General features: G+C 45.5%; 396 protein-coding genes, 2 tRNA genes and 2 pseudogenes (2 of these 400 only partly in view). 158 read left to right on the top strand and 242 right to left on the bottom strand.

All coding sequences use genetic code 11. The features are described 5' to 3' along the window. The 8 genes from FN124_RS11610 to tatA all read left to right on the top strand — a co-directional run. Window positions 1-1,225 carry the 3' portion of a TonB-dependent receptor plug domain-containing protein gene (locus tag FN124_RS11610; protein ID WP_142684880.1) on the top strand. The gene continues 722 nt to the left of window position 1, outside the view, so 1,225 of the gene's 1,947 nt are visible here — the last part of the coding sequence; its start codon lies beyond the left edge, outside the window; the stop codon is at window positions 1,223-1,225. 17 nt (window positions 1,226-1,242) lie between these two features. Continuing rightward, window positions 1,243-1,836, top strand: coding sequence for a DUF6580 family putative transport protein (locus FN124_RS11605; protein ID WP_142684879.1), 594 nt, complete (start codon window positions 1,243-1,245; stop codon window positions 1,834-1,836). Window positions 1,837-2,031: 195 nt separating this feature from the next. Next, complete coding sequence (locus FN124_RS11600; protein ID WP_142684878.1) at window positions 2,032-3,360, top strand: DUF5074 domain-containing protein; 1,329 nt, start codon at window positions 2,032-2,034, stop codon at window positions 3,358-3,360. A 59-nt stretch (window positions 3,361-3,419) separates the two neighbouring features. Beyond that, window positions 3,420-3,932 (top strand): bifunctional adenosylcobinamide kinase/adenosylcobinamide-phosphate guanylyltransferase, encoded by a 513-nt coding sequence (locus tag FN124_RS11595; RefSeq protein ID WP_142684877.1) that lies wholly within the window; start codon window positions 3,420-3,422, stop codon window positions 3,930-3,932. 10 nt (window positions 3,933-3,942) lie between these two features. After that, a complete protein-coding gene (cobT, locus tag FN124_RS11590) occupies window positions 3,943-4,989 on the top strand; it encodes a nicotinate-nucleotide--dimethylbenzimidazole phosphoribosyltransferase (protein ID WP_260607397.1) in 1,047 nt (348 codons plus the stop codon). After that, window positions 4,986-5,762: an adenosylcobinamide-GDP ribazoletransferase gene (locus FN124_RS11585; RefSeq protein WP_142684876.1), complete on the top strand. Its 777-nt coding sequence runs from the start codon at window positions 4,986-4,988 to the stop codon at window positions 5,760-5,762. Before cobT ends, FN124_RS11585 begins: the two co-directional genes overlap by 4 nt. Next, window positions 5,747-6,301, top strand: a complete 555-nt coding sequence (gene cobC, locus FN124_RS11580; protein WP_185937168.1) for an alpha-ribazole phosphatase — start codon at window positions 5,747-5,749, stop codon at window positions 6,299-6,301. Before FN124_RS11585 ends, cobC begins: the two co-directional genes overlap by 16 nt. Before the next feature lie 129 nt (window positions 6,302-6,430). Next, the gene (gene tatA, locus FN124_RS11575; protein ID WP_142684874.1) at window positions 6,431-6,652 is read left to right on the top strand and encodes a twin-arginine translocase TatA/TatE family subunit; all 222 of its coding nucleotides are present in this window, start codon (window positions 6,431-6,433) and stop codon (window positions 6,650-6,652) included. Between the two features lie 84 nt (window positions 6,653-6,736). Here the strand turns inward: tatA and FN124_RS11570 are convergent, their stop codons facing one another. From FN124_RS11570 to FN124_RS11555, 4 genes are all read right to left on the bottom strand, one after another. Further along, complete coding sequence (locus tag FN124_RS11570; RefSeq protein ID WP_142684873.1) at window positions 6,737-8,059, bottom strand: DUF5690 family protein; 1,323 nt, start codon at window positions 8,057-8,059, stop codon at window positions 6,737-6,739. Between the two features lie 366 nt (window positions 8,060-8,425). Beyond that, complete coding sequence (locus tag FN124_RS11565) at window positions 8,426-10,012, bottom strand: SusD/RagB family nutrient-binding outer membrane lipoprotein (RefSeq protein WP_142684872.1); 1,587 nt, start codon at window positions 10,010-10,012, stop codon at window positions 8,426-8,428. A 26-nt stretch (window positions 10,013-10,038) separates the two neighbouring features. Beyond that, window positions 10,039-13,251: a SusC/RagA family TonB-linked outer membrane protein gene (locus FN124_RS11560; RefSeq protein ID WP_185937167.1), complete on the bottom strand. Its 3,213-nt coding sequence runs from the start codon at window positions 13,249-13,251 to the stop codon at window positions 10,039-10,041. 100 nt (window positions 13,252-13,351) lie between these two features. Then, window positions 13,352-13,936 (bottom strand): helix-turn-helix domain-containing protein, encoded by a 585-nt coding sequence (locus tag FN124_RS11555; RefSeq protein ID WP_142684871.1) that lies wholly within the window; start codon window positions 13,934-13,936, stop codon window positions 13,352-13,354. Window positions 13,937-14,023: 87 nt separating this feature from the next. Between FN124_RS11555 and FN124_RS11550 the strand changes: the two genes are divergently transcribed. The 4 genes and pseudogenes from FN124_RS11550 (at window position 14,024) to FN124_RS31750 (ending at window position 15,857) form a co-directional block, all read left to right on the top strand. After that, window positions 14,024-14,590, top strand: coding sequence for a MarC family protein (locus FN124_RS11550; protein ID WP_142684870.1), 567 nt, complete (start codon window positions 14,024-14,026; stop codon window positions 14,588-14,590). 49 nt (window positions 14,591-14,639) lie between these two features. Beyond that, a tRNA-Arg gene (locus tag FN124_RS11545) sits at window positions 14,640-14,714 on the top strand. 296 nt (window positions 14,715-15,010) lie between these two features. Beyond that, window positions 15,011-15,622: pseudogene (locus FN124_RS11540) on the top strand (IS256 family transposase). 7 nt (window positions 15,623-15,629) lie between these two features. Beyond that, the gene (locus tag FN124_RS31750; RefSeq protein WP_376765849.1) at window positions 15,630-15,857 is read left to right on the top strand and encodes a transposase; all 228 of its coding nucleotides are present in this window, start codon (window positions 15,630-15,632) and stop codon (window positions 15,855-15,857) included. Between the two features lie 115 nt (window positions 15,858-15,972). Here the strand turns inward: FN124_RS31750 and FN124_RS11535 are convergent, their stop codons facing one another. The 22 genes from FN124_RS11535 to FN124_RS11430 all read right to left on the bottom strand — a co-directional run bounded on the left by FN124_RS11535 (window position 15,973) and on the right by FN124_RS11430 (window position 41,590). Then, a complete protein-coding gene (locus FN124_RS11535; RefSeq protein ID WP_142684869.1) occupies window positions 15,973-17,871 on the bottom strand; it encodes an ABC-F family ATP-binding cassette domain-containing protein in 1,899 nt (632 codons plus the stop codon). 235 nt (window positions 17,872-18,106) lie between these two features. Next, on the bottom strand, window positions 18,107-19,693 hold the full coding sequence (locus tag FN124_RS11530; RefSeq protein WP_142684868.1) for a hypothetical protein: 1,587 nt from the start codon (window positions 19,691-19,693) through the stop codon (window positions 18,107-18,109). A gap of 190 nt (window positions 19,694-19,883) precedes the next feature. After that, a complete protein-coding gene (fcl, locus tag FN124_RS11525) occupies window positions 19,884-20,819 on the bottom strand; it encodes a GDP-L-fucose synthase (protein WP_142684867.1) in 936 nt (311 codons plus the stop codon). A gap of 1 nt (window position 20,820) precedes the next feature. Beyond that, window positions 20,821-21,933, bottom strand: coding sequence for a GDP-mannose 4,6-dehydratase (gmd, locus tag FN124_RS11520; RefSeq protein WP_142684866.1), 1,113 nt, complete (start codon window positions 21,931-21,933; stop codon window positions 20,821-20,823). A gap of 30 nt (window positions 21,934-21,963) precedes the next feature. Beyond that, entirely contained in the window at window positions 21,964-22,800 is an 837-nt protein-coding gene (locus FN124_RS11515; protein WP_142684865.1) for a glycosyltransferase, read from the bottom strand. 220 nt (window positions 22,801-23,020) lie between these two features. Beyond that, window positions 23,021-23,632, bottom strand: coding sequence for an LbetaH domain-containing protein (locus FN124_RS31630; protein ID WP_142684864.1), 612 nt, complete (start codon window positions 23,630-23,632; stop codon window positions 23,021-23,023). Window positions 23,633-23,635: 3 nt separating this feature from the next. Beyond that, entirely contained in the window at window positions 23,636-24,787 is a 1,152-nt protein-coding gene (locus FN124_RS11505; protein WP_142684863.1) for a glycosyltransferase, read from the bottom strand. Window positions 24,788-24,815: 28 nt separating this feature from the next. Next, window positions 24,816-26,081: an O-antigen ligase family protein gene (locus FN124_RS11500; RefSeq protein ID WP_142684862.1), complete on the bottom strand. Its 1,266-nt coding sequence runs from the start codon at window positions 26,079-26,081 to the stop codon at window positions 24,816-24,818. Next, the gene (locus tag FN124_RS11495) at window positions 26,000-26,776 is read right to left on the bottom strand and encodes a glycosyltransferase family 2 protein (protein WP_142684861.1); all 777 of its coding nucleotides are present in this window, start codon (window positions 26,774-26,776) and stop codon (window positions 26,000-26,002) included. Before FN124_RS11495 ends, FN124_RS11500 begins: the two co-directional genes overlap by 82 nt. Before the next feature lie 3 nt (window positions 26,777-26,779). Then, window positions 26,780-28,009, bottom strand: coding sequence for a glycosyltransferase family 4 protein (locus tag FN124_RS11490; protein WP_142684860.1), 1,230 nt, complete (start codon window positions 28,007-28,009; stop codon window positions 26,780-26,782). Then, a complete protein-coding gene (locus FN124_RS11485; RefSeq protein ID WP_142684859.1) occupies window positions 28,006-28,989 on the bottom strand; it encodes a hypothetical protein in 984 nt (327 codons plus the stop codon). The genes FN124_RS11490 and FN124_RS11485 overlap by 4 nt, the downstream gene beginning before the upstream one ends. Continuing rightward, window positions 28,990-30,009 (bottom strand): hypothetical protein, encoded by a 1,020-nt coding sequence (locus FN124_RS11480; protein ID WP_142684858.1) that lies wholly within the window; start codon window positions 30,007-30,009, stop codon window positions 28,990-28,992. Continuing rightward, entirely contained in the window at window positions 30,006-31,445 is a 1,440-nt protein-coding gene (locus FN124_RS11475; protein WP_142684857.1) for a lipopolysaccharide biosynthesis protein, read from the bottom strand. The genes FN124_RS11480 and FN124_RS11475 overlap by 4 nt, the downstream gene beginning before the upstream one ends. An 18-nt stretch (window positions 31,446-31,463) precedes the next feature. Next, window positions 31,464-32,492 (bottom strand): hypothetical protein, encoded by a 1,029-nt coding sequence (locus FN124_RS11470; protein ID WP_142684856.1) that lies wholly within the window; start codon window positions 32,490-32,492, stop codon window positions 31,464-31,466. Window positions 32,493-32,623: 131 nt separating this feature from the next. Next, window positions 32,624-33,622 carry a hypothetical protein gene (locus FN124_RS11465; RefSeq protein WP_142684855.1) on the bottom strand — a complete coding sequence of 333 codons (999 nt, stop codon included), beginning with the start codon at window positions 33,620-33,622 and terminating at the stop codon, window positions 32,624-32,626. A 131-nt stretch (window positions 33,623-33,753) separates the two neighbouring features. After that, entirely contained in the window at window positions 33,754-34,467 is a 714-nt protein-coding gene (gene pseF / locus FN124_RS11460) for a pseudaminic acid cytidylyltransferase (protein ID WP_142684854.1), read from the bottom strand. Then, window positions 34,460-34,996 (bottom strand): GNAT family N-acetyltransferase, encoded by a 537-nt coding sequence (locus tag FN124_RS11455; protein ID WP_142684853.1) that lies wholly within the window; start codon window positions 34,994-34,996, stop codon window positions 34,460-34,462. Before FN124_RS11455 ends, pseF begins: the two co-directional genes overlap by 8 nt. Then, window positions 34,993-36,063 (bottom strand): N-acetylneuraminate synthase family protein, encoded by a 1,071-nt coding sequence (locus FN124_RS11450; protein WP_142684852.1) that lies wholly within the window; start codon window positions 36,061-36,063, stop codon window positions 34,993-34,995. Before FN124_RS11450 ends, FN124_RS11455 begins: the two co-directional genes overlap by 4 nt. Further along, on the bottom strand, window positions 36,047-36,940 hold the full coding sequence (locus FN124_RS11445) for a dTDP-4-dehydrorhamnose reductase family protein (RefSeq protein ID WP_142684851.1): 894 nt from the start codon (window positions 36,938-36,940) through the stop codon (window positions 36,047-36,049). Before FN124_RS11445 ends, FN124_RS11450 begins: the two co-directional genes overlap by 17 nt. Before the next feature lie 11 nt (window positions 36,941-36,951). Next, window positions 36,952-37,968, bottom strand: a complete 1,017-nt coding sequence (gene pseB / locus FN124_RS11440; RefSeq protein ID WP_142684850.1) for a UDP-N-acetylglucosamine 4,6-dehydratase (inverting) — start codon at window positions 37,966-37,968, stop codon at window positions 36,952-36,954. Window positions 37,969-38,017: 49 nt separating this feature from the next. Continuing rightward, window positions 38,018-39,070 (bottom strand): lipopolysaccharide biosynthesis protein, encoded by a 1,053-nt coding sequence (locus FN124_RS11435; RefSeq protein WP_142684849.1) that lies wholly within the window; start codon window positions 39,068-39,070, stop codon window positions 38,018-38,020. A 51-nt stretch (window positions 39,071-39,121) separates the two neighbouring features. Beyond that, window positions 39,122-41,590, bottom strand: a complete 2,469-nt coding sequence (locus FN124_RS11430) for an SLBB domain-containing protein (protein WP_142684848.1) — start codon at window positions 41,588-41,590, stop codon at window positions 39,122-39,124. A gap of 542 nt (window positions 41,591-42,132) precedes the next feature. Here FN124_RS11430 and FN124_RS11425 point away from each other — a divergent pair. Continuing rightward, the gene (locus FN124_RS11425) at window positions 42,133-42,633 is read left to right on the top strand and encodes an RNA polymerase sigma factor (protein ID WP_142684847.1); all 501 of its coding nucleotides are present in this window, start codon (window positions 42,133-42,135) and stop codon (window positions 42,631-42,633) included. Window positions 42,634-42,759: 126 nt separating this feature from the next. On the opposite strand, the gene FN124_RS11420 is transcribed toward FN124_RS11425, so the two are convergent. The 10 genes from FN124_RS11420 to FN124_RS11375 form a co-directional block, all read right to left on the bottom strand. Further along, window positions 42,760-43,974 (bottom strand): sterol desaturase family protein, encoded by a 1,215-nt coding sequence (locus tag FN124_RS11420; protein WP_142684846.1) that lies wholly within the window; start codon window positions 43,972-43,974, stop codon window positions 42,760-42,762. Window positions 43,975-44,194: 220 nt separating this feature from the next. Beyond that, window positions 44,195-45,607 carry an RtcB family protein gene (locus tag FN124_RS11415; protein WP_142684845.1) on the bottom strand — a complete coding sequence of 471 codons (1,413 nt, stop codon included), beginning with the start codon at window positions 45,605-45,607 and terminating at the stop codon, window positions 44,195-44,197. Window positions 45,608-45,620: 13 nt separating this feature from the next. Next, a complete protein-coding gene (locus tag FN124_RS11410) occupies window positions 45,621-46,352 on the bottom strand; it encodes a hypothetical protein (protein ID WP_142684844.1) in 732 nt (243 codons plus the stop codon). 100 nt (window positions 46,353-46,452) lie between these two features. After that, window positions 46,453-47,517, bottom strand: a complete 1,065-nt coding sequence (locus FN124_RS11405; RefSeq protein ID WP_142684843.1) for an AAA family ATPase — start codon at window positions 47,515-47,517, stop codon at window positions 46,453-46,455. Between the two features lie 931 nt (window positions 47,518-48,448). Next, window positions 48,449-49,015: a DinB family protein gene (locus FN124_RS11400; protein ID WP_185937166.1), complete on the bottom strand. Its 567-nt coding sequence runs from the start codon at window positions 49,013-49,015 to the stop codon at window positions 48,449-48,451. 578 nt (window positions 49,016-49,593) lie between these two features. Next, on the bottom strand, window positions 49,594-50,676 hold the full coding sequence (locus FN124_RS11395) for a PA0069 family radical SAM protein (protein ID WP_142684841.1): 1,083 nt from the start codon (window positions 50,674-50,676) through the stop codon (window positions 49,594-49,596). 40 nt (window positions 50,677-50,716) lie between these two features. After that, the gene (locus FN124_RS11390; RefSeq protein ID WP_185937165.1) at window positions 50,717-52,498 is read right to left on the bottom strand and encodes a MutS-related protein; all 1,782 of its coding nucleotides are present in this window, start codon (window positions 52,496-52,498) and stop codon (window positions 50,717-50,719) included. Window positions 52,499-52,601: 103 nt separating this feature from the next. Next, entirely contained in the window at window positions 52,602-54,032 is a 1,431-nt protein-coding gene (locus FN124_RS11385; protein WP_142684839.1) for a glycoside hydrolase family 125 protein, read from the bottom strand. Between the two features lie 371 nt (window positions 54,033-54,403). Next, a complete protein-coding gene (locus FN124_RS11380) occupies window positions 54,404-57,799 on the bottom strand; it encodes a methylmalonyl-CoA mutase family protein (protein ID WP_142684838.1) in 3,396 nt (1,131 codons plus the stop codon). 641 nt (window positions 57,800-58,440) lie between these two features. After that, window positions 58,441-59,160: an NUDIX hydrolase gene (locus FN124_RS11375; RefSeq protein ID WP_142684837.1), complete on the bottom strand. Its 720-nt coding sequence runs from the start codon at window positions 59,158-59,160 to the stop codon at window positions 58,441-58,443. 165 nt (window positions 59,161-59,325) lie between these two features. Here FN124_RS11375 and ligA point away from each other — a divergent pair, with 165 nt between their 5' ends. Together ligA and FN124_RS11365 are read left to right on the top strand one after the other, a co-directional pair. Further along, on the top strand, window positions 59,326-61,434 hold the full coding sequence (gene ligA, locus FN124_RS11370) for an NAD-dependent DNA ligase LigA (RefSeq protein ID WP_142684836.1): 2,109 nt from the start codon (window positions 59,326-59,328) through the stop codon (window positions 61,432-61,434). 48 nt (window positions 61,435-61,482) lie between these two features. After that, entirely contained in the window at window positions 61,483-61,920 is a 438-nt protein-coding gene (locus FN124_RS11365; protein WP_142684835.1) for a nucleoside deaminase, read from the top strand. Here FN124_RS11365 and FN124_RS11360 read toward each other — a convergent pair whose 3' ends face one another. The 3 genes from FN124_RS11360 to FN124_RS11350 all read right to left on the bottom strand — a co-directional run bounded on the left by FN124_RS11360 (window position 61,921) and on the right by FN124_RS11350 (window position 64,133). Then, a complete protein-coding gene (locus FN124_RS11360; RefSeq protein ID WP_142684834.1) occupies window positions 61,921-62,850 on the bottom strand; it encodes an SPFH domain-containing protein in 930 nt (309 codons plus the stop codon). A 171-nt stretch (window positions 62,851-63,021) separates the two neighbouring features. Then, window positions 63,022-63,237, bottom strand: a complete 216-nt coding sequence (locus FN124_RS11355; RefSeq protein ID WP_142684833.1) for a hypothetical protein — start codon at window positions 63,235-63,237, stop codon at window positions 63,022-63,024. Between the two features lie 191 nt (window positions 63,238-63,428). Next, window positions 63,429-64,133, bottom strand: a complete 705-nt coding sequence (locus FN124_RS11350) for a LuxR C-terminal-related transcriptional regulator (protein ID WP_142684832.1) — start codon at window positions 64,131-64,133, stop codon at window positions 63,429-63,431. A gap of 273 nt (window positions 64,134-64,406) precedes the next feature. Between FN124_RS11350 and FN124_RS11345 the strand changes: the two genes are divergently transcribed. Beyond that, window positions 64,407-65,012 carry a superoxide dismutase gene (locus FN124_RS11345; protein ID WP_142684831.1) on the top strand — a complete coding sequence of 202 codons (606 nt, stop codon included), beginning with the start codon at window positions 64,407-64,409 and terminating at the stop codon, window positions 65,010-65,012. 82 nt (window positions 65,013-65,094) lie between these two features. Here the strand turns inward: FN124_RS11345 and FN124_RS11340 are convergent, their stop codons facing one another. From FN124_RS11340 to FN124_RS11230, 23 genes are all read right to left on the bottom strand, one after another. Further along, window positions 65,095-65,877, bottom strand: a complete 783-nt coding sequence (locus FN124_RS11340) for a 3-keto-disaccharide hydrolase (RefSeq protein ID WP_142684830.1) — start codon at window positions 65,875-65,877, stop codon at window positions 65,095-65,097. Window positions 65,878-65,894: 17 nt separating this feature from the next. After that, window positions 65,895-67,286 carry a Gfo/Idh/MocA family protein gene (locus FN124_RS11335; protein WP_142684829.1) on the bottom strand — a complete coding sequence of 464 codons (1,392 nt, stop codon included), beginning with the start codon at window positions 67,284-67,286 and terminating at the stop codon, window positions 65,895-65,897. Between the two features lie 198 nt (window positions 67,287-67,484). Then, window positions 67,485-69,158 (bottom strand): S41 family peptidase, encoded by a 1,674-nt coding sequence (locus FN124_RS11330; protein ID WP_142684828.1) that lies wholly within the window; start codon window positions 69,156-69,158, stop codon window positions 67,485-67,487. Between the two features lie 46 nt (window positions 69,159-69,204). Beyond that, the gene (gene yidD, locus FN124_RS11325) at window positions 69,205-69,435 is read right to left on the bottom strand and encodes a membrane protein insertion efficiency factor YidD (protein ID WP_079471177.1); all 231 of its coding nucleotides are present in this window, start codon (window positions 69,433-69,435) and stop codon (window positions 69,205-69,207) included. Between the two features lie 103 nt (window positions 69,436-69,538). Next, window positions 69,539-69,919 carry a ribonuclease P protein component gene (locus FN124_RS11320; RefSeq protein WP_142684827.1) on the bottom strand — a complete coding sequence of 127 codons (381 nt, stop codon included), beginning with the start codon at window positions 69,917-69,919 and terminating at the stop codon, window positions 69,539-69,541. 23 nt (window positions 69,920-69,942) lie between these two features. Next, window positions 69,943-70,098, bottom strand: a complete 156-nt coding sequence (rpmH, locus tag FN124_RS11315; protein WP_012788729.1) for a 50S ribosomal protein L34 — start codon at window positions 70,096-70,098, stop codon at window positions 69,943-69,945. Between the two features lie 180 nt (window positions 70,099-70,278). Further along, the gene (locus tag FN124_RS11310) at window positions 70,279-70,788 is read right to left on the bottom strand and encodes an OmpH/Skp family outer membrane protein (protein ID WP_142684826.1); all 510 of its coding nucleotides are present in this window, start codon (window positions 70,786-70,788) and stop codon (window positions 70,279-70,281) included. A 57-nt stretch (window positions 70,789-70,845) separates the two neighbouring features. Continuing rightward, a complete protein-coding gene (locus FN124_RS11305) occupies window positions 70,846-71,361 on the bottom strand; it encodes an OmpH/Skp family outer membrane protein (RefSeq protein ID WP_142684825.1) in 516 nt (171 codons plus the stop codon). Window positions 71,362-71,425: 64 nt separating this feature from the next. Further along, window positions 71,426-74,182: a BamA/OMP85 family outer membrane protein gene (locus FN124_RS11300; RefSeq protein WP_142684824.1), complete on the bottom strand. Its 2,757-nt coding sequence runs from the start codon at window positions 74,180-74,182 to the stop codon at window positions 71,426-71,428. Beyond that, a complete protein-coding gene (gene uppS, locus FN124_RS11295) occupies window positions 74,163-74,924 on the bottom strand; it encodes an undecaprenyl pyrophosphate synthase (RefSeq protein ID WP_142684823.1) in 762 nt (253 codons plus the stop codon). Before uppS ends, FN124_RS11300 begins: the two co-directional genes overlap by 20 nt. Window positions 74,925-75,129: 205 nt before the next feature. Next, window positions 75,130-75,993 carry a type IX secretion system protein PorG gene (porG, locus tag FN124_RS11290; protein ID WP_142684822.1) on the bottom strand — a complete coding sequence of 288 codons (864 nt, stop codon included), beginning with the start codon at window positions 75,991-75,993 and terminating at the stop codon, window positions 75,130-75,132. 156 nt (window positions 75,994-76,149) lie between these two features. Continuing rightward, a complete protein-coding gene (locus tag FN124_RS11285) occupies window positions 76,150-77,040 on the bottom strand; it encodes an NAD kinase (protein WP_142684821.1) in 891 nt (296 codons plus the stop codon). Between the two features lie 35 nt (window positions 77,041-77,075). Continuing rightward, the gene (locus FN124_RS11280; protein ID WP_142684820.1) at window positions 77,076-78,488 is read right to left on the bottom strand and encodes a POTRA domain-containing protein; all 1,413 of its coding nucleotides are present in this window, start codon (window positions 78,486-78,488) and stop codon (window positions 77,076-77,078) included. Window positions 78,489-78,738: 250 nt separating this feature from the next. Further along, window positions 78,739-79,398 (bottom strand): CBS domain-containing protein, encoded by a 660-nt coding sequence (locus FN124_RS11275; RefSeq protein ID WP_142684819.1) that lies wholly within the window; start codon window positions 79,396-79,398, stop codon window positions 78,739-78,741. A 117-nt stretch (window positions 79,399-79,515) separates the two neighbouring features. Beyond that, window positions 79,516-80,292: an alpha/beta fold hydrolase gene (locus FN124_RS11270; RefSeq protein ID WP_142684818.1), complete on the bottom strand. Its 777-nt coding sequence runs from the start codon at window positions 80,290-80,292 to the stop codon at window positions 79,516-79,518. 71 nt (window positions 80,293-80,363) lie between these two features. Continuing rightward, entirely contained in the window at window positions 80,364-80,906 is a 543-nt protein-coding gene (locus tag FN124_RS11265; RefSeq protein ID WP_142684817.1) for a CvpA family protein, read from the bottom strand. Between the two features lie 107 nt (window positions 80,907-81,013). Further along, window positions 81,014-81,466, bottom strand: a complete 453-nt coding sequence (locus tag FN124_RS11260) for a GatB/YqeY domain-containing protein (protein WP_142684816.1) — start codon at window positions 81,464-81,466, stop codon at window positions 81,014-81,016. A gap of 18 nt (window positions 81,467-81,484) precedes the next feature. After that, entirely contained in the window at window positions 81,485-81,838 is a 354-nt protein-coding gene (gene gldC, locus FN124_RS11255; RefSeq protein ID WP_142684815.1) for a gliding motility protein GldC, read from the bottom strand. A 29-nt stretch (window positions 81,839-81,867) separates the two neighbouring features. Further along, window positions 81,868-83,007: a glycosyltransferase family 4 protein gene (locus FN124_RS11250; RefSeq protein ID WP_142684814.1), complete on the bottom strand. Its 1,140-nt coding sequence runs from the start codon at window positions 83,005-83,007 to the stop codon at window positions 81,868-81,870. A 75-nt stretch (window positions 83,008-83,082) separates the two neighbouring features. Beyond that, on the bottom strand, window positions 83,083-83,514 hold the full coding sequence (locus tag FN124_RS11245) for a hypothetical protein (RefSeq protein ID WP_142684813.1): 432 nt from the start codon (window positions 83,512-83,514) through the stop codon (window positions 83,083-83,085). Window positions 83,515-83,560: 46 nt separating this feature from the next. Next, window positions 83,561-84,682 (bottom strand): ABC transporter permease, encoded by a 1,122-nt coding sequence (locus FN124_RS11240; protein ID WP_142685538.1) that lies wholly within the window; start codon window positions 84,680-84,682, stop codon window positions 83,561-83,563. 21 nt (window positions 84,683-84,703) lie between these two features. Beyond that, window positions 84,704-85,846, bottom strand: coding sequence for a glycosyltransferase (locus tag FN124_RS11235; RefSeq protein WP_142684812.1), 1,143 nt, complete (start codon window positions 85,844-85,846; stop codon window positions 84,704-84,706). Between the two features lie 5 nt (window positions 85,847-85,851). Next, window positions 85,852-86,628, bottom strand: a complete 777-nt coding sequence (locus FN124_RS11230) for an alpha/beta fold hydrolase (protein ID WP_185937164.1) — start codon at window positions 86,626-86,628, stop codon at window positions 85,852-85,854. 479 nt (window positions 86,629-87,107) lie between these two features. On the opposite strand from FN124_RS11230, the gene FN124_RS11225 reads away from it, so the two are divergent. Continuing rightward, complete coding sequence (locus tag FN124_RS11225; RefSeq protein WP_142684810.1) at window positions 87,108-88,901, top strand: acyl-CoA dehydrogenase FadE; 1,794 nt, start codon at window positions 87,108-87,110, stop codon at window positions 88,899-88,901. A 128-nt stretch (window positions 88,902-89,029) separates the two neighbouring features. Then, window positions 89,030-90,778, top strand: coding sequence for an N-acetylmuramoyl-L-alanine amidase (locus FN124_RS11220; protein WP_142684809.1), 1,749 nt, complete (start codon window positions 89,030-89,032; stop codon window positions 90,776-90,778). On the opposite strand, the gene FN124_RS11215 is transcribed toward FN124_RS11220, so the two are convergent. Next, window positions 90,775-92,979 carry a M28 family metallopeptidase gene (locus FN124_RS11215; RefSeq protein WP_142684808.1) on the bottom strand — a complete coding sequence of 735 codons (2,205 nt, stop codon included), beginning with the start codon at window positions 92,977-92,979 and terminating at the stop codon, window positions 90,775-90,777. The two genes, FN124_RS11220 and FN124_RS11215, sit on opposite strands and share 4 nt — an antisense overlap. 236 nt (window positions 92,980-93,215) lie before the next feature. On the opposite strand from FN124_RS11215, the gene FN124_RS11210 reads away from it, so the two are divergent. After that, on the top strand, window positions 93,216-93,560 hold the full coding sequence (locus FN124_RS11210; protein ID WP_142684807.1) for a carboxymuconolactone decarboxylase family protein: 345 nt from the start codon (window positions 93,216-93,218) through the stop codon (window positions 93,558-93,560). 66 nt (window positions 93,561-93,626) lie between these two features. Then, complete coding sequence (locus FN124_RS11205; protein WP_142684806.1) at window positions 93,627-94,667, top strand: 2-oxoacid:ferredoxin oxidoreductase subunit beta; 1,041 nt, start codon at window positions 93,627-93,629, stop codon at window positions 94,665-94,667. A gap of 69 nt (window positions 94,668-94,736) precedes the next feature. Here the strand turns inward: FN124_RS11205 and FN124_RS11200 are convergent, their stop codons facing one another. Both FN124_RS11200 and FN124_RS11195 read right to left on the bottom strand, forming a co-directional pair. Next, on the bottom strand, window positions 94,737-95,375 hold the full coding sequence (locus tag FN124_RS11200; RefSeq protein WP_142684805.1) for a LysE family translocator: 639 nt from the start codon (window positions 95,373-95,375) through the stop codon (window positions 94,737-94,739). A gap of 29 nt (window positions 95,376-95,404) precedes the next feature. After that, window positions 95,405-96,943, bottom strand: coding sequence for a GH3 family acyl-acid amido synthetase (locus tag FN124_RS11195; RefSeq protein WP_142684804.1), 1,539 nt, complete (start codon window positions 96,941-96,943; stop codon window positions 95,405-95,407). Between the two features lie 179 nt (window positions 96,944-97,122). Here FN124_RS11195 and FN124_RS11190 point away from each other — a divergent pair, with 179 nt between their 5' ends. Both FN124_RS11190 and thiL read left to right on the top strand, forming a co-directional pair. Then, a complete protein-coding gene (locus FN124_RS11190; protein WP_142684803.1) occupies window positions 97,123-97,893 on the top strand; it encodes an inositol monophosphatase family protein in 771 nt (256 codons plus the stop codon). Between the two features lie 10 nt (window positions 97,894-97,903). Further along, a complete protein-coding gene (gene thiL / locus FN124_RS11185; RefSeq protein WP_142684802.1) occupies window positions 97,904-98,938 on the top strand; it encodes a thiamine-phosphate kinase in 1,035 nt (344 codons plus the stop codon). 206 nt (window positions 98,939-99,144) lie between these two features. Here thiL and FN124_RS11180 read toward each other — a convergent pair whose 3' ends face one another. The 16 genes from FN124_RS11180 to FN124_RS11105 form a co-directional block, all read right to left on the bottom strand. Continuing rightward, complete coding sequence (locus FN124_RS11180; protein WP_142684801.1) at window positions 99,145-100,824, bottom strand: ArnT family glycosyltransferase; 1,680 nt, start codon at window positions 100,822-100,824, stop codon at window positions 99,145-99,147. 40 nt (window positions 100,825-100,864) lie between these two features. Next, window positions 100,865-101,962 carry an N-acetylglucosamine-6-phosphate deacetylase gene (gene nagA, locus FN124_RS11175; RefSeq protein ID WP_142684800.1) on the bottom strand — a complete coding sequence of 366 codons (1,098 nt, stop codon included), beginning with the start codon at window positions 101,960-101,962 and terminating at the stop codon, window positions 100,865-100,867. A gap of 20 nt (window positions 101,963-101,982) precedes the next feature. Beyond that, window positions 101,983-102,372: an SMU1112c/YaeR family gloxylase I-like metalloprotein gene (gene gloA2 / locus FN124_RS11170; protein WP_185937163.1), complete on the bottom strand. Its 390-nt coding sequence runs from the start codon at window positions 102,370-102,372 to the stop codon at window positions 101,983-101,985. 33 nt (window positions 102,373-102,405) lie between these two features. Continuing rightward, the gene (locus FN124_RS11165; protein WP_142684798.1) at window positions 102,406-103,209 is read right to left on the bottom strand and encodes an amidohydrolase; all 804 of its coding nucleotides are present in this window, start codon (window positions 103,207-103,209) and stop codon (window positions 102,406-102,408) included. 65 nt (window positions 103,210-103,274) lie between these two features. Next, window positions 103,275-103,733, bottom strand: a complete 459-nt coding sequence (locus tag FN124_RS11160) for a regulatory protein RecX (protein WP_142684797.1) — start codon at window positions 103,731-103,733, stop codon at window positions 103,275-103,277. A gap of 5 nt (window positions 103,734-103,738) precedes the next feature. After that, window positions 103,739-106,066, bottom strand: a complete 2,328-nt coding sequence (locus FN124_RS11155) for an ATP-dependent helicase (RefSeq protein ID WP_142684796.1) — start codon at window positions 106,064-106,066, stop codon at window positions 103,739-103,741. A 266-nt stretch (window positions 106,067-106,332) separates the two neighbouring features. Then, a complete protein-coding gene (locus tag FN124_RS11150; protein ID WP_142684795.1) occupies window positions 106,333-107,403 on the bottom strand; it encodes a fatty acid desaturase family protein in 1,071 nt (356 codons plus the stop codon). A 387-nt stretch (window positions 107,404-107,790) separates the two neighbouring features. Continuing rightward, window positions 107,791-108,291, bottom strand: a complete 501-nt coding sequence (locus tag FN124_RS11145; protein ID WP_142684794.1) for an RNA polymerase sigma factor — start codon at window positions 108,289-108,291, stop codon at window positions 107,791-107,793. A gap of 309 nt (window positions 108,292-108,600) precedes the next feature. Next, window positions 108,601-109,134, bottom strand: coding sequence for an HdeD family acid-resistance protein (locus tag FN124_RS11140; protein ID WP_142684793.1), 534 nt, complete (start codon window positions 109,132-109,134; stop codon window positions 108,601-108,603). A 548-nt stretch (window positions 109,135-109,682) separates the two neighbouring features. Then, window positions 109,683-111,194 carry a M28 family peptidase gene (locus FN124_RS11135; protein WP_142684792.1) on the bottom strand — a complete coding sequence of 504 codons (1,512 nt, stop codon included), beginning with the start codon at window positions 111,192-111,194 and terminating at the stop codon, window positions 109,683-109,685. Between the two features lie 123 nt (window positions 111,195-111,317). Continuing rightward, window positions 111,318-111,776 (bottom strand): ribose 5-phosphate isomerase B, encoded by a 459-nt coding sequence (gene rpiB, locus FN124_RS11130; protein WP_142684791.1) that lies wholly within the window; start codon window positions 111,774-111,776, stop codon window positions 111,318-111,320. A 30-nt stretch (window positions 111,777-111,806) separates the two neighbouring features. After that, a complete protein-coding gene (gene tatC / locus FN124_RS11125; protein WP_142684790.1) occupies window positions 111,807-112,664 on the bottom strand; it encodes a twin-arginine translocase subunit TatC in 858 nt (285 codons plus the stop codon). 620 nt (window positions 112,665-113,284) lie between these two features. Beyond that, window positions 113,285-114,556: a hemolysin family protein gene (locus FN124_RS11120; protein ID WP_142684789.1), complete on the bottom strand. Its 1,272-nt coding sequence runs from the start codon at window positions 114,554-114,556 to the stop codon at window positions 113,285-113,287. A gap of 42 nt (window positions 114,557-114,598) precedes the next feature. Next, window positions 114,599-115,168, bottom strand: a complete 570-nt coding sequence (gmk, locus tag FN124_RS11115; RefSeq protein WP_142684788.1) for a guanylate kinase — start codon at window positions 115,166-115,168, stop codon at window positions 114,599-114,601. 101 nt (window positions 115,169-115,269) lie between these two features. Then, window positions 115,270-116,580: a UDP-N-acetylglucosamine 1-carboxyvinyltransferase gene (gene murA, locus FN124_RS11110; RefSeq protein ID WP_142684787.1), complete on the bottom strand. Its 1,311-nt coding sequence runs from the start codon at window positions 116,578-116,580 to the stop codon at window positions 115,270-115,272. Beyond that, window positions 116,577-117,299: a DUF4290 domain-containing protein gene (locus tag FN124_RS11105; protein WP_142684786.1), complete on the bottom strand. Its 723-nt coding sequence runs from the start codon at window positions 117,297-117,299 to the stop codon at window positions 116,577-116,579. Before FN124_RS11105 ends, murA begins: the two co-directional genes overlap by 4 nt. 141 nt (window positions 117,300-117,440) lie before the next feature. On the opposite strand from FN124_RS11105, the gene FN124_RS11100 reads away from it, so the two are divergent. Both FN124_RS11100 and FN124_RS11095 read left to right on the top strand, forming a co-directional pair. After that, window positions 117,441-118,193, top strand: a complete 753-nt coding sequence (locus FN124_RS11100) for an SDR family NAD(P)-dependent oxidoreductase (RefSeq protein WP_142684785.1) — start codon at window positions 117,441-117,443, stop codon at window positions 118,191-118,193. A gap of 107 nt (window positions 118,194-118,300) precedes the next feature. Continuing rightward, window positions 118,301-119,008, top strand: a complete 708-nt coding sequence (locus FN124_RS11095; RefSeq protein ID WP_142684784.1) for an alpha/beta fold hydrolase — start codon at window positions 118,301-118,303, stop codon at window positions 119,006-119,008. A gap of 5 nt (window positions 119,009-119,013) precedes the next feature. On the opposite strand, the gene FN124_RS11090 is transcribed toward FN124_RS11095, so the two are convergent. Further along, window positions 119,014-119,943, bottom strand: a complete 930-nt coding sequence (locus FN124_RS11090; RefSeq protein ID WP_142684783.1) for a tryptophan 2,3-dioxygenase family protein — start codon at window positions 119,941-119,943, stop codon at window positions 119,014-119,016. A gap of 63 nt (window positions 119,944-120,006) precedes the next feature. After that, window positions 120,007-120,474 (bottom strand): Lrp/AsnC ligand binding domain-containing protein, encoded by a 468-nt coding sequence (locus tag FN124_RS11085; RefSeq protein ID WP_079471223.1) that lies wholly within the window; start codon window positions 120,472-120,474, stop codon window positions 120,007-120,009. Between the two features lie 499 nt (window positions 120,475-120,973). Here FN124_RS11085 and trmB point away from each other — a divergent pair, with 499 nt between their 5' ends. From trmB to FN124_RS11035, 10 genes are all read left to right on the top strand, one after another. After that, on the top strand, window positions 120,974-121,681 hold the full coding sequence (trmB, locus tag FN124_RS11080; protein ID WP_142684782.1) for a tRNA (guanosine(46)-N7)-methyltransferase TrmB: 708 nt from the start codon (window positions 120,974-120,976) through the stop codon (window positions 121,679-121,681). Then, on the top strand, window positions 121,653-121,856 hold the full coding sequence (locus tag FN124_RS11075; protein WP_142684781.1) for a C1orf53 family protein: 204 nt from the start codon (window positions 121,653-121,655) through the stop codon (window positions 121,854-121,856). The genes trmB and FN124_RS11075 overlap by 29 nt, the downstream gene beginning before the upstream one ends. Continuing rightward, entirely contained in the window at window positions 121,783-122,214 is a 432-nt protein-coding gene (locus FN124_RS11070; protein WP_142684780.1) for an MGMT family protein, read from the top strand. The genes FN124_RS11075 and FN124_RS11070 overlap by 74 nt, the downstream gene beginning before the upstream one ends. A gap of 35 nt (window positions 122,215-122,249) precedes the next feature. Continuing rightward, entirely contained in the window at window positions 122,250-122,693 is a 444-nt protein-coding gene (locus tag FN124_RS11065; protein WP_142684779.1) for an IPExxxVDY family protein, read from the top strand. Between the two features lie 84 nt (window positions 122,694-122,777). Further along, window positions 122,778-123,008, top strand: coding sequence for a 4a-hydroxytetrahydrobiopterin dehydratase (locus FN124_RS11060; RefSeq protein WP_142684778.1), 231 nt, complete (start codon window positions 122,778-122,780; stop codon window positions 123,006-123,008). Window positions 123,009-123,028: 20 nt separating this feature from the next. Next, window positions 123,029-125,113 carry a histidine kinase gene (locus FN124_RS11055; RefSeq protein WP_142684777.1) on the top strand — a complete coding sequence of 695 codons (2,085 nt, stop codon included), beginning with the start codon at window positions 123,029-123,031 and terminating at the stop codon, window positions 125,111-125,113. A 33-nt stretch (window positions 125,114-125,146) separates the two neighbouring features. Continuing rightward, window positions 125,147-125,902 (top strand): LytR/AlgR family response regulator transcription factor, encoded by a 756-nt coding sequence (locus tag FN124_RS11050; RefSeq protein ID WP_185937162.1) that lies wholly within the window; start codon window positions 125,147-125,149, stop codon window positions 125,900-125,902. Between the two features lie 255 nt (window positions 125,903-126,157). Further along, a complete protein-coding gene (locus FN124_RS11045; RefSeq protein WP_142684775.1) occupies window positions 126,158-126,793 on the top strand; it encodes a TetR/AcrR family transcriptional regulator in 636 nt (211 codons plus the stop codon). Window positions 126,794-126,856: 63 nt separating this feature from the next. Further along, window positions 126,857-127,462: an outer membrane beta-barrel protein gene (locus tag FN124_RS11040; RefSeq protein ID WP_142684774.1), complete on the top strand. Its 606-nt coding sequence runs from the start codon at window positions 126,857-126,859 to the stop codon at window positions 127,460-127,462. Window positions 127,463-127,584: 122 nt separating this feature from the next. After that, window positions 127,585-127,758 (top strand): quinol oxidase subunit 4, encoded by a 174-nt coding sequence (locus FN124_RS11035; RefSeq protein WP_209856581.1) that lies wholly within the window; start codon window positions 127,585-127,587, stop codon window positions 127,756-127,758. 68 nt (window positions 127,759-127,826) lie between these two features. Here FN124_RS11035 and rho read toward each other — a convergent pair whose 3' ends face one another. After that, window positions 127,827-129,542 (bottom strand): transcription termination factor Rho, encoded by a 1,716-nt coding sequence (gene rho, locus FN124_RS11030; protein WP_142685536.1) that lies wholly within the window; start codon window positions 129,540-129,542, stop codon window positions 127,827-127,829. Between the two features lie 446 nt (window positions 129,543-129,988). Here rho and asnS point away from each other — a divergent pair, with 446 nt between their 5' ends. Next, window positions 129,989-131,428 (top strand): asparagine--tRNA ligase, encoded by a 1,440-nt coding sequence (gene asnS / locus FN124_RS11025; RefSeq protein ID WP_185937161.1) that lies wholly within the window; start codon window positions 129,989-129,991, stop codon window positions 131,426-131,428. 196 nt (window positions 131,429-131,624) lie between these two features. Here the strand turns inward: asnS and FN124_RS11020 are convergent, their stop codons facing one another. Further along, window positions 131,625-131,897, bottom strand: a complete 273-nt coding sequence (locus FN124_RS11020; protein WP_142684773.1) for a hypothetical protein — start codon at window positions 131,895-131,897, stop codon at window positions 131,625-131,627. Window positions 131,898-131,926: 29 nt separating this feature from the next. Between FN124_RS11020 and FN124_RS11015 the strand changes: the two genes are divergently transcribed. The 3 genes from FN124_RS11015 to chrA all read left to right on the top strand — a co-directional run bounded on the left by FN124_RS11015 (window position 131,927) and on the right by chrA (window position 134,966). Further along, window positions 131,927-132,448, top strand: a complete 522-nt coding sequence (locus tag FN124_RS11015; RefSeq protein ID WP_142684772.1) for an ExbD/TolR family protein — start codon at window positions 131,927-131,929, stop codon at window positions 132,446-132,448. Window positions 132,449-132,491: 43 nt separating this feature from the next. Continuing rightward, a complete protein-coding gene (locus FN124_RS11010; protein WP_142684771.1) occupies window positions 132,492-133,448 on the top strand; it encodes an isopenicillin N synthase family dioxygenase in 957 nt (318 codons plus the stop codon). 324 nt (window positions 133,449-133,772) lie between these two features. After that, window positions 133,773-134,966: a chromate efflux transporter gene (chrA, locus tag FN124_RS11005; protein ID WP_142684770.1), complete on the top strand. Its 1,194-nt coding sequence runs from the start codon at window positions 133,773-133,775 to the stop codon at window positions 134,964-134,966. Here chrA and FN124_RS11000 read toward each other — a convergent pair. From FN124_RS11000 to ku, 4 genes are read right to left on the bottom strand one after another with little or no spacing between them, the layout of a single operon-like run. Continuing rightward, window positions 134,961-136,310 carry a sigma-54-dependent transcriptional regulator gene (locus FN124_RS11000; RefSeq protein WP_312847219.1) on the bottom strand — a complete coding sequence of 450 codons (1,350 nt, stop codon included), beginning with the start codon at window positions 136,308-136,310 and terminating at the stop codon, window positions 134,961-134,963. The two genes, chrA and FN124_RS11000, sit on opposite strands and share 6 nt — an antisense overlap. A gap of 16 nt (window positions 136,311-136,326) precedes the next feature. Further along, the gene (locus FN124_RS10995) at window positions 136,327-136,791 is read right to left on the bottom strand and encodes a DUF4199 domain-containing protein (RefSeq protein ID WP_142684769.1); all 465 of its coding nucleotides are present in this window, start codon (window positions 136,789-136,791) and stop codon (window positions 136,327-136,329) included. 28 nt (window positions 136,792-136,819) lie between these two features. Then, complete coding sequence (ligD, locus tag FN124_RS10990; protein ID WP_142684768.1) at window positions 136,820-139,336, bottom strand: DNA ligase D; 2,517 nt, start codon at window positions 139,334-139,336, stop codon at window positions 136,820-136,822. Continuing rightward, entirely contained in the window at window positions 139,333-140,118 is a 786-nt protein-coding gene (gene ku, locus FN124_RS10985; RefSeq protein ID WP_142684767.1) for a non-homologous end joining protein Ku, read from the bottom strand. Before ku ends, ligD begins: the two co-directional genes overlap by 4 nt. A gap of 108 nt (window positions 140,119-140,226) precedes the next feature. Between ku and FN124_RS10980 the strand changes: the two genes are divergently transcribed. After that, window positions 140,227-140,574, top strand: a complete 348-nt coding sequence (locus FN124_RS10980; protein WP_142684766.1) for a hypothetical protein — start codon at window positions 140,227-140,229, stop codon at window positions 140,572-140,574. A gap of 16 nt (window positions 140,575-140,590) precedes the next feature. Here FN124_RS10980 and FN124_RS10975 read toward each other — a convergent pair whose 3' ends face one another. The 4 genes from FN124_RS10975 to FN124_RS10960 all read right to left on the bottom strand — a co-directional run bounded on the left by FN124_RS10975 (window position 140,591) and on the right by FN124_RS10960 (window position 143,399). Continuing rightward, entirely contained in the window at window positions 140,591-141,649 is a 1,059-nt protein-coding gene (locus FN124_RS10975) for a DNA topoisomerase IB (protein WP_142684765.1), read from the bottom strand. Continuing rightward, on the bottom strand, window positions 141,642-142,508 hold the full coding sequence (locus tag FN124_RS10970; RefSeq protein WP_142684764.1) for an SDR family oxidoreductase: 867 nt from the start codon (window positions 142,506-142,508) through the stop codon (window positions 141,642-141,644). Before FN124_RS10970 ends, FN124_RS10975 begins: the two co-directional genes overlap by 8 nt. Window positions 142,509-142,586: 78 nt before the next feature. Continuing rightward, window positions 142,587-143,141, bottom strand: a complete 555-nt coding sequence (locus FN124_RS10965) for a YciE/YciF ferroxidase family protein (protein ID WP_142684763.1) — start codon at window positions 143,139-143,141, stop codon at window positions 142,587-142,589. Between the two features lie 30 nt (window positions 143,142-143,171). Continuing rightward, window positions 143,172-143,399, bottom strand: a complete 228-nt coding sequence (locus FN124_RS10960) for a hypothetical protein (protein ID WP_142684762.1) — start codon at window positions 143,397-143,399, stop codon at window positions 143,172-143,174. A 299-nt stretch (window positions 143,400-143,698) separates the two neighbouring features. Here FN124_RS10960 and FN124_RS10955 point away from each other — a divergent pair, with 299 nt between their 5' ends. Beyond that, complete coding sequence (locus tag FN124_RS10955; protein ID WP_142684761.1) at window positions 143,699-145,138, top strand: sensor histidine kinase; 1,440 nt, start codon at window positions 143,699-143,701, stop codon at window positions 145,136-145,138. Between the two features lie 66 nt (window positions 145,139-145,204). After that, entirely contained in the window at window positions 145,205-146,647 is a 1,443-nt protein-coding gene (locus FN124_RS10950; RefSeq protein WP_142684760.1) for a hybrid sensor histidine kinase/response regulator, read from the top strand. A 50-nt stretch (window positions 146,648-146,697) separates the two neighbouring features. On the opposite strand, the gene FN124_RS10945 is transcribed toward FN124_RS10950, so the two are convergent. The 3 genes from FN124_RS10945 to FN124_RS10935 form a co-directional block, all read right to left on the bottom strand. Further along, window positions 146,698-148,134, bottom strand: a complete 1,437-nt coding sequence (locus FN124_RS10945; RefSeq protein ID WP_142684759.1) for a sigma-54-dependent transcriptional regulator — start codon at window positions 148,132-148,134, stop codon at window positions 146,698-146,700. A 79-nt stretch (window positions 148,135-148,213) separates the two neighbouring features. Continuing rightward, the gene (locus FN124_RS10940) at window positions 148,214-148,582 is read right to left on the bottom strand and encodes a response regulator (protein ID WP_260607396.1); all 369 of its coding nucleotides are present in this window, start codon (window positions 148,580-148,582) and stop codon (window positions 148,214-148,216) included. A 7-nt stretch (window positions 148,583-148,589) separates the two neighbouring features. Next, the gene (locus FN124_RS10935; RefSeq protein WP_142684757.1) at window positions 148,590-150,866 is read right to left on the bottom strand and encodes a glycosyltransferase; all 2,277 of its coding nucleotides are present in this window, start codon (window positions 150,864-150,866) and stop codon (window positions 148,590-148,592) included. Between the two features lie 420 nt (window positions 150,867-151,286). Between FN124_RS10935 and FN124_RS10930 the strand changes: the two genes are divergently transcribed. Continuing rightward, window positions 151,287-151,565 (top strand): hypothetical protein, encoded by a 279-nt coding sequence (locus FN124_RS10930; RefSeq protein ID WP_142684756.1) that lies wholly within the window; start codon window positions 151,287-151,289, stop codon window positions 151,563-151,565. A gap of 47 nt (window positions 151,566-151,612) precedes the next feature. Here the strand turns inward: FN124_RS10930 and FN124_RS10925 are convergent, their stop codons facing one another. The 12 genes from FN124_RS10925 to FN124_RS10870 form a co-directional block, all read right to left on the bottom strand. Continuing rightward, window positions 151,613-152,635, bottom strand: coding sequence for an NAD(P)H-dependent glycerol-3-phosphate dehydrogenase (locus tag FN124_RS10925; RefSeq protein ID WP_142684755.1), 1,023 nt, complete (start codon window positions 152,633-152,635; stop codon window positions 151,613-151,615). 118 nt (window positions 152,636-152,753) lie between these two features. Then, on the bottom strand, window positions 152,754-154,127 hold the full coding sequence (locus FN124_RS10920) for an efflux RND transporter periplasmic adaptor subunit (protein ID WP_142684754.1): 1,374 nt from the start codon (window positions 154,125-154,127) through the stop codon (window positions 152,754-152,756). A gap of 24 nt (window positions 154,128-154,151) precedes the next feature. Then, window positions 154,152-155,507, bottom strand: coding sequence for a TolC family protein (locus FN124_RS10915; RefSeq protein WP_185937160.1), 1,356 nt, complete (start codon window positions 155,505-155,507; stop codon window positions 154,152-154,154). Window positions 155,508-155,656: 149 nt separating this feature from the next. Then, on the bottom strand, window positions 155,657-156,322 hold the full coding sequence (locus FN124_RS10910; protein WP_142684752.1) for an ABC transporter ATP-binding protein: 666 nt from the start codon (window positions 156,320-156,322) through the stop codon (window positions 155,657-155,659). Window positions 156,323-156,476: 154 nt separating this feature from the next. Beyond that, the gene (locus FN124_RS10905) at window positions 156,477-158,858 is read right to left on the bottom strand and encodes an ABC transporter permease (RefSeq protein WP_221887756.1); all 2,382 of its coding nucleotides are present in this window, start codon (window positions 158,856-158,858) and stop codon (window positions 156,477-156,479) included. 17 nt (window positions 158,859-158,875) lie between these two features. After that, complete coding sequence (locus FN124_RS10900) at window positions 158,876-161,278, bottom strand: ABC transporter permease (RefSeq protein ID WP_142684750.1); 2,403 nt, start codon at window positions 161,276-161,278, stop codon at window positions 158,876-158,878. A gap of 71 nt (window positions 161,279-161,349) precedes the next feature. Beyond that, window positions 161,350-162,660, bottom strand: coding sequence for an ABC transporter permease (locus tag FN124_RS10895; protein ID WP_142684749.1), 1,311 nt, complete (start codon window positions 162,658-162,660; stop codon window positions 161,350-161,352). 2 nt (window positions 162,661-162,662) lie between these two features. After that, complete coding sequence (locus FN124_RS10890) at window positions 162,663-165,050, bottom strand: ABC transporter permease (protein ID WP_142684748.1); 2,388 nt, start codon at window positions 165,048-165,050, stop codon at window positions 162,663-162,665. A gap of 3 nt (window positions 165,051-165,053) precedes the next feature. After that, window positions 165,054-167,411 carry an ABC transporter permease gene (locus FN124_RS10885; RefSeq protein WP_142684747.1) on the bottom strand — a complete coding sequence of 786 codons (2,358 nt, stop codon included), beginning with the start codon at window positions 167,409-167,411 and terminating at the stop codon, window positions 165,054-165,056. 2 nt (window positions 167,412-167,413) lie between these two features. Beyond that, complete coding sequence (locus FN124_RS10880) at window positions 167,414-169,822, bottom strand: ABC transporter permease (RefSeq protein WP_142684746.1); 2,409 nt, start codon at window positions 169,820-169,822, stop codon at window positions 167,414-167,416. A gap of 29 nt (window positions 169,823-169,851) precedes the next feature. Then, a complete protein-coding gene (locus FN124_RS10875) occupies window positions 169,852-170,541 on the bottom strand; it encodes an ABC transporter ATP-binding protein (protein ID WP_142684745.1) in 690 nt (229 codons plus the stop codon). A 47-nt stretch (window positions 170,542-170,588) separates the two neighbouring features. Beyond that, window positions 170,589-171,836, bottom strand: a complete 1,248-nt coding sequence (locus FN124_RS10870) for an efflux RND transporter periplasmic adaptor subunit (protein WP_142684744.1) — start codon at window positions 171,834-171,836, stop codon at window positions 170,589-170,591. Window positions 171,837-172,061: 225 nt separating this feature from the next. On the opposite strand from FN124_RS10870, the gene FN124_RS10865 reads away from it, so the two are divergent. From FN124_RS10865 to FN124_RS10845, 5 genes are all read left to right on the top strand, one after another. Continuing rightward, on the top strand, window positions 172,062-173,402 hold the full coding sequence (locus tag FN124_RS10865; RefSeq protein WP_185937211.1) for a sigma-54-dependent transcriptional regulator: 1,341 nt from the start codon (window positions 172,062-172,064) through the stop codon (window positions 173,400-173,402). 118 nt (window positions 173,403-173,520) lie between these two features. Then, entirely contained in the window at window positions 173,521-174,861 is a 1,341-nt protein-coding gene (locus FN124_RS10860; RefSeq protein ID WP_142684743.1) for a sensor histidine kinase, read from the top strand. A 39-nt stretch (window positions 174,862-174,900) separates the two neighbouring features. After that, window positions 174,901-175,575, top strand: coding sequence for a lysoplasmalogenase (locus tag FN124_RS10855; RefSeq protein ID WP_142684742.1), 675 nt, complete (start codon window positions 174,901-174,903; stop codon window positions 175,573-175,575). A gap of 19 nt (window positions 175,576-175,594) precedes the next feature. Next, window positions 175,595-177,193, top strand: coding sequence for an L-aspartate oxidase (nadB, locus tag FN124_RS10850; protein ID WP_142684741.1), 1,599 nt, complete (start codon window positions 175,595-175,597; stop codon window positions 177,191-177,193). 53 nt (window positions 177,194-177,246) lie between these two features. Then, window positions 177,247-178,107: a lysophospholipid acyltransferase family protein gene (locus FN124_RS10845; RefSeq protein ID WP_142684740.1), complete on the top strand. Its 861-nt coding sequence runs from the start codon at window positions 177,247-177,249 to the stop codon at window positions 178,105-178,107. 51 nt (window positions 178,108-178,158) lie between these two features. On the opposite strand, the gene FN124_RS10840 is transcribed toward FN124_RS10845, so the two are convergent. The 5 genes from FN124_RS10840 to FN124_RS10820 form a co-directional block, all read right to left on the bottom strand. Further along, the gene (locus FN124_RS10840; protein ID WP_142684739.1) at window positions 178,159-178,665 is read right to left on the bottom strand and encodes a BON domain-containing protein; all 507 of its coding nucleotides are present in this window, start codon (window positions 178,663-178,665) and stop codon (window positions 178,159-178,161) included. Window positions 178,666-178,786: 121 nt separating this feature from the next. Then, entirely contained in the window at window positions 178,787-180,190 is a 1,404-nt protein-coding gene (locus tag FN124_RS10835) for an MBL fold metallo-hydrolase (RefSeq protein WP_142684738.1), read from the bottom strand. Between the two features lie 132 nt (window positions 180,191-180,322). Continuing rightward, a complete protein-coding gene (locus FN124_RS10830) occupies window positions 180,323-180,682 on the bottom strand; it encodes an ArsR/SmtB family transcription factor (RefSeq protein ID WP_012788619.1) in 360 nt (119 codons plus the stop codon). 213 nt (window positions 180,683-180,895) lie between these two features. Further along, the gene (tsaB, locus tag FN124_RS10825; RefSeq protein WP_142684737.1) at window positions 180,896-181,573 is read right to left on the bottom strand and encodes a tRNA (adenosine(37)-N6)-threonylcarbamoyltransferase complex dimerization subunit type 1 TsaB; all 678 of its coding nucleotides are present in this window, start codon (window positions 181,571-181,573) and stop codon (window positions 180,896-180,898) included. A 7-nt stretch (window positions 181,574-181,580) separates the two neighbouring features. After that, a complete protein-coding gene (locus tag FN124_RS10820) occupies window positions 181,581-182,246 on the bottom strand; it encodes a 3-hydroxyacyl-CoA dehydrogenase family protein (RefSeq protein WP_142684736.1) in 666 nt (221 codons plus the stop codon). Between the two features lie 98 nt (window positions 182,247-182,344). On the opposite strand from FN124_RS10820, the gene FN124_RS10815 reads away from it, so the two are divergent. Then, on the top strand, window positions 182,345-182,728 hold the full coding sequence (locus FN124_RS10815; protein ID WP_142684735.1) for a RidA family protein: 384 nt from the start codon (window positions 182,345-182,347) through the stop codon (window positions 182,726-182,728). A gap of 49 nt (window positions 182,729-182,777) precedes the next feature. Here FN124_RS10815 and FN124_RS10810 read toward each other — a convergent pair whose 3' ends face one another. Then, complete coding sequence (locus FN124_RS10810) at window positions 182,778-184,448, bottom strand: L,D-transpeptidase family protein (RefSeq protein WP_142684734.1); 1,671 nt, start codon at window positions 184,446-184,448, stop codon at window positions 182,778-182,780. 165 nt (window positions 184,449-184,613) lie between these two features. On the opposite strand from FN124_RS10810, the gene FN124_RS10805 reads away from it, so the two are divergent. Next, window positions 184,614-184,940: a cupin domain-containing protein gene (locus tag FN124_RS10805; RefSeq protein WP_142684733.1), complete on the top strand. Its 327-nt coding sequence runs from the start codon at window positions 184,614-184,616 to the stop codon at window positions 184,938-184,940. A gap of 35 nt (window positions 184,941-184,975) precedes the next feature. Here FN124_RS10805 and FN124_RS10800 read toward each other — a convergent pair whose 3' ends face one another. From FN124_RS10800 to FN124_RS10790, 3 genes are all read right to left on the bottom strand, one after another. Then, window positions 184,976-186,526, bottom strand: coding sequence for an Rne/Rng family ribonuclease (locus tag FN124_RS10800; RefSeq protein ID WP_142684732.1), 1,551 nt, complete (start codon window positions 186,524-186,526; stop codon window positions 184,976-184,978). 456 nt (window positions 186,527-186,982) lie between these two features. Continuing rightward, the gene (locus FN124_RS10795; protein WP_142684731.1) at window positions 186,983-187,825 is read right to left on the bottom strand and encodes a tetratricopeptide repeat protein; all 843 of its coding nucleotides are present in this window, start codon (window positions 187,823-187,825) and stop codon (window positions 186,983-186,985) included. 24 nt (window positions 187,826-187,849) lie between these two features. Beyond that, window positions 187,850-188,152, bottom strand: coding sequence for an HU family DNA-binding protein (locus FN124_RS10790; protein ID WP_260607449.1), 303 nt, complete (start codon window positions 188,150-188,152; stop codon window positions 187,850-187,852). Window positions 188,153-188,355: 203 nt separating this feature from the next. On the opposite strand from FN124_RS10790, the gene mutY reads away from it, so the two are divergent. The 6 genes from mutY (at window position 188,356) to FN124_RS10760 (ending at window position 194,251) form a co-directional block, all read left to right on the top strand. Then, the gene (mutY, locus tag FN124_RS10785) at window positions 188,356-189,429 is read left to right on the top strand and encodes an A/G-specific adenine glycosylase (RefSeq protein WP_142684730.1); all 1,074 of its coding nucleotides are present in this window, start codon (window positions 188,356-188,358) and stop codon (window positions 189,427-189,429) included. A gap of 197 nt (window positions 189,430-189,626) precedes the next feature. Next, window positions 189,627-190,085: a single-stranded DNA-binding protein gene (locus FN124_RS10780; RefSeq protein WP_142684729.1), complete on the top strand. Its 459-nt coding sequence runs from the start codon at window positions 189,627-189,629 to the stop codon at window positions 190,083-190,085. 132 nt (window positions 190,086-190,217) lie between these two features. Further along, window positions 190,218-191,555, top strand: coding sequence for a gliding motility-associated protein GldE (gldE, locus tag FN124_RS10775; protein WP_260607395.1), 1,338 nt, complete (start codon window positions 190,218-190,220; stop codon window positions 191,553-191,555). 28 nt (window positions 191,556-191,583) lie between these two features. Beyond that, window positions 191,584-192,186, top strand: coding sequence for a gliding motility lipoprotein GldD (gene gldD, locus FN124_RS10770; protein WP_142684727.1), 603 nt, complete (start codon window positions 191,584-191,586; stop codon window positions 192,184-192,186). Window positions 192,187-192,258: 72 nt separating this feature from the next. After that, window positions 192,259-192,828 carry a DUF3109 family protein gene (locus tag FN124_RS10765; protein ID WP_142684726.1) on the top strand — a complete coding sequence of 190 codons (570 nt, stop codon included), beginning with the start codon at window positions 192,259-192,261 and terminating at the stop codon, window positions 192,826-192,828. Between the two features lie 49 nt (window positions 192,829-192,877). Beyond that, a complete protein-coding gene (locus FN124_RS10760; RefSeq protein ID WP_142684725.1) occupies window positions 192,878-194,251 on the top strand; it encodes a LutB/LldF family L-lactate oxidation iron-sulfur protein in 1,374 nt (457 codons plus the stop codon). Here FN124_RS10760 and FN124_RS10755 read toward each other — a convergent pair whose 3' ends face one another. The 5 genes from FN124_RS10755 to carB all read right to left on the bottom strand — a co-directional run bounded on the left by FN124_RS10755 (window position 194,252) and on the right by carB (window position 203,304). Next, a complete protein-coding gene (locus tag FN124_RS10755; protein WP_142684724.1) occupies window positions 194,252-195,448 on the bottom strand; it encodes an energy transducer TonB in 1,197 nt (398 codons plus the stop codon). Next, window positions 195,441-195,995: an RNA polymerase sigma factor gene (locus tag FN124_RS10750; protein WP_260607394.1), complete on the bottom strand. Its 555-nt coding sequence runs from the start codon at window positions 195,993-195,995 to the stop codon at window positions 195,441-195,443. The genes FN124_RS10755 and FN124_RS10750 overlap by 8 nt, the downstream gene beginning before the upstream one ends. 170 nt (window positions 195,996-196,165) lie before the next feature. Then, the gene (purH, locus tag FN124_RS10745; protein WP_142684722.1) at window positions 196,166-197,680 is read right to left on the bottom strand and encodes a bifunctional phosphoribosylaminoimidazolecarboxamide formyltransferase/IMP cyclohydrolase; all 1,515 of its coding nucleotides are present in this window, start codon (window positions 197,678-197,680) and stop codon (window positions 196,166-196,168) included. 258 nt (window positions 197,681-197,938) lie between these two features. After that, window positions 197,939-200,041, bottom strand: a complete 2,103-nt coding sequence (locus tag FN124_RS10740) for a ComEC/Rec2 family competence protein (protein ID WP_142684721.1) — start codon at window positions 200,039-200,041, stop codon at window positions 197,939-197,941. A 446-nt stretch (window positions 200,042-200,487) separates the two neighbouring features. After that, the gene (carB, locus tag FN124_RS10735; RefSeq protein WP_142684720.1) at window positions 200,488-203,304 is read right to left on the bottom strand and encodes a carbamoyl-phosphate synthase large subunit; all 2,817 of its coding nucleotides are present in this window, start codon (window positions 203,302-203,304) and stop codon (window positions 200,488-200,490) included. 584 nt (window positions 203,305-203,888) lie between these two features. On the opposite strand from carB, the gene FN124_RS10730 reads away from it, so the two are divergent. The 3 genes from FN124_RS10730 (at window position 203,889) to FN124_RS10720 (ending at window position 205,802) form a co-directional block, all read left to right on the top strand. Continuing rightward, window positions 203,889-204,131, top strand: a complete 243-nt coding sequence (locus tag FN124_RS10730; protein ID WP_142684719.1) for a hypothetical protein — start codon at window positions 203,889-203,891, stop codon at window positions 204,129-204,131. Window positions 204,132-204,216: 85 nt separating this feature from the next. After that, window positions 204,217-205,143: an MbnB/TglH/ChrH family RiPP precursor modification enzyme gene (locus tag FN124_RS10725; RefSeq protein WP_185937158.1), complete on the top strand. Its 927-nt coding sequence runs from the start codon at window positions 204,217-204,219 to the stop codon at window positions 205,141-205,143. Between the two features lie 5 nt (window positions 205,144-205,148). Next, window positions 205,149-205,802: a hypothetical protein gene (locus FN124_RS10720; protein ID WP_142684717.1), complete on the top strand. Its 654-nt coding sequence runs from the start codon at window positions 205,149-205,151 to the stop codon at window positions 205,800-205,802. On the opposite strand, the gene FN124_RS10715 is transcribed toward FN124_RS10720, so the two are convergent. Together FN124_RS10715 and FN124_RS10710 are read right to left on the bottom strand one after the other, a co-directional pair. After that, window positions 205,803-206,957 carry an MFS transporter gene (locus FN124_RS10715; protein WP_142684716.1) on the bottom strand — a complete coding sequence of 385 codons (1,155 nt, stop codon included), beginning with the start codon at window positions 206,955-206,957 and terminating at the stop codon, window positions 205,803-205,805. It lies immediately after the preceding gene. Between the two features lie 26 nt (window positions 206,958-206,983). Then, window positions 206,984-207,730, bottom strand: coding sequence for a DeoR/GlpR family DNA-binding transcription regulator (locus tag FN124_RS10710; RefSeq protein ID WP_142684715.1), 747 nt, complete (start codon window positions 207,728-207,730; stop codon window positions 206,984-206,986). Between the two features lie 84 nt (window positions 207,731-207,814). On the opposite strand from FN124_RS10710, the gene FN124_RS10705 reads away from it, so the two are divergent. Beyond that, a complete protein-coding gene (locus FN124_RS10705) occupies window positions 207,815-208,372 on the top strand; it encodes a 5' nucleotidase, NT5C type (protein WP_185937157.1) in 558 nt (185 codons plus the stop codon). 9 nt (window positions 208,373-208,381) lie between these two features. Here the strand turns inward: FN124_RS10705 and FN124_RS10700 are convergent, their stop codons facing one another. Then, a complete protein-coding gene (locus tag FN124_RS10700) occupies window positions 208,382-208,921 on the bottom strand; it encodes a helix-turn-helix transcriptional regulator (protein WP_142684713.1) in 540 nt (179 codons plus the stop codon). 147 nt (window positions 208,922-209,068) lie between these two features. Beyond that, window positions 209,069-209,668, bottom strand: coding sequence for a helix-turn-helix domain-containing protein (locus FN124_RS10695; RefSeq protein ID WP_142684712.1), 600 nt, complete (start codon window positions 209,666-209,668; stop codon window positions 209,069-209,071). Between the two features lie 491 nt (window positions 209,669-210,159). On the opposite strand from FN124_RS10695, the gene FN124_RS10690 reads away from it, so the two are divergent. Continuing rightward, on the top strand, window positions 210,160-210,435 hold the full coding sequence (locus FN124_RS10690) for a hypothetical protein (protein ID WP_142684711.1): 276 nt from the start codon (window positions 210,160-210,162) through the stop codon (window positions 210,433-210,435). Window positions 210,436-210,577: 142 nt separating this feature from the next. Here the strand turns inward: FN124_RS10690 and FN124_RS10685 are convergent, their stop codons facing one another. Further along, window positions 210,578-210,757, bottom strand: a complete 180-nt coding sequence (locus tag FN124_RS10685) for a hypothetical protein (protein ID WP_142684710.1) — start codon at window positions 210,755-210,757, stop codon at window positions 210,578-210,580. A gap of 313 nt (window positions 210,758-211,070) precedes the next feature. Here FN124_RS10685 and FN124_RS10680 point away from each other — a divergent pair, with 313 nt between their 5' ends. The 3 genes from FN124_RS10680 to FN124_RS10670 all read left to right on the top strand — a co-directional run bounded on the left by FN124_RS10680 (window position 211,071) and on the right by FN124_RS10670 (window position 215,342). Continuing rightward, window positions 211,071-212,216 carry a tetratricopeptide repeat protein gene (locus tag FN124_RS10680; RefSeq protein WP_142684709.1) on the top strand — a complete coding sequence of 382 codons (1,146 nt, stop codon included), beginning with the start codon at window positions 211,071-211,073 and terminating at the stop codon, window positions 212,214-212,216. A gap of 111 nt (window positions 212,217-212,327) precedes the next feature. Continuing rightward, on the top strand, window positions 212,328-214,241 hold the full coding sequence (gene acs, locus FN124_RS10675; RefSeq protein WP_142684708.1) for an acetate--CoA ligase: 1,914 nt from the start codon (window positions 212,328-212,330) through the stop codon (window positions 214,239-214,241). A 156-nt stretch (window positions 214,242-214,397) separates the two neighbouring features. Next, complete coding sequence (locus FN124_RS10670; protein ID WP_142684707.1) at window positions 214,398-215,342, top strand: alpha/beta hydrolase; 945 nt, start codon at window positions 214,398-214,400, stop codon at window positions 215,340-215,342. Window positions 215,343-215,516: 174 nt separating this feature from the next. Here FN124_RS10670 and FN124_RS10665 read toward each other — a convergent pair whose 3' ends face one another. The 6 genes from FN124_RS10665 to FN124_RS10640 form a co-directional block, all read right to left on the bottom strand. Then, complete coding sequence (locus FN124_RS10665; RefSeq protein ID WP_142684706.1) at window positions 215,517-216,083, bottom strand: L,D-transpeptidase family protein; 567 nt, start codon at window positions 216,081-216,083, stop codon at window positions 215,517-215,519. Window positions 216,084-216,211: 128 nt separating this feature from the next. Continuing rightward, complete coding sequence (locus tag FN124_RS10660; protein ID WP_142684705.1) at window positions 216,212-219,151, bottom strand: M16 family metallopeptidase; 2,940 nt, start codon at window positions 219,149-219,151, stop codon at window positions 216,212-216,214. Between the two features lie 155 nt (window positions 219,152-219,306). Next, window positions 219,307-219,648 (bottom strand): hypothetical protein, encoded by a 342-nt coding sequence (locus FN124_RS10655; RefSeq protein ID WP_142684704.1) that lies wholly within the window; start codon window positions 219,646-219,648, stop codon window positions 219,307-219,309. 29 nt (window positions 219,649-219,677) lie between these two features. Next, on the bottom strand, window positions 219,678-220,622 hold the full coding sequence (locus FN124_RS10650) for an outer membrane beta-barrel protein (RefSeq protein WP_142684703.1): 945 nt from the start codon (window positions 220,620-220,622) through the stop codon (window positions 219,678-219,680). 19 nt (window positions 220,623-220,641) lie between these two features. Then, window positions 220,642-221,709, bottom strand: coding sequence for an anti-sigma factor family protein (locus tag FN124_RS10645; protein ID WP_142684702.1), 1,068 nt, complete (start codon window positions 221,707-221,709; stop codon window positions 220,642-220,644). A 23-nt stretch (window positions 221,710-221,732) separates the two neighbouring features. After that, window positions 221,733-222,218 carry an RNA polymerase sigma factor gene (locus FN124_RS10640; RefSeq protein ID WP_142684701.1) on the bottom strand — a complete coding sequence of 162 codons (486 nt, stop codon included), beginning with the start codon at window positions 222,216-222,218 and terminating at the stop codon, window positions 221,733-221,735. 381 nt (window positions 222,219-222,599) lie between these two features. Between FN124_RS10640 and kbl the strand changes: the two genes are divergently transcribed. The 4 genes from kbl to FN124_RS10620 all read left to right on the top strand — a co-directional run bounded on the left by kbl (window position 222,600) and on the right by FN124_RS10620 (window position 226,838). Beyond that, on the top strand, window positions 222,600-223,787 hold the full coding sequence (gene kbl, locus FN124_RS10635) for a glycine C-acetyltransferase (RefSeq protein WP_142684700.1): 1,188 nt from the start codon (window positions 222,600-222,602) through the stop codon (window positions 223,785-223,787). Window positions 223,788-223,964: 177 nt separating this feature from the next. Further along, window positions 223,965-224,768, top strand: coding sequence for a class D beta-lactamase (gene blaOXA, locus FN124_RS10630; RefSeq protein ID WP_142685532.1), 804 nt, complete (start codon window positions 223,965-223,967; stop codon window positions 224,766-224,768). 238 nt (window positions 224,769-225,006) lie between these two features. After that, on the top strand, window positions 225,007-226,026 hold the full coding sequence (locus FN124_RS10625) for a VWA domain-containing protein (RefSeq protein ID WP_142684699.1): 1,020 nt from the start codon (window positions 225,007-225,009) through the stop codon (window positions 226,024-226,026). An 11-nt stretch (window positions 226,027-226,037) separates the two neighbouring features. Then, the gene (locus FN124_RS10620; RefSeq protein WP_221887755.1) at window positions 226,038-226,838 is read left to right on the top strand and encodes a tetratricopeptide repeat protein; all 801 of its coding nucleotides are present in this window, start codon (window positions 226,038-226,040) and stop codon (window positions 226,836-226,838) included. A gap of 58 nt (window positions 226,839-226,896) precedes the next feature. On the opposite strand, the gene FN124_RS10615 is transcribed toward FN124_RS10620, so the two are convergent. Beyond that, on the bottom strand, window positions 226,897-227,688 hold the full coding sequence (locus tag FN124_RS10615) for a helix-turn-helix domain-containing protein (protein WP_142684698.1): 792 nt from the start codon (window positions 227,686-227,688) through the stop codon (window positions 226,897-226,899). A gap of 101 nt (window positions 227,689-227,789) precedes the next feature. On the opposite strand from FN124_RS10615, the gene def reads away from it, so the two are divergent. Further along, complete coding sequence (def, locus tag FN124_RS10610) at window positions 227,790-228,311, top strand: peptide deformylase (protein ID WP_142684697.1); 522 nt, start codon at window positions 227,790-227,792, stop codon at window positions 228,309-228,311. 337 nt (window positions 228,312-228,648) lie between these two features. Here the strand turns inward: def and FN124_RS10605 are convergent, their stop codons facing one another. From FN124_RS10605 to FN124_RS10590, 4 genes are all read right to left on the bottom strand, one after another. Further along, entirely contained in the window at window positions 228,649-229,773 is a 1,125-nt protein-coding gene (locus tag FN124_RS10605; protein WP_142684696.1) for an efflux RND transporter periplasmic adaptor subunit, read from the bottom strand. Window positions 229,774-229,812: 39 nt separating this feature from the next. Further along, the gene (locus FN124_RS10600) at window positions 229,813-233,055 is read right to left on the bottom strand and encodes an efflux RND transporter permease subunit (protein ID WP_142684695.1); all 3,243 of its coding nucleotides are present in this window, start codon (window positions 233,053-233,055) and stop codon (window positions 229,813-229,815) included. A gap of 36 nt (window positions 233,056-233,091) precedes the next feature. Then, window positions 233,092-234,507, bottom strand: coding sequence for a TolC family protein (locus FN124_RS10595; protein ID WP_142684694.1), 1,416 nt, complete (start codon window positions 234,505-234,507; stop codon window positions 233,092-233,094). 113 nt (window positions 234,508-234,620) lie between these two features. Continuing rightward, window positions 234,621-235,484: a helix-turn-helix domain-containing protein gene (locus FN124_RS10590; protein ID WP_142684693.1), complete on the bottom strand. Its 864-nt coding sequence runs from the start codon at window positions 235,482-235,484 to the stop codon at window positions 234,621-234,623. Between the two features lie 143 nt (window positions 235,485-235,627). Here FN124_RS10590 and ispG point away from each other — a divergent pair, with 143 nt between their 5' ends. From ispG to FN124_RS10560, 6 genes are all read left to right on the top strand, one after another. Next, a complete protein-coding gene (gene ispG / locus FN124_RS10585) occupies window positions 235,628-237,589 on the top strand; it encodes a (E)-4-hydroxy-3-methylbut-2-enyl-diphosphate synthase (protein WP_142684692.1) in 1,962 nt (653 codons plus the stop codon). 80 nt (window positions 237,590-237,669) lie between these two features. After that, the gene (locus FN124_RS10580; RefSeq protein ID WP_142684691.1) at window positions 237,670-237,963 is read left to right on the top strand and encodes a hypothetical protein; all 294 of its coding nucleotides are present in this window, start codon (window positions 237,670-237,672) and stop codon (window positions 237,961-237,963) included. A gap of 503 nt (window positions 237,964-238,466) precedes the next feature. Then, window positions 238,467-239,462, top strand: a complete 996-nt coding sequence (locus FN124_RS10575; protein ID WP_260607393.1) for a c-type cytochrome — start codon at window positions 238,467-238,469, stop codon at window positions 239,460-239,462. Window positions 239,463-239,479: 17 nt separating this feature from the next. Continuing rightward, a complete protein-coding gene (locus FN124_RS10570) occupies window positions 239,480-239,899 on the top strand; it encodes a DsrE family protein (protein WP_142684690.1) in 420 nt (139 codons plus the stop codon). A gap of 10 nt (window positions 239,900-239,909) precedes the next feature. Next, a complete protein-coding gene (locus FN124_RS10565) occupies window positions 239,910-240,827 on the top strand; it encodes a molybdate ABC transporter substrate-binding protein (protein WP_142684689.1) in 918 nt (305 codons plus the stop codon). A 22-nt stretch (window positions 240,828-240,849) separates the two neighbouring features. After that, a complete protein-coding gene (locus tag FN124_RS10560; RefSeq protein WP_142684688.1) occupies window positions 240,850-241,743 on the top strand; it encodes a LysR substrate-binding domain-containing protein in 894 nt (297 codons plus the stop codon). A gap of 16 nt (window positions 241,744-241,759) precedes the next feature. Here FN124_RS10560 and FN124_RS10555 read toward each other — a convergent pair whose 3' ends face one another. The 8 genes from FN124_RS10555 to FN124_RS30875 form a co-directional block, all read right to left on the bottom strand. Next, window positions 241,760-242,266 (bottom strand): GNAT family N-acetyltransferase, encoded by a 507-nt coding sequence (locus tag FN124_RS10555; RefSeq protein WP_142684687.1) that lies wholly within the window; start codon window positions 242,264-242,266, stop codon window positions 241,760-241,762. A gap of 26 nt (window positions 242,267-242,292) precedes the next feature. Beyond that, the gene (locus tag FN124_RS10550) at window positions 242,293-242,697 is read right to left on the bottom strand and encodes an MBL fold metallo-hydrolase (RefSeq protein ID WP_221887754.1); all 405 of its coding nucleotides are present in this window, start codon (window positions 242,695-242,697) and stop codon (window positions 242,293-242,295) included. A gap of 14 nt (window positions 242,698-242,711) precedes the next feature. Then, a complete protein-coding gene (locus FN124_RS10545; RefSeq protein WP_185937156.1) occupies window positions 242,712-243,035 on the bottom strand; it encodes an MBL fold metallo-hydrolase in 324 nt (107 codons plus the stop codon). Between the two features lie 107 nt (window positions 243,036-243,142). After that, the gene (locus FN124_RS10540; protein ID WP_142684684.1) at window positions 243,143-243,634 is read right to left on the bottom strand and encodes a lipocalin family protein; all 492 of its coding nucleotides are present in this window, start codon (window positions 243,632-243,634) and stop codon (window positions 243,143-243,145) included. 126 nt (window positions 243,635-243,760) lie between these two features. Next, window positions 243,761-244,258 carry a hypothetical protein gene (locus FN124_RS10535; protein WP_142684683.1) on the bottom strand — a complete coding sequence of 166 codons (498 nt, stop codon included), beginning with the start codon at window positions 244,256-244,258 and terminating at the stop codon, window positions 243,761-243,763. A gap of 132 nt (window positions 244,259-244,390) precedes the next feature. Continuing rightward, entirely contained in the window at window positions 244,391-244,864 is a 474-nt protein-coding gene (locus FN124_RS10530) for a hypothetical protein (RefSeq protein WP_142684682.1), read from the bottom strand. Next, entirely contained in the window at window positions 244,855-245,367 is a 513-nt protein-coding gene (locus FN124_RS10525) for an RNA polymerase sigma factor (RefSeq protein WP_142684681.1), read from the bottom strand. The genes FN124_RS10530 and FN124_RS10525 overlap by 10 nt, the downstream gene beginning before the upstream one ends. A 275-nt stretch (window positions 245,368-245,642) precedes the next feature. Then, window positions 245,643-245,804 carry a GNAT family N-acetyltransferase gene (locus FN124_RS30875; protein WP_185937155.1) on the bottom strand — a complete coding sequence of 54 codons (162 nt, stop codon included), beginning with the start codon at window positions 245,802-245,804 and terminating at the stop codon, window positions 245,643-245,645. A 201-nt stretch (window positions 245,805-246,005) separates the two neighbouring features. On the opposite strand from FN124_RS30875, the pseudogene FN124_RS31395 reads away from it, so the two are divergent. The 4 genes and pseudogenes from FN124_RS31395 to FN124_RS10510 all read left to right on the top strand — a co-directional run bounded on the left by FN124_RS31395 (window position 246,006) and on the right by FN124_RS10510 (window position 247,972). Next, window positions 246,006-246,364: pseudogene (locus tag FN124_RS31395) on the top strand (acetyl-CoA hydrolase/transferase C-terminal domain-containing protein). A 33-nt stretch (window positions 246,365-246,397) separates the two neighbouring features. Beyond that, window positions 246,398-246,931 carry a lipid A-modifier LpxR family protein gene (locus FN124_RS30870; RefSeq protein ID WP_185937154.1) on the top strand — a complete coding sequence of 178 codons (534 nt, stop codon included), beginning with the start codon at window positions 246,398-246,400 and terminating at the stop codon, window positions 246,929-246,931. Window positions 246,932-246,947: 16 nt separating this feature from the next. After that, window positions 246,948-247,406, top strand: a complete 459-nt coding sequence (locus FN124_RS10515) for a lipid A-modifier LpxR family protein (RefSeq protein WP_376765841.1) — start codon at window positions 246,948-246,950, stop codon at window positions 247,404-247,406. 26 nt (window positions 247,407-247,432) lie between these two features. Beyond that, complete coding sequence (locus FN124_RS10510; RefSeq protein WP_142684679.1) at window positions 247,433-247,972, top strand: hypothetical protein; 540 nt, start codon at window positions 247,433-247,435, stop codon at window positions 247,970-247,972. 18 nt (window positions 247,973-247,990) lie between these two features. Here FN124_RS10510 and FN124_RS10505 read toward each other — a convergent pair whose 3' ends face one another. Then, the gene (locus FN124_RS10505) at window positions 247,991-248,434 is read right to left on the bottom strand and encodes an SRPBCC family protein (RefSeq protein ID WP_260607391.1); all 444 of its coding nucleotides are present in this window, start codon (window positions 248,432-248,434) and stop codon (window positions 247,991-247,993) included. 106 nt (window positions 248,435-248,540) lie between these two features. Between FN124_RS10505 and FN124_RS10500 the strand changes: the two genes are divergently transcribed. Then, window positions 248,541-249,998, top strand: coding sequence for an Ig-like domain-containing protein (locus tag FN124_RS10500; RefSeq protein WP_142684678.1), 1,458 nt, complete (start codon window positions 248,541-248,543; stop codon window positions 249,996-249,998). Window positions 249,999-250,058: 60 nt separating this feature from the next. Further along, complete coding sequence (gene recR / locus FN124_RS10495) at window positions 250,059-250,679, top strand: recombination mediator RecR (protein ID WP_142684677.1); 621 nt, start codon at window positions 250,059-250,061, stop codon at window positions 250,677-250,679. An 87-nt stretch (window positions 250,680-250,766) separates the two neighbouring features. On the opposite strand, the gene FN124_RS10490 is transcribed toward recR, so the two are convergent. After that, window positions 250,767-250,985, bottom strand: a complete 219-nt coding sequence (locus tag FN124_RS10490; RefSeq protein WP_142684676.1) for a hypothetical protein — start codon at window positions 250,983-250,985, stop codon at window positions 250,767-250,769. A gap of 421 nt (window positions 250,986-251,406) precedes the next feature. On the opposite strand from FN124_RS10490, the gene FN124_RS10485 reads away from it, so the two are divergent. The 6 genes from FN124_RS10485 to FN124_RS10460 all read left to right on the top strand — a co-directional run bounded on the left by FN124_RS10485 (window position 251,407) and on the right by FN124_RS10460 (window position 257,295). Continuing rightward, window positions 251,407-252,423: a homocysteine S-methyltransferase family protein gene (locus tag FN124_RS10485; protein WP_142684675.1), complete on the top strand. Its 1,017-nt coding sequence runs from the start codon at window positions 251,407-251,409 to the stop codon at window positions 252,421-252,423. 44 nt (window positions 252,424-252,467) lie between these two features. Continuing rightward, a complete protein-coding gene (metH, locus tag FN124_RS10480) occupies window positions 252,468-255,233 on the top strand; it encodes a methionine synthase (RefSeq protein ID WP_142684674.1) in 2,766 nt (921 codons plus the stop codon). A gap of 123 nt (window positions 255,234-255,356) precedes the next feature. Continuing rightward, window positions 255,357-256,121, top strand: coding sequence for an exodeoxyribonuclease III (locus tag FN124_RS10475; protein ID WP_142684673.1), 765 nt, complete (start codon window positions 255,357-255,359; stop codon window positions 256,119-256,121). A gap of 12 nt (window positions 256,122-256,133) precedes the next feature. Further along, window positions 256,134-256,436 carry a DUF4286 family protein gene (locus tag FN124_RS10470; RefSeq protein ID WP_142684672.1) on the top strand — a complete coding sequence of 101 codons (303 nt, stop codon included), beginning with the start codon at window positions 256,134-256,136 and terminating at the stop codon, window positions 256,434-256,436. Window positions 256,437-256,752: 316 nt separating this feature from the next. Beyond that, window positions 256,753-257,022 (top strand): HU family DNA-binding protein, encoded by a 270-nt coding sequence (locus FN124_RS10465; protein ID WP_029465307.1) that lies wholly within the window; start codon window positions 256,753-256,755, stop codon window positions 257,020-257,022. A 153-nt stretch (window positions 257,023-257,175) separates the two neighbouring features. After that, window positions 257,176-257,295, top strand: a complete 120-nt coding sequence (locus FN124_RS10460) for a 30S ribosomal protein THX (RefSeq protein WP_079471345.1) — start codon at window positions 257,176-257,178, stop codon at window positions 257,293-257,295. An 80-nt stretch (window positions 257,296-257,375) separates the two neighbouring features. On the opposite strand, the gene pdxH is transcribed toward FN124_RS10460, so the two are convergent. After that, window positions 257,376-258,023, bottom strand: a complete 648-nt coding sequence (pdxH, locus tag FN124_RS10455) for a pyridoxamine 5'-phosphate oxidase (RefSeq protein WP_221887753.1) — start codon at window positions 258,021-258,023, stop codon at window positions 257,376-257,378. 84 nt (window positions 258,024-258,107) lie between these two features. Here pdxH and FN124_RS10450 point away from each other — a divergent pair, with 84 nt between their 5' ends. Then, complete coding sequence (locus FN124_RS10450) at window positions 258,108-259,214, top strand: PdaC/RsiV family protein (protein ID WP_142684671.1); 1,107 nt, start codon at window positions 258,108-258,110, stop codon at window positions 259,212-259,214. Window positions 259,215-259,288: 74 nt separating this feature from the next. Here the strand turns inward: FN124_RS10450 and pyrH are convergent, their stop codons facing one another. The 8 genes from pyrH to FN124_RS10410 all read right to left on the bottom strand — a co-directional run bounded on the left by pyrH (window position 259,289) and on the right by FN124_RS10410 (window position 268,852). Beyond that, window positions 259,289-260,002, bottom strand: coding sequence for a UMP kinase (gene pyrH / locus FN124_RS10445; protein ID WP_142684670.1), 714 nt, complete (start codon window positions 260,000-260,002; stop codon window positions 259,289-259,291). A gap of 200 nt (window positions 260,003-260,202) precedes the next feature. Next, window positions 260,203-261,027 (bottom strand): translation elongation factor Ts, encoded by an 825-nt coding sequence (gene tsf, locus FN124_RS10440; protein ID WP_142684669.1) that lies wholly within the window; start codon window positions 261,025-261,027, stop codon window positions 260,203-260,205. A 135-nt stretch (window positions 261,028-261,162) separates the two neighbouring features. Further along, window positions 261,163-262,146, bottom strand: coding sequence for a 30S ribosomal protein S2 (gene rpsB, locus FN124_RS10435; protein WP_142684668.1), 984 nt, complete (start codon window positions 262,144-262,146; stop codon window positions 261,163-261,165). A 92-nt stretch (window positions 262,147-262,238) separates the two neighbouring features. Then, the gene (gene rpsI / locus FN124_RS10430; RefSeq protein WP_089890120.1) at window positions 262,239-262,628 is read right to left on the bottom strand and encodes a 30S ribosomal protein S9; all 390 of its coding nucleotides are present in this window, start codon (window positions 262,626-262,628) and stop codon (window positions 262,239-262,241) included. A 14-nt stretch (window positions 262,629-262,642) separates the two neighbouring features. Beyond that, window positions 262,643-263,086: a 50S ribosomal protein L13 gene (gene rplM / locus FN124_RS10425; RefSeq protein ID WP_142684667.1), complete on the bottom strand. Its 444-nt coding sequence runs from the start codon at window positions 263,084-263,086 to the stop codon at window positions 262,643-262,645. A 398-nt stretch (window positions 263,087-263,484) separates the two neighbouring features. Continuing rightward, the gene (locus FN124_RS10420) at window positions 263,485-264,885 is read right to left on the bottom strand and encodes a RagB/SusD family nutrient uptake outer membrane protein (RefSeq protein ID WP_142684666.1); all 1,401 of its coding nucleotides are present in this window, start codon (window positions 264,883-264,885) and stop codon (window positions 263,485-263,487) included. Between the two features lie 38 nt (window positions 264,886-264,923). Next, a complete protein-coding gene (locus tag FN124_RS10415) occupies window positions 264,924-267,899 on the bottom strand; it encodes a SusC/RagA family TonB-linked outer membrane protein (protein WP_142684665.1) in 2,976 nt (991 codons plus the stop codon). Between the two features lie 263 nt (window positions 267,900-268,162). Beyond that, the gene (locus tag FN124_RS10410) at window positions 268,163-268,852 is read right to left on the bottom strand and encodes a zinc metallopeptidase (RefSeq protein WP_142684664.1); all 690 of its coding nucleotides are present in this window, start codon (window positions 268,850-268,852) and stop codon (window positions 268,163-268,165) included. A gap of 560 nt (window positions 268,853-269,412) precedes the next feature. Between FN124_RS10410 and radA the strand changes: the two genes are divergently transcribed. From radA to FN124_RS10380, 6 genes are all read left to right on the top strand, one after another. Continuing rightward, a complete protein-coding gene (gene radA / locus FN124_RS10405) occupies window positions 269,413-270,789 on the top strand; it encodes a DNA repair protein RadA (RefSeq protein WP_142684663.1) in 1,377 nt (458 codons plus the stop codon). 27 nt (window positions 270,790-270,816) lie between these two features. Beyond that, complete coding sequence (locus FN124_RS10400) at window positions 270,817-271,509, top strand: ComF family protein (protein WP_142684662.1); 693 nt, start codon at window positions 270,817-270,819, stop codon at window positions 271,507-271,509. Between the two features lie 96 nt (window positions 271,510-271,605). Continuing rightward, window positions 271,606-272,127 carry a glutathione peroxidase gene (locus FN124_RS10395; RefSeq protein ID WP_142684661.1) on the top strand — a complete coding sequence of 174 codons (522 nt, stop codon included), beginning with the start codon at window positions 271,606-271,608 and terminating at the stop codon, window positions 272,125-272,127. 113 nt (window positions 272,128-272,240) lie between these two features. Then, window positions 272,241-272,786, top strand: a complete 546-nt coding sequence (locus FN124_RS10390; protein ID WP_142684660.1) for a hypothetical protein — start codon at window positions 272,241-272,243, stop codon at window positions 272,784-272,786. A 35-nt stretch (window positions 272,787-272,821) separates the two neighbouring features. Continuing rightward, entirely contained in the window at window positions 272,822-273,961 is a 1,140-nt protein-coding gene (locus FN124_RS10385; RefSeq protein ID WP_142684659.1) for a DNA polymerase III subunit, read from the top strand. A gap of 243 nt (window positions 273,962-274,204) precedes the next feature. Then, a complete protein-coding gene (locus tag FN124_RS10380) occupies window positions 274,205-275,629 on the top strand; it encodes a PSP1 domain-containing protein (protein ID WP_260607390.1) in 1,425 nt (474 codons plus the stop codon). 201 nt (window positions 275,630-275,830) lie between these two features. Here FN124_RS10380 and FN124_RS10375 read toward each other — a convergent pair whose 3' ends face one another. Further along, the gene (locus tag FN124_RS10375) at window positions 275,831-276,883 is read right to left on the bottom strand and encodes a nucleoid-associated protein (RefSeq protein ID WP_142684657.1); all 1,053 of its coding nucleotides are present in this window, start codon (window positions 276,881-276,883) and stop codon (window positions 275,831-275,833) included. Window positions 276,884-277,036: 153 nt separating this feature from the next. On the opposite strand from FN124_RS10375, the gene FN124_RS10370 reads away from it, so the two are divergent. Next, on the top strand, window positions 277,037-277,939 hold the full coding sequence (locus tag FN124_RS10370) for an SMP-30/gluconolactonase/LRE family protein (protein WP_142684656.1): 903 nt from the start codon (window positions 277,037-277,039) through the stop codon (window positions 277,937-277,939). Window positions 277,940-277,941: 2 nt separating this feature from the next. Here the strand turns inward: FN124_RS10370 and FN124_RS10365 are convergent, their stop codons facing one another. The 5 genes from FN124_RS10365 to FN124_RS10345 all read right to left on the bottom strand — a co-directional run bounded on the left by FN124_RS10365 (window position 277,942) and on the right by FN124_RS10345 (window position 287,744). Further along, on the bottom strand, window positions 277,942-280,962 hold the full coding sequence (locus FN124_RS10365) for a glycoside hydrolase domain-containing protein (protein ID WP_221887752.1): 3,021 nt from the start codon (window positions 280,960-280,962) through the stop codon (window positions 277,942-277,944). Window positions 280,963-281,079: 117 nt separating this feature from the next. Further along, the gene (locus tag FN124_RS10360) at window positions 281,080-282,561 is read right to left on the bottom strand and encodes a RagB/SusD family nutrient uptake outer membrane protein (protein ID WP_142684655.1); all 1,482 of its coding nucleotides are present in this window, start codon (window positions 282,559-282,561) and stop codon (window positions 281,080-281,082) included. A gap of 22 nt (window positions 282,562-282,583) precedes the next feature. Next, the gene (locus FN124_RS10355) at window positions 282,584-285,754 is read right to left on the bottom strand and encodes a TonB-dependent receptor (RefSeq protein WP_185937152.1); all 3,171 of its coding nucleotides are present in this window, start codon (window positions 285,752-285,754) and stop codon (window positions 282,584-282,586) included. 242 nt (window positions 285,755-285,996) lie between these two features. Further along, window positions 285,997-287,100, bottom strand: coding sequence for a FecR family protein (locus tag FN124_RS10350; RefSeq protein WP_142684653.1), 1,104 nt, complete (start codon window positions 287,098-287,100; stop codon window positions 285,997-285,999). Window positions 287,101-287,168: 68 nt separating this feature from the next. Beyond that, complete coding sequence (locus FN124_RS10345; RefSeq protein WP_221887751.1) at window positions 287,169-287,744, bottom strand: RNA polymerase sigma-70 factor; 576 nt, start codon at window positions 287,742-287,744, stop codon at window positions 287,169-287,171. 214 nt (window positions 287,745-287,958) lie between these two features. Here FN124_RS10345 and FN124_RS10340 point away from each other — a divergent pair, with 214 nt between their 5' ends. Then, entirely contained in the window at window positions 287,959-289,176 is a 1,218-nt protein-coding gene (locus tag FN124_RS10340; RefSeq protein ID WP_142684651.1) for an IS4 family transposase, read from the top strand. A 74-nt stretch (window positions 289,177-289,250) separates the two neighbouring features. Here FN124_RS10340 and fabG read toward each other — a convergent pair whose 3' ends face one another. Genes fabG through lptB form a run of 3 tightly spaced genes read right to left on the bottom strand, consistent with a single transcriptional unit; the run spans window position 289,251 to window position 292,334 of the window. Continuing rightward, window positions 289,251-290,000: a 3-oxoacyl-[acyl-carrier-protein] reductase gene (fabG, locus tag FN124_RS10335; RefSeq protein ID WP_142684650.1), complete on the bottom strand. Its 750-nt coding sequence runs from the start codon at window positions 289,998-290,000 to the stop codon at window positions 289,251-289,253. A 17-nt stretch (window positions 290,001-290,017) separates the two neighbouring features. Then, window positions 290,018-291,550, bottom strand: coding sequence for a GH3 auxin-responsive promoter family protein (locus FN124_RS10330; protein WP_142684649.1), 1,533 nt, complete (start codon window positions 291,548-291,550; stop codon window positions 290,018-290,020). 22 nt (window positions 291,551-291,572) lie between these two features. Further along, a complete protein-coding gene (gene lptB / locus FN124_RS10325) occupies window positions 291,573-292,334 on the bottom strand; it encodes an LPS export ABC transporter ATP-binding protein (RefSeq protein ID WP_142684648.1) in 762 nt (253 codons plus the stop codon). A 170-nt stretch (window positions 292,335-292,504) separates the two neighbouring features. Here lptB and metF point away from each other — a divergent pair, with 170 nt between their 5' ends. Next, window positions 292,505-293,458, top strand: a complete 954-nt coding sequence (gene metF, locus FN124_RS10320; protein WP_142684647.1) for a methylenetetrahydrofolate reductase [NAD(P)H] — start codon at window positions 292,505-292,507, stop codon at window positions 293,456-293,458. Window positions 293,459-293,737: 279 nt separating this feature from the next. Here metF and FN124_RS10315 read toward each other — a convergent pair whose 3' ends face one another. From FN124_RS10315 to FN124_RS10295, 5 genes are all read right to left on the bottom strand, one after another. Beyond that, window positions 293,738-294,403 carry a porin family protein gene (locus FN124_RS10315; RefSeq protein WP_142684646.1) on the bottom strand — a complete coding sequence of 222 codons (666 nt, stop codon included), beginning with the start codon at window positions 294,401-294,403 and terminating at the stop codon, window positions 293,738-293,740. A 45-nt stretch (window positions 294,404-294,448) separates the two neighbouring features. Next, window positions 294,449-295,138, bottom strand: a complete 690-nt coding sequence (locus FN124_RS10310; RefSeq protein ID WP_142684645.1) for an outer membrane beta-barrel protein — start codon at window positions 295,136-295,138, stop codon at window positions 294,449-294,451. Window positions 295,139-295,312: 174 nt separating this feature from the next. After that, window positions 295,313-295,933 (bottom strand): porin family protein, encoded by a 621-nt coding sequence (locus FN124_RS10305; RefSeq protein ID WP_142684644.1) that lies wholly within the window; start codon window positions 295,931-295,933, stop codon window positions 295,313-295,315. Window positions 295,934-296,088: 155 nt separating this feature from the next. Continuing rightward, window positions 296,089-296,790, bottom strand: a complete 702-nt coding sequence (locus FN124_RS10300) for a porin family protein (protein ID WP_142684643.1) — start codon at window positions 296,788-296,790, stop codon at window positions 296,089-296,091. A 126-nt stretch (window positions 296,791-296,916) separates the two neighbouring features. Beyond that, complete coding sequence (locus FN124_RS10295; protein ID WP_185937151.1) at window positions 296,917-298,323, bottom strand: TlpA family protein disulfide reductase; 1,407 nt, start codon at window positions 298,321-298,323, stop codon at window positions 296,917-296,919. Window positions 298,324-298,398: 75 nt separating this feature from the next. Between FN124_RS10295 and rlmD the strand changes: the two genes are divergently transcribed. The 11 genes from rlmD to FN124_RS10240 all read left to right on the top strand — a co-directional run bounded on the left by rlmD (window position 298,399) and on the right by FN124_RS10240 (window position 310,165). After that, window positions 298,399-299,859: a 23S rRNA (uracil(1939)-C(5))-methyltransferase RlmD gene (gene rlmD, locus FN124_RS10290; protein ID WP_142684641.1), complete on the top strand. Its 1,461-nt coding sequence runs from the start codon at window positions 298,399-298,401 to the stop codon at window positions 299,857-299,859. Window positions 299,860-299,864: 5 nt separating this feature from the next. After that, entirely contained in the window at window positions 299,865-300,692 is an 828-nt protein-coding gene (locus FN124_RS10285; RefSeq protein ID WP_142684640.1) for a rhomboid family intramembrane serine protease, read from the top strand. Between the two features lie 47 nt (window positions 300,693-300,739). Further along, on the top strand, window positions 300,740-301,672 hold the full coding sequence (locus tag FN124_RS10280; protein WP_142684639.1) for a rhomboid family intramembrane serine protease: 933 nt from the start codon (window positions 300,740-300,742) through the stop codon (window positions 301,670-301,672). 43 nt (window positions 301,673-301,715) lie between these two features. Continuing rightward, window positions 301,716-302,888, top strand: a complete 1,173-nt coding sequence (locus tag FN124_RS10275) for an endonuclease/exonuclease/phosphatase family protein (RefSeq protein WP_142684638.1) — start codon at window positions 301,716-301,718, stop codon at window positions 302,886-302,888. A gap of 28 nt (window positions 302,889-302,916) precedes the next feature. Then, window positions 302,917-304,059 (top strand): endonuclease/exonuclease/phosphatase family protein, encoded by a 1,143-nt coding sequence (locus FN124_RS10270; RefSeq protein ID WP_512745572.1) that lies wholly within the window; start codon window positions 302,917-302,919, stop codon window positions 304,057-304,059. A gap of 144 nt (window positions 304,060-304,203) precedes the next feature. Beyond that, window positions 304,204-305,703, top strand: a complete 1,500-nt coding sequence (gene cysS, locus FN124_RS10265; RefSeq protein WP_142684636.1) for a cysteine--tRNA ligase — start codon at window positions 304,204-304,206, stop codon at window positions 305,701-305,703. 20 nt (window positions 305,704-305,723) lie between these two features. Then, window positions 305,724-306,716, top strand: coding sequence for a M28 family peptidase (locus tag FN124_RS10260; RefSeq protein ID WP_142684635.1), 993 nt, complete (start codon window positions 305,724-305,726; stop codon window positions 306,714-306,716). 65 nt (window positions 306,717-306,781) lie between these two features. After that, window positions 306,782-307,423, top strand: coding sequence for a DNA-3-methyladenine glycosylase family protein (locus FN124_RS10255; RefSeq protein ID WP_142684634.1), 642 nt, complete (start codon window positions 306,782-306,784; stop codon window positions 307,421-307,423). Between the two features lie 41 nt (window positions 307,424-307,464). Next, the gene (locus FN124_RS10250; protein ID WP_142684633.1) at window positions 307,465-308,088 is read left to right on the top strand and encodes an alpha-ketoglutarate-dependent dioxygenase AlkB family protein; all 624 of its coding nucleotides are present in this window, start codon (window positions 307,465-307,467) and stop codon (window positions 308,086-308,088) included. Between the two features lie 8 nt (window positions 308,089-308,096). Then, on the top strand, window positions 308,097-308,984 hold the full coding sequence (locus tag FN124_RS10245; protein ID WP_142684632.1) for an SIR2 family protein: 888 nt from the start codon (window positions 308,097-308,099) through the stop codon (window positions 308,982-308,984). Window positions 308,985-309,103: 119 nt separating this feature from the next. Next, complete coding sequence (locus tag FN124_RS10240) at window positions 309,104-310,165, top strand: META domain-containing protein (RefSeq protein WP_142684631.1); 1,062 nt, start codon at window positions 309,104-309,106, stop codon at window positions 310,163-310,165. Window positions 310,166-310,352: 187 nt separating this feature from the next. Here FN124_RS10240 and FN124_RS10235 read toward each other — a convergent pair whose 3' ends face one another. From FN124_RS10235 to FN124_RS10225, 3 genes are all read right to left on the bottom strand, one after another. Beyond that, window positions 310,353-311,117: an AraC family transcriptional regulator gene (locus tag FN124_RS10235; protein WP_142684630.1), complete on the bottom strand. Its 765-nt coding sequence runs from the start codon at window positions 311,115-311,117 to the stop codon at window positions 310,353-310,355. Between the two features lie 121 nt (window positions 311,118-311,238). Next, window positions 311,239-311,583 carry an IPT/TIG domain-containing protein gene (locus tag FN124_RS10230; RefSeq protein ID WP_142684629.1) on the bottom strand — a complete coding sequence of 115 codons (345 nt, stop codon included), beginning with the start codon at window positions 311,581-311,583 and terminating at the stop codon, window positions 311,239-311,241. Window positions 311,584-312,130: 547 nt separating this feature from the next. Next, window positions 312,131-314,293, bottom strand: a complete 2,163-nt coding sequence (locus tag FN124_RS10225) for a S46 family peptidase (protein WP_142684628.1) — start codon at window positions 314,291-314,293, stop codon at window positions 312,131-312,133. A 206-nt stretch (window positions 314,294-314,499) separates the two neighbouring features. Between FN124_RS10225 and FN124_RS10220 the strand changes: the two genes are divergently transcribed. The 5 genes from FN124_RS10220 (at window position 314,500) to recA (ending at window position 319,506) form a co-directional block, all read left to right on the top strand. Further along, on the top strand, window positions 314,500-314,937 hold the full coding sequence (locus tag FN124_RS10220) for a hypothetical protein (protein ID WP_142684627.1): 438 nt from the start codon (window positions 314,500-314,502) through the stop codon (window positions 314,935-314,937). 89 nt (window positions 314,938-315,026) lie between these two features. Continuing rightward, window positions 315,027-315,626: a ribonuclease HII gene (gene rnhB / locus FN124_RS10215; RefSeq protein WP_142684626.1), complete on the top strand. Its 600-nt coding sequence runs from the start codon at window positions 315,027-315,029 to the stop codon at window positions 315,624-315,626. A gap of 96 nt (window positions 315,627-315,722) precedes the next feature. Next, entirely contained in the window at window positions 315,723-317,210 is a 1,488-nt protein-coding gene (rpoN, locus tag FN124_RS10210; protein WP_142684625.1) for an RNA polymerase factor sigma-54, read from the top strand. A gap of 14 nt (window positions 317,211-317,224) precedes the next feature. Beyond that, window positions 317,225-317,920, top strand: a complete 696-nt coding sequence (locus FN124_RS10205) for a hypothetical protein (RefSeq protein WP_142684624.1) — start codon at window positions 317,225-317,227, stop codon at window positions 317,918-317,920. A gap of 575 nt (window positions 317,921-318,495) precedes the next feature. Then, on the top strand, window positions 318,496-319,506 hold the full coding sequence (gene recA, locus FN124_RS10200) for a recombinase RecA (protein ID WP_142684623.1): 1,011 nt from the start codon (window positions 318,496-318,498) through the stop codon (window positions 319,504-319,506). Between the two features lie 331 nt (window positions 319,507-319,837). On the opposite strand, the gene typA is transcribed toward recA, so the two are convergent. Then, window positions 319,838-321,646, bottom strand: coding sequence for a translational GTPase TypA (gene typA / locus FN124_RS10195; RefSeq protein WP_142684622.1), 1,809 nt, complete (start codon window positions 321,644-321,646; stop codon window positions 319,838-319,840). Window positions 321,647-321,909: 263 nt separating this feature from the next. Here typA and FN124_RS10190 point away from each other — a divergent pair, with 263 nt between their 5' ends. After that, window positions 321,910-322,908: an alpha/beta fold hydrolase gene (locus FN124_RS10190; RefSeq protein ID WP_142684621.1), complete on the top strand. Its 999-nt coding sequence runs from the start codon at window positions 321,910-321,912 to the stop codon at window positions 322,906-322,908. A gap of 298 nt (window positions 322,909-323,206) precedes the next feature. Here FN124_RS10190 and FN124_RS10185 read toward each other — a convergent pair whose 3' ends face one another. Together FN124_RS10185 and FN124_RS10180 are read right to left on the bottom strand one after the other, a co-directional pair. After that, window positions 323,207-325,438, bottom strand: a complete 2,232-nt coding sequence (locus tag FN124_RS10185) for a patatin-like phospholipase family protein (protein ID WP_142684620.1) — start codon at window positions 325,436-325,438, stop codon at window positions 323,207-323,209. Between the two features lie 75 nt (window positions 325,439-325,513). Further along, window positions 325,514-326,569 carry a COX15/CtaA family protein gene (locus FN124_RS10180; protein ID WP_142684619.1) on the bottom strand — a complete coding sequence of 352 codons (1,056 nt, stop codon included), beginning with the start codon at window positions 326,567-326,569 and terminating at the stop codon, window positions 325,514-325,516. Between the two features lie 184 nt (window positions 326,570-326,753). Here FN124_RS10180 and FN124_RS10175 point away from each other — a divergent pair, with 184 nt between their 5' ends. Further along, window positions 326,754-327,209, top strand: a complete 456-nt coding sequence (locus FN124_RS10175) for a hypothetical protein (protein WP_142684618.1) — start codon at window positions 326,754-326,756, stop codon at window positions 327,207-327,209. A gap of 86 nt (window positions 327,210-327,295) precedes the next feature. Here FN124_RS10175 and FN124_RS10170 read toward each other — a convergent pair whose 3' ends face one another. Beyond that, a complete protein-coding gene (locus tag FN124_RS10170) occupies window positions 327,296-330,280 on the bottom strand; it encodes a serine hydrolase domain-containing protein (protein WP_142684617.1) in 2,985 nt (994 codons plus the stop codon). Between the two features lie 279 nt (window positions 330,281-330,559). On the opposite strand from FN124_RS10170, the gene FN124_RS10165 reads away from it, so the two are divergent. The 3 genes from FN124_RS10165 (at window position 330,560) to FN124_RS10155 (ending at window position 333,109) form a co-directional block, all read left to right on the top strand. Then, a complete protein-coding gene (locus FN124_RS10165) occupies window positions 330,560-331,150 on the top strand; it encodes an adenylate kinase (RefSeq protein WP_142684616.1) in 591 nt (196 codons plus the stop codon). A 162-nt stretch (window positions 331,151-331,312) separates the two neighbouring features. After that, window positions 331,313-332,338, top strand: coding sequence for a GTPase ObgE (gene obgE, locus FN124_RS10160; protein ID WP_142684615.1), 1,026 nt, complete (start codon window positions 331,313-331,315; stop codon window positions 332,336-332,338). A gap of 63 nt (window positions 332,339-332,401) precedes the next feature. Continuing rightward, window positions 332,402-333,109 (top strand): hypothetical protein, encoded by a 708-nt coding sequence (locus tag FN124_RS10155; RefSeq protein ID WP_142684614.1) that lies wholly within the window; start codon window positions 332,402-332,404, stop codon window positions 333,107-333,109. A 92-nt stretch (window positions 333,110-333,201) separates the two neighbouring features. Here FN124_RS10155 and FN124_RS10150 read toward each other — a convergent pair whose 3' ends face one another. The 4 genes from FN124_RS10150 to FN124_RS10135 form a co-directional block, all read right to left on the bottom strand. Next, the gene (locus FN124_RS10150) at window positions 333,202-333,750 is read right to left on the bottom strand and encodes a GNAT family N-acetyltransferase (protein ID WP_142684613.1); all 549 of its coding nucleotides are present in this window, start codon (window positions 333,748-333,750) and stop codon (window positions 333,202-333,204) included. Continuing rightward, window positions 333,737-334,102, bottom strand: coding sequence for a DUF7674 family protein (locus tag FN124_RS10145; protein WP_142684612.1), 366 nt, complete (start codon window positions 334,100-334,102; stop codon window positions 333,737-333,739). Before FN124_RS10145 ends, FN124_RS10150 begins: the two co-directional genes overlap by 14 nt. Before the next feature lie 298 nt (window positions 334,103-334,400). Beyond that, the gene (locus FN124_RS10140; RefSeq protein WP_142684611.1) at window positions 334,401-335,600 is read right to left on the bottom strand and encodes a PepSY-associated TM helix domain-containing protein; all 1,200 of its coding nucleotides are present in this window, start codon (window positions 335,598-335,600) and stop codon (window positions 334,401-334,403) included. A gap of 162 nt (window positions 335,601-335,762) precedes the next feature. Next, on the bottom strand, window positions 335,763-336,065 hold the full coding sequence (locus FN124_RS10135; RefSeq protein ID WP_142684610.1) for a YbaB/EbfC family nucleoid-associated protein: 303 nt from the start codon (window positions 336,063-336,065) through the stop codon (window positions 335,763-335,765). 112 nt (window positions 336,066-336,177) lie between these two features. Between FN124_RS10135 and FN124_RS10130 the strand changes: the two genes are divergently transcribed. Genes FN124_RS10130 through FN124_RS10120 form a run of 3 tightly spaced genes read left to right on the top strand, consistent with a single transcriptional unit; the run spans window position 336,178 to window position 341,157 of the window. After that, a complete protein-coding gene (locus FN124_RS10130) occupies window positions 336,178-337,413 on the top strand; it encodes an NAD(P)/FAD-dependent oxidoreductase (protein ID WP_260607389.1) in 1,236 nt (411 codons plus the stop codon). A gap of 15 nt (window positions 337,414-337,428) precedes the next feature. Beyond that, the gene (locus FN124_RS10125) at window positions 337,429-338,535 is read left to right on the top strand and encodes a DUF2891 domain-containing protein (protein ID WP_260607388.1); all 1,107 of its coding nucleotides are present in this window, start codon (window positions 337,429-337,431) and stop codon (window positions 338,533-338,535) included. 60 nt (window positions 338,536-338,595) lie between these two features. Then, the gene (locus tag FN124_RS10120) at window positions 338,596-341,157 is read left to right on the top strand and encodes a DUF3857 domain-containing protein (RefSeq protein WP_142684608.1); all 2,562 of its coding nucleotides are present in this window, start codon (window positions 338,596-338,598) and stop codon (window positions 341,155-341,157) included. On the opposite strand, the gene FN124_RS10115 is transcribed toward FN124_RS10120, so the two are convergent. The 3 genes from FN124_RS10115 to FN124_RS10105 form a co-directional block, all read right to left on the bottom strand. Continuing rightward, entirely contained in the window at window positions 341,154-342,347 is a 1,194-nt protein-coding gene (locus FN124_RS10115; RefSeq protein WP_142684607.1) for a transporter, read from the bottom strand. The two genes, FN124_RS10120 and FN124_RS10115, sit on opposite strands and share 4 nt — an antisense overlap. A gap of 9 nt (window positions 342,348-342,356) precedes the next feature. Then, window positions 342,357-343,007, bottom strand: coding sequence for an ATP-binding cassette domain-containing protein (locus FN124_RS10110; protein WP_142684606.1), 651 nt, complete (start codon window positions 343,005-343,007; stop codon window positions 342,357-342,359). A gap of 105 nt (window positions 343,008-343,112) precedes the next feature. Continuing rightward, the gene (locus FN124_RS10105) at window positions 343,113-344,888 is read right to left on the bottom strand and encodes a DUF4836 family protein (RefSeq protein WP_142684605.1); all 1,776 of its coding nucleotides are present in this window, start codon (window positions 344,886-344,888) and stop codon (window positions 343,113-343,115) included. 225 nt (window positions 344,889-345,113) lie between these two features. Between FN124_RS10105 and FN124_RS10100 the strand changes: the two genes are divergently transcribed. Further along, window positions 345,114-345,380 carry a YciI family protein gene (locus tag FN124_RS10100; protein ID WP_260607387.1) on the top strand — a complete coding sequence of 89 codons (267 nt, stop codon included), beginning with the start codon at window positions 345,114-345,116 and terminating at the stop codon, window positions 345,378-345,380. A 56-nt stretch (window positions 345,381-345,436) separates the two neighbouring features. Here the strand turns inward: FN124_RS10100 and FN124_RS10095 are convergent, their stop codons facing one another. After that, entirely contained in the window at window positions 345,437-346,453 is a 1,017-nt protein-coding gene (locus FN124_RS10095) for an SRPBCC family protein (RefSeq protein WP_142684603.1), read from the bottom strand. Window positions 346,454-346,537: 84 nt separating this feature from the next. Continuing rightward, a complete protein-coding gene (msrB, locus tag FN124_RS10090; RefSeq protein ID WP_142684602.1) occupies window positions 346,538-347,032 on the bottom strand; it encodes a peptide-methionine (R)-S-oxide reductase MsrB in 495 nt (164 codons plus the stop codon). 324 nt (window positions 347,033-347,356) lie between these two features. Between msrB and mutL the strand changes: the two genes are divergently transcribed. After that, window positions 347,357-349,252, top strand: a complete 1,896-nt coding sequence (gene mutL, locus FN124_RS10085) for a DNA mismatch repair endonuclease MutL (RefSeq protein WP_142684601.1) — start codon at window positions 347,357-347,359, stop codon at window positions 349,250-349,252. A 322-nt stretch (window positions 349,253-349,574) separates the two neighbouring features. On the opposite strand, the gene FN124_RS10080 is transcribed toward mutL, so the two are convergent. Next, entirely contained in the window at window positions 349,575-351,038 is a 1,464-nt protein-coding gene (locus tag FN124_RS10080) for a gluconokinase (RefSeq protein ID WP_142684600.1), read from the bottom strand. An 81-nt stretch (window positions 351,039-351,119) separates the two neighbouring features. On the opposite strand from FN124_RS10080, the gene FN124_RS10075 reads away from it, so the two are divergent. Genes FN124_RS10075 through FN124_RS10065 form a run of 3 tightly spaced genes read left to right on the top strand, consistent with a single transcriptional unit; the run spans window position 351,120 to window position 355,074 of the window. Beyond that, entirely contained in the window at window positions 351,120-352,859 is a 1,740-nt protein-coding gene (locus FN124_RS10075; protein ID WP_142684599.1) for a GMC family oxidoreductase, read from the top strand. A gap of 16 nt (window positions 352,860-352,875) precedes the next feature. After that, the gene (locus FN124_RS10070; protein ID WP_142684598.1) at window positions 352,876-353,571 is read left to right on the top strand and encodes a gluconate 2-dehydrogenase subunit 3 family protein; all 696 of its coding nucleotides are present in this window, start codon (window positions 352,876-352,878) and stop codon (window positions 353,569-353,571) included. 48 nt (window positions 353,572-353,619) lie between these two features. Then, window positions 353,620-355,074: a Gfo/Idh/MocA family protein gene (locus FN124_RS10065; RefSeq protein ID WP_142684597.1), complete on the top strand. Its 1,455-nt coding sequence runs from the start codon at window positions 353,620-353,622 to the stop codon at window positions 355,072-355,074. A gap of 84 nt (window positions 355,075-355,158) precedes the next feature. Here the strand turns inward: FN124_RS10065 and FN124_RS10060 are convergent, their stop codons facing one another. Beyond that, the gene (locus tag FN124_RS10060) at window positions 355,159-356,913 is read right to left on the bottom strand and encodes a RagB/SusD family nutrient uptake outer membrane protein (RefSeq protein ID WP_142684596.1); all 1,755 of its coding nucleotides are present in this window, start codon (window positions 356,911-356,913) and stop codon (window positions 355,159-355,161) included. Between the two features lie 10 nt (window positions 356,914-356,923). Continuing rightward, on the bottom strand, window positions 356,924-359,992 hold the full coding sequence (locus FN124_RS10055) for a SusC/RagA family TonB-linked outer membrane protein (RefSeq protein ID WP_185937149.1): 3,069 nt from the start codon (window positions 359,990-359,992) through the stop codon (window positions 356,924-356,926). A 394-nt stretch (window positions 359,993-360,386) separates the two neighbouring features. Here FN124_RS10055 and FN124_RS10050 point away from each other — a divergent pair, with 394 nt between their 5' ends. Continuing rightward, window positions 360,387-361,043 (top strand): hypothetical protein, encoded by a 657-nt coding sequence (locus FN124_RS10050; RefSeq protein WP_142684594.1) that lies wholly within the window; start codon window positions 360,387-360,389, stop codon window positions 361,041-361,043. Here FN124_RS10050 and FN124_RS10045 read toward each other — a convergent pair. From FN124_RS10045 to FN124_RS10035, 3 genes are all read right to left on the bottom strand, one after another. After that, window positions 361,040-362,332: a D-alanyl-D-alanine carboxypeptidase/D-alanyl-D-alanine-endopeptidase gene (locus FN124_RS10045; RefSeq protein WP_142684593.1), complete on the bottom strand. Its 1,293-nt coding sequence runs from the start codon at window positions 362,330-362,332 to the stop codon at window positions 361,040-361,042. The genes FN124_RS10050 and FN124_RS10045 overlap by 4 nt on opposite strands. A gap of 107 nt (window positions 362,333-362,439) precedes the next feature. Beyond that, complete coding sequence (locus FN124_RS10040) at window positions 362,440-363,771, bottom strand: Gfo/Idh/MocA family protein (protein ID WP_142684592.1); 1,332 nt, start codon at window positions 363,769-363,771, stop codon at window positions 362,440-362,442. A gap of 40 nt (window positions 363,772-363,811) precedes the next feature. Beyond that, window positions 363,812-364,777, bottom strand: a complete 966-nt coding sequence (locus tag FN124_RS10035; RefSeq protein ID WP_142684591.1) for a formylglycine-generating enzyme family protein — start codon at window positions 364,775-364,777, stop codon at window positions 363,812-363,814. Window positions 364,778-364,953: 176 nt separating this feature from the next. Between FN124_RS10035 and FN124_RS10030 the strand changes: the two genes are divergently transcribed. From FN124_RS10030 to FN124_RS10020, 3 genes are all read left to right on the top strand, one after another. After that, a complete protein-coding gene (locus FN124_RS10030) occupies window positions 364,954-365,886 on the top strand; it encodes a hydroxypyruvate isomerase family protein (protein ID WP_142684590.1) in 933 nt (310 codons plus the stop codon). A 106-nt stretch (window positions 365,887-365,992) separates the two neighbouring features. Further along, on the top strand, window positions 365,993-366,343 hold the full coding sequence (locus FN124_RS10025; RefSeq protein ID WP_142684589.1) for a phage holin family protein: 351 nt from the start codon (window positions 365,993-365,995) through the stop codon (window positions 366,341-366,343). Between the two features lie 34 nt (window positions 366,344-366,377). Next, window positions 366,378-368,351, top strand: a complete 1,974-nt coding sequence (locus tag FN124_RS10020) for an alpha-ketoacid dehydrogenase subunit alpha/beta (RefSeq protein WP_142684588.1) — start codon at window positions 366,378-366,380, stop codon at window positions 368,349-368,351. Between the two features lie 427 nt (window positions 368,352-368,778). Here the strand turns inward: FN124_RS10020 and FN124_RS10015 are convergent, their stop codons facing one another. The 3 genes from FN124_RS10015 to FN124_RS10005 all read right to left on the bottom strand — a co-directional run bounded on the left by FN124_RS10015 (window position 368,779) and on the right by FN124_RS10005 (window position 370,665). Continuing rightward, window positions 368,779-369,321 carry an O-acetyl-ADP-ribose deacetylase gene (locus FN124_RS10015; RefSeq protein WP_142684587.1) on the bottom strand — a complete coding sequence of 181 codons (543 nt, stop codon included), beginning with the start codon at window positions 369,319-369,321 and terminating at the stop codon, window positions 368,779-368,781. Window positions 369,322-369,325: 4 nt separating this feature from the next. Continuing rightward, window positions 369,326-370,075, bottom strand: a complete 750-nt coding sequence (locus FN124_RS10010) for an NYN domain-containing protein (RefSeq protein WP_142684586.1) — start codon at window positions 370,073-370,075, stop codon at window positions 369,326-369,328. Window positions 370,076-370,194: 119 nt separating this feature from the next. Further along, complete coding sequence (locus tag FN124_RS10005) at window positions 370,195-370,665, bottom strand: Dps family protein (protein ID WP_142684585.1); 471 nt, start codon at window positions 370,663-370,665, stop codon at window positions 370,195-370,197. 179 nt (window positions 370,666-370,844) lie between these two features. On the opposite strand from FN124_RS10005, the gene FN124_RS10000 reads away from it, so the two are divergent. After that, complete coding sequence (locus FN124_RS10000) at window positions 370,845-372,032, top strand: MFS transporter (protein ID WP_142684584.1); 1,188 nt, start codon at window positions 370,845-370,847, stop codon at window positions 372,030-372,032. A 143-nt stretch (window positions 372,033-372,175) separates the two neighbouring features. Here the strand turns inward: FN124_RS10000 and FN124_RS09995 are convergent, their stop codons facing one another. The 4 genes from FN124_RS09995 to FN124_RS09980 form a co-directional block, all read right to left on the bottom strand. Further along, window positions 372,176-373,621, bottom strand: coding sequence for a DNA recombination protein RmuC (locus FN124_RS09995; protein WP_142684583.1), 1,446 nt, complete (start codon window positions 373,619-373,621; stop codon window positions 372,176-372,178). 140 nt (window positions 373,622-373,761) lie between these two features. Continuing rightward, window positions 373,762-374,838 carry an iron-containing alcohol dehydrogenase family protein gene (locus FN124_RS09990; protein WP_142684582.1) on the bottom strand — a complete coding sequence of 359 codons (1,077 nt, stop codon included), beginning with the start codon at window positions 374,836-374,838 and terminating at the stop codon, window positions 373,762-373,764. 20 nt (window positions 374,839-374,858) lie between these two features. Continuing rightward, entirely contained in the window at window positions 374,859-375,584 is a 726-nt protein-coding gene (kdsB, locus tag FN124_RS09985) for a 3-deoxy-manno-octulosonate cytidylyltransferase (RefSeq protein ID WP_142684581.1), read from the bottom strand. Between the two features lie 68 nt (window positions 375,585-375,652). Beyond that, complete coding sequence (locus FN124_RS09980) at window positions 375,653-376,843, bottom strand: DegT/DnrJ/EryC1/StrS family aminotransferase (RefSeq protein WP_142684580.1); 1,191 nt, start codon at window positions 376,841-376,843, stop codon at window positions 375,653-375,655. 119 nt (window positions 376,844-376,962) lie between these two features. Between FN124_RS09980 and FN124_RS09975 the strand changes: the two genes are divergently transcribed. Then, on the top strand, window positions 376,963-377,400 hold the full coding sequence (locus FN124_RS09975; RefSeq protein ID WP_142684579.1) for a YybH family protein: 438 nt from the start codon (window positions 376,963-376,965) through the stop codon (window positions 377,398-377,400). 119 nt (window positions 377,401-377,519) lie between these two features. On the opposite strand, the gene FN124_RS09970 is transcribed toward FN124_RS09975, so the two are convergent. Next, window positions 377,520-377,708: a hypothetical protein gene (locus FN124_RS09970; protein WP_142684578.1), complete on the bottom strand. Its 189-nt coding sequence runs from the start codon at window positions 377,706-377,708 to the stop codon at window positions 377,520-377,522. 380 nt (window positions 377,709-378,088) lie between these two features. On the opposite strand from FN124_RS09970, the gene FN124_RS09965 reads away from it, so the two are divergent. Next, window positions 378,089-378,634 carry a CAP domain-containing protein gene (locus tag FN124_RS09965; RefSeq protein WP_142684577.1) on the top strand — a complete coding sequence of 182 codons (546 nt, stop codon included), beginning with the start codon at window positions 378,089-378,091 and terminating at the stop codon, window positions 378,632-378,634. On the opposite strand, the gene FN124_RS09960 is transcribed toward FN124_RS09965, so the two are convergent. Both FN124_RS09960 and FN124_RS09955 read right to left on the bottom strand, forming a co-directional pair. After that, window positions 378,635-378,904 carry a hypothetical protein gene (locus FN124_RS09960; protein WP_142684576.1) on the bottom strand — a complete coding sequence of 90 codons (270 nt, stop codon included), beginning with the start codon at window positions 378,902-378,904 and terminating at the stop codon, window positions 378,635-378,637. 15 nt (window positions 378,905-378,919) lie between these two features. Then, window positions 378,920-379,669, bottom strand: a complete 750-nt coding sequence (locus FN124_RS09955; RefSeq protein ID WP_260607386.1) for a glycoside hydrolase family 25 protein — start codon at window positions 379,667-379,669, stop codon at window positions 378,920-378,922. Window positions 379,670-379,801: 132 nt separating this feature from the next. Between FN124_RS09955 and FN124_RS09950 the strand changes: the two genes are divergently transcribed. The 3 genes from FN124_RS09950 to FN124_RS09940 all read left to right on the top strand — a co-directional run bounded on the left by FN124_RS09950 (window position 379,802) and on the right by FN124_RS09940 (window position 383,063). Further along, window positions 379,802-380,827: an SPASM domain-containing protein gene (locus FN124_RS09950; protein ID WP_142684574.1), complete on the top strand. Its 1,026-nt coding sequence runs from the start codon at window positions 379,802-379,804 to the stop codon at window positions 380,825-380,827. 167 nt (window positions 380,828-380,994) lie between these two features. Further along, on the top strand, window positions 380,995-381,357 hold the full coding sequence (locus FN124_RS09945) for a BlaI/MecI/CopY family transcriptional regulator (protein WP_142684573.1): 363 nt from the start codon (window positions 380,995-380,997) through the stop codon (window positions 381,355-381,357). A 5-nt stretch (window positions 381,358-381,362) separates the two neighbouring features. Continuing rightward, window positions 381,363-383,063 carry a M56 family metallopeptidase gene (locus FN124_RS09940; protein ID WP_142684572.1) on the top strand — a complete coding sequence of 567 codons (1,701 nt, stop codon included), beginning with the start codon at window positions 381,363-381,365 and terminating at the stop codon, window positions 383,061-383,063. Here the strand turns inward: FN124_RS09940 and FN124_RS09935 are convergent. Genes FN124_RS09935 through FN124_RS09925 form a run of 3 tightly spaced genes read right to left on the bottom strand, consistent with a single transcriptional unit; the run spans window position 383,011 to window position 384,059 of the window. Then, on the bottom strand, window positions 383,011-383,358 hold the full coding sequence (locus tag FN124_RS09935; RefSeq protein ID WP_142684571.1) for a hypothetical protein: 348 nt from the start codon (window positions 383,356-383,358) through the stop codon (window positions 383,011-383,013). The two genes, FN124_RS09940 and FN124_RS09935, sit on opposite strands and share 53 nt — an antisense overlap. 20 nt (window positions 383,359-383,378) lie before the next feature. After that, complete coding sequence (locus tag FN124_RS09930; RefSeq protein WP_142684570.1) at window positions 383,379-383,840, bottom strand: hypothetical protein; 462 nt, start codon at window positions 383,838-383,840, stop codon at window positions 383,379-383,381. Window positions 383,841-383,864: 24 nt separating this feature from the next. Next, window positions 383,865-384,059, bottom strand: coding sequence for a YtxH domain-containing protein (locus FN124_RS09925; RefSeq protein ID WP_142684569.1), 195 nt, complete (start codon window positions 384,057-384,059; stop codon window positions 383,865-383,867). Between the two features lie 219 nt (window positions 384,060-384,278). On the opposite strand from FN124_RS09925, the gene FN124_RS09920 reads away from it, so the two are divergent. Beyond that, window positions 384,279-385,355: an AI-2E family transporter gene (locus FN124_RS09920; protein ID WP_142684568.1), complete on the top strand. Its 1,077-nt coding sequence runs from the start codon at window positions 384,279-384,281 to the stop codon at window positions 385,353-385,355. On the opposite strand, the gene nadD is transcribed toward FN124_RS09920, so the two are convergent. From nadD to paaA, 5 genes are all read right to left on the bottom strand, one after another. Further along, window positions 385,356-385,925 carry a nicotinate (nicotinamide) nucleotide adenylyltransferase gene (gene nadD, locus FN124_RS09915; protein ID WP_142684567.1) on the bottom strand — a complete coding sequence of 190 codons (570 nt, stop codon included), beginning with the start codon at window positions 385,923-385,925 and terminating at the stop codon, window positions 385,356-385,358. Window positions 385,926-386,008: 83 nt separating this feature from the next. Then, window positions 386,009-386,503, bottom strand: coding sequence for a 1,2-phenylacetyl-CoA epoxidase subunit PaaD (paaD, locus tag FN124_RS09910; RefSeq protein WP_142684566.1), 495 nt, complete (start codon window positions 386,501-386,503; stop codon window positions 386,009-386,011). Window positions 386,504-386,505: 2 nt separating this feature from the next. Then, window positions 386,506-387,270 (bottom strand): 1,2-phenylacetyl-CoA epoxidase subunit PaaC, encoded by a 765-nt coding sequence (gene paaC, locus FN124_RS09905; RefSeq protein ID WP_142684565.1) that lies wholly within the window; start codon window positions 387,268-387,270, stop codon window positions 386,506-386,508. Further along, a complete protein-coding gene (locus tag FN124_RS09900) occupies window positions 387,267-387,635 on the bottom strand; it encodes a 1,2-phenylacetyl-CoA epoxidase subunit PaaB (protein WP_142684564.1) in 369 nt (122 codons plus the stop codon). The genes paaC and FN124_RS09900 overlap by 4 nt, the downstream gene beginning before the upstream one ends. Before the next feature lie 47 nt (window positions 387,636-387,682). Continuing rightward, on the bottom strand, window positions 387,683-388,681 hold the full coding sequence (gene paaA / locus FN124_RS09895) for a 1,2-phenylacetyl-CoA epoxidase subunit PaaA (protein WP_142684563.1): 999 nt from the start codon (window positions 388,679-388,681) through the stop codon (window positions 387,683-387,685). A gap of 111 nt (window positions 388,682-388,792) precedes the next feature. Between paaA and FN124_RS09890 the strand changes: the two genes are divergently transcribed. Next, on the top strand, window positions 388,793-389,497 hold the full coding sequence (locus FN124_RS09890; RefSeq protein WP_142684562.1) for a hypothetical protein: 705 nt from the start codon (window positions 388,793-388,795) through the stop codon (window positions 389,495-389,497). A gap of 52 nt (window positions 389,498-389,549) precedes the next feature. Beyond that, window positions 389,550-390,995 (top strand): S41 family peptidase, encoded by a 1,446-nt coding sequence (locus tag FN124_RS09885; protein ID WP_185937148.1) that lies wholly within the window; start codon window positions 389,550-389,552, stop codon window positions 390,993-390,995. A gap of 45 nt (window positions 390,996-391,040) precedes the next feature. On the opposite strand, the gene FN124_RS09880 is transcribed toward FN124_RS09885, so the two are convergent. The 4 genes from FN124_RS09880 to FN124_RS09865 form a co-directional block, all read right to left on the bottom strand. Then, on the bottom strand, window positions 391,041-391,970 hold the full coding sequence (locus FN124_RS09880) for a M28 family peptidase (protein ID WP_142684560.1): 930 nt from the start codon (window positions 391,968-391,970) through the stop codon (window positions 391,041-391,043). 44 nt (window positions 391,971-392,014) lie between these two features. Then, a complete protein-coding gene (gene feoB, locus FN124_RS09875) occupies window positions 392,015-394,147 on the bottom strand; it encodes a ferrous iron transport protein B (RefSeq protein WP_142684559.1) in 2,133 nt (710 codons plus the stop codon). A 180-nt stretch (window positions 394,148-394,327) separates the two neighbouring features. After that, a complete protein-coding gene (locus FN124_RS09870) occupies window positions 394,328-396,082 on the bottom strand; it encodes a PspC domain-containing protein (protein ID WP_142684558.1) in 1,755 nt (584 codons plus the stop codon). A gap of 34 nt (window positions 396,083-396,116) precedes the next feature. Then, the gene (locus tag FN124_RS09865; protein ID WP_089890425.1) at window positions 396,117-396,455 is read right to left on the bottom strand and encodes a PadR family transcriptional regulator; all 339 of its coding nucleotides are present in this window, start codon (window positions 396,453-396,455) and stop codon (window positions 396,117-396,119) included. A 380-nt stretch (window positions 396,456-396,835) separates the two neighbouring features. Here FN124_RS09865 and FN124_RS09860 point away from each other — a divergent pair, with 380 nt between their 5' ends. The 3 genes from FN124_RS09860 to FN124_RS09850 all read left to right on the top strand — a co-directional run bounded on the left by FN124_RS09860 (window position 396,836) and on the right by FN124_RS09850 (window position 399,741). Then, on the top strand, window positions 396,836-397,129 hold the full coding sequence (locus FN124_RS09860; RefSeq protein WP_142684557.1) for a hypothetical protein: 294 nt from the start codon (window positions 396,836-396,838) through the stop codon (window positions 397,127-397,129). A 208-nt stretch (window positions 397,130-397,337) separates the two neighbouring features. Further along, a complete protein-coding gene (locus FN124_RS09855) occupies window positions 397,338-398,987 on the top strand; it encodes a SulP family inorganic anion transporter (RefSeq protein WP_142684556.1) in 1,650 nt (549 codons plus the stop codon). 76 nt (window positions 398,988-399,063) lie between these two features. Continuing rightward, the gene (locus FN124_RS09850; protein ID WP_142684555.1) at window positions 399,064-399,741 is read left to right on the top strand and encodes a carbonic anhydrase family protein; all 678 of its coding nucleotides are present in this window, start codon (window positions 399,064-399,066) and stop codon (window positions 399,739-399,741) included. Window positions 399,742-399,864: 123 nt separating this feature from the next. Here FN124_RS09850 and FN124_RS09845 read toward each other — a convergent pair whose 3' ends face one another. From FN124_RS09845 to FN124_RS09835, 3 genes are all read right to left on the bottom strand, one after another. Next, window positions 399,865-401,001: a methionine aminotransferase gene (locus FN124_RS09845; RefSeq protein WP_142684554.1), complete on the bottom strand. Its 1,137-nt coding sequence runs from the start codon at window positions 400,999-401,001 to the stop codon at window positions 399,865-399,867. Between the two features lie 96 nt (window positions 401,002-401,097). Next, on the bottom strand, window positions 401,098-402,189 hold the full coding sequence (locus FN124_RS09840; RefSeq protein WP_142684553.1) for a mannose-1-phosphate guanylyltransferase: 1,092 nt from the start codon (window positions 402,187-402,189) through the stop codon (window positions 401,098-401,100). A gap of 2 nt (window positions 402,190-402,191) precedes the next feature. Further along, window positions 402,192-403,166 (bottom strand): KpsF/GutQ family sugar-phosphate isomerase, encoded by a 975-nt coding sequence (locus FN124_RS09835; RefSeq protein ID WP_142684552.1) that lies wholly within the window; start codon window positions 403,164-403,166, stop codon window positions 402,192-402,194. Window positions 403,167-403,322: 156 nt separating this feature from the next. Here FN124_RS09835 and recQ point away from each other — a divergent pair, with 156 nt between their 5' ends. From recQ to FN124_RS09820, 3 genes are all read left to right on the top strand, one after another. After that, on the top strand, window positions 403,323-405,524 hold the full coding sequence (gene recQ / locus FN124_RS09830) for a DNA helicase RecQ (protein WP_142684551.1): 2,202 nt from the start codon (window positions 403,323-403,325) through the stop codon (window positions 405,522-405,524). A 29-nt stretch (window positions 405,525-405,553) separates the two neighbouring features. After that, window positions 405,554-406,321, top strand: a complete 768-nt coding sequence (locus tag FN124_RS09825; protein WP_142684550.1) for a DUF3050 domain-containing protein — start codon at window positions 405,554-405,556, stop codon at window positions 406,319-406,321. A gap of 82 nt (window positions 406,322-406,403) precedes the next feature. Then, window positions 406,404-406,476 (top strand) — tRNA-Phe (locus FN124_RS09820). A gap of 172 nt (window positions 406,477-406,648) precedes the next feature. On the opposite strand, the gene FN124_RS09815 is transcribed toward FN124_RS09820, so the two are convergent. From FN124_RS09815 to FN124_RS09805, 3 genes are all read right to left on the bottom strand, one after another. Further along, a complete protein-coding gene (locus FN124_RS09815) occupies window positions 406,649-407,134 on the bottom strand; it encodes a hypothetical protein (protein ID WP_142684549.1) in 486 nt (161 codons plus the stop codon). A 110-nt stretch (window positions 407,135-407,244) separates the two neighbouring features. Beyond that, window positions 407,245-408,045, bottom strand: a complete 801-nt coding sequence (locus FN124_RS09810) for a lipid II flippase Amj family protein (RefSeq protein ID WP_142684548.1) — start codon at window positions 408,043-408,045, stop codon at window positions 407,245-407,247. A 33-nt stretch (window positions 408,046-408,078) separates the two neighbouring features. Then, the gene (locus tag FN124_RS09805; protein ID WP_142684547.1) at window positions 408,079-410,484 is read right to left on the bottom strand and encodes an ABC transporter permease; all 2,406 of its coding nucleotides are present in this window, start codon (window positions 410,482-410,484) and stop codon (window positions 408,079-408,081) included. A 706-nt stretch (window positions 410,485-411,190) separates the two neighbouring features. Here FN124_RS09805 and FN124_RS09800 point away from each other — a divergent pair. Together FN124_RS09800 and cls are read left to right on the top strand one after the other, a co-directional pair. After that, entirely contained in the window at window positions 411,191-412,144 is a 954-nt protein-coding gene (locus tag FN124_RS09800) for a carotenoid biosynthesis protein (protein ID WP_142684546.1), read from the top strand. A gap of 109 nt (window positions 412,145-412,253) precedes the next feature. Then, window positions 412,254-413,663, top strand: a complete 1,410-nt coding sequence (gene cls / locus FN124_RS09795; RefSeq protein WP_185937147.1) for a cardiolipin synthase — start codon at window positions 412,254-412,256, stop codon at window positions 413,661-413,663. A 3-nt stretch (window positions 413,664-413,666) separates the two neighbouring features. Here cls and FN124_RS09790 read toward each other — a convergent pair whose 3' ends face one another. The 5 genes from FN124_RS09790 to ybeY all read right to left on the bottom strand — a co-directional run bounded on the left by FN124_RS09790 (window position 413,667) and on the right by ybeY (window position 421,794). Continuing rightward, window positions 413,667-414,080: a hypothetical protein gene (locus FN124_RS09790; RefSeq protein ID WP_142684544.1), complete on the bottom strand. Its 414-nt coding sequence runs from the start codon at window positions 414,078-414,080 to the stop codon at window positions 413,667-413,669. A 110-nt stretch (window positions 414,081-414,190) separates the two neighbouring features. Then, window positions 414,191-415,546: an outer membrane beta-barrel protein gene (locus tag FN124_RS09785; RefSeq protein ID WP_142684543.1), complete on the bottom strand. Its 1,356-nt coding sequence runs from the start codon at window positions 415,544-415,546 to the stop codon at window positions 414,191-414,193. Then, the gene (locus FN124_RS09780) at window positions 415,539-416,126 is read right to left on the bottom strand and encodes an RNA polymerase sigma factor (RefSeq protein ID WP_142684542.1); all 588 of its coding nucleotides are present in this window, start codon (window positions 416,124-416,126) and stop codon (window positions 415,539-415,541) included. The genes FN124_RS09785 and FN124_RS09780 overlap by 8 nt, the downstream gene beginning before the upstream one ends. Window positions 416,127-416,471: 345 nt before the next feature. Next, window positions 416,472-418,340: a tRNA uridine-5-carboxymethylaminomethyl(34) synthesis enzyme MnmG gene (gene mnmG / locus FN124_RS09775; protein WP_142684541.1), complete on the bottom strand. Its 1,869-nt coding sequence runs from the start codon at window positions 418,338-418,340 to the stop codon at window positions 416,472-416,474. Between the two features lie 3,028 nt (window positions 418,341-421,368). Then, window positions 421,369-421,794, bottom strand: a complete 426-nt coding sequence (gene ybeY / locus FN124_RS09770; RefSeq protein ID WP_142684540.1) for an rRNA maturation RNase YbeY — start codon at window positions 421,792-421,794, stop codon at window positions 421,369-421,371. A gap of 112 nt (window positions 421,795-421,906) precedes the next feature. Here ybeY and FN124_RS09765 point away from each other — a divergent pair, with 112 nt between their 5' ends. Then, the gene (locus FN124_RS09765; RefSeq protein ID WP_260607385.1) at window positions 421,907-422,194 is read left to right on the top strand and encodes a FeoA family protein; all 288 of its coding nucleotides are present in this window, start codon (window positions 421,907-421,909) and stop codon (window positions 422,192-422,194) included. A 1,546-nt stretch (window positions 422,195-423,740) separates the two neighbouring features. Here FN124_RS09765 and nadA read toward each other — a convergent pair. Further along, window positions 423,741-424,742 (bottom strand): quinolinate synthase NadA, encoded by a 1,002-nt coding sequence (gene nadA, locus FN124_RS09760; protein WP_142685525.1) that lies wholly within the window; start codon window positions 424,740-424,742, stop codon window positions 423,741-423,743. Between the two features lie 771 nt (window positions 424,743-425,513). Here nadA and FN124_RS09755 point away from each other — a divergent pair. Both FN124_RS09755 and FN124_RS09750 read left to right on the top strand, forming a co-directional pair. Continuing rightward, complete coding sequence (locus FN124_RS09755; RefSeq protein ID WP_142684539.1) at window positions 425,514-427,607, top strand: peptidylprolyl isomerase; 2,094 nt, start codon at window positions 425,514-425,516, stop codon at window positions 427,605-427,607. Between the two features lie 140 nt (window positions 427,608-427,747). After that, window positions 427,748-428,254 carry a DUF2480 family protein gene (locus FN124_RS09750; protein WP_209855986.1) on the top strand — a complete coding sequence of 169 codons (507 nt, stop codon included), beginning with the start codon at window positions 427,748-427,750 and terminating at the stop codon, window positions 428,252-428,254. On the opposite strand, the gene corA is transcribed toward FN124_RS09750, so the two are convergent. Both corA and FN124_RS09740 read right to left on the bottom strand, forming a co-directional pair. Continuing rightward, window positions 428,251-429,357, bottom strand: a complete 1,107-nt coding sequence (corA, locus tag FN124_RS09745; RefSeq protein ID WP_142684537.1) for a magnesium/cobalt transporter CorA — start codon at window positions 429,355-429,357, stop codon at window positions 428,251-428,253. The two genes, FN124_RS09750 and corA, sit on opposite strands and share 4 nt — an antisense overlap. A gap of 513 nt (window positions 429,358-429,870) precedes the next feature. Then, window positions 429,871-431,130 (bottom strand): DUF3472 domain-containing protein, encoded by a 1,260-nt coding sequence (locus tag FN124_RS09740; protein WP_185937146.1) that lies wholly within the window; start codon window positions 431,128-431,130, stop codon window positions 429,871-429,873. A gap of 263 nt (window positions 431,131-431,393) precedes the next feature. Here FN124_RS09740 and FN124_RS09735 point away from each other — a divergent pair, with 263 nt between their 5' ends. Further along, window positions 431,394-431,990 carry a type 1 glutamine amidotransferase domain-containing protein gene (locus FN124_RS09735; RefSeq protein ID WP_142685524.1) on the top strand — a complete coding sequence of 199 codons (597 nt, stop codon included), beginning with the start codon at window positions 431,394-431,396 and terminating at the stop codon, window positions 431,988-431,990. Between the two features lie 35 nt (window positions 431,991-432,025). Here FN124_RS09735 and FN124_RS09730 read toward each other — a convergent pair whose 3' ends face one another. After that, window positions 432,026-432,415 carry a septal ring lytic transglycosylase RlpA family protein gene (locus tag FN124_RS09730; RefSeq protein ID WP_142684535.1) on the bottom strand — a complete coding sequence of 130 codons (390 nt, stop codon included), beginning with the start codon at window positions 432,413-432,415 and terminating at the stop codon, window positions 432,026-432,028. 148 nt (window positions 432,416-432,563) lie between these two features. Here FN124_RS09730 and FN124_RS09725 point away from each other — a divergent pair, with 148 nt between their 5' ends. After that, entirely contained in the window at window positions 432,564-434,300 is a 1,737-nt protein-coding gene (locus tag FN124_RS09725) for a thiamine pyrophosphate-dependent enzyme (RefSeq protein WP_142684534.1), read from the top strand. Between the two features lie 46 nt (window positions 434,301-434,346). Here FN124_RS09725 and tamL read toward each other — a convergent pair whose 3' ends face one another. The 5 genes from tamL to gltB form a co-directional block, all read right to left on the bottom strand. Continuing rightward, window positions 434,347-436,851, bottom strand: coding sequence for a translocation and assembly module lipoprotein TamL (tamL, locus tag FN124_RS09720; protein WP_185937145.1), 2,505 nt, complete (start codon window positions 436,849-436,851; stop codon window positions 434,347-434,349). Then, window positions 436,835-441,913, bottom strand: coding sequence for a translocation/assembly module TamB domain-containing protein (locus FN124_RS09715; protein WP_142684532.1), 5,079 nt, complete (start codon window positions 441,911-441,913; stop codon window positions 436,835-436,837). The genes tamL and FN124_RS09715 overlap by 17 nt, the downstream gene beginning before the upstream one ends. Window positions 441,914-442,549: 636 nt before the next feature. After that, complete coding sequence (locus tag FN124_RS09705) at window positions 442,550-443,161, bottom strand: DUF6563 family protein (RefSeq protein WP_142684531.1); 612 nt, start codon at window positions 443,159-443,161, stop codon at window positions 442,550-442,552. 265 nt (window positions 443,162-443,426) lie between these two features. Beyond that, a complete protein-coding gene (locus FN124_RS09700; RefSeq protein WP_142684530.1) occupies window positions 443,427-444,902 on the bottom strand; it encodes a glutamate synthase subunit beta in 1,476 nt (491 codons plus the stop codon). Between the two features lie 63 nt (window positions 444,903-444,965). Further along, complete coding sequence (gene gltB, locus FN124_RS09695; RefSeq protein ID WP_142684529.1) at window positions 444,966-449,495, bottom strand: glutamate synthase large subunit; 4,530 nt, start codon at window positions 449,493-449,495, stop codon at window positions 444,966-444,968. Between the two features lie 344 nt (window positions 449,496-449,839). On the opposite strand from gltB, the gene FN124_RS09690 reads away from it, so the two are divergent. After that, window positions 449,840-450,178 carry a hypothetical protein gene (locus FN124_RS09690; RefSeq protein WP_142684528.1) on the top strand — a complete coding sequence of 113 codons (339 nt, stop codon included), beginning with the start codon at window positions 449,840-449,842 and terminating at the stop codon, window positions 450,176-450,178. A gap of 118 nt (window positions 450,179-450,296) precedes the next feature. On the opposite strand, the gene FN124_RS09685 is transcribed toward FN124_RS09690, so the two are convergent. The 4 genes from FN124_RS09685 to FN124_RS09670 all read right to left on the bottom strand — a co-directional run bounded on the left by FN124_RS09685 (window position 450,297) and on the right by FN124_RS09670 (window position 453,788). Continuing rightward, window positions 450,297-451,838 carry a glycoside hydrolase family 10-like protein gene (locus FN124_RS09685; protein ID WP_142684527.1) on the bottom strand — a complete coding sequence of 514 codons (1,542 nt, stop codon included), beginning with the start codon at window positions 451,836-451,838 and terminating at the stop codon, window positions 450,297-450,299. Between the two features lie 106 nt (window positions 451,839-451,944). Further along, a complete protein-coding gene (locus FN124_RS09680) occupies window positions 451,945-452,130 on the bottom strand; it encodes a hypothetical protein (protein ID WP_142684526.1) in 186 nt (61 codons plus the stop codon). Window positions 452,131-452,772: 642 nt separating this feature from the next. Further along, entirely contained in the window at window positions 452,773-453,225 is a 453-nt protein-coding gene (locus FN124_RS09675) for a methylglyoxal synthase (RefSeq protein WP_142684525.1), read from the bottom strand. Window positions 453,226-453,272: 47 nt separating this feature from the next. After that, entirely contained in the window at window positions 453,273-453,788 is a 516-nt protein-coding gene (locus tag FN124_RS09670) for a ferritin (protein ID WP_142684524.1), read from the bottom strand. A 154-nt stretch (window positions 453,789-453,942) separates the two neighbouring features. Here FN124_RS09670 and FN124_RS09665 point away from each other — a divergent pair, with 154 nt between their 5' ends. From FN124_RS09665 to FN124_RS09650, 4 genes are all read left to right on the top strand, one after another. Next, the gene (locus FN124_RS09665) at window positions 453,943-454,539 is read left to right on the top strand and encodes a NifU family protein (protein ID WP_079471504.1); all 597 of its coding nucleotides are present in this window, start codon (window positions 453,943-453,945) and stop codon (window positions 454,537-454,539) included. A gap of 110 nt (window positions 454,540-454,649) precedes the next feature. Continuing rightward, window positions 454,650-456,350, top strand: coding sequence for a PNGase F N-terminal domain-containing protein (locus FN124_RS09660; protein WP_142684523.1), 1,701 nt, complete (start codon window positions 454,650-454,652; stop codon window positions 456,348-456,350). A gap of 69 nt (window positions 456,351-456,419) precedes the next feature. Next, complete coding sequence (gene pnuC, locus FN124_RS09655; protein WP_142684522.1) at window positions 456,420-457,040, top strand: nicotinamide riboside transporter PnuC; 621 nt, start codon at window positions 456,420-456,422, stop codon at window positions 457,038-457,040. Next, window positions 457,037-457,561, top strand: a complete 525-nt coding sequence (locus FN124_RS09650; RefSeq protein ID WP_142684521.1) for an ATP/GTP-binding protein — start codon at window positions 457,037-457,039, stop codon at window positions 457,559-457,561. Before pnuC ends, FN124_RS09650 begins: the two co-directional genes overlap by 4 nt. Here the strand turns inward: FN124_RS09650 and mtgA are convergent, their stop codons facing one another. Continuing rightward, window positions 457,562-458,278, bottom strand: a complete 717-nt coding sequence (gene mtgA, locus FN124_RS09645) for a monofunctional biosynthetic peptidoglycan transglycosylase (RefSeq protein WP_142684520.1) — start codon at window positions 458,276-458,278, stop codon at window positions 457,562-457,564. 75 nt (window positions 458,279-458,353) lie between these two features. Here mtgA and FN124_RS09640 point away from each other — a divergent pair, with 75 nt between their 5' ends. Together FN124_RS09640 and FN124_RS09635 are read left to right on the top strand one after the other, a co-directional pair. Then, window positions 458,354-458,971, top strand: coding sequence for an L-threonylcarbamoyladenylate synthase (locus FN124_RS09640; protein ID WP_142684519.1), 618 nt, complete (start codon window positions 458,354-458,356; stop codon window positions 458,969-458,971). Window positions 458,972-459,049: 78 nt separating this feature from the next. Next, window positions 459,050-459,352 carry a hypothetical protein gene (locus tag FN124_RS09635; RefSeq protein WP_142684518.1) on the top strand — a complete coding sequence of 101 codons (303 nt, stop codon included), beginning with the start codon at window positions 459,050-459,052 and terminating at the stop codon, window positions 459,350-459,352. A gap of 630 nt (window positions 459,353-459,982) precedes the next feature. Here FN124_RS09635 and FN124_RS09630 read toward each other — a convergent pair. Both FN124_RS09630 and FN124_RS09625 read right to left on the bottom strand, forming a co-directional pair. Continuing rightward, window positions 459,983-461,128 (bottom strand): C1 family peptidase, encoded by a 1,146-nt coding sequence (locus FN124_RS09630; protein WP_142684517.1) that lies wholly within the window; start codon window positions 461,126-461,128, stop codon window positions 459,983-459,985. A 128-nt stretch (window positions 461,129-461,256) separates the two neighbouring features. Next, a protein-coding gene (locus tag FN124_RS09625) for a GNAT family N-acetyltransferase (RefSeq protein ID WP_142684516.1) crosses the window boundary here: on the bottom strand, window positions 461,257-461,373 show its end. It continues 408 nt past the right edge of the window; 117 of the gene's 525 nt are visible here — the last part of the coding sequence; its start codon lies off the right edge, out of view; its stop codon occupies window positions 461,257-461,259.

The raw sequence follows: 461,373 nt of genomic DNA, 5'->3' as shown, positions 1-461,373 counted from the left end.
GAATTTCGGCTACCTTTTCAATTTCAGCGATTACCACCACGACCTGGATGAGGGTGGCTACAAAGATGAAACGGATTATACCGGTAAGTCGAAATACCTGCTCAATGGCTTCAACAGCGAATACCGGTTTAAAAACGGGTCCTGGCACGTGTTGTACAGCTACCAGCACACCAACCGGGAAATACTGAACGACTCCGGTTATGTGGGCGTAGGCGCTTATGCACGGTACGACAGCTCCCTGTTCACCTCAAACATCCACCAGCTGGAAAGTTATGTGAACCTGGATCTGAGCAGCCGCATCAGGCTGATCGGAGGCGCCGCCTATTCCCGCTCGGCCACTGATCAGAAAGATTTCCTGGAAAGCACCTATACCCCGGGAATAGTGACCACCATGTTATCGCCCGACACCTCGCATACCAGCCAGATCAGCCTGTATGCCTCATTCCTGCTGCGTAACATGAATGGGTTTAACCTGGAAGTGGGCGGCCGGTTCAATCACCATAGCCTGTATGGTAATAACCAAACCTTCTCCTTTAACCCTTCTTACCTGATCAATCCAAATCATAAGGTATTTATCAATATTTCTTCCGCCTATACGGTTCCAACCCTGTACCAGCTCTATGCAAATGGCTATGGCAACCGGGACCTGAAGCCGGAAACCACTACCAGCTATGAGGCCGGCTACCAGGCCAATGTGGCCAAAGGCAAGGTAGATTTCCGGGTAACCGGTTTTGCCCGCAATACCCGCGACCTGGTGATCTTCTATTTTGATCCTGTCACCTTTTTCAGCCAGTACCGCAATGCCAACAAACAAAAGGCTTATGGCGCTGAAGCGGAAGTTACCTGGAGCATTACAAAAAAGCTCCAGGTAACAGCCAATTACACGTATGTGGATGGCCGGGTTACTGTGAACCAGAATGGTAAGGACTCTTCCTACTACAACCTGTACAGGGTGCCTAAGAACGCCGTGAATGCCACCTTAGGTTACCAGGCCACCCGGGCGCTGTACGTATCGGCTACCGCTAAATACATAGATAAGCGTTTTGAGGGAGCTAACCCCATGGGGGATTATTATACCGTGGATTTATATGGTGAATATAAATTTGGTAACTTGCTTAAAATTTTCGCCGGTTTCAGAAATATTACGGATTATCAGTATTTTGATATTTCCGGATATAATTCACGCCGGTTTAATTTTAATACCGGTATCGTAGTTAATTTGTAAACATTAAAATCAACATAATGTCTTTAAAGAATCTTAATCCACGATTTGGTGTATTGCTGCTTTTTATCCTGGCAGCAGGTGTAATACGTGTTGTGTTGGGATCTGATGCTACTATGCAACCAATCGCCATGTTTACCCCGGTAGGCGCTATGGCTTTATTTGGCGGCGCTTCTTTTTCACAGAAATGGAAATCATACGCTTTTCCTTTATTAACGCTCTTTGTTAGCGACGTTATCCTGATGCAGGTTTTCCATAAACAATTTGCAGAAGGCTTACTGTACAGGGGCTGGGTATGGAATTACGCCAGCTTTGTACTGATCGTATTACTGGGACAGCTTTTAATCAAAAAAGCGAGTGTGGCCAACGTCCTGATGGGCTCTGCAGGCGCAGCGCTCCTGCACTTCCTGGTGTCTAACTTCGGCGTATGGATCAGCGGTTCCACCAACATGCTCACCGGTTTACCGTATACCAAAGATGCAGCAGGATTAGCCAGCTGCTATATCCAGGCGATTCCGTATATGTGGTATGTGCTGGTAGGTAATATTGTTTACTGCAGCATTTTCTTTGGCAGCTTTGAACTGGTTAAACGCAGACTGCGTTTTGCACAATAGTATTTTTACATTTGTTTTTTAGAGATTTGGGGCTCAGGCAGATGAACACATTTGTCTGACTCTAAATCTCTAAATTATTATAGGGGATTTCATATTTTTCCTTCTTCTGCATAGCATTTCTGTATTAGCACCCTGGCTACAGTTTAACTGTAATACCCATACGAAAACAAGACATACGAAAATAAATCACAACACATGCGCAGCATTTCACGCAAATTTCAGGTTTCCTTTATTGCAGCAGTATTCGCTATTGCAGGTTTAGCCTCCTGTTCTAAGGATAACCAGGCAGAAGTAATTATACCACAGATAGTAAGCCCGGGATTAAAAAACGGTAATGATACCATCTTTATTGGCGACAGCCGGGTACTGAGCCCCCAGCTGGCAGAAGTGAAAGATCCTACTTTCCTCTGGCTGGTAAACGGCGTGCAGGTAAGCACCGATTCCACCTATACTTTTACTGCAACAGCAAAAGGTGATTATACCATCTCCTATAAAATAATTTCCGGCAATGCCCTGGCTACTTTCTTTTACCGTATTAAAGTACTGGGCAAATTTGAGAACGGCTTCTTCCTGGTGAATGAAGGCTGGTTTGGCCATGGCCCCGGCGATGTGAATTTTTACCGCAACGGGGAAGATTCTGTTTACCAGGATGTATTTCAGCGGACCAATCCCGGTAAAACATTGGGCACTACCACTGATTACGGCGCTATTTACAACAATAAAATGTACCTGGTATCCAAACAGGGCGCCTTTGTGGTAGCCGATCCGGGTACCATGAAAGAAACCGGTCGTATTGACCAGCTGCCTGCTGCAGGTAATTCCTTTTGCGGCATAAACAACAGCACCGGCTTAATAGGTACCGCCGATGGCGTGTATCCCGTTAACCTGCAGACGCTGGCTGTAGGCAGTAAACTCGCCGGCGTAACCGGCCAGGTGGGTGGCATCATAAAAGCTGACCCTTATGTGCTGGTAATGTCACAGTCGCAGGGTATTGTGGCATTAAACAACACCGATCTGAGCGTGGCCAGGGTATTAGGCCTTGCAGATGTAGGCTTTACCCGTACACCGGACGGCACCGTGTGGGCAGCCCGTGATAACATGCTGTTTGCCATTAATGCCAATAACCTGGAAATAGATACCGTAACCGTTCCCTTCCCGGTATATGGCTCCTGGGGTGCATGGAATGCGGGTATGCTGAGCGCATCTACCACTGAAAACGCGGTATTTATCGGCAAAACAAATCCATGGGGCGCCGGCGGTACAGAAGTATACAAATATGCAGTTGGCAATTCCAATTCGCTGAATACACCATTTATAACCATCCCGGCCGGACGTGAAATGTATGGCGCAGGTGTGAGATATAACCCTGGCAACAATACTATCGTGGTAACAGATGTGAAATCTGGTTACGGCGATAACTATAAAAACAATACGCTGTACATCTATGATGCCAGCAACGGCGGGCTGAAGAAAAGCGTGAACTTCACGGGCTTCTTCTTCCCGGCCATGCCATTGTTTAACTAATCATTCCTGTGGCCGGCTTTGATCAAAGCCGGCCACAGGAACAGGCTAAAAGCTTTTCTATGCTTCATTTAATTACAGGCGGCGCCCGTTCGGGTAAAAGCAGGTACGCACAGGAGCTGGCCTTATCACAAAGCGCTCATCCCATATATGTGGCCACTGCCAAAGTGTGGGATGATGATTTTGCACAACGCATACAACGGCATAAGGAGGAAAGAGGCCCCGCATGGGTGAACTATGAAGAAGAGCTGTATGTAAGCCGTCTTCCGCTGGACGGGCACACCGTAGTGATCGACTGCATCACCCTCTGGCTTACCAACTTTTTTACTGCACACGATTATCATACCGGCAATACGCTGCAGGCCATCCAGGCGGAAATACACGCCATTCACCAGAAAGCAGGCACTTTTATTATTGTAACCAACGAGATCGGGATGGGCGTTCATGCCGAAACAGAAGCTGCCCGAAAGTTTACGGACTTACAGGGCTGGGTGAATCAATATACAGCACGTATATCCGGCACCGTTACACTAATGGTGTCTGGCATCCCGGTTGTAATTAAAAAAGAAGTGTAAAAAATCTCTCATGATGAATGATATCCGCATACCACCAGTGTCTGCCAAACTAAAAGCCGCACTACAGGATAAGATAGATCAAAAGACCAAGCCCCCCGGTTCGCTGGGAAAACTGGAAGGTATTGCCCTGCAGGCCGGCCTGGTACAAAATACACTGAGCCCGTCTGTAAGGAATCCCGCTATCATCGTATTTGCCGGAGATCACGGCATTGCAGCCGACGGACAGGTAAATCCTTTTCCCCAGGCCGTTACCGCTCAAATGGTATACAACTTCCTGAACGGCGGCGCCGCCATCAATGTGTTTTGCAGACAGCATCAGCTGGATCTCACCGTGGTGGATGCCGGGGTAAACCATGTGTTTGCACCGCATCCGCAGCTGAAAGACCGCAAGATGGGTATGGGCACGCAAAACTTCCTGCATATGCCGGCCATGCAGCTGGATCAGTGCAAACTGGCCATGCAGGCGGGTGCCGAAGAAGTGAAACTGCTTTCCGGGAAAGGCTGTAATGTAGTAGGCTTCGGGGAAATGGGCATAGGCAATACCTCCGCGGCATCGTTGCTGATGAGTCATTTTACCGGCATACCTGTAGCTGAATGCACCGGTGCAGGCACCGGCAGCAATACACAGCAGCTAACACAAAAGAAGGCCATACTCCAGCAGGTAATGGCCAAACATGCAACTCCCGCTTCGCCGGAGCAGGCCCTCGCCACATTTGGCGGCTTTGAAATTGCCATGATCTGTGGCGCCATTCAACAGGCCGCAGCCCTTAATATGCTGGTGGTGATAGACGGCTTTATTGTAACCGCCGCCTTACTGGCAGCCGTACAAATGCAACCCAACGTAAAAGACTATTGCATTTTTGCTCATTGCTCTGAAGAAAACGGACATAAGGCGATGCTGCAACATCTTGAAGTATCACCTTTATTACAAATGGATATGCGTTTGGGAGAAGGTACAGGCGCCGCACTGGCCATCCCCCTGATCCGGAGTGCTGTAGCCTTTTTGGAAGAAATGGCCAGTTTTAACAGTGCACAGGTATCAAACCGTACGATATGAAAAAACAGTGGCAGCTACTGCTAACCGCTATCATGTTCTATACGCGTATACACGTTCCCGTTAGTACCCCATGGTCCCCGGAAATGCTCAGTCAGGCTACCCGCTACTTTCCCCTGATAGGATGGATAACAGGTATTATTATGGCGGGCGTGTTGTATATACTTGGCAACATTGCCCCTCCCATGGTGAGCATATTACTGGCGATCATTGTAGGCGTTTGGATCACCGGCGCTTTTCATGAAGACGGGTTTGCAGATATGTGCGATGGTTTTGGCGGCGGATGGAGCAAAGAAAAGATCCTGGAGATCATGAAAGACAGCCGCATAGGCACTTACGGGATGCTGGGACTGCTGCTGATCATGACCCTTAAATACCTGTCGCTCCAGGAACTATCGCTGTACAAAGTGATGCTGGCCATTATAAGTGCCCAACCACTGAGCCGCTTTGTAGCCGTAACAGTGATCTATACCCATAAATATGTGCGTGAGAACGACGACAGCAAGGCCAAGCCCATTGCCCGGGGCATTTCCCTGCCCGACCTGTGGATAGCCGCTCTCTGGGGCTTTATTCCTTTTATTGCAGCCATGATTTACCTGCAGAATTACACCCTGTTGCTTACCATTCCGGCCCTGGTTCTTGCCCGCTGGTATATGGTGCGGCTTATGCAGAAGTGGATAGGCGGCTATACCGGCGATTGCCTGGGGGCCGTGCAGCAGGTATCGGAAACTGTTATTTATTTATGCTTTTGTATTCTTACATGGAAATATATCTGATCCGGCATACCACACCGGCTATAGAAAGTGGTATTTGTTATGGCGCATCCGATGTAGATGTAGCTGACAGTTTTGATACCGAGGCAGCCCGTATAAAGCCCCTGATCCCGGCGGGGCCACTGGAAGTATACAGCAGCCCGCTGCAACGCTGTGAAAAGCTTGCAGCTGCGTTATTCAGTAACTATATCAAAGACGACCGGTTAAAAGAAATGAACTTTGGTAACTGGGAGATGCTGCCCTGGGAAAGCATCAGCAAAAATGCCCTGAGCAAATGGGCAGACAATGTAGTGTTTGAGCATATTCCCGGCGGGGAAAGCTATGAGGAACTGTATAACCGTAGTATAGCCGTACTGGAAGAGATCACTGCTACGGAAAAGGATACGGTGCTGGTTACGCATGGCGGGGTGATCCGCTGTATAGTGGCGCATGTGACCGATACTCCGCTCGTGGATGCGTTCGACATTTCTGTGGATTATGGCCATATTTCGCATCTGAGAGTAGAGAACGGAGAGATAAAAGTGATAAATTATAATCTGTAAATAATTGTCTTTAAACAAATTATACTAAAATTTTTAAATATCTCCCTAAAAAACAAAAAAACTGGTATTTCGTGCTAACTTTATGTTTGCATATACCGTATATAAAAGCACACAATAAAATCTGTTATAATGACAACATCTTTTCTGAATATCCCGCTTTTGTTTTTGCAGGAAATAGGTATCAAAGAATTACTGCTGATAGCATTGGTAGTATTGTTATTGTTTGGTGGTAAGAAGATACCTGAGCTGATGCGTGGTTTGGGTAGCGGCATTCGTGAGTTTAAAGATGCCAAAGATGAACCAGGCAAAAAAGGAACTAAAGCTGACGCGTCTGACGCCAAAGCGAACTAAATTCCTGTTATAAAAACAAAAGGCAAATTGCGCATTCAGCATGCACGATTTGCCTTTTTTTATGGGTTTAACAACCTGTTCTTATCAGGCTGCAATCTGTACTTCATCCAGGGTTGAAGCGCTTTTATTGTTCACTGATTCAACTCTTTTTTTAAAATACCAGGCAGATGCCAGCATCATCACGATACCTGTTACAGATACGCCCAATACTGCATCCGTAAAAAACTGGCTCCACGATAAAGCCATCCCGCCAAAGTTCCTGAACAACATCACCAGCACACTTCCCAGGTAGCCAAATGAATCGGCTACATAAATGATAAACCCTACGTTGCTCACGTATTTAAATACCGCAATAAGTCTTTCAAAGAAAATACAGTTAAAGGGAATGTAACCCATATATAACCCCAGCCCTGTTAAGGTCATCCACCATACAGGGTCCAGCCGGTGCTGCCGGAATAACAGGGTGCTGATCAATGCCAGCAGGAACCCGGTGATCACAATAAAGTGATTCAGCATAAACGCGTGAAAATTATTCTTCACAAACACCAGCAATCCCATGATCACAATGATGGCCAGCGAAACAGGAATTTCCGTTTGTGTAAAAATGCCTGCCTGTGTGCCATAACCCAGGTCTTTCCAGATATCTGCCGCAAAATTATCACGCATATCCCTCAATACGGTAAGTAATACATAACTGGCAATGAGTAATACCAGTCCCGGTAAAAAGGTATGAAGAAATGTTTTCCTTTCCTGTTTGTTCATAGGCGCGCGGCGGGTTCTCAATTGCTCATCCTCAGGCGAAGGAGGCGGGATCTGCTCCAGCAACAGTATACAGATCATGATGGGCACAATAAATACCAGGCCGGTGATAAAAGGCATCCAGTATTCCGTTACATGCCAGCTCACCACCGTCATTTTACCTACCGATTTTACAAACCCAGAAGAAAAGATAAAGCTCACTGATAATACGGCTCCCATAAACTCCGTGCTGCGCCGGCCTTCCAGGTAACTGAACACCAGGCCCCAGATCATGCCCAGCGGAAACCCGTTAAGAAAAAGAAACGCAATATTATACGGCGCCGGCACCATGGCGAAACCCAGTAAGGCCAGCCATGATATACCTATCAGCATCATGATGCTCTGCGCCCGTTTATTCCCTTTCATTTCTGCAATAAAACGGATACCGTAAAACTTGCTGCAGGCATAACCAATTGTTTGTGTAATTACCAGCCAGATCTTATAATCAATGCCCAGGAAAGTTATGCCCTCGAAAATGCCCGCTGTAAACGGCTTCCTGAAGGCATACATGCAGGAATATGTACCAAAGGCCACCAGGGCTGCATACAGTGAAAAAGTAACATGATGCGCATGCTGCAACCGCTTCCGTATCCAGGTAATATTCAACATCTTTTTGACAAATGGTTTGGGACAAAGGTGGGGGTTCAATGTAAACTCATTGTTAATAAATACTGAACTCAATGTTAAGTATAGTTAAACACTCTTTCGTGGCCTTCGGCCACTGAAATTGTCTTGGTTCCAGGATTAGGATGATTATGCTGATTACGCGGATTTTGTCTTGGAACACTGATTACGATGATTTTGATGATTACGCGGATTTTTTGTTGTTTGGATTTTGATATGTATTTGTAAGATGAAGAGTTATTATTAACAAAAAAGAGAAGAAGAAAGAAAACAATTCCTTCTTCTTCTCTTAAAAAATATCACTGAAATCAGTATAATCAGCGTAATCAGTGTTCCAAGACAAAATCCGCACTATTTCAGCAGCCACATATCCGCATTGATATCATCGGTAGTGCCGCCGAACTGGCTTTTCAAGGCAGCGGTCCAGTTGATGGTATTGGAAGAGCGGTCGGAATCAGGGTACTTGAAGCGTTTCGGAATAATGCCGCTGTTGCCTGTGCCGGAGCCTACGCTGAAAGCAGGTATACCGGTTCTTCTCCAGTTGATGTATGCTTCCCAGCCGGAGTTTTCGAAGAATGCCAGGTACTTTTGTGTGAGGATCTGTGCAAGCCCCTGCGCATTATTGCCCTGGTATTTTACACTGGTCTGTTTGTAATAGCCGTTCTCAAAATCGAACGGTACTTCATAACGCTGACCATTATACGTTTTAATAATAGATCCTGCCGTTTCAGCCGGGATACCATAAAAGCTCAGGGATGCCCTGATGCCTTTTTTATACCAGGTTTCTGCATCGGCCTCAATCCAGCCGCGATTTGCCGCCTCAGCCATGTTGAAGCATAGTTCGGGGAAGCCAAGCAACACACCCGGTTCGGCCGCATAGCTGCTGTAGTAACGGCTGCGGCTGCGCACAGAATACACGGCAGTGTCCACATTCGACATTTTCGACGACATATCATCCAGGCTTTCACCGGAAGCTGCCCCCACATAAGCGGTGATATCAGCAGGCGATTTATGCAGCTTATTCACCTGTAGTGTGGCCGGCTCCGCGGTAATATAAGCACGCGGGTCCCTGAGCGATACCAGTGTATTCAGGTAAGTGGCCGACATATTGTACCTGGTAGCGTCAAAGCCCAGGTTATCCGGGTTAGACGGATACTTGTTGATGTTATTGTAGATGAACTGCAGGTTCTGATCTGCAGATTCAATCAGCGGGTATTTGGCAGGATTACTAACAATATCCTTGAACTGCTGCGCCACTTTCAGATCAGCATCAGCTGTTTTTTTACTTAAGGTAATAAGTACCCGTAAACGGAAAGTGTTCACGGCGCGCTGCCATTTACCAAGATCATTTCCGTAATAAAAATCCCCTTTCAGAAGCTGTCCTTCTGCGGTATTGCTCTTATCGGGATTGGCGATCTGCTGGCCCAGCTGGGTATTGGCTTCTTCCAGCCATTGCAGGATCTGTAAAAATACCTGTTTTTGTTCATCATACGCCGGTGTCAGATCTTCTTTACCCTGCAATGCCTTCTTCATTGGCAGATCACCCACCAGGTTGGTCATGCGGTAAAAGAACCAGGCCCGGAAAAACTTACCTAATGCACCGTACGGGTTCACTGTCTGCCCGCCTAAACGGGAGGCTTCCGCTTCCATTTGCTGTACATTCGTGAGACTGTAGTAACTGTTCAGATCTGCTCCTCCCCAATCGTAACGCTGATCGCCGTAATAGTTATAGTTACAGCAATCGAACTGGTTCCAGCGCATTACATTGCTCCAGGGCTTATCTGAGTTCATATCTGCCAGCACGCCGCCTAACACCAGACTGGGCGGGGTTTGTGCAGGCTTATTGGTGTTAATGGCATAATCATCATACTTCTTGTTACAGCTACTGATCACAGCACCTGTTAAAGCAATGAAGGTTAATATTTTGAAAGATTTCATACAATACATTGTTTTAAAGTGACAGATCAGAAGCTGAGATTGATGTTAAAGCCGTATCTCTTCGTAGTAGGCGTTTGGAGGGTAGAAGATCCCTGGTCTGCGCCCGGGTACTGGTCCAGGTCCACGTCTTTATTTTTTGCAAAATAGAGCAGGTTCCTGCCCACAAAGGAGATATTGGCCGATCTGATGAAAGTTCCTCTCAATATGTTTTGTGGCAATGTGTAGCCTATAGTTATCTCCCGCAGTTTTGCAAATGTTTTACTGATCAGGTTTGCTTCGTTGGTTCTGTAGTACACGCTGATATAATCCTGCAGGAATGTTTTGGTGGTATTAGGTGCATACTGCAGTTTATCATAGTTGGTTACATTACCGTTATTATCGTACTGGATAGGAACGTTGTTGCTTACCACTACACCCTGGCCCAGGTAGGATTTCACGCCTTTGTAATCCTGGTAGCGGGCCTCTCCCATGGCGCCCTCCGTGGTAAGAATGTTACGTCCGCCACGAAAGGTTTGTTGCTGAATGTAATCGATCATATTACCTCCAACGCGGCCATCGAACTGGAAGCTAAGGCTGATGCCTTTATAGCTGAAGCTGTTATTAACGCCCCAAACCCAGTCGGCGCTGGCATTTCCGAGGAACTGTTGGGTTGGATTCACTACCGGGCGGCCATCTGATCCGTTAATGATCTGTCCGTCGGCCGTTCTCACGAATTTGGTACCGTAGATCTTATCTACCCGGTCGCCCACACCCACAAAGGCGTTCAGCTTGTCTTCCCCGTCGTAGATCTTCGTATATTTTTCCTGGAAGGTGGACCAGTTGGCCGTGATATTCCAGTTAAGGCCATTGGGATTTCTGATCGGGCTGCCATTCAGGGTTACTTCATAACCGGTTTTACGGGTATTTACACCGTTGATACGGTTCTTGGCATAACCGGTAGCGCTGGGAATAATTACATCGTAGATCTGCGGGCCATTCTGGCTGGTGAAGTAGGTACCGTCAATGCCTATACGGTTTTTCAGGAAACGGATGTCTATACCGGCTTCCACCGCTTTGCTGGCAAAAGGCTTCAGGTCAGGATTGGCAATAGTTTGTGAAATATAAGCCCCTGCCTGGTTCTGATATACCGGTGAAACATTGTAGAAAGAAGTATTATAGATAGGGCCATCATAAGACGACTGGTATTCAGAACCATATCCCAGCGGGTAAGTAGCCAGTGGCGTGGCACCAATGGTAGCCTGTGTGAAGCCTCCTTTTACGTTGGCATAGGAACCGCGCAGCTTCAGGAAAGATACTGCTTCCGGCAGCTGTATGTAGTCGGACAACACGGTACTCACAGCCACAGACGGGTAGGAATAAACATTGTTCCGGACAGGCAGGTTGGAAGCTTTATCGATACGGTTGGTTAAAGACACTGTTGCATATTTTCCCAGGTCGATATCCAAATATCCATAAGCGCTCAATACCAGCATAGGCGCGTAGTAGTTAGTAGCAAACAACGGGTCGCGGCTGTTGGCAAATCCATACCATCCCGGTGCATTCAGGTAGCCGGTGGAAACATAGCTGGAGTTATAACGGTAAGAGCGTGCATTACCACCTACAGAGGCATGGATACCTATTTGATGGGGAAAGGTATTGGTGTAAGACAACAATACATCCGTGTTATTTTCAAACATGCTGCGTTTATCTTCCCGGTAGTCGCCTTTACCTTCTTCACGGCCATAGGGGTGAGCCGAGAAAGGCACTTTCTCATTCCTCATCAGGTCATACGAGGTGATTTGCGTGCGGGCCAGCAGCTCCAGCTTATCATTGATCTTATAGTTCAGTTTTGCATAGCCGTTGATATCAGTTTTGTAGTGGCCGCGCAACCATTCGTAGGTCATGAACCAGGGGTTATGATAGCGTTGGTATTCTGCGTAAATAGATTGAATGCCTTCCTTACCGGGCTGCCAGTAGTTGCGCATATCGTCCATGCTCCAGTCGGCGCCCGCCCAGATAAGGGTATTATAAATAATACTGTTGGGGCCATAGGTTACATCCGGGAAATTGTTTGAATACTGGCGGTTATAGTTCATATAAGCATCCAGTCTTAACCGGGAGTTGAAGTTATAACCTGCGGAGATGTTGAAGTTGGTGATGTTCAGGGAGGTGTTGGGCACAATTCCTTTCTGGTAGGAATGTGACAGGGAGAAGCGCAGGTCTGCTTTCTCTGTATGGGAAGATACGGCGATGTTGTTGGTGCTCAGCAAACCGGTTTGCAGGAAGCGCTGCAGGTTGTTTTTACCGCGTGCGATCCAGGGTGTACCTGTGCGTTTGCCGGTAGCCGGATCTACCGGGCTATCGTACTGGGGAATGAGCTGCCCTTCAAATTTAGGGCCCCATACGTCGTAGTCGCCGTCGTTGGTTCCACCTCCTTTACCGTCTACAAAAGCATATTTACCATGATCGCCGGGACCGTATTCATCCTGTACTTTGGGGATGGCGTTGAATCCTTTTTCGAACATGGTACTGGAGTTAAAATCAATAGAAAGGCCGCGTGCATCTTTTGTTCCTTTTTTAGTGGTGATCATGATGGCGCCATTGAGGCCACGGGAGCCATACAAAGCGGAAGCAGTTACGCCTTTCAGGACGGTATAGCTTTCAATATCATCAGGGGAAATATTCCAGGTATCGGAGTTAATAGGTACTCCGTCTACCACATACAAACCAATGTTACTGCCACGGAGCAGCACGAGTGGGGCCGATAGCAGTTCGGCAGAAGCGCCTACCGTAAGACCGGCTACTTTACCTACCAAACCATTTACCGGGTTAGGTTCCCTGGCTTTGATCAGGTCTGCTCCTTTTACTTCCTGTACCGCATATCCTACTTTTTTCACTTCTTTTCGTATACCCAATGCCGTTACCACTACCTCATCGAGGGCTTTTTTATCCGGCTGTAAGAGGATAGTCACATCAGCTGCTCCTTTCAGGGGATATTCCTGTGGCAGGAAGCCAATAAAACTAACCTGGAGTACATCAGTGCCGGCTGCAGAGATAGCAAAGCTACCGGTAGCGTCGGTAACAGCGCCGCGGTTGGCTCCTTTTACCTTAACGGTGGCGCCGATCACCGGCTGGCGGTCGTCGCCCACAATAACTTTTCCCGTAATTGCTTGCTGGGCATGTACAGATAGGGTGGCGAGTAGCAGCAACAGCATGGTGCATAGCTGCCTTTTGAGCGCCCGGAGTAGATTTGATTGCATGTAAATGTAGGTTTGGATAAATTATTTACATGCAAAGTTTAAGTTCCTATGTGACCAGAATGTTAATCTATACTAAATTTAATGTTAAGTATTTGTAATCTTACTTATCATTGCCGAGGAAGAAATATACTACCAGGATCTGTGCATTCTCCTGACCTATGTTGCGGGGTTTATGTCCGAGCCGGCCGTCGAAGAAGAGGGAGTCGCCTTCTTCCAGGATATACTTTTCGTTATCGATCAGGTATTCAACGGTGCCTTTGATAATATATTTATACTCATAGGCATCCGTTTTTACTATTTGTGAGCGGTGGGCGCCTTTTTTCAGCTCGAGTAATACGATATCTACCGGGAAATTCTTCACATTTCTGGTGAGCACTCTTTTATAAACGAATCCTTTGGCAGGCTCCTTTTCAAACTCCTGGTAGGAGGCTTTTTGTTTGATAATGACCTTTGCGCTTTGGGTTTGCTGATCAATTTCGTTGAAGAACTCATTCATATCCAGCCGCAGGGCTTTAATAATATTGATCAATACCAGCAGGGAGGGTACTGTCCTGTTATTCTCTATCTGGGATATCAGCCCTTTGCTCACCTCTGCCCTGTCGGCCAGTTCCTGGATGGTAATGCCCTTAGCCTTTCTTTTTTCCTTGATCTTGTTGCTGATCTGAATAATGATATCCTCTGTCATATAAAAAGTAATTAAACAAATATAAGCAGAAAAGCAGCCGGGATGAAACGTTCCCCATTCTCCTTATATTTACACAAAATAGCATTCATGTTCAGTTTCGACCAAATCCTGGCTATTACTTTTACGTTATTTGCGGTGATTGATATTGTGGGATCTATTCCTGTACTGGTATCCCTGAAAGAGAAGCTTGGCCATATAGACGCCGGCAAAGCCACGCTGGCCTCCGGCTTCCTGATGATCCTGTTCCTGCTGGTGGGGGAGCCCTTCCTTAAGTTATTGAGCGTGGATGTTCATTCCTTTGCGGTGGCGGGTTCTATCGTAATATTTGTTATCGGGCTGGAAATGATCCTGGGACTGGAGTTTTTCAAAACGGATCCGGACGCCAAGGCTGGCAGCGTGGTACCTATTGCCTTTCCGCTGATAGCGGGTTCGGGGACCCTGACCACCATTATGTCGCTGAAAGCCAACTTCGGGCAGTACAATATCCTGGCGGGTATCTGTTTGAACCTGCTGATCGTATATATTGTGCTCCGCTCGCTGAACTACATAGAACGCTTGCTGGGCAAGGCCGGGCTGATGGTATTACGCAAATTTTTCGGGGTGATCCTGCTGGCTATTGCGGTAAAAATCTTCAAAAGTAATATCAATCTTTAATGCAATTTGGGATTGTACATTAGAAAATGTAGATTTGCGCGAGTTTTATGGCCTCGTAGTACAATGGATAGTATAAGAGTTTCCGAAGCTCCAGATTCAAGTTCGATTCTTGACGAGGCTACCAGATCCCAAACAGCCGTTTTCAATTAAAATTGGAACCGGCCGTTTTAATTGATTATGGTGCCCTTTTTATACACATTTTTTATTAGTTGACCCCACCGATAAATTTAAAAGAGAGGATAACAAATTAGGTAGCACTATTATATTTATATCAACAAGTATTCTATAAAATAAACAGTAACCTAAAATAATAATTAACCCATCCCTGATTTAATCTATGAAAAGAATATTATCATCACTGTTATTGTTAACAGGAATTGCATTGGAGAGTAGCGCGCAAAGCTATATTAACAATCAAACATCGAAGAACAAATACGGGAAGTATATAAATTTGATGTTTCCACAGCCACAATCAGCCGTATAACCAGTCGCGTGGCAGAAGATATTGTCGCTTGGCAAAACCGGCCATTAGAACCGGTTTATCTCATAGTCTGGATGGATGGCATTGTGTTTAAAGTACGAGAGAACAGTAAAGTGGTAAATAAAACCGTCTTTATCGCTGTAGGACTAAAGCGGGATGGGCTCAAAGAAGTTTTGGGAATGTGGCTGGGTAAGAATGAATCAGCCGCCTATTGGATGACTGTACTTACGAACCTGAAGACCCGTCGCCTGGAAGATATTTTGATAACAGCCACGGATAATCTGAATGGCTTCACACAGACCATAAAATCAGTCTTCCCTCAATCTGCCACCTAGGTTTGTGTAGTCCATCAGATACTTAACAGCTGCCGCTACGTAGTCTGGAAAGATAAAAAGGAATTTACCACGGACATGAAAAATGTTTACGCTGCACCGACCAGGCCAGCTGCCATGGCTGCTCTTGACGCTCTGGATGCTAAATGGAGTACAAAGTATACTTATGCCATCAAAAGCTGGCGTGAGAACTGGGAGGAACTGACCGTCTTTTTTTGACTTTCCCCTGGAGATAAGACAGATCATCTACACCACAAACCTCATCGAAAACCTGAACGGCAAAATCAGAAAATACACCAAAAACAAGCTGTCCTTCCCCACTGATGAAGCTGTGCTTAAATCGGTGTACCTGGCTTTACGGGAAGTGTCAAAAAAATGGACCATGCCCATTAGAAACTGGGGCATGATCCTGAATCAATTTTTAACTATTTTTGATAAAAGAGTGAGAATCTAGTTATTAATTTGATCCCCGATTTTTAAGTTTACACACTTATTGAAATAGTCCCTTATAAAACGGAAAAACAGTTCAGTAATGAGCTGCTTTTCCCGTTTTATTATTAATCCGATGCTTAACTATTCATTTCACTCAGCTCGAGCCATCGCATTCCTTTCTCATCCAGTAATTGAATGATCTCACCAATCCGATGGGTCATTGGTTCCATTTTATCAAAAGACAGCTCTCCATTGGATAATGTAGCTTCAATATTCTTCTTTTCTTTTTCCAGCTGCTCTATTTCCTTTTCCAGTAATTCAAGTTCCCGCTTCTCCTTAAAAGACATCTTACGACCTTTACTCTCGGCTATAACTACCGGCGTTACCGGCTCAGGTGTACTCTCTTTTTTTGGTGCAGCGGTTTTCCTTTTATCTTCTTCCTTCTCCCACTCGCGGTACTGGGTATAATTGCCAGGAAAATCGCGGATCTCCCCGTTTCCTTCAAAAACAAACAGGTGCTCCACCAGTTTATCCATAAAATAACGGTCGTGGCTTACAATGATCACGCAACCCTGGAATTCCTGCAGGAAATTTTCCAGTATACTGAGGGTTGGTAAATCGAGATCATTGGTTGGTTCATCCAGCACAAGGAAATTAGGATTCCTAAATAGAATGGACAACAGGTGTAGCCGTCTTTTTTCTCCTCCACTCAGTTTGGAGATATAGGTATATTGCTTTTCTGCAGGAAAGAGGAATAGTTCAAGGAATTGGGCAGCACTCACTTTGGTGCCGTCTGCCAATGGGAAATTTTCAGCAATGTTTTTCACGAACTCAATCACCCGCATATCCTCTTTCACTACCAGCCCGGTCTGGGAATAATTACCGAACACAATGGTTTCGCCAACATTAATTTTACCGGAGTCGGGCTGTTCGGTACCAAGGAGCATATTCAGAAAAGTAGATTTGCCTACCCCATTTTTTCCGACAATACCTACACGTTCCCCCTTTTTAAAGGTATAGTCCATTCCTTTCAGTATCTTCAGATCTCCGAAAGATTTATATACTTTTTTTAGCTCGAGGATTTTCCCTCCGAGGCGGGTCATCTTGACATTCAGCTCCAGCTGTTGTTCGGCTACCTTCGTGCTGGCTTTTTCCTTTACTTCGTAGAAAGCATCCTGGCGTGATTTCGATTTGGTGGTACGGGCTTTAGGTTGCTTACGCATCCATTCCAGCTCCTTGCGATAAAGATTACGTGCCTTATCTACACTGGATTTCTCGCTATCTTCCCTGGCAGCCTTTTTCTCCAGGTAATTTTCATAATCACCTTTATAAATAAAGAGCTGCTCCCTGTCAAGCTCCATAATTTCGTTACATACACTGTCAAGGAAATAACGGTCGTGCGTAACGAGGAGCAGGGTTACTTTTTCCTGGTCAAGATAATTTTCCAGCCACTCAATCATGGATACATCGAGGTGGTTGGTAGGCTCATCCATAATAAGCAATACATGCTTGTGTTCGAATCCGATTTCGATCAGTACCTTGGCCAGAGCCACCCTTTTTTGCTGGCCGCCGGAGAGGGAGCCAACCGGTTGGTCCAGGTTGTGTATATTAAGTTTCCCTAATATCTGTTTTACTTTACTATCAAAGTGCCAGGCGTTCAGTTCGTCCATTTTGGCGATGGCATCCGTTAACTTATCCAGGTCTGGCTCGTGTCCTTCCTCTGTAAGCAACTCGTATTCCTTGATGGCATTCAGTATTGGGTTATTATGATTAAAGATATTTTCGATCACTGTTTTCGAAAGATCAAAGCCGGATTGTTGTTCCAGCATTACAACGGTTACGTCTTTATGAATCCAGACTTTACCGCTGTCGGGAGTGTCTTTACCGCATAAAATGCGGAGCAGGGTTGATTTTCCTGTCCCGTTAAGCGCCACCAGCGCTATTTTATCTCCTTCTTCAATATGAAAAGAAATGTCCCTGAATAATGGTTTGGTCCCAAAAGATTTGGTAAGCCCTTCTACTGTAACGTAATGCATGCTGCGAAGTTATAAATTATCGGCAACACTGGAAGGAACGGGGTTATGTATTTGATATTATGATTTTTTTCGTATATTCAGTACAGGATGACCAGGCTTCTCTTATCTGATACCTTTTTTGACAAACTGTTATTTCGGCCCTTTGTCCATTATTATCCTCCCCTTTTTGCGTTTTTAAATAAAAAGCCCTTGCGCCGGAAAGCGGAAGGGCTTGCGTATGTTTAGGCACTACTAATCAGAAGTCGTAATAGAACTGGCGGAAAGTACTGCGTAAACCAATGCTAAATATCAGGTCAGTGGTTCTGGCAATATCGTTATTCACCCTTCTGGCTGCCAATGAGGTTTCTAACCGGAGATTATATTTAGGATTAAGCACATAGGCAATAGTTCCCTGTGCGTATAACAAATTGGTTTTAATTCCCTGGCCTATCCAATTACCATAATCATTAACCCGGGTAGTATATGGTTTGGATATATCATGACCATAATTGGTTTTTGCATCAGGATCATCTCCGTACTTTGAATACATCAATTCTCCCCTGCCATACCAACGCTTGATGCGATACGTAGCAATGCCAAGTACTTCCCAGAAATTTGCTCCCAACGGGTGTGCTAATGACTGGTTATAATGCTCGTAATTAATTAGAGTGCTTTTGTAAGAATAAGTGTATGGCCGAACTACATTAAATTCCCCCTGCAGATCCAGCTTATTTACCTTAAACAGATCAAAAGATCTGAAGCCCAGTTGAGCAGATTGTTTGTTTGCCCACCAGCCTTTACCACCAAACACCTCTTTCAACTTAAATTCATCCAACACCAGCTGGCCATATATTGTGGTTTTAGGAAATAACTTAAACTTGGCGTTCATACCAACAAGGGCATTATCTGAAGAGCCTTCAGAGAATTCTGCTGAGCGCAGGAAGATGATAGGATTCATATAGCTCCAGTCGAAACCACGTTTTCGACCTGATGAATCTGCATCCGGCCAGATCACAGCATCAAAGAGACCAATAGTGAGCCGTTTGCTCACGTTCCAGTCCAGAAAATGAAATACTCCCCATTTCTTATAGTATCCCAGATCGTCATAAGCCGTTGCGAAACTCTGGCTGTGTTTGTCCATAAACTGGGCCCACATAGCCGTGTATTGAACATTTCCAAGCGTCCCCGTAAGCTTCAGATATGGATAACTGAATTGTATATCAGACAGGATCAGGGAACGGTATCCATCTCCAATAAAATTCTGTCCATATCCCGCCGTTATATTAAGATACTTATTAGGTGTATAGCTTAGCAATGCACTGGCATAGTTGTAATCAAATGCCTTTCCTTCGCTATAATCCTTAATTCCTCCCTGCCCTGGTACAATCTGGTTCTTACGGATATACTGGTCAAGATAATAAGGAAACTTTCCCTGGTTTTCGAAGAAATAAGATTCAAAATAAAATTTGGTACCAATATTCGCCTGGATACTGGCTCCTCTCGTATTCAACCAGGTAGTTCTGCTTCCGTCGCGTGACTTACCGACCTGAAAATCCGGAAGAAAATCAATGAATACATTATAATCCTTGTTACGGTATTCAAGAAGGTGTTCGTTAAACAGTTTCCGGTGGAACCAGCTACGTTTAGTCGTGTCCGGATTGGTATACATGGCACTGGTATCCTCATGCAAAATAGGCTTAAAGGCAGTGTGGTGGTTACTGCTATCCAGGTAAAGTTCCCGGATGTCCTGGGGGTTATAAGGCACAATGACAGGCAACTTCTCCTGCGCATTAGCTGCACCAAATAGTAACAAAGCTGTTACCATCCAAACGAGATGTTTCATTAATTCTTTTTTGATTGCTTAAAAATGTACACGGGATCAGACATCACAAACATTCTGATAAGTCAAGTGTATTGCATTAATACATACACTTGACTTATCAAAACGCAAAGATAATATTTTCAATACATTAAGGTGACAGATGGGGATTAGTATAAAAATAGAGAATTCCGGCCACATTACGAGAGCAGAATCACTTTATCCAATTTTTGCTCTTTACTTCTTCGTAAACCTTATCAATACCTTCTTCAAGGTTGAGACTGGCTTTCCAGCCTAAATTATGCAATTTGCTTACATCCATTAACTTTCTTGGGGTGCCGTCCGGTTTACTTGTGTCAAATATCAGTTCTCCTTCAAATCCTACAATCCTCTTTATTAACTGCGCAAGATCCCGGATGCTTATATCTTCTCCCACACCGATATTTACGAGTCCCTTTTCATTGTAGTTTTGCATGAGATAAAAACAGGCATCCGCCATATCGTCGGCGTGCAAAAATTCACGCTTGGGAGTTCCCGTACCCCAGATGATAACTTCTGGTTGATTATTGACTTTTGCCTCATGCATTTTACGCAGCATTGCTGGTAATACATGAGAAGTAGTCAGATCATAATTATCGTTGGGGCCGTATAGATTAGTTGGCATCACGGAAATAAAATTACTTCCATACTGTGCCCGGTAGGCATCGCACATTTCGATACCTGCAATTTTGGCTATGGCATAAGGCTCATTTGTCGGTTCCAACGGACCGGTAAGCAGGTATTCTTCTTTCAACGGCTGTGGTGCCATTTTCGGATAAATACATGAAGAACCAAGAAACATCAGTTTTTTGGCATTATTCAGATGAGCATGGTGAATAACGTTGTTTTGAATCATCAGATTTTCATAGATGAACTGCCCACGATAGGTATTGTTTGCCATGATGCCTCCAACTTTGGCAGCAGCAAGAAATACGTAGTCGGGTTTTACATCAGTAAAAAAAGCTGCTACTGTAGCCTGATCACGCAAATCCAGCTCTTTCGAGGTGCGTGTTATAATATTATTAAACCCTTCCTTCTGCAAACGTCTCACAATAGCTGAGCCCACCATTCCTCTATGACCAGCAACGTATATTTTATCCTGAGTTTTCATGCTATTCAAATTGATTCAATACTTTATAACCCGCGTCTTTCAGTAATTTTTCACGCTGAAAAAGTTCAAGGTCTGCGGCAACCATTTCCTTTACCAATGCGGGCAAGTCGTATTTGGGCTTCCAGCCAAGTTTGGTCTTGGCTTTGGTAGGATCTCCAATCAACAGCTCTACTTCAGTAGGTCTGAAGTACCTGGGATCTATTGCAACTATTTCCTGGCCAGGCACCAAGGCCCCATCTTTCTTTATACAACTTTTCACATATCCCTTTTCGTCTATTCCTTCACCTTTAAATATTATTTCAACACCTACCTCCGCGAACGCCATTGTAATAAATTCCCTTACTGTGGTAGTAATACCAGTAGCGATTACATAGTCTTCCGGTTTATCCTGTTGCAATATGAGCCACATCGCTTCCACATAATCCTTCGCATGTCCCCAGTCACGTTTTGCATCAAGGTTCCCCATATAGAGCTTGTCCTGCATCCCTAATGACAGCTTCGCTACAGCACGTGTAATCTTCCTGGTTACAAAAGTTTCACCACGGAGGGGGCTTTCATGGTTAAATAAAATGCCATTACATGCAAACATATTATATGCTTCACGGTAGTTCACGGTAATCCAGTATGCGTACATTTTTGCCACTGCATAAGGGGAGCGTGGATAAAAGGGGGTTTTCTCCGATTGAGGTACTTCTTGTACCAGACCATATAATTCAGATGTAGAGGCCTGATAAATCTTTGTTTTCTTTGTCAATCCTAACAACCGCACCGCCTCTAAAATTCTTAATGTCCCTACGCCATCTGCATCTGCTGTATACTCAGGTGCTTCAAAACTTACCTGAACATGGCTCATTGCACCCAGGTTATATATCTCATCGGGTTGAACTTCTTGAATAATTCTAATGAGATTAGTGCTATCCGTCAGATCCCCATAATGTAGTTTAAAATGTACATTTTTCTCATGTGGATCCTGATACAAATGATCTATCCTATCTGTGTTAAAAAGGGAACTCCTCCTTTTAATACCATGTACTTCATAATCTTTTTTTAGCAATAGCTGAGCCAGATAGGCGCCATCCTGACCAGTAATGCCAGTAATAAGGGCAATCTTCATTTTTTCTTAAATATTAATAACTGTCAAAAATTAGTGATCTTGCTTTACCTTATCAATAGCTGCCAGCGTTTTTATATTTAATTGGTTCTTCTCTGTATCAAACAACCAACCCCATTTATTAAAATACTTAACAGCCGAGCTTATATGAATCATGAATAATTTTTTGTTCTTAAAAGATTCCTTTTTATGGCCATGAATAACTGATACTTCAGGGTAAAAAACAGTTCTCGAGAATCTATTAACTCTTCGTGTAAGATCATAGTCTTCCAGGTACATAAAATACCGTGCATCAAAAAAACCGGCTTTTCGAAGAACGCTTATTCTGATAAACATAAAACATCCTGACAGGCAGGGGGTATTCAATACGCTTGCATAATCAAAGTTATGTAGCTCATATTTTTCATTTCGTCTCTTTGTCCAGGATGAATCACTTAAAAAACGTCGTCCGAAAAGATCTAATGGAGAGGGAAGCAACTTACACAGTCGTTGTATGGAACCATCTTCATTTAAAACTTTAGGCATCAACAATCCGATATCGTCTTGCTGTTCCATGTATTCATAGATCTTAGATAGAATATCTTTTTCAAAAATAATATCCGGATTTATTACTAAATGATATTTTGTGTCATCCAAAATCTGTTTCATTACCAGATTATGTCCTGATCCATAACCTAAATTCCTGCCAATAAACTGATAAGAAAATCTATCTCCAAACATTTCAACTAACTCTGGGGGGTATGGTACAGGAGAATTATCCACCATATAAATCCAATACTTAAGCTTGCTTCCGGAGAATCTGTCAACTAAGGCTTTTAGTTCCTCAAAACTCTGCTTATATCTAACAATTGAAACAGTTAAATCAAACATATATGCTCTATTTGCAATCAACTTACTGTTTTTCAACAATTTAAACGAGAATAATAGCCCATAATTGACACTAACTCAAACTTTGGATGAAGCGCAAAAATAGGAATAACTACTAATAAGAAGATTAAAAATATCTTTTGCCAATTAAGAGCTTATTTAAAAATTTAATTATGGTCATTTTAGATCTTTGCTCAAATATTTAAAAATCAGACTCCCGATATTAGATATTGTCCAGCTTTTCCCATTTATGGGTCTCGAAATTAAACTTTTTTATTACACGAGCCGGACTTCCAACAGCGATGCAATAAGGCGGTATTTCCCGGGTAACTACCGACATCGCGCCAATGATGCTACCCTTTCCTATTTTTGCCCCAGGCAGTACACTAACATACTCGCCAATCCATACATTATCTTCAATAACTACCTCCTTGCGAGTTAGCATTCTATCTGAAGGTGGCATATCCGGATGGTCATGCACATCATCCAATCCATATGATCCATGACTAATATCTGTTATGAATATTTTACTGGCTATTAGAACATTATTTCCTATTATAACTTTTTTACCAGCTGAAATGTGGACATAATCATTAATTTGCACATTTGTTCCGATAATCAAAACGGGCTCGCTGCTACTTGTTTCAGGATATGCCTCAAGCCGACAGCCGACCCCTGTTGTAAAACCATTTTGCCATTGAATATTTCGGGAATTTCGTATATCGAAAGGAAAGCGGATCAGTCTGGCTTTTGGGAAAAAAATTTTTGTTCTCAACACATTAATGGCCAGTTTCATGAAACCTGCCAGTCCATAAGTTCTGTATTTATCCAACATATACTACACAATGATTGTGGAATCTGATTCCTTTTGTTTAAAAGGTAGCATTATTTCGAAAAGCTCTTTCCAACCTTTAGCAAATGGCTTCGCGTATGTTTGTTCCTTTGTGATTTCAAAATTTGCGTTTCCATTCAACACTGCCTCCATCAAATTGGCTAATTGTAATGGCTTATCTGGGTCAAAAAAGCTCACTTTGTTGTAGGTACCTACCGTTTCACGCGCATAAGGTAAATCAGCTATCAGCATCGGCTTGGCATATTCCTTAAATTCACTAATCGGAAGACCCCACGATTCCAACTTTGATGGAAAAATCAATGCTTTACAGGTGGAGTAATAGTCTGCAACTTCGTCCCTTGAGATTAAACCAATAAATCTAATATTTTTCAGATGACCGTATGTTTCTCTTATTCTCTTGGCATACCTATTTTCAGTACCTTTGAGTGTAATATAAACTTGAAAATCGCTTATTTTCCTACTATTCAGTAATTTGACAGCTTCCCCGATTACTTCAAAATTTTTAAATGGTCGCGGGAAAGCAGGGAAGAAAAAAGCCCGGGAGCGTATAAACGTATCTTCCTCGCGTTTCGTGTTAACATCAATGGAATTAACCTGGTCTCCTTCGGGTTTTGCCACAACGATTTTTTCTAATGGGAGTTTGAAAAGCTTGGCAAAAGCCTCCCTTAACCAGCCTTGCTGTACAATTACATACGAATTTTTATTTATATTTATTTTATAGAGATATTTATATAGTAAACTGAATATAAACAGAGACGGCTCTTCACGCAAATCGGTTAAGGTGGTTTTTCGGAAAATAGAAGGATTATGACAGTACACTGCCCGTATCTCTGCGTCTGTATTAGGAGTAATATCATGTAATGAAAGCCATAAGTATGGCTTATACTGACGGGAAATTTCTTTTGCCTGATAATATTCAAAATACAGTCGCTTCACCCATGATTTTTTTATTTCAGGAAAAACCAACGGCTTAATATATTCATATTCCTTAATTACTTCAGCATTATTTACAATAGCATAAATATCATAATCATCGGTGTAATTGGCATTCAGAAAACATGCACAATCCCGTAAAATAGTTAAAGGCCCCCCTTCTGTAAAATTTACAGCTGAAATAATTATTTTTTTTTTATTCATATATTCAGTTCGTTGGTAGCTGTACCCTTTATTGATTAAATGCCTTTTTATAAGAATTCGTTGTTAAGCCGAAAAAAATTAATACATAAAATATAATAGTATACGTAAGATTCTCTGTGTTAAACATAAAAATAAAAACTATTGCAAATAGCACTCTCTCAAGAGCGGTAAATCTACGAAGATACTTGGGAAAGAGCAGTGTTGGCAACAAGAAAAAAACGGCTCCTATACCAAGACTCGCAATTAACAATAGTAAACCGTCTGACCCTGTCGGTTTGGCTCCCGAATTATATTCTAATGGCCCTATAAGCCTCAAAGCATAATCTACCCGTGCATTATCGTTACCAAATCCTACCCCCAACCATGGGTGTTCCTTTAGCATAGTCCAATCAACCAAATTATCATATGCCCTGGATAAAGTGGAAGCGAAGTTTGTATCATCCTGGTTTAGCTTTCCGAAGATCATATCCTTTGCCAGTAAAAGAAAAATACCCATTGCTATCGCCGTTATAAAAACAAGCAAGACTATTTGAGAAGTGCTGAGCTTTTTAACAGTTTTCTTAAAATGCAGAAAACTAAGAAGAAAAAAAATAACAAAACCGGTTGTTGAGATCGTAGACACTATACCTAAAGCGTAAATAATGTAAGATTTCCATCTCACTTTCTGAATAACTATTTCAAAAAGAAAGGCGAGATTAATGAAAAGCTGAAATGCTCCGGGTTCCCACCAGACCCCCGAATTTCTATATCCCTGAGTTTCAATAGCACGCTCTGGCACAAAAAAAACAACAAAGTTTCTATAATAAAAATCGGCAATAGATTTGGCGGCTGGCAAAGGTGAGGGAATATTAAATCGGATTACAACAAAACTAAGTAATGAAAACAGAATTAATACTCGTATTACTTTCACATAATATGATGCAAATTGATCAAAGTTCACAATTGATGTTGCAAGTAAACCGGACAATAGCAATACCATTAACATTACTACTGATTGCATATTAGCAGATGGATTAACCGCTGCGAGTAGCAAAAAAAGAAAACTGAACAGCAATTTCTTCCGGGAGATCATTACTGATTGGAAAAACATTCCAATTGCCATAATCATAAAAAATGTAAAAGCAATTAGTAATAAACCATAGCCATATGCTTCGTAGTAAAGTGTTTTTGCGCAAAAGATACAACCAAGAATTACCAATTTCTGAACAAGATTTATTGGGATTTCTTCTGGAAATATTGCACTAGTGTTCGAGGCATTGCCATTTTCAAGATGTTCCTGAATTTTATCTCCCACTTCCTTAATTTTAATTGAATTTTAGTAATCACGCTGCTATCCCACTTAGAGATAATTCTTGCATATTCATCAAATACCCCATGATTCCCTTCAGACAACCCGCCTGTACTTATGATGGCTATCGGAATAGGTATATATTGAAAGTTTGCCTGTATTTTAAAACACGTAAATACAAAATCAAAATCTGCCGCAATTTTATACTGCAAATCAAAAGGATATTGCTTCAGGAACCGAGATCTGGCTAAAAGTGATTGATGAGAAAAAATCATCCCTCTCTTAATAGCTCTAAGTGGTTTAGCCCTGATGAGCTTTTTAAACTGATCATTATAATCTGCTAATTTATCTCCATATATAATATCTGAATCAGATGCGGCCTCTTTTATTATTCTTTGTAAAACATCCGGGGCTGTAAATAAATCTCCCGAGTTCATAAAAATTATGAACTCACCGGAGCTTTTGGAAATTCCTTTGTTCATGGCATCGTAGATGCCCTTATCTGGCTCAGAAATAAATACATCTATTCGGTCAAGATATCTTTTTATAATCGGCACAGTATTATCTTTCGAGTTGCCGTCTATAACAAGAAACTCAATATTTTGATATGTTTGTTCTAATACACTGTTGATCGTTTGTTCAATTAGCTTTTCATTATTATATACAACAGTAATAATCGATATCTTAGGGTAATAATTCATTCTTTATTTTGTCAAAATAGCATTATATAATTGCTGATACCTGGTCGCAACTTTTATAATTTCAAAAGTATTGACAATTTCATCTCTACAATTTCCTGCGTACTCTGCATACCGCACTGAATCAGAAGTTAGTAAAATAATACTTTGAATCATTTCTTTAATTTCAAACGGTTTGATAAGAGCCCCAGTAAGACCGGGCTTTATGAGATCCCCTATTCCACCAACATTAAAAGCCACACAAGGCACTCCACAACTCATTGCTTCCATAATCGTATTTGGCAGGTTCTCACTTTTTGATGTAGAAACAAAGATATCTGCTGCGTTGTAAATGACAGAAAGAGTTATTTCATCTACCACTTTACCCAGAAAAATAATATCTGCATTAAAATTGTCATTTCCTTCAGGCTTATCTCCCCCAAAGACAACCAGTTGAAAATCTTTATGGTTTCGTTTAAGTTCGATTGCCACCTCCTCGAAATAGGCATATCCTTTATTAGGATCTGCAGTAGCACCCGATGCACCAAAAAGAATAATTTTCTTGTTTACAGGAAGGTTTAAGATCTCCCTTGCGATTTCCTTTGGAAAAGGCTTAAACACGGAGGTATTAACACCGTTCGGAATATGTTCTGTGCGATAATGCTGTAGTAATGCACTTTCCCGGGCTTTGTCAAACAACCATTTGCTAGGTGTAACTATCACAATTTTCTGTTGCTGATCGTAAACCTTCTTCTTTCTGTTCCAAATCCGTTTTGTAATATCGTTTGGATCAAGAGACTTCAATAACGGACATTGTCCGCAACCACTCTGATATCGCTCACAATCATATGGAAGGTGACAGCCGCCAGTGAACGCCCAGCTATCATGTAAGGTCCAAATTACCGGTTTTTCGAGTGTCTGAATATTTTTCAGGCTTATAAAACCGTCATTTACCCAGTGTAGATTTAGAATATCCCCCTTCACAGAATGAATAGCACCATTATTCAACCAGTTAACACTAAAATAACTGCTCCTTCCAGAATATCGACGCAGGGGATATCTGTCTATATGGGGACGAACTAATGCCTTTAATTTATTAGTGTAAGTTGGGGGAGTAATTGTTGTTCCTTCGCCGGATGAAATCTGAACAACTAGATGCGAATCAATACCAATCTTTTTAAGCCCGGTATTCAATCTTACTGCAGCCTTTGCGGCCCCTCCATCTTTGTCATATGTGTTGATTTGTGTTACTCTCAAGACACTTTGTTTTTATTAACTAAAGCATTCCATCTTCTTAAAAACGGTAAAGCGTTACACACAACTCGCCCTTTGATGGAATTATAATATGACTCTGCTTCATTGATACATTCCATGACCTCAGTACTGCTAAGAATAGGGTTTCCCATGTAATTATTAAACATCTCTCTTTGCGAGGCATTCATAGACTTATCAGTAACCCTAAATGTCTTTTTCACCTCCTCTATATATTTATTCCCATAAAAGCCCTTGTCTATTTGCAAAGCAAATTCGTATTCAACACTAACTTCATCAAGATAAAAAAAACGGCAATGGGCAGCAAGCGAATAAAAAAGATTTGAACCAATAGTATTACTACTGGTATATTCAAATGATGTGCATAAATGATAAAGCCTGAAAAGGAATTTGGGATCATACATATGTCCAGCTGAAACCACTTCAAATCCGGCCTTCTCAAATGGTATATGATAACCGTGATGATAGTCCTTCCAATAAACGCATATTTTTACGGGTTGAAATTCCGGACCCAACTTCTTTAATTTGGTTATTATATCGGAGAAATCTGGTTTAACTGTAATATGATGACTTGAATGCGACAAAAAGAACAGCGTTCCACTACGTTTGGATGTGGGAAGATCTTTCAACATCTCACAAACATACAAGAATGGCGAATTTCCTTTGATAACTTTCTTAGGTACTGCTTTCAGGTATGCTGGCAGCCGATGTTGAGAGTAATTAAAAATAGTGGGGATCTTAATGTATTTTTCGTAGTCGCTTACTTTATCAGAAAAAACAATACCGTGAGGTATTATCATTTTAAGTGGATAGTCAATGTCAATACCAGCATACAACTTCAGCACTTTATCAAGACCATAGAAAGCATTCCAGTGACACAACTCGGAAGTTTTTAGTTCTCTGTCTTTACATAAAAGCTCCAGATCATTTTGCTCATCTAATGCCTGTTCCTTGGTATAATACATTTACATTACAATTTTTTTCCTTTTTATTACTATCTGCATCTGATCGTTTGTTTGGGTATAATAACTCACCCACAATACCGAATCTCGTAACACAAGCCCTGGATATCCTGTATCGCCACCCGAAGGAAGTTCTTCAAATGATTTAAAGGTCAAGTTTCTTGGATCAAATTCTGTCAAATATGACTTATAATAATTTTTCATTGATCCGGCAGCAAGTATAAGGTTTCCATTTGGCAATAACACCATATTAGGCCCCCTGACAGGATATTGCAGTTTTGTCCAATCCCACTTGGCAAAAGGATATTTTGATTTGCCAAAATAGGCCCCATTTGCACAGTCATCTCTCAAACACACATATGCTACCGAATCTTCATTAATAACAAGGCTAGCTTCAGATGGACAACCTTTGTTAAAAATATCAGCGCCTTTTACTTCATACCTCAAAAAACCCGAATCTGAACTAAAGAACAAAACCAGTTTAGGCTTTTGTGAACCACCTTTTTTATATAAATATCCAATTGAGTAATTAATATTTTTAAATTTAGTATAACGCCAGAGCCAGTAATCAGTAATTCCAACTGAGTGAGGCTTTCCTATGCCGGTTTTATTTAACTTCCAAACAAAATTATATTTCTTATCCAAAGTATCTCTTGCAAACCCTGCCAAAGACAACTTTCCTTCATTGTCAACAAAAAATTTCGGATCTCTTAAATCTAAGTAAGGAACCGAAACTGTCCCAATGGTGTTCCATGATAGACCATCAGGAGAAATTAGTATTCTAAAAATGCCGTCATAACTGGTATGACTACTTCCTTCCCGAAAAGCGCAGTAAAATTGATTCTCAAACTGCATTAAGTCGGTGAATGCACTATGCACTCCTTTTTTACTCCAGATGACCTTTAACAGATCAGCGTTTGGGTCCACTGGTATTACAGGATTCTCTAAGCCATTTTCTTTCTTACAACCAAATAATACTAAGGCACAAAATATAACTTGGGCTAAAACAAAATTATGTTTCATATATTTCTAGGTTGGGATATAGATTCCCTATAGGTAAATAAACTAATCAAAATTAAAGCACTACCGGCAAACAAGTTATAAAGCATTAGGTATCCAGCAACATTGTAGTAAAAATAGTAATAAAACAACACAATAGTTAATGCAACGGATGCTGGTAAAAAAGATTTTTTCATTGGATACTTTATGTCATATTTAATTTCAAAATAATACGACAATAAAAACTGTGAAAATTTAAGCACCACTAGTGCAGCTGCAATACCTAACAATTCAAATCTGACAGCCACTATTTTTAAAAAAGCGTAGACGAGAATCATACTGACAGTGTTTATAATGGGCAATAGTCTGGTTTTCTTTTCAAAAAATATGTTAAAAGAATAGACTATGTAATAGGCCCTTCCCACCGAGGCTAGTAGTAATAGTGGAATGTACAAGACAGCACCTTGATAGGATGAACTTGTAATTAGCTTGAGAAACGGGGACATGAAAATAAAAATCAACCCCATCAAGACAAATTCAGCTAATAATAATATATCAAAATATCGACCAACATATGTTTGTTTTCCATCCTGCAGGAAACCTTCAGAAGACAGTAGCTTATTATAAATCATCGGTGTTACTGCGTTCCATATAGAGAGGAGTATAATTTCGACGGGGGCAATCAGCGTTCGTGCGAGATTATAAATTCCCAGTTCAGAAAGAGAATAAGTACTGTTAATAAAAAAACGATCCATGGTATCGGATATGTTTCCTATTATATTATACAGCACTACTGGCGCTGAATAAATAAACAGCGCCTTGATGATGTCTTTATCGAATTTAAACTTAATGGAATATTGCCTGGCAAACCATATAAAGAGAATGATCATGGACAGGAAAAGTCCAACAAAACGCCCCCGCACATTTCCGGTAGCTCCGGCATTCATCAATACAACTCCAGTTACAATACCGGCAATTGATAGGAAAAAAGGGACTATTGTAATTATAATCGCGGCCTTGAGATCTTCCTTAATTCTAAAATACTGGAGCAATAGCTGGTTAAATGATAGAGAAATACTGCTTCCTAAAACAAAATAGCCATATTTTTTGAGCGAAAGATTTCCTCTGAATACATATTCAAATACTCTTTCACCAAACAAAGAGAGTACTAGGAATAATATTGCAATAATCAAAAATGAGGAGAAAAAAGTATTCATCAATAAATCTATCTCCTTTCCTTTCGCCTTATAATCATTAAAAAATCTAAAGATCGCTGTATTAAAACCAAAAACGACAAAGAGTATAAAATAATTCTCTGCAATATAAGCAAAACCTACAACACCATAATCTGTGGTAGTTAAATGCCGGGTATATAATGGCAATAATAAGAATGAAGCAATTAATGGTACAAACCCCAGAATTGTATAAACGGATACTGCTTTAATAAGCTTAAAATTCATCTGTTTCTAATCCTTCTTTTATTTTTTTTTGAAGTTGGCCACTCTAATTTCACTCTTACCGTTATTAATTGCATAATAGCTTATATAATAGCGATTAGCCCTTTGAACGATTCCGGGATATCCTGTTTCCTGGGCATCTGTTAGTGTAATACTTTTCAATTTCTTGTTTTTATCCAGGTCATATAACCAAACCTTCGTTTGTCCGTCTATCCGCCCTGCTACCAATAAAGTATCTTGTCCCTCAGGAAGTATATTAGGTCCGCCAATGCCTTTTATGGGCAACTCTTTCCATGCTGAGGTATCACTGTCGCCAGCACCAATGAGAGAGGGCCCTGTTTCCCGACGGATTATAACAAATGGATTTCCTTTGTTATTGAATTTAATTGTTCCTTCGGTTGGAATATCAGGCAAATCATAGTTCTTTTCAATATTCATATTGTTCAGGCTGGTGCCGGAAAGGAGAAATATTTTTGATTTGCTGTCTGTATAAAATTGATAGGCAAGACCATAGTACTTCCCATTATAATAAGTAGGTCGCCATAACCAAAGTCTGTTGCCCTTAACATCAGGCAGATTAAATTTAATAGGGGATGACCATTTTCCAGACGCGTCCAGACTTATATAATAATTATCTGCATCTATACTAGATGGAGATTTATAAGATTTCATACCAAAGGTTGTAATAAATAGACCAGGCTTACTTCCGGTAGGAATAATCAGAAACTTTGGATCGCGAAAATCAGTTCCTTCGTTATGGATTTTTTGCTGGACTTTCCAACTATTTCCATTCTTACTTTTCATAATTACCAGATAACTATTTTTTAATGCTTCTGGAGAAACTACATGTACTGGTGCTTCACGGAAAACCAGATAAAAATACCCTTTATAATAGGTAAGATCTGTAAAAGCACAGTGCTGATCTGAACTATACGCTATCACAGTTGATACTTTCCCGAAAGTACTATCTTGTGCACGGCCGTTGGTTGTCCTCAATAGTAAACAAATAGCTATTGCCAGGAACATTACATTTTTAATGCATCTTTTCATAAAGAAAAAGTTAAAGAACGGTTAACTATTAAATCATTACTTAGTGAAACGGTTTCCTAATCTTTACACTAGCAAAAAAACGGCCGAAAAATGAAAGTATTCTCGGAAGTTAGTTTTTCTGGTGAGAGTCATTATCCGGTGATTTTATAAGAACAAAGATAAATAGCATATTGGCCAGATTTAACCCTAGTATAATACGATATATATAACTTATTATTGTGATAAAATAGCCCGGGATAACCTGTATCTTTTTCAGATGGTAAATCTGTCAATTTAACTAATTTCTTCTCAGCTTCATCCAGCTTATATAAGGAAGTCCGTATTGTCGGGTCATAAGTTCGACCTGCAACATAAATGCTACCAGCGATATTTATTATACTGGGAGATTCAAGGATAATATTAAAGCTGCTCCAGGCGATGCTATCATAGGGGAATTGGGATATGCCCAACCAGGTTTTCCTATCATCGCAATCTCTCCTCGCAAAAATCATCATTGTATCGTTATACTTAAATAAAAAGGAAGCCTCGGTTGGACAGCCTTTGCCAGCGATATTTCTCCTTACAAGTTGAAACTTTGGAAATGTTGGTTTACGGGCTGAGTAAAGAGACATCTCGCTGGAAGTACGGGCAGGATTAAATCCATAGGCAATTGAATATAAAACTTGCCCATTTCTTCTTATGCTCCATAACCAATCATCTGAAACATCAGTGAAGACAGCATTTCCCCACTTATGCACAGAACTATCGTAGTGCCATATCAGGTTATCCAGCTTTGTGTTTTTTGCCCCAGCATTAATTAATAGTTCATCATCTAAGCCTATCAAAAACTTAGGATCCCTCAAATCACTACCCGGGATAACTAAAATCGTATCTGTGGTCCAATGTACCGCATCTGCTGAAACTAAAACACGGAGCTTGCCATCGTTTGTAGAATGTCCTGTACCTTCCCTAAAAACACAATACCAATTATCATGAAACTTGATAATATCCGTAAATGCCAAATAGTTACTTGCAGACCATATAGTTCTTATTTCCAATTTCGTCATATCAATCTCAAGATCCGAGCCGGACTTTCTACAACCTTGAAACAGGATTATAATAGCAAAAACTACCAACAACGAGCGCATCATAGAAGGGGATATTAGCGATTATTAGATAGCAGACCTAACATCTTTAAATGTTTAATAACATCGAATCTTAAAATAATTTCAAATTGGAGTTTCGGAAGCACAACTAATTAAACCATCATACCATAAAATCACTACTGTTGCGGTGCTATAGAATTCTGCGAAGTTCTCAATTGATACTTCAATTCGGCCAACCGCCAATCACTTAAATTGTCTATATCCTGCGCTTCCATATCATCCAGCAGTATCCCTCCAACCTTACCCAACATGTAATTCCCCGTTTCCCGGAATTTGTTAATTTCGAAAAAATAAAACTGACCAGCATCATGATAAGCAATTGGAAGATCTTGGGATCTTGCATTCAGATTCTCGGGCCAGATCATTGACAAATCACCTTCTTCATTTTGCTTCAGGGCTCTCCAGATGGGGTAACTGAAACTCAGAATCGGAATAACACAAGTTAAATCGCTTTGTATAAGCTTATTGTAAGCTCGTTTTAATACCTCTCCATTAACTAACGGGGCACAGGGATATATACAACAAGCATATTCGAACTCCCTTCCCTCCCCGGCATAATCCTCAATTACTTCTGTAAGAACTGCAGCCGTAGTAGCATAGTCATTCGAATTCAATTCACTTCTGCGGAAAGGAACTTTCGCTCCATACTGCAAAGCTACTTCCGCTATTTTATCGTCGTCGGTTGAAACCATTACGTCATCAAACAACCCACTTTCTATTGCGGCCTTAATAGAATAGGCAATAATAGGTTTACCTAAAAAATCCTTTATATTTTTGCCTGGAATTCTTTTACTTCCACCTCTGGCAGTTATTATAGCAACATTAGCCATTCAAATACTCGTTTCTTAATAATGAAATGATAAATGAATTGTAGTACCTTCCATCTTCATAACAGTTCTCACGCAATATACCATCCTTTTTAAATCCGAATTCTTCAGTAAAGAATTTAATCTTTTTTTCATCAAATTCGTACAACTCCATCCAGATCTTATTAAGATTCAAGTTCTTAAATCCATAATCAATCAGCAATTGCGCAGCATCTTTTGCCAATCCTTCATTGTCTATATATTTTTCCCCATCACCTATATAGAATGAAAAATCTGCTGACCTTGTTATCCAGCTTATATACAATAATCCACAAGCTCCAATTGGAGCACTATCCACTAAGCTTTCTATGATAAACATATAATCGTTCTGACTAGACATAGTGCGATTGTACCAGCCTTCCTGGTTAAACATGGATAGTTCCCTATGTTCCCTGAAGTTTCTTCTGAAAGAGGGGATATTCCTCCAATCTCTCAGCAATACCAAGTCCTCGCGTTCAACGGCTCTCAATCCCGTTTTAGATCCAATTATCATAAAATGTCGTTTAATGCAATATGCTCACCTTGTTGAAGATCTCTGTTTAAAACTTTTCCATGCAGTTTATCCGCCTGATAAGGTTTAAAAGCATCTTCCGGACATGGTCTAAGCGCGTCAAACATTTCTGCGGTCAAAACTGTTCCTTTTTCAATCTTATTCTTAGCTCGTAAGCTGCGTTGCTGTACAATGCGGGATTGTTGCTCATTAGGCTCAATTCTTTTCACCCCATCGCCAAGTGAATGGAAGATTTCATTGGAAAGGTCCACCATTTGCCGCCAGGTAACAGGATTCATTGCAAATTTATGGTCAGGTCCAGTTCTTTCATTATCATCAGTAAAATGTTTCTCTATTATTCTTGCCCCCAATGCAACAGCCCCTGCTGTGGTTGCCGCCCCCAATGTATGATCAGAAAGGCCTAACAAAACATCCGGATACTTTAATGCAAAAGTTTTCAATACATTCAAGTTTACATACTTATATTTATCCGGATCAACAGTGTAATTGGTGTTACATTGCATCAGGCAAATATCAACATTACATGATTGCAGAATTGCCATTGCCCTTTCGACATCCTCCATGTCCGCTGCTCCTGAAGCAATCAAAACCGGTTTTCCCTTGCTACCAATATGCCGGATAATTTCCGGCCATGTAATATCACCCGAGCCTATTTTATATACGTTAACATAGGGGTCAATATGGTCCACAGACTCAAAATCATAAGGGCTGGTAAAGTATTCTATTCCAACTTCATCACACTTGCTTTTCAATACAGGTGTCCAGTCCTGGCTAATGCTTGCGTCTTCATATACTTCATACACACTTTTTTTCCATCCACTTTGATGGGAAAGTTTCCCTTGAAGATTCTCAAAACCGAACTTACTAACAATTTTAGACGCTTTAAAATTCTGGAACTTAGCTGCATCTGCACCAGCTTCCTTTGCAAGTTCAATCAGTTTTAACGCTCTTTCGATACTGCCATCATGATTAGCCCCAATATCTGCAATAAAATAAGGGAGGTGATTGTAACCAATTGTTCTGTTACCGATTTTAAAGTCGTTGATCATGCAAATGCCTTTTAAAATGTGTATAAAGTAAGTTTAAATCTGTTTGTATGTCTGGTATGTTAAACTCTTGCAGAGAAGCTGCTTTTTCAACCGACAAAGTAGTATTAAATGGTCGCCTGATTGTACACGATTCTTCCATTCGGGCTTCCTGTACCAGTGAAGAAGGAAATCCTCCTAAATCAGCTATTTTTTTGATAAAATCATATTTGGATAGCCCAGTTCTACATCCTAGATTCAGCAACCCAGTTATTTTACTTTCCAGCAACGTCGAGATTATTTGTGCCAACGTGCCTACATACAACGGATTAAAAAAAACATTGGAATATCCCTGAATTTGCTTGCCTGCCTGCAAGTTTTTCCACGCCCATTCAAATAGCGAATTACCTAGCGGATCTTTAAATCCAAAAATATTATTTCTCAGCACGAGCGAAGAGTGGCAGGAGTTCAAAAATGCCTCTTCACCCAATGCTTTAGTAAATGCATAATAGTTCAATGGATCTACATAATCTTCCTCCTTATAATTTCCCTTTGTTCCATTAAAAACAGAATCGGTAGAAATATATAGACTCCTTTCGATGAAGGCACATTGGCAGATGACTCTTCCTGCTTGCACGTGAAGCTTATAGGTGTAATCCTTATCACTTTCACAGGAATTCAAATTTACGTTTGCGGCACAATGAACGACATGCGAAGGACGCAGTTCTTCCAACAATGACCGAAAACCAGCGATATCAGACAAATCGCAAATCAATTGATTCGGATTATTAGCAGTCCTTCCTACTGAATAAACGGTATAACGGTCATTATTCAAAAGTTCCTTCACCACGTATCTTCCCAGCATACCAGATGCACCAGTAATCAAAATTTTCTTAGTCAAACCATTTTATTTTACGCTTCAAAAGTTGGATCTACATGGTCTTTCACCAAAGCTCTGATTTCTTCAACAGAGAGCCATTCTGTATTTTGCCCGGAATTATACTGAAAACCTTCTTCTACCTTAACCGCATTAAATTGTTTAATAAAATCATTCAAATCCCATCTTGCCACCTGTGGAAGAATAGCATAATAAGTACCTAGATCATAAGTAGTGTAAGAGTCGGACGATGTAATCATCTCTTCGTGAATTTTCTCACCAGGACGTATACCAATAACTTCCTTTTTACATTCAGGGCCAATTGCCTCTGCGACATCCGTAACTTTATACGATGGAATCTTTGGCACAAATAGTTCTCCTCCCCATGCAGTTTCCAAAGCATGCAAGACCATTTGGACCCCTTCATCCAGAGATATATTAAAGCGGGTCATTTTCTCATCAGTAATCGGCAATGCACCTTCTTTTCTCTTCTTGAGGAAGAAAGGAATAACCGAACCGTTTGATCCCATCACGTTGCCATATCTAACCACAGAAAATTTAATAGGGTTATAACCTCGAATATTATTTGCTGCAATAAAAAGCTTATCCGAAGCTAGCTTGGTTGCGCCATACAGGTTAATTGGAGCTGCAGCTTTATCCGTAGACAGGGCGACCACTTTTTCAACTTCGGTTTCAAGGCAGGCGTTGATGATGTTTTCCGCCCCAATAATATTGGTCTTAATACATTCGCTGGGATTATACTCGGCAATTGGTACATGTTTCATTGCTGCAGCATGTATCACATAATCAATTCCTTTTAACGCTCGCTTTACCCTCTCAAAATCCCTAACATCGCCGATAAAAAAACGTATCATTGGGTATTGGCTGATAGGATAATCCTGTGCCATCTGAAATTGCTTCTGCTCATCCCTTGAAAATATCACCAACCTTCTAATATTGGGCCATTTCTTCAAGACCGTTTTTGTGAAGGCTTTTCCAAACGATCCAGTTCCTCCGGTTATCAGTATACTTTTGTTATTTAAATCCAGCATATGAATATGATTTTTGCAATCGTAAATTTTTGACAGTACAGTTCTCGGGTCATCCCAATATATCTCTATAGGTTTTTCTCAGAATAAGCGAGGCGATAACTAAAACTCCTCCTATTAATCCACCAAATACGATGCCTTTTAATTTGCCTAATCGTATCTTTTCAAGTGGGAGTATAGGAGAATCTACTACCTGTATCACAGGTGTTTCCTGCGCCATTGCTATTTTACTGAGTTCAAGATTTTTAACAACTTCTGCATACATTGTTTGCAGTATAAATTTATCCCGCATGGCAAATTCAGCTGAAACACCAGCTGCCAACTTAGCCGGGTTTTGGTTAATATCCTGAATACTGGCAGCAGAATAAGTTTTGCGATTCAATAAAATTTCAATTGAGTCTGCTTGCAACTGAAGTTTATCCACACTAATTTGATTTCTCCGGGTCTTCGTGTCTATGTAAAAATCGGTAGCTTCTTTCACCAGCACTTCTGCGAAATGTTTAGAAAACACCTCATGCTTAGATATACACTGCACAGATATGAAATTGAGTTTTTTGTCAGGACGTGTAACCTGAAGATTCCCTTTGATAATTCGTTTAAAAAGATCCTGCAAAATACTATCTTGTTGGCGACTAAAAGTCCGATGATCTGCATTCAATGGAAAGAAGACATTCTCTAAGCCTTTGCCTTTCCACGATTCCCTCAATTTATTAAACCCGATATAGCATTCAGCCATTGTCATTTCCTTACCTTCAACAATTATACTTGAAAGTAATGTACTTTGAATCATCATTCTGGATTTCAGGAATTCGAGTATATTGTCTCCCTGAAACAGGCCATTACCTGCACCACCACCACTAAGATCTATTCCAAATTGACTTGCAAGGCCCGAATAAGCGCCTAACAAACTAGATTGATTACCTTCTTCCAGCACAAAAGTTAATTCACCTTTGTATTTGGGATCTGTATTTAACGAAATCGTAAGGCCCAGAGCCCCACCAATTAAGCCAACTATTATTATTAGAAGCTTTTTGCTCCACAAAAATTTAATCCATTCCTCGACCTTCAGGAGCAGATTTCTTAGGGAAGTATCATCGTTTTGCAAGGGCCAGTCGTTTTTATTTTACGCAAAAAATAAACATAGTTAAACAATTTTCTACTTAACTCTCGTGAGAATAGTTACAATAATTAACGCAAGTGAAGCTATGCCACTACTTAATCCAATTATCTCCTGACCTGTCAGACCTTTCCGGTCCTTTTTACTCGGAATATATACTTCGGACCCTGGTTTCACCCTGGGATACCTATTAAAGAACAATACCTTCCTGGTACTTTTCACCTCACCGTTAGGATAAACAACGTAGCTACGTCTCTTCAAAGCTGAAGATGTATATCCCCCTGCACCTCTTATATAATCTCTGAAAGCATATCCGTTATCGTAACGAATCTTCTTGGGAAAATAAACTTCTCCAAACATCTGAACAGTCTGTAGCCTCTTCGGTATTTTCAGCACATCTCCCTCTTCTAACAGAATATCGTACTTTGATCCGGGTTTCTTAACAACATCATCCAGGTTAATACCAAGCAACTGGTATTTTCGTTCAATCATATTTTTAACACTGGTAATGCTTGAGCTATCCTCCAACTTATTATAAAATAATTCTAATTTATTGTTCAACAAAGCGCTATCTGAACTATTGATGTAAGTCCTCCGAAGCAGCACGGCTCCTTCAGGGAAAGCCTCTGGTTTAAGTCCGCCAGATCTTCTGATCAGATCTGAAATATGCTCTCCTTTATTAACAATAGTATACTGCCCGGGATATACCACCTCTCCCTCAACAGAAATATTAGCCTGCTCGCTATAGGCTGGTGATTTGCGGATAATAATCTCATCAAACGGCTCCAATAATACCTGCTCTCCTGCAATGCTACTCAGATCAGCGCTAATATCAAACTGCCTTATAATCGCTTTGGCGCTATCCTTACTATTATAATCTCCTTTTCTTATTCTTCTTGATACCTCCACATGCTTTAAAGAAGCTGCATCCCTAAGACCGCCGGCAAGCAATACCAGATCCTCCAGCCGCATACTATCTGCATATGGGAATGCGCCGGGCCTGTTTACTTCACCCCCTATAGTAACTGAATACTGTTGCCTCAGATCCAGTTTAGAAAACACAATCACGCTGTCTTCCTTCTTAACCGGAATATTAGATTTTCCATTGATAACATCCTGCACGTTAAAACTGATAATAGCTGGGGTAAAATCATCCTGCAAACGACGTATAATTCCCCGATTTAATGAAGCCTCTTCCCTTACCCCATCTGCTTTCTTAATCAGATCGGCCACCGTCATGCCCTGTTCCATTCCATAGTTCCCGGGATGGAAAACAGCACCGCTTATAGTAACACGGTTACTGAACCGGTTCAAAATAGAATCCACAAAAAACTGATCACCGGATTTAAGCTTAAATGTAGCAATCTGATCAGCAGGTACATTAATTACTTCCCTCTCTTTACTATTGATACGGTATCCGGTTATATTGTCTTTAAAAGATCCGTCTGTATATCCCCCTGCGTAATCCAGTATATTCTGTAACGTCTCATTGTCCTTAGCCTCAAATATTGCCGGGCGCTTTACTTCCCCTATTAATTCAACCCTCGTTTTATAGGGGTTTACCTTAACAATGTCCTGATCCTGTAATACAATATTATTGGTAAGATCTCCCTTTGTAAGAAAATCGTACAAGTCAAACGTAGTGGCGATGCTGCCATTGCGGATCACCTGGATGTTCCGGAATGAGCCATTATCGTCTGGCCCTCCCGATACATACAAAGCGTTGGCCACTGTTGCCAGCGATGGTAGCGTATAGGTACCGGGCTGTTGAATCTCTCCTATCAATAATACCCTTATGCTCCGGATGTTGCCCAATGATACCTGTACAAAGGTTTTACCACTGGAGATAGTTGAATATATAGATGATAATTGCTTGGTAATTCTGGTTTTAGCCTCATCCATTGTCAATCCGTTCACATACACCGGCCCGAGGTTTGGAATACGGATATACCCTTCCGAAGTAACAGTTAATTTATATTGCACCTCTGAATAACCATACACATCAATCATGACCTGGTCATCCGCTGCCAGTTTATAATTGGAAGGAGTAGGTATTCGTAGGTTGGGTTCAAACGTCAGGTTCTTATTAGTAAACAACTCGGCCCCAAATATTTTCTTCCGTTTTATGTCAGATGTATTTGCATTTTGCCGGAACAAATCGACACTGCTGGTATCGGAATCATTAAATGATCTACCCGAATATTGAGTGTCCTGCTGAAACATTTCATTACTCTTCTTTTTTTCCAGTGACTTGTCCAGTCCCATTGCCTGTATCCTCGTCTTCAGCTTCTCAGCTTCACTTGCCGGTATACCCTTCTGTTCCGCATATGAATCAATGTCATCCATAGACATGTTATTCTGCCTCATTTCAGCCACAATACGCCTGATCTGATCATCCGATAAATTATCTACGTTAACTTGCTTTATCTGAGCTGGGGACGGCACCTGCGCCATTACACAAAAACCTATAAACAGGAACAGTTGGACCAGCAATAATTTTCTTAACATGTATAATAGGATCTAAAACTTTCTCGAATACCTTTTTGGAAAACAACTTCACCGGCAAAATCGACAGACTTTGCCAAATAAGGTGCAAATCTATTAAAAATACTATATAAATGTTAGTTCCGGCAGAATTCCTAACACTTTTAACCTGAAATCCTTATGAGCTGTCTGATAAACGTTTAAACATCTTACTAAGCATCGGGCACAACCTACTGCAAATTTATCTCCAGCTTTCTGCTACTTTCTAATTTTAAGTTATTTATAATATGTAAATATTATTAATACAATAGAGAAATCTATTTTTCCATCATTTACGTTAATTATAGTGAGAGTCACCTGTGTTTACCTGTTATATTATATAAAATTTGGATCATTACTTAAACTACCACCTGTTTTATCGATCTAAGTACTGGCATACAACAAATTGCTTGAGAATCAATTGAAAACAACGGAAAAAGTCATGTTTGAACCGCCTCCGGGCATCCTTAGAAAACGTCTTTTACCCCCTTTTCTGTTTAAATTAGTTATGGCAAAACTTAAACATTATGTCATCTGTTGAATTTAACACCTTGCTTATCGGAAATGCTGATTTCCTGAAACCCTTTGCTTTTACCCTCACCAAAGACACCGAACAGGCAAAAGATCTTTACCAGGAAACCCTTTTCAGAGCCCTGTCCAACCGGGAAAAATACCTGGAAGGCACAAACATCCGCGCATGGCTGTTCACCATCATGCGAAATATCTTTATAAATCATTACCGGAAAAAACTGAAACATCGCACTGTCGCAGAACCCAGCGCCAGCGAATTTTTCATAAACCACCAGCAGAATATAGTCAGCAATAAAGCGGCCTCTAACTTACAAATGAAAGATATCCATATAGCAGTGTATCACCTGCCGGGCATCTTCAAAAAACCCTTTATGCTCTATTATGAAGGCTACAAATACTTCGAAATTGCAAATATGCTGAAGGAACCACTGGGCACCATCAAAAGCAGGATACATTTTGCCCGGAAGATCCTCAAATCACAGGTTCCCAGGCAATAATCCCTTTTACAATAAAAATACCCACTATTATCCGGCCCGAAGCCGGACCAGCGTTGCTATGAATGGTTTAATAGATGTTGTAAACCCTTGATATTGACTCCCGCCGAAGCCGGAGGACCAGTACTGCTATGAACGGTAATAACCATATACCAGCCGCAGGTAATGCTCCTTGAGGTGCGACTGGAAATAAAAAGCCGTGATCATAATTATAGCAGCTGCGCAGAGAAATGCAGGATGAGGCCAAACATAATAACCCGCCAGGCACAATACCAGGTAACGCGCATACTCCAGGTAAAACACCCATTTCTTCTGCTCCATGATAGCGCCACAGTTGATCAGCGTAAGCAGGATCAGCAGGGTAACGCATACCTGTATAAATACCGGCACATAATGCTCCAGTAACAGGAAAGAAAATAATAAAACCAAGGTGGCCACTATCTGCCACAGTACATAATTAAACAGTTTAGGCGCCTCCGTTACATGATTGCGCAAAAGGAACTTCTCCTCCAGGATGGCCCTTGCACCAGGGTCCACATTATCGGGCCTGCCGAAAATGATCCGCAGCTTATTCCTCCACCCTTTCGCCTGCCGGGCAGAATACAACATCTCCAGGATAAAATGAAAATGCTGCCACAAAAAACTATTGCTCTCCAGCGGTTTTGTAAGGCCATACACCGGTTCCTCCTCTTCCTTCACAAACGTGCCAAATAACTTATCCCATATTATAAATACATCTCCGTAATTCTTATCAAGATACTGCGGGTTGCTGGCATGATGCACCCGGTGATGCGACGGCGTTACCAATATATACTCCAGTATTCCCAGCTTACCTATGGTGCGTGTATGAATAAAAAAAGGATACAATCCATGCACCAGCAACATACTGGTGATCATAGCAGGAGGGAAACCGATCACCGGAAGTATAGCCCAGAAACCCGTACGTATAAACGCCTGGAACACGGTAATCCGCGCAGATACCGTGTAATTGAACTCTTCGCTCTGGTGATGCACCACATGCGCACACCAGAAAACGGTAACTTCATGCGCCAGCCGGTGATACCAGTACCAGATAAAATCCGTACAGATCAGCAATGCCACCCACAGCAATACACTGGCCTTAATATCAAAAACAGCAAAGTGCCGGTACAGGTAATCATACACAAAATAAAAAAGCCCTACTGTGAACGTATCCAGCAGACGCTCCGCGATACCTATACTCAGATTGGTAATGGAATCATTAAACTTGAAATAAGTTTTTCCGTTCTTCCGCGCCACCAGGTATTCTAACCCAATAAAAGTCAGGAAAAAAGGAACTGCCAATGCCAGGTAGTTTAAATGCACTTGTTATAATTTTAAAATCCGGAATCCAAATAGTAAGACATAGGCTATTACACGGTGCCAGCCCATGCATAGGTTTATCGGTAATAACTGGTGGTGGTAAATTAGTACAATGATAAACAATAAAATCTAATTATCCTACTATTTTAATAGACTAATAAAAACAGAAGGCGGAAAACAGCTTTCGCCGCTCTCCGCCACCGCTTCATTGCATATATTTTTATCAGTCTTCCGGAGGCCCACCATCAGCCATTCTTACCACTTTCGGTACAAACCGGCCAATCACGTCTACCAGCGATGTTTGCGCCTGCATCACAGTATCAATGTCCTTGTATGCTCCCGGCGCTTCATCCAATCCACCGCCAATAAGCGTTACGCCATGCTCCTGCAACTGCTGTCTTAATACGGCATCAGTGATAGACGCTTTTGCTTTTGTGCGCGACATCAATCTTCCGGCGCCATGTGAAGCTGATTGTAAACTACCCTCTTCACCTTTACCACGCACAATGAATCCAGGCGCTGTCATGGAGCCCGGGATTACGCCCAGCACACCTTTCCCCGCAGGAGTGGCGCCTTTCCGGTGCACAATCACTTCCTTTCCCTGGTACATTTCTTTCCATGCAAAGTTGTGATGATTCTCTACCCTGGCCAGCAAAGTAGCCCCCGTTGCATTGATCAGCCGCTTATGGATCAGGTGATGACAGGCAGAGGCATAATCGCCTGCCAGGTTCATAGCCAGCCAGTACTCCTGCCCTTCTGCTGTATCCAGGTCAAGATAAGCCAGGTGCTTTGCATGCTCCGGTAACGGACAGATCTCCTTTGCCAGCTGCGTATAATGCCCGGCTATCTGGGCGCCCATTCCCCGTGAACCGGAGTGGGATAATAATGCTACATAGTCACCCGGCGCTAACTGCCATTCGTTCTGTGGATCGGTGATAGTTGCAATCCCCCACTCCACAAAATGGTTACCCGAACCGGAAGTTCCGAGTTGACCGGCTGCTTTATCATACAGGTTTTTAACAAAACTGATTTCTTTAAATTCATTTCTTTCCAGCACCGGATCCTCCTCCCTCTTCTTCCATTCCGCACCGGCGCCGAATTTGGTGAAGGTCATCAGTTGCTGCTTATACGATGTTTCGTTGATCAACAACGACTGCACCGGTAAATCCAGTATGCTCAAACACATACGGCAACCGATATCTACACCCACTCCATACGGGATCACGGCATTATCTGCCGCCAGTACGCCGCCAATCGGTAATCCATATCCCTGGTGGGCATCCGGCATCAGCGAACCTGCCACGGCAACAGGCAACCGCACCGCGTTATTTAATTGCTTCACCGCTCCTTCTTCGATGTACGATTCTCCATAAACCGTATAAGGCACCGGGGTTTCACGCAGGGCAATCACTGCCGGGGCCGCAGGCGCCAGCAAACCTTCTGCGATTCCACCCAATATCGCATCCTCTTTAAATGCAGCAGGGTCTTCCAGCACTTTCTTTAATAATTCAATTGCTTCTTCTTCTGTATAATGAGCATAATGCTGCTCAACAACATCCATGGCTACACGAAAAACGGGGCTTTGGGGGTAACCGATCTCCAGTAATGTTTTACCGCTGATTTTTAAATTTGACATAAAGGGTTAATTTTTATTCGTACCATTCCTTCTGCAGCAGTTGCTGCAGGGTATATTTCTTAAACTGGTTCTTTCTTTTATCCTCAGGTAACCATCTTCTCCGGCTTGCCTGCTGGCTCCTGGTGAGCTTCCATATCCTGTGTTCCAGCTGATGACGCTTCAGGTAATTATCCAGCTGATCAATCGCTGAGCTCAGTTCAGGCGCCACCACACGCTGTTTGGTGATCATATTCGGACGTACCTGCAATACAAATCGCCAGGGTTCTTTTACAACAAAATACTTTATCTGGTCAATACCATTTTTACCGTAACGGATCCGTTCTTCAAAACAATTCACCTCTTTTGGGCTAAGCTTCATCTTCTTAAAGACATACTCCGTTGGTTGCAATAAATGCTGCTCTCTTAACACATGTATCTTCCTCCCTCTCCTCCGCTTTTTCACCTTAAAATCTTTACGGTGACTATAATCATATGTGTTAATCTTTTTCAGCAATTCCCGGAAAAAATCTCCGTCCCTGCTTCTCGCTACATCATCACGTAAAACAAAGCTGCGTACATAACCTTTCATGACCGGCGGGTTCAATTCCGTGTATCCCCTGTTTTGCCATGCCTGCCACAACTCCTTCCGTTTCCGCTTATATTGCAGTAATTGTTTGTCGTATTGTTTAAGCGCATCGCGCTTTCTTCTTCTGCCTGTTCTTATCCTTGAGGCAGCTATATAATTTTCGATTTCCTGATTGTCCATAATCAGTAATTAAGTGCTCAATAATGTTTACATCCCTGATATATATGGACAATTGATTCCTTCTCATTTTTTTTGTTTTTTTAAGATGATCAAATAATGCTTACGCGATTTCTTCCAGCACTTCCCTTCTGAAACCGATCACATGCTGCTTGGTTTCAAATGATGGCTCATGCTGGTTAGCGATTTCCGCAACGGTCATAGGTTTGCTGATAACGGTGTCGAAACCCATATGCTTTGACAGCGCCTGCGCTTTAGCTACAGGCAACCGTTTGAACTCATACTTTGCAATAAGCCTGCCTTTGCGCAACAAAGCATTGTCGATGGCTGATAAGTCGCTGTTGAAAGAGCAAACCAGCTGTATATTCAAACAATCTGCCAGTAATCCGTCAGACAGGTTCAGCAGGTTGGATACAGACGAATTCCCGGAAAACTTACGGTCCATGATCACGTTCTCTGCATCTTCTATGATCACCACGCAATTGGGATTATCTATGAGCAGTTCCATGAACTCGGGGTTCATAATATTGTTTGCCAGGTCCGGGGAAACAAAAAGCACCCGCTTTTTTATTCTTCCTATCAGGTAGCGCAGGTAAGTGGTTTTGCCTGTTCCCGGTAAGCCATGCAGCAACACAATGCCCTTATCTTTGTCCTTCTTCAGCCGCTGTTGTATCACTTTATCTATCTCCTTAAAATCATCTTCATAAAACATACCTATATCCAGCTTGGTACGTTTTATTTCCAGGCTTTTCAGTTCCAGTCCCTTGCGCCCGCTGGTAATAAGATTGATCTCATGCGGCTCTCTCCGCTGTTTCTCTTTATAACGTGTAACCATTTCCGTTACCTCCGATATAAATGCAGGAACAGCTCCATTATGCAATATTTCGCACCAGGATTGCCAGAAGGCCACCACACTGTTGTTATTCAGTACAAACAGTGTCTGGTTATGTTTATACTTCTTCTTTTTGTTGTCATAATCAGTATAACGGTGTGTATTTACTATCATGCCTTCATACTTCTTCATAAAAGCAGCAGCGGCCTTGTCGCCATCTACTTCGTAAATATTACTGATATCCGGGATAGCACTGAAATTAACGGTATACACTCCCTTTGGATCAAAATGTTCTCCATCGATGATATCTATGTTGTTATTCATTATATGCTTCATATTTTCCTGGTCGCTTTATTGTGATGATGTCCCTGATGATAAAGATTTCCCGGGACCAGGCCGGGCCCGGGTAAATCGTATTTATCATGGGGTAAATTACAGGTTATCCTTCTGATAACCTGATGATAAGGGGTTAAAAATGCAAACAGAGACGAAAAAAAATATCTTAAAAGGAGATGAAAGCGGAGCAGGATTACTCCGCCTGCCTGTTTTTTATGTACCTCCTCAAATAATCTTTATACTGCCGCATAAAAAAACCCGGCCTGTTTAACACGGACCGGGTTTATAACGTTAACGTATACACTACGTTTTCACATACCTTGTCCGTTTAGCATTCATTGAATCAATGCTATCATTAAACCATTTACTGCGGCGGATTTGAATCCGTTCTGTCATTCCCGGTAAATTCATTATTCTATATATCAATAACAAAAAAGCCCGGATCCAAGGACCCGGGCTGCTGTTATAGTTACAAATATTTTCAATCTACCTGTAAGCATAAAACGCCCGGAATCCGCTATCATCTTGCCCGAGGCAGGATGCTGCGTTGTCCATGTTTAGATTAATGCGTTTCATGTTTATAAGTTTCTTTTATTATCAATTTTAACGATGCAAAGATAACAGGATATATTTTGATTAAGCAAATTTTTAACAAAATATTTTCAACTTTTTTATTTAAGCTTTCCTGAACAGGATTTTCTGATTTTCGAAATCTGAGGCTGCATCAATGACCTGTAGCAGTTTCCTGCTGTTACGCAAATGATTGGCGATTCGTTTTTACCAGGAAAAGAATCATGTGTCACTTATAAAAATGCTGCTGTGTATATCATATCATCTATTCTATAACCCCACTAAAAAGCCGGAAGCAATTAAACTTCCGGCTGTAGTATGATCAGGATTAACAAAAACAGATGGTGGTGGTCGACCTAAGTTATATTAACACCGCGCTTTCTTCAAATTCCTTCTGAAGACGCTGCATCTGGCGGATATGCCGCTCAATATGCTTGGTGAGGAAATAGATGTATTGATAGATGTCCAGTTTACCCAACTGGTTTACAGACATATTGGTAAATACCAGCACTCCTTCCCCGTTTTTCAGCAAAGACAGGTTATACATGCACTGTGCATACTGTTGCTTCAGGAGGGCTTTTATTTCCTGCATATTTTTAAGACCGGTAGGTTCCATATGTTCAGGTCTTACCCAACCAAAGGACTTACTGCCAATGACGTCTATCTGCTCAAATTTATCACGATAATCTCCGGGGACTATCACGGTATGGCCGGTTTTCTTACGTTCCAGCGCACGGCGGGTGCTTTTATTGATGATCAGCAACAGGAAATAATTGGTAAGCGTTATATGCTCCAATACCTCTCTTATGCTCCATTGATCACGATCCGGTTTAAAGTCCAGCAATGCAGGTTCTTTTTCAAACCACTGATCCAACTCCCTGAAATTGGTGAGTAAAGCCTCTCTTACAACTTGAATAACGTTTCTCATCATCTAACGTTTTTTGGGATTATGCACTTTGCTTTTTGCTAATCAAACGGGTTAGCGCATAACATCATTGAATAAATATTTTGTTTGCCATTTTTATGCCGGATTTGTCCATAAAAAAACCCGGCCGTATTTACGGACCGGGTTAAATAATGTAGAGGAGTAATCTCACATTACCGCATACCTTGTCCGTATGGCTTTTTTAAGGCAAAGCCATTCCGTTTACGCCATGAGGCGTATTTTTTTTGCATTACAGTTATCGCTTGAAATTCTTTCAATGTCGTCATTTCATTACTGCTTCAAAGCAAAAAGTCCCACACTTTATCTAGTGCGGGACTTTTGTTTATATCGTTTGATAACTTTTCTCTCGTTAACAATCGGTGCAACACGCCCGCATTCTGGCCTTGACCTGCTTTTGTTCGCAGGCCATCGCTGAAATTTTGTATGTTGATATAAGTTGCACAGTTATTTTTATTCTTGAAGCAAAGGTAATTTTTATTTTTTTTATTACACAAAAAAACACCCTACTTTTTTCCTAGACTTAACAATTAGTTTAAAGTGCAACCAAATATCATTGAAAATCAGAACAGACTTAATTGGGAATTTGGCCGCCGGAAGGCTTCTGTATTGAATTCGAAGCGTTCCTGGTTCAAGCCGTTCTTTTTTGTGTGAATCTTAAACTGCTGCCTGATCAGGTCTGCAATGTTGCCTTCCCCCCTCATCCTTCGTCCAAAATCGCTGTCGTTCACCTTTCCGCCATGCATGCTTTCTATATGATGCCATACTTTATCCGCCCGGTCGGGGAAGTTTTTGTAAAGCCAGTCGTTGAAAATGATCTTCACCGCATCATTGAGCCTTACCACCGTATACCCCGCATATTTGGCCCCGTTGGCCGCCGCAGTTTCTAACAAGCGGGGTACTTCATGGTCATTAAGCCCGGGGATAAGCGGGGCGGTCATAACCCCAACGGGTATACCAAGATCACTCAGCTCCTTTACTACCTTAAACCGCTGCGCCGCGGTAGCTGTACGTGGCTCCATTTTCTGCCGCAACTCCTCCTGCAGGGTGGTAATAGAAACATATACGCAAACCAGGTTATCCTGGGCCAGCTGCTGTAACAGGTAACGGTCTCTCAATACCAGTGAGTTCTTCGTGATGATGCCTACCGGCTGTTTGTATTCCAGCGCCACCTCCAGCAACTGCCGGGTGAGCCACATTTTTCGCTCTACCGGCTGGTAGCAGTCTGTATTCCCCGAAAGGGAGATCGGCTTGGGATCCCATTTCTTATTGTCCAGGAACTTGCGCAACAGCTCGGGGGCATTATGCTTTACTATAATCTTTCTTTCAAAATCAAGACCGGCGCTTAAACCCCAGTACTGATGGGAATTACGGGCATAACAATAAATACAGCCATGCTCACAGCCCTGGTAAGGGTTCATAGAATACCACATCCCTACATCAGGACTATCCACCTTATTAACCAGGTTCTTGGCATGTTCCTCAAACACCTGCGTAGGCACATCCGCCTGCCACCATTCATCAATACCTTCGGCATGCTCCTGCGCATATTCGTCTGCCAGGTACTTATTCCTGGGATTAATCTGTGCTCCGCGCCCTTTATAATATGGATTCTCCGGTGCGCCCTCCTGGAATGGCAAAGTCATACACTAAATATTTTAGTAAAAATACTAAAATATTTAGGATTTAAATAATTTCCATTTGTTTCATCAGGAAAGTTGCATTCTTATTCCTGGCAATGCCTTCCCGGATGCGGTAATCAAAGAATAGATGGTTGTCCTGTATGGTGCTTTCAAAACAGTAATTCCTGATCTGCCCGGGATAAGCTGCTTCCAGTTGTCCCAGCTCCAGGTCGTGCGTGGCAATCATACCCAGGCAGTCATACTGCAGGAAGTGCTCTATCAGGCTGCGTGAGCCGGATAGCTTATCCTCAGAATTGGTGCCTTTGAGAATTTCATCTAACAAAATAAATACCCGCGCACCGGTTTTAAGATGCCGGATAATATGCTGCAACCTCAACAATTCTGCCTGGAAATAAGAGGTATGACTGGCTATGGAGTCCTTGATGCGCATGGAGGTCATGATGCGCATAGGGCTGAATACAAAATGGGATGCACACACGGGCGCACCGCACATAGCCATCAAAAGATTGGACCCCACGCTCCGCAGGAAAGTACTTTTGCCCGACATATTGGAGCCCGTAATGATCAGGAAATGATCCTTCCTTCCGACAGCCCCGTCGTTCGTTACGCATTCACCTGCGGGGATCAGCGGGTGCCCCAGCGCCTCCGCTTCCAGGATGCGTCCTTCTGCCTGTGGCGATGGCCAGGAAAATTCCGGGTGGTTAAATGCGTAAGTGGCAAGGCTGTTCCAAACTTCCAACTGGGTGATCACATCAAACCAGCCGGTAATGTGCTGTTTATGTTGTTCCTTCCAGCGCTCCAAACGCAGAATGCAGTGCAGGTCGTACAGTGCGAGGGAATTAAGTGCCAGTCCTACTAATAGGTTCAGCCGCTGATCAAAGGCATTGCAGATCTTCGAGAGCTGCCGCAATGCGACATCTGCTTCTTTTGCTTTTTCCTGTTGCTGATGCAATAAGGCGGATTTGCCAAAACTGCCGGTTTTTATAAGATGTAATAAAACAGAGAACTTATCCAGTATCCGTTCTTTATGGGAAATAAGTACATACTGCGCCATGATCTTCTTCTGACTGCTGCCAAGGAGCAGCCAGTTCAACATGATCAATATCAATAACAGGGAATACCTTCCGGTGGTGGCGTAAAGTATAATAGAACCTGCTACCAGTAAGGGACTTAGCCAGATGACCAGCTTTATAAACCTGTTGTGCAAAAAATGAAACGGCATATCCAGCCATGCACTGATCTCACGCCGGTCGCTTTCTTCCTCCTTTGCCAGTATGGCATTGGCCGTAAGTTGCTGCCTGAACTCCACTTCGGGGGTCAGTACCTGTAAAGCCTCCTGTGTGGCCAGTATAGCCTGGGTATCTTCCAAAGGGTTCTTCAACGCCGTTGCCAGCTGCCGCCGGCCCGATAAAGTACCCGTGCGGTTGATATGCTGAAAAATGGAAGCCGGCCCGAAAACATCCAGGTCGCTGCTGAAATCATGTTTATCATCTATAAACTCATTGCCCTCATCGAAGGCCGACTGCCCCGTGGTTACCAGCGCCAGCTCCTTCTCATTCAGCTCCAGCAGGGATTTATAGAGTTGTAATTTTTGCAGCGCTTTGGAATACCATAACAGGAATACCATAAATGCGATCATACCTGCAACTGTAAGCAGCAACCACTGGGCCTGCCAGCCATTCCTGAAAAAGAATACCACGCCGGCTACCATCCCGAGAAAACTGGCCAGCCGCGCCCACGACAGGCCGGCGGTTGAACGCTTCTCTTTTTTTATCGCTTCCTGGAACTGCCCGATCCGCTGCCGGTATATATCTGCTGGTATCATCTGTCTGCTGTTTATAACTAAAAAAATCAGGGATTTTATGGTATATGTTCGCAATATATTGAACATAAGCCACAAAATCCCTGACAGGAATATTCCGGATTGTTTATGCGTATTGTCTCTTCAGCAGGTCAGGATATTCCTGGCTTACTTTCAGGATCAGCTCTCCGAAAAGGGTGTTCACCCAGGCAAACCACGGACGGGTGAACTTAGTCGGGTCATCTTTGTGATAAGATTCATGGATAAACCCGGTATCGCCATCGGTGTTGCGTAATGTTTTAATACAAGAAGCTATTTCCTCTTTATCATGACTGGTTAAAGCTCTCATGATAATACTCATTGGCCAGATATAATCATTACCGGTATGCGGGCTGCCCACGCCATCGCCATACTTGCCACGGTAGAACCAGGGCTGGAAATTGCTCCATACAAAGTGACGGGAAGCCTGGTACAAAGGATCATCAATGCCGGTATATCCCAGGTAGGGAATAGACAACAGGCTGGGCACATTGGTATCGTCGAGGAACAAACGGTTGCCGAAGCCGTCCACTTCAAAGCCATACATCATACCCAGTTTTGGATGTTCCACAATAGCATGTGCTTTAATAGCGCGGTCTACCTCGTCTGCCAGTTGTGTGCACTCGTGCGCAAAGGCAGCGTCTTTATAAACTACTTCGCTGATCTCCGCCAGCTGACGCAGCGATACTACGGCAAACATATTGGAAGGGATCAGGAAAGGAAACACCGTAGCATCATCAGAAGGACGGAAGATAGATACGATCAGGCCTACCGGTGAAATGGGATTACCCCAGCCTCCGTTGGCAACGGTATCAGACTGTACGGGCGAATTCCGCTGAAATTTGTAAGGACCGTGGCCGTCTTTACGTTGCTGCTCCTTAAATGTTTTCACGATCAGCTGGGCTGCCTGTTTGTATTTATCATCAAAAGGCGTGTTATCACCGCTGATCTTCCAGTAATTATAAGATAAGCGTACGGGGTAGCACAGCGAATCAATTTCCCATTTACGCTCATGCAGCTCAGGCTTCATGGTGGTCAGATCCTTATCCCATTCGCTGCCGGTAGGGCCTTCATTAAAGGCGTTGGCATACGGATCAATGAGGATGCATTTCGTTTGCCGGTTGATAACACCTACCACCATTTCTTTCAGTTTGGCATCATCCTTTACCAGTGGCAGATAAGGCCATACCTGGGCTGAGGAATCGCGCAGCCACATGGCATTGATATCACCGGTGATCACGAACGTGTCGGGCCGGCCGTTTTCTTTTTTAAAGTTAACCGTTGTATCGAGCGTGTTAGGGAAACAGTTTTCGAACAGCCATCCCAGTTTGGTGTCAGCGATCTGGGATTTCACCTTTACAATTGTTTTTTCCACCGCTTCGCTGGTGAATTTCCGCTTTGCCAGGGGCGGGCGTTGGGAAGTATACCCATTCCAGCCAAATACTGTTTTGGGCAATCCAAGCCCAACTACGCCTGCTACCAGGGCGCTGTTCTTAAGAAAATCTCTCCTTGCAACCATAACGTTTTTTGAATTTAGGAAACCCTAAAATAGAAAAGTTTTATGGATTTGCTTAAACGATTTATCAATCATCGTCCTCATCAGCGGCCGGAAACTTCACAAAAGCGCTTCTTCCGGGCGCCAGCATCAGTTGCGGGCTTTTTGATGCGCTGCGCCTTCGGCGCGCGAATTTTGTCTGACTCAGGATTAAACTGATTACGCTGATTACGCTGATTTGATTTTTTGGATTTTATAACTGATTAAAAAATGATTTGGGGAGACATAAGCGAATATCCGCTTAAATCTCCCCAAATCATTTTAAATCATTACAAAATCAAATCAGCGTAATCAGCGTAATCAGTTTAATCCTGAGTCAGACAAACTCCGCGGCGTTACATATTCCTCCGGTACTGCCCTCCTACTTCGTACAGCGCGTGCGTGATTTGCCCTAACGAGCAATGCTTCACTGTTTCCATCAGCTCTGCAAAAAGATTGCCGTTGCTTACCGCCACCTGCTGCAACTGCCTGAGCGCTGCCGCACTCTTCTGCTGATGCCTTTGCTGAAACGCTTCAAGCGTATGTATCTGGAACTCTTTTTCTTCCGTGGTGGAGCGGATCACTTCCGCCGGGATAATGGTAGGCGATCCGTTTTTATTCAGGAAAGTATTTACACCTACAATAGGGAATTCGCCGGTATGTTTCAACGATTCGTAGTAAAGGCTCTCCTCCTGTATCTTATTACGCTGGTACATTCTTTCCATGGCGCCCAATACCCCACCGCGTTCGGTGATGCGATTGAATTCCGCCAGTACGGCCTCTTCTACCAGGTCGGTAAGCTCTTCTATGAAGAATGAGCCCTGCACCGGGTTTTCATTTTTAGCGGTACCCAGTTCCCGGTTGATGATCAGTTGTATAGCCATGGCCCTTCTCACGCTTTCTTCAGTGGGCGTGGTAATGGCTTCATCATAAGCGTTGGTGTGCAGGGAATTGCAGTTATCATAGATCGCGTACAGCGCCTGCAACGTGGTACGGATATCATTGAAATCAATTTCCTGTGCATGTAAACTGCGGCCGGAAGTCTGAATATGATATTTGAGCTTCTGGGAACGGTCGTTCCCCTTGTATTTATACTTGATAGCCTTGGCCCAGATGCGGCGGGCAACACGTCCTATCACCGCATATTCAGGGTCCATGCCGTTGCTGAAGAAAAAAGACAGGTTAGGTGCAAAATCATCGATGTTCATACCACGGCTCAGGTAGTACTCTACATAGGTAAAACCGTTGGCCAGGGTAAACGCCAGCTGTGTAATGGGATTAGCGCCGGCTTCTGCAATATGGTAACCGGAAATACTTACAGAATAAAAATTGCGGACCTTTTGGGTAATGAAATATTCCTGTACATCGCCCATCAGTTTTAATGCAAATTCAGTAGAAAAGATACAGGTGTTCTGCGCCTGGTCTTCCTTCAGTATATCCGCCTGCACAGTGCCCCGCACCGTACTGAGGGCATGCGCTTTGATCTTTTCATATACGTCTTTATCCAGTACTTCTTCTCCCGAAATTCCCAGCAGCTCCAAACCCAGCCCATCATTACCCGCGGGCAGGCTGCCGTTATAATGTGGCAACGGATGATCTTTAAATTTGGTACTGATAAGCGCCTTTACTTTTTCTGTAAGTCCCTGCTCCCTGATATATTTCTCACATTGCTGATCAATGGCAGCGTTCATGAAAAACGCCAGTAATATTGGCGCAGGACCGTTAATGGTCATGGATACAGATGTTTTCGGATCGCAGAGATCAAACCCGCTGTATAACTTCTTGGCATCATCCACGGTGGCGATGCTTACACCGGAGTTACCTACTTTACCGTATATGTCTGGACGCAGCGCAGGATCTTCTCCATAGAGGGTAACGCTGTCGAACGCGGTAGACAGGCGTTTGGCCGGCTGATCGAGCGATACGTAGTGAAAGCGCTTGTTGGTCCTTTCAGGGCCGCCTTCACCGGCAAACATACGGGTGGGATCTTCTCCTTCCCGTTTCAGCGGGAACACACCTGCTGCATACGGAAATTCACCGGGCAGGTTTTCGGTGAGCTGCCAGCGGAGAATATCGCCCCAGTCTTTGTACTTAGGCAGCGACACCTTCGGAATACGGCTATGGCTGAGGCTCTCGCTGTACAGTGGCAGTTTAATTACTTTGTCCCTCACCTGGAACTCGTAAAAATCCGCCGTATATTTTTTCACCAGTGCAGGCCAGTCTTCCACCAGTTTTTTACATTCAGGATGCAATGATTTTTCCAGGTGGGCCTTTATATCGGACAATGCGGCGGCCGATGCCGGCTGCAGCGCCATTACACCTTCCACCTGGTACAATTGTGTTGCCAGCTTACATTGTTCGTCTACCCATTTGCTGTAATCTGTAATGGCTTCTGCAATTTCCGCGAGGTAGCGTACCCTGGCGGGAGGAATGATCTGTGATTTGGTGGAAGTGGACTTAACGCTTTCATGGGCCATAGGTCCGAAACTGGCGCCGGTTTTCTCTTCCACTTTTTCCATTACCTTTTCAAACAGCAGGTTAATACCGGCATCATTGAACTGGGAAGCAATGGAGCCTACTACAGGCAATTCTTCTTCCTTAGCGTTCCAGAGATTATGGTTACGCTTATACTGTTTGCGTACATCATGCAGGGCATCCAGGGCGCCGGCTTTGTCAAACTTATTGATGGCGATCACATCTGCATAATCGAGCATGTTGATCTTTTCCAGCTGGGAAGCCGCACCATATTCCGGTGTCATCACATACAGCGATACATCACAATAGTCGGTGATAGCGGTATCGCTCTGGCCTATCCCGGATGTTTCCAGGATAATAAAATCATACGCTGCCAGTTTGCAGATGTCGATAGCTTCCTGGATATGTTCGCTGATGGCTTTATCACTTTCGCGGGTAGCCAGTGAGCGCATGTATGCACGCGGATGATGAATGGAGTTCATCCGGATCCTGTCGCCCAGCAAGGCGCCGCCGGTCTTCTTTTTGGAGGGGTCTACCGAAATTACGGCCACGGTTTTATCGGTGGTATGATTCAGGTAGCGGCGCACCAGTTCATCGGTTACACTGCTTTTACCCGCGCCCCCTGTTCCGGTAATGCCCAGTACGGGAGATCTTTCCGGGTCTGCCGCCGTATGGGTAATACGGGCGCCGGCAGTTTCATCTACGGTAACAGCGGTCCTTGTCTTCTGCCCGCTGAGCAGGGATACCGGCATGTCATTTTCAGCCAAACTGATAGCCCTGGCAATCACCTTTGGGTTTTTATCTGCCTGCAGCTGGGAAATATTCTCCTCACCGGCAGATAATGGTTTAACCGCTGTATCACATTGGCGGATCAGGTCTTCGATCATTCCTTCCAGGCCCATTTGCCGGCCGTCGTCCGGGGAATAGAGGCGCGCAATGCCGTAAGCATGCAGTTCCGCTATTTCCACCGGGAGAATGGTACCACCGCCCCCGCCGAATATCCTGATATGACCGCAGCCCTTCTCCTGGAGCAGGTCGTACATATACTTAAAGAATTCCACATGGCCTCCCTGGTAGGAGGTAACAGCAATACCCTGCGCATCTTCCTGGATAGCACAGTCTACAATTTCTGCCGCAGAACGGTTATGCCCCAGGTGAATCACCTCGGCGCCTTTTGCCTGCATAATGCGCCGCATAATATTGATGGCGGCATCATGCCCGTCGAACAAAGCTGCTGCTGTTACAATGCGAACCTTATGTTGTGGTGTATAAGACATATCAATTACCGGATTTTTGACCAGGGCTCCATGCTTCCTGCATGAAAACCACGAAGAATGCAAGTTACGGAAAAACCAGCTGAAATGCCGGCATAGCGCGGGTTTAAACAGAATTAGAATTGATTGAACAGGTTCCTGATCTTATTGCAAATTTTTTAACTGATCCCCAATCGGGTTAGTATTTCCCTAAAACAACTTTCCCCTGTACATTACCTGCACAAGGGAAAGCGTAAAGTAAGACACAAGGCATTAATGCTTAGCAGTCTTATGATTCATAACGTGGAACTATAAAATCAAACGAGTGATAAATGATTTATAGTTTTTCAAGCTTGTTAAATGGAATCTTCTACATACGGTAATAAAACAAACGAAAAATGTTTTTGGCGAACGAGTTAAATTTTGGTTTTATAACTGGTAATAGTTTGCTTCTTAGGATGTGTATATCTTACACAATCTTACTTAAATTTTTGTTAAAAACAAACTTTTTTTTTCTTTTTAGATAGAAAATTAACACAGCCATTTTCCGGTATACATACATCTTCTCAAATCCTTCTTGGTAAAGGATTTCCGCCTCATTTAAATTAACAGGAACAGGGGAGATTTAAAAAGTAAGGGAGAAAAAAATATTATACTGACCATTTCTAAAAGCCTATCCCGAGATACCGCTTCTTTCTCTGATCATATTTATCAAAATTAAATTTATAGAGCTTTGCCGGACGATGTGGTACATCTTCTTCCTCTTCATTCAGATCCATCAGCAAATCCATCGATAAAAACTTCTTCCTGAAATTACGACGGTCCAGCTCCATATCCAGGATAGCTTCATACAGGTTCTGCAATTCGCGCAGGGAAAACTTGCGGGGCAACAGGTTGAAACCAATAGGCTGTACCAGCACCTGCTGCTTTAGCCGCTCATGACAGGTGTCAAGGATCTGCTTATGGTCAAACGCCATTTCACGCAGCTCCTTTACGCTATGCCAGTGCAGCTCATTATTACTCATCTTCAGTTCCACATGTTCAATGTTCACCAGTGAATAATAAGCTACGGTGATCACTCTCCCGGCGGGGTGGCGTTCCACTGCACCGAAAGTCTGCACCTGCTCCAGATACACATTGTCGAGCCCCGTGCGAGCTTTCAGCACCCGGTAGGCTGCTTCATCCAGCTCTTCCTCCGGCCTTACAATATCGCCCAGCAGCGACCATTTGCCCTTGAATTCTTTGAGATCTGATTCTATCAGCAGTACTTTCAGCTCATCATTGTTAAAGCCGAAAATAACACAGTCGACCGATATGGCTACCTTGAAATAATCCTGTATTTCAACAAGGTGTGTGTTGAGGTTCTTGGTGTACATAGACATCATAAAGACGTGGAATTACAGTAAACGTCAGTTTTTCGAATAACGCGCGGAACTATATTCAAATGAAAGAAAAAAATATCACATTTAAAACAAAGTGACCGGATTTTTTTGAAGACATATCCCTAACCTGAAAGATAAGTTTAAATTTACGGCTCAGTTATATCAATTATGTACACAAAGGAGATAGAAATAGCCCTGGCACAGCTGGCCAAACAGCTGCTCAGCCACTTGCAGCAGCAACAACTGCTGCAATCCATTGATGAAACCCTGGATGCCCTTCGCCGTGTAATCAGCTATAACGATTGGCGCTACTACGTGGAAAGTGAGCCCGTGATCAGCGACTATGAATACGACCAGTTATTTGCCTGGCTGAAAAAACTGGAACAGGAACATCCCGACCTCGTTACCTCCGACTCGCCCACCCAGCGGGTAGCCCAGGGCCTCACCAAAGAATTTGTGACGGTACCACACCTGGTGCCTATGCTCAGCCTGGAAAACTCTTACAATGCAGACGACCTGCTTGACTGGGACCGCAAAGCAAGGGAAAGCGCTGGTCTTGCTGAAATTGAATACTGCATTGAACCCAAGTTCGACGGCGCCAGTATTTCACTTATCTATGAAGACGACCGGCTTACTCGCGGCGCCACCCGCGGCGATGGCGTTGCCGGGGAAGACATCACCACCAACATTAAACAGATCCGCTCTATCCCGCTATCGGCCTCTTTTTCAAAGTATGGCATACACCAGATAGAAATACGCGGGGAAGTGCTCATCAATAAAAACACCTTCAAAGCATTCAACGATAAACGTATTGCCGATAACCTGCCCCCCCTGGCGAACCCGCGCAATGCAGCCTCCGGTTCATTACGGATGGTAGATCCCAACGAGGTAGCCAAACGCGGACTGGAAGCATTCCTCTATCATATGAGCTATCATAACATGAACCCGGGGAAAACAGAACCGGACGTGCTCAAAACACATAGCGGCACCCTGGAACTATTGTCTACATTAGGCTTCCGCAGCCCCGCCAGAGAAAAGAAAGTGGTAAAAGGCATACAGAACGTGATCGACTACGTGCTGAAATTTGAAACAGAACGCGATAACCTGCCCTATGAAATAGATGGCATGGTGATCAAGGTAAATGACTATGACCTGCAGGACCGGTTGGGTATGACCACCCACCACCCGCGCTGGGCCATCGCCTATAAATTCAAAGCCCGGCAGGCTACCAGTAAACTCCGCAGCGTAGAGTTCCAGGTGGGCCGTACCGGCTCCATCACACCGGTAGCAAAGATTGACCCAGTGCCCATTGGCGGCGTGACCGTAGGATCCATTTCCCTTTTCAATGAAGAAGTAATTAAAGAGAAAGACCTGAAACTGGGAGATACCGTATTGGTGGAAAGAGCGGGCGACGTAATCCCTTACATCGTGAAATCAGTAGCCGACCTGCGGGACGGCAGCGAGCAGGAAATCATTTTCCCGGTACGATGCCCCGTATGCCACGATAAGCTCGTAAAGCCGGAAACAGAAAGCGTTTGGCGCTGTACCAACATCAATTGCGAAGCGCAGGTAGTGGAAAGAATGATCCACTTTGTAAGCAAAGATGCCATGGACATCAAAAGCTTCGGCGAAAGCAATGTCCGCAAATTCTTTTCATTAGGACTCCTTAAAGACATACCCGGCATCTATGAGCTGGATTTCGAAAAGATTGGTGCACTGGAAGGCTTCGGCAAAAAATCGCTGACCAACCTCCAGTCGGCCATTGAACAATCCAAAACACAGCCGCTGCACCGCCTCATCTTCGGGCTGGGTATCCGCTATGTGGGGGAAACTACCGCCAAAACACTGGCCAATGCAGTGAACCACATTATGGACCTGCAAAACTGGACAGAAGAACAGATCCTTGCACTGGAAGATATTGGGCCTAAGGTGGCCGGCTCCATCCGGTTGTTCTTCGCCAACAACGACAATATCCAGATGCTGAACAGGCTGGCTGCGCTGGGCATCAGCATGACCAACACCAAAAAGGAAACGCATGCTTCAGGTAACCTCAACGGGCAAACGTTTTTATTTACCGGTACCCTGCATAAACTGAAGCGCAGCGAAGCGGAGGAAATGGTGGAACAGGAAGGCGGCAAAATAATGAGCGGTGTGAGCAGCAAGCTCAACTACCTGGTTGTAGGCGATGACGCAGGCAGCAAACTGGAAAAAGCAAAAAAAATCAATACTATCAAGATCTTGTCGGAAGATGATTTTCTGGCAATGATCAACAAATAATTATCAGCCCCGGCCTGTATGTGCCGGGGTTGATCACCAACAATTGTTATGACGGACGAACATTTTATGCGGCAGGCGATGCAGGAAGCACGCAAGGCCTTTGAAGACGGGGAAGTGCCTATTGGTGCAGTGGTAGTACTGAACAACCGCATCATTGGCCGTGGATATAATCATGTAGAAAGATTGAATGATTGTACCGCACATGCAGAAATGATTGCGCTAACGGCAGCCTTTAATACACTGGGAAGTAAATACCTGATGGAGGCAACGTTGTATGTAACAGTGGAGCCCTGCCTGATGTGCGCCGGCGCACTTTACTGGAGTAAGATAGGCAGGATCGTATATGCAGCGCCGGATGATAAGAACAGTTACCGGAGAGCTACCGGCGACCGGTCCCCGTTTCATCCGAAAACAAAACTGGAGGCCGGCCCCTGCAGCGAAGAAAGTTTACAGCTGATGAAAACCTTTTTTGAACAAAGGAGATAATTATTTTTTGGTGGAATCCATCAGCTTATTCATACCCATCATCTGCTTCATGGTATGATCCATCCCTTCGGAAGAACCATCCAGGAAGATGACGTTTCCTTTTGAATTTTCAGCGAAGTGCTTAATGGCTTCCGTCCACATGGAGAAGAGGATCACCGAGGTATCGAGGTTGGCCTGCTGCATTTCTTTGGCAGCCATGCTCATACCTTTGGCCACCTCCTCCCGGAACAGGGCCACGCCCATACCACGCAGCTGGGCAGCCTGGCGCTCAGCTTCCGCTGCAATTTTGATGGCGTTACCATCTGCTTCCGCCGCTTTGGTTTTAGTGATCAGCAATGCCTGTCCTTCGTTTTCAGCAGCCGCTTTCAGGTTATTGGAAGCTACTACCTGAGCCATCGACTTCATAATCACTTCATCAAAAGTGATGTCGTTCATCTGCAGGTCCAGCAGGTGGAAACCCCATTCCTCAAGGGTTTTATCGATCTGTTCCTTTACGTGCTCAGTGATATCTTTACGCAGTCCCAGCACTTCCGCCTGCCGCTTGGTAGCCACAAAACCACGGATGGAGCCTTCAATGGTACGTACCAGCGCCTGCATAAAACTTCTTTCATCCATAAATTTGAACGCCACATTCTTCAGCGTTTCTTCTTCCTGGTTCCACACAGCATACAACAGCATCGCTTTGAAATACACATTGGCCTGGTCTATGGTGATGGCCTGGAATTCCAGCTCTACAGACCTGTTCTGGATAGATACCCTTTTAAACACTTTTTCAATAATGGGTATTTTCCAGTTCAGCCCGGGAAAAAGCACCCGGTTATATTTACCAAAGATGGTGGTAACAGCAATGTTTCCCTGCTGTACAGTTACAAACGATGACAGTATAACCACTAAGGCCAGCACTATCAAAACGATCAAGATAACATTCATAGACTGAGTGTTTAGGTAGGGTTTAGACGCATAAATATAACGAAATAAAGCTAACAGGCAGATGCGGACATAGTTTTCCCTGCAGATATATAAATGAAGAAGAAGAATGGATGAAACTGAACTAAAGTACAACCAATGGATGATGATATAAGAAGCCCGGCAAGAGTCCTCTTATATTCTTTGTTTCCTTCTGAAATATATAAATACGTCGTCCAGTTCTATTTGTTTCAACTGGTAAGCCAGCCGCGTTCTCAGGTCTTCCGTTTCGTCTTTAATTCTTCTGTATTGATCTTTCAGAATTTCGTAACGGGCCACAATTTCCTCTGCAGTTGCGGATTCCTCCAGTTGTAAGATGTCAAATGCTCTTTCCTCGGTTATCATAGTCATAGGAGTGTTTCAGATAGTAATCATACCGGTTGTTTAAAAAACACATTTAATATTAATCCACTAAATTAGTTGAGTTTGAAAAACAAGCAAATACCCAATGTTGGGTATTTTTTAAGTGTTTAGCAACTTTTAGCAGATATTTTACAACCGGTTGTTTCCCCCATTAAACACTGGTTACCAGGAAAGTGTATTTATTCAAATCCAATCTTACGGGCAATGGCCACCAGTTCCGATGTATTGCGCACCTTCAATTTCAGCCTGATATTTTTCCGGTGGGTTTCTACGGTATAACGGCTAAGGCTCAACGATTGTGCAATTTCCTTGTTGTTCAGCCCTTTCACGGCCATGCCCAGCACATCTTTTTCCCGGGGAGTCAGTTTATTGAGAAGGGTTTCATTCTGCCGGCGCATGATAGCGCTCAATGCTTCAGACAATTGCACATCGGTGTCAATGGCATTGGTAAGATCAAGGAACGCGCAGATAATTTCCACTACCCTTCCGTTCCTGTCGTGGGTGAACGGCACTTCCAGGCCTAGCAGCCACCGGTAATCGATTTCACCTTTTTTGCGGATACGGGCCAGGCCGCCAAATTGCGCTTTATTATTAATAAAAGATTGCTGTGCTACTGCAGCCAGTTTAAAATCTTCCGGATGCATGATATGCCGGAAAAATTCCATGCCCATTCCCGTTACCTCATCGGCAGAAAAACCAACTGTTTCCGCGAGGCGGTCATTACACCAGGTCACGGATTTAGTGCTGTTATCATAACTGTAAATCATGGCGGGTACATGATGTAAAACGCTCTCCAACCAATGGATACGATTTCTTAAATGCTCATTTTCCTTCTGTAAGGCATTGAGGGAAAAATGTAGCCCCGAGTCCGAGCCTGTCTGCATACTATTTAGTTTTAAACAAACAACAGGTAAACAACCACCAGTCACACCTGAAAAAATATTCTGAAGTTACTCCTTAGTTAAACCAGGTACCTGTAAATATAAAATAATTTTCCATGTGATCAAGACCAGCACACGGCTGATTTTCCCAATTTACAGTCATCCACCGGTAAGTATACCTTAACTTAATAATTAAATGTCTAAATTTTAACGGATTGGCAGTAAATTTGGCGACTATCAAGAAATCATATTTTAAAACCCATAAAAATCTAAGTTATGGCATTTACACTTCCGAGCTTACCCTACGCAACTGATGCGTTAGAGCCGAATTTCGATAAACTGACAATGGAAATTCATCATGGTAAGCACCACCAGGCTTATGTAGATAATCTGAACAAAGCAGTAGCAGGCACAGAAAATGAGAACAAATCGCTGGAAGAGCTGGTAGCCAATGCCGGTAAAATCAGCCCGGCTGTAAGAAACAATGGCGGTGGACACTGGAATCACAGTTTCTTCTGGACCAGCCTGGCGCCTAATGCCGGCGGTGCTCCAACCGGTAAACTGGCAGATGCTATCAACAGTACTTTTGGTTCTTTTGAAGCATTCCAGGAAAAATTCAACAATGCCGGCGCTACCCGCTTCGGCTCTGGTTGGGCATGGTTAACTGTAAAAGATGGCAAACTGGAAGTTTCTTCCACACCTAACCAGGATAACCCACTCATGGATGTTGCTGAAGTAAAAGGTACGCCTATCCTCGGTGTAGACGTATGGGAACATGCTTACTACCTGAAATACCAGAACCGTCGTCCGGAATACCTGAAAGCATTCTGGAATGTGATCGACTGGAACGCTATCAGCAAACGCTACGAAGCAGCTTTATAAGCATTCGCCGGTTCAATGAACTGCATAAAAAAATCCCGTCAGGTAAACCTTGACGGGATTTTTTATAAGCTGGACCGATTGTTTACAGCTCTCTGATCTTTAAGTTTTTGAACCATATTTCGCTGCCATGGTCCTGCAATGCAATATGGCCTTTCTTAGACAGGCCATAACCTTTAGCATCTTTCCATTTGCCTTCGGCTTTATGCTGCTTCCACTCAGGCGTCCACAGCTCATAGTCTGCTGTCTTCTTCCCGTTCAGCCAATGCTCTACATGACCCTTGTTTACAATGATCTTTGTAGTATTCCATTCGCCAACAGGATTGGCGGCATCCACTAATGGAGGATTCATGGCATAATTGGCGCCTGTATGTTGCCAGGGCTCCAGCTTCTCCGGGAAATTTTTATCATCAATGATCTGGTATTCCGGCCCGCTCAGCTGAGGGGTTTCAAATTCTTCCGTTACCATGTACATTATACCGCTATTACCTTGCGGCGACAACTTCCAGTCGGCAGTCAGTTCAAAATTCTCAAACTGTTTATCAGTGATCAGGTTGCCCCGCACATCCGACTTGTCTGTTTTATGCCCCAGGCAATGCAGGATCCCTTTCTCCGCTACCCAGGAATCTGCCGGCTTGTTTTTGTAGGTACGCCAGCCTTCCAGGGTATGGCCGTTAAACAACAGTTGCCAGCCCTCCGCTTTTTCCGCTTCAGTTAAAACCGCACCGGCAGAATCTGCAAGCGCAGTACTTACCACAGAATCCATAACTGCAACAGCGTTGGCTCTTTCGCTGTGTGTGGTACCACCTCCGCAAGACATGGCCGCAATACTGAATACCGACAAGGCAGGTATCAAAAGGTGCTTCATAATGTATCAGGTTTAAATTACTTATTCACCAATTTCAGGTTCTTCGGATCCCAGTGGATGATCTTGTTATCAAAATAGCTTTCGTTGCACAACAGTGCTGGCGCTGCTGCACGGAACCCGAAGGTAGGATCTTCCGCTACTTTACCGTTGGTACGCATGGCGTTAAACAGGTTGTAGAAGTGATCGAAATGCGCACCTTTATATCCTTTCTCTGCTTCATAGATCATTTTTTCAGGATCCAGCATGTTCGCACGGTGATAGGCATACGATTTTCCATTATTGGAAGCAGCAGCATTTGCAGCAGCCAGCGGATCGTTTTCATCTACCTGTACATTGTTGCGGAACAGGGTCACCCTATCCCACTCTACGGTCATGGAGCCTTCGCTACCCACCATACGGAGGTAATTGGTACCGCCGGTACCATCTACAAAGTTTACGCGGAGAGACAGGTTAAACGCAGGGTGAATCTCAGTCTCAGGATAATCAAACATACCCAGCATAATATCAGGTACTTCCCTTCCGTCTTTCCAGTAACGCAAGCCACCGGTAGCCATTATTTTATTGGGCCCCAGGGAACCGGTTACCAGGTGCAGGCTGGAAAACAGGTGAACAAACAGGTCGCCGGAAACGCCGGTGCCATAGTCCCTGTAATTACGCCAGCGGAAGAAACGCAGCGGGTCAAAATCACGTTTTGGTGCATTCTTAAGATAGGCGGTCCAGTCAACCGTTTTTGGAGAAGCATCCGCAGGAATAGGATACTGCCATGCGCCAGTGGGCGACATACGGGCCCAGAAGCCTTCTGCATAGTTCAGTTTACCAATGGCGCCGTCTTTCAGGAGCTGCCTGGCTTTTTCATTACCCAGTGAGCTCATACCCTGGCTGCCCACCTGGTATACCACTTTACCGTTACGTTGCTGTGCTTCCACTACTGCAGAGCCTTCACTGATATCGTGTACCATTGGCTTTTCGCAGTAAACGGATTTGCCTTTGTTCATGGCAGCCACGGAAATATCCTTATGCCAGAAGTCCGGCACTGCAATGATCACCGCATCAATATCTTTTCTATCCAGGATCTCCTGGTAGCTTCGGGTAGTGTAAATATCATTACCCCATTTCTTTTTTGCATCCGCCAAACGGCCATCATATAAATCACAGGCGGCTATCAGTTTTACGCCAGGCACAGTGATCGCGGTATTGGCATCCGCTGTTCCCATGCCGCCGGCGCCTATCAGCGCTATCTGTATCTGGTCGTTGGCACTGTATTTTTCTTTCAGGCGGGAAAGTGACTGGATGTTTCTTTGTTTGTCAGCTGCGGTCAGGATATTTGGCAGCAAGGATGCGCCCACTACTCCTTTGGCAAATTTACTGATGAAACTCCGGCGAGAGTCTTCATTGGAATTTACTGGCATGATAACCCATTTAATTTGAGAAATGATATAAGTTTATTATTCACTGGAACTCTCAAAATATAATTATTCTCCCGGAATTCATAATTTATATGAGAATCGGGAAAGGAGAACCATAAAGCCTGCAAACAAATCCCGGATGCGGCGCCGGAGCTTATTTACAGGCTTCATTAAAATAACTGATACCGGGGAATCCGGCTGTTACTTTACTGCGGTAAGCAGTTGTTTATATTTTGACGGGTTATGCAGCAGATCCGCCGCCGTGTTTACCTCGTTGTCCCATTCCAGCGACTTGATGATACGGCCTCTCTGCAGGTAATACCGGTTTACGATTTCTTCTTCCAGTAACCTTTTTATTTCTGTTTTATTCTTCAGCAGGTCCTGTTTTTTATCGTGCTTCATTTTTGTTTCCAGTGTTTCCAGCTCTTTGGCAACGGCATCATAGTACTTCTCTTTTTTCGCTGTGCTTTTGAAAGAGTCGAGGGCCTCCTCGCTGCGTGTTTTATAGCTGTAATCCTTATTATCGAGATAACGCACAAAATCTTCGAAGTCGCTTTCTGAGAGAGCGAAAGACCCTGCAGCAGCAATTTTCGGGTGATTGTAATAATAGCTGGTGGCGTAATCAAAGATGAATTGTTTGCGGAGAAGCGTGATAGCAACCTGGCTGATGTAGGTAGGGTCTACCTTTGCATCCGGTTCAATACCGCCGCCATCTTTTACAGCACGGCCGCCTGCGGTGGTAAATGACTTACGCAGGGAATCCGGTACATAATCCACACTGCCGTCGTCGTTGCGGTGCGAGTAATCGATGGCCTGGATACAGCGGCCACTTGGCGTATAGTATTTGGCAGTAGTTACTTTCAGTTTGGTATTATAGGGCAGCTGACGGGTGGTTTGCACAAGTCCTTTTCCATAAGAGCGCTGTCCTATTACCAGTCCGCGGTCGAGGTCCTGGATGCTGCCTGCTACTATTTCAGCGGCGGAGGCAGAGGAGTGATTGGTAAGCACTGTTAACGGGATATGCAGATCCACCGGTTGCTCGGTGGTTTCATAATTGCGGTCCCAGTTCTTTACTTTTCCTTTGGTACTTACGATGAGTTTATTTTTATCAACAAAAATGTTAGCTACCACAACGGCTTCATCCAGTAATCCGCCCGGGTTGCCGCGCAGGTCCAGTATCATTCCTTTTAAGGCGGGGTTGACACGCTTCAGCTGTTCCACCGCCTGGCGTACCATGGCGCCGCTGTTTTCAGTGAACTGGGTCATTTTAATATAGCCGATATCATTTTTCAGGATGCCGGCATAGCTTACTGCTTTCACATTAATCTCTTCACGGATGATCTTTTTAGGGGTTTCCACGCCGGTTACCGGGTTGCGGAACACCATATCCAACGGGGTGCCGGCTGCGCCTTTCAGCTGCCGGCTAATATCTTCCTGGGCTACATTTTTGCTGGATTTACCATCCATGCTCACAATGATATCGCCTGGTTTTACGCCGGCCCTGTCCATGGGGCTGCCTTCGTATACATCGGTGATAGCGGTCCATTCGCCGTTGGTATTGATGGAAGCGCCTACTCCACCGTATTTGCCGGTAGCCATGAATTTAAGGTCGTCCAGGTTTTCTTCGGAAACAAAATCAGTAAAGGGATCTGTTTCCTCCAGCATGGCCTCAATGCCTTTCCGCATTACCTTTTCAGGGGGAAGATCATCTACATAGTAAGTATTCAGCTCCCGGTAGAAAGCGGCAAATATGTCCAGGTTCTTGGCTATCTGGAAGTATTTATCGTTTTCATTGAAAGCGAAGATACCCGCAGTGGTGATGATCAACAGCAATGCTGCTGCCAGTTTCTTTCTTTTATTGAAAAATGCACGCATGCAACGAATGTATAAGATGAATGATGTTATTTGGCAATGTTGATGGTTATGGTACCGGGTCATATCCATGGCCGCCCCAGGGGTGGCAGGACAAGATACGCTTTATGGTGAGATAGCCACCTTTAAACGGGCCATATTTTTTAAATGCTTCCAGCCCGTATTGCGAGCAGGTGGGCGTATAGCGGCATTTACTGCCCAGGAGGGGCGAGATAAACCATTGATAAATTTTTATCAGGAAGATAAAAGGGAAACTCAACCAGCGCACAACTCGGTTCATAAGCAGCTTTTGGCAGTCAGCTTTTTAGCCAGAAAAAATAACGGTCCATACAACGGAATGTTGAATGCCGGTTCGCTGCCATCAGCCAAAGCTAACTGCGGTGCTAAACGCTGGTTTGCAGCTTCTTTAAAATTACCGAAATTTTGTCTTTCAGGGTAGAAAAATCAGCGATTTTTTTGTCGGTATAGATGAGGAAAACAGCGAGCTGTCTTGATTCCGACCGGAGATGATCGTACAGCTCCTGTTTTTGCAGGCGCCAGGCTTCGCGGCCCAGGCGTTTGATGCGGTTCCGGTCTACCGCATGGGGAAACCGGCGGGTAGTGGCGCTAAAGCCTACCTGCACGGGATATTTACCCGCTTCTTTCAGCGGCATATAAACAACCCGGTAGGGAAAAACAGAAAACGCTTTTCCTTCACGAAAAAGCGTTTCAATAAGTTTTCTGCTTTTTAACCTTTCTTCCTTGCTAAAAGAATAAGTTTTTATGGCAAATAGTATTTAGCTACTAATTATTTCAGCTTACGCTCGTCAGAAACAGTCAGCTTCTTACGACCTTTTGCTCTACGGGAAGCCAATACCTTACGGCCATTAGCAGTTTCCATTCTCTTTCTGAAGCCGTGAACGCTCTTTCTGCGTCTGTTATGCGGTTGAAAAGTACGTTTCATTTCTTTTTTTTGTTTTTACCTGTACTATACTAAAACTCCCGGATTAAAGGATTGTGTTTTTTAAAACGGAAGGCAAAGGTAGCAGAAAATTTTTGAAAAGCAAATTAAAATACCAATTCTTAAATGTAAAAGTGGAATGCAGCTTTCACTACATTCCACTTTTAATATTAGGAATATTAATTATTTAATACCCAGTTTAGTCTTTACAGTAGCCAGGATATCGTCTGCAGCCGGGGAAACCAGCAGTATACCGGCAGAACTGTCGATCACATAGTTGTAACCTTTTTCCTTTGCCACATCTTCAATAGCCTTACGGGCCTTATCTAAGATGGGTTTCAGCAGTTCCTGCTGTTTAGCCTGTACTTTCTGTTCAGCGCCTTCACGGTAATCCTGGATACGTTTCTGGGCATCCTGGATTTCACGACCTTTGATTTCCTTCATATTGTCGGTCATAGTGGCCGCTTTATCATCGAATTCTTTCATTTTCTTCGTATACTCATCTACCAGTGCTTTCCCATCACCTTCCAGTCCCTGTGCAAAAGTTTGCAGATCAGTTTCTGCCTTCTTGGCGTCCGGCATGCTGGCTACCAGCGCCTGTAAATTGATATGCGCTACTTTGGATTGTGCCATTGCATTCACGCTGAACAAACCGGTAACCGCCACAAAAGCAATAATTACGTACTTCTTCATGATGTTGTCTGTGTTTAAAAAAATTTTAATACTTATAGTTAAAAAATAGGTACAGAGTTACTTCTTTACACCCAAAGATTTCAGAATTTCTTCGCTTTTATCCAGTTTGGGATCAGAAAAAATAACGGTGGCGCCGGCCGCCTTATCTAGTACAAAATCATACATCCTGCTGGCAGAAAGCTTTTGCACAGCATTGTAGATCCTGTCCTGGATCGGCTTTACCAGTTCTTCCCTTTTCTTGAAAAGATCGCCTTCGTAACCGAAACGCTTCTTCTGCAAATCCTTTGCCTCTTTTTCACGGGCTACTATCTCATCCTCCCTTTTACGCTTCAATTCTTCTGTGAGCATTACCTGTTCTGCCTGATACGACTTGTACATCTTATCCACTTCCTGGAATTTGGCATCAATCTCTTTCTGCCATTGCTCAGCAACTGCATCCAGTTTCTTCTGCGATTCCTTGTACTCCGGGATGCTTTCCAGGATATATTTTGTATCTATCACGCAATAGCGCTGTGCACTTGCTGCACCGCCCATAGCCAGCACAATAGCGGCTGTAATAAATAATTTCTTCATGCTACAATAATTTTTCGCAAAACCTAATGACGGTTAAACTTGCAATATATAATTATTTTCCACATTATTCTGGTTCGAAGCCAAGCATAAACGTAAACTTAGCAGCGTCTTTCAAACCACCACCCGGTTGAAGACGGTCAAACCCGATACCATAGTCAAATCCGAGCAATCCAAACATCGGTAGGTAAAAACGCATACCAATACCGGCAGAACGGCGTAATCTGAACGGGTTGTACTCATTCAGGTCCTTATAACCATTGGCTGCTTCCAGGAAGGCCAAACCAAAGATGGTAGAGCTGGGATTCAAACTGAACGGATAGCGCAGTTCCATCACATATTTATTGAATACGGTGAAGCCGGAATAGTTGGCAGGCTGACCGTTTTCAGGATTGATGCTCGGATCGGAGGTATAATACACCGGGTAACCTCTCTGGGAGATGATATCGCGGTCGTAGATCGCAAAGTTGCTCAAACCATCACCACCCATTTCAAACCGGCCAAAAGGCGACAGGGTTGTACGGTTGTTGTAGCGGCCAATGTAACCAAATTTCGCGGCTACTTTCAATACGAAAGTTTTGTTGTCGCTGCCCATTGGGCGGCTCAAAGGCACATACCACTCTGCATTGAAGCGGTATTTCTGGTACTCAATGAATTTAAACTGCTCGGAAGCCGGCTCCTTGGAGTAATCCTTGTCGGGATTAAACAGGGAGTATGGCGGCGTATACTGCGCAGATACCATGAAGTTGGAACCACTGCGCGGGAAGATCTGCTGATCCACGGAAGAACGGGACAGTGTCAGCTTGATGTTCACGTTATTGGAAGTACCGCTTTCAAACCCGGGAATACCGAAGTAGTTATAGTTTTTCAGTTTATACTGCTGATAGTTTACTGAATAGATCAGTGTGAAATAGTCGTCCGGCCATTTCAGCTGTTTACCCAGTGATACGGAAGCACCCAGCACCTTGAAGTGACCATTCGTTGAAGTGGTGGTGTCGCCGGGAAGCTTGTAATAATCATTATAAGCGTAAGGGTTCTGGTAGCTGCTATAAAGACTTACAGAAAACTGGTTCCTTTTCTTACCTCCCAGCCATGGCTCGGTGAAAGAGAAGTTATAGGAGCGGTAAGCCTTACCGTTGGAGGATACACGAACAGACAGTTTCTGTCCGTCGCCGCTAGGCAGCGGATCCCAGGTTTCTTTCTTGAAGATATTACGCAGCGAGAAGTTATTGAACGTAACCCCGAGCGTACCGGTTAAACCGATATAACCACCCCAACCAGCAGACAGTTCCAGCTGGTCGTTTGCTTTTTCTTCCACGGTATAATCAATATCCACGGTACCATCCTGTACATTGGGCACAGGGTTCATACCAATCTTTTCAGGGTTGAAGAAGCCGAGGTTGGCAATTTCACGGTTGGAACGGATCAGGTCCTGGCGACTGAACTTCTCGCCCGGAATGGTGCGGAGCTCACGACGGATCACGTGCTCGTTGGTCTTTTCGTTACCGGCTATACGAACTTCCTTGATGGTAGCCTGCGGCCCTTCACGCAAACGGATCTCGTAATCGATGGTATCGCCACGGATACCGATTTCCACCGGATCGATCTGGAAGAACAGGTAGCCATAGTCCATGTAGTAGCCGCTGATGTCTCCGCCTTCCTGCGACATTTGCTTACCGATCCTTTTTTCCAGCAGTTCCAGGTTATAGATATCTCCTTTTTTGATGCCCAGGATGCGGGTCAGCACAGAGTCGGAATAACGGGTATTTCCTTTCCAGGTAATATCACCGAAATAATATTTTTTACCCTCGGAGATCTGCATGTCCACATTCAGGTTCTGTGAATGGGTTTTGTAAGTGGTATCCCTCACGATCACCGCATCGCGGTAACCCTTGGAGTTATAGAGACCGATCACTTTACCTTTATCTTCGAGGTATTTATTTTCATTGAATTTTGCAGAGCTGAACAGCTTAAAGCGGAAATAAGGGTCCAGTTTCTCAAATGCGCGGGTGGGCTGCAGGAAGCCATATGTTTGCCAGAAATCGTCCGGTTGCGCCAGGGAGTCCACGTATACGTGCTCCATGTCAGGATGAAGCGTAAAGCGGGACTTTTCCTTGGTCCCTTTCATCTTCTTCTTGATCTTGGAGTCGGCTATATTTTCGTTGCCAACGATATTGATATCCTGGATACGTACTTTACTGCCTTTGGTAACATTAAAGATGAGGTGTTTGGAGTTTACCTGCCCGGTATCGCTTCTTTCCTCGATCTTAACGGTAGCATTTCCGAATCCTTTATCTGCATAAAATTTATGTACAACACCGATCACGTTTTGTTTCAGGGCTTGTGTGATCACATTTCCCTTACGCAAACCGGCTTTGGTGGTGATATCATCTGCTTCTGTTTTTTTGATTCCCTTAAAAGCGAATGTAGACATACGGGGCATTTCCGTTAGTCCTATTTCCAGCCAGATCTTATTGTCTTCTATTTTGGTTACATAAATAGTTACGTCGGCAAAGAGTCTTTGTGACCATAAGCTCTGAATTGCCTTTGTGAACTGGTCGCCACCCGGATAAGTAACTTTATCACCCACATTGAGGCCTGAGAGCGACAACAGCAGTGATTTATCCAGGTATTGGGTACCGGCAACGGTGATTTCGGCAATTTCATACTGTTGCGGGACGCCTGTGTTAATAGGAGAAACGGCCGGCGGATTAGCAGGCGGCTGCGTAGGAGGCACGGTATCTTTTTGCTGAGCGGATACACGAATGCCTGCACTGCAACATAATGCTATAGCCAGAAGGCCCTTAGGAAATAATTTCTTCATTCTGCTGAATTTGTTCGCTTGTTTTGCCAAAGCGCCGTTCTCTGGTCTGGTAATTTAAGATGGCTTGGTAAAGATGTTCATTGCGGAAGTCCGGCCACCGGGTATCTGTAAAATACAGTTCCGCATAGGCCAGCTGATATAGTAGGAAGTTACTGATCCTGCATTCTCCACTGGTACGGATCATTAATTCAGGGTCCGGCAGACCGGCTGTACAGAGATATTTTTCCCATATCTCAGGCGTTACAGCTGCCGGGTCCAGGGCTCCATTTTTCGCATCCAGGGCTATTTTCCTGGCTGCATTCACGATTTCCCACCTTGCACTGTAGCTGAGAGCCATAATGAGATTGAGGCCGGTATTCTGGCTGGTTAGGGCAATGGCCTCCTCCATTTCCCGCTGGCATTGGGGAGGCAGCATTTCCATGTCGCCAATTACGCTCAGCCGGATATTATTTTTTGATAACGTATTCACTTCCATGCGGATAGTGTTTACGAGTAGTTCCATAATGCCATTAACTTCATAAACGGGGCGGTCCCAGTTTTCAGTAGAAAACGCGTATAGGGTCAGATAACCTATCCCAAGCTCTGCACAGGTCGTCACTATGTTACGCACACTTTCCACCCCTTCGTGGTGCCCGTACAGCCTGTCTTGTCCCCGCTCCTTTGCCCAACGGCCGTTCCCGTCCATAATAATGGCTATATGGCGCGGCAACCGTTGTAAGTCCAATTTTTCCTTCAAGCTCATTTGTGTCAGGCGTATTATAACAGATCTACTAAAAGGGTGCAAAGATACAAAAATAGAGTAATGACTTTTTTGGCAAAGCCTAAGAAGGTGTTTTAACGTAGTTTTAACAGCGAAATCAATACCAGTGGGGATTTAAGCAAATTCAGAGACTTATCATGGCGGTTGGCAGGTACGGAAAGCCCACCCGCAGAAAGTATTTTTTATTTTAGAATTTACAGTTGTAGGAAGTAAAGAGAATACTGATCGTTAATTCAATGGTAACGAACTGGTCCTTATCCCGGCTGTTTCCCCGCTCCCGCCCTATCACCCCGATAGGACTGCCTTTCACGGAAGACCTGTCCTGCAGCTGCGCCGCCACAGTGGTCTGCCCGTTTGGAAGCGCCGGAAAAGCAGCGGGACCGGCGTAAGTAGTGCTTACATCGTCCAGGTAATCCGTTTGCGTAAACCGGTACAGGGCTTCCAGGCCCACATTCACTTTTTTGGAAATATTATATTTAAAACCGCCGCCAATCAGCCAGGCATACGAAACCAGGCTGTAAGGCTTCCTTTCAGGATACAGGGCTGTCCCCTGCCCTTCAGTACCCAGCGGCTGCAAAAAATATTTAACCCCATCAAGATAAGCATAGGGGTTATAATGGAAAATACTTGCCCCTCCGGTCAGGTAAGGTGAGAAACGTTCATATAAACTGCCGGGCTCAAAGCGGAAAAAATTAAAATCCCCCTGGAGCGACAATTCAAACAGGTTTGTATTAAAACTAAGGTTCCGCCGTTGCTGGAATTCGTTCTTACTGTACACATCAGAATAACCCAGTTGCATAAACCGGGCATGAGCGCGCAGGCCCACGTAATCGTTCATGTATTTGCGGTAATAAATGCCCACAGCAGGTTTCAGGGTATTTAAAGCTCCCCGGGTGTTCAGGTCTCCGAAATACTGCGCCCCGCCTACGGAAAAGCCCAACTCCCCCACATATTGCAGCTCATTCTGCGCAGCAGCACGTCCGGCAACCAAGCAACCTGCCGATACCAGCAATAAAAAGACGATGTATTGGGAATATAGAAGTTTCAGCATAAATCAGTTCTACTTAAACGCTAAAATGCCGGATTTATTTAATGTATAGCTGATCATTATGCTTACTTATTTAGCGGGTGCACGCTTCACGGGGCATAATTAATATTACAATCAGCAGACAATATATTTGTAAATGTAACAATATATTTTACAATTCTATATTTTAATCATATTCCGGGCATCAATTCCCCAGAGTAATTTGTTACGGAGGGTATGCAGGAAGTTGCTGTCGTCCAGCCGGAGCAGGCTCAGTTTGAACTGTTCTTTTTTTATAGCCAGCTGTACCCGGTTATCAATGGTTTCCATACGGCTATCGAGAGTACAGAGAAACTGGTCGCTGCGGCCTTCCACTTCAAAGGAAATGATGTTATCATTAGGTACAATAATAGGCCTTACGTTCAGGTTATGAGGCGCTACAGGCGTGATCACAAAATTGCCCGCGTCCGGGAACACGATAGGGCCGCCACAGCTGAGGGAATAACCTGTAGACCCCGTTGGAGTGGCCACAATCAGTCCGTCTGCCCAGTAAGTGTTCAGGAATTCCCCGTTCAGGTAAGTATGGATCTTCACCATTGCCGAGGTATCCTTTTTATGGATCGTAAATTCATTAAGCGCGTAAGGCACATCTCCAAACAAGGGAATGTTGGCGTCCAGATGGAGCAGCGACCGCTGGTCTACCACGTAAGTGCGGTTCAGCAGCGCCTGTACCAGTGCATGGATCTCATCCTTACCAATACTGGCCAGGAAGCCCAGGCGGCCGAAATTGATCCCTATAACCGGGATGTTGGTATCACGTACGTAACAAACGGTATCCAGCAAAGTGCCGTCCCCGCCAAGGCTCACCAGGAAGTCGATCTTTCCCGGCAGGTCTTCCGCGCAGGAAAACAGCGTTGGTGCGTTGTCGAAAGGAATGTGTTGCTGCAGGGTATGATAAAAAGGCTCATAGATGATGGCTGTTATCTCTGCCCGCTTTAATTCCTCCAGCAATAAGCGGATGTTTGAAATATCTTCTGTAATAAATCCCCTGCTATAAAGTGCTACCTGCATAATTTTTTAAGCTTTTAACGATCGGCTCTGAAGACCTACATATCCACGCTCGTGTGTAAAAATAGTCCTTTTTGCCCTAACTGGTTAAAGCTGTATTCGATCCGCAGGCAGGTATCATAGAAGGAAACGATGTCGAGCCCGATACCGCCGGTATAAAGGAAGCGGTTATTCAGGAAGCTGTTGCCGGGAAACTTATTATAGGCGTAACCTCCGTCGCCAAAGGCTTTGGCGAAGATGCGTACGGGAACGGTATTAAATTTTTTCGGAACAATGGGAAGCTTTACTTTAAAAGAAATAAGTTCCTGCCGGAGAGTGGATTTGAGAATGGCGAAGCTGGTACCATCTATTACATAATATTCCAGTCCGCGCAGGTAATCATCCCGGTAACCCAGCGCCTGCTGGTTAATATACGGCTGATCGTTAGAGAGTTTTGCCGCGCTGCGAATGCCCAGTGCTGCAAAGGTTTTGGGGCGCAGCTGCCAGTATTTGGCCATATTGAGCCGGAAATGCACATCATCCACATCATTCCATGGCCCTACTCCTTTTTTGCCCACTTCTGCCAGAAGCCGGAACCCCTTGAGAGGATATACCCAGCTATCTGCCTTAATATAGGTGAAACGATAGGTGATATCGATGAAACGTACATTGGTACGGCCTTTCCCAAGGTAATTAGGATTAATGATAGCTACGGAATCGGCTATTTTCTCATAGTTATAATTTACAAACACCTGGTGCCGGGCATTAATGGCCCTGCGGTAGCTGTAGTTGAGCCCCACAAGATATACCTGCCGCAGGAAATCATCTTTCCGGAAAAACTGCTGTTTGTTGTTGCTGGTGCTGTCGTTCACCTCACGGTTACGGTTATAGGATGCGATGATACCTAGACCATGACGGAAATGTTTATCGATATAAGGTACATTGTACTGCAGTGCGAACCGTTGGGTGTAACCAAACTGTATGGCGGCATTCAATTCATCATTACGGCCGGTCAGGTTTTCCTGGGTACCGCTTACACCGAGGTTGATACGGCTAAGGCTGTGGTTCTTTTCTACCCACCACTGGTTGAAGTTACGGTCTGCCAGTTTGAAAATGGGATAGGCAAAGGTGTACCAGCGTTCCCATACTTCAAATACCAGGTCGGCTTCATTACCGGTCCAGTTTTTAACATTGGCAGTGGCATTGAGGAACAGGGAGGTATTGAGCAGTTGTTTACGTCTTTCTTCGAGGGTGTTGGCAAGGTCCCGCAGGTAGATGGTATCTCCCGGCACAGTGCTTATTTCCCGGAGGATGATGGAAGTCCGGGTTTTCTTATTACCGGAAACAAGGATATTACGCACTACCAGGTAGCTGGTATCCGTTACGGGCGCCGACTGGCCTTCTGCATTTTCCGGTATCACAATCCCCAACAGGCATACGAGGGCCAGCAGGTAGTAACAGCATTTCAGCATGTAGGTCCTTGAAATGTTTTAAAAGTGTTGACAATACTCAAATATAACAGATTTTGCTTTACGCGGATTTTGTCTGACTCAGGATTTTGATGATTACGCTGATTTTATTTTTTTAATTTTTAAAGGATAGCATTTATAAATAATTAAGGGAGATAAAAGCAATATTTCGCTTTCATCTCCCTTAATTATTTATAAAAATCAGTGTAATCAGCGTAATCATCAAAATCCTGAGTCAGACAAAATTCGCGCGTTACATGCCGATGTAGTTCATCAGCAGATCGTAGTTTTTCTTCAGCACTTCTTCTTCCGGTTCTTCGGCAAAGATGTATTTGATCACATAGTTGAAGCGTTCAAAAGTGGCTACAAGGCCCTGCAGTTCCTGGCGGTTTGTTTTGAGCACTACTTCCAGTCTGCCGGTAACGGGATTGGTAATGGTGTTTACACTCAGGAGCGTAACATCGTTTGATTCGGCAATACGGGCAATTTCACTGAGGGCATAATCGCGCGGGTCTACTTCAAAGGCCACGATACCGCCGGGCTCCTTCACGCCGTTATATCTTGCCAAAGCCGCAAGGAGGTTATCCTTGGTAATGATACCGAGGTACTCGCTTTCCTTGTTCACTACCGGGAGCGCAGACAATTTAAAATCGTAAAAAAGTTTAAGTGCTTCAAAGAGATGAGCATATTCCATGACAGCCGGGCGGGTACTGCTGTACTCCATAGATTCCAGGGGTACATCCGGATCCTCAATATCCATGATATCGTCTTCCTCCACCAGGGCCAGGTATTTGCTATCTACTACCATTGGCAGTTGCGTCAGATGGTATTCGTTCATCAGGCGCAGCGCCTTTGTTCCTGAATCCGAGGGATGCAGAACAGGTACTGAAGATATGAGTTCTCTGGCGATCATGTTAGCGTATTCTGATACAATAATAGTAAAGAATATGCCAACAGAAAAAGAAATTACATGTACGCGAAATCACTGCGCCTGTGAGCACAGTTGCAGAGCTGCCTTAAGAGTGCCGGTTTAACTGGCAGGTTGAAGCTTTAGTTTTTCCAGGAAAGCGTGCAGGATCTTATTGAATTCTTCCGGTACCTCCATCATGGGAGCGTGGCCGCACTTATCAATAAACTGCAGTTCAGAATTAGGTATCAGTTTTTTAAATTCTTCGCCAACCATAGGAGGTGTAACCGTATCATTCTGGCCCCATATCAGTAAGGTTGGTTGCTGGATATCTTTCAGTTCATCTCCGAGGTTGTGGCGGATGGCTGATTTCGCCAGTGTGATGATCTTGATCACTTTCAGGCGGTTGTTCACTATCTCAAACATTTCGTCTACCAGTTCTTTGGTAGCTATTTTCGGATCATAGAAAGTAAGTTCTGCTTTTTTGCGGATGTACTCATAGTCGCCGCGTTTAGGATAGGTTTCACCCATTCCGTTTTCGAACAGGCCTGAGCTGCCGGTAAGGATCAGGGATTTTACGGGTGCTTCAGGGTGTTTCAACAGGTATACAAGGGCCACGTGACCTCCAAGTGAATTGCCCAGCAGGTGCACATTTTTGTATCCCCTGGCTTCAATAAACTTATGTACGTATTTGGCCAGGCCGCCTACCGATGTTTCCAGGATGTTTAAATCGTACAGGGGTAACATCGGGATCACAACCTTGTTATATTGCCGGAAATATTCAATCATGTGCGAGAAATTGCTCAAAGCACCAAAAAGTCCATGCAATAATACCAGCGGTTCTCCTTCTCCTTCTTCTATAAAATTAAACTTACCCTGTGTTTTGATTTCGTAATCCATTGCCAAATCTTGAAAGTCAATTTTACGCTAAAATAATTCTTTTTATTAATCTAAATAATCTTTGGAACGAGTTACCCAGGTTGAATATGCCGGGCTGCCTGTTCAAAAAAAGACTGCAATTCGGTGAACATATTCTTAAAAACCGGGATCACACTTCCCATATGATCCAATACCCACGGGCCGATATTCTCTATATAGGGATATACCACAGACTGGAGCTTTGTTTCGGGGCTCAGCCAGTATACCTGGTTAGCCATCCATAGCACTACACTGTAAATTATTATAAATATAACGCTATACAACAGGATTCCGCCGAGTTTATTCAGCCAGCCCAACATTACCAGTTCCACTAATTTCTGCAATGCGCCGGCCCCTAACCTTACGAGCAGTATTACTCCCAGGAACAGGCATACGAAACAGATCACAGGCAGCCAGCGGGAATGCATTTCCCAATGCTCCTGTACATATAATGCGGTAATTGCGGTTAGTTTCAGAGCTGCCGCCAGTCCCAATATAGCGGCTACCAGAGAAAATAAGGCTACTATCAACCCACGGGTATATCCGCGGTAAATGGCAAAAACCATGATGATAGCAAAAATAATATCTATAGGCATGATAGAAATATAGGGAATCTGGTATTTAACTACCTGATTTTTTTGTTTTCAGGGAGATGCTTATCTGCCCATTGTCCACTTTTCAGCCAGTTAAATACCAGACAGCACTATTTAGTAAGCAGTTCTTTCACCAGGGCGGAAATTGCTTTTCCATCTGCTTTACCGGCCAGTTGTTTGGTGGCAACTCCCATTACCTTACCCATATCCGCAGGTGAGCTGGCGCCGGTGGAAGCGATAATATCAGTAATGGCTGTACGTAATTCTGCTTCATCCATTTGTTTGGGAAGAAAGCGCTCAATCACTGCCAGTTCCTCTTCTTCTTTCACTGCAAGGTCTTCACGGTTCTGGGTGCGGAAAATTTCCAGGGAGTCTTTCCTTTGCTTTGCCAACTTTTGCAGCAGTTTGGATTCCTCTGCCTCTGAAAGGTCGCCACTGGCGCCTTCTGCTGTTTTAGCCACAAGGATCGCTGCTTTAATGGCACGCAATGCGCGCAGGTCAGCTTCCTTTTTACCCAGCATCGCAGCTTTGATCTCTGCGTTGATATTTAATTCTAATGACATATGGTTAGGTTTAATGGATTATTTTCCTGCTTCTTCTGCCGCTTGTTTGTCCTGGAATTTCTTAAAGAAATCCTTGGCAAAAGCGCGCATATCGTCGGCCTGGTCTTTATAGGGAGTAGCCCTACCGTAGGTATCGGCCATCGTCATCATGGTCTGGAAAAAGAAGTCGGCCATTTCATCCACCATCATGTCTTTTGTCCACAGGTCAATACGCAGCGCTGCTTTTTCTGCAGGGTCCCAGAAAGATACGATCATACCTTTGGCCTTGATCATCCGTTCGTCTTTGTTGTCTGTAGCGCTCCACTCTATTGATTCGGGCACTTTCTGATCGTCCAGTCCAACCTGGATCTTTATGGTAGATACTTTACTCATGATTTTCAATTAAAGCGCAAAAATAGCCATCATTTGCTGATTTTGGAAAAAGCAGTGCCGGTGAGCTGTTCCCACCACTGTTCCGCAGCATGTTCCCAGCTGCTGAAAGGCTTCGCTGCAGGGACCTTAGCCAGCAAACGGGATCTTAATTGTTCATCTTTATACAAAAGACTCATTTTCTCAGACAGGTCATCCAAACTTGCAGGGTCGGCATATAGTACTGCATCTCCGCCAGCCTCCCTTGCGGCGGCTCCTTCCAGCGCAATCACCGGTACTTCGCACCGGTGCGCAGCATAGATGGGTAAGGCCAGTCCTTCAAACCTCGACGGATATACGAGGGCATAAGCCCCACCGGTAAGCCGGGCAAGCGTTTCTTCATCCGCATCTTCAATACATACCACATCCTGCCGGAACTTATAACTCTGTAAGGCGGTAGCAATTTCTGCTCCTGCAGGGGTTACGCTACCTGCCAGTACCAACCTGATATTGCTGCGCTGCCGTTTCTTCAGCGCCGAAAACGCTTTCAGTACCGGTATAATATTATTCCGGGGATGCAGGCTGCCTGTTACCAGGAAATATTCTGCTCCTCCTGCAAAAGCCCTTTTCACCGTTTCCCGCTCCTCCCAGTCCAGCGGCCTGTAAAGCTCGCTGATACCTGTTTCCAGCCGGGTCAGTTTATCTTTTACACCGGGCTCATAACGCAGCAGCTCTTCCTCCGCAGCGTTGGACAGTACGGCTATACGCCGTGCCCGGTCCAGGTATTTCGTGATATTCTTTTTCAGCGACCGCTGTTGCGCAGCTGGCTGTAAACCCGCGTCCCGCAAAAAAGAAAGGTCTCTCAGCAGCAATGCCGCCGGGATCCTGCTGCGTAAAGGAAGCGTTCCATCCAGGCCCAGGAACAAATCCGGCCGGAAAGGCTTCATAGCCCTTACCAGCTGCCACTCCTGCCACCAGTACAAGTGCCAGGGCTTATTGCCTTTCAGCGGCAACACCACGTTGGTTACGTTTGCCGGTACTTTCAGGCCGGCAGGTATTTTTCCATCGAAAAACAATGTGAACTGATGGGCAGGCTGCTGCCGGCACATCGCCAGTATTATTTCCGTTGCCACCTTCCCGGTATCGGCAGGCATGTCCTGTCGTAAACAAGCGGCATTAACAGCAATTTGCATAAACGATTCCTTTGTCTGCGAGCTTGCAAACCTACACAATTTTAGATTCGGGACAGGCGGATTTTAATTGCCCGGCTATTCTGCAGATTTATTGGTGAGATAAAATACCTGCGGAGGAGTTACATTACCGGTGTTTCCCAGGGAAGCCAGCCTGATAGTTACCTCGTATGTTTTCAACGGCTTCAGATGACGGAGCGTTATGGTAAAAGGAGTCGTTTTAATATCGGCTATATCATCCTGCGGCAAAGGAATAAGACCCGTTTCTGTGGCTACATTCAACGTTACCTTTACCCCTTTGTCAGGCAGTTTGCTGGTAACATTCACTTTCAGCGCATAAGTGCTGTCCTGTACCATATTATACTTTCCTACCTGCACATCGGGCAGCTCAAAAGCCAGTGTTTCTTCCTGTGTATTTGGTGCAGGATTATCTTTTTTCTTCTTTTTACAGGAAGAAAAAGTGAGCATTGAAATAGCTAAGAAGGCAGGGAGACAGGTTTTCAATAACATATTTCCAGTTATAGGAGCATGAAATTAGCTTTTTTTAATATACAAATCAAATTTTACTTCTCACATCCAGCGCATCTCTCAGCCCATTGCCTAACAGGTTGAAAGCCAGCACCAAAAGCATAATGGCTATACCCGGCGCCAGCGCCAGCAGGGGATTATGCGTAATAATGAAATTGTAGTTCTCTTTGATCATCAGTCCCCAGGAAGGCTGCGGCGGCTGCACACCTACCCCCAGGAAACTGAGCCCGGCCTCCACTACAATAGCGGTGGCAAAATTACCCGCGGCTACTACCATTACCGGCCCCATGATGTTGGGTAAAATATGTTTAACGATGATGCGCACATGCCCGTAACCCAATGCCCTGGCGGCTTCCACATACTCCAGCTCCCGGATAGCCAGTACCTGTCCGCGGATAATACGGGCCACACCTACCCACATGGTAAGTCCTACAGCGATAAACACCTGCCAGAACCCTTTTCCCAGCGCCAGGGTGAGCGCAAATACCAGCAGCAGCGTTGGCATAGACCATACTACGTTCACCAGCCACATCACCACATCATCTGTACGCCCTTTGAAATAACCGGCAATAGCACCCAGCAGCACTCCAATACTGAGGGAAATGACTACGGCGATACAACCTACCCCTAAGCTCACCCGTGTGCCAATCAGCAGCCGGCTCAGGATATCCCGGCCAAATTTGTCGGTGCCCAGCCAGTAAGTACGGGAGAAGATCCTTTCCTTCTGTATATTCTCCTGTAATGCTTCTGACGACAGCGGATGATCCGGCGGAGCAGCATACCAGACCTTTGCCAGGAAGTAGGTTTCCTCCCTGCTGGTAGATTCATCTACATAATGCTGTACCACCAGCACGCTGTCCCTGAACTGCCAGGAACGGATGGGGATCCAGGTAAAATCAGATTCCTGGCCGTATAGCAACCGCCGATAAACAGCTCCTTTTTGTACCGGCTGTTCTTTCCAGACCGCCAGCATATGGATCCGGAATCCAGGATGCTGGCCTTCTATTTCCAGCACCATCCTATTGGCATTGGGCGTATGATCCGGTGCAATAAAATAGGCGGTAATACTGATAAACACAGCAATGGCGATCACCAGTAAACCGGCCACCGCACCTTTGTTACGGTATAATTTTTTCCAGTAAGGCTGCATATCTGACAAAAGAACCAGGATTTAATTAACCTGCCGGCCTTTCCACTGATAACTACCAAACTTCCCAAGCCACCCGGCAACAACAATATAAGGAATATGAAATATCTGCCCGGGAATAAACCACAACAGCAGTTCTGTTTTATTAAAAAACTTCGCTACGGGAAGCAGGAAATAAAGTTCAAGGGTTATTTTAAACAGCATGATGATAAGGAACCACGGCCACCATACCGGCAGGAACACCGCTATTACCGCCAGCGACAACAAACCTGCGTTAAACAGGTATACCAGCAGCAGTACCCAGGTAAGCCTTTTATCTTCATACTTATCTGCCTTCGACGACCAGCGGATCCGCTGGTTCATGAAATCCCTGAAGGTATCTACGGCCAGGGTACGCACTACAGCGTCTTCACATTTCAGGTAACTCACCTTATCAGGATATGCGCTGTAAATTTTATACATCAGCAGCATATCATCGCCGGAGGCAATATTATCGATGCCTGTAAAACCTCCCACTTCCAGGAATGCCTTTTTCTCATAGGCGAGGTTAGCGCCGTTACACATGGTACCGGAGGCCAGTTGCGCCGCAGCGCCGGTGATCCCCTGCATGGTCATGAAATCGAGCGATTGCAATCTCTTGAAAAAGTTATGTTCTTTATAGAAGCTCACCGGTGCGGCAATGAATTTAGGTTGATGATGTTCGTAAAACTGCACCAGTGTTTCAATCCAGCGCGGTCCCATTACACAGTCAGCATCTGTGGTTACAATAAGGTCGCCGGTAGCTTTTGAGACAGCGATTTCTATGGCTTTTTTCTTGAAAGAGTTCAGCCGTTCTTCTTCATTGAGATATTGCCTTAATTCCAGCAAATGAACATTTGCTGCCGGGAAATTGCTCACCACAGCAGCAGTATTATCTGTTGAAAAATCATCTATCACAATTATTTCCAGCAGGACAGGATTATAGGTCTGGCGTTTCAACGCTTCCAGCAGGGCTGGAAGGTTGGCTGCTTCATTCCGGGCAGGAATGATCACTGTAACGGAAGTATGGCAGGCCGATGGCGCTGCAGGAGAAAACCTTTTCAGGCGCTTCCAGCCCAGGGTATACCACAGCATCAGTATACCATACCCTAAAGCCAACACCAATAGTATAATTACAAAAAGATACATCCAGGTTAAAGATTTGTTTTGATGATAAGCCCCAGCTGATCGGATATCAGCTGATGCCCTTTTTCCATTACCAGTATTTTACAGGGAAAGGAACCATCCGCAAAGCGGGTGCCCAGTACAGGTGGAATTACACGATCATATTTCCCGAATATCAGGAGAGTTAGAACGTTATATCTGGCTAATAATTGTTTACACTGCTTTTTATCCGGCATCATTCTGCGCAGATTGGTCCATACATTGTACACCAATTCCCTTTTCCCCGGTTCATTCATACGGTGCAACGCAAATTTATATACACTCTGATTTAGCAATCCCAGTTTTCTCCATGTATGTAATAACGTAAAAAACAGCCGTGGATGATATGTATTGTATTTAAACAGCCTGTTTCCGGCAGCAGTTTGAGTAACAAACATATGCCAGGGATTATTTCTCAGCCCATCCCCAGCTGCAAGGATGAGACGGTTGATCCGCCCGGCCATTTTTTCCACCAGGCACAGGGAAAGACGCCCTCCCATACTGTAGCCCAACAGGGAAAAACGTTCCTTTCCATGTTGCTGCAGTATCATTTCCACCAGCGCTGCCAGGTCATTTTTCTCAAAAACGCGGTCCTCCTCCCACCGGGTGCTGCCATGCAGGGGCATATCCAGCGCCACCAGTGTGAAGGTATCGCCAAGTGTAGCGGTTAGCGGGCGAAAATGAGCAGCGCTTTCACCAAAGCCGTGTAAACAGATCAATAGCTCCTCCCCGGCACCTTCCACGGTGCCATGAAACCGGCTTTTCAAATATGACAGATAAAAATCAGGCATAAAGGGGAACAATGATACTGAATAAATGCCTAATGACGATGGAAAGGATTATCCAGGGCAACCAACGGGGCCAATGGATGGATGTTTACTCCTATGCTTATATTATGATTCCTAAAAAGAAGACAATACGCCATATCTAAATAGATACGGGGGATCTCCGGCGCAACTATGCCGCAACTATGGCGTATATATGGTGGAAACTGGGAGTATCCATTCCCTGGCTTTTTCTTCCTATAGAATTACCTTGTCAGAAAAATCCCGTTATTAGCTTACAACCTTCCTCCAAACTTATTTTTTTTGTTAAAAATCCCTTCCTTTTAACAGGAATGCCGCATTTGGCTTACATTCAGTAAGTTAACAGGCAGGTATCAGGGGAATCAGTTTAGCCCTCCCGGTGACCGGTTTTGCTTAATACTTTTTTCAGTAAATTACAGAACCACTAAAAATACAGCAACATGGACGCAACAGTTGAAAATAAGACTGCGCTCAAAGGCGCCGAATTCCTGGTTAAGGAGAGTGCTCCTGAGGAAGTGTTTACTCCCGAAGATTTTTCGGAAGAGCAGCTGATGATTAAAGAGATGGCAGATCAGTTTATCAGTAAAGAGATAACACCGATCGTAGAGCGGATAGATAAACTGGAAGAAGGACTGATGCCCTCGCTGCTGGAAAAAGCCGGCGAACAAGGCTTGCTGGGCGCTTCTTTCCCGGAAGAATACGGTGGTTTGGGTAAAGATTTTGTAACGGCTACCATTATCAACGAAGGACTGGGCGCTGGTCACTCATTCTCCGTTGCCATGGCCGCGCACACCGGTATCGGTTCTTTACCTATCCTTTATTTTGGTACTGCAGAACAGAAACAGAAATATATTCCCAAGCTGGCCACCGGCGAAATGAAAGGTGCCTACGCCCTTACTGAGCCCGATTCCGGCTCCGATGCTTTGGGCGCTAAAACCACCGCCAAATTAACAGAAGACGGCAAGCACTATATACTGAACGGGCAGAAGAGCTGGATCACCAACTCCGGCTTCGCCGATGTGTTTACCGTGTTTGCGAAAATTGACGGCGATAAATTCACCGCCTTTATTGTAGATAAGGGAACACCCGGTTTTACACTTGGTGCAGAAGAACATAAAATGGGGATCAAAGGATCCTCTACCCGGCAGATCTATTTCCAGGATGCCAAAGTGCCCGTTGAAAATGTGCTGGGCGTAATCGGTAAAGGCCATCTCATTGCCTTCAACATCCTGAACATAGGCCGCCTGAAACTTTGCGCCGCCGCATTGGGCGCCGCCAAAAAATGTATCAATACCTCCGTACAATACGCCAATACCCGCACACAGTTTAAACAACCCATTGCCAACTTCGGCGCTATCAAACATAAACTGGCGGAAATGGCTATCCGTACCTGGACTTCGGAATCAGCGCTTTTTCGCACGGCACAGCTGATCGATGAAAAAGAAAAGGAACTGCTGGCAGAAGGTAAACCATTCAATGAAGCTTTGCTTGGAGCAGCAGAAGAATATGCGGTAGAATGCGCCATCCTGAAAGTGAACGGCTCCGAAGTATTGGATTATGTAGTGGATGAAGGCGTGCAGATTCATGGCGGTAACGGTTTCAGTGATGAATACATCATTTCAAAAGCCTACCGCGATTCCCGCATCAACCGCATCTTTGAAGGCACCAATGAGATCAACCGGCTGCTCACCCTCGACATGACACTGAAACGTGCCATGAAAGGAAAACTGGACCTGATGACGCCTGCCATGAACGTAATGAAGGAACTGATGAGCATCCCCGACTTTGGCAATGATGATGAAAGCGCCTTCAGTAAGGAAAAGAAGATGATCGTTAATTTCAAAAAAGCCATCCTCATGGCTGCCGGCGCCGCCGCGCAGAAACTGATGGTGAAGCTGGAAAACGAGCAGGAGATCCTGATGGATATTGCCGATATGGCCATTGAAACCTTTGTGGCTGAAAGCGCGCTGCTTCGCCTCATTAAGCTCATCAACAGTAAAGGTGAAAGCGCCGCTTCCCTGCAGGCCGATATTGTACGCACCTTCATTTACGATGCGGCCGACCGAATCAATAAATCCGGTAAAGACGCTATCAATGCGTTTGCGGAAGGCGATGAACAACGTATGATGCTGCTGGGCCTCAAACGCTTTACCAAAGCAGAACCGTTTAATGCAAAAGATGCCCGCAGAAGAATTGCGGACAAACTGATTACAGACAATAAATACAGCTGGTAACAACCGGCGTAAAGCAACTGAAAAATGCAGCGGGGTATTTTATTTCGCTGCATTTTTTCTAAATGCTTTTTTCCTATTCCCTTCACCTGCTTATCTTTACCATCTTTCAAAGATATTGATGACAGGGTATGACGCTATCAGCTAAGTTGTTTTCTACATTTTTTGTTGCCATTTGTATCCCCCTTTTTGCAAGCAGCCAGGCAACACTGCGTATCAGTCAACCTTCAAGGGAACAAAATAATGTGAGTACTTCCAGGCAATTTATTGCAGGCCGTACCTGTGTTGGCTGTACAGTAAGGATTAATAACGATACCGTACATGTATACAGTACCGGCACCTTTGCTGTAAAATATGAACTGTCTACCGGTAGAAATACCTATTCCGTTACTGCCACTGCCCCTAACGGGGAAACATATACGAAAAATATCACTTATTACTACAACCAGCCACCCGCCCCTTCGGCTACCAGTATTTTCCGTATAGATTATATGGAGATATCCCCATCGGGGAACCTTCAGCTATCCGAAGGCGATACATTGCGGATAAAGATGAAAGGCTATCCTGGTCAAAGCGCCAGCTGGTTCAATGATGTACCGCTCAGGGAAATGCCCGTTTCACAAACAGGCGGCGTACCCGGCTATTACAGCGGGATGTATGTGATACAGCCACGCGATTCGCTCCTGAATGGAAAAATTATGGTGCGGCTGCGCAAACAAAGCGGGGAAACGGCTATCCTGGGCAGCCCTTACCGCTACAGCGTAATGCACAATGAAATACCGTTCACCGGCCGTACTATCGATAATATGACCTACCTCACTGCAAGCCCGCATGGCGACCGGCTGGGGCCGGATAAAATCGGCTACCTTGATAAAGATGTGCTTTTACATATTGTAGGAAGACAGGGCGACTATTACAAAGTAAGGCTCTCCTCCCGCACCACTGCCTTTATTCCTGAACCGCTGGTAGATACCGACATCCCCCAGGAAGAGCTCCCCATAAGCATTGCAGACGATGCCAAAATATGGGGAGATGAAAAATATGACTATGTATCTGTAGCGTTGTCGGATAAACTGCCTTATACCTCCACGCAACTGGTTTCTTCCAGAAAAATTATCATCGATATTCATGGCGCTTATGCAGAAAAAGGACTCAGCACCCTGCTCCAGAACACCAAAGAAATTACATCTGTAGCCTGGGGGCAGCCATCGCCGGATGTATGCCGTATGGTGATTTCACTGCAACACGCACCGTGGGGCTACCAGGTGTATTATGACAATAACCGTATCACGGTGAAGGTTAAACGCGTACCCCAAAACCTGTCGCTGAAGAACCTGGTAATAGGTCTCGATCCCGGCCATGGTGGCAGTAATCCCGGCGCCACAGGCCTCACCGGCGCCGTTGAAAAAAACATGACACTGGTACTTTCCCTGCAACTGAAAACATTACTTGAAAAAGAAGGGGCTACCGTGATCATGTCGCGCACAACAGAAAAGTTTGTTGCCAATGAAGACAGGCTCTCCTTCTTCCGCAGAACTAATCCTGACCTGCTGCTGAGCATTCACCTCAATGCTTCCGGCAATCCTGTTGATGTATATGGCACCGCCACTTACTATAAACAACCTTTCTGTGAACCGCTCAATGCCGCTATCCATGAGCGCTTGCTGCAAACCGGTCTTTACGACTTCGGGAATAGTCCGGATTTCAATTTTATTCTTAACAACCCTACCGAATTCCCGGATGCCTTAGTGGAAACCCTTTTTCTCAGCAATCCCGGCGACGAAGAAAAAGTACTGGATCCCGCCTTCCAACGCGAAATTGTAACCGCCATCGTGGAAGGCGTGAAGGACTATCTCCGGGAGGTGGCCGCGCAGCGTTAACGGATACCCGCTAAATACACTGCCAGGCGGTTAACAGCCGCCGCTACCACGCCGATCTGCTCCTGTGCTTCCTTCCAGCGGCGCTGCTCAATGGCTTCCCTTACGCCCGGAATGGTTTTAACGCCGTAGCCGGTATAAAATCCGGGAGCATACAGGGTATGCTTATACCAGTTGCGTGCAGGCAGGCCGGCATCGTTCAACAGCTGTTGCTCTCCCTGGTAAAGGTTTTTGTTGGCGGCAGCAGAGAGGTTTTTCCTGGCCGCCAGCGATGAGGTGACCGTGTCTAACCCAATGAGGGCATTCTGCAAAGGAGAAAAATCCAGGTATGGCACTTCTGATTTGGGAAGCGGCGGCAGCAGGTGTTTGGCCGTATCTGTTGCCAGCTGGTACTTACGGTCGCGGATCAACTGGTTTTCTACAGCTGTAGATTCCCGCAGGCTGCCGGTGAGCTCTGTTAGCTCATTCACATACCCGTTTACCGTTTCATACAATTTGCGGTAGTCGAATGGAAGGGTAACGGTATTGGCTAAACGCAGAACGGTATGACCGGCGGTTTGGGAAAGCGCCACCCCGTAGTTAAAGCCCGGATCTTTGAACCGGGTGTAATCGTCGTAAGAATCGTAGATGGAGTGATACTCTCCGCCTGCATCTTCCCCCCCAAAACCTAAATCAAGGGAAGGCACTCCCAGGTGCTGCAGGAAGGAGGAATAGTCGGACCCCGAGCCCATGGCGCCAATGGCGATACCTTGTTTGGCCAGCTTTTCCTTTTTCAGTTTTGGCGTAGCCGCTTTCAGCACTTCTGCTGCCTGCCTGCGGGCCAGGATACTCACCCCGGTTTGCGGGTCTGTAATATCGCGGGCCACTTCGTTCACCAGTGTTTCCAGTGCATGGGAGCCGCTGGCGTTCAGGAAGCCACGGCCATTGTTATCGGAGTTGATGTATACCACTGCTTTTTCCTTCAGTTCTGCGGCATGGTCTTCCACCCATTCCGTAGAGCCCAGCAGGCCCGGTTCTTCTCCATCCCAGGCGCAGTAAACCAATGTACGTTTGGGCCGGTATCCCTGTTTATGCAATGCTCCAATGGCTTTGGCTTCTTCCAGGAGAGCTGCCAGTCCGCTGATGGGATCGGCTGCACCGTTTACCCAGGCGTCGTGATGATTACCACGGATAATCCATTGGTCGGGTTGTTCACTGCCTTTCAGCCTGGCAATTACATTATAGCAGGGGCGTATTTGCCAGTCGAACGATAATTTCAGATGCACCCTGGTCTTGCCGCTGCCAATATGATAGGTAAATGGCAATGCGCCTTTCCATTCGTCCGGTGCCACAGGCCCTTCCAGAGATTCGAGCAAGGGAGCGGCATCATGGTAGCTGATGGGCAACACCGGTATTTTCAGCAGGTTGGGCGCCTGCAGGCGATCGAGCCGCTGTGCATTGGCAGTGGCGCCTGTGTTGGGCGTGAGCGGGTCGCCGGGATAGATCACGATATCCATTACGGAGCCACGCTGCACCCCATACTCATTTTTAAAAGCACCCTTGGGATACACATCGCCGGCATAATAACCATCGTCTTTGGGGTCGGAGTAGATAATACAGCCGGCGGCGCCATGCTCCTGTGCTACCTTGGGCTTGCTCCCCCGCCAGGAGCGGCCGTATTTGGCAATTACTATTTTTCCTTTTACGCTGATACCTGCACGGTCGAGGTACTCATAATCTTCCGGGAGGCCATAATTCACGTATACCAGTTCCCCTTCCACATCCCCATCGGCGCTCCAGGCATTATAGGTAGGCAGCTGGCCTTCCTGCCCGGAAGTGGCATCTTCCTTAAGGGCGGGCTCTTTCAGCAGCGCGGTATAGGCAGTGGGCCCTTTAAGCTCCAACACACGTTCCTTTGGAGTGGGGAAAAGCACCTGGTAAGTCACTATTTCAGCATCCCATCCATAGCTTTTGAAGCGCTGCCGGATGTCTTCCGCTACGGCTTTACCCCGTGCAGAGCCGATGTGGTGAGGTTGGGAGGATAATGCTTTAATGGTTTCGCCTATATGGCTGCTGCTTAACTGTTTATCGAAGCGGCTTTCCAGTTCCAGCTGGCGGGTGGCAGCATTAGCATCGTACCCGGTAAGCTTTTTTTCCTGCGCCCGCAGGGGCCCGCCTGCGCATAGTACCAGTGCCAGCAGCAGGGAGAAGTTGGTTGTTGTCATTGTCAGATTGCAGATCTTGTTGAAAAAGAGGGTTTATGTGCTCAATATACAAAAGTCTATCATATCAATAGACTAATTTAAATCCCGTTTTAACCTCGGATAACTTTTGGTTATGATCCATAAATATAGGTTATAGGGCAGATAGTCTACTTAACCAGTAGATTAATCTATATTTGTAAATCCTTTCATAGCTTTATTGGGTGAAACGATAAACTAACATCATAAACAGCAGTTATATGGGCAATGCGATCCAGGAGTTTAACGACTACCGTGCCAGGATGAACGAGGTAATACTGGGCAAACAGAATAAAGTGATTAACAGGCTTTTCAACCTGGATACCAATGCTTATGCAGAGGGAGCGCTGAGCACCAAAACCAAGGAAATGCTGGGGCTGGTGGCATCTATGGTGCTGCGTTGCGATGATTGTATCAAGTATCATCTTGAAAAATCATATGAACAGGGCGTTACCACTGAAGAAATGTATGAAATATTCGCGGTGGCCAACATTGTAGGTGGCACCATCGTGATCCCTCATACCCGCCGGGCGGCAGAATTCTGGGAAGAATTACAGGCACAGTGAGCTGATAATTACAGCTATCTATCGTAACTTTACGGACTCTATAATATTTTATTTTAACTCATACTAATGTCAACAGCAACTATAGCCCCGCAGGCGCCACTTACGTCAAAAGATTTTGTAACGGACCAGGAAGTACGTTGGTGCCCTGGCTGCGGCGACTACTCTATACTTAAGCAGGTACAAACTATTATGCCTTCGCTGGGAGTGCCCCGCGAAAACATTGTGATCGTTTCCGGTATCGGTTGTTCTTCACGCTTCCCTTACTATATGAACACTTATGGGATGCACTCTATCCACGGCCGTGCCACGGCGATCGCTTCCGGTTTGAAAGCGGCGCGCCCTGAGCTGAGCGTATGGATTGTAACCGGCGACGGGGATGGCTTATCCATTGGCGGTAACCATACCATTCACCTGTTGCGCCGTAATTTTGACGTGAACATCATGTTGTTCAATAACCAGATCTACGGTTTAACCAAAGGACAGTACTCTCCTACTTCAGAAGAAAATAAGGTGACCAAATCCACTCCAATGGGCAGTATCGACCATCCTTTTAACCCAATGGCCCTGGCCCTGGGTGCGGATGCTACTTTTATTGCCCGCAGTATGGACCGTGATCCGAAGCACCTGCAGGAAATGCTGAAACGCAGTCATGCGCATAAAGGCGCGTCTTTCCTGGAAATATACCAGAACTGCAACATCTTCAATGATGGCGCTTTTGAAGCCTTCACAGAAAAAAGCAGCAAAGCCGATGAAACCATTTTTGTGGAACAAGGCAAGCCGCTGGTATTTGGCGCCAACAAAAACAAAGGGGTGCGTCTCGATGGCTTAAAGCCGGTAGTAGTGGAACTGGGCAACGGGTATTCAGAAAGCGACCTGTGGATCCATGATGAAAATGATTTCTATAAAGCGCAACTGCTCACCCGTATGTTTGATGATGTGCGTATTGAAGGACATTTACCCCGTCCGTTCGGTATCTTCTACGAGGCTTTCCGTCCTACCTATGAAGATATCATGGGCTACCAGTTAACAGAAGCGCTGGCTAAAAAAGGCCCCGGCGACCTGGATAAATTACTGGCAGGTAGCGAAACCTGGACCATCAAAGGATAATAAACACCTCCAATAAAAGAAAAAGCCTCCCGTGATATACGGAAGGCTTTTTCTTTTATAACCAATATCTTAGTGGCCCATTGCGCCTACATCAAATAATACTTTATACAGTAACACCACCCCGAAAATGATCATACTTGCCCCTGCAATACGATTCAGCCATTCTACATTGGTAAGCGTCAGTTTATGACGGATCTTATCAGATACAAACACTTTCAGGATATCTGCAGACAATACCAGGCTTAGGCAAACCGCGTACATAATGATCCGGTGACCGGCCGTGATAGCGCTGTTGGCCACACAAACCCCCAGCCAGAAAATGATAACGCCCGGGTTCAGTGTATTCATCAAAAAACCGGCTAGCCATATTTTGAGATAGTCGTGGGTGCGGAACATTTCCGGTTTTTCATCCCCGGTACTGATCTTTACTTTTTTAAACAACAGTCCGTAAACGCCCATCCCTATCAGTAAAAAGCCACCTACAATACCTATGGATCTTTTGTATTCTTCCAGGCCGCTGATAAAAGATGTAGCCAGGTTACCTGTGAGCACAAATATGATATCGCTGAAAGACACGCCCAGTGCGAAACTGATCCCTGCCTTAAAGCCGTTATTGATACTGTATTTAATAATCGCGAATATTACCGGGCCTACCGATAAAGAAAGAAATAATCCAAGCCCCAGTCCCGCTACAATTGATGCTATCATGCGTATAATTTCCGTGTCACAGGTGCAACTTAACTCTTAACGGTTTTTCCTGCAAGAAATTTCTCCCAGTCTTTCAGTTTTTCACCTTTCATTACACGGGGAAACTTATTCATAGCGCCTTCCTTGCCTTTGCAACGGAGGTAATCTATAAACGCATCATTGGGTAATATCTCCACAAATACTTCCTTCAGGGCCGCAGAACGTTCTACGGCATAATCATCATTTACCTCTGCAAGGGTTTGATCGATGATTTCGCGTACTTTTTCTGCATCTACACCCGGTGTATCCGTACCTACATACCAACGGTGCGCAAACAGGTTCTGATAAGGGAAACCGGCTACGGTAAACTCACGGATGGTGATTCCCATTTTTTTCTGAACGTTATCAATGGCTTTGTTCATGTTGTCGATACTCATATGCTCCCCGCAAAGGCTGAGGAACTGTTTGGTACGGCCAACAATCACTATTTCATGCTCCTTTACGGAAGTGAATTTCACTACATCGCCAATCAGGTAGCGCCATGCACCTGCGCAGGTAGACAGCATCACGGCATATTCCACATCTTCCACCACCTCGTGGATCATGTAAGATTTCGGATTGGGCTTTACTTCCCCTTCTGCGTCGAAGTTTTCTTCATTGAAAGGAATGAACTCATAGAAGATACCTGCATTCAGCACCAGCTTAATGCCTTTGGTACCCGGCCTTGCCTGGAAACCAAAAGACCCTTCAGAAGCCATATAGGTTTCTATAAACGCAATGGGCTTTCCGAGCAGCTTCTGGAAGCTGTCGCGGTAAGGCTCAAAAGATACGCCCCCATGAATGTATACCGCCAGGTTAGGCCATATTTCATGGATATTTTTAACACCGTGATATTTGATGATTTCTTCCAGTACGATCTGTACCCATGCTGGCACGCCACAAACGGTGCCCACATCCCAGTCTTTAGCCTTGCGCACAATTAGCTTGATACGCTGCTCCCAGTTCGGTTTACGGGAAATTTTGCCACCAGGCTTGTAAAACCGGCGGAACCATTTCGGGATATTTTTGGCCTGGATGCCGCTCATATCGCCTTCATAGTAATCGCCTTTCTCAAATAAAGAAGTAGTGCCGCCCAGCATGAGGATGCCTTTTTCAAAAGAGCGTGGCGGGATATTAAAGTTGGCCATTGAATACAGCTGCTTCACCCCTACTTTCTTCACTGTTCTGAGCATGGCTTTGGTAACGGGTATATGTTTGCTGGCTGATTCTGAAGTACCGGAGCTGAGTGCAAAATACTTGATCTTCTCCGGCCAGCTTACGTTCGCTTCGCCTTCCAGGCAGCGGTACCACCACTCCGCATGCATTTTGGTATAGTTATGCACAGGTACTTTTTCCCGGTAATGCGCTATAAAATTAGCACTGTCCAATACTTCCTGAAATTGGTAATGGCGACCAAACTCCGTATCCTTGGCCTTCTCCAGCAAACGATGCAGCACCTGCAGCTGGTATTGGCGAGGCGTTCCTAATTTAAATGTGAACTTCTTCCTGATGCGTAGCGACCTGGAAATAAGATTACCTATAATGGCCATTAACTTTCCCTCTCTTTAATTGAACTACAAAAATAAGTGGAATCTTGAATATAAGTTGACTGATAATTCGGAATTACAGATTATGTGGTAACATTAAGTCATCTATATATACAAAATGTAAAAAATATGTACGTTATAATTCGCAATTCATAATTCGTAATTCGTATTACCTTTGCGGCATGTTAAAAACAACTTTACTCAAAGCTACTGAAGCCAGCGGAAAAATACTGCAACAATATTTCAACGGTCCTTTCGAGGTGAGCAGTAAAAGTACGGTCAATGACCTGGTAACGGAAGTGGATAAAAAATCTGAAACCGCTATCATCAACATTATCAGGGAAACTTATCCGGATCATTTTATACTGAGTGAGGAAGTAGGTGAAATAAAAACAGATTCTTCCGTAAAATGGATCATTGATCCCATAGATGGTACTGTTAACTATGCCAATGGCATTCCCATCTGTTGTGTATCCATAGGCGTGGAAAAAGACGGGGAAGTGGTGCTGGGAGCGGTTTACAATCCCTTTATGAATGAATTGTTCGTAGCAGAAAAAGGCCAGGGCGCAACCCTGAACGGCAAGCCGATCCATGTTTCCACCAAAGCAGATGTGTCGAAATCCTGCCTGGTAACAGGTTTTCCTTACCAATGGCAGGACATGCCCAATAATCCGTTGGAGGTATTTGAACGTATAATTAAAGAAGGTATTCCCCTTCGCCGGCTGGGCTCAGCAGCCATAGACCTTTGCTGGGTGGCCTGCGGCCGCTTTGATGGTTTTTATGAACATCATCTACAGGCATGGGATTCTGCTGCCGGTTATCTCATCGTGGAAGAAGCAGGTGGAAAAGTAACCGACTTTTCAGGCAACCGGTTCTCACCCTACCAAAAGAAGATACTGGCCACCAACGGTCATATCCATAGCGCATTACTAGATCTTGTTAACGGTAAATAAGTTTGTGAAGATGGAACAGGAAAGAACAGAAATACAGGACCTGGGAGAATTCGGATTAATCGACTACCTCACCAGGAATATAGAAATACAAAACGCCAGCACCGTATTGGGCGTAGGCGATGATGCCGCGGTTATTGACCACTTCGGTAAACAAACCGTGATCAGCACAGATATGCTGGTAGAGGGCATCCACTTTGACCTGATGTATACCCCGCTGAAACACCTGGGTTATAAATCGGTGGTAGTAAACCTGTCAGACATCTACGCGATGAATGCCACGCCCACTCAAATCACCGTGAGCATAGCCTTCTCCAACCGCTTCTCCCTGGAAGCGCTGAACGAATTTTATGAAGGCGTGTACGCGGCCTGTGAAAAATACGGGGTAGACCTGATCGGTGGCGATACCAGCAATTCGCAGAAAGGATTTATTATCAGTGTTACCGCCATTGGCGAAGTAACACCCGACCAGTTCGTAAAACGGTCTACTGCCGAAAAGGGCGACCTGCTCTGCGTTACCGGCGACCTGGGTGCTGCCTACCTGGGCCTTACCCTCCTGGAAAGGGAAAAGAAGATCTACCTGGAAAGCCCGGGCGTAAAACCCGACCTGGAAAACCAAACCTATATCATTGGCCGCCAGCTGAAACCCGAAGCCCGTAAAGATATTATTGAATTCCTGCAACAGGAAGACATTAAGCCTTCGGCGATGATGGATGTAAGCGATGGCCTTAGCTCTGAAATACTGCATATAGCCAAGCAAAGTAACCTGGGCGTTGTACTGTATGAAGAAAAGATCCCCATTGCCCAGGAGAGCAGGGAAATAGCCATGAAATTTGGCCTGGACCCTACCGCCTGTGCGCTCAGTGGCGGGGAAGACTACGAACTGCTGTTCACCATGAAGCAGGCCGACTACGACAAAATTGTGCTCAATGAGCAGATCAGCGTGATCGGTTACATGACCGAAATTACCGAAGGAGCGCATATCCTCACCAAGGGAGGCAACAAATTCAAACTGGTAGCGCAAGGCTGGAATGCTTTCCAGCAATAGTGCAGCGAGGGAATCGCCTTCGGCGATTGTCTTGAAACACTGATTACGCGGATTTTGATGATTTGTTTGATTTTTGTTTTTAATAATAGTTAAGGGAGATAAGAGCGGATATTCGCTTCTATCTCCCTTAATTTTTATACCCTTAAAAAGATATCAATGAAATCATCAAAATCAGCGTAATCAGTGTTCCAAGACAAAATCCGCGTTTACTTCTCCACAACCACCGGTATCACGGGGCTGTTGTGGGTTGGCGGGAGGTCGCCGGCAAATACGCAGAACTTCAGCTGGTATTTGCCCGGCTTATCGGGCATCACTACTTCCAGGTTGATGAGGCGCCGGAGCACAGCCCTTTCCAGCGTCATAGAGGATTTTACCGGTGGCAGCGCTTCATCTTTAGCCATAAATCCATAACCCAGTACCGGTTCATTGGTCCTGTCCAGCCGGATAGGCTGGTGATAATTATTGGTGGGTTGCAGGATCACATTCACGTGTTCCCCGCGTTTTGCCCGGATGCTTTTCAGCGCAGGCTTCAGCTGTATCAGTGAATAAGAGTAATAATCAGATTGAATGTAATAATCCCATGTTCCATAAACGGTTTTCAGGCTGTCTGTAATGGGAATCCCTGTACCGGGATCAGATACTACCATTACAGGCCTGCCCCAGAGCTGGGTTTCCGTATCCCAGAAATTATACTGGCTTCTGCGGGCATAACGGCTGTTGAGACTATAAGAAAGCTGCCCGGTGTAAAACATATATTTCGATGGCCGCTGGTAGCTGTTCACAAATACCACAGGTTTGCCCTGCGCCCTTGCGGCCACCTGTGATGTCCATTCTTTGTTATGGTGAATTTCAGGTCTTATTTCCACTCCGGGCATAAAATCCCATACCATGTATACCCGCGTTACCAGTACCAGCAACAGGGTAACCGGCAACGTATACAATAACCATTTGTGCGACCAGCCTTTCCTTACAATCGCCTGGTGCGCCAGTATCACTACCGGTGTAAAAAGCATTACGGTCCAGTTGGCCTCTACCCTGCCTTTGAAAGTACTGAGCAGGAAAAAGGACAGTACGCCTATCACACAAAACTTCAGGGCGCGCTCAAAAGAATTGGTGATGGGGCTGCGGAAAGCGTAGTACAATATGAGCCAGCCAAGAAGAGGACCGAATAGTAATAACTGCCCGCCCAGGTAATCCAGCGAATAACTGATATCATAGGAAGATGCGTTCCTGTCTACCAGGTGATACTGAAGCGAAGGAAAGCCATGGGCATACTGCCAGTAAATATGCGGCAGGAACAACACAGTGGTGAGTATACAGGCTACATAAAACTTGAAGACCTTTAACAGGTTTATGTTTGACAACAGTGTAAAGAATACCAGCAGGATGCCGTGGTATTTGCTATAAAACATCAATGCCATGGAAAGGCCCAGCAGCAGGGTATTTTTCCAGGTTTGCTCATTTATGAAATTGCGGTAAACCCAGAAATATACTGCGGCAAAGAAGATAAGAGGCAAGTCCGGCACTGCCAGTATACCACCTATCTGCATAGCGCCCATGGATCCTACCAGCAGGTAGAAGAGCTTATTATCCTTTGAAGCAACCAGCCTGGCTGTAATCCAGAGGGTGAGCGTATTTACTATTACAATGAGCAGTCTTACGCCCAGTTCATTATGAAAGATCCCGTATCCGATTTTAATGAACAGTGCAATCATGGGCGGGTGATCAAAGTAACCCCAATCCATATGACGGGAATACACCCAGTAATAGGCTTCATCATCCCACAACTCGGAGAAGCAGGCCTGCAGGAGGCCCAGCACCAGCCAGGAGAGCAGGAACAGGTTTCTATACTGGTCTTTTTTCAGAAAGCGGATTAGTGCGCTCATGCGGATATACAGTATTATTAATCCTGCGAAGATAGGGCTATTAACAGTATACTGTAGTTTCCCAGTTAGAGGCGATGGCTACCAATGTAGCGTCATACCCCACCGCAATACGCCCGGATACATGCTCACGGCCAATTGCACGGGCCGGATAAAGTGATGCCATACGTAAAGCTTCTTCCAGGGGAATACCCACCTGCTCCACACAATTGCGGACAGCTTTGGTCATAGTGAGCCGTGAGCCCGACAAAACACCCGTGGCACTCACATAGCGGTCTGTCTCTTTAATATATACATACCCGCCTTCTTTATTTTCCTCTACGGCATCTGTGATCAGGAACAGGCGCTCTTTCATGATCTTCTTACTGATCCTGATGGAGGCGAAGTCCACATGAACACCATCTGCTACTATACTGACAGATACGTGCGGGTGATCATAGATAGCGCCAACAAGGCCCGGGGCGCGGCTTTCCAGGGGCGACATGGCATTAAAGAGATGGGTAGCATGGTGAATACCGGCATCAAATGCCGTATAGGCCTGTGCGTAGGTAGCGTTGCTATGGCCGGCAAATATCACGATGCCGGCGGCTTCCAACTGCCTTACCAGTTCCGGATCACAGCATTCCGGCGCCAGGGTCATTATCTTCACCACATCGCGGCCATTTTCCAGGATCCAGTTAATATCTTCCTGTGTGGGGGCATGAATATATTGTTCAAGGTGTGCGCCTTTTTTCTTAGGGTTGATAAAAGGCCCTTCCAGGTGTAAACCCAGTACGCCCTGGCCTCCCTGTTCCCAGTAGGCTCTTACCGCCTTCATGGCTTCCAGCATAATTTCCGGGCTGATAGTAGCCACTGTGGGCATAATCCAGGCAGCGCCGCCACCTTTGCTGTAAGCCACGGTAGCTGCCAGTGAAGTAACCGATGGGTACATGGAAAATACCTGGCTGTTGCCTCCATAAATCTGGAGGTCTATAAAAGCAGGAGCCAGCAGGGCGCCTTTCAGGTCTGTTTCGCTACCCGTGGCTTTCCAATCTGAGGAGGGAACAATACTGGTAATTTTCCCATCCTGTGTAATCACTGCATGATCATCCAATATCTCTTCCCCGGTAAATATCCGGGCGTTGATGTAGGCAACAGACATAACAATACATTTTACAGGCGTTAAATGACTTCGTATAACTCAAGCGGCAGACCGTCGGGATCTGCAAAAAAAGTAAACCGTTGGCCGGTATGGGGATCTGTTCGAAGGGGCTCTGTATTTACCCCCTTTTGCTGTAACCGGGCTACAACGGCTTCAATATCGGCCACTGCAAAAGCCAGGTGGCGAAGCCCGCAGGCTTCCGGGTGGCTGGGCCGCGGCGGCGGGTCCGGGAAGGAAAACAGTTCAATAATATACTGGTTGCCCAATGCCAGGTCCAGTTTCCAGGAGTCCCGTTCTTCCCGGTATACCTCACGTATTACCTGCAGGCCCAGCACATCGGTATAAAATGCTTTACTCCTGGAGTAGTTCGCACAAATAACCGCGATGTGATGGACTGCCTGTAATAACATATCAATATTTTACTGCTGATCAGAATGGTGCAATTATCCCTTTGGAACAAATGTAAAGGCATCGGCATCTTTCAGGAAAGGAATATTTTTCCTTACTTCCTCCAGCCGCTCACGTTGAAGGGTATACGTAAAAATGTCTTCGTCGTGTGATTTGCGGTAAATGATTTCTCCCATCGGATCAATGAGACTGGTTTCCCCGCTGTGATAGATATTGTTACCATCATTGCCTACCCGGTTTACCCCGATGGCAAATACCTGGTTTTCAATGGCGCGGGCCTGTAACAGGGTGGTCCAGGCGGTTTTGCGCCGTTCCGGCCAGTTGGCCACATATACCAGCACATCGTAGGCCGCTTCGTTGGTATCCGGCTGGATGCTGTTGCGCGCCCATACGGGGAAGCGCATATCGTAACAGATATTCAGGTTGATCTTCCAGCCTTTTACCTGGGCTATAAGACGTTTATTTCCGGGAGTATAATGTTCATGCTCGCCTGCATAACCAAACAGGTGGCGCTTATCGTAGGTGCCATAGGTGCCGTTGGGCAGCATCCATATGAGGCGGTTCAGGTATTCGCCGTTTTCTTTAATGATCAGGCTGCCGGTGATGATAATATTCTTTTCAGCCGCCTTCTTTCTCATCCACTGCACTGCTGTTCCATCCATTGTTTCAGCCAGGCGTTCAGATTCCATGCTAAAGCCTGTACTGAACATCTCGGGTAAAAATACCACTTCAGTCTTTTCCTTAATGCTGTTGATTTTCTCATCAAACATACGCAGGTTGGCTTCCTTGTCTTCCCAGTGCAATTGGCTTTGTATGAGTGTTACTTTCAGATCTGACATTGTTGGTTATTGTGGTCACAAAATTACGGCCTGACGGGTTAGAAACTTTTCAAATTATTGCCCGCTTAAGCCTCGTTCTTTGCGATTTGTTCAAGCGCATCGTTGATAAGCTCCGGTTCAAAGCCTTTTTGCAGGAGGTGCTGCATGGTTTTATACTTACGTTTCATGGCCGTTTCCCCTTTGAGCGACAGGTACTTCTTCTCTGCCAGTTTATGAAGTACGGCGATATAATCATCTTCATCAATTTCCTCCATTCCTTTTTTGATGCAGTAAGCAGATACCTGTTTCTGCTTCAGCTCCATCATGATCTTTTTGCGCCCCCACTGCTTAATACGGAACTTACCGCCGGCATAGGCTTTGGCAAACCTTTCCTCGTTGAGGAAATTATCTGCTATCAGCTCTGCAATGGCTTCCTCCACTTCTTCTCCTTTCAGGCCCAGTTCCAGGCATTTATACTTTGTTTCCTGGTGACTCCTCTCCTGGTACGCACAAAACTGCCGGAGCTTTAGTATGGCGGTTTTCATGTTATTTATCTTACTATTCTCAACTTGGCGTAGTTCAGCATAATTTTCTTCTCACCACCGCCTTTAGGGAAGTTGATAGTAGCAATCCTGTTATTGGGGGCGCCTTCCAATGCGGCGATGGTGCCAAATCCGAATTTCTGATGCTCCACCTGCATACCGGGCTCCATGCCGGCCGGATCATCTGGGGCGAAATCGGCTGAGGGCACATGGGTGGTAGCCGGAGAAAACGTTGGTTTGGCAGCAGGCTTCTGGGTTACCGGCTGTGATGGCTGTGATGGCGACTTTTTCCGGTCGAACATATTGTTCGTATTGCTCCACCCTATATTGCCTCCCCCGCCAAAAGCGTTGCGGACACTGCCTCCGCCGGCATAGCTGCGGTCAATGAACTTTTCCGGCATTTCTTCCAGGAAACGGCTCGGCTCATTTTGTACCAGGTTGCCAAAACGGTAACGGCTGTTGGCGTAGGTAAGCCATAAGCGGGCCTTGGCGCGTGTAATGGCCACATAGAACAGCCGTCTTTCTTCTTCCAGCTCTTCCCGGGTGTTGATAGACATACCGCTGGGGAACAGGGTTTCTTCCAGGCCCACGGTGAATACCACCGGGAACTCCAGCCCTTTCGCCGCATGGATGGTCATCAGCTTCACTACATCGCTGTTTTCATCATTACCCTGGTCGGCATCCGTGAGGAGGGTGATCTGCTGGAGATATGAGCCCATGCTTTTATCGAGCAGCTCCCCTTCTTCATCGGGAGTTTCGGTAAATTCCTTGATAGAGTTTAAGAGCTCCTGCACGTTCTCATAACGGGCAAGCCCCTCCGTAGTTTTATCGTTAAACAGTTCTTTTACAATGTTGGTAGATTTGCCTACAGCAACCGCCACATCATAGGCGTTGTGCGAGGAGAGCATTGCCTGAAAGCTTTTGATCATGATCACAAAAGCTTCTATCGCTTCCAGGGTACCGCCTTTAAACCCGAATTCCCTTGCCCTTTCCAGCACTTCCCACATCGTAAAATTATGCTCGTTGCTGAGCACAATGGTTTTTTCGATGGTGGTTTTACCGATGCCGCGTACGGGATAGTTAATGATCCTTTTCAGGCTTTCCTCATCGCGGGTATTCATGGTAACACGGAGATAGGCCACGTAATCTTTGATCTCCTTACGCTGATAAAACGACAGTCCACCGAAAATGCGGTACGGAATGGCTTTACGGCGAAGGCTTTCCTCAAAGGAGCGGCTCTGGGCATTGGTACGGTAAAGGATAACGAAGTCGCGGTTATCGTAGTGGTTCCGCAGTTTTTGTTCTGCAATGGTATCAGCTACAAATTTACCTTCTTCATTGTCTGTCATGGTGCGTACCAGTTTAATGGTATCGCCTTCGGTGTTATCTGTCCAGAGGTTCTTTTCAATCTGTCCTTTGTTATGTGCAATTACCTCATTGGCTACATTCAGGATGGACTTGGTACTGCGGTAGTTCTGTTCCAGTTTTACCACTTTCACATCGTCGTAGTCTTTTTCAAACTGGAGGATATTTTCGATAGTGGCGCCGCGGAAGGAATAGATGCTCTGGGCATCATCTCCCACTACGCAGATATTTTCATTAACCGCCCCCAGCAGTTTGATGATCTCGTACTGGGCGGGGTTGGTATCCTGGTACTCATCGATCATGATGTACTTGAACTTGTGCTGGTATTTATGCAGTACTTCCGGGAATGTTTTGAGGAGCACATACATTTTAAACAGCAGGTCATCGAAGTCCATAGCGCCGTTCTTAAACGTGCGTTTGGCGTACATATCATATATTTTGCCGATCAGCGGCCTGTTGGCGCGCATATCTTCCTGTTGCACCAGGTTGTCCAGCTGGTATTCTTCCGGTCCCATGAGGCTGTTTTTGGCAGCCGAGATGCGGTTGTATACGAAGTTGGGTTTATAGTGTTTATCGTCGAGATTCAGTTCGTTGATGATAGTTTTGATAACGCTTTTGGCATCGTCGGTATCATAGATGGTAAAGTCGTTGGGATAGCCGAGCCGGTGTGCTTCTGCACGCAGGAGGCGGGCAAATACGGAGTGGAAAGTACCTATGTAAAGGTTCCGGGCTTCGCTGCCGCCGAGGATCTTTTCCACGCGTTCCTTCATTTCCCGTGCAGCCTTATTGGTAAAAGTGAGGGATAAAATATTAAACGCATCCACGCCGTTCCGCATCAGGTGTGCAATACGGGTGGTAAGCACCTTGGTTTTTCCCGAACCGGCGCCTGCTACAATCATCAAAGGGCCGTTGATATGTGTTACTGCTTCCCGCTGTTGTTCGTTAAGCTCGTCTAAATAATTTGCCTTCATCACGACTGCTGTTTATAGATTTTCTGAAGTGTGTAAAAGTACGAAAAAGGAATAGAATCGCCTTCGGCGATGCGGAAATTGTCTTGGAACACTGATTACGCTGATTTTGATGATTTCATTGAAATCTTTTTAAGCGATAAAAATTAAGGGAGATAGAAGCGGATTCGCTTTTATCTCCCTTAATTATAATTATTAAAAAATAAAATCAAACTAATCATCAAAATCAGCGTAATCAGTGTTCCAAGACAACTTCCGCGCCGGAGGCGTTACGGTTTAGCGCCGAGCGCTTTCATGAATCGGAAATGGGACACAACCGCTCCCTGCATGGTAGGGATGCTGTTGTAAGTAAGATTATGTTCTGCGCATTTGGCTGCCACTATTTTACTGAGAGCCGGGTAATGCACATGGCTGATCCTTGGGAACAGGTGATGTTCTACCTGGTAATTGAGGCCACCTACGAGCCAGGAAATAATTTTATGCCCTGGTGCGAAGTTGGAAGTGGTTTTGATCTGGTGAATGGCCCATTCGTTCTCAATCAGCCTGGCATCTTCGCCAACTGCTTCAAATTCGGTTTCTTCCACTACATGCGCCAGCTGGAATACGATGGCCAGGGTGAAGCCCATTACCATGTGCATAACGGCGAAGCCGATGGCCCAGGCCTGCCAGCCAAGCAAAAGGATGGGAAGCACGATATAGAAAGCAATATATAATACTTTACTGCCCCAGAACACCATATGGTCGGTCAGTTTCATGGGTTGCAGCGGTGTGGTATATACTTTACGGCTGAGGTATTTCACAAAGTCCATGATAAATACCCATGCGAAAGAAGAAATAGCGTATATCAGTACTACGTAAATATGCTGGATCCGATGCATAGGCACCCATTTCTGGGAGCTGCACTGCCGCATGAGCGGGCTTTTGGCAATATCATCATCCAAACCGTCTACGTTGGTATAGGTGTGATGGATGATATTATGCTTCTGTTTCCAGATAAAGGCATTGCCTCCCAAAGCGTTAAGAGAGAGACCTAATGCCTCGTTCACCCTGCTGTTGGTGGAATAACTGCCATGACAGGCATCGTGCATCACATTAAACCCGATACTTGCCAGCACAAACCCAAGCAATGCGCATAAAGTTACCGAGAGTACTACCGGCATCGATATAAACAGCACGGCCATATACAGGGCAATTGCCACGGGAATGAGGACGGCTGTTTTGATATATAGTTTCCAGTTACCGGTTTTCCGGATGTTATTTGCTTTGAAATAGTCCTCTACAGCGGATTTCAGCGCCGGAAAGAATAGTGCATTCTTGTTGTTGAAAGTAACTTTTGGCATAAAAAAAAGTAAGCATTGTTGTTGCCGGGCGTACAGAAAAGTTGTAGTGGAACCGGGAAAAAATTGAAAGTATATGCTAATAAACGGTTTTAAACTGGTTTTTAATATACTCCAGGGAGTAATATGCGGTTATTTAACAAAGATTTGTGCTTATAGTGGTAGGGGGATGACAATTAGGGGAGAAAGGGATAACAAAAGTCTGCAAACAGGCAGACAGCAGTAACCTCTTCACCTGTTGGAACTGGATACAGACACTACAGGTGTAAAAGCAGTTTTAGCCTGCTACCGGTTCATAGTCGCTTTGCAGTGGCTTCAATGATCATACTGAGGGTTCGTAGACTTCTGTTCCCAAAAGCCTGGTGGTGCTATTGATTGATCAATTTGCTGTTAATGCCGTGTAATACGGGTTTTCAGCATCTTTCTCGCAAAGTGTATCCTGCTTTTCACTGTACCCAATGGTTCATTGAGTATAGCTGCAATTTCATAATACTTGTATCCTTCAAAATACAACAGGAAGGGTTGTTTAAAAATAACGGGCAGGTTGTATACGGCCATCTGTACATCTTTTACCCGCAGGCCTGATTCGGCAAAGTTCCCGATGGCCGACGGCTGGTGGCTCAACAGGTAATCGCCCACAGCACTGTCCAGCAACCGGAGCTGGCGGTTGCCGCGGCGGTAGTTATTGATGAAGATGTTTCTCATGATGGTATACAGCCAGGCCCGGATATTGGTGCCGGCCAGGTACTTATCACGGTTGGATAATGCTCTGAATAATGTTTCCTGGTACAGATCTTTTGCAGATTCAGAGTCTTTGGTTAAGGTTACTGCATACGGCCGCAGGAAGTCGGCGTTTCCGAGTAATAAGTTATTAAATTCGGTGGATGACATAACGGTTAACTTTAAATTATTCACAATTAGCTGGAACAACAGCCTGTAAAATGGCCGGGAGAAAAGAGATTAAGCAGTAGTTGCATTGCGCCGGTCTCCTTCCGGCGGATACTGCCGGCACCTGCCACGCTTATTAAGAAGGGAGGTATCAACACCCTGGTAAAAGCGGCAACAGGTGCCTCATTCAGGCGTAGCGCTAATCATAAGGAAAAGTTTTAGTTAATGAATAAACCTGCATATGGGGTATTTTAGAAATAGTTAAACAGGGTACCACAGTCTTTAATTATTCTCATTTTATAGCTATCGTTGTTAATGCCTGCTGCGTAATCTGAATGAAAGTGATATGAGCATTGCTCCGGTGAAAATGGCGTAAATCCCGAAGATCCAGGTAAGTGTAACCGCGGCAGCTACAGGATTTGCGACCAGGAGAATGCCGAAAATGATTGTCAGCAAACCACCGGCAATGTACCAGCCTTCGCCGGTGATAACTTTCCTCAGCCTGATGGCAATAATTAATTCGAACAGGCCGGCCAGCATAGCCCAGAAAGCAACCAGGTAAATGAGCGCTGCCCCGGTGGCAAACGGATTGTACAAGGTGAGGACGCCTAATATAACGCCCAGCAGGCCGGAGAGGAGAAAAATGCCCCAGTTCTCATTCGTTTTCCGGGCCGCGATGGCCCCTGCTATAGCAAAAAGACCAGCGATAAAAAGATATGCGCCTAAAAAAACGATCAGTGTGGTAAAAGTAGCACCAGGCCATCCAATGGCCAGCACGCCCAATACCAGGGCGAAAATTCCTCTCAGCAAAAAGAGCCACCAATATGCGTTATAAAAAAAAGGCATGCATTCTCAGTTTAAGGTTTCCACAATCAGTGCTGAAATATGGCAGGGTATACCATTACGTGCTCCAGACATTTCCGTTTTTCAACATTCCGAACAACAAGGATAATATAATCAAATACTACAGTCGTGCGATTAGGTGTTTCCGTCACAACATCGATTAACAGGACACAAGGTTGCTCTCCTTGCGGGGTGTTCTCTTAAGATAAAATAGGTGGCAGGTGTCTTCATACTGGTAAGTTTATATGGTTACAGATAGCAGAAGGCCGGTTCGACTGGTTTCCACTTGATCCTATAAATACCGATTGAACAACAACAGCTTATTTAAAAAAGATGTTTAATTGGGGAGGCCCTCTTCAAAAATAATAGCCTGATTACACTCACTAACAAATCTTATTCACCCGATCATTCAAATGCAAAAAAGATTATATAAATCTAAAACAAGGACTCTAGACACAATTTAAAAAATTTTGTTAAGAAAAACAAAAAGGTTTTAGCCAGTCCATCAGTTGCAAAAACAGTGCTTTTCCGGAAAGTTTAAGGGAAACAGGCTACTTTTCGTGCCTGTCTACCACCAGTTTCTGGTCGCGGTTGGCAATTTCCCAGGCCGTGTAAAAAACAAGGCGGGCTCTTTTTGCCAGCAGGTTATAGCTGATCTTTTCCACGGTGTCGGTAGGTGCATGATAATCAGCATGAGTGCCATTGAAGTAGAAAATAATCGGGATACCGTGCTGTGCAAACATATAGTGATCAGACCGGTAGTAAAATCCTTCCGGGTCGTTGGGGTCGTTGTATTTATAATCCAGTTTGAGGTGGGTATAAGTATCATTAGCCTTTTCATTTATAGGCCGCAGTTCGGAACTGAGTTTGTTATCGCCGATTATATACAGGTAGTTGGTATCTTTTTCATGCGCCGGATCAATGCGGCCTATCATGTCGATGTTCAGATCTGTTACTGTATTTGCGAGCGGATAAATGGGATGCCCGGTATAGTACTGTGAGCCAAGCAATCCTTTTTCCTCGCCGGATACCGTCATAAATACCATACTTCTCCTGGGGCCATTACCGGCTTTTTTTGCGCGGGCAAAAGCGGCTGCAATTTCTATCACAGCGCTGGTGCCTGATCCGTCGTCATCTGCCCCATAAAAGATTTCATTTTCTTTTTTACCAAGATGATCGTAGTGCGCCGTCACAAAAACAAATTCATCTTTCTTATCAGTGCCTTCCAGGAAAGCCAGCACATTGGAAGGTTGAAATACGGTGGCTGCTTTATCAAAAAACAGGTGAACCGGTGTTTGGGTAACCGCTGGCGGGGTCCAGCCCCTGTCTATCTCTTCAAGGAGATTATCGCCTTTATCGGTGTTGAGTATATCGGCGGCGAGCGCGGGTGTTATGTAGTAAATATTCGGGCTCCAGGTGGTGTCTTTCTGCCAGTAAAGCCCGGTAGTATGTAATCTTTTTTGCTCCAGTGAGCGGTATCTGCCGGCTGCCGGGCTGATGATGAGCAGGGCAGCCACTTCTTTTTGTTTTGCGGTTGCTATCCTCTCCTCCAAACTGCGACGGTCGCGTTGCATTCCTTTCCGGATATCGTCCCTGATCATCACTACCTGGCCTTTCACCTCCATATCCCGGTAATCGTTGTGATCAGCGGTTACGGTCCCTTCACCTGCATAAAATACACGGGATACCTGCAGGTCCTGTTTGCCGGAGGAGCGCAGATCTGCAAGAAAGTCCTGCGCAAATAAATACGTTTTGTTTCGGACGGTGATGGTACTTCTCAGCAAACTATCTGAGTAAATGGGATAATGTTGTTCCCATTTTCCGTTAGCGCCAGGTTGAAGCCCTGCGGCAGAGAACTGGCTGATGATATAGGCCGCTGCCCGCTCCTGCCCGCGTGTAGCGGTTTCCCGGCCCTCCATTTCCGGACCGGCAATAATATGCAGTTGCCGGCTAAGACCGGCAGCCGTTATACTTTCACCATATTTTACAGCCACCTCATTATTGGTTTGTGCCTGTGCAATATTTATCAGCAAGAGAAAAGCGAGGGCAAATGGAACTCTCATGATTGATTTTTATAACCGGATTCACATGTATAAATAAAAAGAGCCGGTTGGAAGCCGGCTCTTTAATATTACCACAATTTCGTGTATTCGTTACAGTAAAAAATGATATATGGTTTAAAACCTTTACAGGCAAACCATTTTACGTACCCGGTCCTGGTGGCGGCCACCTTCAAATGAAGTATTGATAAACACCTCTACCATCTGGTTGGCAACGGGAATATCTACAAAACGAGCAGGGATGCACAGTACGTTCGCATTGTTATGTGAACGGGCCAGTCGCGCAAGTTCTTCACCCCAGCAGATAGCAGCCCGGATCCCCTGGTGTTTATTGGCAGTAATGGCTACGCCATTGGCGCTGCCGCAGATCAGGATACCGAAGGCAGCTTGTTCCCTTTCCACTGCTGTAGATACCGGGTGCGCATAGTCGGGATAATCCACAGAATCTTTTGAGTGGGTGCCATAATCTTTTACCTGCAGGCCTTTCGATTCCAGGAAAGAGATCACTTCTTCTTTATATTCATATCCTGCATGATCGGAACCGATAGCTACGGGCAATGTCAGGTTAAATACGGTATTTTCCATTTTCAATTTCTTGTTAGCTGTTAGCGATAATTAAGACCACTCTTCCACGTCAGTTTTAGCCATGCTGTCTTCACGTTCTTTCAGCGCCTTTTTCGATATAAAGATACTGATTTCATACAGACAGTATAAAGGCACAAATACGATGAGCTGATCTATCAGGTCGGGCGGTGTAATTACGGCAGCCAGGATCAGGATCACCACGATGGCATGGCGCCTGTATGATTTGAGGAATTCCGGTGTAAGGATACCGAGTTTGGTAAGGAAGAACACCAGTATAGGCAATTCAAACAGAAGCCCCATCCCCAATACGATCTGTGTCATCAAATCGAAATAATCATCTATAAAAAACTGGTTTACTGCTTTTTGAGTTACCGTATAGGAAGCGAGGAAGTTGATGGTAAAAGGCGCCATGAGGAAATAGGCAAATGCGATTCCCAGGAAGAACTGGAAAGACACCCAGAAGATCACGCCCCTGGCTCCTTTAAGTTCCTTTTCTTTCAGTGCGGGTTTTACAAAGCGCCAGAACTCCCAGAAAATGTACGGAAAGGCACAAACAAAGCCGATAATGAACGCCAGTTTAAATTGCAGCATGATCTGCCCCACCATCTTATAATTCAAAAACTGGACCTTTACAGGCGTAATACAGAGCTGATCTCCCAATCCTACCCAATGACTGATTTTGCATAGCGCCACATAGGAAGGAAAGTTGGCATTAGTGGGTCCGAAAATTACATTATCCAGAATTTCCTGTGTATATAAAAAGCCGAATACGCTGAATGCAACGAGTGCCAGGGCCGATCTGACAAGGTGCCACCGGAGATCTTCCAGGTGGTCAAAGAAAGACATTTCTGCCTTATCCTCATTGCTCGCGAACAATTTCTTTAACATACTTTATACGGTCGAACGATGTTGAATACAGTTTCTTATTAAGGATCACAAATATAGCTGTTGCATACTACAAATTACAGTGTGCCTTGTATAAAGTATCCTATTTTAATATTGCTTTAAGCACAGTGTTGTTTATGCCAACTGCATGTATGTTATAAAGAAAAAAGCAGGAAGAGAAAAAAAGCAGAGGAGAGAGATCAGTTGGGAGAAAAAAAAGAGCCAGCCCGAGAAGAATCAAGAGCCGGCCTTTCATCCATTGTTTGTTAACCCCAAAAAAGTTGAATTCGAGAATGTCTTTAGCTTCCAGATAAACTACTTACCTAATTGATGGCAAGCGTTCAGAATAAGTAAGAATCCCTGGTTGCGTTTTATATTGTAATACAAAAATAACAAGAATTATTTTATTATCAATGTTGGAACACTTTTTTTACAACCTTTTAACAAAAATCAAATCATTGTGTTACATCATCTGAAGCAAATGTATACAATCCGTGTTAAATTCCTACTACTTTTTTTAAAAACGTTTTAGCAAAATTGTTATTGAATGGTTAATACTTACATTACGCAAATAAATATATCATATTATTATCTGATAAGTCAGCCTGTTTAACGATGAACCCCTATACTAACATTTTCATTTTCACCATTTCGATCCTGGTATCCGTAACATTCAGAATATCAAACTCATAATCGTCGATTATAATGCGTTCTTTGATCTTCGGAATGGTTTCGTGATGGTTGATAATGTATCCTGATAAGGTTTCACTTTCATCTTCAGGGAAGTCCAGTCCATATCTTTCATTCAAATAATCAAGCTCTAATCTTCCTGAAAAAATATATTCTTTTTCGGCGATCTGCTTCTCTACAAATTCTTCTTCATCGTGTTCATCCTTAATTTCACCGAAAATTTCTTCTAATACATCTTCAATGGTTACAATACCAGCTGTTCCGCCGAACTCATCTACTACCCATGCAATACTTTTGCGCTCCTTATTGAACTTGCTGAGCAGGTCGATAGCGCTCATTGTTTCAGGCACAGCCAGTATTGGATGAATAATACTTTTGATATCCAGTGGATTTTTAAACATATCCAACTGGTGGATATAACCCAGTATGTTATCGATACTTCCTTCGTAGATAATGATCTTAGATAGTTTGGTATCCATAAACTTGCTCCGGGCATCACTGAGCGGCCGGTGAATTTCCAGCGCTTCAATTTCCTTACGGGGAATAAGGCACCCGCGTATCTTCACATGGGCAAGCGACAATGCGTTCTCAAACAGCTCTGTGTTCAGCTCCTGGTTGTTTTCCCCGAAGTGTTGCTGCGACTGCCTGATAAAATGCTCTACATCCACACGGGTAAACGATTCACCATTTTCCACGATACGGACGTTGAATAAATACTTCAGCATCCATTCGGAAAGGGAAGCGAGCACATTACCGATCACATACAGTGGCTTGGCCACTATGGATACCGGCAATGCAAAGAAGCTGAGCAATGTTTCCGGGCGTGAGCGAAAAACGGCCCTCGGGATAAAAAAGCCAAGGAACAATACCAGCAGTGTAGCCAGTATTATTTCAATAAAGATAATAAAGGGCTGTATACTGGCGGAATCAGGCTTCCGCAGAATAGTGTCCAGCGCCGGCTGAAATACGCCCGCTACAAGGATCCCATAGATGACTATGGTGATCGTGAATCCTACCAGGCTGGTGGCCAGGAACCGGCTGGGATTTTCATTCAGACTGGCTAATATTTTGCCAGTAGTCCTGCCCTGCTTCTTTTTGAGCTCAATGCTAAGTTTGTTAACATTGGCAAATGCAGCTTCGATACCTGAAAAGAAGCCTGCCAGCAATACCAGGAAAACCAAAATAATTATTGTGTATCCGTCCATCCTAACAAAAATAGTGAATTAGGAAAACCAACGATCACGTCGCTATTTTATATTTAAAAAATCTGTCACCAGCTTTTTTACCTCTTCGTATGCTTTTTCCAGTTCATCGTTCACTACAATCTGATCAAATTCATGGGAAAACGACAGCTCATAGCGAGCTTTCGCCAGTCTTTCATCCAAAGAAGCCTGTGTTTCGGTACCTCTTTCGCTGAGTCGTACGCGCAGCGCATCTAACGAGGGAGGCTGTATGAAAATGGTAAGCGCATTGCCGTGATACTTTTCTTTGATAGAAAGTGCGCCTTTTACATCGATGTCTACCATTGGTACCTGGTTATTGTTCCAGATCCGCTCCAGTTCACTTTTAAGGGTGCCATAGTACTTGCCGGCATACACCATTTCATATTCGGCAAAGGCGTTTTCTTCGATCCTCCGGTGAAATTCATCGGCAGAGAGAAAATAATAGTCTTTTCCGTGCACTTCGCTGGCCCGCGGGGCCCGGGTGCTTGCGGAAATAGAAAAGGCCAGTACCGGCATATTGGCCAGCAGTTTTTTTACGATAGTGGTTTTACCGGCGCCGGAAGGAGCCGTAACGATGATGATCTTTTTTTCCATTATTAATTACAATCAAGGTAGCGGTTACTTCAAAAGCAAAACCCAAAAACCAGTAAAATGTTTTGCTGGTATTTGGGTTCTGAAGAAGTATGAACAGGTGTTTATACTCTCTTTATGTCTGCTCCCAGTTTTCTCAACCTTTCGTCGATGTACTGGTAGCCACGGTCTATCTGGTCTATATTCTGAATAGTGCTTTTCCCTTCAGCGCTGAGTGCAGCGATCAGCAGGGATACGCCGGCACGGATATCGGGCGATGACATGGTGATACCGCGCAGGTTATGCTGGCGGCCCAGGCCGATCACAACGGCACGGTGGGGATCGCATAAAACGATCTGTGCGCCCATGTCTATCAGTTTATCCACGAAAAACAACCTGCTTTCGAACATCTTCTGATGGATCATCACGCTGCCTTTTGCCTGTGTGGCCACTACCAGCACAATGCTGAGCAGGTCTGGTGTAAAGCCGGGCCAGGGATGATCTGAGATAGTAAGAATGGAACCATCCAGGAATGTCTGTATTTCATAGGAATCCTGGGAAGGGATATAGATATCATTTCCCTTGATTTCCATCTGAATGCCTAACTGGCGGAACTTTTCAGGTATAATGCCGAGGTTATCCACACCGGCATTTTTGATCGTGATCTCGCTTTGCGTCATGGCTGCCAGGCCAATGAAAGAGCCGATCTCGATCATATCGGGGAGCATGCTGTGCTCGCAGCCGCCCAGGTACTTTACGCCTTCAATGGTGAGCAGGTTAGATCCCACACCGCTGATGCGGGCGCCCATGCGGTTCAGCATTTTACAAAGCTGTTGCAGGTATGGCTCGCAGGCCGCATTGTAAATGGTGGTGGTTCCTTCTGCCATTACCGCTGCCATTACAATATTGGCGGTACCGGTAACGCTTGGCTCGTCCAGCAGCATATAGGTGCCTTTGAGCCCTCCGGAAGTTTCCAGCCGGAAATAATTATCATCCGCATCGTACACAAACCTGGCTCCCAGTTTCTCGAAACCGATGATATGGGTGTCCAGCCTGCGACGGCCTATTTTATCGCCACCCGGTTTAGGAATGAAGGCTCGCCCGAACCTTGCGAGCAGCGGGCCTGCAATCATTACCGAGCCTCTCAGGCGGCCTGATTTCTTTTTAAATTCGGGGCTTTCCAGGTATTTCAGGTCTACTGCATCTGCCTGGAATTCGCAGGTATCCCTGCTGATACGGTTTAATTTTACGCCAGCATCTCCCAACAGCTCTATCAGCAGATTTACATCTACGATATCCGGAATATTAGTGATAGTAACCTTTTCGGGGGTTAGCATCACGGCACTGATGATTTGTAAAGCTTCGTTCTTGGCACCCTGGGGTATAATTTCTCCCTTTAAGCGGTTGCCGCCTCTTACTTCAAAAGCACTACTCACTTGTTCCTGTTTTTGTTGTATTTGTTATTGTGCTTATTGCTATTGTCCCGGCTTTTACCGCCGCCGCTATTACTGCTATTGCTGCTTTTGAACTTGTTTTGCTGGAAGTTTTTGCGCTTGCTGGAGCGGAACTGTTCACCGGCGCCGGCTACATTGCCGCTTGGGGGGAAGTTTACAGGGCCTGCAACATGGGCAGTATGGCCAGGATGATATTCCAGCTCATTGTTTGTGATGGCCAGTAATTCGGCCTTAATAGCATCGTCATGAACACTTTCCTTGTGCCAGTTGCTATATGCCAGCTTCATGTAGTTCCCGATACACTGGGTAAATCCTTCTTTCTTTTCAGGATTATCTTCATGTACTGCTTTATCGATGATCATTTCCAGGTTTTTACCGAAATGGCGGTTCCTGGGATATTTTTTAGGATAAGGAAGTCTGTCGGGCTTGGCTCTCAGCTTTTCAATAGTGGGGATTGGATATGGGGATTCCACATTCAGGGTAAAGCCGGAGATGTTAAAAATATGATCCCATAATTTATGCCTGAAGTCTTCCACATTACGTAAATGCGGGTTCAGCGTACCCATCAGCTCTATTACAGCCATAGCATTACGCTGGCGCTCTTCGTCGTCTTCTATGGTTACCAGGTACTCCACCATTTTCTGGATATTCCTGCCATACTCCTTCATTATCAGGTAATTGCGCGTGGTATTATATTCCATTACTAGTATTTAAAAAAAATTGATTTGATGATGGGACATCTTAAGTGAAGAAAATTAATCGGCAACATCTATGCAAACATAATAAAAAAATACGAGGAACATTTCATCGGGCTGTATTGTTTATAGAGCAAAAACATTGTTATGGTGCAACTGAAAAACAAGGTGGCGCTGGTAACAGGCGCAGGTTCCGGTATTGGTAAATCTGTGGCAGAGCTGTATGCCGCCAACGGGGCGGCTGTAGTGATCAGTGATATTGATGAAAAAGGTGGAAATGCCGTGGCAGAGGGCATAAAGAGCAAAGGCGGCAGGGCTGTTTTCATAAAATCGGATACCGGCAGCCCAACTGATTGCGGGCAGCTGGTAGCTCAAACCCTGGCAGAATTCGGGCAGCTGGATATTGCCTGTAATAATGCCGGTATTGGCGGGGCAGCGGCTCCCACCGGGGAATACAAGCTGGAAGACTGGCAAAAAGTTATCAACATAAATCTCAACGGCGTTTTTTATGGTATGCGGTATCAGCTTCCTGTTATGGAAAAGGCCGGCAGCGGGGTGATTGTAAACATGGCCTCTATCCTGGGCGCCGTTGGCTTTGGAGGGTCCTGCGCCTATGTGGCTGCCAAACATGGCGTGGTAGGGCTTACCCAGGCGGCGGCACTGGAATATTCTGCCAAAGGCATCCGGGTAAACGCCGTGGGACCAGGATTTATTGAAACCCCATTATTAACCAAACATCTGAGCCAGCAGGAGATGCAGGCACTTGTGGGCCTGCATCCCATAGGCAGGTTAGGCAAGCCGGAAGAGGTAGCGGAGCTGGTGCTGTGGCTCAGCTCCCCGCAATCGTCTTTCGTAACCGGCAGCTACTATCCCATTGATGGAGCATACCTGGCCAGATGATTGGTAATGTTGTTTTCCGGGTATTCAGGGAGATAAAAATTGTTATCTCCCTGAAAAATTCAAACAATCAAACAGGCAATTCCCGAAATGTTTGCTAGTTTTAGTCAATGCAAACACATAAACTCCCCATACTTTTTTTACATGGCGCCCTGGGCGCCGCTTCTCAATTTGAGCCATTGGCTGCGGCAATGTCTGAACACTATGATGTACACCTGATCAGTTTCAGCGGGCATGGCAATATGCCTTTTTCAGAGCAGGGGTTCAGTATACAGGTATTTGCGGCGGAAGTATTATCCTATCTTGAAAGCCATCAGCTCGATTTTGTGCACATTTTCGGATACAGCATGGGCGGGTATGTAGCCATGTACCTGGCCAGGCATTACCCTGAAAAGACCGGGCGGGTGATCACGCTGGCTACTAAATTTAACTGGAATGAGGCTACTGCCGGCAAAGAGGTGCGGCAACTGAATCCGGATCTGATCGAGGAAAAGGTGCCGGCCTTTGCCAGGATACTGGAGGCCAGGCATACTGCGGGCGAGTGGAAAACGGTGGTGAAGCGTACTGCGCAGCTGATAGAAGATCTGGGGCACCAGTCGCTGCTGAAACCGGCAGATTATGCCCAGATAGTGACCCCGTGTATGCTGATGATGGGTGACCGTGACAATATGGTATCTTTCCAGGAAACCATTGAAGTATACAAAGCCCTTCCGCTGGCACAGCTAACGGTGATGCCGGATACGGCACATCCGTTGGAAAAAGTGGATGTGCCGTTGCTGGCATATTATTTAAGAAGATTTACAACGCAGCAGATCTGACATCATTATTCGCCCATAGCGATTTTGCCCCAGTTATTAAGCTCTTCTTCCGTCCACAGTGCGGGGAAGAAAACGATGCGCTTATTTTTCGGGGGCAGGAATTGCTGCCAGTTGGTGCCACCGGTGGCGGCGATGTCTTCCGGTCTTTTATGCAGGTATCTTACTGCTGATCTGTAGTGCATGAGGGGCCAGCGTACGTTTACATTGAGATCATATTCCTTTAGCAGCGGAATTAATTCCGTTTGCGCTTCCGGACTGAGCTTATTATAGCTGGCAAGCAGGTTATTGTCTTTATACCGGGTAGCCAGTTGCAGGAAGGTATCCATATATTTCAGCTCAAACTGGCGCAGGGTAAGTGTTTTTTTACCGGTAGCCAGTTCGGTGGCGCCGCTTCTCCAGTAAATTTTGTCCAGTACATCTTTCAGGTCCAGGCTTTCCACTTCCGGGCGCTGAGCCTCATACACCAGGTTATTTAACCGGGTAGAGCAGATCTCGATCATGCGGAACTGTCCACTCTGGAATCCACTGGCGGGTAACAGCGCCATGCGGAATTGCAGGAACTGTTCCTTGTCCATCCCATCTATCATTATTTCAAATGAGCTGATAAGACTGTGGAAATAATTGTTGATCCTCTTAAGCTGGGTTTTAAATATCTCAGCTGTCAGTACAGGTGCAAGGCTGATTTGTTCGATCGCCTGCAGCGTTAATTTCAAATACAATTCCGTGATCTGGTGATAGATGATGAAAATCCTTTCATCAGGAATTGGTGTGCGCGGATGTTGCAGGTTGAGCAGCACATCCAGCTGAATATAGTCCCAATAAGTGAGGTAGTCCGCGTACAGAAGGCCATCCAGGTAAGATGCCAGGTTTTGACCCATGGCGGCATACTTTTCCTCCAGCCGTTGAATTTTCTCGGCAATTTCTGTTGTAACCATAGCGGAAATTAATCATTAAGAATGAAATAGTAACAGGGTAAACTCTTCATTCTTAAAAACCAATTATTCCACTACGTTAATTGTCCGGTAGAAGCTTTCTTCGAGTGAGATCAGGGTTTCAGTTCTTTCAATGCCTTTTATTTTCTGCAATTCATCGTGGAGGATACGGCGAAGCTGGGTAATGTCTTTACAGATGATTTCTGCAAACATGCTATAGCTGCCTGTTGTATAATTAAGGCGTACCATTTCAGGGATTTTCCTCAGTTCTTTAGCTACGGTATCATACATAGAGCTTTTTTCAAGATAAATGCCGATAAAAGCGATCACATCATAGCCGATCATTTTTAAATCTACATGTAATTTAGTACCTTTAACTACACCCAGTTCTTGTAATTTCTTCATTCTCACGTGGATAGTCCCGCCGGAAACGAACAATTTCTTCCCCAGGTCGGCGTAGGAGATCTCAGCATTAGACATCATCTCGCTGATAATCTGCAAATCTAGTTTGTCAATATTCAAATTGTGGCTCATTTTTACAATTTGTTTTTGAATGTTTTAAAGTTATATGCAAATATTTAAAAAATATCGAAAATTCCAAAATTCTTCTTAAAAAATTTGCAAGAAAGTCACCTTCTCTTTAGATTTGCATCATAATCATTACGAAAACGGCTAACGAAAAGCAATAGCTGGTAACGGTTTGAACACATTGTGGGATGATGAAATTGGCAGACATGCCCTCTTGTCTCGGGGGTGGGGATCACAGGATAAACGTAGTATAATTGGGTTGACCACTAATCTTACTTGTGCTATAGCTAACTGCCCCGTGGAGGTTCGACTCCTCCTCCTACAGCTTAATTGGTTTAAAGAGCTCGTAAGTTATTATGCTTACGGGCTTTTTATTTTATATTATGGTCCTTTATAATATAAATATGGGTTATCAGGCAGAAACTCCCGTTTTGATATATCCCACAGGAACACCGGTTCCCTTTATCCCTCCCCCATTCAAAAAATCGCCCTATTTTTGCCGCAAATGGGACAAAAAAAACTACAACGATTTGCTGAAATCGAAACCTTCCCCAATGTATTGATATACCCGGAAGGTATGCAGGGAAAATGGAATGAATTCTTCAAAAACAGCCACCCTGTTACATTAGAACTGGCCTGTGGTAAGGGAGACTATACACTGGGCATGGCCCGGCTGTTCCCCGAACAGAACTTTATAGGCGTGGATCTCAAAGGCAACCGTATCTGGAGAGGCGCCAAAACCGCCCTGGAAGAACCGCTTCCAAACGCCGCTTTCCTACGCACACAAATAGATAAGCTTAATAATTATTTTGCACCGGGAGAAATAAAGGACATCTGGATCACTTTCCCAGACCCGTTCCTGCGTAATTCCAGGTCAAAGAAAAGATTAACGCATCCCAGGTTCCTGCAGCTGTTTCAGCCATTGCTGGCGCCGGGGGCTACCATTAACCTGAAAACAGATTCACCGCAGCTGTATGCCTTCACACAGGAGGTGATTACAGCAGCAGGATGTACACTGATAGAGGATATCCCGGACGTATACGCCTTGCCGGAAGTACCGCCATTGCTGAAGATCCAGACCTTTTATGAAGGAATGCACCTGGCAGATGGCAGAACGATCCGCTATCTTAAATTTAAATTGCCTGCCGCCCCGCTGAACTGGCAAAGCATTAAACTGCCTTCTGATGAAGCAACCGTTGGTGGAGAAGATTGACTTTTACTATAATGCCCAGGGCTATATGGTATTCACAGAAAAGTTTCACCTTAACCGGGGCTTCTGTTGTGGCAACGGCTGTAAGCACTGTCCTTTTGATTATGAAAAAGTACCCGAACCCGAAAGATCAGCACTCCTTGCCCGTAGAAGCGAAGAAGGAAAAGAAGGCCAATGAGCCTGTTTCTTTTTTTGAAACGGTTTTTAAGATTGCACGTACCATACCACGGGGCCGCGTTACCTCCTATGGCGCCATTGCCGACGCGTCCGGTTTAAAACTTACCGGCCGTATGGTAGGCTGGGCAATGAATGCAGCCGGCAGCGCCAAGCCGGCGGTTCCTGCACACCGCGTGGTAAACAGCAAAGGCGAGCTAAGCGGACGGAGTCATTTCGCTACTCCTACCCTCATGCAGGAATTACTGGAGCAGGAAGGCATAGTAGTAAAAGAAGATAAGATAGAAAATTTTAAAGCCGTATTTTGGGATCCGGGACAACCTTCAAAGCCTCTGAAGAAGGCCGGTAAAAAGAAAGCATAAAATATTTCAGACAGGGTGAAGCACTCTTTTTCTATATGACAATACTCAAGCTCAAACTGGACAACGACCAATTGGCAGAGGACTTCTTCGACAGTTCCTACATAATAGGCATTGCGTCCACCGCGCGGGATTATCAATTGTGCTGGCATATAAACCGGCAGCTGCACACCAACTTCCGGGTAAATAATAACCTGGAGATCACCCTGTCGAAGAAAACAAGATCGTTTCATTTCCCTGTATTTGATTTTCACGAACCAACCAACTCGGTAGCGCACTACCTTTATAATAACCGTTGCCAGGCAGAATTCCTTCTCCCCGAGCTGAAACAGATCAATTTCCTGTGGATGGTAAAGGGCGATTACTATCAACCTGGCGATGTAAAAAAATTATTAGAAGAATTACGCCTTGTTCCGCTTGTACAATTAGTATCTTTACTTGATATCAGAGATATCAAAAATAAGATGAACCTTATTTTTTAGAACGGGCACTACGCATCAGCGATAATATTTTTGACCAGATTCCATGACAGACCCCGATGTTTTACTTTTAAATTCCTGATTTTTATGTGGGAAGAAAGAAACAAACAGCTTTACCGGGCTTTTGAATTCAAAGACTTTCGGGATGCATTTGCATTTATGACCAAAGTTGCACTGATTGCAGAAAAAATGGACCATCATCCCAACTGGAGCAACATTTATAATAAAGTGGAAATATTCCTGTGCACACACGATGCCGGTGATATCATCACCGCTAAGGATGAAGCAATGGCAAAAGCTATTGACAAATTGCTATAACCAAACTCATATTACACTTTGTGAAGCGCATTATTCTAATGCTGCTGTTGTATTGTTACACTGCAGGATCCTTTGCCAACGTTGATCATACCCCAGTAGACACACTGATAGCCGATACCGCTTTCGCTCCTGCGAACCTGGATCTCAGGCCTTTTATATACGTGCTGACAGCTGATCAGCAGCACCTGACGCCAGAGCAGGCTGCAGCCATGCCTTTTACCCGGCAGGAAAACATCTTTCATAATAATCCCAAAAATAACGGGCGGGTAAATAATTGCTGGTTACGGCTTACCATAAAAAACCAAAGCAATAAGTCGCTGTCGTGCCACCTTTTTTCCGGCTGGCACGACTATATGTACTGGTACTCCCAATCGCCGGGCGACAAGCCCAGGCAGCTGATGCAAACAGGTTTAATGCTGGACGACGGAGGCGTGGAAAGATGGGCCCACTACGCCTTTGCAGTACAGGTGCCGGCCGGCGGAATACGCACCTTTTACCTGCACGTTGTTAACAAATCATACAACGAAGGCCCCCTGATGCCGGCGCTTTTCAGCACCGAAGCCTACAGCGCTTTCCGGGATTACCAGCTGAACGGCTTTCGCAAAGAAGCGGTAGTGATCCAGGTACTGCTGGGCATGCTCCTGGTATTCTTCAGTATTTCCGTTATCAATTATATCCAGCTGCCCGATAAGTCGTATATCTACTTTGCAGTTTATATCCTGGGACTGATCCTCTTCTTTGCCCTGCGGCTGGAAGACAAGCCCTACCAGTTGTCTTTTTTCCACCGCTGGCCAATGCTGAAATATTACTGGGATATTCCCGGCCTGCTGTTTTGTTTTTACCTGATGTACCTTTTATTTGGCAATGCCTTCCTGAATCTTACAGAAAGGTATCCCTTTATGGAAAGGGCCTTTACCTGGGTAGCCGCTATTGTGGGCGGACTGATTATTTTATGTTTGTATTTTATCAGGATAGGCCAGTACCAGATGCCTACCATTATATACAGCTATGTATATTTTGTAACGCTGGTGCCCCTGCTGGCGGTATTTGTGGCGCTGGCACGGCGCTCCCGCCATCATCCGCTGGTGCGGTTCTTCCTGTATGGATCGGTATGTTTATACCTTGCCTGCCTGGGCTCCTTCCTGATGCATGTGCGGCCACTGGGGCTGCTCAGCGCCCTGGGTGAACTGGCTGCTCCCACTATCCTGCTGATAGGCGGCGTGCTGCTGCAGGCTATGTTTTTCCTGGCTGGATTAAGCTATCGCAATAAACTGGTGCACCTGGAAAGAACACGCACACAGGAGCTGCTGATCAAACAGCTGAATAAAAACAAGGAGCTGCAGCGGAAGCTGAATGAGCAACTGGAGGAACTGGTAAAGGAACAAACCACTGAGATCCTGCGCAAAAAGCAGGAGCTGGAAGAGCAGCGGAAAAAGCAACTGGAAACAGAGTATGATAAGAAACTGACTGAAATTGAGCTGAAGGCCATCCGTGCGCAGATCAATCCTCATTTTATATTCAACTGTCTGAATTCGATCCAACTGTTTGTAATGCAGCGGGATTACGAGTATGCGCAGAAATATCTTTCCGACTTTTCCTACCTGATCCGTAAAACGCTGGACTTCTCCCGGCGTAATTTTATATCCCTGGCAGATGAAATTACCTATCTGAATACTTATCTTGGGCTGGAAAAGATGCGGTTTGAAAACCGGATGGAGTATGAAATAGTGGTAGACCCCGTGATAGCCACTGCCGAACTGGAAATCCCCGCGATGCTGTTGCAACCTTATGTTGAAAATGCTGTAAAGCATGGCATGACGAACCCCCAACAGCCTACAGGTAAGCTTTCCATTTATTTTAACCAGGTGGCTTCAGATATGCTGGAGTGTGTGATAGCAGATAACGGAATTGGTATTGCCCGTTCAAAGTCGCTGCGGATGCTGCCAAAGCATCACCAGTCGTCTGGCATGGAAATAAGCCAGAACCGGGCTGAGTTGCTGAACAAAATGTATAATACAGAAATCCATATAGAAATTATTGACAGATCCTCTGAAGATGAATCCAGCAGCGGCACAATAGTGAAGATACTGATCCCCCAGTTATAAGTCAGAACTGTGTATCCGTTAATGTTACTTTTTATGATAAAGGCTATTATAATAGATGATGAAAGAAACAGCCGGGATATCATTGCCCTGATGCTTGGTAAATACTGTCCTGAAATTACCATTGCCGATATGGCCTCCGATTGTGCGGATGGCATAGAAAAAATAAAGGCACATCGCCCCGAATTGGTATTTCTTGACCTTGAAATGCCCGATGGTACCGGTTTTGATGTACTGGCCGGCACCTTGCCGGATATTCCTTTTGAAGCGGTATTCGTTACCGCATTTGAAAAAAAGTTCCTTCATGTGATCCGTTTCAGTGATGTAGAGCTGATACTAAAACCTATTGATAAAGAAAGCCTGCTGCAGGCAGTGGCGCTGATAACAGAACGGATTAACACCGGTGGCAGTAAAGACCGTTACCGGGTGTTGCTGGAAAATTTCAATAACAGTAAGCCTGTGGCCTGGCAGCTGCTGATCCCCGCTATTAACGGAGATCAGCATACAATTAAGATCCCGGCTATTGAATACCTGGAGATAAAGGGCGATAACTGCCTGTTTATGTTAAACTCTGGTGAGCTGATCACGGCAGCACAATCGTTCCGTTACTATGCTGATCTGTTTGCCTCTCTTCAATTTTACCAGATCAATAATAACCAGATGATACAGTTGTCCAACATCAGCCGGTTAGACGGGCCTTCCGGCAAAGTATTGCTGAAAAGCGGTACTACACTGGATATCAGCGAAAAGCGGCAACGCGATTTATTACACAAAATGACGCATCCCCATTAGCACATTTTCGTGTATCCATGAGCGGTAATTTTATATTTTCGATTTTTCCAGGGAGATGTTTTCGATTCAGTTAACAATTTGCCAACGTTTTTGTGAACGTGTACCCATTTCCGTGTCTTTACTTCCGTTTTAACAGGTTGCGCGAAGAGTACGTAACAATTTCTTAACAAAAAAATTTGGTGTTTTTACTTTTGGTTGTACATTTGACCCGCAAAACGAAATAGTCAAACAGTCAGTTTTGCTTGTAACAACACCATGGCAGAACAGGACCTGAAACGAACGATGATTCTGGAGGCGGCGTTAAAACGCTTCAAGCGGTTTGGGTTAACTAAAACTACCATGGAGGAAATAGCCAGGGACCTGGAAATTTCAAAAGGCTCTTTGTATTATTATTTTTCCGATAAAGAATCCATCTATGTGGCGGTGGTAGAGCGTATGATAGCCGATTGTTTTATAGACATGTCGGCATATGTGGAAGAGGCGCCATGTACCTCGGATATAGTAAACCGCTACCTGGCGCTGAAGGAAAAGATGTTGCTGGAGTATCATTTTCTGTTTGGTGTAAACGAATGGATAAAGGATGTTCCATCCAGCCGGATGCGGCAAACGATTGAGTTATTGCAGCAGGTAGAAATTTCCTTCCTTTCCGCTACCATTTCAAAAGGGGTAAGCAGCGGGGAGCTCAATAAAGACACGGATACAGAGCTCACAGCACAGCTGCTTGTAAATGTATTATTCGGCTTATGGGTAATATGGTGCAAGTGGCAGGCAGCAGGTTTTGATCCATATGATCGCGAAGCGCTGAAATGCTTCATGGATCGTGAAAAGCAAGTATTAACCATTTTTTTCAATGGTTTACGATATCGACCAAACATCAGCAAGGATTGCTAGAACGTATGTAGAAGAACCAATAACACAGGAATAGTTTTAATGAATATTTAAATTTAACGACAGATGAAAAAGTTGATTGTAATGGCCGCAGTAGCACTGTTTGGCACACAAGTAGCAAAGGCTCAGTTTTCGAAAGGCGATGTAATCTTAGGCGGTAATCTGAATGTTTCTACTACCTCAAACAAAGTAAAAGACGCAGACGACAAAGACACCAAAACCCGTTTTGGCGTTAGCCCTAAAGTAGGTATGGCACTGAACCCTAACTGGGTAGTGGGTGTATTTGCAAAAACCTCCTTCGGCTTTGATAAGAACACGGCTGATGTTAAAACCAAAACTTACGATATCACTCCTGGTATCTTTGTTCGTAACTACCACATGATTGGCGAAAGCAAATTTGCATTCTTCGCTGAAGCAAATGCAGGTTACCATTTCGGACAGAAAAAAGTTGCAGATGTTAAAACCGATACTTACAACGGTTTTTCTGTAAACGTACTTCCTGGTATCACTTACTTCGTAACTAAACATTTCATGCTGGAAGGCGCTTTCGGTGGTTTGAGCTATGCTTATGACCAACATAAAACTGAAGCAACCGGTGTTAAAAACAACGTAAGCAGCTTCGATTTTAACTTCCCGAAAGAATTCTCCCTGGGAGTAAACTGGATATTCTAAGATATCACAGGATGTTTTATGTAAGACAGTTATAAGGTTAGATAGATTGGATATCCCGCTACAGTAGTACTGTGGCGGGATTTTTGCATTTATAGTGATAACTTCACAAAAATTAACCTGTCATGCGAAATCTGAAACCAGTACTGTCGCTTTTTGCAGCCGCCATAATTTTCAGTGGCTGTGTAACCACGCACCGAAGTGGCAATCCACATGGGTTACCGCCGGGGCAACAGAAAAAGATTTACGGCACCAAATCGGCTAAGCCGTTTGCACCCGGGCAACAGAAGAAACAATAACATCTTATAAAATAAAAACCCCGTTACGAATCCGTAACGGGGTTTTTATTTTATAGTATTACCTGTTCCTAGCTATTCATGGAGATCAGGAATTCTTCATTGTTTTTAGTACCGCGCATATGTTGCAGCATGAAGTGCATAGACTCATCCGTATTCATATCACCCAGGTGGTTACGAAGGATGTGGATACGTTTCAGGGAATCTTTATCCAGCAACAGGTCATCACGACGGGTAGAGGATGCAGAAACATCGATGGCCGGGAAGATACGTTTGTTTGCCAGTTTACGATCCAGCAACAGTTCCATGTTACCGGTACCTTTAAATTCTTCAAAGATCACCTCGTCCATTTTAGAACCGGTATCGATCAATGCGGTAGCCAGGATGGTCAGTGAGCCACCATGTTCTATTTTACGTGCCGCACCAAAGAACTGTTTGGGTTTCTGCATGGCGTTGGCTTCCACACCACCGCTCAATACCTTACCGGAAGCAGGAGCCACGGTATTATGCGCCCTGGCTAAACGGGTGATGGAATCCAGGAGGATCACTACATCATGACCGCATTCTACCAGGCGTTTCGCTTTTTGCAGCGCGATGGCGGATACTTTCACATGCTTTTCAGCCGGTTCATCGAAGGTAGAGGCGATTACTTCCGCCTTTACGCTACGTTCCATATCAGTTACCTCTTCCGGACGTTCATCGATCAGTACCACCATCAGGTAAATTTCAGGATGGTTGGTAGCGATAGCATTGGCTACTTCCTTCAGCAACATGGTTTTACCTACTTTAGGCTGCGCTACAATCAGTCCGCGTTGTCCTTTACCTATAGGCGTAAACATATCCATGATACGCGTGGAGTAGTTATTGGAAGTGGTGGTTAATTTCAGTTTTTCGAAAGGGAACAACGGTGTCAGGTAATCGAAAGGTACACGGTCGCGTACTTCTTCCGGCGATTTGTTGTTAATTGTTTCCACTTTCAGCAGGGCAAAGTACTTCTCTCCTTCTTTAGGCGGGCGTACAGAGCCTTTCACGGTATCGCCGGTTTTAAGACCAAAAAGTTTGATCTGCGACGGGGATACATAAATATCATCCGGGGAGCTGAGGTAGTTATAATCTGAAGAGCGAAGGAAACCATAGCCATCCGGCATCATTTCCAGTACGCCTTCACTTACGATAACGCCATCAAATTCTATATTGAAAACGGGTTCTTTCTTGTTAGGGAAGCGGTTCTTCTGTGCTGCAGGCGCAACCGGGATCTCACCGGGCACTACGAAATCATCCTCTTCTTCTTCCAGCTCGTCTTCTGCAGGAGGTATAACTACCACTTCTTCCTCTTCCGGCTCATCTTCGTCTTCTGTAAAAGAAGGGATAATGATATCATCATCATCATCGAAAGTAAGGGAAGGAATACTATCCAGGTCTATCTCAAAATCTTTTATTTTAGGTTTTGCTGAAGTGGCTGGTTTGGCCTCTTCCTCGTGATCTTTTGATTTAGTGCCGGTGGCTTTCTTTGCTGCGGGTTTCTTTGCAGCAGGTTTTTCTTCAGCGTGAGCAGGTTCTTCAGCAGCGTGGTTAGCTTCGTCTTTCTTTACAGGTTTGCGTTTACGTGCTTTCTTTTCGTCTCCGTTGGCTTGATTATCTTCTGAGGCTAATACAGCTTGTTTATCAAGAATTTTGTAGATGAGGTCCTGTTTGTTCAGTTTTTTTGCGTTGGGAACGTCCAGTTTCTCTGCAATATCAAGCAGCTCAGGAACGAGCATGTCGTTCAGTTGTAAGATGTCGTACATCATCTGTGTTGTCAAATTTTAGAAGTGTTGTGAGGCGGGTACCACTGCATACCAACATACACCAATTACAAATAATTGTTTTTGAGTCAATAAATTTAATTAGCTTATTAAATTTGATAGGGAATGATTGAGTTTAGGAACTGCTGATGAAGATGGAAAATGAACTTAATCAGGCAGAATATACCGCAAGATTAAAACAAGTTTTACTATTATCCAAAAATATTTAAGTGCAAAATGCCCCAAAGCTGCTTTAAAAAAGGCTTTTCATCCTGCTGTACCCGGCTATTGACCGCAGCTTCAAACCCTTGCTCATACTGGGGTGGCGCTTGTTTAGCCGCCTATTTTTAACATTTTCTTGGCTATCATGCCCCCGAAAAAGGCCGGCATCCAGACTACCTACTATGAAGTTTTCCACTTATTTTTGCAATCCTAAAAATATATATATTATGAGCCAAAGGGTGAAAGTCAAGCAAATCTTGTCGGACGACAAGACGCATTACGAAGTTACAGTTAAGGGTTGGGTGCGGTCATTCCGCAACAATCAGTTTATAGCTTTGAACGATGGCTCCACCAATAATAATTTGCAAGTAGTAATCGATACCGAAAATATGGATGCTGCGCTGGTAAAGCGCATCACTACCGGCGCGGCTATCAGCGCCACCGGTGAAATTATTCCCTCCCTGGGTAAAGGACAGAAAGTAGAACTGAAGGCGGCTACCCTGGAGATACTGGGCGACTGCGATCCGGAGAAATACCCATTACAGCTGAAAAACAAGCCCAGCCTGGAGTACCTGCGTGAAATAGCACACCTGCGTTTCCGTACCAATACTTTCGGGGCTATCTTCCGTGTGCGTCATGCATTGGCCTTTGCGGTACACCGCTTCTTTAACGAACGCGGGTTCGTATACCTGCATACGCCTATTATCACCGCCTCCGACGCAGAAGGAGCAGGCGAAATGTTCCGTGTAACCACGCTGGACATGAAAAAGCCGCCACTCACTGAAAACGGCGATATTGATTACAGCGAGGATTTCTTTGGTAAATCCACCAACCTTACCGTTTCCGGACAACTGGAAGGAGAACTGGGCGCCATGGCCTTTGGTGATATCTACACTTTTGGCCCTACCTTCCGTGCTGAAAACTCCAACACCGCCCGCCACCTGGCAGAGTTCTGGATGATTGAGCCAGAAATGGCCTTCTATGAACTGGAAGACAACATGGACCTGGCCGAAGCATTTATCAAGTCTGTGATCGGTTATGTACTTGATAACAACCGGAACGACCTCGACTTCCTGGCCAACCGCCTTGCGGAAGAGGAAAAACAAAAGCCACAGCAGGAACGCAGTGAAATGGGACTGATCGAAAAACTGGAATTTGTGCTGCACAACGAGTTTGTACGCATCACCTATACGGAAGCCATCGACATCCTGCAAAACAGCAAACATAATAAGAACAAGAAGTTCCAGTACCTGATCGAAGGCTGGGGCTCCGACCTGCAAAGCGAGCATGAACGTTACCTGGTGGAAAAACACTTTAAGAAACCGGTGATCTTAACCGATTATCCTAAAGAGATCAAGTCGTTTTACATGAAGCTCAACGACGACAATAAAACCGTACGGGCAATGGATATCCTGTTTCCCGGCATCGGTGAAATGGTAGGCGGTTCACAGCGTGAAGAGAACTACGATAAACTGGTAAAACGCATGGAAGAAATGCATGTACCCGTAGATGAACTGAGCTGGTACCTGGATACCCGCCGTTTCGGCACAGCGCCGCATGCCGGCTTTGGCCTGGGCTTCGAACGCCTGATGCTGTTCGTAACTGGTATGACCAACATCCGCGATGTAATCGCCTTCCCGCGGACACCAAAGAGTGCGGAATTTTAATTCATGCACACCGCGGATGTTGTCTGACTCAGGATTAGGATGATTAAGATGATTTTATTTTTGAGTTTTGGGTTATAGAAACAGATATTGGATTATAGCAATTTTTAAATTCGGGGAGATAGAAGCGGTATGCGCTTTTATCTCCCCGAAGTATTTTTAATCCAATATTGGCGAAAAGCGGGATCAATACCCGCTTCTATCTCCCAGTCATTAAAAGATCCTTTGCAATAAGATCCATATCCCGCCTACATCTCCTCACAAAAAATTCAAAATACAAAATCATTGAAATCATCCTAATCCTGAGCCTGACAACATCCGCTTTCATCTCCCAAAACTCAAAAAAATAAATCATTGAAATCATCCTAATCCTGAGCCAGACAACATCCGCGTAAAAGCGCCGAAGGCGCCCAACTCCCGCATTTATGGAATTATCCTTTCCCCGCATCTTTAACAACGAAAGCGCTTTCAACCAATTTCGTTTACCCAAAACCGTTATATATGGCTGAAATGAACACCGCCCCCCAAGGGGATAAAAGAGGTACCCGCAGCAATAAGAAATCTACACGTGTTGATATGACACCTATGGTAGACCTGGGGTTCCTGCTCATCACCTTTTTCATGCTTACCACTACAATGGCCAAGCCCAAAACAATGGACCTCGTTATGCCGAAAGATGAAGGGGATCCCATGTCGTTGCCTGCCAGAAAAGCGCTCACAGTGATCCTGGGGCCCAACGACCGTATCGCCTGGTATGAAGGTATTGGCGACGATCCCGCCACACCGCCACAGGTACATTACAGCAGCTACGCCAACCGTAACGGTATCCGCGATGTGATCATCCAAAAGAAAGCGGCCGTATACCAGGATTTCCATAAAAACGAACTGATGGTGCTTATCAAGGCCGGCAAAGCATCCAACTATAAGAATGTAGTGGATATTATGGATGAAATGCTCATCAATAAAGTAGACCGCTACGCAATGGTGGATATCAGCGATAAAGAGGCCGGCTACTTCAGATGAGCTATTTTTCCCTACCTTTATCGCTCCAAAACAATATTCAAATATGGCAACTACCCACTCTATCCCCTCAGTGGACCTGGCAGACTTCACTTCCGGAGATGCAGGACGAAAAGCAGCCTTTGTGCAGCAGTTAGGTAAAGCTTACGAAGAAGTTGGTTTTGTAGCGGTAAAGAATCATGGGATCCCTGATGAACTGATTGCGGACCTCTACAAATACGTACAGCAATTTTTCAAGCTGCCTGCCGATACCAAACACCGCTATGAAATTCCGGAACTGGCCGGGCAACGTGGCTACACGTCTTTCGGGAAAGAACATGCCAAAGGTTATGAAGCGCCTGATCTAAAGGAGTTTTTCCAGTTTGGCCAAACGGTGGAAGATAATGACCCCATCGGCTCGGAATACCCTGCCAACGTGCAGGTGGAAGAAGTGCCGGAGTTTACCCCTACCTTCTTTAAAGCATACCGCGGGTTTGAAAAATCCGGTAAATACCTGTTACAGGCTATCGCGCTGTTCCTGGGGCTGGATGAAACCTATTTTGATGATAAGATCCATAACGGTAACTCCATCCTGAGAGCCATCCACTACCCGCCTATCACACAGGAGCCTAAATCGGCTATCCGTGCGGAGCAGCATGAAGATATCAACCTCATCACTTTACTGGTGGGCGCTTCGGCCGACGGGCTCCAGATCCTGGATAAACAAAATAACTGGGTACCGGTTACCTCCCTTCCGGAGCAGATTGTAGTGAATGTGGGAGATATGCTGCAGCGGTTAACCAATAACCGTTTAAAATCCACAACACACAGGGTGGTGAACCCTCCCCGCGAAATGTGGAACACTTCCCGGTATTCGATCCCTTTTTTCCTGCATCCTAAATCCAATATGAAGCTGGATTGCCTGGAGAGCTGCGTTACTGCCAACAACGCGCTGGCATATGAGCCCATCACGGCAGGAGAATATCTGGATGAGCGTTTACGTGAAATAGGCTTAAAAAAATAAGGCTAAGCATAATAAAGTCCCGGTAAAGAGATTTTACCGGGACTTTATAAATATCCTGCGTATAAGCAAGTCTCTTCTTTAATGGTTCTTCCCTGATATGGTTATACTTTTAGATCCGAACATTTAACATGTTGGTGGGAAATTAACCTGTCTGACAAACTGATACAACGGACAAAAGGCCATATTCGTTATAATAAACACCGATATTACAAGTATTGTGCCTTTATTATTTGGAGAACTACCAATATTGGCAACGCCGTTGTATTTTGTCCGGATATTTGATTACCTTATAACCTGTCCAATCAGCATACACTAAAATAAACAGTGCTTCTACGTCATATACCTTTTCTTAAAGCCGTGCTATTACATAGCATCACCGCCTACGGAGGCCCGCAGGGCCACCTGGCTATGATGATGAAAACATTCGTACAGCAACGGAAAGATGTAACGGAGCAGGAGCTGATGGAATATAACGCTTTCTGCCAGCTGCTTCCCGGCGCTTCTTCTTCCCAAACCCTTACCTTAATAGGCTATAAGCGCGGCGGCGCCATACTGGCCATTATTACCCTGCTGATATGGATCTCCCCTGCCTGTTTGATCATGGGCTCCCTGAGCTTCCTGTTGCAGTATTTCGGCAAAAATGCGCTGCATACCGATATCTTTAAGTACGTACAGCCGATGGCGGTAGGCTTCCTGGCTTACGGCGGTATCCGCGCTTTCCGGATCAGCATTACCAGTATGGCCACTTTTGTGATCATGGTGGTATCCATGTTCACCGCCTTTTACCTGAAATCGCCCTGGACTTTCCCGGCGCTGATCATACTGGGTGGCATTGTTTCCAACTTCAGTAACAAACGTATTCCCGGCGTAGCGGAAAAGCCCCGTAAAATTCAATGGGGAAATATCTGGCTATTTGTGTCGTTGTTCATCCTGGCGGGGTTCCTGTCGGAGGTAGCCCGAACGCATGAATGGATCACCAGGCGCCCGTTTAATCTCTTTGAAAACTTTTACCGTTTCGGCAGCCTGGTTTTCGGCGGTGGCGATATCCTGATTGCTATGATGCTGGAACAGTATGTAACCCGCGCCAAATCCCAGTATCTTACAGCGGAGGAGCTACTTACCGGGGCAGGTATTATGCGGGCGCTTCCAGGCCCTACGTTTTCGATATCCGCCTATGTGGGTGGTATGGCAATGCGCAACCTGGGCATGGGTTACCAGTTCCTGGGCTGTATGATAGCCCCCATAGCCATTTTCCTGCCCAGTTTGTTGCTGGTATTATTTTTCTTCCCGATCTGGAACAACCTGAAAAGATATGTGGTGATATACCGCGCCCTGGAAGGGATTAACGCGGTGGTGGTGGGGATTATGTGGGCAGCCACCTTTATTCTCTTCTTTGTGATACCGGTTAACTGGTATAACCTGCTGATCATGGCCTGTACGCTGGCATTGCTTTGCCTTACCAGGGTGCCCTCTCCCTTTATCGTACTGGCGTGCCTGTTATTGGGCTGGCTGTTATGATGCGCTGATATTATATTCTTTGATCTTATTGTAGAGGGTAGTAAGGCCAATACCCATTAATTCAGCGGCCCGGGTTTTATTGCCTTTGGCATGGGCCAGCACGCGGATAATGTGCGCTTTTTCCATATCCGCCAGTTTCAGGGAAGATGCTTCTTCCCCGGTGCCCTGCTGGAAATCGAACGGCAGAACAGGAGTATCCAGTATATCCGTGTCCGTTAGGATAGCGGCTCTTTCAATAACATTACGCAGCTCCCTGATATTTCCCTTCCAGCTGTGCTGCTGCAATGCCTGCAGGAAAGCCGGTGTCATCCCGCTGATGCGTTTGTTCATTTTAGGGGCAATCTGCTGCAGGAACCAGCCGGCCAGCAATGGTATGTCTTTCCGGCGCTCATTCAGGGAAGGCAGTGAGATCTGGAAAGCAGATAACCGATAGTAGAGATCGGACCGGAAATGCCCCGCGGCGATCTCCTGCTCCAGTTGCCGGTTGGTAGCGGCTATAATACGTACATCTGTTTTGGTAGGCCTGGTTTCCCCTACTTTATAAAACTCCTGTGTTTCCAGTACCCGGAGCATTTTGGCCTGCAGCTCTATAGCCATCTCCCCGATTTCATCCAGGAAGATAGTTCCCCCGCGGGCTTCTTCAAAAAAACCTTTCTTATCTTTTACAGCACCTGTAAAAGCGCCGGCTACATGTCCGAACAGTTCACTTTCGAGGATCTCTTTACCAAAAGCGCTGCAGTTAACCGCTACAAAGGGTTGTTGCTGCCGATGGCTTCCCTGGTGGATGGCCTGTGCAAATACTTCCTTGCCGGCGCCTGTTTCGCCCAGCAACAACACGGTCATATCAGACGGGGCTACTTTCTCTGCCAATGCAATAGCTGCCTGTATTTCAGGTGATTCACCCAGGATACTGCCGAAGTTATATTTACCGCCTATTTTCTTTTCCAGTTCGCGGATGCGGAATTGCAGGCGGGCTTTATCCATTGCTTTGCTCACCAGTGGAAGGATGCGGTTATTGTCATCTCCCTTGGTGATATAATCAAAAGCCCCGTTTTTAATAGCCTGCACACCATCTGCGATGTTACCATATGCTGTAAGCACAATGGTTTCAATTTCGGGGTATTTAACGCGTATCTGGTGCACCAGTTCCACGCCATTACCGTCCGGCAGTTTCACATCCGACAGGATCACCTGTACTTCTTCTTTTTCCAGGATCTTTAAAGCAGACCTTACATTGCCTGCTTCGTGAAGCGTATACCCTTCCAGGGCCAGCAGGCGGCTTAAGAGCCTACGCAGCTGGTCTTCATCATCAATTATTAAAATATGGCCTTTTGACATAGCCATGCAAAGATAATAGTTCCTATGGCTTCTTCGGTTTATCTGTTTTCTGGTTAGCTTTAAAAACAAGACCTCCAAGCAAGGCTGCTACTACTCCAACAAAGATGTTTACAAACAATACATTTCCCAGGAAATAGATCCAGAAATTATCTTTAACGGTATCTTCCTCTACCAGTGTATGCGCAGGGTTTCCACCTACTACCAGGTGAAAGATGAGCAGGAAAACGGCATATATAGCTGTTGCGATCAGCGTGGTACGCCATCCCATGGTAAAAGACGAGGTGGCAGAAGCTCTTTCTTTATGTACCCGGTTATAATGGATAATAGAGATGAGCACGCCAAGAAACATGATAAGATTGCCAAAATATCCCATCCACAAATTGCCATACAATTTCGTTATATAAAAGATAAGGGTGAAAACAATGCAAATTGCTCCAAGAATAAAACCATAGGCTGGTAATGCTTTTGAAGATAAAGGCTTTTCCATAACATCAGTATTTAAATGAACAAAATGATCAGGCATGCGCACTGCTTTCTATTTCACGGATTACCTTACGCAAGTCATTCTTAACACTTTTAATATCGTGCCATAAGTCGCCGGTTTCGTTTAACCGTTCCAGTGAGTTGTGAATATTGAAGTCGCTGATACGGAGCTTCTCATTTACTTCTTTCCATAAAAGCGGCATAGACACGGTGGCACCGGGTTTGGGGCGGGCAGAGTAAGGGGCCGCCACAGTTTGTCCTTTGCTGTTCTGTAAAAAGTCGATATATACTTTTTTATTCCTGGCGCTTTTTGCACGGACCACACTGGTGCTTCGGGGCAACTCCTCATTAACATGACGTGCAATATATTCCGCAAACAGCCGGGTGCTCTCATAGGGATATTTAGCTGCCACAGGCACATAAATATGCAAACCGGTAGAGCCGGAAGTTTTACAGAAAGAAGTGATGTTGAAACTGTCCAGCATATCTTTGATATGCAGCGCAGTTTCTATCACGTATTTGAAATCAATATTCTCCGGATCAAGATCCAGGATCATGAAATCAGGCTTATCCAGGTTGTTTAGTCTTGATAGCCAGGGATTTATTTCTATGCAACCGAGGTTAACCATATAGGCCAGTGCAGCCTCGTTGTTACACAGCAGGTAGTCTACATCCTTACCGGTGGAATCTGCACGCAGCGGCACACTTTTTATCCATGCGGGGGTTTGTTCCAGGTTAAGGTCCTTCTGATAAAAAGCGGGGCCTTTGATGCCATTGGGAAAACGGTGCAGCGACTGTGGCCGGTCTTTCAGGTGAGGCAGCATGTACTTTGCCACCGACAGGTAGTAATCGATCAGCTGTCCCTTCGAGATCTGCTCATCCGGCCAGTACAGCTTAGTTTGATTGGTAAGCAATACCTTCCTGCCGTTGAGCGTAAGGGTGCGTTCTTTTTCAATAACAGTAGCCATGGTTATCTTTTTTGCTGTTTCAGGATGTACATCTTTAGCCGGCTTATCGTCCCGGAGACCAAGAAAAACCGGTTGCCGCAGGTGCCCGTCGCCGGTCCATTCCTGGAATTTCACCTGGCATACCAGCCGGGGCTTTACCCATGTAACCGGCATATTGGTGCCCACCTTTTCAGAAAAGGGGGAGGTTTTGCTGATAAGGGGCTGCAGCCGGTTATACAGCATGCCGATGGTTTCCTCATTCAGCCCGCCTCCGCAATGGCCGATATACTTCAGTTTTTTGTTTTCATACATACCAAGCACCAGCGCTCCTATCTGTTTCCTGCTGCCACGGGGCGCAGTATAGCCGCATATCAGCGCCTCCTGTTCATTTACGATCTTTATCTTCAGCCACTCCATTCCCCTCCTACCTTCTTCATATATACTATCTGCTTTTTTGGCTATGACACCTTCCCATCCCTGTTGCCGGGCTTTTTCAAAAAAGCTTTTTCCATTCTTTAAAACATGCGGAGAAAAGCGGACCGTTTTATCATTTAATTCAGCTACTATATCTTTAAGCAGGCTTTTCCTTTCCAGCAGGGGCAGGTGCTGCAGTTCATTCCCGTCGAGGTGGAGGAGGTCAAACACCACGTATACCAGTTTTCCTTTGCCTGTAGACCGGAAATTCTGCAGGGTTTGAAAGTGTGATCTGCCTTTATTATCCAGTACAATAATCTCTCCGTCGAGCACCACATTATGCGAAATTTTCTCTACGGCGGCCACTACCGCAGGATAGTGATCATTGAACGGTTTTTCATTACGGGAGTAAAGTGTGGCCTTATGGTTTTTCACGCTGGCAATAGCGCGGTAGCCGTCCCATTTGGTTTCAAAAAGCCAGCTGGTATCATCAAATGGTTCGCTCACCAGGGTGGTGAGCATGGGCTTATATATTTTCTTCATCCGCTGAACACTACGGGTGGCCTTCTTTTCCGGCTTTGCTTCCACTACGGTTGCTGATTTTTTTTTTGCCACCTTCGCGGCAGCTTTATTTTTTTCACCCTGTGCTTTTATACGTTCCGGCGTATAGTCTTCACTGTTATATTCATCCACAGCATATTTGTCTTTGTGCTTGATCAGCAGCCAGGCATTTTCTTCGCGGCCCTTCATCTTTACCAGTGCAAATTCTCCTTTTAATTTTTTCCCTTTCATTACAATCTTAAGATCGCCGGATTTCAGTTCCCGGAGGGCTTCTTTATCAAAGCTTTTTCCATTGGGGTTCATCAGCTCAAATGTGCCTTTATCCCAGATGTATACAGTACCTGCGCCGTAGTTGCCGGCAGGAATGGTTCCTTCAAAATCTTTATAATCGTAAGGATGATCTTCCACTTCCATAGCCAGTCTTTTGTTTGCCGGGTTCATGGAGGGGCCTTTGGGTATGGCCCAGCTTTTCAGCACGCCGTTTACTTCCAGTCTGAAATCGTAGTGCAGCCGGGAAGCGTGATGGCGCTGTACTACAAAAATATGTTTCCCATCCACCGGGGCGCCGGTGAGGGGTTCAGTAGTTTCTTTGAAGTTCCGTTTCTTTTTGTATTCCGACAGGCTCATGATGCACGTTTTTTAGCAGCGGGCTTGCCACCAAGACTGGCTTTCAGCTGATCAAACAGGTTGTCGCTCTTGGTATGCACCACACGCATTTTCTTCACTACAGGTTTCTTACCGCCGGCTTTTGCTTTTATAATTTTGAGCAGTTCTGCTTTGTATTCATCTTTATACTGGCTGATATCAAATTCGGTGGTGTATTGCTTTACCAGTTCTATGGCCATATCCAGTTCTTTCTTGGCCAGTTTCACATGTGTGGGCAGGGTAAGATCAGTGGCCGGGCGGATCTCCTCTGCAAAGCGGAGCTGTTGCAGCAGCAGGTAGTTTTCCCGTGGCCTTATCACTGCCAGGTGTTCCTGTGAACGCAGTACAAAGCGGCTGATACCTGCTTTACCGGTTTTCTCCAGTGTTTGTTGCAGCAAAGCATATGCTTTTTCGCCACCTTTGGCGGGTTCAATGAAATAAGGATTTTCAAAATAGATATCATCGATCTCTGTTTCTTCCACAAAAGATTCTATCTCGATGATCTTACTTTTCTTTGGGCTGGCAGCTTCAAAATCTTCTTCTTCCAGTATAACATATTCATCTTTATACAAATAGCCTTTTACAATCTGTTCCCAGGGCACTTCTTTGCCTGTATCTTCATTAATACGCTGGTATTTGATATGCGCCCCGTTCTTGCTGTCCAGCATGTCCAGGTCCAGGCGGCTGTCCTGGGTGGCGCTGAATAATTTCACCGGGATATTTACCAACCCGAATCCTATAGATCCTGACCATATAGCTCTCATAATATGATAGTTTTGGTATTAAATAAAAGTTAACACAAATGGTACCATGATCTTAAAACACTGCGGCATAACTTTTGGTTTTCTAATCTTCAACTAAAACCTTTTTTTATGGAAAAGCCAGGCGAAATGACAACTTTAACAAGGGTATTGGAGAAGCTGCATGAAAAGGGATTTGATCACGAATTAAAGATGAGTGATCACGGAAGATTGCAGAATACGGAAGAGCAGAAGATCTATAACCCGGATGACCTGACTATCATTAAAACCTATCGTTTTGAAGGAGAGTCAGACCCTTCTGATTCCTCAGTTTTGTATGTAATGGAAGACCAGGATGGCAATAAGGGCTATGTACTGGACGCTTACGGCGCTTACAGTTCACACGAAGAAGCAGGTTTTGACGAGTTTATCAAGAAAATAAAGGTAGAAGACAGAGAAGAACAGCTGATATTTGAATAGCATTTGAGGCCTGTAATCAGGTTTCCTTCAAAAATTGCAGGAGCACCTTTTCATCCGCATGTAACCCGCCACTGGCGGGTTTATTGCGTTTAGCCCTCAGCTGTTGCAGCCATGGCTCCAGTTCACCGGCTTCATAAGCCTTCAGTATCTGCGGATGGATGTAATATTTTTTGCAGACGGCGCGGGTATTCCCCAGTTTGCCCGCCACACCGTCGATTATCGCTACAATATTCCGGCGGCATTCCGTAATGGATGCGTAAGGCGTGAGGTCTGCCAGCAGGTTTAGCGCGTTCACGGTACCTGCCCAGGTGCGGAAATCTTTACAGGTAAATTCATGCTCGTCGCAGCATTGTTTTATATAATCATTTACTTCGCCGGAGTCGAGTGCTTTATGTTCACCGTTTTCATCATAATACTGGAATAGTACCTGGCCGGGAATATCCTGTACTTTTTTCAGGAGCTTCGCCAATGTGGCATCGTGCAGCTCTATTTTATGTTCCACGCCTTTCTTCCCGCGGAATCTGAAAAAGGCTTTGCTGCCGTTGATCTTTACATGTTTATCCCGCAGGGTGGTGAGGCCATGGGAGCCGTATAGTTTTTCGTAGGAGGAGTTACCTACCCTGATAAGCGTTTCCTCCATTACAGATAAGGCAATGGCGATCACTTTGTTTTTATCCAGCGAGCTGTGTTTTAAATCTTCGTGTATCCGTTTCCGTATGTATGGCAGTTTTTCTCCGAACTGCCGGAGGCGGTAGTATTTGGTTTCATTGCGGGCCTTTCCCCAATCGGTATGATAGCGGTATTGCTTACGTCCTTTTGCATCGGTGCCGGTGGCCTGCAGATGGCCATTTGCCCAGGTGCAGATCCATACATTTTCCCAGGCAGGCGGCAGTACCAGGCTACGGATACGGTGCAGCACCTCTTCATCTTTCACCTGTTTCCCGTCGGGGTCCAGGTAAATAAAATCCTTTCCTTTACGGACTCGGGTATAGCCCGGAGTGTTCCCTTTTACGTACCGCAGCTTTACAGAGCGGGCTACGGCTATGGGGTCTGTTATCTGATCTGTATTAACCATTTACGATCTCCCCTCCGTTGGGATGCAGGATCTGGCCGGTAATATAACTGGCATCGTCGCTGGCCAGGAATACATAACAGGGGGCTACTTCCACGGGTTGACCGGTGCGTTTCATGGGTACATCCGTACCAAATTTTGCCACTTCGTCTGCAGTAAAGGTAGCAGGTATAAGCGGGGTCCAGATAGGGCCCGGCGCCACCCCATTTACCCGGATACCTTTTTCCGACAGGGAGGCCGACAACGACCTCACAAAAGAAACGATAGCGCCCTTGGTGGAGCTGTAATCTATCAGGTGGCTGCTGCCGCGGTAAGCGGTAACGGAAGTAGTGCAAATAATACTGCTGCCTTTGGGTAAATACGGAAGGGCTGCTTTGGTAAGATAAAAATGCGGGTAAATATTGGTTTCAAAAGTTTTGTGCAGCTGGCTGGCACTTATATCTTCGATACCTTTTTGCGGATATTGAACTGCCGCATTATTCACCAGTATATCTATCTTCTTAAATTTCTTTATCACCTGCTTTATGATATCATTACAATGCTTTTCATTGCTGATATCGCCGGCAATAAGCATACATTCCCGGCCTGCCAGGGAAATGTGCTCGCAGGTGGTTTCTGCGTCTGTATGCTCGTTAAAATAAGCAATGGCCACATCTGCACCTTCTTTAGCAAAAGCAACCGCTACGGCCCGGCCGATACCGCTATCACCGCCGGTGATAAGGGCCACTTTATTGTGCAGTTTGCCTTTCTTCGGACTGTTCTTTTTAAACACCGGCGCCGGATCCATGGCCTCTTCGAGGCCGGGTTGGACTGATTGTTCCCGTGCGGGTCTTACCGGTTTTTTGGGATTCGTTTTTTGCATATCATCGGGTTAAAAAAAGTCCCTGCATATAACAGGGACCTTGCAGTTTCCATTAACAATTATACAAACTCCGTTAACCTACTCGGCTGCAGCTTCCTCGTTTACAGTAGATTCAGCTACCTCTGAGAGCAGGCTGTCAGCATTCTTTTCTTCCTTCAGTGTTTGCTCCAGCAGTTTAGCCACCTGGGAATGTCCCATTACATTGGCAAGTGTGCGTAAGCTGCCGTATGCAGATATTTCGTAGTGTTCAATTTTCTGGGAGGCGATGATAATACCGGCATCTCTCACGGCGCTATCTTCGTCGGTATCAGCTACTACTTCCTGTCCTTCGGCGATCAGTCCTTCCATAGCTTCACATTTCTTTGCCTGGGGTTTTTTACCCAGTAATTCAAACACCTGTTCCAGCCTGGCTACATGTTCCTTTGTTTCTTCCAGGTGGTTCCCAATACAGGTGCTCAACTCTTCTGAGGTAGCGGCTTTCTGCATTTTAGGCAGGGCTTTTACCAGGTTTTTCTCTGCCCAGTAGATGTCTTTTAATTCATCCATAAACAGTTCATGGAATTTGGAGTCCGGCATTTTTTCACTGCCTGTTTTTCTGGCGGTGCCATTGCTGGCTGATTTTGTGGTAGGCATTGTAACAGAATTTTTTAGATGAAAGAATGGTTAATGTTTATCAGGTGATTGTTTTTTAAAAGCTTGTTCCTGTTCCCCGGTGGCCTGCGGATTGGCAGGTGTATGAGGCGTATCCCTGTCCGGTATTTCCCGGGGAATGGGCTCAATTTCCGGCTTGTCAGGCGGTGGCTGAACAGGCGGTGGGTCTTCCTTTCCCGGCTGTTGTTTTTCGGGCGTTGGATCAGGAATGGGCTGTTTATTTTTATCCGGGTTATTCATAACTCATAGTTTTACTTGTTAAGATTACTATTAGTTATCCAAAGTTCATTCCACTAGCGGGAAGCGCTGTTTTTATCACAAAAAGCTGGTTCTAAAACCCGCTACCACAGGGCATTACAACACCGCTCCGTCTCTGCAGTAATTGTTGGCCAGCTGTGTTCGCAGGGCTTGTAGAATTTACCGTCATTCTGTGGAATATGTTGCTCAGAAAGGCGTTCGCGGAAAATGGTACTTTTTAGTATTGAAATTCACACATAAATAGTAACTTGAAATGCTTTCTCAATATCTTATACATACAGATGCATTTTTCGGTACACAAAAAAATACGCCTAGGTTTTTTCCTCGCATTTACGGTCATCGTGGCCGCCTCCGTATTTTCTTACCTGGTGGCCAAGAACCTGCTGGATAATGCCGGCCGGCTGAATCATGCCATTGAGGTATCCAAGCGGCTGGAAGTGATCACCCGGCAGCTTAAGGAGGCCGAGGCGGCCATCAGGGGATATACGCTTACGAAAGACAGCTCCTTCCTTGACCCCAGTATGCAGGAACGCAGTAACAGGATTGAAAGGGAATATCTCCTGCTCCGGAAAATCACCTCTGACAACCCGGCGCAGCAAAAGCACCTGGATACGCTTCGCCGGTTACTGGCTATCAAATACCAGCAACTGCAAATGGGCGGAGAAAATTCAACGCAGGTAAAACAGCTTTCAAAAGTGAAAGAAGGGGAAAAATCAATGGATCTTATTGATAAAAAGGTGCGTGATATGACCCGGATTGAAGAAAGCCTGGTACAGGAAAAATCGGAACTGTTTCATTTCTTTGCCGTGATGTGGGTACCTATGATCCTCATCTCATCACTGGTAGCCATTCTGATAGGTATTTACTCCTATATCACCTTAACCCGGGAATTCAAATTGCAGCTGCATATTGAAAGCAGGATGAAATCGTACCAACGCGACCTGCAGCAGAATATTTCCCTGCTGAACAAAACCAACCAGGAGCTGGAACAATTCGCCTATGTGGCTTCGCACGACCTGCAGGAGCCGTTACGCAAGATATCTACCTTCAGCGACCGGCTGCAGATAAAATATAAGGAGCAGCTGCCGCCGGATGCCATCCAGCTGATAGACCGTATGGTATCTGCTGTTTCGAGGATGCGGGTGCTGATCAATGATCTGCTGGTTTTTTCCAGGGCGGGCCGTATTACCCCTGAGAGCATTACTCCTGTAGACATGAACAAGCTGTTGCAGGAAGTGATCAGCGACCTGGAGGTAACACTGGAGGAAAAGAACGTACAGGTAAAATACGACCAGCTGCCTGTAATTGAAGGCAGTGACACCTCTTTTCATCAGCTGTTCCAGAACCTGCTGGCCAATTCCATTAAATTTGCTAGCCCCGACAGGCGCCTGAAAATCAATATCCATCACCAGCTGCTACTGGGGAAGGAATTGGGGATTGTAAAGGAAAGCCGCTGGGACGACAGCTATTGCCGTATTAGCATTGAGGACAATGGTATTGGTTTTGAGCAGGCTTATGCCGACCGGATATTTCTTATTTTCCAGCGCTTACATGGTATCAGTGAATATTCGGGCACAGGTATCGGACTGGCTATCTGTAAAAAAATTGTAGACAGTCACAACGGTTTCATACAAGCCTATGGCGACCCGGGGAAGGGCGCCACCTTTGTTGTTATTTTGCCGTTAAAACACAGAAACAGGAATAATGAAGCCGCTGATTAATAAAGCTTAGCACCGTTATTGCTGTAATTTTTTGTCTTTAATTGCCAAATTCTCTAATCTCTTACGATGAACGAGCGCCCGATACACATTCTAATGATAGACGATGACGAAGATGACTTCTTTCTCGTAACTGAATTACTGCAAGATATTTCACCCGGGCAATATTTATTGGAATGGGCATCCACTTACCAGAAAGGATTAGCGGCTATAGAAGAAAGCACACATGATGTGCTCCTTGTAGATTACCGGCTGGGACTAAATACCGGTATAGATATTCTTCGCAGGTTAAACGAAATGCCTCATCAACCACCGGTAATCATGCTTACCGGGAAGGGGGATTATAATATTGACCGGGAAGCCATGCAGGCAGGTGCCTATGATTACCTGGTAAAAGGCGAAATGACGGCCGACCTGCTGGAGAGGTCCATCCGCTATGCGCTCGATGAATTTAACCATCGCCGGTCTATTGAAGAAAGTGAAAAAAAATACTACGGCATTTTTGAAAAAGCGCACGACCTGATAGTACTGGCCGATTGCGACCGGAATATTATTGACGCCAATCCCGCAGCCTTAAGAACCCTTCACTACAGCAGGGAACAAATACTTAAACTGCATCTGCGCGATCTTTTTATTTCCAAAGAACAAAGTGAGAATTTCCTGGATAACATCTGTAACAGTGGTACCGCCAATTCACAGGAATATGATTTCAGAACTGAAGATAACAAAAAACTGGTAGTGCTGATCAATGCAGTAATGCTGGATGAAGCCGCACAAATATTTCTTTGCGTGATCCAGGACATTACAGATAAAAAAAGGGAAGAACAGGAGAAACAACACCAGGAAAAGTTTGTGATCACCGGTCGCATTGCCAGGGTGATTGCCCATGAGGTGAGAAATCCGCTGACTAACATCCTGCTGGCGGTAAGCCAGTTTAAGGAAGAAGAGCAGGTGGTGGCTAATGATGATACGCTGATGTATACAGATATCATTGAGCGTAACTGTACCCGGATTAACCAGCTGATCACAGAACTGCTGCACAGTACCCGCATGATTGAGCTGCATGTGGAGCCGCACGGGATCAATGCACTGATAGAAAAAGCATTGTTACTATCCAACGACCGGCTGCAATTAAATGAAATGCGGGTGGAAAAGAACCTGGTAGCACCTGATGTAATGATCAATGCAGACGAGGAAAAAGTAGTTATTGCATTCCTGAATATTATTATCAACGCCATTGAGGCAATGGTACCGGGGAAAGGTGTACTTACCATCACTACCGCGCTTAGCCAGGACAAGGTGAAACTGATGATCCGGGATAACGGTTCCGGCATTGCGGAAGACAAACTGGCGCGTTTATTTGATCCTTTCTATACCAGTAAGGCGAAAGGCACCGGGCTGGGGCTTACCAGCACACAAAATATCCTATTAAACCACAAAGGAACGATACACGTGGATAGTGAGCAGGGAAAGGGGTCAGTGTTTACGATAGCTATTCCGGTACTGGGATAAATTCATTTCCCGGCAAACAGGCGTTTACCGGGAAATAAAAGAAAACATGATCAGTAATTTATATTCAGCAACCTCAATTTATTATAGAGGGTTTTACGATCTATATTCAATACCTGCGCTGCTTTTGTTTTATTATACTTCACTTCTTTCAGCACATTTATAATCTTATTGTATTCTGCCTGCAGCGCTACTGTTTTAAGGTCATTATCATTGGAGATAAGCGCCAGTTCACCGGATACATGCACTTCCTCCGGAACCTGGTTAAATGATTCCTTCATTTCCAGGGGTAATGCTATCATGGTAATATCTTCCATTTCCGGCGTAAGTAAACAGGCTCTCCTGATCACATTTTTCAATTCACGGATATTACCTGGCCAGTTGTATTGCTGGAAGCAATCCCACACTTCAGAAGAAATTTTACCACATGATTTATCCAGTTCTCTTTCCACCTGGTTTACAAAAGCGGTGGTGAACAGTGGAAGATCTTCCCGACGCTCTCTTAAAGGCGGAATATAAATAGTGAATTCATTCAGACGATGGAAAAGGTCTTCCCTGAATTTGCCACGCTGTACTGATTCGGAGAGCTTTTCATTGGAAGCTACTATGATGCGTACATCAATCGGTACTTCCTTTAAGCTACCCACCCTGCGTATCACTTTTTCCTGCAGCACACGCAGCAGGGCTACCTGTATATCGTATGATAAATTAGAGATTTCATCGAGGAAAAGGGTACCGCCCTGTGCCTGTTCGAAGGCGCCTATTTTGGTATTGATAGCGCCGGTAAATGAGCCTTTTTCATGACCAAACAATTCGCTGGCCGCCAGCTCCTTGGAGAGGCTGCCACAATCAAGCGCCACAAATGGTTGCTGGCTTCTTTTACTGTGATGATGGATAAGATGGGCTACGGATTCCTTACCGGTCCCGGTTTCCCCAAAAATGATGACACTATAATCAGTAGGCGCCACCAGTTTGATCTGTCTTATCAGCTCTTTTGCTCCTTCGCTTTCTCCATAAACATACTTATTGTTCTTGTCGTCCTGGTTACGCGACAGTAATGTTTCCCGTACTACTTCAGGCTCGCTGCCAGACTCCACTGGTCTGGAGGCTCGTCTTTCCTGTTCGGCCTCTTTATGGGCAAAGGCTTTGTGTACGAGGTTCAGGATCTCATCAGGGTACAAGGGTTTGGAAAGATAATCGTATGCACCGTTTTTCACCATTTCCACAGCCACTCTTACATCTGTATAACCGGTAATAATGATAACAATGGTAGAAGGATTTATCTGGTGGATATCCTGCAGTAATTGTGCGCCATCTGTGTCCTTCAGCCTGTAGTCGCACAGTACAAGGTCATAGGTTTTTTCCTTCAGCATTTTGAGTGCAGCACCGCCTGTCATGGTGGTATCTACATCAAAACCGTGTTTCCCGAGAAATTTACTCAGTAATGTACAGATGTTAATTTCGTCGTCTATAATTAGAATATTTTTCATACTTCTTTAATATAGTGGTAATTGGCAACTGAATAGCTGGTTAAAATTACTGATTGTAACTAAAGTCGTTCTCAGCTTTTTATTTGGTTATTTTGATACTCCCCATCAGTTCATCCACATTTTTGAGGCTGAAAGGTTTGGCCAGGAAAAACGCAGCACCAGCCTTAAGGGCGGTTTGTTTCTCCATGGCATTGTCATAAGCACTGATAGTGATCACGGGAAGCGTGGGACAACGTTCCTTGATCACCGGCAATGCTTCCAGGCCCGATCCGTCGGGCAGGTGGATATCCAGGAACAGGAGGTCGGGCTGATGTTTGAAAATGGATCTCATCCCCTCCCCCAGTTCATGTACATATTTGACACTATATCCATGACGTACAAGCGTTAATTGCAATAATCTGCATATATCAGGCTCATCGTCTATAATCAATATACTGGGATACTTCATGCTATTGTCAGTTGTAGCCGAGTCGGACTGGCGCCAGGCTGTTTTGTTTTGGTCTAACATACTTATGCTTGTTCCATTGTTCCATTAATAATCTGGCAATCAGGTAACATACGGTAGACTCGGCGCCCTGGTTCTGGTTTATATTATTTTTCTCCAGGCCATCATAACAACCGTAAGTTAATGGATTATAAACAAGTTGTTTAAGGTGATTATTACCCAAATACCAACTGAATGCCAAACGCATTTTTTCCAGATATGAATTATTTTTTGTGGTGTTGTAAAACGTATTCAATGCCAGCATGGTATATGCAACTTCGATTGACTGCTCTCCCCCGTCTTCCTGTTCACCGGTACTGTTCCTGTGGTACCAGGTTTTATTACTGATCACCTTCATATGGCTGTCTGTGAAGGTTTTGCTGCACAGGAAAGCGAGGCTGTTCTCTGCTGTCTGACGGTATGCTTCTATTCCGGTTACCTGGTAGGCCATCATCATGGCTTCAGGCAGCACAGCATTACCGTAAGTAAGATAGGATTCATACCAATGCCAGTTTTCATCTGCCTCCTGTTTATAACGTTCATACAATTTTGCTGCCAGACGCTGCAGAATTTCCATGGTCGCCTTATCGCCGGGCTTGTAGCTAAGGAAATAATACAGGCCTTTTATGGTGAAGGCCATTGCCCTGGGTGAATTCAATGATCCTATCCAGCTGAAGCACTTGTTAAATATGGCCAATACATCCTGTACGGCATCAAAAGGGAGGTGCCGGTGCGAAGCGAGGGCGTAGCCTAATGCCCATACAGCGCGGCCATTGGCGTCTTCCAGGTTTACTTCATCATTCATTTTATTGAATGCGCCACCAACATCCACATAATTGAGGAAGTTGCCTGAAGGCTGCTGGCAGTAGCGGATAAAATCGATGTATTTGCGGGTCAGCGCGTTCACGAAACTAGTGGATTTCAATTCACTGGCGTACATACAGGTAGCAATAAGCGCCCTTGCGTTGTCGTCCAGTGTGTATCCAAATGCAGGATCAGGGATATCGTGCCTGGAGAACTGCAGCATTCCCACTTCATCTGTCATACGATCTATATGATCCAGGTAAGGCGGGGGCAGGTTTGGCAGGATCTTATCTTCCGCCAGCGCTTCACTGATCACGCTCATGTGTGCAATGGCTACATTTTCCCAGATAGAGTTGCGTGTTTTTTCAATGGCTAACCGGCTCATTTCCTCGCGCAATGCGGGGTTACCGAGCAATTCGAGTGCGCAGGCTGCTATTTGTTCCGGATTATTAAAATCCACCAGGCAACCCACCCCGTTTTCCAGCATTTCGCGGGCCTGTACAAAGGAAGTGGAAATCACTGCGCAACCTGCGCTCATGGCGTAAACAAAGGTGCCGCTTACAGCCTGGTGCGGGTCTTTGGATGTAAAAAGATATATATCGGTAAGTGACAGATAGTCGAGTAAAGTCTTGAGGGAGAGATAATTATTCACGAATCTCACATTCTTTTCCAGGCCCAGTTCCTTCACCAGGCTTTCCAGTGATTCCCGGTATTTTTCCCCTTCCCTGGCGCATATCACGGGATGGGTTTTCCCAAGCACCAGGTAAATGGCATCGGGATATTGTTTCACAATGTCTTTCATTGCCCGGATACCTGTTTCTATACCTTTATTTTCGCTGAGAAGGCCAAAGGTGCTCAGCACCATCCGCCCTTCCACATTATACTGTTTTTTCAGTGCCTGTACATCTTCCACGATATGGGCATGGGTGCCGTGCGGGATGTGTACAATCTTTTCTGCCGGTACATGGTATACATCCTGCAATAAATCTGCAGATGAGCGGGTCATTACAATCACCTTTGCCGCAAGGGCGCTGATAAGGCTTACTACTTTAGTGCATTTATTATCCGGGTAAGGCAACACGGTATGGAACCTCACCACAAAAGGTTTGTCCAGTAACGATAACATGGCCAGGAGATTATGTCCATATTCTCCTCCATACAGGCCAAATTCATGTTCAAAACAAACCAGGTCTATTTTATCATTTTCATTTATTTTCTGCGCAAAATCAATACAATTGTCAATATCGAATGGGTTTACCGAATAAGTGACAGGTGCTTCCTTCGCATTGGCGGGTTTCCCCGATTCTTCCAATGCAGCCACCTCAATATTCATATTCCCGGTAAAGTTCTTATTCATTGCATTCACCAGGTCTTGCGCAAAAGTTGCAATCCCACATTCACGGGGCGGATAAGAAGTAACAAAAAGCAGGGTTCTAATCTTCATGGTAAAAATTTTATACTACGCTGTTAACACTAACCAAGTCCTCAATTTCCCGGATCGGGACATAGGATGATTCAAATATTAATCCAATGCCTGCTGCATTGTGTTTCCACGGCATAGTCCGCCAGAAATCGTAGAATAAGTTCTACACATTTGGGTCTGGGTCCACAGGTAGTGGCCGGAAAAAATAACCCCCGGTCTTTACATTCTATTAACAGTACATATAATCATAATTGCTTACAATTGTAATATAATTTACTCCTAAATGCGATATACTGGCACAAATGTCAATACAATTAAGAAAAAAACGGGCAAAAATGTTCTTTTGTCCATTTCAGCTTATTTTAGCTGAAGTAAACACCCAGGCTACCATTGAAGAGCAAATTTTAACCATTTCATTTCTCATTTAAACCACCCGCCGTTATGCGAAACATTGCATGTACATTTAATGTAGATGGTGTACCTACCAAAGTCTGTTTGAGAAAACTTCCGCGCCAGCGACGCTTTCAGGCCATTATTGACCGTAATATCACTGAGTATGTTATTTCGGATGAGACAAACCAGATTGAGTATTATGAGGGGCCGGTGTTAAACGAATATCTTTTTACCCGGATTGCCGGCCTGATTAAGCAGTATTTCCCGAATGTACGGGCCATTATGAAAATCGGGGAAGATAATTATGAGGACTATGATGATTATTAAGCTGCTGCAGGGGCTGCCGGCCGGGGATGACCGGCAGCCTCCCACTTCTATATAAACCCTTTTTCGAGCGAGAGGAAAGCCTCTGAAGGATGCACCTGCTGCCATAAGATAGCATACACCGCCTGGGCAACCGGCATATAAGCCCCGATACCTCTGTTCATTTCGTGCATACATTTACTGGCATAATAGCCTTCTGCAATCATGTTCAGTTCCAGCTGAGCGGCTTTTACACTGTATCCCTTCCCGATCATATTACCAAAAGTACGGTTACGGCTATGCAATGAATAACAGGTAACGAGCAAATCGCCCAGGTAGGCGCTGGCGCTGTAGCTATGCACTACGGGTTCGGTGCCGGCCACCATGGCTTTCTGTTCTTCATACTTCTCCAGGAAGCTTTGCATTTCCCTGAAGCAGTTGGTAATAAACACACTCAGGAAGTTATCTCCGTACTCCTGCCCGTGCGCAATGCCTGCGCCCATGGCATAAATATTTTTAAGCACTGCTGCCAGCTGCACGCCTATTACATCCGTATTTACAATTGTTTGCAGGTAACTGCCGGTAAATTTATCGGCCAGCGCCTGTGTGGTGGCCAGGTGCGTGCCTGAGAATGTGAGATAAGAAAGCTTCTCACTGGCTACTTCCTCCGCGTGGCAGGGCCCCGTAATAGTGAAGTACTGACTGGCAGGTAAATTAAATTGTTTGTGCAGGTATTCTCCTATCAGGTCGTTGGTACTTGGCACCAATCCCTTGATGGCAGAAATGACCTTTTTACTGATCAGCGCATCCGCAGGCAACATACCTAATACATCTTCCAGGAAAGCGCTGGGAACAGCCAGTACCAGCTCATCGCAGGCTGCCACAACAGCTTTCAGGTCACTGCTCAGGCTTAGCAGGCTTGTATCGAAATATACCGAGGTGAGATAGTGTTTATTGTGATGGCGCAGCTGCATATGACGGATGGTTTCTTCATTTCTTATCCACCAATGTATATGATGCCCGTTATCTGTCAGGATCTTGGCCAGGGCGGTGGCCCAGCTGCCACTGCCTATAATTCCGATGCTCTTGCTCACAATGCAAATTTTTATGCAATGTAATTAAAAAGCAATAAAGCAGTTTTGCCGACAGCCCCTAAAAGGGGAAGGGAAGGCTGCTCAGCCTTCCCTTCCTTATATAAAATATGTATCTGCGTTATTTGGCCGGGCCTTCAAACAGCTCTGATTTTGGCACTACCTTTACTTTTTTGCCGTTTTCCAGGGTACGGGAAATGGCAGTATAAGGAGCGCTGATCACCTGGTCGCCCACGCTCAGGCCGGAAGTGATCTGGATCCAGGCATCGTCCTGCACACCGGTTTTAACATGCACCATCTTAATGGTACCATCCTTTTGCAATACAAATACTACTTCGTTTAACACGGGTTTTGTATCGGCAGAAGAACCCGGGGTGGTATTATCCTGTTGAGGCGCCTTTTTATCGCCTTTGGAAGAATCGGTATCGCGGGTAGTAACTGAGTTAATAGGAATAGCGAGTACATTATTTACATGCCTGGTTTGGATATCCACGCTGGCGCTCATACCCGGCCGGAAAGGAAAGGTCTTTTTATTTTTATCGAGGAGGTCCTGATAACTTTCCTGCAGGATGCGGATATGTACAATGTAACTGGTTACCTGCTCTGCGGAGGAAGCTGTGCTCACGGTAGCTGTGGCAGCGCCTTTGCTGGAGCTGGCAATTTGTGTTACAATTCCTTTAAACTGGCGGTTATTGTAGGCATCCACTTCAATAATAGCGGTATCGCCGTATTTTACTTTGGGGATATCATTCTCACCTACATCTACCTGTACTTCCATTGTATTCATATCGGCAATACGCAACATTTCGGTACCTGTCATCTGCGCAGTACCTACCACGCGTTCACCTTTCTTTACAGAAAGCAGGGAAACAATACCGCCCATAGGTGCGGAGATAGTGGTACGGCCCAGGTTCTTATTGGCTTCATTCAGGTTGGCCTGTGCACTGGCAACGGCATACTTATTTCCATTGATCTGTTGCACGGCTGCATTATAATCTGCCAGCGAGGCGAGATAGGTTGCTTCCGCCGTTTCAAACTCCGACCTCGAAATCACTTTCTGGGCAAGGAGCTCCTTGTTCCTGTTATAAGCGGCCTTGTTCTGATCAAGGCGGGCTTTAAAGGAGTTGAGCGCTGCGGCCGAATTGGCCAGCTGGGCCTGTGTTTGGCTCATAGAAGCGGCAGCCTTATCTACCATCGACCCATAAATGTCAGCGTATATCCGTGCCAGTACCTGTCCTTTCTTTACGGAATCTCCTTCCTGGATAGGCAGGTCTGTAATTTCACCGGAAACGTCGGAGCTAACTTTTACTTCAATCTCAGGGTAAATTTTACCGCTGGCGGTAACCACTTCTATAATATTTCTATTAGAAGCCTTGTCTATAGCAACTTTAATTCCTTCTTCCTTACCAATAACCCCGGCCCCTTTCAGCACCAGGAACAAAATAACGAGTGAACTAAGTATGCCTATGAACCAATAAAGTTTTTTCTTCTTCATAAAGCAATTTATTTCCCGGGAGGGCTACAGTGATATTTTCTGATCCCGGTAGAATTCCAGCAATTTCATTTTAAAGATGTAGTCGTACTGTGCGAGCACTTTATTTACCTGCGCATTGTACAATTTACTTTGTGTTGTGATATAATCAATGGTGTTCATCAACCCCAGGTTAAAGCGTTTGGTAGCAAAATCATACGCTTTCTGGGCGGCCATTACCCCTGTAGCAGACGCGTTAAACTTCTGTAAAGCGGCCACTGCATTGGCATGTGCGGTATAAATATCCTGTCTGAGCTTCTGGTGGTCCAGGTCCCGGATCAGTTCCTGGCTGTATATATTTATTTTTGCTTTTGCAACGGTGGTGCGTTGCTGCCATCCGTTAAAAATAGGAATGTTAAGCGTTAAGCCAATGTTTTTCCTGTAGGTATTGCTGATCTGGTCGTGAAACGACAGTACTTTGGTTTGGGCAAGATCCTCGTAATAGTTATTGGCGTAGTAAGTAGTGAGGCCGCCTCCGATGCTCAGGTTGGGATATAGCTGTGCTTTTGCCGCCTGGTATGCCCTGGTGGCGCTTTTGATCTTCAGCTCATCCGATTTTACCAGCGGATAGTTTGTTAAAGCGGCACTGTATACCATTTCCGGCGCCATTTCCTGTAAGGCAGCCATTGGCAGGGAAGCAATATTTTCCGGTACCTCCGGGGTAAACGGAATTTCGAATCCCAGGTTGAGATAGGCTTTCATCTGCAGAATAGACAGCGTTACATTATTCCGGGCGGTAACCAGGTTGCTGCTGTCGAGCGCCAGCTGTGCTTCCAGGTCGGCCTGGTTGCTTTCCGGTACAGAGCCCGCGATCACCAGTTTCTTTGTATTATCCAGGTTGGAGTTGGTAAGCCGCACATTTTCTTCATTTACCTTTTCTGTCTGGATATCAAGCAGTATCTGAAGGAAAGCGGTAGCTACATTGAACGCGAGGTCGTTCCTTGCTTTTTCCAGCAGGAAGCTGTTTGCCTGTGCATCCAGTTTATTGGCAGCAATCGTTTTCTGTTGGTAGAACCAACTGAAAAGGTTTGCCTGCATATTCAGGTTTCCACTGGAGTTAAACACGGTTTGGTTAACATACTGGTTATCGCCCAGGCTGGCACTTCTACCATCCGTATAACCACCTGTTACTGACCCGCTGAAACCGGGGATCATTTGGAGGCGGCTTTGCCGTAATGTAAGGTCTGCCAGACGTTTCTGTACTTCCTGTTGTTTAACCGTCAGGTTATTTTGCAGTGCATAATCCACACAACGTTGTAAACTCCACGTATCCTGCGCTTCAGCGGATGTTATGTTAGCAAACAATAAAACCAGGATTGCTCCTGCTATTCGGGATATTCTCATAACATTCCAAAAATATAATAATTGTGATGATAGTTTTCCACCCTTCTTGATAGAAGGCAAAAATTTAGTAGGTATGGCAGTATACCTCACTAATTGAGTGTACAACATAATCTTTTTTTTACAGAATTCTTAAAACTGATCCGCCTTTATTATGACTGAATATGCCCATCGCGGATCTGGATAATACGATTGCCATAAGTGGCATTCAGGTCTGAATGGGTTACCTGTACAATGGTAATTTTATCCTGTTCATTCAGGTGCTTAAACAGCTGCATGATCACTTTAGCCTGGTCGGAATGCAGGTTACCGGTAGGCTCATCTGCCAGTATCACCCTGGGTTCTGCTACAATAGCCCGGGCAATACCCACCAGTTGCTGCTGCCCGCCCGACAGCTGGTTGGGGAACAGATCTTTCTTAGCCACCATATTAAAGCGGTCTAGCACATCCGCCACCCGGCTTTTCCTTTCTGATGCAGGTATATTCTTATACAGTAAAGGCGTTTCTATATTTTCATATACGGTCAGCTCATCTATAAGGTGGTAGGCCTGGAACACAAAACCAATGGATCCCCTGTGCAACTGGGTCCGTTTTTTTTCGTTCATCCTGTCTACACGCTCTCCCTCAAACAGGTATTGTCCTTCAGATGGTTCTTCCAGCAATCCCATAATATGCAGTAAGGTGGATTTTCCGGAGCCGGAGGGTCCCATAATCGATACAAACTCGCCTTCATTTATTGTAAGGTCAATATCTTTCAGGATATAGTTTTTTCCGAATCCTACCGGGTAATGCCTGGAAATTTTCTGCAATTGTATCATGATAAGTAATTTGTTTTTATTTGTGTTGATATTTCTGCATATCGGCTCAGCAATATAATTAAAAGTAGCTGTCCGGGTTACTCAGATTTTAATGCGTTGACAGGGTTGCCCCATGCCGCCCGGTTGTTTTTATACTTATAGTGGCCAGTGCCGTTTATTCTGATCTCAGGCTCTTAACCGGGTTCATTAGTGCCGCTTTCACCGACTGTAAACTTACCGTCAGCAAAGCGATCACTATAGCGATACACCCGGCGAGCAGGAAAGTACCTGCACCCAGGCTGGCATGATAAGCAAAGCTTTCCAGCCATTGATGCATAACATACCAGGCAAACGGCGAAGCAATACAAAGCGCTACCAGCACCAGTTTAATAAAGTCTTTTGACAACAGCGCCACCACGCTCGCAGCAGAAGCGCCCAGCACCTTACGGATGCCCACCTCGCGGGTTCGTTGTTCTGCAGTGAATGCTGCCAGGCCCAGTAAACCAAGACAGGAAACAAGGATAATAACAATTGAAAAGGTTGATAAAATGGTACCGGTCCTGAATTCTGATTTATATAAGCTGTTAAAGTCATCATTCATAAAATGATACTCAAAAGGCACTGCGGGCAGATATTCTTTCCAGGCCTTCTCTATTCCTGCGATTACCTGCTGCTGGTTATCGCCGGAGGTTTTGATGAGTACTTCCCCGAACCATTCGTATTCCGGGAAAACAATAATGGGTTGGATTTTGCTTTTCATGGAGGTAAAATGGAAATCTTTCATTACTCCTTTCACGGTCCCTGCGCGGCCATTCATCACCATCCGTTTTCCTACGGCAGCCTCAGGTGTCCATCCCAGCTGCTTTACAGCGGTTTCATTGAGAAAGAAATGGTATACCCGGTCTTTATCTTCCTTTAAAACATCCTGTATATCGGCATCGGTTAGGCTGGCGCCGGAAAGCAATGAAATTCCCATTGTTTGCAGGTAGTCCTTTTCCACCGGGATGGCGGTAATATTCATACTGTAATCTGCCGGTTTCCCTTCCAGGCCGGCAATGCTATAGCCGCCTTCAACTGATACCGGCGAATCGTACGAAGCGCTCACCTGTTTTATGCCCGGTTGCTGCAGCAGCCGGCCTTTGAAGGCCTCCAGCATCTGTGGGGTAAAATTTTCGCCCGACAGTACCAGTACCTGCGACCTGTCCAGTCCTATCTTTTTATGCTGGATATATTTTAACTGGTTGCCCACCACTAATGTGCAGATGATAAAAAACACGGAAGCTGCAAACTGGAATACTACCAGGCTCTTCCGGATACTGCCGCCGGAAGCAGGCATCACCCTTCCTTTTAATACCTGTACCGGCCGGAAACCGGAAAGGAACAGGGCCGGGTAGGTACCCGCGAGCAGCGTAGTACAAAGAAAGATGCCGGTCAGCCAAAGGTAAATATGATAACTGCCTGTTCCCAGTTTCAGGGAAGCACCTGCCAGGTTATTAAACGCCGGCAGCAATGCAATGGCAAGGATCACCCCCAGGGCCATTGCACAAAAGGTGATCAGCGTTGATTCGGCAATGAACTGCCAGAACAGCTGCCCGCGTATAGCACCGAGCGCTTTCCGAACACCTATTTCGCGGCCTCTTTCCGCTGAACGGGCCGTGGCAAGGTTCATAAAGTTGATACACGCAATCAGTAACAACAAGGCTGCTATAATGGTAAGAATATAATTATAACGGATATCCCCACCTCTTTCCGTTGAATTCCCGGCGATGGAATGAAGATGGATACCCGGTACAGATTCCGGCACAAAAGCGAGCGTAGCGCCGCTACGGGCAGCACTTCCCATCTGTTCTTTTACCAGGTTGGCCAATCTCCCCTGCAATGCCGTGGCAGTGGCGTTACTGGCCAGTTGAACATAGGTGTAGTCATTCGCTGAATTCCAGTTGGCTTGTCTGCCCAGGGAAGCATAACTGGCTACGAAATCAAACTTCAGGTGGGTATTGGCGGGTGCATCTGCCGCAACTCCTGTTACCTGGTATTCTTTCTTATTATTGATCTTCAAAAACTTCCCTACAATATCAGTGGATCCAAAATACTTCCTGGCCATCGTTTCAGAGAGTACTATCATATTGGGGCCATTTAACACAGTAGCTGCGTTCCCGGCAATCAGCGGGAAAGAAAACATGTTGAAGAAAGCCGGATCAGCATAAATGAAACGCTTTTCGTTCATCACTTTATCGCCATTGGCTACCGTGGAGGAGGAAGGATATACCCTGGAGATGTATTTCAGTTCCGGGAAATCTTTCATCACCGGCGCCAGCCCATTAGGGGTGAGCGCAGTATGGGTAACCTCCTGGTCTTTTTCCCCGTAATCAAGGCGGATACGATATAATTCAGCTGCATGGGCATGAAAGTTATCATAGGTCCATTCGTTCCGGAGGTACAGGGCCAGCAGGATGAAACAAGCAATGCCGGCAGCCAAACCGGTGATATTGATCACGGAATACAGCTTACGTTTCATTAGGTTCCTTACAGCAGTTTTCAGATAATTACGCCACATCATAATGCGATTTAAGGTCAATCCCGGGATAAACTTTTTACAGGGTTTGCCAGCGCAGCTTTCACCGATTGCAGGCTTACTGTTATAAATGCAATGCATACTGCCATCAGGCCGGCTATTCCAAACACCCACCAGTGGATAGATGTGTGGTACTCAAATCCTTCCAGCCAGCGCCGCATAAAATACCAGGCCGCCGGAGTAGCTATCAGTACCGCTACCAGCACCAGGCGAAGGAAGTCTTTCGACAACAACAATACAATGCCGCTTACAGAGGCTCCCAGCACTTTCCGGATACCGATCTCTTTTCTACGGTGCGCCATTACCAGAACGGCAATGGCAAATAATCCCATGCAGGAAATGATAACCGCGAGCACAGCACCACTCATAAATATTTTTGAAAACCGCTGCTCCTGCCGGTACAGGCGTTGTGCGTTTTCATCAAGAAAAGACGGGTCGCTTTCTGCCAGCTCGTTAATGCTTTTCCAACTTGTGCCGATCTTTTTCAATGAAGCCACCGGATTGGATGTTTCTACTTTTACAAAAATATAATTCAGCGGAGCGTTCAGGGTCATTACCAGGGGATCAATTTTCTTATGCAATGATTCAAAGTGATAATCTTTTACCAACCCGATCACGTGTACCGGCGGTTCATCTCCCATACTAAAGCTCAGCCCCACGGGGTCTGTTACGCCCAGCTGCTTTGCCATCTGCTCGTTGACCACTACGGCGCTGCTGTCTGTTCCGTATTCCCTGGAGAAATCGCGGCCTGATAATATTTTCAGGTCCAGCGTTTTTGCATAATTATAATCCACTGCAAGGTACTGGGTGTTTACATGGCGGTCTTTATAAGTGAAACCACGGGTCCAGTTACCGGAAGATCCATCTTTTCCCAGACCCAGGTTCAACATACTGCCGCTCACACTTTTTACCTCCGGCATCTCTGTAAGCCTATTCTTCATAGTGGCAACGTCTGATGGCGTAGCGTTATCGAGTGGTATGCTGATTACCTGGGAAGTGTTGTACCCTAACGGGGCCGACTGTATGAAATTAAGTTGCTGCCAGATGATGGAGGTACAACTGATCAGTACCACCGCTACCATAAACTGTATGATGATAAGGCCGTTGCGCATACCGTTGCTTTTGCCCAGTCCCAGTTTTCCCTTCAGCACCTCCAGGATATTGAGCTTTGCCACTCTCCAGGCGGGGTAACCCCCAGCCAGCAAGGTAACCAGGAAGAAACCGCCTATAGTACCGGCTATCACCCGTATGTTACGGAATATACCCAGCGCAATATGATGCCCAAACACCTTGTTGTAATAAGGCAGCAGGAATACCATGAGGCCCAGGCTCAGTACCAGTGCAAAGCAGCATAACAGGAATGCTTCCGCCCAGAACTGGAGCATCAGCTGCCCGTTTTGTGCGCCCAGCGATTTTCTCAGCCCTATTTCACCACTGCGGGTAAAAGACCTGGCAATGGAAAGATTTATAAAATTAATAGCGGCAATACCAATGATCAGTGTAGCAAGGATGATCATCAGCCAGGGATAGAATTTATTCAACCCGCTATAAAAAGTACTGTTTGCATCAAGGTGGAAATCCTTCAGCGCAATGCCCTGCAGGTAAAAAACATCTTTACCATTGTTACCAACCACTGCGTTCTTCTGAAGATCTTCTATTTTCCCTTTATAATATTTTTTTACTACGGTATTTATATTTTTTTCGAAAGAAGTTTTACTAGTTCCCGGTTCCAGCTGAACAAACAGCGGGTAATTGGATGCGTTCCAATCGTTTTTAGTGGCGTTGTATTCCGGATCATTCTCAAACCTGGTGAGCAACTCGAAATAGATGCCTGAGTTATCCGGGATATCTGATGCTACAGCGCTTACAATGAAAGGCTGCCATTTCCCGTTCAGGTTCAGTTCCACGGTTCTTCCAACAGGCTCCGCATCTTTAAACAATATCCCGGCAGCACGCGCTGTGAGCACTATCTGGTTCAGCTGCTGTAATGCGTTATTCTTATCTCCCTTTACTATAGGAAAGGTGAACATCTTCAGAAAATCATTATCTACCAGCTGGGTACTCAGGTAATAGTGATTAGTGCCATATCTTACAGGCACATTACTTCCAGCTATAAAAGTGACATGCTTCACGCCGGGCACTTCTTTCTGTATGGCCACAGCCAGTGGCTTCGACATACTGGAGCCGGTTCTCAGCTGTCCGCCTGCGTCTTCAATCCCAATCAGCTGGTATATATCTTTCCCATTCTTATGAAAGTTATCGAAGGTCCATTCCCGGTATGCCGTGAGCGATAAAAGCAATGCAGCGCACAAGGCGGTACCCATTCCTACCACATTAACTGCAGCAAACACTTTCTGTTTCCGCAAATTCCTCCAGGCAATCTTTAAATAACTTTTTAACATACGGGTATATTTATAGTGAAAAAAATAAAAGCAGGGCGTGTAGACACACACTCTGATTTGCTGTTCACTTGTTATTCTATCTTGAATGCGTTTACCGGGTTACTGACAGCTGCTTTCAATGTTTGTACCCCAATGGCCAGCAACGCAGTTAGTGCTGCTATGAGGGCCGACAGTACAAACATCCATGGTTGCAGGTGAATACGGTATGCAAATTGTTGCAGCCACTGTTGCATCAGGTACCATGCCACCGGCGATGCGATCACCAATGCGATCATCACCAACCGGATAAACTCTTTTGACAATAATGCAGTGATCTGTACTACACTGGCTCCCAATATTTTGCGCACGCCTATTTCACGTGTCCGCTGTTCTGCCGAAAAAGCAGCCAGTCCCAGTAGTCCCAGCGCCGATATCAGCACCGTAAGCACCGTAAACCATCCGAAGATACCGGCTAACCGGTCTTCCGCGGTATACAGCTTGCTGAAAACTTCATCCAGGAAGGTATAATGAAAAGGCTCCTGCAGATCGTATGCAGCATATATTTTCTTTATTTGCATAAAATGCGTGTCCGTGTGAATGCTTTTTATAGGTGTTAACACCGCCCGACCCTGGTCTAAACGCGCCGTAACCTGGCGGTCGATGTTCCGGACTACAGCCCCGGCATGAGAGGGATCATCCAGCTTCAGGAATACTTTAAAAAAGATCCCTGCAAATCCGCGTTCCTCTGCAATTATATTACGATATGTCTCAATACCTGCCATACTGGAATAAGACAACAGTATATTTGCCTGAATACTGGAATTGGAAGGCGCATCAGCCATTACACCGGATACCTGGAAAATATATTTACCGTTATACCGTAACTGTTTACCAATAACATCCGTGCCTCCAAAGTATTTTCTTGCAGTGGAAGCCGAAATTACAGCGGTAAAGGGTTGTTTTAGTACTTCGCTTTTATTACCCGACAGTAAAGGGAAAGAAAAAAAACTGAAGTAGTTGGCATCCGTAAACCAGGTATCAGGTTCTTCACTCTTCATATCCGGATTGGCTACATTCTGTATAATGATGGATTCACTGGCCAGGTTACCCATACGGACAAAGCTTTCCACCGCGGCATTCTGTTGCCGGATAGTTGGCGCAGCGGTAGCGTTAAAGCGCTCGATCTGCATAGTATCCTTTTCCAGCTTAATCTTTTCCATTAAGGAATAGATCCTGTCACTGTCTTTATGAAAACGATCGTAGCTCAGCTCATGCGCCACATACAGCATGATCAGCATACACGCACACAAACCAGCCGCCAGTCCACCGATATTGATGAAACTGTACAGCTTTCTTTTTACAAGATTACGCCACGCGGGTTTTATGTAGTTCAGCAACAGCATAGTTAATCGTTTCTCAGGCTATTTACCGGGTTCACTTCTATGGCTCTCCAGGTTTGTGAAAAAATAGTAACCAGCGCCAGGAACACCAGGAATAAAAAGCTCCCCAGCATAGCCAGGATACCCGTGCTTACCCGGTAGGCAAATATCTGCAGGAAAAATACACTGCTGATATATCCCAATGGCAGGGCAATACAGCCGGCGATAAGAATCAGTTTTATATAATTTTTCGACAACAGCATTAATAAGCCCGTAGCACTGGCACCCAACACTTTACGGATACCTATTTCCTTCCTGCGGGTAAACGAGGTATAAGCTACAATACCCAGCAGGCCCAGGGCGGCTATCATGGTAGTAATAAATACCAGGAACCCTAACATGGAAACTACTTCTCTCCCATTGCGACTAAGTAATTGCTCGTCCATCCATTCTGCCGGGAAGGTTTCCCCGGGGTTCATGGCCGTCCATATTTTCTTCACATCAGCCACCTGCTGCTCCTTGTTTCCCTTCAGCATCGATAACTGTAACTGGTGGAATTCAGCGGGAACAAACCGGATGGCCATCGGTCGGATATTCACTTCTATGGGCTGGTAATTGAAATCTTTTATGACACCAATAATACTTACCGGCAGGGAATCCGACAGGAACAATGTTCTTCCAATGGCATCTGCCGGGGATTTCAGGCCCATCACACTAACAGCCTTTTCATTCACAATAATATATTGTTCTTTTTCTGCAGATGCCGATTCCGGGAAAGTACTTCCTGCCAGCAATTTCAGGTGCATGGTTTTAATAAAGTCGGCATCCCCGGCATAATAACCAAATTCCATCCTGTTCTTGCTTTCACCGGTACGGATAACACAGAAGCTGCAATGCCTCGGCATTCCCAGTGTTCCTGAACTGGCGGTAGCTGTTTCCACCTCTTTCAGTTGCATCATCCGCTCTTTCATCCGTTGAAAATCCACATCGCCCAAGGGAACATTCAGTATATCCTTGCGGTAAAAGCCCATGTCTTTAATGGCTTTGTAATGGAACTGCCGGTATACGGTAACCAGGAAAATAATAGCGGTTAGCGATAGCGAAAACTGGATCACAATGAGCGACTTCCTTAATCCCAGTCCGCCAAATAATTTAATATCGATCAGGTCCTTTAATACTTTTGCCGGTTGAAAGGAAGACAAGGCCCAGGCGGGGATAGCCCCTGCCACTATGCCTATAGTGATGCTGAACAAAAAGAATAGTGTTAGCAGGCGGGGATCCAGCAGGTTATTATCCGGCACCGGCAACCCACTGAAATGAGTGGCCTGCATTATCATTAACAGCAAAATGGCCATGGTCAGCGCCAATATGCACATGATAACGGATTCTACTATAAACTGCAGGAATATCTGCCAGCGCTGGGCGCCGTTTACTTTCCGCACCCCCACCTCTTTGGCTCGCTGTAAAGAACGTACAATGGATAAATTGGTATAGTTAAAACAGGCGCAGATGATCAGGCCCAGGGCCACGCCTATTTCGGCGAGGACCTTCCCCCAGGGCGGACCGCTACCTATATCGTCCATCATTTCTCTTGATGGAGTGATTTTGCCCAGCGCCTGCGGCTCAAATGCCATGCTGCCCTGACCTTTCTGCACCAACCCATCGTACCGGTGCGCCTGGTCTTTCAGCGCAGCCTCCAGCGCCGATACTTTTTCACCCTTGCGCAACACTACGTAAGTGTAACTACTCTGTACCACATCCCAGTTATTCAGTTTATCCGGCAATACCTTGCTTTCCTCCAGCAACGGTACAGACGACATGGCCGCAAATGCCTCAAAGTCGATATGCGATTTTGAAGGAGCCGGCTCCATTACCCCGCTAACGATAAAACTGCCAAACCGGTCGAACCGGATCACTTTTCCCATTGGATCGGTAGTTCCAAAAAAGCGTTGGGCTGTTTCTGCGGTGAGCACAATGCTGTTAGGAGTAACCAATGCCGTGCGGGGATTGCCCGCAGCCAGCTTAAAACCAAACACCTCGAAAAAGGAAGGGGTTGCAAAAGCCCCATGGATGTTTATCTTCTTCTTATCTATCTTTCCTTCTCCATTTAACACACCATATAAAGTAGCTTCATTTTCAACAGCGGCGTAACTACTTTTTAATGCAGGCCCCATGGGCAAGGGAACGCTTGCCATATGGTACTTTCTCCCATCGGGCGTTTGCGCATGCGTGGTGATCCGCCATGTGCGTGAGGCCGCCGGGTGAAAATTATCATAGCTTAAGTTTTCACGTACAGATATCAGTACGATCAGGCATACCGACATACTCACTGCCAGCCCGGCAATGTTGATAAAGGTAAACAACCTTTGCCGCTGCAGATTTCTGAATGTTATGACGATATAACGCTTAAGCATATACTATTCTGCTTTTAAAGAATTTACAGGATTGGCCAGGGCCGCTTTTACCGACTGGAAACTCACTGTTGCCAGGGCTATCACTATCGCCAGTATACCGGCAACAATAAAGATCCAGGCAGATAAATCAGTATGATACGCGAACCCGGACAACCAGTTATTCATCATATACCAGCTGACAGGAGTAGCCAGTAAGATGCCGATAAGCACCAGGGTAAGGAATTCTTTCGACAGTAAACTGGTAACGTTCATTACAGAAGCACCGAGAATTTTCCTGATGCCGATCTCTTTTTTACGTTGCTCAGCAGTAAAAACCGATAACCCGAACAGGCCCAGGCAGGAAATAAGCACTGCTACCACTGCGAATACCTGCGCCAGTTTACGCAGCATCGTTTCCGATCTGTACATGTTGTCAAAAGTTTCATCAAGAAAATGATAATCCATTGGATAACCGGGATTCAGCCTGGTAAATACTTTTTCCACGGCGGCTACCTGGGCGGGCACATCTCCTTTCGACAGGCGAAGCATCATGTAACTGTTTTGCTTTGGCTCCAGCATCAACACCAGCGGTGAAATATTTTCCCTCATGGAAGCAAAGTGGTAGTCCTTTACTACACCGATGACAGTACCTTTTCCTTTCCAGAAGCTGATCTGTTTTCCTACGGGGTGGGTCATACCCATTACACGGGCGGCCGTTTCATTGATAATATAAGCTCCGGAGTCCGAAGCAAAGCCCCGCGAAAAATCCCGACCTTCCTTCATTGCCATTCCCATAGTGGAAACATAATCATAACCCACCAATTGCGGCGCCGTATTTACCACCAGTTTATCCGGTTTTCCTTCCCAGCTAAGGTCGGCACTTGTTCCGCCAATTGACAGTGGCAGGAAATTATTGTAGGTAAACGATTTTACCTGCGGCAGCTGTGCCAGCGATTGTTCAATAGCGTCCTGGTTGGCAGCAAAGCCCTCATCCAGCGCTATATACATCACATTTTCCTTATCCATTCCCAGGTTACGGTGGTAGATATACTGCATCTGGTTGTAGATCACCACGCTGCCCACAATAAAAATAAAAGAAAGTACAAACTGCAGCACCACCAGGTTCTTACGGAGCAGCGACGCTCCTCCTCCACTGCTCAAATCTCCCTTCAATACTTTCACCGGCAGGAAACGGGATAACACAAAAGCCGGATAACTGCCTGCCAGCAGGCCGGTTACTACTATCACTCCCAGCAATAACAACAGGTATTTACCGGTAACAGGCAGCGTAAACGTAATATGCTTGCCTGTAAAATTATTGAATGCCGGCATCAGCAAATACACCGCTATCGCTGCGGTAACAGCCGCCACAGCGCACATCAGGATGGCTTCCCCGGTAAACTGCAATATCAGCGAAAGCCTTGAAGCACCCATTGATTTTCGCACACCTACTTCGCGGGCCCTTTTAGAGGCCTGCGCCGTAGAAAGGTTCATAAAATTGATACAGGCAATAGCCAGTACAATAAGGGCGGTGATAAAGAACAGGCGTACATATTCTATCCTTCCGCCAGCGACTTTCCCGTTTTCATATTTTTCATGCAGATAGATATCACGGAAAGGTTGCAGCCATATTTCGTTCTTTTTATCGGGACTAACTGTAGCGTAATGTTGCTGCATTTTTGCAGTGAGGCGGGAAATATCTGTACCTTCTTTTACCACCATATAATTAAATACGCTGTAACTGCCGGGCTTCAGCAGCCATGGATCTTCCTGCAGGGTAAGCGCAAAGGGAAGTACAAAATCGAACCGGATAGATGATGCAGCAGGTACATCTTTCACAATAGCGGTTACCTGCAATGCTTTATTATTTTCTATATTAATTATCTTTCCAACAAGGTCAGTGGTACCATAATATTTTCTGGCAAATGATTCGGTCAGCACAATGGAGTTGGGCTGAGCCAGTGCAGTATGCTTATCTCCCGCTACTACAGGAAAGTCCATTTCCTCCAAAAGATTGGAAGTGGCGAAGATGTAATTTTTCTCCAGGCCATATTGCTGCTCTTTTTTAAACAGCATATTGGCATTGGTAGCACGAACTTTCACATTTGCTGTTATTTCCGGGAAATTATCTTTCAGATCATCTCCCAATATAACAGGCGTAACGCCCATAGTACGTATACCACCCCAATCAACATTTGCCTGCAAACGGTAAATATTCTTCCCGTTCGAATGAAATTTATCGACACTGTATTCGTCCAGTACCCAGCAAAGGATAAACATACATACGGCCATTCCAAAAGCCAGACCGGCAATATTCACGGCAGCAAAGAACCGGCTTCTTTTCAGATTCCTCCAGGCAATGCGGAAATAGTTCTTAATCATGTTTATTCAGATCTAAGTGATTTAACCGGGTTCATTAATGCCGATCTGACCGACTGAAAACTGACTGTTCCCAATGCAATCAGCACCACAATAACGGCAGTGAGCACAAATACCCACCACTCGATATGTATCCTGAATGCAAAATGCTGCAGCCATTTTTCCATGCCGTACCAGGCTATGGGAGAAGCAATACAGATTCCTATCAAAACCAGTTTGAGAAAATCTTTCGATAACAACAGGGAAATATTGGCAACAGAAGCACCCAGTACTTTACGGATACCTATTTCTTTTGTGCGTTGCCGGGAAATGAGCATAGACAATCCCAGCAGGCCCATACAGGCTATAAAGATGGCGAGGCCGGAGAAAATACCAAATAACTTTCCTAACGTGCGTTCCGAAACATACCGTGCCTGGATATCATCTTCCACAAAGGTGAAATTAAACGGCACATCAGCAATAATACTGTTCCAGGCCGATTCCACACGCTTCATGATGGCCTTCTGATCGCCTGCAGCCAGCCGCAGGGTGATAATGGCTACTTCATCCTGCCTTACCATGTAAATGATAGGATCAACCGGTGATTGCAGGGAGCGGAGGTTAAAATCTTCCACTACGCCTATAATAGTGCCGTGCCTGCTCATATATCCGGGCCTCCACTCAATTCTTTTTCCTACAGCGTCGTCCTTAAATCCCAGTTGTTTCGCGGCTGCCTGGTTAATGATATAGGCATCAGTTGAATCGGTTGACAGTGCCGGGTTAAAATCACGGCCGGCCACCAGCCTGATACCGGTTGTTTTAAGCAGGTCGAAGTCCGACTGGATAATCCCGGCTACAAAGCCGTCTTTATCATCCTGCCCTTCACGTACCACAGGATTATTATTAAACACGCCGCTACCCATTAAAAAATTATGCATAGAGGCCTGCTGTACGCCGGATTGGTTTAGGAAAGCCGTTTTCAACAATGTTGTTTTAGCGCCATCCACACCAGAGAGGTATACATTTACAAGATGTTCTTTATCGAACCCAAGATTCTTTGTTTGCCAGTAACGGAGCTGGGAGAATACAACAACAGTGGAGATGATAAGCGCCACCGCAACAGCAAACTGCGCTACTACCAGTCCGCGGCGGATGAACACCCGTGAACTTGAAGTAATAAAATTGCCTTTCAATACCCGCACAGGTATCAGCCCGGATAAATAAAGCGCCGGATAACTGCCGGCGATAAGGCCAACAACCAGCACCAGCAATAATAAACCACCATATAAAAAACTATCTGCAGAAGAAAGCAACAACAGGTTTTTGCCGGTAAGTGTGTTAAACAGGGGCATCACCAACCCCACCAGCAGAATAGCCAGCAGGAAAGAAATAACACTGATCACCAGCGATTCCGTGAGGAACTGCAGGATAAGGCTCTTTCTTTCGGCGCCCAGTACTTTTCGTAGTCCTACTTCCCTCGCTCTTTCATGGGCCCTTGCCGTGGTAAGGTTCATAAAATTGATACAGGCAATGAGGATCAGGAAAACAGCAATAGCGATATACAGCCAGATCAGCGGGGAATTATCAAGACCTCTATCGCCTTCCGGGTGCAGATGTACATTCCGGATAGGCTGCAGCTCCAATGCAAATTGTATATTATGCCGTTTCAGTATTCCACCGATATGGGCAGAAACAAATGTTTGCAGTTCTTTAGTGAGCTTAGCGGGATCTGTATGATCATTTAGCTGTACATAAGTAACATTATTGCTGAACATAAACCACTGGGCTTCCATATCATTTCCACCTTTTAATGCTTCTTTGAGCATGGTGGAAAGCGATACCATCATGGTCATCCGGAGATCCGTATTCGCAGGAAAATCTTTTGCCACACCGGTTACCGTACAACTATAGGCATTGCCTACCTTGATCAGCTTTCCGATGGGTGACGTATTCCCAAAATATTTTTTTGCAGCAGATTCGGTAAGTACAATGGAATAGGGTTCTTTTAAAACAGTGGCAGAATTGCCTTCCAGCAAAGGATAATTGAACATCTGGAAAAAGGCTTCATCTACAAACCCGGAATTTTCTTCCCAGATCTTTTTATCACCCACTGTATAAAGCGTATTTCCCGGCGCGAAAATACGCACAGCTTCTTTTATGCTGCTGATATCCTTTTTCAGGTTGGGGCCAATTGGAAACTGGGTGGCAGCGCCATATTCCGCAGTACCTGCCTGTCGTATGGATTGAGTGGTAACGCGGTAAATATTATCCGCGTTATGATGGAACCTGTCAAAACTCAGCTCATCACGCACATACAGCGCAATCAGTATACAGCAGGCCATGCCTACTGCAAGCCCGGAAATGTTGATCACCGTAATAAGCTTGTGGCGCTGTAAATGGCGGACAGCAATTTTGAAATAATTCCGAAACATCATGATGTGGTTTTAGAATGGCGGAAAAAAAATCACACATGAAACTGTTCCTTGATATTCTCAGTTACCACGCGTCCATCGAACAGGTTGATAATACGGTGCGCAAACCCGGCATCGTACGGGGAGTGCGTTACCATGATCAGGGTAGTACCAGCATTGTTCAGCTCCTGCAACAGTTTCATTACCTCTTCCCCGTTGGTGGAATCCAGGTTACCCGTGGGCTCATCCGCCAGGATCAGGTTGGGTTTGGCCACTACGGCGCGGGCAATGGCCACCCTTTGTTGCTGACCACCGGACAGTTGTTGGGGGAAGTGATTGCGACGGTGCATGATGTTCATGCGTTCCAGTACTTCTTCCACCTTTATTTTTCTTTCAGCGGCAGGTACTTTCAGGTACAGCAGGGGTAACTCTACATTCTCAAACACTGTTAACTCATCGATGAGGTTAAAGCTCTGGAATACAAATCCAATGGAGCCCTTGCGGAGCTGGGCTCTTTGTCTTTCACTCATACGCGCTACCTCCTTATCCCAGAAGTGGTACTCACCATCGCTGGGGTTGTCGAGCAGGCCCAAAATGTTCAGCAAAGTAGATTTGCCGCAACCGGAGGGCCCCATGATCGCTACAAATTCCCCATCCTGCACTTCCATGTTAATACCGTTGAGGGCGGTGGTTTCTACCTCTTCTGTTGTAAACAGCTTCTGTAAGTTAACAGTGCGTATCATAAGTGTTTGTGATTTTAAATACTAGTTTATAAAAAAATGGATGAATACTAAAAAGATAAAACATCTTTGTTTCCGAAATTCTCATAAGAGGAAGTAATTACCTGGTCGCCTGGCTGCAGGCCTTCCAGTACTTCAAAATATAGCGGATTTTTACGGCCCAGCGAAATATTCCGTTTTACTGCACGGTTGCCGCTTTTATCCACTACATATACCCAGTTGCCACCGGTATCGGAGAAAAAGCCGCCGAGCGGTAAAAGGATGGCTTCGGCCGACTTGCCCAATACAAGACGGATAGGAGATGATTGTCCGCGGCGGATGCCTTCAGGCATATTCTTTTCAAAGGTCATATCCGCCTGGAAACGGCCGCTTTTTACCTCCGGATATACCTTGGTAACCACCATATCGTAGGATTTACCATCAAATTCAAAGGTGGCTTTCAGCCCTGCAAATACCTGGGAAACATAGTGTTCATCAATATCGGCACGTAACTTAAAACCGTTCAGGTCATCGATCTGGCCGATATTCTGCCCGGCGGTGATGCTGGACCCTACTTCCACATCAATGGAAGAAAGCTGCCCGGAAACAGGGGCGCGCACAATCAGGCTGTTCAGATTTTCCCTCATCAGGTCAAGGTTGCGCTGGGTTCTGGCCAGGGTGCCCTCCAGCTGGGTTATCTGCATTTTGGCATTGTCCTGCTGGTATTTCTGGGATTGCAGCTGGATGTCTCTCTGACGCAGGAGCCCTTCCAGTTCAAACTTGTTTTTATTAAACTCCTGTCGGGCCACGATCTTCTCTTCCACCAGTTGCTTGTTCCGGTCGTACAGATCCTGCGCAGCTTCTATTTTGGCATCAATGTCCGAGATAGTCTGTTGCATGGTGAACTCCTGCTGGCGGATGCTCAGGCGGGTATTCTGCAGCTCATTACGTAAGCGGTAGATCTCTGTTTCATGGTTTACGAAGTCCATCATCATGTGCTGGTTATCCAGCCGCAGGATAGAATCACCTTCTTTTACCATGCTTCCCCCCTCCAGGTATTTCCGGCTCACATATCCGCCTTCAATGGCATCCAGGCGGATGGTTTTCAGGGGCATTACTACCGCGGTAACGGCAATATATACATCAAAGGTTCCTTTCTTTACTGTAGAGATGGTGATCTTGTCCTTTTCTACATTCAGGGTAGCCCGGTGATCCGCAAAAAGCAGCGTATACAACAGCAGCATTACTACCGCGGCGCCACCACCTATCATCAGGATGCGCTTTTTATTCCAAAACTTCTTTTCTAATTTTCTGTCCATGTTTTTTAGCGAAAAGTTTGCTGCCCGGAGAAAGTCAATCCACATGCCAAAGCTGAAAACACTTTACTAGCAACGTTTTCAACGAAAAACGATTAAAAAAAACGTCCTTTGCCGGACAAGCGGTGTCCATAATCGGACACTTTTAAAAGTTCCTGAAATTAGCTGTGGGTTTGAAAAAATCTTTGTTTAATATTGTCAACTATTCACCATTCGCATATGACTACCATGCAACCAGGAAAAATTTTAATTGTTGATGATGATGTGGATGTTTTACGTGCTGCCCGCCTGTTACTCAAAAGACACTTCGAACAGGTTGATTTTGAGAAGAATCCGCAGAAAATACCCTATCTCGTGTCCAACTTCGATTACGATGTGATCCTGCTGGATATGAACTTCACGCGCGACCTGAGCAGCGGCAAGGAAGGCTTTGAATGGCTGGACCGTATCCTGGACATAAAACCGGAAACGGCAGTTGTTTTATTCACCGCCTACGGCGACGTGGAAATGGCCGTAAGAGCCATCAAGGCCGGCGCTGTTGATTTTGTGCTCAAGCCCTGGGAAAACGAAAAGCTCCTGGCCACCATCCAGAATGCCTATAACAAACGTGCCGCTCAACAGGATAAACCGCCTGCTGCCGTACATCATCCGGGCAACCAGGTAATCGGTAAAAGCCCGGGCATGCTTACAGTATTTGATACCGTGTCCAGGGTAGCCGCCACAGACGCCAATATCCTCATCCTTGGTGAAAACGGCACAGGTAAAGATATGCTCGCCCGGCAGATCCACGCCCAGTCGAACCGCAGCAACAAACCCTTTGTTAGCGTTGACCTTGGCGCTATCAGCGAAACCCTGTTTGAAAGTGAGCTGTTCGGCCATGTAAAAGGCGCCTTCACCGACGCCCGTGAAGACCGCGCCGGCCGGTTCGAAGAAGCCAACGGCGGCACCATTTTCCTGGATGAGATCGGGAATATCTCTATCCCCTTCCAGGCCAAACTGCTTACCGTACTGCAAAACAGGTCCGTTACAAAAGTAGGCTCCAATAAAAGTATACCCATTGACGTTAGACTGATCTGCGCTACCAACCGCAACATTTCACATATGGCTGCGCAACACCTGTTCAGGCAGGATCTGCTCTACCGCATCAATACCATCGAAATACAACTGCCGCCACTGCGCGAACGGGTGGAAGATATCATCCCGCTGGCAGAACATTTCCTGCAGCTGTACCGCGATAAATACAAACGCCCGGTAAACAGCATGCATGAATCACTCATTACCCAGTTACAACGGTACGATTGGCCAGGCAATATCCGCGAGCTGCAGCACGCATTGGAAAGAGCAGTGATCCTGTCGCAGGGAAAAACCCTTCAGCCTAAAGATGTGTTTGTGAAAAGTAACAACAACTCCGACCAGTCGATGGATACGGGCTATAACCTGGAAGAAATGGAGCGGAACATTATTTCACAGGCCATGAAAAAATGTAATGGTAACATCACGGAAGCTGCCAAAGAACTGGGGCTCAGCAGGGCCGCACTTTACAGACGACTGGAAAAATATAACCTATAGCAGAAAGCAGAAGGGGTAAAGCAAAAAGCTCCTGCATAATATGTTTAACGATACGCTTTTATTTTTCCAAAACAATAGCTTTTTTGCTTTCCGCTTTCTGCTTTAAGCTCTTAAAACCATGAATCGCTTCAGCATTAATATCAGCTTACGGGTTATCCTGCTGGCAGCTACCCTAACAGCAGCCATCTGGTTGTATATGCACAATATGCAACCCCTTACCTTCCTCCTTATCCCCCTGATATTGATCCAGCTGTATGGCATCTACTATTATCTTAACCGGATCAACCGGAAGCTTACACTGTTCCTGGAATCCATACGCTATGAAGATTTTTCTATCCGCTTCAGCGCCGATAACAAACTGGGCAAAAGCTTCAGTATGCTGAACCACCAGTTCAATGAAGTGCTGGAAGCCTTCCGGCAAACCAGGGCAGAAAAAGAAGCCAACCTGAAATATATCGATACTATTGTACAACACATCAGCATAGGCGTATTGTCGTTTGATACAGAAGGTAAAATAGAGCTCATTAACCCGGCCGCTTTCCGGCTGATGGGCATTTACCGGCTACGCAATATCCATGAGCTGAAAACAGTTCACCCCGGCCTGGCTGAATTACTGATGGAACTGCCTTCCGGTAACAAAACACTGTATGCCACGCGACAGGAACAACAACTGTCTATACACGCTGCCACCGTGCGTTTGCAGGGCCGGCTCATCAAGCTTATTTCTATTCAGAACATCCATTCCGAACTGCAGAAAAAAGAACTGGAAGCCTGGCAGAACCTCACCAAAATATTGCGCCATGAAATCATGAATTCCGTAACGCCTATTGTGTCGCTGATTGGTACCATGCAGGAAATTGTAGACCTGGACATTGCTCCCGGCGCACAGCACCAGGAAGGCATTTCCGACTTACGCGAAGCGCTGCAAACAGTGGAAAGCCGCAGCAAGGGGATCATGAACTTTGTAAATGCTTACCGCGATTATACTACGCTTCCGCAACCGCAGTTTACCAATGTAAATGTAAGATCTCTTGTAAACTCCGTCAGCAGCCTTTTTCAGGCAGATATGAAACAGGCGGGCATCCGGTTTTCGGTAGAAACAGATGCCGAAAACATGGAAATCCATGCAGATATATCGCAGTTGCAGATGGTGCTGATCAACCTGGTTAAAAATGCGATGGATGCACTGGAACAAACTCCCCAGGCAGCCATCAGTATGAAACTATATCTTAATAACGTTCAGCAGATCTGTATCGAGATCACTGATAACGGCCCTGGCATTGATGCCGAGGCCATGAACAAAATATTCATTCCCTTCTTTACGACCAAAAAGAAAGGATCCGGCATTGGCCTTAGCCTCTCACAACAGATCATACAAATGCATGGCGGGCAGCTGAAAGTGATAAGCCCCGGCATTAACGGTAACGGCACTACGTTTTATATCCTGTTGAATACTTAGGAGAAATATTGTAAATTACCGGTACAATTCCCGTTTTACATGTTGCGCCCTAAACACCTTATTGTTTATTTCCTTGTACTACTGGCTGATATTCTGCTGATTGCCTTTGACAAAGAAGAATACCGGTATGCAACCAAACCGCTGCTGATGATTTTACTGGCAGTGTACACGTTGTATACCAACATAAAAATGCCCCGCTCTTTCCGTATTTTTTTATTGCTTGCCTTATTTTTTTCTTCCCTGGGAGATGATCTGTTGTTGTTCGATCACCTGTTTTTGCCCGGGCTGGGCAGCTTCTTTATAGCGCAGATCATGTATTGTATCTTCTTCCTGAAAATACGGTACAGCAATTTGCCGGTGCCTTTATGCAGGTATCCGTACATATTGCTGAATGCTGCAGTGATTATCCTGTTCCTTTTATTCCTGCTGCCACAGCTGGGAAGCCTGGCCGTACCCGTTATTGCATATGCCATTGCGCTTTTCTTCCTGGTACAATGCGTGCTGCATGCCTTTCATTTCAGCCGGCAACCAACCGGCTGGTATTCTCTCGTTGGCGCCATATTGTTCGTGATCTCCGATGCGCTGATAGCCACAGGTAAATTCTACCGCCCACTCCCTGCCGGCGATATCCTCGTGATGCTCACCTATGGTTTTGCCCAATGGGGGCTTGTGTATGGCAGCACTGAGTACTTCCGGGTAAAAATTAACCGGTAATGCTTATTTTTGCTTTACTATGCAGCAAACAGATTTTCTTGTCATCGGTTCAGGAATTGCAGGGCTCACTTATGCGCTCAAAGTATCACAACAATGTCCGGATAAAAAGATTACTATCATCACAAAAAGCCGGGAGGATGAAACCAATACCAAATACGCCCAGGGCGGCGTAGCAGTGGTAAATGACCTGGAGAATGATAGTTTCGAAAAACATATAGAGGATACCCTCATTGCCGGCGATGGCCTCTGTAATGAAGAGGTGGTAGAGATAGTGGTAACCGAAGGCCCGGAAAGAGTGAACGAGATCATTGAATGGGGCGCTAATTTCGATAAAAACGCCGACGGCGACTTCTCTCTCGGCCGCGAAGGCGGGCACTCCGTTTTCAGGGTGATCCACCATAAGGACGTTACCGGCAAGGAAATAGAACGCGCACTGCTGGAAGCGATCCACCGTCGTCCGAATATTGAACTGATCACTCACTGCTTCGTGGTAGACCTCATTACCCAGCATCACCTGGGATACCTGGTCACCAAATCCACTCCGGATATAGAATGCTATGGGGTATACGTATTAAATCTTACTACCAATAAAATAGAAAAGATCCTTTCCAAAGTAACACTGCTGGCTACCGGTGGCAATGGCCAGGTATACCGCAGTACCACCAATCCCAACATCGCTACCGGCGATGGCGTGGCCATGGTGTACCGTGCAAAAGGCCGTATCGAAAACATGGAGTTCATCCAGTTTCATCCTACAGCACTTTACCAGCCGGGCGTAAGCCCTTCGTTCCTCATCACAGAAGCAGTGCGGGGCGACGGCGGTATCCTGCGCAATATTCATGGCGAGGACTTTATGCACAAGTATGATCCGCGCTTGTCGCTGGCCCCCCGCGATATCGTAGCCCGGGCCATCGACAGTGAAATGAAGATCACCGGTACCGAGCATGTTTATCTCGACTGCCGCCATATGGACCTGGAGAAATTCATTCATCATTTCCCCAACATCTACGAAACCTGTAAGGCAGCAGGGATCGATGTAGCGCAGCAAATGATCCCCGTATCACCAGCTGCACATTACAGCTGCGGTGGTATCAAAACCAATGAATGGGGGCTCACCTCTATCCGTAACCTGTATGCGTGCGGCGAATGCGCCAGCACCGGGCTTCATGGAGCCAACCGCCTTGCTTCCAACTCGCTGCTGGAGGCAATGGTATTTGCACACCGCTGCTTTATGGATGCCACCAGCAAAATAGACCTGCTGGAATTCAAAGATAATGTTCCCGACTGGGATGCCACCGGCACCAGCGCGCCCAAAGAAATGATCCTGATCACCCAGAGCCTGAAAGAGCTGAAGCAGATCATGAGCGATTATGTAGGGATTGTAAGAACAGATGTACGTTTACAACGTGCCCTGCGCAGGCTGGATATCCTCCATGAAGAAACGGAAGACCTCTACGAAAAAACCATGGTATCGCCGCAATTATGCGAACTGCGTAACCTTATAACCGCGGGATACCTGATCGTAAAAGGCGCCGCCTTCCGTAAAGAAAGCCGTGGACTGCATTTCAATACCGACTATCCGTATAAGAGCGAGCTGGTACAAAACATTGTGCTGTAAGCCAAACGGCTGTCTTTCATTACCTTTGCGCTGGATTTACAACAATCAGGAATATGTATTATCTGCTGCTTGCTTTTTGCTATAGCCTTTCCATATTGCCTTTCCCGGTACTTTACTTCATCAGCGATGTATTATACGTGCTGGTGTACTATGTGATCGGGTATCGCAGGAAAGTTGTGATGGAGAATCTGACCCAGGCTTTCCCTGATAAATCGAAAGAAGAGATCACCCTGCTGGCTAAAAAATATTACCACAACCTTACTGATATGATGGTGGAAACCATCAAGCTGCTAACTATAAGCAAGGCACAGCTCCAAAAGCGGTTCCGCTGTGATCTTACCGTGTTGCATGAACTGTATGCGCAGGGTAAGAGCTGCCAGCTCCACCTGGGTCATAATTTCAACTGGGAATGGGCCAACCTGTTTTGTATGCAGGGTGTGGCGTTTCCCTTCCTGGTAGTGTATATGCCGCTTACCAGCAAGCCCGCCGACAGGATGTTCCGTCACTTCAGGGAAAAATTCGGTACCATTCTCATTCCCGCCAACGATATGGGGAACAGCATGCGGGCATGGACCAACAAACAATATTTAATTGCCCTGGTGGCCGATCAAAATCCAGGCAACCCACGCAGCTGCTACTGGTACCCTTTCCTCAATAAAATGACACCGTTTTACAAAGGCCCTGAAATGGGCGCTAAAAGAAGCAATATACCGGTGGTATTTGTAGACATCCGTAAAGTAAAGAGAGGATACTATCACGCTTCTCTGAAGCTGGCCTTTGAAAACCCGCAGCTGGAACCGGATGGAGCTATTACAGAAGCTTTTGTAAAATATCTCGAAAAAAATATCCACGAACAGCCCGAAGTATGGGTATGGAGCCACCGGCGCTGGAAGCATGAATATAAAGGGAAGTAATTTTTTCCGGGAGATGAATACTTCTTTATCTCCTCTCCGCTTCATGCTTTTCTACTTTACCTGTACATTATTCGTTACTTTCTTTGCCGGGAACTGTTGTGCTATCTGCAGCATGTTACGAACATTTTTCTTCCTCACGCTTCCACTGAGAATAACTTCTCCATCCGAAACAGTAACTGTTATATTATTAAACCTCCGGGCAGCGTAAACAGAATCGAGTGAACGTTTCAGAATAACGTCCCGGTTAGGCGCCGCTTCCACTGCCGGCGCCGGTGGTGGGGGTGGAACTGCTATGGTAGTTTTCACAGTGATGTTATCCTGTACAGCTGTCATTCCTTTCAGTCCTTTTAACGCATCTTCAGCGGCCGATTTGGCCACTTCATCACTCACTTCACCACTGAGTATCACTACCCCGTTTTTCACGTCTGCTGTGATACCGGGAATATGACTTAGCTTCTCATTCACTTCCTCCTTTAATTTCGCATCAGAAGGTTTACAGGCGAACATTCCTGCGTTTATAAATATTAATAAGGCTATTGCCAGGGTTTTGCTTGTCATGCCCAAACAATTTTGTTGCAAGAAGTTAACAAATACGTGGGGAATAGCCAAAAGAAAACAGGAGTGATAGCAAGAAGTTCTCACTTCTTCTTATCACTCCCGTTTAAAAATATAGAGGGATTTAGTTCAGTACAGTTTTTTCCTGTACAACCTGTAACCCTTTCTGGTCCTTCATTTTATCAAACCCACCTTCCACGTTGCGTAAATTGTGGATGCCTTCTCTTTTCATAATAGAGCAGGCAATGATGCTGCGGTAGCCACCCTGGCAATGTACATACAGGTTATGATTATCTTCCAGGTCTGCTAATTTTCCGGGGTCCTTCATATCACCGAGGGTAATATTGAGGGCGTTTTTGATATGGCCGTCGGCAAACTCAATTGGTTTACGAACATCAATGATCACCAGGTTGGAATCGTGCGGAACGTCCATTGCCAGTTCATCTGCTTCCACGGTGATGATCATATCTTTTGCCTCGCCGGCTGCTTCCCATGCAGGGTATCCGCCATCCAGGTAGCCCACCACATTGTCAAAACCGACACGGGCCATTCTAACCACAGTTTCTTCTTCTTTACCGATGGGCGTTACCAGGATGATGTCCTGGTCAAATGGCAGCAGGCTGCCTGCCCATTCAGCAAAGCGGCCTTCCAGTCCTATGCTGATGGCGCCCGGAACATATCCATCGCCAAATTCAGTTGCCGGACGGGTATCGAGGATCAGTGCCCCGGCTTTAGCCTTTGCTTTGAACGCAGCAGGGGTAAGTGGCTGCATTGCCTTTTCCATTACCGCTTTCAACGCATCATATCCTTCCTTGTTTATTTTTGCGTTGATCGGAAAATAGGATGGTGGTGTAGCCAGGCCGTTGGTCACTTCTTCTATAAACTTATCTTTATCTGTAGCCAGTAATGCGTAGTTGGTGGCTTTCTCCTCACCGATGGTACTGTAAGTATTTGGGCCCAGGTTTTTACCACAGGCAGAACCGGGACCATGTGCAGGGTATACAATTACTGCATCCGGTAATGTTTTAATGCGGCTGTTGAGCGAGTCGAACAGGTAACCGGCCAGCTCTTCTTTGGTGAGGTTACCGCTGAAAAGGTCCGGGCGGCCAACATCTCCAACAAATAAGGTATCTCCGGTAAATACAGCGTATGGCTGCTGCTGTTCGTCTGATAACAGGTAGCAGGACGATTCCATAGTGTGACCTGGTGTATGCAGCACTTTGAGGGTTACAGCGCCTATCTGGAATACTTCGTTATCTTTTGCTATATAAGAATCGAAGCTGGTTTCCGCATCGGGGCCGTATACGATTTTTGCGCCGGTAGCTTCTGCCAGTTCCAGGTGCCCTGAAACAAAATCTGCATGAAAATGTGTTTCAAAAATGTATTTAATGGTGGCGTTACGTTCTTTTGCCAGGTCCAGGTATACTTCAATATCACGCAACGGGTCAATCACTACCGCGATCCCGTTGGATTCTATGAAGTATGCCGCTTCCGACAAACAGCTGGTGTACAATTGTTTTACGTACATGGTTTTTGATTTTTACAAATTTACAACTTCTGAGGTTGCATACTCATGGATAAAATCTATACCAAAATAAAAAAGTAGCCGTATGGCTACTTTTTTATATAATACCTTCCGTAATGATACGGATCAATGCTTTTAACCAACAAGTTCTTCCACAAACTTCGCCACTTCAGCAATACGTTGCTTGTTGATGGTGTAATGAATAAACTTACCATCTCTTTCTGTAATTACAATGCCTGCACGCCTTAATATGGCGAGGTGTTGCGATGCTACCGATTGTTCCAGACGCAATTTCACATAAATCTCCGTCACGGTCATTTTCTTGTGATCTTCCAGCAGCTTAATCATCTGCTGGCGCAGCTTATGGTTGATAGCACGTAAAACCATAGCAGCCTTCTTTACGGCAATGTAATCCAATTTGATCTGGTCTTTTTCATTGGTACCTCTAGAAATAATAAGAGTATTAGAAGAGGTAGTTAATAATGTTTTTTCCATCGCATAATAGTTTTAAAAAAATGATGAAATGAAAGGGATCAACGGACAGTACTCGCAAACAGTTAGACAACAACTGCGGTAATCGATTTATACAAAAATATAATATCTGTCACAATAAAAAAAATTTCCATACCTTATTTTATAATATATATGCCCCGGATACTTGCAAATTAGATGTAATTTGACTATTCCATGACAAAACTATTAGATATGTTATGGCTTCTGAGAAGAATAAAAAGGCTTGAGGTAAAATGGACTGAAATAGGCCAGGTCTGCAAATAATTTTTTGTCATAAGCCTGGGCTGATAAAGATGCCATGTGCGCGGCACTTATCTTATATTCTGTAAAAATAGCATTTTTATGTGAAAATAGCATCAGTTGCCATTTAGGGCTGCCATCTCCGAAAAAGTAGATCTTATACGCTGCCAGCGGGCCTTCCATTGAAGATGGCTCCAGGATCATAGCCTGTGGCGGCATTATCTCCTGCAGGCGCGCGTCGTACAAGGCGGTAAACACTTCCTGCCTGCGGGCATCCAGCATAGGACAATACAATGCCTGCTCATCTTTTAGGTCTGCAATTAATCCCTGCGCCATCATCTGAAGCGTGGAAACGGCCAGCAATGGCTTGTTCCAGGCATAACACAAACCTTTAGCGGTAGCTACGCCTATACGTAAACCGGTATACGAACCCGGTCCCGCGCTTACCGCTACTGCATCCAGCTGCGCGGGTGCGATACCCTGCTCTTTCATTATCTGCTGAACAAACAAGATCATAGCGGCGGCATGATCCTGCTGCTTTTCATTCACCAGCGTTTGAATGGCTTTCCCATCCCGGGAAAGACTCACAGAACCTGTTGTGGTTGCGGTATCTATATTCAGTATAAGTGCCATGTAAAAATCAGATTGCTTCGTAAGCTGTTTGCAATGAGGCTGCTACCCGGTACCGGTCGTCGCCGGTAGCGTCGTGTACAGCTTTTAATACTTCGTATACCTGTTTTATACCTATCCGTTCGCTCCATTCAAAAGGCCCGTAAGGATAATTGGTACCTAAACGCATAGATGTATCAATATCTTCCCGCGATGCGGTGCCCTCCTGCGCAGTGAGATATGCTTCATTGATGATCATGCATATCACCCTGGGTGTTACCAATCCTACGGCATCCGCCACCAGCAGGTATTCCCAGCCAAGCTTGTACATCAGCTCGTCCAGCGTTTTCCTTTGCCCTTCGTCGAGTACCGATACTTCCAGCACCGGCCTGTTCACCATACCCGTCAGAAAGTTACAGCCCATGATATTGAAACCCTGCTCAAACGCGTACTGGCCAATGATTTCACTTAACGAGGTTTTCACTATTCCAGCCAGCACGGGAATACCCGGATTTTTAGCATACACGAGCGCGTGATCCGGCCGGTCATCAAAAATAAGATCCAGCACCAGGTCAAATGCTTTAAGGGATAAAACCTCCTCCAGGCTTGTTTTCCATTGTACATTGTGATGCTGTTCCATTCCCTTTTCCTGCAATTCATCAAAGCGCTGCGCATCTGCTATTACCAGGATATTCATGCGTTAAATTTCGGCAAACCTAATAAAGAATCATTAATTATAATGCATCTGCACGGCATACATTGGTGCGTTCTCAATTATTATTTACTTTCGTTTTCATGGAAAAGCAAATTATTAACACAAACAATGCGCCCGCTCCTATAGGGCCTTACAACCAGTCGGTAAAAGCAGGCAACACCCTGTATGTATCCGGTCAGATAGCCCTGGATCCCGTTTCCGGCGAACTGATCAAATCCGGTATCGTAGATGCAACGCACCAGGTAATGAAAAATTTACAGGCCGTTCTCACTGCAGCCGGGCTCGGATTTGAGCACGTCGTAAAAACCACCATCTTTTTAACAGATATGAAAACTTTCCCGCAGGTGAACGAAGTATATGGCAGTTATTTCAAGGGTGATTTTCCGGCCCGGGAAACTGTAGAGGTGTCAGGATTGCCTAAGGGAGTGGAAGTAGAGATTTCTGTAATTGCAGTAGGCGCATAGTGTTAGAGCAGTGCAGCGGAAGGCAAATGCCCCTCCGCTGCATTATATATTATTTGCCAAACAGGGAGGCCGCCAGTTTTTTATCGTGGCCATACACATCATCCCTGAAGTTCAGACGCCCGTCGCTGTCTACAAAGGCGGTGAAATACACAATGAAAACAGGTACCTTCTCTTTTATCGTTACATATTTTTCTTTGTTTCCATTCAGTGCCTCGTCAATCTTCTTCTCTGTCCAGGCCGAGTCCCCACGCAACAGCCATTCCGCCAGGTGTTTGGGTTCTGCCACCCTGATACAGCCATGACTGAAGGAACGCTTGTTCTCTCCAAACAGGTAACGGGCAGGCGTATCATGGAGGTAAATGTTATACTCATTGGGGAACAGGAATTTCACTTTGCCGAGCGAATTTTTACCACCGGGTTTCTGTCTTACGATATATGGAAAATTCGCGCCTGAATATCTTGCAAAATTGATAGACCCGGGAGCAATCACTTTTCCGCTTGCTCCTACAATCTCCATATTCTGTCGGGCAAGATATCCACTGCCACTGCGTTTCAGGCCAGGCAACACTTCTCCGCCCAGGATGCCGGGAGGTACGTTCCAGTAAGGACTGAACACCACATAACGCAGGTCCTTTGTGAAAATAACGGTATTGGCGCCAGGCTTCCCTACTACTACGTTGCAGCTCCACGACAGCTTTCCTTTATCATATACATGCATTTTAAACTGTGGGATATTGACCAGGATATAGTCTGTAGTGGGCTCAATGGGCACCCAGCGGAGGCGTTCCATATTAACCAGGATTTTCTGTATACGGTCCTGTACCGGGGTATTCAGTGCATCCAGTACGCCTTTGGTAATGAGGCCATCTTCTTTCAGTCCCATCCTCAGCTGGAAATTGCGCAGTGCAGAATCAAGTGCGGCATTGAAGCGTTTGCTGGTATCGGTTCCGGGAAGGTCGCCATAGGCTTCCAGCCTGGCTTTTACCGCTGCAATCACTTCAGCCGAATCTCCTTTCTTAAAGCTTTTCTGGGTGATGCGGATAGAATCCCATTTAACGGAAGATTCTATTTTCGCCAGTTTTTTCAGTTGCTGGCGTAACATAATGTATTGCCTGTTTACCGGCTCATCATCTTCAAAAGCATTGTTCCTTTTATTCACCATGGAATCCAGCAGGCTTTCCATGTCTATTTTCTTACGGGGAATAAACCATTCCAGGTCTTTTGCTGAATCGGCAGTAAGTCCGCCCCATACTTTATTTCCATAGGCAAAGAATTGCGCGGTGAGCAGCATTTCAATGCGAGGCACCGCCGTGTCTCCGGCCTTCAGGCCCACATCACTTACCAGGAGTGTATCGGTAAGCCGCTGCAGATCGGGGTTCATCAAACTGCTGTCTTTAATACCGTAGGCAGCATCATTTTTCATCATGTTAATGAAGTTGCCTGCCTGCTCGGTAAGCCCATCTTTATTGATCCATGCGAAGTGATAGTCGCGCTTACGGTAGAAGTTTCGTATATACTCATCATACGCGTCGTATGATGTATGCGACTGCAGAAAATTATTTACATAATTGCTGTCGATAGTCTGTTCAATATACTCTTGTTTAGTATAGTGAGTAGTATCTCTTGCTTTGTTTTTTTTCCGGGATCCGCTCTGTTGCTGGCAGGCAGCAAAAATAATCAGTGTCAGTAAGGCCAATGAGGAGTAAAAGCGTATAGTCATAAGCGTAATGGATGTTAATTATTTACTTAAAACAAACATGACAATCAACTGTTGGGATTATAAGAGTATTATTGCGGTAAATGTATGAAATATATGCGCCGATCGCTTCAGCCCGTTGTTAAAATCTGTTGTATCAGCTATATTTAATATTAAAAAGATATAAAGATGAACAAACCTGCTCCTTTGGATACCATTCCTGTAAAAAATACGATTGCCGGGCATTACGGCCGGTTTGTACATGGCAATAAGAGTACGCTGGCATTCTGGGAAATAAAAGCGGGATTTGAATCGCCGGTACATCAGCATCCGCACGAGCAGATCACTTATATAGCTGAAGGGGTTTTTGAAATGAGCCTGGATGGCCATAAGTATACGCTGAAGCAGCATGATACACTGGTAATTCCACCGGATACGCCGCATGGCGGCCGGGCATTGGAGGATTGTAAGATCATCGACAGTTTCAGTCCGGCGAGGGATGATTACAGATATTAAAAGAAAAGGCCCTGGTTAAGCCAGGGCCTTTTCTTTTATAATTTAATCTCTTCGTCGTTTGCGTCAAAGAAGCGATATTCAGTAAGATGGTAATTGGAGTCTGCTTTGAGTTTGATCCATTTTTTATATTGGAAATACCATTTCCATTGTTTGGATGCCAGGAAACCTTTGGTAAGGTAAGCATGTAATATGGGATGAATGCGGATAGTAAGACCTTTGTGTTGATGATTCAGCAGGTATTGCAGGTTTTTCTCGATGTCTTCGAGAATGAGCATGGATGCGCCGATTTTGCCTGTTCCCCTGCAGGTAGGGCAATCTTCTGCTACGGAGATGGTGATCTCCGGTTTTACCCGTTGGCGGGTAATTTGCATAAGCCCGAATTTCGAGATAGGCAGGATGGTGTGTTTAGCTCTGTCCTGGGCCATGAATTTCTCCATGGCTTCAAAGATAGCCTTCTTGTTTTCCGGCAGTTTCATATCAATGAAGTCAATGATAATGATACCACCCAGATCACGTAATCTTAACTGCCGGGCAATTTCTGCAGCTGCTTCGAGGTTGGATGCGAGGGCATTCTGTTCCTGGTTGTTGCTGGAGCTTTTATATCCGCTGTTTACATCCACCACGTGCAGGGCTTCTGTAGCTTCAATGATAAGGTAAACCCCGCTGTCGAGGTTCACGGTTTTACCAAAGGAGGCTTTCACCTGCCGGGTAATGCCGAAGTTATCGAAGATGGGGGAACCGTTGTTATAATAGTTAACGATATCAGACTTTTCCGGTGCTATCTTCTGGATATACGTTTTGGTGTCTGTATAGATATTTTTATCGTTTATAACGATGCGGTTAAAGCTTTCATTGAGCAGATCACGGAGGATGCTGGCCGTTTTGGTTTGTTCACTCAGGATCTTTTGGGGGGCTACGCCTCCGTTGAGATTTGCCTGGATATTTTTCCAGGTTTGAACGAGGGTGGTCAGATCTTCGTGTAATTCTGCAGTTTTCTTTCCTTCAGCGGCGGTGCGTACAATAACGCCAAAATTGGGCGTTTTGATGGCTTCCACTATTTTCTGCAATCTTTTTCTTTCTTCGGAGGAGTGGATTTTTTTAGAAACCGCAACAATATCATTAAAGGGTGTTAACACTATAAATCTTCCGGGTAAAGAAATTTCGCAGCTAAGGCGTGGGCCTTTAGAAGAAATGGGCTCTTTCAGAATTTGTACGAGGATATTGGGTTTACCTCCCAGTACATCCGTAATTTTACCGGTCTTAACTATTTCCGGTTCATTTTTAAATTTGGTAAAGTCAAAACCATCGGGCGTTTTATCGCTGATGGCCATTGAAGTAAATTTAAGAATGGAGCGGATATAGGGGCTGAGATCCGTGTAATGTAAAAAGGCATCTTTTTCAAAGCCTACGTCAACAAATGCAGCATTTAAGCCGGGTATCAGCTTTTTTACCTTACCCAGGTACAAATCGCCCACTGAGAAGTTAGGATTGCCACTTTCGTGATGTAACTCCACTAGCTTCTTATCTTCCAGTAACGCAATTTCCACCCCTGTGGGAGCCGCATTTATAATAAGTTCCTTATTCAAGCGTCCAAAATTTTAACCTTTAAAACTTCACCTTTATGCTATGCACACGGCTATTTAAGAACAGCTTACTGCATACCAAAACAATAGCTCACCTATAAAGTTAGCGTATTTCTTCACGTTCGTGATGAATGGATTGCTTAAGGGTTCAGCGATCACTGCAGGTAATGTCCGGAGAATTCAATTGCGGGATCTATGGAAACAACCTGCATGACTATAGCAATTTAAGAAGTAAATGCTAGAATCATGCAGGATATATGAAAATTTTTATCCGACCACCGCGCCGGGAGCATACCTTGTTAGTATAAATGGCGGGAAACTGGAGTAATTATTTCTTCTTACTTTTATGCCGGTTCTTTCTCAGTCTTTTTTTACGCTTGTGAGTGGCAATTTTATGTCTTTTTCTTTTCTTACCGCAAGGCATACGCTGATACTTTTTTAAATGATTGAAAAATAATATTATTGAATACTTTTAATGTAACTATCTACTTCCTTCTTCAGTTCCGGGTCGGTCATGAGTTGTTTGCTTTTTTCAAACAGTTCAATCGCTTTTTTCTTATCTCCCTTGCTCCGGTACGATTCTGCCAGTACAAATAACACTTTTGCGTTATCCGGGTGGTTCTTCGCAACGCCTTCCAGTCTTTCGATAGCTTTATCGTACTGACCTGATGTAATAGCAAGGTTAGCCAAAGTAACCTGTGCGTCAATATTATCAGGGTGTGCTGCAACGACTTCTCTCAGCTTAGCCACGCCGGTCATAGGTTCCCCGGTGTTCATGTACACCATGGCCTGTGATATTTTCAGCGTATCGTTTGCCGGGTTCAATTGTATAGCCTGGTCAAACAAAGTAATTGCCTGTTGGGCTTCCCATTTTGCTACACGGGGATCTTCCGCATGCTGCAAGTGGGCTAAAAATAAATTGGCTGCAAAGGTGAGGCTTTTTTCGGAATTTTCCAACTTAGCGGCTTCTCCGAGATAATAAGCTGCTACGGGCAGCTGGTTGAGGCTGTCCCAGGTGTTATACAACTGATGGTACGCGGCTATCTGTTGGGTTTTCACATCCCCGCGGACAACATTTGTTTCAATAGTATTTACCTGTAAGAGTTTATCAGCAGGAATTTTCCCCTTAGCTGTTTCCAGCAGTTCGGAGAAGGCAATAGGTGCTACATCCTGTCCACCCTGCATAGGGGCGGCAGATGACATAGGCTTCTTTTCCGACCGGGGCACAGTACGGCCAAAGGCGAATAATATCACCAATAGTGCTACTGCAGCACCCACCAGAAGAACTTGTGATTTTTGCATCGCCTAAATTATTAGGCTGCAAAATTAAGAACTTTTGAGCTTCTTTACTTCAGCAACAAATTCTTTCGAAGGTTTAAATGCCGGAATAAAGTGCTCGGGGATCTCCACAGCTACGTTCTTCTTGATGTTACGTCCAATTTTTGCGGCCCGTTTTTTTGTGATAAAACTTCCAAACCCACGGATATAAATATGTTCTCCGTTAGCAAGAGCTTCTTTCACCTCTTTAAACATAGCCTCAAGTGTGACTAGCACATCAACTTTGGGGATGCCGGTTTTTTCAGCAATGTTGTTAATTAAATCAGCTTTTCTCATATGAAAGCGAGAGATTACTTTACTCTCAAAGTTAATTTAAAAATTCTAATTGCTGAATTTTAAGCAAATAAATTTTATCATTTTTTCTTATAACTGGTATTGGCGATAAATTATATTTATTTGCAGGCCCGGAAATGAGTATCCGTTGTACCTTATAGGGTTGTGTACAGCATTTGCCATATCAATATACTAAATAATTTTATTAAAATAATATATAAATGATATCACCCCGACAATTTTTTACGGAAAAATTACTGGAATGGAACCGGGAAATAAATACCCGCAACATGCCCTGGAAAGGTGAAAAAGATCCATACCGTATCTGGTTATCGGAAATCATTCTCCAGCAAACCCGCGTGGAGCAAGGCTGGCCGTACTATGAACGGTTCATTCAGCATTATCCTACTGTAAAAAAACTGGCAGCTGCACCGGATGAAGAAGTGTTCCGTTTATGGCAGGGATTAGGATATTATGCCCGCTGTAAAAATATGCTGGCAGCCGCACGCGAGATCACAGATACCTATCAAGGCAAGTTCCCGGACCAGTATGAACAGATCAAAGCGCTCAAAGGGATAGGCCCCTACACGGCCGCTGCGATCGCTTCCTTTGCCTTCAATCTTCCCTACGCAGTACTGGATGGCAACGTTTTCCGGGTGCTCTCCCGCTATTTCGGGATAGAAATCCCGATCGACAGTACCGCCGGCAGGAAGCAATTTGATACACTGGCGCAGGAACTGCTGCCACTGGGGCGCTCGGCGGAATACAACCAAAGCATTATGGACTTTGGCGCTGTTATATGCAAGCCCCAGCAACCACTTTGCGGGGAATGTGTGCTCCGCAAAAAATGCGTAGCCCTGCATGAACAAACCATTCCACATCTCCCGGTAAAAACAAAAAAACTGGTTATTAAAAAAAGATATTTCAATTATCTCCTCGTGCAGTACAAAGATGACATCTATATCCGTAAAAGAACGGATAGCGACATCTGGCAGAATCTTCATGAGTTCGTTCTCATTGAAACGGCAGGCCCGGCAGATATCACATCGCTGCAGTCGTCCGGCGCCCTCGCCCCTATCCTGGGAAAAACTGCTTTTGAGATAGAAAGGATATCTGCTTCCTTTAAACAACAGCTAACCCATCAAACCATTCACAGCCAGTTCATCAGCATCACCGTAAAAAAGGCGCCGGTGATCCCCGGGTATATGATGGTACCCAGGAACAGCCTGAATAATTATGCCTTCCCAAAGACGATTACAACTTTCCTGGAAAGTAATCATCTTCAATTATTTTAAGGAACACGCATAAAGAATAAAAATATACATTAAGTGCTAAGCCACTTCCGCAATAGCGTCTGATAACAAAACCCGGCTTAACCTGCTGCCAGTAAGAAATTTTTCCCTATCGATTGGAAAAAAATATTAACTTTAAGAAGGTTGTTTATTTATTAAAAGAAGAACTTTTTAACAATAGACTAAAAAAACCTACAACTATGAGAGGTGTTAATAAAGTAATCCTGATAGGCAATTTGGGCAGAGATCCGGATGTACAGTTTCTGGAAGGTAATATTGCAGTAGCCAAATTTTCACTGGCTACCACTGAAACATTCAAAGACAGAGCCGGCAAGCTCATTTCACAAACAGAATGGCATACAGTGGTGCTATGGCGGGGACTGGCCGAACTGGCGCAGAAATACCTGCACAAAGGCAGTCTGGTTTACATTGAAGGCCGCCTGCGCACCCGCAGCTGGGAAGACAAAGAAGGCAATAAAAAATTTGCCACTGAAGTTGTAGGAGATAACCTGGTTATGCTGGATAAACGCATGGACCTCAACAACCAAGATCACCCCATACCTCACCATAGCAGTACAGGTTCAGGCGGTGGAGAAAACTTTCCGGGACTGGAGATACCCCCTTCACTGAATGAACCCGCAGACGATCTGCCTTTTTAGTTGCAAAAAAATATTAAGTTTCAGACCTACGTAATCCCTTTTAGGGACATTACTTATATTTGCGTGCAGGGAAAGCAATTCTAAGAATTACTTTCCCGCTATTTTTGATTAATTACATCAAAGTTGAACATCTTGGGCATCCTTTCGGCAAGCTACGTATCCTATTTTTTACAAGCCAGCGCACCAATTGGCGCCCCTAACGTGGTGGTATTTCTGCTTGTTATTTTTATCCTCCTTCTGCTCACCTTCATTGTTGCAGGTGCAGAGGTAGCCTTCTTTTCCCTTAATCACAAGGATCTGAATGTGCTCAAAACACGGCAAAATGCCTCCGGCAAACTGATCACCAGGTTGCTGGAAAAGCCTAAATCACTGCTCGCTTCCCTTCAGATAGCAGGAGTGCTGCTCATGATCGCGTTTATCATGATCACCAATTATCTGGTTACCCAGATGGAAGACCTGCAAACCTTACCGGTAGTTTCCCTCCTGGTAAGGATTTCCGCTATCTGCCTCATCTTGCTGTTTTTCGGCCAGATCCTCCCCAGGGTATGGGCTGCGCAAAACAATATCCGTTTTGCCACCTATTTTGCCTGGTTTGTGAGTGGTATTCACGCCACCATGGAACCGATCAGCGATTTTTTTGTTGGCCTCAGCGCCAGCATCGAAGACCGGTTCTTTCACCGGGGCACTGGTCCGGTGAACTACCAGGAAATTGACCAGGCCATCGAAATGAGCGTAGATGCTACCGCTTCACAGGAAGAGAAAAATATCCTGAAAGGGATCCTGAAATTCGGTAATATCACTGTAAAGCAGATTATGCGCGGCCGTTTAGACGTAAATGGCGTGGAATACGACAGCTCCTTTGGCGATATTGTTAAAAGCGTGGCAGACCTGCATTATTCCCGTTTGCCCGTTTATAAGGATAACCTGGACAATATTGTGGGAGTTATTCATACCAAGGATCTCCTGCCCCACCTTGATAAAGGCAGTACTTTCGACTGGCACGAAGTAATGCGCCAGCCCTTCTTTGTACATGGTCATAAGCTGATTGAAGACCTGCTGTCTGAATTCCAGAGCAGGCGGATGCACTTTGCCGTGGTAGTAGATGAATTTGGTGGTACTTCCGGCATTGTAACACTGGAAGATATCATGGAAGAAGTGATCGGCGATATCAAAGACGAATTTGATGAAGAAGAATTTAACTACAATAAGGTAGATAATTTCACTTACGTATTTGAAGGCAAAACCATGCTGAACGATGTTTGCCGCATAATGAACATCTCTCCTGAAACATTTGAAACTGTAAAGGGCGAAAGTGACTCCCTCGGTGGCCTTATACTGGAACTGGCCGGAAAATTTCCTGAAGAAAACAGCGTTATTAACTACAATAACTTCGATTTCACTGTACTGGAAGTCAATAAAATGAGGATCCAGAAAGTACAGGTAACCATCAGGCCGGATGCCGCTGAATAAGTATTACTGCCTGCTAAATAACCGTAAGATGCCAGCGATTAATGGAAAGGCCCTCGCCCTGATCATCGGGCTGATGTGTATATTTGCCGCCTGTGACAACGTACCTACACCAAAACCACGGGGCTATTTCCAGGTAAAATTCCCGGAAAGGAAATACCGCACCTTTGACATGGCCGGATATCCCTACACATTTGAGTATCCTGTATACGCGAATATCGTTAAGGACACCTCCTTTTTTGGTGCAGCACCGGAAAATCCCTACTGGATCAATGTCGACTTTCCTTCCCTGAACGGAAAAATCTATATGAGCTACAAGATCATCGGCCCGGGCAACAACAGCTTTCAGAAGCTGGTAGACGATGCCTTTAAAATGACCTACAAGCACACCTATAAGGCGGAATATATCGATGAAAACCGGATCCATACTGCAAATAATGTAAGTGGCACCTTTTACGAAGTAGGTGGCAACGCCGCTTCCTCCAAACAGTTCTTCGCTACAGATTCGGTAAAACATTTCCTCCGGGGAGCCCTTTATTTTGATATTACTCCGAATGCAGACTCGCTCGCACCCGTATACAAATTCCTGGAACAGGATATGTGGCATATGGTGGAAACCCTGCGCTGGAGATAAGCCCCGAATACTGTAACTTTGTGGTCTTAATAAGATTGTCTGTATACCATTTCAGGCAAAAGACCATTCCCGATGATCATCATTGACGATAAATACATAAGTGACGAAGTAATTGAAGAGCAATTCGTGTGCAATCTGTCGGCCTGCAAAGGTGCTTGCTGTGTAGCGGGCGACTGTGGCGCTCCTTTGGATAAAACAGAAGTTAAAACCCTGAAGAAAATTTATCCGAAAATCAAATCCTACCTCCGGGAAGACGGTATCAGGGAAATTGAGCACACCGGTACCAACACCATTGATGATGAATATGGATATGTGACCCCGATTGTGAATAAAGGCATCTGTGCATATGCTACCATAAATGATCAGGGCATAGTAGGTTGTGGTATTGAAAAAGCATACAACGATGGCGCGGTTGATTTCAAAAAACCCATTTCCTGTCATCTCTACCCTATCCGTATTAAGAAGTACGAAACATTTGAAGCGGTGAACTATGACCGCTGGGACGTTTGCAAACCAGCCTGTAAAAACGGTAAAACCCTGCAGGTGCCAGTGTATCGCTTCCTTAAAGATGCTTTGATCAGAAAATACGGCACGGAATTTTATGAAGTGCTGGATAACATCGCAAGAAAAGAACACCGGTAAATCATTTTCAGATTTAACTATCTTTATTAATTAGGAATATTGCTTGCTTATGCATCAGATAGCATCTACTTTTCTGGAAGAAAGTGAAAAGAAAGCGTCAGATCTCGGCCACCGGCAGACGATCAACTTCAATATAGGTAAATACAATACAGCTGTAAAAGCCGGTAAACAACAGTTTACGGATTTGCCGGGAGCAAGGGAGAGAGCCAAGAACATCAAGTGGAGAGCTATTGAGCACCTGGACAATCACCTGGAAGAATTTGAGCAGAACTTTACCCGTCGCGGAGGTAAGGTGATATGGGCTGAAACCGCCGAACAGGTGCAACAGGAAATACTGGCCATTTGCCAGGCAAAGCAGTGCAAAAGCATTGTGAAGAGTAAGTCGATGGCTACCGAAGAAGTACACCTGAATGCCTTTATGGAAAGCAATGGCATCGAATGCGTGGAAACTGATCTCGGCGAATATATACAACAACTTGACGGAGAGCCTCCCTACCATATTGTTACACCTGCCATGCACAAAAGTAAGGAAGATGTGGCCCGTTTATTTGCGGAAAAACTGGGTACTGATCCAGGTCTCACTCCTGAACAGTTAACCCTGGTAGCACGCGAAAAGCTGCGCCACAAATATCTCCAGGCAGAAATAGGCATCACCGGCGCTAACTTCATCATAGCAGATACCGGTTCTATAGCCATTACGGAAAATGAAGGCAACGCCCGTTTAACCACTGCATTTCCTAAAACACATATTGTATTAGTGGGTATTGAAAAAGTATTACCCTCTATTACAGACCTGGGTTTGTTCTGGCCATTACTGGCTACCTATGGTACGGGGCAGCAGGTTACCGCTTATAACAGTATTTTCAGTGGTCCGCGCCAGGAAGGAGAAACAGACGGCCCGGAAGAAATGTACGTGATCCTGATGGACAATGGCCGCACGAATATCCTGCAGGATACCACTGCCCGCGAGAGTCTTTACTGCATCCGCTGCGGCTCCTGCCTCAATGCCTGTCCTGTTTATAAAAATATTGGCGGGCACTCCTATGCCGCCACTTACAGCGGCCCTATTGGCTCCGTGATCACCCCACACCTGAAAGGGATGGATTCATACATGCACCTGAGCTTTGCATCATCGCTTTGTGGCAATTGTACCGAAGTGTGCCCGGTTCGCATTAACCTGCATGAACTGTTACTCCACAACCGCCAGAAGGCCGTAGAGGAAAACTATACTTCCGGTGGAGAAAAATTTGCCTGGTTTATGTGGAAGCAGGGCTGTGGCAGCCGGAAAATGATGAATATGGCGAGTGGGAAAATGAAAAATTTCCTGCTGCGGAGATTCTTTGCCAAAAGCTGGGGAGATAACCGTGAATTACCCGTATTTGCAGCCAAATCCTTTAACCAGCTGTGGAAAGAGCGGAGATAGCTACTTATCTTTTTTTATTGTAAACTTTACCCTGACTTTTACTTTGGCCGGCTTTCCGTCTGATGCGGGTATCCACGCAGGACCTTCTTTGATCACACGGATAGCTTCAGCATCACATGCCTCATTCAGGTGACGGATAATTTTGAAATCCTGCAAGCTGCCATCCGGCATAACGATAAAGGATACACGTACTGTACCGGAATACTTATTCTCAGGGTTAACCGTTTTGGTTTTCAGGTAATTTTCAAAGGCAGTTTCCCCCGTTACCGGAGCGGGCGCCCGGTAGGCCATGTTATCTGCGTCTGATGATACTTCCAACCCCGCTACTCTACCCGCTACCACTACCTGCGCACTATCAGTAATACTATTCTGCTGGAGTACGCTTACCGAACCTGTGACATTTTGTTTCTTTTGTACGCCATAACCTATCACCACTACTTCATTCAGCGCACTTCTCTGACTGTCGGGTTTTCCCAATGCCAGGCTGTTTTGCCCACGGATCCTTATCTGGGTATCTTTTTTACCGGGCTCAGAAGGCACAAAACTCCGCTGGTCTTCCCGGCGTTCGGCCTGTACACCCGGCGTTACAGCAGGAATACCGGATAAATCAGGTACCTTTTTATTGGTGGACGGAATTGTTTCATTAACCTTTTCGTTTTGGACATAAGGTATTATTCTGTCTGTTGCTTCTGTTGCCTGTTCCTGGCTTTCCTGCTGCTTTTTAGCTGTTTCAGGAGCGGCTGGTGTAGCGGGAGTACTTTTTTTAGCAAGATGATCTGCATTTGCCGTGGCTGGAGCAGTATCCCCATGTTCGGAGAATACCGGTGAAGCCTGCCGGGATGACTCAGGGGTATTTACGCCGGCAATAGGTGCTGTCTGCTGTTGATTCCAGAGGAACCAGCCCGCAGAAAACATGAGGAGCAAAATAGCGGCGGCAGCGGCAGCCCTGTAAATCATAGGACGGATGCGGCCTCTGGAAGCGATCCTTTCTGACAGCCTGAAAGCAAGCTCTTCCTGGTGAGCGGCCTGTTCCGGCGTATGCAGGGCATATCCTTCCAGGGCGTCTGCCAGGAACGGGTCATCCAGCGCCTGGCGTTCCAGGGCATGCATGGCCTTATCGTCCAGCTCCCCTGCCAGGTATTGGCGGATGAGCCCGGCGAGCTCCTCCGGTTTTATATGTGGCCGCTTATCAGTCATGCTGCTGTTCCATACATATTTTCAGGTTACGCTTTCCGTTCTGGATATAGCTTTTCACCTTATTCATTTCATATCCGGTAATAACACTTACTTCCCGGTAGCTTTTTTCTTTCAGGTAGAACAGATCTACACTGCGCTTTTGCTCTTCTGGTAAGGTTTCCAGGCATTTTTCCATGCTCTGCAGGTTATCTTCCAGGGACATTCCGTTGTCATGATGCCCGTTTTCCTGGTTTTCCACAATGAGGTGGTCATCAATAGATACCTGCCGGGACTCCTTATTTTTCATAGCCCGCAGTTTCATTAAGCAATGATTCCGGGTAAGTACATGCAGCCAGCTTTTAAAATTCTGGACTTCATGTTGCTTCAGCTTTACAATTAACTCCTCAAAGATCAGCATTACAGCGTCTTTACTGGCTTCTTCATCAAAATATCTCAGGCATACCCCATATACCAGGTTCATATAACGCTGATAAAGGGCTGCGAGAAAGTCCAGTTTCCCGGTGGCTTTAAACTCATCGATCAACCAGGCATCATCTGCATCCTGCATGATATTTTGTTTGATAAAAGACATTTATGGCGGCTGTTCTCTGGCCTTAGCTTTAAAATTATACTGATTTACAAGCCAGCAATACTATTATTTTTTTGAATATTATAAGATGAAAATAAGAAAGCACCGGGAATTCCGGTGCTTTCTCTTATAAATTCCAATAATTGTTATTAGTGCCTGAAATGACGCATACCAGTCATCACCATTACCATATCATGTTGTTTACAGAACTCAACAGAGTCGTTGTCTCTCACAGAGCCGCCAGGTTGAATTACGGCTGTAATGCCATGTTCATGTGCAATGCTCACACAGTCGTTGAACGGGAAGAATGCATCAGAAGCCATGGCTGCGCCTTTCAGGTCGAAGCTGAACTGTCCTGCTTTTTCAATTGCATGACGCAACGCATCGATACGGGAAGTTTGGCCGCAGCCTTTACCGATCAGCTGTTGATCCTTCACCAGGGCAATAGCATTTGATTTCAGGTGTTTGCAAACAATATTGGCAAATTCCAGGTCAGATTTTTCAGCTGGTGTAGCAGGGCGGGCGCCTACATCATTCCATTCTTTGTAATTGCCGTTATCGCTATCCTGCAGTAATACGCCGTTCAATACATTTTTGAACATGTATTTGCTTTTCACCGGTTGTTTCTGTTCCAGGAGAATACGATTCTTTTTAGCCTGCAGTACGGTAAGCGCATCTGCATCAAAGCCCGGTGCGATCAGGATCTCAAAGAAGATCTCACTGATAGATTCAGCGGTAGTTTTATCGATCACCTTGTTGGTTACCAGCACGCCGCCAAAAGCGCTTTCCTTATCGCCAGCCAGGGCTGCATCCCAGGCTTCTTTCAGAGTGGCCCTTGATGCGATACCACAAACGTTGGTATGTTTAATAACGGCAAAGGTAGTAGCTTCAAATTCCTGGATAAGCTGGCAGGCAGCATCTACATCCACCAGGTTGTTGAAAGATAATTCCTTCCCGTGCAGTTTGTTAAAAATCTCATCAAGATTGCCATAGAAAACACCACGTTGATGCGGGTTTTCTCCATAACGGTTCACCTGCCCTTCCGGAACAGAAAGCTGGAAATTTGCTCCCGGCTCATTATTCAGGAAATACTGGGAAATTGCCACATCATAGTGGGCGCAAACTTCAAATGCTTTGGCTGCAAAGCTCCTGCGTTCTTCGATGGTAGTAGCGCCATTGTTATCGGTCAATACCTTTTCGAGATCTGCATACTGATCTTTGGAAGCAACAATTACTACATCTTTATAGTTTTTGCCGGCGGCACGGATCAGGGAAATCCCGCCTATATCAATTTTTTCGATAATGGTTTGCTCAACTGTAGTACTCTTTACGGTTTCCTCAAACGGGTACAGGTCAACGATCACCAGGTCTATTTCCGGGATCTGGTATTCCTTAAGTTGTTCCAGGTCCTGAGGGTTATCGCGACGAGCCAGAATACCACCAAATATTTTTGGATGCAGGGTTTTAACGCGTCCGCCCAAAATAGAAGGATAAGCGGTCAGGTCTTCAACAGCTACGCATTTCACACCAAGGTCTTCAATAAATTTTTGCGTACCGCCGGTGGAATAAATGGTAACACCCTGTTCACCTAATTTTTTAACAATGTTCTCCAGGTTATCTTTATAGAAAACGGAGATCAGCGCTGATTTAATTTGCTTTTGCATGAATGGAAAACATTAGAAATTAATAACATAGGCTCCCTGGTCCGGAACCGAAAAGAAGCGCAAAGTTAACACGTAACATTCATTTTTCCATTTTCCGGGCTTCGAAATGTAGAGAAGCGATTTAAACCGAGGCTGTACCCGTTATAAATAGTTGTGAAATAACTCATTAAGTTATAAAAATCTGTATTTTGACCTCGTATCTTTTTACTTCCTCCCTAAGCCAAAACGGGAAGCGTAAATCAATTGCCATCAAACTGTTCATCGCAACTTTAAAACAAATGCGCCCTGCTCTCCAATGGAGTAATACCTTATTCGCATCATCTCACATTCACTTTTCCATTTCCTGATCCTCCATGAACTGTTGGAAGCAGCCAGAATTAGGGTATCAAAAGTATAAAAATCACTCAACCGTTGGATACTAACAGGCGGGTTACATGTTAACAAAATATAGTTAGTCCGGAATTTTTCAGGTGGTAGCCGTCCGGGTAGCATACTGTCTATGATCAGTAGTTTCTTACCCTGAAAACTCAGAAAACGTCCATATCGCTGAAAAGTGGCTATACTACCTGTTTGAACGCGCAGATCAGATCGTGCATTCAGAAGTTGCTGTGCCACTGGCAATTGCCATACACTGTCATTGCCGGCAAATTGTACGTTATTACCTTTTACACAATCAATGGCCGTATAGGCGGGCACGTTATAAACAATCAGGCTGCATTGTTGTCTGCAAATCATAATCCGGTGTACACGAACAATGAGGAATGCCCAGGTACAAAAAAGTCCCGTCCACAAACCAGGTCTGAACTTTACCAGCAGCCACAATGCCAGCCCCGCGATTAACAGATAGAGCAACAGGGTTTGAGCCAGAGAGCAGTGAATGTTCCTGATCAGCGCACCTGGCAACTCTCCGATCCAACCAACGCAACTGTTCATCAAAAAAATGAGGTACTTCAGCGTCTTGCCCAGCCAAACTGCCGCCCCTCCGAAAGGGGCAATAAACAGGAGGATCACTTCTCCATAAATAATCAGGGTAGATAAGGGAACGGCCAACAGATTAGCTGGCAGAAAGTAATTAGGGAACTGGTGAAAATAAAATAAACTCACCGGGGTGGTGGTGATCTGGGCAGCCAGCGATACGGCTGTCATTTGCCAAAGCCAATCGGCCCACCTGTATTTACATTGAAGTAACTGATAAACCGGCTGATAAAAAAGCAGGATCCCGAGTACCGCCAGGTACGACAATTGAAATCCTGCATCCGCTACCAGGTAAGGGTTAAAGCATAATAACATGGTAGCTGAAGCAGCCAGCGTATTATAAATACTACTATGTCGATACAATATGAAACGCCCTATGGTAATGCCTGTAAACATCACGGCAGAGCGGAGCACCGAGGCCGATGCTCCTGTAAGCAATGCAAATCCCCACAGCACCAACAGAACGATCACTGCTCTTGTGATATTGATCCAGCGATGTACGGGCAACCATTGCAATAACCACAACAGCGTACCATATAACAGGGCAAGGTGCATTCCTGATATGGCAATCACATGCACGATTCCTGTATTGCTGTAGCTCCGTACCACTTCCCGGTCAAGATCCTGGCGATAACCGATCAGCAGTGCTTCCGCCATACCTGCTTCAGGTCCGTTGCCGATATATTTTTTCAGATTAGATAAACAATACTCCCTTGCCTGTAGTAATAACTGTTGAACAGGCTGCCCACGGTTATGTGGTAGCCGGTAAAAGTCATGCGGACGGAGGTACAACTGCTGATAAACCTGTTGCGTTACCAGGAATTGCTGATAATCAAACGCACCGGGATTACCATTGAACTTAACAGATTCAGGCCTTTTACGGACTATCAGCTCATCACCATAACGAAGGACCTGCGAACCGTTATCTTTTCCCGTATAAAGCAGCAAATACCCTTTTACTGGCATCCATTCACTCAACCTCTGTACTGCCATTACCTGCGCAATGGTTTTAAACGAACGGAGGGTTTCCTGTGGGGGCTCATTGATACGCAATAAATATAACGGTGTATCATTAGTACTGGAATAACCGTAAAATCCTTTACTGTGGCGGAGATCAGCTTTATGCATCAGGAGGCCTCCACAACAGCAGATCAATATAAAAATAAATGTTCCCGGTAACCAGGCAGCGGTGAATCGCCACTGTAGCGGCAAATAACGAAATGCCAACACGGCGGCAATGCAACTGCCTGCCAATGCAAAATATAAAGTAGGATACAGCGGTACATACAGCTGAAGTATTATGCCAGCCACTAAGGGTACAATGATACGCAGAAAGGGTGCACGCTTCCAGCACATCACAACAAACAATGTTGATTCAAATTCCATGTAGGGTTAACTTTTATCAGGTATAACAAACCTCGCATTTGCACCTGGCAAAAGTGTTTTGTAAATGTTAAAGGTGGCTGTTGGAGCCGCTAATATTTATATATGATAACTTGAAAACTTTCACCTTCAGTAAATAAATCTTCATTAACCAGCAAATATTAATATTTATCCAATATATTAATAATCAAATTTTAATATATTATTAACTTTATCATCTGTTATTGATTAGTTAACATCTCTTTTAAATATAATATTATTTGTAAACTGCATTACCGGTCACGCTATATGAATTGTATCAAGATTCAATAGTCGTGTCTTTAATGGTTATTTTGAGGGAAAAGAAGGAGCCTGATTTTTATCAGGCTCTGTTTTTTTTCAGCTAAATGGATAAATAAAAGCCCTTCCGGTACCGGAAGGGCTTTTATTATTTAGTCCTTGAAGGGAGTTTATTTGCTCAGATACATGCTCTTTTCCTTGAACAGCTGCCTGAAGTACGGATCACGCAGATCTTTGATAAAGCGGATCGCTTCTCCCGTAGATTTCATTTCAGGTCCAAGCTCCTTGTTTACACCCGGGAATTTGTTGAAAGAAAATACCGGCTCCTTGATTGCAAAACCGGTCAGTTTCTTTTCAATAGTGAAGTCCTTCAGCTTATTGGCGCCAATCATCACTTTGGTAGCAATATTCAGATAAGGCACCTGATAAGCTTTGGCGATAAACGGCGTGGTACGTGATGCACGCGGGTTAGCTTCAATCACAAACACATTGCCATCCTTGATCGCAAACTGAATGTTGATCAGGCCACGGATATTCAGGGCCCTGGCTATTTTCTCCGCGTAGTACTCCATGGTGGTCACTTCAATCGGCGACAAATTAAAGGCCGGTAGCAAAGCATGGCTGTCGCCACTGTGGATACCTGCCGGTTCAATATGCTCCATCACTCCCATCACATGGAAATCAGTACCGTCAAAAATACCGTCTATTTCTGCCTCCTGGCAACGATCCAGGAAGTGATCGATCAATATTTTGTTTCCTGGCAGATGCCTGAGCAGGCTCAGTACAGATTCTTCCAGTTCTTCTTCATTAATAACAATCCTCATACGCTGTCCACCCAATACATAAGAAGGGCGTACCAGCACCGGGTAACCTACTTCTTTCGCTACATCAATAGCGTCATCTGTATTATAAGCAGTACCATATTTAGGATAAGGAATACCCAGTTCTTTCAGCATGTCGGAGAAACGGCCACGGTCTTCCGCAATATCCATATTATCAAAGGAAGTCCCGATGATCTTCACTCCATTTGCTTCCAGGCGTTTGGCCAGTTTCAATGCGGTTTGTCCGCCCAGCTGCACAATCACACCTTCCGGTTTTTCCAGTTCAATAATTTCCCAGAGATTCTCCCAGAACACCGGCTCAAAGTACAGTTTATCCGCCATGTCAAAATCGGTGGATACTGTTTCAGGGTTACAGTTCACCATAATCGCTTCATATCCGCAATCCTGGATGGCCTGCAAACCATGGGTACAGCAGTAATCAAACTCAATACCCTGGCCGATCCTGTTAGGACCAGAACCGAGTACAATGATCTTCTTCCTGTCTGTTGGAATACTTTCGTTGACAGTATCGAAGGTCGAATAGAAGTAAGGCGTTTTAGCTTCAAACTCTGCACTGCAGGTATCTACCATTTTGAAAGTACGGGTAATGCCCAGTTGCTTACGTTTTGCGTATACTTCGTCTTCATCACAATCACCGAACAACACAGCCAGCTGTGCATCAGAGAACCCGAGTTTCTTGGCGTCCCTGAGCATATCTTCGGAAACAGATTGCAGTTCGAGTTCCGCCAACTGTTTTTCCATATTCACGATATCCTGGATCTGGTTCAGGAACCAGCGGTCAATATAAGTGAGCTGGTGAATATGCTTTACGGATACACCGGCCATCAGGGCATCCTTGATACGGAAAATACGGTCCCAGGTAGGGCGCTTCAGTTTCTCTACCAGTTGTTCACTCTTCATAAGCGACTTACCATAGTAACCGAGTCCTATTGCATCGTTCTCGAGACTCTGGCAGGCCTTCTGCAGCGCTTCAGGGAAAGTACGCCCGATAGACATTACCTCTCCTACTGATTTCATCTGCAAACCTAAAGTATCATCGGCACCTTTAAATTTATCGAAGTTCCAGCGTGGCATTTTTACAATCACATAATCCAGTGCCGGTTCGAAGAAAGCAGAAGTAGTTCTGGTGATCTGGTTTTCCAGTTCATCCAGTGTATAACCAATGGCCAGTTTAGCGGCTATTTTTGCAATCGGGTAACCGGTTGCTTTGGAAGCCAGTGCAGAAGAACGGCTTACACGCGGATTAATTTCAATAGCGATCAGCTCTTCGTTTTCAGGATTGAGAGAGAACTGCACGTTACAGCCACCGGCAAAGTTGCCAAGGTCGCGCATCATTTTCATGGCCTTGTTGCGCATGTCCTGGAATGCAGTGTCGCTCAGGGTCATTGCTGGCGCCACGGTAATGGAATCACCAGTGTGGATCCCCATAGGGTCCAGGTTTTCCACGGTACAAATGATAACCACGTTATCATTCTTGTCACGTAATAATTCCAGTTCAAACTCTTTCCATCCGAGTACGGCTTTTTCTACCAGTACCTCATGGATAGGAGATGCTTTCAAGCCACGGTCCAGCGCTTCGTCCAGGTCTTCCCTGCTATGTACGAAACCTCCACCTGTACCACCCAGCGTGAATGATGGACGGATCACCAGGGGGAAGCCGATTTCCTGGGCAAATTCTTTCCCTTCCAGGAAGGAGTTGGCTGTTCTGGCCGGCGCTACCGGTATACCCAGCTGGATCATCCACTGGCGGAACTGTTCACGGTCTTCCGCTTTATCAATGGCTTTGATGTCAACCCCGATCAGACGAACGTTATTTTTTTCCCATATTCCCAGTTCGTCTACTTCTTTACAAAGGTTCAGCGCAGTTTGGCCGCCCATAGTAGGTAAAACGGCATCTATCTGGTTTTCTTCCAGGATCTGCTCAATGCTTTCCACGGTCAGTGGCAGCAAATAAACCTTATCAGCCATCATTGGATCCGTCATGATGGTAGCCGGGTTGGAATTAATCAAAATCACTTTAATTCCTTCTTCCCGCAGCGAACGTGCTGCCTGGGAACCGGAATAGTCAAATTCGCAAGCCTGACCAATAATAATGGGTCCAGAACCGATAATGAGTACAGATTTGATAGATGAGTCTTTTGGCATTTGTGTAATCTATTGAAAATGAAAAACCAAATTGATTTTTCTGCCGTTCGAGGGAACAAAAAAATCGTGCAAAGCTACGGCATTTGAATTTTATAAATGGAAATAAATTTTGTTTGGAAGAAGATTTTTTTTTGAGAGAGAGAATAAATACCCATTGTTTTATATGTTAATTTTATCTTATTCAGATAAAAATTTCATTTATGGAGGATCGGATGATGGTTTTCTGAACGACGGGTACAAGGAGGCAGATTACCCCCGTTGAAGACGCCATCACCTTACGCTTTTACCTTCAGTTACGTATCAACAGGCTCATCAACGAAGAAGTATCAATGGAGAACCTGCTCAGGCACACACTGGCATTGATAAAGAAATTAAGCTCCCTGAATTAACAGCAAAAGAACGGTCCCGGATTTTTCCGTATAAATACTTATCCTGATCTCATCTTAATCTCCTAACTTTATCATCCGCAGTTAAAACATACCTGCGCTACAACCCCAAAACGACTGGCACTAATTCTACATCAGCCCTGCCCTGCAGGGAATCTTGCTTCTATTTTATATTTAACACCCCAAAAATCAAATGTCATGCGTACAGCTGAAATTCATTATGGCGACGATGGTCGCGTAGATGTTGCCGTTCCTAAAGGCACCAAACTGGAAGAAATTACCAAACTGCAATCCATGGTGATCAAACAGATCAATCCCCGCGGCTGCCAGGCCTGCCTATCCGGCGTTCATTTTAACATCCGTGAAAAACTTGAACAAGTGATCAAGGTAGATCTGGATAAAATGGCTGTGATTAAAGACATTGCCTTCAAACAACATTAATCCGGATGGGGGTGTGTCAATGGTACAGGGTAGCTCTTAGCAACTTCGTTTAAACCCGATGCACCCTCATTTTAAACTTCCCGCCATGTCACAAGGATTGTCAACTACCAGGACTGGCCGCCTTTATCAGCAAACTATTCCACAGCTGGGTGTAGGCCTGCTTTATAACCCTTCGCTGGAGTTATACCTCGATGCCTGCCCAGGCATATGCGACTATGTGGAAATCATTCCTGATATGTTCTGGACGGACCGCGGCAACCTCGCACCGCACAGGTTTGAGGAAATTGAATCGTGGATGAAAGTGCTGGATAAAATAGCAGCACAATATCCCCTGACCTCTCACAATATCTCCTACTCCCTGGGTAGCGCAGGCATCTTCGATAAATCCTATCTCTATAAAATGAAGGAATGGCATGAGCGCTACCGCTTTAAATGGCATAGTGATCATCTCTCTTTTGTAAAAGTGCATAACGAACAACAGGAAGAGCATAATGCCGGGCTGGCCGTACCTGTACCATACGATTATGAAGTGCTGGATATGATAGGTGGACGCATCAATGCCATCAAATGCTCTATCAGCACACCATTCCTGGTAGAGAACAATGTTTACTTCATTGACCTTCCCGAACAGGAGCTGAGTGAAACAACCTTTCTGAATGAGCTGTCGCACGATACTTCCTGCGGATTACTGCTCGATATCCATAACGTATATACGAATGCGGTAAATCATCACTTCGATGCGAAGGCTTTTATTGCGCAACTGGAACTGGATAAAGTTATTGAAATACATATTGCAGGAGGAAATGAAATGGCCGGCATGTACACAGACTCCCACGCAGGGCCTTGCCCGCCGGAAGTATGGAACCTGCTCGATTATACGTTGCCGTTAGTACCAAATTTATGCGGTATCACCTTCGAGTTTCATGAATCTTATTTTCACCTGCTGCAATTTGACGGTATTACCCGCGAGCTGAACAGGGCAAAAGCAGCCTGGAACCTTTATCATACCTGAATACTATGTCACTTCTGTCTTTTCAGAAAGCATTGACAGACCTGATTGCCTCCCCGCAATTATGTTTGCAGCTACGCAATGATCCGCAAGCGGTATTGCTACAATACGATTTAACCAACCGCGAGCGCCTGCGACTGCGAACGGTGGTGTATCAGCGGGGCATGTCTGTAAGCTGTACCCTTTACCGGGTTAACCGGATCACGCCTGTTTACACGATGCTTCCCTATACCTGCTTTTTATTAGGAGCACAGCTGATGCCGGTAATAGAAGAATTCTGGGCAATTGATAACCGGTCGGATCTTCAATTCAAAAGGGAGATCAGCATCTTCGGGGAGTTCCTGTTACAGAAACTGCTGAGCGGGGAACTTGTAAATCCTTATCTGCGGGAGATTGTAGTAATGGAACTGGCCATCAATGAATTGAAATTTTTACCGAGGAAATTACTGATAGAAAACAACAACGAAGAAACAGGGCTGCATCCGCTGGTAAGATTGGTGCCATTTGATCATTCGCCCGGGCCATTGCTCACAGCGCTTGCCAACATGCAGCTACCGGAGCAGGAAGAAGATACCGGCGAATACTGGTTAATGCTCGATCACAGGGAGGAAGAGCTTTCTTTCCGTGCGCTGCCCCACAAAAGCAGGGCAGCAGCAGGATGATTATAATTTTATTCTGGAAGACATGACTGCGATAGCTGCGCCCATAACTGCGATCATAGTAAAGGCTACACCAAGATTAGTGGCTTGAGCCACAAATCCTATCAGCGGCGGGCCAAACAGGAACCCGAAATAGCCAATGGTGGAAACCGTAGCCAATGCCATTCCCGGAGGTAATTTCGTAGACTTACCGGCAGCACTGTATACCAGTGGCACTACGGCAGACACGCCTGCGCCCACTAACATAAAGCCCAGCATAGCCGGAATAAAGTAAGGAAAAATAACCGCCACCAGTAAGCCGCTGGCCGTGAGGCCTCCGCTTATCAGCAGCATCTTTTTCACGCCCAGCCGTGTAGTCAGGTAATCGGCTACAAAACGGCCGGAAGCCATTGTGCTCATAAACGCGGCATAGCCGGCGCCGGACCATCCTTCCCTTACCTGTATTACCCTGCGGAAGTATACCCCACTCCAGTCAAACATAGTACCCTCGCAAATCATTGAGCACATTGCAATAATTCCAAGTGTGAACAGGAACGCATCCGGTTTTCCAAACAGAGAAGGAGCGTTGTTTTCATTGGTAACCCGCACCACCAGCCGGTTCATTGTGAGCGCAACAAGGATCCAGGAGACTGCAGTAACAATTAAAAAGTGATACACCGGGGCAAGATGCAAACCTGTCATCCAGGTACCAAAAGCCGCGCCCGTAAAACCGGCTACGCTCCACAATCCGTGAAACGACGCCATAATGGAACGGCCATACATGGCTTCCACTCCTACTGCCTGCGTATTCACTGCTATATTGGCGAGGTTACCACAAAAACCAAAGAATACAAGACATACACTCAGCTCCCAGGAAGTATGCGCCAGCCCGAGCATTGGCAACACAACAGAATAGGCAACCGCCGCGATAAGCAATACCTGCCGGCTGCCATATTTAGATACCAGTATACCCGCCACCGGAAGGGAGATGATGGACCCTACCGGCAAAGCCAGCAAAACGCTTCCGAGCCCGGCATCATTTAATTTTAATGCCAGCTGTATATCCGGAATACGCGAGGCCCAGCTGGAAAAACATAATCCGGTTAAAAAAAACAAGGCACTCACCGCGATGCGGGTAGCCCTTTTATTAATCATTACCATCGATAGATCGTGTAACATCTTCGGTCAGATAAAAGTTGAATTGATCAGATTACCTGTATACCCAGGTTAATATAAGGTTTCAAGGAAGGCAGGTCCGGGTTGTCTGTAATAATTGTATCCAGGCCTGTTATATCGCATACTTTAAAGGGTTCTGCCGTTCCCATTTTATCACTGGTTGCCAGTGCAATGGTTTTGTTGGCAGATTCCACCATTGCGCTTTTTACGTCTGCTTCACCAAGATCCAGGCCGGTTACACCTGCATCCGGATGCAAACTGCAAATGCCCAGAAAGCATATGTCTGCCCGCATTTTTTCCAGCATACGGATGGTATCCATACCGCCGGCTGTTTGGGAATCCTTACCAATCAACCCGCCGGTAAAGATCACTTCAATCACCGGATGCTCAATCAGCTGCGCTACGATGGGTACACTGTTGGTAATAACCCTGATATGCAGGTTGGCAGGAAACAATTTCGCCAGCATCAGGGTAGAAGTACCCCCATCGAGAATAATTGTTTGCCCGTTGTGCAGGTACGACAAAGCTTTGGTAGCAATATGCTTCTTATCATCTTCATGATATACGATACGTTCCTTAAAAGAATAGGGATTCGGGGAATGCGGGATAGCTCCTCCCCGAACTTTGATCAGTTGCCCGTTCTGTGCAAGGGATTCCAGGTCCCTTCGCACGGTATCCTCCGATACCTGCAAGTCGCTGCTAAGCTCTGCCTGCAGTACCTTATGATCTGTTTGCAGCTTTTTAAGAATATAATCCAACCGTTCCTCTCTCAACATAAGTCATGCTATTTTATGCAATATTATGAAAGATTATGCAATAATTTGCGAATTATGGCATAACTTTGCATAAAACAGCAAAATATGGCAAGAATAGCAATCGACATGGACAATGTAATGGCAGATCTCACCCAGCATCTGCTGGATGTATATGCTAAAGAGTACGGGGAAGTAATAGACCCGGAACGTTTAAACAACATACCGGAGGGCAGTGCTTTTCCTGAAGGCGTGGCCATGAAAATATTAAGGACTCCTGGCTTTTTCAGGGGTATACCGGTAATGGCCGGGGCAAGGGAGGTAGTGAAGGCGCTGGCAGACCAGCATGAAGTTTTTGTGGTGTCTGCAGCAATGGAATTTCCTTTATCACTGGCGGAAAAACACGCATGGCTGAATGAGCATTTCCCTTTCATCAGCTGGAAAAACATTGTATTCTGCGGATCCAAAACCATTGTGGAAGCGGATTATATGATCGACGACCACGACAAAAACCTGAGTACATTTAAAGGAACGCCGCTTCTGTTTACAGCGCCGCACAATTTGCCCCTTACGGATTATAAAAGGGTCAATAACTGGGAAGAAGTAGCCGCCTTCTTTGCGTTAACTCCTGCAAAAAGCAATGGGGAGCTCCTGGCTGTAAACTAAGCTCAGGGCTCACCTGGCTTCCAGGACATTGATCTTTTTTTCAAGGGTGTTCACTTTACGGATATACTGCTGTACTTCCATACACTTATCCAGGTAAGCCTCCGCCCAGTTAACTTCCTGCTTTATTGACTGCGGCCCCATAAAGTAGCCGGGCAACAATCCCAGGTGATGATGTAGCTGCTGTAGCTGTGTATCGCTGAATATCGCGGAGTCGAGCCATTCATGCACTTCACTTATTGATAGCTGCAGCCGGGCCGCCAGTTGTTTATCTTTTATTTTCTGCTTCGCAAGATAGAGCTGCAACAGTTCTCCATGATGCCAGGAATTCCCTTCCAGTGAATTCCAGTTACAGAAATCTTCCAGCGTAATAGGGATGGCTCCCAGCAATATATCCAGCTTTTCTCTTTTGATAGCTGCCAGCGAAAAATAACGATACAATCCCTGTGGGGTTAGTCCGGTTTTCTTTGCATAGTGAAGGATTACAATTCGTTTTTGCCTTAAAATACGCCGCAACCTGGCGCCCGCGTGAACATAATATGGAACTGACATTTACAGAATTCCTGTTTTGGTGAGAAATGGGGTGCATATACAAATATAATACTTTTTTATTCTCAAAACAGGGCCTGCTACCTCATTTTATAAATGATTATCAGGATAGCTATCAGCAAATATCATTATAATAACAAAACCGTGATTTTAATCCTTTTGTTTACGGAAGGCAGCCAATTCCTTTTTTAACTGCAGTACTTCATCTTTCAGGGCGGCATGGCTTTTCAGCAGCTGTGTATACTCTTCCAGCTGTTTATAATACTTTTCCCGTAACAGCATCATTTCCTCGCTGTCTGTGTTCCTGCCTTCCTGCAGGGTACCTGGATTAAGAAAACTTTCCACACTCATATCCAGTCCTTTCGCGACTCTTTCCAGTTCGTCCGGTGAGAAACTTTCCTTTTCAAATAGATTGTACATTGTGCGGCGACTCATCTCCAAACGGCTTGCCAGCTTACTTTTGTTTAGCCCTTTCTCTGCAATAATGTGCTGTAAGCGTTCTCCGTGGTGTATGTTTTTTCCAATGGTCAGCTGCATAGCGCCATTCCACCTCATAAACTCTTCCGGGGTAATGCCGATAAGGGAACAAAAGCGCTCCATGGTAGCACGTTTCATGTCGCTTTTCCGCAAGTGGTAATGAGCTATTTGATTTGTAAAACCGGCCATAGTGGCGAAATCTACAATCTTTATCTTTTTCTGCTTTAAGATCTGTTTCAACCGGTGTCCCATGTGTATCAGGCTCGACTGCATCCTTTTTTCATTTTAAATTATGATGCTACATACAGGATGACCTGTCGTATTATCGTATAATTTAACAATTAATATTTCATTCTGTAAATAAAAATATCAATTTAACAAAAAAAATATAAGCCTGTAAACAGCCCTGGCCAACAAAACGCACACTAACTGTAAAGCGTATACGCAAAAACGGCAACAAGAAATATTTATCGATTTAATAGTTATGAAATCAGAATGATAACAATCAGGATTATTGTGTAACCAATACACATCATTTTCAGCTTAACGAATCATAAACAAATACATGATTTTACCTCCAAATCAGCCACAGTAGCCTATTACATCACTATATAATTTTTTTATAGAAAGTAAAGTTTTATAATTATAAATTGCATGATTATAAATATATTTGCTTACACCTTAAAGTAACTTTAAAACATGTTCTACTACTCTGACAATTCATTTGTTAACCATATCCGATCATTCTCAAAACAATATCCATTATGAGCAAGGAACCAATAAATGTGCTGCTCGACATTCACACCAAACTTTCAGGTTTACCGGTGGTATTCAGGGAAAAAGTATGTGAAGAATGCAACTGGAGCACACCCACATTCTATCGCAAGATGCGCGGAAAGGATAAGCCTAATCCAAATGAGAAGGGGAAAATTATTCCTGCTCTCAGCAATGCGGAAAAGCAAAAGATCATTGAAATCATGGAAGAGGTATTTGCATCCTGCGAAGAAGACCTGGAAAAATACCGGAAACGTACCCGGTGATCACTTTGCCTTTCATCCGCTGTCTGTAGAAACATCTTCCGTAAAAATCATCATGCGCCGTAAAGCCTTGTTCCCCACCCCGGGCAAACAAGGCTTTACTTTTTGATCGCGGCGAATTTTGTCTGACTCAGGATTATGCTGATTACATAGATTTTATTTTAAGGGGGCTTTCTATTACACCCTTGAGTGATGTTTGCCTGGGCACATCTTCTATTTCATTAACACCCTTTAATGATAGCCTCGCATTGCTGATCAGGACCGGCACACCGTCTGCTTTCCATTGGAACCCGATATTTGCCTGCAATGCCTGAGCAACAGGCACATCTCTGTTTCTATTAAACCTTTGTACAATACCTGTCCTTAATGCAGGCCAACACGCTACTGTTCCGTTAAAACGCCGACCACCGATAATCTTTTAACCGGATCCTTATTTAACATCCCCACTGTTTCCGTTGAAACTCATTGGATCCGGAAGCTGTCGGGTTTATCCATATCGATTCCGTTGAACTCATTGGAAAAATCCCGCCTGCACCTGCAAACTATCCTTAATGCCTAGCACATTATTAAATCCCACATCAACTAAGTTTTTCTTTTTAAAACTAAATTCTTAGTTTTAAGATTATAAACTACTTTTTATGCATCGGACAATCCAATGTTTTTTCAGCCTGATTTTGCTTATTTCTATAGCTTCTCCCGCACGGGCACAGGATTCTATCAACCGCGCACAGGTAATGGACTATCTTCAGAACCAGCAATATGAAGCCGCCATCAGCTATCTGCAGCCGCGGGTTCAGGAAAATAATATCGGTCAGCTATCCCTCCTCGCATATACTTACTATCTGTCCGGAAAAACAAAAGATGCTATTAACCATTATGAAAAAGTATTACTGCTGGATAGTACCAACGTGGCGGCCCATCAATATCTTGCCGGCATCAGTATGCAGATGGAAAGCCCTCTCCCCGCCGTTTTTCATTACCGGCACATCATCCGGCTACAACCCACTAACGCCACTGCCTGGAAACAACTTAGTTTTGCCTGCTTCGCTGCACAACAACCGGACACAGGGTTCGTTTACCTGCAGAAAGCATATGCCCTTAATCCGGCAGATCCAAAAGTGACCGCGCGGCTTGGTGAAGAACTGATAGAGAAACAACAGTATCCGCTGGCAGACAGCATTCTACGTGCCTTCCTGAAAACGGACTCCCTTCAACCCTCTGTTATTATGACCGCTATCAGGTCTGCCTGGTTCCTGAAAAACTACACCCGCTGTACAGACCTGGGCACCCAACTGATGCGAATGAATATTTTATCACCCAATACCTTCAGTATTGTAGCTGCCGCCTGGTACACCCTTAAACAATACCAGCAATGCATTGGAGTATATGAATACCTGCAGGCTAATAAAGGGCAGTCGGAAACTATTATGTATTATGCCGCCCTTGCCTATACGGAATTAAAAAACTATACCGCCAGTAATGAACTGCTGCAAACCTGTATAGATATGGCTACTTCCAAAAGCCTGGATAGCTATTACAGCGGGAAATCAGCAAACTATGAGGGCATGCGTCAGTACAAACCGGCTATCGCCAACCTGGACACAGCCTATTACCTGTTCCACCAACCCCTCCACCAGTACAGCATTGGCCGTATCTACGAACTACGTTTGCATAATAAACAAATGGCCACGCGATACTATAAACGTTACCTGCAACTTGGCAATCCTGCTAACCCCCAGGAAGCAGATATTTACAAATACCTCCGCACATATGTTGAAAAATAATCTGCTTCTAATATGTTTTTTAGATTATTTCCAGCAAAACATCTGGTTTTTCTTAAATTTAAAGCCCGTTAGGAAAATGCATGTACTTAACCAATAAACAATTACGGTGCTATGTCGTACCCACACCAGATCAAGAGTATCGAAGATTATCAGCAGGCTTATCAACAGAGTGTTATTGACCCGGAAGGTTTCTGGGCCAATGTAGCAGACCATTTTTACTGGCGTCGCAAATGGGACAAGGTATTGGACTGGAACTTCAAAGATCCCGAAATCAAATGGTTTACCGGTGCAAAACTGAACATCACAGAAAACTGCCTGGACCGGCACCTGGGCACATTGGGAAATACACCTGCCATCATCTGGGAACCCAATGATCCTGAAGAACACCACCGCATTATCACTTACCGCGACTTATACAACAAAGTTTGCCAGTTTGCGACCGTGCTGAAAAACAATGGTGTTAAAAAAGGCGACCGTGTGTGTATTTACATGGGCATGATACCCGAACTGGCTATTGCCGTGCTGGCCTGCGCCCGTATCGGTGCCGTACACTCGGTGGTATTCGGAGGCTTCAGCGCGCAGTCCATTGCCGACAGGATACAGGATGCCCAGTGCAGCCTGGTGATCACCTGCGACGGCGCCTATCGCGGTGCTAAGGATATCCCGCTGAAATCAGTTATGGACGACGCTTTGATGGCTTGCCCATCTGTAAAAAAAGTAATTGTATGTACCCGCACCCGCACCCCGGTAAGTATGCTGAAAGGCAGGGACCTGTGGTGGGAAGATGAAATAAAACAGGTGGAAACAATGGGTAACCCTCCCTGTCCCGCTGAAGAAATGGATGCAGAAGATCTTTTGTTCATCCTCTATACTTCCGGATCTACAGGCAAGCCCAAAGGCGTTGTACACACCTGCGCCGGCTACATGGTATATGCCAATTATACTTTCGTAAATACATTCCAATACCAACCCGGCGAAGTATACTTCTGTACCGCAGATATCGGATGGATCACCGGCCATAGTTACATCGCCTATGGTCCGCTCAGCGCCGGCGCCACCACCCTTATGTTTGAAGGAGTGCCCACCTATCCGGACGCAGGCAGACTGTGGGAAATTGTAGATAAATTCCGTGTAAACATCTTATACACCGCTCCTACAGCCATCCGTAGCTTAATGAGCTATGGCCTCGGACCGGTTAATCATAAAGATCTCAGCTCCCTTAAAAAACTAGGTAGCGTGGGAGAACCGATCAACGAAGAAGCCTGGCACTGGTTTAAAGATAATATCGGCAAAGGCAAATGCCCGATCGTAGACACCTGGTGGCAAACAGAAACCGGGGGTATCATGATCACACCAATTGCCGGCGTTACCAAAGAAAAACCTGGATATGCCACCCTCCCGCTACCCGGTGTACAACCTATCCTGGTAGATGAAAACGGTAAGGAACTTAAAGGCAACGGCGTAAGCGGCAACCTCTGTATCAAGTTCCCCTGGCCAGGCATGCTGCGCAGCACTTACGGCGATCACGAACGTTTCCGCAAAACCTATTTCTCCACCTACGAAAATCTCTACTTCACCGGCGATGGTTGTTTGAGGGATGAAGACGGCTACTATAAAATTACCGGCCGCGTAGATGATGTGCTCAATGTAAGCGGCCACCGTATCGGTACTGCAGAAGTAGAAAACGCCATTAACATGCACGCCGGCGTAGTGGAAAGCGCCGTGGTGGGCTATCCTCACGATATCAAAGGCCAGGGTATTTATGCTTATGTGATCACCGAACGGGTCACACATGACCCTGAACTGACCAAAAAAGATATCGCACAAACAGTGGCCCGTATCATAGGCCCCATTGCAAAGCCTGATAAAATACAGATCGTAAGCGGGTTGCCTAAAACCCGTTCCGGCAAGATCATGCGCCGCATTTTGCGCAAAATTGCCGAAAACGACCTGGATAACCTGGGCGATACCTCCACCCTGCTGGATCCTGGCGTGGTAGACGAAATCAAAAAAGGAAAACTATAATAAATTCCTGAGCTTAAAAACGAAGAGGCTGTATCATAACTAACTTAATGGGTGTGAGAATCGCAAATACGAAAATTTTCTCCACCCGGTACCCGAGTAAAATCGGGTAAAAGTTATTTATGATACAGCCTCTTCGTTATACATGAATACCCGGTTATGAAGCGTTTCTTTAAAAAGCTGGCCTGGACCCTCATTGTCCTGTTTGTGCTGCTTAATATCATCGGGGCTTTCCATGCCTGGAAATTCACTCATTTTTATGAAGACGGCGGCCGCAGGAACAAACTTCCTGAACAAATGAGCACAGCCGAAAAATTAAAAATGATCCTGTTTGGAGTACGCATCGCTAAATCGGCTACCACCGTTTTTCCATCTGTCCCCTATGAAACCGCATTGCTCCACACTGCCAGCGGCTTACGGCTGGAGGGCTGGTGGATACCGGTCCGGGCGGCCAAGGGCACTGTGATCCTGTTCCATGGCTACAATGGCAGTAAAGGCTCTCTTTTCCCTGAGGCAAACCGTTTCCGTTCCTTAGGCTATAATACTTTCCTGCTGGATTTCCGCGCTCATGGCAACAGCGAAGGATATACCTGCAGTGTGGGCTACAAAGAAGCAGAAGATGTAAAACTTGCCTGGGATTATGTAAAACAGAAAGGGGATCAGCCCATCATTCTCTGGGGCGTAAGCATGGGCGCTGCAGCCATTTTAAAGGCTGTTCCCGAGTATGGGCTCACGCCAAAGCAACTAATCCTTCAATGCCCGTTTGCCACGCTTACAGACGCCGTAAAAAGCAGGATACGTTCTGTTCAGCTGCCGGCCACTCCGCTTTCACAGATCCTTACTTTCTGGGGAGGAATAGAACAGGGATTTTGGGGCCCCGGTTTCAAACCAGAGCGCTATGCACGCCGGATACATATGCCGGTATTATATTTTTACGGGAAACAGGATATCCGGGTGATGGCTAAAGAAACACAGGAAGTATTTTCCCACCTGGGCACCTGTCAGAAAAAACTGTACATCTTCCCCGATGCAGGCCACCAATCGTTCTGTGGCAAGGATTCCACAGCATGGATGAAAGAAGTCTCCGCTTTTCTCCAACAATAAAAAAGCGCGCACCATACGAGTGGAGCGCGCTCTTCACAGGATCTGACCCGCCGTTTATATTTGAGTCATGGTGCAGTATCACTGCGCCACTAGATGCCGTACCTGTGTATCAGTATCCTAAATTACAACTGGTAACTGCCAACTGGAGTCACCACAAAATATTCAGCAAAAATCTTACCGGCGAATTACCACCGGGGTTCCTACTTTTATCACCTCATATAATTCGTTTACATCTGAGTTCTTCATGCTAACACAACCTAATGTCCAGTTAATACGTCCTTCCACATAATTATCCCGGATACCTGAATTATACTCCACCCCGTGAATGCCAATAGCACCGCCAATACTGGCGTTGGCAGGTACCATGCCCTGTGCCTGGCGGTCATGGAATTTCTGCCATGATATCTCATTCGGATAATCCAGCAGCATAAACCGGCTCCAGCTTTTATCCACCCTTTTTGTTAAAATATGAAAGGTCCCTTCCGGTGTTCTGCGATCACCTTCCACTTGTTTATCGGTTTGGTCGCGGTTACCAAATACCACCTTGTAGATTTTTCTCAACGTAACATCCTCATACACGTACAACCGGTAATCGCTTTTATCTATCAGCAGGAAAATTTTATCAGGATCAATGTTGGCAGCATTTAACCTTACACTATACAAATCAGATTCGTTGATAAATCCACTTAGCGGTAGCAGCAACAGGACGGCTACCAACCAGTAATGACAGCACTTCTTCATAGGAGCAATAAATATGCAGATAACGTAGCAGAATAATAATTTATTGTTTGGGAGATGAGTGAAAAACAAAGGCACAAAGCGTAAAACTTTGTGCCTTTGTTTTTTATCTTATTTTTTCCTCGTTGTTCTTAGTACCCGAAGATCTCTTCCAGCGTGAGTTTCTTCACATCTCCATATTTTTTCAGATCATCCATGCTCACCTTCTTTTCGGAGGCAACAATGCAATAAGTATATGGTTTATGCGCAAGGTGTTCATCATGGAATTTCTTCACATCGTCAAAGCTCAGTTTGTCGATAGACTCATACACCTGCTTACGGATATCCGTATTCAATCCCAGTTTCTGTGCAGCCAGGTAACTGAAAATGATATCGTCGTTGATGATACGTTCTGTTTCAATACCCTGCCTTATGCCTTCCTTAGCGGTTTGCAGCAACTTGTCAGCGCGGGGAATATCATTCAGCAGTTCATTCATAGCGGAAATGGCCTCATTCATTTTATCGGCCTGGCTACCTACATAAGCCTCTACTGAATAACGTTCATCTTTCTTATCAGGGGACGTATATAATGCTCTGGTGGAATAGGCCAGCGCTTTGGATTCACGGATCGTCTGGAAAACAATAGAGCCCATACTTCCGCCGAAATAACTGTTGAACAAGGTTACTATTGCTGTGTTGGCAGGGTCGTATACTGCCGAGTTTCTCAGCCAGTTCACTTCTGCTTGTACCATATCATAGTCTGCAAACAACACCTGGTTCTTATCTTGGTTGCCTTTCACAAATTTCACTGCTTCGGGCGCTGTTTTAAAGGTGGCAGGTAAAGGATGCAGTTTCTTCACCTCTGCTGCTGCAGCGGCCAGGGACTGGGGTCCCCAGTAAATCACCATATGCTTATAGGTAGGCAGCTCATGCAAAATGGTAACCAATTCTGACGCGGAAATACCATCCAGCTCTGCCTGGCTCAGCTGGTTGTTAAACGGATTTTTAGCACCATACTTGGCATAATCAACCATCCCTTCCATGATAGCGCCCTTATTCAGTTTACTGTCTGCGCGAGCTTTCTGCAGGCGGCCTTTAAGTGCGGCCAGTGCCTCTTCATTAGGCTTGCAGTTGGCAATCACGTGCTCAAACAGGGCAACAGCCTTATCAAAATTTTCCTGTAATCCGCTGATAGTAATGAAGGTTTCTTCTGCGGTAGCAAATACACTGAAGTTACAGGCGATGTTGTAAAACTCTTTGCTGATTTGTTCAGAAGTATATTTATCGGTGCTCAGGTATTGGAGGTACTGTGCTGCCAGATTGAGCTTTTTATCATTCCAGGTACCGATATCGAAACGATAGTACAGGCGGAAAAGGCCATTATCTTTATTTTGTACATACATCATATCGGTATTGCCGAGAGATGTTTTCTGGATATCCTTTTCATAATCCAGCCATTGTGGCTTTACCGGTGTGGCAGGCATGGCAGCGATCTGTTGCAGGAACGGCGACTGCGCTTCCCTGTTCACTTCTACCGGGGTGATAGCTGGTTTTTCCACTTTTTCGATGTTCTTATCTTCACCTTTACGTTTGTAGATAATAACATAGTTATCGTTGAGATATTTATTGGCGTAGTCAACAATTTGTTTTTTGGTAACTGTACCCATATCATCTACAAAGGCTACATCATACTGCCAGTTCTTACCCCGGCTTTTGATGAAACCGTTCATCAGGGCGGTAGCACGGTTATTATTGCTTTCCAGGCCCCGTAGTTCGTCCAGTTTGGTGTTGTTAACAATGGCTTTTACGAGGGTTTCATCAAAGTCTCCTTTCTTGAGGATATCCAGCTGACCCAATAAAAGCGCCTTTACATCCTCCAGGGTCTGACCCTGTTTGGCTTTACCGCTGAGGGAGAAGATGGAGTAATCTTTCAGGCCCAATACACCTGCATTGGCGTTCAATACTTTCTGTTGCCTGTTGATGTTCAGATCAATTAAACCGGTCTTACCATTTTGCAGGATAGACGACAGTACACCCAGTACCAGGTTGGATTTGGTATCCAGCGCACCGGGCATTCTGAAGGCAATATCCACGCTTTCAGCATCGGGGCCCAGTACTTCTTTCACTACCGGCGATTTAATAGGCGCTTCCGGCGCAGGTTTGTATTCCTTTACCGGTTTGGCCTTCATATAGCTGAATTTCTGATCAATGGATCTGATCACATAATCCGGGTCGAAATCACCTGCCATAACGATAGCCATGTTGTTAGGCACATAGTATTCGTTATAGAATTCACGGATCACTTTCAGGTTTGGATTTTTGAGATGCTCCACGGTACCGATGGTAGATTGCTGGCCGTAATTATGTGTAGGGAACAGCGCTGCAAGCATAGTTTCGTATACTTTGCGGCCATCATTATCCAGTCCGCTGTTCTTTTCTTCGTACACGGCCTCCAGTTCCGTATGGAACAAACGGAAAACCGGGTCGCGAAAACGCTCTGCCTGTACGGTCAGGTATTTATCTACTGCATTGGACGGAATATCTTCTTCGTAGATGGTTTCCTCCACCCAGGTGTGTGCGTTCGTGCCCTGTGCGCCCATGCCCGACATTATTTTGTCATATTCATTGGCGATGGCGTATTTGGCGGCTACGCCGGAAACGCTGTCTATTTCGTGATAAACCGCTTTACGGGCCGCCGGATCTGTTGTTTTGTTGTATTTGTCGTATAAATCGGAGATCTCGTTTATCAGGGGCTTTTCTTTTGCCCAGTCGAGCGAGCCAAACTTCTCGGTGCCTTTAAACAGGAGGTGTTCCAGGTAGTGTGCAAGACCGGTGTGGTCTTTCGGGTCGTTATCGCTGCCGGCACGGGTACCGATCAGTGTCTGGATGCGGGGATCTTTCTTATTAACGCTAAGGATAACTGTGAGGCCGTTTTTCAGTGTGTAGAAACGTGCCTTCATGGGATCATTGGAAACGTACTTATAGGTATAACCGCCAGCAGTAGCCTCCTTCCATTGATATTTGCCCTGGGCTCCCGCCACTTTCAGCGAGCAGGCAAACAGGAATAGTAATACGACTCTTTTAAGACTCATACAAATAGTTGGTTTTTTGAAATTATTCTGTCAAATATACCGGAAGTCAAAATTATAAAGCGGGAAAAAAAGGAAGAATTGTATGAGCGGTAGATGCATAGGGGTTGCAACCGGTTGCCGGGCCGGTAATTTGCTTAATAAGCTGGCGGATGATCTCAGGGGTTTGGATTGCTGTAAATCGTGTACTTTCCCCTTACAAAAACCTGGTTAAAAAGCAGGGAATCAATAGCCCCATTGTTATTGGGGACCTGTTTTTTCACCTTCAGGCGGTTCCTGTTACGGTTAGCGGGAACAACTTTAGTATTGGAGGCAGGAATTACCTGGGAAATATACCTGGCTGGTGGGATACCGGCTGGCACCACTGCCAGTGGTAATTGTTCCGGCTGATCAATAAGGATATTCTTTTTTTCGAGTCTAACGCCTAATAAACGTTTCTCACAGGAGTGAATCCATGCAATGCAACCAATACATGTCATCAAAGCAACAAAAGAACGCATAAACACAATTTAGGACTGGCTAAAAAATCTTAGAATCCGTTTAACCGGATGCCTATCGAAAATGGATATTGTTGTAACCCATAATCGTGTAATGCCGTTAAGGCAAAGTTTGCGTACAACTTCACAGGTCCATAACCCAATTCACTGGTAAGGCCAAAACGCCACTTATTAAGATTAAAGTCGTCCGTTTTCCTGACCTTGCCCCTTTCTTCACTTACCTGCTTGGTTCTGGATTTGAGGAGATAACCACCGGAGACACCAAAGCTCGCCTGGAACGCGCGTCCTGGGCGGGCGGGGTTAGAATTGAAATTAAGCATTACCGGAATCGAGATATATTCGGCAAACAGCTTATTTTTCGAAAATTCTACGGAATCCCGGATTATTTGTGTAGGGTAGCCAGGCAAATATGTAATGCTGCGGGCATACCTATAGTTATTCATCTCCAATCCTAAAGCATATAACAAGTTAAGCTTGTGTTTTGTTAAATTAAGTCGCTGTTGAAACAGCCAGATATTAAAATTGATCGATTTTCCGGTAATAAGTTTAAATTCCGAAGGTGTTAATGGCTCGCTGGCTTCCCTGGGTGCAAAAGTTGCCAGGCCTGCAGCTGAATAATCATATGATTTACTTACCGGCGACATGGCGGGAGCCCCGTTATAATACATATTGCTATTGGGGTAATAATTGATAAAGCTGGCCCCGTTATAGTCACTGTGATCAATATAGTTATTGAAACCCACATCAAAAACGAACCATTTGGTTTGCAGGTTCTTTTTGAGCTTCTGGCGGGCATAGGCAGTATCGTTATAGAATTTATAGCTGGTACGGCCCTTATCATTCTTCCCTTTGATAATGATCAATCCCTTGATCTGTATGGTATCCGGAGGAGCCGGTGTATTTTTATCTGCCTTTTGCGCATGAGCCCATCCGCCACATAATACCAGTAACAAAATGAGTAAAAATTTATGCTTCATATGCTATGACCATGATTTATTATTTATTCCGTTTACGGGAAAAAAACTTTGCAACATTGGTTACCTTGTCCAGGATCCGGCTGTCGCTGCCGCTTACTGAAATGATCAGCTCACCGGGAGCGCCAGGTTGTTCGGCCGTGGGGACTATTTTATTATTTAAGTGATCGTCTGTTTTGGCTGTATTAGCCGCCAGTACTGTTTCTTTGGTGTCGGGGCGGGCAGCAACATGGGCATTGCCGGCCTGCTGCAGATGTTCTTCCACTACTTCACTCATGGAATTACGCTGCGGAGCCAGCTGGGAAATAACCGGTACATCTGTTTTAGGAGCATCTGCGGAAGCCAATACAGGCTCATTTGCCTTGGTAGCCGGTTTGGCAACAGGTGATGTTACCGTTTTGCTGCGTTTTGCCAGCAATGGCTGATTGGTTTTCGGAGTAACGGCAGGAGTGCCCTTTGCTGTTGCGGCATCAGCAAGCTGACCAGGCGTAGCAGATGGGGTAATATCCGGGACTACAGCCGGAGTATTTACAGGCGCGGTAACCGCCGGTGGCGTATTTACCGCAACAGCCGGTTGCTGTACCGGCCCATTGCCTGCCGGCAGTAACCAGATAACCAGCCCTGCCACTACTGCGGCGGCGGCAGCTACCCATCCCATGCGGCGGTACATTGGCAGCACCCTGCGTTTACTGCTTCTATATAAAGATGCTTTATCCTTAAATACAATTGAGGTATCGGGTGTAAGCCTGGTGGCCTGAAACAGCGCCAGCTCCTGTTTTGCAGCCGGATGCTGTTGCAGATGGGCCTGTAAAACAGCCTCTTCTTCAGTTGTTAGCTCCCCATCTATATAACCCAGCATTAAGGTCTCATAATCAACGGAAGCAGTTTTGTACAAGGCAGCTTTGTTATCAAAAACGAATTGCCTGTCCGGTACCAGTTTGGTTCCTTCCAGCAATTCCAGTTCCTGCCGGAACTGCGGATGTTTTTGCAGGAAAAGTTCCAGTGCAGCCAGTTCTTCCGCATTCAGCTCCCCATCGATGTAGCTGAGAAGATAGGACTCGTAGTTTGATATATTAATCTCTATCGACAAAAATCTAAATTATTATAAAAATATTATATAACATTTTCCATTTTCACCAGGTAATTTTTCAGGTGAATCCTCGCCCGGTGCAGGTAAACCTTTACCTGGGAAGGACTCAGGTCCATCATTTCTCCAATTTCCTCATAGGAATACCCTTCATAATCCTTGAGCATAATCAGGGAACGCTGTACTTCACTGAGCTTGGACAATGCCTTTTCTATGACTTCCTTTGCGTTATGTATCTTATGATCCGCTACTTTATCCTCATCCTTAAACTGGTCTACAAGTGTGATCCGCTTTACCTTACGCACATGATCTATCATATTGTGGTAGCCGACTGTAAACAGGTATGACTTAGCCTTTTCAAAAGGCACGTCCTGGCAGTGCTTCCACAATATTTCGAATGAATTCTGTACTACGTCCCTGGCATCTTCCGCATGCTCCAGATTTTTAACTATAAAGCGGAATAAATTGTCCGAATACAGATCCACGCATTTATTGTACTCCTTTTCCGTCATTCCGGTGGTGCGGGATTTTAGTGCTAAGTTCCGACAAATACTTTAATACCCATCATTGACTAAATCCATATTTGTTACCCACACCTCCTCTAAAGTTAGTACGTTCTTCCCTCACAGTTGTAGTAACAGCTCCTTTCAAACTGAGTGTCAACCTCTTATCAAGTATGCTCTTTTAGCATCTTTTAGCCAAGGGACGAATCGTCAGTTTTCCACTTCATGGCATTTATAATCATGATAGTACTATGACGGAGGGCGGCGGGCAAATGTTACACCTGGGTCAAACTTTTTGCATATCCATCCGTTAGTCATTTACGCGATAAATAATCGTAATACATTTATTGCCCATAACTTTGGTAGATCCACTTAAATATTGCAATTTTTATGAATGAGAAGTTTATAACCCGTTTACGGGAGGAACTCGGTGATATCAATAAAGCCGGCCTGTACAAGAGAGAGCGCATTATTACATCTGAGCAGGGAGCTGAAATACAGGTGGGTGGCAAAACCGTGCTTAATTTTTGTGCGAATAATTACCTGGGCCTGTCGTCTCACCCCGCTGTGATAAAAGCAGCCAAAGACGCGATTGATACCCACGGTTATGGCATGAGCAGTGTCCGCTTTATCTGTGGTACCCAGGATATTCACCGTGAACTGGAAGAAAAGATCTCGAAGTTCCTCGGTACAGAAGATACCATCTTGTATGTAGCGGCTTTTGATGCCAATGGAGGTGTGTTTGAGCCCTTGTTCAACGAACAGGATGCCATTATTTCCGATGCCCTGAACCACGCTTCCATTATTGATGGCGTTCGCCTCTGCAAGGCACAACGTTTCCGCTATGAACATAACAATATGGCCGACCTGGAAGCAAAACTTCAGGAAGCCAAAGATTGCCGCAGCCGGATCATTGTTACAGATGGTTCTTTCAGCATGGATGGCACCATAGCCCAGCTGGACAAGATCTGTGACCTGGCCGATAAATACAATGCTATTGTGATGTCCGACGAAAGCCATTCTTCCGGGTTCCTGGGAAAAACCGGCCGCGGTACACATGAATACCGTGGTGTTATGGGCCGGGTGGATATCATCACCGGTACCCTGGGTAAAGCCCTGGGCGGCGCCTCCGGCGGATTCACCAGCGGACCAAAAGAAGTAATCGATATCCTGCGCCAGCGCAGCCGCCCTTACCTCTTTTCCAACTCCGTAGCACCCAGCATTGTAGGCGCTTCTATCGCTGTACTGGATATGCTGAGCGAAACCACCGCATTACGCGACAAACTGGAATACAATACCAAATATTTCCGCAGCAAAATGACGGAAGCCGGCTTTGATATTAAACCCGGCGACCACCCGATTGTTCCGGTTATGCTTTACGACGCGGTACTGAGTGCCCAGTTTGCCGATAAACTGCTCCAGGAAGGCATCTACGTGATCGGCTTCTTCTTCCCGGTAGTACCGAAAGGACAAGCCCGCATCCGCGTACAACTGAGCGCCGGTCATGAACAGGAACACCTCGACAGGGCCATTGCCGCCTTTACCAAAGTGGGTAAGGAACTGGGAGTGATTAAATAAGACTTGTTACCGCAACCCGGTACATAAAGATTGAGTATGATTAAATAAGATTGCGGGTTAGTGGGGAGATAGCCGCCGGGATAATCACGGTTACTATCTCCCTGCTAACCCGTAATTCGTTTTTCTTACGCCGTAATCCTTACTTTTGCACCTCATAACTATTTAATCATTATGCAGATGAAACGATTTGGCTGGATGTTACTCGCGGTGAGCCTGTTCTTCGCTGCCTGCGCCCCGAATAATGTAAAAGAAGAGAAAGACTGGGAAAAGTATTTTGCCCAATACAAAGTAGAAGGTACTTTCATGTTATTCAACAACAGCCAGGGCGTTTTTAAAGTTTACAACCTCGACAGGGCTAAAAAGCGCTTTCAGCCTGCATCTACGTTTAAAATATTCAATTCCCTCGTGGGCCTGCACACCGGCGTTATAAAAGATACCGGCATGATCATTCCCTGGGACGGCGTAACCCGCCAGTTCCCGGCCTGGAACCAGGACCTGAGCATGGCACAGGCCTTTAAACAGTCGGCCGTTCCCTACTTCCAGGAAGTGGCCCGCCGCATTGGCCAGCCTACCATGCAGCTCTGGCTCGACTCCATTAAGTACGGTAATATGAAGATCAGCCGCCTGGACACATTCTGGCTGGACAACTCCCTGCTCATTTCTCCCGATGAGGAATTGGGCTTTGTAAAAAAGCTATACTTCGATCAGCTGCCTTTTGCGAAAACAACGATGAAAACCGTGCGGGATGTAATGCTCATGGAAAAAACACCGAAATATGAACTGTCTTACAAAACAGGCTGGGATTATAACGATGTAAAAAAATTAGGCTGGATAGTAGGCTGGATTGAAGAAAACCGCCACCCTACTTTTTTTGTGCTGAATATAGAAACAGAAGATCCGAAAGTAGATATTCCTAAAGTACGCATGGAAATCCTGAGAAGTATTCTCACAGATGCCGGCTACTTCAAAGGCGAAATGTAATATTATGTTTACGGCAGGCTGGTGTTCTAAATAAGGACTGGTTCCATATTTACAATATCAGCCTGCTGCTTTTCAGGCACTTATCTCCTGCCTCCGGCTGCTTCTCTTCCGCCAACTCCACAGGTATCGTTAAAAAAACGATAAAACCCCACCCCGACGGCTTGCAATACGTGACAAAAAAATTATTTTTGATATCTTACCTGGTTTACTACCGGTAACGGATATCTTAAAATCGAATATGTTACGATTTCAGCATAGTGAATATTTATGGGCATTGGTGCTCCTGTTGGTTTTGCAGGTAGCCTTCCTGGGCGTATCGTGGTGGAAACGCCGTTCCATACGCCGTATCGGGGATCAGGCACTGGTGGAAAAGCTTTTTACCGGCTACTCCCGTAAACTGTTTGTGTTAAAGTTCCTGCTTATTTTCCTCGCCTTCTTTTTTGGAGTGATAGGGCTCGCCAACCTGCAGAAAGGCAGCCGCATGGAAAAGATTACCCGTAAGGGCGTGGATGTGATGATAGCGCTGGATGTAAGTAAAAGTATGCTGGCCACTGATGTGCAGCCTGACCGTCTTACGCGTGCCCGCCAGCTGATCAGTAAGCTGATGGATAAACTGGATAACGATCGCGTAGGCCTGGTGGTATTTGCCGGTAATGCATACCTGCAGATGCCTCTCACGGTTGATTATTCTGCCGCCAAAATGTACCTCAGTACGGTATCCCCGGACATGATTCCTACACAGGGAACCGCTATTGGCCAGGCCATACAGGTATCAGACGATGCTTTCAATAAAAAAGAACGTAAACATAAAGCCCTCATCATTATTTCTGATGGGGAAGATCATGATGAAACTGCTCTCCAGCGCACCAAAGCTGCTTTTGAAAACGGTGCTGTCACCAACACCATTGGTATTGGCTCTGCAGCTGGTTCCCCACTGCCAGACCCTGAAACCGGTGGTTACAAAAAAGACAGGGAAGGCAATACCGTTATTTCCAAACTGAATGAAGCAGAGCTCAGGGGAATTGCTGCTGCCGGTAAAGGCATTTACCAGCATCTTGATAACAACACCGATGATGTAGTGAATACCCTTGTCAGTAAAATCGATGGGATGGAGCAGAAAGAATTCGGCGAGAATGTATTTACAGATTACAACAGTTATTTTCAGTATTTCCTGGGCATTTGCCTGGCACTGCTGCTGATTGAGTTCTTTATCCCGGAAGTCCGTTACAAACGTACGCCCGGATCACCGGCAGTTTAATTTTATTACACATGAAAATCATCTTTATAAAATATTGTTTTCTTATTGCTGCTGTAATGCTTGCCGGCCTGAACGGCTTTGCCCAAGACGGCAGTAACAAATATATCCGCAAGGGGAACGAGCTGTACAAAAAGCAGCAATACTCCGATGCGGAAGCCAACTACAAAAAAGCCCTGGAAAAAAATGCGCAGTCGGCCGAAGGCAGCTATAACCTCGGCAATTCCCTTTACCAGCAAAAGCGCTATGACGACGCGCGCGCACAATACGCCAACAGCCTGAAGCTGGGCGGTAAACCGGCAATGAAATCGGACGCCGATTATAATATCGGGAACACTTTCATGGAAGGAAAAAAATGGGAAGAAAGCATCAAGTCCTATAAACAGGCCCTGAAAATCAACCCTGCCGATGAAGACGCCCGCTATAACCTTGCCTATGCTCAGGCCATGCTGAAAAAACAACAGCAAGGCGGTGGCGGCAACGATAATAAAGATAACAAGGACAAGAATAAAGACAAGAACAAGAACGATAAGAACAAAGACAAAAATAAAGACCAGAATAAAGATCAGCAGAACAAGGATAAAGACAAAGATCAAAACAAGGACCAAAACAAGGATCAACAGAACAAAGACCAGGATAAGGGCGACAAAGATAAACAGGACCAGGAACAGCAGAAGCCTGAGCCACAACCCAGCAAGATGAGCAAACAGGAAGCAGAGCGTCTGTTGCAGGCTTTATCACAGGAAGAGAAGAAGTTGCAGGATAAAGTCAAAAAAGTAAAAGGTCAGATAGTGCCAAAAGACAAAGACTGGTAACATTTTCATCCTCTCCATAACACGCGTCCCAAAGCCGGCATTCCCGCTTTGGGATGTTCTATTTAACAGCTGAAGGCACGCTGCCGGTATATTTCTTATAGGCTTTAATGAAGTGATTCTGATCATAGTAACCATTGTCCAGTGCAATACCTGTGAGCGGTTGCTTTGCTTTGTGAACATCGGTCCAGGCATGTAAAAACCGGATGTTGCTGATATAATGCTTGGGAGTAACACCAGTGGATATACGAAAATTTCTTTCCAGCCATTTGTAATTTACATGCAGGGCATCACAGACCTCCGCAACCGTTGTTCTTCCACTGCATTGTCTTATCATTATAGCAGCAGCTTGCAGGAGATAGTTACCCATGATATTACCAGGCACCTGCTGCTCCAGGAACTCATTGAGCAACCGGCTTTGCTGCCTCCGGGACCCCACTTTCCTCACATTCTCCAGCAATGACAGCCACGCTGCAGGCAATGGTACCAACGGCGCACCCGTTTGTGGCAACAGCGGCCTTAACCATGCCCATCCATCTGCCGTAAATTTCACTACCAGCAACTGTGCACCAGCAGTAATTTTTTCCAGATAAGTATTTTCAAGGATACCATTGCAAAAGAATCCGTTGCTGAAGTTCATTGTATTCGTGCCGGTAAACTGAACGGCACCGCGGTTCAGCAAAAACACCAGCGCCGGCTGCCCGTCAAGCGCAGCCCAAACCTTCCGGCTATGCTGCTGTGTGTACCAGCAATAACACTCTACCACCCGTTCCAGCATAGGCGACGGCAGCAGCACCTTCACCGCTGGTGACGGCTGATGACAAAGAAGATGAGTAAGAATATCTACCGGCATAACAACCAAAATTACGCAGAAACAAATTACCTGTTTTACAAGTGTCTAAAATTTACTATTACAGTTTCCATGGCCCCGGTTTCTTTGCAGAAAAAAGAATAATGATCTTACCTATCATTGCCTATGGCGCTAACATATTAAGACAACAATGTGAAATAATCACCCCTGCCACTCCCGGGATCACCACCCTGATCCGGGATATGTGGGCAACGCTGGAACATGCCAACGGAGCCGGTTTGGCGGCTCCGCAGGTAAACAGGCCACTGCGCCTTTTTATAATAACGACCGATGATTCTAAGAATGTATTCATTAACCCTGAAATACTTTGGTACAGCGAAGAAATAATACACGATACGGAAGGATGCCTCAGCATTCCCGGAATATGGGAAGATGTACCGCGGGCAGCCTCTGTTACACTGCAGTACCAGGATGAACATTTCACTACACGTACAGCCACTTTTAGCGGAAATATTGCAAGAGCCATACAACATGAATATGATCACATCAACGGGAAGCTCTATCTCGACTATCTATCTCCCTTAAAAAAATCATTGCTGAAAAACAAATTGCAGGCTATCACAAAAGGCAAAGTAAAGGCAGCCTACCTCATGAGAACATTATAAAAAGCAAACGCAATCATCCAGATCCCGGACCACGACAAAATTCGCGCGCATAAAAAAACCGGAACAGGAATATTCCGGCCGTTTTACCTAAACCTACAACTGTTACGCGGTGTAACAATTCTCTTTCGTGTTTTAAAGCAACAGCGCCCCCTTTACGGAAGCGCTGTAATGCTTGATTCATCAGGGAAGTTGCTTTAACTGCTACCCGTCACTCTTTACCTTGCCGAATACAGTCCGATTAAATGATTCTTCTGTCCGTTGATTCTTTCTTTTGTCTGATGATCCTTGTTCCTGTTGATTCTTTTTCTGCAAACAACTTCCCCCCTTTAAACACACATTATTTTGTAACCGCCGCTAAAGGCGTTCCTTCTTTTATTTCATCGCTACCGTTCTGCACCAGCTGATCATTGTCGGATAAATCACCAAAAACCTCTACCTGCCCGTTGGATTCGTTTCCGCATTTCACCGGCACCCATACCGCTTTATTGTTTACCGCCTTGATCACAAATACTTTTTCGGAATTGCTGATAATGGCGGATTTAGGTACGATGTACACATCTTTCTTTCCCGGCATGGGCATTTGTACTTCGGCATACATACCCGGAAGCAAACGGGCTTCTTTATTGGCTACATCCATCTCCAGTATTTCGGAGCGCAGCTTCACATCCAGGCTACCTGCAATACGGTTTACCTTCGCCGTAAAAGTATCTCCGGGCAGGGATTTCACTGTAAAGCGAACATCAGTTGCATGATGCGCTTCGTCAGTATAAATTTCGGGCACGGCTACAGATAAACGTAGTTTCTGCTGTTCTTCCAAACGGAACAACGGTTTATCCGAACCTTTCCCGGCCGGGCCTACATAGGTACCCGGGTGCACATTACGCTGGCTGATCACACCGCTGAACGGTGCGCGGATCACCAGGTAGCCCAGCATTTGCTGCACTTCATGATAAGATGAACGGGAAGAGAGCAGCTCGGCACTATCTGCGCTCATTTTCTCAAACGCCATATCCAGATCGTTGGGAGAAATTGTTCCAGGTACCTTGCTTGTTTTCAGTAAACGTTCGTAAGTAGCACGGCTGGCGCGGAACATGGCTTCTTTTGTATGGAGCCTCGACTGCGCTTCCAGCAACTGTGTATTCATTTCCGGGGCTTCCAGGGTAGCCAGTACCTGTCCGGCGGTTACCTGGCTGCCCAGATCCACATTTACATTTTTCACATAGCTGTTTACTTTGGCATAGAGATCGGCAAACTGGAAAGGCTTTATTTCCCCGGGTAATTTCAGGGAAGCATCCAGCTGGCTTTTCTGCAGATGAATAATTTTCACCTGAACACGTTCGTCTTCATTTTCGTTGTCGTCATCTGCCCGCGAACTGTGGCAGGAGGTGAATAATACGCCGAGGGGCAATAATGCAGCAGCCGTCAGGATCCGGTACGACAGGCTGTATTTATTTATATTCATGATATTGATATGTCGTTTAGTCATTATAGTTATACCTCATTATACACGTGCCGCGCCCGGAACGTAATACTGGCTGTTTTCATCTTCCGGATCCAGCGACACCGATTTCACGGTTGTTTTCTGCTGTACCCAGGAGAAGATCAGGGGTAAAATAAACAGCGATGCAAAAGTACTGGCAATCAGTCCGCCTATAACTGCGCGGCCCAGCGGTGCTGTCTGATCACCTGCCTCGCCCAGCCCTGAAGCCATCGGGATCATACCTGCCACCATCGCAATGCTTGTCATGAGGATAGGACGCAGCCTGATAGAGGTGCCCTCCAGTGCGGATCTGCGGGAGTCCTGATTTTCCAGCCGCAATTTCTCAGCATTGGTGATCAGCAGGATCGCGTTAGCTACAGACACGCCCACCGACATAATGATCCCCATATACGATTGCAGGTTAAGCGTAGATCCGGTGATCAGCAACATGATCAGCGATCCCGCCAATACTGCCGGAATAGTAGAAACAACTACCAGCGCTACTTTGAACGACTGGAAGTTAGCCGCCAGCAACAACAGTATTACGATAATTGCCACCAGCAATCCCGATTGTAAACTATCAAGTGTTTCATTCAGCAGGTTCATCAAACCGCGCTTCTCTACGGAAATACCACGCGGCGGCTCACCGGCACGCTTAATAGCTGCCGCTACTGCTGCGGAGGCATTACCCAGATCTTTCTTATGGATATTGGCGCCAATAGATACGATCCTCACCGCACCAATACGGTCATATTCTCCTACCACTGTATCCGGCTGCAATGTGGCCACATCGCCTAAAGATGGACGAGTGCTGTTTTTGCTGACCGGAATAGCGGCCATATCGTTAATACTTGACATCTCGTTTTCCGGTACGGAGATCTGCACAAAATAAGACGTCGCATTCTTTTCATCCAGCCAGTTATTTTTTTCGGTAAAGCGGCTGGAAGATGTAGAAGCCGTCAATGATTTGGCGATATCCGTAATACTTACCCCCAACTGGCCAGCCCTTTCCCGGTCGATATTTATGCGGATAGCCGGATAATCCATCGGCTGATTGATCTGCACATCCCGCAGGTAAGGGATCTTCTTCATTTCCGCCAGTACCTTCTGTGCATAGGGTACGCTTTCTTTCAGGTTTTTGCCCATAATGGCAATTTCAATGGGCGTGGATGCTCCCTGGCTCATTACCTTATCAGTAAGGTCTATCGGCTCAAAGCTCATCTTTACTTCCGGCATTTGTTCATGGATACGCTTGCGGAATTTCTCTTTGAATTCGTCCATGTTGATGTGGAAGTCTTCTTTCATATTTACCTGCAATACCGCTTCACTTGGTGTAGCCATAAACAGGTAAATGGGGTTGGTAGAATAGGACGATGGATGAGTACCGATGAAAGAAGATGTAATGTCGATGTTTTTGGCACCGACGATCTCCTTCAGGATTTGTGTTGATTTAACAAGCATGGCTTCCGTCCGTTCGATGCGTGTTCCTGTAGGCTCTTTCAGTCTTAACTGGAACTGTCCGTTGTTCAGTTTAGGTAAGATATCACGGCCTATAATACTCATACATAATGCTACTATACCAATAACCCCAATAAAGTAAGCGCCGATAATCAGTTTCCTTTTTTTCATCAATCCTTCCAGCCAGCCAATAAAGCGCAGTTTGAAGCGATCGAACCCGGAAATAGTTTTAGCGTGCTGTTTCTCGTCTGCAATTTCTGTTTCAATATACCCGGCTGTTTTATGCGCATCATCACTATGTACATGTGGATGGCCAGGATGCTTAAACTTATTGGCGTCCAGCATCCAATTGGCCAGGATGGGCACCAGCGTTTGCGACAGCAGGTAGGAGGCGATCATGGAAAAGCCAATGGCCAGCGACAGCGGCATAAACATCGCACGGGGCACACCTTTCATGGTAAAGGATGGTGCAAACACAGCGAGGATACACAACAGGATCAGCAATTTCGGAAAAGCAATTTCCTGGCAGGCATGCCAGATAGCCTGTGCTTTGGGCTTGCCCATTTCCAGGTGCTGGTGGATGTTCTCAATGGTTACCGTAGATTCATCCACCAGGATCCCAATAGCCAGCGCCAGACCGCTCAGGGTCATAATATTGATAGTTTGGCCAAAGAGTTTCAGGAACATGACCCCGATGATGATAGACACCGGGATGGTAATGATCACGATATAGGCGCTACGCCGGTCGCCGAGGAACAGCAGCACCATCAGCGCAGTGAGCACCGCACCTATAACCCCTTCACTGATAAGACTTTTCACGGCATTGATCACATACACGCTCTGGTCAAACACAAACGAGATCTTTACATCTTCCGGTAATAATTTCTGGATATTTGGTAAGGCAGCTTTCAGGTTGTTTACTACTGTCCAGGTAGAAGCATCTGCGGTTTTTATAATAGGGAGATATACAGAGCGCTTTCCATTGATCACTGCATAGCTGCTGGTAATATCCGCAGCATCTTCAACTTTCGCCACATCTCTTACAAACACGGTAGGACCATCTCCCATTAACAGCGGAATATTCTCAAATTCCTTTACCGTGCGGATCACCGTATTGGCCGGTGTGAGATAAGTAATGTCGCCGATACGCACATTACCTGCCGGGGAAATCTGGTTATTATCTTTGATGGCGGCTACCACCTGGTCGGCCGTAAGGTGGTGACTGCGCATCAGTTGCGGGTCCACATGGATCACAATGGTACGTGAGTTACCCCCGAAAGGCGCCGGCGAAGTAAGGCCTCCGATACGGCTGAACGAGGGCCGGACAAGGGTCATGGCCATATCCTGCAATTCATTATTGGAACGCGTGGGGCTGCTCAGGGCCAGCTGACCGATAGGCAAAGTGGATGCATCAAAACGTATGATAAAGGGCGGCTGCGTGCCCGCCGGCATGGAGGAGAATGCACGGTTGGCCATGGCGGTTACTTCCGCCGCTGCCTGCGCCATGTTGGTCCCTTCATAAAAAGTGATCTTGATCATGGTAAGGCCCTGGATATTCCTGGCTTCAATATCTTTTACACCTGTTACATACAGGAAAAGGTTCTGGTAGTTAGTGGCAATAAACCCTTCCATCTGCTGGGGCGACATGCCCCCGTAAGGCTGTGATACATAGATCGCCGGCAGGTTAAGATCCGGGAAGATGTCTATTTTAATATCCCGCGTTGCCTGAATGCCAAAAAACAATAGTCCCATCACTACTACGATGATGGCTATTGGCTTTTGTAATGCGGTTCTGATCAGGTTCATACAATTATATTCAGGAAAGGATGGCCTTTCGGTTATTTACAGTTGATTCAAAAAAAGTTGCAGATCCCCTACGGTAGCTGATTTATATAATATTGCCTGCCATACGCCATTGTAGGCAATATCCCTGTCTGTTTCCGCACGGTTAATGTTGTACAGTGCCTGGGCCAGGTCGGCAATATTTGTCAATCCATTCTCATATAAGGTGCTTTTCTGCAGGAAGGCATCGCTGGCAGCTTTCAGCCCTATCGGCGCTTCCCGGTATTTCTTCACCGCGTTATCTATCTGCTGTTCCGACAGCTGCAGCTGATGTTGCAGGCGGCTGTAGGTTTGATTGTATTCATTTTTCAGTCCTTCCGTGGTGTAATGCTGGCGGGCCACCTGGGAATGTGTGCGCCAGAGGTCTGTTACCGTCCATGAAAGGTTGAGGCCCACAAGGTAATTGGATACCTGCGGCTTCACGCCGGACCAGTATGCCTGGCTGTAATGACTGAGGTTAGCGGCGCTGTAGTCGTAGTCAAAACCCGAACCCCGTGTTTGCATCACGCCCATAAACGACAGGCGTGGCATTGCGTTTTTACTGATCAGCTTCTGATTGGCGTCGCTTAATGTTACCCGGGAACTGAACAGTTTCAGCAGCGGTTGATTTTTAAGCGATACGGAATCCTGTGCGGATACGGTTTCCAGCAGCTGATTGGGTATTTTCGTTACAAAGGTGGTATCGAGTATAAAATCCTGCGGAGGTACATCCATCAATTCCGCCAGTTTATTGCTTTGCGCATTTTCGTAGTTCACTGCATCTACCAGTGTCAGCTTTGCCTTGGATACTTCGGCATTGGCGATGGAGCTGTCGACCCCGGCACTGAGACCGTTGAGCGCCCGCGACACAATGATATGCTGCAGGTCCTGCGCCCGTTTCAGGTTAGATTCCATGGAAGCTCTCAATCTTTGTGCTGCCAGGAGATTAAGATATGCCCCCGCGATACGCACCTGCTGTTCAAATTTTTCCTGTTCCAGGTCGGCCTGGTTGGTGTACAATTGTTCCTTTGCAGCCTGCACTTTGGCGTGCTGGCGGCCGAAGGTGACTACATCCCAGCTGATATTGGCCAGGTATAATCCGCCGAAAGCGGCATTCCAGTTCTGCGAGGGCAGCGCAGGGCCAGAGGCGCCGGTGGTCCAGCCCTTGTATCCCCACATAGGGCCGGTTTCACCGTTCACGGTACCATAACTATTCTGGGCGGCGAGGTTCAGGTCAGGTAAATATTCTCTTTTTACTGCACTGATATTTTCTGTAGCTGCTTTAGCATAGTTTTCTTTTGCTTTGATAGACTGGTAATTTTTCAGTCCTGTTTGTAGTGCTTCCTGCAAGGTAAGCGGGCGGGTTTGACCCATCACAGCCGCCGAACTGCAGCCTGCCGCAATAATCAGCAGGCAAAGCGGTTTCCAGATGTTCATAAATTAATCTATAGCGTCCAATAAAAGCCGACTGATGCAGGCTCACAAATAAGTATGCAAATATAGACCGGGGTAAGTGGCAGGTGTTAGGACAATTCAGCTATTGACTTGTACTATTTGAACATCATGTCGCGGAAATCCTGGGGAGAGATGCCGGTATTATTTTTAAAAAACCGGCTAAAGTAAGCAGGGTCCTCGAATCCCAGCTCATAGCAGATCTCCTTGACACTTTTGTGACTGAAGGCAAGATTTCTTTTGGATTCAAGTATAATCCGATCGTGTAATAATTCAGTAACGGTACGGCCGGTGGTTTCTTTGGTGATTTCGTTCAGCCTTTTCGGGGTAAGGGCAAAGGCGCTGGCATAAAAGGTTACCTGGTGTTCCGTCCGGTAATGCTCTTCCAGCAGGCGGCGCAGCTGCATTACGCGTGCATCGTGAGCCAGCGGCATCATGGTTTCCGCGGCATTGCGTTTCTTTTCCCGTTCTATGAGCAACAGGAAGGCATTCAGGTAATGCTTTACAATGCCCCGGCTGCAGGCGGGCGCGCAGGCTTTTTCCCTGCTCATCAGCTGTATCAGTCCGAGGAGAGATTCCGTGGTATTGCCGCTGGTACTGATGGGCCCGTATCCGTGCCAGTTATCGAAAAGCGAGGTGAAATCGTAAAGGGTTTCCTTATCGTGCTTATTGGTAAAGTAAAACTGCTCGGTAAAATACAGGAAATAGCCTTCCCGCTCACAATCCAGCTGATGTACCTGCCCCGGGCGAAGCAGGAAGATCATATTATCTTCCACATCATACCAAACAAAATCCACCATATGCCTGCCTTTTCCTTTGGTGATCCAGATAATCTGAAAGTGATCATGACGGTGAGGCTGGTCCGTTAGTTCATTTCGGAACATGCCCAGGGGAGCTACATTGAACTGTCCGGAATAAGGTAACTGCTGGTAAGGTATATCTATGCTTTTATTCAGTAACATAAAGTGCCTCAAAAGTACGCCTTTATCCCCTATTTATATAGCACTGCACCTGCCATTCATGGAATTTAATGTAGCTTTAAGTTTGGGTGGTATATCACCCGGCTTTTACTAACTTTGCTTCCGCAGGAAAACAAAAAATACGTATGCAGCTTTATTGCGACTCTCTTACAGAATACAAGCGACTGGCCACACTGGAAGTAAAGGTGGGAGATCTTATCATTGGAAATTTTAACCCGGTCCGCATCCAGACCATGACCACCACCGACACCCTGGATACTGCCGCTACCGTAGCGCAAACCATCCGTTGTATTGAAGCCGGTGCAGAACTGGTGCGCATTACCGCCCCCAGTAAAAAGGAGGCTGATAACCTGCAGGTCATCAAAAACGAATTACGCAAACAGGGATACACCACTCCCCTGGTAGCCGATATCCATTTTACCCCGAATGCAGCCGAAATTGCGGCCCGCATCGTGGAAAAAGTACGGGTGAACCCCGGGAATTATGTTGATAAAAAGAAATTTGAGCAGATCGATTATACCGACAGCGAATACCTGGAAGAAATTGACCGCATCCGCGAACGCTTTTCTCCACTGGTAAAAATCTGCAAAGAGTATGGCACTGCTATGCGGATAGGTACCAACCATGGCTCCCTGAGCGACCGTATCATGAGCCGCTATGGCGATACGCCCATGGGAATGGTGGAAAGTGCAATGGAGTTTTTACGTATTGCAGAAGACCTGCAATACCGCAATATTGTGCTGAGCATGAAGGCCAGCAACCCGCAGGTAATGGTACAGGCCTACCGCCTGTTGGTACAAACCATGCAACAGGAACTGGGCCATTGCTATCCCCTGCACCTGGGCGTTACAGAAGCCGGCGACGGTGAAGACGGCCGTATTAAATCGGCCATTGGTATAGGCACCCTTCTGGAAGACGGAGTAGGCGATACCATCCGCGTTTCCCTCACGGAAGACCCTGAATTTGAGCTCCCTGTTTGTAAGGATATTGTGAAAAGATATACTAACCGTAACGACTATACGGCTATTCCACCTGTAACAAATATCCCCTACTCTCCTTTCGAGTACAAACGCCGCGAAAATGCGCCTGTAGAGAATATTGGCGACAAACAGGTACCCGTGGTAGTGGCAGACTTCAGCGACAATAAAGCGTTGCTGCCTTCTGATCTGACTGCCATTGGTTATGTTTATGATGAGCCCAGCGACAAATGGAACATCGGAGATGCTGCTGCAGATTATATTTATACCGGCACACAACTGCCTTCCTTCGGACTACCTGGTACCCTGCGGGTGGTGATAGACGCTGAGTACTGGCAGAGCATAGCCAACAAACAGGAACTGGTTCCTTATTTTGACGCCCGCCATTATGTAACTGCCTGCGAACAAAATGAGATCGGCCGGATCAACTTTGTACAATTTGATTGTAACCACCTGGATACAGAGCATCACGAACAATTGTTGCTGCAACTGGCCAATCCGGCTGTTGCTGCCAGTACCGTTCTTGTAGCCAGGGCCACCGGAAGCAATGCCATGGCGGCTATCAGACGGTTGTTCATCTTACTTCTCAATAAAAATATCAGGGTACCTGTTATCATCCATAGTATCAGTAATCAGCCTTCGGCAGATGAACACCTGATCCACCATGCCACTGAAGCGGGCGCACTGCTGCTCGATGGCTTCGGCGACGGATTATGGCTGAGCAACCTGGAGCCGCAACCCGGCCAGCATGCTACATTAAACAACATTGCATTTGGTATCCTTCAGGCTACCCGTACCCGCATCTCCAAAACGGAATATATCTCCTGCCCTTCCTGTGGCCGTACCCTGTTTGATTTGCAGGAAACCACCGCCCGGATCCGCGCAGTAACCCATCACCTGAAAGGCGTGAAAATCGCTATCATGGGCTGTATTGTAAACGGCCCGGGGGAAATGGCCGATGCCGATTTCGGCTATGTTGGCAGCGGCGTTGGTAAAATTACTCTCTACCGTGGCAAGGAAATCGTGAAGCGGGGCCTCAACAGCGATGTAGCCGTGAACGAACTGATAAACCTGATCCGCGAAAACGGTATGTGGGTGGAGAAAAACTAATTATTAAATCTGGCTTAAAAACAGCGGAAGCGGATACAGCAATGCCGGAAAAAGCTTAAATTTTCATAAAACATCTTAATATGAAAAAGCTCCTGACCGGATTGCTGGCCATGTTTATGGGTTTAACCGTAACAATGGCGCAAACACCCGCCACCGCAAAAAAAGAAGTAAAATCCGCTAAAGCAAAAACTGAAAAAACAACCGCTGCTCCTGCTGCTGCCGCCACCACTAAGACAAAGAAAGACGGCACACCTGATAAACGCTATAAAGAAAACAAAGCAGCTGCAACTCCCGCAGGCCCTACAAAAAAAGATGGAACGCCTGATATGCGCTATAAATCAAACAATAAAAACGCAGGGAAGAAGAAAGCATAAAGCTGAATATCAACGGACCATAATTTTCTGGCAAAGGGCTGCATCAAAGGTTGATGCAGCCCTCAGTAATTAAACCGTTGAACATCCACGATATTATTGCAGCTACCTTTTTGATACAGCCTTTTATAATTGAACCCTTGGAGATCCCGTTGCCTGCTTTGATACAGCCGGTTGTAATTAGAATCATGAATAGCCCCGGTATTGCCTTTGATACAATTCTTTGTAATAAAACCTGGCCCGATCTATTTTTCTGCACATTCCAGTTACCCCTTCTTTTCAAGTCACAGTGGGGGTTACAGGCGAAGCGGCCATCCTCCGATCTCTTCAAAATTCCCCGCTATTTAACCGTCCTTTTCTTTTTCAGTTCAAATTTTCTACTTTTATCGTTCACGTTTTTTATTTATTGTCAATAACCATTTGTTATCACCGATAGTTATTAGTTATTTGACTTCGCACTGGTGGCTTTCTATTTTTGTAGCGTAATCCACCAACCTGTAATTTTAATGAAAACCAATAAAATCCAACGTTATAAACGGATCCTTTCCGGGTCACTTGCATGTATGTTGATATTAACGATGCTGGTAGCTCTTGAAACATTTTTCCTGTGGACCCGTTACCTGGTTCCGGGAACAGCACCGGCTTTGCAGGCCGCTCCTGCAAAGGGCTGGCGCCCTCCGGCGGTGACCACCCTTCCTCCCGGCGAAAAAGCCGCAGCCATCGTTTACGGACAAACACTGATCCGGGAAACAGCACGGTACCTGGGCCCCAAAGGAAGTGTACTGCAAATTACCAACGGGATGAACTGCCAGAACTGCCACCTGCAGGCGGGTACAAAGCTTTATGGGAATAACTATAGTTTTACCGCCGCATCATATCCTAAATTCAGAGCCAGGTCCAACAGTTCGGAAACATTGAACAAACGCATCAGTGATTGCTTTGAGCGCAGTCTGAATGGCGTAGCACCCGATAGCAACAGCAGGGAAATGGTGGCCATCAGGTCTTACATAGAATGGCTGGGAAGTGAGGTTATGCCTCATGAAAAACCCGATGGCAGCGGCCTGCGGAAACTGCCCTATTTGCAACGTGCAGCCGATCCGAAGAAAGGCATTCGTATCTATACCCAGCAATGCCGGCATTGCCATGGCGCCAATGGCGAAGGGGTAAAAAGTGCCGATGGCATTGCTTTTATTTATCCTCCCCTGTGGGGACCACAAAGCTATAACGATGCCGCAGGGCTTTATCGCCTGTCTAACTTCGCCGCCTATGTGAAATATAACATGCCTTTTGGCGTAGACTATAACTCAACGGTTCTTTCCGATGAAGAAGCCTGGGATGTAGCTGCATTCATCAACTCACAACCCCGGCCACATAAAGATCAGTCGGCCGACTGGCAGGATATTACAAAGAAACCTGTCGACTTTCCTTTTGGGCCTTATGCAGATGCTTTTTCAGCAGAGCAGCATAAATACGGGCCATTTAAACCCATGCAACATAAATAAAATCAAAAACGTACACCATGAAAAAAATAACACTGCTGCTTTGCCTCTTTACCATGTTAACGGCGCAATATGCCATGAGCCAGCACAAAACCAAATACAGGGCCATTTACCAGTTGAACAGTGATGATGATAAAGTGATCCGCAATACCCTCCGCAATATTAAAAATGCCCTGGAAGATCCGCGCCTGCAAAGCAAAGTAACCATTGAGCTGGTAGCCCATGGCGGTGGTGTAACCGCCTATAAAAAAGATCATCCCTATGAATCACTGCTACAGGAACTACAGTCAAAAGGCGTGATCCTGGTAGAATGTGAGAACACGTTGCGGGAAAGAAAGATTTCAAAGGAAGAATTATTCCCCTTCATTCAATACACGCCCAGCGGCAATGGCGAGCTGATTATAAAACAGGCTGAAGGCTGGAGTTACGTACATCCATAAATCATAAATGATGAAACAATTCACTACAGTGTTGATAGTAACCATCCTATTGGCAGGGGCGCTCCATGCCCAGGACTTCCGTTTTGATCCGCCCTGGAACACGCCCCCATCCGGGGGTGTAGCCTTTACCGTACCAGGCATCGATAATGTACCCGACCTTTATGGCGATATTATAGATCCCCAGCTGGTCATCTTCTTTGCCGGTAACCAGTTTATGGTAATTGATTCACTGATTACCGGTTTTAAAAAAGCTTACCCTCAGTACCGGCGCATATTTGCAGAAACGCTGCCACCAGGTATCCTGGCTCAGCAAATCATCAGTGGATCACTGGTACTGGGCAATCTTCGTATAGCCGTAACACCCGATATCTATACTGCCGGGAAAAACCGTATAGATCAACTGCGGGACAGCTTCTCGGTGGTAAAAAACTATGCCGGTAACACACTCGCCATTATGGTGCAACAGGGCAACCCTAAAAAGATCAAAGGACTCGCAGACCTGGCCCGTAAAGATGTGCAGGTAAGTATGCCCAATCCTGCCTGGGAAGGTATCGGCAAACGCATTGAGGAAGCTTATATAAAGTCTGGCGGTACCAGGCTGCAACAGGTAATAATGAAAGATAAAGTAGCCGGAGGAAGCACCTATCTCACTAAAATACATCACCGGGAAACACCGCTGCGCGTTCTCAGGCAACAGGCAGACGCAGGGCCGGTATGGCTTACGGAGGTGCTTTACCAACAAATGATCCACCACCCCGTGGGCATAGTGAACATACCCGTAAAAGAAAACATCAAGGCATCCTATTGGGCCGGCATATTGAAAAGTGCACCACATCCGCGGGCTGCAAGGGATTTCATGAATTATCTCCTTGGCCCTGCCGGGCAGAGTATTTATAAACACTTTGGCTTTACGCCGCCTGAGTTGTAAGGTATTTTTGTATTTTTAGTGCATGTTCGATTTCAGACTCAGGGTATTTCACACCGTCGCCAAACGCCTCAGCTTCACCAAAGCTGCAGAAGAATTATATATTTCACAACCAGCTGTTACCAAACATATACATGAACTGGAGCAGCAGCTTGGCATGGCGCTGTTTGAAAGGATCGGTAATAAAATAAAGCTCACCCGTGCAGGCGTACTGGTAATGCATCATGCAGAAATTATTTTTACCGATTACCGTAACCTGGAATACGATGTAAATCAACTGAAACATATGCAGGGCGGCCTGTTGCCTATAGGCGCCAGTACCACTATTGCGCAATACCTGATTCCTCCCCTGCTGGCGAAGTTCAACCAACGGTACCCGGATGTAAAAACATCGCTTACCAGTGGAAATACAGAACAGATTGAACAGGCGTTATTTGAAAAAAGTATACAGCTGGGTATTATTGAAGGCAGCTCTAAAAATCCGTTGCTGAAATACGTGGAGTTTGCGAAAGATGAAATTATACTGGTGGGCAATATGAAGCACCAGTATGGTAATGGTGAGCCGCTTACCCCGGCCGATCTTAAAACCATTCCCCTGTTAATGAGGGAACACGGGTCCGGCACGCTGGAAGTAATTACCGAGGAACTGAAACGCCTTAAATTAAAGATCACCGATCTGAACGTGGCCATGTATATGGGCAGTACAGAAAGCATCAAATCATACCTGCATCATTCGCCCTGTGCAGCCTTTATTTCTTCACAGGCTGTGCAGCGCGAACTGGAGCTGGGAGAATTCAGAGTATTGCCGGTAAAGAATTTCAAGTTGGTGAGAAAGCTTCACTTTACTTATTTGCAGGGTTTGCAGGATAAACTTTGCCAGCTCTTTATCCGTTTCGCCAGGCAGAACATGGCGGAATAACGGCAATGTGCCTACGTTATTTATTCAGCAGCTGCCAGTGCAGCATTTCCCCCGGCGATTTCAATTCTTCCATGCCAAGGTGTTGCAACACTTTCATAGAAGCCGTGTTGGTAACATCGCATTCAGCAATCAGTTTTTTCACATGCGGCTGCCGGAAGGCCCATTCTACCAGTGTTGTAGCGGCTTCGCGCATATATCCTTTTTTCCGCCAGGAAGGCAACAGGGTATAGCCAATTTCCACCACCCCGTTTTTATCGGGTCGGCCTTTAAAACCGATATCCCCGATCACCACAGCGTCTTCTTTATGTACAATGATCCATAGCATCCAGGGAAACGACTGCGGGTCGTGCTGAAGCAACTCAATAAAATGAGGCAGCTGTTCTTTCAGGTCGGGTTGCGGCCAGTTTTCCGGTATATGTGCCTGCAGTACCTCGCGGGCATGCGGATGGTTTAAGAATATCTCTGTTAGCAGCGGCAGGCGGCAGGGATATAAAAGTAATCGATCGGTATTAAGGGGTAACATATTTTGAAATTTAAGGCAATTGTTCACTAATGGGCTTTTACCACGGCGGTACCCAACACCTCACCAGGTTGCAGCACGTGGATTTCAAGCCGGTCCAGGTCTTCCGTCAGCTCCCGTAACCTGGCTGGCGTGCCGCTGAGGGCTGGCATTGTTCCATAATGCCAGGGGATCAGGTGTTTTACTTTGAGCAGACGTGCGGCAAATGCAGCTTCCAGCGGTCCCATTGTAAAGCGGTCGCCAATTGGCAGGATGGCTATATCCGGTTTATATATATCTCCAATCAGTTCCATATCCCCAAACACAGAAGTGTCTCCGGAATAATACACAGAAATATCATCACTCATCCGCACAATAAACCCGTTGCTGGTATGCGGGTAGCCTATTTTGCCATCCGGCAGATTGATATGCGCAAAGTGGAAGGCGTTGGTCATGGTTACTTTTATATTCATAACAGATACAGTCCCCCGGCATTCAACGGTTCAAACACATGCTCCGGTACTCCCTGTTCCTGTAAATAAAACCGTACCATAGGATTGGCAATCACTTTGGGTGATTTTGTTCGTATGATATCTGCCATTTTACTATCCAGGTGATCGCGGTGCCCATGTGTGATAAGGATCAGGTCCACTTTATCCGGGATTGTTAAACCAGGAGGCAAGGCAGGGTTATTGGTATACCAGGGGTCTATTAATATAACATGACCTTCCGGGGTAGTTATCCTGAAACTTGCATGGGCCAGGAACTGAATCTGGGACTGCTGCGTGCTCATAGTACCTGTACTTAATGATCTAAATATACATCTTTTGAAAAAGACAGCGGAGACCATAAAACATGATCTCCGCTGTCTTTTTATGCTAACACTATGATTGATAGCAGTTATTTGCGTTGCAGTGTGTATATGATGGCTGCGCTTTTATTCTCAAAGTTAACATTTGCCCTCCAGGTCATCACGCTACCAGCACCGGTGATTTCCATACGATAGCCTTCAGTTACATTCTTTGCTTTATCGCCACTATACAGCTTTTTAAAGCCAAACATACTCACGCCGCCACTTTTGGTGAGCGACCAGGCAATTTTCTGGGTAACTGCGCTGCAGCCATCTTCGGTAGAAGTAAGCGTGTAGGAACCCATTGCATAGTTATCCGGCAGGATCCACTGGCTGCCAATAAAACATTTGGCATTGGCTTCATCAAATACGGTTACTTTGGCGTTATCAGGAATTCCTTCGTACTTAATATCGGTTAAAACCCAGTTGCCTTTTACGGCGCCTTTATTGATGTCCTGGGTAACACCTTGTTTTGGGGAGCAGGAAGATGCAAAAACGGCAACTATTGCCATCAGTAACGCTGCAAATGAAAATTTTCTCATGGGAAATTAGTTTGTGTGTTTAAATGCCAATGTATTCAACACGCAGCTATCAAATAAGGTTTTATAACAGCCGGAATACAGGGGCAATTTCAGCATTTGCAATAAACGTACCAAATGAAAGTATCGTTACTTAGCGGGTAATGAGGCCGGCTGGTTTACAGAAGGGACTTTCAACTCAAAAAGGATCTCTTCCAGCATTTGCGAGCGGTGACAGAAATGCCAGGTACTTGCTGCCAGCGCCATGGCTGTTACTGCCAGGGCAATAAAGGCACAGCGCCACCAGATGCTTACAGTTATCCGGCGGTTCCAAAATGAGTCGATGGGAATATATGTATGGTGATGGGAATTCGTATGTTCATATGGGTTATAACCGCTCCAGTACCTCTCCTTCGGCTCCTTTTCTAATTTAATCCGCTGTAGTACCGCTTCCTTTATTTTTACCGGCGGCAGGGGGCCTTCCTCCATCAGTTTATTTTCTATCCGGAGCTCAGCTGCTGTAAATTCCAGATCGAGCAACGGGTATATACGACGCAGGTACAGTAACTCGTCTTCCTGTTCAGGAGAGGCAAGTCCCAGCAGATAACGCTCAATAATGCCGCTTTCTATATAGTTACTGATATTCAAACTGTCTGCTTATGTTAACCAGATGCACAAGATATAAATAATAAATAATATGTCTATAGATACGTTACATTCCCTTCTGGTGGATTCTCAAAATTGTAAAATCTTTAAAATAACGATAATCCGGATAGAAAATTATAACAAAGGGCTTTGTGTTTGTTCCTGCCGGATCATCTGGTGAAGATTATCGCTACGTTGCTGCTCCTGCGACATACGGTACTTGAGATAATAAAAAATGGCGAGGAAAAGGAATACCTTGGACATGATAAAGAAGATAATAAAGAAGATCTTCCACCAGCGGTGAACCAGGATATGGTTGCCGTCTTTCGGCTGAATATTGATGAAAGTGTAATTGGAAGAGGGATCTGAATGGCCATGCCCTTCCTCCCACCTGATTTTTTGCAATACCCGTTCACGTATTTCTACCGGGGGCATAGCGGGCTCATCAAACGCGGCTCTTTCCAGGCGGCGCTCAACGAATTCGACCTCTGTATCCAGTTCCGGATACAGCCTTCTCATGTGCTGCAGCTCTTCCACCTCTTCTTCAGTAGCCAGGCCAAGCACAAAGGACTCGATAATACCGCTTTCTATGTAAAACTTTAGTTCCAAGTCTTTTTTAAGAATTGTCTGAAAGACTTCATCGCTTCTTTCAGGATTTCATTTATTTGCGCCTCCGGCAGGGCCAGCAGGCGAGCTATCGTTGTGATTGATAATCCTTTAAAATAACTAAGCCGGAACACCTGTTGTTGATCGGCTGGCAGTATCAGATAAAACTGCTGTAGTATGCCTTCTTCCTGCTTCATCAGCTCAGTACCGGTTAATGCGGTTTCTGGCAGCGCTTCTTTAATGGCGAATTCTCTTGTTTTACGAAGTAACCAGGTAAACAATGTCCGGTGGCCCGAGGTCCTGAAGGTTCCGATATGGAGGAACGACCAGTGAAAAACTTTTACAACTACTTCGTTGGCCCGTTCTTTTACAGGCACCAGCTGCAATGTAATGTTATAAAGAGCCCCGGCGTATCGGTCGTATAACAACTCTTTTGCCGCAGAATCCCCTATTACTAACCGCTCAATAAGCATTTGCTCACTTATATGTGCCAGATCTCGACGCAAAGAAGTTGTGTACCAGGTTTAGGATGCTAATATATAGAAATAAAATTAGGTGTAGGTCATAACACCTATATGAATTTATCAACATGCACAGCTAAAATGGATAACTATGGTCGCAGATCCAGCCGGTACAGCCAGTATTGCTGTCCTGACAGAGGCGCCAGTTCCTTCACCTGCAAAAAGCCAAGCCGTCCGTACAGGTGTTGCGCATCCGGCATAACAGTACTGGTATGCAGCCCAGGTACATGCTCCGCTCCCTTCCTTAATACACATGTCCATCAGGCGTTGACTATTGCCCTGCCACGGAAAGCCGGATGCACCGCCAGCCGGCAGATATAAGCCCAGTCGGCCGGGTAGATCGGGGTTGGATTTTCCGAAGGAACCAGGAACACTATTCTCACCAGTTCGCTGCCAGCATCACAAACAAAAGTCGCCCGCATTATCCATGAGCAATTGCAGTTCGGCATCGTCATCCCTACCGCATTTTCCCCAACTCTCCGGGGAGAGCACCGTGGCAAACTGACTGTAGCTGGCCTGCGATAATTCCCGGATCGCAACGGCATCCGAAGCCGTGGCTTTCCTGTAATCAGTGTATCCATAACCGTTATTTAACTGCCGCTTCTCCAACAATTTCCAACGCGATGTTGTTGGAAACTATCAGTGCTATAAAGATCGATATCTTTGGCCAGGTATGTGCTGACTCAATTGGGTTCAGGCAATACAGTGGTGTAGGCAGACAAATGGATTTCATGCGGTGAGCCGCTCTTTCCGAAGAAGGCAATCCATTATTGCCATTCCATCCACTACCTCCAAAGGCATTTCGCACATTGTATCGCAGCTGCAACCTGGCGTCAGCGTGGTTACCACCAGAGCGCACGTACGCTATGTAATTACAGGGTACGGTGTTGCCCACCCGGGAAAAATCTCCGGCACAGGGCACAGGCCCTTATTAATATCGCCCACCGGATCATCGCGAAGCATTGGAAAAGAACGCTTTTGAAAAATTTAAGGTATTCGGATAAATACCGGTTCTATGAAAAAGTTGCTATCAGACCTGCTGCTTTACATCATCACGGCAACGGCCTACGCACAGGTCACACAGGATGCTGTTAAACAACTAAGAATATACGAAGATGACGACTTCTTTAATGTATGGGGACTTGGAACAGACCGTGGCTACAGCAACGGCAGCAGCGTAGGTTATCTTTACATGAAAAAAAAGAGATCTGTATTCCCCGATAAATGGATACTTCCCGTAGCAGGCAGCAATGCTATCAATGTATTTGAATGGAGCCTTATGCAAATCATGATCACTCCTAATGAGATTGCCGACACGAGCTACAATCCCAAAGACTTTTACTATGCCGGCGCCCTGTACGCCACGCACGGGCTCACTTCCTATAATCCCGAAAAAAAGTACAGCCTCCATTCAGAGTTTGTATTTGGCGTACTGGGCCCGTGGGCACTCGCCAAAGAAACACAAACCTTCTTCCATCACCTTATCGGCTATCAGCCGCCCAGGGGGGTGGGAAAACCAGGTGTCCAATGCCCCGTTGGTCAACTATAACCTTATTTATGAAAGAATGCTGTGGAACCCGGTTAATTACCTGGAAATTATTGGCGGCGCCAATGCCCGCTTGGGAACCATGACTACCGCCATAAGCGCCTGGTCGTATATCCGGGCGGGACTGTTCAATCCTTATTTCGGTCGCCGCGACTTATCCGCAGCCACCAAAAAAAGGTTTAAGTTGTACGTCATGGCCCGGCCCCAGTTCGGCTTTATAGGATACAATGCGCTGCTACAGGGTGGTATTTTCAAATCGAGAAATACCAATTTTGAAGAAGTATCCGATTATCAGCAAACACATATGCGGCACTTTACCATCGGCATTGACTACGGCATCGGGATTGTGATTAACCGTGCCACCATCAGCTATACCCAGAAAACCCGCACCGAATGGATGAGCGGCACCGGGAAACATTCCGTGGGTAATATCACCCTTCTTATTCCTGTCTACCGTAAAACTATTCCCGGCAATTAATGTTATCTATCAAAAACTTATTTACCATGCATATTAAACTGATGTTCATTTCTTTTTGTGCAATTGCCGTTTCCTGCGCCAGCAGCGGCTCTAAACCGGAAAACGACAGCACCGGCGTAGGCAGCGATACCACGCTGAATGTAGCCGCAAATCCCAGCAGCCAGCTGGAAGTAAACCCTCTTTCCGGGTACTTCCTGAAAAACACGATTACGGTAAACGACAGTCTTACCTTCTGGCTCATTGATAACCAGGCTTCATTCGACAGCCTGTTTGGCATAGCCAAAACCATGAACAATACCATCGATCAGCCGGACTTCGGTACCCATATAGTAGTAGCCGCCACCATGCCGCCTACCTTTTATGGTACGCAAATCCAGCTGGAATCCGCTTCCTCTGGCAATGCGGATAACAATGCCACGCTGCGCTTTGTAGCTACTGCCAATCCCAACCGGGGCAGTGCCAGTACCGTTCCGTTGTGGCTGGGGGCCGTTCCGAAAACCGGTAAAAGTACTTTTCTCCTTTACACCGGGGACCATTTAACCAAAACGATTACTACCCAGCAGTAGGCTGGCCGAATATTTTTTCTATTGCCTGGAAACGGTATCTGAACAGGGCTTCCAGCTGTTTTTTACAAACAGCTGGTGGGCCAGTTTTCCCAGCCAGCCGAAAGGCAGCCGGTAATGAACCAGGTCCGTCATTTTTACGCCACCGGGTACTGTTTCGAAATGATGCTCGTGATGCCAGATGCTGTAAGGGCCCACCCGTTGCTCGTCTACAAAATATTCCAGGTAGGATACATGGGTGATCTCTGTCATCCATTCCAACGGGATCCCCGCTACCGGCGATACAAAGTAAGTGATGATCTGCCCCGGGTATACCTGCCCGGTATAAGGCGGGGAAGTAACAACAAACCGCATATAGGGAGGGGTAATACGCGCCAGGTTACCGGGGTTGGAAAAATAGTTCCACACCTCCTCCGGCAGGGCCGGGATCACCTGCGCATGCTGCATAAAATAAATACTGGCCATATATAAGATTACTGAAAAAATATCGTTCCGGCTATAAGCAACCGCCAAATTCGTGATTCTTTGAAATGAGTTCGTAAGTTTGTGCCTGATTAATCCGATCAGGTACATGAATCAATATATCAGGGGCTGGGTTTTCTGGCTGATGTTCATCCTCATTTCCATTTCATTTACGCGATGCGCTAACATTGTGCCCCCCAGCGGCGGGCCAAGGGATAGTTTGCCTCCTGTATTGCTGCAGGCTACTCCCAGAGACTCCACCCTTCACTTCAACAGCAAAAAGGTGACGTTTATTTTCGACGAGTATGTGGAACTGGATAATGTGAACGATAAGCTGATTGTGTCGCCAACGCTGAAACGCACGCCTATTGTGACGGCCAAGCTGCACACGGTGACCCTTGAAATAAAGGATACCCTGAAGCCAAACACCACCTATACCTTCAATTTCGCCGATGCCATCCGGGATATCAACGAGCGTAATATATCGGCGGATTTCCAGTATGTAGTGTCTACCGGCGATTATCTCGACAGCCTGCAGGTATCCGGCCATCTTATAGATGCGGAGAACGGCCGTGTAGACAGCAATGTGGCGGTTATGCTGTACCGCGACCTTACAGACTCCATTGTATCAAAGGAAAAGCCGGTGTATTATGCCAAAACCAAAGGGGATGGCTCTTTCCGCTTCAAGAACATAGCACCCGGCTCTTATAAGATCTTTGCACTGAAAGAAGAAGACCGCGACCTGCAGTATAACCAGCCTTCAGAAATGATCGCTTTCGTGGATGCGCCGGTTGTATTAACAGAAAGCAACCTCTCAGATGTGAATCTCCTGCTGTTTATGGAAAACGATAGTACCATTAAGCCGCCACCGGAGCCCATCGACTCTTCCCTGATTGAACAGGAAGCAGAGGAAAAGAAAAAGAAGAAGCTGCCTAAATTAACTGCCACGGCTACCCTAGACGGAGGTATGCAGGAATTGCCTGCGCCATTGAGAATTACATTTGCGCTGCCATTGAGGAATCTCGACAGCGCCAGGACCATTCTTGGTGAAGACAGCGCCTACAACCCGGTTACCTTTACCAGTACAATGGATTCTACCCGTACCCGTTTATCGATAGGTTATGACTGGAAAGAAGGTACCCCGTACCGGTTTATTATTCCTAAAGATGCACCGACAGATACTGCCGGTCAACAGCTGGCCCGGGCAGATACCATTAATTTCAGGACCAAAAAGGTAGCGGATTACGCCATTTTCACCGTTACAGAGCTCAATATCAGCGACAGTACAAAGAACGCTATCAATGATACTGCTATGCATTACGTGGTGCAACTGGTACAGGATAAAACCATCAAATACTCCGGCACTATTGTTAATGGCAAATGGAGTCAGCGGTTTATTACGCCGGGAGAATACGATATCCGGCTGCTGCTGGATACCAATGGCAATGGCAAATGGGACCGCGGAAACTATTATACCACTCCGAAAAAACAGCCGGAAAGGGTGATCAATATTGAAAAAGTGAACCTGAAGGCATACTGGACGGTACCCAAAAAGATAAGCATTTAAATCATTACCGCGGAGGGAACAATGCGGCTTCCTCCGCCCCAATATTCCTAACTTTGCATTATGATATTTTCCTCTGCGCTGATAGAAAACGCGGTAAATGAATTTGCCAAACTGCCGGGCATCGGTAAAAAAACAGCTTTGCGGCTGGTGCTGCACCTGCTGAAACAGGAAACAGCACAGGTACAGCAGTTTGGGGATGTGATAGCACGGATGCGGCAGCAAATACAGTTCTGCAAGGTTTGTCATAATGTATCCGATGCTGAAGTATGCAGTATTTGCAGCAGCCATTCCCGGCAGAAGCAGGTAGTGTGTGTGGTAGAAAGCATCCGCGATGTGATGGCAATAGAAAATACACAGCAATTCAATGGATTATATCACGTATTGGGTGGTATTATTTCTCCCATCGATGGTATCGGTCCGGACCAGCTTAATATCCAGTCACTGGTAGAAAGAGTTCAGTACCAGGGTGTAGAAGAAGTGATCATGGCGGTAAGTCCCACTATTGAAGGCGATACTACCATTTACTATCTCTCTAAAAAATTAAAGGAATTTCCTGTAAAAATCACCACTATTGCCCGGGGGATCGCATTTGGGGGAGAGCTGGAATATGCTGATGAGATGACGCTGGCCAGGTCTATCAGTAACCGGTTGCCGCTGGAAAGCTATGTACAGAACAAATAACCGCTACTTAACGGTATACAAAAAAATACGGGTGCTCAACAGCACCCGTCTTCGTTTAACCTGTAATTCCACGTTATGAAAAGTTTGTCAGACAGCATCTTTTTCAGGATGGTCCGGAAATATTTTATGATTGGTTTCTGATTCCTTCTGTTGTTGCAGCTCTTTCCACCGCTGCATTTCATATTTATTCAGGAAACATACCTTAAACACTTCAGACTGGTTTCCGTCGCCGGTTTGCGGCACGGGTTGCAATCCCAGGCTTGCCAGGTGCTGATGCAGGGTATGAATATGTTCTGATATAGTCATGACTGACGTTTAGTTTTGTTGTAATAAATTTCTGAGAAGCACTAATGATGAATCTGTTAATTGCAGCAACGGCAACTACAAGGAGTGCAGGCGGAGGGCTGGTGGGAGGCCATAACCGGGTAAATCACTATATTTCTATCATTTTGTTGCATTGTACCTTTCTATTACCCTACAAATATAGTAGACTTTGTAGACTACTTCCAAATTAAATTTATAGGTATAAACAAAATCTATTCTTTATCAGAAAGATATATAGTTTATAAAACCCTTGGTTAAACCGGCTCAAAACGCGGATCCATACAAATCACAAAACAATAAAATAGCCGGGAAAAGGTTATATTTGTGGACTCGTTCAGGGTGGATTTGTTTATTGTTCGACCCTGTTCTTTCTTAACTGTAACTAATAAACACCTTGAAAATTATGAAATCTTTACAAGACTGCGCCAATGAGCGCATACTTATCATCGATGGTGCAATGGGCACCATGATACAACGCTACCAACTTCAGGAATCAGACTACAGGGGCACCCGCTTTGCCAACTATCCCAGTGATCTTAAAGGCAATAACGACCTTCTTAATCTTACACAGCCCCAGATCATTGAAGCCATTCACAAAGAGTACCTGGAAGCAGGAGCTGATATTATCGAAACCAATACTTTCAGCAGCACCTCTATAGCTATGGCAGACTATGATATGCAGGCACTGGCATATGAGCTGAATGTGGCAGCAGCACAGATAGCCAAAAAGGCTACCGCGGAGTATACGGCCAAAAATCCCGATAAGCCGCGTTTTGTTGCCGGCGCCATAGGCCCAATGAACAAAACCCTGTCGCTGTCGCCGGATGTAAATAACCCCGGCTTCCGCTCTGTATACTTCGATGAAGTGGCTGCCGCCTATGAAGAGCAGGTACGTGGTCTCTCCGATGGCGGAGTGGATATCCTGCTGATAGAAACTATTTTTGATACGCTGAATTGTAAAGCGGCCATCTATGCCATCAAGAAATACTACCGTGAATCGGGTAAGCCTGAAATCCCGGTAATGATTTCCGGCACCATCACAGATGCCTCCGGCAGAACCCTCAGCGGGCAAACCCTGGAAGCATTCTATATCTCAGTTATGCATGCCAACCCGTTTTCCATCGGCTTAAACTGCGCCCTGGGCGGAGAGCAGATGCGCCCTTATGTAGAGGAGCTCTCCAACATAGCCAGCTGCTATGTGAGCTGCTATCCTAATGCCGGCTTGCCTAATGCCTTCGGGGAATATGATGAGGAACCGGAAGATACCGCCTGTATCATTGAGGACTTTGCCGCATCCGGCTTCGTTAACATTGTAGGCGGCTGCTGCGGTACCACCCCGGATCATATACGCCACATTGCAGAACATGTGAAACATATCAAACCACGCCTCAAACCCGTATTGGCCGAAACACTCGCCTGATCAGCCGTGGCAGGTTTTCTATTCAAATATCACTTACAGCAGAAATGAGCGAAACAATTATAAACAATACAAATACTGTCAACGAACCTATTGCCGGCGAGGAACGCAGGGTGATCAAACCCTTTATGCGCCTGAGTGGCCTGGAACCGCTGGTAGTACGGCCTGAAACCAATTTCATTAACATAGGGGAACGTACCAACGTAACCGGTTCGAAGAAATTTGCCCGTCTCATCAGGGAGGGACAGTTTGAAGAAGCCCTGTCTGTTGCCCGGCAACAGGTGGAAAGTGGCGCGCAGATCCTGGACGTTAACATGGACGATGCCCTGCTCGACGGGGAAGCGGCTATGTCTACTTTCCTTAACCTCCTGGCAGGGGAACCGGATATTTCCCGTATTCCCATCATGATCGATTCCAGTAAATTTTCTGTAATTGAAGCCGGGCTGAAATGTGTTCAGGGTAAATGTATTGTTAACTCCATCAGCTTAAAGGAAGGAGAAGCCAAATTCATTGAGCAGGCCCACATCTGTAAAAGCTATGGCGCCGCCGTGGTAGTAATGGCATTCGACGAACATGGCCAGGCAGATACCGAAGAAAAAAGAGTGAGCTTCAGTCACCGTGCCTATAAAATACTCACCGAAGTGGTAGGGTACGATCCCCAGGATATCATCTTCGACCCCAATATCTTCGCTATCGCTACCGGTATTGAAGAACATAATAACTACGCAGTAGAATTTATCAATGCTACCCGCCGTATAAAACAACTGATGCCGCTTGCCAAAGTAAGCGGAGGCGTAAGTAATGTTTCCTTCTCTTTCCGCGGTAACGAAACAGTGAGGGAAGCCATGCACTCCGTATTCCTGTTCCATGCCATCAAAGCGGGAATGGATATGGGTATTGTGAATGCAGGGATGCTGCAGATCTATGATGATATAGAGCCCACCCTGCGGGAACTTTGTGAGGATGCCATACTAAACAGAAGAGACGATGCTACAGAAAGGCTGATACAGTTTGCTGAAACCGTTAAGGCCAAAGGAAAGGTAGTGGAGAAAGATGAAAGCTGGAGACAGGGCACTGTGGAAGACCGTTTAAGCCATGCCCTCGTGAATGGTATCACCGACTATATAGATGAAGATACTGAAGAAGCCCGTTTAAAATATCCCCGCCCGCTGGATGTGATTGAAGGCCCGTTGATGGCGGGTATGAACATCGTCGGAGATCTTTTCGGCAGCGGTAAGATGTTCCTCCCGCAGGTAGTGAAAAGTGCCCGTGTAATGAAAAAATCCGTGGCCATCCTTACACCATATATTGAACAGGAGAAATTAAGGATACAGGCAGAACACGGAGGGGAAATAAAAGCCGCCGGGAAAATCCTGCTGGCCACTGTAAAAGGTGATGTACACGATATCGGTAAAAACATTGTAGGCGTAGTACTGGCCTGTAACGGTTATGAGATCATTGACCTGGGCGTAATGGTGCCTGCTGAGAAGATCCTTCAGACCGCGCGCCAGGAAAAAGTGGATATCATTGGCTTAAGTGGCCTGATCACGCCCAGTCTCGACGAAATGGTGCATGTTGCCCGTGAACTGAAACGGCAGGATTTCAACATCCCGCTGATCATTGGAGGCGCTACCACCAGCCGCACACATACCGCTGTTAAAATAGCGCAGGAATATGCGCATGGCGTGGTACATGTACTGGACGCATCCCGTAGCGTTACCGTAACCGGCAGCCTGCTTAATAAAGCACTGAAACCCGGGTTCCTGGCTGGTATACAAACAGAATATCAGAAGCTGAACGAGGCTTTTAAGAATAAGAAACAAACCAAGCAATTCCTGCGCATCGCTGAAGCCCAGGCCAATAAAACCAACATCAACTGGGAGGCTTTCACCCCCGTGAAGCCTAAAATGACCGGCGTGATGAAGTTTGAAAACTATGATCTGGGAGAAATTGCGAAATATATCGACTGGCAGCCCTTCTTTATTGCATGGGAGCTACACGGTAAATTCCCGCAGATCCTTACCGATGAAGTGGTTGGCGTGGAAGCCACCCGGCTGTTTAATGATGCAAAAGAATTGCTAAATAAAGTAATTGCAGAAAAATGGCTGGGCGCCAATGCTGTTATTGGTCTCTATCCAGCTAACAGGGTAGCTCCGGATTCTGTAAAGGTAACACCTGAACAACCGGAAATTAAACCGGTACAGCTGGAATTCCTTCGCCAGCAGGTGAAGAAAGCACCGGGCCAGCCCAACCTGTCCCTCGCCGATTTCATTGCTCCCGCCGAATCCGGCAAAACCGATTATATAGGTGGCTTTGCGGTGACCACCGGTATTGGTATTGAAAAATGGCTGGACAAATTCAAAGCAGAACATGACGACTATAACAGCATTATGCTGAAAGCGCTTGCCGACAGGCTTGCAGAGGCCTTCGCAGAACTGATGCACGAGCGCGTGCGTAAAGAGTTCTGGGGGTACGCGTCAGATGAGCATTTGAGCAATGAAGACCTTATCAAAGAAGCCTATGCAGGTATCCGCCCCGCACCGGGTTACCCCGCCTGCCCGGACCATACCGAGAAATGGAAATTGTTTGAGCTGCTGAACGCCACGGAAAATACCGGCATCACACTCACCGAATCACTGGCCATGTACCCCGCTTCCAGTGTAAGTGGCTGGTATTTTGCCAACCCTGAGGGTAAATATTTCGGCCTCGGAAAAATTGAAAAAGACCAGGTGACAGACTATGCTGCCCGTAAAAACTGGACAGTGGAAGAAGCCGAACAATGGCTGCGTCCCAACCTTGAATACGATATATAAAAGCATTACAGGTTAATCGTTACGGATCTGTGGAGGGATAAGGCGGATTTTTTCGCGTTATTATCTGTCCGCAGGTCCGTAATTCGTAAATTTAATGATGTAATGCCCTAAACAACACCCGACATGAGAATCATATCTTACAATGTGAATGGCCTGAGATCAGCCATGACAAAAGGCTTCACAGAATGGTTACAAACAGATCCCGCTGATATTATCTGCCTGCAGGAAATAAAAGCCCACCAGGAAAACATCGATTTTCAGCAATTCGACAACCTCGGTTATATGCATTACTGGTACCCTGCCCAAAAGAAAGGATACAGTGGCGTAGCGGTGCTTACCCGGATAAAACCCGACTTTGTACAATATGGCAGCGGCCATGGGCAAAGCGACCAGGAAGGCCGTTTTATAAGGCTCGATTTCGGCGATATTACCCTTATCAATACTTACTTCCCTTCCGGTACCAGCGGAGAGCTTCGTCAGACCTATAAATACCAGTGGCTGGAAGAGTTCTTTCAATACCTGGAAGAACTGAAGAAAACCCGGCCCAACCTGGTAGTATGCGGGGATTACAATATCTGCCATAAACCGATAGATATCCATGACCCTGTGAGCAATAAAAACTCTACCGGTTTCTTACCCGAAGAACGGGCATGGATGGACCGCTTCTTTGAGAGTGGCTTTGTAGACAGCTTCCGTCATTTTAACACCGACCCCCATCAATACAGCTGGTGGAGCTTCCGGGCAAATGCCAGGAACAATAACAAGGGCTGGCGTATAGATTATATCAACGTTGCCTTTCCACTGAAGGAGCGCCTGAAACACGCCACTATTTATCAGCAGGTAAAACACTCAGATCATTGTCCGGTGTTCGTGGAACTGGCAGTATAAACAAAGCCGTGTATGATTATATATAATGTAACTACCAAAGTAGCCACAGATACGCATTTCAGGTGGCTTCAATGGTTACGGGAAGAGCATATCCCGGCGATGCTGGCCACGGGGATGTTTCATGATTACCGCATCAGCCGCTTACTGGAGCAGGACGATGAAGAGGGCCCTACCTATGTTGTACAATATTTTGCAGATAGCCTGAAAGACTACCAATCCTTCGCAGACCAGCACCAACAGGCGCTGCGGCAAAGAGGGTATGATCTTTTCGGCGACCGTTTTATTGCTTTTACAACCATAATGGAGGTCATTTAAGTAAGGTGTCTTTACTAAACTTATCCACAGGAAATCCACTATTTCCGGGGCGTCCGGACTTTGGTACAATAGTTGGTCCAATCCTGCGTTAATAGTAAAAACGCTGGCAAACAAGCCACAGCACAGGGTTTTATGCGATCCTGCTAATGATCCGGTCTTTAGCATGGAAAACATCAATCAGCTGTAACCGTTACCAGTAGCGTTTTTCAGCCGATAAAATTTTCTATAAAAAAGTTGTAAAAAATTTGGTAATCTGATAAAACGCGCTATATTTGCTCACATCAAACATTTTTTCACTAGTTAAATCTTACTAACTATGAACAAAGCCGAATTAATCGACAAGCTTGCTAAAGATGCAGCTATTACCAAAACCCAGGCTAACGAAGCGCTGGACTCTTTCACCAAAGCTGTTGCTGATACCCTGAAAAAAGGTGGTAAAGTAACTTTGGTTGGTTTCGGTACTTTCTCCGTTTCTAAACGTGCAGCACGTAACGGTAGAAACCCACAGACCGGTCAGATCATCAAGATCAAGGCTAAGAAAGTTGCTAAGTTCAAGGCTGGTAAAGCTTTATCCGACAAGCTCTAATCAGTTAACACAACTTATTCAAGCAAGGAACAGTTCATGTTTCTTGCTTTTTTTTTATATCAAACCGCCAGTACTACGCTATTTCGTCGAATTGCAGTATTTTGCAGCCTGATAACATCATATTTAACAACATCAAACTTCAAATTATTCGTTATGGGTAGAGGAGATATTAAAACCAAGAAAGGTAAGATCTTCAGTAAGTCTTTCGGTAAAGTTAGATCTGCAAAGACAAGAAAAAATACTGCCGCTAAAGCTGCTGCACCAAAAGCTTAATTTTACGCTTTTAGTAAAATGCCGCTAAGATTATTCACATAATCTTAGCGGCATTTTTATCTGATACGTTTTAAAGATCATCAAGGCGCCAGGCGCTCAATCTTCCAGCTCCCTTCCGGTAATAAGGTATACAGGATCCTGTCGTGTAACCTGCTGCTTCTTCCCTGCCAGAATTCCATCGCCTCTGGCTTTACCACATAACCACCCCAATAATCAGGTCTTTGAGGGGCTTCCTGCTTATATTTTGCCGCTACCTGGTCTACCTGTTCCTCCAGGAAAGACCGGCCCGGAATGACCTTACTTTGCGGTGATGCGATAGCGCCGATACGGCTTCCCACTGGACGGCTGTTGTAATATTCATTACTTACAGATACTGAAGCCTTGCTAACAGTGCCCTCTATACGAACCTGGCGTTGCAGCTCCCGCCAAAAGAACAACAGGGTAACATGTGGGTTCTGTGCCAATTCCTGTCCCTTCCGGCTTTCGTAATTAGTAAAAAATAAAAAGCCATCATCATCAAAACTCTTCAGTAATACGATCCTTGCCGAAGGCCTTCCATCAGGCGTACTGGTGGCCAGCGTCATGGCATTGGCTTCATCAATTTCACTATTGATAGCATCATCCCACCATTTCCCGAACTGGGATAACGGATACGGTGCCACTTCACTTTCATCCAGCGAGGCCAGTTGATAATCTTTTCGTAAATCTGCTATTTTCTGGTTCAACATGGTCTGTTATTTTTATGATTCAACGGGTCCTCAAAGGTATGGAAGGATAATAGTAATTTTGAGGTACCTGATATAAATCATACTATGAAAAGAGTTTTATTACCGGTATTGCTGATGGCACTACTCTCCTGTCATACCCGCAACAACAGCAACGCACCGGTTAACACCGCCAATATGGTTGTACCACTGGTTTCCACGCCCCTGTTTTATACCCAGCTGAAAGGAAAACTGGGCAATAAAGAAATCACCATGCAATTGCTGAAAACTGCTCCCCACCTGTTCCGCGGCTACTATTGCGATGACAGTACCGGGCAGCCAATTCCTTTATGGGGCACCCTGGACTCTACCCTGGTAAATATTTATGAAGAAACCAATAATAGTTCGGAAGACCGGCTGTTCAGCGGCTATTTTTCAGACGATGGAAAATTTAATGGGGTATGGCATGGCGATGGTACCTCCTATCATTTTGAACTGCATACTGACCTGAAAAATGCCATCCCGCTGAAAGTATTCTACCAGATCGATTCAGCAAAGCTGGTCCCTTCCTTATCAAAATCGCCGGTAGGTACCATAACCAACAGCTTCATCTGGCCCGATTCGCTGGTTGACAGCACCATTGCCCGTTTTATTATCAGCCAGGTAACCGGTAGCAGCCGCACCACAGATCCGCAGAAGTTCCTGAGAAAAGGGATCGACTCCTTCATCCTGAGTTATCGTTATTCAGCTAAAGATGCCGACAGCAGCGAGTTTAGCGATAATACTACCGCCTTGTCATGGAACTGGACTACAGACAATGATATGAAAGTAGTGTATAACACCTGGCCTTTACTGGTTATGGAGAAATATACCTATAATTTTACCGGCGGGGCACACGGCAACTGGGGCGCCACTTATTATACACTGGATCTGTCTAAACACAAAGTGCTCACTCCGGATGACATTTTCAAACCAGGTTATAAAGAAGCGGTAAGCAGGTTGCTCGATAAAGCTTTTAGAAAACGGTTCAATATGAGTGAAGAAGATGCGCTTGACCAGAACCTGCTGGTAAAGAACATTCCGCCTAACAATAATATGATTGTTACCGGCAAAGGAGTTGCTTTCAGCTATGTACCTTACGAAATAGGTCCTTATGCACTGGGGCAGGTAACATTATATATTCCGTTTACAGAGATGAAAGGAATATTAAAATAAGTAACGCCGGTAGCCCACATAAAAAAGCAGCGAAGATCGATTGTTCTTCGCTGCTTCTTTTTGTGCGTTTTTATTTATCCTTTTACTAAAGTGCCAACATTCTTACCCATGATCACATTCAGGAGGTTACCCTGGCGGTTCATGTCAAACACGATAATAGGCAGCTTATTTTCCTGGCAAAGGGTAAATGCTGTCATATCCATCACGTTGAGGGATTTCTGGTACACTTCTGAAAAGGTAATAGTTTCGAAACGGGTAGCTGTTTTATCTTTTTCAGGATCGGCGGTATAAATGCCATCTACACGGGTTCCTTTGAGGATTACATCTGCCTGGATTTCAATAGCGCGTAGGGAAGCTGCGGTATCAGTAGTAAAATACGGGTTACCGGTACCTCCCCCAAATATTACCACACGGCCTTTTTCCACGTGGCGGATGGCGCGGCGGCGGATATAGGGCTCTGCAATCTGTTCCATTTTAATGGCAGACTGGAGGCGGGTATACAAACCTACCTTTTCCAGGCCGCTTTGGAGGGCCATGCCATTGATCACAGTGGCAAGCATACCCATGTAGTCTCCCTGGGCTCTTTCTATACCGGTATCGGCTTCGTTCATTCCGCGGTAGATGTTACCACCACCTATAACGATGGCCACCTGAACTCCCAGATCTGTAACTGCCTTAATATCGTAGGCATACTGAGATATCACCTTCGGATCAATACCATAATTTGCATCCCCCATGAGGGCCTCACCGCTCAATTTGAGCAAAATACGCTTATACTTTGGCAACATGACGCTATAAAATATTGTAAGATTGTGATTTTCCTAATATTGATTACGGTATTCTAATATACAACTTAAATGCAAAGGAGGGAAGGAAGAAAAAAAATGCCTTTTCTGATATCCGGTTACTGCCCTTTTATGTGTATGATTAGTTATGCGCAAAAAAAAGGAGAGAAACGAATTCTCTCCTTTTTTTTGATATTTTATTATTAACCTAAAGCAACTCGCTTAAAGCCATTTACTTTCAGATCAGCATCTACAGATTTCAGGTAATCCGCTACAGACTTGTTATTGTCTTTAACGAAAGCCTGTTGCAGCAGGGTGCTTTCTTTGAAGAATTTATTTACTTTACCGGCAGCGATCTTTTCAGCCATTTCAGCAGGTTTACCTTCGGCTTTCACCTGTTCAACAGCAATTTCTTTTTCGCGGGCGATCAGTTCAGCAGGAACGCTGTTAGCATCAACTGCGATAGGGTTCATAGCTGCGATCTGCATAGCGATATCTTTACCTACTTCTTCAGAAACAGGTTTAGAGAAAGCAACCAGTACACCCATGCGGTAGTTACCGTGAATGTAAGAGGTTACGCCACCAGCTTCAACGAATTCAAATTTATTGAGGGTGATTTTCTCACCGATTTTTGCAACCTGGTCGTTTACTTTATCAGCAACGCTGGCGCCATCCAGTTGGGCGGCATTCAGGTCGTCTACATTTTTGATACCGTTAGCCAGTGCCAGGTCTACGATAGACTGTGCAAATTTCACGAAGTCTTCGTTCTTAGCTACGAAGTCGGTTTCACAACCCAGTCCTACAATAACACCGGATTTACCATCAGCTGAAGTTTTAGCGATGATAACGCCTTCTTTGGTTTCACGATCGGAACGTAAAGCGGCCACTTTCTGACCTTTTTTACGCAGGTAGTCTACTGCTTTTTCAAAATCGCCATCACTTTCTACCAGTGCCTTTCTGCAATCCATCATACCAGCACCAGTTTGCTGACGCAGTTTATTTACATCAGCTGCTGTAATTGTTGCCATGAGCTATAATTAGTTTATTTGTTGTAAAAATTATTGCAAGTACTAAATCGGCTTTCAGCTATTAGCCTTTAGCTGTTAGGACCTTATTGGTAGAACTAACAGCTAAAGGCTAATAGCTAAAAGCTTACATAAATATTATCTTCCGCCGCCTGGTTTTCTTGGACCCTGGCTGCCGGCACCAGATGGACGACGTTGTCCGCCTGCTGCACCACCGCCACGGTTAGCGCCGCCACCACGGTTAGCACCGCCCTGGCCACCAGGACCACGACCGCCACCACGGTTAGCACCACCCGGACCGCCCGGACCACGACCACCCTGTGCACCTGGTTTGCGACCTCTTTCGCGGTCTTCACCACCTTCTACTTCAAATTTGCGGGCCTTATCATCTGCTTCTTCTTCTTCCTCAACTTCTTCAGATTTCTCTGTAGCTCTTTCAGAAAGACCTTCAGCGATCGCTGCACAGATATAGCTGGTGATGATAGCGATAGATTTAGTAGCATCGTCATTCGCAGGGATAGCGAAATCTACTTTGGTAGGATCTGAGTTGGTATCTACCATACCGAAAGTAGAAATACCCAGACGCTTAGCTTCAGCCAGTGCAATGTGCTCGTGGCTGATATCAACCATAAACAGTGCAGCCGGTACGCGTGCCAGTTGGGCAATACCACCCAGCACTTTCTCCATTTTCTCTTTATCGCGGCTTAAAGTAAGACGTTCTTTCTTGGTGATGTTATCGAATGTACCGTCCTGCAGCATTTTTTCAATGCTCTGCATTTTCTTTACACTCTTACGGATCGTAGAGAAGTTAGTGAGCATACCACCTAACCATCTTTCAGTAACGAAAGGCATGTTGATGTTACGCGCAGCATCTGCCACGATTTCTTTCGCCTGCTTCTTAGTAGCAACGAACATGATCTTCTTACCGCTTTTAGCGATGGATTTCAGGGCAGCAGCTGCTTCCTGTAAACCTTCTACGGTTTTGTTCAGATCAATGATATGAATACCTTTCTTTTCTGCGAAAATATAAGGCAGCATCTTGGGATTCCACTTTTTCTTCAGGTGACCGAAGTGAACACCTGCCTCCAGTAACTGCTGCTGCAATGAGGTATTATTTTCCATGTTTATATTACTCAATTAAAAGGATCAAATAATGTTTAGCTTTTAGCATCCGGCGAATTAGCCCGGAGCTAACGGCCAATAGCTCAAAAATATTAGCGTTTAGAGAACTGGAAGCTTCTTCTTGCTTTCGCTTTACCTGGTTTCTTACGTTCAACTCCACGTGGATCACGTTTCAGCAAACCTGCAGCTTTCAATGCAGGACGGAACTCAATGTTCACTTCGCACAAAGCACGGGCAATACCCAACTTAATTGCTTCAGCCTGACCTTTGATACCACCACCCTGTGCATTCACTTTCACATCAAATTTATCGAGTGCATCGATAGTTTTGAAAGGCAGTTCCACCTGGTTCTGCAGGTAGATCAAAGAAAAGTAGTTTTTATAATCTTTGTCGTTTACAGTAATGTTACCGGTACCCTTGTTGATATACACACGGGCAACAGCTTCCTTACGACGACCTATTGTATTTTTTTGCTTTTCCATGTATCAGAGAAAAATTAGAAAGTTAAAGGTTGTGGTTTCTGCGCAGCATGAGGATGTTCAGCACCAGCGTATACAAATAATTTTTTGTACATAGCACGGCCCAGACGGTTTTTAGGCAACATACCTTTAACTGCCTTTTCGATCAACACTTCAGGACGGCGACGAACCAGGTCCTTTGCTAATTCGATTCTCTGACCACCTGGGAAACCAGTGTAGTGCATATATTCCTTTTCCTGCATTTTATTGCCGGTCAGGGCAATCTTCTCTGCATTGATTACGATGATATAATCACCACAATCAGTATGAGGCGTATAGTAAGGCTTGTTTTTACCTCTTAAGATAGCAGCCATCTTAGCAGCAACCCTTCCGAGTGTCAGGTTAGTAGCATCTACTATATGCCAGTCACGCTTTACGTAAGCGTCGTTAGCCGATTTAGTTCTGAAACTTAATGTATTCATTGTTGTATACGATAAAAATTACGTCTTGTAAACAATTCCCCGATTATGAGGAGTGCAAAGGTACACTGCACATTCTTAATAACCATACATTTTAGGTACTTTTTTACAAGACACCTTTATAATTAACTGATTTTCAATAAAAAATTTGTATGAAAGTTATTAACAACAGTTGACGGCACGGTTAATAACTGTTTTTTTTATTATATAAACGCATAAAAAAAGCAGCCGCCTTTTATGGCAGCTGCTTTTCTTATTATTTATTGTTTGCTAAGTAAACCCCAGGCATCTCGGCCTGAGATTCTGTTAGAACCGTGCGTAACAGTAGCCTTAAAGGTGGTTTGGGTTGCCCCTGAAAACCGCCCCCGATAGGCCAGTTATCATCATCTGATGTGATTTACTCAATAACCAGGATTTTGAACCAATGATGAATTGGCATTTATTTCCCTTTCAGGAATAGGGAATACCAATTTATCTGCATTCCAGGGATATACTGTGGTCATATCACTACCACCGTTGGTAGACTGCTTCAACCGTTTAATATCGTGAATGCGCAGCCCTTCAAATGCCAGCTCAAGTCGCCGCTCCAATAATATGTCATCCAGAGTTACAGCTATCAGCTCCGGCAATCCGGCCCGGGTATGTACCACGTTCACATCTTCCAGCGGGGTAGCCCCTACAGCCGAACCCAACCGCTCGTTACATTCTGCACGCACCAAATACAGCTCTGCCAGCCTGATCACAGGGATATTTTGTCCCGGATCAAACCATTTGCCTGTATGATACTGTCCATCTGTTTCTCCTTCATATATAAGGAGGGTCAGCCGTGCATCAGCCGGATCCATGAGGTCTACAAATGCCTGGGGGATATCCACATCCCCACCACGGCCAATTCCATTCCTGTCAGCATAAAAAGTGGAAAGCCCGTCATTGGAGGCACCTGCATTATTCTGATCATTCTGCTGGATTTCCAGCAGGGTCTCGCTGGTGTTCTTATTCAGAAAAGCGCCATCCACAGTGGGTGTCAGCTGAAACCCACCATTCTGGATAATATCATCTGCCAGTGGCAGCGCTTCAGCGAAGCGGCTCTGCTGCAGATATACCCTTGCCAGAAATGCCATTGCCGTGTATCTGTTGGCTCTTTTACTGGCATCACGTTCAGGCAGTTTCGCGATAGCGCTCTTTAAATCACTTTCAATCTGTTTGTATACCTCAGCTACTGTGCTCCGGGATGATTTTGCTTCTGCCTCGGCCTCTGTAGAAGTTGGTTTGGTTTGGATCACTACACCTGGCTTTGTATTGGTTCCTGTCGGATCCCAGGGTAGGGCAAAGAAGCGTACCAGCTCAAAATGAAGGATGCCGCGGATAAAAAGTGCCTGTCCTTCCATATTGGCCTTTTGCGCACTGTCTGTTACCAGATTGAGTTTACTAAGCACCACATTGGCCAGGTTAATGTCTGCATATGCTTCCAGCCACAGGTTCGCTACACGGGAATTATCGTCTGTAAGTGTTTTACGATACATCTGCCGGGGTTGTGTGAAAGTACCAGTCCACGCAGCCTGTTGGTACCCACCCATCAGCTCTGCATCCAGGTTGAGATCCGTTCCATACAAACTTGGATCATCCAGCTTTGCATACAAACCATTTACAGCAGCATTCACATCATCGGCTGTTAACAACGCCTGGTCTGCCGGGATACTGTTCTGAGGAGCAATATCCAGTTTTTTGTTGCAGGACATAACATGCAATGCGGCAACTGCTATGAATACTGCTATGGATCTTGATCTAATATGTTTTATCATGATTATTCACTTTAATGTTTTCAAATAAAAGGTTAGGTCTACAATCCGATATTAATACCGATTGTAATAGTCCGTGCCTGCGGAGGCGTATAGAAATCGTGACCTATACTGATAGTAGAGAACGATGCCGTGTTGAGCTCCGGATCATAACCTTTATATTTGGTAGCAGTAAACAGGTTCACTGCTGATACATAAATACGGGCATTATCAATTTTCAGACGGGAAATAGCTGGTTTAGGTATATTATAACCCAATGTTACAGTTTTCACCCTGAAGTAAGAGCCATCCTGTACCCAACGGGAAGATTTGCTGGTACCATTTCCTGCGTATAGCCGTGCCTGTGGCACATCGGTTTTGTCGCCGGGCTTCTGCCACCGGTTTAACTGGTCTCTGGTCTGATTATCGAAGTAATCTCCATTTACGCTCTGGAAGTGGCCGGCCATATTATACAGGTCATTTCCTTTAACAAACTGGCATTGCACGTCCAGGTCAAAACCTTTATAAGAGAAATGGTTGCCGAAGCCGCCATAGAAGTCGGGATTGGGATTACCTATCACTGTATCTACAGCCGCGCTATAATCGTTGGTGGTTTTTCCGTCCTTGGTCATGTAAAGCGCATCACCATTTGCCTCATCCACACCCATATATTTTTTGCCGTAGAAATATCCAAACGGGCGGCCTTCTGAAATGCGGCTGATTTCATCAGATCCACCGCTGATAGTAGCGCCATTCAGGTTGGTAACTTTGTTACGGTAAGTAGAAATATTGAATGTGGTGCTCCATTGAAACTTACCGACAAGGTTCTGGGTAGTGATAGACGCTTCCCATCCTTTGTTGGTCAGAGCTCCCAGGTTCTTGGTGATAACGTTAAAACCATTAGTGCCTGGTAATGGAAAGTCCAGCAACAGGTCACGGGTATTTTTGCTAAAATAGTCCACTTCACCGGTGATACGGTCTTTTAAAAATCCGAATTCCAATCCAATATCCGCCTGGCGGGTGCTTTCCCAGCTCAGATCAGGTGAACCGATCTGTGTTGGAAAGATACCGGATATAGAGCCATAGGGCAATCCGGAGTATAAAGTACGAGACTTGAAGTTACCGATCTCGGCATTTCCGGTAAGGCCATAGCTGGCCCTCAGTTTCAGGTTGCTGACAGCTTTTGAGTCATGCAGAAATTCTTCCTGCGAGATGATCCATCCTGCGGAAACAGCCGGGAATGCGCCATAACGGGTGTTGGAACCAAACCTGGAAGAGCCATCATAACGGATACTTGCACCGAGCAGGTACTTATCTTTAAAGCGGTAGTTGGCACGCAGGAAGTAGGACAGAAACGTATAATCCTCCACGGTAGTAGCTCCACTGGTTATTTTAGCTGAACTGGTCAGTTTTACAAACTGGTTGCTTGGAAATCCGCGCCCTTCCACCGATGTAACGTTTGTTTTACCAGACTGGTAAGACATCCCGGCCACGGCTTCCAGGTCATGGAACTCACCCATATGCTTTTTAAAGGTGAAATAGTTATTGGTATTATAGTTTACAATAGTTGTCTGTGCATTGTAACCATACCCATCCGGAGCACCGTCCTGTGTTTCCTTGCTCAGATACTGGTCATCCTGGGAGTTTACATAATCAATACCTACTTCACTTCTGAAATTCAGATAGGGCAGGATATCAATTGTGCCATATATACTACTGATTGAACGGTACAGGGTATTTAATGTGTTGGAGTTATTTTCCAGGTTCAGGAGATTATTATAATACAGGGTACGGGTATTCAGCTTTCCTGTCAGCGGGTCTATTTTAGGTTGGAACGGTGGAATAGCCACCAGCTGTAAAGGATTGGAGAATGCGTTATCATCCGGAAGCCTGTAGTTATTGGTTTTAGAAAGGGAGATGTTTGCACCTACCTTTATCTTGTCATTAATGGAATGGTCAATATTTAACCTGCCATTGGCCCTGTTCAAACGGTTACCGATGAGAATACCTTTCTGATTATTGTAACTGCCGTTCAGGTAAAAGGTGGTCCTTTCATTACCACCGCTCATAGAAAGACTGTACTGTTGTACATTACCATGTTGAAATGCATGATCAGACCAGTTTTCATCATAATTATCCTTCCAGAACTCGCCGCCCGGATAATACTGCATTTCGTCATTGAGGTCTATATCAGAATTCTTGGCCGCTTCATTAAAGAGCTCCCGGTATTCCTGAGCATTTAACCATGTTCCTTTGCGGGTAGGTTCGCTTAACCCGCCGAATACACTTGCGTTAATTTTTGTTCTTCCGGCCTTACCACTCTTGGTGGTAACGAGAATTACTCCATTGGATGCCCTGGCCCCATAGATAGCAGCAGCGGCGGCATCTTTCAATACTTCCATGGAGGCAATATCGTCCGGATTGATGGAAGCAAGGGGGTTATCCTTAGCCCCCAGATTACTGGCAGTCTGGGATACAACAGGAATACCATCAATAATGATTAAAGGATCATTACTGGCTGTAACGGAAGAGATACCGCGGATCCTGATATTCAGGGCCTCTCCCAGCCTTCCGCTTCCCGAGTTGATGAATACGCCCGGAGCCCGTCCCTGGAGTGCTGTTTCAAAGGTTGGTAATGGCAGATCTGCTATTTCTTTGGCGGTCACTTTGGAAATGGAACCAGTCAGATTACGGCGTGTTTGCGTACCATACCCTACTACTACTACTTCAGAAAGCTCTTTATTGCCGGTTCCAAGTTCGGCATTTATCACCTGCTGGCTTCCTACAATTACTTCTTTATCGTCATAGCCAACAAATGAAAAAACCAGTGTGGTTCCTTTTTCGGGAACATCTAGTTTGTATGTTCCATCGGAAGCGGTAACAGTACCCAAGGCACCGTTTTTAATTTTAACAGTCACCCCGGGTAGCGGACTACCATCTTTCTGGTCGGTAACTTTACCGGTAATTTGTTTTGACTGGGCAAATGAGAATGTGCAGAATAGCAACAATATGCCCATCAACGAATAGAATCGCGTCATGGTTCTGGATTTAGATTTAGAATATAAATAGCAGCAGGCTGAACTATTTGGTTGAATTGATCGGACTTGGTTGAACTTTTATTTTGGTTGAATACTCGGGCTATAATTTCTCTCTATAAGCAAAAATACAAGATAGCATCTGCTATCTAAGCCGTAAATCTAAAAAATATTTTCGATTCTTCTTAATAAAATGTTAACGACTTCTGTGGTATAAACAAAAAAAGCGACCTACCCGGTCGCTTTTTAAATATAATATATTTTAATTAATCCCTGTTCCTGGCTCCCATATAAATTAATATATACTGCACAAGTGTGGCAACCGAAGCAAGCGCAGCCACTACATAAGTCATGGCAGCCCACCAGAGTGCATTTTTGGCTTTATCATGCTCTTCCCTCCGCATAATAGTGGTATTATCCAGCCAGGCCAGCGCTCTCCGGGACGCATCGAACTCTACAGGCAGCGTGATCAGTGAAAACGCCGTGGTAATTCCGAATAAAATAATGCCTCCCAGCAATAACTGCGGAAACGTATTAATAAGGAAAATACCGGCCAGTAATACCCAGGAAACGATATTGGAGCTAACCTGCACTATAGGCACCAGCCTGGATCGGAGACCCAGCCAGGGATAAGCAGCGGCATGCTGTACCGCATGCCCGCATTCGTGGGCGGCTACCGCGGCGGCAGCCACATTGGCCCCATTATATACTTCCGGGCTCAGATTTACCGTTTTATCGGCCGGGTTGTAGTGATCCGACAAAAAACCTTCAGCTTCCCGTATCTGAACATTGTATATCTGATTGTCTTTCAACATCTTCTCAGCAACTTGCCTACCAGTTAAACCGGAAGAGGTGGGTATTTCGCTGTAAGCCCGGAACTTACTCTTAAGAACGAAGCTTACCAGCAGGCTGATACCCACAAAAACCAGCGATAAAAACATAATTCCAGGTGTCATAATAATATAAAATTAGATGATCTTATGGTACAAATATCTCACCAGATGCCTCCTTTTAAGTTTTATTTATCACTAACCTGCCAACCCTTCTTTTTGTTGTCTGATTATAAATTTAATACTGTCATCATGGCACTTAAAATAATTTTTTGAGTAAAAAAGCGTCTGTTTGTCATTTAGAAAAATCTATTTTATTAGATTTTTTTAATATGCAAAAATCATCGACATCAACCCTATTTATCAACATTTTACGAGCCCTTAATGAAAGTAATATTGGACAAAAACAACCCCTGAAACAAGCGATGGCAGCCACTTTCTCCAGTAACACAAACACCTCAAAAGTTATTCACATCAATTAAATAAACTTTTTTATTCTGAAGCCATTTTGTAATTTAGACCTGAATTTAATGGGTTAGTAAGTAGAAAGAGTCAGCGGAATCTTCCGTTTGGCTCTTTTCTCTTTTTATACCTCTTCACTTCCTTTTTTAACACTTTTCACTTCATCATTTCAGTTCGATAAATGTAAAAACGTTACTTTGTAACGCATCTTTTTTATGAAAATTATGAGTAAAATCAGAACTGCTTTTTTCTGTCAGAATTGTGGATACGAATCAGCCAAGTGGAATGGAAAATGTCCGAGTTGCGGAGAATGGAATACGTTCGTGGAAGAAAGAGTACTGAAAGACATTCCACATAAACAGGCGGATTGGAAAAACAATGATACTACCTCCCCCCGGACCCATAAAATAATTAATCTTGCCGAAGTAGTCACTAAAGATGAAGAACGGATTCTAACCCCCGACAATGAATTGAACCGCGTGCTGGGAGGCGGCATAGTAGCGGGTTCGCTGGTACTGGTAGGTGGAGAGCCCGGCATTGGGAAGTCAACGCTCTTTCTTCAGAATGCTTTACAGCTGAAGCATATCAAAACACTTTATATCAGCGGTGAAGAAAGCGAACAACAGATAAAAATGAGAGCAGACCGGATTCAGAATTCCAACGAACAATTCTATCTGCTTACAGAAACTTCTACACAAACCATCTTCCAGGAAATTAAAAAATTACAACCTCAACTGGTCATAGTTGATTCTATCCAAACATTACATTCACCATTCATAGAATCTGCACCGGGAAGCGTATCACAAATCAGGGAAACAACTGCAGAGTTACAACGCTTTGCCAAAGAAAGTAATACCCCTGTATTCCTCATCGGGCACATCACCAAAGATGGCTCCATTGCCGGCCCAAAAGTGCTGGAACACATGGTGGATACGGTTTTACAGTTTGAAGGCGACCAGCATTATGCTTATCGGATCCTGCGTACAATCAAAAACAGGTTTGGTTCTACGGCCGAACTGGGTATTTACGAAATGACCGGCACTGGCCTGAGGCAGGTAACCAATCCTTCAGAGATCCTTATTTCCCAGCGGGAAGATCTCCTGAGCGGCGTGGCTATTGCTGCCACAATGGAAGGAATGCGACCCCTCCTCGTGGAGGTACAGGCGCTCGTTACACAATCCGTTTATGGAACACCACAACGCACTGCTACCGGCTTTGATCTCCGAAGGCTGCAGTTGCTCCTGGCCGTACTGGAAAAACGGGGAGGCTTCCACTTCGGCGTAAAAGATGTATTCCTCAATATTGCCGGCGGCATCCGTGTAGAAGACCCGGCCATCGACCTGGCTGTATTGTGCGCCCTGCTCTCTTCTTATGAAGACAATGCCATTTCTCCCAAGATCTGCTTTTCAGGAGAAGTAGGCCTGAGTGGTGAAATAAGAGCTGTGAACCGTATTGAACAAAGAATTGCGGAAGCAGAAAAACTGGGCTTTGAAAAAATATTTATTTCCCGTTACAATAAAAAAGGAATTGATTTCAGTAAATTCCATATCGAAGTAATTGCTGTAGGAAGAGTGGAAGAAGTGTACCAGCGGTTATTTTAAACATCATCATATCTTTAAAACCATACGATGCTTACCAGTTTGTTTTCCCCACTGGTTCATCTGTTTTATCCGCATTGCTGTGAGCTGTGCGGCACTGATCTGTATCAGACAGATGAACTGTTATGCCTGCGTTGCATGCAGGCTTTACCACTTACCCACTTTCAGCGTTACCCCAATAACCCCGTAGCACAGGTGTTCCGTGGAAGAATTGTTGTGCAGCAGGCCACTGCTACTTATTACTATAACCAGTCGACCGGCCTGCAACAGCTTATTCACCGGTTTAAATACCACCATCGCCAGGATATCGCCACCTGGCTGGGCAGGCAAACCGGTTACCAGCTCCGGGAAAGTGACTGGATCAGTACCGTCAGCTGCCTGGTACCAGTTCCCCTGAACCCCCGGAAAGAAAAAAAACGGGGCTATAACCAGGCCGCCTTGCTGGCTAACGGTATTGCCCAGGTGATACCCTCCCTGCCGGTATACCCCGCCACGCTACGCCGGCAACAATTCACGGCTACGCAAACAAAAAAGGGACGTACAGACAGGTGGGAGAATGTAGCCAACGCCTTCCAGGCCAGTGCCAACCTTCCGGAAGGCGCGCACGTATTACTGATCGACGATGTAATCACCACCGGCGCTACCACAGAAGCCTGCTGCAGAGCCCTGCAACAGGCCGGCGCCCGGGTAAGCGTATGTTGCCTCGCCTATGCCTGGAAATGAGAAGCCCGAAATTCTTCCGCATTATTACCGTGGGAATGCTACCTTTACAGGTACAGCCCTAAACGGCTACTTTAATCTGTCTTTAAAAAAATCTATATGTTCAGATTAGCCATACTATCAGTTGTTATGCTCTTTGCCTCATCCCATCTTTACGATTTCAAAGTAGATGCCGTTGACGGTGGAAAGATCGATTTCTCCAAATACAAAGGAAAAAAAGTATTGATCGTGAATACCGCTTCGCTGTGTGGCAATACCCCACAATACGAAGGCCTGGAAAAGCTGTACAAAAAGTACCACGACAAGCTGGTTATTGTTGGTTTCCCCGCCAACAATTTTGGTTCGCAGGAGCCTGGCACCAACAAGGAAATACAACAGTTCTGCACCAAGCAGTATGCAGTAACCTTCCCGATGGCCGCTAAAATATCTGTAAAAGGCTCAGACATCCATCCCCTGTACAAATGGCTGCTGGAGGAAAGCAAAGCCAAACACATGGAACCGGCCGAGGTTACCTGGAACTTCCAGAAATACCTGTTGGATGAAAAAGGCAATCTGGTAGCTGTATTTTCTCCGAAAACGCAACCTGAATCTGCTGAAGTGATTGCTGCGATTGAGAAATAGTTCTTTACTAACTGTCGCTGATTTCTCTATAAAAGAAAACTGCAGGTACCTGCGTAACGTATATCCGTTTACGTAGGTACCTGTCATTAATTGTACACCGCGCAACCGTATTCATGAAACACTACCTTGTTCCTGCAGTCAATACCTTGCCGCTGATGGCATTACTGTGCATTTTACTGACCTCCTGCCAGCATGGTGAGGATCTTCCTTCTCTTTCCTGCCCGGAAATGCAGATGGTTACCACTATTGGCAACACCACCAGTACCATGAGCTTTAGCCGGAGCCTCCTGTTCCGCGAACGGACAGATACCGGCGGCCTCAAATTCCTGAGTGTGGAAACAGTGTCTGATTCCTGCAAGGTAGTATTTAATCTGACAGATGGTATGTACGACGAACCAGGATTGCGGAATGACAGCCTGCATCTGAAAACTTATACCTATACCCGACAGGGAGCACAATCCGGCGGCCTTGTAGCCGTTGCAGTAAAAAACAACAACGGCGAATTCACTTTTCTTACCACAGATTCTTCCAGTGTCACGATACGTAAAATGAACCTCCGGTCACAAACAATATCCGGCAGCTTTTATTTCGTTGACAATGAGAAAAAGATTGATGGCTCAGGCACTTTTGAAAATGCCTGTTATGTATCTCTTCAATAAAAAATGATTAGTCCCCTTTTCATTATCTTGCGCCCATGCTTTTTTCTGATATCATAGGACAAGGAGAGGTAAAACAACAACTCATTCAGTCTGTTCAGCATAACCGTTTAAGCCATGCCATAATACTGCTTGCCCCTGAAGGCGCAGGCGGTCTTCCACTCGGACTGGCCTTCACCCAATACCTGGTTTGCGAAAACAAACAAACGCAGGATGCCTGCGGACAATGCGCCGCATGCCTCAAAGCTTCACAGTTCATACATCCGGATATACACTATTCCTACCCGGTTATTCCGCGCAAAGCAGGAGATAAACCGGTGAGCACAGACTATATCACGGAATGGCGTGAGTTTGTTGCCACACATCCCTATGGTAATGCGTACGACTGGCTGCAGTTCATTGGCGCCGAAAATAAACAGGGTAACATTACCGCTACGGAATGCCAGGATATCATCCACAAACTGAACCTGAAAAGTTTTGAAAGTGGTTATAAGATACTGGTGATGTGGATGCCCGAATACCTGGGCAATGAAGGAAACCGCCTGCTGAAGCTGATCGAAGAACCGCCTCAGAACACCCTGTTCATCCTGGTGGCGGAAAACCAGGAACAGATACTGGCCACCATCTTATCAAGAACACATCTTATTAAAATAAACCCGCTGGCCAAAGAAGACCTGGTAGCTGCGCTGGAACAAAAAAGCAATGTTCCTCCCGCAAAAGCCCGGCAGATGGCCACTATTACAGCCGGTAATTACCGTGAAGCCCTTTACCTGCTGCAGCATTCAGGCGACGACTATCATGAGCTGCTCCGGAGTTGGCTGAACCATCTTTTTACCGGTAACCGGGTGGCGCTGCAGGAATGGATAGAAAATATTTCAAGCGCCAAAACCGGCAGGGAAAACCAAAAACAGTTCCTCCGCTATTTCATCAACCTGCTGGAACATACCCTGCGCCTGCAATATCTTGATAAAAACCAGCTGGCCTTTTCCCCGGAAGAAATGGACTTTGCCGCCAAACTGGCCAAACTGGCTAACCTTGACCAGATGCAGGAAATTGCCGATGCTCTTAACAATGCCAGCTATTATATAGAACGCAACGCCAATGGAAAAATGTTATTTCATGCCCTGTCTCTCAGGCTGCAATATATATTTAAAAAGAAACCTTTACCGGTTATGTAATAACCACTCGCTTCCTGCAGGTCTTATCGGCTGCTTTTCCCTATCTTTGTTGCTTCCGGCCTTTTGTTTTTCTGAAAGGAAAAACGTATTTTGAAGAACTGGAATAACCTGAAATGCTTATTTATAAAATTTAAACTAATTAATAATATGGCTTGTGCCGGATGTGGTACGGGTGTGGAAGGGAAGCCGTCAGGATGCAAGAGTAATGGAGGATGCAGCACAGGAGGTTGTAACAGACTGAACGTGTTTGACTGGCTGTCCAATATTCCCCTTGGTGATAGCTTAGCACCATTTGACATTATAGAGGTAAGTTTTAACAATGGCAGCCGCAAGGACTTTTTTCGTAATGTAACCAAACAATTCTTTGATAAAGGAGAGATGGTTACAGTAGAAGGAGTTAGCGGATTTGATGTTGGAACAGTAAGCCTGACAGGCGAACTGGTAAAACTACAGATGAAGAAGCGACGCGCTGAAGACACACCCGAAGTAAAAAAAGTGCTGCGGCGTTCAACGAACGACGACCTGCAGCGAATGAACGACAATAAGTCCCGTGAAAAGGAGGCGCTCATTAAGTCCCGCGCCCTCGCACGCAACCTCGGGCTTGAAATGAAACTGGCAGAAGTGGAAATACAGGCCGATGGCCGTAAAGCCACTTTCTTCTACACCGCAGATGATCGCGTTGATTTTAGGGAACTGATCAAAGTATATGCCTCTGAATTCAGGGCCAAGGTGGAAATGCGCCAGATAGGCGCCCGCCAGGAAGCCGGGAAAGTAGGTGGCATTGGCAGTTGCGGCCGGGAGTTATGCTGCTCCACATGGCTGTCTGATTTCAAAAGCGTGAATACCACCGCTGCCCGGTACCAGAACCTTTCTATCAACCAGGCGAAGCTATCCGGACAATGCGGCCGTTTGAAATGCTGTCTTAACTACGAGCTCGATACCTATCTCGATGCACTGAAAGATTTCCCCGACGATGCAGACAACATTGAAACTGCCGGTGGCGTTGCCCACCTGCAGAAGCGGGATATTTTCAAATGCCTCATGTGGTACTCTTATGAAGGCAGCAATAAACAGTATCCGCTCACCATTGCCAGGGCAAAGGAAATACGCCAGCTGAACAGGCAGGGTATTAAGCCAGATGACCTGAAACCAGTAGAAGTGGTGACTGCCAAACCAAAAGAAGCAGATCTGGGGTACGCAGATGTAGTAGGATTAATCAGTCTGAAATCTCTCGAAAAAACAGCACAGAAACGCAAGCAGAAAGATAAAGACAAGCAAAGGCAGCAAAGGAACGGAGAACGTACAGAACGCGGCGAACCTAAACAAGCTCAGGGCCAGCCAAGAACCGATGCTCCGAAAGGAGGCCAAAAACCTGATAACCGGCAACCCTCTGAACGTAAGCCGAAACCAGACAACCGTCAACAGCGGCAACAAAGCGGCGGCCAGCCCAAACAGGGACGTGAACAACAACCCCGTAATGAGCAACAGCAGCAACGCCAGGAGCAAAGGCAGCAGACGCCAAAGCAACCTGGTCAGCAGCCGGCACAACCGGGCCTGCCAGGCGGACAGGGAGCCACCAATCCTAAACAGGACCGGCGCCCACCGCGGCATAAACACCGGCCGCACAATCCTAACAAGAACAACAACAATCCTGAAAAAGGGCAATAAGTAATAACAAAAAAGACAACCGGCCTGGTTGTCTTTTTTGTTTGCATACAGCAAGCATTTCATATAAAATAAAAGGCCGCCCAGACGAGGCAGCCTTTGTTAACAATTGGTTTTTGCTTATGAGAAAACTTAAAAAATGCTATTTTATATCTCTTCACAAAATCAATCCCACAGGGCGCCTCTACTGACTATTACACGGTCTTACGCTTCATTCTCAAACAGTAGTTTATAATAGTTCATGTTAGTGGCTTCATCAAAACCGCGCTCAATCATCTCACGGTTGCCATGAATATATACATGAAAGTTACGATCCAATTTCAGAATGCTCTTAAATACTTTCTGCTGTTTTTTTACAGCAGGTGCAGATATTTCAAATTCGTCAGGGATATCTTGTTGAAAATGACTGGCGTATTCATTTCTATATTCTTTAAAAGAAGCGATGGCATCGGGATGACCCAATACTTCTTTTGCAAAATCATCCAGTTGGAATTGCTCTCTTTCTTTAAAATAAGCGGCTGATTTATTTAACAGATCCACCTGGTCTACCCTGCCCATCTCATACTCGGTTGGCAATTTGTTGTGTATAAATTGTTTACACATGTCCACCGCTGTTTCTGTCTGACGGTAACTGTCTTCCCGGCGCTGTACCTGTAAAAAGGCATCCCTCCAATACACCGCTTCGGCTTGTTTGCTGTTACTATCTACTATACTTACCTTAAAACCTTCGGATTCTTCCGTATTAAAAACAAGACAACCTTTATCGAGCTTATTAATATTTATACCGTCTTCGTAATTTACCTGGTAATTCTCATCTGCAAGGAATACTTTCAAATACGTGTCGCGGTTCTCTGACTTAAAAATGCCTATGGCTTCCACCTCTTCACCATCAACCTGGCATTTGCTAAAATAGGCTATATAAAGCTCTCCTCCTTTGATTTTAGGATGGGTGGAATGTTTATATAGATGTTTGGCAATATTGACCGACTGCTCCTGGAATTCATTTTGGTCAGTAAATATACGTCGACAATATTGAAATATTTCATTCAATTGCAGATCCGCATCATGACGGAACCTGAAATACTCTGCTGCACTGGCAAACGGCTGAATAAAATATGTCACCAATAACTGGCTGATCGTTTCATCCTCCAGCTGCAAAGGCGCTTTGGAACAGAGCAGGGCCTCGTCGTTAGTGGGATTCCCTACCTTGTGTATCGTTAATTGCGCCAAATCTTTAAACTCCGAAACATGGATCATGGGCGCAAAATTAATAAATTAGTTGACAGGCAACAGAACCGTTTTCTCCGGTAATTATTTCTTGATAATTTCATTACATACCCTCCCTCCCATCCATATACGCTGAAAATTCTGGAATAGTTCGTTAATTTAAAGTTTCAAAACAAAATGAATATGAGAAAATATATCTGCCTGCTGGCAATGACCGCCGGATACGGCCTGCCGCTGATGGCCCAGCAAAAAAATGCAGACCGCCCCGTATATGAAACCCGCGACCTGACAGCAGAAAATATGTTTTCCGTAAACATTGAAGGACCCAACTTTGACAAAGCCGGCAATTTTTACGTCGTAAATTTTAAACAAGATGGCACCGTCGGTAAAATAAATACCAAAACCGGCGCCGGCGAGGTCTTTGTTACCCTGCCTGATAGCAGCATAGCCAATGGAGTCCACTTCAACAGCAAGGGAACCATGTTCCTCCCGGATTTCATCCGGCATAATGTGTTGTCTGTTGATATGAAAACCAGGAAGGTCAGCGTGTATGTTCATTCCGACCAATTCAACCAACCTAATGATCTCTGCATCAACAGTAAAGACCAGATCTTTGTGAGCGATCCCAAATGGGCCGCCAACACCGGCCAGATCTGGCGCATAGACCCGGACAACCATACGCCTGTGTTGCTGGAAGGCAATATGGGCACCACTAACGGTATAGAGCTAAGCCCCGACGAAAAAACCCTGTACGTAAACGAAAGCGTGCAACGGAATATCTGGAAATACAAGGTGGATAAAGCCGGTAACATCTCCCGGAAAACCTTATTCGCTACCTTTCCCGATTTTGGATTCGACGGCATGAAATGCGATAAAGTAGGGAACCTCTATGTAGCCAGGTGGGGGAAAGGCGTGATCGCCGTACTGTCGCCCGAAGGAAAACTGATCCGGGAAATACCGCTGAGAGGAAAGCAATGCAGCAACCTGGTGTTTGGAGATAAAGACGGCAGAACCGTATACGTTACCCTGCAGGACCGGAAGTGTGTGGAAACCTTTCGCGTAACAATAGCGGGTAAACGCTTTTAGAGCTACTTTATTATCAGCAGCCAGCCCTTATTCTTCTCTACAGGGATATCGGCGTTTTTGCCGAATACCTGCCCCTGTTGGAAGTTCCGTATATCCGGAGCCGTTATTACTGCCCTCGCAGAGTCGATGCCCAGGGCTTTCCAGTTGATTGTAAGTTTAACAGTAGTGTTTTCCGGCGCCCAGCTGGCAAGGGATACCAGCACCGCCCCATCCTTCCGGTAAATAGTGGCCGGAACCAGGGGATTGCTGGTTTTAACCGGATTGTTTTCCACCCAGTAGCCAATCATCTTTGTTCCCTGCATTCCGAAATCGTCCCACACTTTCCAGATTGGGCGTGGATCTGAGGTAGCGGTCCACGGCATGCGGTTAGTCATACCATACACCATGCCCCGCCACTGGTTACCGCCATCCTGGAGCATTTCGCCCATCAGGCCAAATGGGATACCGCTTACTTCCGTGAGGAAGAAAGCCGGGTCATTCTTTTCATAGTCGAAATACTCACCAAACCAAAGCCGGTTCAGGTAAGGGAAATGCTCCATATAGAGCACCGCGCTGTTAATAAATCCATCAGATTTATTATACTGGTTAGCCGAGTGAAGGTCAATGATCCCCGGGTGGTTATCCTTTGTCAGCACACGTTTCACCCGCTTCATGGTAACCCTGTCAAACGCCACATCATCCAGGTAAATACCGTCTATACCCACGTTCTGTACCAGCCAGTTCATACCTTCCACATAGTAGTTATGCCAGCGGTTCATACCGCTATTGATGATAGCTGCGTCTTTAAACTCCGGTACAAACCATGCAGCGATATAATCTTTACCTACATGTTCCTGCAGCCAGGAGAAGCCGCCACCTTTACCCGGGCTGTATACCTCATGCCCCAAACTACGCAACGGGAAAGTTTCCCAGGCATGGTTGGAAAGCTCTCTTACCGTGTTATAGATCTTTACTTTCAATCCCCGCTGATGCGCTTCCGTAATATAATCCTTCATCGCTTTCCATTCAATGAACGGATAATTGATCCATGGATTAATATCATTGCCGTGATGAATGTTGACCACAGTAGCGCCGGTAGCCTTGATACTGTCGAGGTTATTGTACCTGTGATAAAAACGGGTGGACCATTGGAAATCCGTGTTAATGGGATGGAAAGGCGTGATGATCAGATGGAAATTATAATACAATACCTCTCCTTTATGCAAGGTTCTTTCACCACTGTAGCTATTTACCAGTATTGATTTTCCTTTTTCTCCTATGGTGATACCGCCTTTATCTCCATTACCCCAGGAAAGCGGCAGCAGCAAAGGTTTTTGGAGATAAAAATTTGTATTCAGCGGGCGCACATAGTTCTCATCACGCAGGTTAAACTGGATACCGGCATTCACATCGCCAATCCACGCGCCGTCCTGGTTCTTGTTTTTTACATCCCATTTCCAGTCGATCTTTTCCGGTCGCACACCGCCTTTCTGGTTGAGGCCCATCATATACTTTGCTGCCCCCTTATCGAATGGCAGGTGCATGGTGATATCCTTCAGGGCTACCTCTTCCTGTGCAGTTACTTTCACGGTGTAATCGAGAAAGCCATCAAATTCAAGTGTGGCGGTTACTTCCATTTCCAAACCGGTGGTAGTGTTCAATGCTTTCCAGCTGATTTTGCCCGGCGCCTTCTGCGTGATCTGCCAGCCATTGCTTTGCCAGTGAAGATCCTTACCTGTGGCGGCTTCAATGAAATGAAAATGTACCGGCTCCGTAAAAATATTTTTAGGCTGTGTGGACAGCGAGGTCATTTCAGGGGTAAAGAACGTCTGGATCTGGGCAGGGAAACCATCTTTGTTAATGCCTACTTTACGGCCCAGTAAACTGATTACGCTGTCTTTCAGTTCCAGCGGGGTATACGGCGCAATCACGGCATCGTCCTGTGCCAGCGTGGAGTTCAGCCATTTCAGGCGGGTTTGTTTCCATGGCTCATTAAAGCCACTGTTCACAGCCCGTTTATTCGTTACTGTTAGGGCAATCCTTACCGGCATAGCGGGCATCCCTTCCGCCCTGATGGTAGCTATCCCTTTATAAATGCCTGCTGCAGCATTTTCCGGCACATCTATCCCGCACCACATGGCCTGTACTTTCCCCGGGGGAATATCCACTTTGGCAGAAAAAGGTTTTGCATCGTAGGTGGTACCAGTGGTATTAATACAGTTGAGTTGGGCCGCAGGAATAGCTTGCCCAGTGGCTGTTTTCAGGTCTGCAAAGGAAATCTGTACATCTTTCATTTCGCGGCGGGCATAAATGCCGAGCTGAAATGCGTAGTATTCTCCTTTGTCGGCGGTACCGGAAAACGACTGGGAAGGCCCTTTCTTTATCCAGCGCTGTGGCAGGTCGTCCGTCATTTTAATGGGGAACTGCCTGTCTTCCGGGAACAACATATACCCTCCTCCGGGATGCTTCAGCAACAGCTGTTTCCGCTCCGCTTCCGTAGCAATTACTTCCATGGGGTAGAAAGTATTGAAGCTGTCGATGGCTTCCAGCTGCTTCACGATAGTGTTGGGCTTTATGCCTGCGTGGATGGATTGCAGCCAGTTATTATCAGCTGTTTGCTCCGGCGCCAGGTATACGCCTTTCGGGTAATTATCGCGGCCTTCATTTTTAGAAGGCAGGTAGTAAATATAGTAGTCGCCTTTCCCCGAGGTGGGCTCAAAGCAGATATCTCCACGCTCGCGGTTCAGTATCAGTACTTTTACATTGGTAATCTTTTGCTTCGTTTTTGTATCCTCTATAATAATGCGTTTCAATTCGGGGTGTTCATCGCGGCGACGCCAGGGTATTACTACCCGGGCTACGGAACCGCTGCCGTTAAAAGTAACTACAGCACGGTGGTTACCGAGCGAGTCGGCATTCCAGTTATTATTTCCATTGGTATACTTCAGTTCCTGGGCGAGCGCCGTAGTGAGAAAGCTGAAAGTAAATCCTGCCAGCAGCAATCCTCTCCTGAAGTTGCGGGAAACGTGGTTTGTCTGATACATGAAGGATAAAAAGATTTTAGATGTTCACCATTATAAATTTACTACTGTTGGTGTATCTTTTCCGGAATATTTTATAAATGCAAAAGCCCCGCTGAACGGAGCTTTTGCAGGATAACTTTATTGAAGCGGGTTTTGCACCAGATTAGGATCGAGCAATATTTCCTGCTCAGGAATAAAGTGTACCACCCTTGCATTTGTATAAGAAACTGTTTGCGGGTTGGTTTGTACACCCGGGTAGTTACGGTATACATTCCGGTTGTTGCGGAACAGGTCAAATACACGGTGTGTTTCAAAGGCCAGTTCCAGGCGACGCTCATCCAGCACCACATCCAGTACGGAAGCATAGCCGTGCAGGTCAGACACAGAGAACAGTGCGGCACCGTTTAAGCCCGCCCTTTTTCGGATAGTGTTCACATCATCGATGGCGGCGGCGTTGTTGTTCAGCTTCGCATTGGCTTCTGCGCGGATCAGGTACATTTCAGCCAGGCGCAGTACTACCGGTGAGCTGAGCGTAGGCACGTTATCCTGGTTGGAATATTTCAGCACATACCATTTAGGGACTCCATTACGGGAAGCCATTACTTTCTGTCCGCCGGCATTTACGGAATCCCTGCCATCGGCGCCTTTCAGGAAAACCGCCTGCACAAAGGAATTACGGACATCGCCGGGATATTTGTGCAGCAGGTCGAGGTACGACTGTGAAGCATACATTTCACCATAGCCCATACCACCCGGCGACATATAATACATAGAGCCAATAGAGGCCCAGGTACGGTCGTCCTGCAGGGTATGATGAATAGCAAAAATTGTTTCCTTGTTGCTTTCGTTGGTTTTGGTGTAGTAACCGGGAAGATCGGAAGTATTCACCAGGGTATATTGCCCTGAAGTGATCACGGAGTCGGCATAAATACGGGCAGAATCATTTCTTCCCATATAAAGATATACCCTTGCCAGTAAAGCCATAGCTCCATATTTGGTAGCATAGCTGTTGGTATTGGAGTTATCCATCAGGTCTTTTCCTTTTTTCAGATCTGCTATTATCTGCGCATATACATCTTTTACGGTGCTACGTTTAGGCATAGCAGTTATATCAAATTTTGTAACCACCGGTACGCCCAGGTTTGTTTCGGGGCTTTGTGTATAGGGCCGGCCGAAAGACCTTACCAGGCTGAAATGTACAAAGGCGCGGATGAACAGGTTTTCCCCGATCATCTTATTCACTGCATCTGATTTCCCTTCCGGCATCACTTCCAGCAGTTTGTTGCAACCATTGATTGCTTTATATCCTGCCTGCCATATCTGCAGCGCATTGGCCTGGTTGGTAAGGTGACCGTAAGTATAAGAATAGAAAAGTGCATCGGTGGTAGCGCCGCTCAGTGCTACATCGTCGCTTGGGAATTCTCCCATCTGGAAATAGTTACGCGTAAAATTCTCTTCTTTCAGTAAGGCATAATTACCTATAGTAGCCGCCGGCCATTTAGATTCATCTTTCAGGATATTATCATCCGGAACAGCGCTGTACGGGTCTTTCTTCAGCGAGCAGGAAGTTGCCACCGATAACAGCAGCAGCCCTGCAAAATATTTTGACATGTGTTTCATGATCATTTCTTTTTAGCTCCTGTTAAAAATTAATTTCAAGTCCTGCAAACCATTTGGTGCTGGATGGATACTTGATGTAGTTGATACCACGGTCATCTACTTCGGGATCCAGCCCGGAGAATTTGGTTAATGTCCACAGGTTATCACCGCCAACAGAAATCCTGGCGCTTCCAATATGCGCGCGGTCCAGCCAGGCTTTTGGCAGTGCATAGCTCAGGTTTACGTTTCTCAAACGCAGGTAGCTGCCGTCTTCCAGGAAACGGGAAGATGGTTTGTGTGAGTTCTTATTTCCTTTGATCGTATACTTTGGATGGGTAGCAACATCGCCCGGTTTCTCCCAACGGCTCCAGTCTTTATCCAGCTGCATCATGTTATAGGTATAATATGCGCCGTCATTATCCATCAGCTCACGGGTACTGTTGTACACATCATTACCCGAAACAAAAGACAGGAAGGCGCTCAGCTGGAAGTTTTTATAGGAGAAAGTATTACGCATGCCCCCGAAAAATTTGGGAGTGGCAGAACCAACTATCTGCAGGGAAGCATCGTTATAGTTGTTAGTAGTGGTTTTGCCGGTTACATCACCATTGGCATCGGTAATGAGTTTTTCCCACAGCGGATCCCCATTTGCAGGATCTACACCGGCCCATTTGCGCATATAAAAACTACGCATATCCCGGCCCTGTTGCAGGATGAAGTAGCCACTGATCGGGTCTACGATCTGGCTCTTCCCGGTATACAGTTCAGTAACCCTGTTTTTATTGAAGCCGATATTAAAATCAGTGCTCCATTTGAATGCGCCTACCAGGTTATCTGTACTCAGGTTGATTTCAAGCCCTTTGTTACGCACAGATCCAACATTCTGTGAAATATAACTGTAGCCGGCGGTAGCAGGCAATGGTACATTGAACAGGAGATCTTTGTTATCCTTCTGATATAATTCTATTGTCAGGTTAATCCGGTTAAACAATCCCAGGTCAATACCAAAGTTGGTATTGTAGGCTTTTTCCCAGGAGAGGTTTGGTACATTATACACACTCTGGTAAGCACCGGGAAAACCATTATACTGGGTGTTGATAGCATATGCCCCGATAGCTGCGTAGTCGCCTATTTCAGCATTACCGGTAGTACCGTAGCTGGCTCTTATTTTCAGGTTGGTGATGGCTTTTATCTGCTTGATAAAATTTTCTTCAGATGCCGCCCATGATGCACCAAAAGCATAGAAGTTACCATACTGCTGGTTGGCGCCGAACTTTGAAGATCCATCCCTTCTGAAGGAAGAAGTGAAGTAGTATTTATAGTTGTAGTTATAATTTGCCTGTACAAAATAGGAATTAAAAGCACGGGATATTTTTGTTCCGCCTATAGACATCGGAGAAGAAGTACCATCCAATACCTCGACTCCCTGTAATACACCTTTTCCTTTTGCATTGATATCATTCAGATTGGCTTGCTGGAATTCGGCGCCCACCAATCCGTCGATGTTATGCACCTTATTAATAGTGTACCTGGCTTTCAACAGGTTGGAACTGATGTAACTGGCAGAATCCTGGTAATAATTGTAAAGGTTTCCGCGGTCGTCGGTTCCTGAAGAAGTGCGCACATCACCGTTGCTTTCCTGGTTGTGGTGGTAATACTGCGCACGGTTGGTAGAGCTGAACGACAACCATTTTGTGATATCATACTCCAGTTTTACCAGTGCTTCGAGCGACTGCCTTTTGTTTTTAATATAGTTGTACTGTTGGTCGTACAGGAAATTGGTCATATCCCTGCCGTACCAGGTGGCGGCTGTAAGCGGGTTTATCGGTTTGCCCTGGTCGTCGTATGCCTTGTCCCAAGGTAAATTCGTGTAGTATTGGTACAGTGAGCTATTTGAATTATCGTGATCGGAAGTTTGTGTTCCGGCGAAGTTGGCGCTGATGCGGAATTTATCGGAGATGTTATGGTCCAGGTTGAGGCGGGCGCTGAAACGCTCTATCCCGGTGCCTTTCAGGATACCGTCTTCTTTATAATAGTTTCCACCGAGATAGAACTTTGTTTTTTCATTACCACCGCTGGTAGACAGTTCGTAATTCTGGTTGGTTGCATTCTGGAAGGCGAGTTTCTGCCAGTTGGTATTGATATTCCGGAGAGATGGATCCAGCGTAGCTCCTGCAGCTTTCTGCAAATCGTACAGTTCAGTTCCGTTCATCAGGTGGAAATGACCGGTGTTGAGCTGGGCAGTTCCTACGTTGGTGCGGAAGTTCACCTGTGTTTTACCGGCTTTACCTCTTTTGGTGGTGATCACCATTACGCCGTTCGCAGCGCGGGCGCCATACAGTGTGGTAGCGGCGGCATCTTTCAGGATGGTAACGCTTTCAATATCGCTGGGGTTGGGTAACCCGCCGATGATACCGTCTACCACTACCAGCGGGGAGTTGCCTGCAGTAAGGGTTCCATTACCACGGATACGGATCACAGGGGCAGAAGCCGGATCACCGGAGGTATTACCTACAAATACACCGCTCACTTTACCCTGCAGCATTTTATCCATACTGCTGGCAGTTACGTCTTTCAGTTTTGCGCCGCTTACAGCCTGCGCTGCTCCTGTAAGATTTTTGGTGGTAGTGGTAGTATATCCCATTACCACTACTTCTTCCAGTTTCTTGGTATCTGCTTCCAGCTTAACATTGAGCTCAGAGCGGCCTCCTAATGCCACTTTCTGTTGCAGGTAGCCGATATAGGAAAATACCAGCACACTGTTTTCAGAAGGCGCCTGGATGTTGAACTTACCGGTAGCATCGGTTACGGCGCCGGTGCTGGTGCCTTCTACCGTCACTGTTACTCCCGGCAACGGGTCTTTGGTAGCAGCATCTGTTACATATCCCGTTACTTTTACCTGTGCCATGCCTGCAGGGGTAATTACTACCAGGTTATTTTCCAGCACGCGGTAAGTAACATTGGAGTTGTTGAAGAGTTCCCTGAGTACTTCATTGATCTTTTTATCTTTCACATCAATGGTCACCGCTCTATTCAGATCAGTAAAGTTCTCGTTATAGAAGAAGCGATAATTGCTGCTGTTTTCGATGAGTTTAAATACTTCTTTCACGCTCTTGTTTTCAGCATGCAGTTCTTTTATTTTATCCTGCGCGTAAGCATTAGCGGATACCTGTAAAAAACCTCCGAAAATCAGCAGACCTGTCAATTTCATCATGAGCAAAAATTTTCGCCCGGGACATAAAAAAGCCCCCAGGTTTGCAGTGGATTTCATAAACTTGTATAGATTTTAGTTAAACGAATAATTACGGTGGCTGCCCGTCGCAAAGGCAGCCCACCATTCAGTGATTTTCGTTGATTGGGGTAAGTCGCATTACCCCAATTTTTTTAGTCCTTCATACCGGGCATGTAAATTGGTTTTACAGGTGATTGAATGATGGTTTTTCTACGCCCGGGCTATTACCGGCTCTTAAATGCTTTGTTATATTTTTCTTTCAGTTCTTCATCCAGCGCTAGGGTAACTACACCTCTGTCTATCTGGTATTTCAGTGGCGCTGTGAGTTTTAAGATGTTCAGTACCTGCTCCAGTGTTTCCTGGTGGAAAGTGCCACTGAAACTGTATTCCTTCAGTTCCTCTTCTTTAAACACCACCTTCACATTAAACCGGCGTTCCATTGTTACCGCCAGTTCATCCATCGTTTGGGCGGCCACTATCCAGTTGCCATCTTTCCAGGCGGTATATATTTCTGTATTGTTCACTTCCCTGCTTTCTACAGGAGCAGCTGTGGAGCTGTCTCCCCCGGATACAGGCGTTTTCAGTTGTTCACTGTTGTTTGCTGACGATGGTTTTTTATACACAACATGTTGATGTGGTTTCATCATTAGTCCGAAAGGCGTAGTGGTTTTGCTACCGTCTATCTTCACTTCCCCGTCTACCAGCGTGGTTACCACCGTTTTATCCTCCGGGTATGCTTTTACGTTGAAAGATGTGCCCAGCGCGAGTATCCTCAGATCAGAAGCTTTTACTGTAAATGGTTTCTGTGCATTGGTATGCACTTTAAAGAAAGCTTCTCCTTCCAGTTTTACTTCCCGGCCGCGAAGGTTATACGACTGTGCATATTGCAACTTACTCCCTGCATTCAGCCATACTTCTGTGCCATCAGACAATTCAATTTTGGTGGTAGCCCCTTTCGGGCTGGTCACCGTTACCAGCGCATCGCTGTTGCTGTCTTTTTTGCCGGAGGCCCAGGCATATACAAGGCCGCCGCCAATTAAAAAGGGTAATGTATAGGAGGCAGCCACGCGGAAATAGTATCTCCACTTGTTGATGGACAACGGCGCTGCCCCCGGCTGTAAACGATCCCAGGCGGCATTGGCATCGTAATTCCCTTCCTGTGCTGTTGCCTGCCATGCATCCCTGAGCTCCAGGAAATAAGCCTGGTTCTCCTCACTGGCATTGATCCAGTGTATCAGCGCCACCTGCTCCTCCGTGGAAATATTGCCGGACAAAAAACGTGCGATCAGGTCATCTGCCTGCTCCTGTGTATAATTAGACCCCATCATATAGAAAACAAGTAGTAAGACAATATTCAATCCCCTTCAGGGTGACAAGCCCGGAAAAAAAATTCAATTTATTTTAAATCCTGTTTCAAAAGGGGAAGTAATTCATCGCGCAACCTTTGCAGGGCGCGGGTCATCTGGGTTTTTACGGTGTTAATGGAAATGCCCAGGCGGCGGGAAATTTCGGGATAGCTCAATTCTTCAAATCGGCTAAGCCGGAACACGTCCTGGCATTGGGGAGGTAATTTACGGATAGCTTTCTCTGCTATCAGCTCAAGCTCTGATTGCTCCAGCTTTGCTGCCGGCGAATGAGCCGAGGTTATACTGAAAAGGGAAATGCGGGATTCAAGTTGCTGAAGCTGTTCACTGCCGTATTGTGTGCGGACTTTATTCTGTTTGATATAATTAAGACAGTTATTCTGAACAGCGCGATACAGGTATGCTTTTTCAGATACCTGTATGTCGAGCTCCGTATACTTTTCCCATATCTTCAGGAAAGTGTCCTGTACAATTTCTTCTGCCAGTTCATGTCTGTTTACAAAATCAAAGGCAAATGTACAGAGCGCGGCATAGTACTCCTTGAATAATGATTCAAAAGCTGGTAGCTGACGTTGTTTCCTGTTAATATTTTTACTTACTTCCTCCAAAATGTTCCTTCATCCACGAGATTGTTCACTGTGGTGAAAAGATACGTAAAGTAGGTTCAATAAAAAAACGCGGGTCCATGACCAGTCATGGTCGGAAGAAATACCTTCCGACCATTTTTTTTTAATATTTCTCGTAATTTCTCAACAATATATTGACAATCAATTAATTGTATTTATATAGGCATATTTTAGTGATTGATTTTTCATTTAAAATATGACAAGGTTTAAAGATCATAAAATAGGCATTAAACAGTTGCTTGGATTCATTCCAGAAGAACTTATAGCTAATTTATCTGCTACCACAAAAGTTGATCATTATGCAAAAATTCTCCATGGCAAAAAGATGTTTTATTTGTTGATGTATGGAATTCTGGAAAATGAAAAGCTTAGCCAACGAACATTAGAGGACACCTTTAATGATAGTATTTTTAAGACGCTTTTTAATCTTGATGAAGATGAAAAAGTCCGCAGAAGTTCTATTTCAGAAAGGTTGTCTAAAATAGCCCCGGATTACTTTAAGCAGATATACGAATGCATTTATGATCGGTTCGCTCAGATGTATACCCCAACTGAAAGAGAACAGTGTAATTTAATCCGTGTTGATAGCTCCATGGTCAGTGAATCTGTTGGTAAACTCATGGAAGGAATGGACAATCAAACCGGGAAGAAATCGGTTAAGTATAGCGTTGCATTTGATGGGGTTTTGCCATGCCACTTCAGTGTATTTACTACCCCCGTTTATGGTAGTGAAGATATTGCCATGCCAGAAGTGATAATGGAGCATGTAAAAAAAGAAGTTAACCATCAGAATATTTATGTACTGGACAGAGGACTGCAATCAGCCCGGACAATGAAGGCCTTCAGTGTCGACCAGGTAACCTTTATTTGCAGGGCAAAAGAGAATAGAAAGTTTGTAGAACTTGAATCTTTTATTACTGAGAAACAAGAGACCGATTTAGGTCAGTCCAATCTTCTAAAAGATTGTAGGGTGAAATTGTACGCAGGTCTTTTGGTGGATAATAAACGTGGCAATAAACATCGCAAACAGTACCTGGTAGATACTCATTTTCGCCTTGTAATTATAAAAAATAAAAAAGATGGCAAGGAATACTGGTTTATAACCAATGACTTTGAACTATCTGCCAGGGATATAGCACAAGCTTATAGGAGGCGGTGGGACATAGAAGTATTCTTCCGGTTTTTAAAACAGGAGCTGAACGTTAGCCACCTGGTTTCATTAAACAGGAATGGAATCCAGGTCATGCTGTATATGACTCTGATTGTTGCGATGATGGTATTGATGTACAAAAAAGGCAACGAGTTAGGTTATAAAACAGCCAAAAGACGACTGGCCATGGAAGTCAGGGATCTGGCAATTACTCAAATTATTGTCAAATCTGGCGGAAACCCTGATCTGTGCTTTAAAACATAAAAAATGGTCGGAAGGTATTTCTTCCGACCATGACTGGTCCATGACCCGCGTTTTAACATCTTTAACTTATTGAATTACATACACAAACCGCCACAGGTGCTGATGGTTTGCCCTGTTACATAGCTGCTCATATCGGAAGCCAGGAACAGGCAAACATTGGCAATATCTTCCGGTGAACCGAAGCGGGCCAGTGGAATCTGGGCAATATAATTGGCCGCGCCCTCTCCTTCTTTGAGGTAGCTGGTCATATCTGTTTCTACAAAGCCTGGCGCCACTGCATTACAGCGGATATTTCGGCTACCCAGCTCCTGTGCAATAGATTTGGTGAACCCAATGATGCCTGCTTTAGAAGCTGCATAACTGCTTTGTCCGGCATTGCCCATGATACCGATCACGGAGCTCATATTAATGATACTGCCGCTCTTAGCCTTCATCATAGGGCGTATTACCTGTTTGGTCATGTTATACACGCTCTTCAGGTTGATATTCATTACATCATCCCACTGATCAGGGCTCATACGCAGCAGCAGGTTATCTTTTGAGATACCTGCATTATTCACACAAATATCAATTTTACCGAATTCTTTCAATACATCTGCCACCAGCGATTCCGTTTCCTCATACACGCCTGCATTGGATTTATAAGCTTTTGCCTTTACTCCCAGAGCAATGAGCTTTGCTTCCAGTGTCTGGGCTTTTTCATCGGAGCTAACATATGTAAATGCTACATCTGCTCCCTGTGCTGCAAATTTCAAAGCAATTGCTTCCCCGATACCACGGCTGGCGCCTGTTACTATGGCTACTTTGTTCTCCAGTAATTTCATGTTATAGTTGATAGGTTTTAAGCATTCATATGATTTGCCGCAAATTGCTGGATTTCTTCCAGGTATTTACGGTCGTTGTTCAGCCGGGGCACTTTATGTTGCCCACCCAGCTTGCCTTTGCTTTTCAGGAACTCGCAAAAGGTTCCCTGTGGCATTACATGCATTACCGGCATATGCAAGGCAATATCCTTGTATCTTTTGGCCTCATAGTCTGAATTGATGGATTTCAGTGTGCTGTCCAGCACTGAAACAAAGCGGTTCAGGTCATCCGGCGCCACTTCAAATTCAATCAGCCATTCATGTCCGCCGTTACCATGATCGCTGAAATAAACGGGAGCTGCGGTATAATCATTTACCACGGCGCCTGTAGCCTCGCAGGCTTTGGCTATAGCAGTATCTGAATTTTCCACGATCACTTCTTCCCCGAAAGCATTAATAAAAGACTTTGTTCTGCCGCTGATCTTAATGCGGTAAGGGATCAGGGAAGTAAACTGTATGGTATCTCCTACCATATAGCGCCATAAGCCGCCATTGGTGCTGATGACCAACGCATAGTTTTTTCCCAGTTCCACTTCCTGTAATTGCAGGGTTTGCGGATTTTCTTTATTCAGCTCTTCCATTGGCATGAACTCATAGAAGATGCCGTGGTTGAGAAACAGGAGTAGCCCTTCTTCTCCTATTACGTCCTGGGCAGCAAAGAAGCCTTCGGATGCGTTGTAGGTTTCCTGGTAATGCATTAAAGGATTGCGTATCAGCTTTTTAAACTGTTCGCGGTAAGGGGTGAAGCTTACACCGCCATGCATATAAAGCTCCAGGTTGGGCCATACATCGGCCAGGTTATCTGTGCCGGTGAGCTCAAAAATCCGTTTGATCAGCACAATGGTCCAGGTAGGTACCCCTGCAATAGAGGTAACATTTTCATGGATCACGGCGTTGGCCATCCGTTCTATTTTCTCTTCCCATTCGTCCATCAGCGCTATTTCCAGATCTGGTGTGCGGATCATATTGCCGTAAAACGGCATATTCTGGAGCATTACAGCGCTCAGATCGCCGAAATAGGAATCACTGTTTTCCGAGAGCTTATTCACCTGGTGGCTGCCGCCTATAACCAGGGATTTCCCTGTAAATACGTCAGAGTCCGGGAAATTATTGTAATAAAGGGAGATAACATCCCTGCCGGAGCGGTAGTGGCATTCATCCAGGCTTTCTACCGTAACGGGGATAAATTTGCTTTTATCTGCCGTGGTACCACTGGATTTTGCAAACCATTTGATAGGCGTATTCCAGAGTACATTCTGCTGGCCCTCCATCGTGCGTTGTATATATGGCTTGATGGTATCATAGGTATGAATAGGCACCTGCTGTTTATACTCGTCTATCTTATAAATCTTTGAAAAGCCGTACTGCTTACCGAATTCGGTATACTGGGCCGCACTGATAAGGTTTTGGAATACCTGCTGCTGCACCTGCACGGGATACTGCATAAAATACGCAATACGCCCCATTCGCAATCTTGCCAGTTGTGATATTGCAGGACTTAAAATTCTCATATAGGATGCTGTAGAATTATTTTTATTGTTTAGCTGCTTCGTCCAGGTAATCTTTACGGCGAAGAATAAAATTCTGGCCAAGATACACTTTTCTTACCTGTTCATCGGCAGCCAGCTCTTCGGCTGATCCTGATTTCAGGATTTTACCTTCAAACAATAAATAAGCCCGGTCAGTAATGGACAATGTTTCCTGTACGTTATGGTCTGTGATCAGGATGCCTATATTTTTGTATTTCAGTTTGGCTACGATCCCCTGGATATCTTCTACGGCAATAGGGTCTATACCGGCAAAAGGCTCATCCAGCAAGATAAATTTAGGATCTACGGCAAGTGCCCTGGCAATTTCTGTACGGCGGCGTTCCCCTCCGCTCAATACATCCCCGGGGCTTTTACGTACATGGGTAAGCCGGAACTCCGACAGAAGGCTTTCCAGTTTGTCTTTCTGCTCTGCCTTCTTCAATTTTGTCATTTCCAGTACAGCAGCAATATTGTCTTCCACGCTCAGTTTCCGGAATACGGACGCCTCCTGGGGCAAATAGCCAATACCCATCTGCGCCCGTTTGTACATCGGCAGCTTGGTAATGTTCTGGCCATCCAGGTACACATTGCCTTCATCGGGCTTAATAAGGCCTACTACCATGTAGAAGGAGGTGGTTTTACCCGCTCCGTTAGGGCCCAGCAGCCCTACAATCTCCCCCTGGGACACTTCCACAGATACATGGTTTACCACCGTTCTGTTGCCGTAACGCTTTACCAGCTGGTCTGTATGTATTCTTAATGCCATATGATCAAACTTAGCAAAAATAAACAATTCATCCAGTTAGCCTAGTTATAGTTATCCTAAGATTAAAAATGATCTGATAATGATAAGGGGATATCTTATTTTTGCCGGCGTAATTTTAGCAGGAAGGCTGGCTCTATAATCCAGCCGCCGTCCGCAAAGCTTATAACTTTATGAAAGTAACTGAACATATTGCCAAGGCCAAAGACACCCTGATTTCTTTTGAAATCCTCCCTCCGCTTAAAGGAAAGAGTATTGAGTCTATCTATGATCACCTGGATCCGCTGATGGAATTCAAGCCTGCGTTCATTAATGTGACCTACCATCGCAGTGAACATATGTTCAAGAAAAAGGCAGACGGATCCTTTGAAAAGGTGGAAATCCGCAAACGCCCCGGTACAGTAGGCATTTGCGCCGCCATTATGAACCATTACAACGTAGATGCGGTTCCACACCTCATTTGCGGCGGTTTTAGCCGGGAAGAAACAGAAAATGCGCTGATAGACCTTAATTTCCTGGGGATAGATAATGTACTGGTTTTACGTGGAGACGCCCCTAAAAATGAAACTTTCTTTGAACCTGATCCGCACGGGCACAGCTATGCCATTGAATTGCTGGACCAGGTGGCCCATATGAATAACGGTGTTTACCTGGAAGACGATCTGCAAAGCGGTGTAAAAACCAATTTTTGTATCGGCGTAGCCGGCTACCCGGAAAAACACTTTGAAGCACCCAATATGCAAACGGACCTCGCACACCTGAAACGCAAGGTGGAGAACGGGGCCGATTATATTGTTACACAGATGTTCTTCGACAACCAGAAGTTCTTTGACTTTGTAAACAAGTGCCGTGAAATGGGGATCACAGTGCCCATTATCCCGGGATTGAAGCCAATAACCTCCAGGAAGCAAATGACCATGCTGCCGCGTATTTTTCATGTAGACCTTCCTACGGATTTGTCCACAGAGATCATGAAATGCAAAACAGACAAGGATGTGGAGCTGGTGGGCACAGAATGGCTCATTGCACAGTCAAAAGAACTGAAAGCTTTCGGCGTGCCGGTGCTCCATTATTATACCCTGGGTAAACCTAAAGTAGTGCGCCAGGCTGTAGAAGCAATTATGTAGTTTATCCTAGCTCCTTATAAAAGCAGAAGGGAAGGACAAAAGTCTTTCCCTTTTTTGCTGTCTTTCATATAAAAAAAATGCCATCACGTAGATACGTAGTGGCATATCCCTATAACTGTCACACTTTTAATTATAACTGTCCAATGATCGAGGCCATCTTCCGATGGCATCTTTCGCTAATAAGACGCGGCAAACAGAAATGACCCCTATGATCTTTTAAAAAAAATAAAAAAGACTGCCATAGGAGGCAGTCTTCTGGAAAGTCCGGTTGGAATGAGATTAATTCCTGGGAAACAAATACCCGAAAGAAATACGGAAGCTGCGGTTCAGTGCTTCTGAATTATCGCGCGTGGTTACATTTATGAAACCTAAGGAGTAACCCGCGGTAAGCAGAAACCCTGGCGTAAACTCATAGCCAACCAGGAAGTTGGCAGAAACATCCACAGGGTTGGCATGAAGCTCCTTTGTATCCCCGGTAACCGCTTCACCGTCGAACTTTATCCTTTCCGTTTTTTCTTTAGTACCATTGTCGATATAAGTAGCCTTTCCGCCAATACCATAAGCCAGCGCCGGACCAAACCCCGCTACTATCTTACCCGGACCCAGTGTTTTCTTAAACAGGAAATTAACAGGCAGTTCCAGGTAGTTGTACCTGAACTTGGTTATATAGTACCAGTTACCCGTTTCCGCCTGCGGACGGGTTCTGTACCCGGCAACGCTGTAAAACAATGCGGGTTGTACTGCAAACCATTTGGCCAGGGGAATGTCTGCTAAAACACCTGCGTGGAATGCAGGCAGCATAAATTCGTTCCGGTCCGGAACATCAACAGGGTCTGTCAGTTTCACAGTGGCGCCGCTAAAGCCGGCCTTCAATCCAAATCTTATTTGTGCTGTTGCTATTTGAACAGACAGCAGGGTTACAACAATCAGAATATTTTTTCTCATGCTTTTTTTTAATAAAACCAATCCTGTTGACAAAAACCGTTCCCTTTACCAGTCCTCCCTGTCAAAGAAAAAACCGAGGCTGATGCCCCAATACCTGTTTTTATAATCATTATCCTGTGCCCTGTCTATATCTACCATGCCATATCCATACTGCCCACTCAAAGTAAGACAACAGTTCAATTCCACTCCTGCTATAAAATTCAGCCCTGCATCCCAGCGTTGCAGATCTATGTTTGTACCAAAAATATTGGGGGAAGCTTTAAAGTCCACCTGCTTGGAGCCGGATTGCACCAGTTTTGTTTCAGTGGTATAAGCGGATACACTGTAATCGCCACGTACACAATAAGCAGCATACGGGCCGGCGCCAACCAGCAGCTTTCCAAAGCCTACCGGTACTTTGTATACCAGATGAACCGGCAATTCCAGGTACTTTAATTTCAATTTTGTGGTACCCGAAGCAAACAGGTTAAGGGGATGGGAAACAGCATAATTCAGTCCCGCACCTTTTTCTATATAGCTGACGCCGGGTTGCAGGTAGCCGTTTTTAAACAAGGGTATATTTGTATATAAACCTACCCTCCAGCTGTTTATACGTTTGGTAGCCGGCGCAAAACCATTCCCGGACGACTCCAGCCCGGTGTTGATATAGCCGCCGCGAATACCTAAACTAACCTGTGCATGTGAAGTTATTGTAACAAAAAAAAATGTTACAAAAAGGAGTGTAAAAATTTTCATTAGTGGTTCGGTACTAAAAGGATTATTAATATCAAATCGACATTACTTACTTTGGGGAAAAGGTCTAATGCTCAGTCGGTTACTTAAGAACGAAAATAAGCAAAGGTTTTCATAAAAATAAAAAACCACCCGGGAATTCCGGATGGTTAATAAAAAGTTCACTTGAAGCCCGGGTTATCTGCCGCCAAATTTATAGCCTATCGACACTCCGAATGAGGTATTTTTAAAGCTACGGTCATTGTCTGTATTATCAGCAGTATTTACCAGGCCAAGGCCGGTATTAAGGCCAAAATACAGTCCCATCGGCATTTCGTAACCTACATTGATTCCTAATCCGGCATCAAACCTCTTTTGTTTCAGTACAGTGGCTTCATCATCATATACATCTAAATCACCCAAACCGGTGTCTTTAATTTTTCCTCCTAAACCATAAGCCAGGTAAGGACCTGCAGATAACACCAGTTTGCCTGTACCCACTTCAGGTTTAAACATAAAATGAACCGGCAATTCCAGGTACGACAATGTGGTTTTCACATCTGTATCCTTGTCTTTGCCTCCTTTGCCCGAATAAAGTAATCCTGTTCCGATATAAAATTCATCCGCCAGCGGGATATCCACTGTAACCCCAGCCCTGATACCCGTGAGGAGAGAGCTGGTTTCCTTCCCACTGTTTAAAACAGCATTTTTGGCAGTAATGCTCGAAAACTGAGGTCCTGCAACAATACCCCATTTAGCCTGGCCAAAAGAAAGACTTGCTACCAGTAATGCGGCTGCAGATAATAATACCTTTTTCATGTGTGATGTAATTTGAATGATTGAGGAAAGCGATACCCACAGGTCCGGTATCGCTTTCCTGATTTTTTTGATTGCCAACTAATGAATAAACCTGTTTTTTGCTTGCTTGCAGTTATTACAATTTAATCCTGTAATTGTTTGTTTCACATTCACAGTTATTTTCCTCCGAATAAATAACCGACTGATACACTGAACACACGGTTTTTACTCTTATCGTCTGTACTATTGTCTTCACCAGAGTTCACCTTGGCAAAACCTATCCCATATTGCGCAGAAATCAGGAAGTTACTGAGCTCCGCACCAATCTGCACGTTACCACCCCAGTCGAAACGTTTCATTTTGTTATACGCTGTGTTCGGATCATTGTTAAACGGGGTATCATCATCCCACTTGATGCTTTCTGAACCACTGGCATGTACACCGGCAATAGTGGTTTCGTACTTCTGCTTACCAGCTACGCCAAATGCAAAGTAAGGACCCGCACCGGCAAAGAGACTGGAGCTTTGTCCTATTGGCAACTTAGCCACGAAGTTCAGCGGAATCTCAATGTAAGACGGGTTTATGGTGTACTTGGCGTAAGGGTTCACGGTAGAATTGTTCTTATCCCCGGTTTCCAGTTTGGTACCTTTGGTTGTATAAAACACCCCGGGCTGGAAAGACAAAATTCTGGGAACTAAGGGTAAATCTGCAATGGCACCCACATTAAAACCGGATAATGAACGACTGTCTTTTGTATTTCCGGAGTTATCATAGGTGATGTTGGAGAGATTCCAGCCGGCCTTAATCCCAACTCTTGCCTGAGACATAGCCGCAATAGAAAAGGTTAACGCTGTGAATGATAATAAGATCTTCTTCATAATGTTTGGTTTTATAGTTTGCTAACCCTAAAGCCAAAGACTATGCCAAAGGAATGTTAAACCTAATTAACTGACTGATTATCAATATTAATCGAGGCACATATTCTACATTCTACACTCCTATTTCTACATCCTGGCCGCTGAATCTTTTGGGGCAACCCTGTCCAAAAACTCCTGCAATTGCTCTACACCCAATCTTTTTGCAACTATCTTTTTCTTTTCGTCCAGCAAATAAACCATCGGTGTGCTGTAAACATCATAAAGCCGACGGTAGTTTGTTTCGGCCTCCGGATCTGAGCCATGTATCCAGCCTTTGAGATGATGTTCCTTAATAAACTGCAGCCATTCCTCCCTGGTGCCCTCTGTTTTAACTCCAATCATAGCTACGCCCCTACTCTTCCAGCTGGCGTTCCAGGCGGAGTCGAGGCGCGGGATCTCTGTTTTGCAATGTCCGCAGGTAGGGTCCCAGAAAACAAGCACGGTAAACCTGGCGGGCGTTTTATAAAGGGAAAGCGGCCGGGCTGCGGTATCTTTAAACTGTAGCGGGGCGGCCTGACGTCCAATCAGGTTGGGCGCCATAGTGTATGCCCTGTCCACAATTTTATTGAGCTGCTCGTCGTTCAGCCAGTGAGCTTCTCCCGGTACATAATATTTCTCCACAAGATGTACAAAAACCGCGTCCATTCCCATGTAGGGCGAGCTTTCATAGTTATAGGTAAGCCACCAAAGCACAAACTTAAAAACCTCTTTGCTTTTGCGGGTGCGGGCAATCATGGCATCGCAGTCAACAATAATAGAATCCGGGTGCACGGGGACCAGTTGCGTGAAATACTTTTTCAGCTTGCCTTCCAGGATAGGCGTTCTCACCAGACGGTCGCTTTCCAGGTCCACCTCATCCCAGTAATGACTTTTAAAATAGTGATAAGCAAACAGGGAATCCGCTCCTGCCGGCTGCGGCGGTACTACAGGCTCCTTCATGGCCAGGAAAATGGTACTGAGGATATTACCGGGATGCTCCGCAATAAAGCCTGTTCTGAATTCCTGGATCTTTTTTCCCAGTTCCTGCTGCAGTGGTTGCACTTTTGCGGAATCTGCCGCCGTACGGGCTGTTTGCAGCTGCTGCTGGATACTCCGGCTCAATGTTTCCTGTTTGAACAGGAATTTGTTGTAGGCCAGGAATCCTTCATTGTCAGGGCTGCCTTTATACACCGTTTTATTAACTAGATCGCTGGTGTCGATAGCTACACTGAAAACCTGTTGTTTATCTATCAGGGTTTCTATATACTGCTGTTTACCGGGCAATACCAGCAGATAAATACCAGGTAACAGCTTCTCCCTGCCTTTCAGCACCACCTCTCCTGCCGGGCTTACATCTGCAGAGTCGGCCAGGTAGGTGGACCTGCCCATGTAATGCGCCAGGAAAAATTTCCCGCCGGTGAAGTTTTTCAGCTTTACTGAAATCTGGTACCCCTGCGCCTGCAGGCTAAATGCCCCCATCAGGGCCACGATCAGTAGTGCAAATAATCTACGCATAATGTTTGGAAACAATATGTAAATGTAAGCGGAAAAAAATAAAAAAGGAAAGCGGTGTGCTGAATGGTAATTCATATGAATTACGAGGCAGGATTCAGCATTTCAATTACCTTTGCAGCCGTGAGGAAAAAAAATGTTGTTTTAGAAAATGTACCGGTTACTGCTTATGCAGCAGAAGGTAAAGCCCTGGCCCGTCACGACGGGAAAGTTGTATTTATTGAAGGCGGGGTAGTTCCCGGCGATGTGGTAGATGTTCGTCTTGGTAAAAACAAGAAAGACTGGGCGGAAGGGAAAGTAGTGCACTTTCACAGCTATTCAGATAAAAGAGTAACTCCTTTTTGCCAGCATTTTGGCACCTGTGGCGGATGTAAATGGCAGATGCTGCCTTATGCGCTTCAACTGGAGTATAAACAACAACAGGTGGCAGATCACCTGCAACGCATCGGGAAACTGGCGCTACCGCCAATGGATCCTATCCTTGGCAGCGCCCATACCGAATATTACCGCAATAAACTGGAATTTACCTTCAGCAACAAAGCATATCTTACCAACGAAGAGATCAGGGCCAACGATGGTGAAATACCTGTAAGACCCGCACTGGGCTTCCATGTACCCAAACTGTTCGATAAAGTGCTGAATATAGATACCTGCTACCTGATGCAGGAACCGGTAAACCTGATCCGCAATACCATCCGTGAATACGCGGTTTCCCACGACTTCACTTTTTACGATATCCGTGCCCAGCAGGGATGGCTGCGTAACCTGGTAGTCCGTTTATGTACTACCGGTGAGATCATGGTAAACCTGGTGATCCGTCATGAAGACAAGCCCAACAGGATTGCGTTGCTGGATCATCTGCTGAAAACGGTTCCGGCTATCACCACAGTGCTGTATACCATTAACCCGAAAGGAAACGACAGCATCTTCGACCTGGAACCGAAAATATATTTTGGTAAGGGATATGCTGAAGAGAAACTGGAAGAATTTGTTTTCAAGATAGGTCCGAAATCCTTTTTTCAGACCAATACCTACCAGGGAGAAGTATTATATAAAGTAACGCGGGATTTTGCCGGGTTAACCGGGTCGGAAATCGTATATGACCTATATTGCGGTACCGGCAGCATCGGCATCTTCGTGTCGCGCAACGCCCGCAAAGTGGTAGGTATTGAACTGATCAAAGAAGCGATAGACGATGCAAAGGAAAACGCCGCCCGCAATAATGTGAACAATGCCACCTTTTTTGCAGGCGATGTAGTGGATATTTGTAATGATGAGTTTTTTGCACAGCATGGCCAGCCGGATGTGATCATCACAGATCCCCCACGGGCAGGCATGCACGAAAAACTGGTAAATAAATTGCTGGAAATCGGTGCCCCTAAAATTGTATATGTTAGCTGTAACCCCGCTACACAAGCCAGGGACCTGGCTTTGCTGGATTCACTCTATACAGTGGAAAAGGTACAACCGGTAGACATGTTCCCGCACACCCATCACATCGAAAATGTGGTGTTGTTGAAAAAAAGAGATAATAACTAGCTACAATGAACGAGTACAGGCCCGGAAAATTTCAGTACCTGCCAATGGTGATCAAAAACCTGATGATCATTAATGGTTTGGTCTGGTTAGTGCAGATTACGCTGCTGAGCAAATTTGATTATGATCTGAGTCGTTTGTTTGCCCTCCACTACTGGGGCTCCGAACTATTCAAGCCACATCAGTTTATCACCCACCTGTTCCTGCACGATCCGAAGAACATCACACATGTGCTCTTCAATATGTTTACCCTGTGGATGTTTGGCGCTACCCTGGAAAATTTATGGGGGCCCAAGCGTTTCCTGATCTTCTACCTGATCTGCGGACTGGGCGCCGCTCTCTGCCACATGGGCGTGCTCACTTATGAAAATGTGAACCTTAACAGGTATGCCGTACAATTCCTGAACGACCCCAGTTTTTCAAATTTTGTGGCACTGGATAATAAATTCGATATCGGCAACCTGGCCAACTTCAACATGGAAAGCCTGAAAGGCGCATTGGCTGCCCATGACCCTGAAGCAATAGAAATGGCCAGGCTGTATGTCAGAAATTATGTGGCCTATTACCGGAACGGTGCTACAGTAGGCGCTTCCGGGGCAGTATACGGTATCCTTTTCGCATTCGGGTACCTGTTCCCCAACCGCTACCTCTATTTCTTCGCCATGATACCTATCAGGGCTAAATTTGTGGTTGGCTTTATGATCCTGGGAGAACTATGGTCCGGTATACAGAATTCTGCAGGCGATAACGTGGCCCATTTCGCCCACCTTGGTGGCGCGCTCTTTGCTTACCTGCTGCTGAGAGGATGGAATAAGAGCAGAACAGATTTTTATTAAGACAACTGTATTATTGACGTATTTTTGTATTGAAAAATATTTGTACCATGCATGCGTTGGAAAAAGAGAAATTGCCCCGCCTCTCTTTAGGAGAAGGAAGAAATATGGTGACACACCTGATGGTCGTTAATCTTACGATTTTCGTTTTCCTTTTTTTCACCCTTGTTATATACCAGATGGAGCAGGTTGGCGAGCCACGGTTCCACCAGGATATTATGACCTGGTTGAGGCTACCGGCAGATCCCTCTAAATTACTGACCCGTCCGTGGACGCTGGTCACCTCCTTATTTACACACATTAGCTTCTGGCAGATCTTCTCCAATATGGTATGGCTGTGGTGCTTCGGCACTTTCATGCAGCACCTGGCAGGCTACCAGCGGATTTTACCCCTCTATCTCTTTGGAGGTATATGCAGTAATCTTGTTTATGTAGCTGCCATGCAGCTGATCCCTTCTTTTCATGCCCTGGCAGCCAATGAGTATGCTCTCGGCGCCGCCGGCAGTATAATGGCTATTGCAGTGGGAGTAACCACCATCGCCCCCCGTTACCGCATATTTCCTTTACTGGCAGGAGGAATTTCTCTCTGGATCATTACCCTCGTTTTTGTAATCCTCTCTGTTGGAGCACTGATGGCTTCTTCCAGTTATGGATATACTTATATCCCCGGACTGGCAGGTGGGGCCCTGACAGGCTGGTTCTTTATGTACCAGTGGAAAAAAGGCACAGACCTCGGCGCAGGTTTCAACAGGCTTACCTTTAAGCTCACTCATGTATTTCACCCTGCATCCCAACGTATCAACCCGGACGATTTTAAAAAGAAAAACTCCCCGGCGGATGCCGAGCAGCAGCCATACAGGCGCATTGGCAAAGTACCTGAGCAAAAACTGAATGAAATCCTTGATAAGATCAACGAATACGGGTTAGCCTCCCTTACTGCAGAGGAACGAGATACTTTATTAAGAGCAAGCAAAACAAAATAAAAGTATTACGGATTAGAAAATACTTTCACTGATAAAAGGGAAGATGTTAACGGCACAGAACCGCTGTCATCTTCCCTTTTTTTTGTACTTTAACCAGGATCGCAATTGCTTGTTCCCTATGCTGAAAATTATTGTACGTAGTGCCTTGCGCTGGAGCAACGTTTGCTTGGTGGCAGCCCTTCTCCTTAGCGTCTTTCTTCCTTATCTCAACCCCGGTAAATGCTGGCCGGCAGGGTTCTCCGGATTCTTATTTCCTTTGCTTTTCCCCCTCTGTTTAATATACACCGGGCTATGGGCCTGGCGCCGGAACCGGAAGTATATGTGGATAAATATAATAGCAATGCTCTGCGCCCTGCCCGCAGCCTTAACTACCTGGGGCGTTCACATCTTCCGGAAAAATATATTACTCCCGCAAACCAATAGCCGGCAGTTTACGCTCATGACCTATAATACCAGCAGTATGGGTTTGGTGAGATATGTAACGGATAAAGACAGGGAAGCCGCGATCTACAATACCATTGCCTACGGTAGCCCGGACATACTTTGTTTACAGGAGTTTTACACGAATGATCAACCCGGCAAGGAAGATCATATTCAACGCATCAGGTATGCAGGGAATTATCCGTACCATTATTTCACAGATGATAAAACACACTGGGAAAGCTGGCATTACGGCATTGCGCTGTTTTCCCGCTATCCCTTGATCAAAGCTGCTGCTGTCCGCTGCGGGGAAAGCTCATTCGGAAGCGGCAGTACTTTCCTCCAGGTCGATATTGCGATAAAAGGAGATACTTTCCGGGTATTTTCTGTTCAGCTAACTTCGTATATGTTTAACAGTGAGGATTATGAGAAGATGAAAGCTCCCAAAGGAACCGGCCTTGTGTATAAAATGAGACGCACCTTCCGGGCAAGGTCCGACCAGGCTCTCCAGCTGGCGGCGCTGGTTGCCCAAAGTCCTTACCCGGCCATTGTATGCGGCGATTTTAACGACACCCCTGTTTCATTCACCTATAAAACCATCAGCCGCGGGATGCAGGATGCATTCCTGAAAACAAATGCCGGCTGGGGGCGAACACTCTCGTATTTATCGCCCTCCCTGCGGATAGATTACATACTGGCACAATCTCCGGTGAACATTCACGGCAGTAAGGTTTTCCACCCCGGGACATCAGAGCATTTTCCGGTGATGGCCTGTCTTTCATTGAAAAAAAACTAACTTTAGTACTTCAACAAAGTATGACGCGGTGCGCTTTTTAAGACTATTTACGAAAGGATTTTTTCTGATCATCAATTTCGCCGTGGTATTACTTTTCCTGGCAGCCTGTATGGCACCATATATTTCACCGGCGTGGTTCTGGCCCATCAGTTTTATTACGCTGGCGTTCCCCTTCCTGTTGGGTATACTGGTGATATTCCTGGTAGGATGGTTGTTTTTTAATTATCGCTATGCCTTATTGTCGCTGATTGCCCTCCTGCTTGGCTGGAAGTCCATCAGTGCTTTTGTAGCCTTTAAGATGCCGGCCGGCAATAAGGCCGTTACAGGTGGCAATACCCTTACTGTAATGAGCTATAATGTGAGCCAGTTTGGACTATACCGCGAAAAAGACAGCAAATATAACCGGCAGGCTATGTTTGCCATGATCAAAAAACAGGAACTGGATATTGCCTGCTTCCAGGATTTTTATACCTCTGAAAAGAAAAATGATTTTAATAACCGCGAGGATATTTCCCGGGAAATGGAATTGCCTTACCGTTACTTTTCCAGCGACTTTAACCGGGATGGCATGCAACACTGGGGCTCTATCATTTACTCCCGCTTCCCCATTATTGCATCCGATAAAGTGAAAATGAGCGACGGCCCGAGAAGCGAAAGCCTTATCTATGCCGATATTGTGAAAAACCAGGATACTCTCAGGATCATTAATATGCACCTGGAATCCTATCGCTTCAACGAAAAAGATTACTCTGCCATCCGGAAAATCAAAAACCAGGAAGACACCGGGCTGAAAGCGACCAAAAGCATTATCCAGAAAATGCGCGACGCGTATATCCGCCGCAGTCAGCAAGCCGATATTGTAGGCAATTTTATCCGGCAAAGCCCATATCCTGTGATCGTGTGTGGCGACTTTAACGATACCCCGGCCTCTTACACCTACTTTACCATTAAAGGCGACCTGCAGGACGCTTTTCTGCAAAAAGGTTTCGGAATTGGCCGTACTTTTACAGGGCTTGCACCTACCTTGCGTATTGACTATGTTTTTGTCAGTAACCATTTCAAGGTAAACAGCTTCCGGAAAATAAACTCAGACCTGTCTGACCATTATCCTGTAATTACCAATCTTAGCCTGATCGGTAGCGGAAAAACAGTAGTAGAAGTAAATAAATAACTGTAACCAATTATGAAAATGTATAATATTTTTATCGCTGACCGATGTTGTTGCCTGCTTATACCAGGAAAACAATTTTTATCTTTGCCATCCATCAACAAAAAATAAGATGTCAGCTATATTGACATCTGTCATTTACAGCATATGTCAGAACTAAGGATATATAATTCATTACACCGTCAGAAAGAAGTATTTACACCTTTACACCCGGGCCACGTTGGTATGTATGTGTGCGGCCCCACTGTTTCCGGCGAATCACACCTCGGACATGCCCGCCCCTATATTACATTTGATGTAGTATTCCGCTATTTGCAGCACCTTGGATATAAAGTACGCTACGTACGCAATATTACCGACGCGGGGCACTTTGAAGAAGAAGGCCGCGCTGCAGAAGATAAAATTTCCAAGTTTGCCATACTGGAAAAACTGGAGCCCATGGAACTGGTACAGAAATACACTAACCTGTACCACTGGGCCATGCTGCAGTTTGGCTGTCTTGAGCCAAGCATTGAGCCCACTGCCACCGGGCATATCATTGAGCAGATTGAAATGATCAAAACCATCATGGAAAAAGGCTATGCCTATGAAGTGGATGGCAGTGTATATTTCGATGTAAAAAAATACGCCGCCGGCTTTGATTATGGTATCCTGAGCGGCCGGGTACTGGAGGATATGCTGGAAACCACCAGGGAACTGGAAGGCCAGGACGACAAACATAATAAAGCAGACTTTGCCCTCTGGAAAAAAGCGCCGCCGGAACACATTATGCGCTGGCCAAGCCCTTGGGGCGAGGGCTTCCCCGGATGGCATATTGAGTGCTCTGCCATGAGCGCCAAATACCTGGGCAAACAGTTCGATATTCATGGCGGTGGCATGGACCTACAGTTCCCGCATCACGAATGTGAAATCGCACAAAGTGAAATTGCGCACGGCGAAATGATGGCCCGTTACTGGATGCACAATAACATGATCACCATCAACGGCCGTAAAATGGGCAAGGCTTATGGCAACACCATTAAGCTCACTGAAATGTTTTCCGGTGAAAATCCGCAACTGGATAAGCCATACAGCCCGATGACCATCCGCTTCTTCGTTTTGCAAACACATTACCGCAGTACCCTGGATTTTTCCAACGAGGCTCTGCAGGCTGCGGAAAAAGGATTGCAACGCTTATGGGCAGCCTATGAAACATTACAGAAGCTCAACTATACCGGCGGCAACGGCCAGGGCATTAATGAAGAACTGGATAAGCAGGTGCGCCAGTGGTGCCTTGAATGCCCTGAGTTTATGAACGACGATTTCAATACGGCAAAAGTATTGGCCAACCTGTTTGAGCTTACACCGGTGATCAATTCACTGAAAGGCGGGCAGATAAAAATGCATGAAATAAGCGAAGATACTTTCCTGCTGCTGCAACAAACCTGGAAAACCTATCTCGTAGATATTCTCGGTATCCAACAGGAAGCCATCGCAGGGGAAGACAATAAGCTGGATGGTGTATTACGGATGCTGATTGAAATGAGAAAAGAAGCCAAGAGCCGCAGGGACTATGCAACTTCAGATAAAATCCGTAACGAATTATTATCTGTAGGCATTCAGCTGAAAGATGAAAAAGACGGTACCGTTTCTTATAGTCTTCAATAAAATAAATATTCCGGAAGATAATGCGTAAAGCTCTTATTACGCTGACGGCGCTGGCCTTACTGGCCGGCGCCTGCCAGCAGAACAGTCAGACAACCGATAACACCAGCGACAGTACAGGCGCCAGCAAAGTGACTAAAGTAGCCGTACCGGCACCCGCTTTCCAGGCAGATTCCGCATATGCATACACTGCCAGGCAGGTGAGCTTCGGGCCCAGGATCCCTAACACCCCTGCACAGGAAAAATGCGCCAGCTGGCTGATCAGCAATTTCCGTAACTGGGCAGATACCGTATATGTACAGCGTACCACTGTTACGGGGCCTAAAAATGAAAAACTGCCCTGCATTAATATTATCGCCAGTTTCAATCCCGCTGCCAAACAGCGCGTTTTACTACTGGCCCACTGGGATACCCGCCCCTGGGCAGATGAAGACGCCTTTGATAAAACAAAGAAACTGGATGGTGCGGATGACGGCGCCAGCGGTGTGGCGGTACTGATGGAAGCCGCCCGGCAGTTTCATAAACAAAAACCGGAAGCCGGAGTAGATATCCTGCTGGTAGATGTGGAAGATTACGGTGCTAAAAATGATGAAAACTCATTTTGCCTGGGCACCCAGTACTGGGCTAAAAATCCGCATATTCCCGGTTATAAAGCCAACTACGGCATACTCCTGGATATGGTAGGCGGACGGGGCTCCCAATTCTATATGGAAGGCTCTTCCAAACAATATGCTGGCGCTCAAATGAAAATGTTCTGGGATGTAGCCAACCAGCTCGGCTATTCAGACCTGTTCCGTTATGAGAACAACGGCGCCTTTATCACAGATGATCACATCGCGGTAAATACCATCGCCAATATTCCCACATTCGATATCATTGCGTTACAGGCAAACAACGATTTTGCTCCTCACTGGCATACCCAGAACGATAATATGGATGTGATTGACCGGAAAACACTGCAGGCAGTAGGACAAACACTGTTGCAGGTGATTTATACCCAGCCGTTCAGCTACTAATATCCGCCGTGAAAGCCGGGGTAATGGAATGATGTGACGTATTAACTTTTATAAAAAGATAGTTTATGCCCAGGTCAAAAAGTACCCCGGATGTTGCTCCGGTGCATTATGTGACACATCTCAGCAAGGATAAAAGACTACAGAAAATAATCAGCGGCCCTTTAACGGAACTGGCTATACGAAAAAACATTTGCCTGAAACTGATCGGCTCTATTATGAGCCAGCAGCTCTCCACCAAAGTAGCAGATGTGATTTACGCCCGGTTCCTGGCCCTCTATGGCGGCAAAGAGCCAACTGCACAGCAGATACTGGACACTCCACCCCTGACACTCCGCGGCATTGGTTTATCCAATGCAAAAGTAACCTATGTGCATAACGTGGCGGCGTTTGTGATTGCCGAAAAAATAACCGATAACAAACTGAAAAAAATGGGCAACGAAGAAGTGATTGCCTACCTTACTCAAATCAAAGGTGTTGGCCGCTGGACAGTGGAGATGCTGCTGATGTTCTACCTGGGTCGCGAAGATGTATTTGCAATGGACGACTGGGGCCTGCAACAGGCAATAGTGAAACTGTACAAACTGGACCGTGAAGACAAAAAAGCGTTCCGCGATAAACTGGTCAGTATCTCTGAAAAATGGTCGCCCTACCGAACCCATGCCTGCCGCTATTTATGGGCCTGGAAAGATAATACGCCGGATAAATAACATTACATATACAGTGCGTAGCACGATGGTAAATTTGTGTTATGAATGTGCAGGGAAGTTTTTTTAATGAAGAGGATGCCACGAAGATTTCATTACTGAATGGAGAGCTGGCTTACTATCCGCAGTTTTTTAACGGGCAGGAAAGCAGTCATTTTATGCAGATTCTCCTGGAAACCATCAACTGGAAACAGGAGTCCATGAAAATGTACGGTAAAGAAGTATTATTCCCCCGTTTGATGGCCTGGTATGGAGATGCAGCCACGTCCTACAGTTTTTCCGGGAATGTTTTTCAGCCTGAGCCCTGGACAGCCGGTTTGCTGCAGATACGCGACCGCATTACTCCCATCAGCGGCCAGGTATTCAACAGCGTGTTACTGAACCTCTACCGTAACGGCAACGACTCTATGGGCTGGCATGCAGACGATGAACCTGAACTGGGCCGTCACCCGGTAATTGCTTCGGTAAATTTTGGCGCTACCCGCCGCTTCCAGCTGCGTTATAAAAGTGAGCATCAACGAAAGTATGAACTATTGCTGCAACATGGCTCCCTCCTGGTTATGAAAGGACCGTTGCAGGAATACTGGGAGCACCAGGTTCCGAAAACCACTAAAGTATCAGACGGAAGAATTAACCTCACCTTCCGGTTTATCCACCCTAAAAGATAGCATGTACTATGAAAAACCTCGTATTATTAATCGGAAATGACATTAACAACATTTCCCGCGGCCAGAGCTGGAAAGACCTGCTGCAGGATATCATCACCTTCTGCCATGCAGGCGACTGCGTGGAACTGGACGATAAAAAACCATTCCCTCTCCTGTATGAAGAAATCTTTCTCACCGCCAGTAAAAATCACCGGATAAGAGAAAAAGACCTCAAATCATTTATCGCCATTAAAGCAGCAGAAATAAAGGCCAACCCGCTGCACGAGGCTATCCGTGAACTTAAACCCTCACATATCCTGACTACCAACTACGAATTTACGCTGGAAGGACAGATACCACTGGAAAACACCAGCATCATCAAAGAAAAGTTTTATAGTATTTTCAGGAGATATGAAGTAGGCAATATCCATTACTGGCATATTCATGGCGATTGCCTCAACCCGATGAGCATTAACCTTGGTTTTGAGCACTATGGCGGACAATTGCAGCTGATGCGCAACTACGTGGTAAGCGGTACCGTGTACTCCTCCAAAGAAGTGCCCAAACCCTCTCTGCTCCGTCGTATTCATTCCAGAGAGGTATACTTCCACTCCTGGATCGATCTCTTCTTTACAGAAGATATACACATCTTCGGGCTCTCGCTCGATTTTGTTGAAACAGATCTCTGGTGGCTGCTGACTTACAGGGCAAGACAAAAGTTTCATCATAAAAATGTGCCGGTGCCCAACCAGATCGTCTACTATATCCCCGAAGAATATGTTGCAGCATCCAAGTTTAAGCTGGACCTGCTCATTGCAAATGATGTAACCATTGTGAGCCTTCCGGGGAAAGATAAACTGGCTTATTACGAATCAATTATCAAACAGATAGGAAAGTCACACCCAAAGCCCACTTAGGCAGCAGGTAACACCCGCCCATAAAGCGAACTGGCAGCGTTTTTGCAAAATGTGAATCATTCCTTCAAAAGAGATAACCTCATGACTCCTTTTGTTGTTAATCATTAAAATCTATATTTATGTTATTCTCGTTAGCAATCACCCTCGCCACCACCTTTATGGCCCCGGTACAAAACAAACAACAACAGGTCAAAACACAGGTCATCTATGTAAAAGAATCCAGGGAACCCTGTACCGGTGTGGCTCCTATGGAGTGTTTGCAGATAAAAGGAGTAAATGATACAGAATGGTCAAATTTATATACCAACATCAGCGGTTTTAAATATACACCCGGTTACCGGTACAAACTCCGCGTAAGAATTACACAAATAAAGAACCCGCCGGCCGATGGCTCCTCCCTGAAATATACCCTGACCAAAGTGCTGGAAAAAAAGAAGATCGCAAACGCAGGACTATCTGCCGCTACAGGAAAGAAATGGGTATTGGTGAAAATGGATAACGAAGCTGTTACCGACGGGACTATCTGGATGGAATTTGATCCTGCACAAAAACGTATTCATGGCAAAAGCGGCTGCAATAGTATGATGGGCGCCTATACAATATCCGGTAATAGTATCACTCTTTCCAAAACCGCCGGTACCCTGATGGCTTGCCCCGACCGCGACATGATGCGTCGCGAAACCACTTTCATGAAACAACTGGGCGATCAAACCTTCCAGTACACTGTATCCGGGCAAACTGTAAGCCTCCTGCAAAACGGGAATACAATACTGCAATTCCGTCTGGAAGAAAAAAACGGCAATGCCTCTGGTAATACCAGCAATAATAACTGGGCCTCTGTTAGCAATAAAAAATGGACGCTGAAAATGATCAATGAAGGGGTGATCAGCAACTCCGGTATCTGGCTGCAGTTCGATGCCGCTAAAAAACGCTTCAGCGGCAAAGGCGGTTGTAATAACATTTCCGGTAGCTATACCATCGCTGGTAATAAGATCACCTTCTCCCAGACAATGAGCACCCGCATGATGTGCGGAGATGCCGATGTAATGCACCGTGAATCCGATTTCCTGAAACTAATCAGCGATAATTCCTTCCGGTATGATGTGGCGGAACAAACACTCAACCTTTACAAAGACGGGAAAATTGTAGTCATGTTTGGCATGCAGGATAAAACATTATAACCATAAAAAAGTAGGTAGGTTTATCCTTCCTGCTTTTTTATTTGATACTCTACGGCTGGAATAAATCAATTACCTATGGCAACACTTCTTCTTCCGCTTATTCATTTTCCTAAAAGGATGATGCGCTCCTTCAAACAAATGATTATCAACACTATCTCTTCTGTCATCTCTCATCCCCTCCCGTAAATTACCGTTGCATAAAACCCGTTGGGCTCTCTCCTGCAAAGGTTTTGAACTCACGAGTAAGATGGGCATGATCATAAAAACCATTATCCAACGCAAGCGATAATAAATGAGGATTCGGTAGCTTTTCCAGTTGCTGCTTCAGGCTTATGAATCTTACAATGCGGCTGAATGTTTTAGGAGACACCCCTGTTACCCGCAAAAAATGTCTTTCAAAATTACGGGGGCTCATATATGCCTGTGCCGCCAATACATTAATGGCAATATCTCCCTTCGTTTGCCTTATCAAAGCAATGCTGTTTTGTATTTTACCGGAGACGATACTCACTGCAGGTAGCCGCTGCAAAAGAAACGATTCCAGGCATTTCATTTTTGCCGTTATCCCTGCAGCTTTTAGCAGCAATGGTTCCAGGGTTACATGCCATCCCGAAGCAACATCGCACAGGGGAGCCTGGGCATCCGTAATTAATTGCAAAGGCATACCGGTGAATGCGCTCATCCCTCCCGGTTTAAAACGGACTCCTAACAAATAGGTACCGGCATTAAGCGCTGTATCCTGGAAAGTAGTCATGGTTCCTACAACAAATGCATTGCCCGGTAATATTCTCATCTCCCCATCAGCTGTTATAACATCTTCACTGATATTAAAAATAATATCCGCACAGGTATCCGGCAATATACGCTGCTGCGTAAATTGCGTACCGCCAGCTGTCCAGTAGGCGTCTACATATGAAGTCAATAGCGGATGTGGCCGGAACTCTTTATACATAGCATGTAAATTAAAATATTCTTGCGAATTACGGTTCTATACATAGCTCCGCCAATGGAAGAAGATCTTCGCATGACTACCTGTATATAAAACCATAACCCGCAAGCTTAATTCATCACACTTATTTCGCTGCTACCAGCTTTGAATGATAAGCAAACAACATGGCGTTGGATACATTATCTCCTACCGCAACAACCACCGGCACAGTGCCGGCTTTTTGCGCAGGAACCTGTACCAGCAGGGAATTGGCGTCTGCACGCAGAATCTGCGCAGGTACGTTACCAAAATTCACTTTGTTCAGGCGCTTATCTTCACTAAATCCATGTCCTTTAATCAGGACAAAATTTCCTGCATATCCTTCTACAGTTACTACTTCAGCGGTATTTTCTGTGGGATTAGGGGAACAAGCCGTCATGGCTGTAATTAACAGCATAAAAGCTGTCACAAACAATTTAAACTGTGTCATCTTGATTTTTCTTTTTGGGGGTCACAACCCTGTTACAAATAATTCACCGGGGTTAACACTATTGCAATTGCAACTCTCATCGGCAACAGTATATATTCGGTATACAAACGGACGCAAAGTTACAATCATTCCTTCAATAAAAAAAACAAACACATAAAAAACACCTTCCGCTACGTAAATGAATACATAATTTTATTTCTTCGGTACCTGTGCTTTGTTATACTCTGTATTGAAATCTGTTGCTGTCATTCTGCCTCGCATGCTTCGCATTACTGCAGTGTCCAAATGCTTCTGTATCCACCTGGTTCACTATATTTCCTCCACGCGCTTGTGTTTCAATTATTGGAAGTAAGGACGTGCGCGATATTTTCGCACTGGTAAATAAGGCAGCACCGGAATTTTACACGGCCATACATGCGCCAAACCACAGCCTATCCGGATAACACTATGTAACAAAAAAGTTGCAGGTTAATAGCATAACACGCATAAAAAATCCCGTACCGGGGATACCGGTTCGGGATTTCCTGATCAAATAATTACTGCCGGCTTATTTCACCAGCTTCAATTCATTAATAATATTTTTTGCACCGCCCAGCTTATCAATACACCACAGTACGTAACGTACATCCACGCAGATGGTACGATTGTATTCGGAATCGAACTGGATCTTATGGCTCAGGGCTTCGTAGTTGCCATCAAAAGCAAGACCAATCAATTCGCCATTGGCATTGATTACCGGAGATCCGGAGTTACCGCCGGTGATATCATTAGTAGTGATAAAGCCTACTACTATATCATTCCGTTTAGCATCTTTATACTGACCAAAGTCTTTCTTATTGTACAGGTCAATATAATTTTCAGGCAGATCAAATTCGTAATCGCCGGGCACATATTTCTCTATCACACCTTTCATGGTGGTTACATAATCGTAATGCACCGCATCACGGGGAGAATATGGTTTTACCTGGCCATAAGATAAGCGCATGGTAAAGTTGGCATCAGGATACCTGTTGGCACTGGGGCTCATTTGCATAACGCCTTTGAGGTAAACGCGGCCCAGATCATTAATTTTAGTATTGAACTGGTTGTATAACGGCAGGTATTTGCTTACATAATTTTTGATGAATGCGCTGGCATAAGCGAATACCGGGTCGTTCTGCAGTGTTACTGCATCCGGGTTTGCTACAAATGCATTCCATTTCGCATCATCGAAAATAAAGGTATTAGCCATTAAGGAAGCCGCCCAGGTGTTGTAGGTTTTATCTTCATCAAGACTTCCATATTTTGCTTTCAGCGCATCATAAAAACCAATGGGTTGCTGATCTTTCGAGATGTCTGTGTAGTACATGTGGCAGGTAGCCGCAAGAATTTTCTGATCGCTTGGTTTGTTCTCGCTTTCAATGAATACTTTGCGTGCTTTATCGGCTGCTTCAACTGCCTGTTTAACCGCATCTTTGGGAGCACCGGGAGTTACCAGTGCTCTTTCCACACCTGTTAATGAAGCTGCAAAAGACGCTACCGGCGAGCCCAGGATGCCTTCATTCAGGTAAGTGCGTTGTTTTGCGTAGGGGGTCCATGCCTTATACGCAGCTTCGTAATCAGGAAGAACATTCGCAAATTCAGGTTTATCCTGCGCCCATTTGGCAAAGGCAGCTTCCTGTTTCTGTTTATCGGCCAATACGCCATGTTTTTCCAGCTGTTTGGTTTCGCCGTCAAAAAATTTCCAGTAGTTGGCGATGCCTGCATAGGAAGAAGCCAGCTGCAGTTTTACCGCAGGATCTTTCTTCATCTGTTCAAACATGGCTTTCAATCGTACATCACGGAGATTTACCACTGAAGGGTTTTCTACAGACGTTTTCAGCTTTACACCATAAGAGGTTTCATAACGGTTGGTTCCGCCGGGGTAACCAAATATCATGGCGTAATCATTTTCCTTTACGCCTTTGATAGATACGGGCAGGAAATGCTTCGGTTTTAGAGGCACATTATCTGCGGCATAGGGAGCAGGCTTTCCATCCTTACCGGTATATACGCGGAAGATGGAGAAATCGCCGGTGTGGCGGGGCCATTCCCAGTTATCGGTGTCGCCGCCAAATTTACCTACGCTTTCGGGAGGGGTACCTACCAGGCGGATGTCTTTATAACGCTCATATACAAACAGGAGATACTGGTTGCCTTTGAACATGGGCACTACTTTCGCCTCATAGCCGGTATTGGCGATGGCTTTGGAGATGATCTCGTTGTATACCTGTTGCTCTTTCTGAGCTCTTTCGGCGCCGCTAAGGCCTTTCAGGGCGTCTTCCACCTGTTTGCTCACATCTTCCACCCGTACCAGGAACTGAACAGACAGTTGGGAAGAAGCAATTTCCTCCTGTTTGTTTTTTGCGTAGAAACCGTTCTTGAGGTAGTTATGCTCTACAGAGCTGGCCGCGGCAATAGCGCCATAACCACAGTGGTGGTTGGTAAAAATAAGGCCTTCGTTACTTACAATCTCACCGGTACAACCGCCGCCAAAAATAACAATGGCGTCTTTCAGGGATGCTTTATTAATACTGTACAACTGTTCTTTAGTCAGCTTCAATCCTTTCTTCACCATGTCGTTGTACGTTTGCTGCCCCAATAAATAAGGCAACCACATGCCCTCATCTGCTTTAGCCCATTTGATACTTACGCCAAGCAATAAGAGCAAAACCAGTAATTTTTTTCTCATATTAAGTCAGGTTTTGTTTTTAAGGACCTCAAACCTAGCTATTTTTTTGTTACCGGGCGCAGGTATAAGGACCAATGGCTGCTGAATATCTGATAAATATTAAAATATGATAAAGGCATGAACAAAAAACTGGAATATGTTTTGATAAAGGGGTACAGCCGGAAGGCTGTGCCAGTATTTAAAAATCATAAAAAAATCGTCGTAACATGAAAAGAGTATTCTTACTGGCGGGCATTGCCGCTTTGTTTGCCTGCAACGAGAGTAGCACTCAGCAGGAAAAGAAGGAAGAAATAAAGGAAGAATTGAAAGAAGCAGGGCAGGATATCAAGTCTGCTGCCAGCAGTACAGGAGATTATTTGTCTGAACAAAAGAAACAGGCAGAAGATGCTATCCGGGAGCGCATTAATGAAATCGATAAAACTACGGAAGAATTAAAAAAGGACGGGGATGAAAAAAGTGCTGCAGCCCGCAAGAAACTGGAAGCGCTGAAAATACAGATGAATAAAAAGCTGGAAGATGTAAAGAACAGCAGCGCCGAAAAATGGGACAGCACCCGTGCAGCCGCCGATCAGCTGATGAAAAAATCCGATAAGGAGTGGACAGATTTCAAACAGGATTTTAAGGATCTTTTTAAGAAAGATTAAAAGAAGGCTGCGGTATTACTTCAAAATTCCACAATCCTTGTTCCTTGAACATTAATCTTGTAATTTTACCCGGCTTAATAGATTTGGATTTGCTACTTTCTTACTATCACGAATTATTAACAGAAGCCGGCTGCGATGAAGCCGGAAGGGGATGCCTGGCGGGTCCTGTGTTTGCGGCAGCGGTAATTCTGCCTAAAAAATTCAGGCACCCGATGCTGAACGATTCCAAGCAGATGAAAGCGGCCGACCGGGAGAAACTTAGAAAGGTGATTGAAAAAAAAGCAGTATGTTATGCCGTGGCAAGTGTGGATAACGTGGAAATAGACAAGATAAATATACTAAAGGCTTCTTTCAAAGCCATGCATCTGGCATTGGAGAAGCTGACGCAGCAACCGGAGTTTATACTGGTAGATGGTAACCGCTTTTATGCCTATGGCAACACGCCGCACGCCTGTATTATACAGGGCGACGGCATATATGCCTCCATAGCAGCAGCCTCCATTCTGGCTAAAACGTATCGTGATGAATATATGCAGCAGTTACATGCTACATATCCGCATTTTGGCTGGAACGAGAACAAAGGGTACCCTACCAAGCAACACCGCGATGCCATCAGGGAATATGGCGATACGCCATTTCACCGTAAAACATTCCGTTTGTTGCCGGAGCAGCTGGAACTGGATTTATAGCCATTAGCCCTTAGGGGTTATCTAAAAGCTAAATACGTGCAGCGGGGCGCTCTGTTAACCTTATACTTATTAATTTTGCCCTGACAGGGAATAATTATGTTAAAGCAGACACAACAGCAGAAATTATTACAGAAACTCTCACCTCAGCAAATTCAGCTCATGAAATTGCTGCAGGTACCTACTGTGAACCTGGAAGAAAGGATCAAGGAAGAGCTGGAAGAAAACCCGGCACTGGAGTATGGAGAAGAAGCAGGAGAAGATGAGTTCAAAGAACAGGAAGAATACGAAGCGCCGGCAGAAGAAGATGAATTTGAACCAGATGGCAGTGAAAATGAGTATGACAATATAGATATTTCTGAATATGTAAGTGAGGGAGATGATGACGTAGCGGATTACAAGCTGCGGGATGATAACTATCCTGATCCGGATGAAAGCAATAAAACCATCCCGATCCGGGTGGAAACTTCTTTTCATGAACATTTATTAAGCCAGCTGGGCATGCTCGAGCTGGATGACCACCAGAATGCCATTGCCGAACATATCATCGGCAGTATTGACGACGATGGGTACCTGCGCAGGGAAATCAGTTCCATGGTGGACGACCTCTCCTTTTCACAGAATATAGACACCACGGAAGAAGAGATTAACACCCTCATAAAAAAGATTCAGGATTTTGATCCGGCGGGCGTTTGCGCCACTGATCTGAAAGAATGCCTGCTGCTACAGCTGAAGCGTAAGTCGCAGGATGATCCTGGCGTACACAACGCCTACCTCATCCTGGAAAACTACTTCGACGAATTTACCAAGAAGCATTATGAAAAGATCCAGAAAGCGTTAAGTCTTTCTGATGAAGGCCTGAAAGAGGCCATCACCCAGATCATCCGGCTTACGCCCAAGCCAGGCGGCAATTTCGCCACACTGAACAAGGCAGAAAGCTATGTATTACCCGACTTCTTTATTTTAAATAATGCCGGCAAACTGGAACTTACGCTCAATTCGCGTAATGCCCCCGACCTGCGGATCTCCGGAGGTTACCGCGAAATGCTGAAGGAATACGACCGGGGCGATAAAAAAGACAAGCGCCAGAAAGAAGCCGTATTATTTATCAAACAAAAGATAGATGCTGCCAAATGGTTTATAGACGCCATCAAGCAGCGGCAGCATACTTTATTGTCCACCATGGAGTCCATTATGGATTACCAGCGGGAATTTTTTCTTACGGGAGATGAAACTACCATGAAGCCTATGATCCTGAAAGATATCGCAGATCGTACGCAACTGGATATTTCTACCGTAAGCCGTGTAGCCAACAGCAAATATGTACAAACCGAGTTCGGTACCTTCAAACTGAAGTTCTTCTTCTCCGAATCCCTGTCTACCGACAGCGGCGAGGAAGTATCCACCAGGGAAGTAAAAAAGATCCTGTCGGACCTCATTGAAGCGGAAAACAAACGTAAGCCGCTCAGTGATGAAAATCTCACGAAAATGCTGCAGGATAAAGGATACAACATTGCCCGCCGTACAGTGGCCAAGTACAGGGAACAGCTCAATATCCCTGTGGCCCGTTTACGTAAAGAATTATAAGCACCATACATACCATGCAAGAACAAGCAGTTTTAGACCGGAACGGAAATATACGTTTGGAGCCGGAGTTTCCAAAGTCAATGAATTCCCTGGCACTGGTTATTTCCTATCTCTCTCACCCGCTGTTTATTCCCCTGCTGGTAACATTCCTGATCCTGGAATCTATCCCGGAATATATGGTGGCGTTTAAGTCATTGAGCAAAAGATTCGACTTTGACATGCTCTATTTCAGGGTGGCTATTATCAGTATCGGCTTCCCTGTGCTCACCCTTTTACTGGCAAAGGCACTGAAATTTGTATCCTCTGTTCATATGAGAACCCAGCGGGACCGGATCATTCCATATGTGGCAATGATCACCTATTATTTCTGGGCGTTCTATACTTTTCAACAGGAGGGCCGGGCGCCGAAGTTCTATACCGCATTTTTCCTGGGGGTATTCATCAGCGTTTCTATCTCTTTTATTACCAATAACTTCATAAAAACCAGTATGCATACAGTGGGTTGGGGCGGCATAATCGGGCTCTTGCTTTCACTGATGTGGGGAATGCATATGAATGTATCTGTACCGCTGGTGATCACTTTCTTTGTAGCTGGCATTGTGGCTACCTCCCGCCTGGTGCTGGAAGCACATGAGCCACGGGAAATTTATATCGGTTTCCTGATTGGCATTATTTCACAACTGGCTGCGTGCTGGATACTTGTAAAATAGTATTTCACCATTCTATCCCTGCTCCCTGCCGGTAAGGCTGAACAGGTCAGCTACCAGCCAGGGATCAGGGAAAACAACATATAGAATGGCGATAAAAAACTTTTGGGGCTCAACCTCTGACCACTTCACCGCTCCTTCTTCACATGGATGCAAGGCCGTAAGGCAGGCTAACAAACAATTTTAACAAACAGTAGGGGATTAACTTCAACAACTAAACTTGACAGTACAAAAGTGAAACTTTCCCGGCTGATACTCAAGCGTATAACTACGCTTTTTAAAAATGCAGTAGAATTCTCACTTTCCCCTGGCAATTATTTTTTGAGGCTTTTTTGTTACGCATATTCAATGCGTAATGGTATTGCATCTTTGTTATGTCACTGCGGGTTAACCCTAAAAGAAAATTTTAACAGGCAGTTCTTGAACAGTACGGAAAAGATTACTATTTAATTTAGCAAATAAAATAAAATGCTAAAAAATTTAGGAAAATAAAAAATTAGATCATAACTTAGCAATCCAATTAATTTGCTTTCTAATTGTGATCAGCTATCTTTTAAATTTGTAAAAACATTACTTATATGTCTACAGCCAATGCAGAAAAACTGAAGGCCCTGCGCCTCACAATGGACAAGATTGAGAAAGATTTCGGTAAGGGATCTGTGATGATGATGGGGGAAAAAGCAGAAGCACCAATGGAAATTATTTCCACAGGTTCCCTAGGCCTTGATATAGCACTTGGAATTGGTGGTTTACCGAAAGGAAGGATCATTGAAATATACGGCCCAGAATCTTCCGGTAAAACAACCATTGCCATACATACAATTGCGGAAGCACAGAAAAAAGGTGGCATTTGCGCCATTATAGATGCGGAACATGCTTTTGACAGCAGTTACGCAAGAAGACTGGGAGTTGACGTGGATTCCCTGTTGATTTCACAGCCGGATCATGGTGAACAGGCACTGGAAATAGCTGACCGTCTGATCCTTTCCGGGGCAGTGGATGTAGTGGTAATTGACTCCGTGGCTGCACTGGTACCAAAAAGTGAACTGGAAGGAGAAATGGGTGAAAGCAAAATGGGATTACAGGCCCGTTTGATGTCACAGGCACTGCGTAAGTTAACAGCCACCATCTCCAAAACTAACTGCTGCTGCATCTTTATTAACCAGCTGCGTGAAAAGATAGGCGTTATGTTTGGTAACCCGGAAACCACCACCGGTGGTAATGCGTTGAAATTCTACGCATCCGTAAGGCTGGATATCCGTCGTATGAGCCAGATTAAAGATGGTGATGAAGCCGTGGGCAACCGCGTGAAAGTGAAAGTGGTGAAAAATAAAGTAGCTCCGCCTTTCCGCCAGGCAGAATTCGATATCGTTTATGGTCAGGGTATCTCTAAAACAGGTGAGATCATTGATATGGGTGTTGAATATGGCGTTGTTCAGAAAAGCGGTAGCTGGTTCAGCTATGATTCAAATAAATTAGGTCAGGGCCGTGATGCCGTTAAACAACTGCTGAACGATAACCCTGAACTGGCAGCAGAAATTGAAACAAAGATTAAAGTGAAGATCCAGGAAAAACAGGATGCCGCTTAATATTAATTGTTGTTGAATTGAATAAGCATTAAACCGAAACTTAGTCTCAAAATATACATAGAAGTTAGTTTTAGTTTTAGTAAGCATTGGGTTAGTATGCACATCCCTGCCTTATCCTGGGCGGGGATTTTTTTTACCTTCATGCTGAAAGATATTCATCACAACAACAGTTAAAGCTGCTCCGGTATCTTCAATGGGTCTCACCAGAAAAGCATCATCACCTAAAACGCCAAAACTGGTTCGCCATAAAAGACAACCCTAAAAACAAAAACCGCCCCGTAAAACGGAGCGGTCTTGCTTTTTTTACCAATTATCTTACAAACAAAGGCAATTAAGCTTCTGCTTTCATGCTTTTAGCTGTTCTCTTACGTTCTTCCTCATCCAGTATTACTTTACGCATACGGATAAAGTTAGGCGTAACCTCTATACACTCATCATGCTGGATATACTCCATACATTCTTCCAGCGTCATCAGTATCTTAGGCGCAATGTTGGCTGCTCCATCAGTTCCGCTTGCGCGCATGTTGGTCAGTTTCTTGCCTTCATTAGGATTCACCACCAGGTCGCCCGGTTTATTGGTTTCACCAATGATCATACCCTTGTATACTTCTTCTCCTGGGTCAACAAAGAAAGAACCTCTATCCTGCAGCTTGTCAAGAGAGTAACCGGTAGTAGTACCAGCTTCCTTGGCAATCAGTACACCGTTATTACGGCCAGGAATAGCACCCTTCCATGGTTTATAATCATTAAAGCGGTGTGCCATTACTGCTTCTCCAGCTGTAGCTGTAAGCATCTGTGTACGCAAACCGATCAAACCGCGGGAAGGAATTTCAAACTCCAGGTGCTGCATTTCACCCTTAGTTTCCATGATCAGCATCTCACCTTTACGACGGGTTACCAGGTCAATTACCTTGCTGGCAAAATCCTGCGGAACATCTACCACCAGGGTTTCGTATGGTTCGCATTTTTTACCGTCTACCAATTTCACAATTACCTGTGGCTGGCCAACAGTTAATTCATACCCTTCACGACGCATGGTTTCAATCAATACACCTAAGTGAAGGATACCACGGCCATACACCATGAAACTATCTGCACTGTCAGAATCCATTACGCGAAGCGCCAGGTTCTTCTCAGTTTCTTTCATTAAACGGTCACGCAGGTGACGGGAAGTAACGAACTTACCATCTTTACCAAAGAACGGAGAGTTGTTAATACCAAACAACATATTCATGGTAGGCTCGTCCACACTGATAATAGGCAGCGCTTCAGGAGCTTCCGCATCAGCAATGGTATCACCAATGTTAAAACCTTCAATACCAACTACCGCGCAAATATCACCGGCAAATACTTTAGTTACCTTTCTCTTACCTAATGCTTCAAAAATATACAGCTCGCGCACTTTCTGCTTCTTGCTGGTACCATCTGTCTGCATTAAAGTAACCCACTGTCCTTCTTCAATAGAAGCACGGGCCACCTTACCTACAGCAATACGGCCAAGGAAAGAAGAGTAATCCAGCGAAGTGATCTGCATCTGCAGGTTACCTTCCGGAGTCTTAGGCTGTGGAACATATTCCAGGATGCCATCCATTAATGGAGAAATATCTTCACTCTGTTCTAATGAACTGTTGAACCAGCCATTTTTACCAGAGCCATAAAATGTCGGGAAGTTCAGTTGTTCCTCTGTTGCATCCAGGTTAAAGAACAGTTCAAAAACTGCATCATGTACTTCATCAGGACGGCAGTTTGCCTTATCTACCTTGTTGATAACAACAATAGGTTTCAGATTCAGCTGTAAAGCCTTCTGCAACACAAAACGGGTTTGCGGCATCGGACCTTCAAAAGCATCTACCAGCAGGATCACACCATCAGCCATTTTCAATACCCTTTCTACCTCACCGCCAAAGTCGGCGTGGCCCGGAGTATCAATCACATTGATCTTGGTTCCCTTATACTCAACAGAAGCATTTTTGCTGAATATGGTGATACCACGTTCTCTTTCAAGATCGTTACTATCCATGATCAGTTCACCTGATTCCTGGTTAGCCCGGAATACATTAGCCTGATGAAGGATTTTGTCAACCAAAGTAGTTTTACCATGGTCTACGTGTGCAATAATTGCGATATTACGAATGTTCATATACTTAAATCTTTAGCTATCAGCCATTAACTAGTTTTTCGCTAATAGCTACAAAAAGAAGGCGCAAAGGTACGAAAACATAGCGAGAATGAGGGTATCACGTTTTAAATAAATGTAATCATTTGGTCAGCTTGAAAAACCCCTTTACAATAGGCTGGTTATCATTGATTTACAATTAATTATATCCAAATATTGTAATCAAATAGTTTTATGGCGTCAATTTTGCCGCCACCAACAACGTTTCAACAGTCTAATATAACTTCATGAAAAAGAAATTGTATATCCTCGCCATTGCCTGCCTGTCCTTAATAGCCACCCATATATCTGCACAAATACCAGCCCAGGATATCACCCTTACTGATTATAAATACCCTTTCCCTGTACATTTCCTGAAATTACAGCTGCAAGGCCAGTCCCTTCAGATGGCTTATATGGATGTACAACCCTCCCGGCCCAATGGCAAAACCATAGTGCTCCTCCATGGCAAGAATTTCTGCGGTGCATATTGGGACAGTACTGCTGCAGATCTCAGCAATAACGGATACCGCGTCATCATCCCGGATCAGATCGGCTTCGGCAAGTCGTCCAAGCCCCCGCATTTTCAATACAGCTTCCAGCTCCTGGCGCAAAACACCAAAACATTGCTGGACACTTTACAGATAACAAAAACGGCTGTTCTTGGTCATTCCATGGGCGGCATGCTCGCCACCAGGTTCGCCCTCATGTACCCGGAAATAACTGAAAAACTGATCCTGGAAAATCCTATCGGGTTGGAGGACTGGAAAGTAAAGGTTCCCTATCAGTCGATAGATAAATGGTATAAAGCTGAACTGCAACAGAATTACGAAAAAATCAAACAATACATGATGGACAGCTACTACGCCGGTAAATGGTCGCCCGCTTATGATAAATGGGCACAGTTACAAGCCAGCTGGACCAGTAACCCCGACTACTCCCTGGTAGCCTGGAACTCGGCTCTTACCTACGATATGATCTTTACGCAACCGGTATTGTACGAGTTTGGAAATATTACCGCTCCTACCCTTCTTATAATAGGACAACGCGACCGCACGGCATTGGGCAAAGCCAATGCACCTGAAAATGTACGCAAAACATTAGGGAATTATCCCGAGCTGGGAAACATCACTGCGAAAAAAATTCCACACGCCACACTGGTACCGATCGAAGGTGTAGGACATCTTCCCCACATTGAAGCATATACGAAGTTTATTGCTCCCCTGCTGAAGTTCCTGAAAGAATAGCAGGAGCTCACTTTAATCCGGAGTGGAGGCGGCCCGTTGAAAAATCCAGGCAGTGCTGAGCAAGACAAACCTTGTTGAATAGAATAGGTTATTAAATCTGTATCTATAAAGAAGCCATCGATGATAATCCCGTTGACAGGGTTATCATTTACTACGATATCTACAGGGAAACCTTTGGTGGCAGGCCTGTTGAATGGGCTGTCGTTTACTACGACAGCTGTGCCAGTAAAGACTCCTTCAATGGCACGAAGGAGTATCACACGGAAAAAATAACACGGTGATCACTAAGTCCCACAGCCTACTCCTCCAGTAATTTCACCACATATTCCAACGCACTTTGGTTGGCCGGGTTATCTAATGCATGCGCAATGTCCAGTTTCTCGCGGGAGGTGAGGTGCCAGGATAGTGCTGCTGCTTTATCCTGCTTCTGCGGTACATACTGGAATATTACCCGGTGAAACTTCTCAGGAAAATATCCTTCTATATAATTCAGCAAATCATCCTGGTCAAAATCCTGCATGGCACTCCAGTGCTGTTGCATGGTAAACAACGGCTCAAACAGCAGGTCGCCCAGGTCTTTTGTTTTTTTGATGGGAGAAATATCATTTTTGCGGGTATCACGGATCTGGATATATACTACGCCACTTGTATTTTCATTGATCCACTTACTGAACGTATACAAATACCGCAGGGTAGTTTGCTGACCAAAGTTATCACGGATTCCCGCATCCATTACATCTACAATAGGGTTGGTGGGCAGGAATGCATTCGGCAGCACATAGGGAAAGGTTGCACACATACGGATCGCACTGGTAATACGCAGGTTCATGGCTCCCTGGGCGGCAAAATACTGTCCAAAATCAACCCCGTCAATATCCCTTACCTGCCGGGTAGGGTACTGGTATTGCGGGCTACACAAATAACTGATAGGTTGTGGGGAAATCATTAGCCTGCGCCCGTCTGCATTAATGGTAGCGTTCCATATCAGCATGGGAATTTCCGCTTCGGCCTCCGGCTGCCGGTAATCCTTCAATGTTTTATCCAGCACGCTGTCGGTATGTTCATTCAATTGCATTTCAAAGGCATAGCCTCTGTCTTTGGCATAATGATTTTTCCCGATGTTGAAGCTTCTCCAGGGCGTAATAAAATCATTTACGGCCATGGCGGAGAACACGGAGTTAAGTAAATCCTGTGAAACCTTATCTGCATATACCTTATCAGACAGGCGAACAGGCTTTCCCTGTTGCTGTTCATAGTACAGCTCCCGGAAATAGCTGGCGCCGAGCATGCCCCCCGATGCGCCGGTCATAAGTACGGTATGCTTCATCAGGCGGCCATTCAGCATACTATCCAGCCGTTGCAATACGTTCACGCTCCATGTAGCAGAACGACTGCCGCCCCCGCTGAAATTCATTACTATCAATGGCGGCTTTTTCCTGGCCGGGAATTTCTTTCTCCACTTCTCCAGTATCATCAGGGTCTGTTGCTTATCAGCGTCATACTTCTCCCTGGTAAAAAACTGCTGAAGGGCAGCTACACTATATTCGGGACGCGCATTCTTCTCCCGGTAATTCAGACCATAGGCTTTATTCCGGTTATCTACCCAGTTGTTCTCTACCATCCAGTTCAAAGCAAACAACATTACCAGCAAAATAGGAATAGACCAGGTTTGCAGCATATAGGAAAAAGCGCCGGCAACGCCTATGAGGAATGCAAAGAAAATCAGCACACTGGCACCGGCCGGAATTCTGAACATATCATAATCCATCAGGTAAGCGAGTATCACCAGGAACACCAGGGAACAACCCACCGTGATCATAGCAGCAAAGTGATGCTGCTTAAGAATGCTGTCAAGATAATGTTTATTGTAATGGTCTACATTCCTGGCTCTCCTGATACGCCAGGGGGTGGAAAAATAGTTATGAACAGGGAGCGCATTTTCATCCGGATCCTGGTTGGGTTTCAGGATCATCCGCAGGAAGTTGCGCGGGTTTCCAAAACGCTTTTCCAGCCGCCGGCCAATATTTTTATCTGCGTTAAAAAAATAAAAAAAACAGAAAAAGAAGATAAACAGCACACCGCAAATAAACCCTTCCCCTAACAACATAATATCAGGAACCGTATTAAGTTGCTCATAACGCTGGTACTCCCATCCGCGGTAAAGCATACTGAAAATAAATACCAGTGGAATAATGGCATTATTAAGGCAATACCTGAAAAATGGCTGGGAAGTAGTGGCCAGGAACTTAAATCGTCCTGTATGTAAAATGAAAGTGGTGATTTGCCAGCTCATGATAAACATGCCGGTGGCCAGTCCCAGGATGGTAGTGCTGTAAAAGTTTACCTTACCAAGATACTCTGGCGCCAGGTAAAGTGCATCTCCGCCAAACACCTTGGCAAAACCGCCGTTGATAGTGCTGAACAGGATCACCCAAAAAATAAGTAATACCTGGTACTTCCTGAAATGCAGGAGCAGCAACTGTATAGGGAAAGAATAGTAAGTTTTTATCAATAATAACTTCACCTTCATCAGACGATTATTACGAATAAACCTACGGAAAATTTACGGATTTATGACCGCGGGAGTTCCTCTCCGGCCGAAAAATCAATTTCCACTTTCCGCCGCCCCTCTGCTAAGGAACAATGTCCAGATCAGCGACAACATCAGCAACATTCCTACTCCCTGGTGCAGGATCCCGTAACTAACAGGGATCTTCACCTGGCTATTCAGGAGGGTAAGCACACCCAGCAGCACCTGTAATAATACCAGCAACAGGGGAAGATAACGGATAGCATGTAACAGGCTGTTGGCCGGTGTTTGTGCAGCCTTCCACCACCAGATGGCAATAAGAATGGTAATAAGATAGGCCAGCCCCCTGTGTATGAATTGAATGGTAATTGGATTATGCGCAATATCTGTGGCAAAACCTCCCTGTGAAAACATGCCGGCAGGCACCCAGGAACCATTAATATCCGGCCAGGTATTCGCCACCAGTGCAGTGTGCAATCCGGCCATAAAAGCACCGTATACCAGCTGCACTACCAATAATATCAGCAGCCAGATATTCAGGTTGTATAAAGCGGGCACTTTTAGTACTTCCACAGGGTGCACACTAAGTTTCAGGGCAAACCAGAACACATATGCCAGCAGCACCAGTGCAGAAATAAAATGGATGGCCAGGCGAATATGGTTTACATACAGGTTCTCTTCATTAAGCCCGCTCTTCACCATAATCCATCCTATCAGCCCCTGTAAACCACCCAGTACAAACAATATGATCATCGGGTTGATCATACTCCTGTTAATCTTCTTCTTAATAATAAAATAGATGAACGGGATAATAAACACAAATCCCATCAGCCTCGCCCAATCACGATGCAACCACTCCCAGAAGAAAATAAACTTAAAGTCCGATAATGTGAAGTGATTATTAATATACTTATACTGCGCTATCTGCTTATAGCCATCAAACGCTTTCTGCCAGGCAGCTTCATTCATAGGAGGAAATGCCCCCAGCAATGGCTGCCATTCTGTAATGGATAAGCCCGAACCGGTTAAGCGGGTAATTCCTCCCAGCAATACCTGAACTATCAACATGCCCACGCCAATATATAACCAGATGGCCACGGGGCGGTTATTCTTTATTGTAACTGCTTCCATAAACGGTGCAAAAATAGGGAATGAATGCCGAACAAGCCGGCTAAATTCTCACATTATTTTAACAAAGGCGTAATGTTCTGTTAATCCATCTGTCGGAGCTTTGCCGTGAAAATTAAACGGCACCATTGTATTAGCTAATACCGCCCTAATTAAAAAAAGAAGTACACATTAAAAAAATAATGTCATGAAACACTTACGTTTTGTTGTTTTAGCTCCCAAAGTAGCTTTGTTGGTATTTGTAACTATCCTCTTCCCGATTTTACACGCTGCTGCACAGTCAAAAACATTTGCCTATAATGCAGCGCGACTGGCAAAAGAAAAACCAGTGCCCACAGCTCCCATTGAAGCTTTCAATGTACATATCACACAATTGCAGAAAGATCAGCTGTTATTCCAGCTTTCCGTGGATAATCCTTCCAATGAAAAGCTGACCCTTTACATAAAAGACAACTACAATAACACGCTGCACCGCGAAACACTGCCCGCTACCCTGCGTTTTGAGGCGCGTTATAACCTCGGATCTCTCGAGGATGGCGACTATACCTTCGAAATCAGGAGCGGAAAAAACAAACTGGCAGAAAAAGCTATTGCCATAAAAACACAAACCCTGATCAACAGGAGCGTTTCCGTAACCGAGTAGTCCCGCATCGCATAATTGAAAAATGAAAAAGGTGGTATCCGTAAAAAACGGTACCACCTCTCTTTTTATTATCTGTTATATCTTCATTACCTGCGTGCCGACTCATACACCGCCTCAAACATTTTCTCCCGGGTATGTAATGCAGATATTTTCGTATTAACACCGCCGTTGGGATACACCCGGTTACTCAGGAAAATAAATACCAATCCCGAAGCTGGGTCTGCCCACACACAGGTGCCGGTATAGCCGGTATGCCCGAAAGTAGCTGCAGAAGCGCTCCTGGCAGGATATGGCTCGCGGCGGGTGGCATTATCCTTCTCGGGCTTGTCGAACCCCAGCCCGCGACGGCTGATATTACTGTTGTAAGCGGTGAACAACTGCACCGTTTCAGGCTTTATATACTGTACACCATTATAAGATCCTTTATTCAGCAACATCTGCATAATCACTGCCACGTCATGCGCATCGGAAAATAAACCGGCATGACCTGCTACACCACCAAACATGGCAGCACCGGGGTCATGCACATCTCCCCTTAACAACTGCATACGGAAAGAATACTCCCTTTCTGTAGGAACGATCTGCGACAAAGGAAAACGCTCCCTCGGCAAAAAACCGGTGGTAGCTAGTCCCAGTGGCTCGTAAAACGTTTCCCTCACATAATCATTCAGCTTCTTTCCTGATAACGTTTCCACGATCTTGCCCAGGAAAATAAAATCACAGTCGCTGTAAACATAACCCTGGCGGGGCGATAACTTACTATCCAATATCCTTTGCCACATGGTATCCACATAGCTGTTCTCCATGTACATGTTATTAGCCACACGTATACCATGGGAGGCATCTGCAGTGGCATGATACAACACGGTATCGGGCCTTGCATTGCTGTAAAGCGTTTCTTTATAGAAAGGGACAAAAGCTACCAGGCCGGCCTGGTGCAGCAGGATATCACGGATACGCAATCCCGCTTTATCGGTTCCCAGCACCTGTGGCAGGTACACCCCCAAGGTAGCATCCAGGTTCAGTTTACCTTCATCGTACAGCCGCATCACCGATAAAGTAGTAGCACACACCTTAGTAACAGAGGCGAGGTCATAGATAGATGTAGGTGTTACTGGTTCCTGTTTGTTGTATTCGTAGTGACCAAAACAACGATTATAGATAACCTTTCCATCTTTCAGGGCCATTACCTGCGCGCCCGGTGCAGCTCCGCGGGCAATCATATCATTTGCCAGGGCATCGATCTGTAATAAAGCCTGTTCATTGATACCTGCTTCTTTAGCGCTGGCAGTGGGTAATAAATTAAACTTGTTCACTTCGTAAGTGATGCCGGTGCCGGAGGGCAGATCCGGGCAAACAGTTACCGGCAGTTTGCCGGATGGTCCAAGTTGCCCGAAAAGCAGGTCGGCCGCGGCGCGTTGAGTGGTACTATCGTCTTCATAAGCAGCTACCAGGTGAGGCGCGTCACAGAAATACTGGATAGCATACGGATTACCAAAAACAACAGTGGCCGATGGCATCTCGGATTGCAACTGCCGGATGATGAGCCTTTCTGCCATAGATAGTCCAAAATTACCGGCTGGCCGGCGACTGTAATTATGCAGGCTAATGATCACCGCACGATAATCACGCTGGATACGGGATACAATTGGCGCAATCTGTTGTACGGACTGTCGTGAAGTAAAAATAAACACATCCGTTCCCGGTTTATAATTTTTTACTGCTTCTGTAAAAGTGTTGCTGGCATCGGCTCCTACTGCCACCACTGCCAGTTTTTGCTGGGTCATGGCCGGCGAAAACGGGATCAGTTTTTTCTCGTTGCGTACCAGGGTAATGGCATTTTCAGCAATACGTTTGCGCAACTGATCTGTTTTGGCGTTAATGTCTTCCACCAGATGATCGGTATCGATATGCTGCGGCTGCCATAGCCCCAGGTTATATTTGGCGCGCAAAACTTTTTTCACCCGCGCATCTACTTCTTCCTGGCTGATCTTTCCTGCTTTAATAGCTTTCCTGATGGCGGCCACACTACCGGCGGAGGTAGACGGAAGGATCATCAGGTCGTTACCTGCCAGCAGCGACTGTAAGGACTCCTGTCCATTGGTATAAAACTTCGCGATGCCTTTCATTTCCAGTGCATCGGTAACAATCAATCCTTTAAAACCCATTTCTTCTTTCAGCAGTTTTGTAACTGCATTGTAGGAAATGGAAGTAGGCGTATTTGGTTTTTTGTCGATAGAAGGGATATAAAGATGGCCTATCATCACCGACTGTACCCCGGCTGCAATGGCCTGGCGGAATGGATACAGCTCCAGGGAATCCAGCTGGGCCCTGGTTTTATTGATAGTGGGCAGATCCAGGTGCGAATCCACATTGGTATCGCCATGGCCCGGGAAATGTTTGGCGCAGGCCATAATGCCGGCATCCTGCATTCCCCTTATAGTAGCTACGCCCATACGGGCTACCTGGTATTTGTTTTCCCCGAAAGAGCGGTCGTTGATCACAGGATTAGCAGGATTGTTGTTCACATCCATGTCCGGCGCAAAATCAATGTGGATACCAAGCCGGCGGCACTGCTCTCCCATGATCTTCCCGGCATCATACGCAAGCGAAGTATCCTGCATAGCGCCTATCATCATATTCCGCGGCAGTGAAATAACACTGTCGAGCCGCATGCCAAGCCCCCACTCGCCATCAATAGCTACCAGAAGCGGCACTTTGGAAATTGATTGGTAATAATTGGTAAGATTGGCCTGCCTTACCGGGCCTCCCTGAAAAAAGATCACCCCTCCTACCTTGTTGTCCTGTATATCTTTAATAACAGCGTTAATATGGTCTTGTCCTAAGTTGGAATGCGCCCGGATCATAATAAGCTGGGCAATACGTTCATCGGGTGTAAGCGACTGGAACACACTGTCGGCCCACTGTGACGCCCTGTCCTGCGCCGGCACCGCTTTTTGTGCAGCCACCTTTTTATGCTTCTTTTTTTCCTTGAACACCAGGGGCGCGGAAATGGCGCTGCCCGTCATCATTAGTCCTGTAAGTCCTGCAACCAATAATTGTTTCCTCATATCATAAACTTACAAATATTCATGCGTAAATCCAGACTGACAGGCTGAATATCAAAGAATTACTAATATTGATCATATGATTTTGTCAGATCCAAACTATTTAGTTAAATTAGAATACCCTGTTGAAGATATTTTACAGATTACGCCAAAAAATTAAATGCTGTTTACTATTTTGTCAGAATATTTACATTTAGTTTAATCAATCGTAATTTTAATTACCAATACATTCATCTGTTTCTTATATTTGCAACCTTGCGAGTAAAGTAGATTTTTATAAACATGGTCAATCTCATTTTATTTGGCCCTCCCGGTAGCGGCAAGGGTACACAAAGTGCTAACATTATCCAGAAGTACGGGCTTATTCATCTTTCCACTGGCGATTTGCTTCGCAGCGAGATCGGAGATAAAACACCCCTGGGACAGGAAGCCAAGAAATTTATGGATCAGGGCCTGCTGGTACCGGATGAAGTGGTGATTGGCATGATCAGCTCCAAACTGGACGCCAATCCTGATGCCCGCGGCTTTATTTTCGACGGTTTTCCCCGTACTACGGCACAGGCTGAGGCACTGGACAAACTGCTGGCGCTGAAAAAAACATCTATCTCCACTGTACTTTCACTGGAAGTACCGGAAGACGCACTCATTAAACGCCTGCTGAACCGGGGCCTGACCTCCGGCCGCAGCGATGATGCCTCTGAAGATGTGGTGAAAGCCCGTATCGTTGAATATCATAATAAAACCGCTCCTGTGGCTGATCACTACGCCAAATTCGGCAAATTCAAAAAAGTGAAAGGCGATGGCACCGAAGAAGAAGTATTTGAACTGCTCTCCAAAGAACTGGATGAACTGGTAGGAGAAAAGGTGCAGTAAGCAGAACCCGCTGTCATAAAGACTTTTACATCTTTTTATACAACGCAAAGATTGTAAGTAAAGAGCTTCCGGCACAGGATAGTGCTAATTAGCTCAAACTTCACGATCTTTGCGTTCTGTTTTTTCGGGGTAAGGCCCCCGGGATATTAAAAAATAAGACTAGTGGAAAAAGCGAACTTCGTAGATTATATCCGTGTATTTTGTAAATCCGGTAAAGGCGGCGCAGGCAGTATGCACTTTATGCGTACTAAATTTAATGCGCAGGCCGGCCCTGATGGCGGCGATGGCGGCAGAGGCGGACATGTTATTTTAAGAGGCAATTCACAGCTGTGGACCCTCCTTCACCTCCGCTGGCACAAAAACCTGCTGGCAGAAGACGGGGAAAATGGCAGTGGCGATAACTGTACCGGCCGTTTTGGTAAAGATATTATCATCGAAGTGCCACTGGGCACACAGGCTAAAGACGAAGAAACAGGCGAGATAGAAGCCGAAATCCTGCACGACGGACAGGAAATCATCTGGATCCCTGGCGGACAAGGCGGAAAAGGTAATGCCTATTTCAAATCCGCTACTAACCAAACCCCTGAATACGCACAACCCGGAATGCCCGGCAGGGAAGGCTGGAAAATTGTGGAATTAAAAGTTTTGGCAGATGTAGGTCTTGTTGGTTTCCCCAATGCCGGCAAATCTACCTTGTTGTCTACCATTACTGCAGCGAAACCTAAAGTGGCCGACTACGCTTTTACTACACTCACCCCCCAACTCGGAATGGTGGAATACCGCGACAATAAATCGTTTTGCATCGCTGATCTCCCGGGCATCATCGAAGGCGCCCATGAAGGAAAAGGTTTAGGCCACCGTTTTTTACGACATATTGAAAGAAACGCCGTATTATTATTTCTTATTCCAGCTGATAGTGCAGATCACCGCAAAGATTTTGAAGTACTGGTGAACGAGCTGGAACAATATAATCCCGAATTACTGGACAAACAGTTCCTGCTGGCCATCAGTAAAAGCGATATGCTGGACGATGAGTTGAAAGCTGCCATAGCAGCAGAACTGCCGGAAGATGTACCGCACGTATTTATTTCTTCTGTTACAAACCAGGGGCTCAGTGAATTAAAAGATATTTTGTGGGAAGCCCTTAACAGGAAAGTAGATACCACCGGTGCTGTAGACGCGGACTAACCGCTTTCCGGATTCACGGGTAACTGTTCCCGGCGCCAATTCGTTTAGAGTATCCCTTATGCCATGAAAATATTTTTACTCCCCGCAATTGCTTTGCTGTTGCTACCCGCCTGTCATCGGCCCGAAAAGCCCGTGAAGGAAAGGCCTGTACAGATAGACACCATGCAGCTTATTGCGGCGCCGGCGCCCACAGTTAAAGTAGCCTCCAATGAAGTATATATAGCGAGCCGCGACTCTACTACGTATATCCATTTCGGTGATTGCTATTTTTCCCTTGACTGGATCATACCGGATACCCAACTCAATGATTTTGAGCTACGCCCGGATACCCTGTACTTCCGGCTGGCGCATCCCCACACTATTGAAGGACAGATGCTGGCCTTCACCACCGGCGAAATAAACAAACTAAAAATATCACAGTGCTATGAAACCAGCGCTGTTGTTGAACACGAGCCACTGCGCCATTGGAAACATTACCGCTCTCCCTGGGAAATAATTCCCCCGGAAGCCAGCAACTTCTTTATCTGCAAAAGATATTCTGCCGCCGAAAGATGCCGGTTTCCCGCCACCACCTTACAGGCATTACAACAACATGTAAAACAATATGGCTCTTCGGCCACTTATGCCCGGGTTGCCCAACTGAATAATTTCCCTGCTCCTCCGGTATATATTGAAATCAGCCGCTACTACATACGACTGAATGGAGAATACAAAAAAACAGCCGGCAAAATCAATAAACTACTCATTATTGATGTGAACTTCAACGGGTAGTTAACCAGATAAAAACGCTGGAAACCGGCAATGCAAAAGCATCGCCGGTTTAAATTCATTGGCTGTATTTTCACCATAGTGGCTCTCTTGTTTCAATTCCCTGAAGGCTGAAACAACATGGCAGTGCACAAACAATTCCCGTAATTTTTGCCTGCCAGGATAGGATAGTTTACGCAACTTTTACAGCCCTCCCAAAAAAGAGGATCATGTGTGATCTCATTATAGGTAACAGGCTCAAAGCCCAACCGGGTATTGAGTTTCATCACAGGTAAGCCCGTGGTGATACTGAATATTTTTGCCTGCGGATAAAGCAGCCGGCTCAGCTCAAAGATCTTTTGCTTGATGGCCTGCGCCACCTTCATTCCACGAAAGGCGGGGGCCACAATCAAACCGCTGTTAGACACAAACCTGGCGTTCTCCCAGGATTGTATATAGGAAAACCCTGCCCATATTCCTTCTGCCGTGAAGGCTATAACGGCTTTCCCTTCGAGTATCTTTTCCTTTATTGTAGCGGGATTTCTTTTGGCAATCCCTGTGCCCCTGGCCTTTGCGGATGCCTCCATTTCCGCTACAATTGGCAGGGTAAAATCAACGTCCATGGCTGTTGCCAGCCGAACGACTATCTCCTCATCTGTTTCCATTACCGGTAAGTTGATGTTGTATATAAAGTGGATAAATTGAATCCGGGATCAATGAATACATCCGGATCCTGCTCACGGCTTCTGCAAGAGGAACCCTGCAGAGTACCGGTAAAAAAATACGGGTAATCGCTTCTTTCACAACCGTATTACCCTTTTCATATAACCGGCCTGCCAGCTGCAGACATTTATCTGCCACCGGGAAATTCTGCGCCCTCAGCTGCTTGTCGGTATATTCCGTTAAGCAACCGATGGTGTCGTAAATATGATGTATAGCCGGAAACTGGTGCAACGCTTTTCTTAGTGCTGGTATCGTATCTTCAATACAGGCTGGCACTTCATACTGATTAATCATAGGTTATAATTTTACGCTGTTGTGTACTATCTCTGCCAGCGCGGCGATGATAATAACGCCGACAGCGATATAATACATGGCTCTGTGATCAGGTGCAGGTGGTTTTGGATAAGCACGCATGGTAATATCATTTTGCAGGTATATGCCAAATGCTATTCCAGATTCTGTATAGGAATGTTAAAACTTAGTAAGGGTAAGGGTTTGCAAAGAAAATGTTAACGTCAGTAAAATTAAAATGAGATTAAAACCTTCCGTTTCTGAAGGGTATTTACAGAAATGGAAATCATGATCAGGCCACCTACGCAGCTACTCCAGCTTCGGGCACAGCAGGGGATGCTGTTTTCCTTTTCTTCTTCATGGTCCTGTTCAGCCACATAATAGTACCGGTAGTGGGAAATGTAGCGCCCAGCAACGCGAGTATCAAAGCAAATATTTTGGAAGGCGTACCAAAAATGGCCCCGGTATGCAATGGCTTTACAGTGCTGCGGATCTGCTGCCCCAGGTTCCTTTGCGCAAAAGTTTGCGAGGCCAGCACCTTGCCGCTAAACTGGTCCAGGTAGTACGTAGTAGCGGCAGCCTCATGTAAAGCGCCGGCTGGCAGCAGGCTTATTGTGAAAGCCGCTGAGCTGTCTTTCGGTGCGGTAAACGAATAAAACAACGCATCCGGTACCGCATGCTTTACCACTGCCAGTGCCGTTTCATAAGAAATACTTTTACCCGTGATGTCCACTGCCGGGGCAGATAGTGGCGCAGCCGCCGGTTTGGTGGAAGCGCCCATGGAACTATACAACGCCTTGCTAAACCACTCAAACGACCAGGTTAAACCGGTAAAAACAGATACAAAGAGAAAGATGGAAGTATAAAATCCCAGCACGATATGCAGGTCGTTATTTACCCGTTTCCAGTTACCATCCCACTTTACTTTGATCCGCTGCCGGAAAATGTTGCGCGTTTTAGGCCACCAGAGAATAATGCCCGTAAGCAGTATGAAGAAAAATATAAGGGTGCTGATGCCGGTAATAAGCTTACCCGTAGCTCCCGCCAGTAACCAGCGGTGAAGGGAAAATATCTTATAGTAGAATGTTTGCTGGTAACTGTATAATTCAATTATTTCCCCGGTATAAGGATTCACGAAAGCTGTACGCCCTTTTTCTTTTTTAGGGCCGGCTCCTTCTTTCCCCGTACCGCCTTTTCTGCGCTTTCCGGATGTGGCTTCCTTTCTGCCCTCTTCCAGCTGCACCTGTATGGTACGGGCAGGATCTGCAAATACCTGTACCCGGGCAATTCCTGCGCCGGGAACGGCCTGCTTCACCAATGCCGCCACTTCGTCGAGCTGCAAACGCGCCCCTCCGGGTTCCACAAAATAACGGCGGTGGTTAAACCCTTCCGTTAGCTCCTTCTCAAATACCAGTAAGGCACCAGTTAAACAGCTGATGGTAATTACCAGGCCGGCAGTGAGGCCCAGGTATAAGTGAATACGCCGGAAGAAAACTTTCATGTTGGAATTGATCGTACCTGCAAAGAAAATCCATGCGCAGGGTACTATTACATCGGAAACGGAATATTATTTACCTGCTACAGAATTCATTCAGTTTTTATATAAACTGAAATTGCCATATATACCAATGGTACATATGGCAATCGCCTGTATTGAAATATATTACAACAACCCTCCCAGCATTCCGCCGGCAGCGTTCTTCATTTCTGCTTCAAAAGCGCTCTCTCCTTCTTTCAGCGCACGGTTCAGCGCTGTAAGCAGCAGGTCTTCCAGCTCTTCTTTATGCTCCGGTGCAAAAAGACGCTCTGCAATATCAATACTTTTCACCTGGCGGTTACCATCCACGGTCACTTTTACAGCGCCATCGCCGGCCTCGCCGGATAAGGTTACCGTAGCCAGACGCTCTTTGCCTTCCTGCATTTTCTGCTTGATCTGTGTTAGCTTTCCAAATAAATCACCAAACATGTTTCGAGTGTTTTTAAGAACCGCAAATATAGCGGATTTTTAACGGAGCCAATCCCTGGTACTAAATCCACACTATTCCGTATCTTACCGCCACGTAACAGTATCATCAATAATGGAAACAAAAGTTTGTATAATAGGCGCCGGGCCCGGCGGAGCCACAGCAGCACTGCAACTCGCCCAGCTTGGCATTGAATGTATCGTAGTAGATAAAGCCGTTTTCCCCAGGGATAAAGTTTGTGGAGACGGACTAAGCGGAAAAGTGCTCACCCTCCTGGAACGTATCGACAAAGGCATCGGGCTACGCCTTCAGCAGGCTATGTTCAAGGCCGACAGCTGGGGCGTTACCTTCGTGGCTCCCAACCGTATCGGGATGGATATCCCCTACCGCATGGGCTACCAGCAGGATATGAGCAACCCCCGCGGATTCGTTTGCAAACGCATCGACTTCGATAATTTCCTTGTAGATGAAATAAAACGCCGTCCGGAAATCCGTTTATTCGAAGGCGTAAGTATCGATAAATACGACCTGCAGCCCGATGGATACCATCTTTCCAGTAAAGATGGCTCCTTCAAAGTAAAAGCCGACGTGGTGATAGTAGCCAATGGCGCCCACTCCGGCTTTACCCGCGATGTGGCTGGCATCAAAATGGAACCAAAACATTATGTAGCAGGTATCCGCGCCTATTACAAAGGCATCACCGGCCTGCATAAAGACAACTTCATTGAGCTCCACTTCCTGAAGAATATGCTTCCGGGCTATATCTGGATATTCCCCCTCCCCAATGGAGAAGCCAACGTAGGCGTAGGAATGCTCAGCAACTCGGCCCGTAACAAAAAGGTAAACCTGAAACAGCTCATGCTGGATACCCTCGCCACCGATCCCGTAATGAAGGAACGTTTCAAAAACGCGGAGCTCATCGGCTCTATCGACGGTTATGGCTTACCCCTCGGCAGCAAAAAAAGAAAGCTGCATGGAGAGCGCTATATGCTGGTAGGCGACGCAGGCTTCCTGATAGACCCCTTCACCGGCGAAGGCATCGGCAACGCCCTTTACTCCGGCAGAATTGCCGCCCAACAAGCCGCAGCAGCTATCGCAGCCAACGATTATTCGGATACTTTCTTCAACGCATACGATGAAAACGTATACCGCATCCTCGGACCGGAACTACAGGTGAGCACTAAACTGCAGAAACTCATCAAATATCCCTGGCTGTTCAATATGCTGATGAAAATGGGCTCCCGCAATAAACAGCTGAAAGACCTCATGTCATGCATGTTCCACGAGGTAGACCTCCGGAAAAAACTGGGCAAGCCCATGTTCTATGTAAAATTGTTGTTTAACAGATAAAAACATCGCTACACCGTGAAATTTCCAGGCCAGTTATTCATCATCCTCTTTTTCTCATTCAATATGAGCGCACAGGTACCTTCTTCCAGCCAGGGACATACACCGGCAGCCACCCGGTTAACACCAGACATTGCCAATAAACTGGCAGAACTGCCGCTGAAATGCCTGGACCTGGAATTTCCCTATAAAACAGGGATCGTATTCTCCGACAGCTCATTGCTTACTGCGCCGAAAAATTATCACCCCGCCTTCTATGGCTGTTTCGACTGGCATAGCAGCGTACACGGGCACTGGATGCTGGTACGGCTGCTGAAGTCCTACCCGGACCTGGCTAAAGCTTCGGTGATCAGGTCAAAACTGGCAGCACATCTATCTGCCGAAAACATAAAAACAGAACAACAACTGTTCAACAGCGCCGAAAATAAAAGCTTCGAACGGATCTATGGCTGGAGCTGGCTCCTGCAGCTGCAAAACGAATTGCTCACCTGGAACGACCCTCTGGGAAAAACCATGAGCCAAAACCTGCAGCCGCTGGCCTCACAATTCTCCGCCGCATATATCCAGTTTCTCGATAAAATATTATACCCCATCCGGGTGGGAGAACATACCAATCTCGCCTTCGGATTATGCCTGGCCTGGGACTATGCGGTAACCGCCAAAGACGAGCCCCTGAAAAAAGCCATACACGATGCTGCGATGCGCTTCTACGCTGCCGATAAAAATGCCCCGGTACAATGGGAGCCCGGTGGTTACGACTTCCTCTCTCCATCCCTGGAAGAAGCAGACCTCATGCGCAGGATAATGCCGGAAGCAGACTACCGCAAATGGCTATACGCATTTTTACCCGGTCTTTTTGAAAAGAAGATAAGTATTCTCGAGGTGGCACAGGTAAAAGACAGGACCGATGGGAAACTTGTTCACCTCGACGGGCTAAACCTGAGCCGTACCTGGTGTCTTGAAGCCATTGCCGAACATGGTGGTAAAAACCAGCAGGCTATCCGCCAACTGGCCCATGCGCACATGGAAGCCGGGCTGAAACAGGTTTTCAGTGGCAGCTACGCCGGTGAGCACTGGCTGGCATCTTTTGCAGTTTATATGTTAACTATCGGAAAACAACCGTAAATTCATTACCAAAAGTTTTACTGCCCTATACCCGGTTGACAAAAACGGGTATCAACCAACATGACTATGCACGTTAACAGTTCCCGTGCACGGAAGTTAGTATTATCCCTGCTGCTGATACTAATCCACACCATTGCACCCGCCCAAAAAGTAAATACCAGCCCCGCTCCCACGTGGCTAGTCCCTTTTACGCCCGACCTTACTAAAAAACCCAATGCCAAAAACATCAGCGATGGCTATTACCTTTTGCTGCTGGAAGAACAAAGGCAAATGGAACTGAAAAGTATTTACCACCACTTCATCCGGCAAATTGTGTCGGAAGCTGGTATTCAGAACGGATCGGAAATTTCGGTAGATTATGATCCGCAATATGAAAAACTCAGTTTCCATAAAATAGTGATCCACCGCGACGGAAAAGAAATTAACCGCCTTCCCGGCGCGGCTTTCAAACTGCTTCAGAAAGAACAGGACCTCTCACGCTTCATTTACAGTGGCACCTACACTGCTTACCTGATCCTGGAAGATGTAAGAAAAGGCGACCAGATTGAATATGCCTATTCCATCAACGGCGATAACCCCATCTTCAGCGGGAAAGTGGACAGCCGCCTGTATTTCGTAGCCTATGAACCTATTGTGAACTACTACAAAAACCTCATCGTAAGCCCTCAAAGACAGCTGCAGTTTAAGCGGTATAATAATGCCACCGCACCGGTTCAGAGATCCTGGAATGGCCTTACCGTGTATGAATGGAATAAGGTAGATGTAAGGGAAACCGACAACACCAGCTTTGTGCCCTCATGGTATAACCCCTTCACCTATGTACAGGTAAGCGAATATCCTTCCTGGAAAGAAGTGGCGCAATGGGGCATGAAGGTGAACCAAACATCTCCGCCCGGCCCGCTGCTGGCCCGTAAGATCGCTGCCTTTAAAAAGCAGGCCAATGGCGATCAGGCCAGTTACCTGCTCCAGGCATTACGGTTTGTGCAGGACGATATCCGTTATATGGGCATTGAAATGGGAGAATACTCGCATCGCCCCAATAACCCGGATAAGGTACTGGCACAACGTTTCGGGGACTGTAAAGACAAAGCCCTGCTGCTTTGCACCATGCTCCGTGCCAACAATATCACGGCCAGTATGGCTTACGTAAATACTGATATGAGAGGAACCGTAACCGATATGCTTCCCTCTCCCAACGCCTTTAACCACGCCATTGTACATGCTGTGCTGAATAACAAGGTATACTGGCTGGACGGCACTATGTCGTACCAGCGGGGTGGCCTGGCTGATATCTGCGAACCGGATTACCAGCAGGCACTGGTAGTTACTGATACCACCACACAGCTTACTCCCATCGCACCGGCTACCCGTGGCAAAATTATAGTCCGCGAGTCCTTCACCCTGCCAGATGATGAAAACAAAGATGGTAAGCTGGAAGTGGTAACCACCTATTACCGCGATGATGCAGACGCCCAGCGGGCGGAGCTGGCGGGCACCAGTATGAAGGATAAAGAAAAATCATACCTCGCCTACTATAAAAAGTTATATGGAGATGTAGCCATCAACGATTCTATCACTACCCGCGATAGCGCTGCCGGCAATACCGTTTTTGTGAATGAAAGCTACTTTATACACGATCTCTGGAAAAAGGACAGCAGCACTGGCAAACTGGTATTCACTACCAACGCACAGCCCTTCTACGACATGCTTTCCTATATCTCGGACGATAAACGAAAAATACCGGTTAGTATCCGCTATCCTTACGACCTCGACTACCAGATCATCCTGCACACGCCGGTTAAGTGGTCGCTGGACCAAACACCTCTGCATCTGCAAAACGAGTACTATACGTTCGATTACACCGCCGAAACCAAAGGGCAGCAAGTCATCCTGTCTTATCATTTCAAAACCTTCAGCGATCATATCCCCGTAAAGTTTATTCCGCAGTATGTAAAGGATCTGAAGAAGATGAATGAAATAACTTCTATGGATCTTAGCTGGAATCCTGCATCTGCCATAATACGGCATCCGGAAGGGAAAGGGAACTGGCTCGCCATTGTACTGGCATTGCTGTTTGCCGGGGGATTTGCCTGCCTGGGGTTTGTTTTTTACAAATACTCGGTTACGCCCAATGGGGAAGTGCCGGAACCACAGCCCATAGGTGGCGGCCTGGTATTACTGGCCATCGGGTTACTGTTCACTCCTATGGGCGAAATAGCCGGTATCTGCAAAATGGCGGTATTCGATTATTCTTACTGGATCAGCATTTCAGACCGGCAGGACCTGGGAAATATTACACTGGTACAACTCTTCCTCATCCTGGAAATGATGATCAATGTATTTTTTCTTGCTTACAGCATCCTGCTGGCGGTACTGTTTTTCCACCGGCGTGATACCTTCCCTTTTGCGCTGGCCACTTTCTATTTCATGGTTACTGTTTTTATTTATGTAGATAATTCACTGAATTACCATTACTTCAAAGCGGAAAAGCCCCGCGACATCTTCAGCGTAAACTCTGTCCTATGGCCGCTGCTGCGCATGGCCATCTGGGTTCCTTATCTGCTTATTTCACAAAGGGGAAAATCTACCTTTACCGTGCCTTACAGGTCCCCGCAGGGTTAAATATTGTTTACATACTTCCTCACTGTAAGGAGGTTTACAATATACACCAGGCCCAACACCAGCGCAATGCCTGCAAATACAGGAATGCCGGGCCAGGTGCTTACCTGCATGTCATGCCGGGCCAGCTCGCCTGCCGCCCAGTACTGCAGGCCGGTTACCAGCAGCAACGACAGAATGCCGATCACAATATACAGGGGTACAAACTGCTTCAGCAGGTACCGTTGCAGCTGCTTCGGCGCCGTGCCCAGTATCACCAGTAACTGGATTTCCCACTTGCAGGAAGCAATTACCAGTTGAATAAACATGCTGAAGACCAGCAGTGCAAAGAACAATAAGATCAGCCCGAAAAAACCTACCACCGATACAATCGTTTGTACAATCAGCCTTGTTTTGCTGAACTTCAGTTTATCCTGGTTGGTAGTATAGCCATTGTCTTCCAGGAACTTTACCAGCGCCGGGTTAGAGGGATCCGGCGTTTTAATGATCACGCGGGAGGTACCGGCAGCTGTGGTCATTCCATACTTCTCATTGGCCCAGGCCATAAAAGAAGCCGGCACCAGGAAAGAAGAGATGCGGTCCGAAAAGCCCACAATATGCCCCATATACTGATCCGATAACTGGTTGTTGGAGATATTCACCTGCAGGGGTAATGCCTTCACCGTTTCCTGTGAAATCTGCGGCAGGTCCTGGCTCAGGGAAAACCCAAAATTGTAAAGGTTCAGGAAATCGTTCGGCAAAATAATAGGAATGGTGCGGTCGCCCTCATTCCATTTCCAGTCCTGCGCCTTCACATCCAGGAAACTATCCGGTACCGCTTCAAAAAACATATCGGTGGCAAAATGAAGGTCGCCGGGCGCCTGCACTACTACTTTATACTGGCTGGAGGTTACTAACCCGAACGATTGTACGAATGGCTGTTTTTTTATAGTGGCAATTTCTTCAGGGGTAAAAATGCTTTTAGACGACTGCCCCATCATGGCATTGGTGATGGTTTTATTGATCACGAGGAAATCGGCGGTTTCATTTTGATTCTTGCTGCTGTACAGCAGCTGGCTGAAATTGGAGTGGGCCTGGATAGCAATGAGTATCAGCAGCATGGCAATGCCCAAACCTACTGCTGCCATCAGGAACCGGGTTTTTCCTACCCCGGTTTGAATAATTTTCTTCAGTAATTCAAAAAATGGACGCATGAAATAACATTAAAGATGATAATGCACATCGTAAGGGAAGTGCTGGTCATTATCCAGGTCTGTTAAAATAAACCCGGCATTGCGGGCTTTACATTCATCGGCAATCAGTGCGGCTGCACGTTGCGTGTTATCTTCATCCAGGTGGCTGAAGGGCTCATCCATCAGGAGCCAGCGGAAAGGCTGCATCAGCGCCCGGATGATGGCAATGCGCTGCCTTTCGCCATACGACAGGGTTTTGCCGCTTTGTTCCAGTACATGCGACACATTGAGCCGGGCGGCCATTTCATCTATCTTTTCAGCAGGGTAATAAGGCTTAGGCTCCATCACCCGTTTCAGCGAAATATTTTCCCGGGCGCTGAGCTGTTCAAAAAGGCGGAGATCCTGGAATACAATGCTGATATCCCGCTGCCGCATAGCGGCTACTTCGTTCTTATTATATGCCTGCCAGGGTTGTCCGTTCACCTGCACTTTCCCCGTATAGTCGTAACGGATATGATACAGGTAATGGATCAGAGTGGTTTTGCCCGTTCCGGACGGCGCCTTGATCTTCACAAATTTGCCTGGCTGGAAAGTTACCTCCTGGTTCCAGATGTCCGACGACCTTTGCCGGAGTTTATCCTGCAAGGGTATGGGCATAAGCTGACTGAGCTGAATCTGCATAATGCTTTTGCTGTTAACAGTAGCGAATATAAATGATATATTTTACGCAAAAGAAAAGGGCGCAACGGATACATACCGGCGCCCTTTTCCTGTTAAGGTTATAATTTACTGCGGTGCAACGGTGGTGTCTACCGGTGCTGCAAACAGGCTGTCTTCATAAGCTTTCTCTTTGGCTTTCTTGGCCTGCATTACCTTCACGGTTTCTGTGCCCAGGTTGATCAGCTGTACCAGGCTGTTCTGATCCTTATTTTTGAAGGTCAGCACAGCTTCTCCATGCTGCACATCGCCGCCATCTGCTTTACTTACAAAGGTTACATCTTTCAGCAGGTCCTTTGCTTTTTTCACTACTCCTTTTTCGTCTTCATCTACTTTATCTTCAGGAATCACGCTGGTCACCTTCTCAAGGTCTACATAACCGCCAATCATGCTGCCTTTTACTTTGCTTTCAATGCCATCAGGTAATTTGATGTGTGCTTTGCCACCCAGGTATTCCTGCAGCAAAGCACTGTCGGAGCCAAGGGTCACATACTTTTCGGTGATAGACATTGCCGGCATAGTGGCCGCTGCCATTGGGTTTGCCACGGTATAATGATCTCCTTCCCTGGTGAACACTTCTTTCAGCATAGGAGATGTCATTACTTTATTGAATGCATCCTTATTACCTACTTTCAGGCTGAAGATCCATTTGGCATCCGGTTTTTCTGTGAATTCGCCGGGAAAATAAGGAGATTCTTTTTTGGTGATAGCGAAATCGGAAGCCACATAAGTTAACTGGCCTTCAAATGCGTTCAGCACATCATCCATCGATAATCCTGATTTTCCCATCATCAGGTTTACCATACCGTCCATACCGGTGGCTTTAACGATATCGCCGATCATACGGAAATCAAAGGCATAGGAAATAAAACCGGTGATATTCTGGGAAGGATACTTCTTCAGCATATCCATATCGATTTCTTTCTTACCATATTTTTTGTAGATGGCTGCCAGCTCTTTACCCATGTAAGAATGACCGTTGAAAACGATTTTGCCGTTTTCGAAGTTAACGGTACCGGTGTAGAAAGAGCCTTCCATCAGCTTCTTTACATTGGCGGGGATCATGGTGAACTGGCCGCTGTTATAAATAGCTTCAGGGTTTACAAAGATACCGGCATCGGCATTTTCTTTCAGCAACTTGGCAAAAGGCTCAATGGTACCTACCGATTCTTCTTTCTTCAGGTGGAAGAGATGGTCTACCTCAGCTACCCAGTTTTTTATCACCGCGTCGTCTTCTGTAGCTACCTGGGCAGCAGGAATAGCTACCGCGCTGTCTACCATAGGTTCATCTGAAGGATAATCAGGAGCAGAAGACCCGCCTGGAGCATACTTCTCCAGGTTATTCGGGTTAACTGCGCTGATATATATAACGGCAGATTTATTCCATCCGATTACAGCATGTTGCTTTTCTTCCCATATATATTTGAAATCGTTTTGTGTTTTCAGGGAGAAGTTAGCAATGTTCTTTTTGAGATAGGCCTCAAATTTGTCGGCATCCTTCAGGCTGGCGGTAAGACTGATGTAAGATTTATTCTCTGCCGGCTGGCCCTGGAATACAAAAGAAGCAAAGAAATGGCTCTGCAGGTCCAGGCCTGAGTTTTCAGCGTCTTTCCATGCTTTCATCATTTCATTCGCGGTATCTTTGGTTTGTGCGGCTTCAAACAGTTTATCCATAGTGATACCGTTTGTCACCAGTTTGGTGGTCAGCTGTTTAGCGTTCAGATCTACTACCACACCGGCTGTTTTCGGGATATACCGGCTCTCATCAGGGGTCTTGGAGCAGGAAGACAGCATAACCGCTGTTGTTACAGCGGCTAACAAAACTTTGGAAATTGATTTTTTCATAAAAACATTAAAAATTAAGAAATTATTCGGAGCAACACTTGTTCAAGCGGTACATTCCCACTATCGTGGTATTTCATTCGTGCAAAAGTACGTATATTTTTGTAGCGCATATGTCTCATTTTTCCCTGGTACATACAATATTTCAATACTGATTAAGTTTATACCTTTGCTACTAACTATGAAACTATTACTAAATACCATAGAAAAACCGTTATGTTCCTGATTATGCTACAATACATACGGCCCGTTGCGGCTGTAGAACATTACATGGAGGCGCATACCGCCTTCCTGCAAAAGCACTACGACAGTGGTCAGTTTATCTTATCAGGTAGACGAAAGCCCAGATCGGGAGCTGTTATTCTCTGTAATGCAGCCAGCCGCAAGGAGGTAGAAGAGATCATGAGCGAAGATCCGTTGGAAAAATACCAGCTGGCCCTTTACGAGATCATAGAATTTGAGCCAACCAGTTATGCCAACACATTGGGAAAATAACACTTCCCCCTTTGTAATGCTGTGCCAACCGTTTTTGCTTCTTTACTTCCGGATGATTACTTCATAAAGTAGATGACCTTCGTGAGCCATTTGCTACTGTCCTTTTCTTTGCCCGGATCAGTCACATACATCTCTATAGTGGGCGGAACAATGGTTCTCCCTTTATCAGTAATGAAATTTTTGATGGCCACATGTGCGTTGGCTATTTTACTGTAAGGTCCTATATAGTCCGCATAGGCAGCCTGTGCGGCAGGCAGGGTAATGATTTCGTACCCGGGGGCAGGTCTGCTGCCTTCCGGTACCGGGATGGCGGCCGCCATATCTGTGGTCTGCAGTTTCCTGTCCCAGCTGAAAAAAATGCCGCAAGGCACGCCTGGCTGTAAATTGGCCGCAGTAGCTGCATTATAAATGGTTCTCAGGTTGGCGCGGTAATAGTCGGTGATCCTGTTCATCGGGATGGTTTTTCGTACAGCCGCATACGTTGTTGCCGGGAAATTCATCTCTTTTACAGTAACATCAATGCCATTAGGGGCATTCGGGCCTCTTACTTCCGCTTCCGCCATACTTTTCAGGTTGTTAAGCCCCTGGTCGAAATCCTTTTCCAGCGCACCTTTCATAAAAAGGGTCATCACATTCTGCGGCCGGTCGTAATGGGTGTCAAATCCCCAGGTGACCTTCGTTTTTCCCGCAGCTTCCGACAACCGGAAAAATACATCCGACTCAGAAGCAAACGGCGTAATGAAAGTAAGCTTCTGGGTAACCGACTTATAAGGGTCCATCGCCAGGTGCTGCAGCTTTCCTTCCCCCACCTTACTGCCTTTCCAGGAATCAACAGCGCCAATAGAACCATCTTCGCCGGTAATTGTGAACCTGGCGGTGGAGTCCATCTGTTTCCAGGTATTCCACCCGTTAAATTTTTCGAATTTCACAATGTCATTCCATACAATTGTTGCGGGGGCATTAATTTCCACCGAACGCTCCACATGCATAGTAGTGGGCGCAAAAAAGATCAACACAATTGCAATGAACAGGATGATTCCTATGATCCAGGCGAGTGTTTTAAGTACTTTCATGACTGTCGGGGGTTGATGATAATAAAAATACAGCTTTTTATTGTCACCCGGCAGATCTCGTTGGCTATCAGGCAGAAGATATGGTTACTCCAGTTCTTTATCGCTGGGGTTATTGTCTTGCTGATAATGTTGGTCTGCTTCCTTTGCTTTCTCAAAATCCAGGATCACGGAATTAATACAGTAGCGAAGTCCTGTGGGCGGAGGGCCGTCGTCAAACACGTGTCCCAGGTGCGATTTGCAGCGCCCGCATAATACTTCTGTCCTATGCATCCCATGACTGTTGTCGGGAGAATAAATTACGCTGGACTTGGTAAGTGGCTGAAAAAAACTTGGCCAGCCACAACTGCTGTCAAACTTAGTGTCGGAAACAAATAACGGGTTCCCGCAGGCAGCGCAGTAGTAGGTACCGTTTTCCTTATTGTTCCAGTATTTTCCGGTAAAGGCCCATTCTGTTCCTTTTTCCCTGGCGATATGGTACACATCCGTTGGCAATATTTTCTTCCACTCTTCATCTGGCAGATTTACTTTGTTGGCATTTGTATGGGAGTAAATGTCTCCCTTCTTTTTTCCATCTTCCATTGATTTCTTTTTTTCACCGATTTATGGGTATGTACAGTTGGTGCCCCTGATAGAGATATTCAAAATTATTAGATTCAATAGGTACATATGTAAAGTTTTGATTCGTTAACTTCTCATTAACACCATCATTGTGATCGTTGGGTCGCCGGCCGGATTCTTTTTTCCTCTACCATAAATTACGTATGAACAAGCATAATGGATTGTTATTTCCTGCAAATCAAGGGGCTAATTAACAAAACAGTTAATTTTTTGTTTAAAACTGTCTGATAATCACCGATGAGCAACTGCATATAAATTGTTAACTTTACGGCAAAAGGCTAGTAAGTGGCGGATATCATCAATTTATTACCAGACAATATAGCGAACCAGATAGCTGCGGGGGAAGTGATCCAAAGACCGGCATCAGCGGTAAAAGAATTATTGGAAAATGCAGTGGATGCAGGTGCAACCGATATTCAACTGATCATTAAAGATGCGGGCAAAGAGTTAGTGCAGGTAATCGATAACGGCGGCGGTATGAGCGAAACAGATGCCCGGATGTGCTTTGAACGCCATGCCACCTCCAAAATACAATCCATAGAAGATCTCTTCCAGATCACCACCATGGGTTTCAGGGGCGAAGCCCTCGCCTCCATTGCAGCAGTTTCACAGGTAGAGCTGAAAACCCGCAAAAAAGGCGCTGAAGTAGGTACCTACGTGGAAATTGACAACAGCTTTGTTAAAAAACAAGAGCCCTGTCAAACCGCGGAAGGCACCAGCATTGCCATGAAGAACCTCTTCTTCAATGTGCCCGCCCGCAGGAATTTTCTGAAAAGTAACGCGGCAGAAATGAGGCATATTGTAGACGAGTTCATCCGTGTGGCCATGTCGTTCCCTCAACTGCAGTTCTCGCTGACAAGTAATAATCAACAGTTGTTCCATCTTGACAAAGGATCGCTTAAACAACGCATCGTTGCCATCCTGGGACAACATTATAATGCCCGACTGGTAAGCGTAAAGGAAACTACTGACTACATGAATGTGTACGGATTTGTAGGAAAACCCGAAACCGCCAAGAAAACCAGGGGGGACCAGTTCTTCTTCGTCAATAACCGGTTTATCAAGAGCTCGTACCTGAACCACGCGGTGATGAACGCTTTTGCGGATATCATCCCGGCAGACAGTTTCCCGCTCTATGTACTGTTTATTGACGTAAATCCCGAACATGTAGACATCAACGTACATCCTACCAAACAGGAAATCAAGTTCGATGATGAAAAGCTCATGTACGCCTTTGTGCAGTCGGCAGTAAAACACTCCCTGGCCCAGTTCAGCATCACTGCTACACTGGATTTCGATCTCGATCCGAATATCCAGGCCCTGGATGCAGTAAGCAAGCCCTTCACTGTTCAGCAGCAGAATGAATCGACCCAAAGTCCCCTGTATAAATCTTTTACGCAGGCTAACCAGGCACACATGATCGATAAAAGCAGCAACAGCAGCAACCTGAAGCACTGGAAAGATCTGTACGAAACCAACAACGACAATTATACCCAAAGCACTTATACCATTGCCCCGGAGCCCGAAACAAGGCCGGCGGTAACTTACGAAAGCCAGCCGCATGCCACCGCTTCCGTTATCGATGAACGCTGGCAGGATACCGCCAACGATCAGAAAGTGCCGGTACAGGTGCATCAGCAATATATCCTGTCGCAGATAAAATCGGGATTTATATTGATAGATCAGCAGGCCGCCCATGAAAGGATCCTTTATGAACGCTACCAGCGTGCCTTACAGGAAACCCCCATGGCCACCCAGCAAAGCCTTTTTCCGCAAACCCTGCAACTGCCCCCGGCAGATGCAGCCCTGATCAGTGAAATGCTTGGCGACCTCCAGACACTGGGCTACGACCTGGAGCCCTTTGGCAACAATACCTTCATTGTTCGCGGTACTCCCGCCGATATTCAGAATGGTAACGATCATGCCACCATCCAGAACTTGCTAGAACAATTCAAGAACTTCAGCCATGAGCTGAAAGTGAATACCCGCGAGCAGCTGATCCGTGCAATGGCCCGTAATAATGCCATCCCAGCCGGCAAAATACTGGCCGCCCGTGAAATGCAGAACATCATCGATGAGCTGTTTGCCTGCAGCATGCCAAACGTGGCGCCAGGCGGCAAGTTCACCTTTATATCATTCAAACTCACAGATCTCGCACGCATGTTTGAACGCGGGAACTGATGACCAGATATTAAAAACCCGGGGAGACAAAGCAGATTAACCTGCTTTGTCTCCCCGGATCTCCTGGTGTATCGTTTTCCTTTAATAGTCCCAAACCCTCTGCAAAGATCATCTTCAGATCAAGTCCACCTCATGTCCTCCATATACGCTGCTGCACTGTAAGTGCTATGCGGGGCTCCAGCGCTGACCTAGATTACCTTACTGCATATCAGCCTCACCCCAAAAGCCTGATTTCTGCTATAGGATCCTTTATGAGGTTTAGCCACGGTACATTCCTCATGGAAACTCACATTCCTGCCAGGCCATGAAACACTCCATTTCGTTATTCCTGGAGGCTCTCCTCTATCTGCCGGTATAGCTTCAAAAACCGCTCGTACTTCCGTCTGTATCCTTCAAACCTGGATGCATCCGGGGTAAAAACCGTTTGTGCAGGCTGTTTCCGCTGCTCCGGCCATCCCAGCTCCCTTGCCGCCAGCATGATGGCGCCTAATGCAGAAGCGTCGCTTTCCTGTTGCAGGTGCATTTCCTGGCCAAAGATGTCGGCCAGCAACCGGATCCAGCCCGGCGAATTGGTAAAGCCGCCGCTGACGGAGATCTTCCGCACCGGCCCGGCGGTTTCTGCAAGCGCCTCTTTAATGCTCAGGAGCGCAAAACAAACCCCTTCCAGCACTGCCCGGGTAAAATGCGCCGGTGTATGCTGGGGTTGGATGCCGATAAAGGCCGCGCTCGCATGGCTATTCCATACCGGCGCCCTTTCACCCAACAGATAAGGCAAACAAAGCAATTTACCCGGATCCGTTACCAGCGCGGTTTCCACAAGACCATTGAGTGCGCTCAGCGGCTGCTGCAGGAAATCCCTCACCAGCCATTGCAATACCACGCCCCCGTTGTTGGAGGCCCCGCCGGTAATATAAATATCATCTGTAAGCAGGTAAGTGAAAAGCCGGCCGGCAGCATCTGTAAGAGGCCGGGCTCCGGCCATCCTTACTGCGCCGCTGGTGCCAATGGTAAGCGTGGCATGTCCAGGGTCCAGTGCGCCGCTGCCCAGCTGTGCCAGGCATCCGTCGCTGCCGCCTATCATAAAGGGAGTGTCTGCCGGGATCTCCAGCGCTTCAGCTACTGCCGGCAATAGCCCCTTAACAATATGGTTAGCCGGCACTGGTCGAGGCAGCTTCGCCGCAGTGATACCAGCTACATTTAAAGCGGTACTGTTCCAGCTAAGTGTATGAATATCAAACAGCCCCGTTGCTGAGGCAATGGAATGATCCGTTATCCAGCTGCCAAAGAAATGATGAAAGATATATTCCTTAATGCCTGGGAACATGGCTGCGGCTTCAAAAACAGCCGGCTGCTGCTCCCGCAGCCACATTATTTTGCACAGGGGCGACATGGCATGCACCGGGGTGCCGGTTTGCCGGTAAATAAGCCTGCCTGCCGGCGTATCCCGCAATGCCAGGGCATTAGGCTCGCTGCGGTTATCAGCCCAGATGATCAGCGGCGTAAGCTCCTCTCCGCCCGCGCCCACGGCCATTATACTATGCATAGCGCTGCTGAAGGAAACCGCCGCCGGCGCCGCTCCCATCCTGGCCACTGCCTCCCTGATACCGGCCATCACTGCCTCCAGGATCACCCGTGGCGTTTGCTCGCTGTACCCAGGCTGCGGATGGCTGGTTACATATGCCTGTTGAAACACCGTTTGTATTTCGCCGTCGATTCCTTGCACAATCGATTTTGTACTGCTGGTGCCGATATCTACACCAATAATATATGCTGTACGATCACTCATAAAAAAAACCGTTCTTTTTCCGCATTTAATTTATAGATTTAAAACCGGTGTTCTTCTAAAAAGTCTAAAATATCCACGCAAATGGCTTTCGAAATCAAAAAACAAGGGAAGGTTTATGACGTTTGTATTGTCGGTTCCGGCGCCGGAGGAGGTATGGCTGCAAAAATCCTGTCGGATGCAGGCCTGAAAGTAGCCCTTCTGGAAGCGGGCCCCAAGTACGACCCGGCCGACCCGGAGCAGGCTACACAACTGAAATGGCCTTACGAATCACCCAGAAGAGGAGCCAGTACCACCCGTCCTTTTGGTGACTTTGATGCGTCTTACGGCGGATGGGAACTTAACGGTGAACCTTACACGAAAAAAAACGGAACTGAATTCGATTGGTTCCGCTCCCGCATGCTGGGAGGCCGGACCAACCACTGGGGCCGCATTTCACTGCGTTTTGGCCCCCGCGACTTCAAACACAAAAGTTATGATGGCCTTGGCGACGACTGGCCGCTTACCTATGAAGAGGTAGCGCCTTTTTACGACCGGGTCGACAAAATGATCGGCGTATTCGGCACCAAAGAAAACATACCTAACGAACCGGACGGCTTCTTCCTCCCTCCTCCCAAACCCAGATTACACGAACTGATGGTGAAAAAGGCAGGGGATCGTTTAGGCATTCCGGTTATACCGGCACGCCTGTCGATATTAACCCGCTCGGTTAACAAAGACCGCAGCCCTTGTTTTTTCTGTAGCCAATGCAACCGCGGGTGTACCGTATACGGCGACTTCTCCGCCTCTTCCGTGCTGGTGAAACCGGCTATGAAAAGCGGGCATGTGGACCTGTATACCAACGCTATGGTACGGGAAGTGCTTACAGACAACAGCGGGAAAGCTACCGGTGTGACTTATGTAGATAAAACAGACCTCCAGGAATATTCCGTTAACGCCCGTGTGGTAGTGCTGGCCGCCAGCGCCTGCGAATCGGCGCGTTTGCTGCTGAACTCAAAATCAGCCAAACACCCGAACGGACTGGCCAACTCCAGTGGCGTAGTAGGTAAATACCTGCACGATTCTACCGGTTCTTCAAGGGGTGGTTTCCTCCCCCAGCTGATGGACCGTAAGCGGTATAATGAAGATGGTGTAGGCGGCATGCATATGTATGTTCCCTGGTGGGGCGATAACAAAAAACTGAACTTCGCACGCGGCTACCATATTGAATTTGGCGGAGGTATGCATATGCCTGGCTATGGTTTCGGCTTTGGCATGGAAAACATGAATGGCAGGGTACCCGGCCGCGATGGCCAAACCAAAGAAGCCGGCGGCTACGGCGCTTCTCTGAAAGATGACTACCGCCGCTTTTATGGCTCCCAGATCGGCTTTGCCGGCAGGGGTGAATGCATTGCCCGGGAAGATAACTACTGTGAGATAGATCCGAACGTGGTAGATAAATTCGGAATTCCTGTACTGCGTTTCAACTACACCTGGAGCGATCACGAAATCAACCAGGCCAAACATATGCAGGATACCTTTGAAGAAATCATTCATGAAATGGGCGGCATAGCCTTCGGCACCAAACCCGGAGCCGATACCAAATACGGGCTGGAAAACCCGGGCCGCATCATTCACGAAGTAGGTACCACCCGTATGGGCGACGATCCCAGGAAATCTGTACTGAACAAATTCAACCAGGCACACGAAGTGAAGAATCTTTTCGTTGTAGATGGGGGCGCATTTGTATCACAGGCAGATAAAAATCCTACCTGGACCATCCTTGCGCTGTCTATGCGGGCATCCGAATATATCGTGGATCAATTGAAAAAACAGAATCTCTAATCTTTTAATTTTTTTCATGGATAGAAGAGAATCACTCAAAGCACTGGCACTGGGAACGTTATCAGTTGGTACCATTTTATCTGCCACCAGTTGTGGCGATAACAAAACAACAGCGGATAAAAATGATCATCCCAATGTGAAAACGCCCGGCTATGGCCGTACTCCGGAAGAAGTGCTGCGGGATAAAGCGTTGATGGACCAAAAGTTCTTTACAGACGCCGAAATGAAAACCATCACCATCCTGGCAGATATCATTATCCCGGCAGATGAACATTCCGGCAGCGCCTCAGACGCCAAAGTGCCGGAGTTCATTGAGTTTATTGTAAAAGATATACCTGAACACCAGCTGCCTATGCGGGGCGGGCTGCGCTGGCTGGATATGCAATGCGCGAAACGGTATAATAAATCATTTGCCGAATGCAGCGCAGAACAACGCATTGAAGTGGTAGACCTGATTGCCTACCCGGCGAAAGCTGCCCCGGAAAACAGCCAGGGTGTTGCCTTCTTCAACAGGATGCGCAATCTTACTGCTACCGGCTTTTTCACCAGCAAAATGGGCATCAAGGACCTGAACTATGTGGGCAATACACCCAACGAATGGGACGGCGTTCCGGCAGATGTGCTGAAACAGTACGGCTATGCCTATGATGAAAAAACATTGGCTACCTGCCTGAAAATAGAAGACAGGGGCAAGCTGATGACCTGGGACTAACGAATTAACTTGCTATTTCATAATTTAAATCCAGAAAACTTCACATCAATGATTCCAGAAAAAAAGAATGAGGGAGAAAACAACGTTTCCCGCAGATCATTCCTGAGAAACGGCGCCTTAGCGGCTGCCGGTTTCATGATAGTTCCACGCCATGTATTAGGCAGAGGCTATGTAGCGCCAAGCGACCGCCTGCGGGTAGCAGGTATCGGCGTAGGCGGCAAAGGCTTCAGCGATATATCTGAATTTGCCAAAGGCCCGGCTGATATTGCTTTCCTTTGTGATGTAGATAAACGTCGTGCAGCAGAAGCCGTAAAAAAATTCCCCAAGGCTAAGTTCTATACCGACTTCCGGGAAATGTTTGACAAGGAACACAAAAACTTCGATGCCGTTTCAGTGTCCACACCGGATCACACGCATGCCGTAGCCACTATGGGCGCTATGCAGCTGAAGAAGGATGTATACGTACAGAAACCACTCACCCACGACATCTACGAAGCCCGTATGCTCACGCAGGGTGCCCAAAAATACAAAGTGGTAAGCCAGATGGGTAACCAGGGTTCTTCCGGCGATGGCGTTCGCCAGCTGATGGAATGGTACAATGCCGGCCTCGTTGGCGATGTGCACACTATCTACTGTTGGACAGACCGCCCCGTATGGCCACAGGGTATTCCATGGCCAACCACCCGCCAGGAAGTGCCACAGGAACTGGATTGGGATCTGTGGTTAGGTACCGCCCCTAAAAAAGACTACGTGGATAACCTGGTACCATTCAACTGGCGCGGCTGGTGGGATTATGGTACCGGCGCTATCGGCGACATGGGCTGCCATATCATTGAACCTCCATTCCGTGTGCTGGGACTGGGCTACCCCACTTCAGTAGAGTGCAGCGTAGGTAGCGTATACGTAGGAGAATTCACCCGCGGATACTTCCCCGAAAGCTGTCCTCCTTCTTCCCATGTAATTATGAAATTCCCTGGGAAGAATGGAAAAGAAGTAACTCTCCACTGGATGGACGGCGGTATTCAGCCAGAGCGCCCGGAAGAACTGGGCCCCAACGAAACAATGGGCGATGGTGGTAACGGCGCACTGTTTATTGGCGACAAGGGTAAAATGATGTGCGGTACTTACGGTATGTATCCTAAACTGCTGCCTACCTCCCGCACCACCGAAGTCAAGGTGCCGCAAACTATTGCGCGTGTACCGGAAGGGCACTATGTACAGTGGGTAAATGCCGCTATTGCCGGCTACGGCAGCAAGCAACAGAAAGCCCTGAGCTCTCCGTTCGATATTGCCGGTCCGCTTACAGAAACCATCCTCATGGCTAACCTGGCAATCCGCAGCTTCGATATCCGTAAGGCGAAAGCAAATGGTAAAGGCTTCGACTACCCTGGCCGTTATATCAAACTGCTGTGGGATGGTAATAATATGAAGATTACCAACTTCGACGAAGCCAACCAGTTTGTAAAACGCACTTACCGCGATGGCTGGTCACTGGGTGTATAAATAATGATCTCTTATTTCATAAAAAGAAATGCCGCGATGATCTCGCGGCATTTCTTTTTATGAAAAGCTGGTACATGAATTCCGTTATTTGTAGTCTTCCTGTTGCTTCAGGTTACTGTTCTTCCTGATTTCGTTGGCAGGAAGCGGCAGCAGGTAGTTCTTTGCTTTATTGAACTTCCTGTCCTGGATACTATATACATGGTATACAAAAGGATGCCCTGCAATCTGAGACCCCAATACTTCAATGCCTTTGGCATTTTCATTGAAAACAGTTTCAGCATCCCTCCAGCGGCGGGCGTCAAAAAAGCGATGCTCCTCAAAAGCCAGTTCGTACCGTCTTTCGTATTTCAATACCGCCCACAAATCGGCGCCGGAAGCAGTTGTGGCTGGCATACCCGCACGCTGGCGCACCTGGTTCAACACTGTACGCCCACTTGCTTCATCGCCATAGCCCATTGCCGCTTCTGCATAGTTCAGCAGTATTTCTGCATAACGGAGGAAGATCCATGACTGATCGCCACGGAAGAACTGCGCATCCAGGTTCTTATCCATAAACTTACGCAGGTAATAACCGGAGTAAGTGCCATTCCAGTTTTCAATCACACTGTTGCGGGTGTCCAGTCCCCATACGCTATCCTTTCCGTTATGGGCTTCATACTTACCGGTTTGTATCACTCCCACCGGGTCCACTTTCGCCGCATCTGAAGGGCGGGGTTTCCAGCTGGCGCCATCATACAGGATGGTGGCGTAAAAACGCGGGTCGCGGTTTTCATAGGGCGCCTTTGCCTGTGCGACATTGCTCCAGGAAAAAGGCGTACCGTCTTTCATCTGGTAGCCGGTCACAAAATTTTCTATGGGCACATTACCTCCCCAGTTGTGATACCCGTTTGGCCCGTTGTACAGATCGTGGGAAGTGCCAAGCAGCGCTTTATCATACTGCTTAATGAAAATCAGTTCCGGGTTGTCTTTATCCAGGAATATGCGGGTATAACTTTCTGTTGGATCATCTGCGGGCCGATAGAGACTGTAAGTATTCAGATCCATCACCACTTTTGCAGCATCCATCGCCAGTTTATAACGGTCTTTCTGGGAGCCGGATTTATATCCCATTAAATCATTCGGCACTTTTGCATCATTGAACAGATCGCTGGCGGCGAAAAGCAATATCCGCGATTTCAATGCCAGTGCGGCGCCTTTGGTTACCCTTCCTTTGCCGGCTGCGGCCCCATAGGAAGCAGGTAGTTGCTGTGCAGCCAGGTCACATTCAGCAGTGATGAACTTAATACATTCATCAAAAGTGGCTCTCTTCACACTTAATATCTCCTGTTCATCTCCCTTAATATTAAAAGTCTTGGTGATTAAAGGAACCCCGCCATAGTAGCGCACCAGCATATGATAATACCAGGCGCGCATGAAATGCACCTCGCCGGTCATGCGGGTGCGCAGGCTTTCATCTGTAATAGGCACACTGGCAATTTTTTCCAGGAACATGTTACAATTGCGGATCGCCTTGTAATGCAGATCCCACCTGGCGAAATCATTGATGGCGCCCACGTCGTCGGCAGAGGCGTTCCCCTGCACTACCCTGGAGGTATTATAGTCGTGGATAAAGCGGCTCTCATCGGTCATTGAGGAAAGCATCACTTCCAGGAATCCGGGGCGCATCTGTACATACAGATCGTTCACAAATGCCTGTACCAGGCCCACATCTTTCCACACATCTGTTTCTTCGTATTCCGTCAGCGGTTTCTTTTCAAGAAAGTCTTTATTACAACCGGCAGTCACCGCACATAACAAAAAGGCTCCCGCTATATATCTGATGATGGTTAATTTCTTCATGGCACATTAATTAAAAGGTTACGTTTAATCCCACATTGTAAATCTTGGTTTGCGGGTAGAACTGTCCGCTTCCACTGGGCGCTTCAGGGTCAAAAATCTTTACTTTGTCGATGGTCACCAGGTTCTGTCCACTTACGTATACCCGGAGGTTTTGCAGCCCTACCCGCTTGCAGAGTTTGGACGGCACATTATATCCCAGGTCCAGGGTTTTTAAACGGACATAGTTGGTATTCCAGTACCAGAAGGTGTTCTGGCGGTTCACCCAGTACTCACGGTCACGGTCGTACGCTCTTGGCCATGATCCGTTGATATTGTCTTCTGTCCAGCGGTCTTTTACATATGCCATGGGGAAATTGCCGATAAGTCCTGATTCTGTGCGCAGGTACTGGCTGGCGCCGGTAGCGCCCTGCCATAACATGGTAAAGTCGAAGTTTTTAAACTTGGCGGTCATAGTTAAACCAAAGATCCAGGTCGGATTTTCTGTGCGGTCCATACGAACACGGTCCAGGTCATCGATTACGCCATCTCCGTTTTTATCAAGGAAAATGACATCTCCGGCCCTGGCTCCGCCTACGTGCGGGCTTTTATCCACTTCTTCCTGTGTTTTATAAATACCAATTGCCTGGTAATACAGCGGCGCGCCTATCTGTTTACCGGTTGCCTGCTGATATGCCGGCAGGTTGGGTGTTTCATCGAAGAACAGCACTTTGTTTTCTGCGTGCGTAACTGTACCTATGATTTCATAATGGAATTTTTTGATGTCGTTCTTGTGGCTCAGTACCAGTTCGAAGCCTTTATTTTGTACCCTGGCAATGTTTTCCTGTGGAAGGGTCATGCCGGTATAACCAGGCATCGACTGGCTGCGGCTGGCCAGGATGTTGGATCTTTTGGTAAGAAAATAATCTCCTTCAAAAGCCAGCTTATCCCCCAGGATTTTTGCCTCGATACCAACATCGTAGTTATTGGCTACTTCCCAGGTGATGGCCTCGTTGGGAGATCTCAGCTGGTAAAGCCCTTTGTTCAGATCGCCGCCCAGCATTACACCGCCGGCGCTGAATCCATAGGTGCTCAGGTACTGGAAAGGATCAATCTGGTCGTTACCCATTTGGCCCCAGGATGCGCGCACTTTGAAATAATCAAGCGTACGGATGCCTTTCTTCCAGAATCCTTCGTTTGATAATACCCATCCTGCAGAAGCGCCGGGGAACAGGCCCATACGGCGTCCTTCCGGGAAGTTCTGGGAACCGTCGTAGCGCATGTTGAAATCAAACAGGTAGGTTTCCTTGTAGTTGTAGGAAACGCGTCCGAAGTAGTTACGACGGGCATATTCAAACCCGCTTCCGGAATTGTTCTTTTCTTTATCACCGCCTAAATTCAACTGGTCCAGCTTATCACTGATAAAGTACCTGCGGTTGGCAGAGAAACCGTCGTTCTTTAAAGTAGCCTGTTCAAAAGCTATGAAGCTGCTGAGATTATGCTTACCGAAAGAACGCACATAGTTTAATTTGAAGTTGACGGTGATTTGTCTTAATGTACTGAACTGCTCCGTTAGCTCGGGGGCGCTTACACCTCTGGAACCGGCATTCAGCTTATGTGTAGGGTCATTTGCATCAGCCAGGGTGTATAAGGTCCAGGGTTTGATATAAGATTTGTAGAAGTCAAAATTCTGATCGTAGGCAAAACTACCATCTGCAAATAATCCTTCTACTCCCGGGATATTTACTACGGCCGACATGTTGGTGTTGATCACATAGTTCTTATCATTGGTGTAACCGATTGCATTTGTTCCTGTAACAACGGGGTTGTCGCCGTATTCAATATCAGGCCCTGGCAACCCGTTTGGCCAGATGGCATTTTCCGTAGGGCGGCCACGCATCAGGGATCTGAAGATGGAGCCGGCGCTACGGGGCGGGAAGTTCCTGTTTTCCAGGCGCCCGGCCAGGTCGAACCGCAAGCGGATGTAATCGCTCACTACTGCATCCAGGTTAGCTCTTACGTTTTGTTGCTTGTAATTGGTAGCACTGTTCTTATAAATACCATCCTGGAATAAGGAACCCAGCGAAACGTAGTACGACATTTTTTCTGTTCCCCCGCTCAGGGACAGGTCGTGGCGGTTTTGCAGGGAATACTTTTTAATCGCGGCATCATACCAGTTGGTGTTAGGGTACAACCATGGATCGGATCCATCTCCAAATTTCTTGATTTGTTCATCTGTGTATTTCGGCGCATCTCCTCCATACTTTAAAATTTCATTCACCACTTTGGCATATGTAGGCGCATCCGCCATTTCAGGCAGCCTGGTGGGCGTTACAAACGACTGGTTAAAGCCATAGCTCAGTGTTGGTTTACCACCTTTACCACGTTTGGTGGTAACCAGGATAACGCCGTTGGCGGCACGGGAACCATAAATGGCGGCAGCGGCGTCTTTCAGGATGGAAACACTTTCAATGTCGTTTGGATTCATTCGCTCAAAGCCATCGCGTGGAAAACCATCGATCACTACCAGCGGGTTACTGTTACCTAAAGTACTGCGGCCACGGATAAAAATACGGGAGCCGTCGTAACCGGGCTCACCACTGTTGTTAACGGCAATAATGCCGGGAATACGTCCAACAAGTGAGTTAGAGATATTTACGTTGGGTGACTGCTGTAACTCGGCGCCTTTTACAGATGATACTGCGCCGGTTTTGGTAACTTTCTTCTGGGTACCGTAACCCACTACTACGTACTCATCCAGTGTTTTCTGGTTTTCTTTTAATACTACGTTCAGTGAAGTTTTACCTTCTACTTTCAGCTCCTGTGCATCAAAACCGATGTATTGGAATACGAGCACCGCATCTTTTTTAACATCGGTTAATACATAGTTGCCTTTTTCATCGGTGGTGGCCCCTTTCTTTGAGTCTTTCACCAACACCGTAACTCCGGGCAGCGGGTTACCGTTGATGTCTTTTACTTTTCCTTTAACTGTTAGATTTACTTGTTGCCATACACTGGGTAATGGCGCTCGCGCGGTAATGGCGCTGCTGTGGGTTGCAAATAGGCATAGCAATAGCATAGCCTTTGCATAACGTGGGTTCATGCTACAAGTGATTTTGGAAGATGATGAAATTTGTCTGTTAACTAGCTTTTCATAACGACGAAACGGGTATTCATGTCTATGTAAGATAGACATGAAAAGTTTAATTATTTTCTAAAAATAAATGTCTACAGTACAATTATTTTAAAAATTCTCCTTAAAAAGAGAATAAATGCAATTCTCCCCCGGATAAGTGCATGAGTACCTAACCTTTCCTGTTTCAAAAGTTCAGGTACTGGCTCAGCAGCGTTCTATCTTTGTTATCATACTCCAATGCTCATCTCTATATTCAAAAATATGATATTTATATTATAAAAAACAAATACTGAAATACTAATGGCTTTTTTTTGCATAATTTTATATCTCTGAGCGTTATAGATGCATCACCATATGTTTTATGAAGAAACATTACTTTCTCATAGCTATCCTTTCAATGGTAACATTGCTGTTTTCCTGCAGTAAGGAAATGAGCGATGAAGGAGAAGGTACATTACCTTCCAACAGTAATTGCGAATATGCCCCCTATACTAATGGCTCCTCTTTTTCCTACATTAATGTAAACAGTTCCAAAGACACGGTCGCTTATACCCTCACGGTTTCAGAAGACACGACCATTAACGGTATTGTGTATAAAAAAGTGGGAAACGATAGCGTATTCACCTGCTCCAACTGTAAAGACGGGGTCTATACACAAATAGCCAGCATTCTTACCTTCCAGGGCTACAGCGCCGACAGCCTGGAGCTTACCTACCTGAAAGATAATGTGCCTGCGGGCACTTCCTGGAAAGACACCATCACCGTAAACAATGGCGGTGTGAATACTTCCGGTATCCTGGAATTTACCATTACCGAAAAGGATATCACCAAAACGGTGAACGGGAAGAATTATGCCTCCGTGATCGCTGTAAAAATGGATGCTTATGCTATTGTTTTGGGTAACCCCGTATCCGTGGGCACTATCTCCACCAGCTATTACAGCAAAGGCGTAGGGCTCATAGAAGCTGATCAGCAGCAAGACACTACCCTGCTGCTTTCTTATACCATAAAGCCTTAGTAAGCGGTACTCACCATTGTAAGCAACCGCTCTACCGCCCTTCTCACGCTGCTGGCAGATTCATGATGATTATTCACCATCACACTGAACACCAGTACTTTCTTCTTCTTTGTTTCAAGATAACCACTCAAAGCCACCACCCCGGTTAATGTGCCTGTTTTGGCATGTACTTTCAGCCGTTGATAATAGTTTTTCAGTGTTCCTCTCCCGCCGCTGGGAAAGATCTGCCAGAGCCGTTCCTCGGGGAACTGTTGCCGCATCAGGGTGAGCAGGGTTACAAAGTCGCGGGGCGTAAACAGGTCGTACCGGGAAAGACCGGAACCATCCTCCCACTGCGGCGGATGCGGCAGGCTTTTAAGGTCGCCGGCAAGCAGGTAATCAATGGTGCGTGTGCTGCTGATGGTATCCCATAAAACGGAAGATGCCATCATCAGTGTTTGTTCCGCAAAAAAATTGTCGCTACGTTCCATCATCGGGATAAACAATGAATCTACCGGGAGGCTTTTCAGTATCCTGTAGTTCCCTGTGGGCGATATAACGGCCAGCCCTATACGTTTATGCAAAGTATCCTCCAGCCGTTGCCGCAAATCCTGTACAGATCCGGTAATAAAAGGCACTTCTGCTTTTTTTTGTTCCCTGTCTTTCGGATTGTATTTCAGGTAGAAGATATTGTTTCGTTCATCTCTCGATATAACTGTTTCACTCAGGGTATCATCTTCCATAATATCCAGATCATAGAAGGCCGGCACAATGCTGTTGTTCTTTCCCTGGTGACTGATACGGACCACATTACCATACATGGGCCACTCGTTCAGCTCCGGTTGGTAGTCGTCGGCATAATCACCCCAGCTCCACCCCGGGCCAAAGCGTTTGTTGGCATTCACGCCGGGAACGAGATAAATCTTTTTACTGGTTTGCTGCAATAACTGCAGCAGTGGTTGATAGTTATAGTCGGGATGCAGAAAAGACGGATCTCCAGTTCCTTTTACAAAGAGGGCGGTGTCATTTTCGTAGTAACGTGCTGCGGGCAGGGAGTCGCCGAGCAGCTTCAGTCCTGCATACAATGAAAAAACCTTTACATTGGAGGCTGGTGTAAAAAACTTATTGTCCTGGTACTGATACCAATATTTCCCCGTAGCCGGTTCATAGATACAGATACCCACATGTGCCTGTTCCATTGGTGTTTTATGCAGCAGTTCTTCTTCCGCCCATTTCTTTATCGCAGCCACCTGGGCTGTTGTACTCTCCCCGGCTAATATGGCTGCAATTACTACCAGTAATTTTTTCATAGATGGAAATTACGAATTGTGCATCACGAAACAGGGATTTGTGAGAAGACCGTTTTACTGATCTTTCCACAAATCCCTGGTCAGCTTTTTATGCCCGGTAATTTTTATCAGGTAAAATATTTGGTAATACCTGGTTTTGCATAAGCATAATTACCGGATGCATCCGGCATTACCGGCGGTTGCGCATCAAATGAATATGTTTTTGGATGCAGGTCCAGACCTGAGTTCAGCGCCACATTCCAGTCGATCACCTGGCCGGAATAAGTAGCCAGACGGCCTATGATAGCAGAGAGGGTCGCCTGGGCGCCTCTTTCTGCATCTGCAAATTTGTATTCGCCTTTGGCAATGGCCGCAAACAGTTCATCATGTTCTGTCTGGTAAGGGTTGTTTTCCTTTTTCTTGTCGAACTGGTACAGCACTTTCCCTTTATGATCCACTATCTGTGCTTTATCGCAGAAGATACGGCCCTTAGTCCCTACAATTTCCTCATCAACTTTACTGGGCGCATCTTTCCAGTGGCGGCACTGGCTGTTCATCACTACCCCGTTGGCATAGCGATACTCTACAAAATGGTGGTCAAATATTTCACCGTATTCTTTACCGGTACGAACAGCGCGGCCGCCCATACCGCCTGCAGTAACAGGGGTAGCCCCCATAAACCAGTTACCTACGTCGATATTGTGGATATGTTGTTCCACGATATGATCGCCACACAGCCAGTTGAAATAGTACCAGTTTCTCATCTGGTATTCCATTTCTGTGTACTCGGGTTTGCGGGGTTTTACCCACAACGCTCCCTGGTTCCACCACACCTGTGCCGACAGCATATCGCCGATGATGCCATCCTGGAAGCGTTTATACAGTTCGCGGTAAGAGTTCTGGTAGCGGCGTTGTAAACCCACCACTACGTTTAATTTCTTTGTTTTAGCCACTGCAGCAGCTTCCAGTACTTTTTTAATACCGGCGGGATCTGTTGCTACTGGTTTTTCCATGAAGATGTGTTTCCCCTGTTTCACCGCTTCTTCAAAGTGAATGGGTCTGAAGCCCGGAGGTGTGGCAAGGATCACTACATCAGCCAATGCAATGGCTTGTTTGTATGCGTCGAAGCCAATGAACTTATTGCCTTCCGGAACGTTTACCCGGCTGGCTTTATCGCCCAGGGCTTCTTTAATATCATTGTAGCTGTTGCTCAGCCTGTCGGGGAAGGCATCGGCCATTGCCACCAGCTCCACATTTTCCTTTGTGCTGAGCGCCTGGGTAGCGGCGCCGGTACCACGGCCACCACAGCCTATCAGCGCTATTTTTATAACACCAGTAGATCCTGAAAAATAATTAGCTTTTGACAAAATAGGCATAGCCAGTAAACCACCCGCAAGCAAAGTAGTTTGCTTTACGAACTCGCGGCGGCCCTCACCGTGGAATTTCTTTTCGTTGTCCATAAATGAATAAGATTTTTAGATTTTTGGATGTTGAATCTTTCTAGCGTGCACCTTTATATTTAGCGATCATCTCTTCAAAGAAAGTGTTGGCTTCTGCCTCTGTTGGTTGCTTCACCGGTCTTACTATCCTGAAACCAACAAAGGGAGCGTCTGCATTCCACCAGGAGCTTTTAGGGATCTGCGGATCTCTGCGGTTCCATACGGGGTCTGATTTTAAACGGGCGGCACTACGGAGCAGCGGGGCTTCGTCCTGAAAACTACCGCCTTTCAGCAGTCGCGGGGTTTTAGCCGTAGGCTGCGTCCAGGGATCCTTAGCGGAAGCATTGGCTACGCCGTTTTCATCGTATTGGTCCAATGTCCATTCTTCAACATTTCCCAGCATATCATATAATCCCCAGGCATTGGGTTTCAGCTGTGCTACCTTATGGTATTTATTGTCGCTGTTGTCTTTAAACCATGCATATTCTTTCAGCTGGCCTGCATCGGCGCCAAAAGGATAAGCTGTGGCTGCGCCGGCCCTGCAGGCATATTCCCATTCTGCCGCAGTAGGCAGGCGGTAAAAAACACCTGTTTTTATATACAGCCACTGGCAATACATCAATGCACCATACTGGCTCATACTGTTGGCAGGGAAGCCACCGGCTTTCCCCATTCCCAAAGTAAGGTCAATATAAGGCGGACTGGGGCGTGTCATCCCATCCGGTGTAGGTGTTTTATCTTTTTCCGCATCAGCGTATATATCGTATTCGTCGAAAGTAACCTCAGTAGCGCCCATCCAGAAATCGGAAATCTCTACCTTTTTTGCCGGGCCTTCATCTTTATTCCTGCCTTTTTCATTGTCCGGGCTTCCCAGTTGAAAGCTCCCTCCTTTTATTGGTACCATTTTGAAACTGACATCAGTTCCGGGGATTTGCTGGCTGTAAACTTCGAATGCCTGTTTTGATTGTGCTACAACAACCTGGCTGAGCAATCCACCCAGCAATAAGGTCATATACTGTTTAGTCATCTAACGTGATTGAAATATAAAGTGGGTGAATCTAAAAAAAACTAATCTGGAAAGCAATATTTTTTGATGAATGCGAAAATGGGCTGATGAATTGAAAATTTTTCATCAAAATTAGCATTTCCTTAGAAAAGCGATTAAATTTAGGACCCGTCAATTTTACCATCAATCAAAACGTTATGGAAAGAAGAAAATTCCTGCAAAGCGGCACCCTGGCCGGTATTTCAGCTCTGGCGCTCGGAGGGATCAGCAATGCAGCACACGCCGAAGGTAATAACACCGCCAGCATGGCCGGAAAGCCGTTTAATATGAACTACGGCCCCCACGATGGCATGTTTAAAAACAGCGCCAATGGCGGCAACTTCCTGGACCAGATCAAATATATGTACGACCAGGGGTTCCGGTCTATTGAAGACAACGGCATGCTGGGACGCTCACCTGAAGAACAAAGCAAAATAGGTGATCTCCTGGCCAAACTGGGCATGACAATGGGCGTATTTGTAGTAGACACCGGCAACAACTGGAAACCATCACTGGCCACCGGTAAACAGGAATTTAAAGACGCATTTATCAAAACCTGTAAAGCCAGCGTAGAAACCGCCAAACGCTGTAATGCTAAATGGGCCACGGTTGTACCTGGCTATTTTGAGCGCAACCTTCCTATTGGCGTTCAAACCGCGCACGTGATAGATGCCTTACGCAGCGGTGCGGAAATTTTTGAGCCGCACGGACTCATCATGGTATTGGAGCCGCTAAGCGATAACCCCGACCTGTTTCTCCGTACTGCCGAACAAAGCTTTGAAATCTGCAAGGCTGTTAAAAGTCCATCCTGCAAAATTTTATACGATATCTACCATATGCAGCGCAATACCGGCAACCTCATTCCTGTAATGGACTGGTGCTGGGACGAAATCGCCTATATCCAGATCGGCGACAACCCGGGCCGTAAGGAACCTGGCACCGGTGAAATCAATTATAAAAACATCTTTAAACATCTCCATAACAAAGGATACAAAGGTGTACTGGGCATGGAACATGGGATAGCCGGCAAAGGAAAAGAAGGCGAAGACGCACTGATCAAAGCTTACCGGGAAGCAGACAGTTTCCTGTAAACCATTCATAGATGGCTGTTGACAGCAGGTTAGACGCCTGCTGTTAACAGCCAAACTTTGCCAGTCACTTTTTTTTTCGTTACCTTAACTAGTAAAACAACGTACAATGGGTTTCCTGATTCGTATACTAGTTAGTGCCTTAGCTGCCATGGCAACCGCGTACCTGCTGAAGCCGGCAGTAAAAGTGGACAGCTTTATTGCAGCGCTGATACTCGCATTGGTATTGGCTCTTCTGAACGCCCTGGTTAAACCCGTACTCCTTTTTCTCACATTCCCGGTAACCCTTGTTACCCTCGGGCTTTTCCTTTTTGTTATCAACGCCCTGATCATCCTGCTGGCTGCCAAACTGGTACCAGGATTTAATGTGGACGGCTTTTGGTGGGCGATGCTTTTCAGTATCGTAATGACGATCATCAATAGTGTGATGATCAGTCTTGCCGGCGGTAACAACGATTAGCCCTTACCTTTACTGCCTGTTAAAAAGCCAATTCATGTATTTTGACCGGTCAGACCTAAGCGATGCGCAATTACAATCTTTCTATAAAGCACTGGTATATCCACGGCTTATAGAAGAGAAAATGCTGCTGTTACTCCGGCAGGGCAAAATAAGTAAATGGTTTTCAGGCATAGGCCAGGAAGCTATTGCAGTAGGCGCCACGCTGGCGCTGGAAGCTGATGAATGGATCCTGCCACTTCACCGTAACCTCGGCGTATTCACGACCCGCGGGATGCCGCTCGATAAACTGCTGCTGCAATGGCAGGGCAGCAAAAACGGCTACAGTAAAGGCCGTGAACGCTCCTTTCATTTTGGCAGCAGGCCGCATCATATTTGCGGCATGATCTCCCATCTCGGTCCACAACTCTCAATTGCCGATGGCATTGCCCTGGCACATCAGCTAAAAAAAGAAGCAAAAGTATCGCTTGCCTTTACAGGAGAGGGAGGTACCAGTGAAGGAGAATTTCATGAAGCCCTCAATGTGGCTGCAGTATGGGGCCTGCCGGTTATTTTCCTGGTAGAGAATAATGGTTATGGACTAAGCACTCCGGTGAGCGAACAATATCATTGCGCCAACCTGGTAGATAAAGCCATCGGCTATGGCATGGAAGGCGTACAAATAGACGGTAATAATCTCCTGGAAGTATATCAAACCATACGTACCGCCCGGGCCTATGCCATTAAAGAACAAAAGCCTGTGCTGATTGAGGCAATGACCTTCCGTATGCGTGGTCATGAGGAGGCCAGCGGTGTAAAATATGTGCCTCCTGCCCTTTTTGAGGAATGGGGTAAAAAAGATCCAATTGCTCAATATGAATCCTTCCTGCTGCAAGCCAACCTGCTTTCTGCCGAAAGCATCGCCACTATCCGGGATGAATTAAAACATGAAATAGAGGTACAGGTGACGAAAGGCCTCGCCGATTCCCCGGTCACTGTAAATACCGAGAACGAACTCCGCGACCTCTATGCCGCGGCGCCCGCTCCGGTGGCCGTTTCCGGAGCCTCTTCTGAAAAACGTTTTATCAATGCTTTGTCCGACGGGCTTAAACAAGCCATGGAACAGCATCCTGAGCTGATCCTGATGGGACAGGATATTGCTGCCTACGGAGGCGCATTTAAAATCACAGAAGGCTTTCTTGAACAGTTTGGCGCCGGCAGGGTGAGGAATACCCCTTTGTGTGAGAGCGCTGTGATCGGCGCCGCGCTGGGCTTGTCTATCGGTGGCTTTAAGAGTATGGTGGAGATGCAGTTTGCTGATTTTGTAACCTGTGGGTTCAACCAGATCGTAAACAACCTGGCCAAAATACATTACCGCTGGGGTCAGAATGCCGATGTGGTGATCAGGATGCCCTGTGGCGGCGGTGTTGGCGCCGGTCCTTTCCACTCTCAAACCAATGAAGCCTGGTTTACCCATGTACCCGGCCTGAAAGTGGTGTACCCTTCCAACCCGGCAGACGCCAAAGGCTTACTGACGGCAGCTTTCGCTGATCCCAACCCCGTGATGTATTTTGAGCATAAGGCATTATACCGCAGCATCAGCGGGCTGGTACCCGATAGCTATTATACCACAGAAATAGGGAAAGCCGCACTGGTACAGCCCGGGGAGGATATCAGCATCATTACCTGGGGCAGTGGCGTACACTGGGCGCTGGATTATGCCGGGCAGCATCCGGAGCTTTCTATCGGGATCCTTGACCTGCGCACCCTGCTGCCGCTGGATTACTCCGCGATCCGGGAAGTTGTAGCGGCTACGGGCAAAGTGCTGATCCTGCATGAAGACACACTGACAGGCGGATTTGGCGCGGAAATCAGCGCATGGATCGCCGAACACTGCTTTTCCCTGCTGGATGCACCCATAATGCGCTGCGCCAGCCTGGACACCCCCGTGCCTTTTGCCGGATCCCTGGAAAAAAATTTTCTCGCCAAAGCAAGGCTGGGCGAGTATATCCGGCAATTAACCAGCTGGTAACGTGGCCTTTGATTGGGAATATGCATTGAATGTTTTAATTTGCACACGGAATAATATAAAATCATTATACAATGTTGATGAATCTTTTAACAGTAGTACACACCACTAACTTTTACAAAGTTGGCGATAGTATCGGAGGATTTCTGGCGCCTGTGGCCATTATCGTTTTTGCTGCCATGTTTATTTATGCATGGGTTAAATACGCAAAACTCTAATTGTAATAGTTTTTACATCGCATTATAGGAAAGGGCTATCTCAATGAGATAGCCTTTTCTATGTATATCCAAACTGGATAACAACTTCCTCAGTAATGTCTGCAGCTCCGGCGCTTACAAATTATTTCCCCGAAACGGTGAATACAAAACCGGAACAGACGGTTAAGCTGATAAGTAAATAAATGCGGCAGCATGGGAAAGCGCCTCAAAAATTATACTTCCGGAGGTATGTGCTGATTATAATAATGTTCTGTATAGCGCAGGTTCTCTTCGTCATAGCATACCAGGATCACTTCTTCTATACCGGTGTTTCCTTCCAGGTATTTTACGATGGTATCCATAGCGATTTTCGCAGCAAGGTCTTTGGGAAAGTGATAAATACCTGTACTGATGTTCGGGAAAGCGATACTTTTCAAATGATGCCGGTCTGCCAGTTCCAGGGAATGGCGATAGCAATTAGCCAGGAGCATATCTTCTTCACGGGTACCGTTGTTCCAAACCGGGCCTACCGTATGAATAACATGTTTTGCGGGTAACCGGCCGGCAGTAGTGATCACCGCTTCGCCTGTTTTGCATCCTCCCTGCCTGGCTACAATAGCCCTGCAATCGTTGAGTATGGCTGGTCCGCCGGCGCGGTGAATGGCCCCATCCACGCCGCCTCCGCCCAAAAGGGAGGAATTGGCCGCATTAACAATGGCATCGGCGCTTACCTTTGTAATGTCGCCCCGGATGATGCTGATCTTTTTGTGTGTCATAGGATTATACTGTTCTTACATATACCAGTTTCCCGGTTTTCTTTCCGCTTTCCCTGATATCTATTTCAAAATCAGGAAAGCTTTTCAGCAGCTGCACCAGTTTATTAAATCCAAAATTGCGGGAGTCAAAATCCGGTTGTTTCTTTAGCAACAGGTTGCCAAGTTCTCCCAGGTATGCCCAGCCGTCTTCATCTGCAATGTCGTTGATACTGGTGGATATTAACGATACCAGTTGCTTATCTGCCTTACTGATACTGTTCCGCTTATCTTTGGTGGTCTTTGTTTTTTCCGTATCCGTCTTCTTTTCCCTGACCTGCAGAATTTCGAGGTAGATGAATTTGTCGCAGGCCGCCCTGAAAGCACTGGGTGTTTTTTGTTCTCCCATACCATACACTATCATTCCTGCCTCACGCAGGCGGGTAGCCAGCCTGGTAAAGTCGCTGTCGCTGGATACCAGGCAAAACCCATCTACCCTGCCAGTATACAATATATCCATTGCGTCAATGATCATGGCGGAATCGGTGGCGTTTTTACCGGAGGTATAGCTATATTGCTGAATGGGGGTGATGGCATAATCCAATAATACTCCCTTCCATCCTACCACTGTGGGCTTCGTCCAATCGCCATAAATCCTTTTAAAAGTAGGGTTGCCATACTTCGCAATTTCTTCCAGCATCCCTTTAATATTATGATACGGAATATTATCAGCGTCTATTAACACTGCCAGACGAAGGTCTTTCGAGGTATTATCCATTGTTATTGTTTTTGGGTTGAAGGGGCACATAACAAATGTAGTCAATTACTGAAAACTAAAAACGTGCCGGCTGCAGTTATTTACTGCCACCGGCACGTCGGTTATTTCAGGTAATCAGCTTAGCTAACGTATGCGCGGATCATCCAGGCGAGCTTCATATGCTTTTGCAGCATTTGCGTAGCAAAATCCGCAGCTCCTTTGTCTTTGTATTTTTCATCGAATTCATCAATGAGCCTGCGCAGGTTACGGATTATTGTTTCATGGTCATCCAGTAATTCCTTCAGCTGCTTTTTCTGGTCATTGGAATATTCAGATTCCAGCAGGTTGGTCAATTTTAAAACATCTGCGTAGCGGCCTTCTGCATAATGACCTATCGAACGGATATATTCTGCCACCTCGTCGCCAAAATCCTGCAGCTCTTCATATTGTGCTTCATAGAACTTATGCATTTCCATGAAATTACTTCCTTCGATATTCCAGTGGCAATTGCGTGTTTTAGCATAAATCAACAATTCATCTGCCAATACTTTATTCAATTCTAACGCTATTTTTTTTGTGTTTTCTGCTGAAACACCAATGTTTGCTTTCATATCATTGACTTTTTTTGGTTACTATAAATTTAATATTTCTCTGGATATTGAACCATGATGATTATCATAATTTAACCGCCGGTTAATATAAACAGGTCACTATTGATTTTTGTTCATAAGATTACCGTGGCGGGCAATTACTTTGCTAAAATTGTACCATAGTTCCTAATTTTGCTGGCATGTATCAGTCGAAGGAAAGGATTTACACCCTGCATTTCATATTACTTTGTCTTAGTAACGCACTCTTTTCTGCCAGCTTCAATATGATGATCCCCGAGCTGCCGGCTTATCTTACCCGGATGGGTGGTGCGGATTACAAGGGATACATTATTGGCTTATTCACTTTAATGGCAGGGTTGTCAAGACCATTCAGCGGCAAACTGACAGATACGATAGGGCGTGTACCCGTTATGATTTTCGGGTCGTTGGTATGTGTGGTATGCAGCCTGATTTATCCGCTGATCAGTTCTGTTGGCGCCTTTCTCCTGTTACGGTTCTTCCATGGATTTTCCACCGGGTTTAAACCAACAGGCACTTCTGCCTATGTATCTGATTTGGTGCCGGTTACACGACGCGGCGAGGCGATGGGTATGGTAGGTTTATTCAGTACCATCGGTATGGCCATGGGGCCTGCCATCGGAGGATACGTGGCTGTACGGTGGAATATTAATGTCATGTTCCAGCTGTCTGCCGTGTTTGCGTTATTGTCTGTGGTGATTCTCATCGGGATGAAAGAGACCCTCACCAGTAAGCAACGTTTCCGGTTTTCCCTGCTGAAGATCTCCGGCAGTGAAATTTTTGAGCCGCTGGTTTGGTCGCCGGTGATCATCACATTTCTTACCTATTTCAGCTATGGCGCCATTCTCACAATCATCCCGGATTTCAGTGCCTACCTGGGGATAAGCAATAAAGGCCTCTTCTTTACTTTCTTTACGGTCAGCTCCATTGGCATCCGGTTATTGGCGGGCAAGGTATCAGATCAGTTTGGGCGTGTGCCTGTGTTAAAAGTTTCTGCAGTAATGATGGCCGGCTCTATGCTAATGATGGCGTTGGCCCACAACAGCCTGTTACTTCTTTCCTCCGCTGTAGTGTATGGCATTTCAGTAGGACTCAACTCCCCGGCAGTAACCGCGTGGACGGTAGATCTTGGCCGGCCGGAACACCGGGGCCGCGCGCTCGCCAGCATGTACATCGCAATGGAAGCCGGTATTGGCCTGGGCGCCTACTTTTCCGCCTTCATCTATAATAATCACCCAACTAATTTCCCCGTTACATTCTATGTATTTGCCGGCATTACGCTGATGGCCACGCTGTATCTTAGTTTCATTTATAAACCCAGGAAAACCACGGATACTGCTATGCAATAATTATATCAGTAACATGCTTTTTATCAGCGCTGTTCATCAGGCAACACAACATTATTATCACCAGTCAGATACTATTAATAATCTATCGTTTTTTCAATTAGCCGTACTTATAGACTGATGTAATCCCACCGCTTACCGGCACTTTACTGATCTGTAGCCTCTTCGTCCGGAATTGCTTTGGCGGGAATCACAGTGATCTGTTCCTCATCAGGCAATGATAAATCCTCTGTTGCGGCTATCTTTAAATTTTTAGGCAGCTCTTTCTTATTGTCGAGCCCAAGTTTACGCATTCTTTCTGCACGTCCTACCAGATTACCATTCCCGGCAGACAGTTTATTCATCGCATTTTCGTAAGCCCCCTGGCTCCTCTTCAAATGCTCCCCTATCAGTCCCATATCTTCTGCAAACCCTACAAACTTATCATACAAAGCACTTCCCTGCCTTACAATTTCTTCCGCGTTTTTATTCTGTTTGTCCAGTCTCCACATATTATCAATTACCCGGAGCGTAGCCAGCAAAGACGGTACGCTTACCAATATGATCCTTTTACGGAACGCGAAATCATACAGGTCTTCATCTACCTGCATAATAGCAAGTGCGTAAGCCGGCTCAATGGGAATAAATAACATCACAAAGTCCGTGGTATTTTTATATAACGTATGATACGCTTTGGCACTCAGTTCCGTTACATGGTTCTTTACCGACTGTAAATGCATCCTCAGCGCCTGTTTCTTCTCCTCCTCACTGGTTGCGCTGCAGTACTGTTCGTATGCTTTCAGGGATACTTTGGAGTCTATAACCAATTGCCTGTCTTCCGGCAACAGCAATACCAGGTCCGGCTTTCTCAGCTGCCCCGTTTCATCCCGCTGGGCATCCTGGGTAAAATAATGCACGCCCTTTTCCAGTCCAGAAGCCTCTAATACCCTTTCCAGGATCATTTCCCCCCAATTTCCCTGCCTCTTTGTATCAGCCTTAAGTGCATTTGTCAGGTTATTTGCTTCTTTCGACAATGTTTGATTGAGCAGCAGCAGCCGCTGTAACTCATTCTTCAATTCTGTGCGTTGTGCCGTTTCTGCTACAAGTGATTGCTGCACACTACTACGGAAATTATCGATCTTCTCTGCCAGCGGCTTCAGCACATCATCCATTTTAGCCTTATTCTGTTCCATGAATGTGCCGGAGATACGCTGCAACAACTGCTGGGCAGTATTCTCAAACTGTATCCTAAAGTCCTGTTGTACCTGCTGCAGCCGCTCCTTTTCCCCACTCAGTTGCAGTTGAAGATATTTATTTTGTTCCATGATACGCCCCTGCTCAGACATCAGTACTGAAAACTCCTCATTTAACCGTTCCAGTTGCTCCTGCTTCTCTTTCAGCAACATTCCTTTATCATCCAGCATGTTCTGCAGGTATTCCTGCCGGGCTTCCAGCAGGTTATACTTTTCCTGCAAGGTGGCCTGGCTTGCCTGCCAGGCGTTCTGCTGCCGGGCAAGCTCCCTCTCACCGGCCTGTTGCTGCTGCCGCGCAGCGAACAACAGGTAGCCGAGCACCAATATTACAATTCCCGAAATGACAATTAGTATGATCATGATAATTTCCTCTGTTAGCAAAATAATCTGTTACTACGCACTGAATTTGCGTTGAGGCAGACGAACTTCTTCCTAAAATAAAAAGCAGGAACAACCGGAAATTACCCCGTCCGTTCCTGCTTCCAATATAATAAACCCTGTTATAAACGCTCGTACAGCTTACGCAGCCTTTCACGGGTCATAATCTGCTGCCAGTCTTTGCCTAATGCATTTTCCCATAAAGGAGCCATGCCCAGCGACACATTGATCATCGTTTCAAACTGTTCATCTGTTAAGCCTTTGGTAATACCCTGCGGAATAGTGATGTTATGCTTTTTCACCATCTGCTTGAATTTTATCACTCCCTCCGGGTAAAATTCCTCCAGTTTATCAAACACAATACAGTTACCAATACCATGTTTGGTACCAAGCAGGTATGCCAGCCCATAGCTCACGGCATGCGCCACACCTACCTGTGAATAGGCAATGCTCATACCTCCCGCATAAGACGCCATCATCAGTTTTTCATCGGCATCATCATCCCAATGTTCTTTCTGCAGGAAGATTTCTTCACACAACTCCTGCGCCTTCTCTCCATATGATTTACTGAATGCATTCAGATAAGTGCCCTCCAGCGATTCCACACAGTGAATAAAACAGTCCATAGCCGTATAAAACCGCTGATTTGCTTCTACCGTTCTTGTCAGCGAAGGATCCAGCACAATCTGGTCAAACGGCGTAAAGTCAGAGTTCATTCCCAGTTTACGGGTAGGCCCTGTTAGCACACAGGTACGGCTTACTTCCGCTCCCGTGCCGGAAATGGTAGGTATACCCACTTTGTATACACCCGCTACTTTCACAAGATCCCAGCCCTGGTAATCAGCAGATGAACCGGGGTTGGTCATCATCAGAGACACTGCTTTGGCCATATCCATCACAGATCCGCCACCAATACCAATAATACCGGATACAGTACCGAATTCCGCTTTGAGCTCATCCCGGATCTTATCTACCGTTTTGGTTTTAGGCTCATCAGTTACATCAATCACTACAATTTTATCCTTCCCTTCCAACGGGATACGGGATAAAAATTCGTTCTTATCCTGGAAATACTCATCCACGAAAAATATCATGGGAGCATCGCCTATACGCCTGGGGGCCAGTATTTCACCCAGCTGATCAAAACATCCGCTGCCGTAAACCACGTAATCCACCATTTTAAAATTCCTGAATTTCATATATCCGTATTAGTTAGGTGTTATAAAAGTTTGGCTGCCTTTTGCAGGTCCTCGGGGGTATCTATTTCCACGCCCATGTATGAAGTTACCACCATTTTCATGGGAATCCCGTTCTCCAGGTAACGTAGACATTCAATCTTTTCCGCTGCTTCCAGGGGTGTTACCTCCAGCTGCGTGAAGTCGAGCAGGGTTTGTTTGCGGAATGCATAAATGCCAATATGCTCGTAATAAATGCTTTTAATATCCTTATTACGTGGATAGGGAATAACGGAGCGGGAAAAGAATAATGCGTTGAAGTTCTTATCTACCGCTACTTTCACATAATTAGGATCCTCTATAGATGCCTGGTCTTTCAGTTCCTGCATCAGTGAAGCTACCTGCACTTTCTTTCCTTCTTCTCCTTCAAATACCTTCAACAGTTTTTCCAGTGGTTCCTTTTGTGTAAATGGCTCGTCTCCCTGCACATTCACTACAATATCCACCTCCATGTCTGCAACGGCCTCGGCTATACGATCAGTACCACATTCATGCTCCTTCCTGCTCATAACAGCTTTCCCGCCATTATTCACAATTTCATTATAGATCAGGTCACTGTCTGTCACCACCATTACATCGTCAAAAACCCCTGTATTTACTGTAGATTCATACGTTCTGAGTATCACTGTTTTATCACCCAGCCTGGCCATCATTTTACCGGGGAAACGGGACGCGCCATAACGGGCAGGTATCAACGCTATTTTTTTCATGTAGTCTGATTTTAACTGCAAAAGGCGCTGGTAACAAATATACATTGCACCACACGCCTTCAGATCAATTATAATGCGCTTTTCACTGCTTTCACCAGTTTTTCTGCCCTCTCTTGTATCTCGGCATCGCTCCAGCTCAGGTTGATCGGGGTGGAAATATTCCGGCCGATGATAGCATCTGAAGCCGGGAATTCTTTGGTCTTATATACTTCCATCGCCTGCTTCAATTCTTTGGCAAAAGGAGTTAACACACTGCCTTGCTTAAAATGCTGCCATTGGCGGATATAGTGCCAGTTGTTTTCATAATAATGAAACGCCACCAGTCCGGCTGCTTTCATCGCTGCAGCCGCTTTGGCTGCCTGCGCGGTTTCCGGCAGGAAAAACGAAAGAAAAGTGGCGCTGTCGCCGGCTTCATCCGGCAAACGGCGGAAAGTTATGCCCGGTACTGCAGCCAGGGCATCCTTAAATATTTTCTTGGTCTTACGCTGTATTTCCAGGAAGGTATCCAGTTTACGGATCTGTGCCAGTCCCACCGCTGCGTGCAGCTCGGAAATACGGTAGTTGTAACCGATAAAAGGATGAAGATCTGCTCCACGGTCTGCCCCCAGGTGGTCATGCCCATGGTCCGTATAGCCGTCACATTTAGTATAAATATCCTTATTGTTGGTGATGATCGCCCCGCCTTCTGCGCAGGTGATCGTTTTTACAAAATCAAAAGAGAAAGTTCCTGCATCGCCGATGGAGCCCAGCGCTTTTCCTTTGTAAGATGCTCCGAAGCTCTGGCAGGCATCTTCGAGGAGAAACAGGTTATGTTTTTTGCAGATGGCCTGCAATGCATCCAGGTCTGCCATTGCTCCACACATATGCACCGGCATAACAGCCTTTGTACGCGGGGTAATAGCGGCTTCCACTGCTTTGGGGTCAAGTGTCAGGGTATCATCCACATCTACCAGTACCGGCGTGGCGCCTACAGAAAACACCGATTCAAAGCTGGCCACAAAAGTAAAGGTCGGCATAATGATCTCATCGCCGGCGCCCAATCCCAGGGCGGCCATAGCGGTGGTTAATGCAGCTGTACCACTGGAGGCAAGTTGGGTATACTGTACATTCAGTTTATCGCAAATGGCCTGTTCCAGCTCCTTTGCTTTCCAGATGCCTTTACGCGGACCGTCAAATCCGTAGCGCATCATGATTCCTGTTTCCAGTACATCGTTTACTTCTTTCCTTTCCTCGGCTCCAAATAGTTCAAATCCGGGCATAAACTGTTGATTTTAAAATATAATTTTGAATGAGTGCTTTTTAAATAGTGCTGCAAAGTTACTATAATAGGCATTGCATTACATCGGAAAAACTGTTTATCTTTTGCTAAAAATTTACCATGCGTTTTGCACTGTTTCTTATCCTGTTGGGCGTTTTAGCTGGAATGCCCACCCGCGCACAGAAAGCCGGTTCTTCCGATCAGCAGCAGATTACGGCGCTGATGTCGATCCAAACAGCTGCATGGAATAAAGGGGATATAGATGGCTTCATGGCCACTTACTGGCATTCCGACTCCCTTCTTTTTATTGGTAAAAATGGAGTAACCTATGGCTGGCAGGCTACGCTGGACCGTTATAAAAAAACCTATCCCGACGCTGCGGCTATGGGCAAACTGGATTTTCAATTACTGGAATTCAAGCCCCTGGCGCCCGGAACTTATCTCCTAATAGGAAAATGGCACCTGGAAAGAACTATCGGTGACCTGCAGGGCCATTTCAGTCTTATCCTGAAAAAAATAAAAGGACAGTGGAAAATTATTGCTGATCACAGCAGCTAAAAAAAAAACCATCCCAGGAATAGGATGGCCGCTATACACCACAACATTAAAGAAGTTTGGCACTTCTTTATTTTAGAAATAAATTTTTAGTTTGTTTTCATTTCGATATGGTAAAAAGTTCAATGCGTTGATTTTTTCCCCTTTTCTTCATTATCCCTTACCGCCTTGTTCTCTTTCTCCGGCTTTTCAGACAAGTCGCCATGCAGAGGGTTGCGGTTGACAGTTCCTTTATCCTGCGATAAAATATCTACCGGCCTCTTCTTTTTATCATGATGTTCGCCGGTACGATCTGTTTCCTTCTTTTTCATAATCTCTTTTTTTGAAGATGAAAATATGGGAGATGTAAATAAGATAACAAACACTATTCCACCCACCCAACAAGCCATTTTGCATACTTAGCGAACTGGCCGCGGGGCATCATCTCCACAAAACCCTGATGCACAGTGGGAAAGAATAACAACACTATAAATGCAGGAATATGACAGTTATGATTAACATTAGATTTACAAAAACTATGTTCCATATCTCATATCTACGCACTATCTTCGGTGCCTCAATGTGATTTTAACCCGTAACCTCTGATCAACCACGAGTAGTTTTAATCAAGTTCGTTCCTAAAGCCGATTTAAGTTTTAATCCAAGTCCTGTTTAGAACCCGGTATCTATTTACTATAACTTATTACTGGTTATGTCCGGGAAAATTATGCGTGTTGCCACCACTCTGCTGGCTGTTATTATTTACTGCAGTTGTACTAAAACAACAGACCTCAGCCCCGGAGAGCCGGGAAAAATATCTCCTGCAGATACCTCCACGGTACCTGAAAACAAAGTAGATCGCAACGCCTTGTTAACGCTGGTAAACGGAATGCGCAGCCGTGGTTGTAACTGCGGCACCGATAAAATGGCGCCCGTAGGCCCTGTTACCTGGAACGGCCTGCTGGAAAGAGCCGCCTATGATCACAGCAAAGACATGGCACTGAATAATTATTTCAGCCATACCGGCCTCAATGGTTCCACTCCCGGCTTACGTCTTGATGCGGCTGGCTATAAATGGAATTACTATGGTGAAAACATTGCCACCGGCAACCTGGATGAACAGGCCGTGATACTCGGCTGGCTGAACAGCCCCAGTCATTGTCACAATATGATGGATGCAAAATTTACAGAGATGGGTATTGGCCGTTATAATAACGCCTGGACAATGGAACTGGGCACGAGGTCTGTTACCCGGTAATCAGGGAGCACTCATTTTTTTACGCCACAGGCGCCATACAAAATACAGATAGGCTATCATGGAAACCCCAAACCAGGCATAGAAAAAGATCATCCTGCCGGGGGTGGATTCCTCCGGTACAGCAAATCCCAGGTACAAGCCCAGGAATACATTGATCATCATCCAGAAAAAACCAATAAAAATGGTCCTCATAATTTTTATAAGGAAATGAAATAACTCATAGTCCATTTTATTGGGATCCTCCGGTGGTTTGTCCTGTTCTTCTTCCATAACCTGTATATGATGCTAAGGTATGCATAGTTTGGCTAGGTCTGTACTATCCCCTTTAAATACATTGAAATCCACTGTGGTGCGGATACCATTCACCCGGCCAATATCGCTGTGCTGCCAGAACAACCAGGCCCTGTCGGACCGGGGACGCTCCTTCTGATAATAATGCGCGATCCATAGAGGATAGCGGTCAAATTCACTGCCAAGATAGGTTTCGTAAAAATGAATATTGGTATAGATGATCGGTTTTACTTTGTACACTTTCTCCATTTCCTCCAGCCAGATCTTCGCAGTACTCCTGATCACCGCCGCAGGTTGATTGTTGCTGGTTTCAATATCCAGTACCGGAGGCAGGTCGCCCGATTGCAGGTAGGCCACATTATGAAAGTTAATAGCCTGTTTCAAAGGATCACGGGTGGCATAAAAAAAATGATACGCCCCCCTTATTAAGCCTACCTTTCCGGCCCTGTCCCAGTTTTGCTTGAAAGCGGCATCCTGTCGTGTAATGCCCTCCGTGGCCTTTATAAATGCAAAGGATATACGAATTTTATCCACCTGCATTTGTTTTACTGCTGCCCAATTAATGTCTTTCTGGAATTTGGAAACATCGATGCCATGAATCTTGTAATTCACCGGCATATCAATGCCGAATTCTTCATACCGTACAAACTTCACTTGTTTTTCCTGCCCGCGCCACCACAGGTAAGCCGCTGCGGCCAGTACTACCAGGAGTATCAATAATAATCGGATCCGGATGCTTTTCACTTTTGTTGCTGTTAGTTGCAGGTAATTGGGTCAGGATGCTCTGATAAATATCGGCAGCCCTACTTTTTTACAGCAAGTATAGGCTATAATTTGTTTAAAGAAGCTACTTTTACAATGCTCAAGTGATTTTTTATGCCCGATTTTAACCTGAAGGATACCCTTAATTTGTTTTCCAAGTTCACACTGCGCCGTGGTTTAAATGCCGGCAAAGTACTCGGAAGCTATTTTGTAAGCAAGTGGACCGGCAAGCCGGTTCAGTGGGGCTACCCCATTTCCATATCTTTTGAGCCTACCACTTCCTGTAACCTCCGCTGCCCGGAATGCCCCAGCGGTCTCAGGGCCTTTACACGGCCTACCGGTATGCTGGAGCAGGATTTCTTCAGGAAAACGATCGATGAAATTTCAAAAGAACTATTATATCTCATCTTTTATTTCCAGGGAGAGCCCTATCTCAACACAGGGTTCCTCGACATGGTGAAGTATGCAGCAGGTAAAGGAATTTATACCGCTACCTCCACCAATGCCCACTATCTTACAGATGCCAATGCGAAGAAAACAGTGGAGAGCGGACTTGACAGGCTCATCATCTCCATTGATGGCACTACCCAGGACGTATATACGCAGTATCGTGTAGGTGGTCATCTCGACAAAGTAATACAAGGAGCAAAAAATATCGTAAAATGGAAAAAAGAGCTTAATTCGTCCAAACCTTTCGTTTTTTTCCAATTTCTCGTTGTAAAACCAAACGAGCACCAGATAGAAGATATTAAACGGCTGGCCAAAGAAATAGGCGTTGACCAGGTACGGTTCAAAACTGCACAGGTATATGATTATGAAGAAGGCAACCGCCTGATTCCTACCATTGATAAGTATTCACGCTATCATCGCAACGAAGATGGCACCTATGCTATTAAAAATAAACTCGGGAATCACTGCTGGCGTCTCTGGCATTCTCCCGTGGTTACCTGGGACGGGTTGGTAGTGCCCTGCTGCTTCGATAAAGATGCACAACACCGGCTGGGCGACCTGAAAAAAGAATCGTTCAAAGCGCTGTGGCATAATAAAGAGTATATCCGTTTCCGTAGTGAAATCCTTGAAACCCGCAAAAACATAGACATCTGCGCCAATTGCAGCGAAGGCACCAAAGTATGGGGATAATCTAAAGCAAACATCCCTTATAACTTCAACCGCAGCAAAGGCGCTAAGTATGCTCCCCGCCCTTTCTGGAATTTTTTTCCTGTTGACACTCAACATCTTAACTACATTTATAGTTTATTACTACAAAAATAGTTTTTAAACTACAAAAATAGTTATAGATTCGTGTCATGAAAAAGCTATCCCGTAAAGAAGAAGAGTTAATGCAGGTGATGTGGGACCTGGAAAAAGCATTTGTAAAAGATGCCATAGAACAGCTTCCTGATCCCAAGCCGCATTACAACACCATTGCCACGCTCATGAAGCGCCTGGAAGAAAAAGGGTACCTCGCCCATCATGAATATGGTGGTTCCTTTGAGTACTACCCCATCATAGCCAAGGAAAGTTATAAGGACACTTTTATGAAAAAGGTGCTCAATACTTTCTTTGATAACTCCTATCTCAATATGCTGGCTTACTTCGCCAAGGAAGAAAAAATAAGCGCAGAAGAAATGAAAGCGCTGGTGAAGATGATTGAAAAAGATAAAAAATAACGTGTATGCCTACCCTGTTTATTTATATACTGCAAACATCCTGCGCGATGACCCTTTTTTATCTGCTGTATATCAGCTGTTTTAAAAAGGAAACATTTTACAGATACAACAGGATCCTGCTGCTGAGCGCTTTTATATTTTCGGCAGTGTTGCCGCTGTTGCCCATCCCGGCGCTGCGCTGGGTGGAAAAGCCAACGGAAAATGTATCTCCTGTAAGCGTTTATTTCAGCAATAACGCACAAGTACAAACGCCGGTACAGGAAGTAGCAGTGGTACATCACTGGTGGGACCCGCTTCTGCAGCATGCCGGCACAACTTTGCTTACAGCCTATATAATAATAGCCGCCATGTTGCTGCTGATCCATTTGTTACAGCTGCTGAAAATCAGGCGGCTGGCAGCATCCGGCAATGTATATGAGCGTAACAACATTCGCTATGTACAGCTTCCCGGCATAACGGCGCCCTTTTCTTTTCTGAGAACCATTTTTTTTGATCCTAACGCACACGCCCATACGGAACTTCAGCACATTCTCCGGCATGAGGAAGCCCATGTACAGCAATACCACTCTGCCGATATGCTGCTGTCTGCCCTGTACTGCTGCATTTGCTGGATCAATCCCTTCGCCTGGCGCTGCAAAAGGGCCCTGCAGTTAAACCTGGAGTTCCTGGCAGATGAAGCCGTTATCCAAACCACAGACGCCCCTGATGCCTACCAGTACAGCCTACTGAAAATAGGCATGAAGGAAAGCAGGATAGCCCTGGTAAATCATTTCAGCAAGTCATTCATTAAAAACAGAATACTCATGATGAACAAAACCCAATCTCCCCGGTTACGTACCTGGCGGTACCTGCTGCTGCTGCCGGTGCTCGGGCTGGCAGCCGGCCTTTTATCCGCTACCTCGCCACTCCCTGAAAAAAAGAGTTCGGCAGGCAGCAAATATCTCGCTACAGATAAGGACGCTCTTTATGGCGTTGTTACGCGACTAACTACAGATGATGACCTGGCGGAAATGCAAAAAGTGTTGAAAGAGAAAGGGATAATTGTAGACATCCCGACCCTGAAACGCGACAGGAACCAAGAAATCACTGGAATAGAATTCAAAATGACATCCGCCAGATGGTCTATGAGTACCACACGTGATCCGTTTGGTACCTATTTCTTCTATTGTGCTCCAAAGGAAGGCGCAATAGGCCCTATTCCTATGAAGAATTGTCCACAAAGCCTGCTGAAAGTGGCTATTGCTGAAAGCAAAGAACCATTGAGGGGAGTTACCAGCGACACCTCCTTCATAAACCGGTTCCCGGGTGGAGAAACTGCTTATCGCAAAACACTGGCAAAGAATGTTCGCTATCCACGGGGTAGCCAGCAAAACAAAATGGCAGGCGTAGTTGCGCTACAGTATAAAATTCAACCTAATGGAAGCATTAACGATATAGAAGTATTGCTTAGCCCGGACAAAGCATTGGGTGAAGAAGTAAAACGCGTTGTTGAACAGTTCCCTGCGTTTGCAGCAGATCCTTCCGGGAAAACTGTTACCGTTTCCCTCCGCGTATCCTTTATGCTGGATAATGGTTCGGGAGGATTTATCAAAGGACAGGACGCGGATAATGCGGATGTGGTTGTTGTGGGATATTTACCAAAACCTATTTCCTTTATTCAGCCACTGGCTCCTTCTTCTTTCTTCGGCCCTTCGTCACCTTGTTGAAAAGGTTGATTCCCAGCTGAACGCCTACAAATTCCAGTACCGTCATTAATGCCCCGGTAGCGAAATTCTTGAATTTACCACTTCCCCATGCGATCTTAGCTACATTCATGGCTAGGTTCAGGGCACCGCTATGTTTTGCGCTACCGGGGATAACGGCGTTCAGGGCCATCTTTTTATAGTTGTCCCTGAAGTAATCTACCCTGTTACCCATTTCATTTTCCAGCTGCCTGGATTTCATTTTCAACCGGGCAATTTCCAGCTCCAGTGATTCGAAGCTGTTTATTTTTTTACTCATGTGTAAACATTTATCATTGTTTATCCTCTCATGGTATTTTCGGTGGCCTCTTCATCCGGAACATAACCGGAATCTTCCGGTTGCTCCTTTGGCCGTTGATTGTGAATATGATTGGAGTGCTCATCCTGCTCGGTAATTTCATCCACCAGCTCGGCAATCAGCAACCTTGAAAGAGGGCGCTGTATCAGTTGTTCCCGGAACAGCAGGATAACAACAAACAAGAGGATGAATAGCCCTGCAGCGCAGCTGAAACCAATAGCAAAACTATTCGTCATTTCCCCGATCCAGAAGCCTACCACCATTCCAAGAAATAAAATCACAAAAAAGAACAGCAGGAAAGCCATCAAAAGCGAGAAGAATAATCCCAACGCTTTTGACAGCTTTCCTGCTGCCTGGAGCTTAATCAGGTCCAGTCTGGTTTCCAGGTACTCCCTGGCTACTTTTCCCGTTTGGTTAAAGTAGTTGCTGAAATTATCTTCCATGCAAATCAGTTTATTCAAATAGGGTTAAGCCAACTCGTTCTCTAATTCATCCTGGAACTGATCTTTTCTTTTTCTCCATTTTTCTTTCAGCTTTTCAGACTGATCTTTTAATTTTTCCACCAGTTCATCTTTCTTGTCTGAATTAAGGAAATACCCTACCGCAACGCCAACGGCTGCACCTACTATAAATGAAACCACGGCTTTGGAACTTGTACTCATAATTAAGGTTTTTAAGATGTTATAAATTAGGTTTTCTTTTTTGGTACCATAGGTTTAACAAACATTATTCCATAAATGACATTTAAATAAAAAGCTATGTTAAACCTCGGCTAAATAAGAACAAGCACCCCGCAATTTTGTTTATCATTCAGAAAAAGCATCTTCCGTTCAGCCGGCCTGTTTTTTGACATACCAGATAATTACACGATATTATGTACTATGAGCTATCTTGATAATGACCGCCTTAAACAAATTGGCTTCCTGTTACTGATCCTTTTCCTTGCCGTGCTCCTGTTTATGGAGATGTTTACCTTTTTCCCCGGCTTTCTCGGTGCTGTGACCCTGTACGTGATCAGCAGGAAATGGATGTTTAAACTTGTAGAACAGCGCAATTGGAGAAAAAACCTTGCTGCGGCCCTGCTGATGGTGCTTTCTTTCCTGGTGATCCTGTTGCCTATAGGGATGCTCATTAACATGCTTGGAGCGAAAGCTGCTTATGCCGCCAATCACTCTACAGAACTCATCAACAGCCTGAAACAAACCAATGCCCGGCTGGAAGGCTCCCTGGGCTTCAGCCTACTCACTCCCGAGCGGTTACAGAAAATCCAGGAAGGCATAACAGCCTTTCTGCCGGGGTTCCTCGGTGCCACTTTTAATACCCTTACCACCATCGCCCTGATGTATTTTATGCTGTACTTTATGCTGGTCAACGGTCGGAAGATGGAAGAAACCCTGTATGAATATATTCCCCTGAAAGATAAAAATGTGGAAAGACTGGGTAAAGAGTTCAACACTTTGGTAATTGCCAATGCGGTCGGTATTCCGCTAATAGCGGTAGTACAGGGCATTATTTCCTTAATCGGTTATCTGATTTTCGGGATCCCCCAGCCCTTTTTCTGGTTTGTTATAACCTGTTTCACCGCCATGCTGCCTGTAATAGGCGCAGCTGCAGTGTATGTACCTCTTGGCGTTTACCTGCTGGCCTCCGGCAGCACCTGGCAGGGCATTGCTGTACTGGCGTATGGATTCGGCGTGGTGGGCACCTCAGATAATGTTGCCAGGATGTTGCTGGCCAAAAGAATTGCTGATGTGCATCCGCTCATTACTATATTCGGTGTAATCATTGGCGTTAGTCTTTTCGGCTTCATCGGCCTGATCTTCGGCCCACTGCTTATCTCCATGTTCATCCTTTTACTGGATATCTACGGAAATGAATTTGTGGTTAAAAGAAGGGATATTGCCCAGAAAAAACCTGCTGCAAATAATGACATCCATGATACACCCGGAACAAAATGATCAGCGGTAATAATTATTTTCAGAGATATAATTAATCACGCTGTCGGGCACCATATACCTCACCGATTTACCTTCTTTCAGCCATCTGCGGATATCTGTTGCGGAGATATCGAGCATAGGTGCGTCCAGTATTTCAACCCGGGCGCCAAAGGTATCTGTTATTTCATGTCCCGGCCGGCGGTAAATATAAATCGGGTAGTTTTTCACGATCTGCTCATAATTTTTCCAGCGCGGTAAATTCTGAAAGCTATCGCTTCCCATAATAATAGCAAATTCCTGCGTCGGAAATTTTTCCTGCAAATAAGTGAGGGTATCCACCGTATAGGAAGGCCGGGGAAGGGAAAATTCAATATTGCTGGCGCGCAGCCGCACTTCATCTTTAATAGCCAGTTCCACCAGGTGGAAGCGGTCGTGCTCATTCAGTAAAGCCGATTGTGGTTTCAGCGGGTTATGCGGCGAAACCACCAGCCATACTTTATCAAGATCAGTATTGTGCGCTACGTAATTGGCAATGATCAAATGCCCCGTGTGTATAGGATTAAAAGACCCAAAATACAAGCCTATTCTCATGTTTTCATCGTATAAATTGCCAATGGCTACTTCATTAATGCGTGTAAAAATAGGTATTTATAGCCGGAACATGGAAATAAGGGTTATTCCAGTGGTTTGAATTGCTCGAACACCTGGCCGCAGGCCTTGCAAAAATGGATAGCGCGGCACAACGTAGAGCCAAAAGGAGAACGCAAATACGTTTGTCCGCTGCCGCAATGAGGACAGGGAACCTCCATCATAATTTCTGTGCTTACCTCGCCGGTCAGCACCTTCGGAGGCGCTATTCCAAAGGCTTCCAGCTTCTCCCTGGCTGCAGCCGTCATCCGGTTGCTGTGCCAGTGCTCCTGTTTATCTACCTCAACGTTAACGGCTATACCGAGTTCGTTTTCCAGCACTGTTTTTATATTATGCTGTATATAACCCACTGCCGGACAGGCAGCAAATGTGGGGATCATTTTTATGTGTACTGCGGCTGTATCAAGGGTAACCCCCGTGATCATGCCCAGTTCTACTACGCTTAACACAGGGATTTCCGGGTCCATCACATGGGCCAGCGATTCGTACACTGCTGCTATGGTAATTGTTTGGGACGACATGATTACCAGCTGGCCTCCGTATCCAGATTAAATACTTCACTCATTTCTTTTAACAACGGCTGCAGGTATGGCGTATGGATCCCTTGACGGCCACCGTATACCGGTACAATATCACTGATTTCCGGCAGGTTAAGCGACGCCTTCACCAGCACCGGGTAAACGCGATCCAGCCATCGCTGATACAATACCTTTTCGCCCGGGTATACCTTATCTGCTATCAACACTTCTTCATACTCCTGCGATGGCTCAAAAATACCGGCCGCCAATGCAAATGCATAGTTCAACGCCTGCTGCATGCGGTTGTAGCTTTCCTCCCCAGCCTGGCTCAGTTGCATAATCCAGGCATTGGCATGCAACGTATGATACTTCAATTCCCCTTTTACTTTTTTACTTAACAACCGTAAAGGCTCATAACTGCTGTCCTGCAAGCTCTCATAACGGATCGCTTCCGCCTGGTCAAATAAAAAGTGCCGCATCAGGCTAAAATCATATTCACCATTAGGCATCTCTACCAGGTGCGATGATTTAAACTCCTTCTCCGGCCGCAGAAAAGCAAAGGCATCCGGATGCCGGCCGCCAAGATCCTCATAAAGGATACGGTACAGCGCCCAGGCATGGCCAATTTTGTCCTGCGCCATGGAAGAAAAAGCAATATCCTCTTCCATCACAGGCCCCAGTCCTGTCCATTCAGAATTACGATGCCCCTGGATCAGTTCATCGTCCGCCATTTTTATAATCAGATCTGTTAGTGCTGCGCTGTTTATCATTTGGATTGTTTGAATTTGTTGATCTTTTCCATCACTTTAAAGCCGCTGGCATCACGATAGGTTTTCTCCATATTGTTGGCAAACATATCTTCATCTTCCACATCAAAAGCCAGAATATCTGCACTTTTCACCACCCAGAGATTTACGCATTTCTTACGCCTGGCAAATTGCTCCTTTGCAAACACCAGCGCCAGTTGAGGATCGGGAGCATGTACACACCCTACATGCTCGTGATGGGCGCCTCTTTTTTCCTGGTGAAACACCTCATATATATTCCAGTTTTCCCCTTCCTCTACTTTCACTACCTCCCCGGCTTCGCCTAATTTCAGCCGGTTTACCCGGGGATCTAAAGAATCGTTAGACATGAATATTTAAGTGATTTTAATGATAACGTATAGATTGCTAAATGATCCTATGCAACTGGTAACACCCGTTTTTCCATCGGTTTCATAAGCGCTTTGCGCACCCACCGGCCCCGCTCTTCCGCCCATTTGCGTACCTGCAATCGTTCCATATTACACGGGCCTCCGCCATTGATCACCCTGAAAAACTCATCCCAGTCGGGGTCTGAATATTCCCAGCGGCCGGTTGCTGTATTTTTACGCAGAACCGGGTCCGGCAGGGTAAGTCCCAGCTCCCATATCTTGGGCACATAAGATTCCAGGAATTGATTCCTCATATCATCATTACTGGCCATCTTCACTTTCCATTGCATTAATTTTTCGCTGTGGCTGGAACTTTTATCAGGAGGACCAAAGAAATGCATAATGGGCTGCCACCAACGGTTAAGGGCATCCTGCAACATTTGTTTCTGTGCCGGGGTTCCTGTTGCCAGTTCAATAAAAGCATCATGCCCCTGTTTGAGATGGAAACTTTCTTCATAACAAATGCGCTCCAGCGCTCTGCAATACGGCCCATAAGAACCTTTGGCATTGGCCACCTGGTTTACAATTGCCGCCGCATCAATCAGAAAGCCGATAACGGCCACATCGGCCCAGGTTTCGGCAGGATAATTAAATACATTGGAATACTTGGATTTCCCGCTGAGTAGGTCATTGATCATGGCTTCCCTCGATTTTCCCAGCGTTTCGGCTGCGTTGTAAAGTAATTGCCCGTGACCTATCTCGTCCTGTACCTTGGCAATCAGTGCCAGTTTACGCTTAAAGCCCGGCGCCCTGGTAATCCAGGTGCCTTCCGGCAATGCTCCTATAATCTCGGAATGAGCGTGTTGCTCAATAAGGCGTATCAGCTGCCGGCGATATTCTGCCGGCATCCAGTCGCCGGGTTCTATCTTTTCTCCATTGGCTATACGAGCTTCAAATGCAGCAAGCTTTTCAGGTTCATCATGCTGTTGTTCTTCCCGCAACTGATTCCTGTTGGGCTCATCAAAAATATATCCACCGCCGTACATAATGCGATTGTTTTGGTTGGTAGTAAATTACGGAAAAAAGACCGTTTCAGCAGGAATAGATTGTTAAAACACCGGAAACCAAATGTTATAGAATCGCCAAATTTTCCCGGCATGAAACAGATAGCCGGTCATTCCCTTAATTTTATTGACTGCAATCTGATAATGCTGTCGGCTGTTACCATACTGAGCTTTCTGTTACTGCCACCCGGGGATAAAAAGCCATGCCCGGGAAATCATCGCTTTACCGTTATTCAGCTCAGCTTTGAAGAAAAACAATCACCGGCTCTCTCCGGCTCTGATACTATTTACTATGATTTTGAAAGAAAACTGCAATGGGACGATTTCCAGGCCAAACCATCGCCCAATGGCCCCAGTGCGGCGGTATCCTACACCAGCTTCGCCTATGAAGGCAACAGCAACCTGGTAAACGATACCCTCAGAATCACTTTAAGGCTGCAGGTCTTTTTTATAAAAAGCGCTTCCTGGGTACGGCCGGAAACCAGGAACAGCTACGCCCTGGCGCATGAACAGCTCCATTTCGATATAACCCGCCTGGTAGCGGAACGGTTTAAACAAAAGCTCCGGCAAACAGCATTAAACCGCGACGACTACGATAGTATCATACAATATCAGTACCTTCAGTCCTTCCGGGAAATGAACCGCCTTCAATACCGGTTCGACCAGGAAACCCGCCACGGGCTTAATGTTGCAGAACAGATCCGCTGGCGGGATAAAGTAAATGTAGGCCTTAAAAATAACGGCGTGCTTCCGGAAGAACTCGGCACTGAAGGTATTAACTTTACACCCATACAATAACAACCCGTTTTAACGTTTATTCTCAGCGGTTATGCAGCATAAAAAAGGATCTATGCAACCAAATAACTTTTACAACTCACTACTCACCGGCCTGGCGCTCATTTTTTTGATGTCGGCCTGTAATAAAAAAGACAGCAGCACTCCGCGGAACAGGGGGAATAACAGTCCAACCGGCTCGGTTAACGACAGCATCTTTTTTATAGCAAAAGATATTTACCTCTGGAACGACGTATTGCCCGATTCAGCCACCTTTAAGCCCAATCAATATCCTAACCCGATACAGATGTTTGATGCGCTGACAACCTATAAAAAAGATGCTTCCGGTAATAACCTGGACAGGTATAGCTTTATAGACAATGGTGGTACATCCAGGGCCTTACAACAGGGTATTGCCGGCGATATTGGCTTCGAAGTAGGCTACCAGACAGATACGACGCTGTTCGTAGTATATGTATACCCCGGCTCACCGGCAGATAAAGCCGGCATAAAAAGGGGATGGGAATTGATCAATGTAAACGGGGTTACCCGGTTCCGTGTAAACGACGGCACTACCGACAACATGCTGAATACTGCTTTTGGCAGTGAAAGCGCCACCTGGGGCTTCCGTAAGCCGGATAACAGCACCCAGCAGAACACTTTAGCCCGTACAGACTATAAACTGAATCCTATTCTTTACTCCCACTTATATGATTTCAGCGGCAATAAGATCGGCTACTTTGTATTCAATAACTTTGTAGCATTAGCTGATGTGAAAGCACAGATAGATTCGATTTTTGATGCCTATACCAAAGCCGGTGTAAAACAGGTGATCATCGATCTGCGATATAATGGCGGCGGGCTTATTGAAACGGCAGAATATCTTGCCAACATACTGGTACCAGCGGCGAAAACCAATACCACTATGTATTCCCAGTTTTTTAATAACAACGTAACTACTAATAATTTCGGCCCTTACTTTAAATATATGAAGGCGGTGCCTTATTATCCCAGCGTAAACTGGTCGGATATCTTTTACAGTGAAGCTACTACTTACAAAACAGCGAGGTTCCAGAAAAGCGGCGCCCTGGCCCTGAACAAGGTCACTTTCCTGGGAACACGCAATACGGTATCTGCAAGTGAACTGCTGTATAACGTACTGAAACCGGTAATGACCACTAAACTTGTTGGAAGCAATACCTATGGCAAACCGGTTGGTTTTATCAATATTTCCTTTGGCAAATACGATATGTATGCCGTGAACTTCCAGACAAAAAATGCAGCTAACGAAGGCGATTATTTCAGCGGCCTTCCGGCCGATATAAGAGCAGATGATGATTTCTCCCTCGATTGGGGCTCCCTGAGCGACCCCATGCTACGCGCTGCGCTCACCGATATGGGCGTTGCTGCAGGCTCATTAGGCCGCATGGCCAGATCAAACGGGAACAGGATCGCAGTAACTCCTGCCAACAGGCTGGAATCCACCAAGTTTAAAGGAATGATCCAAACTATAAGGAAATAATATTACCGGCCGGTAGCTCCTCCGCAAAGGGTTACCGGCTTTTCTCTACATCGTTCTGGCCCCACTGTATTTGTTCTCCGGCATATCACTATCCAGCTTTTTCACTACCTCCAGCACAGCCTGCACTGCCCTGTAATAAAAAGAATGGTTAATACGGGAGTATTCATCAGTAACACGGTGATAATCCGGGTGATCCTCCACGCCAAAATACAGGAACGGTATCTTCTGTTTAAAGAATTCATACTGGTCGCTCTGTTTCGTCCAGTCGTCTGCCCCGCTTTCTGGCTTGTCGTGCCCCGCTATGAGCTTCACACTGCTACGTGCGGCTACCTCATCAGTATACTTTTTCAGGTCCGGAAACTGCTGTGTGCCGCATACATACAGCTCATTTTTATCATTGTGGGCAATCATGTCCATGTTAATATTCTGGCGCATCTGTGTAACCGGTACCGGCGGCTGTGCTACAAAGGCTTTAGCTCCTTGCAATCCCTCTTCTTCCCCGTCAAATGCTGCGAAAATGAGGGTATAACGGGGAGGGTGCTTTTTAAAGTATGCAGCTATTGCCAGTAATCCGCCAATGCCGGAAGCATTATCATCTGCACCGTTGAATACAGTGTCTGCGCCGTTTGTTTTGGAATTACCAAGATGATCATAATGTGCAGAGATAACGATCACCGTGCTCAGCTTCCCCGGGATATAGCCGTACAGGTTAGTGCCCATTATTTTTTTATCTCCTTCCTGGAAATAGAAAGGATACTCATAGGTGTCATGATAGGCGGATATCCCGATTTTTTTGAAACGGTCCAGGATATAGAATTGCGCCATACGGCTGCCCCGGGTACCGGTTTTCCGGCCCTCCATCTTATCGGCCGACAGGGTGCGCACATCCTTCATTAGTTGTGCTGAATCAATGGATGTTTGCGCCAGTGCAGGAAGCGCAAAGAGCAGGCAAAAGCTGTAACAAAGCCATTTCATAAACATTGCATTTATGGTTAACTATACCTGCAATGTACAAGATATTATTTGAAGATATTAAAGATGATCAAACTGCACACATAGGCCAGTGCAGTCATATAAACAAGCTGTATCACCGGGTATTTCCATGATTTGGTTTCCCGTTTTACAATCGCCATAGTGCTCATACACTGCATAGCGAATGCATAGAAAATCATTAAAGATAACCCTGAAGCCAGTGTATAAACCGGCGCTCCGTCAGGCCAGGTAGCCGACGATAATTTTTCCCGGAGCGTGGCATTATTATTATCCGGGTCCTCTCCTACACTGTAAAGCGTAGCCATAGTACCTACAAATACTTCGCGGGCGGCAAAAGAAGTGATCAGTGCAATACCGATTTTCCAGTCAAATCCCAACGGACGGATAGCCGGTTCAATGGTATGACCAAGCATACCTGCGTAGGAATTGGATAATTTGGCCGATTGGAACTCTTTATTAAGTACAGCTGCTTCCGGAGAATCTTCCGGGACTTTGGATAACAGCTGCTCATATTTCGCATGTACGGGCTCCATCCTGCTCGATGGTCCGTAAGAAGCCAGGAACCAGAGGATCACAGATATTACCACAATCACCTTACCGGCATCTTTCACAAATATTTTTGCTTTCTCCACCATTGTTGTTCCCACATTGGCCCAACGTGGTGAGCGATAAACCGGTAACTCCATGATGAAGTAGCTTTTTTCCTTAATCCGCACAAAGAGTTTCATGATCGCTGCGATAAAGATAGCCATGAAAAAGCCCAGCAGGTAAAGCCCCATCATAATAAGCCCCTGCAAACCCAGTATACCGAAAACCCGTTTATCGGGGATGACCAGTGCGATCATCATGGTATAAATAGGCAACCTTGCAGAACAGCTCATTAAGGGCGTTACCATTATAGTGATCAGGCGTTCCTTTTTATTCTCAATGGTACGGGTGGCCATGATGGCGGGTACCGCACAGGCTACACCGCTTATCAGCGGCATCACGGATTTTCCGTTTAATCCTACCTGCCGCATAAGACGATCGGTCAGGAAGCTGATACGGGCCATATAACCGGTATCTTCCAGTATAGTGATCAAACCAAACAGGATCATGATCTGCGGGATGAATACCGCAAAACCACTGATACCAGCCAGTATTCCGTTTATAAAGAAGTCGGTGATTTTATTATCGGGCAGGGCGCTGCTCAGCCATCCGCTTAACGCGCCGAAGCCACCCTCGATCCAGTCCATGGGATAGGATGCCAGCCAGAAAATACTTTGAAACAGGAGAAACATCACTACCAGAAGTATTACATATCCCCAGAACCGGTGCAGCAGCAGGTCGTCTATTTTTTCAGAACGCAGTTGTTTCTGCAGCGGATCAGTTTCCACTACCGTTGCCTTCATGATATGCTTGATCCGGCTATATCGCTGCATGATCTCCTCTGCCTGGATCTTCGTTTTATTAAACTGGTGTTTTTCCAGCGACTGATGAATTGCCTGTTTACGGACCTTGTCCACGAAAGGCAGGTCATCTACATTAACGGCTATATGTAAAGCGCCATAGTCGCTTTTTACGGGTACCGTTTTCCTGACCTCTTCAATTACGTCTTTGGCCAGTGCATTGTTATTGATAAAATCCCTGGGAGGCGTGCTGTAATGCGACCTCATTGCCAGGTCTATTACTTTCTTTATCTCCGTAACGCCTTTGTTCTTCCGGGGATTGATTGATACCACAGGCACCCCCAGTTCTCTTTCCAATCCGTCCAGGTCGATCTCCACTCCTTTCTTACGCGCAATGTCCATCATCGTGAGAGCGATGATCACCGGGATTTTAAGATCAATGATCTGGGAACAGAACAGCAGGTTACGTTTCAGGTTGGAAGCATCTGCTACTATGATTACCAGACGAGGAGTATCTTCATTCTGCTGGTTGATCAGCACATCGTAGGTAACATATTCATCGGCGCTTTTGGGATACAGGCTGTAAGTTCCCGGCAGGTCAATAATATTGGCTGTTACGCCTGGTGCTATCTGGGCGGTCCCGGTTTTTTTGTCGACCGTTACACCCGGAAAATTACCCACCTTCTGGTTTAAGCCGGTGAGCGCATTAAAAAGGGAACTTTTACCACTATTCGGATTACCTACCAGCGCAATGTTTATGGGAGCCTGCATTCCTTATCTTATCCTATTTATTAATATTAATTGCTGAATGTGCAAAGTTAAACATTAATCGGCCGGTGGAATGATCCGATCGGGAAAATCTCAGAAAGGTAATCTTCTGGAAAAGATAAAGCGAAAACAAGGCCTTTGTTTTCGCTTTATCTTTTTTAAAATTAAGTGTTTATATATAGATCAACTGTGGAACATATTAATGAGGGAATAAGCCAGGAAAGATACATCTCCTTCAATTGGCTGACTTTTTTTAACCGCTTTAACGGCGTTCTCGGCGGCTGGCCCTTTATAACGGTATCCTTCATTGGAAGAATCGGTGGCTGGTTTTTCAGGCGCCGGTTTCTTCTCGTCGGAATCATTGGTACCGTCCGGTGTCATTTTCAGATTCAGTGGTCCGGGCTGATCGTTATCAAAATCATTATCCCAGTTATCTTCATCACGGCTATACCAGCTCACATCATAGTTGCGGCGTACTTCCCGGTCCATTTCAATATTTTTCCCTACCGGAACTCTGATGGTTACAGTAACCCGCTGACCACGGTATTTTGAGTGCGGGGGCAGGGAAAAACCTTCCGGCAGGTACAGTACGGAATCCTGTTGATTCAGGTGGAAAGCGATATCATGTGCCAGCATCTTTGCCTGTTGAACAGTACGGCCCCTGGAGAAGCGTGATACATCCACAGAAAAGCTGTCGGTTGTACTTTTTTCTATTCTTATACGGATATAGTTAATCAGTACAGTATCGTCTGCAATCAGCAGGTGATCATCAAAAAAGCTAATATCATCTCCGTTGATATCCGAAAGAATGCCTGGCGTTCTTTTCAGGATCAGCTTCCCTTTCGACGGCTGTTGAATGGCTATTGTTTCAGTTTCGGTGGCTGGTCTTCTGAAGTCTTTTACAAAAGAAGTAGCAATGATAGCGGCAAAAGCCAATCCGAGTAACCACAGGAAAGTCAGGGTATAACCCGCATAGCGGTTGCTTTCCTTTACACCTGTGAGTTTACGGATGATAAAAATCACCAGTGCAACGATCGGGATGCCTATCAGCAGGCCAATAGCAGGCCACAACAGCATACTTTGCACCGGGGCGCCGAGTAACAGATCCTTAATGGGGAATAGGGCCGCGGAAGTGGCCGCAATGGCTATTCCTGCCACTATCAGGCAGATCAGCATCACTACAGCAAAGAAATAAAAGAACCCCTTGGTAACGGCTACCAACACTTTTCCCAATCCACTGGCCAGGCTCACAAAAAAGCGTTCAATATCATTACCTACCTGCTTGCCGCGACCCTGAGAAAAATTTCGGATATCATCTCCTACATTTTTCATCTGGCCTTTCATATGATTTAACTCATCCTGGATAGTGGATTTTATGGTATTAAGATCCACCTTTTCTCCCCTCATTTCCAGCTTTTCCGCTGCAGTGTCGGCCGAGGGTGTGGCTATCCACAGGATGAAGTATACCAGGATACCAGTACCAAAACCTCCAATTGCCAGGAGGGCAAATATGATACGGAAAATCACGGGATCGATATTAAAATAGGCACCTAAACCACTACATACACCACTTAATACCTTGTTGTCCGGATCGCGGTACAGGCGTTTGCGGGGGCGGGGAATATATCCGGCATATGGATCATCCTCTTTTTGCTGCTGGCTGTTTTCCCCTGCAACGTCGTCGAACTGCTCCGGCGTGCCCATGGAAGCTTTCACGGCAATTACATCTTCGTCTGTAATGCAATGAGCACCTTTCTTCAGTTTATCCTGGAATATTTCAGCAATGCGGCTTTCAATATCAGATACGATTTCATCCCCACCCTCCTCTTTCGAGAAATATTTCTTCAGGCTGCCGAGATACTGGTTCAGTATCTCATACGCGCTATCCTCAATGGGGATAAGGCGGCCCGAAAGGTTTATGTTGATTATCTTTTTCATTACCAGTTGATTTTAGGTTTTAGGTAGTCTTCCTTTACAGGGGTGTACTATTTTGTGTTAATTGATGTACGGCATTAGCCAGTTCGTTCCAGGTACTTTCCAGCTCCTTATAAAAGGTTTCCCCTTTTTCTGTCATGGAAAAATATTTCCGTGGGGGACCTGAACTGCTTTCTACCCAGCGGTAGGTGAGCAATTCTGCATTTTTCAATCTTGTTAGTAAAGGATAAAGTGTGCCTTCCAGGATATCCAGCTTCGCTTCCTTCATCTTTTCGATGATATCTGAAGGGTAAGCTTCTCCTTGCTTAATGACGGACAAAATGCAAAACTCCAGCACTCCCTTCCTCATCTGCGATTGTGTGTTATCAATATTCATGGCAAGTGAGCTTTAATGTTTTTTCTAATGGTGGTTTCTGACCTGTTATAAAAGTATTTGATAGCTATTCTTTCAACTTTATGATACAAAAATAAGAAACTTTTACTACTATGCAATACACAATACCATAGAAAGCAAAATAACTTGCTTAAAATGTTACCCGGTTAAACCAGCAGAAGCCGGTAGGAGTTTGCCTTTCCTGCGAAAAAAAAGTTATAACCTGTATTTTAGAATAGTGATGACCGGTCTGTAATAAGGATGAATGGAAGATTGCGGCTGATATGGCTTTTTTATGTTAAAAGCCTTTAACATTTTTTTAATTGGGTATTTAACTATATTATGGTTATCCTCTATTACATTTGCATCAGGCGTATTTACACATGAAGAAATTAATTGGCATATTCCTTCTGACACTGATGGTGTCACAACTGCTTCCGATCAAGGAAGTAGGGAAGCTGCTGTTTAATAACCAGATTGTGGAAGAACACCCGGTTGATTGTGGTGGCGATCATATAAAGATTGCGAAGGAACTGAAGTTCTGTAAACAGTTTGATGAAATCCAATTTAATCCGCTGCTCATTCTTGGTATTTTACAATATCATTTAATGGAAGACATTCCTAGCAATCCCGCTCAGGAAATTCATGCTCCCCCTCCCAATATGCATCTCGCATAATTTCGTTCAGCCGTTGTAGTTACAGCAGCTGTATTCTAGATTCATTTGTTACCGATTATTTCAAACACTACCCAGGCTACGTGTATCCACAAGGCGATACCTGTATTAAAGCCGTTAATGGTAGTACTATTCTATCATTGTAGCTTCCACGGTTGCGGCATATTGCTGCTATCCGGAAGTGCGATCCCTAAACGGAAAAGCGTATTTTATGAACAAGCAAACATCATTATTCTCTAATATAAAAGGCGATTTTTCAGCCGGCCTTGTTGTTTTCCTCATTGCGGTGCCATTGTGCCTGGGTATTGCCCTGGCCTCCGGAGCCCCCCTGTTTGCCGGTATGATTTCCGGTATCATCGGTGGCCTGGTGATCGGCTTTTTAAGTGGCTCGCAATTGAGTGTAAGCGGACCCGCAGCTGGTCTTACTGCCGTTGTGCTGGTAGCTATTACCAAACTCGGCGCATTCGATATATTCCTCCTGAGTGTGGTAATAGGCGGCGCCATCCAGCTTATCCTGGGATTAATCAAAGCAGGTACAGTAGCCAACTACTTTCCTTCCAATGTGATCACAGGTATGCTTACCGCTATCGGTATTATCATTATCCTCAAACAAATACCTCATGCATTTGGCTACGACGCCGATTCTGAAGGTGATTTTACTTTTTTTCAGGTAGATGGAGAAAATACTTTCAGCGCTTTGTTGTCTACGATTAACCACATTAACCTTGGCGCAACGCTGATCACCATTGTTTCCATTTTCATTATTCTGTACTGGAGCAAGATCCCGAAGCTCAATGTAGTGCCAGCGCCACTGGTAGCAGTAATTACCGGCATATTGCTCAATATGGCATTTTCCGGCAGTGAGCTGCTGGCACTGGGATCTAATCACCTGGTAACCTTACCGGTACCAAGCAGTTTTGGCGATTTCGTTAGCCAGTTCACCCTGCCTAACTTCAGCGCCATTACCAACAAGGATGTGTGGATCACCGGTATCACTATTGCTATAGTAGCCTCTGTGGAAACCCTCCTGAACGTAGAAGCCACGGATAAGCTCGATCCCATGAAGCGTCATACTTCTCCTAACAGGGAACTGAAAGCTCAGGGGATTGGTAACATGATCAGTGGTTTAATTGGCGGTTTGCCTATTACATCCGTAATCGTGCGCTCCAGCGCCAACATCAATGCCGGCGCCAAAACCAAAATGGCCACCATGACACATGGTGCATTATTATTGGTTTGTACTGCATTGATCCCGGGATTATTAAACAAGATTCCGCTGGCTACCCTGGCGGCAGTGTTGCTGGTAACCGGTTACAAATTGTGCAAAATTTCCATTTTCAAGGAAATGTTCAAAAACGGCAAGTATCAATGGGTACCTTTTGCAGTAACGGTAGTAGCCATTGTGTTTACAGACCTGCTGGTTGGTATCGCACTGGGTATGGCCGTAAGCATAATAGCCATCCTGCGCGGTAATATGAAAAGCTCTTACTATTTCAGGAAAGAGAAATATCATAGCGGCGACAGCATCCGGCTGGAACTGGCACAGGAGGTTTCTTTCCTGAACAAGGCCAGCATCCTGCTTACACTGGATCATATGCCGGAAAATATCACACTGGTAATTGATGCACACAAAACAGCTTATATCGACTTTGATGTACTGCAGACTATACGCGAATTCAAAGACATTAAAGCGCCGCAGAAAAATATCAAAGTAATCCTGACGGGGTTTAAATCTGTGTACAATATTCAAAACACACCAGACCTCTCTGTTGAAGAACAAAACCGGCTGAACTCTCCGCAGGTACACACTATTTCTTCCGGCAACCACAAGGAGTTGCTGAAAGAGCTGCAATTGAATTAAAGGCTTTAGCCTTTGACTGAAGGAAAAGCAACGGATTCTAACTCCGTCCATTTTTTAATTTCAAAAAATGACAATAATGAAGACGCTTAATAAATTATCTCAAGCCAATATATCTCCAAAGAAAGCACTGGAATTGCTAAAAGCCGGTAACACCCGGTTTGTGGATAACCTCCGCGTGAACCGTAATCTTCTTCAAATGGTGAACGACACCTCCGACGGACAATGGCCTATGGCGGCAATTGTAAGTTGTATGGATTCCCGCACCTCTGCAGAATTGATCTTTGACCAGGGGCTGGGTGATATTTTCAGCATCCGTTTAGCCGGCGCCGTTATTTCTGATAACGTACTGGGCAGTCTTGAGTACGCCTGTAAGGTAGCCGGTTCCAAATTCATAGTGGTGCTGGGCCATACTAAATGCGGTGCAGTTAAAGGAGCCTGCGATACAGTGGAAATGGGTAATCTCACCGGATTACTGAATAAAATAACACCTGCCGTTTTTGCAGAAAAATCTGTTAAAGAAGACCGTACTTCTCACAACAGTAAATTTGTGGAAGCTGTAAATAAGATCCACGTAGAACGCTCTGTTCAGGCTATTATGGAGCAAAGCAACATTCTGCGCGACATGATACAGAAAGGTGAGGTAGGTATTATCGGCGCTATTTACGATGTGGAAACCGGGATTGTGAGCTTTATGGAACATACCCTGATCCTCGAAAATAACAAACCGGAAGAGGCAACAGCAGTAGCTGTTTAACCGCCTGCGCCTTTTATAGAAGAGAATAAACTTGCTTTTTCGTAAAAAAGAGGGAGGCACTGATAACATGTTTGATCAATTATTTAAAGGCATTGACCAAACTGTTATTGGCAGCCTCCTTTTTTATATCTGTTGCAGCCGGGTTGCAGCCTGTTCCAACGTAGCCTGCTTCTTTGCAAAGCAAAACCGGATTACATGATCATCTTTTCCATCCTGGTAGAATGCTGAAACCGGGATCACGGCCACACCAAATTCTTTGGTCATACGAATAGCAAAATCCTTATCTCCTTCATTTGAGATCCTGTCGTACTTCATCAGTTGAAAATAACTCCCCTGGCTGGCCAGCGGGGTGAAACGGGTATCTTTCATCAACTCCAGGAAATAATCTCTTTTCTGCTGGTAAAACGCCGGCAACTCAAGATAATGTGACGGTGTTTCCAGGAATTTTGCCAGGCCATACTGCATGGGCGTATTCACTGAAAAGCAGAGGTATTGATGTACTTTCCTGTACTCTTTCATCAGGTGTTCCGGCGCCACGCAATACCCCATTTTCCAGCCGGTATTATGGAATACTTTGCCAAAGGAAAATGTAACAAAGCTGTTGCGGAAAATAGCCGGGTATCGCAATATGCTGTGATGCTGTGCGCCGTCAAATACCAGGTGCTCATATACTTCATCCGATAATACAATCAGGTTAAACTCATCCACCAGTTTTTCCAGTTCCTTTATATCATTTTCCTGTAAGATGCTTCCCGTGGGATTATGCGGGGTATTAAGCATAATCATCCTGGTGCGGGGCGTAATTTTACTTCTCACTTCATCCCAGTTGATCCGGTAACCGGGAAAGGACAACGGGATCAATACCGGCACTCCGCCGTTTACCAGTACATTGGGAATATAGCTGTCGTATGCCGGTTCAAAAATGATCACTTCATCACCCGGATGTATACACGTAGCAATGGCTGTAAAAATAGCATAGGTGCCTCCTGGCGTAATTGTGATGGCCGTATCAGGATGTACTTCGTGCTGGTAAAGATGGCTGATTTTCGCAGCAATGGCATTACGGAGCTGTAAAAGTCCCGGCATCGGGGCATATTGGTTATGCCCTTGCTGCATAGCCTCATTTACCATTGCTTTCAGCTCATCGCTGCAGTCGTAATCGGGAAATCCCTGGGAAAGATTGATTGCCTGGTGGGAAGCCGCCAGGGCAGACATGACGGTGAATATAGTAGTGCCTACGTTGGGCAGTTTTGAGATCATTGCCGGATTTTTAATGTTGAAATTCAGACGTTTGTTAGCAGGAAAACTTTCCGCCATTAAATATCTGAATTTCAATATCAAAAATCATAAAAATATTTACAGGAACTTCTCGCCTTTATTGCGCTTGATTTCTCCTACATATTCCTTGATCTGCTGTTCATTTTCTTTTTTGCAGATGAGCAGCACATCCTGGGTATCTATAACGATGAACTCGTCCAGTCCCTGCAAAAGCACCAGCTTTTCATTAGGCACTTTTACCATGCATTTGGTGGCGTCTATCACTACCACATTTTTTCCCTGCACAGCGTTGCCCAGATAATCTTTTTCCAGGTTCTCATAGGCAGAGGCCCAGGTGCCTAAGTCGCTCCAACCAAAGTTGGAGGGGATAACATACACATTGCTGGCCTTTTCCATGATACCGTAATCAATGGAAATATTGGTGCATTGAGGGTATACTTTCTCCATCACCTCTTTCTCCTGTGGCGTATTGAGTGCAGGAGTGGCCTGTTCAAAGAGCTCATCTATCTCCGGGAGGTATTGTTTAAAAGCTGCCAGGATGGTTTTTACATTCCAGACAAAGATGCCGGCATTCCAGAGGAAATCGCCGCTTTGGAGAAATGTTTTGGCCAGCTCCAGGTTAGGCTTTTCAGTAAAGGTTTTGACCTGGTACACATTATCTGCCACATGTTGTGGTTCAAACTGGATGTAGCCGTAACCGGTATCGGGACGGGTTGGTTTGATGCCCAGTGTAACCAGGGCGCTGTTTTTCTGTACAAACAACAACGCGTTTAAACAGGCGCTGGTAAATGCAGGTCCATCCATAATGAGATGGTCTGCCGGTGCACAAATAATGTTGGCCAGCGGGTCCTGTTTATGGATTTTGTGAGAAATATAAGCAACGCAGGGTGCTGTATTTTTACGGGATGGTTCGCTCACAATGTTGGCTATGGGCAATTCCGGTAACTGATCACTCACCTTTCCGGTATATTGGTGATGAGTTACCACAAATATATTTTCCTTGGGGATGAACTGCGCAAAGCGTTCATAAGTCCATTGGAGGAGGGTTTTCCCTGTGTTCAGGATGTCCAGGAACTGCTTGGGATTGTCTGTGCGGCTGTGGGGCCAGAACCTGCTGCCTATTCCCCCTGCCATTATTGCCACATAAAAATGGCTGTTCAGCTGTGTCATTTCTAAATAATTCCTTCTCTGATTAAATCGTGTAAGTGAATAATTCCCTGATATCGCTCACCGTCCATCACCAGCAGTTGGGTAATATCGTGCTGGCGCATCATTTCCAGTGCGTTAATGGCCAGTTGATCCTGCTGGATCATTTTCGGGTGAAGCGACATTATATCTTTCGCCGTTACAGCTGCTGTAGGAACTTCTTTCTCCAGCATTCTGCGCAGGTCACCATCTGTAATAATTCCCTTAAGCAACCCATTTTCATCCACTACAGCGGTAACTCCCAGCATTTTGGATGAAATTTCCACAATTACTTCTCTTAAAGAGCTGTTAGCCAATACCTGTGGTGCTTTATGCTGTTTGCTGAGATCTGCTACCTTAAGGTACAATTTCTTTCCTAAAGCGCCACCGGGATGGAACTTGGCAAAATCTGCTGCAGTAAATCCGTGCCATTCTATCAGGCAAACCGCCAGGGCATCACCCATTACCAGCTGGGCAGTGGTGCTGGTAGTAGGTGCCAGGTTATTTGGACAGGCTTCCTGACTAACGGTGGTATTGAGTATTAAATCTGCCTCCTGGGCTAAAAACGAGCTGGTATTCCCCACCATGGCGATCAGCGTGTTGCCAAAATTCTTCACCAGGGGAACAAGTACCTTGATTTCAGCAGAAGTGCCGCTTTTAGAGATACACATCACCACATCCTCCTCCCTGATCATCCCCAGGTCTCCGTGGATGGCATCTGCTGCATGCATGAAAAGTGCTGGTGTACCGGTAGAATTAAATGTGGCCACTATTTTTTGGGCGATAATGGCGCTTTTGCCAATGCCCGTTACCACCAGTCTTCCCTGGCATTGTGCAATCGTTTCAACAACTTTCTCAAAATCTGCATCTATAAACTGTTGCAAATCATTAATAGCTGATGCCTCCATCGCAATTGTACGCCTGGCTACCTGTCCTATATTGATAGTTTGATTCCTTTTCATGATGATTTACAAATTTATCATTTTTTAACCAGCACTGGAACGGTCTGGTAATTTATATTGATACTCCGCGCTTTTTTAAGTAACTTCGTGTCCCCTAAAAAACATATAAATATATTTCGTCATTTGTTGGTTCTTTAGAGTTAAAATTTGAATGCAATGGCTGTTGTTAAGGAACGTTTGATGGATGCATTACGCGAACACTTCGGGTTCGATTCCTTTAAGGGAAATCAGGAAAAAATTATAAATAGCATCCTCTCAGGCAAAGATACTTTTGTGATAATGCCGACCGGCGGAGGTAAATCATTATGCTATCAATTACCGGCGCTGATGAAGCCGGGTTGTGCACTGATCGTTTCCCCCCTTATTGCGCTGATGAAGAACCAGGTGGATCTGGTAAGAGGCTACAGCAGTAAGGACAATGTGGCGCACTTTCTGAATTCTACCTTATCCAAGGCGCAGATCAAGAAAGTACGGGCTGATCTCACGGCAGGGAAAACCAAGCTGCTGTATGTAGCCCCGGAAACCCTTACCAAACAGGAAAACCTGGATTTCTTCAAGGAGCTTGAGATCTCATTTATTGCGGTAGATGAAGCACACTGTATTTCCGAATGGGGTCACGACTTCAGGCCGGAATACCGCCGTTTGAAGGAAATGATTGACCAGATCAGTGGAAAACTGCCCATCATTGCGCTAACCGCTACTGCTACCCCGAAAGTGCAGAGCGATATCGTGAAGAATCTCGGACTAAATAAGGCTAATATCTTTATTTCTTCCTTTAACCGTCCAAACCTGTATTATGAGATCAGGCCCAAACGCAAAAAGGAACAGACGATTAAAGATATTGTGAAATTTATACATCAGCATAAAGGCAAAAGCGGTATTATTTACACACTGAACCGTAAAACCACCGAAGAACTGGCAGATATGCTGGTGGCTAACGGCGTAAAGGCGGTGGCATACCATGCCGGCCTGGACCCTTCCACCAGGGCGCAGCGCCAGGATATGTTCCTTCATGAAGATACAGAAGTAATTGTGGCCACCATTGCGTTCGGAATGGGAATCGATAAACCCGACGTACGATTTGTCATCCATTATAATATTCCCAAAAGCCTGGAAAATTATTACCAGGAAACTGGTCGCGCCGGAAGGGACGGACTGGAAGGACATTGTATCTGCTATTATTCCCATAAAGATGTACAGAAACTGGAACATCTCATGCGCGATAAATCGCTCAGTGAACGTGAAATGGGCGCGCAGCTGATTAACGAAACCGTGGCCTACGCGGAAAGCGCTGTATGCCGGCGCAAAGTTATTCTTCATTACTTCGGTGAACATTACGATACGGAAAATTGCGGACAATGCGATAACTGCCGCAATCCAAAAGAAAAAATAGAAGTAAAAAACCGGGTAGTGATCATGCTGAAAGCTATCCGCTCGCTTGAAGAACGCTTTGGCAGTGAATATGTGATCAATATCATCACTGGGAAAACCAGCCCGCAGATCAGTACTTACCGCCACGATAAACTTGATGTTTTCGGAGAAGGAAAAGAGTTTGATGCACATTTCTGGAACTCGCTGATGCGCCAGATGATGCTGGAAGGCCTGATAGAAAAAGATATCGAAGAATACGGCTTACTGAAAGTAACCGATAAGGGCGCCAAATTCCTCAAAAAGCCATACTCCATCATGGTGGCGCTGAACCACCAGTTTGATGAAGATACACTGGATGAAGAGGAAGATGCGGCCGCAGAAGCGCAGGCTTCTGCCGATCCTGCTCTCTTTGAAATGCTGAAGGAACTGCGCAAAAAAGTATCAAAGGAAAAGAATCTTCCTCCCTTTGTTATCTTCCTGGAAACATCCCTGGAAGATATGGCCACCCAGTATCCCACTACTGTACAGGAACTGGAAAAGATCCAGGGCGTAAGCAAGGGTAAAGCGATCCGCTATGGCAAACAGTTCCTGGACGTGATCACCAAATATGTGGAGGAGAACAATATCACCAAGCCGGACGATTTTGTGATGAAGAGCGTGGTGAATAAAAGCGGGATGAAAGTATTCATCATCCAGAATATCGATAAAAAAATACCACTCGAAACCATAGCGAAAAATAAAGAGCTCTCCCTCTCCCAGTTACTCGATGAGATGGAAACCATTGTAGCCAGTGGTACCAAACTGAACATCGATTATTGTTTGGATGAAGAACTGGACGACTATGCACAGGATGAGATCATGGAATATTTCAAAGGATGCGAAACATCCAGTCTTGCGCTCGCCAGGGAAGAACTGATTGAAAATGATTATTCGCTGGAGCAGTTAAAGCTAATGCGTATAAAATTCCTGGTAGTATACGGCAACTAATGCTGGTTACCCGGGCCATACCACAACAAATGAGCATCAAACAAATACAGGAAACCATCGCACCTGTCAGGGAACAGGTTGTAACACACCCCTTATATGCTGAACTGCAAACATTGGATGATGTTCGCGTTTTTATGCAATACCATGTATATGCCGTATGGGATTTCATGTCTTTACTGAAAGGATTGCAGCAACAGCTTACCTGCGTTAATGTACCCTGGATACCAGCCGGCAGCGCTGCTACCCGTTATCTGATCAATGAAATTGTAACAGGAGAAGAAAGCGATATAGATAAAGAAGGGAACCGGTGCAGTCATTTTGAACTGTACGAACATGCCATGCTTCAGGCCGGGGCAAACACGGGTCCTATAAACGCAATTATAGCCGGTGTAAGAGACGGTAAGGCGGTTCAGGATATATTGGCCACAGCCACCCTTCCTGAAGCCGTAAAGGGCTTTCTGAGCTTTACATTCGGGGTAATTGCCACCGGTAAGGCACATATCATGGCTGCCGTATTTACTTTTGGCAGGGAAGACCTGATCCCTGACATGTTTCTTGCCCTGGTAAAAGATCTTGATCTGAAGTTTCCCGGGAAGCTGGACACCTTCATTTATTACCTGGAAAGACATATTGAAGTAGATGGTGATCATCATAGTCAGCTGGCCATGCAAATGGTGAGCGAGTTATGCGGAACCGACAAAAATAAATGGGATGAGGCAGCTGAATACGCGCGCCAGTCACTGTATTGGCGGCATGAACTTTGGAGCAGTATCCTGAGCGAAAAAGTGATTTTGTAAAAATTTCCTGAAAAAATTTTGCAATTCAAAAGATTGTATTACTTTTGCAATCCCCTCACGAGAGAGGGCAATAAAAACGGATGGTGCGGTAGCTCAGTTGGTAGAGCAAAGGACTGAAAATCCTTGTGTCGCCGGTTCGATCCCGGCTCACACCACAGAAACGGAATAATCAGTATAAAAGCTGTTTATTCCGTTTTTTTTTTTGCTTTTAAATGTTGTACCTGTTACTAAATCAGGTTAAAAATGGATCAAGTTGAAAAATGCCTTTACAAATAGAAACGGATCAAATCAAAGGCACTGGATTAAGTCAGAAAAGATAAAGCCTCTTCATTCTCCCGAATCCACTATTACACCAAATATCTTCCCTATAACCTCTTTCAGCTCTTCTACCCTTTCGTTAAACCGCAGCTCCGACTGGGTTACCAGTCTTTCAAAAATGTAAATACTGCCATTTTCTACCAGCTGTTTCAGCTGTGATATATTTTCCCTGCTGATCACTCTTTTATCAAACCAGCTTGAGTATAAAACGAGATAATGAATTTCAAAAGCAGACTGGTTAAAATATGACAGGATCTTCCGGATATCGAATTCACTATTGTCCAGTACCAGGTTGAGGTTAATAAGAAAAGATGTATCTGATGCCGCGTGGTATTGTATAACAGATTTGATTCGATGAAGCTGCTCATCAGTCCGGGAATAAGGATCCCGGGCATTTACCACAATAAATTTCTCCTTCCATGAAGCATCCAGTTTTATTGGTTGTTTGAAGATGTAAAACTGCTTCCTCCGAAATAAATATTGCAGCGTTCTCATTTTGCCGGAATGAGGGTTACCAACAACGACTAATAATTTCCGTGGGTTAAAGTTCATACCCAAAAAAACATAGAAAATATCAGAAAACTGTTAATCGATTGTGAACAGCATCATACTTTTTCTGCCAGCCAGGCAATCAGTTGTGCACAGGGTAATAGCAGCAGCTGTGCCAATATAGTTCCCACTATACGTGCAATCACCATATACGAAACAAACCTTCTGAATGCTCCCTGCGAAAACCGGCCCAATACAACATCATCTGTAAGTATAGATAAATGCGGGTCTATAAACAACACCATTAATACTGTTGCTATCCCATTTATAACTCCCGATAAATTGCTGGCGGTTGTTCTGTACTCCGGGTTCAGGTACGCTGCATACACACAGGATAAAACAGCAATGGTTATTATGGCGCTTGCTAACACATTATAAATGAAAACACGCCACGGAATATCCCGGTGAGCAGGAAGCTCCAGAAACTGTTCCTTCGTCGGCATTCGCATACTCTCCTTAACAAACTGCATTCCCGCTCCCGATAAACCGACATAAAATAACTTAGGAATGGATTTATGCACACTGAAATGCGATACGGCCTTTGTCAACAACCGTTGAAATGTTGGGATCAGCAAAGCGCCCAATATTGCGCCAGCCGTACAGGATAAAAGAATATACCTGAATATAGCTACGTTGGAAGAAACACCCTGTTTGAGATCCTGTTCTACTGTTTTGGCCAGTAATGGGGCCTGTAAAGTATTGGCCGTACGGGATAGAAGAACAACGATATTAAAAAGAGAAAAAGTAATGGCAATCCTTCCAGTTTTTACACCTACCAGCCTGACTGCATATGATAAAGTAGTCATCCCGTTAATAAACATAGTAAGGACAAGTACAATAATAACCTGGGTTGCCATTTGGGTAAGTTTAGATGCTTGCTAAAGTAAGCATTATTCCGTTCTCAGGCTCCTCACCGGGTTGATGGCTCCCAGCCGGTGCGTCATTCCCAAAATGATCATACCTACCAGTATAGACAGGGTCCCGCCTACCACCAGGAACGGTAACAAACCAATATGAACCCTGTAGGCATATTCCATCAGCCAGCTGTTCAAGAGGTACCAGGATAAAGGCCAGGCAATAATATTGGAAACCACAATGATCCCCAAGAATTCTTTTATAAACAACAACAGGATGTTCAGCCCCGACGCGCCAAGCACTTTCCTTATTCCCATCTCCTTACTTCTTTTTGCAATGCTCATGGTAACAATTCCCAGTACCCCAAGCAACACTATCATCAACGACACAACAGTGGCCGCTTTCGCTGCTTTCTGCATCTGTGTTTCGGTTTCATACAATCTGGCTATGCTGTCGTCCAGGAACCTGAAATCCAAGGGTGCATCCGGGAAAACCTGCTGCCATTTCCGCTGTAATGCAGTTATCTGCGCCGAGGTGTTACCAGGATTAAAACGGAACGATAAATACCGGTATAGATTGGCCACTTTCACAGGTTGAAAGTAAATCGGGGTAATGACATCGTGTAACGTACCAAAATGAAAATCACGGGTAACACCGCTCACATACAGCACCCGGCTGAAATTGTATAAACGCAGGGGCTTGTTGATCGCCTCCTCTGCGGTTCTCCAGCCCAACGCCTTTACAGCTGCCTCATTGATAACGATTTTTGCAGAATCAGCAGCTGTGCCGTCATAAAATTTTCCGGCATCCAGTTTTATATCATAGGTAAGCAGGTAACGCTCATCTGTTGTAAGCACAACCGCTGAAACAGCTGTACTGGAATCATTTTCCGGCCGATAAATTTTGTTAGCCCCACTGGCTGCTCCATCTGGAATTTCATAAGCAAATGTTGCCTCCTTTATTTCCGGCATCGCACGGAACTCATCCCGCATACGCTCCATATGTGCTACGCCTGCTGCGGTCCAATCGCGTGGCACTGCGGCTGTCACCACCTTCTCTTTATTATATCCAAGGTCTGAATTGAAAAAGAAAGCCACCTGCCGGTCTATTACAATTGCAGCAATAAATACTACAATTGCAGCCACAAACTGTACGGCAACAAGCGATCGCCTGAATAATAATTTCTCTTTCACATTCTTCATTTTACCCTTCAATGCAGTTACCGAAGGTTGTGCAGATAATATAAATGCAGGGTAAATACCAGCAAGCAAACCAGTAAACCCTATAATCATCAACGGTAATACCGCAAACCAGGCCGGAAAGGCAGACAAACCCGGAATATCTTTCCCGATAATCTGACCGAATAACGGTCGGAGTATAAAAAACAATCCCAGTGAAACAAAACATGAAAACGCAACCACCAGTACTGATTCCGTAATAAATTGGAACACCAGCTGCTGCCGTCTTCCTCCAATTGCTTTCCGTACGCCAATTTCCTTTAACCTCGTTAAAGAATTACCAATAGAAAGGTTTACAAAATTTATAACCGCCATCAATAAAATAAACAATGCCACCAGGGAAAAAATAGCAATCATTTTTCCTGCAAGTCCGTTATACATTGTGATATAAGAATCCTTCAATGCCACCGGCGTCACTTCTAAAGAACGTTGAATTTCAGCAGTGGTATTGGTGCTCAGCAATGTTTTTATAGGTTTCTTTAACTGTTCAGCAGTAACACCGGGCTTCAGCAATACATACCCTACAATATTGGGCGACAACCAGCTTGTAAACCCAAACTCGCGGCCAAAATAACGGATGCTGCCTGGCGACAGGAATATTTCATTTCCCGGTTTAAAGAAGTTGGTAACTGTATTAAAAGGAAGATCTTTTATTACTGCTGTAATTTCAAAATTATCATTCTTTCCATCAAAAGATTGAATCCTTATTAACTTCCCTACCACATCTGATCTTCCAAAATACTGCCTGGCTTTTTTCTCAGTTAATACCACTGCATTAGGCTTATCCATAGCGGTACGCGGATCACCATAGGCCACAGGAAAATTAAAGATCTCAAAAAAAGTAGAATCACCCGGCTGTACGCCTTCCCGGAAATGCTTATCTCCTACAGAAATTACCACGTTAATCCCGTCATGGGCATACGCCTTTTCTATGAGTGACGGATAGTTATCCTGCAATGATTTGGTTAATGGTCCTAATGTTGCAAACTCTACTCCTGTTTCCAGGTTGGCCCACTTACTTTTCAACAGGAAAATACGGTCGTTGTTTTTAATAAAATGGTTCACCTGGTACTCACCCCAGGTGTATGCACCAATCAATAATACAATAGTGATCCCGATAGCTAACCCCCATATATTCACCGCAGCAAAAAAACGGTTCTTTCCCATATTTCTCCAGGCAATCAGAAAGTAGTTCTTTATCATAACCAAAAAATATATCCATTTCTCCGCGAAAAAAATGCCGCGCTTTAATCTTTTAATAATCAATATTTTTATAGACGATCCTTGTCCGTTAGCGGACAATTTTTGTTCATTTTTGCACGGGATACCTATTGTCTTAAAAGTGCCTGTCCAACCATCTACATCCTTTCTTTTTTATTTACATAGTACACTTATTCCCGTTCAAATATTAAACTGCTTTGCATAAGCTTATACTGCTAACTAAATATGTGCAGAAGATTTTTACAGAAAAACAATTACAATTCGCAATACTATAACTACGTATAGCCATCTTAGTTATATTGTACCGGCTTATTTCTCACTATAAGGAAAACAGGGCTGTTCTTCAGTATGCAGGCGATGATCATCGGAAAAAGTATTGTTTCAGTTTATCTCATGAGCTTTTCAAAAAGAATGTTTAACCCTGGAATCGGATCCTTAAAAGTATTGCCGCATTAATAAAATAAATCTTTTACCGGGAACGCATTCATCAGGTGAATTCCCGATGAAAGACGGCACTCAACTCGCTACTGGTAACGACAGGTGCCCGGACAGTAATATTCCTGATTAACAGTGAAATAACCCGTTTTATATGACCTGTTTCCGGCATTACGGAAAACAGGACATTTTCTTTCCTTGAAAAGGGAATCAAGCACGATTTACTATCTTCAATACATTAAACAACAGGGATATGCTTCCTTTTGCCAATATGCCTTATGGTAATGCACCCGTATATTGCTTTCCGTTAACAGAGATCTGCATGTACCTGCTTTTGCTTTTATGCGGCTGGCATGCCATAAAAAAGGGTACAGCGCAGGTTGCCTGGCTATTGGGCGCACTTTGCTTCGGACTGCTGCTGGAATATGTGAACGTGGCCGCCAACAGTGGCTATGTATACGGTCAATTCTGGCTCATGCTTGGAAAAGCGCCCCGTGATATTCCTTTTTGTATAGGTTGTGGTTGGGCTGTCATTATTTATTCATCGCGCTTATTCACAGATAATTTCGCGTTGCCGGTGTGGGCGGCGGCGGCGCTCGACAGTCTGCTGGCGTTGAATATTGATGTGAGTATGGATGTAGTGGCATATCGCCTGCATATGTGGCACTGGGATTGGGCAGGCCGGGGATATCCTACTGAAACACTCACCGGTCAATGGTTTGGCGTGCCGTATGCAAATTTTTATGGCTGGTTGCTGGTGGTATTTTTCTATTCGTTCTTTAGCAGGTTACTTGAAAAAACAGCAGTTAAAAAGATATGGAAGGCCACACTGCCTTTGCTTTCCATTATCCTTTCCCAGGCTGCCCTGTGGCTATCGCTGTTTCCGCTGGCCAACCTGCTGAAGCAGGCATTTGGCATCAGCGGTATGCATCGGCTCCTTGCTTTATTGATAATATTGATGCTATTGGTAGCTGCAGGCTTTGCCAGGAGAAATAAAAAAAGTGCTCACTATTTTCCTCCGCCGGCATGGGTGGTTCCTTTGTGGTTCCACCTGTATTTCGTAACATGGTTATTTTTAGGTGGTTTCTCTGGCGAAAACAGCAGGATGACGCTCTTTTCCCTGTTGAATGTGATGGCCGGTATATTCATCCATTTACCGATGCTTATAAAGAAGCGTCCTGTAACCATTTTAGCGGAAACGTGTTAATATTAAATATCTTTTTACGGTCTTAAAATAATACTTATTGGTGGGAACATTGATTGGTTATCTAACAGGTGCTGAATGGCATATTTATATAAAAATTGGCAGTATAGTTTTGCTGATCCTTATTTTCATTGGTTTAATAGCTACTATCCTGCTTGAGAACCGTAACCCGGTAAAGGCAATCGGCTACATCCTTGTACTGGTGTTTATTCCCGTAGTAGGATTAATCGTTTATTACTACCTGGGCCGCGATTTACGCAAGAGAAGGAGATTTACGCTGAAAGGCAGTAAAGATGAAGTATTATTTTCCAGGTACTGGGAATCGCAGAAACCACTTATAGAACAAATGCAGGTGGAGCTCCGGCGGCTTGCCGGAAATAAACAGGAAATTTCAGCCATGCTGCTTAATACCAGGCAATCTATTTTGAGTAAAAATAACAGGGTACAATTACTGATTAACGGCGAAGAAAAATTCCCCGTGGTTTTCAGCGCATTGCGTGCCGCCAAACATCATATTCACATTGAATACTACATGATTGCTGCAGATGACGTAGGCAACCAGGTAACAGATATCCTGATTGAAAAATTAAACCAGGGTGTACAGGTGCGCTTCCTGTATGACGACATGGGCAGCGACCGGATTGGTGATATTCCCGAGCGCTTAAAAGCACATGGCGCCAGTGTATATCCTTTCTCACCGGTACTGGTAGATTTTTACCTGAATGCTAACTACAGGAATCACCGGAAAATTATTGTGGTAGATGGCAGGATCGGCTTCGTAGGAGGTATCAATCTCGACGAGCGATACATCAATAATGGCAAACACCCTACTTTCTGGAGAGATACTCATCTGAAAATTGAAGGCGACGCTGTGAACATTTTACAACTACAGTTTTTGATGAGCTACCGTTATTGCAGTAAAGAAGTATTTCCTTTTGCTGCACCGTTTTTTGGCCGTTCCGACCTCACAGGTACCTGTTTTGTGGATATTGTTGCCAGCGGGCCCGATTCAGAGTGGCCTATAGCCATGCAAAGCATCCTGATGGCTATCAATATAGCCAAAAGAAGGATCAGGATCGCCAATCCATATTTCATTCCTACCGAGGAATTACTTACGGCGCTGCAAATGGCAGCTTTATCGGGCAAAGATGTGCAGCTGATGTTGCCCTTAAAAGGGGATTCCTATATTGTACAACATGCAGCCCTTTCCTATCTGAAACCTTTGCTGGCAGCAGGTGTAAGAATTTTCTTTTATACCCGGGGGTTCATTCATGCCAAAACAATGGTAATAGATGATAATCTTGCCTGGGTAAGCTCCGTAAATTTCGACAACCGAAGCTTTTACCTGAATTGCGAAATAGGCGCTTTGATTTATGATACAGAGGTAGCCGGCCGGCTAAACAAGGTTTTTGAAGAAGATCTGCTGTATTCAGTTCCGGTCCAGGAAACCCGCTGGAACAAACGCAACCTTTTAAAACGGTTTATGGACGCTGTGTGCCGTCTTCTCACTCCGCTGTTATAGGGCTTAATACTTCTCTTCATCCGGATCAAGGAACTCACCGTTGTCTTCTTCCAGATCCTCGTGCCTGTCGCCTCCTATGCTGTAAATATTATTTTCCTCATCTTCCTCTCCAATGGCTTCTGATTCGTCGTCCAGTTCGGCACCGGGAATATCCAGGTCATCTCCTGTTTTATCCTGCTTCCAGGTTCCTTCCTGTTCCTCGTTTTCTTTGAGCTTTTTCTTATCCGGCTGTAATTCACTGTTTCTGCGGAAAGACCCGGTCACCTCATTAATATCGAGGTCTACTTCTTTGTCCCTGTTTTTCCTGTTCATAATATCTTCACTGGCAGGATACTCGGGGTAGCCCGGGAACTGATCTTCCTCTTTTTGGGGAGTTTGTTTACCTTCCTGTCCTGTTTTATTCTTTTTATTAGCCATGATCAAAATCTTTTAGTGATTAAAAACGCAGAAAATGCCGTGCCACATCATGTAGCAGACATTATATCAGAAAGATAACAAAGCAGGATAATGATTGTTTACAGCGTAGATCAGCGTTTTTTTCCTACCAGGTTTAATTGCAGCGACAAGCCGGCAGAATATAGCTTTACCTGTCCGGATCCTACCCCATGCAGGGGAATTTTTGCATAGGGTTGCACCCCAATAATTAATCTTCTTCCCGCCGGATGCTGGTAAAGGGCTCCTACATTTAGGATGGCAAGGTAATGCTGATTTTTATTATTTACCGTCCATTCCTTTTCCGGAGAATATTTGTAGATGTACTGGTATTTCTCTTTCAGCATAATGTAATTTGACATACCGAGTGTGGCGCTCACGGTGTTGTTCTTTACCTGCAGAAATGTATAGTTAATATTCAGGGGTATATCGAGCACATCGCAATTGGCATTTACTTTAACAAGGTCGTATGGATTGGTGTAATTCGGATTTCTATAATCACTGCGGGTGGCGCCGTATAATTTTTTACTATAAACAACACCACTTGTCACAAACCAATGCTGGTTAAAATAATAGTGAGCCAGTGCCCCAATATTAAAGCCAACGTTACCATAATTAAACGATGGAGCAACATTCAGGTCTGGTCCTAATGTTACTCCGAAGTAAAGCCCTTTTGAGTTAATTTTCCGCCGCATAATTTTCTGCTGATGGTCTGGCTGTAATTCAGTATGTACAACTATTTCAGGCGCTTTCGCAATTTTCGTATATACGTTATAGTTAGTGCTTCTTTTTATATTCAGTAACCTGAGGACGGAATATCCCGCAGTTGAATCAGCAGTCTCTTTATTGTCTATTCCCTCTCTTGTTCCGATGCTTATACCCGGCACTTTGTTTTCATTATCTGTTGTTTGTTTTTCCGTTGAATATTTATCTGTTGTGTTTGTTTTTGGCAGATAGGTTCCTGCAGGCAATTGGGTTTGCTGATGGTCGGTAATTACTTTTGCTGTATTTGTTTTTGGCAGATGATTATCAGATAAGAGTACCCCTTGCTGTTGGATAGGTTTGTTTACTGTTGCATTCGTTTTTTCCGGTGTGTCTGGTAACAAACCGTTTTGCTGCTGTACTTTATTTTCCGCCGAGGTTGTTTGTGGCAAATGATAAGTGTTACTGTCTACTGTAGAGGCACCTTGCCCATTGCTAGCAGTACTTTGTTGATCCGGGGAACTCACTGTTGCACGTGAAACTGTTTTATCCGCTACTGGTGGCTGCATGATCCACCAGCCGAGCCCTCCCAGTACCGGCAATAATAACAGCCACCACCAGCCGGACGGACGTTTTTTATTATTACCGGCATCCAGCAGTGATTCCATTTTCTTCCAGGCATCCTGGTCGAATGGAATATCAGCTTCATTCAGCTTATTACGGATACTATTTTCAAATGCGTCATTCATTTTTGTATAAGGGCATATTTATGTCTACTCCATTGGTAGTACTCGTGGAAGCTTTTATAATCCTGTCTTTCAGTATTTTTTTTGCTTTGAATAGATTTGACTTGGATGTTCCTTCAGATATTCGCAACATTCCTGCTATTTCCTGATGCTGAAACCCTTCCATCACATACAGGTTAAAAACAGTTCTGTAGGCCGGCGGCAAAGCCTGCACATGCATCAGCAATTCGTCATAAGATAATTTATCAATTATTTTTTCATCTGTTCCTGGTTCCGGTACCTGGTTAATATCATCCGTAAAAACCAGTTTCTTTTTACCTCTTAGAAAATCGATAGAGGTATTCACCATAATCCGGGCCAGCCATGTTTTAAATGACCGGGAGGTATCAAATGTTTCAATGTGGTGGAATATTTTAAGGAATCCGTCGTTCATGATTTCAACAGCCTCATCTCTGTTTTGCGCATACCGCAAACAAATACTTAATGCATAGCCAAAAAAGTTACGGTATAGCACTTCCTGACTGCTGCGTTCTTTTTTGCAGCAACCGGCAATCAATTCATTAATATTATTCAGCTCGTGCACAAAAATATTCTTACCTGCTTTTGGGTATTGAGTGCGTTTTGTTTTCTTGTCTGAAAATGATGGTATGATAAAAAATTCAACTGAAAATAGATACGGCAGAGGACAACAAAAGGTTGCTTTACCAGGAAAATAATTTCCCTTTGTTAAAAATCCGCTTTTTTAGCCCTTTTTACGAGGTTTAGGTTAATTAGAACACTTGAGTTCGACCAGCCCGTGATAGTTAAATTTTGCCTCATTTCTGAAGGCCGTTTTTCTGACTGATTTTTATTTTTTATGCATGGACCCGCTAAAATATAGAAGGCAGACCGTAAAACAATCTGCCTTTTATAAAATAATTAACTATTTCTATCGTCCCATATAAACCATCAGGATTTGTACATCGCTTGGATTGACCCCGCTTATACGACTTGCCTGACCTAGTGTATGTGGACGGATTTTATTAAACTTTTGTCTTGCTTCATTTGACAATGAAACCAGTTTTGCATAATCAAAATTGGATGGTATCACCAGATCTTCAAGCTGACTCATTTTCTGAACCAGTTCATTTTCCTTTTCAATATATACATCATACTTGATCTGTATCTCGGCTTGTTCCAGGATATCTTTACTAAATCCGGAGAGTGCGTTTCCTATTTTTTCTACACGGTCTTTCATCGCAAAAATATCAAGCCCCGGGCGTAATAGTATCTGATGCGCTTTCTGTTTCTGTGTCAACGGGGCTGAAGATCTTTCTTCAAGGAGACTACTTATTTCTTCCGGTTCAATTGACAATTCTTTCAGGATACGTTTTATATCTTCAACTCCTTGCTTTTTTTCCTGTACTTTCTGCATTCTTTCTTCAGAAGCAAGTCCCATTTTATAACTTCTTTCTGTAAGGCGAAGATCCGCATTGTCCTGGCGTAGAAGTGTTCTGAACTCTGCCCGTGACGTGAACATCCGGTAGGGTTCTTCTGTACCTTTATTAATCAGGTCATCAATCAATACTCCAATATACGCTTCACTCCTTTTGAGTACAAAGGGTGCCTCTTCACGGGCCTTCAGATGTGCATTTATGCCCGCCATAATACCCTGGCAGGCTGCCTCCTCATATCCGGTAGTGCCGTTTATCTGACCGGCAAAAAAGAGATTCTGTACATGCTTGGTTTCCAGAGAAAACTGGAGCTGTGTTGGTGGAAAGAAGTCATACTCAATAGCATAACCCGGACGGAACATGCGACAATTCTCAAATCCCGGAACCAGGCGAAGCGCCTTCATTTGTACATCTTCCGGCAAAGAAGTAGAGAAGCCATTTACATATATTTCCACGGTATCCCAGCCTTCAGGTTCTACAAATAACTGATGTCTCTCTCTTTCTGCAAAACGGTTTATTTTATCTTCTATACTTGGGCAGTAACGTGGACCAGTTCCCTGGATACGTCCCTGGAACATTGGAGATCTGTCAAAACCTGTACGAAGCATTTCATGTACGGCCTCGCTGGTGTAAGTGATCCAACAACTTCTTTGTTGTGCAGGCTTAATTTTTTCTGTTTCCAGATACGAAAACCCCACAATCTCATCATCTCCTTTCTGCTCTTCCATTTTGGAATAGTCAAGGCTTCTGCCATCGATGCGTGGAGGCGTACCCGTTTTCAGGCGATCGCTTTCAAAGCCCAGAGCAACAAGTTGTTCTGTTATACCGGTTGCAGCTTTCTCTGCTACCCTACCACCACCAAATTGTTTATCTCCAATATGGATCACTCCATTCAGAAATGTTCCGTTCGTAAGTACTACAGCCTTTGCCTGAATTTCGTGGCCTAACCCCGTAATAACCCCATGACACCTTCCATCTTTCACAAGAAGCCCTTTTACCATATCCTGGTAAAAGTCCACGTTTGGCGTTTTTTCCAGTGCCTCTCTCCATTTTGCGGCGAAAAGCATACGATCGTTTTGTGTACGTGGGCTCCACATAGCAGGCCCTTTGGATCGGTTAAGCATACGGAATTGGATCATGGATTGATCCGTAACTATCCCGGAGTAGCCCCCCAATGCATCTATTTCTCTTACAATTTGTCCTTTTGCAATACCACCCATAGCAGGGTTACAGCTCATCTGAGCAATGGTTTGCATATTCATGGTTACCAATAAAACTTTGGAACCCATATTGGCGGCAGCGGCAGCGGCTTCACAGCCAGCATGTCCTGCACCCACAACAATAATATCGTATGATGGAAACATAATTAGTTTAGAAAGTGCAAAATTACGGAGAAGAAGGGAGAATTAAGCTTATTAAATGGGATGTTCCACGTGGAACATTTGAAGCATCTAAATCGTTTATTAGGATACTTCCGTTACCTGCTGTACAAGACAGAGATTGATTTAGGCAAGACCTTGCTTTCTTAATGTACCTGCATCAAACTTGTTTAACCCGGGATTATAAATACAATTTCATAAAACGAAGTTTCCTCAAGAGAGGAATCAATGTTTCACGTGAAACATTGGGGGTTGATTAATTGGAAGAAGATATAGGAAAAGAGTGCTTTAGATACGTCTTCGTGACTACTGAAAAAGAAATAATATTCTCGGTTAGTCATCATATTAGAAGACAACCCATTCTCCGTAATTGGCAAGCTCATACTTCCTTTGCGTAAAACCGAGGAAATAATCCTGATGGCATCGTCTATTGATAACCTTATTAATGAATAGTGAAAAGAGAATTTCTTATGAATATGGTCTTACTTATCTGGGAACAACTCACGTTCTTCCCTACCCAACAATCACAAGCTGTTCATTACCGCATATTCACAGCTTAAAACTAAGACAAGAATCTCCGGGAAAGTTGCCTGTTAACAACTGAATTCAATGGCATAGCGAAAAGGGAAGTTTCAGCTAATCATACTCATCAGAAAACACCATACTCCCCTACTTAACTCGAATTTGCAAGCTCATAATTGACACATTCTCTAACCTGAAACTAAGGGAATGGTCACCAGGAGAAGTTGTCCCCTTACAACTAACTACGGAAAAGGGAATAATTCTCAGTTAGTCATATTCATCAGAAAATAATGCTCTCTCCCCTGCTTAGCTGAAATTTGCAAGCTCATAATTGACACATTCTCTAACCTGAAACTAAGGGAATGGTCACCAGGAGAAGTTGTCCCTTTACAACTAACTAGGGAAAAGGGAATAATCCTCGGTAGTCATATTCATTAGAAAACAATGCTCTCTTCCTTGCTTAACTCGGATTTGCAAGCTCATATTGATACATCCTCTAGCCTGAAATTAAGGGATGGTCACCAGGAGAAGGCGTCCCCTTACAACTAACCACGGAAAAGGGAATAATCCTCGGTAGTCATATTCATTAGAAAATAATGCTCTCTCCCCTGCTTAGCTGGAGTTTGCAAGCTCATAATTAACCCATTCTTAAGCCCGAAACTAGGGATAATCGCAGGAAGAGTTGTCTCTTGACAAACACATTCAATCAATGAGTACAAAAAAGAGGAACAATATTCCCAGTTAACTGCATCCGTTCAGAAACAACTCACTATTCCATACATTACAACAATTTATAGAGCTGATCATGCTATCTCCCAGAGCTAAAAATTAAAATAATAGTTTGCTAGGACCAGTTGCATCTCAACAAATGCGTTTAATGAGTAGGGAAAAAAAGAAATAATTCTCAACTGGGCATACTAGTCAAAACCAACGCAACTTTGAACTACATAACATCAATTTGCGAATTTGTTCTTACGTATCTCTGCATAACAGCAGTTCCCTGTTTTAAGTAAAAGATTTCGGAAAGCCGCCAATGGAAATAAATTAGCCCCACTTTGGACCCTATAGATTCCCCGTCTTGCTATACTTAAAGGTAAGGTCTTGCGGATGCAGCCAAGTATGATAATTTAGTTAGCAGCCCCTTCAGAGCCCTTTTTCCTCGCTATACTTTGTGCGCGGTTATGCAGAAAAAAGTAGAGGTTTCCAGGCTAATTCCGTTCAGTCGGTGGGGAGCTTCCCTTCCTCAGCCTATTATAAGCAATGCAACTTTTAAAGCCGCGCGAGATACTAATTAATCCGTCCGATACGGTATGATATTCTTTCTTCAATCTCTAAACTTAGGCTACGAAGGCAGTTAATGCGAACAACATAATCCGTTCATTGTTGCAAGAAATTCCTTTTCGATTACAATACTATGTCGAAGAAATCTTCAGAGACAACTCATTTAAGAGATCTAATTAGCCCATTCTTAACGGCTGCTTAGTATTGCTCAGAGGTAAAATGAGGGCTGAAAATTCAATCAGGTTAACACTTTTGAACCAGCAGTTTTCCTGTTAAGAAAAGACATAGCCATAATCATTCATACATAAATATGTAAAGCTACGGCCTTCTTCAGAAGTTAAAGTTTGCGCTTCCTCAAGTGGTTTTTGTTTCATGGAAAACAACATATAAGGCACCACCACCTTTCCAATTATACGCCTATAAACATGGGGAATAAGTACAGATAAGCCAAACATTACAATTACGGCTTACAATGGCCTACCAGCAAGGTTACGGGTGATTAATTTAGAAAATATGGTAAAAGTTTGGGGATCATCGCCCGACTAAGTTTTGTTTTTGAAGATGCCGACGGCTCCAGGAAATCGCATTATTGCCTTCTTTACCGGGTTATAACTACCTAAAGCAAATAAATACATTTAATACATGGTCCACATGCCTGATAGTTTAAAGTTTATCTTACATAGTCACTCTTTATCCTTATTAGGTTGACAACCCCGGTTTTGATTCTGAAGATGATTCAATCCTTTTTAGCCTCCGCCCTACTTTATTGGAGTTCTATTGCGTCTGGCCGAAGAGCCTCGTAATCGCTATGGGAATACCAGGTATAACTACTTATAAGTATTACTGTCTAACAGATAACCCGCCATGCCATAGCTGGCAGGTGCTAAAGCCTCCCAAAAATTCAATTTACCTCCCTTCTTATAAATGTCAAAAGCTTGTCCTGGTGAAAAATCATCTTTCTTGCAATATTATTCTTTGATAAGAAGGATTTGCCCAATGGTCGTATCAACCAATACTCCTAATATCCGGTAAATACAATGTTTCACGTGGAACATGTCGGGTGGTAGAATAGAGTAGCTAAATTTACCAGCCCCTGAATTACATTCATACAATCAGAAAAGAACCATTGATTTTTTATGAATTCGAAACGGTCTCAAAATTACGTTTCTGTAGATATGTTCCACGTGGAACATATCTACAGAAACGCATATCATTCACCGAAATATTTTTTCAGATACTCATCTTCTTTACTCCTCATTAAGGCGGCATCCTTTTTACTTTTATCTTTAAAGCCACATAAATGAAGTGCTCCGTGAAAAATCACACGATGCAGTTCATGAGCCACCGGCACCTTGAACTTCTCTGCATTTTCAAGAACCCTGTCAATGCTGATATATATTTCGCCCTCTGTAATGTCGGGATCCTCTCCCATTTCAAAAGTCACAATATCTGTATAGGTATCGTGCTGTAAAAATTGCCTGTTAATTTCAAGCAAGTAGGTATCCGAGCAAAAAATATAATGCAAACTCTGCAAACCTTGTCCCTCTGCAGCAAAAAGATCGTTGAGGAATAATTTAAGCTTGCGCTTCCCTTTTAAATGATCTTTTACCTCATGCGATGTAAACTGAATGGCCATCTATATTCCAAAAATTTAAATGGATGTAAAAGTAAAGTGAAATTTTGTTTTGCAGGACCTTTCTTTTTGCATATTGCCCATACAGAGGTAACTTTGCTTATCATTCATAAGTATGCATCTCAATTATGCCGGTACAAAGTTTAAACAGATTAACAAGAAGGAAATGAAAAAAGGCGTTATAAAATTATCGTCCCTGTCAACTGGAAAAAGTGCAGTAATTATTGAATTTGCAAAGGACGATCTTCATATTAAACTGATGGAAATGGGCTGCGTACCAGGTGAAACAGTAAAAATTGAAAAAATTGCCCCGCTGGGAGATCCTATCTCCATTATGGTAGCCGGTTATAATTTATCGCTCAGAAAAACTGAAGCCGACCATATTTGGGTAGAGGAAATTTAATTCCCTACCCTTTTTTATTGATCAAAACCAAGAAAATTTCGTTGAAAAAGGTATTTTCCATCATAGAACATATCTTATACCTCCAAATTTTGTCTATTTTTTTGGAGATTTTCTGAAAAATCCCACTCTTTTCACTAAAAGAAGACCTTATTTCTCACTAAAAAGGAATTTTTACTCACATTTCTTGCTTCCCAAGTACAATCACTTTTAATCCTACATCGTTTTTAAACGAAAAAAGCCCGAATATTCCCATAAAATTCGCACCTTTTCTTAAAAAAGATCCAGAAATTATTCTTAACAATGCCTTCCCTTTTTCCAAAACGCTAAAAACCAAAGTCGAATCCCTTTAGTAACTCCCCTAAGAATTGTACGATTGAAGAAGTAGTGTAAATATCAAAGAAAAATCCATTCTTATGGCATAGCCAATCCATTCTGCTTTGCGCCAATTTCACTTTCCCAGGATTCCCCCAAGAAAATTTTAAATTTTCATTTCTCAGATCATTTATTGCTGGTTTAGAATCTGTTAAAATCCGTTGCTTCCCGGGATTCTCTCTACATTTTACAGTATTCGATTCTCAACACACTATGAGCAGGCGGAGAATTCAACATTCATTTACTCTCCTCGATAGTGGAAGCAGAAATATTATAGCCAATTCTCAGCTCATTCGTAGTATGCTTAGAATTGCATGAAACCAGGCATCCTTAAGTATCAGTATAATATCGCTAAATATTCAATTCTCAGCGCGCTTCCAAGGCGTTGAAAATTGAATGAAATAAGTATATCCCGGGAGATCCCCATCTCCACTTAATTCTCAATGCGTTATAAGTCGCCTGAGAATCAGCTGCAAATAAAAATTCCGTGGTTACCCCGGCAAAATATAGAATATTGAATTCTCACAGCCTTCATAAAAGTCGGTGCGCAACACAATTAGAAAGCCTATATCAGTAGAAAACGCTGTGTACAACGTATGTAAAAAATTGAAGTGAAGATGCGTATGCGTCTTAAGGAAAAAATCTCATCTAAAGACTCTTCATAAACTTAAAATGAATGGCGTGACGATCTGCCAGAAAATAAAAACCCGGGGTTACTCAATCATCTAACTGAATAATCAATTCTCAGGGCCTTTAAAAAATGGCCCGCAGGAGTTTCAGGAAACTAAATTCAATACTGCATTACATTGAGAGTGAAAATATCACATTCTCAAGCCCATGACAGTGCGCTGAGAATTTAATATTCAAAAAAAACCTTCACTTACCCAATGATCAATTATTTTTTTGAATTCTCAGCTCGTTTGAAAAGAGTTTTGAAACGCTTTCAACGTCAAACAGAAATAGATGGCTTTATGGGTGGAATAACTGGGGGTCTATATAAATCATCTGTCAAATATTAATTTCTCAGGGGCTTCATGATGAGATGAGAATGGATTGATCCGTATCTAAATACGAAGGCCGTAAGAATATTGAATTCTTACGGCCCTCGTAAATTGAAGCTTATTTTATATAATAAAAATAAAATCTAAATAAATCTGTAAATCAATATGTTATATTAAAGTCCGGCCTGGGCACTGATTTCCAGCATTCGCTCAATTGGCTTTTTAGCCGCTATTCTGAGACTTTCTTCCATCGTTATTTCCGGCTGTTCATATTCCATACACAGATAAAGCTTTTCAAGGGTATTCAATTTCATGTGCGGACAATCATTACATGCACAGGCATTATTAGGTGGTGCAGGAATAAATGTTTTACCAGGATTTTCCTTTTGCATCTGGTGAAGAATACCCGTTTCAGTAACTACAATGTATTCCTGAGCATCATCTTTCTGACTAAATTTCAGCAAACCCGTAGTGGATCCAATATAATCAGCAATCGCCAACACTGCTGGTTCACATTCCGGATGCGCTATCACTTTGGCTTTAGGGTGACGAACTTTTAATTTAGTGATCTTCTCCAGAGAGAAAATTTCATGTACCATACAGGCACCGTTCCATAAAACCATGTCTCTACCCGTTTTTTTGATCAGATAGGCCCCTAAATTCCTGTCAGGTGCAAATATGATCGGCTGATCGTGTGGGACGCTTTCAATGATTTTTTCGGCATTGGAGCTCGTGCAAATGATATCGCTGAGCGCTTTGATACCCGCTGAGCAATTAATATACGAGATCACGATATGATCAGGATAACGGTCCCTGAACTTTTTAAACAATTCCGGGGGAGCACTATCTGCAAGAGAACACCCTGCTTTCAGGTCTGGTAACAATACTTTCTTCTGCGGACTTAAGATTTTTGCGGTTTCTGCCATAAAGTGCACACCGGCAAAAACTATTATGTCCGCATCCGTTTTAGCTGCCTGCTGGCTGAGCCCCAGACTGTCTCCGATATAATCCGCTATATCCTGGATATCAGGTTCCTGATAATAATGCGCCAAAACAATCGCATTTTTTTTCTTTTTCAAATCTGTTATCGCTTCAAACAAATCCAGAGAGGGATCGACTGATATATCCAAAAATCCGTTGTGTTGCAAATTTTTTTTCGCTTCAGCGATTTCCATAATCATAGCTATATACTTATTTAAATATTTAAAAGAAAAAGCCCACTACTATTAGGGCTGTGAATATGTGGAAATTTAATTTCCAGCTCATGTACAAATGTAGTTGTTATTCCTTTTTACTACGCTTTCCACACGAAATTAACATGCTAATTCCGCGTCAATACTGATTTTCTGTACTTTCATCCACATACGTGGATATCCTCCGGCGTGAAAATCTTTTTCGTCAGTAGTGTATTAGGAAAATGTTAAAAGAAGGCATTTACTATTCACATTTCCTGGTCTGGATTTTTAAGGGTAAATTCTACTACAATAACAAAATTAGTTTTACCTGTGGATTAGGGGCTGTTTTCCCACCTTATTTTGCGTTTTACAGGGGTTTTTACACATCAAATGTGGAAAAGAAAGCTCAAGGAATGAAAACTGGTCAAAATGCATACAGCAGCGGATTAGCCCCTTTTTATTCACATTTTTATGTGGATTTGAAAAATGCTTTTTTAACATTTGTGTATAACCTTTTTTAAGTTTCTGACACTTAATTTCGGTCAAACAGCCGTTCCCATCGGGGTTTAAAAATATGCAGTGTTTGGAAAAAGGAACCCTGGAAATATCCCCCTCATGTGGAAAACCTGTGAATGTTACACAGTCCACGAAAGTGTTATAAGTACCTGAAACCCTTTACTGTATTGGGTTTTGGAGTAAAAAATACTCTTTTGCAGTTACAGTTTATTTATTCTATTTTTGCTATCCTTAAAAATGTAGACTATATAATATATGTCAGTAATTCAGAAAATCAGGGACAAATATGCCGTCGTGATCGTTGTAGTGATTTGCCTGGCTATTGTTAGTTTCCTGTTGCAGGATGCCTTTTTTGGCAAGAGTTCTCTATCCCGCCGCGATACGAGCGTGGGTAAAGTAAATGGTGAAGAGCTCGATTTATCAGAGTATCAACGCCGTATTCAGGACGCAGAAAACAATGCGCGTCAGCAAATGCCCAATATTGACGAACAAACACGTCAGTATATCCGCGAGCAGGTTTGGAACGAGTTTCTGAATGAACAAATTATGCAGGCCCAGTATAAAATATTGGGTGTTGACGTAACAGAGGCAGAAGTAGTTGACCAGATCAAAGGTAAAAACCCTAACCCGGTAGTTGTACAGCAGTTTACCCGTGATGGCCAGTTCGACCGCAATGCTTTGCAACAGGCTATTTCACAGGCCGGCAGCAATCCGCAGATCCGGGAAGGTTTACATCAGCTGGAAAGCTATATTGCCAAATATCAGGAGCGTTTAAAATATGTGACCCTTATTAAACAAGGTATATATTATCCCAAATGGCTGGCAGAACAACAACAAAAAGATAACAGCCAAACAGCAACAGTATCTTATGTAAGTGTTCCATACGCCACTATCGCTGATTCTACTATCAAGGTAACAGATGCGGAACTGGAACGTTTTATCCAGGACCACAAACAGCTGTTTAAAGTAGAAGAATCCCGCAAAATTGAATACGTCTCATTTGATGCCATTCCTTCCTCTGCGGATTCTGCCGCAGCCATTCAACAAATTATGGCAATGAAGCTGGAACTTGATACTACTACCAGTGGTAATATCGCTGGTTTTATAAACCGGAATTCAGATATTAAATATTATGACGGATACGTTTCTAAAAACGAAGCTAAAGTTCCTATGAAGGATTCTATTGTGAATCTGCCTGTAGGAGCCGTTTTCGGACCATATTATGATAATAATCTGATAGTGTTTGCCAAGATGGTGGATCGCAAGAATATGCCAGATAGTGTAAAGGTTCGCCACATTCTCATCGCTTCCGGAGCTCAGGGTGGTTTACCGGACTCTGTTGCGAAAAAACGTGCTGACAGCCTTGAACTGGCAGTGAAAGGCGGCGCTGATTTCAAAGCCCTGGTAGACCAGTTCTCAGATGATCCGGGCAGCAAGCAAACCGGAGGAGAATATGATCTCACACCATCTTCCCAATTTGTTCCTGAATTTAAGGATTTTGCTTTCGAAGGTTCAAAAGGCCAGACTAAAGTGGTAAGAACGCAGTTTGGCTACCATGTAATTCAAATCATGGATCAGAAGAATATTGGTCCTGCTGTTAAAGTAGCCTATCTGGGCAAATCTGTAGAAGCCAGCAAAGAAACTAATAACAACGCATTTAGCGCTGCCAGCAGTTTTGCAGGCAAGAGCGGAAATGCTGCGTCTTTCGAAAAAACAGTACAACAGGAAAAACTGAATAAAAGAATCGCTGATAATGTGCGCCCAATGGATTTTGTGATCCCTGGTATCGGACAATCACGTGAACTGGTACGCTGGGCTTACGAATCAAAACAGGGAGATGTAAGCAAAGTATTCACTTTCGATGATAAATATGTAGTAGCTGTTTTAACCAGTGTGCGTAAAGAAGGAACTGCTCCGCTGGCTGATGTAAGGCCTCAGGTGGAAGCAGAAGTTAAAAAGCATAAAAAGGCCGAGCAGATCATTGCTAAACTGCAGACTCCTGCTACACTCGATGCAGCTGCTAAAGCAACTAACCAACCAGTGCTCAAGGCAGAGGGCGTTTCTTTCGCTACTCCGTTTATTGCTTCATTGGGCTTTGAACCGCGTGTTGCCGGTGCAACATTCAATAAGAAATGGGGTACTGCAGCCGTATCTGCTCCAATTGAAGGTAATGCAGGCGTATACGTAATTAAGGTAGACAGCTTCCAGCCATCGGGCCAACCGGCTCAGGACGTCGCTTCCCAACAGGCCGCTTACGAACAAGGTGTCAAATCCATGCTGGATCAGCAACTGTTTGAAGTGTTGAAAAAGAAAAGCGATGTGAAGGATACCCGTGGTAAATTCTTCTAAATCACTACATTTTTACTGACATAAGAAAAAGGGAAGCAGGCACTGCTTCCCTTTTTCATTTTCCACGGTTAGAGCTTAGGACCACCGATATTCATATTCCTCCCCGATATTCGTAAATTTGTATCTTAAATATGGAAAAAATGGACGAAATCATAAATAAAGTAGCACAGAGTGGATTGGAAACGATTGACCTGGAGGAATTTTATCCCGAAGGGGAAATTGTGGTATTTGATTTAAAGGATTACCTGTTTATGGGACTTATCCTGAAGGAAAAGGATTTCCGGGCAGCGATGCAGTCGCACGACTGGGAGCAATACCGCGGAAAGAATGTGGGTTTAGTATGTACTGCAGATGCTGTTGTTCCTTTGTGGGCTTATATGCTTGTAATGACAAACCTGGAGCCGGTTGCGGCCTATGCTGCTTTCGGAAACGCGGAATTTATACACAATACCCTGTATCTCAGGAACCTGGGTACAATTGACATCTCCGCCTTTGCCGATAAACGAATTGTAATTAAAGGATGCGGTGATAAACGGGTAGGAGAAATAGCTTATGCAGAAATTACCCGTTTGTTGCGTCCCGTGGTAAAGAGTATCATGTACGGAGAACCCTGTTCTACAGTGCCTGTATACAAAAAGAAGGGTTAAAACCAGCCACGTTTCCGGAAAACCAGGATCATTAGTACCAATAATATGCCCATACCTCCCAGAGTATAATAATATCCGTTAGGAGACGCCAGTTCGGGCATATGCTGGAAATTCATGCCGTAAATACCGGCCAGCAGTGTTGGCGGAGCCATCAATGTGGTTACTACCGCCAGCACTTTCATAATTTCATTCATCTTCAGATTTAGCTGCGTATGATACATCTCCTGTAAATTCAATACCATATCCCGATAGTTATCTGCCAGGTCGTTGCATTGAATGATGTGATCGTATACGTCCTTGTAATATTTCGTTACTTTATCATCCAGCAGATCATTTTCACTTTTAAGGAATCCATTTACCAGCTCCCTCACCGGTGCAATGGCTCTTTTGAACAGGAAAACCTGGCGGCGTAAATAATTGATCCGTGCCAATGTGCGGGTATTTGGCTGGTGCTGTACGAGGTCTTCCACCATTTCTATTCTTTCCCCCAGTTTATCCATTACGATAAAATAGTTGTCGATAATTACATCCAGTAATGAGTAACAGAGATAATCAGCCCCACCATTACGAATACGGGATCCGGTAATCAGCAGTTTGTTACGCACAGGATCGAATACATCCCGCGCGGGATCTTCCTGGAAGGAGATTACGAAATTCCTGCCTAGTACAATGCTCACCTGTTCCAGATCAATTGACGAAGTTTCACTGTTGAAGTAAATCATTGGAAGTAAGCAAAACATCCGGTCATTGATCTCATCCATTTTGGCGCGCTGCCCCGTACTTAAAATGTCCTCTTCCAGTAAGGGATGTATCATAAATTGCTCGCACACTGCATGCACCTCTTCTTTCCTGATGCCGTCAATATTGATCCAGCTTAACTGTGGGGCAGACGCATACCTGAAGGTGTCTTCTATTTTATTCAGCACCAGCTCTGAACAAAGGTTAACATTGTAGTCAAAAACAGTGATCTTGGTTTCTGCCGCTGGTTTCCTGGTAGTTACACCTTCTGCCGGGTTAAAGTTCATGATACGTTGCTTCTTCACCTTGAATGGGTTTAGTGCCTGTACCATACCGGGAATAGGCAATTTCTTTTTGAAGGCCATATGTGCTGATGTTATCAGAATTGATTACCGAATTTAAATCAAAATAGCAGAGCGAACAACCACTATGCTCCAATAATCAGATCAGCAACAGAAAATTTGAGCAATGAAGGGTACACCGGAAACGCTTGGGGAAAAATGAAAATAAATGCGCCACTTAAATCCCATAGGGTATATAGACTAATTAAGTGGGTCTGTTTTCTTTTTATGTCTGATAAATAAAAAGTCGCCCGGCTGTAAAATGCCGGGCGCCGGGTGTTGATACAGGATATGGTGGTATAATGAGCAGCATGTTTTCAGGGTTGCCGCTAATTCTCAGATCGTGGATACGTCCAAAAGTGGATAAGCGTTATATTTCCCGTTTCAATATCGGCTGATGTCTGTACAAACAGACATCAGGAAAAAATCAACATAATCATGCAAAGCAGCAATCTAACTGGCCGGGGACCACTTAACAGTGGTTGGTCCAACTGCGGATAAACTGCAGCCGGTTGATACTTACTGTTCTAAGAATTATCAGAATTTTGGTAATTCAATAACGGGAGGCGTACCTGTTGCCTGGCGCTCAAACAGATCCCCATATTTTGCATTGGCAGGTTTGAAACCGCTGTTCCATAAATAGAACCATCCGTTTTCAGAGCCACCGCCAAAGTCGAGCCGGTCTTTCGCTTTGGCTGTTGCGTCATTGGAGAACTTTGCTTTGGTGAGCTCTATCCATTCACTGGTGTTGGTTTTTATCCAGTGGTTACCGAAATATCCTTTGCGGCCAAGATGGCCATTTTCAAAGGAAAAGTTTTCCAGGAAGGAATAAAGATGGCCCATATACTTACCATCTTTGGGCGCTCTGAAACTGGCAATCAGTTTCCACTCATTATGTTCCGGAACATAAAAATAGGCGGTATAGGTGGTGGTATTTCCTGTTGGTACACTGTGCATCAGGAAACGATAGGTATCACCGGCTTTCCAGTTATATACCCAGTGGCTATGACCTCCTGTTCCTTCCCCACCAAACCCGCTGGCTTCTACGCTATCTCCTTTTGCAAGCATTACCACCTGGTCTTCATACTTTACCTTACTTCGCTCCTGCGGCCCCCCTCCTGCATCCCAAACAGAAAAGATAATCCTTCTTTCCGTGGGTGAATTAACCTGCATCCCAAAGTAGCCCCTGTGGAATCCGCAAGACATGAAATAGGTACCCAGTTTATCTTCTCCCTCCGGAACTTTAATTTCTCCATAAAACCACTCTACATTTTTACCTTCAGGAACAGGATAGCTTAAGTGTACAGAAGCTGCGCGGCGCCAGGGTTTGGCATTATATTGAATGTCTTTGACAGCGGAACCCGAAAGGCCAACACTTTTTACATCTGCATATATATTCCCTTTCTTCTCCACACCTTTCAATGATATACAATAGAAGCCTGCCTTCCTTACAGACGTTTGCAACACGGGAATATTTACAAAATCATTATTGGAAGGAATGCTAACTATTTTTTGAGTTTCATTTACAGTAACTAATATTTTGCTTTCGGCATCTGCTTTTGCCTGTAAGGAAACTTTGAGTGAGCCAGGATTGGCCACATGAAAGTAAAAATTGATGGTGTTACTGTTCTCTGTCCAGTGAATAACGCCGTGGCGCTCATTGATTTCTACATGTTCTTCTACCGGATCGGCATAGGCGGTAAAGCCGGGAAGCTCTGCCACAGGGGCCTGCGCAAGTGTGTTGTTTGCTGCAAAGGCGATAGCCAGCATTGCTGCCAGGAGTGTTTTCTTGTTCATTGTTCTTAATTGTATAGTTAACAAATAAAGCAGCATCCGTTCCCAAAAGCAATTAAGAAATGAAAAAATTACAAACGGATGAGAATCCGGTTTCTGCAACGGTTTGGGCATTAAATTATACAAGCGCAAACGTACTGATCTTATGGAAAGATGCTATGCCTGAGAAATTACAAAGGGAATTGTTTTTGTGGCAGAAGAATACGTTGCCGCGGTATTTATCTGCCGGAGGCTGGATATTTTCAAACTATTTAAAACATTATTTTATGGAAAATCAATTAAAAGATAAGAAAGTAGCTATCGTGGTTGCCAACGGATTTGAGGAAGTAGAACTTACAAAACCATTGGAAGCATTGAAGAATGCCGGAGCTACCGTGGATATTATTTCCCCGGAAGAAAAAACGGTGCGTGCCTGGGCCGAAAAAGACTGGGGAAAAGATTATCCGGTGGATAAAAACATAAAAGATGTGGTTGCCTCCAGTTATGATGCGCTTGTATTACCGGGAGGCGTGATGAATCCGGACCATTTGCGTACGAATGACCGTGTGATCGCTTTTGTTACCGGGTTCTTCGATGAGAGTAAACCTATTGCGGCTATTTGTCATGGCCCGTGGACTTTAATTGAAACCGGAGAACTGGATGGCCGGAAGGTAACATCCTACCCTTCCTTAAAAACAGATCTTGAAAATGCAGGTGCTTTATGGACAGATGAAGAGGTGGTAACCGACAAGGGATTGGTTACAAGCCGGACGCCAAAGGATTTGCCGGCATTTTGCAGGAAAATGGTCGAAGAAATTGCTGAAGGCCCACATGATCAACGGGGCGATGCAGCACATAAAGGAGGAGTACATCAATTAGGATAATTATTATATACAGGAGTGGGGCGTCTCACTCCTGCTTATTTTTTCTTCTTCTTTTTGTATTTCACTTCTACATTGGCAACGCCGGTATTGAGCATGCCTATCCGGGAGGCAGCTTTGTGCGACAGGTCAATAATCCGGCCCGGTACAAACGGACCCCTGTCGTTGATGCGGACCTTTACGCTTTTTCCATTGGCAATATTGATAACGGTAACACGAGTACCGAAGGGAAGTGTTTTATGTGCGGCTGTAAGCTCCCGCTGTCGGAAGGTTTCGCCACTTGCAGTCCGTTTACCATCGAAGGAATTGGCGTAATAGGAGGCTTTTCCTGTTTCGGTGATTTTCCGGCTACAGGAAGAGGCGCCTGCCATTACCAGGATAATGAACAGCAATATCCAATTGCGTTGTGAGGGTGCAGGGATATACATGCGGATAGCGATTTAGACAATAGTCTAAAAATAAGTCAAATTTCCGATGCTTTTATTGGGAGGAAAGGTGGAATTTGATGAATGGCATATGTTGAACAATATAGATGATCAACTGTTTTTATCAGGCACTCATTCTAACAAATTTTATATGGCAAAACTTGTAGCGGATCAATTAGTGGAAATGCTGGCAACGGCCGGCATTAAACGTATTTATGCTGTAACCGGCGATAGTTTGAATCATATTAACGATGCGGTGCGCCGTGATGGCCGGATCCAGTGGATCCATGTAAGGCATGAGGAAACTGGCGCTTATGCTGCAGGCGCCGAAGCGCAGTTGAACGGCCTGGCTTGTTGTGCCGGTAGCAGCGGGCCGGGGCATGTGCATCTTATTAACGGATTATATGACGCGCACCGGTCGGGCGCGTCGTTGCTGGCAATCGCCTCTACCTGCGCGACCAGCGAATTTGGAAGCGATTATTTCCAGGAAACCAATACTATCAAGCTATTTGATGATTGTAGTCATTATAACCAGGTAGCTGCTACAGCAGAACAGGCGCCGCGCATGCTGCAGGCTGCTTTACAACATGCAGTACATAAGCATGGCGTAGCGGTTTTAGGATTACCGGGAGATGTGGCTGCCGCTGATGCAAAGGATATTCCTACTGCTACAAGACTTTATCGTCCGAAACCGGTTATTTGCCCTTCTGCCACCGAGTTAAAGCAGCTGGCCGGTTTACTTGCAGAAGCAAAGAAAATAGCCATTTATTGTGGATTGGGCGCCGTAGAAGCGCATGATGAAGTGGTGGCACTTTCAGCGTTATTAAAAGCGCCGGTGGCCTACTCGTTCCGCGCCAAGATGGGAATCCAGCATAATAATCCAAATGAAGTAGGCATGACCGGTTTGCTGGGGCTTGCATCGGCCTATAAAAGTATGCACGAAGCAGATGTATTGCTGCTGCTTGGAACAGATTTTCCCTACACCCCTTTTATTCCTGAAAAAGCAAAGATCGTCCAGGTAGATATACAACCAGAGAGACTGGGACGAAGGGCCACCCTGGAGATGGGACTGTGCGGGGATATCAGCGATACGCTAAAGGCGCTTTTGCCTATGCTGAAAGAAAATACAGACCATAATTTCCTGGATGAAATGGTAGCGTTTTACAAGGAAGTGCAAAAGAAAATGCAGACTTACGTGGAGGATACCGGGAAAGAAAATGCGATCAGTCCCGAGTTTGTGGCTTCTACTCTCAATAAAATTGCTGCCAACGATGCCATTTTTACGGTAGATACCGGGATGACGAATGTTTGGACGGCCCGGTACCTGGAAGGCACCGGTAAACGTACGCTGCTGGGGTCCTTTAATCATGGTTCAATGGCCAATGCTATGCCGCAGGCAATTGGCGCAGCATTGGCCCAGCCGGGCCGGGAAGTGTATGCTCTGTGTGGCGATGGGGGATTAACGATGTTGCTGGGAGACCTGATGACGATAAAACAGTACCAACTCCCCGTAAAAGTAATAGTATTTAACAACCGGGCCCTGGGAATGGTAAAACTGGAGATGGAAGTAGCCGGGATTCCCGACTGGCAAACTGATATGGTGAATCCAGATTTTGGCGCCGTAGCAGTGGCCATGGGATTCACCGCTTTTACGATCCGTAAACCGGAAGATGTGGAAAGTGTTTTAACCAAGGCGGCTAAAACAGAAGGGCCTGTGCTGGTAAATGTGTTCACCAACCCGGAATCATTGGCTATGCCGCCAAAGGTGGAGTTTGCGCAGATGAAGGGATTTGCGCTCTGGATGGGAAAACTAATCCTGAGCGGAAGGTATGAAGATGTATTTGATGCAGTGAAATCGAATTACAAGCACCTGAAAGATGTGTTATGAGTATATATTTACGGGGAGATGATTTTAAAATCATCTCCCCGTAATATTAGAACGGATACCCGATTGCAATATTAAGAATCAGGTTCTTTTTGCGCCATTCAGGATCACTGAAATCTATTTTATCCAGCACCCAGCGCTCGTTTTGAGGTAGATAAGGAACACGGAAAGGTATTGCAAGATCCAGTCGTACCACTACAATGGAAGCATCTATGCGGAGGCCTACTCCCCCACCTACGGCAATGTCTTTATAAAAAGTATTGAAGGCAAACTTACTACCAGGTTTATCGGGTGCTTCTTTCTGTAACCAGATATTTCCGGCATCTATAAACGCCGCCACGTTAAATACACTGGCAACATGTACACGCAGCTCGGAGTTGAACTCCAGTTTAATATCACCGGCTTCATTGGCTAGCAGGGCAGATGTATCTACCGCGGGGTTGTGGTAAGATCCCGGGCCCAGTGTACGCGCCCTGAATGCCCTGATACTGCTGCTACCACCGGTGAAGAACTGCTTCACGAAAGGCAGCGTAGAGGAGTTGCCGTATGGCAAACCATATCCGATCAGAAGGCGGTTTACCCATTGTTTTCCTTTGCCTAACTGCCAGTAGTGCCGCGCTTCGGCGGTGAACCTTTCATATTGAGCAAATGAATTTCCCAGTAAAGTTTTCTGACCGGTATCATTTTTGGGAATGATCAGCCCGGCAATGTTCCCGGAAATATCAATATTGCCACTCAGGTAAAAACTGTGCACACGATTGGCCTGCTGGTTGTTATAAGTGATGGTATAGTTGCCTCCCAGGATAAACTGCTTTTCAATGGCATTACGCTGACTTGGATCATTCTTCAGGATACTATCGTATGCAGGTGTTGTTTTAGTAGGCAACACATAAGTAAGCGCAACGGGTGCGAAGATGTGACTCAGGTACTGAGTGCGCTGCCACAGATACTGTAGCTGGAGCGTATATGCGTTAAGGTTATACAGGTCTGCACGGCTGTATAATTCATAGCTGGCGCTTATCCTCGTTTTAGGAACATAAGGGGTACGTATGTTCAGTCCACTGAAAGGAGTGATGAACCGGGGGAAAGTAACGGCTACTTCTCCGCCCAGGCCATATGAATTAGACCCGCCGGCGTTTTTATTACCGGTTTGCCATTCCAGGCCTCCGCGCAAGCCTATTTCCAGTAATGCCGCAGAATGCAGCCAGTTACGGTTTTTAGCGGTTATCTGTATCTGGGAGCCAATAAATCCATTTGATTTGGAGGTTCCGCGTAATTCTGTTTGAAGGGAGCGCCGTTTGTAAGGCGTCAGGAAAAGTTTGGCGTCCAGCCAGCCGCTGTCGAGTGCTACCCTGTTGTTTACCATGGCGCGATAGGTGCCTGCCTGCGATGTATCGCGGGCATAGGCAGTGTCCCGACGATTAAAATTTCTGCCGGAGCTGTCTCTGCGGCTGGTGCTGTCTCTCCTGCCACCGGCGTCTCTCCTTCCAGTAACATTTGCACCGCCGCCGGTTAGGTTGTGAATGGAGGTATCGCGCACAGGAGAGAACTGTCCTTTCACAAATTTGAAAACTCCCAGGTTGATCAGTCTTTGCAGTGTGATATTGTGTGAGCTCAGACGATATAAACTATCCGGACGTAAAAAAACAGACCGGTCAAATGCAGAAGATTTGAAGCGGTGAGCAGAATCTACGATATAAATGCCTTTGTATTTTACCGGTGTTCCCTGCGTGGAAGCGGAGTCATTATCCAGCGAATAATCAGGGAACAAAACAATATCATGCATTTTGTAAGGGCGGAGCGCCAGGAGCGGTGTGTTATCTTTTATCTTTACAAATAAATCAACAGTACCATTATTGGTACTATCTACCTGTACCAGCAGATAATCCGGTGTAAAATAATAATAGCCCTGTTCTTTTAGTGCGGAGTGTATACGTTCACGTTCGGCCTTTATGGAATCCAGCGAATAATTGGCCCCGATGATCAGGGAGCTTTTCGGTTTGGTATATGTTACTGTTTTGCCAATGGCACTACTGTCTGTTAAATAGGTAACACTTTTAATGGTATACCGGTGGTTGGGTGTAGCTGTATAATTAACGGAGGCTTTTTTCTTTCCTGATAATTTAACAGCAGATACTACGCCTGCCTGGAAATAGCCGTTATCTACCAGGTATTCTTCCAATACCTCAGATGTGTAATCCGGTTTGGCCTGGCTTAGTAATACCGGCGGTTCGCCCCATTTTCTACGCAGCAGGTAATTTAATCCTTTTCCTTTTGGCTCATTGCCTAAGTTATACAGCCAGAGCTTTATAGGCATGCCAAGGAATTTGCGGTTCCTGTTGGGGCGGATCCTTTTATTCATTCCATCAACCAGGTTGCTATAGTCTTTGGGTTTCTTTCTGACAATGGTATCTGTGATCCACTTTACGTTGCTGCCAGTATATAGCCGGTCGCCTTCAGGTACGGTGCGCGTGGTACTGCAGGAGCTGATGACCAGGTAAGCAAGGCATACAAGGCAACAGTAAATGATCGTATGGCTATTTGCTTTTCGCATCGGGCATTGTCGTATTTTTATCGTCTTTCTTATTTTTTTTTCTATCGCGCAGTTTTTGTTTTTTAGTATCAGACTTAGATCGTTGCAGGATCTCCCGGAATTCATCATAATCCATGATCAGTGCAAAGGCAACACCTGTTTCCACTACCTGTCCTTCGATGATTGTCTGACCGTCGTTCCGCTGATAAACCCGTATGCGGTAACGGCCATCGCGGGTAAGTTTATATTCTATTGAAATATCGCCGATCAGTGAACTGGCGCTTTGCTGATTACCCTGCAGCATGATATTGGATCCAACGGAAACGGTTAAACGGTCATTGAACAGTTGCTTTGATGCGCCTACTTTGAGATTGGTAGTTTCCTGTGCAGTACCGGTAGAATAATCTTCCTGGTTTTGCAGATCGAAATTCAGATCAACCCCTTTGATCAGGTTGCCAGCCATATTATTGAGCTGTTGTGAAAGTATTTTACTTACACTGTTTTTCGCTGCCTGTCCAACACCGGATCCGCCATCGAGAGTGTTCATCGGATCGTCCGGAATAAAGGAGTTCAGTACCAGTAATCCCATTACCTGTTTATTCAATTCTGATGGCACCTGGTTAATCTGTTTCAGGCGGTTGTACGGAGTTCCGTTGAGAGTGTTCCTGTCTTTTTCGGCCAGGTCGAGACGGAAGCTGATATCCGGCTTCATCAGGTTGCCTTTGATCATCAGGTATACCTGGAAGGGCATCCGCTGCTTGTAGGTATTGCGTTGTTCGGCCGACATGCTCTGTAGCTGATCCGCCACAAGGTCGTAAGCCGGTGCATTTACTGTGTATTTAGCGGTAATATCCAGATCGGCGCTGGTAGCATCGCCGTTGAAGGAAATGAAGCTTCCCTTCTCTATATCGAAGGAACGTTTAATGAGCTGGTTCAGCGACATTTCGTATTTACCTTCTGTAATTTCATAACGGCCGGTAAGACTCAGCTTACTGCTGGGGTCCAGGGTAGCGTTAATGCTTGCAGTACCTTTTGCCTGAACATAATCACCGTTTTGTGAGTCAATAATGATTTTGATGACAGATTCCGGCGTGATATCCAGGTTACCAGAGAGGAACATGCCCTTTAACCTCGTAGTTTTAAATTTGATGCTATCTTCACGAGCCAGCAGCGCAGAGTCTATAGGATTGGATTTATCCACAAACTCTATTACTCCTTCCCTGTTGGCCAATCCGGGTTCTTCCTGCGGTAAGGTCATGGTTACGCTCGATTTATCGCGTAGCTTTACCACAGCATCAATTCTTGGCAGATCCATTGATCCACGGATCTTCACTTTACTGTCTATATAAGCCGGGCCATAGATCCACTGATCCGGATTTTGCTGGCGGCCCAGGGCCATAAAGTTATCTGCGGTAACATCAAGATTGAAATTGTACCTGGTAAAATCACGGGTATTGATACGGCCATCTACCACCAGTTCATTATTAGCGCTGTCTGCTATTACCAGGTTATTCAGTTGTATACCGCGTTCATCTATTACAATATCTTCATCGGGCAGGTGGAAAGTGCTGCCTATCATGGTTACCATGCCTGTGGCGTTGTCGAAATGCAGGCTTCCCAATACTTTTGGTGCAGACGGAGTTCCGGTGATATTGAACTGGCCGTTGGCATTGCCCGACATATGGGTAACATTGCCCATTGTAAAAGGTTCCAGGGAGGCAACACTTAGTTTATTAATATCCAGTTGGGCATTGATGGTGCTATCATAAGTCCCGTCTACCCGGATATCGTTGTCATTCCCGGTTAGCCCGGCTGTGAGTTTATACTGACCCGGGCCGCTGTTTTCCACGTTGGCATCCAGTGTTCCCATACGTGTATTCTTCACCGTTAGACTGTCTACCTTCAGTACGGCATGTATGAGTGGAGATTGATTCCAGTTACGCACCGTTGCTTCTGCATTCAGGGTACCATTAGCCAGCAATGTATCAGTAGCGAGAAGGCCGGTGATAGTAGATAATTTAAAGTTGGTAATATTTGCCTGGAGGGAAGGAATGGCGCTGGTATCTGCCCGGGAGGCAATTTGTATGGATTGGTCGCCTTGTGATAGTTTGATGTTAGCGGTATCAGGAGCGCCATTTTTCATCCGGAGAATATTATTCTCAGCCACAGTCCATTCCTGTTTGTTTAGCAACAGCCCAGGTTTAAGAGACAGCTGCATGGCGTTCTCCTTCAGGAAGGTGAAAACGCCGCCCACCTTGTATTTAGGCTTTCTTTTAACATCATCCAGCACCAGATCAAAATCAACTACGCCGGTATTGGCATATGCAGTAAGATAGGTGTGCTGCAGGGGGAATGAAGGGTGCGCCATACGGGCCAGGGAAGCGCCCAGCCGTAAAGAGGTGTCCTGAATAGCCAGGCCCAGGCGTAGACTATCGACCTGCAGGGAATCATAATTAATTTTAGGAAGATACGCATTCAGCGTAAGCAGGCTGCTGTCGCTGTTTAGGCGACCATTCATCACCAGCGGTACTTCCATGCGCAGGGTGGGAATCATTTGTTGCAGGCTTTTAGGCCATAACAGGGATGCGTTCCATTGCAGCATTTGCCCGGAAGGCACAGTTACAATACGTCCGGAGTCTGCCGGCAGCAGGGGTTTGTTGATAATATTGGTGAACGCAGTGCCCACTTTTGTATAGTCGATATGACCATTAGCATTGACCAGGCCGAACGGACTTTTTAAAGTAATGTATTGTTGGTCCTTGTATTCAGCCGTCAGGGAAATACTGTCGAGCGGAAATACCTGGCCCTGTGTGGCGATCTGCCATTTTGTTAAGAAGGCGCCGCCTTCTATGCGCTCAGGTTCAATGCTGTTAAAGTCTGCTGCGAGGTTTCCCTGTACCGTTAATGGTTCTGTATACCAATGAGTGGTATAAAGGTCGGCCTTTGCCACATCCATATTTACTTTCAGGGCGCGGATAGTAGTATCCATCAGTTGCCCGCTGATATCAAAGGTAGCGGTGATGGCAGTGTCTGCGCTTTCGCCTTTTGCTTCAAAGGCGCCGTTATTAATACCTGCAGTTACGTTCACGTCGTGGTACGTATAGGCGTTATAGGTAGCCTCATCCAATTGGGCAGCAGCTTTAGCCACCATTTGTTTTATCGTATAGCCCTGGCCGGTAGCGTTTAGTTTTCCCGATATCCAGCCATAGGTGGTATCATATAGCATTACCCCGGGGTTAATACGGAAGTATGGAATACTGATGGTATAACTGCTGCGGATGCTATCGGTAATGTTTACCAGCTGTGCGTTAATATTAGCGTTGGCGGTTTCGCTTTTCAGTTGTAATTGCGTTACGAGATCTTTCATACCTCCTTTAAACATACCGGTGATCAGCATGTTTTCCGGCAGGCGTGGCGTATCAGGTAATGTCCCGGCGGGTAACCAGGCCCGCAGCGGTTTGTTGCCAGATTGTATGTAAATGGAAGGGAGATTGGCACTGAGGCGGTCCGGATCGGTAGCATGAAACACCTGGCCGTTGTCTGTTTTAATAAGATTGCCTTCGTGATCGTTGATATAAAGCTGTTTGATGTTCAGTTCTCCCAGAGTACCTTTTAATATAGCCGCCAGCGTTAGTTGTTTATTCCAGAGGGGTGCAAAGGATTTGTTCTTGCGGGCATCAGGAACAAAAGGCAGCCATTCTCCCAGTGCCACCTGTACAGAATCGAGATTGGCGTCCAGTCCAAGTTGATCCAGGTGGTCGGAAATGCCCGACCAGGAAGGAACGGTTACAATTACCTGTTTGCGGAAAATACTTTTATTGGTTTGCAGTAAGAAATTACGCAGGGCCAGGGAATAGGGTGTAAACAATACATCCATATTAGCTTTACGGATGGTAAAGCCGGATTTATCCCGGGCGGTTAGCGATTTAATACCTGCCATAATGCTGTCGGGCTTATACCGGATATTGTTGATCTTACTGGAGAAGCCTGTCAGCAGCAGATGGTTATAATCGGGATCAGTACTTGCTGCTTTGGGTGCTGGTCCGCCATTATCATAGCGTAATGCCAGTTTATCAAGAATTACCTGGTTGGCCATTACTTGCCATGTGTTAGGCGTAGTATCCTTTGGAGAGGTGGTAACAGTATCTTTCCCCGGCACCATCATCAGCAGGCCGGCGGTATTGCTGATCGTCAGATCGCCCACCTGTATACGGGTGGAGTCCTGGTCCAGGTTGCTATTGCGTAGCTGGAATGCGCCTATTTTCCATGCGGTGGAGATGCCCATGCCTTCGTCTGCATAGAGGAAGCGGCTGTTATTGATCTGCAGTTTTTTCAGCAGCAGATGCAGTGATGCGCTGTTGGTATCGGCGGGTGGTGGTGGCGGTGCGGCGGTGGTAACAGCGGGTGCTATGTATTGTTGCCTGAAAAAGCCTTTTAGTCCGTCGATAGCGATGCCCCTGAACGCATAAATTCCATCGTCAATCAGCAGGTCGTCCGGATCCACATGCAAACTGTCCCAGGTGAGTATGGCAGACATTCCGCCGGGGGCATCTGTATAACTTACTTTCACTTTGCGCAGGGAAATATCTTTCAGCCTGAATTGCAGGGTAGTGCCTGTTTCCGGAGCAAGGGTATCTGGTTTATCGGACGGAGTTACAAACGCATCTACTGCAAACTGGTAATTGAAAGCGGAGTCGCCGGTACGACGGTATACATTTACCAGCAGGGTGTCCCATTCCAGTTTGTCTATTTTCAGTTCATTGCTGATCAGGGAAAGAAGGTTGTAATGTACTTTCAGGGAGCCGGTATAAAATAGGGCCTGATTGGAGGTGTCGGCCACATAAACATTGCGAAGCTCCAGGTATTGCCAGCCTCGTGCGCGCAAATAACCGATCTGTACTTTTGTATGCAGTTTCTTCCGCAGGTACAATTCTCCCTGTTCTCTGAGGTAGTTCTGAACTCCGTTCAGCTGTAGTAATAAAACAGCCACTACGGGCAATAGAAGCACCGCAACAATAATCCATATAAGCCATCGCCACCAGGGGCGGCCGTGTTTTTCTCCGGTTTCTGCTGGTTCTGTCACTATGATGTATTACAAGCGTAAATTACTGAATATAAACGCAAATGCGCACTTATGGTTTACTTTGCCGGCAGGATAGTGTAACCGGGGGCGCTTGCCTGCGGGGTACAACAAAATCCATACCTCTGGATACAGGAATAAAATAGTAATTGCAAGAATACATTAAATACGGTAACGGACATACTTTTTTTGGAGAGGAAGTAAATAGGGTGAGTAGTAAAATGCACAGATTGGCGAAATGGAGATATGGGAAGACCGGATTAAAGATTAATTTTTAATTATCCAGCTTGAGAGCATTTCTGTCTTCTTTTTGAATTCGTTTTCTGACTTATCCATGTCTTCTGCGGGAGGAAGGGCTTCATCGCCTTTGGAACGTATCCTGGCAAACCCGTTGTCATCCACTCCCCTTTCACAGATAATTCCAGACAACATTTTTCTGATCCGGATAGTTTTTCCCTGGCGTTGGTACGATCGATGTCCAGTAACCGGTTTTCAACAATTTCCTGTTTACGGGTTTGTATCGCGAAATAGGTTTGAGCAAAAGGGAGGGGAGCTTTTGTGTACTCCGCTTTGGGCGATGAGATAGCAGGCGTAGCGGGTGAGCGCAATCCCAATAGTGTCAAAATGAATGAATTCCAATTATTTTATTTCCGGTTTATTTCTTTGGTTAAACCTGAGAATATAGTATTCAAGCTGGTCTTTCTTCTCCCGGTCATTTCGGAATTCATCGAGCAATACACTGTCTTGTGGAAGGATATATTTTTTGAGATTATAGGCAGATAACTCTAGTAGCTGGCCTGTTACCACATTCAATACTTTTTTAAGGACCACTGGTGTGCTGATGCTGTTTGTAGTCATATCAGCCTGGTTTACATATCCCCGGGAGGATTGTATGGCATGCAACGCATATATACAGTAGTAGCCTATTTCCTGTAACTTATTGAGCCCATTATCTTTGATATAGATATTTTTTCCATCGCAAAAGCCCCAGTAATTTTTTAGTTTATGTTCCTGTCCTGAAGCATCGCGGAGCACCAGTTCATTCCGGTTAGCCAGGAGGTAAATCTGGGCTGCAGTACTACGGTTTTTGATTACCAGGTCGCCTTCTTCGGAAGGGTTATTGGATTGAAATTCTTCAAAGGTTTTGTACAACCCTTTCTTTAGTTGGGGTGCATCTGTAATCAGCTCCATTTGGGCTGCTGCAGAGAAGCCCAGCAATATAAAACCCCAAAAGCACAACAGTTGTTTCATAATAAACAAATGTATCGGGTTTGAGGGGGGCGGATAACCGGAAATAGCTGAACACCGGCTTTGTTTCTGCTGATGTCTGATTTATGTCTTTAAAACCGGGGAGAACAAAAGATCGGAGGCCTCTGTGTAAAGACCGCTACAGGGAGAAGAGACTGCCCGAGCTGTCTTTCTGAAAAAATTATAGGCCGGGTAAAAACCCGGCCCGGCTGAAGGTTACAACAAAATCTAAACCTGCTTATGAGAAAAAATTTGATTTACAGTTGAATTATAAAGCCATAGCCTGCAGTGAATGGTCTTTGCTTTCCAGCTGGGAGCTGCCCATCAGGAATTCGTCCACTTTTCTTGCACACTCACGGCCTTCACTTATTGCCCATACCACCAGTGACTGTCCGCGGCGCATATCGCCGGCAGCGAACACTTTAGGGATGGATGTCAGGTAATCCTTTTCGGTAGCTTTCACATTACCGCGTTCATCTCTTTCCACTTCCAGCTGATCCAGTAAACCGGTGTGCTGCGGATGTACGAAGCCCATAGCCAGTAAGGCCAGTTCGCAGGGTACATCTCTTTCAGAACCGGGTACTTCTGTGAATTTGGCCGGTCTGCCATCAGCGCTGGAGGTCCATTGGAGGTCTACCAGGCGCAGAGCTTTCAGGTGGCCGTTGTCATCTCCGATAAAGGATTTGGTGGCAATGGCCCATTTACGGTCTGCCCCTTCTTCATGGGAAGAAGATGTTTTTAAGATCATCGGATAGGTAGGCCATGGCATAAATGGTGTACGCTCGCCCGGAGGTTTTGGTAACAACTCCAGTTGTGTAACGCTGCGGGCGCCATGACGGTTACTGGTTCCCACACAGTCGGAGCCGGTATCGCCACCACCAATCACGATCACATTTTTGCCTGTTGCCAATATATCACTGCCTTCTACCGCAATATTGCTAACTCTTTTATTCTGCTGCTTCAGGAAGTCCATTGCATAGTGTATGCCTTTCAGCTCACGACCCTGGATCGGAAGATCGCGTGGAATGGTGGAACCACCAGCCAGCACAATTGCATTGTATTCTCTCAGCAGATCATTGGTACTAACGTTTACGCCTACGTTGGCATTGCATTGAAACACCACTCCTTCTTCTTCCATCAGTTTCACGCGGCGGTCTACTACCCATTTTTCCAGTTTGAAATCCGGGATACCATAGCGTAAAAGTCCGCCTGGTGCATCGTCGCGCTCAAACACTGTTACAGAGTGGCCTGCATAGTTCAGCTGCGCGGCGGCAGCCAGACCGGCCGGACCGGAACCGATCACCGCTACTTTCTTGCCGGTACGCATACGCGGCGCTTTTGCCTGTACGAGGCCTTTATCGAAAGCTATTTCAATGATGTGTTTTTCTATTTCCTCGATAGCTACCGGAGGCTGGTTAATACCCAGTACACAGGCACTTTCACACGGAGCCGGGCAAATACGGCCGGTAAATTCCGGGAAGTTATTGGTAGAGGATAATATATCATACGCTTCTTTCCAATCCTGGCGGTATACGGCATCATTAAATTCCGGTATTACGTTACCCAGGGGGCATCCGCTGTGGCAGAAAGGCACACCGCAGTTCATACAGCGGGCGGCCTGCTGATTCAGTTTATTATCCGGGAAGCGTTCTACAAATTCTCTATAGTGACTAACCCTTTCCCGGGGATCCGCTTTCCCGGGCTGCTCGCGTGTAAATTCCAGGAATCCTGTAGGTTTACCCATAATTTTCCTCCACAAGTCCCTTACCTGCAAGGGATATTTTGATGATGAATGTTAATTGTTCAATTAGTGACCCACTTTCTGGCCCTGTGTTTTAGCTGATTTCAACGCTGCCTTGTATTCTTTCGGGAATACTTTCACGAAATGACGCAGTTGGTTTTCCCAGTCTTTCAGGATAAACTTCGCTACTGTACTGTTCGTATAGGCATGATGTTTAGTAATCAGGTCCTGCAGCTGTGCTACATCTTCCTGGTCCAGCGGATCCAGGTCGATCATATCCCTGTTGCAGTGGTTGGCGAAAGTGCCTTTCACATCGTACACATAAGCGATACCGCCGCTCATACCTGCTCCGAAGTTGCGGCCGGTTTCACCCAGGATCACCGCTTTACCGCCGGTCATATATTCACATCCGTGATCGCCTACTCCTTCTACTACTACAGTAGCACCGGAGTTACGTACACAGAAACGTTCTCCTGCCTTGCCGCGGATGAAAGCTTCGCCGGAGGTAGCTCCATAGAAACAAACGTTGCCCGCGATGATATTTTCTTCTGCCTTGAATCCTGCTTCTCCATGTGGATAAAGGATCAGCTTGGCGCCAGACAGTCCTTTACCGAAGTAATCGTTGGCTTCTCCTTCCAGTTCCAGCGTTAAACCTTTAGTGGTAAAGGCGCCGAAGCTCTGTCCTGCAGACCCGATGAATTTGAAATGCAGGGTATCTTCCGGTAATCCTTCGCTTTTGTAGCGTTTGGATATTTCGTTAGACAGGATGGTACCAATGGTACGATCTGTATTTTTTACAGGGAACTGCTGGTACACCCTGGCTTTCTTTTCCAGTGCGGGCTGTGCGGCCTTCAGCAGTTGCCAGTCGATCACTTCACTGATGCCGTGATCCTGTTCTTCCTGTTTGTACAGGCCTGTTTCGGCAGAAGCTTCTTCTTTATATAAGATCGGTGACAGATCCAGTTTCTGTGTTTTCCAGTTGGTGATGTTATCGCGCATCTGGAGGCATTCTACCTGGCCTACCATTTCGTTGATGGTACGGAAGCCCAGGTCGGCCATGATTTCGCGGAGCTCTTCCACGAGGTAAGTGAACAGGTTTACCACGTGTTGCGGATCGCTGTTGAAGCGTTTGCGCAGTTCCGGATCCTGGGTAGCAACACCAACAGGACAGGTATTTACATGGCATTTACGCATCATGATACAACCTTCTACCACGAGGGCTGCGGTGGCAACACCCCATTCTTCGGCACCCAGTAAAGTAGCAATGGCAATGTCGCGGCCGGTTTTCAGCTGGCCATCTGTTTGCAGCACTACCCTGCTGCGGAGCTTATTCTTTACCAGTGTCTGGTGAGATTCGGCTAAACCTAGCTCCCAGGGTAAACCGGCATGTTTGATTGAGCTTATCGGGGAAGCACCGGTACCGCCGTCGAAGCCAGAAACCAGCACCACATCAGCGTGTGCTTTTGCAACACCTGCTGCGATAGTTCCCACACCTGCTTTAGATACCAGCTTCACGCTGATACGGGCGGCACGGTTGGCGTTTTTCAGATCATAGATCAGCTGCGCCAGATCCTCGATAGAATAAATATCGTGGTGAGGAGGCGGAGAAATGAGACCCACGCCAGGTGTGGAGTGCCTTACTTTCGCGATCCAGTCGTCCACTTTATGGCCGGGCAACTGTCCCCCTTCGCCGGGTTTTGCACCCTGCGCCATTTTAATCTGTAATTCGTCGGCATTGGTCAGGTAGTAGCTGGTAACCCCAAAACGGGCGCTGGCTACCTGTTTGATGGCAGAACGCATTGAGTCGCCGTTTTCCAGCAGCTCATAACGCAGCTCATCTTCTCCACCCTCGCCGGTGTTGCTTTTTGCACCGATACGGTTCATTGCAATCGCCAGTGTGGAGTGTGCCTCGTGTGAAATAGATCCAAAGCTCATAGCACCGGTAGCAAAGCGCTTGAAGATGCTGGTAGCCGGTTCTACTTCATCAATTGAAATAGACGGACGATTCTTTTTGAAAGTGAACAGGCTGCGTAAGGTGGCCGCTTTTTCACTTTGATCGTTTACCGCTTTCGAATATTTTTTGAAGGCTGCATAGTCGCCCATACGGGTGGCCAGCTGTAGATAGTGAATAGTAGTTGGATTAAAGAGATGGAATTCTCCTTTACGTTTCCACTGGTATACGCCACCTTCTGTTAATCGCTGTACTGGCGTTTCTTTACGGCCATAGCCCATCCAGTGTTTCGCCAGTGTTTCGCGGGCAATTTCATCCAGACCCAGGCCCTGTATACGGGAAACGGCGCCGGTGAAATATTTATCCACTGTTGCCTGGTTGATACCCAGTATTTCAAAGATCTGCGCACCCTGGTACGATTGCAGGGTAGAGATGCCCATTTTGGAAAACACTTTCAGCAGACCATCGCAGATTGCTTTAATATAGTTCTTCTTCAGTTTATCTACATCCAGTGTGGTATCCAGTTTGCCGTTCAGCTTCATATCGCGGATAGTGCTGAGTGCCAGGTATGGGTTAATAGCGGTTACGCCAAAGCCCAGCAGGCAGGCAAAGTGGTGAACTTCCCAAACATCGCCGGCTTCTACGATCAGTCCTACCTGGCCACGGTAACCCTTGCGGATCAGGTGGTGGTGAACGGCGGAAGCTGCGAGGATAGATGGAATAGCAGCATGTTCTGAATCGATAGCGCGGTCGGACAGGATGATTACTTCAAAACCATCTTCCACTGCATCTACCGCGTAGCGGCATAAGCGGGCCAGTCCTTTTTCCAGGGAGCCGGGCTTGCCGTCGGCCTTGAAGTAGGTGTGTAATGTTTTGGCCTGGAATAAACCGGTATCGATACTGCGTATCTTTTCCAGCTCGTGGTTGTTGAGGATCGGGTGACGCAGTGCCAAACCGTGGCAGTGCAGCGGATCCTCATCCAACAAGTTACCGTTGTTACCCACAAAGGTAGCCAGCGACATTACCAGTCTCTCCCTGATAGGATCAATTGGCGGATTGGTTACCTGTGCGAACAGTTGTTTAAAGTAGTTACAGAGATGCTGTGGCTGGTTGCTCAGTACTGCCAGCGGGGTATCTGTGCCCATGGAGCCAACAGGTTCCTTGCCATCAATAGCCATTGGGGCAATGATGTTATCCAGGTCTTCAGTGCTGTAACCGAATGCGCGCTGGTATTTAAAGATCTGGTCGTGCTCCAGGTGAGTAAAGGTTACTCTTGGTTCAGGCAGTTCTTCCAGGCGGATCTTATATTTATTCAGCCATTCGCCATAAGGTTGCTGGGAGCAGATCTGTTGTTTCAGCTCTTCATCCCCTATGATGCGACCCTGGTCCATGTCTACGATAAACATTTTACCGGGCTGCAGGCGGCCTTTTTCTTTGATATTTTTCGGATCAATCGGTAATACACCGGCTTCAGAAGCCATGATCACGCGATCGTCTTTTGTTACTACAAAGCGGCTTGGACGTAACCCGTTACGGTCGAGGGTAGCGCCAATAATTTTACCATCAGTAAAGGAAATGGAAGCAGGACCGTCCCATGGCTCCATGAGGGAAGCATGGTATTCGTAAAATGCTTTCTTTTCTTCACCCATATCTTCATTACCATCCCATGCTTCAGGAACCAGCATCATCATTACATGTGGCAGGGAACGGCCTGTCATGGTGAGCAGTTCAATCACATTATCCAGGCTGGCGGAGTCGGACTGGCCTTCTTCCACGATGGGGAGCAGCATTTCCATTTCTTCTTTGGTGAAGTATTTGGAAATAAAGTCCCTTTCGCCGGCGCGTAACCAGTTAAGGTTGCCCTTCAGCGTATTGATCTCACCATTGTGAGCGATATACCTGTACGGGTGAGCTAGTCTCCAGCTCGGGAATGTATTAGTCGCAAACCTGGAGTGGATGAGAGCAAAGGCAGAAACCATTTTCTCATCGCTCAGGTCTGTATAATAATGACGTACTTGGTAAGTGGTGAGCTGACCTTTATATACAATTGTTTTATAAGAGAGGGAGGCAATGTAAAACAGTGACTTCTCTTTAGGAACTGTATTGCGAACTGTTTTGGAAACATAGTTACGGAGCACAAATAATTTGCGCTCAAAGATTTCCGGATCACTGATATGATAAGGACAGGCAATAAATACCTGTTCAATTTCCGGTTCTACAGAAAGGGCAGATTCACCAATGCCATCCGGGCGTACCGGTACTTTACGGTAGCCAAGAATCTCCAGGCCCAGTTTCTCTGCGCTGCGTTGAAAGATCTCGCGGCATTCTTCACGCCAGCGTGGTTCTTTCGGAAAGAAGACCATGCCCACACCGTATTTTCCAAATTCCGGTAACGCGATGCCCAGTTTCAGGCATTCATCATACAGGAACTCATGGGGCGTTTGAAACAGTATCCCTGCACCATCACCCGTATTCTGCTCACAGCCGCAGGCTCCGCGGTGTTCCATGTTTTCCAGCATGGTTAAGGCATCACGAATAATATGGTGGGATTTACGGCCCTTAATATGGGCAGTAAATCCTGTTCCGCAGGCATCATGTTCAAATTCCGGACGGTATAAACCTTGCGTTTGCTTCACTTCATCCATTTGGTTTAGATTTTTTGCTTTGGCACACCCTTCCCTTCAGACTTGCGCCGCGGGTGATGGTGTACGATATAATTCGGGAACGGTTTAAAGATACTAAAGGAATGCGGTATTTTTTATATAAACTTTTGTTAGACGGTTAAAATTTAGAAAAAAATAAAAAGATACCGCGAATTGTTAGAGTTTTTAAAAAAATGGATGCTCTCTCAGGACAAATTGGACCGGTTTTACGGCTCAGCCTGACAGGCTTACCGAAAGATGCTTCCTTTACGACCGGGTACTTTTTGCCCTCCATATATTATATTTAGATGATACCCTTTATTAATATGACAACCTATACCAATTGTATGTCCTACAAACTTTTTACAGGTATATTTTTAGTGATGCTTACGGGGGCTTTACGGCCGGGTTACGCCCAGGAACAAGCCGAAGCGCCTGCTCCACATAAAAAAGTAAGCCTGGAAAAGGCATCCCTTTTTACCGCCGACAGCCAGCAGGCTAAAATATCCAGTATCACCGTGCTTAGCGCGGTGTGGGATACCGCCCGCATAGGGTTTTTACAAACCGGGCTTTTTAATAACAAGGTTGAAGCGGTACCGGATAAGGAAATGGGCGGGTATCTCCAGGAATACGTAAATAACACCTTTGGAGGAATGTTCGTTCCCGGAAAACCACGGCTTATATAGGTTGTACAGGATCTCCGCATTGGGGAGCGCACACAAATGATGGGTGAAAAGGCCTATGTGCAAACCGGGGAAGATAGCTATCCATCACAATTGATCACACAAAATTTTGTCCCCGCGGCTACGGCTCAAAAAGGAATTGCGCCTTGCCATTTACCTGTCGCATACGCAAAGGTTCGCTGATGTGGCTTTCATTCTGCATCCTGTCGAGCGCCGTTACAATATAGGTATACAGTTTTCCTTTTATATAAGTGTGGTCCTTAAACTCAGGATCAGACGACTGCTGTAGGATACCAATTATTTTCGTAGGGTCGCTTACGTTAATTGCCTCATTTTGCTCAAACCGGTATAATACATATTGTTTGGTATGACCGCTGGTGTCATCATCTGCCCAGTGTATTTCCAGTCCACCAGGCCTTTCAAAGGCATCAATAAAGTAAGGGGCCTCCGGAGTTTCTTTAGGCAGCCATTGCATAATCGGCCGCAGGGCCGGGTATTTATAAAGGTGGGTACGCAGAGCATCTTCAATGCCAAGGGGGTTGCCGCGGAAAGAGGCCGCGCTGTAAAACATACTCCCCTGGATAGTGTTCAGTGTCCTGGCCTCTTCTATTTGTGCCGGTAATTCATTCGGGTTTTTCCAGGCTGCATTGCTGCCTATGCGGTATACGCCATGACCGATATACACCTGCCGCCCGTAACCATGCTGGCCCCACCAGTTCAGTAATATTTCATAGTCGGCCAGCCGGTGCCCGCGCTCCCAGTAGATCTGGGGGGTTACATAATCAATCCAGCCATTCTTCAGCCATTTCAGGATATCAGCAAACAGGTCGTCGTAGTTGGTTTGGCCACCTTTGGTATAAGAACCTTCGGGGTCTTTGTCTTTATTACGCCATACGCCAAAGGGGCTGATGCCAAATTTGACCCAGGGCTTTTCCGCTTTTATTGCCACGCTCAGCATTTTTATAATAGCGTCTGTATTGGCGCGGCGCCAGTCGTCCCGCAGCATATTATTGCCGTAGAGCCGGTAGGAGCTGTTATCGGGGAATTCTTTTCCGGGAACCCGGTAAGGATAAAAATAGTCGTCAAAATGTACGGCATCTATGTCGTAGCGTTTTACCACATCACGGATCACTGCAGTTACATATTCGCGCACTTCAGGAATGCCCGGGTCAAAATATTTTTTATTGTCGTAGGTAACAAACCATTGCGGTTTCAGGCGGGTGATATGATTGGGGGCCACGCTGCTGCGACTGGTATTGAACACGGCCCTGTATGGGTTAAACCATGCATGAAACTCCATACCGCGTTTATGGGTTTCCTCTACCATGAACTGTAAAGGATCATAATAAGGATTAGGAGCCTGGCCCTGTACGCCGGTGAGATATTCAGACCAGGGCTCATAAGGCGAAGCATAAAAGGCATCGGTAGCCGGGCGAACCTGTACCACTACAGCGTTCATACCATTCCGTTGCTGCTGATCAAGTATTGCGACGAACTCCTGTTTTTGTTGTTCTGTACTCAATCCCCGCCTGGACGGCCAGTCAATATTTTCCACAGTGGCAATCCATACCGCTCTCAGTTCGCGTTTTGGAGGCAATTGTGCCCATGCCTGCTGCATTCCAATGATCAATAATATTATGCCTGCTATAAATTGCTTCAACATCAGCCTGACTTTTTTTTACCGTAAGATGCGAAAATAGCAAAAAGCAGGGCTGATCCGATACAAATATGTGATTCTTATGAAGATAGCGAACTAATCTTTTTCCATCTTAAGCTTTGTAGCCGGCGCCTGGTAATCTTCCGGGAGATTGCCAGGCGGCATAAAAGCCATTGATAGTAAGATTGCCGGTAGCCACTTCTTCTGCCTGGTAATTCACAAATTTCACCAGATATCTTGTTACCAGGTAGATCACGATGATTGTAAGTAGTTTAGGGAGATAATGAAGGAATCCCATCAGGATGGATTTGATGGGAGATAATGTCCAGCTGATCAGTATATCGGCAATCCCTTTTGTCTATGGAAAAATGCTGAATACAAGGGCAGGGTAATATAAAAAACAGGAAGAATGGCGATGATCCGCACAATGCGCAGGATATTAAAAACAATGCCTACCTGCTTTTGCTGGTTCAGCAATGCATATTCTTTTACTTTAACCCCCTTAAAATAGCGGTCTTTTTCCCGTACAATTCTTCTGCGTAGTGGTTTGAACAAACGGTTGATACCATAAACGATGAAGGAAAAAAAGGATGATCAGAAGTAGCCATCCTATGAGGGAATCGGCCATTACAAAAGCAGCCAGTTTTTGTTGCAGTTCTTTTTTGCGGTGGTCATTATCGTTATTGATTTCCGCCAGTTGTTGCTGCAGTTTTTTTTTTTGTTCATTGTCTGCTTTCTGAAGGGAATCGCTTTCTCTTAACAGGCGGGTGGTGTGGATCAGTTGTGAATTGGTGAGGGAGTCGCGGCCGCCTTACTGCTGTCGTTTTGTGCATGGCATGGAAAAGCCAGGCCAACCAGTATGGCTGCGAAGAAGAGGGTATAAATTTTCATTCCCGTAGCTTTTATTTAAAGTACGGAAAATTCAGGTAGCAGCGGTTGGCTAAATCTTTCTTTTTGTATACTGGCTATAATCCGGAAGAATGGCTTCATATTCCTGGTGCATCAGAGGGGATGTAAGGAGAAAATCTGCAGATGCCCGGTTGCTGGCCATCGGGATATTCCATACCACGCCGAGGCGAAGCAGGGCCTTGATATCCGGGTCGTGAGGCAAAGCCTCCATCGGGTCCCAGAAAAAGATGATCACATCGAGTTCCCCGGTGGCCACCAGGGCGCCAATTTGCTGGTCGCCGCCCAGGGGACCACTCAGGAGTTTTCTCACAGATACATCCAGCGCCTGTTCTATCAGCAGGCCGGTGGTGCCGGTTGCATACAGTTCATGGCGACTAAGTACCGTTTTGTTATAAGTGGCCCATTCTATCAGCTCCGCCTTTTTATGGTCGTGAGCAATCAGGGCAATTCTTTTGCGTGCTTTTAAAACTTTGAATGTTTGCATATATAGTTACAAAAGTAATAAGTGGCACGCAGAAATTAAATCAGATATTAGTGCCTGTCGTTGGTATCCAGGGTGGCGAGATCCCGGTCGAAAATATAAAGACCGCCCTTGTCCTCCCCTATCAGCTTTAATTTATCGAGAATTTGGCGGGCAAGGCGCTCTTCTTCAATTTGTTCGGTAACATACCATTGCAGGAAATTATGTGTGGCATAATCCTTTTCCTTCAGGCACATATCCACCAGGTTATTGATTTCTTTAGAAACCAGCAGTTCATGGCTGAACACATGCTCAAAAATGGCATGGATACTCTTAAATTTCACGGTAGGTTGCTTTAAAGCCGGAACCAGGCCATGACCGCCCCTTTCGTTGATAAACTTCAGCAGCTTCAGCATATGGGCTCTTTCCTCGTCGGAATGCCGGTACAGGAACTGGGCCACGCCGTTATAACCCTGCACCTCCGCCCAGGAGGCCATAGCAAGATAATATTGGGAGGAGGCTGCTTCCATCTCTACCTGCTGGTTCAGCGCGTCGTGAATTTTTGGAGAAAGTTCTTTTAATAACATAATGAAAAATTTGTATAATATGTAGAAGATCAAGGAGTGACGGGGATATTACTGGGAACTATATCCGGATTGGTAATTTCAATAGGCTACATTCAGATGCATCCCGGAAATCTGCCTGAAAAATGTTACCTTTGCAGAAGTAAATTAGGATAAAATGATTAAAACAGGAAATCCAATCATCAGCATATATACGGAGATGACGCCAAACCCGGAAACCATGAAGTTTGTGGCGAACAAGCTCCTGTACCCCGGTAAAAGTATTGATTTCCCGGATGAAGCCAGTGCAAAACCGTCTCCTTTAGCCATAGAGCTGTTTAGCTTCCCTTTCATCAGGGGCGTATTTATTATGGCTAACTTTATTACGCTTACCAAAACCAGCGAAACCGACTGGAACGATATAATTCCTACCGTGAAGGCCTTCCTGAAGGAATACCTGGAGGACTCCCGCCCTGTTATCAACGAAGATGAGGTGGTAATTACCAAATCTACAGCGAGCAATGAAGTGAGTGCAGATGATACAGACGTGGTAAAACGGATCAAGGAGTTACTTGAAAACTATGTGAAACCGGCAGTTGAAATGGATGGCGGTGCCATTCAGTTCAAAGACTATGAAAATGGTACGGTTACACTGATGTTGCAAGGTTCCTGTTCGGGCTGCCCCTCCTCCATGATCACGCTGAAAGCCGGTATTGAAGGCATGATGAAGCGCATGATCCCGGAAGTGAAAGAAGTAGTGGCAGAAGCAGAATAAGCCATAGTTGAGTGAATGATAGTGTTAAACGAAAGCACAGTCTTTATGGCTGTGCTTTTTTTTAGCATTTACCGGAGCGGTATCCCTGATAATACAAGCAAACAGCTATAATGAGAAAACTACTACTACTGATCATTACCGGCTTGATCCTCGCCCTGCAACCGGTACAGGCGCAAAGAAAGAAACCGGTGGATAGCGCATCGGCTATTATCACTTACGGCTTCAGCAGCAACGGGAAAGAAATTCCTGGTAACGGGCTGCAATTGATCATCGACCATCAGCGGGCACACATTGTTCCCGGCAACGGTAAACAGAAGGAACAGCAGTTCCTGGAGCTACAGGAGCAGGTGACCCTGCAGGTGTTAAGTCTTCCCAACGGGGAAGTATATACGCTGAAAAAAGCATTTTCTGAATATGCCACCCCTGAATTATTGCCCGATACCGCCACCATACTGGGATATCCCTGTAAAAAAGCCAAACTGTTTATCAGGTCTAACACCATAGAAGTATGGTATACCAATGCGCTGCCGCTGAAGGGAACGCCAAATATTACTATTGCACCAGGCCTGGGCCTGGTGCTTAAAATAGTGCGTAATGGTAACAGCGAAACCCTGGCAAAAAAAATTACCTGGGGCAAAGTGACCGGAACAGCGCTGGCCTGGCCTTCCAATACCGGTATCCTGGTAAATGACGCTGCATATATGCGGCAGGTGATCGACAGCCGGTACACTACCCTGCCGGTATTTGACCAGGAACAGATCAGCTGGGGCAATAACACGCCTAATCCCCCGGGGGAACAGCTCAATCAAACCTATCATTTTGCGGGTGGTACAGTCATCCTTAAAAAAATAAATTTACCGGCAGCCCGGAAAGGAGAAACACTTTTTGCGGAGCTTACCCAATACTCCAATGGTGATGCCTACGACAGAACAGGCTCGGTATTTATGATCCCGGCAGATAAAGCCATTTCTTTCCTGGACGGCCTTCAGAAAGGCGTAGGGGCGTTGCCGTTATTCACTGCTAAAAACGGAAAGCAATACCAGGGCATGGTAGCAACGGACAATTATTTACCTGCTATGGAAGTGCTGCGTTTCTTCACACCATTCGGTGTCCGGCAGTTTAATAACCAGGTAAAAATCGCCGGTTACAACTGGGCCGATTCCGTGATCTATAAACAGGATATCTCCGAGCTGCATAGCCGCCTGCAAGGCGATGTATGGCTGGGCGTTTATATTGGCAACTATGATAAAGGCGGTCATAAAGTAAGCCTTAGTCTTAAATATTATCCGGGTGATCCGGAAGACGAGAACCGCCCGGCGGCCAACTGGATATATCCTGTTTTCAATACCACCAACCTGATGGAAATGGCCGGGCAGGAGTATGCGACCCTCTTTGATAAAGATTCCCTCAGTGTGACCGTCACCATTCCGGAAGGCGTCAGAAATATTCAGTTAAGATTCCTGACTACCGGCCATGGTGGCTGGGGAGGTGGAGATGAATTCAATCCCAGGCAAAATGAAATTTTTGTAGATGGAAAACGGGTATATCATTTTATTCCATGGCGCACAGATTGCGCGACGTACCGTTTGTTGAATCCTGCTTCCGGTAATTTTGGCAACGGGCTTTCTTCCTCTGATCTGAGCCGTTCCAACTGGTGTCCGGGTACGCTTACATCCCCGGTGTTCATCTCTTTACCTGATATCACTCCGGGACAGCATACTATACAGGTAGCTATTCCACAGGGTAAGCCGGAAGGTAGCAGCCAGAGCTTCTGGAACGTATCCGGTACACTGATAGGAGAAAAAAAATAATTTTCCGGGATGTGGTATTAGCCGCATCCCGGTTGACATAATCCGGAATTATTGATCCACATTCGCATTATGAACGATTTATACCAGGGCATATTAGAAGGTCTTCACCAGATGACCTGGCTGGAAGCGGTAGCTGTTTTCTTTGCTGTCTTATCGGTCATCTTTCAAAAAAATAATAACATACTGGTATATCCTACCGGTATTGTGAGCACAGGCATTTACACCTACCTCCTGTCCAGGGAGCACTTCAAGCTGTATGCGGATGCTGCGCTGAATGCATATTACCTTGTGATGAGCGTATATGGCTGGCTCTATTGGGCAAAGAAAGGCCCGGAACAACCTGCTACGCCGGTGATGCGCAGCAACAGCAGGGAACTGCTTACCGCCATTTTTATAGCCCTGGCCGGTTGGGGGATTTTTTATTTCCTGTTAAGCCGTTTCTCCGATTCAAATGTACCGGTAATGGATGCCTTTGTATCTGCCACTGCCTGTGCAGGTATGTGGCTGCTGGCTAAACGGAAGCTGGAGAACTGGATATTGCTGAATATTTCCAACCTGGTGGCTATCCCGTTGTTGTTGTACAAGCACCTGTATCTTACCGCCGGATTAACGATCTTTTTATTTACCATCGCCATATTCGGGTATCTTAGCTGGAGAAAAGAGGTGTTGCAAAGAGAAGAACATACATGAAGAAAGTAGTTGTTATAGGACCTGAATCTACGGGGAAAAGCTCGCTCAGCGAAAAGCTGGCGAAGCATTTCAATACCGTATGGACGCCGGAATATGCGCGAGAGTACATCGACCAACTCCAACGGCCGTACGAAGAAGCTGATCTTCTGCAAATTGCAGCCGGCCAGATAGCACTTGAGCAGCACATGGCCAGCCAGGCCAATGAAGTATTGATCTGTGATACTGATCTGTACGTGATCAAGGTATGGAGCGAACATAAATACGGGCGTTGTGATCCGCGCATTTTACAGCAGATAGCCCGTCAGCGTTGTGATCTGTACCTGCTTACTTATATTGATCTGCCCTGGGAGGAAGATCCGCAAAGGGAATATCCGGACCCCGAAATGCGTCATTATTTTTATAATATTTACCGGGAGATAGTCATAAATTCCGGCGTTGAATGGAAAGATATCAGGGGCGGTTATGAAGATCGTGAGGCGATGGCAATAGCTGCTGTGCAACAGTTGCTGCACCGGCGCTGATTATTTCCTGCCGGTAACCAGTTCCATTATATCCGGGTCGGGCGAGAGATTGCGCATTTGTACAAGTATTCTCCGCTGCCGGTAAGATGTGATCCGTGCAGGCGGATTGATGGTATACTTAATTGGGTTAGGTAAACAGGCGGCTATCATGGCGGCTTCCTCCCTGTTCAGGCTGGCTGCATCTTTATGGTAGTTTACCTGTGCAGCAGCTTCCACACCAAATACCCCCTCTCCCATTTCTGCCACGTTCAGGTATACCTCGAGGATACGCTGTTTACCCCATATTTTTTCGATCATGAAGGTGAAATATACTTCCAGGCCCTTCCTGAACCAGCTGCGACCCTGCCAGAGGAACACGTTTTTAGCAACCTGCTGACTGATAGTGCTGGCTCCTTTTATTTTTTTGCTTTGCTGGTTATGCTTCATTGCTTTTTCAATCGACTTAAAGTCGAACCCGTTATGGTCTGTAAAAAGCTGGTCTTCGCTGGCTATTACGGCCAGTTTGGCATGTTGGGATATTTCATCATAGCTCACCCATGTTTTCTGCAGTTTTTTGTCTGTTCCCCAGAGGCTGAACCAGCTGGCTATTTCAGTGATAGTAATAGGCGGATTCACCCATTTCAACAGCAGGATGTATAAAAATTGCGCAACAATTAAAACCAGTACTACCCTCTTCAGTCTCCTCCACGTTCTGGGAACAATGCCTTTTAAATTCATCGCGTAGGTTTAGAAAAATCGGGACGAAAGGTAGGCTAAAAACCTGAAAGTGACGCACAATCGTTAACTTTATATATGCTATTAAACGTACATCCGGATAACCCGAATCCCCGTCATTTAAAAACGATCATTGAATGTTTGAAAGACGGAGGGATTATTATTTATCCAACTGATACGGTGTATGGCCTGGGTTGTGATATTACGCAACATAAGGCCATAGAGCGTATTGCAAGAATTAAGCAGATAGATCCGAAAAAAGCACAGTTTTCGTTCATCTGTTATGATCTGAGTCATTTGTCGGACTATGCAAAGAGCGTGGACACGCCTGTTTTCCGTATGTTGAAAAAGGCATTGCCCGGCCCATACACATTTATTTTACCGGCTAGCCGGCTGGTGCCTAAATTATTGAAAACGAAAAAAGACACGGTGGGTATCAGGGTGCCTGATAATAATATCTGCCGCACTATTGTGAAAGAATTGGGCAACCCGATTATGAGCACCACGTTGCCGATAGATGATTACGTAGAAGAATACACGGACCCGGAGATCATTTATGAGAAGTTTGGAAAACTGGTAGATATTGTGATAGATGGGGGCCCGGGCGGTATGGGCTTTTCTACAGTGGTGGATTGCACGGGCCCGGCGCCGGAGCTGATCCGTGAAGGCATTGGAAGTTTTGAAGAAATATCCTGATAATATATGCAGAAACGATGGTGGATTTGTGTGTTTTGTTTATTCTCCGGTATAATAGCCGGAGCGCAAATCCGCATAATGAAACCATTGTGGTTAGCGGCCATGAAGCCGACGTCTTTTACTTTAACAGACACCCCTGTTTTCCGGCCGGCCGGTTTCGGGCTAAAACCGGTTAGCACATTTTCTTCTTTGCCTCATACATTCCCCGCCCGGGAGCCTGTAGCTGCCCCTGTTTACCGCTTTGCCCCTGATGCTTATTACCAGCAACATTTTGGGTTCTTCTGCAAAAAGGAATGGGCCTGGCAGAAACAAACCGGGTTACCACTTAAATTCCGTTTAGGAAGCTATTCTTATGCCCAGCAGCAGGAAGGAAAACGCTGATCTCTTTTGTTGTATTTATTTTGAAAGATAATAATTGACAAAGTCAATGATAATTAGTTGATCAGGGCAAATATATTTTAAAAAGATAAATATGAGAAATGGCCTGAAAAATAGCGGTTTAATACCGGGGGGTTGGATGCACAGAACACGATGATCTCCTTTGTATAGCTGTTAAAATCACCTGCTCTGTAAAACGGTTATGATAACAGCGTGTGTTTTATACCAGGAATAACGCCTGCATCTTCTGATTCTAAAAAAAGGGTTAATGATCTAAGATAATAAGCCGGTTCATTTCTGGAATCTCATGACCTCCAACTCCAACAATGATGGGATCCATGACGCTGAACGTTTATTTTAAACCGGAACAGATTCGGTCTGGCGGCTTTGAACCTTTTTTATTATCACATCCAAGGGGGAATAGGCGGGCACTTGTTCCGTGCGCTAAGCAGGTATGAGGCATTTTCCATGCACTAGCTTAGGTAAAAGTAAAAGAGAAGGAGGTACAGCGGTTTTGAAAGCAGATCCGGTAAAAAAAGAGCCGGTCTAAAACAAGACCGGCTCCTGAAGTATTTTTTCCGGGGAACAGTTTTAACACATAGTCCCCCTTCTTTTTCTATCTCTCTAAAAAAATTATTTAATACCCAGTTTCTTCGCGATATCTGCCGGTAGCGCTTTTTTGTTTACCATATAGCAGGTGGTTTTATACGCGAAGTATGGCTCAGAAGCATAGAAATATCCCTGGCCGGGGTTATCGGTGCCCCAGGAGTTCTTCACCCGGAAATATTTATTGCCATTCTGATCTTTCACCAGGCCTACGATGTGCATACCATGATCATCCTGTGTTTCGAAGTTATCGAAAGCTTTCTGGCGAACTTCAGGCGTAATGGCTTTTTCTTTACCTGGCTCCAGGAAAACATTTTTTCTTTCTTCGGCAGACATATCAGTCCAGTCTTTTTCAGGAACAATGGCCAGTCCGTCTTTGAAGTTGAATCCTTTTTCACTTACATCGGCAGCCCATGCAATGGTGTAACCATTCATGATGGCATTTTCAGCGATGTTGGTAAAGTCATTCAGGTTTACGTTATATACTTTTTCCCAGTTCCAGTTATCCGGCACTTCCAGTACAAACTGTGAATTGTATGGGTGATGGGTAAAGGAAGAAATCAGTACATAGTCATCCGCATTCAGGCCCAGTTCTTTTGCAAATGACTGCGGCGTATAGGATTTACCGTTATATTGGAATTTTTCTGGGGCATCGCCCATATAGGCATTGAGCACGCCGTCAAAAGCTTTTGACCAGTCGGGGTTGATAGTACCCTGTGCGTTACCGATTTTATTCACCATGCCTTCCAGGAGACTTTCCATTTCGGCGTGGTTATATATTTTATCCTTGTTGCCATCGTATACACTTTGCGGAACCAGGCCGTATTCGCGGAGGCAAAGCAGATCGTCGGGGAAGCCACCGCCTTCACCGAAGTTGGCTTTTCCGTGCATACGTACATAGTTGGCAGCCTTTAAAGGATACATTTTGCGTACAACAAACATTTCACTGAGGTTCAGTCCTTTGTTTTTACCGGTACGCAGTATTTCTGATTCAAAGAAAGAGAGGCCGGAAAAAGACCAGCAGGTGCCGGTACGGCCCTGGTTCTGCACATCTCCCGCATCCAGGTTTTTTAAAACGGTAAACTGGTAGCGACTTCCCTCCACGTTGGTACTGTTTTGTGCATAGGCTCCAACGCTGCAAAGCATGGCAGCGCACATTATCCATTTCTTCATGAGTATATCAATGATTGGTTTAAAAACAAGGACCAAAAATAAGGGAAAGTGCGTATTAGACAGACGAAAAGATGGATGAACGGGGCTTGCTACAGCTACTTTTTAATGATTGTTCACTTGAATTACAGTTATTTTTCCTGGTAGTGATTCCGGGTAATCTCCCATTCCCAGAGATCTTCTCCTTCTTTATTTTTAAATGTACCTACAAATCGCATCCCCGCTTTTTGTAATATTTTAACGGAGGC

Origin of the sequence: Chitinophaga polysaccharea (assembly GCF_902150045.1) — a bacterium.
Taxonomy (GTDB): domain Bacteria; phylum Bacteroidota; class Bacteroidia; order Chitinophagales; family Chitinophagaceae; genus Chitinophaga; species Chitinophaga polysaccharea_A.
The sequence above is the reverse complement of the archived record's forward strand: the minus strand, read 5'-3'. Positions and strand labels throughout refer to the sequence as shown.

Excerpts from the sequence above, each read along its gene's own strand:
- FN124_RS10515 (WP_376765841.1), top strand. The coding sequence starts at position 246,948 with ATGCTGTGGAACCCGGTTAATTACCTGGAAATTATTGGCGGCGCCAAT.
- acs (WP_142684708.1), top strand. The coding sequence starts at position 212,328 with ATGTCGTACCCACACCAGATCAAGAGTATCGAAGATTATCAGCAGGCT.
- FN124_RS10360 (WP_142684655.1), bottom strand. The coding sequence starts at position 282,561 with ATGAAACACATGTCAAAATATTTTGCAGGGCTGCTGCTGTTATCGGTG.
- FN124_RS09980 (WP_142684580.1), bottom strand. The coding sequence starts at position 376,843 with ATGCCCGGATTTGAACTATTTGGAGCCGAGGAAAGGAAAGAAGTAAAC.
- mutY (WP_142684730.1), top strand. The coding sequence starts at position 188,356 with ATGATATCACCCCGACAATTTTTTACGGAAAAATTACTGGAATGGAAC.
- gltB (WP_142684529.1), bottom strand. The coding sequence starts at position 449,495 with ATGGATGAAGTGAAGCAAACGCAAGGTTTATACCGTCCGGAATTTGAA.
- FN124_RS11090 (WP_142684783.1), bottom strand. The coding sequence starts at position 119,943 with ATGGTTACAACAGAAATTGCCGAGAAAATTCAACGGCTGGAGGAAAAG.
- FN124_RS09890 (WP_142684562.1), top strand. The coding sequence starts at position 388,793 with ATGAAACAGATAGCCGGTCATTCCCTTAATTTTATTGACTGCAATCTG.
- FN124_RS10465 (WP_029465307.1), top strand. The coding sequence starts at position 256,753 with ATGAACAAAGCCGAATTAATCGACAAGCTTGCTAAAGATGCAGCTATT.
- FN124_RS09990 (WP_142684582.1), bottom strand. The coding sequence starts at position 374,838 with ATGAAATTCAGGAATTTTAAAATGGTGGATTACGTGGTTTACGGCAGC.
- FN124_RS09635 (WP_142684518.1), top strand. The coding sequence starts at position 459,050 with ATGAAACCATTGTGGTTAGCGGCCATGAAGCCGACGTCTTTTACTTTA.
- FN124_RS10295 (WP_185937151.1), bottom strand. The coding sequence starts at position 298,323 with ATGCGTAGATTATTTGCACTACTGATCGTGGCCCTGATGGGGGCATTT.
- FN124_RS11105 (WP_142684786.1), bottom strand. The coding sequence starts at position 117,299 with ATGGAATATAATACCACGCGCAATTACCTGATAATGAAGGAGTATGGC.
- FN124_RS10395 (WP_142684661.1), top strand. The coding sequence starts at position 271,606 with ATGTTCAGATTAGCCATACTATCAGTTGTTATGCTCTTTGCCTCATCC.
- FN124_RS11365 (WP_142684835.1), top strand. The coding sequence starts at position 61,483 with ATGACGGACGAACATTTTATGCGGCAGGCGATGCAGGAAGCACGCAAG.
- FN124_RS09690 (WP_142684528.1), top strand. The coding sequence starts at position 449,840 with ATGTCCTACAAACTTTTTACAGGTATATTTTTAGTGATGCTTACGGGG.
- FN124_RS10970 (WP_142684764.1), bottom strand. The coding sequence starts at position 142,508 with ATGCAAAAAACGAATCCCAAAAAACCGGTAAGACCCGCACGGGAACAA.
- FN124_RS10150 (WP_142684613.1), bottom strand. The coding sequence starts at position 333,750 with ATGGAAACAGATGAGGAGATAGTCGTTCGGCTGGCAACAGCCATGGAC.
- FN124_RS10095 (WP_142684603.1), bottom strand. The coding sequence starts at position 346,453 with ATGAAAGTACTTAAAACACTCGCCTGGATCATAGGAATCATCCTGTTC.
- FN124_RS09850 (WP_142684555.1), top strand. The coding sequence starts at position 399,064 with ATGAAGACGCTTAATAAATTATCTCAAGCCAATATATCTCCAAAGAAA.
- FN124_RS10450 (WP_142684671.1), top strand. The coding sequence starts at position 258,108 with ATGAAAAGAGTTTTATTACCGGTATTGCTGATGGCACTACTCTCCTGT.
- nagA (WP_142684800.1), bottom strand. The coding sequence starts at position 101,962 with ATGTCTGTTGCCTACATCAACGCCCGGATATTTACCGGGGAAGAGATA.
- FN124_RS10625 (WP_142684699.1), top strand. The coding sequence starts at position 225,007 with ATGTTACGATTTCAGCATAGTGAATATTTATGGGCATTGGTGCTCCTG.
- FN124_RS10375 (WP_142684657.1), bottom strand. The coding sequence starts at position 276,883 with ATGATCCATGTTTCGGAGTTTAAAGATTTGGCGCAATTAACGATACAC.
- FN124_RS09840 (WP_142684553.1), bottom strand. The coding sequence starts at position 402,189 with ATGACACAGCTGAACAGCCATTTTTATGTGGCAATAATGGCAGGGGGA.
- FN124_RS10230 (WP_142684629.1), bottom strand. The coding sequence starts at position 311,583 with ATGACACAGTTTAAATTGTTTGTGACAGCTTTTATGCTGTTAATTACA.
- FN124_RS10700 (WP_142684713.1), bottom strand. The coding sequence starts at position 208,921 with ATGTCAGTTCCATATTATGTTCACGCGGGCGCCAGGTTGCGGCGTATT.
- gmk (WP_142684788.1), bottom strand. The coding sequence starts at position 115,168 with ATGGAAAAAAAGATCATCATCGTTACGGCTCCTTCCGGCGCCGGTAAA.
- FN124_RS09960 (WP_142684576.1), bottom strand. The coding sequence starts at position 378,904 with ATGGAAGAAGAACAGGACAAACCACCGGAGGATCCCAATAAAATGGAC.
- cysS (WP_142684636.1), top strand. The coding sequence starts at position 304,204 with ATGTCAGAACTAAGGATATATAATTCATTACACCGTCAGAAAGAAGTA.
- FN124_RS10640 (WP_142684701.1), bottom strand. The coding sequence starts at position 222,218 with ATGACGGAAAAGGAGTACAATAAATGCGTGGATCTGTATTCGGACAAT.
- FN124_RS10220 (WP_142684627.1), top strand. The coding sequence starts at position 314,500 with ATGAAAAGAGTATTCTTACTGGCGGGCATTGCCGCTTTGTTTGCCTGC.
- FN124_RS10905 (WP_221887756.1), bottom strand. The coding sequence starts at position 158,858 with ATGTGGCGTAATTATCTGAAAACTGCTGTAAGGAACCTAATGAAACGT.
- FN124_RS10355 (WP_185937152.1), bottom strand. The coding sequence starts at position 285,754 with ATGATGAAATTGACAGGTCTGCTGATTTTCGGAGGTTTTTTACAGGTA.
- FN124_RS10175 (WP_142684618.1), top strand. The coding sequence starts at position 326,754 with ATGAAACACTTACGTTTTGTTGTTTTAGCTCCCAAAGTAGCTTTGTTG.
- FN124_RS11405 (WP_142684843.1), bottom strand. The coding sequence starts at position 47,517 with ATGAAGCATATAATGAATAACAACATAGATATCATCGATGGAGAACAT.
- FN124_RS10025 (WP_142684589.1), top strand. The coding sequence starts at position 365,993 with ATGGGTTTCCTGATTCGTATACTAGTTAGTGCCTTAGCTGCCATGGCA.
- FN124_RS11300 (WP_142684824.1), bottom strand. The coding sequence starts at position 74,182 with ATGAAGAAATTATTTCCTAAGGGCCTTCTGGCTATAGCATTATGTTGC.
- FN124_RS10460 (WP_079471345.1), top strand. The coding sequence starts at position 257,176 with ATGGGTAGAGGAGATATTAAAACCAAGAAAGGTAAGATCTTCAGTAAG.
- FN124_RS10420 (WP_142684666.1), bottom strand. The coding sequence starts at position 264,885 with ATGATAAAACATATTAGATCAAGATCCATAGCAGTATTCATAGCAGTT.
- FN124_RS10105 (WP_142684605.1), bottom strand. The coding sequence starts at position 344,888 with ATGAAAAAATCAATTTCCAAAGTTTTGTTAGCCGCTGTAACAACAGCG.
- FN124_RS10340 (WP_142684651.1), top strand. The coding sequence starts at position 287,959 with ATGACAAGGTTTAAAGATCATAAAATAGGCATTAAACAGTTGCTTGGA.
- FN124_RS11045 (WP_142684775.1), top strand. The coding sequence starts at position 126,158 with ATGGCAGAACAGGACCTGAAACGAACGATGATTCTGGAGGCGGCGTTA.
- FN124_RS10995 (WP_142684769.1), bottom strand. The coding sequence starts at position 136,791 with ATGGAAAAGCCTTTATCTTCAAAAGCATTACCAGCCTATGGTTTTATT.
- rlmD (WP_142684641.1), top strand. The coding sequence starts at position 298,399 with ATGAATTACGAGGCAGGATTCAGCATTTCAATTACCTTTGCAGCCGTG.
- FN124_RS10410 (WP_142684664.1), bottom strand. The coding sequence starts at position 268,852 with ATGACACCTGGAATTATGTTTTTATCGCTGGTTTTTGTGGGTATCAGC.
- nadB (WP_142684741.1), top strand. The coding sequence starts at position 175,595 with ATGCAGCAAACAGATTTTCTTGTCATCGGTTCAGGAATTGCAGGGCTC.
- FN124_RS11400 (WP_185937166.1), bottom strand. The coding sequence starts at position 49,015 with ATGAGAAACGTTATTCAAGTTGTAAGAGAGGCTTTACTCACCAATTTC.
- FN124_RS09925 (WP_142684569.1), bottom strand. The coding sequence starts at position 384,059 with ATGAGTACAAGTTCCAAAGCCGTGGTTTCATTTATAGTAGGTGCAGCC.
- thiL (WP_142684802.1), top strand. The coding sequence starts at position 97,904 with ATGGAACAGGAAAGAACAGAAATACAGGACCTGGGAGAATTCGGATTA.
- FN124_RS11305 (WP_142684825.1), bottom strand. The coding sequence starts at position 71,361 with ATGAAGAAATTATTTATTACAGCCGCTATTGTGCTGGCTATGGGCGGT.
- FN124_RS11145 (WP_142684794.1), bottom strand. The coding sequence starts at position 108,291 with ATGTCATCCACCGAATTTAATAACTTATTACTCGGAAACGCCGACTTC.
- FN124_RS10075 (WP_142684599.1), top strand. The coding sequence starts at position 351,120 with ATGGCTTTCGAAATCAAAAAACAAGGGAAGGTTTATGACGTTTGTATT.
- FN124_RS10655 (WP_142684704.1), bottom strand. The coding sequence starts at position 219,648 with ATGCGTTCTTTTGTTGCTTTGATGACATGTATTGGTTGCATTGCATGG.
- metF (WP_142684647.1), top strand. The coding sequence starts at position 292,505 with ATGAAAGTAACTGAACATATTGCCAAGGCCAAAGACACCCTGATTTCT.
- FN124_RS11570 (WP_142684873.1), bottom strand. The coding sequence starts at position 8,059 with ATGTTGAATATTACCTGGATACGGAAGCGGTTGCAGCATGCGCATCAT.
- FN124_RS11200 (WP_142684805.1), bottom strand. The coding sequence starts at position 95,375 with ATGATAGCATCAATTGTAGCGGGACTGGGGCTTGGATTATTTCTTTCT.
- FN124_RS11600 (WP_142684878.1), top strand. The coding sequence starts at position 2,032 with ATGCGCAGCATTTCACGCAAATTTCAGGTTTCCTTTATTGCAGCAGTA.
- FN124_RS10065 (WP_142684597.1), top strand. The coding sequence starts at position 353,620 with ATGATTCCAGAAAAAAAGAATGAGGGAGAAAACAACGTTTCCCGCAGA.
- FN124_RS10170 (WP_142684617.1), bottom strand. The coding sequence starts at position 330,280 with ATGAGGAAACAATTATTGGTTGCAGGACTTACAGGACTAATGATGACG.
- FN124_RS09630 (WP_142684517.1), bottom strand. The coding sequence starts at position 461,128 with ATGAAGAAATGGATAATGTGCGCTGCCATGCTTTGCAGCGTTGGAGCC.
- FN124_RS11475 (WP_142684857.1), bottom strand. The coding sequence starts at position 31,445 with ATGAATTTTAAGCTTATTAAAGCAGTATCCGTTTATACAATTCTGGGG.
- FN124_RS10715 (WP_142684716.1), bottom strand. The coding sequence starts at position 206,957 with ATGTTACACGATCTATCGATGGTAATGATTAATAAAAGGGCTACCCGC.
- FN124_RS10275 (WP_142684638.1), top strand. The coding sequence starts at position 301,716 with ATGTTAACGGCACAGAACCGCTGTCATCTTCCCTTTTTTTTGTACTTT.
- FN124_RS10815 (WP_142684735.1), top strand. The coding sequence starts at position 182,345 with ATGGAAAAGCAAATTATTAACACAAACAATGCGCCCGCTCCTATAGGG.
- FN124_RS11050 (WP_185937162.1), top strand. The coding sequence starts at position 125,147 with ATGATAAAGGCTATTATAATAGATGATGAAAGAAACAGCCGGGATATC.
- gmd (WP_142684866.1), bottom strand. The coding sequence starts at position 21,933 with ATGAAGATTGCCCTTATTACTGGCATTACTGGTCAGGATGGCGCCTAT.
- FN124_RS10310 (WP_142684645.1), bottom strand. The coding sequence starts at position 295,138 with ATGAAAATTTTTACACTCCTTTTTGTAACATTTTTTTTTGTTACAATA.
- FN124_RS11330 (WP_142684828.1), bottom strand. The coding sequence starts at position 69,158 with ATGCGTGCATTTTTCAATAAAAGAAAGAAACTGGCAGCAGCATTGCTG.
- def (WP_142684697.1), top strand. The coding sequence starts at position 227,790 with ATGATCTTACCTATCATTGCCTATGGCGCTAACATATTAAGACAACAA.
- cobT (WP_260607397.1), top strand. The coding sequence starts at position 3,943 with ATGATGAATGATATCCGCATACCACCAGTGTCTGCCAAACTAAAAGCC.
- FN124_RS11000 (WP_312847219.1), bottom strand. The coding sequence starts at position 136,310 with ATGGCTATGTCAAAAGGCCATATTTTAATAATTGATGATGAAGACCAG.
- FN124_RS30870 (WP_185937154.1), top strand. The coding sequence starts at position 246,398 with ATGAAAAAGTTGCTATCAGACCTGCTGCTTTACATCATCACGGCAACG.
- FN124_RS10935 (WP_142684757.1), bottom strand. The coding sequence starts at position 150,866 with ATGAAGATTAGAACCCTGCTTTTTGTTACTTCTTATCCGCCCCGTGAA.
- purH (WP_142684722.1), bottom strand. The coding sequence starts at position 197,680 with ATGCAAAAGCAAATTAAATCAGCGCTGATCTCCGTTTTCTATAAAGAT.
- FN124_RS11425 (WP_142684847.1), top strand. The coding sequence starts at position 42,133 with ATGTCATCTGTTGAATTTAACACCTTGCTTATCGGAAATGCTGATTTC.
- FN124_RS10365 (WP_221887752.1), bottom strand. The coding sequence starts at position 280,962 with ATGTATCAGACAAACCACGTTTCCCGCAACTTCAGGAGAGGATTGCTG.
- FN124_RS09940 (WP_142684572.1), top strand. The coding sequence starts at position 381,363 with ATGCCTACCCTGTTTATTTATATACTGCAAACATCCTGCGCGATGACC.
- uppS (WP_142684823.1), bottom strand. The coding sequence starts at position 74,924 with ATGAGCTTGAAGGAAAAATTGGACTTACAACGGTTGCCGCGCCATATA.
- FN124_RS11395 (WP_142684841.1), bottom strand. The coding sequence starts at position 50,676 with ATGACTTTGCCATTCCAGGAGGGCGCACCGGAGAATCCATATTATAAA.
- FN124_RS10920 (WP_142684754.1), bottom strand. The coding sequence starts at position 154,127 with ATGAAGAAGAAAAAACTTTATTGGTTCATAGGCATACTTAGTTCACTC.
- FN124_RS10145 (WP_142684612.1), bottom strand. The coding sequence starts at position 334,102 with ATGATTAATCAGTATGAAGTGCCAGCCTGTATTGAAGATACGATACCA.
- FN124_RS10115 (WP_142684607.1), bottom strand. The coding sequence starts at position 342,347 with ATGCGTCCATTTTTTGAATTACTGAAGAAAATTATTCAAACCGGGGTA.
- FN124_RS09685 (WP_142684527.1), bottom strand. The coding sequence starts at position 451,838 with ATGTTGAAGCAATTTATAGCAGGCATAATATTATTGATCATTGGAATG.
- rho (WP_142685536.1), bottom strand. The coding sequence starts at position 129,542 with ATGTACGACATCTTACAACTGAACGACATGCTCGTTCCTGAGCTGCTT.
- FN124_RS11430 (WP_142684848.1), bottom strand. The coding sequence starts at position 41,590 with ATGTTAAGAAAATTATTGCTGGTCCAACTGTTCCTGTTTATAGGTTTT.
- FN124_RS09845 (WP_142684554.1), bottom strand. The coding sequence starts at position 401,001 with ATGATCTCAAAACTGCCCAACGTAGGCACTACTATATTCACCGTCATG.
- FN124_RS11120 (WP_142684789.1), bottom strand. The coding sequence starts at position 114,556 with ATGGACGGATACACAATAATTATTTTGGTTTTCCTGGTATTGCTGGCA.
- FN124_RS10245 (WP_142684632.1), top strand. The coding sequence starts at position 308,097 with ATGAAAAACCTCGTATTATTAATCGGAAATGACATTAACAACATTTCC.
- FN124_RS10730 (WP_142684719.1), top strand. The coding sequence starts at position 203,889 with ATGCGTACAGCTGAAATTCATTATGGCGACGATGGTCGCGTAGATGTT.
- FN124_RS10845 (WP_142684740.1), top strand. The coding sequence starts at position 177,247 with ATGTATTATCTGCTGCTTGCTTTTTGCTATAGCCTTTCCATATTGCCT.
- FN124_RS10370 (WP_142684656.1), top strand. The coding sequence starts at position 277,037 with ATGAGAAAATATATCTGCCTGCTGGCAATGACCGCCGGATACGGCCTG.
- radA (WP_142684663.1), top strand. The coding sequence starts at position 269,413 with ATGAGTAAAATCAGAACTGCTTTTTTCTGTCAGAATTGTGGATACGAA.
- FN124_RS09790 (WP_142684544.1), bottom strand. The coding sequence starts at position 414,080 with ATGGCTAATAAAAAGAATAAAACAGGACAGGAAGGTAAACAAACTCCC.
- gldC (WP_142684815.1), bottom strand. The coding sequence starts at position 81,838 with ATGAGTAAAGTATCTACCATAAAGATCCAGGTTGGACTGGACGATCAG.
- FN124_RS09965 (WP_142684577.1), top strand. The coding sequence starts at position 378,089 with ATGTCCGGGAAAATTATGCGTGTTGCCACCACTCTGCTGGCTGTTATT.
- FN124_RS10285 (WP_142684640.1), top strand. The coding sequence starts at position 299,865 with ATGAACGAGTACAGGCCCGGAAAATTTCAGTACCTGCCAATGGTGATC.
- yidD (WP_079471177.1), bottom strand. The coding sequence starts at position 69,435 with ATGAACCGAGTTGTGCGCTGGTTGAGTTTCCCTTTTATCTTCCTGATA.
- FN124_RS10670 (WP_142684707.1), top strand. The coding sequence starts at position 214,398 with ATGAAGCGTTTCTTTAAAAAGCTGGCCTGGACCCTCATTGTCCTGTTT.
- FN124_RS09805 (WP_142684547.1), bottom strand. The coding sequence starts at position 410,484 with ATGATAAAGAACTACTTTCTGATTGCCTGGAGAAATATGGGAAAGAAC.
- FN124_RS09700 (WP_142684530.1), bottom strand. The coding sequence starts at position 444,902 with ATGGGTAAACCTACAGGATTCCTGGAATTTACACGCGAGCAGCCCGGG.
- FN124_RS10860 (WP_142684743.1), top strand. The coding sequence starts at position 173,521 with ATGAATCGCTTCAGCATTAATATCAGCTTACGGGTTATCCTGCTGGCA.
- fcl (WP_142684867.1), bottom strand. The coding sequence starts at position 20,819 with ATGAAAACTCAGGATAAAATATACGTTGCTGGTCATAGAGGAATGGTG.
- pseF (WP_142684854.1), bottom strand. The coding sequence starts at position 34,467 with ATGGCTAATGTTGCTATAATAACTGCCAGAGGTGGAAGTAAAAGAATT.
- FN124_RS10600 (WP_142684695.1), bottom strand. The coding sequence starts at position 233,055 with ATGAACCTGATCAGAACCGCATTACAAAAGCCAATAGCCATCATCGTA.
- FN124_RS11235 (WP_142684812.1), bottom strand. The coding sequence starts at position 85,846 with ATGTATCTTTTTGTAATTATACTATTGGTGTTGGCTTTAGGGTATGGT.
- FN124_RS11215 (WP_142684808.1), bottom strand. The coding sequence starts at position 92,979 with ATGACAACAACCAACTTCTCCCTGCTGCTGGCACTGGTACTATGCGCA.
- cobC (WP_185937168.1), top strand. The coding sequence starts at position 5,747 with ATGGAAATATATCTGATCCGGCATACCACACCGGCTATAGAAAGTGGT.
- FN124_RS10070 (WP_142684598.1), top strand. The coding sequence starts at position 352,876 with ATGGATAGAAGAGAATCACTCAAAGCACTGGCACTGGGAACGTTATCA.
- FN124_RS11195 (WP_142684804.1), bottom strand. The coding sequence starts at position 96,943 with ATGGCCATTATAGGTAATCTTATTTCCAGGTCGCTACGCATCAGGAAG.
- FN124_RS10750 (WP_260607394.1), bottom strand. The coding sequence starts at position 195,995 with ATGCAGGATGCAGATGATGCCTGGTTGATCGATGAGTTTAAAGCCACC.
- FN124_RS11465 (WP_142684855.1), bottom strand. The coding sequence starts at position 33,622 with ATGATGCGCTCGTTGTTGGTAGTTTTTGCTATTATAATCCTGTTTCAA.
- FN124_RS10400 (WP_142684662.1), top strand. The coding sequence starts at position 270,817 with ATGCTTACCAGTTTGTTTTCCCCACTGGTTCATCTGTTTTATCCGCAT.
- FN124_RS11100 (WP_142684785.1), top strand. The coding sequence starts at position 117,441 with ATGGTGCAACTGAAAAACAAGGTGGCGCTGGTAACAGGCGCAGGTTCC.
- FN124_RS11035 (WP_209856581.1), top strand. The coding sequence starts at position 127,585 with ATGCGAAATCTGAAACCAGTACTGTCGCTTTTTGCAGCCGCCATAATT.
- FN124_RS10855 (WP_142684742.1), top strand. The coding sequence starts at position 174,901 with ATGTTGCGCCCTAAACACCTTATTGTTTATTTCCTTGTACTACTGGCT.
- FN124_RS10140 (WP_142684611.1), bottom strand. The coding sequence starts at position 335,600 with ATGAAAGTTTTCTTCCGGCGTATTCACTTATACCTGGGCCTCACTGCC.
- FN124_RS10950 (WP_142684760.1), top strand. The coding sequence starts at position 145,205 with ATGAACGAGCGCCCGATACACATTCTAATGATAGACGATGACGAAGAT.
- FN124_RS11160 (WP_142684797.1), bottom strand. The coding sequence starts at position 103,733 with ATGAAAACCGCCATACTAAAGCTCCGGCAGTTTTGTGCGTACCAGGAG.
- FN124_RS10710 (WP_142684715.1), bottom strand. The coding sequence starts at position 207,730 with ATGTTGAGAGAGGAACGGTTGGATTATATTCTTAAAAAGCTGCAAACA.
- FN124_RS10500 (WP_142684678.1), top strand. The coding sequence starts at position 248,541 with ATGAATCAATATATCAGGGGCTGGGTTTTCTGGCTGATGTTCATCCTC.
- FN124_RS11205 (WP_142684806.1), top strand. The coding sequence starts at position 93,627 with ATGTCAACAGCAACTATAGCCCCGCAGGCGCCACTTACGTCAAAAGAT.
- FN124_RS09640 (WP_142684519.1), top strand. The coding sequence starts at position 458,354 with ATGCTATTAAACGTACATCCGGATAACCCGAATCCCCGTCATTTAAAA.
- FN124_RS11165 (WP_142684798.1), bottom strand. The coding sequence starts at position 103,209 with ATGTCAGATCTGAAAGTAACACTCATACAAAGCCAATTGCACTGGGAA.
- FN124_RS11135 (WP_142684792.1), bottom strand. The coding sequence starts at position 111,194 with ATGAGAGTTCCATTTGCCCTCGCTTTTCTCTTGCTGATAAATATTGCA.
- FN124_RS11335 (WP_142684829.1), bottom strand. The coding sequence starts at position 67,286 with ATGCCAGTAAATTCCAATGAAGACTCTCGCCGGAGTTTCATCAGTAAA.
- FN124_RS10765 (WP_142684726.1), top strand. The coding sequence starts at position 192,259 with ATGATCATCATTGACGATAAATACATAAGTGACGAAGTAATTGAAGAG.
- FN124_RS10895 (WP_142684749.1), bottom strand. The coding sequence starts at position 162,660 with ATGCTGTTGCTGAACTACATAAAACCCGCGTGGCGTAATCTTGTAAAA.
- FN124_RS11225 (WP_142684810.1), top strand. The coding sequence starts at position 87,108 with ATGGACGCAACAGTTGAAAATAAGACTGCGCTCAAAGGCGCCGAATTC.
- FN124_RS11340 (WP_142684830.1), bottom strand. The coding sequence starts at position 65,877 with ATGAAGCACCTTTTGATACCTGCCTTGTCGGTATTCAGTATTGCGGCC.
- FN124_RS09755 (WP_142684539.1), top strand. The coding sequence starts at position 425,514 with ATGTCAGTAATTCAGAAAATCAGGGACAAATATGCCGTCGTGATCGTT.
- FN124_RS11310 (WP_142684826.1), bottom strand. The coding sequence starts at position 70,788 with ATGAAGAAGTACGTAATTATTGCTTTTGTGGCGGTTACCGGTTTGTTC.
- FN124_RS10190 (WP_142684621.1), top strand. The coding sequence starts at position 321,910 with ATGAAAAAGAAATTGTATATCCTCGCCATTGCCTGCCTGTCCTTAATA.
- FN124_RS10005 (WP_142684585.1), bottom strand. The coding sequence starts at position 370,665 with ATGAAAGCAAACATTGGTGTTTCAGCAGAAAACACAAAAAAAATAGCG.
- rplM (WP_142684667.1), bottom strand. The coding sequence starts at position 263,086 with ATGAATACATTAAGTTTCAGAACTAAATCGGCTAACGACGCTTACGTA.
- FN124_RS11455 (WP_142684853.1), bottom strand. The coding sequence starts at position 34,996 with ATGATAATTGGATCTAAAACGGGATTGAGAGCCGTTGAACGCGAGGAC.
- FN124_RS11210 (WP_142684807.1), top strand. The coding sequence starts at position 93,216 with ATGGGCAATGCGATCCAGGAGTTTAACGACTACCGTGCCAGGATGAAC.
- FN124_RS11480 (WP_142684858.1), bottom strand. The coding sequence starts at position 30,009 with ATGAAACATAATTTTGTTTTAGCCCAAGTTATATTTTGTGCCTTAGTA.
- FN124_RS11390 (WP_185937165.1), bottom strand. The coding sequence starts at position 52,498 with ATGATACCAGCAGATATATACCGGCAGCGGATCGGGCAGTTCCAGGAA.
- FN124_RS11385 (WP_142684839.1), bottom strand. The coding sequence starts at position 54,032 with ATGGTTGCAAGGAGAGATTTTCTTAAGAACAGCGCCCTGGTAGCAGGC.
- FN124_RS09935 (WP_142684571.1), bottom strand. The coding sequence starts at position 383,358 with ATGAGTAAAAAAATAAACAGCTTCGAATCACTGGAGCTGGAAATTGCC.
- FN124_RS10055 (WP_185937149.1), bottom strand. The coding sequence starts at position 359,992 with ATGAACCCACGTTATGCAAAGGCTATGCTATTGCTATGCCTATTTGCA.
- FN124_RS10135 (WP_142684610.1), bottom strand. The coding sequence starts at position 336,065 with ATGTTTGGTGATTTATTTGGAAAGCTAACACAGATCAAGCAGAAAATG.
- FN124_RS10945 (WP_142684759.1), bottom strand. The coding sequence starts at position 148,134 with ATGAAAAATATTCTAATTATAGACGACGAAATTAACATCTGTACATTA.
- recA (WP_142684623.1), top strand. The coding sequence starts at position 318,496 with ATGTCTACAGCCAATGCAGAAAAACTGAAGGCCCTGCGCCTCACAATG.
- FN124_RS09800 (WP_142684546.1), top strand. The coding sequence starts at position 411,191 with ATGCTTCCTTTTGCCAATATGCCTTATGGTAATGCACCCGTATATTGC.
- kbl (WP_142684700.1), top strand. The coding sequence starts at position 222,600 with ATGAATGAGAAGTTTATAACCCGTTTACGGGAGGAACTCGGTGATATC.
- FN124_RS11450 (WP_142684852.1), bottom strand. The coding sequence starts at position 36,063 with ATGATCAACGACTTTAAAATCGGTAACAGAACAATTGGTTACAATCAC.
- tsf (WP_142684669.1), bottom strand. The coding sequence starts at position 261,027 with ATGGCAACAATTACAGCAGCTGATGTAAATAAACTGCGTCAGCAAACT.
- tatC (WP_142684790.1), bottom strand. The coding sequence starts at position 112,664 with ATGTTAAAGAAATTGTTCGCGAGCAATGAGGATAAGGCAGAAATGTCT.
- FN124_RS11530 (WP_142684868.1), bottom strand. The coding sequence starts at position 19,693 with ATGAAACATCTCGTTTGGATGGTAACAGCTTTGTTACTATTTGGTGCA.
- tatA (WP_142684874.1), top strand. The coding sequence starts at position 6,431 with ATGACAACATCTTTTCTGAATATCCCGCTTTTGTTTTTGCAGGAAATA.
- FN124_RS11350 (WP_142684832.1), bottom strand. The coding sequence starts at position 64,133 with ATGCAGACAGGCTCGGACTCGGGGCTACATTTTTCCCTCAATGCCTTA.
- recQ (WP_142684551.1), top strand. The coding sequence starts at position 403,323 with ATGGCTGTTGTTAAGGAACGTTTGATGGATGCATTACGCGAACACTTC.
- FN124_RS10490 (WP_142684676.1), bottom strand. The coding sequence starts at position 250,985 with ATGACTATATCAGAACATATTCATACCCTGCATCAGCACCTGGCAAGC.
- FN124_RS10280 (WP_142684639.1), top strand. The coding sequence starts at position 300,740 with ATGCATGCGTTGGAAAAAGAGAAATTGCCCCGCCTCTCTTTAGGAGAA.
- FN124_RS10250 (WP_142684633.1), top strand. The coding sequence starts at position 307,465 with ATGAATGTGCAGGGAAGTTTTTTTAATGAAGAGGATGCCACGAAGATT.
- FN124_RS09855 (WP_142684556.1), top strand. The coding sequence starts at position 397,338 with ATGAACAAGCAAACATCATTATTCTCTAATATAAAAGGCGATTTTTCA.
- FN124_RS10595 (WP_142684694.1), bottom strand. The coding sequence starts at position 234,507 with ATGAACATCTGGAAACCGCTTTGCCTGCTGATTATTGCGGCAGGCTGC.
- recR (WP_142684677.1), top strand. The coding sequence starts at position 250,059 with ATGATATTTTCCTCTGCGCTGATAGAAAACGCGGTAAATGAATTTGCC.
- FN124_RS10660 (WP_142684705.1), bottom strand. The coding sequence starts at position 219,151 with ATGAGTCTTAAAAGAGTCGTATTACTATTCCTGTTTGCCTGCTCGCTG.
- FN124_RS11140 (WP_142684793.1), bottom strand. The coding sequence starts at position 109,134 with ATGCCTTTTTTTTATAACGCATATTGGTGGCTCTTTTTGCTGAGAGGA.
- FN124_RS10580 (WP_142684691.1), top strand. The coding sequence starts at position 237,670 with ATGAAAAAGCTCCTGACCGGATTGCTGGCCATGTTTATGGGTTTAACC.
- FN124_RS10885 (WP_142684747.1), bottom strand. The coding sequence starts at position 167,411 with ATGATTAAGAACTATTTCCGCATTGCCTGGAGGAATCTGAAAAGAAGC.
- FN124_RS10300 (WP_142684643.1), bottom strand. The coding sequence starts at position 296,790 with ATGAAGAAGATCTTATTATCATTCACAGCGTTAACCTTTTCTATTGCG.
- FN124_RS10575 (WP_260607393.1), top strand. The coding sequence starts at position 238,467 with ATGAAAACCAATAAAATCCAACGTTATAAACGGATCCTTTCCGGGTCA.
- rpoN (WP_142684625.1), top strand. The coding sequence starts at position 315,723 with ATGTTAAAGCAGACACAACAGCAGAAATTATTACAGAAACTCTCACCT.
- FN124_RS10965 (WP_142684763.1), bottom strand. The coding sequence starts at position 143,141 with ATGCCTACCACAAAATCAGCCAGCAATGGCACCGCCAGAAAAACAGGC.
- FN124_RS10960 (WP_142684762.1), bottom strand. The coding sequence starts at position 143,399 with ATGAATAACCCGGATAAAAATAAACAGCCCATTCCTGATCCAACGCCC.
- FN124_RS11345 (WP_142684831.1), top strand. The coding sequence starts at position 64,407 with ATGGCATTTACACTTCCGAGCTTACCCTACGCAACTGATGCGTTAGAG.
- typA (WP_142684622.1), bottom strand. The coding sequence starts at position 321,646 with ATGAACATTCGTAATATCGCAATTATTGCACACGTAGACCATGGTAAA.
- FN124_RS11270 (WP_142684818.1), bottom strand. The coding sequence starts at position 80,292 with ATGGATTACGAAATCAAAACACAGGGTAAGTTTAATTTTATAGAAGAA.
- FN124_RS09650 (WP_142684521.1), top strand. The coding sequence starts at position 457,037 with ATGAAGAAAGTAGTTGTTATAGGACCTGAATCTACGGGGAAAAGCTCG.
- FN124_RS10550 (WP_221887754.1), bottom strand. The coding sequence starts at position 242,697 with ATGACCAACGCCTTCCACTTTGCGCATATCAATCTGCCGGATGGCAAA.
- FN124_RS10795 (WP_142684731.1), bottom strand. The coding sequence starts at position 187,825 with ATGCAAAAATCACAAGTTCTTCTGGTGGGTGCTGCAGTAGCACTATTG.
- FN124_RS11070 (WP_142684780.1), top strand. The coding sequence starts at position 121,783 with ATGAAAAAGTACCCGAACCCGAAAGATCAGCACTCCTTGCCCGTAGAA.
- FN124_RS10560 (WP_142684688.1), top strand. The coding sequence starts at position 240,850 with ATGTTCGATTTCAGACTCAGGGTATTTCACACCGTCGCCAAACGCCTC.
- FN124_RS10835 (WP_142684738.1), bottom strand. The coding sequence starts at position 180,190 with ATGTACGTAAAACAATTGTACACCAGCTGTTTGTCGGAAGCGGCATAC.
- FN124_RS09730 (WP_142684535.1), bottom strand. The coding sequence starts at position 432,415 with ATGTATATCCCTGCACCCTCACAACGCAATTGGATATTGCTGTTCATT.
- FN124_RS11505 (WP_142684863.1), bottom strand. The coding sequence starts at position 24,787 with ATGAATAAAAAAAAAATAATTATTTCAGCTGTAAATTTTACAGAAGGG.
- FN124_RS10390 (WP_142684660.1), top strand. The coding sequence starts at position 272,241 with ATGAAACACTACCTTGTTCCTGCAGTCAATACCTTGCCGCTGATGGCA.
- FN124_RS10975 (WP_142684765.1), bottom strand. The coding sequence starts at position 141,649 with ATGGTTAATACAGATCAGATAACAGACCCCATAGCCGTAGCCCGCTCT.
- FN124_RS10255 (WP_142684634.1), top strand. The coding sequence starts at position 306,782 with ATGCCCAGGTCAAAAAGTACCCCGGATGTTGCTCCGGTGCATTATGTG.
- FN124_RS10865 (WP_185937211.1), top strand. The coding sequence starts at position 172,062 with ATGCAACCAGGAAAAATTTTAATTGTTGATGATGATGTGGATGTTTTA.
- FN124_RS10840 (WP_142684739.1), bottom strand. The coding sequence starts at position 178,665 with ATGACAAGCAAAACCCTGGCAATAGCCTTATTAATATTTATAAACGCA.
- FN124_RS09810 (WP_142684548.1), bottom strand. The coding sequence starts at position 408,045 with ATGGCAACCCAGGTTATTATTGTACTTGTCCTTACTATGTTTATTAAC.
- FN124_RS10505 (WP_260607391.1), bottom strand. The coding sequence starts at position 248,434 with ATGGCCAGTATTTATTTTATGCAGCATGCGCAGGTGATCCCGGCCCTG.
- FN124_RS11555 (WP_142684871.1), bottom strand. The coding sequence starts at position 13,936 with ATGACAGAGGATATCATTATTCAGATCAGCAACAAGATCAAGGAAAAA.
- FN124_RS11010 (WP_142684771.1), top strand. The coding sequence starts at position 132,492 with ATGGCAACTACCCACTCTATCCCCTCAGTGGACCTGGCAGACTTCACT.
- FN124_RS09865 (WP_089890425.1), bottom strand. The coding sequence starts at position 396,455 with ATGAATATTGATAACACACAATCGCAGATGAGGAAGGGAGTGCTGGAG.
- rpsI (WP_089890120.1), bottom strand. The coding sequence starts at position 262,628 with ATGGAAAAGCAAAAAAATACAATAGGTCGTCGTAAGGAAGCTGTTGCC.
- paaA (WP_142684563.1), bottom strand. The coding sequence starts at position 388,681 with ATGTACGGCGGTGGATATATTTTTGATGAGCCCAACAGGAATCAGTTG.
- FN124_RS11550 (WP_142684870.1), top strand. The coding sequence starts at position 14,024 with ATGTTCAGTTTCGACCAAATCCTGGCTATTACTTTTACGTTATTTGCG.
- FN124_RS11535 (WP_142684869.1), bottom strand. The coding sequence starts at position 17,871 with ATGCATTACGTTACAGTAGAAGGGCTTACCAAATCTTTTGGGACCAAA.
- FN124_RS10540 (WP_142684684.1), bottom strand. The coding sequence starts at position 243,634 with ATGAGAAAATTTTCATTTGCAGCGTTACTGATGGCAATAGTTGCCGTT.
- porG (WP_142684822.1), bottom strand. The coding sequence starts at position 75,993 with ATGCTGAAACTTCTATATTCCCAATACATCGTCTTTTTATTGCTGGTA.
- FN124_RS10060 (WP_142684596.1), bottom strand. The coding sequence starts at position 356,913 with ATGAAGAAATTAACCATCATCAGATATATAGCGGGAGCCTTTTTGTTA.
- FN124_RS11495 (WP_142684861.1), bottom strand. The coding sequence starts at position 26,776 with ATGAATTATTACCCTAAGATATCGATTATTACTGTTGTATATAATAAT.
- FN124_RS10820 (WP_142684736.1), bottom strand. The coding sequence starts at position 182,246 with ATGAATATCCTGGTAATAGCAGATGCGCAGCGCTTTGATGAATTGCAG.
- FN124_RS10315 (WP_142684646.1), bottom strand. The coding sequence starts at position 294,403 with ATGAGAAAAAATATTCTGATTGTTGTAACCCTGCTGTCTGTTCAAATA.
- FN124_RS10510 (WP_142684679.1), top strand. The coding sequence starts at position 247,433 with ATGCATATTAAACTGATGTTCATTTCTTTTTGTGCAATTGCCGTTTCC.
- FN124_RS11355 (WP_142684833.1), bottom strand. The coding sequence starts at position 63,237 with ATGACTATGATAACCGAGGAAAGAGCATTTGACATCTTACAACTGGAG.
- FN124_RS10100 (WP_260607387.1), top strand. The coding sequence starts at position 345,114 with ATGCTACAATACATACGGCCCGTTGCGGCTGTAGAACATTACATGGAG.
- FN124_RS09735 (WP_142685524.1), top strand. The coding sequence starts at position 431,394 with ATGGAAAATCAATTAAAAGATAAGAAAGTAGCTATCGTGGTTGCCAAC.
- FN124_RS10225 (WP_142684628.1), bottom strand. The coding sequence starts at position 314,293 with ATGAGAAAAAAATTACTGGTTTTGCTCTTATTGCTTGGCGTAAGTATC.
- FN124_RS10930 (WP_142684756.1), top strand. The coding sequence starts at position 151,287 with ATGCGAAACATTGCATGTACATTTAATGTAGATGGTGTACCTACCAAA.
- FN124_RS11285 (WP_142684821.1), bottom strand. The coding sequence starts at position 77,040 with ATGCAGGTAGCACTTTATAGCAGGGGATTTATTACAGAAGATATTTCA.
- paaC (WP_142684565.1), bottom strand. The coding sequence starts at position 387,270 with ATGATAAACAGCGCAGCACTAACAGATCTGATTATAAAAATGGCGGAC.
- paaD (WP_142684566.1), bottom strand. The coding sequence starts at position 386,503 with ATGTCGTCCCAAACAATTACCATAGCAGCAGTGTACGAATCGCTGGCC.
- FN124_RS11380 (WP_142684838.1), bottom strand. The coding sequence starts at position 57,799 with ATGTCTTATACACCACAACATAAGGTTCGCATTGTAACAGCAGCAGCT.
- FN124_RS11075 (WP_142684781.1), top strand. The coding sequence starts at position 121,653 with ATGAAGCAACCGTTGGTGGAGAAGATTGACTTTTACTATAATGCCCAG.
- gldD (WP_142684727.1), top strand. The coding sequence starts at position 191,584 with ATGCCAGCGATTAATGGAAAGGCCCTCGCCCTGATCATCGGGCTGATG.
- trmB (WP_142684782.1), top strand. The coding sequence starts at position 120,974 with ATGGGACAAAAAAAACTACAACGATTTGCTGAAATCGAAACCTTCCCC.
- carB (WP_142684720.1), bottom strand. The coding sequence starts at position 203,304 with ATGCCAAAAGACTCATCTATCAAATCTGTACTCATTATCGGTTCTGGA.
- FN124_RS10000 (WP_142684584.1), top strand. The coding sequence starts at position 370,845 with ATGTATCAGTCGAAGGAAAGGATTTACACCCTGCATTTCATATTACTT.
- metH (WP_142684674.1), top strand. The coding sequence starts at position 252,468 with ATGAGCGAAACAATTATAAACAATACAAATACTGTCAACGAACCTATT.
- FN124_RS10690 (WP_142684711.1), top strand. The coding sequence starts at position 210,160 with ATGAGCAAGGAACCAATAAATGTGCTGCTCGACATTCACACCAAACTT.
- kdsB (WP_142684581.1), bottom strand. The coding sequence starts at position 375,584 with ATGAAAAAAATAGCGTTGATACCTGCCCGTTATGGCGCGTCCCGTTTC.
- FN124_RS10890 (WP_142684748.1), bottom strand. The coding sequence starts at position 165,050 with ATGCTTAAGCGTTATATCGTCATAACATTCAGAAATCTGCAGCGGCAA.
- FN124_RS11275 (WP_142684819.1), bottom strand. The coding sequence starts at position 79,398 with ATGATCGCCAGAGAACTCATATCTTCAGTACCTGTTCTGCATCCCTCG.
- FN124_RS10880 (WP_142684746.1), bottom strand. The coding sequence starts at position 169,822 with ATGATGTTTCGGAATTATTTCAAAATTGCTGTCCGCCATTTACAGCGC.
- FN124_RS10015 (WP_142684587.1), bottom strand. The coding sequence starts at position 369,321 with ATGACACACAAAAAGATCAGCATCATCCGGGGCGACATTACAAAGGTA.
- FN124_RS10760 (WP_142684725.1), top strand. The coding sequence starts at position 192,878 with ATGCATCAGATAGCATCTACTTTTCTGGAAGAAAGTGAAAAGAAAGCG.
- FN124_RS30875 (WP_185937155.1), bottom strand. The coding sequence starts at position 245,804 with ATGCGGGCGACTTTTGTTTGTGATGCTGGCAGCGAACTGGTGAGAATA.
- FN124_RS09945 (WP_142684573.1), top strand. The coding sequence starts at position 380,995 with ATGAAAAAGCTATCCCGTAAAGAAGAAGAGTTAATGCAGGTGATGTGG.
- FN124_RS11240 (WP_142685538.1), bottom strand. The coding sequence starts at position 84,682 with ATGCAGCCTTACTGGAAAAAATTATACCGTAACAAAGGTGCGGTGGCC.
- FN124_RS11375 (WP_142684837.1), bottom strand. The coding sequence starts at position 59,160 with ATGATGTCTATGTACACCAAGAACCTCAACACACACCTTGTTGAAATA.
- nadD (WP_142684567.1), bottom strand. The coding sequence starts at position 385,925 with ATGAGAATAGGCTTGTATTTTGGGTCTTTTAATCCTATACACACGGGG.
- fabG (WP_142684650.1), bottom strand. The coding sequence starts at position 290,000 with ATGAAATTACTGGAGAACAAAGTAGCCATAGTAACAGGCGCCAGCCGT.
- FN124_RS09675 (WP_142684525.1), bottom strand. The coding sequence starts at position 453,225 with ATGCAAACATTCAAAGTTTTAAAAGCACGCAAAAGAATTGCCCTGATT.
- pnuC (WP_142684522.1), top strand. The coding sequence starts at position 456,420 with ATGAACGATTTATACCAGGGCATATTAGAAGGTCTTCACCAGATGACC.
- FN124_RS10155 (WP_142684614.1), top strand. The coding sequence starts at position 332,402 with ATGAAAATATTTTTACTCCCCGCAATTGCTTTGCTGTTGCTACCCGCC.
- FN124_RS09705 (WP_142684531.1), bottom strand. The coding sequence starts at position 443,161 with ATGAAACAACTGTTGTGCTTTTGGGGTTTTATATTGCTGGGCTTCTCT.
- FN124_RS10080 (WP_142684600.1), bottom strand. The coding sequence starts at position 351,038 with ATGAGTGATCGTACAGCATATATTATTGGTGTAGATATCGGCACCAGC.
- FN124_RS11245 (WP_142684813.1), bottom strand. The coding sequence starts at position 83,514 with ATGTTATTGAAAACCTGTCTCCCTGCCTTCTTAGCTATTTCAATGCTC.
- FN124_RS10305 (WP_142684644.1), bottom strand. The coding sequence starts at position 295,933 with ATGAAAAAGGTATTATTATCTGCAGCCGCATTACTGGTAGCAAGTCTT.
- FN124_RS11515 (WP_142684865.1), bottom strand. The coding sequence starts at position 22,800 with ATGTTTGATTTAACTGTTTCAATTGTTAGATATAAGCAGAGTTTTGAG.
- FN124_RS09740 (WP_185937146.1), bottom strand. The coding sequence starts at position 431,130 with ATGAACAAGAAAACACTCCTGGCAGCAATGCTGGCTATCGCCTTTGCA.
- FN124_RS11095 (WP_142684784.1), top strand. The coding sequence starts at position 118,301 with ATGCAAACACATAAACTCCCCATACTTTTTTTACATGGCGCCCTGGGC.
- rpmH (WP_012788729.1), bottom strand. The coding sequence starts at position 70,098 with ATGAAACGTACTTTTCAACCGCATAACAGACGCAGAAAGAGCGTTCAC.
- FN124_RS10475 (WP_142684673.1), top strand. The coding sequence starts at position 255,357 with ATGAGAATCATATCTTACAATGTGAATGGCCTGAGATCAGCCATGACA.
- FN124_RS10030 (WP_142684590.1), top strand. The coding sequence starts at position 364,954 with ATGGAAAGAAGAAAATTCCTGCAAAGCGGCACCCTGGCCGGTATTTCA.
- FN124_RS09825 (WP_142684550.1), top strand. The coding sequence starts at position 405,554 with ATGAGCATCAAACAAATACAGGAAACCATCGCACCTGTCAGGGAACAG.
- FN124_RS10900 (WP_142684750.1), bottom strand. The coding sequence starts at position 161,278 with ATGTTAAAAAGTTATTTAAAGATTGCCTGGAGGAATTTGCGGAAACAG.
- FN124_RS10240 (WP_142684631.1), top strand. The coding sequence starts at position 309,104 with ATGTTATTCTCGTTAGCAATCACCCTCGCCACCACCTTTATGGCCCCG.
- pseB (WP_142684850.1), bottom strand. The coding sequence starts at position 37,968 with ATGCTGGATTTAAATAACAAAAGTATACTGATAACCGGAGGAACTGGA.
- FN124_RS10910 (WP_142684752.1), bottom strand. The coding sequence starts at position 156,322 with ATGATACAATTGCAGAAAATTTCCAGGCATTACCCGGTAGGATTCGGA.
- FN124_RS11065 (WP_142684779.1), top strand. The coding sequence starts at position 122,250 with ATGACAATACTCAAGCTCAAACTGGACAACGACCAATTGGCAGAGGAC.
- FN124_RS10110 (WP_142684606.1), bottom strand. The coding sequence starts at position 343,007 with ATGCAGATTCAGCTCAGTCAGCTTATGCCCATACCCTTGCAGGATAAA.
- FN124_RS10330 (WP_142684649.1), bottom strand. The coding sequence starts at position 291,550 with ATGAGAATTTTAAGTCCTGCAATATCACAACTGGCAAGATTGCGAATG.
- lptB (WP_142684648.1), bottom strand. The coding sequence starts at position 292,334 with ATGGCATTAAGAATACATACAGACCAGCTGGTAAAGCGTTACGGCAAC.
- FN124_RS09995 (WP_142684583.1), bottom strand. The coding sequence starts at position 373,621 with ATGATCATACTAATTGTCATTTCGGGAATTGTAATATTGGTGCTCGGC.
- FN124_RS09975 (WP_142684579.1), top strand. The coding sequence starts at position 376,963 with ATGCGTTTTGCACTGTTTCTTATCCTGTTGGGCGTTTTAGCTGGAATG.
- FN124_RS10720 (WP_142684717.1), top strand. The coding sequence starts at position 205,149 with ATGTCACTTCTGTCTTTTCAGAAAGCATTGACAGACCTGATTGCCTCC.
- FN124_RS10120 (WP_142684608.1), top strand. The coding sequence starts at position 338,596 with ATGACTATGCACGTTAACAGTTCCCGTGCACGGAAGTTAGTATTATCC.
- FN124_RS10045 (WP_142684593.1), bottom strand. The coding sequence starts at position 362,332 with ATGAAAAAATTACTGGTAGTAATTGCAGCCATATTAGCCGGGGAGAGT.
- ku (WP_142684767.1), bottom strand. The coding sequence starts at position 140,118 with ATGAGAGCTATATGGTCAGGATCTATAGGATTCGGGTTGGTAAATATC.
- FN124_RS11410 (WP_142684844.1), bottom strand. The coding sequence starts at position 46,352 with ATGGACAATCAGGAAATCGAAAATTATATAGCTGCCTCAAGGATAAGA.
- FN124_RS09750 (WP_209855986.1), top strand. The coding sequence starts at position 427,748 with ATGGACGAAATCATAAATAAAGTAGCACAGAGTGGATTGGAAACGATT.
- corA (WP_142684537.1), bottom strand. The coding sequence starts at position 429,357 with ATGGCCTTCAAAAAGAAATTGCCTATTCCCGGTATGGTACAGGCACTA.
- FN124_RS10650 (WP_142684703.1), bottom strand. The coding sequence starts at position 220,622 with ATGAAGCATAAATTTTTACTCATTTTGTTACTGGTATTATGTGGCGGA.
- FN124_RS10040 (WP_142684592.1), bottom strand. The coding sequence starts at position 363,771 with ATGGACAACGAAAAGAAATTCCACGGTGAGGGCCGCCGCGAGTTCGTA.
- FN124_RS10565 (WP_142684689.1), top strand. The coding sequence starts at position 239,910 with ATGAAACAATTCACTACAGTGTTGATAGTAACCATCCTATTGGCAGGG.
- FN124_RS10780 (WP_142684729.1), top strand. The coding sequence starts at position 189,627 with ATGAGAGGTGTTAATAAAGTAATCCTGATAGGCAATTTGGGCAGAGAT.
- FN124_RS11560 (WP_185937167.1), bottom strand. The coding sequence starts at position 13,251 with ATGCAATCAAATCTACTCCGGGCGCTCAAAAGGCAGCTATGCACCATG.
- FN124_RS11415 (WP_142684845.1), bottom strand. The coding sequence starts at position 45,607 with ATGTCAAATTTAAAAATCAGCGGTAAAACATTACTGGAGATCGGTTAC.
- FN124_RS10050 (WP_142684594.1), top strand. The coding sequence starts at position 360,387 with ATGAAGAAACATTACTTTCTCATAGCTATCCTTTCAATGGTAACATTG.
- FN124_RS11265 (WP_142684817.1), bottom strand. The coding sequence starts at position 80,906 with ATGCCTATAGATATTATTTTTGCTATCATCATGGTTTTTGCCATTTAC.
- FN124_RS10590 (WP_142684693.1), bottom strand. The coding sequence starts at position 235,484 with ATGTTACTGAATAAAAGCATAGATATACCTTACCAGCAGTTACCTTAT.
- FN124_RS11280 (WP_142684820.1), bottom strand. The coding sequence starts at position 78,488 with ATGCTGAAATGCTGTTACTACCTGCTGGCCCTCGTATGCCTGTTGGGG.
- msrB (WP_142684602.1), bottom strand. The coding sequence starts at position 347,032 with ATGGAAGATGGAAAAAAGAAGGGAGACATTTACTCCCATACAAATGCC.
- FN124_RS11015 (WP_142684772.1), top strand. The coding sequence starts at position 131,927 with ATGGCTGAAATGAACACCGCCCCCCAAGGGGATAAAAGAGGTACCCGC.
- FN124_RS10035 (WP_142684591.1), bottom strand. The coding sequence starts at position 364,777 with ATGACTAAACAGTATATGACCTTATTGCTGGGTGGATTGCTCAGCCAG.
- FN124_RS10705 (WP_185937157.1), top strand. The coding sequence starts at position 207,815 with ATGGCAAGAATAGCAATCGACATGGACAATGTAATGGCAGATCTCACC.
- FN124_RS09920 (WP_142684568.1), top strand. The coding sequence starts at position 384,279 with ATGAGCTATCTTGATAATGACCGCCTTAAACAAATTGGCTTCCTGTTA.
- mnmG (WP_142684541.1), bottom strand. The coding sequence starts at position 418,340 with ATGTTTCCATCATACGATATTATTGTTGTGGGTGCAGGACATGCTGGC.
- FN124_RS09900 (WP_142684564.1), bottom strand. The coding sequence starts at position 387,635 with ATGTCTAACGATTCTTTAGATCCCCGGGTAAACCGGCTGAAATTAGGC.
- FN124_RS10915 (WP_185937160.1), bottom strand. The coding sequence starts at position 155,507 with ATGAGAATATCCCGAATAGCAGGAGCAATCCTGGTTTTATTGTTTGCT.
- FN124_RS10665 (WP_142684706.1), bottom strand. The coding sequence starts at position 216,083 with ATGAAGAAGTGCTGTCATTACTGGTTGGTAGCCGTCCTGTTGCTGCTA.
- mtgA (WP_142684520.1), bottom strand. The coding sequence starts at position 458,278 with ATGAATTTAAAAGGCATTGTTCCCAGAACGTGGAGGAGACTGAAGAGG.
- FN124_RS11180 (WP_142684801.1), bottom strand. The coding sequence starts at position 100,824 with ATGAGCGCACTAATCCGCTTTCTGAAAAAAGACCAGTATAGAAACCTG.
- FN124_RS10870 (WP_142684744.1), bottom strand. The coding sequence starts at position 171,836 with ATGGACAGAAAATTAGAAAAGAAGTTTTGGAATAAAAAGCGCATCCTG.
- FN124_RS11470 (WP_142684856.1), bottom strand. The coding sequence starts at position 32,492 with ATGAAAAGATGCATTAAAAATGTAATGTTCCTGGCAATAGCTATTTGT.
- FN124_RS11155 (WP_142684796.1), bottom strand. The coding sequence starts at position 106,066 with ATGAAGGCAAATTATTTAGACGAGCTTAACGAACAACAGCGGGAAGCA.
- FN124_RS09930 (WP_142684570.1), bottom strand. The coding sequence starts at position 383,840 with ATGGAAGATAATTTCAGCAACTACTTTAACCAAACGGGAAAAGTAGCC.
- FN124_RS10940 (WP_260607396.1), bottom strand. The coding sequence starts at position 148,582 with ATGAAGTATCCCAGTATATTGATTATAGACGATGAGCCTGATATATGC.
- FN124_RS11360 (WP_142684834.1), bottom strand. The coding sequence starts at position 62,850 with ATGAATGTTATCTTGATCGTTTTGATAGTGCTGGCCTTAGTGGTTATA.
- FN124_RS10385 (WP_142684659.1), top strand. The coding sequence starts at position 272,822 with ATGCTTTTTTCTGATATCATAGGACAAGGAGAGGTAAAACAACAACTC.
- FN124_RS10755 (WP_142684724.1), bottom strand. The coding sequence starts at position 195,448 with ATGACTGATAAGCGGCCACATATAAAACCGGAGGAGCTCGCCGGGCTC.
- FN124_RS09950 (WP_142684574.1), top strand. The coding sequence starts at position 379,802 with ATGCCCGATTTTAACCTGAAGGATACCCTTAATTTGTTTTCCAAGTTC.
- ligA (WP_142684836.1), top strand. The coding sequence starts at position 59,326 with ATGTACACAAAGGAGATAGAAATAGCCCTGGCACAGCTGGCCAAACAG.
- pdxH (WP_221887753.1), bottom strand. The coding sequence starts at position 258,023 with ATGTTGAACCAGAAAATAGCAGATTTACGAAAAGATTATCAACTGGCC.
- FN124_RS10180 (WP_142684619.1), bottom strand. The coding sequence starts at position 326,569 with ATGGAAGCAGTTACAATAAAGAATAACCGCCCCGTGGCCATCTGGTTA.
- FN124_RS10810 (WP_142684734.1), bottom strand. The coding sequence starts at position 184,448 with ATGACTATACGCTTTTACTCCTCATTGGCCTTACTGACACTGATTATT.
- FN124_RS11595 (WP_142684877.1), top strand. The coding sequence starts at position 3,420 with ATGCTTCATTTAATTACAGGCGGCGCCCGTTCGGGTAAAAGCAGGTAC.
- FN124_RS10555 (WP_142684687.1), bottom strand. The coding sequence starts at position 242,266 with ATGTTACCCCTTAATACCGATCGATTACTTTTATATCCCTGCCGCCTG.
- FN124_RS11040 (WP_142684774.1), top strand. The coding sequence starts at position 126,857 with ATGAAAAAGTTGATTGTAATGGCCGCAGTAGCACTGTTTGGCACACAA.
- FN124_RS10955 (WP_142684761.1), top strand. The coding sequence starts at position 143,699 with ATGCATTTTTCGGTACACAAAAAAATACGCCTAGGTTTTTTCCTCGCA.
- FN124_RS10695 (WP_142684712.1), bottom strand. The coding sequence starts at position 209,668 with ATGCAGTCGAGCCTGATACACATGGGACACCGGTTGAAACAGATCTTA.
- FN124_RS10010 (WP_142684586.1), bottom strand. The coding sequence starts at position 370,075 with ATGGATAATACCTCGAAAGACCTTCGTCTGGCAGTGTTAATAGACGCT.
- FN124_RS10830 (WP_012788619.1), bottom strand. The coding sequence starts at position 180,682 with ATGGAAAAAACATTATTAACTACCTCTTCTAATACTCTTATTATTTCT.
- FN124_RS11190 (WP_142684803.1), top strand. The coding sequence starts at position 97,123 with ATGTTAAAAACAACTTTACTCAAAGCTACTGAAGCCAGCGGAAAAATA.
- FN124_RS10260 (WP_142684635.1), top strand. The coding sequence starts at position 305,724 with ATGCGTAAAGCTCTTATTACGCTGACGGCGCTGGCCTTACTGGCCGGC.
- FN124_RS11260 (WP_142684816.1), bottom strand. The coding sequence starts at position 81,466 with ATGTCATTAGAATTAAATATCAACGCAGAGATCAAAGCTGCGATGCTG.
- FN124_RS09670 (WP_142684524.1), bottom strand. The coding sequence starts at position 453,788 with ATGTTATTAAAAGAACTTTCTCCAAAAATTCACGACGCGCTGAACCAG.
- FN124_RS10350 (WP_142684653.1), bottom strand. The coding sequence starts at position 287,100 with ATGATGGGGTCTAATTATACACAGGAGCAGGCAGATGACCTGATCGCA.
- FN124_RS11220 (WP_142684809.1), top strand. The coding sequence starts at position 89,030 with ATGACGCTATCAGCTAAGTTGTTTTCTACATTTTTTGTTGCCATTTGT.
- blaOXA (WP_142685532.1), top strand. The coding sequence starts at position 223,965 with ATGAAACGATTTGGCTGGATGTTACTCGCGGTGAGCCTGTTCTTCGCT.
- FN124_RS09880 (WP_142684560.1), bottom strand. The coding sequence starts at position 391,970 with ATGAAATGGCTTTGTTACAGCTTTTGCCTGCTCTTTGCGCTTCCTGCA.
- FN124_RS09970 (WP_142684578.1), bottom strand. The coding sequence starts at position 377,708 with ATGAAAAAGAAGGAAACAGATCGTACCGGCGAACATCATGATAAAAAG.
- asnS (WP_185937161.1), top strand. The coding sequence starts at position 129,989 with ATGAGCCAAAGGGTGAAAGTCAAGCAAATCTTGTCGGACGACAAGACG.
- FN124_RS11250 (WP_142684814.1), bottom strand. The coding sequence starts at position 83,007 with ATGCAAATTGCTGTTAATGCCGCTTGTTTACGACAGGACATGCCTGCC.
- FN124_RS10185 (WP_142684620.1), bottom strand. The coding sequence starts at position 325,438 with ATGAAGGTGAAGTTATTATTGATAAAAACTTACTATTCTTTCCCTATA.
- FN124_RS09665 (WP_079471504.1), top strand. The coding sequence starts at position 453,943 with ATGATTAAAACAGGAAATCCAATCATCAGCATATATACGGAGATGACG.
- FN124_RS09860 (WP_142684557.1), top strand. The coding sequence starts at position 396,836 with ATGAAGAAATTAATTGGCATATTCCTTCTGACACTGATGGTGTCACAA.
- FN124_RS10570 (WP_142684690.1), top strand. The coding sequence starts at position 239,480 with ATGAAAAAAATAACACTGCTGCTTTGCCTCTTTACCATGTTAACGGCG.
- FN124_RS10205 (WP_142684624.1), top strand. The coding sequence starts at position 317,225 with ATGCAAGAACAAGCAGTTTTAGACCGGAACGGAAATATACGTTTGGAG.
- FN124_RS11565 (WP_142684872.1), bottom strand. The coding sequence starts at position 10,012 with ATGAAATCTTTCAAAATATTAACCTTCATTGCTTTAACAGGTGCTGTG.
- FN124_RS09885 (WP_185937148.1), top strand. The coding sequence starts at position 389,550 with ATGCAACCAAATAACTTTTACAACTCACTACTCACCGGCCTGGCGCTC.
- tamL (WP_185937145.1), bottom strand. The coding sequence starts at position 436,851 with ATGCGAAAAGCAAATAGCCATACGATCATTTACTGTTGCCTTGTATGC.
- FN124_RS09785 (WP_142684543.1), bottom strand. The coding sequence starts at position 415,546 with ATGAATGACGCATTTGAAAATAGTATCCGTAATAAGCTGAATGAAGCT.
- FN124_RS11485 (WP_142684859.1), bottom strand. The coding sequence starts at position 28,989 with ATGTATTATACCAAGGAACAGGCATTAGATGAGCAAAATGATCTGGAG.
- ligD (WP_142684768.1), bottom strand. The coding sequence starts at position 139,336 with ATGAGCCTGTCGGAATACAAAAAGAAACGGAACTTCAAAGAAACTACT.
- FN124_RS09765 (WP_260607385.1), top strand. The coding sequence starts at position 421,907 with ATGCATCTCAATTATGCCGGTACAAAGTTTAAACAGATTAACAAGAAG.
- gloA2 (WP_185937163.1), bottom strand. The coding sequence starts at position 102,372 with ATGTTATTACAGGCAGTCCATCACATCGCGGTTATTTGTGCGAACTAC.
- FN124_RS10235 (WP_142684630.1), bottom strand. The coding sequence starts at position 311,117 with ATGTATAAAGAGTTCCGGCCACATCCGCTATTGACTTCATATGTAGAC.
- FN124_RS10415 (WP_142684665.1), bottom strand. The coding sequence starts at position 267,899 with ATGACGCGATTCTATTCGTTGATGGGCATATTGTTGCTATTCTGCACA.
- FN124_RS09870 (WP_142684558.1), bottom strand. The coding sequence starts at position 396,082 with ATGAAAAAGATAATCAACATAAACCTTTCGGGCCGCCTTATCCCCATT.
- tsaB (WP_142684737.1), bottom strand. The coding sequence starts at position 181,573 with ATGGCACTTATACTGAATATAGATACCGCAACCACAACAGGTTCTGTG.
- FN124_RS09835 (WP_142684552.1), bottom strand. The coding sequence starts at position 403,166 with ATGAAAAGGAATCAAACTATCAATATAGGACAGGTAGCCAGGCGTACA.
- FN124_RS10620 (WP_221887755.1), top strand. The coding sequence starts at position 226,038 with ATGAAAATCATCTTTATAAAATATTGTTTTCTTATTGCTGCTGTAATG.
- FN124_RS10980 (WP_142684766.1), top strand. The coding sequence starts at position 140,227 with ATGGAAAAGCCAGGCGAAATGACAACTTTAACAAGGGTATTGGAGAAG.
- nadA (WP_142685525.1), bottom strand. The coding sequence starts at position 424,742 with ATGGAAATCGCTGAAGCGAAAAAAAATTTGCAACACAACGGATTTTTG.
- FN124_RS10130 (WP_260607389.1), top strand. The coding sequence starts at position 336,178 with ATGGAAACAAAAGTTTGTATAATAGGCGCCGGGCCCGGCGGAGCCACA.
- rpsB (WP_142684668.1), bottom strand. The coding sequence starts at position 262,146 with ATGGAAAATAATACCTCATTGCAGCAGCAGTTACTGGAGGCAGGTGTT.
- pyrH (WP_142684670.1), bottom strand. The coding sequence starts at position 260,002 with ATGTTGCCAAAGTATAAGCGTATTTTGCTCAAATTGAGCGGTGAGGCC.
- FN124_RS10680 (WP_142684709.1), top strand. The coding sequence starts at position 211,071 with ATGCATCGGACAATCCAATGTTTTTTCAGCCTGATTTTGCTTATTTCT.
- FN124_RS10470 (WP_142684672.1), top strand. The coding sequence starts at position 256,134 with ATGATTATATATAATGTAACTACCAAAGTAGCCACAGATACGCATTTC.
- FN124_RS10740 (WP_142684721.1), bottom strand. The coding sequence starts at position 200,041 with ATGGAATTTGAATCAACATTGTTTGTTGTGATGTGCTGGAAGCGTGCA.
- FN124_RS11605 (WP_142684879.1), top strand. The coding sequence starts at position 1,243 with ATGTCTTTAAAGAATCTTAATCCACGATTTGGTGTATTGCTGCTTTTT.
- FN124_RS10725 (WP_185937158.1), top strand. The coding sequence starts at position 204,217 with ATGTCACAAGGATTGTCAACTACCAGGACTGGCCGCCTTTATCAGCAA.
- ispG (WP_142684692.1), top strand. The coding sequence starts at position 235,628 with ATGCAGCTTTATTGCGACTCTCTTACAGAATACAAGCGACTGGCCACA.
- FN124_RS10020 (WP_142684588.1), top strand. The coding sequence starts at position 366,378 with ATGTATTTTGACCGGTCAGACCTAAGCGATGCGCAATTACAATCTTTC.
- FN124_RS09680 (WP_142684526.1), bottom strand. The coding sequence starts at position 452,130 with ATGGGATTCCTTCATTATCTCCCTAAACTACTTACAATCATCGTGATC.
- feoB (WP_142684559.1), bottom strand. The coding sequence starts at position 394,147 with ATGCAGGCTCCCATAAACATTGCGCTGGTAGGTAATCCGAATAGTGGT.
- FN124_RS11060 (WP_142684778.1), top strand. The coding sequence starts at position 122,778 with ATGTGGGAAGAAAGAAACAAACAGCTTTACCGGGCTTTTGAATTCAAA.
- FN124_RS09815 (WP_142684549.1), bottom strand. The coding sequence starts at position 407,134 with ATGAGAACGCTGCAATATTTATTTCGGAGGAAGCAGTTTTACATCTTC.
- FN124_RS09725 (WP_142684534.1), top strand. The coding sequence starts at position 432,564 with ATGGCAAAACTTGTAGCGGATCAATTAGTGGAAATGCTGGCAACGGCC.
- FN124_RS11585 (WP_142684876.1), top strand. The coding sequence starts at position 4,986 with ATGAAAAAACAGTGGCAGCTACTGCTAACCGCTATCATGTTCTATACG.
- FN124_RS10485 (WP_142684675.1), top strand. The coding sequence starts at position 251,407 with ATGAAATCTTTACAAGACTGCGCCAATGAGCGCATACTTATCATCGAT.
- FN124_RS09660 (WP_142684523.1), top strand. The coding sequence starts at position 454,650 with ATGAGAAAACTACTACTACTGATCATTACCGGCTTGATCCTCGCCCTG.
- ybeY (WP_142684540.1), bottom strand. The coding sequence starts at position 421,794 with ATGGCCATTCAGTTTACATCGCATGAGGTAAAAGATCATTTAAAAGGG.
- rpiB (WP_142684791.1), bottom strand. The coding sequence starts at position 111,776 with ATGGAAAATACCGTATTTAACCTGACATTGCCCGTAGCTATCGGTTCC.
- FN124_RS10165 (WP_142684616.1), top strand. The coding sequence starts at position 330,560 with ATGGTCAATCTCATTTTATTTGGCCCTCCCGGTAGCGGCAAGGGTACA.
- FN124_RS10615 (WP_142684698.1), bottom strand. The coding sequence starts at position 227,688 with ATGCCGGTAGATATTCTTACTCATCTTCTTTGTCATCAGCCGTCACCA.
- FN124_RS11085 (WP_079471223.1), bottom strand. The coding sequence starts at position 120,474 with ATGAGCCACAATTTGAATATTGACAAACTAGATTTGCAGATTATCAGC.
- FN124_RS11150 (WP_142684795.1), bottom strand. The coding sequence starts at position 107,403 with ATGCCAAAAGTTACTTTCAACAACAAGAATGCACTATTCTTTCCGGCG.
- FN124_RS10805 (WP_142684733.1), top strand. The coding sequence starts at position 184,614 with ATGAACAAACCTGCTCCTTTGGATACCATTCCTGTAAAAAATACGATT.
- FN124_RS31630 (WP_142684864.1), bottom strand. The coding sequence starts at position 23,632 with ATGTTGGATAAATACAGAACTTATGGACTGGCAGGTTTCATGAAACTG.
- FN124_RS10875 (WP_142684745.1), bottom strand. The coding sequence starts at position 170,541 with ATGATACGCACTGTTAACTTACAGAAGCTGTTTACAACAGAAGAGGTA.
- FN124_RS10605 (WP_142684696.1), bottom strand. The coding sequence starts at position 229,773 with ATGAATATAAATAAATACAGCCTGTCGTACCGGATCCTGACGGCTGCT.
- FN124_RS10545 (WP_185937156.1), bottom strand. The coding sequence starts at position 243,035 with ATGAGCACGCAGCAGTCCCAGATTCAGTTCCTGGCCCATGCAAGTTTC.